This window comes from Prevotella melaninogenica ATCC 25845, from assembly GCF_000144405.1.
GTDB lineage: Bacteria > Bacteroidota > Bacteroidia > Bacteroidales > Bacteroidaceae > Prevotella > Prevotella melaninogenica.
In genome coordinates, this window is sequence record NC_014371.1 from 230,687 (window position 1) to 692,059 (window position 461,373).

The 461,373-nt window shown below is 39.8% G+C and carries 350 protein-coding genes, 3 tRNA genes and 1 pseudogene (2 of these 354 only partly in view); 157 read left to right on the forward strand and 197 right to left on the reverse strand.

The window, feature by feature from the left end; genetic code table 11:
- From HMPREF0659_RS07995 to HMPREF0659_RS08020, 6 genes are all read right to left on the reverse strand, one after another.
- Nucleotides 1-259, reverse strand: partial view of a zinc ribbon domain-containing protein gene (locus HMPREF0659_RS07995; protein ID WP_013265184.1) — the beginning only. The gene continues 908 nt to the left of window position 1, outside the view; 259 of the gene's 1,167 nt are visible here — the first part of the coding sequence; the start codon lies at nucleotides 257-259; its stop codon lies off the left edge, out of view.
- Between the two features lie 29 nt (nucleotides 260-288).
- Nucleotides 289-2,376 carry a peptidase U32 family protein gene (locus HMPREF0659_RS08000; protein WP_013265267.1) on the reverse strand — a complete coding sequence of 696 codons (2,088 nt, stop codon included), beginning with the start codon at nucleotides 2,374-2,376 and terminating at the stop codon, nucleotides 289-291.
- Between the two features lie 394 nt (nucleotides 2,377-2,770).
- Nucleotides 2,771-3,658, reverse strand: coding sequence for a homoserine O-succinyltransferase (locus HMPREF0659_RS08005; RefSeq protein ID WP_013265300.1), 888 nt, complete (start codon nucleotides 3,656-3,658; stop codon nucleotides 2,771-2,773).
- Nucleotides 3,659-4,024: 366 nt separating this feature from the next.
- On the reverse strand, nucleotides 4,025-6,058 hold the full coding sequence (locus HMPREF0659_RS08010; protein ID WP_044046039.1) for a M13 family metallopeptidase: 2,034 nt from the start codon (nucleotides 6,056-6,058) through the stop codon (nucleotides 4,025-4,027).
- Between the two features lie 191 nt (nucleotides 6,059-6,249).
- On the reverse strand, nucleotides 6,250-8,250 hold the full coding sequence (locus HMPREF0659_RS08015; RefSeq protein ID WP_013265888.1) for an ABC-F family ATP-binding cassette domain-containing protein: 2,001 nt from the start codon (nucleotides 8,248-8,250) through the stop codon (nucleotides 6,250-6,252).
- Between the two features lie 1,067 nt (nucleotides 8,251-9,317).
- Nucleotides 9,318-10,622 (reverse strand): serpin family protein, encoded by a 1,305-nt coding sequence (locus tag HMPREF0659_RS08020; protein WP_013265444.1) that lies wholly within the window; start codon nucleotides 10,620-10,622, stop codon nucleotides 9,318-9,320.
- Between the two features lie 202 nt (nucleotides 10,623-10,824).
- Here HMPREF0659_RS08020 and HMPREF0659_RS08025 point away from each other — a divergent pair, with 202 nt between their 5' ends.
- Nucleotides 10,825-12,045 (forward strand): uracil-xanthine permease family protein, encoded by a 1,221-nt coding sequence (locus tag HMPREF0659_RS08025; RefSeq protein ID WP_013265559.1) that lies wholly within the window; start codon nucleotides 10,825-10,827, stop codon nucleotides 12,043-12,045.
- Between the two features lie 592 nt (nucleotides 12,046-12,637).
- On the opposite strand, the gene HMPREF0659_RS08030 is transcribed toward HMPREF0659_RS08025, so the two are convergent.
- Nucleotides 12,638-12,964: a hypothetical protein gene (locus HMPREF0659_RS08030; protein WP_013265075.1), complete on the reverse strand. Its 327-nt coding sequence runs from the start codon at nucleotides 12,962-12,964 to the stop codon at nucleotides 12,638-12,640.
- A 100-nt stretch (nucleotides 12,965-13,064) separates the two neighbouring features.
- Nucleotides 13,065-14,312, reverse strand: a complete 1,248-nt coding sequence (gene hemW, locus HMPREF0659_RS08035) for a radical SAM family heme chaperone HemW (protein ID WP_013265213.1) — start codon at nucleotides 14,310-14,312, stop codon at nucleotides 13,065-13,067.
- A 204-nt stretch (nucleotides 14,313-14,516) separates the two neighbouring features.
- Here hemW and HMPREF0659_RS08040 point away from each other — a divergent pair, with 204 nt between their 5' ends.
- Nucleotides 14,517-16,679, forward strand: coding sequence for an elongation factor G (locus tag HMPREF0659_RS08040; RefSeq protein ID WP_013265469.1), 2,163 nt, complete (start codon nucleotides 14,517-14,519; stop codon nucleotides 16,677-16,679).
- A 453-nt stretch (nucleotides 16,680-17,132) separates the two neighbouring features.
- On the opposite strand, the gene HMPREF0659_RS08045 is transcribed toward HMPREF0659_RS08040, so the two are convergent.
- The 9 genes from HMPREF0659_RS08045 to HMPREF0659_RS08085 form a co-directional block, all read right to left on the reverse strand.
- Entirely contained in the window at nucleotides 17,133-18,365 is a 1,233-nt protein-coding gene (locus HMPREF0659_RS08045) for an IS4 family transposase (protein WP_013264582.1), read from the reverse strand.
- Nucleotides 18,366-18,911: 546 nt separating this feature from the next.
- Nucleotides 18,912-20,549, reverse strand: a complete 1,638-nt coding sequence (locus tag HMPREF0659_RS08050; protein ID WP_013265171.1) for a dipeptidase — start codon at nucleotides 20,547-20,549, stop codon at nucleotides 18,912-18,914.
- Nucleotides 20,550-20,566: 17 nt separating this feature from the next.
- Nucleotides 20,567-22,204 (reverse strand): M23 family metallopeptidase, encoded by a 1,638-nt coding sequence (locus tag HMPREF0659_RS08055; RefSeq protein WP_013265311.1) that lies wholly within the window; start codon nucleotides 22,202-22,204, stop codon nucleotides 20,567-20,569.
- A gap of 64 nt (nucleotides 22,205-22,268) precedes the next feature.
- On the reverse strand, nucleotides 22,269-22,496 hold the full coding sequence (locus tag HMPREF0659_RS08060) for a hypothetical protein (RefSeq protein ID WP_013265113.1): 228 nt from the start codon (nucleotides 22,494-22,496) through the stop codon (nucleotides 22,269-22,271).
- Nucleotides 22,493-23,446: a DUF4296 domain-containing protein gene (locus tag HMPREF0659_RS08065; protein ID WP_013265242.1), complete on the reverse strand. Its 954-nt coding sequence runs from the start codon at nucleotides 23,444-23,446 to the stop codon at nucleotides 22,493-22,495. Before HMPREF0659_RS08065 ends, HMPREF0659_RS08060 begins: the two co-directional genes overlap by 4 nt.
- A gap of 7 nt (nucleotides 23,447-23,453) precedes the next feature.
- Entirely contained in the window at nucleotides 23,454-24,131 is a 678-nt protein-coding gene (locus HMPREF0659_RS08070; RefSeq protein WP_013265655.1) for a lipoprotein signal peptidase, read from the reverse strand.
- Nucleotides 24,131-24,514, reverse strand: coding sequence for a TraR/DksA family transcriptional regulator (locus HMPREF0659_RS08075; protein ID WP_013265473.1), 384 nt, complete (start codon nucleotides 24,512-24,514; stop codon nucleotides 24,131-24,133). The genes HMPREF0659_RS08070 and HMPREF0659_RS08075 overlap by 1 nt, the downstream gene beginning before the upstream one ends.
- A gap of 144 nt (nucleotides 24,515-24,658) precedes the next feature.
- Entirely contained in the window at nucleotides 24,659-28,324 is a 3,666-nt protein-coding gene (ileS, locus tag HMPREF0659_RS08080) for an isoleucine--tRNA ligase (RefSeq protein ID WP_013265627.1), read from the reverse strand.
- Between the two features lie 884 nt (nucleotides 28,325-29,208).
- On the reverse strand, nucleotides 29,209-29,640 hold the full coding sequence (locus HMPREF0659_RS08085) for a Fur family transcriptional regulator (RefSeq protein ID WP_013265732.1): 432 nt from the start codon (nucleotides 29,638-29,640) through the stop codon (nucleotides 29,209-29,211).
- A 542-nt stretch (nucleotides 29,641-30,182) separates the two neighbouring features.
- Here HMPREF0659_RS08085 and HMPREF0659_RS08090 point away from each other — a divergent pair.
- The gene (locus HMPREF0659_RS08090; RefSeq protein WP_013265863.1) at nucleotides 30,183-30,707 is read left to right on the forward strand and encodes a flavin reductase family protein; all 525 of its coding nucleotides are present in this window, start codon (nucleotides 30,183-30,185) and stop codon (nucleotides 30,705-30,707) included.
- A gap of 48 nt (nucleotides 30,708-30,755) precedes the next feature.
- Nucleotides 30,756-31,232 (forward strand): hypothetical protein, encoded by a 477-nt coding sequence (locus HMPREF0659_RS08095; RefSeq protein WP_013265081.1) that lies wholly within the window; start codon nucleotides 30,756-30,758, stop codon nucleotides 31,230-31,232.
- Nucleotides 31,233-31,691: 459 nt separating this feature from the next.
- Here the strand turns inward: HMPREF0659_RS08095 and HMPREF0659_RS08100 are convergent, their stop codons facing one another.
- The 9 genes from HMPREF0659_RS08100 to HMPREF0659_RS08140 form a co-directional block, all read right to left on the reverse strand.
- Complete coding sequence (locus HMPREF0659_RS08100) at nucleotides 31,692-32,981, reverse strand: histidine-type phosphatase (protein WP_013265580.1); 1,290 nt, start codon at nucleotides 32,979-32,981, stop codon at nucleotides 31,692-31,694.
- A 223-nt stretch (nucleotides 32,982-33,204) separates the two neighbouring features.
- Nucleotides 33,205-34,365 (reverse strand): OprO/OprP family phosphate-selective porin, encoded by a 1,161-nt coding sequence (locus HMPREF0659_RS08105; protein ID WP_013265693.1) that lies wholly within the window; start codon nucleotides 34,363-34,365, stop codon nucleotides 33,205-33,207.
- Between the two features lie 152 nt (nucleotides 34,366-34,517).
- Nucleotides 34,518-35,309, reverse strand: a complete 792-nt coding sequence (locus HMPREF0659_RS08110) for an acid phosphatase (RefSeq protein ID WP_013265727.1) — start codon at nucleotides 35,307-35,309, stop codon at nucleotides 34,518-34,520.
- A gap of 164 nt (nucleotides 35,310-35,473) precedes the next feature.
- Entirely contained in the window at nucleotides 35,474-38,644 is a 3,171-nt protein-coding gene (locus HMPREF0659_RS08115; protein ID WP_226893197.1) for a coiled-coil domain-containing protein, read from the reverse strand.
- A gap of 447 nt (nucleotides 38,645-39,091) precedes the next feature.
- A complete protein-coding gene (locus HMPREF0659_RS08120; protein ID WP_013265472.1) occupies nucleotides 39,092-39,679 on the reverse strand; it encodes a DUF417 family protein in 588 nt (195 codons plus the stop codon).
- A gap of 407 nt (nucleotides 39,680-40,086) precedes the next feature.
- The gene (locus tag HMPREF0659_RS08125) at nucleotides 40,087-41,505 is read right to left on the reverse strand and encodes a PepSY-associated TM helix domain-containing protein (RefSeq protein WP_013265325.1); all 1,419 of its coding nucleotides are present in this window, start codon (nucleotides 41,503-41,505) and stop codon (nucleotides 40,087-40,089) included.
- A 904-nt stretch (nucleotides 41,506-42,409) separates the two neighbouring features.
- Nucleotides 42,410-43,027: a hypothetical protein gene (locus HMPREF0659_RS08130; RefSeq protein WP_044046041.1), complete on the reverse strand. Its 618-nt coding sequence runs from the start codon at nucleotides 43,025-43,027 to the stop codon at nucleotides 42,410-42,412.
- A 187-nt stretch (nucleotides 43,028-43,214) separates the two neighbouring features.
- Nucleotides 43,215-45,446: a GH92 family glycosyl hydrolase gene (locus HMPREF0659_RS08135; RefSeq protein WP_013265276.1), complete on the reverse strand. Its 2,232-nt coding sequence runs from the start codon at nucleotides 45,444-45,446 to the stop codon at nucleotides 43,215-43,217.
- A gap of 118 nt (nucleotides 45,447-45,564) precedes the next feature.
- Nucleotides 45,565-45,996 (reverse strand): hypothetical protein, encoded by a 432-nt coding sequence (locus HMPREF0659_RS08140; RefSeq protein WP_013265281.1) that lies wholly within the window; start codon nucleotides 45,994-45,996, stop codon nucleotides 45,565-45,567.
- Between the two features lie 310 nt (nucleotides 45,997-46,306).
- On the opposite strand from HMPREF0659_RS08140, the gene HMPREF0659_RS08145 reads away from it, so the two are divergent.
- Both HMPREF0659_RS08145 and HMPREF0659_RS08150 read left to right on the forward strand, forming a co-directional pair.
- A complete protein-coding gene (locus HMPREF0659_RS08145) occupies nucleotides 46,307-46,672 on the forward strand; it encodes a BlaI/MecI/CopY family transcriptional regulator (protein ID WP_013265164.1) in 366 nt (121 codons plus the stop codon).
- Between the two features lie 58 nt (nucleotides 46,673-46,730).
- Nucleotides 46,731-47,969 (forward strand): M56 family metallopeptidase, encoded by a 1,239-nt coding sequence (locus HMPREF0659_RS08150; protein WP_044046042.1) that lies wholly within the window; start codon nucleotides 46,731-46,733, stop codon nucleotides 47,967-47,969.
- Nucleotides 47,970-48,712: 743 nt separating this feature from the next.
- Here HMPREF0659_RS08150 and HMPREF0659_RS08155 read toward each other — a convergent pair.
- From HMPREF0659_RS08155 to yihA, 4 genes are all read right to left on the reverse strand, one after another.
- Nucleotides 48,713-49,252 carry a beta-class carbonic anhydrase gene (locus HMPREF0659_RS08155; protein WP_013265697.1) on the reverse strand — a complete coding sequence of 180 codons (540 nt, stop codon included), beginning with the start codon at nucleotides 49,250-49,252 and terminating at the stop codon, nucleotides 48,713-48,715.
- A gap of 10 nt (nucleotides 49,253-49,262) precedes the next feature.
- Nucleotides 49,263-49,853 carry a DKNYY domain-containing protein gene (locus HMPREF0659_RS08160; RefSeq protein WP_013265386.1) on the reverse strand — a complete coding sequence of 197 codons (591 nt, stop codon included), beginning with the start codon at nucleotides 49,851-49,853 and terminating at the stop codon, nucleotides 49,263-49,265.
- 235 nt (nucleotides 49,854-50,088) lie between these two features.
- Nucleotides 50,089-51,879 (reverse strand): ribosomal protection-like ABC-F family protein, encoded by a 1,791-nt coding sequence (abc-f, locus tag HMPREF0659_RS08165; protein WP_013265869.1) that lies wholly within the window; start codon nucleotides 51,877-51,879, stop codon nucleotides 50,089-50,091.
- A 9-nt stretch (nucleotides 51,880-51,888) separates the two neighbouring features.
- Nucleotides 51,889-52,485, reverse strand: coding sequence for a ribosome biogenesis GTP-binding protein YihA/YsxC (gene yihA, locus HMPREF0659_RS08170; protein ID WP_013265673.1), 597 nt, complete (start codon nucleotides 52,483-52,485; stop codon nucleotides 51,889-51,891).
- 177 nt (nucleotides 52,486-52,662) lie between these two features.
- Here yihA and HMPREF0659_RS08175 point away from each other — a divergent pair, with 177 nt between their 5' ends.
- The 3 genes from HMPREF0659_RS08175 to HMPREF0659_RS08185 all read left to right on the forward strand — a co-directional run bounded on the left by HMPREF0659_RS08175 (nucleotide 52,663) and on the right by HMPREF0659_RS08185 (nucleotide 55,945).
- Entirely contained in the window at nucleotides 52,663-53,646 is a 984-nt protein-coding gene (locus HMPREF0659_RS08175) for a Gfo/Idh/MocA family protein (protein ID WP_013265865.1), read from the forward strand.
- Nucleotides 53,647-53,687: 41 nt separating this feature from the next.
- Nucleotides 53,688-54,893 (forward strand): DUF4421 domain-containing protein, encoded by a 1,206-nt coding sequence (locus HMPREF0659_RS08180; RefSeq protein WP_013265391.1) that lies wholly within the window; start codon nucleotides 53,688-53,690, stop codon nucleotides 54,891-54,893.
- Nucleotides 54,894-54,958: 65 nt separating this feature from the next.
- On the forward strand, nucleotides 54,959-55,945 hold the full coding sequence (locus tag HMPREF0659_RS08185) for an N-acetylmuramoyl-L-alanine amidase-like domain-containing protein (protein ID WP_044046176.1): 987 nt from the start codon (nucleotides 54,959-54,961) through the stop codon (nucleotides 55,943-55,945).
- Nucleotides 55,946-56,253: 308 nt separating this feature from the next.
- Here the strand turns inward: HMPREF0659_RS08185 and HMPREF0659_RS08190 are convergent, their stop codons facing one another.
- From HMPREF0659_RS08190 to HMPREF0659_RS08210, 5 genes are all read right to left on the reverse strand, one after another.
- Nucleotides 56,254-57,357 carry a bifunctional methionine sulfoxide reductase B/A protein gene (locus HMPREF0659_RS08190; RefSeq protein WP_013265211.1) on the reverse strand — a complete coding sequence of 368 codons (1,104 nt, stop codon included), beginning with the start codon at nucleotides 57,355-57,357 and terminating at the stop codon, nucleotides 56,254-56,256.
- Nucleotides 57,358-57,466: 109 nt separating this feature from the next.
- A complete protein-coding gene (gene trxB, locus HMPREF0659_RS08195; protein WP_013265243.1) occupies nucleotides 57,467-58,399 on the reverse strand; it encodes a thioredoxin-disulfide reductase in 933 nt (310 codons plus the stop codon).
- A gap of 113 nt (nucleotides 58,400-58,512) precedes the next feature.
- Entirely contained in the window at nucleotides 58,513-59,133 is a 621-nt protein-coding gene (locus HMPREF0659_RS08200) for a deoxynucleoside kinase (protein WP_004359983.1), read from the reverse strand.
- A gap of 168 nt (nucleotides 59,134-59,301) precedes the next feature.
- Nucleotides 59,302-59,916: a deoxynucleoside kinase gene (locus tag HMPREF0659_RS08205; RefSeq protein ID WP_004359982.1), complete on the reverse strand. Its 615-nt coding sequence runs from the start codon at nucleotides 59,914-59,916 to the stop codon at nucleotides 59,302-59,304.
- Nucleotides 59,917-59,997: 81 nt separating this feature from the next.
- Nucleotides 59,998-61,467: an alkaline phosphatase family protein gene (locus HMPREF0659_RS08210; RefSeq protein ID WP_013265911.1), complete on the reverse strand. Its 1,470-nt coding sequence runs from the start codon at nucleotides 61,465-61,467 to the stop codon at nucleotides 59,998-60,000.
- Between the two features lie 112 nt (nucleotides 61,468-61,579).
- On the opposite strand from HMPREF0659_RS08210, the gene HMPREF0659_RS08215 reads away from it, so the two are divergent.
- A complete protein-coding gene (locus tag HMPREF0659_RS08215; protein WP_013265756.1) occupies nucleotides 61,580-62,224 on the forward strand; it encodes a helix-turn-helix transcriptional regulator in 645 nt (214 codons plus the stop codon).
- A gap of 478 nt (nucleotides 62,225-62,702) precedes the next feature.
- On the opposite strand, the gene HMPREF0659_RS08220 is transcribed toward HMPREF0659_RS08215, so the two are convergent.
- Nucleotides 62,703-64,697, reverse strand: a complete 1,995-nt coding sequence (locus HMPREF0659_RS08220; RefSeq protein ID WP_013265590.1) for an OPT family oligopeptide transporter — start codon at nucleotides 64,695-64,697, stop codon at nucleotides 62,703-62,705.
- 85 nt (nucleotides 64,698-64,782) lie between these two features.
- Here HMPREF0659_RS08220 and tsaA point away from each other — a divergent pair, with 85 nt between their 5' ends.
- Nucleotides 64,783-65,445: a tRNA (N6-threonylcarbamoyladenosine(37)-N6)-methyltransferase TrmO gene (gene tsaA / locus HMPREF0659_RS08225; protein WP_013265404.1), complete on the forward strand. Its 663-nt coding sequence runs from the start codon at nucleotides 64,783-64,785 to the stop codon at nucleotides 65,443-65,445.
- Between the two features lie 94 nt (nucleotides 65,446-65,539).
- Here tsaA and HMPREF0659_RS08230 read toward each other — a convergent pair whose 3' ends face one another.
- Nucleotides 65,540-65,863, reverse strand: coding sequence for a hypothetical protein (locus tag HMPREF0659_RS08230; protein WP_044046043.1), 324 nt, complete (start codon nucleotides 65,861-65,863; stop codon nucleotides 65,540-65,542).
- Complete coding sequence (locus HMPREF0659_RS08235; RefSeq protein ID WP_013265458.1) at nucleotides 65,863-66,363, reverse strand: zinc ribbon domain-containing protein; 501 nt, start codon at nucleotides 66,361-66,363, stop codon at nucleotides 65,863-65,865. The genes HMPREF0659_RS08230 and HMPREF0659_RS08235 overlap by 1 nt, the downstream gene beginning before the upstream one ends.
- Before the next feature lie 167 nt (nucleotides 66,364-66,530).
- Here HMPREF0659_RS08235 and HMPREF0659_RS08240 point away from each other — a divergent pair, with 167 nt between their 5' ends.
- From HMPREF0659_RS08240 to HMPREF0659_RS08280, 9 genes are all read left to right on the forward strand, one after another.
- A complete protein-coding gene (locus HMPREF0659_RS08240) occupies nucleotides 66,531-67,127 on the forward strand; it encodes a DUF3256 family protein (RefSeq protein ID WP_044046177.1) in 597 nt (198 codons plus the stop codon).
- A 74-nt stretch (nucleotides 67,128-67,201) separates the two neighbouring features.
- Complete coding sequence (locus HMPREF0659_RS08245) at nucleotides 67,202-68,464, forward strand: MFS transporter (RefSeq protein WP_013265310.1); 1,263 nt, start codon at nucleotides 67,202-67,204, stop codon at nucleotides 68,462-68,464.
- A 28-nt stretch (nucleotides 68,465-68,492) separates the two neighbouring features.
- Nucleotides 68,493-69,041, forward strand: coding sequence for a bifunctional nuclease domain-containing protein (locus HMPREF0659_RS08250; RefSeq protein WP_044046044.1), 549 nt, complete (start codon nucleotides 68,493-68,495; stop codon nucleotides 69,039-69,041).
- Nucleotides 69,042-69,119: 78 nt separating this feature from the next.
- Complete coding sequence (locus HMPREF0659_RS08255; protein WP_013265667.1) at nucleotides 69,120-69,854, forward strand: RsmE family RNA methyltransferase; 735 nt, start codon at nucleotides 69,120-69,122, stop codon at nucleotides 69,852-69,854.
- Between the two features lie 382 nt (nucleotides 69,855-70,236).
- Entirely contained in the window at nucleotides 70,237-73,497 is a 3,261-nt protein-coding gene (locus HMPREF0659_RS08260) for a TonB-dependent receptor (RefSeq protein WP_013265402.1), read from the forward strand.
- A 158-nt stretch (nucleotides 73,498-73,655) separates the two neighbouring features.
- Nucleotides 73,656-73,988 carry a cupin domain-containing protein gene (locus tag HMPREF0659_RS08265; RefSeq protein ID WP_013265265.1) on the forward strand — a complete coding sequence of 111 codons (333 nt, stop codon included), beginning with the start codon at nucleotides 73,656-73,658 and terminating at the stop codon, nucleotides 73,986-73,988.
- Between the two features lie 308 nt (nucleotides 73,989-74,296).
- A complete protein-coding gene (locus tag HMPREF0659_RS08270) occupies nucleotides 74,297-75,373 on the forward strand; it encodes a cyclically-permuted mutarotase family protein (RefSeq protein ID WP_013265290.1) in 1,077 nt (358 codons plus the stop codon).
- A gap of 120 nt (nucleotides 75,374-75,493) precedes the next feature.
- On the forward strand, nucleotides 75,494-76,720 hold the full coding sequence (locus tag HMPREF0659_RS08275; protein ID WP_013265189.1) for an MFS transporter: 1,227 nt from the start codon (nucleotides 75,494-75,496) through the stop codon (nucleotides 76,718-76,720).
- A 98-nt stretch (nucleotides 76,721-76,818) separates the two neighbouring features.
- Complete coding sequence (locus HMPREF0659_RS08280; RefSeq protein WP_044046045.1) at nucleotides 76,819-77,736, forward strand: dihydrodipicolinate synthase family protein; 918 nt, start codon at nucleotides 76,819-76,821, stop codon at nucleotides 77,734-77,736.
- 119 nt (nucleotides 77,737-77,855) lie between these two features.
- On the opposite strand, the gene HMPREF0659_RS08285 is transcribed toward HMPREF0659_RS08280, so the two are convergent.
- Nucleotides 77,856-78,896 carry a type I asparaginase gene (locus HMPREF0659_RS08285; protein ID WP_013265844.1) on the reverse strand — a complete coding sequence of 347 codons (1,041 nt, stop codon included), beginning with the start codon at nucleotides 78,894-78,896 and terminating at the stop codon, nucleotides 77,856-77,858.
- A gap of 445 nt (nucleotides 78,897-79,341) precedes the next feature.
- Here HMPREF0659_RS08285 and HMPREF0659_RS08290 point away from each other — a divergent pair, with 445 nt between their 5' ends.
- The 3 genes from HMPREF0659_RS08290 to mnmE are packed head-to-tail and all read left to right on the forward strand — an operon-like array spanning nucleotide 79,342 to nucleotide 82,386.
- Nucleotides 79,342-80,217 (forward strand): nucleoside phosphorylase, encoded by an 876-nt coding sequence (locus HMPREF0659_RS08290; protein WP_013265390.1) that lies wholly within the window; start codon nucleotides 79,342-79,344, stop codon nucleotides 80,215-80,217.
- Between the two features lie 8 nt (nucleotides 80,218-80,225).
- Complete coding sequence (locus HMPREF0659_RS08295; RefSeq protein WP_013265591.1) at nucleotides 80,226-80,987, forward strand: exodeoxyribonuclease III; 762 nt, start codon at nucleotides 80,226-80,228, stop codon at nucleotides 80,985-80,987.
- A gap of 10 nt (nucleotides 80,988-80,997) precedes the next feature.
- On the forward strand, nucleotides 80,998-82,386 hold the full coding sequence (gene mnmE / locus HMPREF0659_RS08300) for a tRNA uridine-5-carboxymethylaminomethyl(34) synthesis GTPase MnmE (RefSeq protein ID WP_013265903.1): 1,389 nt from the start codon (nucleotides 80,998-81,000) through the stop codon (nucleotides 82,384-82,386).
- Between the two features lie 41 nt (nucleotides 82,387-82,427).
- Here mnmE and HMPREF0659_RS08305 read toward each other — a convergent pair whose 3' ends face one another.
- The 6 genes from HMPREF0659_RS08305 to rfbC all read right to left on the reverse strand — a co-directional run bounded on the left by HMPREF0659_RS08305 (nucleotide 82,428) and on the right by rfbC (nucleotide 90,722).
- Complete coding sequence (locus tag HMPREF0659_RS08305; protein WP_013265796.1) at nucleotides 82,428-83,273, reverse strand: DUF7281 domain-containing protein; 846 nt, start codon at nucleotides 83,271-83,273, stop codon at nucleotides 82,428-82,430.
- Nucleotides 83,274-83,285: 12 nt separating this feature from the next.
- Nucleotides 83,286-86,933, reverse strand: a complete 3,648-nt coding sequence (locus HMPREF0659_RS08310; RefSeq protein WP_013265173.1) for an ATP-binding protein — start codon at nucleotides 86,931-86,933, stop codon at nucleotides 83,286-83,288.
- Nucleotides 86,917-87,474, reverse strand: coding sequence for a condensin complex protein MksE (locus HMPREF0659_RS08315; protein WP_013265782.1), 558 nt, complete (start codon nucleotides 87,472-87,474; stop codon nucleotides 86,917-86,919). The genes HMPREF0659_RS08310 and HMPREF0659_RS08315 overlap by 17 nt, the downstream gene beginning before the upstream one ends.
- The gene (locus HMPREF0659_RS08320; protein WP_013265778.1) at nucleotides 87,464-88,663 is read right to left on the reverse strand and encodes a hypothetical protein; all 1,200 of its coding nucleotides are present in this window, start codon (nucleotides 88,661-88,663) and stop codon (nucleotides 87,464-87,466) included. The genes HMPREF0659_RS08315 and HMPREF0659_RS08320 overlap by 11 nt, the downstream gene beginning before the upstream one ends.
- Before the next feature lie 609 nt (nucleotides 88,664-89,272).
- Entirely contained in the window at nucleotides 89,273-90,064 is a 792-nt protein-coding gene (locus tag HMPREF0659_RS08325; protein WP_013265398.1) for a DUF4738 domain-containing protein, read from the reverse strand.
- Nucleotides 90,065-90,167: 103 nt separating this feature from the next.
- Nucleotides 90,168-90,722 carry a dTDP-4-dehydrorhamnose 3,5-epimerase gene (gene rfbC / locus HMPREF0659_RS08330; RefSeq protein WP_013265632.1) on the reverse strand — a complete coding sequence of 185 codons (555 nt, stop codon included), beginning with the start codon at nucleotides 90,720-90,722 and terminating at the stop codon, nucleotides 90,168-90,170.
- Between the two features lie 138 nt (nucleotides 90,723-90,860).
- On the opposite strand from rfbC, the gene HMPREF0659_RS08335 reads away from it, so the two are divergent.
- Together HMPREF0659_RS08335 and HMPREF0659_RS08340 are read left to right on the forward strand one after the other, a co-directional pair.
- Nucleotides 90,861-91,856, forward strand: a complete 996-nt coding sequence (locus HMPREF0659_RS08335) for an HU domain-containing protein (RefSeq protein ID WP_458692617.1) — start codon at nucleotides 90,861-90,863, stop codon at nucleotides 91,854-91,856.
- A 189-nt stretch (nucleotides 91,857-92,045) separates the two neighbouring features.
- Nucleotides 92,046-92,579: an FHA domain-containing protein gene (locus tag HMPREF0659_RS08340; protein WP_013265183.1), complete on the forward strand. Its 534-nt coding sequence runs from the start codon at nucleotides 92,046-92,048 to the stop codon at nucleotides 92,577-92,579.
- 335 nt (nucleotides 92,580-92,914) lie between these two features.
- On the opposite strand, the gene HMPREF0659_RS08345 is transcribed toward HMPREF0659_RS08340, so the two are convergent.
- A complete protein-coding gene (locus HMPREF0659_RS08345) occupies nucleotides 92,915-93,301 on the reverse strand; it encodes a DUF1573 domain-containing protein (protein WP_013265279.1) in 387 nt (128 codons plus the stop codon).
- Nucleotides 93,302-93,591: 290 nt separating this feature from the next.
- Here HMPREF0659_RS08345 and aspS point away from each other — a divergent pair, with 290 nt between their 5' ends.
- The 5 genes from aspS to HMPREF0659_RS08370 all read left to right on the forward strand — a co-directional run bounded on the left by aspS (nucleotide 93,592) and on the right by HMPREF0659_RS08370 (nucleotide 98,856).
- A complete protein-coding gene (gene aspS / locus HMPREF0659_RS08350) occupies nucleotides 93,592-95,349 on the forward strand; it encodes an aspartate--tRNA ligase (RefSeq protein WP_004359940.1) in 1,758 nt (585 codons plus the stop codon).
- 241 nt (nucleotides 95,350-95,590) lie between these two features.
- On the forward strand, nucleotides 95,591-95,872 hold the full coding sequence (locus HMPREF0659_RS08355) for a winged helix-turn-helix domain-containing protein (RefSeq protein WP_013265453.1): 282 nt from the start codon (nucleotides 95,591-95,593) through the stop codon (nucleotides 95,870-95,872).
- Between the two features lie 65 nt (nucleotides 95,873-95,937).
- Nucleotides 95,938-96,267 carry a hypothetical protein gene (locus HMPREF0659_RS08360; RefSeq protein ID WP_004359936.1) on the forward strand — a complete coding sequence of 110 codons (330 nt, stop codon included), beginning with the start codon at nucleotides 95,938-95,940 and terminating at the stop codon, nucleotides 96,265-96,267.
- A 128-nt stretch (nucleotides 96,268-96,395) separates the two neighbouring features.
- Nucleotides 96,396-97,463 (forward strand): mannose-1-phosphate guanylyltransferase, encoded by a 1,068-nt coding sequence (locus HMPREF0659_RS08365; protein ID WP_013265205.1) that lies wholly within the window; start codon nucleotides 96,396-96,398, stop codon nucleotides 97,461-97,463.
- A 361-nt stretch (nucleotides 97,464-97,824) separates the two neighbouring features.
- Complete coding sequence (locus HMPREF0659_RS08370) at nucleotides 97,825-98,856, forward strand: esterase-like activity of phytase family protein (RefSeq protein ID WP_013265891.1); 1,032 nt, start codon at nucleotides 97,825-97,827, stop codon at nucleotides 98,854-98,856.
- A 24-nt stretch (nucleotides 98,857-98,880) separates the two neighbouring features.
- Here HMPREF0659_RS08370 and HMPREF0659_RS08375 read toward each other — a convergent pair whose 3' ends face one another.
- Genes HMPREF0659_RS08375 through HMPREF0659_RS08390 form a run of 4 tightly spaced genes read right to left on the reverse strand, consistent with a single transcriptional unit; the run spans nucleotide 98,881 to nucleotide 103,214 of the window.
- Entirely contained in the window at nucleotides 98,881-99,567 is a 687-nt protein-coding gene (locus HMPREF0659_RS08375; RefSeq protein WP_013265541.1) for a sigma-70 family RNA polymerase sigma factor, read from the reverse strand.
- A gap of 35 nt (nucleotides 99,568-99,602) precedes the next feature.
- A complete protein-coding gene (locus HMPREF0659_RS08380; protein ID WP_004359927.1) occupies nucleotides 99,603-100,253 on the reverse strand; it encodes a DedA family protein in 651 nt (216 codons plus the stop codon).
- 31 nt (nucleotides 100,254-100,284) lie between these two features.
- Nucleotides 100,285-101,478, reverse strand: coding sequence for a tetratricopeptide repeat protein (locus tag HMPREF0659_RS08385; protein ID WP_013265859.1), 1,194 nt, complete (start codon nucleotides 101,476-101,478; stop codon nucleotides 100,285-100,287).
- Nucleotides 101,479-101,495: 17 nt separating this feature from the next.
- Entirely contained in the window at nucleotides 101,496-103,214 is a 1,719-nt protein-coding gene (locus HMPREF0659_RS08390; protein WP_004359923.1) for a glutamine--tRNA ligase/YqeY domain fusion protein, read from the reverse strand.
- A gap of 952 nt (nucleotides 103,215-104,166) precedes the next feature.
- Between HMPREF0659_RS08390 and HMPREF0659_RS08395 the strand changes: the two genes are divergently transcribed.
- Nucleotides 104,167-105,429, forward strand: a complete 1,263-nt coding sequence (locus HMPREF0659_RS08395; protein ID WP_013265144.1) for an Nramp family divalent metal transporter — start codon at nucleotides 104,167-104,169, stop codon at nucleotides 105,427-105,429.
- Nucleotides 105,430-105,827: 398 nt separating this feature from the next.
- Here HMPREF0659_RS08395 and HMPREF0659_RS08400 read toward each other — a convergent pair whose 3' ends face one another.
- A complete protein-coding gene (locus tag HMPREF0659_RS08400) occupies nucleotides 105,828-106,049 on the reverse strand; it encodes a hypothetical protein (RefSeq protein ID WP_004359920.1) in 222 nt (73 codons plus the stop codon).
- Between the two features lie 120 nt (nucleotides 106,050-106,169).
- Here HMPREF0659_RS08400 and nth point away from each other — a divergent pair, with 120 nt between their 5' ends.
- Entirely contained in the window at nucleotides 106,170-106,817 is a 648-nt protein-coding gene (nth, locus tag HMPREF0659_RS08405; RefSeq protein ID WP_013265335.1) for an endonuclease III, read from the forward strand.
- A 135-nt stretch (nucleotides 106,818-106,952) separates the two neighbouring features.
- Nucleotides 106,953-107,663, forward strand: coding sequence for a DUF2461 domain-containing protein (locus HMPREF0659_RS08410; RefSeq protein WP_013265357.1), 711 nt, complete (start codon nucleotides 106,953-106,955; stop codon nucleotides 107,661-107,663).
- Between the two features lie 95 nt (nucleotides 107,664-107,758).
- Here HMPREF0659_RS08410 and HMPREF0659_RS08415 read toward each other — a convergent pair whose 3' ends face one another.
- Nucleotides 107,759-110,452 carry a valine--tRNA ligase gene (locus HMPREF0659_RS08415; RefSeq protein ID WP_013265715.1) on the reverse strand — a complete coding sequence of 898 codons (2,694 nt, stop codon included), beginning with the start codon at nucleotides 110,450-110,452 and terminating at the stop codon, nucleotides 107,759-107,761.
- A 145-nt stretch (nucleotides 110,453-110,597) separates the two neighbouring features.
- Here HMPREF0659_RS08415 and mazG point away from each other — a divergent pair, with 145 nt between their 5' ends.
- The 3 genes from mazG (at nucleotide 110,598) to HMPREF0659_RS08430 (ending at nucleotide 113,089) form a co-directional block, all read left to right on the forward strand.
- Entirely contained in the window at nucleotides 110,598-111,479 is an 882-nt protein-coding gene (gene mazG / locus HMPREF0659_RS08420) for a nucleoside triphosphate pyrophosphohydrolase (protein WP_013265558.1), read from the forward strand.
- Between the two features lie 29 nt (nucleotides 111,480-111,508).
- Nucleotides 111,509-112,066: a lipocalin-like domain-containing protein gene (locus HMPREF0659_RS08425; RefSeq protein WP_036921404.1), complete on the forward strand. Its 558-nt coding sequence runs from the start codon at nucleotides 111,509-111,511 to the stop codon at nucleotides 112,064-112,066.
- Between the two features lie 108 nt (nucleotides 112,067-112,174).
- Nucleotides 112,175-113,089 carry a ribonuclease Z gene (locus HMPREF0659_RS08430; protein ID WP_004359908.1) on the forward strand — a complete coding sequence of 305 codons (915 nt, stop codon included), beginning with the start codon at nucleotides 112,175-112,177 and terminating at the stop codon, nucleotides 113,087-113,089.
- 598 nt (nucleotides 113,090-113,687) lie between these two features.
- Here HMPREF0659_RS08430 and HMPREF0659_RS08435 read toward each other — a convergent pair.
- Nucleotides 113,688-113,891, reverse strand: coding sequence for a hypothetical protein (locus HMPREF0659_RS08435; RefSeq protein WP_013265420.1), 204 nt, complete (start codon nucleotides 113,889-113,891; stop codon nucleotides 113,688-113,690).
- Nucleotides 113,892-114,028: 137 nt separating this feature from the next.
- Between HMPREF0659_RS08435 and rpsF the strand changes: the two genes are divergently transcribed.
- From rpsF to HMPREF0659_RS08455, 4 genes are all read left to right on the forward strand, one after another.
- The gene (gene rpsF / locus HMPREF0659_RS08440) at nucleotides 114,029-114,373 is read left to right on the forward strand and encodes a 30S ribosomal protein S6 (protein ID WP_004359906.1); all 345 of its coding nucleotides are present in this window, start codon (nucleotides 114,029-114,031) and stop codon (nucleotides 114,371-114,373) included.
- Nucleotides 114,374-114,376: 3 nt separating this feature from the next.
- Nucleotides 114,377-114,646: a 30S ribosomal protein S18 gene (gene rpsR, locus HMPREF0659_RS08445; RefSeq protein WP_004353605.1), complete on the forward strand. Its 270-nt coding sequence runs from the start codon at nucleotides 114,377-114,379 to the stop codon at nucleotides 114,644-114,646.
- 15 nt (nucleotides 114,647-114,661) lie between these two features.
- Nucleotides 114,662-115,189, forward strand: a complete 528-nt coding sequence (gene rplI / locus HMPREF0659_RS08450) for a 50S ribosomal protein L9 (protein WP_004359905.1) — start codon at nucleotides 114,662-114,664, stop codon at nucleotides 115,187-115,189.
- A gap of 86 nt (nucleotides 115,190-115,275) precedes the next feature.
- Entirely contained in the window at nucleotides 115,276-116,349 is a 1,074-nt protein-coding gene (locus tag HMPREF0659_RS08455; protein WP_013265260.1) for an AAA family ATPase, read from the forward strand.
- 136 nt (nucleotides 116,350-116,485) lie between these two features.
- Here the strand turns inward: HMPREF0659_RS08455 and HMPREF0659_RS08460 are convergent, their stop codons facing one another.
- The 4 genes from HMPREF0659_RS08460 to nspC form a co-directional block, all read right to left on the reverse strand.
- Nucleotides 116,486-118,147 (reverse strand): IS1182 family transposase, encoded by a 1,662-nt coding sequence (locus HMPREF0659_RS08460; protein WP_013265464.1) that lies wholly within the window; start codon nucleotides 118,145-118,147, stop codon nucleotides 116,486-116,488.
- A gap of 145 nt (nucleotides 118,148-118,292) precedes the next feature.
- The gene (locus tag HMPREF0659_RS08465; protein WP_013265597.1) at nucleotides 118,293-119,840 is read right to left on the reverse strand and encodes a Gfo/Idh/MocA family protein; all 1,548 of its coding nucleotides are present in this window, start codon (nucleotides 119,838-119,840) and stop codon (nucleotides 118,293-118,295) included.
- 498 nt (nucleotides 119,841-120,338) lie between these two features.
- Nucleotides 120,339-121,034, reverse strand: a complete 696-nt coding sequence (locus HMPREF0659_RS08470; RefSeq protein WP_013265415.1) for a DnaJ domain-containing protein — start codon at nucleotides 121,032-121,034, stop codon at nucleotides 120,339-120,341.
- A gap of 59 nt (nucleotides 121,035-121,093) precedes the next feature.
- A complete protein-coding gene (nspC, locus tag HMPREF0659_RS08475; RefSeq protein ID WP_013265133.1) occupies nucleotides 121,094-122,260 on the reverse strand; it encodes a carboxynorspermidine decarboxylase in 1,167 nt (388 codons plus the stop codon).
- Nucleotides 122,261-122,333: 73 nt separating this feature from the next.
- Here nspC and HMPREF0659_RS08480 point away from each other — a divergent pair, with 73 nt between their 5' ends.
- The 9 genes from HMPREF0659_RS08480 to HMPREF0659_RS08530 all read left to right on the forward strand — a co-directional run bounded on the left by HMPREF0659_RS08480 (nucleotide 122,334) and on the right by HMPREF0659_RS08530 (nucleotide 136,719).
- On the forward strand, nucleotides 122,334-122,942 hold the full coding sequence (locus HMPREF0659_RS08480; RefSeq protein WP_044046046.1) for a thiamine-phosphate pyrophosphorylase: 609 nt from the start codon (nucleotides 122,334-122,336) through the stop codon (nucleotides 122,940-122,942).
- A gap of 54 nt (nucleotides 122,943-122,996) precedes the next feature.
- Nucleotides 122,997-123,935, forward strand: coding sequence for a ribose-phosphate pyrophosphokinase (locus tag HMPREF0659_RS08485; RefSeq protein WP_004359899.1), 939 nt, complete (start codon nucleotides 122,997-122,999; stop codon nucleotides 123,933-123,935).
- Between the two features lie 1,144 nt (nucleotides 123,936-125,079).
- The gene (locus tag HMPREF0659_RS08495) at nucleotides 125,080-126,192 is read left to right on the forward strand and encodes an MORN repeat-containing protein (RefSeq protein ID WP_013265735.1); all 1,113 of its coding nucleotides are present in this window, start codon (nucleotides 125,080-125,082) and stop codon (nucleotides 126,190-126,192) included.
- Between the two features lie 40 nt (nucleotides 126,193-126,232).
- Nucleotides 126,233-128,317 carry an alpha amylase C-terminal domain-containing protein gene (locus HMPREF0659_RS08500; RefSeq protein WP_013265605.1) on the forward strand — a complete coding sequence of 695 codons (2,085 nt, stop codon included), beginning with the start codon at nucleotides 126,233-126,235 and terminating at the stop codon, nucleotides 128,315-128,317.
- A gap of 4 nt (nucleotides 128,318-128,321) precedes the next feature.
- Nucleotides 128,322-129,278 (forward strand): DUF6057 family protein, encoded by a 957-nt coding sequence (locus HMPREF0659_RS08505; RefSeq protein ID WP_013265393.1) that lies wholly within the window; start codon nucleotides 128,322-128,324, stop codon nucleotides 129,276-129,278.
- A 667-nt stretch (nucleotides 129,279-129,945) separates the two neighbouring features.
- Nucleotides 129,946-131,250 carry a hypothetical protein gene (locus HMPREF0659_RS08515; RefSeq protein ID WP_044046049.1) on the forward strand — a complete coding sequence of 435 codons (1,305 nt, stop codon included), beginning with the start codon at nucleotides 129,946-129,948 and terminating at the stop codon, nucleotides 131,248-131,250.
- 47 nt (nucleotides 131,251-131,297) lie between these two features.
- On the forward strand, nucleotides 131,298-132,659 hold the full coding sequence (locus HMPREF0659_RS08520) for an imelysin family protein (protein WP_013265652.1): 1,362 nt from the start codon (nucleotides 131,298-131,300) through the stop codon (nucleotides 132,657-132,659).
- 116 nt (nucleotides 132,660-132,775) lie between these two features.
- Nucleotides 132,776-134,473: a di-heme oxidoredictase family protein gene (locus tag HMPREF0659_RS08525; RefSeq protein ID WP_044046050.1), complete on the forward strand. Its 1,698-nt coding sequence runs from the start codon at nucleotides 132,776-132,778 to the stop codon at nucleotides 134,471-134,473.
- Nucleotides 134,474-134,553: 80 nt separating this feature from the next.
- Entirely contained in the window at nucleotides 134,554-136,719 is a 2,166-nt protein-coding gene (locus tag HMPREF0659_RS08530; RefSeq protein WP_013265639.1) for a cytochrome c biogenesis protein CcsA, read from the forward strand.
- Between the two features lie 233 nt (nucleotides 136,720-136,952).
- On the opposite strand, the gene HMPREF0659_RS08535 is transcribed toward HMPREF0659_RS08530, so the two are convergent.
- The 4 genes from HMPREF0659_RS08535 to HMPREF0659_RS08550 form a co-directional block, all read right to left on the reverse strand.
- Complete coding sequence (locus HMPREF0659_RS08535; protein ID WP_044046051.1) at nucleotides 136,953-137,705, reverse strand: ABC transporter ATP-binding protein; 753 nt, start codon at nucleotides 137,703-137,705, stop codon at nucleotides 136,953-136,955.
- A complete protein-coding gene (secA, locus tag HMPREF0659_RS08540; protein ID WP_013265387.1) occupies nucleotides 137,686-141,045 on the reverse strand; it encodes a preprotein translocase subunit SecA in 3,360 nt (1,119 codons plus the stop codon). The genes HMPREF0659_RS08535 and secA overlap by 20 nt, the downstream gene beginning before the upstream one ends.
- 84 nt (nucleotides 141,046-141,129) lie before the next feature.
- Nucleotides 141,130-141,498 carry a hypothetical protein gene (locus HMPREF0659_RS08545; RefSeq protein WP_004359888.1) on the reverse strand — a complete coding sequence of 123 codons (369 nt, stop codon included), beginning with the start codon at nucleotides 141,496-141,498 and terminating at the stop codon, nucleotides 141,130-141,132.
- 6 nt (nucleotides 141,499-141,504) lie between these two features.
- On the reverse strand, nucleotides 141,505-142,683 hold the full coding sequence (locus tag HMPREF0659_RS08550) for an Lnb N-terminal periplasmic domain-containing protein (protein ID WP_044046180.1): 1,179 nt from the start codon (nucleotides 142,681-142,683) through the stop codon (nucleotides 141,505-141,507).
- Between the two features lie 156 nt (nucleotides 142,684-142,839).
- On the opposite strand from HMPREF0659_RS08550, the gene HMPREF0659_RS08555 reads away from it, so the two are divergent.
- The 5 genes from HMPREF0659_RS08555 to HMPREF0659_RS08575 all read left to right on the forward strand — a co-directional run bounded on the left by HMPREF0659_RS08555 (nucleotide 142,840) and on the right by HMPREF0659_RS08575 (nucleotide 150,528).
- Nucleotides 142,840-144,147 carry a membrane protein gene (locus tag HMPREF0659_RS08555; RefSeq protein ID WP_013265481.1) on the forward strand — a complete coding sequence of 436 codons (1,308 nt, stop codon included), beginning with the start codon at nucleotides 142,840-142,842 and terminating at the stop codon, nucleotides 144,145-144,147.
- 1 nt (nucleotide 144,148) lies between these two features.
- A complete protein-coding gene (locus HMPREF0659_RS08560) occupies nucleotides 144,149-144,802 on the forward strand; it encodes an LptA/OstA family protein (RefSeq protein ID WP_004359885.1) in 654 nt (217 codons plus the stop codon).
- A 322-nt stretch (nucleotides 144,803-145,124) separates the two neighbouring features.
- Nucleotides 145,125-146,390 (forward strand): hemolysin family protein, encoded by a 1,266-nt coding sequence (locus HMPREF0659_RS08565; RefSeq protein WP_013265567.1) that lies wholly within the window; start codon nucleotides 145,125-145,127, stop codon nucleotides 146,388-146,390.
- 100 nt (nucleotides 146,391-146,490) lie between these two features.
- A complete protein-coding gene (locus HMPREF0659_RS08570) occupies nucleotides 146,491-148,638 on the forward strand; it encodes a peptidylprolyl isomerase (RefSeq protein ID WP_013265078.1) in 2,148 nt (715 codons plus the stop codon).
- Between the two features lie 225 nt (nucleotides 148,639-148,863).
- Entirely contained in the window at nucleotides 148,864-150,528 is a 1,665-nt protein-coding gene (locus HMPREF0659_RS08575) for an AMP-binding protein (protein WP_013265321.1), read from the forward strand.
- Nucleotides 150,529-151,052: 524 nt separating this feature from the next.
- Here HMPREF0659_RS08575 and HMPREF0659_RS08580 read toward each other — a convergent pair.
- Nucleotides 151,053-151,685 (reverse strand): cation diffusion facilitator family transporter, encoded by a 633-nt coding sequence (locus tag HMPREF0659_RS08580; RefSeq protein ID WP_013265388.1) that lies wholly within the window; start codon nucleotides 151,683-151,685, stop codon nucleotides 151,053-151,055.
- A 73-nt stretch (nucleotides 151,686-151,758) separates the two neighbouring features.
- Complete coding sequence (locus HMPREF0659_RS08585; RefSeq protein ID WP_013265530.1) at nucleotides 151,759-152,550, reverse strand: Cof-type HAD-IIB family hydrolase; 792 nt, start codon at nucleotides 152,548-152,550, stop codon at nucleotides 151,759-151,761.
- A gap of 135 nt (nucleotides 152,551-152,685) precedes the next feature.
- Here HMPREF0659_RS08585 and trmB point away from each other — a divergent pair, with 135 nt between their 5' ends.
- The gene (gene trmB, locus HMPREF0659_RS08590) at nucleotides 152,686-153,483 is read left to right on the forward strand and encodes a tRNA (guanosine(46)-N7)-methyltransferase TrmB (protein ID WP_013265305.1); all 798 of its coding nucleotides are present in this window, start codon (nucleotides 152,686-152,688) and stop codon (nucleotides 153,481-153,483) included.
- Between the two features lie 209 nt (nucleotides 153,484-153,692).
- Here the strand turns inward: trmB and HMPREF0659_RS08595 are convergent, their stop codons facing one another.
- The 8 genes from HMPREF0659_RS08595 to gcvT all read right to left on the reverse strand — a co-directional run bounded on the left by HMPREF0659_RS08595 (nucleotide 153,693) and on the right by gcvT (nucleotide 162,939).
- Nucleotides 153,693-154,403, reverse strand: a complete 711-nt coding sequence (locus HMPREF0659_RS08595; protein WP_013265661.1) for a LytR/AlgR family response regulator transcription factor — start codon at nucleotides 154,401-154,403, stop codon at nucleotides 153,693-153,695.
- The gene (locus HMPREF0659_RS08600) at nucleotides 154,378-155,460 is read right to left on the reverse strand and encodes a sensor histidine kinase (RefSeq protein WP_036924897.1); all 1,083 of its coding nucleotides are present in this window, start codon (nucleotides 155,458-155,460) and stop codon (nucleotides 154,378-154,380) included. Before HMPREF0659_RS08600 ends, HMPREF0659_RS08595 begins: the two co-directional genes overlap by 26 nt.
- A 251-nt stretch (nucleotides 155,461-155,711) precedes the next feature.
- Nucleotides 155,712-156,317, reverse strand: a complete 606-nt coding sequence (locus tag HMPREF0659_RS08605; protein ID WP_013265046.1) for a riboflavin synthase — start codon at nucleotides 156,315-156,317, stop codon at nucleotides 155,712-155,714.
- Nucleotides 156,318-157,074: 757 nt separating this feature from the next.
- Nucleotides 157,075-158,439, reverse strand: coding sequence for a dihydrolipoyl dehydrogenase (gene lpdA / locus HMPREF0659_RS08610; protein ID WP_013265698.1), 1,365 nt, complete (start codon nucleotides 158,437-158,439; stop codon nucleotides 157,075-157,077).
- A 34-nt stretch (nucleotides 158,440-158,473) separates the two neighbouring features.
- Complete coding sequence (gene gcvPB, locus HMPREF0659_RS08615) at nucleotides 158,474-159,964, reverse strand: aminomethyl-transferring glycine dehydrogenase subunit GcvPB (RefSeq protein ID WP_013265879.1); 1,491 nt, start codon at nucleotides 159,962-159,964, stop codon at nucleotides 158,474-158,476.
- Nucleotides 159,965-159,995: 31 nt separating this feature from the next.
- A complete protein-coding gene (gene gcvPA, locus HMPREF0659_RS08620; protein WP_013265407.1) occupies nucleotides 159,996-161,306 on the reverse strand; it encodes an aminomethyl-transferring glycine dehydrogenase subunit GcvPA in 1,311 nt (436 codons plus the stop codon).
- Between the two features lie 128 nt (nucleotides 161,307-161,434).
- Entirely contained in the window at nucleotides 161,435-161,815 is a 381-nt protein-coding gene (gene gcvH, locus HMPREF0659_RS08625; RefSeq protein ID WP_013265109.1) for a glycine cleavage system protein GcvH, read from the reverse strand.
- A 38-nt stretch (nucleotides 161,816-161,853) separates the two neighbouring features.
- Entirely contained in the window at nucleotides 161,854-162,939 is a 1,086-nt protein-coding gene (gene gcvT, locus HMPREF0659_RS08630) for a glycine cleavage system aminomethyltransferase GcvT (RefSeq protein ID WP_013265212.1), read from the reverse strand.
- Between the two features lie 246 nt (nucleotides 162,940-163,185).
- Here gcvT and HMPREF0659_RS08635 point away from each other — a divergent pair, with 246 nt between their 5' ends.
- Entirely contained in the window at nucleotides 163,186-164,271 is a 1,086-nt protein-coding gene (locus tag HMPREF0659_RS08635) for an FMN-binding protein (protein ID WP_013265701.1), read from the forward strand.
- 520 nt (nucleotides 164,272-164,791) lie between these two features.
- Here the strand turns inward: HMPREF0659_RS08635 and HMPREF0659_RS08640 are convergent.
- The 4 genes from HMPREF0659_RS08640 to HMPREF0659_RS08655 form a co-directional block, all read right to left on the reverse strand.
- Nucleotides 164,792-165,544 carry a shikimate dehydrogenase family protein gene (locus HMPREF0659_RS08640; protein ID WP_013265470.1) on the reverse strand — a complete coding sequence of 251 codons (753 nt, stop codon included), beginning with the start codon at nucleotides 165,542-165,544 and terminating at the stop codon, nucleotides 164,792-164,794.
- 240 nt (nucleotides 165,545-165,784) lie between these two features.
- Entirely contained in the window at nucleotides 165,785-166,519 is a 735-nt protein-coding gene (ubiE, locus tag HMPREF0659_RS08645; RefSeq protein WP_013265560.1) for a bifunctional demethylmenaquinone methyltransferase/2-methoxy-6-polyprenyl-1,4-benzoquinol methylase UbiE, read from the reverse strand.
- Between the two features lie 146 nt (nucleotides 166,520-166,665).
- Nucleotides 166,666-167,616, reverse strand: a complete 951-nt coding sequence (locus tag HMPREF0659_RS08650; protein WP_013265187.1) for a phosphoribosylaminoimidazolesuccinocarboxamide synthase — start codon at nucleotides 167,614-167,616, stop codon at nucleotides 166,666-166,668.
- Between the two features lie 21 nt (nucleotides 167,617-167,637).
- Complete coding sequence (locus tag HMPREF0659_RS08655) at nucleotides 167,638-168,585, reverse strand: PhoH family protein (protein ID WP_013265343.1); 948 nt, start codon at nucleotides 168,583-168,585, stop codon at nucleotides 167,638-167,640.
- 108 nt (nucleotides 168,586-168,693) lie between these two features.
- On the opposite strand from HMPREF0659_RS08655, the gene HMPREF0659_RS08660 reads away from it, so the two are divergent.
- Both HMPREF0659_RS08660 and HMPREF0659_RS08665 read left to right on the forward strand, forming a co-directional pair.
- Complete coding sequence (locus HMPREF0659_RS08660; RefSeq protein WP_044046052.1) at nucleotides 168,694-169,488, forward strand: DUF5715 family protein; 795 nt, start codon at nucleotides 168,694-168,696, stop codon at nucleotides 169,486-169,488.
- A 192-nt stretch (nucleotides 169,489-169,680) separates the two neighbouring features.
- Nucleotides 169,681-170,232, forward strand: a complete 552-nt coding sequence (locus tag HMPREF0659_RS08665; RefSeq protein ID WP_013265645.1) for a 30S ribosomal protein S16 — start codon at nucleotides 169,681-169,683, stop codon at nucleotides 170,230-170,232.
- Between the two features lie 549 nt (nucleotides 170,233-170,781).
- Here the strand turns inward: HMPREF0659_RS08665 and hutI are convergent.
- The 5 genes from hutI to HMPREF0659_RS08695 all read right to left on the reverse strand — a co-directional run bounded on the left by hutI (nucleotide 170,782) and on the right by HMPREF0659_RS08695 (nucleotide 179,064).
- Nucleotides 170,782-172,035, reverse strand: a complete 1,254-nt coding sequence (gene hutI / locus HMPREF0659_RS08670) for an imidazolonepropionase (protein ID WP_013265201.1) — start codon at nucleotides 172,033-172,035, stop codon at nucleotides 170,782-170,784.
- 108 nt (nucleotides 172,036-172,143) lie between these two features.
- Nucleotides 172,144-173,625 (reverse strand): histidine ammonia-lyase, encoded by a 1,482-nt coding sequence (gene hutH / locus HMPREF0659_RS08675; protein ID WP_013265366.1) that lies wholly within the window; start codon nucleotides 173,623-173,625, stop codon nucleotides 172,144-172,146.
- A 33-nt stretch (nucleotides 173,626-173,658) separates the two neighbouring features.
- Complete coding sequence (locus HMPREF0659_RS08680) at nucleotides 173,659-175,668, reverse strand: urocanate hydratase (RefSeq protein WP_013265069.1); 2,010 nt, start codon at nucleotides 175,666-175,668, stop codon at nucleotides 173,659-173,661.
- Between the two features lie 248 nt (nucleotides 175,669-175,916).
- A complete protein-coding gene (gene ftcD, locus HMPREF0659_RS08685) occupies nucleotides 175,917-177,620 on the reverse strand; it encodes a glutamate formimidoyltransferase (protein WP_013265054.1) in 1,704 nt (567 codons plus the stop codon).
- Between the two features lie 736 nt (nucleotides 177,621-178,356).
- Entirely contained in the window at nucleotides 178,357-179,064 is a 708-nt protein-coding gene (locus HMPREF0659_RS08695) for an SDR family NAD(P)-dependent oxidoreductase (RefSeq protein ID WP_013265660.1), read from the reverse strand.
- 240 nt (nucleotides 179,065-179,304) lie between these two features.
- Between HMPREF0659_RS08695 and HMPREF0659_RS08700 the strand changes: the two genes are divergently transcribed.
- Both HMPREF0659_RS08700 and HMPREF0659_RS08705 read left to right on the forward strand, forming a co-directional pair.
- The gene (locus HMPREF0659_RS08700) at nucleotides 179,305-180,387 is read left to right on the forward strand and encodes a PCMD domain-containing protein (RefSeq protein ID WP_044046054.1); all 1,083 of its coding nucleotides are present in this window, start codon (nucleotides 179,305-179,307) and stop codon (nucleotides 180,385-180,387) included.
- Nucleotides 180,388-180,465: 78 nt separating this feature from the next.
- Nucleotides 180,466-181,245 carry a porin family protein gene (locus HMPREF0659_RS08705; RefSeq protein ID WP_013265746.1) on the forward strand — a complete coding sequence of 260 codons (780 nt, stop codon included), beginning with the start codon at nucleotides 180,466-180,468 and terminating at the stop codon, nucleotides 181,243-181,245.
- Between the two features lie 595 nt (nucleotides 181,246-181,840).
- Here HMPREF0659_RS08705 and pyrF read toward each other — a convergent pair.
- From pyrF to kdsB, 5 genes are all read right to left on the reverse strand, one after another.
- Nucleotides 181,841-182,668, reverse strand: coding sequence for an orotidine-5'-phosphate decarboxylase (pyrF, locus tag HMPREF0659_RS08710; RefSeq protein WP_013265209.1), 828 nt, complete (start codon nucleotides 182,666-182,668; stop codon nucleotides 181,841-181,843).
- Nucleotides 182,669-182,834: 166 nt separating this feature from the next.
- On the reverse strand, nucleotides 182,835-183,335 hold the full coding sequence (locus tag HMPREF0659_RS08715) for a hypothetical protein (RefSeq protein WP_013265476.1): 501 nt from the start codon (nucleotides 183,333-183,335) through the stop codon (nucleotides 182,835-182,837).
- Nucleotides 183,336-183,354: 19 nt separating this feature from the next.
- Nucleotides 183,355-184,467, reverse strand: a complete 1,113-nt coding sequence (gene prfA / locus HMPREF0659_RS08720) for a peptide chain release factor 1 (RefSeq protein ID WP_013265550.1) — start codon at nucleotides 184,465-184,467, stop codon at nucleotides 183,355-183,357.
- Nucleotides 184,468-184,604: 137 nt separating this feature from the next.
- Nucleotides 184,605-185,768 carry an AIR synthase-related protein gene (locus HMPREF0659_RS08725; protein ID WP_013265072.1) on the reverse strand — a complete coding sequence of 388 codons (1,164 nt, stop codon included), beginning with the start codon at nucleotides 185,766-185,768 and terminating at the stop codon, nucleotides 184,605-184,607.
- Between the two features lie 665 nt (nucleotides 185,769-186,433).
- On the reverse strand, nucleotides 186,434-187,174 hold the full coding sequence (gene kdsB / locus HMPREF0659_RS08730; protein WP_013265234.1) for a 3-deoxy-manno-octulosonate cytidylyltransferase: 741 nt from the start codon (nucleotides 187,172-187,174) through the stop codon (nucleotides 186,434-186,436).
- Nucleotides 187,175-187,305: 131 nt separating this feature from the next.
- Between kdsB and HMPREF0659_RS08735 the strand changes: the two genes are divergently transcribed.
- The 4 genes from HMPREF0659_RS08735 to rlmH all read left to right on the forward strand — a co-directional run bounded on the left by HMPREF0659_RS08735 (nucleotide 187,306) and on the right by rlmH (nucleotide 189,746).
- On the forward strand, nucleotides 187,306-188,100 hold the full coding sequence (locus HMPREF0659_RS08735) for a Rossmann-like and DUF2520 domain-containing protein (protein WP_013265608.1): 795 nt from the start codon (nucleotides 187,306-187,308) through the stop codon (nucleotides 188,098-188,100).
- A gap of 80 nt (nucleotides 188,101-188,180) precedes the next feature.
- Nucleotides 188,181-188,699: a KdsC family phosphatase gene (locus tag HMPREF0659_RS08740; protein ID WP_013265769.1), complete on the forward strand. Its 519-nt coding sequence runs from the start codon at nucleotides 188,181-188,183 to the stop codon at nucleotides 188,697-188,699.
- An 11-nt stretch (nucleotides 188,700-188,710) separates the two neighbouring features.
- A complete protein-coding gene (locus HMPREF0659_RS08745; RefSeq protein ID WP_013265119.1) occupies nucleotides 188,711-189,274 on the forward strand; it encodes a Maf-like protein in 564 nt (187 codons plus the stop codon).
- A gap of 1 nt (nucleotide 189,275) precedes the next feature.
- Nucleotides 189,276-189,746 (forward strand): 23S rRNA (pseudouridine(1915)-N(3))-methyltransferase RlmH, encoded by a 471-nt coding sequence (gene rlmH, locus HMPREF0659_RS08750; protein ID WP_013265152.1) that lies wholly within the window; start codon nucleotides 189,276-189,278, stop codon nucleotides 189,744-189,746.
- Nucleotides 189,747-189,992: 246 nt separating this feature from the next.
- Here rlmH and HMPREF0659_RS08755 read toward each other — a convergent pair whose 3' ends face one another.
- Nucleotides 189,993-190,637, reverse strand: a complete 645-nt coding sequence (locus tag HMPREF0659_RS08755; protein WP_013265367.1) for an HAD family hydrolase — start codon at nucleotides 190,635-190,637, stop codon at nucleotides 189,993-189,995.
- A gap of 159 nt (nucleotides 190,638-190,796) precedes the next feature.
- Here HMPREF0659_RS08755 and mltG point away from each other — a divergent pair, with 159 nt between their 5' ends.
- Nucleotides 190,797-191,831 carry an endolytic transglycosylase MltG gene (mltG, locus tag HMPREF0659_RS08760; protein ID WP_013265303.1) on the forward strand — a complete coding sequence of 345 codons (1,035 nt, stop codon included), beginning with the start codon at nucleotides 190,797-190,799 and terminating at the stop codon, nucleotides 191,829-191,831.
- A 189-nt stretch (nucleotides 191,832-192,020) separates the two neighbouring features.
- On the opposite strand, the gene HMPREF0659_RS08765 is transcribed toward mltG, so the two are convergent.
- From HMPREF0659_RS08765 to galE, 4 genes are all read right to left on the reverse strand, one after another.
- The gene (locus HMPREF0659_RS08765) at nucleotides 192,021-192,692 is read right to left on the reverse strand and encodes an RluA family pseudouridine synthase (RefSeq protein ID WP_004359822.1); all 672 of its coding nucleotides are present in this window, start codon (nucleotides 192,690-192,692) and stop codon (nucleotides 192,021-192,023) included.
- Between the two features lie 209 nt (nucleotides 192,693-192,901).
- On the reverse strand, nucleotides 192,902-193,648 hold the full coding sequence (fabG, locus tag HMPREF0659_RS08770) for a 3-oxoacyl-[acyl-carrier-protein] reductase (RefSeq protein ID WP_013265181.1): 747 nt from the start codon (nucleotides 193,646-193,648) through the stop codon (nucleotides 192,902-192,904).
- A gap of 77 nt (nucleotides 193,649-193,725) precedes the next feature.
- A complete protein-coding gene (locus HMPREF0659_RS08775) occupies nucleotides 193,726-194,319 on the reverse strand; it encodes a TetR/AcrR family transcriptional regulator (RefSeq protein ID WP_004359820.1) in 594 nt (197 codons plus the stop codon).
- Nucleotides 194,320-194,888: 569 nt separating this feature from the next.
- Nucleotides 194,889-195,926, reverse strand: coding sequence for a UDP-glucose 4-epimerase GalE (galE, locus tag HMPREF0659_RS08780; RefSeq protein WP_013265583.1), 1,038 nt, complete (start codon nucleotides 195,924-195,926; stop codon nucleotides 194,889-194,891).
- 171 nt (nucleotides 195,927-196,097) lie between these two features.
- Between galE and HMPREF0659_RS08785 the strand changes: the two genes are divergently transcribed.
- A complete protein-coding gene (locus HMPREF0659_RS08785; RefSeq protein WP_004359818.1) occupies nucleotides 196,098-196,544 on the forward strand; it encodes a hypothetical protein in 447 nt (148 codons plus the stop codon).
- Complete coding sequence (locus HMPREF0659_RS08790) at nucleotides 196,541-197,806, forward strand: type IX secretion system plug protein (RefSeq protein WP_013265385.1); 1,266 nt, start codon at nucleotides 196,541-196,543, stop codon at nucleotides 197,804-197,806. Before HMPREF0659_RS08785 ends, HMPREF0659_RS08790 begins: the two co-directional genes overlap by 4 nt.
- 475 nt (nucleotides 197,807-198,281) lie before the next feature.
- On the opposite strand, the gene rho is transcribed toward HMPREF0659_RS08790, so the two are convergent.
- On the reverse strand, nucleotides 198,282-200,237 hold the full coding sequence (rho, locus tag HMPREF0659_RS08795) for a transcription termination factor Rho (protein ID WP_013265356.1): 1,956 nt from the start codon (nucleotides 200,235-200,237) through the stop codon (nucleotides 198,282-198,284).
- Between the two features lie 815 nt (nucleotides 200,238-201,052).
- Complete coding sequence (locus HMPREF0659_RS08800) at nucleotides 201,053-202,570, reverse strand: DUF4301 family protein (protein WP_013265570.1); 1,518 nt, start codon at nucleotides 202,568-202,570, stop codon at nucleotides 201,053-201,055.
- 144 nt (nucleotides 202,571-202,714) lie between these two features.
- Here HMPREF0659_RS08800 and HMPREF0659_RS08805 point away from each other — a divergent pair, with 144 nt between their 5' ends.
- The gene (locus HMPREF0659_RS08805) at nucleotides 202,715-204,925 is read left to right on the forward strand and encodes a RelA/SpoT family protein (protein ID WP_044046182.1); all 2,211 of its coding nucleotides are present in this window, start codon (nucleotides 202,715-202,717) and stop codon (nucleotides 204,923-204,925) included.
- 364 nt (nucleotides 204,926-205,289) lie between these two features.
- On the opposite strand, the gene HMPREF0659_RS08810 is transcribed toward HMPREF0659_RS08805, so the two are convergent.
- Entirely contained in the window at nucleotides 205,290-206,453 is a 1,164-nt protein-coding gene (locus HMPREF0659_RS08810; RefSeq protein WP_051412358.1) for a penicillin-binding transpeptidase domain-containing protein, read from the reverse strand.
- Between the two features lie 242 nt (nucleotides 206,454-206,695).
- Nucleotides 206,696-207,406, reverse strand: coding sequence for a glycoside hydrolase family 25 protein (locus HMPREF0659_RS08815; protein WP_013265052.1), 711 nt, complete (start codon nucleotides 207,404-207,406; stop codon nucleotides 206,696-206,698).
- Nucleotides 207,407-207,574: 168 nt separating this feature from the next.
- Between HMPREF0659_RS08815 and HMPREF0659_RS08820 the strand changes: the two genes are divergently transcribed.
- From HMPREF0659_RS08820 to HMPREF0659_RS08855, 8 genes are all read left to right on the forward strand, one after another.
- Complete coding sequence (locus HMPREF0659_RS08820; protein ID WP_013265202.1) at nucleotides 207,575-208,519, forward strand: serine O-acetyltransferase; 945 nt, start codon at nucleotides 207,575-207,577, stop codon at nucleotides 208,517-208,519.
- 141 nt (nucleotides 208,520-208,660) lie between these two features.
- Complete coding sequence (locus HMPREF0659_RS08825) at nucleotides 208,661-210,208, forward strand: THUMP domain-containing class I SAM-dependent RNA methyltransferase (RefSeq protein WP_013265762.1); 1,548 nt, start codon at nucleotides 208,661-208,663, stop codon at nucleotides 210,206-210,208.
- Nucleotides 210,198-212,408, forward strand: a complete 2,211-nt coding sequence (locus HMPREF0659_RS08830) for a S9 family peptidase (RefSeq protein WP_013265432.1) — start codon at nucleotides 210,198-210,200, stop codon at nucleotides 212,406-212,408. Before HMPREF0659_RS08825 ends, HMPREF0659_RS08830 begins: the two co-directional genes overlap by 11 nt.
- A gap of 123 nt (nucleotides 212,409-212,531) precedes the next feature.
- Nucleotides 212,532-213,800: a phosphoribosylamine--glycine ligase gene (purD, locus tag HMPREF0659_RS08835; protein WP_013265125.1), complete on the forward strand. Its 1,269-nt coding sequence runs from the start codon at nucleotides 212,532-212,534 to the stop codon at nucleotides 213,798-213,800.
- Between the two features lie 86 nt (nucleotides 213,801-213,886).
- Nucleotides 213,887-214,831: a hypothetical protein gene (locus tag HMPREF0659_RS08840; RefSeq protein ID WP_013265307.1), complete on the forward strand. Its 945-nt coding sequence runs from the start codon at nucleotides 213,887-213,889 to the stop codon at nucleotides 214,829-214,831.
- Nucleotides 214,804-215,256 (forward strand): YqaA family protein, encoded by a 453-nt coding sequence (locus HMPREF0659_RS08845; RefSeq protein WP_013265613.1) that lies wholly within the window; start codon nucleotides 214,804-214,806, stop codon nucleotides 215,254-215,256. Before HMPREF0659_RS08840 ends, HMPREF0659_RS08845 begins: the two co-directional genes overlap by 28 nt.
- Before the next feature lie 499 nt (nucleotides 215,257-215,755).
- Nucleotides 215,756-217,423 carry a formate--tetrahydrofolate ligase gene (locus HMPREF0659_RS08850; RefSeq protein ID WP_013265217.1) on the forward strand — a complete coding sequence of 556 codons (1,668 nt, stop codon included), beginning with the start codon at nucleotides 215,756-215,758 and terminating at the stop codon, nucleotides 217,421-217,423.
- 332 nt (nucleotides 217,424-217,755) lie between these two features.
- Complete coding sequence (locus HMPREF0659_RS08855; protein WP_044046055.1) at nucleotides 217,756-218,190, forward strand: hypothetical protein; 435 nt, start codon at nucleotides 217,756-217,758, stop codon at nucleotides 218,188-218,190.
- Nucleotides 218,191-218,274: 84 nt separating this feature from the next.
- Here the strand turns inward: HMPREF0659_RS08855 and HMPREF0659_RS08860 are convergent, their stop codons facing one another.
- Nucleotides 218,275-219,066, reverse strand: a complete 792-nt coding sequence (locus HMPREF0659_RS08860) for a glycoside hydrolase family 25 protein (protein ID WP_013265633.1) — start codon at nucleotides 219,064-219,066, stop codon at nucleotides 218,275-218,277.
- Nucleotides 219,067-219,442: 376 nt separating this feature from the next.
- Between HMPREF0659_RS08860 and HMPREF0659_RS08865 the strand changes: the two genes are divergently transcribed.
- Complete coding sequence (locus HMPREF0659_RS08865) at nucleotides 219,443-219,862, forward strand: hypothetical protein (RefSeq protein ID WP_044046056.1); 420 nt, start codon at nucleotides 219,443-219,445, stop codon at nucleotides 219,860-219,862.
- 178 nt (nucleotides 219,863-220,040) lie between these two features.
- Entirely contained in the window at nucleotides 220,041-220,721 is a 681-nt protein-coding gene (locus HMPREF0659_RS08870) for a GDSL-type esterase/lipase family protein (RefSeq protein WP_044046057.1), read from the forward strand.
- A 379-nt stretch (nucleotides 220,722-221,100) separates the two neighbouring features.
- On the opposite strand, the gene dnaB is transcribed toward HMPREF0659_RS08870, so the two are convergent.
- Complete coding sequence (gene dnaB, locus HMPREF0659_RS08875; protein WP_013265241.1) at nucleotides 221,101-222,621, reverse strand: replicative DNA helicase; 1,521 nt, start codon at nucleotides 222,619-222,621, stop codon at nucleotides 221,101-221,103.
- Nucleotides 222,622-222,719: 98 nt separating this feature from the next.
- Here dnaB and ispE point away from each other — a divergent pair, with 98 nt between their 5' ends.
- Genes ispE through HMPREF0659_RS08890 form a run of 3 tightly spaced genes read left to right on the forward strand, consistent with a single transcriptional unit; the run spans nucleotide 222,720 to nucleotide 229,810 of the window.
- On the forward strand, nucleotides 222,720-223,559 hold the full coding sequence (gene ispE / locus HMPREF0659_RS08880; protein WP_013265131.1) for a 4-(cytidine 5'-diphospho)-2-C-methyl-D-erythritol kinase: 840 nt from the start codon (nucleotides 222,720-222,722) through the stop codon (nucleotides 223,557-223,559).
- Nucleotides 223,560-223,582: 23 nt separating this feature from the next.
- On the forward strand, nucleotides 223,583-226,882 hold the full coding sequence (locus tag HMPREF0659_RS08885) for a UvrD-helicase domain-containing protein (protein ID WP_044046183.1): 3,300 nt from the start codon (nucleotides 223,583-223,585) through the stop codon (nucleotides 226,880-226,882).
- 51 nt (nucleotides 226,883-226,933) lie between these two features.
- Nucleotides 226,934-229,810, forward strand: coding sequence for a PD-(D/E)XK nuclease family protein (locus HMPREF0659_RS08890; RefSeq protein WP_013265640.1), 2,877 nt, complete (start codon nucleotides 226,934-226,936; stop codon nucleotides 229,808-229,810).
- A gap of 73 nt (nucleotides 229,811-229,883) precedes the next feature.
- Here HMPREF0659_RS08890 and HMPREF0659_RS08895 read toward each other — a convergent pair whose 3' ends face one another.
- The 3 genes from HMPREF0659_RS08895 to htpG all read right to left on the reverse strand — a co-directional run bounded on the left by HMPREF0659_RS08895 (nucleotide 229,884) and on the right by htpG (nucleotide 235,915).
- Nucleotides 229,884-232,439, reverse strand: coding sequence for an ATP-dependent helicase (locus HMPREF0659_RS08895; protein ID WP_013265330.1), 2,556 nt, complete (start codon nucleotides 232,437-232,439; stop codon nucleotides 229,884-229,886).
- A 56-nt stretch (nucleotides 232,440-232,495) separates the two neighbouring features.
- The gene (mtgA, locus tag HMPREF0659_RS08900; protein ID WP_013265250.1) at nucleotides 232,496-233,185 is read right to left on the reverse strand and encodes a monofunctional biosynthetic peptidoglycan transglycosylase; all 690 of its coding nucleotides are present in this window, start codon (nucleotides 233,183-233,185) and stop codon (nucleotides 232,496-232,498) included.
- A 675-nt stretch (nucleotides 233,186-233,860) separates the two neighbouring features.
- Nucleotides 233,861-235,915, reverse strand: a complete 2,055-nt coding sequence (gene htpG / locus HMPREF0659_RS08905) for a molecular chaperone HtpG (RefSeq protein ID WP_013265097.1) — start codon at nucleotides 235,913-235,915, stop codon at nucleotides 233,861-233,863.
- Nucleotides 235,916-236,235: 320 nt separating this feature from the next.
- Here htpG and HMPREF0659_RS08910 point away from each other — a divergent pair, with 320 nt between their 5' ends.
- Nucleotides 236,236-236,805 (forward strand): hypothetical protein, encoded by a 570-nt coding sequence (locus tag HMPREF0659_RS08910; RefSeq protein ID WP_044046058.1) that lies wholly within the window; start codon nucleotides 236,236-236,238, stop codon nucleotides 236,803-236,805.
- A gap of 314 nt (nucleotides 236,806-237,119) precedes the next feature.
- On the opposite strand, the gene HMPREF0659_RS08915 is transcribed toward HMPREF0659_RS08910, so the two are convergent.
- Nucleotides 237,120-238,571: an aminoacyl-histidine dipeptidase gene (locus HMPREF0659_RS08915; RefSeq protein WP_013265676.1), complete on the reverse strand. Its 1,452-nt coding sequence runs from the start codon at nucleotides 238,569-238,571 to the stop codon at nucleotides 237,120-237,122.
- Between the two features lie 78 nt (nucleotides 238,572-238,649).
- On the opposite strand from HMPREF0659_RS08915, the gene HMPREF0659_RS12910 reads away from it, so the two are divergent.
- Together HMPREF0659_RS12910 and HMPREF0659_RS08925 are read left to right on the forward strand one after the other, a co-directional pair.
- Entirely contained in the window at nucleotides 238,650-238,844 is a 195-nt protein-coding gene (locus HMPREF0659_RS12910; RefSeq protein ID WP_036864978.1) for a hypothetical protein, read from the forward strand.
- A 28-nt stretch (nucleotides 238,845-238,872) separates the two neighbouring features.
- Nucleotides 238,873-239,475, forward strand: a complete 603-nt coding sequence (locus HMPREF0659_RS08925; protein ID WP_013265375.1) for an OmpH/Skp family outer membrane protein — start codon at nucleotides 238,873-238,875, stop codon at nucleotides 239,473-239,475.
- 599 nt (nucleotides 239,476-240,074) lie between these two features.
- On the opposite strand, the gene HMPREF0659_RS08930 is transcribed toward HMPREF0659_RS08925, so the two are convergent.
- Both HMPREF0659_RS08930 and HMPREF0659_RS08935 read right to left on the reverse strand, forming a co-directional pair.
- A complete protein-coding gene (locus HMPREF0659_RS08930) occupies nucleotides 240,075-241,025 on the reverse strand; it encodes an alpha/beta hydrolase (RefSeq protein ID WP_013265480.1) in 951 nt (316 codons plus the stop codon).
- A 29-nt stretch (nucleotides 241,026-241,054) separates the two neighbouring features.
- Nucleotides 241,055-242,464 (reverse strand): B12-binding domain-containing radical SAM protein, encoded by a 1,410-nt coding sequence (locus HMPREF0659_RS08935; RefSeq protein WP_227985701.1) that lies wholly within the window; start codon nucleotides 242,462-242,464, stop codon nucleotides 241,055-241,057.
- Nucleotides 242,465-242,843: 379 nt separating this feature from the next.
- Here HMPREF0659_RS08935 and HMPREF0659_RS08940 point away from each other — a divergent pair.
- The 4 genes from HMPREF0659_RS08940 to HMPREF0659_RS08955 all read left to right on the forward strand — a co-directional run bounded on the left by HMPREF0659_RS08940 (nucleotide 242,844) and on the right by HMPREF0659_RS08955 (nucleotide 245,040).
- A tRNA-Ser gene (locus HMPREF0659_RS08940) sits at nucleotides 242,844-242,930 on the forward strand.
- Between the two features lie 28 nt (nucleotides 242,931-242,958).
- A tRNA-Glu gene (locus tag HMPREF0659_RS08945) sits at nucleotides 242,959-243,033 on the forward strand.
- Between the two features lie 30 nt (nucleotides 243,034-243,063).
- Nucleotides 243,064-243,138, forward strand: a tRNA-Glu gene (locus HMPREF0659_RS08950).
- A 669-nt stretch (nucleotides 243,139-243,807) separates the two neighbouring features.
- Nucleotides 243,808-245,040, forward strand: coding sequence for an IS4 family transposase (locus HMPREF0659_RS08955; protein ID WP_013264582.1), 1,233 nt, complete (start codon nucleotides 243,808-243,810; stop codon nucleotides 245,038-245,040).
- Between the two features lie 293 nt (nucleotides 245,041-245,333).
- On the opposite strand, the gene HMPREF0659_RS12460 is transcribed toward HMPREF0659_RS08955, so the two are convergent.
- From HMPREF0659_RS12460 to tamL (HMPREF0659_RS09010), 12 genes are all read right to left on the reverse strand, one after another.
- Nucleotides 245,334-245,492, reverse strand: a complete 159-nt coding sequence (locus HMPREF0659_RS12460; RefSeq protein ID WP_004359785.1) for a DUF4295 domain-containing protein — start codon at nucleotides 245,490-245,492, stop codon at nucleotides 245,334-245,336.
- 46 nt (nucleotides 245,493-245,538) lie between these two features.
- Complete coding sequence (gene rpmG, locus HMPREF0659_RS08960) at nucleotides 245,539-245,727, reverse strand: 50S ribosomal protein L33 (protein WP_004359784.1); 189 nt, start codon at nucleotides 245,725-245,727, stop codon at nucleotides 245,539-245,541.
- Nucleotides 245,728-245,732: 5 nt separating this feature from the next.
- Nucleotides 245,733-245,996, reverse strand: a complete 264-nt coding sequence (gene rpmB / locus HMPREF0659_RS08965) for a 50S ribosomal protein L28 (protein ID WP_004359782.1) — start codon at nucleotides 245,994-245,996, stop codon at nucleotides 245,733-245,735.
- 125 nt (nucleotides 245,997-246,121) lie between these two features.
- Nucleotides 246,122-246,625: a CinA family protein gene (locus HMPREF0659_RS08970; RefSeq protein ID WP_013265917.1), complete on the reverse strand. Its 504-nt coding sequence runs from the start codon at nucleotides 246,623-246,625 to the stop codon at nucleotides 246,122-246,124.
- A 34-nt stretch (nucleotides 246,626-246,659) separates the two neighbouring features.
- Nucleotides 246,660-247,691: a tRNA (adenosine(37)-N6)-threonylcarbamoyltransferase complex transferase subunit TsaD gene (gene tsaD / locus HMPREF0659_RS08975; protein ID WP_013265291.1), complete on the reverse strand. Its 1,032-nt coding sequence runs from the start codon at nucleotides 247,689-247,691 to the stop codon at nucleotides 246,660-246,662.
- Nucleotides 247,692-247,727: 36 nt separating this feature from the next.
- A complete protein-coding gene (gene map, locus HMPREF0659_RS08980; RefSeq protein ID WP_044046184.1) occupies nucleotides 247,728-248,588 on the reverse strand; it encodes a type I methionyl aminopeptidase in 861 nt (286 codons plus the stop codon).
- A gap of 274 nt (nucleotides 248,589-248,862) precedes the next feature.
- Complete coding sequence (gene metH, locus HMPREF0659_RS08985) at nucleotides 248,863-251,610, reverse strand: methionine synthase (protein WP_013265413.1); 2,748 nt, start codon at nucleotides 251,608-251,610, stop codon at nucleotides 248,863-248,865.
- Nucleotides 251,611-251,616: 6 nt separating this feature from the next.
- Entirely contained in the window at nucleotides 251,617-252,096 is a 480-nt protein-coding gene (smpB, locus tag HMPREF0659_RS08990) for an SsrA-binding protein SmpB (RefSeq protein ID WP_013265180.1), read from the reverse strand.
- Nucleotides 252,089-252,598, reverse strand: coding sequence for a DMP19 family protein (locus tag HMPREF0659_RS08995; protein WP_013265644.1), 510 nt, complete (start codon nucleotides 252,596-252,598; stop codon nucleotides 252,089-252,091). Before HMPREF0659_RS08995 ends, smpB begins: the two co-directional genes overlap by 8 nt.
- 707 nt (nucleotides 252,599-253,305) lie before the next feature.
- Nucleotides 253,306-253,470, reverse strand: a complete 165-nt coding sequence (gene rd, locus HMPREF0659_RS09000; RefSeq protein ID WP_013265795.1) for a rubredoxin — start codon at nucleotides 253,468-253,470, stop codon at nucleotides 253,306-253,308.
- 198 nt (nucleotides 253,471-253,668) lie between these two features.
- A complete protein-coding gene (locus HMPREF0659_RS09005; protein ID WP_013265223.1) occupies nucleotides 253,669-254,475 on the reverse strand; it encodes an MBL fold metallo-hydrolase in 807 nt (268 codons plus the stop codon).
- Between the two features lie 122 nt (nucleotides 254,476-254,597).
- Nucleotides 254,598-256,862: a translocation and assembly module lipoprotein TamL gene (gene tamL, locus HMPREF0659_RS09010; RefSeq protein ID WP_013265768.1), complete on the reverse strand. Its 2,265-nt coding sequence runs from the start codon at nucleotides 256,860-256,862 to the stop codon at nucleotides 254,598-254,600.
- A 217-nt stretch (nucleotides 256,863-257,079) separates the two neighbouring features.
- Between tamL (HMPREF0659_RS09010) and HMPREF0659_RS09015 the strand changes: the two genes are divergently transcribed.
- On the forward strand, nucleotides 257,080-257,802 hold the full coding sequence (locus HMPREF0659_RS09015; RefSeq protein WP_013265851.1) for an RNA methyltransferase: 723 nt from the start codon (nucleotides 257,080-257,082) through the stop codon (nucleotides 257,800-257,802).
- Between the two features lie 51 nt (nucleotides 257,803-257,853).
- Nucleotides 257,854-258,903, forward strand: a complete 1,050-nt coding sequence (gene hisC / locus HMPREF0659_RS09020) for a histidinol-phosphate transaminase (RefSeq protein ID WP_013265096.1) — start codon at nucleotides 257,854-257,856, stop codon at nucleotides 258,901-258,903.
- A gap of 221 nt (nucleotides 258,904-259,124) precedes the next feature.
- Here the strand turns inward: hisC and HMPREF0659_RS09025 are convergent, their stop codons facing one another.
- On the reverse strand, nucleotides 259,125-259,796 hold the full coding sequence (locus HMPREF0659_RS09025; RefSeq protein WP_013265653.1) for a YggS family pyridoxal phosphate-dependent enzyme: 672 nt from the start codon (nucleotides 259,794-259,796) through the stop codon (nucleotides 259,125-259,127).
- A gap of 33 nt (nucleotides 259,797-259,829) precedes the next feature.
- Nucleotides 259,830-260,309 (reverse strand): DUF4494 domain-containing protein, encoded by a 480-nt coding sequence (locus tag HMPREF0659_RS09030; RefSeq protein ID WP_013265760.1) that lies wholly within the window; start codon nucleotides 260,307-260,309, stop codon nucleotides 259,830-259,832.
- Between the two features lie 224 nt (nucleotides 260,310-260,533).
- Here HMPREF0659_RS09030 and HMPREF0659_RS09035 point away from each other — a divergent pair, with 224 nt between their 5' ends.
- From HMPREF0659_RS09035 to HMPREF0659_RS09050, 4 genes are all read left to right on the forward strand, one after another.
- Complete coding sequence (locus HMPREF0659_RS09035; RefSeq protein ID WP_013265132.1) at nucleotides 260,534-261,739, forward strand: pyridoxal phosphate-dependent aminotransferase; 1,206 nt, start codon at nucleotides 260,534-260,536, stop codon at nucleotides 261,737-261,739.
- Nucleotides 261,740-262,027: 288 nt separating this feature from the next.
- Nucleotides 262,028-263,275, forward strand: coding sequence for an ABC transporter permease (locus HMPREF0659_RS09040; protein ID WP_013265912.1), 1,248 nt, complete (start codon nucleotides 262,028-262,030; stop codon nucleotides 263,273-263,275).
- A gap of 29 nt (nucleotides 263,276-263,304) precedes the next feature.
- Entirely contained in the window at nucleotides 263,305-264,015 is a 711-nt protein-coding gene (locus HMPREF0659_RS09045; protein ID WP_146160290.1) for a hypothetical protein, read from the forward strand.
- A 64-nt stretch (nucleotides 264,016-264,079) separates the two neighbouring features.
- A complete protein-coding gene (locus HMPREF0659_RS09050) occupies nucleotides 264,080-264,448 on the forward strand; it encodes a hypothetical protein (RefSeq protein ID WP_226893198.1) in 369 nt (122 codons plus the stop codon).
- A 401-nt stretch (nucleotides 264,449-264,849) separates the two neighbouring features.
- Here the strand turns inward: HMPREF0659_RS09050 and HMPREF0659_RS09055 are convergent, their stop codons facing one another.
- The 3 genes from HMPREF0659_RS09055 to HMPREF0659_RS09065 all read right to left on the reverse strand — a co-directional run bounded on the left by HMPREF0659_RS09055 (nucleotide 264,850) and on the right by HMPREF0659_RS09065 (nucleotide 267,353).
- Nucleotides 264,850-265,275 carry a YolD-like family protein gene (locus HMPREF0659_RS09055; RefSeq protein ID WP_044046061.1) on the reverse strand — a complete coding sequence of 142 codons (426 nt, stop codon included), beginning with the start codon at nucleotides 265,273-265,275 and terminating at the stop codon, nucleotides 264,850-264,852.
- Nucleotides 265,272-266,792 (reverse strand): Y-family DNA polymerase, encoded by a 1,521-nt coding sequence (locus tag HMPREF0659_RS09060; RefSeq protein WP_013265845.1) that lies wholly within the window; start codon nucleotides 266,790-266,792, stop codon nucleotides 265,272-265,274. The genes HMPREF0659_RS09055 and HMPREF0659_RS09060 overlap by 4 nt, the downstream gene beginning before the upstream one ends.
- A gap of 162 nt (nucleotides 266,793-266,954) precedes the next feature.
- On the reverse strand, nucleotides 266,955-267,353 hold the full coding sequence (locus tag HMPREF0659_RS09065; protein WP_013265094.1) for a hypothetical protein: 399 nt from the start codon (nucleotides 267,351-267,353) through the stop codon (nucleotides 266,955-266,957).
- A gap of 171 nt (nucleotides 267,354-267,524) precedes the next feature.
- Here HMPREF0659_RS09065 and lepA point away from each other — a divergent pair, with 171 nt between their 5' ends.
- Together lepA and HMPREF0659_RS09075 are read left to right on the forward strand one after the other, a co-directional pair.
- On the forward strand, nucleotides 267,525-269,306 hold the full coding sequence (gene lepA, locus HMPREF0659_RS09070) for a translation elongation factor 4 (protein ID WP_013265463.1): 1,782 nt from the start codon (nucleotides 267,525-267,527) through the stop codon (nucleotides 269,304-269,306).
- Nucleotides 269,307-269,334: 28 nt separating this feature from the next.
- On the forward strand, nucleotides 269,335-269,934 hold the full coding sequence (locus HMPREF0659_RS09075) for a Crp/Fnr family transcriptional regulator (protein ID WP_013265218.1): 600 nt from the start codon (nucleotides 269,335-269,337) through the stop codon (nucleotides 269,932-269,934).
- Between the two features lie 192 nt (nucleotides 269,935-270,126).
- Here the strand turns inward: HMPREF0659_RS09075 and HMPREF0659_RS09080 are convergent, their stop codons facing one another.
- Together HMPREF0659_RS09080 and HMPREF0659_RS09085 are read right to left on the reverse strand one after the other, a co-directional pair.
- Nucleotides 270,127-272,145 (reverse strand): TonB-dependent receptor plug domain-containing protein, encoded by a 2,019-nt coding sequence (locus tag HMPREF0659_RS09080; protein WP_226893199.1) that lies wholly within the window; start codon nucleotides 272,143-272,145, stop codon nucleotides 270,127-270,129.
- A 565-nt stretch (nucleotides 272,146-272,710) separates the two neighbouring features.
- Nucleotides 272,711-273,943 carry an IS4 family transposase gene (locus HMPREF0659_RS09085; protein WP_013264582.1) on the reverse strand — a complete coding sequence of 411 codons (1,233 nt, stop codon included), beginning with the start codon at nucleotides 273,941-273,943 and terminating at the stop codon, nucleotides 272,711-272,713.
- Nucleotides 273,944-274,289: 346 nt separating this feature from the next.
- Between HMPREF0659_RS09085 and HMPREF0659_RS09090 the strand changes: the two genes are divergently transcribed.
- From HMPREF0659_RS09090 to HMPREF0659_RS09110, 5 genes are all read left to right on the forward strand, one after another.
- Nucleotides 274,290-276,998 (forward strand): endonuclease MutS2, encoded by a 2,709-nt coding sequence (locus HMPREF0659_RS09090; protein ID WP_044046186.1) that lies wholly within the window; start codon nucleotides 274,290-274,292, stop codon nucleotides 276,996-276,998.
- A 109-nt stretch (nucleotides 276,999-277,107) separates the two neighbouring features.
- A complete protein-coding gene (gene porE, locus HMPREF0659_RS09095; protein ID WP_044046062.1) occupies nucleotides 277,108-279,201 on the forward strand; it encodes a PorE family type IX secretion system protein in 2,094 nt (697 codons plus the stop codon).
- 4 nt (nucleotides 279,202-279,205) lie between these two features.
- Complete coding sequence (locus tag HMPREF0659_RS09100; protein ID WP_013265048.1) at nucleotides 279,206-280,609, forward strand: methyltransferase RsmF C-terminal domain-like protein; 1,404 nt, start codon at nucleotides 279,206-279,208, stop codon at nucleotides 280,607-280,609.
- A 70-nt stretch (nucleotides 280,610-280,679) separates the two neighbouring features.
- The gene (locus HMPREF0659_RS09105) at nucleotides 280,680-281,474 is read left to right on the forward strand and encodes a thymidylate synthase (RefSeq protein ID WP_013265156.1); all 795 of its coding nucleotides are present in this window, start codon (nucleotides 280,680-280,682) and stop codon (nucleotides 281,472-281,474) included.
- Between the two features lie 197 nt (nucleotides 281,475-281,671).
- Nucleotides 281,672-282,157: a dihydrofolate reductase gene (locus HMPREF0659_RS09110; RefSeq protein WP_013265857.1), complete on the forward strand. Its 486-nt coding sequence runs from the start codon at nucleotides 281,672-281,674 to the stop codon at nucleotides 282,155-282,157.
- A 666-nt stretch (nucleotides 282,158-282,823) separates the two neighbouring features.
- Here HMPREF0659_RS09110 and tamL (HMPREF0659_RS09115) read toward each other — a convergent pair.
- The 31 genes from tamL (HMPREF0659_RS09115) to HMPREF0659_RS09270 all read right to left on the reverse strand — a co-directional run bounded on the left by tamL (HMPREF0659_RS09115) (nucleotide 282,824) and on the right by HMPREF0659_RS09270 (nucleotide 328,740).
- Nucleotides 282,824-285,247, reverse strand: a complete 2,424-nt coding sequence (tamL, locus tag HMPREF0659_RS09115; protein ID WP_013265741.1) for a translocation and assembly module lipoprotein TamL — start codon at nucleotides 285,245-285,247, stop codon at nucleotides 282,824-282,826.
- Nucleotides 285,231-290,357, reverse strand: coding sequence for a translocation/assembly module TamB domain-containing protein (locus tag HMPREF0659_RS09120; RefSeq protein WP_013265162.1), 5,127 nt, complete (start codon nucleotides 290,355-290,357; stop codon nucleotides 285,231-285,233). The genes tamL (HMPREF0659_RS09115) and HMPREF0659_RS09120 overlap by 17 nt, the downstream gene beginning before the upstream one ends.
- A gap of 682 nt (nucleotides 290,358-291,039) precedes the next feature.
- Nucleotides 291,040-291,633, reverse strand: a complete 594-nt coding sequence (locus tag HMPREF0659_RS09125; RefSeq protein ID WP_013265280.1) for an IMPACT family protein — start codon at nucleotides 291,631-291,633, stop codon at nucleotides 291,040-291,042.
- A 21-nt stretch (nucleotides 291,634-291,654) separates the two neighbouring features.
- Nucleotides 291,655-292,902: a DUF1015 domain-containing protein gene (locus tag HMPREF0659_RS09130; protein WP_013265482.1), complete on the reverse strand. Its 1,248-nt coding sequence runs from the start codon at nucleotides 292,900-292,902 to the stop codon at nucleotides 291,655-291,657.
- 88 nt (nucleotides 292,903-292,990) lie between these two features.
- Nucleotides 292,991-293,908: an NAD(P)-dependent oxidoreductase gene (locus HMPREF0659_RS09135; RefSeq protein ID WP_013265059.1), complete on the reverse strand. Its 918-nt coding sequence runs from the start codon at nucleotides 293,906-293,908 to the stop codon at nucleotides 292,991-292,993.
- Between the two features lie 90 nt (nucleotides 293,909-293,998).
- Entirely contained in the window at nucleotides 293,999-295,069 is a 1,071-nt protein-coding gene (gene serC, locus HMPREF0659_RS09140; protein ID WP_013265365.1) for a 3-phosphoserine/phosphohydroxythreonine transaminase, read from the reverse strand.
- Between the two features lie 209 nt (nucleotides 295,070-295,278).
- Nucleotides 295,279-296,592, reverse strand: coding sequence for a DEAD/DEAH box helicase (locus tag HMPREF0659_RS09145; RefSeq protein WP_013265704.1), 1,314 nt, complete (start codon nucleotides 296,590-296,592; stop codon nucleotides 295,279-295,281).
- A gap of 2 nt (nucleotides 296,593-296,594) precedes the next feature.
- Nucleotides 296,595-297,743: a tetratricopeptide repeat protein gene (locus tag HMPREF0659_RS09150; RefSeq protein WP_226893200.1), complete on the reverse strand. Its 1,149-nt coding sequence runs from the start codon at nucleotides 297,741-297,743 to the stop codon at nucleotides 296,595-296,597.
- Nucleotides 297,744-297,796: 53 nt separating this feature from the next.
- A complete protein-coding gene (locus HMPREF0659_RS09155) occupies nucleotides 297,797-298,909 on the reverse strand; it encodes a tetratricopeptide repeat protein (RefSeq protein WP_013265360.1) in 1,113 nt (370 codons plus the stop codon).
- 82 nt (nucleotides 298,910-298,991) lie between these two features.
- Nucleotides 298,992-300,254, reverse strand: coding sequence for a tetratricopeptide repeat protein (locus tag HMPREF0659_RS09160; RefSeq protein WP_013265160.1), 1,263 nt, complete (start codon nucleotides 300,252-300,254; stop codon nucleotides 298,992-298,994).
- A gap of 163 nt (nucleotides 300,255-300,417) precedes the next feature.
- Nucleotides 300,418-302,997 carry a DNA gyrase subunit A gene (gyrA, locus tag HMPREF0659_RS09165; protein ID WP_013265051.1) on the reverse strand — a complete coding sequence of 860 codons (2,580 nt, stop codon included), beginning with the start codon at nucleotides 302,995-302,997 and terminating at the stop codon, nucleotides 300,418-300,420.
- 196 nt (nucleotides 302,998-303,193) lie between these two features.
- Entirely contained in the window at nucleotides 303,194-305,950 is a 2,757-nt protein-coding gene (locus HMPREF0659_RS09170) for a hypothetical protein (protein WP_013265572.1), read from the reverse strand.
- Between the two features lie 932 nt (nucleotides 305,951-306,882).
- Nucleotides 306,883-307,395: a hypothetical protein gene (locus HMPREF0659_RS09180; protein ID WP_013265672.1), complete on the reverse strand. Its 513-nt coding sequence runs from the start codon at nucleotides 307,393-307,395 to the stop codon at nucleotides 306,883-306,885.
- Nucleotides 307,392-309,362, reverse strand: coding sequence for an NAD(+) synthase (locus HMPREF0659_RS09185; protein WP_013265157.1), 1,971 nt, complete (start codon nucleotides 309,360-309,362; stop codon nucleotides 307,392-307,394). Before HMPREF0659_RS09185 ends, HMPREF0659_RS09180 begins: the two co-directional genes overlap by 4 nt.
- A gap of 14 nt (nucleotides 309,363-309,376) precedes the next feature.
- Complete coding sequence (locus tag HMPREF0659_RS09190) at nucleotides 309,377-310,597, reverse strand: DUF2027 domain-containing protein (RefSeq protein WP_013265271.1); 1,221 nt, start codon at nucleotides 310,595-310,597, stop codon at nucleotides 309,377-309,379.
- Nucleotides 310,598-310,729: 132 nt separating this feature from the next.
- The gene (locus tag HMPREF0659_RS09195) at nucleotides 310,730-312,001 is read right to left on the reverse strand and encodes an S-adenosylmethionine:tRNA ribosyltransferase-isomerase (protein ID WP_013265504.1); all 1,272 of its coding nucleotides are present in this window, start codon (nucleotides 311,999-312,001) and stop codon (nucleotides 310,730-310,732) included.
- A 9-nt stretch (nucleotides 312,002-312,010) separates the two neighbouring features.
- Nucleotides 312,011-312,706: a phosphatase PAP2 family protein gene (locus tag HMPREF0659_RS09200; RefSeq protein WP_013265163.1), complete on the reverse strand. Its 696-nt coding sequence runs from the start codon at nucleotides 312,704-312,706 to the stop codon at nucleotides 312,011-312,013.
- Between the two features lie 39 nt (nucleotides 312,707-312,745).
- The gene (locus HMPREF0659_RS09205) at nucleotides 312,746-315,298 is read right to left on the reverse strand and encodes a BatD family protein (RefSeq protein ID WP_044046064.1); all 2,553 of its coding nucleotides are present in this window, start codon (nucleotides 315,296-315,298) and stop codon (nucleotides 312,746-312,748) included.
- Nucleotides 315,299-315,308: 10 nt separating this feature from the next.
- Nucleotides 315,309-316,001, reverse strand: a complete 693-nt coding sequence (locus HMPREF0659_RS09210) for a tetratricopeptide repeat protein (RefSeq protein ID WP_044046188.1) — start codon at nucleotides 315,999-316,001, stop codon at nucleotides 315,309-315,311.
- A gap of 5 nt (nucleotides 316,002-316,006) precedes the next feature.
- Nucleotides 316,007-317,002 carry a VWA domain-containing protein gene (locus tag HMPREF0659_RS09215; RefSeq protein WP_013265899.1) on the reverse strand — a complete coding sequence of 332 codons (996 nt, stop codon included), beginning with the start codon at nucleotides 317,000-317,002 and terminating at the stop codon, nucleotides 316,007-316,009.
- Between the two features lie 56 nt (nucleotides 317,003-317,058).
- A complete protein-coding gene (locus HMPREF0659_RS09220) occupies nucleotides 317,059-318,015 on the reverse strand; it encodes a vWA domain-containing protein (protein WP_013265036.1) in 957 nt (318 codons plus the stop codon).
- Between the two features lie 19 nt (nucleotides 318,016-318,034).
- Nucleotides 318,035-319,069: a hypothetical protein gene (locus HMPREF0659_RS09225; RefSeq protein ID WP_013265433.1), complete on the reverse strand. Its 1,035-nt coding sequence runs from the start codon at nucleotides 319,067-319,069 to the stop codon at nucleotides 318,035-318,037.
- A complete protein-coding gene (locus HMPREF0659_RS09230) occupies nucleotides 319,066-319,938 on the reverse strand; it encodes a DUF58 domain-containing protein (protein WP_013265108.1) in 873 nt (290 codons plus the stop codon). The genes HMPREF0659_RS09225 and HMPREF0659_RS09230 overlap by 4 nt, the downstream gene beginning before the upstream one ends.
- Before the next feature lie 50 nt (nucleotides 319,939-319,988).
- Nucleotides 319,989-320,984, reverse strand: a complete 996-nt coding sequence (locus HMPREF0659_RS09235) for an AAA family ATPase (RefSeq protein ID WP_013265043.1) — start codon at nucleotides 320,982-320,984, stop codon at nucleotides 319,989-319,991.
- A gap of 190 nt (nucleotides 320,985-321,174) precedes the next feature.
- Complete coding sequence (locus tag HMPREF0659_RS09240) at nucleotides 321,175-322,542, reverse strand: HU family DNA-binding protein (protein ID WP_013265843.1); 1,368 nt, start codon at nucleotides 322,540-322,542, stop codon at nucleotides 321,175-321,177.
- A complete protein-coding gene (locus HMPREF0659_RS09245) occupies nucleotides 322,535-322,828 on the reverse strand; it encodes an HU family DNA-binding protein (RefSeq protein ID WP_004359441.1) in 294 nt (97 codons plus the stop codon). Before HMPREF0659_RS09245 ends, HMPREF0659_RS09240 begins: the two co-directional genes overlap by 8 nt.
- Nucleotides 322,829-322,915: 87 nt before the next feature.
- Complete coding sequence (rimO, locus tag HMPREF0659_RS09250; protein ID WP_013265578.1) at nucleotides 322,916-324,217, reverse strand: 30S ribosomal protein S12 methylthiotransferase RimO; 1,302 nt, start codon at nucleotides 324,215-324,217, stop codon at nucleotides 322,916-322,918.
- Nucleotides 324,218-324,362: 145 nt separating this feature from the next.
- Nucleotides 324,363-325,313 (reverse strand): signal recognition particle-docking protein FtsY, encoded by a 951-nt coding sequence (ftsY, locus tag HMPREF0659_RS09255; protein ID WP_004359448.1) that lies wholly within the window; start codon nucleotides 325,311-325,313, stop codon nucleotides 324,363-324,365.
- Between the two features lie 525 nt (nucleotides 325,314-325,838).
- A complete protein-coding gene (locus HMPREF0659_RS09260; RefSeq protein WP_013265615.1) occupies nucleotides 325,839-327,014 on the reverse strand; it encodes an MFS transporter in 1,176 nt (391 codons plus the stop codon).
- 178 nt (nucleotides 327,015-327,192) lie between these two features.
- On the reverse strand, nucleotides 327,193-328,011 hold the full coding sequence (gene panB, locus HMPREF0659_RS09265) for a 3-methyl-2-oxobutanoate hydroxymethyltransferase (RefSeq protein ID WP_013265810.1): 819 nt from the start codon (nucleotides 328,009-328,011) through the stop codon (nucleotides 327,193-327,195).
- Nucleotides 328,012-328,116: 105 nt separating this feature from the next.
- Nucleotides 328,117-328,740, reverse strand: a complete 624-nt coding sequence (locus HMPREF0659_RS09270) for an HAD family hydrolase (RefSeq protein WP_013265129.1) — start codon at nucleotides 328,738-328,740, stop codon at nucleotides 328,117-328,119.
- A 69-nt stretch (nucleotides 328,741-328,809) separates the two neighbouring features.
- Between HMPREF0659_RS09270 and HMPREF0659_RS09275 the strand changes: the two genes are divergently transcribed.
- From HMPREF0659_RS09275 to HMPREF0659_RS09300, 6 genes are all read left to right on the forward strand, one after another.
- Nucleotides 328,810-329,580 (forward strand): RsiV family protein, encoded by a 771-nt coding sequence (locus HMPREF0659_RS09275; RefSeq protein ID WP_013265087.1) that lies wholly within the window; start codon nucleotides 328,810-328,812, stop codon nucleotides 329,578-329,580.
- Nucleotides 329,581-329,630: 50 nt separating this feature from the next.
- Nucleotides 329,631-330,254, forward strand: a complete 624-nt coding sequence (gene rsmG / locus HMPREF0659_RS09280; RefSeq protein ID WP_013265377.1) for a 16S rRNA (guanine(527)-N(7))-methyltransferase RsmG — start codon at nucleotides 329,631-329,633, stop codon at nucleotides 330,252-330,254.
- Between the two features lie 68 nt (nucleotides 330,255-330,322).
- On the forward strand, nucleotides 330,323-330,967 hold the full coding sequence (locus tag HMPREF0659_RS09285; RefSeq protein WP_013265231.1) for an MBL fold metallo-hydrolase: 645 nt from the start codon (nucleotides 330,323-330,325) through the stop codon (nucleotides 330,965-330,967).
- A gap of 25 nt (nucleotides 330,968-330,992) precedes the next feature.
- Nucleotides 330,993-331,568 (forward strand): crossover junction endodeoxyribonuclease RuvC, encoded by a 576-nt coding sequence (gene ruvC, locus HMPREF0659_RS09290; protein ID WP_004359457.1) that lies wholly within the window; start codon nucleotides 330,993-330,995, stop codon nucleotides 331,566-331,568.
- Nucleotides 331,569-331,688: 120 nt separating this feature from the next.
- Complete coding sequence (locus HMPREF0659_RS09295; RefSeq protein WP_013265832.1) at nucleotides 331,689-332,204, forward strand: hypothetical protein; 516 nt, start codon at nucleotides 331,689-331,691, stop codon at nucleotides 332,202-332,204.
- A 30-nt stretch (nucleotides 332,205-332,234) separates the two neighbouring features.
- On the forward strand, nucleotides 332,235-332,780 hold the full coding sequence (locus HMPREF0659_RS09300) for a hypothetical protein (protein WP_013265742.1): 546 nt from the start codon (nucleotides 332,235-332,237) through the stop codon (nucleotides 332,778-332,780).
- 579 nt (nucleotides 332,781-333,359) lie between these two features.
- On the opposite strand, the gene HMPREF0659_RS09305 is transcribed toward HMPREF0659_RS09300, so the two are convergent.
- Entirely contained in the window at nucleotides 333,360-335,663 is a 2,304-nt protein-coding gene (locus tag HMPREF0659_RS09305; protein ID WP_013265198.1) for a transglycosylase domain-containing protein, read from the reverse strand.
- 163 nt (nucleotides 335,664-335,826) lie between these two features.
- Between HMPREF0659_RS09305 and pyrB the strand changes: the two genes are divergently transcribed.
- From pyrB to HMPREF0659_RS09370, 13 genes are all read left to right on the forward strand, one after another.
- Nucleotides 335,827-336,774: an aspartate carbamoyltransferase gene (gene pyrB / locus HMPREF0659_RS09310; protein ID WP_013265797.1), complete on the forward strand. Its 948-nt coding sequence runs from the start codon at nucleotides 335,827-335,829 to the stop codon at nucleotides 336,772-336,774.
- 22 nt (nucleotides 336,775-336,796) lie between these two features.
- Entirely contained in the window at nucleotides 336,797-337,216 is a 420-nt protein-coding gene (locus tag HMPREF0659_RS09315; protein WP_108235559.1) for a BACON domain-containing protein, read from the forward strand.
- A 43-nt stretch (nucleotides 337,217-337,259) separates the two neighbouring features.
- Nucleotides 337,260-337,679 (forward strand): hypothetical protein, encoded by a 420-nt coding sequence (locus tag HMPREF0659_RS09320; RefSeq protein WP_226893201.1) that lies wholly within the window; start codon nucleotides 337,260-337,262, stop codon nucleotides 337,677-337,679.
- Between the two features lie 102 nt (nucleotides 337,680-337,781).
- Nucleotides 337,782-338,237 carry an aspartate carbamoyltransferase regulatory subunit gene (pyrI, locus tag HMPREF0659_RS09325; RefSeq protein ID WP_013265703.1) on the forward strand — a complete coding sequence of 152 codons (456 nt, stop codon included), beginning with the start codon at nucleotides 337,782-337,784 and terminating at the stop codon, nucleotides 338,235-338,237.
- Between the two features lie 1,066 nt (nucleotides 338,238-339,303).
- Nucleotides 339,304-340,677: an MATE family efflux transporter gene (locus HMPREF0659_RS09330; RefSeq protein ID WP_013265659.1), complete on the forward strand. Its 1,374-nt coding sequence runs from the start codon at nucleotides 339,304-339,306 to the stop codon at nucleotides 340,675-340,677.
- Between the two features lie 15 nt (nucleotides 340,678-340,692).
- Nucleotides 340,693-341,313: a cytidylate kinase-like family protein gene (locus HMPREF0659_RS09335; protein WP_013265283.1), complete on the forward strand. Its 621-nt coding sequence runs from the start codon at nucleotides 340,693-340,695 to the stop codon at nucleotides 341,311-341,313.
- Complete coding sequence (locus tag HMPREF0659_RS09340) at nucleotides 341,313-341,825, forward strand: metallophosphoesterase family protein (protein ID WP_013265604.1); 513 nt, start codon at nucleotides 341,313-341,315, stop codon at nucleotides 341,823-341,825. The genes HMPREF0659_RS09335 and HMPREF0659_RS09340 overlap by 1 nt, the downstream gene beginning before the upstream one ends.
- A 96-nt stretch (nucleotides 341,826-341,921) precedes the next feature.
- A complete protein-coding gene (gene rfbB, locus HMPREF0659_RS09345; protein WP_013265479.1) occupies nucleotides 341,922-343,076 on the forward strand; it encodes a dTDP-glucose 4,6-dehydratase in 1,155 nt (384 codons plus the stop codon).
- 102 nt (nucleotides 343,077-343,178) lie between these two features.
- Nucleotides 343,179-344,360, forward strand: a complete 1,182-nt coding sequence (purT, locus tag HMPREF0659_RS09350; RefSeq protein ID WP_013265414.1) for a formate-dependent phosphoribosylglycinamide formyltransferase — start codon at nucleotides 343,179-343,181, stop codon at nucleotides 344,358-344,360.
- A 27-nt stretch (nucleotides 344,361-344,387) separates the two neighbouring features.
- Nucleotides 344,388-344,813, forward strand: a complete 426-nt coding sequence (locus HMPREF0659_RS09355) for a sugar 3,4-ketoisomerase (RefSeq protein WP_004359470.1) — start codon at nucleotides 344,388-344,390, stop codon at nucleotides 344,811-344,813.
- Nucleotides 344,814-344,892: 79 nt separating this feature from the next.
- The gene (locus HMPREF0659_RS09360; protein WP_013265847.1) at nucleotides 344,893-345,852 is read left to right on the forward strand and encodes a GNAT family N-acetyltransferase; all 960 of its coding nucleotides are present in this window, start codon (nucleotides 344,893-344,895) and stop codon (nucleotides 345,850-345,852) included.
- A gap of 46 nt (nucleotides 345,853-345,898) precedes the next feature.
- Complete coding sequence (locus tag HMPREF0659_RS09365; RefSeq protein ID WP_013265506.1) at nucleotides 345,899-346,996, forward strand: DegT/DnrJ/EryC1/StrS family aminotransferase; 1,098 nt, start codon at nucleotides 345,899-345,901, stop codon at nucleotides 346,994-346,996.
- A gap of 16 nt (nucleotides 346,997-347,012) precedes the next feature.
- Nucleotides 347,013-348,485 (forward strand): glycoside hydrolase family 125 protein, encoded by a 1,473-nt coding sequence (locus tag HMPREF0659_RS09370; protein ID WP_013265551.1) that lies wholly within the window; start codon nucleotides 347,013-347,015, stop codon nucleotides 348,483-348,485.
- 529 nt (nucleotides 348,486-349,014) lie between these two features.
- Here the strand turns inward: HMPREF0659_RS09370 and HMPREF0659_RS09375 are convergent.
- The 4 genes from HMPREF0659_RS09375 to HMPREF0659_RS09390 all read right to left on the reverse strand — a co-directional run bounded on the left by HMPREF0659_RS09375 (nucleotide 349,015) and on the right by HMPREF0659_RS09390 (nucleotide 354,579).
- Complete coding sequence (locus HMPREF0659_RS09375; RefSeq protein ID WP_013265771.1) at nucleotides 349,015-350,361, reverse strand: YihY/virulence factor BrkB family protein; 1,347 nt, start codon at nucleotides 350,359-350,361, stop codon at nucleotides 349,015-349,017.
- 532 nt (nucleotides 350,362-350,893) lie between these two features.
- Nucleotides 350,894-352,411 (reverse strand): MBOAT family O-acyltransferase, encoded by a 1,518-nt coding sequence (locus HMPREF0659_RS09380; protein WP_004359476.1) that lies wholly within the window; start codon nucleotides 352,409-352,411, stop codon nucleotides 350,894-350,896.
- A 57-nt stretch (nucleotides 352,412-352,468) separates the two neighbouring features.
- Nucleotides 352,469-353,872, reverse strand: a complete 1,404-nt coding sequence (locus tag HMPREF0659_RS09385; RefSeq protein WP_013265684.1) for an SGNH/GDSL hydrolase family protein — start codon at nucleotides 353,870-353,872, stop codon at nucleotides 352,469-352,471.
- Nucleotides 353,873-353,943: 71 nt separating this feature from the next.
- Nucleotides 353,944-354,579 carry a TetR/AcrR family transcriptional regulator gene (locus HMPREF0659_RS09390; protein ID WP_013265824.1) on the reverse strand — a complete coding sequence of 212 codons (636 nt, stop codon included), beginning with the start codon at nucleotides 354,577-354,579 and terminating at the stop codon, nucleotides 353,944-353,946.
- A 124-nt stretch (nucleotides 354,580-354,703) separates the two neighbouring features.
- Here HMPREF0659_RS09390 and HMPREF0659_RS09395 point away from each other — a divergent pair, with 124 nt between their 5' ends.
- Nucleotides 354,704-356,995 carry an NADP-dependent malic enzyme gene (locus tag HMPREF0659_RS09395; RefSeq protein ID WP_013265538.1) on the forward strand — a complete coding sequence of 764 codons (2,292 nt, stop codon included), beginning with the start codon at nucleotides 354,704-354,706 and terminating at the stop codon, nucleotides 356,993-356,995.
- Nucleotides 356,996-357,469: 474 nt separating this feature from the next.
- Here HMPREF0659_RS09395 and HMPREF0659_RS09400 read toward each other — a convergent pair whose 3' ends face one another.
- Nucleotides 357,470-359,461 (reverse strand): dipeptidyl-peptidase 3 family protein, encoded by a 1,992-nt coding sequence (locus tag HMPREF0659_RS09400; RefSeq protein ID WP_044046065.1) that lies wholly within the window; start codon nucleotides 359,459-359,461, stop codon nucleotides 357,470-357,472.
- An 11-nt stretch (nucleotides 359,462-359,472) separates the two neighbouring features.
- Entirely contained in the window at nucleotides 359,473-359,931 is a 459-nt protein-coding gene (locus tag HMPREF0659_RS09405; protein ID WP_013265150.1) for a helix-turn-helix domain-containing protein, read from the reverse strand.
- 379 nt (nucleotides 359,932-360,310) lie between these two features.
- Between HMPREF0659_RS09405 and hcp the strand changes: the two genes are divergently transcribed.
- The 6 genes from hcp to HMPREF0659_RS09435 all read left to right on the forward strand — a co-directional run bounded on the left by hcp (nucleotide 360,311) and on the right by HMPREF0659_RS09435 (nucleotide 368,467).
- The gene (gene hcp / locus HMPREF0659_RS09410; protein WP_013265063.1) at nucleotides 360,311-361,963 is read left to right on the forward strand and encodes a hydroxylamine reductase; all 1,653 of its coding nucleotides are present in this window, start codon (nucleotides 360,311-360,313) and stop codon (nucleotides 361,961-361,963) included.
- Between the two features lie 705 nt (nucleotides 361,964-362,668).
- Nucleotides 362,669-363,760, forward strand: coding sequence for a GDP-mannose 4,6-dehydratase (gene gmd / locus HMPREF0659_RS09415; RefSeq protein WP_013265088.1), 1,092 nt, complete (start codon nucleotides 362,669-362,671; stop codon nucleotides 363,758-363,760).
- Between the two features lie 129 nt (nucleotides 363,761-363,889).
- Complete coding sequence (locus HMPREF0659_RS09420; RefSeq protein WP_013265342.1) at nucleotides 363,890-365,092, forward strand: GDP-L-fucose synthase family protein; 1,203 nt, start codon at nucleotides 363,890-363,892, stop codon at nucleotides 365,090-365,092.
- A gap of 107 nt (nucleotides 365,093-365,199) precedes the next feature.
- Nucleotides 365,200-367,314 (forward strand): prolyl oligopeptidase family serine peptidase, encoded by a 2,115-nt coding sequence (locus HMPREF0659_RS09425; protein ID WP_044046066.1) that lies wholly within the window; start codon nucleotides 365,200-365,202, stop codon nucleotides 367,312-367,314.
- A 147-nt stretch (nucleotides 367,315-367,461) separates the two neighbouring features.
- Nucleotides 367,462-368,226 carry a YaaA family protein gene (locus HMPREF0659_RS09430; protein ID WP_013265427.1) on the forward strand — a complete coding sequence of 255 codons (765 nt, stop codon included), beginning with the start codon at nucleotides 367,462-367,464 and terminating at the stop codon, nucleotides 368,224-368,226.
- A gap of 43 nt (nucleotides 368,227-368,269) precedes the next feature.
- Nucleotides 368,270-368,467: a hypothetical protein gene (locus HMPREF0659_RS09435; protein ID WP_013265077.1), complete on the forward strand. Its 198-nt coding sequence runs from the start codon at nucleotides 368,270-368,272 to the stop codon at nucleotides 368,465-368,467.
- Between the two features lie 418 nt (nucleotides 368,468-368,885).
- Here the strand turns inward: HMPREF0659_RS09435 and HMPREF0659_RS09440 are convergent, their stop codons facing one another.
- Nucleotides 368,886-370,514: an OmpP1/FadL family transporter gene (locus HMPREF0659_RS09440; protein WP_013265657.1), complete on the reverse strand. Its 1,629-nt coding sequence runs from the start codon at nucleotides 370,512-370,514 to the stop codon at nucleotides 368,886-368,888.
- 42 nt (nucleotides 370,515-370,556) lie between these two features.
- Nucleotides 370,557-371,603 (reverse strand): hypothetical protein, encoded by a 1,047-nt coding sequence (locus tag HMPREF0659_RS09445; RefSeq protein WP_013265576.1) that lies wholly within the window; start codon nucleotides 371,601-371,603, stop codon nucleotides 370,557-370,559.
- Nucleotides 371,604-371,771: 168 nt separating this feature from the next.
- Here HMPREF0659_RS09445 and prmA point away from each other — a divergent pair, with 168 nt between their 5' ends.
- Nucleotides 371,772-372,641, forward strand: coding sequence for a 50S ribosomal protein L11 methyltransferase (prmA, locus tag HMPREF0659_RS09450; protein ID WP_013265333.1), 870 nt, complete (start codon nucleotides 371,772-371,774; stop codon nucleotides 372,639-372,641).
- Here the strand turns inward: prmA and HMPREF0659_RS09455 are convergent.
- Nucleotides 372,580-373,443, reverse strand: a complete 864-nt coding sequence (locus HMPREF0659_RS09455) for a glycoside hydrolase family 25 protein (protein ID WP_044046067.1) — start codon at nucleotides 373,441-373,443, stop codon at nucleotides 372,580-372,582. The genes prmA and HMPREF0659_RS09455 overlap by 62 nt on opposite strands.
- Nucleotides 373,444-373,863: 420 nt before the next feature.
- On the reverse strand, nucleotides 373,864-375,507 hold the full coding sequence (locus tag HMPREF0659_RS09460) for a diphosphate--fructose-6-phosphate 1-phosphotransferase (protein WP_013265533.1): 1,644 nt from the start codon (nucleotides 375,505-375,507) through the stop codon (nucleotides 373,864-373,866).
- Between the two features lie 201 nt (nucleotides 375,508-375,708).
- Here HMPREF0659_RS09460 and HMPREF0659_RS09465 point away from each other — a divergent pair, with 201 nt between their 5' ends.
- From HMPREF0659_RS09465 to HMPREF0659_RS09495, 8 genes are all read left to right on the forward strand, one after another.
- Nucleotides 375,709-375,981, forward strand: coding sequence for a hypothetical protein (locus tag HMPREF0659_RS09465; RefSeq protein ID WP_004359493.1), 273 nt, complete (start codon nucleotides 375,709-375,711; stop codon nucleotides 375,979-375,981).
- Nucleotides 375,981-376,541 (forward strand): 1-acyl-sn-glycerol-3-phosphate acyltransferase, encoded by a 561-nt coding sequence (locus HMPREF0659_RS09470; RefSeq protein ID WP_013265426.1) that lies wholly within the window; start codon nucleotides 375,981-375,983, stop codon nucleotides 376,539-376,541. Before HMPREF0659_RS09465 ends, HMPREF0659_RS09470 begins: the two co-directional genes overlap by 1 nt.
- Nucleotides 376,541-379,129 carry a golvesin C-terminal-like domain-containing protein gene (locus tag HMPREF0659_RS09475; RefSeq protein WP_044046068.1) on the forward strand — a complete coding sequence of 863 codons (2,589 nt, stop codon included), beginning with the start codon at nucleotides 376,541-376,543 and terminating at the stop codon, nucleotides 379,127-379,129. The genes HMPREF0659_RS09470 and HMPREF0659_RS09475 overlap by 1 nt, the downstream gene beginning before the upstream one ends.
- Nucleotides 379,130-379,168: 39 nt before the next feature.
- On the forward strand, nucleotides 379,169-379,498 hold the full coding sequence (locus tag HMPREF0659_RS09480) for a hypothetical protein (RefSeq protein WP_013265369.1): 330 nt from the start codon (nucleotides 379,169-379,171) through the stop codon (nucleotides 379,496-379,498).
- Nucleotides 379,499-379,583: 85 nt separating this feature from the next.
- The gene (locus HMPREF0659_RS09485) at nucleotides 379,584-381,713 is read left to right on the forward strand and encodes a YgiQ family radical SAM protein (RefSeq protein ID WP_013265215.1); all 2,130 of its coding nucleotides are present in this window, start codon (nucleotides 379,584-379,586) and stop codon (nucleotides 381,711-381,713) included.
- A gap of 750 nt (nucleotides 381,714-382,463) precedes the next feature.
- Nucleotides 382,464-384,029, forward strand: coding sequence for an acyl-CoA carboxylase subunit beta (locus tag HMPREF0659_RS09490; RefSeq protein ID WP_004359500.1), 1,566 nt, complete (start codon nucleotides 382,464-382,466; stop codon nucleotides 384,027-384,029).
- A gap of 17 nt (nucleotides 384,030-384,046) precedes the next feature.
- Nucleotides 384,047-384,196 carry a hypothetical protein gene (locus HMPREF0659_RS12760; protein ID WP_004353441.1) on the forward strand — a complete coding sequence of 50 codons (150 nt, stop codon included), beginning with the start codon at nucleotides 384,047-384,049 and terminating at the stop codon, nucleotides 384,194-384,196.
- A gap of 9 nt (nucleotides 384,197-384,205) precedes the next feature.
- Entirely contained in the window at nucleotides 384,206-384,634 is a 429-nt protein-coding gene (locus HMPREF0659_RS09495; protein WP_013265101.1) for a biotin/lipoyl-containing protein, read from the forward strand.
- Nucleotides 384,635-384,946: 312 nt separating this feature from the next.
- Here HMPREF0659_RS09495 and panD read toward each other — a convergent pair whose 3' ends face one another.
- Both panD and panC read right to left on the reverse strand, forming a co-directional pair.
- Entirely contained in the window at nucleotides 384,947-385,291 is a 345-nt protein-coding gene (gene panD / locus HMPREF0659_RS09500) for an aspartate 1-decarboxylase (RefSeq protein ID WP_013265384.1), read from the reverse strand.
- Nucleotides 385,292-385,300: 9 nt separating this feature from the next.
- A complete protein-coding gene (gene panC / locus HMPREF0659_RS09505; protein WP_013265345.1) occupies nucleotides 385,301-386,152 on the reverse strand; it encodes a pantoate--beta-alanine ligase in 852 nt (283 codons plus the stop codon).
- Nucleotides 386,153-386,381: 229 nt separating this feature from the next.
- On the opposite strand from panC, the gene HMPREF0659_RS09510 reads away from it, so the two are divergent.
- The 4 genes from HMPREF0659_RS09510 (at nucleotide 386,382) to HMPREF0659_RS09525 (ending at nucleotide 391,476) form a co-directional block, all read left to right on the forward strand.
- Nucleotides 386,382-387,191 (forward strand): glycogen/starch synthase, encoded by an 810-nt coding sequence (locus HMPREF0659_RS09510; RefSeq protein ID WP_004359504.1) that lies wholly within the window; start codon nucleotides 386,382-386,384, stop codon nucleotides 387,189-387,191.
- 33 nt (nucleotides 387,192-387,224) lie between these two features.
- Nucleotides 387,225-388,670, forward strand: coding sequence for a DUF4270 domain-containing protein (locus tag HMPREF0659_RS09515; protein WP_013265287.1), 1,446 nt, complete (start codon nucleotides 387,225-387,227; stop codon nucleotides 388,668-388,670).
- Nucleotides 388,660-388,791, forward strand: a complete 132-nt coding sequence (locus HMPREF0659_RS09520) for a hypothetical protein (protein WP_004359506.1) — start codon at nucleotides 388,660-388,662, stop codon at nucleotides 388,789-388,791. Before HMPREF0659_RS09515 ends, HMPREF0659_RS09520 begins: the two co-directional genes overlap by 11 nt.
- Nucleotides 388,792-388,932: 141 nt before the next feature.
- Nucleotides 388,933-391,476: an ATP-dependent Clp protease ATP-binding subunit gene (locus HMPREF0659_RS09525; protein ID WP_013265236.1), complete on the forward strand. Its 2,544-nt coding sequence runs from the start codon at nucleotides 388,933-388,935 to the stop codon at nucleotides 391,474-391,476.
- 488 nt (nucleotides 391,477-391,964) lie between these two features.
- On the opposite strand, the gene HMPREF0659_RS09530 is transcribed toward HMPREF0659_RS09525, so the two are convergent.
- A complete protein-coding gene (locus HMPREF0659_RS09530; protein WP_013265103.1) occupies nucleotides 391,965-393,710 on the reverse strand; it encodes a phospho-sugar mutase in 1,746 nt (581 codons plus the stop codon).
- Nucleotides 393,711-393,898: 188 nt separating this feature from the next.
- Here HMPREF0659_RS09530 and HMPREF0659_RS09535 point away from each other — a divergent pair, with 188 nt between their 5' ends.
- Nucleotides 393,899-394,246, forward strand: coding sequence for a DUF4491 family protein (locus HMPREF0659_RS09535; protein WP_004359509.1), 348 nt, complete (start codon nucleotides 393,899-393,901; stop codon nucleotides 394,244-394,246).
- 251 nt (nucleotides 394,247-394,497) lie between these two features.
- Here HMPREF0659_RS09535 and HMPREF0659_RS09540 read toward each other — a convergent pair whose 3' ends face one another.
- The 5 genes from HMPREF0659_RS09540 to HMPREF0659_RS09560 all read right to left on the reverse strand — a co-directional run bounded on the left by HMPREF0659_RS09540 (nucleotide 394,498) and on the right by HMPREF0659_RS09560 (nucleotide 403,821).
- Nucleotides 394,498-396,132 carry a DUF6850 family outer membrane beta-barrel protein gene (locus HMPREF0659_RS09540; RefSeq protein WP_013265620.1) on the reverse strand — a complete coding sequence of 545 codons (1,635 nt, stop codon included), beginning with the start codon at nucleotides 396,130-396,132 and terminating at the stop codon, nucleotides 394,498-394,500.
- 51 nt (nucleotides 396,133-396,183) lie between these two features.
- A complete protein-coding gene (locus tag HMPREF0659_RS09545) occupies nucleotides 396,184-397,383 on the reverse strand; it encodes a DUF4876 domain-containing protein (protein WP_013265436.1) in 1,200 nt (399 codons plus the stop codon).
- A gap of 4 nt (nucleotides 397,384-397,387) precedes the next feature.
- Nucleotides 397,388-400,165 carry a TonB-dependent receptor gene (locus HMPREF0659_RS09550; protein ID WP_013265430.1) on the reverse strand — a complete coding sequence of 926 codons (2,778 nt, stop codon included), beginning with the start codon at nucleotides 400,163-400,165 and terminating at the stop codon, nucleotides 397,388-397,390.
- Nucleotides 400,166-400,579: 414 nt separating this feature from the next.
- Nucleotides 400,580-403,078: a zinc-dependent metalloprotease gene (locus HMPREF0659_RS09555; RefSeq protein ID WP_013265092.1), complete on the reverse strand. Its 2,499-nt coding sequence runs from the start codon at nucleotides 403,076-403,078 to the stop codon at nucleotides 400,580-400,582.
- A gap of 53 nt (nucleotides 403,079-403,131) precedes the next feature.
- Nucleotides 403,132-403,821 carry a peptidylprolyl isomerase gene (locus HMPREF0659_RS09560; RefSeq protein WP_013265200.1) on the reverse strand — a complete coding sequence of 230 codons (690 nt, stop codon included), beginning with the start codon at nucleotides 403,819-403,821 and terminating at the stop codon, nucleotides 403,132-403,134.
- Between the two features lie 348 nt (nucleotides 403,822-404,169).
- Here HMPREF0659_RS09560 and HMPREF0659_RS09565 point away from each other — a divergent pair, with 348 nt between their 5' ends.
- Nucleotides 404,170-405,081, forward strand: coding sequence for a DMT family transporter (locus tag HMPREF0659_RS09565; RefSeq protein WP_013265461.1), 912 nt, complete (start codon nucleotides 404,170-404,172; stop codon nucleotides 405,079-405,081).
- Between the two features lie 356 nt (nucleotides 405,082-405,437).
- On the opposite strand, the gene HMPREF0659_RS09570 is transcribed toward HMPREF0659_RS09565, so the two are convergent.
- The 3 genes from HMPREF0659_RS09570 to HMPREF0659_RS09580 all read right to left on the reverse strand — a co-directional run bounded on the left by HMPREF0659_RS09570 (nucleotide 405,438) and on the right by HMPREF0659_RS09580 (nucleotide 408,974).
- On the reverse strand, nucleotides 405,438-406,247 hold the full coding sequence (locus HMPREF0659_RS09570; RefSeq protein ID WP_013265849.1) for an SGNH/GDSL hydrolase family protein: 810 nt from the start codon (nucleotides 406,245-406,247) through the stop codon (nucleotides 405,438-405,440).
- A 2-nt stretch (nucleotides 406,248-406,249) separates the two neighbouring features.
- Complete coding sequence (locus tag HMPREF0659_RS09575) at nucleotides 406,250-407,224, reverse strand: bile acid:sodium symporter family protein (protein WP_013265207.1); 975 nt, start codon at nucleotides 407,222-407,224, stop codon at nucleotides 406,250-406,252.
- 910 nt (nucleotides 407,225-408,134) lie between these two features.
- Nucleotides 408,135-408,974 carry a hypothetical protein gene (locus HMPREF0659_RS09580; protein ID WP_044046190.1) on the reverse strand — a complete coding sequence of 280 codons (840 nt, stop codon included), beginning with the start codon at nucleotides 408,972-408,974 and terminating at the stop codon, nucleotides 408,135-408,137.
- A 284-nt stretch (nucleotides 408,975-409,258) separates the two neighbouring features.
- Between HMPREF0659_RS09580 and HMPREF0659_RS09585 the strand changes: the two genes are divergently transcribed.
- Nucleotides 409,259-409,807, forward strand: a complete 549-nt coding sequence (locus tag HMPREF0659_RS09585) for a glutathione peroxidase (RefSeq protein WP_004359516.1) — start codon at nucleotides 409,259-409,261, stop codon at nucleotides 409,805-409,807.
- Nucleotides 409,808-410,132: 325 nt separating this feature from the next.
- Here HMPREF0659_RS09585 and HMPREF0659_RS09590 read toward each other — a convergent pair whose 3' ends face one another.
- The gene (locus HMPREF0659_RS09590; protein ID WP_013265664.1) at nucleotides 410,133-411,575 is read right to left on the reverse strand and encodes a sodium:solute symporter; all 1,443 of its coding nucleotides are present in this window, start codon (nucleotides 411,573-411,575) and stop codon (nucleotides 410,133-410,135) included.
- A 119-nt stretch (nucleotides 411,576-411,694) separates the two neighbouring features.
- On the opposite strand from HMPREF0659_RS09590, the gene HMPREF0659_RS09595 reads away from it, so the two are divergent.
- The gene (locus HMPREF0659_RS09595) at nucleotides 411,695-413,056 is read left to right on the forward strand and encodes a TrpB-like pyridoxal phosphate-dependent enzyme (RefSeq protein WP_013265513.1); all 1,362 of its coding nucleotides are present in this window, start codon (nucleotides 411,695-411,697) and stop codon (nucleotides 413,054-413,056) included.
- Nucleotides 413,057-413,790: 734 nt separating this feature from the next.
- Here the strand turns inward: HMPREF0659_RS09595 and coaW are convergent.
- Nucleotides 413,791-414,621 (reverse strand): type II pantothenate kinase, encoded by an 831-nt coding sequence (gene coaW, locus HMPREF0659_RS09600; RefSeq protein ID WP_013265440.1) that lies wholly within the window; start codon nucleotides 414,619-414,621, stop codon nucleotides 413,791-413,793.
- Between the two features lie 335 nt (nucleotides 414,622-414,956).
- On the opposite strand from coaW, the gene HMPREF0659_RS09605 reads away from it, so the two are divergent.
- Both HMPREF0659_RS09605 and HMPREF0659_RS09610 read left to right on the forward strand, forming a co-directional pair.
- Nucleotides 414,957-415,253: an HU family DNA-binding protein gene (locus tag HMPREF0659_RS09605; RefSeq protein WP_226893226.1), complete on the forward strand. Its 297-nt coding sequence runs from the start codon at nucleotides 414,957-414,959 to the stop codon at nucleotides 415,251-415,253.
- A 319-nt stretch (nucleotides 415,254-415,572) separates the two neighbouring features.
- Nucleotides 415,573-417,144: an Rne/Rng family ribonuclease gene (locus HMPREF0659_RS09610; RefSeq protein WP_013265752.1), complete on the forward strand. Its 1,572-nt coding sequence runs from the start codon at nucleotides 415,573-415,575 to the stop codon at nucleotides 417,142-417,144.
- Between the two features lie 462 nt (nucleotides 417,145-417,606).
- Here the strand turns inward: HMPREF0659_RS09610 and HMPREF0659_RS09620 are convergent.
- The 8 genes and pseudogenes from HMPREF0659_RS09620 to HMPREF0659_RS09655 all read right to left on the reverse strand — a co-directional run bounded on the left by HMPREF0659_RS09620 (nucleotide 417,607) and on the right by HMPREF0659_RS09655 (nucleotide 429,623).
- Nucleotides 417,607-419,772: pseudogene (locus tag HMPREF0659_RS09620) on the reverse strand (alpha-amylase family glycosyl hydrolase).
- Nucleotides 419,773-419,864: 92 nt separating this feature from the next.
- On the reverse strand, nucleotides 419,865-420,749 hold the full coding sequence (fabD, locus tag HMPREF0659_RS09625; RefSeq protein ID WP_013265637.1) for an ACP S-malonyltransferase: 885 nt from the start codon (nucleotides 420,747-420,749) through the stop codon (nucleotides 419,865-419,867).
- 542 nt (nucleotides 420,750-421,291) lie between these two features.
- The gene (crcB, locus tag HMPREF0659_RS09630) at nucleotides 421,292-421,675 is read right to left on the reverse strand and encodes a fluoride efflux transporter CrcB (protein ID WP_013265394.1); all 384 of its coding nucleotides are present in this window, start codon (nucleotides 421,673-421,675) and stop codon (nucleotides 421,292-421,294) included.
- Between the two features lie 32 nt (nucleotides 421,676-421,707).
- Nucleotides 421,708-424,455: a DUF5686 family protein gene (locus tag HMPREF0659_RS09635; RefSeq protein ID WP_394330200.1), complete on the reverse strand. Its 2,748-nt coding sequence runs from the start codon at nucleotides 424,453-424,455 to the stop codon at nucleotides 421,708-421,710.
- A gap of 190 nt (nucleotides 424,456-424,645) precedes the next feature.
- Nucleotides 424,646-425,953, reverse strand: a complete 1,308-nt coding sequence (locus HMPREF0659_RS09640) for an inositol-3-phosphate synthase (protein ID WP_013265423.1) — start codon at nucleotides 425,951-425,953, stop codon at nucleotides 424,646-424,648.
- Between the two features lie 29 nt (nucleotides 425,954-425,982).
- Complete coding sequence (locus HMPREF0659_RS09645) at nucleotides 425,983-426,777, reverse strand: HAD family hydrolase (RefSeq protein ID WP_013265593.1); 795 nt, start codon at nucleotides 426,775-426,777, stop codon at nucleotides 425,983-425,985.
- A 121-nt stretch (nucleotides 426,778-426,898) separates the two neighbouring features.
- The gene (locus tag HMPREF0659_RS09650) at nucleotides 426,899-427,942 is read right to left on the reverse strand and encodes a CDP-alcohol phosphatidyltransferase family protein (protein ID WP_013265085.1); all 1,044 of its coding nucleotides are present in this window, start codon (nucleotides 427,940-427,942) and stop codon (nucleotides 426,899-426,901) included.
- Nucleotides 427,943-427,994: 52 nt separating this feature from the next.
- Nucleotides 427,995-429,623: a nucleotidyltransferase family protein gene (locus HMPREF0659_RS09655; RefSeq protein WP_013265248.1), complete on the reverse strand. Its 1,629-nt coding sequence runs from the start codon at nucleotides 429,621-429,623 to the stop codon at nucleotides 427,995-427,997.
- Nucleotides 429,624-430,741: 1,118 nt separating this feature from the next.
- Between HMPREF0659_RS09655 and HMPREF0659_RS09660 the strand changes: the two genes are divergently transcribed.
- The 5 genes from HMPREF0659_RS09660 (at nucleotide 430,742) to HMPREF0659_RS09680 (ending at nucleotide 436,383) form a co-directional block, all read left to right on the forward strand.
- Nucleotides 430,742-431,278 (forward strand): FG-GAP repeat protein, encoded by a 537-nt coding sequence (locus HMPREF0659_RS09660; protein ID WP_013265757.1) that lies wholly within the window; start codon nucleotides 430,742-430,744, stop codon nucleotides 431,276-431,278.
- A gap of 32 nt (nucleotides 431,279-431,310) precedes the next feature.
- On the forward strand, nucleotides 431,311-433,824 hold the full coding sequence (locus HMPREF0659_RS09665; protein WP_013265656.1) for a DUF3160 domain-containing protein: 2,514 nt from the start codon (nucleotides 431,311-431,313) through the stop codon (nucleotides 433,822-433,824).
- Complete coding sequence (locus tag HMPREF0659_RS09670) at nucleotides 433,790-434,770, forward strand: CapA family protein (protein ID WP_013265070.1); 981 nt, start codon at nucleotides 433,790-433,792, stop codon at nucleotides 434,768-434,770. Before HMPREF0659_RS09665 ends, HMPREF0659_RS09670 begins: the two co-directional genes overlap by 35 nt.
- Nucleotides 434,771-434,923: 153 nt before the next feature.
- Nucleotides 434,924-435,736: a hypothetical protein gene (locus HMPREF0659_RS09675; protein ID WP_013265455.1), complete on the forward strand. Its 813-nt coding sequence runs from the start codon at nucleotides 434,924-434,926 to the stop codon at nucleotides 435,734-435,736.
- A 461-nt stretch (nucleotides 435,737-436,197) separates the two neighbouring features.
- Complete coding sequence (locus HMPREF0659_RS09680) at nucleotides 436,198-436,383, forward strand: hypothetical protein (RefSeq protein ID WP_013265598.1); 186 nt, start codon at nucleotides 436,198-436,200, stop codon at nucleotides 436,381-436,383.
- A gap of 427 nt (nucleotides 436,384-436,810) precedes the next feature.
- Here HMPREF0659_RS09680 and HMPREF0659_RS09685 read toward each other — a convergent pair whose 3' ends face one another.
- From HMPREF0659_RS09685 to HMPREF0659_RS09695, 3 genes are all read right to left on the reverse strand, one after another.
- Entirely contained in the window at nucleotides 436,811-437,425 is a 615-nt protein-coding gene (locus HMPREF0659_RS09685) for a DNA alkylation repair protein (protein WP_013265687.1), read from the reverse strand.
- 99 nt (nucleotides 437,426-437,524) lie between these two features.
- Nucleotides 437,525-439,699 carry a tetratricopeptide repeat protein gene (locus HMPREF0659_RS09690; protein WP_013265379.1) on the reverse strand — a complete coding sequence of 725 codons (2,175 nt, stop codon included), beginning with the start codon at nucleotides 439,697-439,699 and terminating at the stop codon, nucleotides 437,525-437,527.
- A 34-nt stretch (nucleotides 439,700-439,733) separates the two neighbouring features.
- Complete coding sequence (locus HMPREF0659_RS09695) at nucleotides 439,734-440,654, reverse strand: ABC transporter substrate-binding protein (protein WP_013265514.1); 921 nt, start codon at nucleotides 440,652-440,654, stop codon at nucleotides 439,734-439,736.
- A 63-nt stretch (nucleotides 440,655-440,717) separates the two neighbouring features.
- Here HMPREF0659_RS09695 and radA point away from each other — a divergent pair, with 63 nt between their 5' ends.
- Nucleotides 440,718-442,118 (forward strand): DNA repair protein RadA, encoded by a 1,401-nt coding sequence (gene radA / locus HMPREF0659_RS09700; RefSeq protein WP_013265228.1) that lies wholly within the window; start codon nucleotides 440,718-440,720, stop codon nucleotides 442,116-442,118.
- 430 nt (nucleotides 442,119-442,548) lie between these two features.
- Here the strand turns inward: radA and ribH are convergent, their stop codons facing one another.
- Nucleotides 442,549-443,025, reverse strand: a complete 477-nt coding sequence (ribH, locus tag HMPREF0659_RS09705) for a 6,7-dimethyl-8-ribityllumazine synthase (protein WP_004359555.1) — start codon at nucleotides 443,023-443,025, stop codon at nucleotides 442,549-442,551.
- Between the two features lie 6 nt (nucleotides 443,026-443,031).
- Nucleotides 443,032-443,706 (reverse strand): tetratricopeptide repeat protein, encoded by a 675-nt coding sequence (locus HMPREF0659_RS09710; protein ID WP_013265497.1) that lies wholly within the window; start codon nucleotides 443,704-443,706, stop codon nucleotides 443,032-443,034.
- Nucleotides 443,707-444,006: 300 nt separating this feature from the next.
- On the opposite strand from HMPREF0659_RS09710, the gene recF reads away from it, so the two are divergent.
- Nucleotides 444,007-445,113 carry a DNA replication/repair protein RecF gene (recF, locus tag HMPREF0659_RS09715; RefSeq protein WP_013265495.1) on the forward strand — a complete coding sequence of 369 codons (1,107 nt, stop codon included), beginning with the start codon at nucleotides 444,007-444,009 and terminating at the stop codon, nucleotides 445,111-445,113.
- A gap of 4 nt (nucleotides 445,114-445,117) precedes the next feature.
- Nucleotides 445,118-445,408 (forward strand): DciA family protein, encoded by a 291-nt coding sequence (locus HMPREF0659_RS09720; RefSeq protein WP_013265258.1) that lies wholly within the window; start codon nucleotides 445,118-445,120, stop codon nucleotides 445,406-445,408.
- 527 nt (nucleotides 445,409-445,935) lie between these two features.
- On the opposite strand, the gene dapA is transcribed toward HMPREF0659_RS09720, so the two are convergent.
- From dapA to HMPREF0659_RS09740, 4 genes are all read right to left on the reverse strand, one after another.
- On the reverse strand, nucleotides 445,936-446,820 hold the full coding sequence (gene dapA, locus HMPREF0659_RS09725; protein ID WP_013265295.1) for a 4-hydroxy-tetrahydrodipicolinate synthase: 885 nt from the start codon (nucleotides 446,818-446,820) through the stop codon (nucleotides 445,936-445,938).
- Nucleotides 446,821-446,992: 172 nt separating this feature from the next.
- Entirely contained in the window at nucleotides 446,993-447,919 is a 927-nt protein-coding gene (locus tag HMPREF0659_RS09730; protein ID WP_013265511.1) for an EamA family transporter, read from the reverse strand.
- A 10-nt stretch (nucleotides 447,920-447,929) separates the two neighbouring features.
- A complete protein-coding gene (gene truA, locus HMPREF0659_RS09735; protein WP_013265603.1) occupies nucleotides 447,930-448,691 on the reverse strand; it encodes a tRNA pseudouridine(38-40) synthase TruA in 762 nt (253 codons plus the stop codon).
- 24 nt (nucleotides 448,692-448,715) lie between these two features.
- On the reverse strand, nucleotides 448,716-450,260 hold the full coding sequence (locus tag HMPREF0659_RS09740) for a ComEC/Rec2 family competence protein (RefSeq protein ID WP_013265124.1): 1,545 nt from the start codon (nucleotides 450,258-450,260) through the stop codon (nucleotides 448,716-448,718).
- A 111-nt stretch (nucleotides 450,261-450,371) separates the two neighbouring features.
- On the opposite strand from HMPREF0659_RS09740, the gene HMPREF0659_RS09745 reads away from it, so the two are divergent.
- Both HMPREF0659_RS09745 and HMPREF0659_RS09750 read left to right on the forward strand, forming a co-directional pair.
- Complete coding sequence (locus HMPREF0659_RS09745; protein ID WP_013265885.1) at nucleotides 450,372-451,211, forward strand: EFR1 family ferrodoxin; 840 nt, start codon at nucleotides 450,372-450,374, stop codon at nucleotides 451,209-451,211.
- A 12-nt stretch (nucleotides 451,212-451,223) separates the two neighbouring features.
- Nucleotides 451,224-453,029 carry a M6 family metalloprotease domain-containing protein gene (locus HMPREF0659_RS09750; protein ID WP_013265266.1) on the forward strand — a complete coding sequence of 602 codons (1,806 nt, stop codon included), beginning with the start codon at nucleotides 451,224-451,226 and terminating at the stop codon, nucleotides 453,027-453,029.
- Between the two features lie 663 nt (nucleotides 453,030-453,692).
- Here HMPREF0659_RS09750 and HMPREF0659_RS09755 read toward each other — a convergent pair.
- From HMPREF0659_RS09755 to pheT, 3 genes are all read right to left on the reverse strand, one after another.
- Nucleotides 453,693-455,357 (reverse strand): AMP-binding protein, encoded by a 1,665-nt coding sequence (locus tag HMPREF0659_RS09755; protein WP_013265159.1) that lies wholly within the window; start codon nucleotides 455,355-455,357, stop codon nucleotides 453,693-453,695.
- 687 nt (nucleotides 455,358-456,044) lie between these two features.
- The gene (locus HMPREF0659_RS09760) at nucleotides 456,045-456,776 is read right to left on the reverse strand and encodes a YebC/PmpR family DNA-binding transcriptional regulator (protein ID WP_044046072.1); all 732 of its coding nucleotides are present in this window, start codon (nucleotides 456,774-456,776) and stop codon (nucleotides 456,045-456,047) included.
- A 12-nt stretch (nucleotides 456,777-456,788) separates the two neighbouring features.
- Nucleotides 456,789-459,257, reverse strand: coding sequence for a phenylalanine--tRNA ligase subunit beta (gene pheT / locus HMPREF0659_RS09765; RefSeq protein WP_013265716.1), 2,469 nt, complete (start codon nucleotides 459,255-459,257; stop codon nucleotides 456,789-456,791).
- A 332-nt stretch (nucleotides 459,258-459,589) separates the two neighbouring features.
- Here pheT and ypfJ point away from each other — a divergent pair, with 332 nt between their 5' ends.
- Nucleotides 459,590-460,474 carry a KPN_02809 family neutral zinc metallopeptidase gene (ypfJ, locus tag HMPREF0659_RS09770; RefSeq protein WP_013265091.1) on the forward strand — a complete coding sequence of 295 codons (885 nt, stop codon included), beginning with the start codon at nucleotides 459,590-459,592 and terminating at the stop codon, nucleotides 460,472-460,474.
- Between the two features lie 622 nt (nucleotides 460,475-461,096).
- Here the strand turns inward: ypfJ and HMPREF0659_RS09775 are convergent.
- Nucleotides 461,097-461,373 carry the final stretch of an NAD(P)/FAD-dependent oxidoreductase gene (locus HMPREF0659_RS09775; RefSeq protein WP_013265758.1) on the reverse strand. It continues 1,298 nt past the right edge of the window, so only the last 277 of its 1,575 coding nucleotides appear in the window; the start codon falls outside the window, past its right edge — the gene reads right to left on this strand; its stop codon occupies nucleotides 461,097-461,099.

Below are 461,373 nucleotides of genomic sequence, written 5' to 3' on the forward strand. Positions count from 1 at the left end.
CATCACTGTCATTATCCTTCAAAATAGAGTCGCCTTCTGCTTCTATTCGCCGAGAAATCTGTGCCTCTTGAATACTATCAGGCAAGCGGAAAGACGAAGGAGTCTTCTTATGATAACAGCCTGTAAATAAGAAGCTAAGTAGTAAGAGGAGGGTTCCTTCAACGATACCGCAGCGTAGCCCAGCACAGCTGTTAGTCTTCTTTGTTATTGAAGTCTGCGCAGGTTCTTTTCCCTCGGGATTCCATTTATTCGTAATCATGATGATAAACTATGGGTTATGATTTTCAATTACGTAACGTTGCACACATTCATCTGACAGTTCTTGCAGTCGAACTCTAAGCGGAAACGACGCTTATCAGGGAGTTCAAGGAAGAGCGGTTCACGCCAAGTTGGTTTCTGTCCACCACGTTTCACACAATAGCCGAGCGAATAACGAATGCAATGACGGCACTGCATTAACAAGTGAGAAACCGCTTCTTTATCTCCCTTGATGGAGAATGCCTTGTTTGATGAGTCAGAACCATTGGTGGCACCTGAAGGATATTGAATCTCAAAAGCAGGTTCTGTTTTGGTTAATCCTTGCTGTTCATAGAACTTGCGGGCAGCATCATTAGAGATGTTATACAGATAAGGTAACTGCTGATATTGGGCTGGATTTACCATCGATATATGTGGTTTATGGTCAGATACCTTATCCACCGACTTCCGATGAATCATCACACGCTGCATATTCAGTATCTGTTTGTCAAGTTCCTCTACCACCATACGACGAAGTTCGGCAAGAATACTGCTTGGGATGAAGTATTTATCAGCCCCGTCAACTATCTCTACTTTCGAGCATTCATATACCGTATTGCCCAACTTAGTGAGCTGACGTATGATGTTATCACGCTGAGGCTTTTGGGCAAGTTGGAGACCTCCCCCAGCCCCTCCAAGGGGAGGGGAGAGCCTAACGGGATGTTCGTTGGATATTCGTTCGTTAGATGCTTGATTTGGATTAGCCCTGCCTATCACCTCTGCTTGTGCCCATATCGTCCCACGACAATCCGTTAGGCACTCCCCTCCTTTGGAGGGGTTGGGGGAGGCTCCAAACCAAATCTTAATCGCAATCTTACGCTCAGCAGTCTTACCACTCAACTCCTTATCAAATGCTTGGTCCTGATTACGATACAGTCCCATACCTGGCTTTAATCCTCTTGGCATCTTAAAAGGATAGAGCCTATTCCCAACAGCACGGTTCACACGGAATCCTTCCAAACGTGTTGACTGACTGTCAGTGTCACGTGATAGGAAACACAGACCGTCACCATTGGCAAAGTTTGCAGTACTTGATACGTTAAAACTATCTCGTCTTATCTCCTTTACCCGACCAACAAACTCACCCAATGCCTTAGGGGTATCGGGTGAGAAGATATCTGCCTGTCTTCCCTTGAGGAAGTAATTAGTATAACCACGGTTGAAAGTCTTCTTCAAATCGGGTGTAAACGAATAGCGCACACGTCCCAAAGAAGCACGACGGAACTCGCCTGGATGCTTACTGATAATCTCATCAATGCGTTTACTATAAGCCGAAACGACATTCTTCACATAGTTGATATCCTTCAGTCTTCCCTCAATCTTAAAGGCACAAGCCCCTGAACGCATCAGTGTTTCAAGGTTATCTATCTGACTCATATCCTTCAATGAGAGAAGATGGCGCTGATGTTCGATGGTCTTTCCGTCTGAATCTTTCAAATCAAACGCCAATCGACAGAACTGTGCACACGCACCACGATTGGCAGATCGACCAAAACTATACTGTGAAACATAACATACACCACTATAACTTACGCACAATGCACCGTGTACGAAGGCTTCCAACTCAAGCTCTGGCAAACGCTTATGGATGTCATTTATCTCTTCAGCAGACAGCTCGCGAGCAAGTACGACACGGTCAAAACCCTGCTGACTCAGCCATTGAGCCTTCTCCCACGTACGTGTGTCACATTGTGTACTAGCGTGGAGGGCTACCGTATCAGACACAATCTCCCTTACCTTACTCATCAACCCCATATCCTGCAGGAGGAAGGCATCTACACCAACGTCCACCAATTCGCGCACCAAAGCGAGCGTCTCTTCAAACTCATCGTTATAGATAATCGTATTGATAGTTACGTGAACCGTGGCACCATAGCGGTGAGCATACTCGCATAGCTTACCAATATCCTCCACACTATTGCCTGCAGACTGACGTGCTCCGAATCGGGAAGCACCGATATATACGGCATCAGCTCCGTGTTCAATAGCGGCTATACCACATTCAAGGTTCTTGGCTGGAGCAAGGAGTTCGATTGTGATGGGGGTTGGGTGTTGAGTGTTGGGTGTTGATGATTGCATATTGTTGGGTGATGGGTGTTAATTGTTGGGTGATGATGAAGTGTTTATAGGATGTTGAGTGATGAGTGTTAATTGTTGGGTGATGATGAAGTGTTTATAGGATGTTGAGTGATGAGTGTTAATTGTTGGGTGATGATGAAGTGTTTATAGGATGTTGAGTGATGAGTGTTAATTGTTGGGTGATGATGAAGTGTTTATAGGATGTTGAGTGATGAGTGTTAATTGTTGGGTGATGATGAAGTGTTTATAGGATGTTGAGTGATGAGTGTTAATTGTTGGGTGATGATGAAGTGTTTATAGGATGTTGAGTGATGGGTGTTAATTGTTGGGTGATGATGATTACATTTTGTTTGAGTGATAGATGCTAAGCAAAATAACCATTCATCACCACCTATCATTCACCACCTAACACCCAACTCACCCAATTCATAAACAGTAAATTAGCGTGTGAACGCCAAGTGACAAGCGGACCTTTATCTGGATTGTCCTCACGGTAATAATACTTTGGCACTTCAACATCGTCACGCTTACCAAGGTCACGACGATACTCTGTGTCAAGTGTATCGGGAGCATACTCTAAATGGCCTGTTATAAAGAACTCACGTCTACTGCGTGACCTTACGATAGCTACCCCGCTCTTCTCCGATTCAGCAATGATTTCGAGGTCGTCAACCCGCTCAATGTCTTCACGTCTTACCTCTGTATGACGGCTCTGAGGCATACGGAAGACATCATCAAAGCCACGGAAGAGAGGCTGTTCGGGTTTTAAAGGAATCGTAGGGAAGATGCCAAACATCTTCTTAGGTAAAGGATATTTTGGAATATCATAGAAATGATAGAGTCCTGCCTGTGCCGCCCAACAGATGTAAAGCGTTGAACGCACATTATCACGTGCCCAATTGAATATCTCCTGTAGTTCTGTCCAATAGTCCACCTCCTCGAAAGCCATTCCTTCAACAGGTGCACCGGTGACTATCATTCCGTCAATCTTCTCCTTGCTAAGTTCCTCAAGCGTATGATAGAAACGGTCCATGTGTTCTGCAGGAGTATGCTTAGAAGCATGACTTTTGAGCTTCATAAAGTTGATATCCAACAATAGCGGACTATTAGAAAGAATACGTATGAAATCAGTTTCTGTCGTAGCCTTGAATGGCATAAGATTGAGTATGACAATGCGGAGTGGACGCTTATCATCCTCTTTAGCAAGCATATCTTCTATGTTGATATTCTCACGCTTCAGTATATCAATAGCGGGAAGTCCGTCGGGCAATCTTAATGGCATATCCTGTTTCCTTTATCTTTATAGGGTCATACAAGCATACGATCCTTCTTTTTCTCTCCTTTAAATAGGTTACAAAGATAGTAATTAATAACAGATTCTACAAGGCTTACCTGTATAAAAGTATGAATAGAAATAGGATAAGGCACACATATATCCTAACCGACACGATAACCCTATATCAAAACAAACACAAAAGACTCACTCTAAACATTTCTATCAGCATCGAATCTGAAAGAAATGCTTAGTCGTGAGCCTTTAATTTTATAGATTTAGTGGTATGGCAATGTTGAAGATAGGTGTAATAATCAGCTAAGAGTCAAGCCCTCAACACCTAACACCCAACACTCATCACCCAACACCCATCATTTACCAAAGCTTCAGACGCTCATTCTCTGGGATAAAGAGTTTATCACCCTCCTTTACACCGAATGCCTTATACCACGCATTAATATGAGGCAGAGCGCCATTCACACGCCACTCGCCAAGAGAGTGAGGATCGCTCTTCACACGACTGCGGATTTCAGCCTCAGTGATATTGTTTGCCCATACGCCTGCATAAGCGATGAAGAAACGCTGTTCTGGAGTAAAGCCCATAATGACCTTGCCCTTCTTTGCCTCTGGTGTCTTCTCAAAAGCATTGAAAGCCACCTCAAGGCCACCATGGTCAGCAAGGTTCTCACCCAATGTGAGGTTACCATTTGCATTGAGATCAGGCAATACCTTGATAGCACTGAAGAAGTCAGCATACTTACCCGTACGTGCCTCGAAATTCTTACCATCCTCTTCTGTCCACCAGTCTGTCATATTACCATCCTTGTCATAATGGCGTCCCTGGTCATCGAATCCATGTGTCATCTCATGACCAATTACCACACCGATGGCACCATAGTTAAAGGCATCATCAGCCTTAGGGTCGAAGAATGGATACTGAAGGATACCTGCAGGGAAGCAAATTTCATTCGTCGTAGGATTATAATAAGCATTCACCGTCTGAGGAGTCATCAGCCACTTATCCTTGTCTACTGGCTTACCAGCCTTCTCCTTGATAGCATCCTCTGCCCAGAACTTCTGGCAGGTCTGTACATTTTCATAATATGACTTTGATGGGTCAATCGTAAGCTGGCTCAAGTCCTTCCATTTGTTAGGATAACCCACCTTCACATAGAAGGTAGAGAGTTTCTCAAGTGCAGCCTTCTTAGTAGCCTCACTCATCCAGTCCTGTGCCTTAATACGCTCAGCAAGACTCACCTCAAGGTTCTTGATGAGGTCTTCCATACGCTTCTTGCTTGTGGCTGGGAAGTAACGTTCACAGTAGATTCTGCCGAGCGCCTCACCCATCTGCTTCTCCACCTGCTGTGTGGCACGCTTCCAACGAGGATAGTCCTCCTTTGTACCACGCATTGTCTTACTGAAGAAATTGAAGTATTCCGCACGCACATCATCACTCAGATAGTTAGCTGAAGCAAGGATTGCATTCCATTCCATACGTGCACGGAGTTCCTCAGCAGTCTCTGTAGATGTCAGTTTGTCAACACCTGCAAGGAAGGCTGGCTGACATACAACCATTGTTTGGATATACTCGCTCTTAATACCTTCAGCGTTTGCCAACTGCTCAAGTGGGATATTAGGATACTTCTCCTTAAACTCACCGAGCGTCATCTTATTATAGTTGGCCTCAACGTCACGCAATTCCGTACGGCTCTTTGATATCAGTGCCAGCATCGTCTCATAACGCATAACGGCATCACGCTTAGCCTCTGCCTGAGCATCAGAGAATCCGTAGAGGCGGAACATATTAGCAATGAACTGGCGGAAGGCGTTACGGATGTCTGTCGTAGCCTTATCATTATCAAGATAGTACTCCTTTTGTCCGAGGCTCAGTCCGTCCTGATAGATAAGGAGGATGTTCATCTTCGCATTCTTCTCATCAGCCTCAAAGGAATAGCCCATTGGCACACCATAGCCGAAGCTTGCATATTTCAGCTGAAGGCTACGAAGGTCAGACAGACTCTTTGCATTCTCCATCTCGTTGAGCAGAGGCTTAACAGGACTCACACCTTCCTTGTTACGGCGCACTGAGTCCATAGCGAGCTTATAGAAGTCGCCTAACTTTCTCTCTGTTGAGCCTTCCTTACCCTGCTTCTTTAGCAGATCAGTGAGGATAGTGTTGATACGCTTGTTGTTGTTCTCCTGTAGCTGGTCGAAAGATCCGAAGCGTGAGAAAGCACCAGGGAGTGGATTGAGTTTCTGCCATCCACCTGTGGCAAACGTGAAGAAATCGTCAGCCGGACGTACCGACTTGTCGAGGTTCTCTGCCTTGATACCTGCCTGACCCTGTGCCATAGCGGTAAAGGGAGCAGATGCAAGGAGCATCATTGGTAAAAGTTTTTTGATACGCATAGTAAAAAATATTTGGTTTAATTCAGAATTCAGAATTCACAATTCATAATTATGATTACCGATGTAGGCAATGTCCAATGTTCAAAGCAAATGTTCAAAACAAATGTTCAATGTTCAAAGCTCAAAGTTCAAAGTTCAATGTTCAAAGTTCAATGTTCAAAGGTCAATGTTCAAAGTTCAAAGTTCAAAGTTCAAAGTTCAAAGTTCAAAGTCTCCAACTCTTCCGACAGTATGAGCCATCGTTCGTTTTCCTCATCGAGTTCACGCTGAAGGTTGGTATATTCTGTCACGAGTTCCATATTTGAGGCATTCTCGGGAGCCATCAGGAGTTCATCGAGTTCGCTCTTATGTGCTTCCAACTTCGCTATCTTAGCCTCTGACTCGTCCACAGCACGCTGAGCCTTACGAATCTTCTTCTGTTGCTCTTTGCGTTCAGCGTAGGATAGGGCCTCACCAGAAGCCTCCCCCGACCCCTCCGAAGGGAGGGGAGTTGCATTTCTGCTATCATTAGGTTTTGATGATACCGGCGAGAGGTTCTCTGCACTCTCCCCCCTTCGGGGGAGTTGGAGGGGGCTTCTAAGCCAATCATAGATACCCCCTAAATGCTCTCTGACCTTACCACCACCGAACTCATACACCTTGCTTACTAATCCGTCGAGGAACTCACGGTCGTGACTCACGATGATTGCCGTACCGTCAAAGGCTTTGATAGCCTCTTTCAGCACTTCCTTTGAGGCGATGTCGAGGTGGTTCGTAGGCTCATCGAGGATTAGGAGGTTTACTGGCTCAAGCAGGAGTTTAATCATCGCTAAGCGTGAACGCTCGCCTCCCGAAAGTACTTTGACATACTTCTCCGACGTCTCTCCGCCGAACATAAAGGCACCGAGCAAGTCGTTTATCCTCAAGCGCATATCGCCTGTGGCTACCCTATCAATGGTTTCATATATCGTGAGGTTCTCATCTAACAGCTGTGCCTGATTCTGTGCGAAATAACCGATTTGTACGTTATGACCAATCTTCAGCGTACCATCAAAAGGAATCTCGCCCATAATACACTTCACGAAGGTAGACTTTCCCTCACCGTTCTTACCGACGAAAGCCACTTTCTCACCTCGCTTAATAATAAGGTCGACCCCCTCAAAGACCGTCTGACCCGGTCCGTCACTATGCAGTCTACTTGGATAAGTTTTTCCCAATCCCTCTGCTATGACTGGATAATCTCCACTGCGCAGGCATGGAGGAAACTTCAGACGCATAGCCGAATTGTCCACTTCATCCACCTCAATAGGCACAATCTTCTCCAACTGACGGATGCGCTGCTGCACCTGTACGGCTTTCGTAGCCTGATAACGGAACCGTTCAATGAACGCCTTTGTATCGGCAATCTCCTTCTGTTGGTTCTCATACGCACGGAGCTGCTGCTCACGGCGTTCCTTTCTGAGGACAAGATACTCGTCATACTTCACACGATAGTCCTCCACGTGTCCACAGGTTATCTCCAACGTACGGTTTGTGACGTTGTTGACGAACGCACGGTCGTGGCTCACAAGTACAACCGCCTTGGCGCTCTGTGAGAGGAACTGTTCCAGCCATTGGATTGACTCAATGTCAAGGTGGTTCGTTGGCTCATCCAGCAGAAGTACGTCAGGACGACGGAGAAGAATCTTCGCCAGCTCGATACGCATACGCCATCCGCCAGAGAACTCACGTGTAGGGCGCTCGAAGTCATCACGGCTGAAGCCGAGACCCGTTAGTGTACGCTCAATCTCAGCCTCATAATTCTCTCCTCCCATCATCATATATCGTTCGTGCTCAGTCGTAAAGCGCTCCACTAACTCAGCGTATCCCTCGCTCTCATAGTCAGTTCGCTCAGCCATTTCCTGCTCCATCTTCTTGAGCCTCTCCTCAATCTTCGTCTTGTCAGCGAAAGCCTTACGCGTCTCCTCCTTCACGGTCGTATCGTCAGAGAGCTTCATCACCTGTGGTAGATAACCGATTGTTGTATCGTTTGGTACAGACACAACGCCGCTCGTAGGCTTCTGCATTCCACAGAGAATCTTCAGCATCGTTGACTTTCCTGCTCCGTTCTTTCCCACTAAGGCTATCCTGTCTCGTTCATTGATGACGAATGAAACATCCTTAAATAATGGCTTCACGCCGAATTCCACCGTCAGTCCGTCTATTGATATCATTTTCTTTTTTCTTTCCTAAATGTTCTTTGCAAAGATAACATTTTATTTTTGAATAAGAAAGTTCCCAAACAGCCTTATATCAAAGGATAAAGAACTATTTTAAACTCCTCACAAACCATATCTTTGGTTTATTTAAGCCAAATCGCTTGTCAGACCACAATATGTATAGGTTCTAATGACTAATGTCAGTTTAAGCCTATGTTTTCTCTGCATTATATGTAATGTACAAAGTTAGTAAAAATAACACAAAGAAGCAATGAAGTTGTGTAATTATCAGCAATATTATTTTGGTCTTTAGGATTTTGGAGTGATAAGGTTTGCCACTTAAGGTTAGGTTTCTGACGAAATGTCACACGGAGATACGGAGAGAACGGAGGATTGTTAAAACAAAGCAATGGAAGTTACGGAGGCACCGTCGGTGCATCGAGCGACGGAGTTTGTTTGCCAATTCTATTAGCTTATTTACAACGCGTTTATCCCCAAATAATTATCAAGAATCTGTATGCTATACCTCCGTCGCTCTTTGTGCCGTCGGCACCTCCGTGACATTGCGTTTACCTCCGTCCCCTCCGTGACTCCGTGTGCCCTCATTGCCAAGTTCTTTTCATGAAGACAAATATTTTAATACTTCAAAAGTCGGACAAGGCTTTGAAAAAATATTACATAATTTCGAATAAAACCTCTATGAATAGCGGTAAAAAATACGTATAAAAAGCAGGTTTGTAACCTGCAGAGAGTCAGCAGGTTATAAAGTAGCGTTGAAAAAGGTGCTTAATTGGACTTCAAAAGGGCGTTAGTAAGGCTTCAAAAGGGCACCTTTAGCAAGTCAATTAGGCGTCTTTAAGAAGCCAAAAGAGCATGTATTGGTATTGTAGGGTGTGAAAATAGTTTACAAATGGCGTAATGTGGGATTAGGTTGTTGGTAGAAGTCGGATAGACATCGTGGCTATTTGCGTTTCACCTTGTAGTTTATCCCCCTTGTAAGACCATCTAATTTGAGCGTAGTCATACCATACAAGCGTAAGCCTTGATTCTATTTCCAAACTACGTATTTAATGGAAGAACCCTTAACCCATATATTTCCCGATAAAACAGATGTTGTTATATTTGTCAAGAATGTAATAAAGGAAAGGATGGTCAGCCTTGAAGGTGAACGTAGACGAACTATCCATAGCTGATAATTTGGCAAATAGCATAACTTGAATGACTTTTGCACTGATTCCTTCCTCGTTAATATTCATGTTTATTTGCTGGAAAACATCGTCAACAGCAAGTGGTTGAGTACTCATCTTACCAAAATCGGCTTCACGAGAGAATAGATTACCTAAGCCCATTTCACCATAAAGCTGTTTCATAGGAATATTTGCAGAGATGGTAAAGCGTGGAAACAGTACGTTTACATAGTCATACGCTTTGGTGTTTTGAGAGATTTTATGCAATTCTTTGATTGTTAACTTGCGAATGACATCCTGCAAGTTATTCTTCTTTAGAGGTAGAACAGCATATAGACTAAAGCCGTTTTCTAAAGGCATACGCAGCACTTGATAATCCTTTGTGGTATAACCTTGATACTTTTGCATTGTATCATAGTTACTCATCATATTGACCTGCTTGCTTTTACCATCCTCAGTGAAGAAAGGCATAGGCTTTGTGATATCTTTGTCGAACGGTAAGGTCCAAGCCGTCTTAAGTGTAACGGCATTGATAAGCTGTGCGGCACGAGGTCCTGTAAGGTTGATAGGTAAGGATTGAATCTCACCTTTGGTGATTGTTTTACAAAGTTTGTTAGCACTTTCTTTGCCCTTCGGAGTGTTGGCAGAGTCGATAATATTGGTGAAATAATAGTGTTCTAATGCTTCTTGAAAGTCAGGTAATAGCTTTGTTTGCTCATGTAGCATTAGGAAGTTGGCAGTAATCATATATCCCATCGACTCATTATCTACATTCGTCTCCTCCTTTCTCTGACCAATCAGCATTGTTCTGTTAAGTGAGTTAATGGCATCAAGGTCATCAGCCGTATAGCCAAGTGCCTTCGAAATGACCTCTTGTGTCTTTCCGTTTGCACCGTTGTTAATCATGTCTAATGAATAAATGACAGCCATGGGCGATAAAACTATACTCTCCTTACTGTTCTTTTTGGCTAATAGTTGGAACAACTTCAGACTGAACATATTTGAACTTGAGACGAACTTTGTCTCCTCTTCAGACAGAACGTAATCTAATTTGGCTTTCTTAGCAGCATCTTCAAGTGTCAGCTGTGAACTTGTTGTAGTCTTCTGGGCTGTTTTTTCAAGTATATGTAGAGTCTTTTTAGATTGTGTGCAACAAACTAATAAAAGTAGGATAGGGACATATAGAAGTTTTTTTGTCATAGCGTATTATCTGTTTAGACTTAGAAAAGATGACTCAAAGATACAAAAAGACTTGCGCTATCATACATAAAGGAACTCTTTTTCTACTTAAAAATCATTTTTTCTCTTATTTCAACCACAATGACATACATTTTTTATAATTTTGCAAATTGAATGCGTAGCAATACATCTCTGACAAATACTAATAATAATCATTCTATACATGAGTAATTTACAACTATCGCCGATGCGAAAGACAATAGTGGGAGTGCAATTCCTCTTTGTTGCTTTCGGTGCTACTGTTCTCGTCCCTTTGCTCGTGGGACTTGACCCAGCAACAGCGTTATTCACAGCAGGTTTAGGAACATTTATCTTTCATTTGGTTACGAAAGGTAAGGTTCCTATTTTTTTGGGCTCTTCCTTTGCCTTCATTACTCCAATTATCTCTGCATCAAAGCAGTGGGGTATGCCTGGAACGTTGGCAGGAATAGCTGGTGTTGCACTTGTTTACTTTGTGATGTCAGCACTGATTAAGTGGCAAGGAAAGAAACTATTGGATAAGCTTTTCCCACCAGTTGTTATCGGTCCGGTAATCATTTTGATTGGTCTTTCTCTGTCAAAGGCAGCGGTAGATATGGCGAAAACAAACTGGCTTATAGCCTTTATCTCATTGGGAACGGCTGTGACAGTCCTCTCTATGGGTCGTGGCTTGATGAAGTTAGTACCTGTAATTTGCGGTATTGCTGTGGGCTATAGCATAGCTGCCCTAATGGGTATTGTCAACTTCTCAGGTGTAGAGACAGCGCCTTGGTTCGCTCTTCCACCTGCATTAGCGCATTTCCAGTTGCCACAGTTTGCATGGGAACCATTCCTTTATATGATTCCTGTGGCGATAGCTCCTGTGATTGAGCATGTTGGTGATGTGTATGTGGTAAGTGCTGTGGCGGAGAAAGACTTTACGAAGTCACCGGGTTTGCATCGTACAATGTTAGGTGATGGCTTGGCTTGTTTGGCTGCTTGCTTCTTTGGTGGTCCTCCAGTGACAACTTATAGTGAGGTAACTGGTGCGATGAGTATTACAAAGGTGACTCATCCTCAGGTAATCCGTATTGCCGCTGCAACAGCTATCGTCTTCTCAGTAATCGGAAAATTGAGTGCGCTTCTGCAGAGTATTCCTTCTGCTGTCTTAGGAGGTATCATGTTATTGCTCTTTGGTACTATTGCTTCTGTAGGTGTTCAGAACCTTGTTCAGCATAAGGTTGACCTTAATCGTACACGTAATATTATTATCATATCTATTACACTGACGATGGGTATTGGTGGTGCTGTGCTGCAGAAGGGTAGCTTCTCTATCAGTGGTATTGGTCTTTCAGCTATGGTGGGTGTTATCTTGAATCTTATTTTGCCACCTGCAAAGGAGAAAAAGAGCGAGGGTAATTCATAATTCATAATTCAAAATTCATAATTATGATTACTCTATAAGTCATATTCATGGTTCTTCCGTTAAATGTGTGGACGCTTTTCGTATCGCTTTAACGGAAGAATCAAAGTTACTCACTAAACAAAAACTTGGCTAAGATAGTCAGCATTCTATCCTATTATCATTCTTTGAAATTGAAAACCATTTCATTTAAGACTTCGAAAAGCTGTAGATTGGAGTTTGAAAAATCATTACATAATTCCGAAGAAAACATCTATAACTAACGGCAAAAATACATATACGAAGCTGGTTTGTAACCAACAGGAAATCAATTGGTTATAAAGCAGTAAAATAAAAGGTGCTTAATTGGACTTCAAAAGGGCGTTAGTAAGGGTCTTAAAGGGCATCTTTTGCAAGTCAATTGGGCGTCTTTAAGAAGCCAAAAGAGCATGTATTGGTTTTGAACTGTATGAAAATAGTTTATAAACAAATCAATTGTATGGGAATAAACTGTTTGTAAAAGACAGATAGACGTTGCACCTAATTACATTCGTCATGTAGTTTATTCCCTTTTATACAACCACCTAATTGAGGCTAATCATACCATGTATGTGGATTAATCACTAATAGAATCTTTGTATTGTTGCTTTATTTTTTCTTCGAGTTCTCCTAAGGTTTGCTTGCTGTTGAATAGACTCTTGATAAGGCGATAGCCCAACCATATCAAGATCATGCCAACAAGGGCAAGGAGATATTGGAGTACGATACTGTTGACAATAGTCTTGGTATAGTTCTCGCAGATGACAAAACCTGCTATTAAGATGACATAATCAATCCAGCCCGAACCTTTATAGCTCTGGGCAATACGCTGATACTCTTCGTTGTTGGCAAGAACCTCTTTGCGATTCTCTGCCCATTTCTTTTCAAATTCTTCGTTGGTCATGGGGTTGTGGGGGTTGGGTGTTGGGTGATGGGTGGTGATGAATTGTGAGGGTGGGTGTTGGGTGGTGAATGTTGGGTGGTGATGATTTGTGATGATAGACTTATACTTTCATTAAATCGCTCATAACGGAGTCGCTAACATAGATGCCGTTACGGGTGAGATGGAGCCAACCATTGTCCTCTTTCAACAAACCTTGTTGCTGTAAAGGCTTGGCAAGGTGCATGAGATAAGTCTGGTATTCAGCAGAGAGCGTTGAGAGATCTATTCCTTCACATGTTCGGAGGGTGGTCATAATCATGTCATTATAATGTGTGTCTGCATCAATTATCTCCTCCTCGCAAGGGAGTCTGTCTTCCTCAATTGCAGCGATATAAGCCTTGGTATCTGCTATATTCCAACTCCTCTTACCATTGCTGTAGGAATGGGCTGAGGCTCCGATGCCTATATAAGGGACATTGTGCCAATACGAACTATTGTGTTGAGAACGGTAGGGACTTTGAACTTTGAGGTTTGAACATTGAACTTTGAGGTTTGAGGTTTGAACTTTAAGCTTGGCAAAGTTACTAATCTCGTATTGCTCATAACCAGCTTCGGCTAAGCGGTCGATGAGAGTATCGTACATCTGACGATAAAGTTCATCGTCCATATCCTTGACCTTTCCCGCTTGAAGAAGTCGATAGAGGGGAGTCCCTTCTTCATACATAAGACTATATGCAGAGATATGTTCAATGTCTAAAGCAAGCAGTCGCTCAATATCTTCTTTCCATTCTTCAAGTGTCTCATTGGGAAAACCAAACATAAGGTCTACTGATATGTTCTTGATGTTTACACTTCTTAGACGTTTGACAGCAGCTTCTACCTCGTCAGCTGTATGTCTACGATGTAGGAAACGTAGGCGTTCATCAGAGAAAGTCTGCGCTCCCATAGAGATACGATTGATAGGAAGGGAACGCAAGTTCTGTGCAAATTCCTCCGTTATATCATCGGGGTTACACTCCATTGTGATTTCTATATGAGTCGCTGTGGTACAAGTGTTGTTCTCTGTATCCCATTCTAAACCAATGTGATACACGTTGTCTATCGTCTGGAATATCTTTTGTAGGCTCTCAAAAGAAAGCTGTGAAGGAGTCCCACCACCCAAATAGATAGTTGACAAACCGCCTATTCTTTCACCAGAGTTGTCGCTATTCTTCTCCGCACGCAGTTCCATCTCATGGCAGATAGCATTCACATAGCGTTCTTCTACAGAAAGCCTTTCGTCCTTCTTCTTGGCTGGTACAGTCGAATAGAAGCCACAATAAATGCAGCGACTGGCACAGAAAGGAATGTGAATGTATAATCCTAACATGATAAGTGTATGTACGTATATATTAATGTATGCCTTACAAGAATTAATGCAAATGTACTAATAAGTTTTAAAAGATTTCGTTTTTTTCGTAAGAAACTTTGGTGCTTTCGATGAAAATGTATAACTTAGACCGCAGAATTGATGAGCTACGGCTTGTCCCTTGAGACGAAATAAATTATTACTAACAGCTTAAATCTATCAGATATGAGAGTATATCAGACAAACGAGATTAAGAACATTGCCTTGGTTGGCAGTGCCGGTAGCGGCAAGACGACTCTTGCCGAAAGTATGTTGTTCGAAGCTGGTGTCATTAAGCGACGCGGTTCAGTAGAAGCTAAGAATACTGTTAGCGATTATTTCCCTGTTGAACAGGAGTATGGCTATTCAGTGTTCCCAACGGTATTCCATGTTGAGTGGAATAATAAGAAGCTGAATATCATCGACTGTCCGGGTAGTGATGACTTCGTAGGTGGCGCGATTACTGCCCTCAATGTAACCGATGAGGCTGTTATTCTTATCAATGGTCAGTATGGACCAGAGGTCGGAACACAGAACAATTTCCGTTATACCGAGAAGCTCAAGAAGCCTGTTATCTTCCTTATTAACCAATTGGACTCTGACAAGTGCGACTTTGATAACCTTATTTCCACCATGCAGGAGATTTATGGTTCAAAGTGTGTTCCTGTACAATATCCTATCGAAACAGGTCCTGGCTTTAATAGTTTGATTGATGTTTTGTTGATGAAGAAATACAGCTGGAAGCCTGAAGGTGGCGAACCTATCATTGAGGATATTCCTGCTGACCAGATGCCAAAGGCGATGGAACTACATAAAGCACTCGTTGAGGCTGCTGCCGAGAATGATGAGGGCTTGATGGAGAAGTTCTTTGAAGAGGAAACATTGACAGAAGATGAGTTGCGTACAGGTATTCGTAAGGGTCTTGTAACGCGTTCTATCTTCCCTGTTTTCTGCGTATGTGCAGGTAAGAGCATGGGTGTTCGTCGTCTGATGGAGTTCTTAGGCAATGTTGTTCCTTTCGTTGATGAGATGCCTAAGATTCATAATACACGTGGTGAGGAAGTTACGCCAGACAGTAATGGTCCAGAGTCACTCTACTTCTTCAAGACGGGTATGGAACCACATATCGGTGAAGTTAGCTATTTCAAGGTGATGAGTGGTTGTGTGAAGTCGGGTGATGACTTGACTAACTCTGACCGTGGCTCAAAGGAACGTATGGGACAGCTATACGCTTGCGCAGGTGCTAATCGTATTCCTGTTGACCAGTTAAATGCTGGTGACTTAGGTTGTACCGTGAAGTTGAAGGATGTAAAGACTGGTAACACCTTGAATGGTAAGGGTACTGACCAACGTTTTGACTTCATTAAATATCCAAACTCTAAATACTCTCGTGCCGTTGAAGCTAAGAGTTCACAGGAGACTGAGAAGCTCATGGCTGCATTATTAAAGATGCGTCAGGAAGACCCTACATGGGTTGTTGAGCAGAGTAAGGAGTTGAAGCAGACTATCGTCCATGGACAGGGCGAGTTCCACCTACGTACTTTGAAGTGGCGTTTGGAGAACAATGAGAAACTTCAGGTGACTTTCAAGGAGCCAAAGATTCCATATCGTGAGACAATTACCAAGCAGTCAAAGGCTGAGTACCGTCATAAGAAACAGAGTGGTGGTGCAGGTCAGTTTGGCGAGGTGCACTTGATTGTTGAGCCATACGCAGAGGGCATGCCTGATCCAACAACCTATAAGTTCAACGGACAGGAGTTTAAGATGAATATCAAGGGACGTGAAGAGCGCGACCTCCCTTGGGGTGGTAAACTTGTGTTCATCAACTCTGTTGTCGGCGGTGCTATTGATGCTCGCTTTATGCCAGCTATCTTAAAGGGTGTGATGGATTGTATGGAGCGTGGTCCACTGACAGGTAGCTATGCACGTGATGTACGTGTGATAGTCTTCGATGGTAAGATGCACCCAGTTGACTCTAATGAACTTTCATTCACTTTGGCTGCTCGTCATGCGTTCTCAGACGCTTTCAAGGCTGCAGGTCCAAAGATTCTCGAGCCAATCTATGACTTAGAGGTGTATGTTCCAGGTGACTATATGGGTGACGTAATGAGCGACTTACAGGGACGTCGTGCCATGATTATGGGTATGGACTCTGAGGCAGGTTATCAGAAGTTACAAGCAAAGATTCCTTTGAAAGAACTTGCTAACTATAGTATCTCACTGAGTTCTCTCACTGGTGGTCGTGCAAGTTTCACAACAAAGTTCGCAAGTTACGAGCTTGTTCCAAATGATATCCAGCAGAAGTTGATTGCTGAACATGAGGCAGAAATAAAGGATGAGGAAGAATAGTTCTCCAATTTTAGACTAATATAATTAAAGAGGTTGATTCGAAGGCTACGCAATGTAGCATTAGAGTCAACCTCTTTTCTGTTTGTTAGTATGTCAGTATTGAATAATGAATGTGTGCTTATTGGTTCTTAGTTGTTACAAAGATGACCTTCTCCTCTCACTTTTAGCCATTGTGTTAAGCCTCCGCACATTTCGTGTTGATACTCCGCACATAGCGTGCTAAGCCTTAGCACCACATGTGCGCAGACTAAATACGATGCAAAGGAGTTGCTAAGACTCACCAAGTTAAGCCCAAATCGGTTATTAGACCACACTGTACATGATTCTTATTAGCCAAATGAACTGATTTGGGATTATTGCTGTCCGATAAAACCTCTATATACTGCAATATCCTCTCTCAATCCTGCTGAAATAGGCATGATTTGTTCTTATTTCAAATTCCAAGCCCCCCCACTAGAATAATGACAACTCTTCTGGTGGGGCTTTTACCTGGGTAATCAATCTATCCCAGTCTCTATGTGGCCGTTCAAAGAAACTCTGTATTGAGACATAACTCATAAGTAGAATTCTTATCATTGTTGCCAAGCCTGAGAAACTCCAAGGTCTCTTTATTTTGTTCTTCACTAGGGTTATAAGCAGATTGGCTATAAGTGTAATCCATATTTGTATTTTTATAGCGTTCGCACTCTCTCCATAGAAGTATCTTAGCGGGAAATTCTGTTTTATTTGTTTAAATAAGGTTTCTATTTGCCATCGTCTCTTATAGATAGCTATAATATCTTCTGCTGACATCTGAAAATCATTGGTCAGCAGAGATATGAATCTGATTTTCCCTTTCTTGGTCTTATCCTGATATGTGATTTTTCTTGCTTTATGGTAAATATCTTTTTCCTTTGTATGCTTATGGAAGAGAATGGTTTCTACGCGTACAGCTCCATAATCTGTAGTCATCTGGTAATCTGTATCAGCAATCCTTTCAAAGCTAAGATTATTTTTCATCTTAGTTACATATATAACGCCTCTTTGCGTCAGTTCAGAGAACTTTTCATAGTTTATATAGGCTCGGTCAAAAGCAATCAGGTCCTCATTGGCGTATCGTTCTGGGATAAGTGCAAACTGATCATGACTAGCTGCAGATGTGAACTTAATATCGCTTGGAACATTCTCATTGGCAAATATCTCTGTATGTACTTTTATTCCACCCTTCTTCTTACCAGTTTTGGGATTACGTCCTACACCTTTAAAGACCAAGTTAGAAAACAGACTTATTGTCGTAGAATCTATTATCTTTAGATTCTTCAGCCATTTAGGCTGTCCACAATTTCGGCTGTCCGAGTAAAGCTCATGGCGGTATTTCTCATATAGGTTCATATAGATCGAACCGAATATCTCGGAATCTCGGCGTTTATTTGCATCTGACAAGGTACTTCGACAAGGGAAATGCTTTAAACCAAGATGATTAAAGCGATTAACATTAGCAAAGAGAGAGGCTTTTATCTCACGCAGAGAGTCTAAACGCAGCATTACTGCATAAAGCATGACAACAAGATGATGCCATGCATCAAACTTCTTTATATAGTGTTCACCTCCCTGAGCTTGGCTCAGAGAGAGAATTTTATCACGATTAAAATAGTTTAACAGTTGAACATATAGTGGCTGTCCGATAAAATGTGTACTTTTGTTCATCTTATTTCATTGTTTTATTATGACAACTACAAAGGAAATAAGAAGGGCTGAATGTGCAAAACAATCAGCCCGTTTTTTTATTATTCTGAATTAAAAAGATATGAACGCAAAAAAAGTTTTATCGGACACCAATAATTTGGGATGACAATATGATAACAGTCAGTTGTAGTATAAAGGATTGTTCACCTCTGATAAGTGGTATTACTTCATTAGATAATAATAAAGTGGAATCCCTATTATTGGGGTAAAGAAACCGCAAAAGCCTAAGTATAATAATTTTAAAGACCAAGGCTTATTATGCGTTATAAACGGCATCAAAATGAGGGTTATCAATAAGAAAATAGCTTCTAAAAGTGCCATATAAACCGGTTTTATTCAGAGCAAAATAAAACTTTATTAGGAATAATGCAAGTTATATATATTGAAAAACTTACTTCTACAGATAAGCAAAGAGGCTATATCTCGATGAATATAGCCTCTTTATAAATGTATGAAGTTTAGATGGTTAAACCCATTTACCAACTAAACTTGATTCTTTTAGACGTTCTACTTGTTAGGCACAGCAAACTTGTCGCCAGTCTGTTTTACCAGTTCGCGCTTAAAGTAGTCGCTGTAGCCCGTACGCTTTACACGCTTGCCAAGACCTGTTGAAGTGCGGAGGAACTTGCCATCCTTCTCAGGCTTAACAGCCATGTCATTGAACTTCACAATCAGATGGATAGCCAACTGACGCCAACGTGTAATCATTTCGTTACTCTTCTGAATAGAGTAATCGTTGAGATACTTCACTGCAGCTGCCTTGTCGGTGGCATAGAGTGCTTCTGCCTTAGCTTCCACACCCTTTTGTGCTGCGAGGAAAGCGTTGTCAAGTGAGTCGCGCACCTCTTTCAATGCAGGGAAGAGCTGAGAGTAGCGAGGGTAAACCATGTTGCTAACCCAGTTGCATACCCAGAAAGCATTCTTATCAGAGAAGGTTACTGCATCAGCTCCTGGTGTGTTGAAGCACTCTGCACGCTCTGTATTGCTGCAATAGATTGGTACATAAGCAACCATGTTGCCATCATCGTTACCAAACCAAAGGATACCACCAATCTCGCGTGGCAACCATGAACGGAGCTGTGCAATGTAAGAGAAACCTGTCTGCTGGGTTGAGATAGGGCGTTCGTTGAAGTACTGCTTGCCATCTACCTCAAACTTTAGTGGGGTAGGGCGGTAAGGAGAATCCCAGATACCCTGTGCTATATCCTTATCGAGTGACAAAGGAGTACCCTCATAGTGGTCGCGCATACAAGCTTCCATCTTAGGTAAATCGACCTTCTTGTCAGGTGCAATCCAAAGTGGCATATCCTCTGCGTTAGGGTCTTTACCCAACGCCCATGGCAACCAACGTGACATGTCTTTGAAATGATTCAGATAGCTCCATACACGAGCATCGCACCAACGACGGCCACCGAAGTCTGGTGCTGCATAGGTCATCTTCCAGTTGAAGTCCTTATCTTTGCCTGTGAACCAACCCTTTGAACGTGCAAAACTGATGCAGTTCTTAGAAGTGATGACCTCTGTGTTGTAAGTTGAGAACTGACCGATGCGGCTCTGGTTAGCATGAGCAGAAACCATGCCATCAGGGATGCGAACAGCAACCCAAACAACCTTCTGCTTCTTGTCGCCACCACAACCCTGCATCTCGAGCAACCATACCTCGTTAGGGTCAGCGATAGTGAAGGTCTCACCACCAGAGTTATAACCATAAGTCTCAACGAGTGAGGTCATTACCTTGATAGCCTCGCGTGCAGTCTTACTACGTTGCAAACCAAGATACATCAATGAACCATAATCGATAATACCGCTCTTGTCAACCATTTCTTCACGGCCGCCGTAGGTTGTTTCACCAATACTTACCTGATACTCATTGATGTTTCCAATGACATTGTATGTTACAGGAGCCTCTGGAATAAAACCATGGCTCTCGTGAGTGTCATAGTCAATAATCTCACGGCGGTCACCTTTTGCGTGTGTGCCTGCTGGGTAATGACATAGGTTAGTAAACATGCCGTAATCATCAGCGGTGTAAGTAACAAAGACAGAACCGTCTGTTGTTGCTCCCTTTGTAGCAATGAGGTTTGTACACGCATTAGCATACGTAATCATTGTAAGGAAGAATAGTGTTGCAAATGATTTCTTCATACTCTACAATTTAATTGTTAATACTTTATTTTAGTCAGATATTCTTTCTTATTGTCGCGGTTGTCGGTTGCGATAATCTTCAATATTCGTTCCTTCCCAGTAGGGCGAACAGGGGTGTCTGCGAGGTTACAGAAGAATAATTCTTTGTTCTTTCCGAACTGTAGCAGAATAAACTGTCCATCGAGGTAAGCCTTGTAACCTTGTAAACCGCTACCTGTGTCAGTTATCTTAAAGGAGAGGTTGCGTGGGTTGAGATTCTGCTGTGTGATCGTTGGTGGTGTCTCATCGTAAGCAAGGAAGTAGGCATTTGCCAACTCGCGCATTCGTCCTGTAACCCAACCATTTGCATATGTTCCACCGCAATAGGATGCTGGGGCGTCAGCGTTCAAGCTGTTACGCATCGCAACATATAACTTCTTTGGATTATGTATCATGCCAGTTGGCTTAATACTTATCTGTGCATAGTTGAAGAGTGGATATGCTGCTTTAGAGAAACTATAAGCCATAGACAGCGTGCTGCTTGTGTTGCCGTGTCGTAATTGTAGCCAACCATTCTTAGCAAGTAAGCCTTTCTGGATGTTCAGTCGTACTCCCTCAGCCTCAAAGTTATTGTCTTTGGCATAATAGAGTGGACTTACCCCATCTGGAAGATGAACTATTGGAATAGCTTCTGGCTCACCCCTCACAGTGAAATCCTTTATTGTTTGATTGCCAAAGACGTCTTTTATGACGTAACGAAGGTGGTAGTCGCGTTGCTGATTGAAGTTGATAATACCCCTGTTAGCTCCTGCATGTAAGATAGGGAGTGTGTTACCGGGTTCGATGTAAGACTTCATAAACCAAATCTTTGTAGAAAGGAAGTGGTCGTAATCACCCCACGAATTAACCATTCTGTGACAACTTGTAGGAATATTGTTCACATCAGAGGAGAAAACCAATTTACCATCACAATACAACTGTGTGTATCTTACTCCAAAATTATTATATACAGAGTCCATGTGATCACTGGCTCTTACACCAAAGCCCACCTTTCCCCATGCTTGGAAATGTCCTTTGTCAAATGTGAAGATACGGGAGTCTGAACTGTGTTGGAATACTCCTTCTCCCGGTTGAGGATAGGACTTAAATGAATAAACAGCAGGAGCAGTCTTGTCTTTAACGATACCCTTTAAGAAATTGAGTGGGTCGTAAAGGTTTCCATTTGTAGTCTTATGCATCTCTAAGTGGATGTGTGGACCTTGTGATGAACCTGTATTACCGCTAAGAGCGATGAACTGTCCTTTCTTTACAGGGAACTCTCCTGGTCGGAATTTAACGTCGCAAGCAAACTGTTGATGCTGGTATTGCCATTTACGTACGGCAGCTTCAATCTGTGGTGTGAAGCGATTGAGATGAACATAACAACTGGTATATCCATTTGGGTGAGTGACCAAGATAGCACGACCATAGCCATATTTCTCAACGATGGCGCTTGAAATATAGCCATCAGCAATAGAATAGACACCAAGATTTACTTCACGTTCGGTTTTGATATCAATACCTCCGTGGAAGTGGTTAGGTCGAGGCTCTCCAAAGTTGCCCGCCAATTGCACTGGAACGTGAACTGGTGAACCGAAAGGGAGTATGGATAATAAAATATTTAATAACAAGCTCATTGGCTATCAGATTCTTTCTTTTTATAGGTGTGTCTGCTGTCTTCCTCGTGGGAAGACTACAGAATCATTTCAGTAATTGCTTGTCTTTGTAGGCTCTGGGCTTACCATCATTGTCGAGGCGTATGGTGATAGTACCTGTTGTCCATTCCGTCATCGGTTCTTCCTCTGTGAATGGATAGGACTTGAGAACAATGCCGTCTTCAATAACGACAATTCCTTGTTCTATAACGCCCATCGCTGTTTCAATGATGTTGGCACCGATACGTCTTATCAGCTTTTTCCTGTCGGTCATAACTTATCGGGCTTGGTAGGTATTCCTCGTTCCTTCATTGCGTCAGCAGGTGTTCTTGTCGGTGGTCCTGCAGGCTGATTAGGGTCTGTTGGAGGACTGACAGGTTCACCACCAATCGTTCTGATTGGGTCGGACTCTTTCAAAGAATCAGTTGGTTGCGTTGTCTCCTGTTTTCGAACATGCATACGGACAAGATGGATATTATTGAGGATAAGCATCTTGAAAGTAGTTGTAGGCTGTTGTCCCTTCAACATTAGGAAGTAGCCACGAATGTTCTTGATGCGCAAAGAATCCCCAGCATCAATCGTCATCGTATTGTGGGAGTCTGACGTAATATGCTGGTATTGTGTGACGATACTATCATTTGAATAAGTAACAGCCATCATGATAATCGCATCACGCATACCATCTTGAATGATAAACTGTGAATCGAAACTCAGGAGGAGTCGGTCGCCCTTGTGGAAGGCTGTGTCTGCTTTGATTTCAAAGGACTCACGGTCTACTGGAGGATATGGAGAAAGTATTAATGTGCGGTTACCACGCCAGATATCGGTAGTATCTCCCTTTGAAGTAATATCACCATACTGGGACAACTCGCTCTCTGATGCACCTTGCGCACGCGCCTCGTTTTCCAGTCGTTTGCTGAGTTCAACATAGATGTCATGTAGCTTCTCGGTATGTCGCATGTAGTATTGAAGAGACTTATTGAACTTCTCTTCTGATACGTCATACTTCTTCATCACAGCGAGTTTAAAGGCTTGTTGTCTGACATCTGTATAGCCTTCACGATTGGCTATTGCCATGGAGAGGTGGTAATCGTAGAGCATATCCTCCATCTCTGAAGGTTGGATATACTCAGAAGGGATAGAAGGTTTACAGCTTACAATGAAGAATGCAAGCAGTAACCAACAAAGAGTGGCGAAGGAACGAACCAGATATTTACTTCTCATTATCTATCTACTGATTATCAGTAATGTTTTCTTTATCAGCAACCTTCTTGTCCTTAGCTGGTACCCAACCGTTGAAATCCTTTCGAAAAGCAAGGATAATCGTGATGACACCCACAGAGATGCAGGAGTCTGCAAAGTTGAATATTGGTGAGAAGAAGGTGAACGACTCACCACCCCAGAGTGGGAACCAGTCTGGGAATGTGCCGTGGAAGAGTGGGAAATAGAACATATCTACCACCTTACCCATCAGTACAGGCGCATAGCCTTCTCCCCATGAAACGAGGGTAGCTGGTGTGGCTCCTTCTATGTAATAGGGTGTAGAGGCAGTAAAGAGCTGACCATAGAAGAGGGAATCGAAGATATTACCCGCAGCACCTGCAGTTATCATAGACAAGACAACGATATAAGCCATTCTTGCTCCGTGTTTGATACGATTAGAAATGTACCAAATAAGGAAGCCAATGGCAACGATACGGAAGATACTAAGGAAGAGTTTGCTTCCTAATTCCATACCCCATGCCATACCATTGTTCTCGATAAATTGTATCTGGAACCAATCGAAGATATGGATAGATTCGCCTAAATTCATATTAAGCTTGACAACAACCTTGATAATTTGGTCTATCACAATCAATAGAATAATTAGCAAGGTGGCTATCAAGCTTTGTTTTTTCTGTTTACTCATTAGTGATTTTTATTTGCCATCTTGGATGCTACGCTCAGTGTTGCATGTGGTACTATGCGCAGTCTTTCCTTTGGAATAAGCTCTCCAGTGATACGGTCAATGCCGTAAGTCTTATTATTGATTCTGACAAGTGCAGCCTGGAGGGCTTGGATAAACTTCTGCTGACGTTGTGCCATCTGTACCAGTTCTTCCTTAGTTTGGTTTGAACTGCCTTCTTCCAACGCTTTATAGGTTGGTGATGTGTCATTAACGTCGTTTGTATTCTTGTTCATCAGAATCTTCATCGTCTCGTCGTAGTCAGACTTGGCTATCGCCAACTTGTCATTTACTATCGTGCGGAACTCCTCGAGTTCCTCATCGGTATAACGCTTCTTAGTTTCCATAAAGTAAAGAATTGAATTAGGTTATGAAAGTAATTTATAATATTTTGAGGTTGTCGAAAGCCTGATAATAGGGACGTGTACGAGACACGTCCACTATTGTTCTTAGCTTATAGATGTACGACTCGTACACCCCGACTATTTCATTTAGCTCTTTTTGATTTCTATATGGAGGTTGAATTCATCAAACTCAACATTTGCTCCATTGTTCTCTGCAAGTGTAATGTCATTAGCGAGAACCTGTGCTTTAATCAGTTCGCCGAATGACTCTACAGCTGCTGCAGCCTCTGCTTGTGGCTCAATAATGACAGAGATGCGGTCGGTAATCTCAAGACCAGTCTCCTTACGGAGGTTCTGGATACGATTGATTAACTCACGTGCCATACCCTCACGACGGAGTTCTTCTGTCAGTTCAACTTCAAGTGCAACGGTCAAGTTACCCTCGTTGCTTACCAACCAGCCTGGGATATCTTCTGAGATGATTTCAACATCTGCAGCCTCTACCTTGATTGGCTGACCTTCTAACTCGAAGTTGAATTCGCCTGCAGCTTCCAATGCAGCAATCTCTTCCTGTGAAAGAGCATCCATATGGGCTGCTACTTGCTTCATCAGCTTACCAAACTTCTTACCCATGACACGGAAGTTACACTTCACTTTCTTAACAAGGATGCCCTGACCCTCAACGAAAGTAAGGTCTTTAACGTTCACCTCGTGCTTGATAAGGTCTGCTACAGCTTCGATGTGTTTCTTCTGAGTTGCATCAATAGCTGGAACCATGATCTGTGCCAATGGTTGGCGTACCTTAATGTTCACCTTACGACGCAGTGCAAGAACCATTGAGGTAATGCGCTGTGCCATATCCATACGTGCCTCAAGGTCAGCATCAATAACAGATTCGTCTGCTACTGGCCAGCGATCCAAGTGGATGCTTTCCGAGTTACCACCCAAGTCTGAATAGAGTTGGTCAGCATAGAATGGAGCAAATGGAGCCAACAGACGTGCAACGGTCATCAAACAAGTGTACAATGTGTCGTATGCACTCTTCTTGTCAGCACTCATTTCCTTACCCCAGAAACGTTTACGGTTCAGACGAACGTACCAGTTACTGAGGTCGTTGTTCACGAATGAGTCGATCAGACGACCTGCACGTGTTGGGTCGAAGTCCTCTAACTCAGCAGTCACACCCTTTATGAGGGAGTTGAGTTTAGAGATAATCCAACGGTCAATCTCTGGTGCATCTGCCTTTACTGCCTCACATGTTGTGGCATCATAGCCGTCGACATTAGCATAAAGTGCAAAGAAACTATATGTATTATATAAGGTACCGAAGAACTTACGGCGACACTCGTCAACACCTTCTGGGTCGAACTTCAAGTTATCCCATGGTTCACTGTTCGTCATCATGTAGAAACGTACAGGGTCAGCACCATACTTATTCATCATCTCAAATGGGTTGGTAACGTTACCCACGTGCTTACTCATCTTGTTACCCTTTGCATCGAGTACAAGACCTGTTGAAATCACGTTCTTAAAGGCAACTGAGTCAAACACCATTGTCGCAATTGCATGGAGTGTGAAGAACCAACCACGCGTCTGGTCAACACCCTCGTTAATGAAGTCTGCAGGGAAGAATGCTGGTGGAACAGCTATACCCTCATAGCATGAGTGTACCAACTGGTCACGATATTCAGCCTCAGTCTTACCCGTAGCCTTCAAGCCTTCAGCATTAATCTCACCCTCAAATGGATAATGGAGCTGCGCATATGGCATAGAACCACTATCGAACCAAACGTCAATGAGGTCTGATTCACGATGCATTGGCTTTCCTTCATCATTTACGAGGACGATATCGTCAACGTATGGACGGTGAAGATCAATCTTATCATAGTTCTCTTGGCTGAAATCACCAACAACGAAGCCCGCCTCTTTCAGTGGATTCTTCTCCATGATACCTGCAGCAACAGATTTCTCAATCTCGTTGTAAAGTTCCTCAACAGAACCAATACACTTCTCGCCACGGTTTTCATCACGCCAGATAGGCAATGGGGTTCCCCAGAAACGTGAACGGCTGAGGTTCCAGTCATTCAAGTTCTCAAGCCAGTTGCCGAATCGACCAGTACCAGTTGATTCTGGTTGCCAACAGATAGTCTTGTTCAACTCTACCATGCGTTCCTTCTTAGCAGTGTCCTTGATGAACCAGCTGTCGAGAGGGTAGTAGAGGATAGGTTTGTCTGTACGCCAGCAGTGAGGATAGTTGTGTACGTGCTTCTGAATATTGAAGGCTGTACCTTCCTGCTTCATTTCCATACAGATAATGATGTTCAGGTCTTCTTCCTTCTCTGAAGCCTTCTTATCCCATACGCCATCAGGGTTGAAGCGTGGATCGTAAGAGTTCTTTACATAGTCGCCAGCATGGTGACCATATGCTTCCTCATCAACACAAGCCTTAACGAAGTTCTTGTCTAACTCATCGATAGTAAAGTATTTACCCTGCAAGTCAACCATAGGACGAGTCTGTCCCTTCTTTGAAATCAGATAGAGAGCAGGGATGTTAGCATCCTTTGCCACCTTAGCATCGTCCGCACCGAAGGTAGGAGCAATGTGTACAATACCTGTACCATCATCTGTAGTGACGTAATCGCCAAGGATGATACGGAAAGCCTCACTCTCCATCTCCACAAACTTATCACGACCATCTTCGCTTGCAAACACCTTCTCTGGGTGAGCTGCAGCATAGTCGTTCACAAACTTTGGTGCAAAGTCACCTGTCTGCTCAACAGGCTTTACCCAAGGCATCAACTGCTGATAGTGTAATCCTTCAAGTTCTGTACCCATCACACGACCTACGATACGATAAGGAACATACTTGTCTCCACGATCATAGGCTGGTAATTCGCCACCATCGGTAATCTCACCTTCTGACTTCAGATAGGCAGCTACACGACTTGCAGCCATAACGAGTGTCAACTTCTCGGCATCGTATGGGTTATAGGTCTCAACAATAACGTATTCAATCTTTGGACCAACACAAAGTGCAACGTTTGAAGGCAATGTCCAAGGTGTGGTTGTCCATGCAACAAAGCAAGGCTTACCCCATGTCTCCTTTGGTAAATTAGCCTTTTCAGCCAATGCTTTCCAATCCTCTGTAGGGATAGCAAACTGTGCTGTGACGGTAGTATCCTTTACATCACGATAGCAACCTGGCTGGTTCAGCTCATGGCTTGACAAACCCGTACCTGCACCTGGTGAATAAGGCTGAATGGTATAGCCCTTATACAGTAAGCCCTTGTTATAGAGTTGCTTGAGAAGCCACCACAATGTCTCAATATATTTGTTATCGTAAGTAATGTATGGATGCTCCATATCAACGAAGTAGCCCATCTCCTCTGTCAACTGCTTCCATTCAGCAGTAAACTTCATTACATTCTCACGACACTTATGGTTGTATTCCTCTGTTGAGATATATTTGTCAGATGCGTGGTTGTCGATATCTTTCTTTGTAATACCCAACTCTTTTTCTACGCCCAACTCTACAGGCAATCCATGGGTATCCCAACCCGCCTTGCGATGCACTTGGAAACCTTGCATAGTCTTGTAGCGGTTGAAAGTATCCTTAATTGCACGTGCCAATACGTGGTGAATACCAGGATGTCCATTAGCTGATGGAGGTCCCTCGAAGAAGATGAACTGTGGGTCGCCCTCACGCTCATCAATACTCTTATGGAAGATATCTTTCTTCTCCCACTCTTTCAATACTTCCTGATTTGTGCTAACAAGGTCAAGTCCCTTGTGCTCGGCGAATTTCTTTGCCATACTATCTAATTGTTTTGCTTATTTTCTAAATACCTGCAAAGATACAAATAACAACTGAAACTACCAAACTTTTTATTATATGAAAGACAATGCACTTTCTTTCATGCAAAGTATCAGTTCGAAATCTAATTCGTGTATCATATTGTGTCTGTTTTTATTGATAGTGCTTTGAATGCTATGCGAATTGATAAAGGATAATTAGTTTTAGTGATTTAATAACAAGTTTGGCTTAATGTAAGATGGTTAAGTTGGGTAGCTTTGTGTTTGTAGAATTCTTGAATTGTAAAGAAAAATCATATCTTTGATTTTTATTGATGCTTAATTGGAGTCTTATTAACGCCCTTTAGGCTTCTAAAAGATGCCCTTTTGAAGTCTTATTAACGCCCTTTTAAACGCTAATTAGGCACCTCTTATTACGCTGTTTTGGAACTGTTTGGTTTAGTGATAGTTACAACTGCATTCGAACGGCTCTTTTTTTGAGTAAAAAGGTGTGCTTTAGAGAGGAGTTTTGTATAGTTATTTCAGCGTCTCTCGTTGTCTGTTGAGACCTCTTGAAACAAATAACGGATGCACAATAGTGCATCCGCATTAACTTTACTGAGAACTATAATAAAGTCACAGTTTATTTTTCTTTATATATCTCCGTTGAACTTGTGGTGAAACTTTGCTGATAATGCCTTGTTTTAGGCTATCTTTTCTTTGTAGCTATAGCCACAAGTAACGTTGATAAATCTTTATGATTAATGTCTTTTTATAATGTTTTTGTATTACAAATGGGTATGGATAGCCCTGTCATTTCTTCTATAACTCAGCCCCACTTGCCAATCTTATTCATGGCTTTACCATTGGTTACACCACGCTTAGTGTATTTTGAGGAGGGGACTTTAGTTCAGTTCCTCTTTCTCGTTCATTGCCTCAAGGCAGTGAGGACAGATACCTTTATAGTAAAGCTGTGTGTCATCAATTCTAAAACCCTTGCCAATTTCGCCAGTATAGCGTGGCATTTCCATAGCCTCAAAGTCATAAACCTTCTCACAACGCTTGCAGAAGAAGTGTGCATGTGGCTCGGTAACGCCATCGTAGCATACGCGGTGGTCATCAATGGTAATCATTGATGCAGCTCCGTGCTCTGACAACATTCTCAATGTGTTATAAACAGTTGTACGGCTCACCGTTGGAAGTTGTTTCTTCAATGCAAGGAAAACCTCCTCCACTGTAGGGTGGGTGTGGTGAGTAGCGAGATACTTCATGATTGCTACACGCTGTATAGATGGGCGAATACCTAATGCTATTAATTTGTTATATACTGAATCCACTGTTGTCTACCTTTTTATCAATTTATACTAAATATATTTCCACTAATCATAATAAATCACCCGAATTAAAACGAATGATTGATAGAATATCACTGCAAAGGTACGAATTTTGTAAAAAACTGACAAATATTATGTTGGAAAAACTACAGATATTGTAGGAGTAGACGAGTGAACAAGTAGACGAGTGAACGAGTTACTTGTGAGAAAGACAGGGTAACATAGTAGTTTGATAAGAGAACAGTTTGCTCAGAGAAAGACACAGTAACAGAGGAACGAGGAGGAGTAATAACATAACAAGTAACTTATCCACTTCTTAATTTGTATGCAATAAAGAGTGTTCTTATGTTACTTTGTCTTCTTTACAAGCAATTTATTCACTTGTTAACTTGTATGCATTAAATGTGTTCTTATGTTACTTTGTCTTCTTTACATGTAACTTGTTCCTTTGTCATCTTTTCACTTGTGTGCTTTGTTGGAACGGATAAAAGTATTACTTTTGTAATTGATAAATGTTTAATGTGTATACATAAAGATCATTTAGGATGAAAGAAGTTAGTTACAAAGATTTAAAGTTCAATCCGTTCAACCTTTTAGGAAAGGAATGGATGTTGTTATCTGCTGGTAATGAGCAGGATGGGTGTAACACGATGACAATCAGTTGGGGACATATTGGCTGTATGTGGGGCCATAACGACCCAACAGTTGTTGCCTATATACGTGCCAGTCGCTATACAAAGACCTTTGTAGACAAGGAAGATTACTTTACGCTTTGCGTGATGGATGCCTCTTTTAAGAAGCAAATGGCTTATCTTGGTTCTGTTTCAGGACGTGATGAGAATAAGATTGAGAAGGCAGGATTGACAAAGGTTTTTGCTGATAATAGTGTTTATTTTAAGGAGGCTAAGTTAGTTCTTGTTTGTAAGAAAGAGTATGCTGCAGACCTAAAGGAAAGTAGTTTTATGGATAAGGAGATTTTTGAACAGGCTTATCCTAATGGCGATCTTCATACGATGTATGTTGGTAAGATTGAAAAAATACTCGTTCGTGACGATGAATATCTTGGTTAGTAAACAAGTGAACAAGTAGACAAGTTTACCAGTTGCTTGTAATAAAAGATGAACTGTAAGACGCAAAAGGTTTATAAGGGAATGAAAATAGGGTATATCTTTATCATTCTATTGCTTCTTGTAGCCTGCAAACCTTATGATGATTATAAGGAAAGGGGGCATTGGAAGCAACTGAAAGAAAACGAACGTATAGGTTTTTATTGGCGGCATAATGATAAAATCTATGCCGCCTTAGGCGATTCTGCCATCCTTATCAAGTATGTTAAGCCTATGGAAGATGTCGATATAGCGACCTTCTATGTGAATAAAGAAACTACCAACGGGATGGAGAATTATGCAAAGGATAAGAAGAAGGTTTATTATCCTTTGCATGCAATATGCGTTGATGCTGACAGCTATGGTTATGAGTATGCTACAGAGCTTATTGTCAAGGGTGCCTTTCCCTCTTCTTTTAGATATGTCGGGGATGGGAAAGGAACAGATGGGTATACGATGTATAGATATGGTTGGCGAGTAGACAAGTGAAAGAGTAGACAAGTTAACCAGTTGCTTGTAATAAAAGATGGTGTATCATGGTAATAGACATAGTAACAAAGGTGACGTGATAATTTAATAAGTAACTTGTTCACGTCCTTTGTTATTATGTCTTTTTTTATCTTTTACACAAGCAACTGGTTCACCTATCTACTTGTTTACTTTGTTATTTTGTCTTTTTTATACAGTAAACTTGTTCACTTCTTCATTATTCTGTCCTTAATAGGATAGGTGTTGAGGCTCCGCACATGTGGTGCTAATGCTTCGCACGAGTGGTGCTAACCAACAGCACAAGGCGTGCGGAGCAACAATAGCGAAGTAGAAGATGGGATATAAGCTGCTTGATAGACGAGTTTAAGAGTAGGAAAGTTGCTTGTTAAATTCTCATTTCCTTTTTTCTATCTTTCTCACAAGCAACTCGTCTACTTGTCCACTTGTCAACTCGTCCACTTACTTAATATCATCGTATGCGCGAATAGCCTGAAGGAAACGTGCATTGACATCCTCGAAAGTATAAAGACCGTCAGTATTCTGATTGAGACCCTTCAACTTTAAGGAGAATACTTGTGGAGCATGCTGCAGGTCGAGTAGGGACATCTGCTTAAGTTGGTCTGTACTCTGATAAACAAGGTTTACGGCTATATAAGCTTTACCAGCAGCGTCGACCCACTTCTCTAAGACAAGTTTTGAACCGATAGGAGTCTTCTTCTCGATAGAGTTAGGAAGTGAATAGTCCTCAACACCAAGGGCAGCATCAACACTTGCAATGTTTGAGTCATGACCACAGAGGAATGTAAACTTACGATCTTTGTCGTTCAGTTCGTCATACATATACTGCAAAAGTGGGTGAGCCACGTTAACAGCAACGATCGGAGCAGTGAAAAGTACGTCGCCATACACGTCTTTTACCTTAGCAATCTTAGTCCAATCCTCAGTTGTGAGTTTATGACCAAAGGCAGCTTTCATGCCATCTGGCTCCTCATAATACTGGAGGATAAAGGCGTCAGAAGCAGAGTTAGCATTCTTCAACGAACCCTTCATTCCTGGCTCTTGGTTGAGTTCAAGCGTAATTTGTGTATCGTTATTAACGAAGTCTTTTATTTCTCCTTTCTTATAATACTCACTTTGCTTTATGTCTAAGACCTTAGCAATGAGGTCGTAGCTCTCCTTTAGACTTTTGTTGATACCAACAAGCCCTTCCTTACCACCCATAGCATTGATTTGCTTCATAGCCTCAGTGCGGAAAGCCTCAGTACTCTTTGTAAGACGAGGGAAGAAGATTGGGTCCATCTTAGATGGTACATAGCGGTGGTTCACACGTAGGTTAGCCACTGGCATGAAGCCACCAGAGAAGTATTGTGCAGTAGCGATACAACGCTGCATAGAGTTGGCATAGACATTTACTTCGTCAATTGTTGGAACATAGTTATCCTTAAACAATCCCGTTTCGATAGTCCATTTGCGGAAGAACTGTCCCATCTCGGTTTCAAGTACACCACCTCTGAGTGTCAGTTCGCTGGCTGCAGATGACCAATTTGTCCACTCGTGTGGAGTCATCTTGCTCAGTGCAGAACCATTGGTTGATAGTGGTGAGCGGATGTTATGACGAGAGAGAATAACAACTTCCTTTAGTTTGTATTTTCCTTTGAACGCCTCAGAACGCTGAAGCTGTGCCTGTGCTAATGCTGGACAAATGATTGTCAGTATTAAAAGGAGTAAGAGTGAATTAAGTTTTCTCATTGTAGTAGGGCTTTTAAAATTCATAATTTATAATTCAGAATTCATAATTATGATTACCATTGTTTGTTGTAAAGGCAGGGTGAACATATCTATATATAGTAAATGTTAATACTCTTCCTTCATAAACATCTGAAGTAATCATAATTATGAATTATGGATTATGAATTCTGAATTATAATGGTAATCATAATTATGAATTATGGATTATGAATTCTGAATTAGTTTAGAATTTAATTTGCAAACGTGTCTCAAGGATAGAGAATGTGTTGTTGTTGAATGCAGCGTTATCTGTTGCGCGAGTGATAGAACCACGAACACGCCAAATCATATACTTATTAAGGTAGTAGTTGAAGGTCAATGACCAATCGTTTACCTTACCACCAAAGATATTGGCATCCTTATCAGTCAAGGTAGAGTAGTTGTAAGCTGCAACAAGCTCCAAAGAACCTGGGTCTGGAGTAGCAATACCCGCATCAGCCTTGGTATAAGTATAGCCCTGACCCTTGAGGAGGTAGCGTACATTGCTATATGCACCCCATGCGTTATAGTTTGGCATAGCATTGTCGCGCTTGATGCCTACGTAGAAGTATTGTGCCTCGAAACCGAAGTTGCCAATAGCAAAGTTCATTTCTGGAGAGAACTTCCACAGTGCTTTAGCGTCTGAGATTGTAGCCTCCTGTGCTGCAACACTTGCTATACGTGTTGGGAAAGGAGCTCTCAAGGTGTAAGACTTATGGCTGAGAGCAGCTGTCTTGTTGTAACGTGGAGACTCATATGCACCACTGATACCGATGTGGAAAATCTTACCACGCTCAGTCAATGGGCGCCATACCAATCGTGTCATTGCACCCCATGCCTCGTTGCCGAGCTTGTCGGTTGTCATCTTCATCGCGTCATTCTCAGCAAATACTGATGCAGTAGCATGGAACTTCTCGCCAGCATGAACATACATCGCACCAATCAGACGGCTGTTGAAGAATGCCTGGTTAGCCAATGGCTCTTCCATTGAAACCTTGAAACTTGATGATGTACCACTCTGTAAACCAAACTGGTGTACGAAGTAACCCATACGAATCAAGTTCTCTTTGTTGAAATTATAATCGAGACTAATGTCTTTTAATGAAAGACTTTGACGTGCATAACCAACGTCAACCTTTGCTTTCCACTTACCATATGTGGCACTTACGCCCATACGTACGTCTGGAATAGCAACACCATCATTGAGCTGGTTATCAAGTGTCTCATCTGTTGAGTGCATAACACCTGCATCCATAAGGATACGACCTGTTGGTTTTACGACCAACTTTGGTTCTGCTTCTTCCTGAGCAAAGGCACTTGCACAAGTCATCAATGCACAGGTAGTAATAAGGATAATTCTTTTCATAAAGGTATTTTTATTATCAATCTTCTATAAATTAGGTTTCTAACTAAGAGTTAGAGCTATAAGAAAGAGTCAAAGAGGAGTTAAGCCATCAACTAAAAAGTTAATGTAAACCTACTGGCTTAACTCCTATGACACCTTATATTTCGTAAGACTTAGTTTGCTGTCTTAAATGTACTCTTAGCAATCTTGCCTTCCTTCTTTAGCTTAGCAAACTCTTTCTTTGCCTTTGCCAACTGCTCCTGGAACGCTGGTTCTGCATGAAGACGTGCTACAACGGCTGCACTAATGATACGGGCAGCATCTACATCGCTCTGCCAGTGGTAACCACAGATTACACGGCTCTGTCCCATTTGATAGCCACGCTCAAGGATTTCATTCTGACGATCAACGTTAATCTCTGACAGAACAAGAGCGGTAGCCCAGCCGATTGCAGTGTGACCTGATGGATAAGAACCATTAGTTGACAGCTCTTGCTGCTGCTCTGGGTTACAAGTCATCTCGTTATAGAAAGCAAATGGGCGAACACGCATGTAGTGATCCTTAGCGCTACGTGTAGCCAAATCACCTGCATCTTCACGCATATTCAAAACAAGTTTATAAATCTCTGGAGTTGTCTCCTTGCTAATCTTAATACCGAAAGCCTCAGAGAAAGCGTTTGGAACACCGTCACCACCTACACGTGCATCAGCTGCTGCCTGATCACCACGAGGAGTATTGCGCTGCATCTTACCCCATTGGTACTGCGCTTCGTCATAAAGAAACTGAATACTACCTGGCTGTGGAGGTGCTGGAAGAAGTTCGAGTGAGCTTGCTTGCTGTCCATCCTGAAGATAATAGAGGTCTGGTTGTGTACGGACGTCTTTAATCTTCTTTGCCGCTGTCTGTGCGAAAGTGGTTACTGAGAACATTGCCAGCAAACCAACAACTAAGGTCTTCTTTGTCATTTTGGTAGAGTTTTAAATTTATAAAATGGTTTAATTAAAATACAATAGTAATATGTTGCTACAAAGGTAGAAGAAATGTTATAAACAAAATAGTTGCATCTCGTTTTTTAGATAAAATAAACGAATGCAACTATTGTTAATATATTGATTATCAGTTGTTACTCTTATTCTGATAATTTTAAAATATAATAGACGATACTGGATGGATTCTCTTTGCAATAGGCAGTAAGAATTGCATTGTTATCACCGATCTTACTATGATAAAGACGACTGACAACAGGATTTAAGTTGCCATAGATACCTAACATTCCTGGTAGGAGTGTGCGCTTTACTCGTGGCATTGCAAGGAGTAAAATCAAGACTCGTACCTGCTGACTGTTGGCTGCAGTGAAGTGGAATATCTCTTTGCAGACTTCTTTATCTGTCATGGTAAAACTCTTGAAGAACTCGTCTGACACCTCTGCTATTTGGTCAGTGATGTCACGTGTAGCAGAGTCGATGTCAGCAAAGAGTTTTGAGTTAAACTTTTTCATGCGTCTTTCCTCATTCTCTTGCACAACATTCTCGTGTACAGCGGTATAATCTTGCATCAGTTTTTGTAGTGTCTTCAAATGTTTAATTTGGTTGATGCGATTATCAATCGTCTGTAACAAGCGAAGGAGTACTATGCGGTCGCGATTATCAATGTCGTTTTCTATCGATTGTAATTCGTCAGATAACGCCTTAGTCATTATCTCATAACCTTCTAACTCTTTCAGTTGTTTGATACTATCAGATATATAGTTACGAATAATCTTCAAGCCATCCTGTGTGAAGATGTTCTCGTATTGATGCTTAACGGCAATGAAATCAGAATAAACTTCTGCCACAGGATGTTGTTTTGATTCATTAAGAATATGGTGAAGACGCTCTTTCATACCATCATTCAGTCCTTTTAGCACGAGTGTGTCTTGAGTAGAACGATGGAATTTATTGAGTCGTTCTTTAAGTTCTTGGATATGATTGAGCCATACTTCATTCCTTCGGCATTGCTCAATGATAACTTCTATATTGTCTGTATTGCGTGCTTCTTCTGATTCATGCACCATAGAGTCACGTTCATAGACCTCAAATTGCTGGATTCGAGCTATTTGCTCATTCAGATATTTCACCATCTGAAGGGCTGTGTCACGGTTTAGTCGGGCTATTCGTGCTGATAGCCTCGCAAACTGTTCGTTGTTATTACGCAGACTTTGTGAACTGATATTAATGCTATCAATCTCATTATTAATACTATCGAGCGTATTGCGTTCTGCCTCTGTCAGCTTGTCTTTTAAGGATTCTAAAGCTTCCAGACGTTGGTGCAGGTCGTCTTTACTCATCTGAAGTTGGCGATAAGTTAATATCTGATGCCTACGATAACTAATGAAGATAATACCAAGGACGCAGATCAGGGTAAAGAGAATGATACCAATAAGTTGTAAACTCGGCACTTTGTTATCAAAGGTTACCCATTTAGCCACCTCTTCCTTCCCTGGAATTAACTGCAAAACACCGAGGTCGGAGCCTATATATAGGGTATTGTCAAGGATAACACCTGCCTGAGCATTGAAGTGGATGTCTGCAAAGTAACTACCACAATCAATCAGTTGTCCCTTTTTTATGATATATTTATGGATGCCTGTTTCTGGTATCGTATAGACAACACTATCATTGATACAGAACATTCTACAGCTTCCATCTGTCTGAATAGAGTCAGAACCTTGAATCAGTAGATGATGATTGGTGAGCAATAGGAGATGAGGTTTCTGCTCATCGTATGTCAGTAGACTACTGATAAATACTTTATCATGTGTTCCTGCAACTTGTTTTATCTGTCCATGCTTTCCAAAGAACACACCATGATTGAGTGTGGCAATATATATCCCTTCACCGTTTTCTACTTGATGAAAAGCTGTTATATATCTGTTATTCATTGCCTTTATCGTATCTGTCTTACCATTTTGGGTATCAATGGATAATAGATAGTCTTGCACGCCAAGGAGTATCTTGCTTTGTTTTGGCAGAAATGCCATAGAGGTGATACGTGTCTTGGTTTGCGCCAACAGTTGTGGACGCTTAAAGAGCTGATTAATCAGGTAATGATTACCAAGATTCAGTCTGAATAGCTGATTATTAGCATTATAGTAATAAATGTCCTCACCATTGGCATACATCTCCTTTGGCAACTCATCATTGTCAAAGTCGTATATCTTCTTTGCTATCTGTTCACCTGCTTTCTGGCAGAATAGTTCATGTTGGTTATTAACATAGATAAGGGATTTGTCGGAAAGACATGCCGTAACGACTGGAGGATTAGCGTTAAAGAAGCCGAGATGGTGTGGAATACGCCATACTGCATTCTTTGTCAGTAGTACGGAAAAGCCATTGCCATCGTCTGCAATGGATATCTGATGCGGATTGTCTGGAATATTGTTACGTAATGGAATAGTAACAAAACGCTTTAAATTGTCTGATAAAAGAATGCTGGACGAAGTAATAAAATAGTAAGTTGAACTTGCTTTATAAAAGGACAAAACCGATTGAGGAAGCGAAAAGGTCTTACTATCAGCTCCATTGAAGCCTTCAATAGTCAGCTGATTATCAGATAGGATATAAAGTTTGCCATCATAAATAGCAACACTACGTATATTCTCCCCTTTATGACGCAGTTCTGTCTTCTTCCTTTGGAGGTTTATGCTTATAACACCAGCTTGTGTTGCTGCAAAAAGCCAGTTATTTCCAACATGACAGAGATTATTTACTAAGAAAGGTTCATAATACTGACCTGTCTTTTCTTTATGAATAGGGTAAAGGGGCTTTAATCCTTGCTGCTGTTGATTAAGCGGCATAGAGAAAAGTCCTTGAGAGGTGGCAACAAAGAGCGTGCCGTCTGCTATATCAATATTATATGGAGAGTATCGGCTGCCTTTGCTTGGAATCTCAAAGGTCGCCTTGTGGACAAGTGTGTCGGCAGCTATGTTCCATAACTGTAAACCGGCATTACGTGATGCTATCCATATCTGATCAGACTGGTTGGGGTCGCGTTCAATGTCATAGATGCGGTCAAGTCCAGTGTAAAAACGCTTTCTGTCTTGTCCGTCAACATGCCATATAACACCCGTCTCACCGCCTATCCAGTATCCTTTTTTATCTATAGACAGTGTTGACAAGCGGTCATCATAGTGAAATTCCCGCTCAGATAACGATCGTGAAGTAGTTGTTTCCTTGCAGCTTGTGATGATAAATAATAGTATCAAGCAAAGGCAGCTACTAAGAAAATGCTTCTTTATCCCTATGTTATATCTTGTAGTCATTAGATTCTACTTTGTCTGCAAAGATAACGAAATACTCTGAGATAGTAACAGGATATCTTATTTACTTTGTGGAAAAGTTATGCTTCCGATGTGTTTCTCAGTGTGTTTTATCATAGAGTATGCTTGCTTAATAATCTTTCGTGCTTTCGGAAGAGTTTTTTATTAACGCCTTTTCGTGTCTTATAATGAGTATAATGCCTCCTTCTCTTATCATCTCCAACCAACGTATTGATGCTTCGCACATGTCGTGTTGATGGTCCGCACATAATGTGCTAAGGGTAAACACCAATGGTGTTGAGGCTGAATAGCCTTGTAATATCAACGATTGATTTGGATTAAAGCACTATAATGAATGTGTATCTTCCAGATGATTAAAGGCTGTGTTACTCTTTATATACATAAAAAAGAAAAGGGAATGTACTGAGCATCCCCTTTTCTTATAATCGTTTACCTCTTATTATTCTTCAAGATTCGCTGTGCACAGTCTGCTAATACAACTACGGCACCTGCTAAAATACATACGTCCTTGATGACAAGTCGACCTGCACCAGTTAGTAGCGGGAATCCATGTTCACCACTACCTAAGTCTGGAACCCAAACTTCAGGTGTCGTGACAAGGAAGGATAGTGTTCCGAATGTCATGATAATGACCAATCCAGAGCCTACAAAACCAACCTTTGGGAACCATATACCCAATAATGTCAAGATACCAAATGACATGATTGCAATACCCAAGCCGTGTGAGAATGTATAAGTGTTGTTTGCCTCATGCCAGTCATGCTTAACCTTATCAAACTCACCCTCTTTGAGTTTATAATCCTTATATTCAGGTGCTTGCTTTGTATAGAAGAAGCTCATAAACGGACTGTTAGCAACGAAAGGTACAATACCCTCTGCCTCATAGTTCCAGAACTTCAAACCACCAATCCATACGAAGATGATAAAGATGGCTATACGTATCAAATGAATACCTGTACCCTTCAGCGATGCCGCGGTATTAAGAACGAAATCTAATAATAATTTTACTTTATTCATAATCTGTTTTTTATTGACTTTATGTTTTGATTTTATACTTTGTGCTTGTGGAATTATCCCGCAATTTATAGATTAAGTTTAGTTTTATCCTATTTCTTTAATCTATTTTATCCCTATTATTTGGATTTGTCGGCAAAGATATATATTAATCTTCAAACCACAAAGAATTATATTGTATTTATTTCAAATAATGCTTCAAAAGACCTATTTATCTGAAAAAATACCATGTTTGTGGTAGAGTCTAAAAGCGTTGTATAGGGAAATTATATGTACGTTACAGCATTATTTAAAATGATGTAATTTGTAAATTAATTCATAAGAGTGCTGAAGACTATTTGCAATACATGAATATGGCAAATACTAAAACTCTCCAGTACACTCCAAGTTACTACGGATAAATTCCAACCCTACGCCTTTTTACCAGACACAAGGGTGAAGATGATGAGGATGCCGATGACGAAAATGAAGAGGAAGGAGCCTAATGCACCGGCATAGATTCTACCTGTGTGTACCTCTAAGGAAAGACTCCAAAGCGACATGGGCTTATCTTTCAATTCTTCTGGCTGTTTTGCGAAGGATGAACCTTGGAAATAGGTGGCTATACATTCCTTGTTTGTGAAATCAGAACTATAGCCAGAGATTGTCTGTTCGTCTGGTGCAGTGCCCGGTATGCGGGGAGTAGAGACCATAGCATCATTGTAGTAAAGTACGACGTTATTCTTACGATCCCAGTAGAATAGACCATCGAAGGAGCCTACTATCCATGATTTGTTGTCTGCATGTTGCCAAACATTTTGACCCATAACACTCACTGGGGGTGCTGTGGTGATAGGTGTTGGCTTGGAAGAGAGATTCTTAAGAGAGTAGAAACCTTCCGAAGTCGAGATGAGCCAGTCGTGAGCTTGCTCATCATATCGAATCATTCTTAGTTTATCATTCCAAGGATTATCATTGTCTAAAGTCGTGCCAGGCAATGGTTTCGTATTGTTTGTGGCGAGGAGAATCATCAGTGGAGGACGTAATGCCCATCCCGTTATTGCGATAAATAGCGTCAAGACGAATGTGTAATGCCCAATCTTTGTATGCCAAACGACCATTGATACTGTTTTACGACGAATCCAATACCATATACCTGTCACACAAAGGATAATTAAGACGACTCCAATTCCGTCTACAATGAGCTTTCCTACGATTCCAAACAGTGCACCGCTATGCAATAACCATATTTGACGGAACAGTGATACCTTCCCCTCATTCCCCTCACCAGCTTGTAGTGTGAGACAAGTAAATTTCTTATAAGGGGCTGTAGCATAGTAGAGATGAGAACGAGAAAGAACGATGAGCGTGTCACCATGGGTGGTGATGTCTGTCAATAGTTCGTCATCCTCTTCCTTTGGTAAATCAATTTTTTGCCAAGATGCGTTCTTCCCCAGTTTATATAAGTCCATGACGCTAACCGCAAACAGGTCATTTTGTGGGGTTTTAGCCATTCCTCGCATCTGTCGATAGTCAGCACCAGCAGGTAGACCTTGGTTATATTCGGTGAAGTGAGAAGCAGTTGTATCAGTTTGAATGACACCCGCTGCGCCATATATGAACACTTTATCTTTGTTTTTATTATCTTTGTAGCGTAATGTTCCACGTAGTAATCCGTTGTTCCATTGGTTGAATTTATACTGACCAGGCAATATTCCACGGCTTACATTAATATCAGAAAAGAGTTGACGATGATTGAGGACAATACCTGAAAGGCAGAACATTACTAAGAAGAATGTTATGATGATGCCAATCCACTTATGGTTTTTAACCCATGTCTTACGTTTCATATTTTGTTGTTTGTGTTATGTTATTTTTAACTCAGTTTTAAAATGCTGTACAAACTTACACAAAAAAACTGTATTTCGGGGCTTTTTGAGCTATATTTTTGGTTCTTCCAGAAGTTGGAGTAGTAAAGTGAAGCTATTACGTAATAAGTCACACGGAGAAATAGAGCGGAAGGATCTAAACTCAAAATCATGGAGTTGGTGATGGCTTAAAGAGAGACAGAGGTGATGCGTACAGATTCTTGATACCTTATAGAAATTCATGCTTTGTACATAAAAACTCGCAAACAACCTCCGTTGTTTCAAGTATCGACGTTGCTTCGGTAACTTCTATCGCTTTGTTTTGACAATTCTCAGTTATCTCCTTTTCTCTGTGTGATATTTGTTAAGATTCTAAATGCAAAAGAAAACCTAACCATTTCAAGTTTCCGAGTACCGCTCTTTGTCCTAATTTTTCATAAACTGATTTTATAAAGACCATAAAATGGCTTGCAATTAACGCCCTTTAGGCTTCTAAAAGATGCTCTTTAAGCCTCTTACTAACGCCCTTTTGAAGCCTTATTAAGCACCTTTTGAAATCTTAATTTGCAACTACTTGATAGCAAATAACTTGCAAAGGTGATGAAATAAGTCACTTTTAATCCATTTTCCTACCTTTTCTTTAATCTTTTTGTCAATATATTTCTTTGCCTTTTAGACTAAAATATGTTGCCTACAGGGGTGTTTTCGGGTGTTACTTTTAACTTCGTCTGCTTTATTTCTTCGTGTGATTTATTATGTAATAGGGGGTTACTTTATCACTCCTTATCTTGAAGAACAAAAAAAGAAACCCCAATTAACAGAGCTTTATATAAGTTCAAGCTACTTTTAATTGGGGTGTATATTATAAGTTTCAGTTTGTTATGTCTTACTTTCTTGTAACACGAACATATCTCATAACCTTCTTAACGACTACTCTTCTCAAGTCGCTGTCATTGAATTTGGTCTGAGTTAGCTCAAACTCATTGTTGTTCAAGAATCTAATTTGGAGGTTCTTGCGCATCTTACCGTCTATCTTCATAAAGAAACCATCACGGCGGAAACCATAAACACCGATATCGTCATCACGCTTCCATCTGCCATTGTCTTCTCTTTCTATAACGCTCATGGTTCCATCATGGTAGAAATCGAAACGGTGCAACTCATCATCGAGGTCGTTATCATCGTGACCAACAAGCGTTCGAAGATTAACAGGCTCACCTGTAGCGAAGTCAACAGGGAGGAACTTATAGTCGTCATATCTGTCAATCGTGAAACCTACCTTATATTCCTTATGTGTTCTTGGATTGCGCACAATGGCATAGCTACCCTTATTTGTAAGCTCCCAGGTACCAACAATCTTAGAGTTGGTTGTAGGTGCAGCAGCTACTACGTTGTTATTATCCTTTACTTCATTGTTTGCAGCGTATGAACTGGAAAATGTAAACAGTCCAACTAATACTAAACCAGCACATAAAGCGTGGTTAGAAAAAAAGTTTTTCTTCATTGTTATATATTCATTTTTGGATTAATATGTTGCAAATATACGTAAAGAAATTATAATAGCAGGGAAGTATTTATACCGTTTTAAATGATTTTATAGAACTCATTAACATACTGCCTCTTAATTAACAGATTTGTTCAAATAGAAACAAAATCTGTTAATTGAGTGCAAAGGGGGATGTGATAGCTTCCTATTTCGCAGGTTTATTGCCCATTGTGAAGTCGATTATAGGACCTGATAACAGCTGTTCATGCTCAAGATAATAATGTGGATAAGGCTGCTCATTCATTGTAATATGCTGAATGAAGCGATAGTCTTTGTTATTCTTTTCAGCCCGAATTGTGACAGTCTTACCATTCTCCAACTGTATCTTGACTTTACGAAAGTAGGGGGTACCAATCATATATTGTGTACTGCCAGGACAAACAGGGTAGAAGCCGAGAGCAGAGAAGACATACCAAGCTGATGTCTGACCATTATCTTCGTCGCCACAATAGCCATCAGGCTGCGCGGTATAGAGTCGGTCCATCACCTCACGCACCCAATACTGTGCCTTCCAAGGCTGTCTGCTGTAGTCATAGAGGTAAATCATGTGCTGGATAGGTTGGTTACCATGTGCGTAATTACCCATGTTCATGATTTGCATTTCACGTATTTCGTGAATTGTAAAGCCGTAATAGCTATCGTCAAAGATAGGAGGAAGTTGGAATACACTGTCTAACATTGCATTAAACTTATCGTATCCTCCCATCAGCTTTGCCAGCCCAGCAGGGTCATGGAATACACTCCACGTGTAATGCCAGCTGTTTCCTTCCGTGAAGGCATCACCCCATTTGAAAGGATTAAATGGCGATTGGAAGCTACCATCCTCATTACGTCCACGCATCAGACCCGTTTCCTTGTCGAAAACCTTCTGATAGTTCATTGCTCGGAGTTTGAAAGGTTTGAGCTCTTTAGCACTCTTTCCGAGTTTTAATCCTAACTGATAGATACACCAGTCATCGTAGGCATACTCTAAGGTACGGGCAACACTCTCGTTGATTCCCACGTTATAGGGTACGTAACCTAAGCGATTATAATAGTCAAAGCCTTTACGTCCAGTAGAGCTAACGGTTGGGTGAACAGCATTAGCACCATGCACAACAGCTTCCCAAAGTGTTTCTATATCGTAGCCACGCAATCCCTTGATGTAAGCATCAGCAACGACCGAAGCCGAGTTGTTGCCCACCATACAATCACGATGCCCCGGACTTGCCCACTCTGGAAGGAATCCACTCTCCTTATAGGCATTGACTAAGCCTGCTTGCATCTTCTCATTCATTGATGGATAGACAAGGTTGAGCAATGGAAAGAGCGAACGGAAGGTGTCCCAGAAACCTGTGTCAGTAAAGAGATAGCCTGGTAGTACTTTGCCATTATAAGGACTATAATGGATAGGATTACCCTGTTCATCAAACTCATAGAACGAACGTGGGAAAAGTACGGAGCGATAGAGGCAACTATAGAAAGTGCGAAGATGGTCGATATTATCGTCCTCCACTTCTATACGTCCTAAGATATTGTTCCATTCTTTTCTACCTTCTGACTTCACCTCGTCGAATGTCTTGCCCTCCACTTCCTTGAGATTGCGCAATGCCTGTTCGTCACTAATAAACGATGAGGCTACCTGTATATTAACTTGTTCGCCTCGTTTGGTGTGGAATCCGACAACAGCCATGGCATGATTGCTGGTTGCAGAAGTCTTGCCCTCTGATAGTTTCCCATCTTCGATACTGCCAACGAAAGAGAAATTATGGTCGAAGCGCAGCACAAAATAGTTCTTGAAGTTTGCTGGTACACCACCGCTATTCTTGGTTGTATAGCCCACGATAGTACGTTTGTCAGGCATAATGGTTACGGAAGAACCCTTGTCAAAGGCGTCTACAACAAAATAAGCTTCTTTTGTTTGTGGATAGGTGATACGCATTACAGCAGCACGACTGGTAGGACTCACCTCTACTGTGACGTCGTGGTCAGCTAAATAAACCTTATAGTAATAAGGAGTAGCAGTCTCAGCTTTGTGTGAAAACCAGCTGGCACGTCCTTCCTCGTCAAAGAGTTTCTTACCTACGACGGGCATGACAGAGAACTGTCCGTAGTCGTTAATCCATGGACTTGGTTGATGTGTTTGCTTGATTCCGCGAATCTTATCGGCTCCGTAGGTGTAAGTCCAGCCATCTCCCATCTTTCCTGTCTGTGGAGTCCAAAAGTTCATGCCCCATGGTAGGGCTATAGCGGGGTAGGTGTTACCCGTTGAAAGTTCTGGTTTTGAGGCTGAACCCACTAAAGTACTTACGTAATCAACAGGGTTGTTTACTGTGATAGCATATAGATGAGCTATAAATGTCAGCAATAAGAAAACAAGAAAAAGGCTTCTTTTCATCTTTTGATAAGGTGATTTATTTGTATATTTTAGGTTAAGAGTTAGCCTGATAGTTAGGCTTAGCTAATGATAGGAAGTAGTAACGGATTTCTATTGAGACCCGATAGAATGGACGTACTTATTTCGTAGCTGATTTCCAAACCCATAATTCGCCCATTTGGAAGCGAACTAATAGCTTTGAGCCTGCGTCCGTTAGCATGATACCTTTAGTTCCTGGCTGTAATAGGAATACCTCTCCATTATTCAGTTGTTTAATGATGGTAGAATCCTTCTTGCTTATCTCGTTAGGAGGGGGCAGTAGGTCAAGGTTGTCCATGTTGACAACTCCCAAACAAGGAATCGTGAGTGTAACCTCGTTTACTCTGTTACTGATGAAGCCAGCATCCCTTTTGTTTGCATTCTTAACAGCCTGATCGCCATTGTCAGTTATCTCTGTCGGGATAGTTTTAATGTCATGACTGTCTGCTTTCGGTTTATCTTGTGAACCTTTATTACAGCCACTCAACGTAAAGACAGCCACAGCAAGGAAGGTATAGAGTTTTCTAATCATTTTGTTTTACGCTTAATATGTAAGTACAAATGTACACTTTTACAAGCATAAAGACAAGAGATGTTGAATAAAAACGATAACTTTCTTATTAATAGAGGGTGATAATTCCAAAGGAACAACTTTGTTATTTACAGGGTAAACCTAATGTAAAAGCTGACATTTTACTTATCATGTGTTATTACTAATATTTCGTATTACATTGAAATATAATGTGAAATATTATCTAATTAACTTTATTTTACTATCTAACACTTGACTTTCTTACGAATTATTCGTAGCTTTGTGGCGTGAACTTTTAGATATATAATTTATGGAGAAACTAACTAAACAAGAAGAAGAAATAATGTTGCAGGTATGGAGTTTAAAAACTTGCACTATCAAAGATGTACTGCAAAAGTTGGAAGATCCTAAACCTCCTTATACTACAGTGGCTTCAATCATGAACAATCTGAAGCGCAAGGGCTATGTAAACGCTCAGCAGCATGGATTGACTTATCACTTTGTTCCGAGGATAGAACAGACGAAGTATAAGTCAGACTTCATGAAAGGCTTTGTTGATAAGTACTTTAAGAGTTCCTTCCGTGAAATGGTTTCTTTTTTTGCAAAGGAGGATAACATCTCGCCAGAAGAACTGAAAGATATTATAAATGAGATTGAAAAGGGGAAAGAGGAGTAGCCGATAAATACGTATTTTTTCTTTTCTCCAACAACAATAACTTAACGTTTTGACGATTATGATAATGTATTTATTGAAATTGAATATAGCCCTTATGCTACTTTTCAGCTTTTATAAGTTGATGTTCACAGGAGATACCTTCTTTTCATGGCGTAGGGCTACGCTTATCGGAATGTATCTTGTTGCCATATTGGTACCAGTAATGGATTTTTCAGCATGGCTAACCAACAGCGAAGGGATGACATCTATTGCCAATGAATATGCAACAGTCGTTTTACCAGCTGTGTCTATTTCCTCGGAGGGTGGTGGAGTTCTACTATGGGAGTTGATAGTGTTGATTGTCTATAGTGTTGTTGCCTGTGTCTTACTACTACGTTTTTTGTGGCAGTTGGCTTCTATTATATTGCTAAAGAACAATAGTCAAAGTTCTTATATATTTGATACAGAAGTTTATCTGTTAACCGATGACGAAGGTCCTTTCTCCTTCTTTGATTGGATATTCATCAATCCAGAGCGGCATAAGAGCGATGAGATAGAGGAGATAATGATGCATGAATTGACACATTGTCAGCAATTCCACTCAATAGACATAATCTTTTCAGAACTATTTTGTATTATCTTTTGGTTTAATCCTTTCGTTTGGTTGCTCAAACGTGAAGTGCGATTAAATCTTGAATATCTTGCTGATAACAGCGTACTTGCTAATGGTAAGGATAATAAAGAGTATCAGTACCATCTGCTTGGGCTAACATATAGGAAGAATGTAGCTACAATAACAAATAATTTTAATGTTTTACCTATTAAAAAACGAATCAAGATGATGAACAAAAAAGAAACAAAGGGATTTTTAAAAGCTAAGTATGCGCTTTATATTCCATTGGTTGCAATGCTATTGGCGGTAAGTAATATCGAGACTATTGCACGTAATGTAACAAAGCTTACGGCAAGTGTTGAACTTCAAAAGAAGCCAACGAAAGAGTCTGAACGAGTATTTACAGTTACAGAAGTCATGCCTAAATTTAAAGGTAATTTATATCAATGGCTATCAAAGAATCTTTGTTATCCGAAAGATGCAGTAAGTAGAAAAGAGCAAGGACGTGTTATGGTACGGTTTATCATAACGGCTAAGGGTGAGGTTATTAAGCCAGAGATTGTACGTTCTGTTAGTCCTTCTCTTGATAAGGAAGCCCTTCGTGTAGTGTCAAAGATGCCAGCGTGGAATCCTGGTATAAATGGTAATAAGAAGGTTGCTACAAGGTATACGTTACCTGTTAAATTCTCCTTAGGTTCGAAGTAGAATATATATAGGTGTAAATTATAGTATTCTAAAATGGTTTCTAATGCTGGGATGCACATTATTTTGTGTGTCCCAGTTTTTTCTGGTTCTTTACTTAAATGTGTGGATGGTTACCCATGCTTGCTTCTAACAATAAGTTTGTTCCACATCGACAATAGATTGCATGGTATTTAGTACTTCGCACCAGTGGTGTTTACCATCAGCACCATATGTGCGGAGCATCAGCACGACATGTGCGGACTATTATCACGTAGCTTAAAAGTAAACAAAGAGAGGCGTTGTGGTTATTATTAAGAAGGTTCGTAAGTGTCTAATGGGTAGCTAATATGTGTAATTTTTCTTAGACTATATTTCATTCTTAAATAATAGCGAATGATGAATATTACACATTTCAGTGTAAGATGTAGTTAAATAGGATACTCAAATGACGAAAAGAGTTTATTTATACATAGAATGAATAATTATTGTATTTTATATAGAAAGTTAAGAGTTAGAGAGGCTTTGATGTGATATTTTTACTAAAATATAACAAAAATAGGATAATTTTTGGTTGTTCTAACAGAAATGTATATCTTTGTATCTGAATGTCGGAGATGACATTAAAACTAACTATGTAAACGTTATCTTAATCTACAAGCAGCTGGGAGAATTCTCAGTGACATCTAAATGTCAAGTATGTAATTGATGAGACCCTTGTGTGATATGCGATTATCAACAAGGGTCTCAGCTACTTTAATACTTTGTTAGTCGACGGGTGTTAGTTCGCCAGTACGTGAGTCAATGATAAAACCACGTACAACAATGTCTTTCGGTACGAGTGGGTGTTGCTGAACAGTGCTCACCGTACGGCGTACGCTGGCTTCTGTATCATGGAAGCCGTCCAAATATTCGTTAAGATTAACCTGCTGTTCTGCTTCTTTGATAGCCTCATCCGTGATTCCACGCTCACGCATCAAATGTAGGAAATGGTCTGCATTCATGTTGCAAGCACCACAACCAGAGTGATGGATAATCATAACCTCTTGACAACCCAACTCATAGATAGCCACAAGAAGGGAGCGCATTACAGAGTCGTAAGAAGTAAGAATGGTTCCGCCAGCGACTTTGATAATCTTTGCATCTCCGTTTTTTAAGCCGAGTGCATTGGGTAGCAACTTCGTCAAACGGGTGTCCATGCAACTGACAATAGCTAACTTCATATCTGGTTGCCCAGACGTAATAAAAGGTTCGTAGCCTTTTTCTGCCACAAACCTTTTATTATAAGAAAGTATCTGATCTATCATAATTGAATAATTATCTTACTACTTTTCCACGATAATAGGTGTCAAATGCATCTTCTGCATATCCATCTTTGAGTACTTTGAAGCTGGAACTGCTGGCGCCACTTACCTTGTTACCCATATAATAGACTTCGAATGCGTCTTTACCATATCCCCAACCTAAGTCCTTGAAGCTGCTTGCGCTACTACTAATCTTTCGTCCATTATAGAGAACTGCGTTAGAAGTAACGACGTAACCTTCATTATAATAAGGGTCGTACTCATCACGAGGATTAACTGGATAGTCATCAGAATAATCGCCGGGATAGCCACCTTGATAAACACTTCCTGGTACCTTAAGACGGAAGGTCATTGGATCAACGAATGGAAGGATCTGTCCTTCAAAATAAACATTATATCTATCTTTTGCATAACCATACCCAAGGTCAACGAAGGTGCGTATGTCTATTCCCATAACTGGTTGACGACCATAGAATACACCTTTCTTATTGAAAGAGTAAGGACGTACTTGACGTGAAGACTGTGCTGAAGCACTGAGTGCAAAAACTGCCATAAGGGCTACGCAACTAAGGCGAAGCTGGCGATAAAAGTTCTTCTTTTCCATAATCATCTTTTTTTAGTTATTATCTTAATTGTTATACCGCAAAGGTAATAGGAATAGTTCATTCATTTCATGGAATTACCCTAAATGAAATTAGGGGAATGCCTTTTTATGAGTCGGGATATCCGATATGACGAAATGTCTTTTGAAAAGTGGAGACTCTTCCATGTATATCGTGGAGTGAATTATTCACCTCTTCATAATGAGAAGCCTATTGGGTAGAGTAGGGGTGAGGGGGTTAAGCAAGCTCAGCCAACTCTAACCAGTGAAGTTCTAACTCGTCCAGCTCATCCTTTAAGATAGGTAGACGCTTGCTCTTTTCTGTAAGTTCGTCTACAGAGAGATTGCCAGAACAGAGTTCTTCTTCAAGTTGTTGTTTCTCTTCTTCTAATTGTGCAATCTTATCTGAAAGCAGTTCGTATTCCCGCTTCTCCTTGAAAGACATCTTACGCTTTGTGTTGTTACGATAATCCTTCTTAGGTTCGTTTGCTGTTGGGCTACTATTCTTTGTTGGTTTCTGCTGTTCTTCTTCCTTAGACTTCATCTTTTGGAAGTCACGGAACTGCGTATAGTTACCAGGGAAGTCTTGAATCTCTCCTTCACCCTTGAATACTAAGAGATGATCAACGACTTTATCCATAAAGTATCGGTCGTGTGATACGACGATGACACAGCCTGGGAAGTCTTGAAGATACTCCTCAAGAATCTGTAAGGTCTGAATATCCAAGTCGTTGGTAGGCTCATCGAGTACTAAGAAGTTCGGATTCTTCATTAGGACTGTGCAGAGATAGAGTTTGCGTTTCTCGCCACCAGAGAGCTTATACACATAGTTGTGTTGTTGTTCTGGTGAGAAAAGGAAGTAGTTGAGGAACTGTGAAGCCGTCATGTGCTTGCCTCCTCCAAGGTCGATATAGTCTGCTATGTCCGTGATAATGTCAATAACCTTCTGGTCATCACGGAACTTTAAGCCTTCTTGTGAGAAGTAACCAAAGCGAACTGTCTCACCAATATCAAACTTACCGCTGTCAGGTGCAACCTCACCAAGTAGCATCTTTACAAAGGTTGACTTGCCAGTACCATTGTTACCAACGATACCCATCTTCTCAAATCGTGAGAAGTTATAGTAGAAGTCGTTCAGTATTATCTTGTCATCAAACCTCTTTGAGACATATTGACACTCAAAGATTTTACTTCCGATATACACACTTGATGACTTCAAGCGCACCTGTCGTTCTTCAATTCGCTGCTTAGCTTTTGCTTCTAATTCATAGAAAGCTTCCTCACGATAGCGTGCTTTGTGTCCACGAGCCTGTGGCATTCGGCGCATCCACTCTAATTCCGTACGATAGAGGTTGTTTGCACGTGCAATCTCAGCGCGGGTGTTGTCGATTCTCTCTTGACGTTTCTCTAAGTAGTAAGAGTAATTGCCACGATAGGTGTATATCGTGTTGTTGTCTAATTCTAAGATAGTATTACACACGTTATCAAGGAAATAACGGTCGTGTGTCACCATAAAGATGGTCTTGTTACCACGAGAAAGATAGCCTTCTAACCATTCAATCATCTCTAAGTCAAGGTGGTTGGTAGGCTCATCAAGTATAAGGAAGTCTGGTTCCAATATAAGAACATTTGCCAAAGCAACACGCTTCTGCTGTCCACCGCTTAGTTGCCCCATTGGTTGTTCTAAGTCATAGAGCTTCAACATGGTGAGGATTTGCTTTGCCTTTAGGAGCCTTTCAGGATTTCCTTCATGGTTGAAACAAGCATCCAAGACACTTTCTTCTGGGTCAAAATGCGGACTTTGCTCTAACATTCCCACTCGCAAGTCATTGCGATAGATGATAGAACCGCTGTCATAACCCTCTTTTCCAGTTAGAATAGAGAGTAGAGTAGACTTTCCTGTACCATTTTGTGCTACGAGTCCAACATGCTGTCCTTCTGCAATAGAGAAAGAGATATCCTTAAAGAGGACCTGTGCACCGAAGCTCTTTGTTAGATTTTGGACATCAAGATAGGGTATCTGCGCCATAAAGTACTATTATAAAGTCTTATTGATTTCGTCAATATAGTTTAATACTTCTTCTCTTCCAGTCTTGTTTTCAGCTGACGTAATGAAGTAAGGAGGAAGTTCTTCCCATCTATCCTGTAGCTTTTTCATCCAAAGAAGGGCGTTTGACTTAGCCTTGGCAGGTGATAGCTTGTCTGCTTTTGTAAAGATAATAGAGAAAGGAACATTGCTTTCACCTAACCAGTCAACAAACTCACGGTCTATCTTCTGTTGTTCATGACGGATATCAATCAGTACAAATACGTTCACAAGTTGTTTGCGTTGGAGGATATATTGGGCAATCATCTGTTCCAACTTATTTCTTACAGTCTTTGAACTTTTGGCATATCCATAGCCTGGAAGGTCGACTAAGTACCACTCGTTATTGATAATAAAGTGATTGATAAGTAGCGTCTTACCCGGCTTTGATGAGGTTTTTGCCAAGCCCTTATGGTTACAAAGCATATTGATAAGGCTTGACTTTCCTACGTTTGAACGTCCAATAAAAGCATATTCTGCTTTTGTATCTTCTGGACACTTTGACAATGAAGGTGAAGATATAGTGAATTCTGAATTCTTGATAATCATATTTTGAAGAGTATGTGATATAATCAGCTTTTCCTGCAAAGTTACTAAAAAGTTAATAGCTATGAATGGTCAGTTGATAGTTTTTTCGTATTTTTGCAGAAAATATGCTGCACTCGGCAAAGTGGAAGCAAGCTTTTTTTACTCTTGTCGATGCGTTTGTAGATAACTGATGTGTAAATGAAACAAATCAACTGGGGATTTATTGGCTGCGGTGAGGTAACAGAAAAGAAGTCTGGACCAGCGTTTAATGAAGTGATGGGTTCACATGTTGTCGCTGTGTTTAGCCGTAGCGAGTTAAAGGCGCGTTCGTATGCTGAGCGTCAGGGTATACGGAAATGGTATACCGATGCACAGGCTTTGGTAGACGATCCTGACGTAAATGCAATATATATTGCTACACCTCCTTCTGCCCATGCAACCTTTGCTATCATGGCAATGCGTGCTGGAAAGCCTTGTTATATAGAGAAGCCTTTGGCGGCTTCTTACGAGGATTGCGTGCGTATCAATCGTGTGTCAGAGCAGACTGGAGTACCATGTTTCGTCGCTTATTATCGTCGTTATCTTCCTTACTTCAAGAAAGTAAAAGAGATTGTTGATAGTGGTGAATTAGGTAAGATACTTACTGTGCAAGTGCGTTTTGCTGTTCCTCCACGCGATTTGGACTACGAGAAGAACGTGCAACTGCCGTGGCGTCTACAATCACATATCTCTGGTGGCGGTTATTTCTATGACCTTGCTCCTCATCAGCTCGACCTGCTACAGAACTTATTTGGTGTTATTATCAAGGCGCATGGCTATACAGCTAATCGTGCGGGGCTCTACAACCTCGAAGATACGGTAAATGCTGTGTTCCGTTTTGAGAATGGTTTGACTGGTAGTGGTGCTTGGTGCTTTGCTGCCCATGAGAGTGCGCGTGAGGATCGTATAGAGATTTATGGTTCAAAAGGTAGACTATCCTTCTCTGTTTATACTTATGCACCAATCCACCTCTGTACCAGCGAGGGTGAAAGAGATATTGAGGTCGCTAATCCTCCATATGTTCAACTCCCTATTATTAAGTCTGTTATTGAGGATATGCAGGGTTATGGAGCATGTGATTGTACGAGTATTAGTGCCACTCCAACCAACTGGGTGATGGATCGCATCCTCGGAAAGATATAGGAAAAGCCCTTGAGGGTATTTGTTTTTGTTTAATTATTCAGATGAAGCTAACTTTCAACGACTACTTGGTTCTGTGTTTCCTCCTATTGTTTTTAGGAGGAACAAAGGCTTATGCGTTTTCATCAACGACTCTATCTGATAGCTTAGTTGTTAGGAAAGATAGTGGTGATATCCTTTCAAGCAAGCAGGCAACAGACTCTGTGCGATGGATGCGCAGAGGTGAAACTTCGCGCATGTTCAAACAGAAGTCGGGCAAAGGCGGTGGCTTTTTCCAGCATTTCAACGAGATAGATACTTCTTATATTGAGCCTCAGAAGTATAACTTTGCTTTTATGTTGCAAAATACAAATACCTATGAGGTGTATCGTTTGAGTAGTTCGAAAGAGCAAAGTATTACCTTTGCACCAGAAGCTACGGTACGTATAGGACCTTATTTCGGTTGGCGTTGGATATTCTTGGGTTACACACTCGATATAAAGCATTTAGATTTCTGGAACAAGAACAATAATCCTCGACAAGAATATGATTTAAGTTTATATAGTTCGATGCTCGGACTCGATATTTATTATCGTAAGACAGGCAATGATTATAAAATCAGACAGTTGTATCTTGGGAAGGATATTAACACAGATGCGATACGTGGAACTGACTTTGGTGGATTGACCTCAACCATTAAGGGTTTCAATATTTATTATATCTTCAATCATCGTAGATTCTCTTATCCAGCAGCTTTCAGCCAAAGTACGATACAACGTCGTTCAGCAGGTAGTCCGCTATTGGGCATTGGCTATACGCAGCATAGCCTTGATGTCAATTGGGGAGAACTTAATAAAGTCATCTCAAATCATCTTGGTAGTCAGGTTCCTTCCAATCCGATAGACAGTACATTGATGTTTAGTGAAGTTAAGTACACTGATATTTCTATCAGTGGTGGCTATGCCTATAACTGGGTTTTTGCTCGTAACTGGGTCTTGGCAGGTTCACTTTCGTTGGCTTTAGCTTATAAAAGTAGTAAGGGAGACGTTACTCATCGTACCTTTTCTATCAACGATTTTAAGTTCAATAATATTAATATTGATGGTATTGGACGCTTTGGTGTGGTGTGGAACAATAGCAAATGGTATGTTGGTATGAGTACTATCCTTCATGCCTATAATTATCGTCGCAGTAATTTCTCTACCAATAACTTCTTTGGAAGTATTAATCTCTATGCGGGTTTTAACTTTGGAAGAAAGAAGGAGAAATAGAATAGACTTTGTTAGAGCGTTAGTAGCCTAACGATATGTTGTTTTTTGAATTAGAACTTATTAATATGACACTAAAATATTCACTTATATTCTCTGCTCTCTTTGCTTTCTCTGCTTGTGGTGCAAAGCCTGAACAGAAGGCAAAGACACAGCAGGTTGCTGATACAGTTGTGACATCAGAGCAGATGACAAGTGCTGTTCCTGAGGCATCTGTAGTCGAACAAAATGACACACTACCCACCTATATAGACACGTATACAAAGGCTGATAGTGCTTTAGTTTGTCAGTTGTTGCAAGAGTTTGTACCACAAAGACAGCAACTTACCAATAATCAGCTTATTATTAAGATTGCACGAAAGTTTATCGGGGTACCTTATGTTGCCCATACCTTAGATATCAACGAGGATGAAAAACTCGTTGTTAATCTTCATGGATTAGACTGTACGACTTATGTTGAGGCTGTTACTGCTCTTACACTTTGTGTTAAGAAGGGCGAAACACGTTTCTCAGACTATGTGCGTCAGTTAGAACAAGTCCGCTATCGTGGCGGTAAGATGAGTTACGTAAATCGTCTGCACTATTTCCATTGGTGGTTGGAAGATAATGAGCGAATGGGTTTTGTCAGAGAGATAGACACACCTAATCCTCCTTTCACAGCTGTCCAGACCTTGAAAATCAACTATATGAGTCAGAACGCAAGACTCTATGATATGTTGAAGAACAATCCTGAACGCGTGGCTGAACTTAAGAAGTTGGAGGATGCTACCAACGGAACAAAGATACGCTATATCCCTAAAAGCTTGCTTAATAATAGCAAACTACTTCGAGAGGTAGTGCGAGATGGTGACATCCTTGCGATTGTTACTAATAAGCGAGAGTTGGATACGACACATCTTGGCTTTGCTGTATGGCATAAGGATGGACTTCATCTTATGAATGCTTCTAATCTTAGGAAGAACGGTAATAAGGTTGTTGACCCTGCAGAGACGCTCTATAATTATATGATGGCTCGTCCAGCTAATCTCGGAATACGTGTTGTGCGTATTCAATAATAATGCGTACAACTTAAGAAACAATCCTTTCTATCTGATTGTCATTTGTTTCCAAGATGATGAATGATGGTGGTAAAGCGTTTATTTTAGTCCCTTTTATACTCGTGTGGACGTCCCGCACGGGTGGTGCGGAGGCTTAGCACGAGTGGTGCGGAGGCTTAACACCATTGCAAAATGTCGTTAAAAGGCAGCCAACTTGTTGTTGGATGATAGATAGTGCATGAGAGAATCGTCCCTTTAAGTTTATCGAACAGCTATAAATAAAAGAGCTCTGGCAGAGAACTTAATAGTCCTGCCAGAGCTTTTTCTTACTTTTTCATCTTAGCCTTGCGAGCATACTCAAAGAGCGCTGCAGGCAGATGGCAATAGCCTGTTGGATGTTTGTCAAGATAATCTTGATGATATTCTTCTGCTGTGTAGAAGTTCTTGAGCGGTTTCACCTCAACGGCAATCTTTCCGTGAATCTGCTTTTGTTCCTCTTCAAACACTTTTTTGATCGTTGGGAGGTCGGCTGGATCGGTGTAATAAACACCTGTACGATACTGACTACCACGGTCGTTCCCCTGCTTGTTTATGCTTGTTGGGTCGATAGACTTAAAGTATAAGCCTAATAAGAAGTCCAAACTGATAACCTTAGGGTCGTAGGTGATGTGTACAGCCTCGGCAAACTGCGTCTTATCTGTGCAAACATCTTCATACGTTGGGTTCTTGATAATACCGTTGGCATAGCCCACTTCGGTAGCCGTAACGCCTTCTATCTGTTTGAGGTAATGTTCTGTTCCCCAGAAACAACCACCTGCCACGTAAATTTCTTTCATTGGTCTAACTAATTTAATATAGGCTCCGTAGCCTTTTGCTTTCATCTCTTCAAGTGGGATGAAACGTAACGAAGCACTGTTGATACAATATCTTTTGCCCCCAGTTGCTGCTGGTCCGTCATCAAAGACGTGCCCAAGGTGCGCCTTACCTGTCTTGCTTCTCACTTCCGTACGCACCATACCATGTGATGTGTCGGTATGGTTTGTGACAAGTTTCTTGTCGATTGGCTTTGAGAAAGCAGGCCAACCGCAACCAGAATCGAACTTATCAGTAGAAGAGAACAGCGGTTCGCCCGTTGTGATATCTACATAGATACCCTCTCTGAACTCATGATCATACTCGTTGGTGAAAGGTCGTTCGGTGGCAGCCTGCTGTGTTACAGCATACTGTTCGGGAGTAAGCTTCTTTCGTAAGGTGGCATCGTCAGGACGTGTGAACTTCGTCTTAGGAGCGATGATAGAATCAGTTTGTGTCATAGTTGTCTTGGTCTTGTTTGTGCAAGATGTTGTTCCTGTCATCAGTAAGCCGCAAGAAGCGGCTTCAACAATGGTCGGGAGAATCAGTGTGCACAATATGGATAAAATGTTACGCATAGTTTGTTGTGTTTATAAATGTGATTAATAAAAAAGCAAGAGATAATAAAGGGTGCGTCAAAATCCAATTTGCTGGATTCTGAAACACCCTTCTTTATATTTGTTTTGTTTACTGCTTCTGCAAGAAACGGTCAACCTCAATAGCTGCCATTGCACCTGTACCAGCTGCTACGACACCCTGACGATAGGTTGGGTCTGCCACGTCACCTGCTGCATAAACACCCTCAATATTGGTTGCTGTAGACTTTGGTTTGGTGATGATGAAGCCGTGGTCGTCCATCTCTAACTGACCTTTGAAGAGGTCGGTGTTAGGAGTGTGACCAATAGCCAAGAAGAAACCATCGATGTTAATATCGAATTTTTCCTCGTTCTCCTCACCCTTAAAGCGTACCAAATGTGCACCCTCTACACCGTCTTCACCAAAGAGACCGAGTGTATTGGTATTGTAAAGAATCTCAATATTCTCCTTCTCTGTCACACGCTTACGCATAATCTCTGCTGCACGCAACTGAGGTTTACGTACAATCATATAGACCTTATTTGCCAAACCAGAGAGATACATAGCCTCTTCGCAAGCAGTGTCACCACCACCAACAACAGCTACGGTGCGCTTACGATAGAAGAAACCGTCGCAAGTAGCACATGCACTCACACCCTGACCACGGTATTTCTCCTCATCAGGTAAGCCCAAGTACTTTGCACTTGCACCTGTTGCGATGATTACTGTCTCAGCTTCAATCTGATTGCCACGCTCATCTTCGAGGTGGAATGGACGACTGCTGAGGTCTACCTTTACGATAGAACCATCGCGAAGGTCAGCACCATAGAGCTTAGCCTGCTCACGCATCTCTGACATGAGTTGGTTAGCATCGATTCCTTCGTGGAAACCTGGGAAGTTTTCTACAATGGTTGTGGTGGTCAACTGACCACCTGGCTGCAGTCCAGAATAGAGTACTGGCTGAAGATTAGCACGTCCAGCATAAATCGCTGCAGTGTAACCTGCAGGACCGCTACCAATTATAAGGGTTTTTACTTTTTCCATATCAATATATTGTATGTTGCCCCTTAAATAAGACTTAACTTCTAAGCGGGGCTTGATTAATATTTTTGTACTTATTACAGAACAAACATTGTGCCAAAGAAAGACTATTCCTCTTATTCCATTGGGAATAAGCCAAAGAGTCGGTCATCAATCATATCTGTGACACGTTTGAAGTCTTGTGGGTTGTCTTGGAAGTCTGTTGTGTCACCATCGACAATCATCAGATGTCCTTTGTAGGTCTTAATCCATTCCTCATAACGCTCGTTGAGACCACGGAGGTAGTCAATACGCATTGTTTGTTCGTAGTCACGACCACGCTGTTGTATGTGATCGATAAGGCGTGGGATAGAACAACGGATGTAAATCATTAAGTCTGGCAGTTTTACCAGTGAGAGCATCAAGTCGAAGAGGTCGGTGTAGTTGTTGAAATCACGCTCTGACATCAATCCCATATCATAGAGATTCGGTGCAAAGATACGTGCATCCTCGAAGATAGTACGGTCTTGTATAATCGTATCCTTTGATTGTGAAATCTCTACAACATCACGAAAACGCTTGTTGAGGAAGTAAATCTGCAGATTAAACGACCAACGAGTCATGTCATTATAATAGTCTTCCAAGTATGGATTGTTGTCGACTGGCTCGAAATGAGCTGTCCATCCGTAACGTTTCGCGAGCATTTTGGTGAGTGTTGTCTTACCTGCTCCAATATTTCCTGCGATTGCTATATGCATAATATATGTGTATCTAATTGCCCACCTCATGGCTATCTCCTAAAGTAGGAGTGGTTGATATTGGTGTTGTGAGCTTATAATTCCTTGTTAGTTTGTTATATATTGATTCCCTTTCAGTACTTTGAGAGTCTTCCTTTTGGGGAAGGTAGGGAGTCCTTTGTTAGTATCTTAGAACAAGCCAAAGAGCTCTCTGTCAATCTTGTCAGTAATGAAACCAAAGTCTTTTGGGCGATGTTGATAGTCGAGGTTGTCGACATCTATCGTCAGAACACGACCTTTATATTTCTCTTTGATAAACTCTTCATAGCGTTTATTGAGGTTCTCGAGATAGTCCAAAGGCATCTTCTGTTCATACTCTCGCCCACGTTTCTCAATGTTAGAAACAAGGTGACTGACTGAAGCACGAAGATAAATCATCAGGTCAGGGAACTGAACAGCATCTGTCATGTCCTCAAATAGCTCCATATAAGTCTCATAGTCGCGATCATCAAGATTACCCATGGCATAGTTGTTCTCCGTAAACACGTAGACACCTTCATAGATAGAGCGGTCTTGTACTACTGACTCATCACTCCGACTTATCTCAAGCAAGTCCTTAAAACGCTCCTTTAGGAAAAATACTTCCATAGGGAACGACCAACGCTTAATGTCCTTATAATAATCTTCTAAGTAGGGATTATAGTCAACAGACTCAAATCTTGGCTTCCAACCATAGCGTTTGGCAAGCATTGTTGTGAGTGTTGTCTTACCGCTACCTATATTTCCTGCAATTGCAATGTGCATAACATAATGTCCACGTGTACGTCTCTGGCGTTCCCTATAATAGACAATGCCAGAGATGTCAGTGGAGAATATCGTTTATATTTAGAATTGATTTCTTGCCTTACCTACACAACCATTTGGCATCTGGATATGTAACATGGCACATACGGTTGGTGCAATGTCAACGATATGTGTCTCAATATTGCTTGCACCATGCTTCACGTTCCAACCAAAGAGTAGGAAAGGAATGTGTGTGTCGTATGGGAATGGCTGTCCATGTTGTGTTCCACGGAAGTCTGGTCTGTCCTTGCCACCAAAGAACTGTGGGCGTGTTACAACACCAATCTCACCTGAACGGCCACGGAAATAACCATTCTGCATACGCTCCTTTATCCAATTTGGCATTGTTGTCTCGCTTATCTTCTCCTCGTCAAAAACGTAGAGGAACTGTGGATCTTTCTTCAACCACTCCACAGACTCGTCTATAATCTCCTGCTTCTTCTTGCCAGCTGCTTCGATAGTTGAGTCGTTGAGGTAGAACTGATAGTTGTCTTCGCCCATTACAGGACTGATACCAAACTTTCCTTGTAGATATGCGTTGAGGTCTTTTACAGTCTGTTTATAATCCCATCCGCCTGCTGGAATGCGGTGCTCACGCATGTAGTTGTAGTTGTGAGCAGCACCATGGTCAGCTGTAAGGAAGAGCAGATAGTTGCCTTCACCCACTTCTTTGTCAAGCACCTTAAGGAACCAAGCCAAGTCTTTATCTAACTGCATGTAAACCTCGTGATTCTCTTTTCCACGTGTAGAGAATCTATGTCCAATGATATCTGTTGATGAGATACTCACAGTGAGCATGTCAGTTTCTTTTCCTTTGCCGAGTTTCTCATTCTTTAGAGCCGCCTCAGCCATCTTGAAAGTCATGGTAACGCCCTGTGGAGAACCCTTGATGTCAAAGTTAGGATCTGTGTGATTCTTTGCATTAAAGTCCTCAACCCACTGTGGAAGTTTATCCATATAGAAGGTAGAAGATACAAATCGACCTGCTGAAGTGTCCCACCAATAAGCGGCATCGGCTGCATGACCAGCAGGAAGGATTGATGCGCGGTCTTTCAATGCTACACCAATTACCTTTGAACGGAAGTCTGTTGCAACTTGAAGTTCGTCACCGATGGTAGATGTAAGCATACGGCGGGGGCTCATCTGACCTTCTTTGCTATCGGAGCCAACACTCTTTACCGTATTATCCTCGCAGCAATAAACACTCTTATCATCTTGATAGAAAGAGTTGCCAGCAATACCTGTGAAGGCAGGAATAGAACCAGTATAGACAGAACTATGTCCAATTGCAGTCACTGTTGGTGCATAGTTGATATGTGTATTTTCAAAAGAGAAGCCTTGGTTGAGCAATCTTTTCAAACCATCATTACCATATTCATTATTGTAATAGTAAAGATAATCCCAACGCATTTGGTCGACAACAAGACCAACCACCAACTTTGGTCGTTGTATCTGCGCATTCGCTGCTGCTGCAATCAGCAATCCAGCTACAAGAAAAAGTAGTTTTTTCATTTTAGGTCATGTGTTTAAATTATCTTGCAAACTTACAATATTTTTTTTAATTTCTCGACTTTTTTGTCTACTTTTGCACTTGTCGGAATGATATTAAATACAAACAAGAAACATGAAGAATATTATCATCGCAGATAATCAAGATATCACACAGGCTGGAATGGCTTATGTGCTTTCTAAAAGGGATAATATATCTTGCCGAGTGGCAAGGGATAAGTCTGAGTTGATTCTCCTTTTAAACGATTGTCCCGAAGCGGTTGTGATATTAGATTATACCTTGTTTGATATTTCCAGTGAGTCTGACCTTCTGAATATTGGGCAGCGTTTTCCGCTTGCTCATCTTATATTGTGGAGTGAGGAGTTGAGTGTCGACTTCATTCGTCACCTTGTTAATGCAAGCAATCGGATTAGTGTGCTTATGAAGGATGCTAAGATGGCTGAAATAGAACAATGCCTTGACTATGTGTTGCAGGGTCAACGTTTTCTTTGTCAGCACGCTACTAACATGATTTTAGCCCCTACAGCGTTAGCCGATAAGGAGATTGTCGCGTTGACAAAAACAGAGACTGAGATTCTTAAGGAGATTGCTTTAGGTGCTACGACACGTGAGATTGCTGAGAAACGTTTTTCTTCTTTCCACACGGTCAACACACATAGAAAGAATATCTTTCGTAAGTTGGGTGTGAATAATGTTCATGAAGCTATCCGCTATGCGATGCGTTCGGGATTAGTAGATGCTGCAGAATATTATATTTAATGTCTGTCTTGTTAAACCCTAATCATCTTTACCCTCCTTTTCTTGATTTAAAAGGATAAAAATTTACGTGCATGGGTTGTGAAATATATTTACATTTACGCTTCTCTATTTGCCCTAATTTTACCTAAAAAACGCCCTCTTTTGTAGCGTTTGTAACTGACTTGAAATCAAATGGTTATAAAATAGAATTGTAAAAGGTGCTTAATTGGACTTCAAAAGGGCGTTAGTAACGTTGCTAAAGGGCATCTTTAGCAAGCCAATTGGGCGTCTTTTCGAACCCAATTAAGCATCTATTGATTTTTAAGTAGTGACTTTTTTATTACAATGTGGTTTGAATTGATGTATTTCTTGAAGCCACCTTATAATGTTGTAGACTCCTTACAACGTAGGTTGATGGCAACAGAAAGAGCCATATCAAACACTGTTAGCGTGAATTGATATGGCTCTTTTCGTATGTGTTATGACCGAAAAAATAATTTTAGTTTTGGTCTGCTAACTCCTTTTTACTAAGTTTGGTTGCAAGAATGAAGTAGAGAATCAAAGCAGCGTAAGCCACGAGAGAGAGGAGTTCTGAAAGATGATTCTCCCACCAAGATGAGTAATCGAACTCGATACCACCAAACTTCAGTAGGGCAGAAACGACACCCATCAGCGCACCACCAGCAATGAAGCCTGATGCTAAGAGTGTTCCCTTATCGCCACGTGCCTTGTTGACTGCTTCATCTTTAGAACGAGTGGTTACATACCAGTTTACGGCGCCACCCACCAAGAGAGGAATATTCAACTCTAAAGGAATGAACATACCCAAAGCGAAAGCTAAAGCAGGGACCTTGCAACGATCGAGGATGAGTGCGATAACTGCACCAATGCCATAGAGAACCCAAGGCGCACCTTGTCCACTCATCAATGGTTTGATAACAGCTGCCATTGCGTTTGCCTGTGGTGCAGCCAACTTGCCAGAGTTGAAGCCATAAGTCTTATCCAAAACAATCATCACACCCGCTACAGTTGCAGCAGAGATAATCGTGCCAAGGAACTTCCATGTTTCCTGCTTCTTAGGAGTTGTGCCGAGCCAATAGCCAATCTTTAAGTCGGTGATGAATGAACCAGCCATAGAAAGGGCTGTACAAACAACGCCACCCATCAATAGAGCTGCCAACATACCAGCGTTACCCTTCAGTCCTACTGCCACCATAACGACAGACGCAAGGATGAGGGTCATCAATGTCATACCTGATACAGGGTTGCTTCCTACAATCGCAATGGCATTTGCTGCAACTGTTGTGAATAGGAAGGCTATGATTGCAACGAGAAGAATACCCACAACTGCATGCAGCAGGTTGAAGTCCATCACACCAAAATAGAAGAACAGGAAAGTAATGATGAGGGTGGCAATACTTCCGAAAGCAATAATCTTAAAGGAAATATCACGCTGTGTACGGAGGATTTCTTCCTGTCCACTGCCTTTACCTTTCATCTCGCGTGCAGCCAAACCAACCGCACTCTTGATAATACCCCATGACTTGATGATACCGATGATACCTGACATCGCAATGCCACCGATACCGATTGAACGAGCGTATGACTTAAAGATAACTTCTGGTGCCATCTGTCCTACGGCTGTAGTGATTGATGGGTCCCACTGGTTCAGTACGGTGTCTGGGAAGATGAGTGCCATACCTGGTACGATAAGCCACCATACTGTCAGCGAACCAACACAGATGATGAAGGCGTATTTCAGACCGATGATATAACCAAGACCGAGGACGGCTGCACCTGTATTAACCTTGAAAACGAGTTTAGCTTTGTCTGCTATCGTCTCACCAAAGCCAATCATACGACTCGTTACATTCTCATTCCACCATCCAAAAGTGGCAACTGTGAAGTCATAGAGTCCACCTATAAGACCAGCGAGAAGAAGAGGTTTTGCCTGACTTCCACCTTTCTCGCCACTCACGAGTACCTGTGTGGTAGCCGTTGCTTCAGGGAAAGGATATTTACCATGCTGATCCTTAACAAAGTATTTACGGAAAGGAATCAAAAAGAGAATACCCAAGACACCGCCTAAAGCAGCTGCAATGAAGATATTGAAGAAGTCGGCTTCTAACTCAAGCATGTAGATAGCTGGCATAACGAAGATACCTCCCGCAACAACAGCACCTGAACAAGCTCCGATACTCTGGATAATGACATTCTCGCCTAATGCGTTCTTACGCTTTGTGGCAGATGATACTCCAATAGCAATAATGGCAATTGGGATAGCAGCCTCAAATACCTGTCCAACTTTCAAACCAAGATAAGCTGCGGCAGCAGAGAAGAGAACTGCCATGAGAATACCCCAAGTGATAGACCATGGGCTTACTTCACGATACGTCTCTTGTGGAGACATGACTGGCTTATACTCTTCGCCATCTTTCAACTCCCTAAAGGCATTCTCAGGAAGGTCAATGTTTTGATTCTGGTTATTTTCCATTGTTTAATAGTATTATTTGCTTGCAAAGATAAATAAAAATCATTTATCTTGTACCAATTCAGCATAAAATATTATCTTTGTCAGTATGAAAGAGATTAGACCTATTGCTTTTTTCCGTTCTCCCTTGACGTCAAAGTTTGGTATTCCTCGGCAAAGTGGACTGGCTGACAATCTGGTGGGTAAGATTGTGTTTGAGCCTCAATACCAACGTGAGGAGGCATTGCGTGGACTGGAAGACTTTGATTATCTGTGGTTAATTTGGGGCTTTTCTGCGAATAAATCTACTGATGAGGGCAAACTGACTGTTCGTCCTCCACGGTTGGGTGGGAATGAACGTTTAGGCGTGTTTGCCACACGATCGCCCTTTCGTCCAAATGGTCTTGGGCTGTCTTCTGTCCGTATTAAACGAATAGTGGATCGAGTGATTGAAGTTGTTGGGGCTGATTTGATGGACGGTACACCTATTTATGATGTAAAACCTTATATCTCTTACGTCGATAGTCACCCAGAAGCAAGAGGTGGTTTTACCGATAAAAAAGAGTGGAAATTATTGTCTGTTGTTATTGCAGAAGAGTATTCTAAGTTGTTTGATGCAGAGGAACTTGCTGCCCTAAAGGAGGTTCTTTCGCAAGATCCACGCCCACAATATCAACATGATGTAGCGCGTGTTTATGGTATGGCTTTCGCTGGGAAGGATGTGAAGTTTAGGGTTGAAGGGGATGTGTTAGAGGTTGTTGGGATTGGTTAGGAAGCTATTTGGCTTATTGGGCTAATTAGCCTTATAAGCCCAATTAGCCCAATTAGACTAATAAGCCCAATAAAGTTATTATCTCAATAATCAGTTATTTCCCCTTTAAATACCGCATCCAAGCAAAGGGACGTCGATGTGATAGATAATTAAGGTTGTTCATATTATCATAAGCTTCCCGTTCAAAGGATAGGTTCATGTAGGCACGACCAGTCATTGGTAGGCGTATAATCCATTCTATGACATACCATAAATAAAAGGGAATGATGAGCATTTCTAGCATTTGTCGTGTATGAATACGCTCATGATTGATTATCTCCTTCGTTAGTTTAACGCCAGGATGAACAAAAAGAAACCCAAGAATGTTGATAGCATCATAATTCTTGGGCGGTAGATATTTCGTCCGAATAATCTTCATTAATCAGTTTCAATAGATTCAACACGTGGTTTGGAAACCGATGGAGCAATAGGTTGTGGCTCATTAGAAGAAGGCTCGGAGGTGCTGTTCTGATTATCAGAACTGCTTGAAGAAGTCTCGTTGCTACTGCGCTTGCGACTTGATCGATTACTTCTACGAATACTGTTGAATACCTTCTCAGCCTGTTCTTCTTCCTGTTTCTGGGTAGAATCGTTGGCTGTTGTGTCCTTAACAACTGTGTCGAACTTAGCCTTATTGTTGTCTGCTAAGTTTGAATCTGGTTCAATAGCAGTCTGTGTATACTCTGGATCGTTCTTATGTTGACCGTAATAATAGAATCCGAAGGCAACAAGGAAAATTGTTCCAAGAATAATAAAAGCAACCATACCGCGCCCTAAGGTTGGTCCGTTGTCGGTATCATTATTATTCAATGGAGTATTGCAGTAAGGACAATTCTTATCCTTCTCACTCACCTCATTATTACAATTACGACATTTCATATTTCTTTCTTTAGCTTTGATTTCTATCGGCAAAGGTAAAAGAAAAGGTAGAGATGACAAAACGATTTGCCTTTTTATTCGTTTCTTCTTTCTTTTTTGTATCTTTGCAGGGATTTTCAAGAGATGATATAATCATTTTAAAAACAGAAAAGAAGGAGTTTCTCGATATGAAAAAGATATTGATAATTATATGTTTCCTTACTTGTTGGTTGGGTGTTTCTGCCCAAAGTCTGCGTGAGGTATGGATAGAAATGCCTGATAGTATACTACCTTATTTGAGCAAGAGCCAGCGTACAGAGCTGGCTGACTATGTTGAAATGAAGGCAGAACCAGCCGTCTTGAGTACTTTCGGCGATTCTGTTCGGATTGAACGCATGACCAATAACTATCTTTTATTGAAGGCAAACGAGGCAACACGATTGGAAATCAAGCTGTTGGATAATAACACGTTGGCTTTAGTTCAGACATGGATGGCACCTGCTGCAGAGAGTAAGTTGAGTCTTTTCAACCTACAATGGCAACCTAAAGAGGTAGTTGTAGACTATAAAGCAAATATTGTAAAACCCGAATCAATGAGCGATGAAGACTTTGCTGATTTGAAAACATTGATGTTTCCTCGCCTAAAAGAATATCGATTGTCAGCAGATAACAACTCATTGTCAGTAAGTTGGAACTATCCATTGCTTTCTAAGAAGGATGTCAAGCGTGTCACAGAGTTATTAAAGCCGCAGGTACTTAACTGGACAGGAAAAGATTTTCGATAGTAAAAAACGATTGCACATTTGGCAGTTTCTGATAAAATCAGTACTTTTGTGCTCATAAAATAATAGCTTATAGCATGAATTTGAAGGTACGTTTGGCATTGATGAACTTCTTGGAGTTCGCAGTGTGGGGAGCTTATTTGACCTCTATGGGTCGCTATCTTGGTAATATTGGTATTGGTCCTGAGATTGGCTATTTCTACTCAATGCAAGGTGTAGTGTCAATCTTTATGCCTGCTTTGATGGGTATTGTTGCTGACCGTTGGGTACCTGCTCAGCGTCTGTTAGGCTTCTGTCATCTACTTGCAGGCTTGTTTATGTTTGCCACAGCAGGCTATGGCTTGAGCGTTGGTGACCATGCCGACTTCTCTACTATCTTCACTCTTTATTCGCTTTCTGTTGCCTTCTATATGCCAACATTGGCTCTCTCAAACTCTGTTGCTTATAGTGCTTTGAGTGATGCGGGTATGGATACGGTGAAAGCCTTCCCACCTATCCGCGTGTTCGGTACGATTGGTTTTATCCTTACCATGTGGTTGGTAGACCTCTTAGGCTTCCAAAGCAATCAGAATCAGTTTATTACTTCTGGTGTGGTAAGTATCATCCTCTTCTTTTATACCTTTACATTACCTAAGTGTGCAGTTAATAAAGGCACAGAACAGAAGAGTTTTGTGGACGCCTTTGGCTTACGTGCTTTTGCCTTATTCAAGGAGAAGAAGATGGCAATCTTCTTTATCTTCTCAATGTTATTGGGTGTAAGTCTTCAGATTACCAATAGCTTTGCCAATCCATTCCTCTTTAGTTTTGGTGCTCAACCAGAGTTTGTAAACTCTTTCGGAGTACAGCATGCTAATATTTTGATTAGTCTTTCACAGGTTAGCGAGACTTGTTGTATCCTTCTGATTCCATTCTTTATGCGTCATTATGGTATTAAGAATGTGATGTTGATAGCTATGTTTGCATGGGTATTGCGCTTTGGCTTGTTTGGAGTTGGTAATCCAGGCTTCCCAGGTATCTTGATGTTTGTACTTTCAATGATTGTCTATGGAGTAGCCTTCGACTTCTTCAATATCTCTGGTTCACTCTTTGTTGATAATAGTACGGAGCCCGCTCTTCGTTCTTCTGCACAAGGTTTGTTCATGTTGATGACCAATGGTGTTGGTGCAACAGTAGGAACATTGGCAGCTCAAGCTATTGTAAATGCCTATACACATCCACAGACAGTGGGTTCAGACACGTTGACAGTAGGTGATTGGCAATCTTGTTGGTTCATCTTCGCAGGCTATGCCTTTGTTGTAGGTGTCTTGTTTGCTATTATCTTCCGACCAAAGAAAGCATAATTGCATACTGATAAATCGTATAGAATTAATGAGTAAAGTTCAACTTATATATGAAGGTGTCTCACAGATAGTAGGAGGTCCAGAGTTAGGACTCCTCGTCCTGTCTGATCTTGCACACACAAGGCAGATTGCTATTGTGTGTGATAAACATATGGAGTATGAACTTGGTTTGCGAACAGGCGAGAAGTCTGTTACAGAAAGATTGTTGCCGGAAGTGCTTTGTAGTGTGAATCCAATGATGACAAGTGAGCACTATGAGATACTCTTTAATTCTATTGTTGATGGACAATATAAGGCTCTTTTGGTAAATAAAGATGACTTAACGCTTACCCCTATACGTGCTTCTGATGCAATCTTATTGGCACATGTGGCAAAGTTGAACATCTTTATGGAAGAGCATCTATTCAAGCGTCAGAGTGTTGATAGCAGTGTAAGCCAGAACAAAATGGCATTACCTTTAAATGCTTTAAGCTTTGAGATGTTGCATCATGCCTTGGAGAAAGCTATAGAAGATGAGAATTATGAACTTGCTTCTATGCTTAGAGATGAAATGAAGAATAGGGCAAAGGAACCTTGATTACGAAAGCTAATCAAGAATACCGAATTGCTATATAGAACATTCTTTTTAAAGAAGACGATGTTATAAAACTAAAGAATGAAAGAAGCAAGATACTTTTATGTCCCTAATGCAGCCGTAGAAACGGAGTTGCCAGCTGAGGAAGCAGTTCATGCAATACGTGTACTTCGGTTAAAGGAAGGCGACGAAATGTTCCTTATGGATGGTGAAGGCTGCTTTTATAAAGCGGAAGTAGCACTGGTATCATCGAAGAAGTGCCTTTATACTATTAAAGAAACGCTGAAACAAGAACCTGTTTGGCGTGGAAAGATTCATCTTGCTATTGCTCCAACAAAAGATATGGGGCGTATAGAATGGATGACAGAAAAGGCTACTGAAGTAGGCTTTGACGAAATCAGCTTCTTAGATTGTAAGTTCTCTGAGCGTAAGACTTTGCGTGTTGATCGTATAGAAAAGATTGTCATTTCTGCAGTAAAGCAAAGTCGTAAGGGCTGGAAACCTGTTGTAAATCCGATGACACCTTTTCGTCGTTTCATAGAAAATTGTTCCAACAATGGGCGGAAGTTTATCTGTCATTGTTATCCAGAGATTTCACGCGCAGACTTCTTTACCGCTATTTCACAGGAAGAACAGCCTTCTTCTGCAGAGGATATTACCGTATTGGTAGGTCCAGAAGGCGACTTCTCTATTGATGAAGTAAGTTTTGCTTTGGAGCATGGTTTTGAGAGTGTTACATTGGGTAACAGCCGTTTACGTACAGAGACCGCAGGACTTAGTGCCGTTATGATGTCGCAGCTTGCACGTAGAGTGTAAGCTGTTTTTGTGTGTATAAAGTTTGAATAGATGGTGAAGACTTCTAAAAATAGATATGTGTAATGGCAATTATCATATTCCGCACCAATGGTGTTAAGCCTTCGCACAATGTGTGCTAAGCCTCCGCACATGATGTGCGGAGCATCAATACGACAGCAAATAATGGATAGAATCGTCCTTTATGGACATTAGTTGAAATGCAACAAGACAAATAATAGGTAATAGAACACTAATAATCAAGTTATATGATAAAAAGTTTATCGAGTGCAATAGAATTATTTTTTTTTCATTGTTCTCCCGTGTTTGTATCAAAAAAAATGCTTAATTTTGCAGCATACATTTAAATAACGTTATTATTTATATTAAATTTTTTAGCTAAACTATGCAGAAAAGATTACTTTTCTTGATTACGTTGTTGCTTGCAATGACAACTACTGTCATGGCACAGGTTACAACTTCTGGAATCAGCGGTAAGGTTGTATCTCAGGGTGAAGATGTTATTGGTGCTACCATTACAGCGACCCACCAACCTTCAGGAACTGTTTACCGTGCTGTGACGAACATCGATGGCCGTTACACTATTCAAGGTATGCGCGTCGGTGGTCCTTACAAGGTGACCATAGCTTACATTGGTCAGAAGACAAAGACTTTTGATAATGTAACACTTCGTCTGGGTGAGACGGAAGATCTCTCTTGTTCTCTTCAAGACGACACCAAGGAACTTCAAGAAGTTGTTGTAAAGGGTAGTGCAGGTGTCAATGCAACCAAGACAGGTGCTGCACAGAGTATCAACTCTAAGCAGATTGCTGATATGCCAAGTATCACACATGGTATTGCTGATGTAGCTCGACTTAATCCACAGTTGACAACAACAAATAGTGGTGCAATGTCTTTTGCAGGTACCAGTAACCGTTATAACTCTTTCATGATTGACGGTGCTGCCAACAATGACGTGTTCGGTCTTTCTGGTGATGGAACGAATGGTGGTAGAGCCGGTGCGCAGCCAGTATCAATGGAGACTATTGAGCAGATTCAGGTGAACGTTGCTCCTTTCGACGTTCGTCAAGGTGGTTTTACTGGTGGTGCTATCAATGCTATTACAAAGAGTGGTACCAATAATTTCCACGGTAGTGTTTATGGCTTTGGTAACAATCAGAACTTGGTTGGATCAAAATATCCTCTCGCAGATGGTGGTTATGCTCCAAAGTTCAACAAACAGCAAGAGTATAATATCGGTGTAACCTTGGGTGGTCCGATTATCAAAGATAAGTTATTCTTCTTTGCAAACTATGAAAAAACCAACAAAACCTATCCAAACCTTTATACTTTAGGCTCTGAGCAGTCAGCTGTTGATGCTGCAAAGGCAAATGATATCTTGGTTAAGATTGCTGATATCGCTAATCGTCAAGGTGTAAACTTCCCAACAGCACTTTCTAACAGTGATATTTATACAAAGAGTAATAAGGTAGGTTTGAAGCTCGACTGGAATATCAATGAGACCAATAAAGCCTCTCTTCGTTGGAGTCTTGTTGATGCAGTTCAGTTGAATAATGCTGGTTCACGAACAGCTGTTAATGGTAGTAGCTATGCTTTCCCATTTGAAAGTACTACCAATTCATTCATTGCAGAGTTGCAGAGTCGTATCTCTCCTTCTGTTGCTAATGAGGCTCGTGCAAGCTATGTACGTGTAAGAGACAATCGTGCTATCTCTGGTGAATATCCTAATGTTACTATCAATAACGTCGGTGGTGGTGCAGTAAACTTAGGTATTGACCGTTCTTCTATGGCTAACCGCTTGGATCAGGACATCTATACATTGGAAGATAACTTGACTTGGTATAAGGGTAATCATACCTTTACATTCGGTACTCACAACGAATTGTATAAGTTTACAAATCTCTTCCTTCAGGATCTCTTTGGTAGTTATACCTTCAAGAACTATGATTCTTTCGTAAGCTACTACAATGATTATGTTAATGGAACTATCGATCCAAAGAAGTCATACATTAACTTGTATCGTTATGGTCATGCAAATGTTGACGTAACAGGTAACCCACGTTGGGAATCTTCATTCGGTGCGGCTCAGTTGAGTTTCTATGCACAGGATAAGTGGGATGCAACCACAAACTTCCAGTTGACTTATGGTTTGCGTATGGATATTCCAATTATCATGGATACCCCTACGGCAAATGAGCCATTTGCTCAGTATGCAGAGACAAAGGGTTGGAATGTTAAGACTAATCAGCGTTTGGCAAGTAGTCCTCTTTTTAGCCCACGTGTAGGTTTCCGTTGGGATATCAAGAAAGATCGCAGATTTATTCTCCGTGGTGGTGCTGGCGTGTTCACTGGTCGTATACCATTTGTTTGGATTAGTAACAACTATGCAAATACTGGTATTCAGATTTCATCATTCAATGTTAACTCTCCAACAGGCTTGGATTTGTTGCTTGACCCTAATGGGCAGGAGGCAAATGCTAATAAGTTAAAGGCATTAGGAAGTCAGACTATCAATGTTTACGATCGTAACTTCAAGTATGCACAGAACCTTCGTTTCAACCTTGGTTTTGACTTTAATGTGTTAGGTATCAACTGGACAGCCGAGGCTATCTACTCAAAGACATTGAATGATATCCTTTATGAGAATCTTGCTTACGAGCAGACTGGTAAGACCTTTGGTGAAGTCTATGGTAGTGCAGGTGCTCCAGTAGAAGACAATCGTCCACTTTTCTCTAAGGTAACTGCAGGAAGTCCTTATACAAATGTTTATAAACTCAGCAATACTTCAAAGGGTTATACAATGAACTTGAGCTTGAAGGCTGAGAAGCATTTCGACTTCGGACTTGACTTGATGGCAAGTTATACTTGGACAAAGGCTATGAGTGTAAATAATGGTAGCTCATCTGTTGCAGAGAGTAACTGGAGATATAATTATACTTATCGTAACCCTAACGACCCAGAGTTGGGCTATTCTGCTTACAATATTCCTCACCGTATTCAGGCTTCTGCTTACTATCACATAAACTATGGTGCACAGAAGCAGTGGCAGACTACTGTAGGTCTTATCTATCAGGCTAAGAGTGGCTCTCCATATAGTATCTATTATTATGGTGATGTTAACGAAGATGGCGCAAATGGTAACGACCTCTTCTTTATCCCAACAGATGCTCAGATTGATAAGATGCAGTTTGAAGAGACTAACTTCTCTGCTAATGCACTTACGAAAACAGTCTTTGGTGATAACTTTACTGCACCTAAGTTGACTGCTGATATGCAGCGTGCAATGATGAAGCATTGGATTGGCAATGACTCTTACATGAAGAATCATCGTGGTGAATTCTACAAGCGTTATGCTGATAACCTCGCTTTCGAACATCACTTCGATGTTCACTTCGCACAGAAGTATAGCTTCAAGGTGGGTGGTCAGATTAATTCTCTTGAGTTGAGCTTCGATATCATCAATGCTGGTAACATGCTGAATAAGAACTGGGGTCATACCTATGGTGATGGTTTCGGTGTTTACTATAGCCCAGTTAACTATCAGAGAAATGGTCGTTACCAGTTCACTGGTGGTTATGCAACACGTAACTATAGCGATTACTATAGCCGTTGGCGTGGTCAGCTCGGCTTGCGTTACACATTCTAAGATGTAAGATAAAACAATATAAAAAGCAGAGACTCTTGTTGGGGTCTCTGCTTTTTTTGTTACCTTTGTGCTTGATAGACTGCATTCGGTAATCTGTGAGTAATCGTTCATAGCATCCATTTGCACTATCTTTATATAAGAATTAAAAACCATACATTATGATTATTGATTTTGACAAGATTACCGAAGAGCATATTGAAGGCTTTAAAGGGGGTGAAGGAAAATTAGATGTGCGTGCTTTTGTAGATGATCAGGCACGTATCATGTACTCAACCTTGCGTCCTGGTGCAAATAGTGGAAAGCATCAGCATATTGGCTCTTTTGAGGTGATGTATGTTATTAGTGGTGAACTGACTGTTCATTATGACGATACAACGGAAGTTGCAAGGGTAGGACAGTTACATTATTGTCCAGAAGGGCACTTCCATTGGTTTGAAAACTGTACAGACCATGATGTAGTGTACCTTGCTATCGTACCAACTTTGAGATAAGAGCGAATTCTTTTCATGAAAAAAAATATTTATTGTCGTGATGAAAAATATTTCTTTTCATGATAATAATTCTTTCTTTTCATGAAAAGAATTTGTTTTTATGCTATCATATTGCCTCATCTATCTCGGTCGTTTTCAATTAAATAGTAAAGGGAATGTAGGTCGTTTATGGTTAGTAAGCAAATTGATTATGGCATGGAATTTTACATTATACGTACGTAAATACTGTTGTAAAGTTGTATTATTGTAAGAAGGGGGTAACCCAAGCGATATTTTAACCTAAAACGATGAGAATTAAAAACCTAATAATGACAACGATAACTTTATTGACGGGATTGGGTGCAAACGCCTCTGATGCCGATAGCTTAATGGTGATGCGTGGCTTTCCTACGGATGAAGTAGGAATCGAACATGGCGTTTCTGCTTGTTATGCAGGTAGAATTGATGACCAACTTGTTATGGCTGGTGGTTGTAACTTTCCAGTAAATACGTTGGCTCCTGATAGTAAGAAGGTTTATTACAGTGGGATTTATGCTACCAAAACTGACGATGGAAATCAATTGAATTGGAAGTTGGTTGGTCACTTGCCTGAGCCTTTGGCTTATGGTGTTACTGTGACTTGCGACAATAGTATGATTGTTGTAGGCGGAATGAATAACGACGGAAGCTATGGAAAAGTTTATCGTGTAACTCTTGTTGATGGTAAAGCTGAAGTTTCTCCTCTCCCTTCTATGCCTTGCTCAGTGGATAATATGACTGGTGCTTTAGTCGGTAAACATCTCTATATAGTAGGAGGAATAATGGATGGTAAGGCTTCTAATCGTGTTTTACGCCTTGACTTAGATAATATCTCAGCAGGTTGGAAGGACATAAAGTCTTTCCCTGGTATGGTACGTGTGCAGCCAGTGGCAGGGAGTATGGGTGATAATCGTTTCTGTCTTTTCGGTGGTTTCGCTCCTGCAGCAAATGGTGAGGAAGCAAAGTTGTCGTTGGATGGTTGTGTATATGACGAGACGACTGATGAGTGGGAGTTGGTTGAAGGTCCGAAAGACGACCAAGGTGAGCCTCTATTCGTTGGAGGTGGTACAGGTATAAACCTAACTAAAGACCAGCTTTTAGTAATGGGAGGCGTAAACAAAGATGTTTTCCTCTCTGCTGTCAATCATCCTCAACCAGATTATTTGAGTCATCCTATTGAGTGGTATCGCTTTAATCCATACACTTTATACTATAACAGAGATGGCTGGAAAGTTCTTTATAAGAGTTCAGAAACGGCACGTGCTGGTGCAGCCTTGGCACAGACAGATCATGGTTTGTACGTGATTGGTGGCGAGTTGAAGCCAAGAGTGCGTAGTAATAAGATAGTAAAGTACCCGAAACGCTAATATCTATTGGTGAAATTTTGCTCCTAATTTAAGTAATTTATTAATCGCCCATTATTCTCTATGACACTCATTGCTTACTTATGTAAGATGATTGATATACGGGGAGGGCTGTAATCTTTTATGAAAAAATACTATCCTTGGGTACTTGTTGCCCTCCTTTGGTTTGTAGCCTTACTGAATTATATGGATCGACAGATGTTGTCGACGATGCAGGAAGCTATGAAAGTCGATATTGCAGAACTAAATCACGCAGAGGCTTTTGGTGCATTGATGGCTGTTTTCTTGTGGATTTACGGTATTGTAAGTCCATTCGCAGGTATTATTGCCGACCGAGTTAATCGTAAGTGGCTTGTTGTTGGTAGTATCTTTGTATGGTCTGCTGTGACTTATCTTATGGGTTATGCTGAGAGTTTCGACCAACTTTATTGGCTCCGTGCCTTTATGGGCATTAGCGAAGCACTTTATATTCCTGCAGCTTTGTCGCTCATTGCTGATTGGCATGAGGGAAAATCACGCTCATTAGCGATAGGTATTCACATGACAGGACTTTATGTTGGTCAGGCTGTTGGAGGTTTTGGTGCAACGTTGGCAGCGATGTTCTCATGGCATGCAGCCTTTCATTGGTTTGGTATTATCGGTATTGTTTATTCACTTGTATTACTTTTATTCTTGAAAGAGAATCCTAAGCATGGACAGAAAGCGGTTTTACAAGGTGAGACTAAGTTAAGTAAGAACCCTTTCCGTGGCTTGTCTATTGTCTTCTCGACGTGGGCTTTCTGGGTAATACTCTTCTATTTTGCCGTGCCAAGTCTCCCAGGTTGGGCAACAAAGAACTGGTTGCCAACGCTATTTGCTAATAGTTTGGATATTCCAATGTCAAGTGCAGGACCAATGTCAACGATAACTATCGCTGTATCATCGTTTATCGGTGTTATCATGGGAGGTGTTGTTTCTGACCGTTGGGTACAGCGTAACTTGCGCGGACGTGTCTATACCAGCGCCATTGGACTTGGTCTTACTGTTCCAGCCCTTATGTTATTGGGTTTTGGTCATAGTCTTGTAGCTGTCGTCGGAGCAGGTTTATGCTTTGGTATTGGCTATGGTATGTTTGATGCTAACAATATGCCAATCCTCTGTCAGTTCATTTCTTCAAAGTATCGCAGTACTGCTTATGGTATTATGAACATGACTGGAGTCTTCGCTGGTGCTGCTGTTACACAGGTATTAGGCAAGTGGACTGATGGTGGAAACCTTGGTAATGGCTTTGCTATCTTGGGAGGTATTGTTGTCTTAGCTTTGGTTTTACAGCTCTCTTGCTTGAAACCGACAACCGACAATATGGAGTAACGAATCGCTTATAATTGCTTATTATTATCATATATAATCGCCTTTCCCACGCATACAACCCCCTTTTAGAGGATTAAAGGTGGAGGGCAACAATGTTTATGGAAAAGATTATTGGATTAATTGACGCACCGTTCACGCCATTCTATGCTAATGGCGATGTCAATCTTGAACCTATTGAGGCTTATGCAGCCATGTTGCAGAAGAACGGTTTGAAGGGAGTGTTTATCAATGGTTCATCTGGTGAGGGCTATATGCTCACAACTGAGGAGCGTATGCAGTTGGCAGAACGCTGGATGCAGGCTGCACCAGAGGGCTTCAAGGTTATCGTACACGTGGGTAGTTGTTGCTTGCGTGAGAGCGTACGTTTGGCAGAACATGCAGAGAAGATTGGTGCATGGGGTATCGGTGCGATGGCTCCTCCATTCCCAAAGATTGGTCGTATCGAGGAGTTAGTGAAGTATTGTGAGACGATTGCAGCCGCAGCTCCCTCTCTTCCTTTCTACTACTACCACATCCCAGCATTCAATGGTGCATTCTTATCTATGCTCGAACTCTTGAAAGCAGTCGATGGTCGTATCCCTAACTTCGCAGGTATCAAGTACACCTTCGAGAGTCTTTATGAGTACAACCAGTGCCGTCTTTACAAGGATGGTAAGTTTGATATGCTGCATGGACAGGACGAAACGATTCTCCCAAGTTTGGCTCAAGGCGGTGCGAAGGGTGGTATTGGCGGCACAACCAACTATAATGGTCGTGAGCTGACAGGTATCATCGAGGCATGGAACAAGGGTGATATTGAAACAGCACGTGAGAAACAAAACTTCTCACAAGAGGTTATCAACGTCATTTGTCACTTCCGTGGCAATATCGTTGGTGGTAAGCGCATCATGAAACTGATGGGTTTTGACCTTGGTCCTAACCGTGTTCCATTCCAGAATATGACAGATGAAGAAGAGGCACGCATGAAGAAAGAACTTGAAGAAATCGGTTTCTTCGAGCGTTGCAATAAGTTCTAACAAACATAATTCAGCCCAATATTTCCTTTTATTCTTCCTTTCAATGTATGTTGATTTGTAGGAAGAGTGGGAAATATTGGGCTGTTTTGTTTTTCTATCAAGTCGTTTGCAGTAGTCTATCAATTATAGATAGTGATTTCACCTGCAATCGACTGGTTCATATATTTGCGAATTGTTTCGGTGTCGTTGTACTTAGCTTGCAGATACATCAACTTTGTTACAGCAGCCTCAACCGTACTATCATAACCGCTAATAACACCAGTGTCCTTGAGTTGATAGCCCGTGTCGTAACGATTCATTTCAACCTGTCCGCTAATACACTGACTGATATTAACCACAATAACGTCACGCTCTGAAACCTTACGAAGTATATTCATAAGCCAAGGTTGCTGTGGAGCGTTTCCACTTCCGTATGAACGCATGACAATACTTCTCAACTCTGGCGCATCAAACATGTGGTGAATCAAATGCTCCTCAATACCGGGGAAGAGAGAGAAGATAATCACATTGTTATCCAACTCGAAGTGTGGTACCATTGGCTTCGTAAAGTCTGGCTTTAATATACTGTGTTCTTTAAAGTTGAAGTTGACACCAGCCTCGCAGAGATGAGGATAATTAAAAGTGTCAAACGCATTAAACTCGTCTGCATTCTGCTTCGTTGAGCGGTTGCCTCGTAGGAGATGACCGCTAAAGTAGATACAAACCTCTGGTACCATTGGCGTTCCATCTAAGTGATGAGCAGATGCTAATTCAAGACTTGTCATGAGGTTTTCCTTACCGTCCGTACGTAACTGACCTATTGGAAGTTGTGAACCAGTAAGGATGATTGGCTTTGTGAGGTTTTCAAACATAAATGATAAGGCAGAGGCTGTGTAAGACATCGTGTCTGTACCATGCAAAACAACAAAACCATCATACTCATCATATCGGTCTGAAATAACTTTCACCAACTGCTTCCATCGCACTGGCGACATATCAGAAGAGTCGATAGGAGGGTCGAACTGATAGGTGTCAACCTCCGTAGGGATTAGTTTGAACTCGGGAACGTTATCAACAAGATGGTTGAAGTCTAATGGCTCCAATGCACCTGTCCGTTGGTTGTGTCCCATACCAATGGTACCGCCTGTATAAATGAGTAATACTTTGTTGGTTCTGTTCATCGTGCATTAGTTTGTTATTTTTGCAAAGATAAGAAAAACATTTAATTCCCATCGTAATTTTAAAAGATAATTTTCTATATAATGTTGTATGGTAAGCAAATATCTTATATGTTAGTTGTTAGTGGCTTGTTTCATAAGGTAATGCCCTTTATCTTATCGTTTTCTTTTGCTATATTGGGGCTCGTTAAGCCTTGTTTTGTAGGTAAGCACCAATGGTGTTAATGCTCAGCACTAATGGTGCTGACGCTTCGCACCATTGGTGCTGATGCTTAATTGCGATGTTATATATCTCCTTTTTGGGGCGGAAACTATGTTATTAGCCTTTTTGTAAGGCTTCCTACCAATGTGTTTTTTTCCTTTACAACGTTTGGTTATCTCTTCTTTTATGCTTACCTTTGTTTTTTTAACATGATCAATCACAATATTACCAAATCAACTTTCGACTATGGAGAAGAAATATTTTGCCCCTTCAGAACTGATTATAAATGAGGATGGAAGTATCTTCCACTTGCACTTGAAGCCAGAGAATCTTGCAGATAAAGTTATTCTTGTTGGTGACCCTGGTCGCGTGGCACTCGTTGCTTCACACTTTGAGAATAAAGAATGTGAGGTTGCTAATCGTGAGTTCTGTGCTATCACAGGTACTTTCAAGGGAAAGAGAATTACGGTTTTGAGTACAGGTATTGGCTGTGACAATATTGATATCGTTTTAAACGAATTAGATGCGCTTGCTAATATTGATTTTAAGACACGTACAGAGAATGAGCAGTTGCGTCAGTTGACACTCGTACGAATCGGTACTTGTGGAGGATTGCAGCCTTACACTCCTGTTGGTACTTACATTGCATCTGCCAAGAGTATTGGTTTCGATGGCTTGTTAAACTTCTATGCAGGTCGTAATCAGGCTTCTGACCTTGAGTTTGAAGCGGAATTCAAGAAGCAGGTTGAATGGGATTCGCAGTTGGGTAATCCTTATGTAGCTTGTGCTGACAAGGAATTACTTGACACTATCGCTGCAGATGATATGGTACGTGGTGTTACGATTGCTTGTGGAGGATTCTTCGGACCACAGGGACGTGAGCTTCGTTTGCCATTGCAGGACCCTAAATTGAATGAGAAGATAGAAAACTTCTCTTATAATGGTATGCAGATAACCAACTTCGAGATGGAGTCTTCGGCGCTTGCTGGTCTTGCAACGCTTATGGGGCATAAGGCTGTAACGGTTTGTATGGTTATTGCCAACCGCCTTGCAAAAGAAGCAAATGCAAGCTATAAGAATACTATCGACGGCTTGATTGAGAAGGTGTTGGAGAGAATATAGGACCCTTCATGAGGATAATTTCTTGGAATACTTTTGGTATTAGGACAGCTTTGCCAAATCTCCAGCAGATGTTGGAAAGCTGTACTCCTGATATAGTATGTCTACAAGAAACCAAAGTAAGAACGCTATATGCCAATTTTGACTTTAAAGGCTATCGACAGTATTGGAATGAGTCAACAGACTTTGCACATTTAGGTACTGCTCTTCTGTCAAAATCAAGTTCTCTCATAGCTGTTACATATGATAACTTTAATGTATATTACGACAAAGGGAATGTCATTGTTACAGAGTTAAAAGAGATTTATGTTGTATGTGTTTATGTTCCTTATGCAGGGGCAACAGCAACAACAAGAGATAATAGACACCATTGGTATAAATGTTTTCAAAGTCTTATTCACCAATTACAGCAAAATAAGCCATGTGTTATATGTGGTGATTTCAATGTTGTGCAGCAAGATATAGATGCTTGGGATAAGGCTGTTATAAACACTTCTTTAGCTTGTTTTAGTAAAGAAGAACGTGCAGAGATTGGAAGGTTTGTTCAAGAAGAACAGTTGATTGATGTCTATCGTTACCTATATCCAAGCACTAAAAGTGAGGGATTTACTTATTTCCCGTTCGGGTCTGACTATAGAAAGAATAAGAAAGGGTATAGAATAGACTTGTTTCTCATTAGCAAACAATTAATCAGTAAGGTTGTTGACTGCTATCCATTACAGGATGTGGAAGGCTCATGTAATGTCCCTCTCTTACTCGATATAGATATATAACAATAGTAAAATGAATTCAAAGGGTATATTTTTATCAGCATCTGATACAGTGTGTAGTCTTGCTACTCAGCCTGGTGGAGCTATAGGTGTCATCCGTGTGAGTGGTGAGAAGGCGATAGAAGTGACGGACAAAGTCTTTCATGGTGTTCGTGGAAAGCATTTAACAGATGCGAAAGGGAATACCTTGCATTATGGTGAAATCCTTGACAAGGAGGGAAAAACCATTGATGATGTTCTGGTTAGTGTCTTCCGTGCTCCTCATAGCTATACGGGTGAGAATAGTACTGAGATATCTTGTCATGGTTCTGCTTATATTCTTAATCAGGTTGTAAAGGCACTTATCGATGCTGGTTGTCGTCAGGCTCAGCCGGGAGAGTACACACAGCGAGCTTATGTGAACGGCAAGATGGATCTTAGTCAGGCGGAAGCTGTTGCCGACCTTATTGCTGCTTCTAATCGTGCAACGCATCAAGTGGCATTGAGCCAGTTGAAGGGCCATTTTAGTTCAGAGCTTTCACTCTTGCGTGAACAGCTTTTGAAAATGACTTCTTTGTTGGAGTTAGAACTTGATTTCTCTGACCATGAGGAACTTGAATTTGCTGATCGTACAGAACTAAAAGCTTTGGCAGAGACGATTCATCAAAAGATAAAACTCCTCACAGATTCCTTTGAGACGGGTAAGGCTTTGAAGAAAGGTGTGCCTGTTGCCATTGTTGGTAAGACGAATGTGGGTAAGTCGACTCTGTTGAATTGCCTTCTTCATGAGGAGAAAGCTATTGTTTCAGATATTCATGGTACAACACGCGATGTCATTGAAGATACAACAGAAATCAAAGGTGTCACCTTTCGTTTTATAGATACGGCTGGTATTCGTCACACTGATGACCAAATTGAGAAGTTAGGCATTGAGCGCGCTTATCAAAAGATGGATGAGGCTGCCATTGTCTTATGGGTTATTGATGAGCAGCCAACGGCAGAAGAATGTGCTGAAATGCAGCGTTTGGCGAAAGGTAAGCATTTGATAGCTATCTTTAATAAAATAGATAGTAAAGAAACAGAGCGAAAACTGCTAAATGATGAATTGCCAACTATCTTTATATCAGCAAAGTTAAAGCAAAATATTAAGGCTTTGGAGGAGGCTATTTATGAAGCTGCTGATATCCCTGAGATAAGTGAGAATAGTGTTATCATTACTTCTGCGCGTCATTACGAGGCATTAACGCATGCTGACGAATCTATTTTACGTGTCATAGAAGCTCTCGACTTTGGACTTAGTGGTGACCTTGTTAGTGAAGACTTACGCATCTGTCTTCATCAACTCGCTGATATAACAGGTGGGCAGATCACCCCACATGAAGTGCTTGGAAATATATTTAAGCACTTTTGTATTGGTAAGTAAGGTCTTTGGATAGGTTGCTCTCTTTGTGTCGTAAGTCCTTATTATTGAGAAATGTAACCCTCTTGATCATAGCCTTTACGCTCATGATGAATGAGGTCTATCAATTGCTGAATCTCTATTCTATCTGATTTAATATCCTTATAACGAGCATATTGTTCGTTATAACGCCTTGTTGAGCCGCATCTTAACCGTGAGGAGATATCTTCTGGGATTAAGAAAGATGTGCGTTCTGTGCCTAAATGCTTCTGAAATTCAGACAGGAATATATGAATACCAGCCAAATCAAAGTCGCCAAAGTGGATATATGGATTGGGAATAGATGCCAGCCATTCTCTAAGATCGGTTGATTGTGGATAGCGTGAGACGAACAGTACCTTTTGTGAATGTCCATGTTTATGTAGGTACTCATCGAAGAAAAGTCTTTGTTGACGAACTTTTCTGAAATTCTCCATATTCTCAATTCCAATGATAATGACATCATCTGGAATTGCAAAAGTTCTCCAATCAGAAACAAAAAAGAAACATCCTTCTTGTGGATTGATGGTAAATGGTTCTTTATTCAATTGACATTCAATCAACTCATACGTATTTACTGGGAATCCAGGACACGAACGTATAGTCACGAGTTTAGAGTTTCCTGTCTCGCTTGCCATTGAACTTCTTGAGTCGAAATTATCGACATCTAAAATACGATAATTCTCATCCTTATCAATAAGAAACCTTTTTAATGCTTCGATATTGTTGGCACGATACGATTTTCTCGACCCATGTATAATGATTTGCAATAGACCTTCCTGGATAAGTTCTGTCAGTAGTCTATTACTTATCCTTGAGCCTGCAACGGTCTCACCAGCTATTAACGCTTGTATAGATGCACTTACTGCCATAGTCTTTCGATGTTATATTCTCTTTAAAAGTTTCTCAACTTTCGTCTTTACACCATGCTTGCTTAGTAGGTAGGTGTACCGGTAATCGTACGGATTATAGGATGTTGGTGAACTGTTTATTAGCTGGATATTACGTGAGTTAGCAAACTGTAAGATGCCTTTAATATTGTTTGGATGTAGACGACCAATCTCATCCATCATACAATGGACGATGAAATCACCACTCTTACGGGCTGCCTTCTTCTTGAATACGTTGATAAGCATGATGTTAACCATTGCCTTCACTAAGATGTCTGTTCCGTCTGAACCAACGTTATTAATGCGTTCTACCCAGCTTGTATCATTGTCGTTCTCCTTTACACGGAATTGTAAACGGAAGGAATCGCCCAATGATACGATGTTACGAGTTGGCTCGTTCTGTAACTGATGAGATAAGCTTTTAAGATAATCTACAACCTTTCGGTTTACTTCATCACGATTATCACTTGAGAAGAGATTAAGTTCTCCTATAGAAAGAGCATTCTCAATGCAGTAATTATGAATAGATATAAGCAACTGCATAAGCTTGTCTGACGACTCATTTGCTCTTAATTCTATACTTTTAATGACTCCTGCAAAGTTCTTCTCAACAAAGTCTCGATTGATGTCAAGGATTACTCCATCCACATCAGATCGACGTTTCATCAATGCTCCGACCTCAGTTGAAATACGTCCTAAGATGTCTTTATAATGTTCACTGGTACGTCTTCGATACTCTTCTATCTTATTATTGTCGATAAACTCTTGTAAGTCAACTGCAATCTGCATATAATCTGCGTCTGTGATAGGCATTGTGTTGAAGTGAAAAGCATTCTGTGGCTTAAAGTTACGATTGAAGTTTACGACAGTTCCTTTTAGTATCTCAATGGCTTCTCGTTTCTGATTAATGGTGCCTCTCAGCTGACTTATTAGCTGTAGACAGTCTAAATGCGTAGACTTTACCTTATTATCAGCGAGATAATCGTTGGATACTAAGTGTTCATTTTCTATAACTTGATGATATTGATTTAGTCCATCTCGTCTATGAGCGAGGTCTTTTTGAATCGCTCTTTGTTGGTCTTCAAATCCCTGTCTCTTCTTCTCTATGCGTATTCGTTTGTCTTCGTAGCGTTGTTGCAACATAATAAGTCGCTGCCCAATCTCCTTTATATTGTTTCTAATATCAGCCTCTTTGGAGAAGAGAGTGGCCACCGCATCTTCGTATTTGATTACGTCATTGCGGTCTGTTTCTATCTGTTGAAGTAGCTTGTTAAGCTCATCAAGTGCTTTGCGATATTCGTTCAATAGTCTGATATCTACTCCTTTGCCTTCAAGCTCGGCTTTTTGTTGCTTGTCAAGTTGAGTTTTTTGATTTTCAAATTCCTGATTATGCAATTCAACTTCAGTCTTTTGTTGCTCTTGAAAGGCATTAAGTTCATTATTAAGTGCCTTTACAGACCTATTGAAAGCAGCATCAAGTTCCTTCAAGTCCTTTTCGTTCTTAGCATCATTCTTAGCTTGTCTTTCTTTCTCAGCATCAACTTTTAGAGTGGCATCATTGAATGCACGCATACGTAACTCTTGTTCGCTTGAGATTATTTCCTGCTCTTCCATCTCTAATTTATGTCGCTGGTTTTGCAGGTCCTGTCTCTTTGTAGGTATTTGATCAGCCTCCACTCTTAGCTGAGTAGCTTCCTGACGCAATGGTTTAAGTAGGTTACCATACTTCTTACCAAGTTTAGATATTTCCTCTTGGAGGGTTATTGGCAGTTGTGATAACTGTCTATTCAGAAGTTGAAGTCGTTCTTCTAATTTCTTTTTCTCTGCTCGATACTCATCAGGAGTACGATGGGTAGGCTCAATATTTTCCAAGTTGAGCTTTACTCCAAATAGGTTGTCCGTTTTATAGTCTAACGTTGGTTCAAGTCCTTGGGCGTAGAGTATTCGTTCTTCATCTACAACTTTTCCAATCGTATCTTCCCACCCTTCAGCATTCTTACACAACCAATGATACAGCGAGTCATCCAGATGTGACAGCAAGTCGTTGATTCTTGCAATCTCATTACGGCATATCGCGCGATTGTCTTCCAATCGTTTTTGTTCCTGCAAAGAGGCTTGTTTTAATTCAGCCTCTTTCATTTCGAATTCGTTAGTCAGCTTTTCTATTTGAATTCTAACAGTTTTCTGTTGTTCCTCATTAGCCTTTTCATTGATATCTAATTGTTGCAGTTGCTCCTTTACCAGCTTGATGTCATCCTCTTTTGGGTGCCATTGACGCAGTTCTTTAAGTCTACTATCAGCTCTATACTGTTCAACAGTAAGACTGTGAAGACGTTCTTTGGATTCGAGTGACCAAGCACGATACGCATTCATAACCAGGTTTCTGTTCTTAGAACGCTCTTCTTCATAGCGATTTCGTTCTTGTTGTAGCTCTGTTTGCTTTGTATACAAAGCCTCTCTCAGCCTATTGGTAAATGCTTGATGAGCATTTTCAAGTTTCGCTTTGGCGATATTATACTTCTCTGCTATTGACGCATTCGTTTTGAGTAAATCGTCCAATAGCATTTTTTTCTCATCCGCCTCATACTTTAATGACTTCTCACGAGCATTAAGTGCAACCTTTTCTTTTATATTGATAGCATCAAAATACTTTCGTTTCTCAGCTATCTCTTTTAGTTTACTATTCTTTCCTCCAAGGTCTTGATTGAGTGAGTCTTTTTCTTTGTCATAGTCTGCTTTAAGTTCCTTCTGACGTTTACTCTCTTTCTCAATATTGTTTCTTACATCTACAAGTTTACTTTCTAATAGTGGTATTTGTTGTTCATCGTCCGCTACAACATAGTTCAGCATGTGCCATACATCAAGTAGTTGCTGATCAAACGCAACAATCTTACGGCCCTGTTCAGCTATTTTCAGTGCCTGTTGGCGTACGGGATAAATTCCGTCACGTGTCTGTCGGAACCAACAGTCTATTTCATCGTATTCTCTTTCAAAGTCTGTTACCAGTCTTCTGTACGTTTGTAAATCAATAGGGTGGTCTTCGTCAGCCATTGACTGGATGATAGTATTCTTTACAAAGTCAGCATCCAACTTCGTGTTAAGGAATACATTTTGAATACTTCGGGGTATATTTTGATAGTGAGAGCTCTGTACTAAGGCATAGCGAGTAAACTTGTGGTCGTGTGTGTTACCAAAGATAATGTCCTTAAACATTACCCCAGAGTCGATTCTTGCTGACACACTCACATTCTTATCAATACGTTCACGTATCTTGACCCAGTCACTCAACACCTGTTTATCATTATCAATGAGCCACTCCCTTTGGTATGGTGCATCAATAAACCGCCAAGAAGCGCGTCCTTGGTATCGGTTGACTAATATGGTATATGCTCCATTATCACGCATTACCTCATAGAGGATATGCGAGTTAGATTGGCGGAAATAGAACTCGTCAAACGACTTCTGGCCTTGTTGAATACCCAACTTATGCTTGTCGGCATTGTAGAAGAATAGTAGTGCTCTTAGTACTGTACTCTTTCCTACACCCTGCGTTCCAGTGAAATGCACGTTGCCATCTACTGATATTTCAGCATAAGGAATATTAGCACTATTGATAAATATGATTCTATTCAGGTATTTCATCTTCGTTAGCTATTTGAATCATGTTAACCAATTCCTCAGCATAACGGAATGCAGAGGTTATCTTAAAAGTCTCATCTTGAATATTGACACATTCAGCAAATCCCATGTTTTGCATCTCTTGGAGTAGCTTGTTCACTATTTCTTGATTTGAGCCTGCGCCATACTTCTTAAATAGGTGGTTGGCTTTCTCCTTCAATTCAATATCTAAACTGATTTGTTCTATTAGATGTCCTTTGCGAAATTGGTAACCTGCAGAGAATGCTTGGTTATAGCATTTAAGAAAGTCAAGATAATCAAGCCACTTAGAAAAACTTTCTAACTTTTGTTCTATAGCTTGTTTTCCTTCCCCTATACGAGAGAAGTAGAAGTAACCATTGCCTTGTTCTAATTGTAGACCAACTTCTTTAAAGTAGTCTGCATAATCTTCAAAGTTCTCTTCTAAGTCATCGTATAGATGGCGGATAGAGTTGTCAGAACTATCAACAGAGAGGAATTCTCCGCGGATTAATCGTTCATATATTCGTTGAGTGTTATTTCGCATAGATGATTGGATATTCAATGTTTTGGTAAGTTGCGTATTCTCCAGTCATTTTACATTCATCGGGGTGTAGGATGACAAGTTGACAAAAGAGGGTTGCATGATCTTCTATTTCACGTTTTGTCGTGTAGTTGTATCTGAGGATAAATTCAAAGAGATTGTAGCTTGAGGCAGCAAAGGCATTCCACACTTCAGTAGGATCAATCTCTTTCAGAAGTTGTACTTGCTCTTGTAAGTCTTCCTTTGTAAGTGGTTCTGCCTCTGTTCGTGACGTCTTTTGTATACCATTACGTTCTGCTATTCTCCTTAAAACCTTTGCTATCTCATCATTCTCTCTTAATGCCTCTAATGAAAGACGAATCTTGCTATATTGCCGAGACTCCATCCATAGTGGATTGTTATCTTCTAATACTTGTGTAATATTAGTTTCTGTCTTGATGAGAACTTGGTCTTTCAGATACTTTAATTTGCGTATCTTCTTGTAAAGCTGGTTCTGTTGGTCTATTTGATTGATATAGACAATAATCTGTCTATCTATCTCCATCAGTGCATGATAGGCTTCAACGAAATCGTGTCTTACATTGCTACAAGTCTTAGCCATGTGTGGGTCATTGGCCATAATGAAGAAGGCTTGCTCATTGTCCATTAGCTTTTCACATTCACGTATCATCGAGCGTATGCTATGACTTTTCTCATCAAGATTCTGGAGTTTCGTTTTCTTGTTGAGATAGTTTGGTTCTTGCTTATAGGTGTTGTCCATGTTTCGTTTCAAGTCCACTACATTTTTCAACGTCCTAAAGCCTGTCTTCTTCAAGATTTGGCGTACACTATCTTGGTAGCCAGCCTTCCGATTTACGTTTGTCTCTTGTAGGAAATAAGTGATATGCTCCTTTAGTGTGTTGATACATTCCTGCACACTTAACACACTTATTTCCTCATTCACGTTCAGTACCTCCTCGAAGAAATTAAGATAGTCGCTCTCTATTTCAAGAGAATTGCCAGTTTCTACTACTACACCATAGTCAATGAGCCTACTTAGTCGGCTCTCATTCTCTCCAACTAACTCCAGTGCTATTCCTTTGGGGAATTTTATCAGCTTTCGCTTTTCAAACATCTCACTTAGTAGTCTTTGTTCGCGTGAGAGTGTTTTAGTAAGTTCTTCTATTGTTCTAAAGTGTGACAGTATGTCCATGGGCTTGTTTTATATATCAAGAGTATGATAGTCTTTGACTTTATTATTGAATAAGGTGGAAGTTAGCAAGATTTCTTAATACATCAGTTTTGTATGGATAAGAATTTGTTTGCTTTCAGACCAGCATCTTATACTTAAGGTATTAAAACAGATACAAATATAATAATTACTTTTGAACAATGTTGCTAATTCTTGATAAAATCTGAGTAACTTGTGATAAACACACCGTGTACATGTCCTTTTATCGGTATGTTCGTGTGAAATGGATAGTAATAGACGAACTTATATACATCTTTCTCTTATTGTGCGGGTGCTCCGCACATGTGGTGCGGAGGCTTGACACTATGCGTGCGGAGGCTTAACACCACACAAGTTTATTGTAAGGATAAAGGTAACTTATCGTCGAGAAGTATGCAAAAGTTATCTAATTGGCATAAGTCTCTTTGTGATTAGGAAGACGTAAGCGTTTGGTAAATAGTGTTTTATATAGTGTAGTTTCTTCTTTCTGTTTAATTAGGTCGTATTTAAAAAACGCACTTAATCACAAACGTAACTAAGTGCGGATATGGATTTGTTTTTCTTTTGATTATCTGTCAGTGATAATCAATATTACTTTAACTTCTTACTCATTCTTCCGTCAGGAGTTACTCTCAGTTCGATAACGTATGTTGTGTCGGCATCAGGGATTCCGATAATAACATAATAGTAGAGTGCTTTGGCATCAGCATACGTGAAATACATCTTACGTAGAATGCTGCGAGAGAGGAAACTCTTAGGGATAAGCGACTGGAACTCCTGTTTACGGAAGTCATGTGCAAAGACAGGAGTACCATGATTGTACAATCGCAGTGACGCAACATTATCAAGATAGATGTTGTCAACTTCTACTCCATTATCATTATAAGTCGATTTAACCACTTTGTCGGAGGTCGTTTGTACATGAACTTTACTTTGGAAATAACCTAAGTCTGTACGGATAACGGTATCTTGTGATTGCTCCAAGAAGGTGTTCATAGCGTAAACATGATAGTTAAAGGCTGAATAGAGCGTTTTATCATTACTCTTTATCAACTTTACTTCATCACCATTTTGGTTGGCAAATTTCAGTAGGTGAGCAGCCTGTTTCTCAATTTTATAGCCATGAATGTTTTGACCTTGCAGGTAGATTGTATCTTGATAAATCCAGAAGCGTACAGGCATACTTGCAGAGTCAGGGTAGAAGATGCTATCTCCCTTTACCAACATAGCAGGGTCACTGTTCTCTCCATTGGTCCATAAGCCCTGCAACATCTCTTTTGCTTGCTTGTCCTCATGTTGCTGTTGATAATCAGCTCCACGATTGTGGCAAGCTGTTAAAAGAACCAGTAACGTTAATATGCAGACAAATAACTTCTGTTTCATCTTTACTGATACATAGTAGAACGCTCCGATTGTACGTTCGTAAATAAATTTGTTATGTCGGACGCATTATCACTGCGCCCGATATTGTAAATGATTTTGGTGTTTATTCAAATACTTTTGCGTCCTTCAAAGACAGTCCCTTGTTAAGGTCTTTGTCTGAAAGTATGACATCCTTTGTATCGATAGGCCACTTAATACCTACAGTTTCATCATTCCAGCGGAGGCTCGCCTCTGTCTGTGGAGAGTAGACATTATCTACCTTATAAGTAAAGATAGCCTCATCAGAAAGAACGAGGAAGCCATGTGCAAAGCCACGTGGTACGAAGAACTGACGCTTGTTGTCCTCAGACAGTTCAACCATAACATACTTTCCGAATGTAGGTGAGCTCTTGCGAAGGTCAACAGCTACATCAACTACCTTACCTTTGATGACACGTACTAACTTAGCCTGTGCGGTATCGCTCTCTTGGTAATGTAGTCCACGCAGAACACCATAGCTTGATTTAGACTCATTGTCCTGTATGAAATCAACATGATAACCAACGTTTTTGTCGAATTCAGCCTGTTTGAATGATTCAAAGAAATAACCTCTATCGTCATTGAACACCTTAGGTTCAATAATCCAAACGCCATCAATTTCTGTCTTAATAAACTCCATAGCTTTATTTTTAGTTCTTATTGCAAAGATAAGAAGTTTTATCGATTATCGGAAGGATTATTCCCTTTTTCATTATTCAAATAAGAATTTAACGTTGGGGACTTGCCACTTCCAAATAAAATACTTAATTTTGCAAGCGTGATAAAACTCGACCGACATATAGAGATACTTCTGTTGGAGAATGACTGTGTCATTGTCCCAGGCTTAGGTGGCTTTGTTGCCCATCATGTTTCAGCAAGATATGATGAGCAGGATGGCTTGTTCCTGCCACCTTATCGTACACTCGGCTTTAATGCACAGCTGCGAATGAACGACTCTTTGTTGGTACAATCTTATGTTGATGCCTATGAATTAAGCTATCCTGAGGCTTTAGCACAGATAGAAAAAGAGGTTGATGAGATTTATCAAGCATTAGATGAGGAAGGATTATTTGAACTGAATGACCTTGGAAGTCTATCAAGAAATAGTGAAGGTAATTTAGAGTTTGAACCTTTTGAAAGTGGTATTCTTACGCCATTGTATTATGGTTTGAGTAGCTTTAACTTCACTAAGTTTGTTGCTGAGAAGCAGTCTGCAGCTACAACGATTGAAGTTAAGACACAAAAGCAGGGTGTTGTCTTTGTTGATGACTCAGATACTGCGGATAAACGTCTTAGTATCAGTATGCGTGCAGTGCGCAATGTAGCTGCTGCAGCAGTCTTCCTTACTGCGGTTTTCCTTGTAGCTTTTCCTGGTTCTAACCGTCAAGGTGCAAATGATAAACAGCAAATAAAGAGCGGAGTTCTTTATAATATCTTCGACTCTGACGATACGTCAAATGCTTCTCAGCAACTAAATACATTAACGCCTACCAATCAAGTGTCAGGTGTTAAGCTGCAGCAGACAACTCCTACTATTACTTCTCATTATTGGGCAATTGTTATGGCAAGCCATGTAACAGAAAGTAATGCACGTGCTTTTGTACATAAATTGCAAAAGAGTGGACTTTCTGATGCACGTGTCTATGAAGGAGCTGAAAGCATAAAGGTTCTTTATGGCTATTTCTCAAGTCAAAAGGAAGCTTATGAAAAGATGAAGTTTATCAATAAAACTACAGATTTTAAGGAAGCTTGGGTGATAGAAATTGGAAAGTAAGATTGGCTCACATACAATGAAAGGGTAGGGCAGATATATTTTTCTTTCACACAGAATCCAATACAATAAAGTTTAGAGAGAAGGCTTTTCATTGCTTATTTATGTTTAGCCTTGTATGTTTCTCCATGAGAGCCTCTTTATCCTCTTCTGAGGTGAGGGGCATTTTTATTAAAATTACTTTTATTATATATGAAGCGTGTAAGATGTCCGAAGTGTGATAACTTCATAACTTTTGATGAGACAAAATATAAGTCGGGACAACGTCTTGTTTTCCAGTGTCCTCAGTGTAGTAAGGAGTTTGGAATCCGTATAGGAGTTTCTAAACTTCGTAAAACGCAAAAAGAGGAAAACGATGCCCCTGCAGATGAAGAATCAGAGAACAAGTATGGCTCTCTTCATGTGATTGAGAATGTCTTTCATTTCCGCCAAGTAATTCCTCTACAGATGGGTGAAAATGTCATCGGACGTTATATGAAGGGAAATCCAATTAACTGTCCGATTGAGACAGTTGACCCAAGTGTTGACATGACGCACTGCTTTATTACTGTTAGTAAGAATAAGCATGGTAAATTGCAATATGTGTTGCGTGATGGTCCTTCTTATACGGGTACGTTTGTTGACAATGTGATTCTTGGCGACCGTGAGCGTCGTGTTATTGACGGTGGTACGCTCTTTACGATTGGTGCCACAAGTATTATTCTTCATACTCCAGATGAAGATTAAGTTGTGAAAATACTTTACAACGATTAGGGTAATTTACTCTTAAAAGCCTAAGAAAGTTCGTCTTTTTATTGACTTTGTAACTATCAGTATATCAGTTTATTGTAAAGTTGTGTTGTTAAAGGTGCTTAATAAGGGTTCAAAAGGGCGTTAGTTAGACCCCAAAAGGGCATCTTTTAGAAGCCAATTGGTGCTTAATTCGAATGCAATTAAGCATCAATATAAATAGGGTTTGTGAATTTTTATTACAAAACACTTAGTCGTTCAGTATTTACAAAACAATAGAGCCAACTTTTACAGATGCGTAAAAGTTGGCTCTATTATTTTAATTTGTTGTTTTATTTACCAGTCATGACACCTTCTATATATAGTCGGGTCATTTCTACTTTTCCATTTGTTCGTACGGTAATACTCTTCTTGAAGTGTCCAGGGAACTTACCAGTTCCGTTGTATGTCACGTCAATCGTACCTTTCTGACCTGGTGCAATCGGTCTCTTATCGTAGTTAGGAATAGTGCATCCACAACTTGCAACAATCTGATTAATTACCAATGGTGCCTTTCCAACATTTGTGAATGTGAATGTTGTTTTATGCACTGGGTTGTCGTCAGAGAAAGTTCCGAAGTCGTAAGTTACCTTATCAAATTTAATTTCTGCCTGATTCTGTGCTACTGCAAATGTCAGTCCGAAAACTAACATCACTGTCATTAATAAGAACTTTTTCATGTCGTCTTTGTTTAATTGATATTTATTAAGTTCGATGCAAAAGTAATGAGAAAGTTTATAGTTTCATTAAAATTTCACAATAATTAAGGAGATATTGTTATTTTAACGCCTTTCATATAGCAGACTTAACAATAATTCCACAGAACTTTCTTTATATTTTTATAAGGTGTTTCCCATTTTTAATTTAAAGTTCGTATCTTTGCAGGAGATTATCAAAACCAAACAATTACGTTTGATTTCCCTTTTGGGGATGATTGCAGAAGCGAAATATAATAAACATATAATAAGATATGTATAGAACAAATACTTGTGGAGAGCTGCGCCTTTCGGATGCAGGCAAGGAAGTGACCCTCGCTGGATGGGTACAGCGCGCACGTAAAATGGGAGGTATGACTTTTGTCGACCTTCGTGACCGCTATGGTATTACCCAGTTAGTTTTCAATGAGGCCGATAATGCAGACCTTTGTGGCGAAGCTAACAAGTTAGGACGTGAATATTGCATTCAAGTTAAGGGTGTTGTTAATGAGCGTCAGAGTAAGAATAGCAAGATTCCTACAGGTGATATAGAGATTATTGCTAAGGAGTTGAAGGTGCTTAGTAGCTCAGAAACTCCTCCTTTCACAATTGAAGATAACACAGACGGTGGTGATGACCTCCGTATGAAATATCGTTATTTAGACCTTCGTCGTGAGGCAGTGCGCAAGAACATGGAATTACGTCACCGTATGACGATTCTTATTCGTAACTTCCTCGATGCTGCACAATTTATGGAAGTTGAGACACCTATCCTCATTGGTTCAACACCAGAGGGTGCACGCGACTTCGTTGTACCATCACGTATGAATCCAGGTCAGTTCTATGCACTCCCACAGAGTCCACAGACATTGAAGCAGTTGTTGATGGTTGCGGGTTTTGATCGCTACTTCCAGATTGCTAAGTGTTTCCGTGATGAGGACTTACGCGCCGACCGTCAGCCAGAGTTTACACAGATAGACTGTGAGATGTCATTCGTTGATCAGGATGATGTTATCAATCTGTTTGAGGAGATGGCACGTCATCTTTTCCGTGAGATTCGCGGTGTAGAGCTTCCTAAGTTGGAGCAGATGAAGTGGCATGATGCTATGAAGCGTTATGGTTCTGATAAGCCAGACTTGCGTTTCGGCATGGAGTTCGTAGAGTTGATGGACGACTTGAAGGGTACAGGTTCATTCTCCGTATTTGATGAGGCTGCTTACATTGGAGGTATTGTTGTTCCTGGTTGTGCTGACTATAGCCGCAAGCAACTTAACGAATTGACCGACTTTGTGAAGCGTCCACAGGTAGGTGCTCAGGGGCTTGTATTCATTAAGTACAATGCAGATGGTACTATTAAGAGTTCTATTGATAAGTTCTATACAGAGGAGCAGTTGCTAAAAGTTAAGGAAACAACAGGTGCTAAGGATGGCGACCTTGTGTTGATTCTTTCTGGTAACAATGTTAGAAAGACACAAGTTCAGCTTTGTTCTCTGCGTCTTGAGATGGGCGATCGCTTAGGACTTCGCGATAAGAACGTATTTAAGTGTCTTTGGATTGTTGACTTCCCTTTGTTCGAATGGAGTGATGAAGAGCAGCGTTTGATGGCTACTCACCATCCATTTACAATGCCTAATCCTGATGATATCAAGTTGTTGGATGAGCATCCAGAGCAGGTACGAGCAAAGGCATACGACTTTGTATGCAATGGTATCGAAGTTGGTGGTGGTTCACTTCGTATTCACGATACTCAGTTGCAGGAGAAGATGTTTGAGGTTCTCGGCTTCACACCAGAGAGTGCTAAGGCACAGTTTGGCTTCTTGATGAATGCTTTCAAGTATGGTGCACCACCTCATGCAGGTCTTGCTTTCGGTCTTGATCGATTTGTAAGTATCATGGCAGGTCTCGATTCAATTCGTGATTGTATCGCATTCCCTAAGAATAATAGTGGACGTGATGTCATGTTGGATGCTCCTTCGTTTATTGATCAGAAGCAGTTGGACGAATTGGAAATCAAGTTAGATTTGAAGGCATAACACTCTTTTCGGTTGACTTAAGTCAATAAAATCTCGTTGAAGGTGTTAAAGCGTTCCTTATCTGTTACTTTTTGTCGTAAGTATTTGACACATTGGAATATTTGATGTACTTTTGCAACAAATAAATAGCATTCACCAGAAGAAAGCTAACAACTCTTTTGTATGTTTGCATTATTTAAGTAGATTAATACATATAAATAATTATTCGATTGTTTGAACTATACTTTAATTGTGTAAAACTATGACAGAAAAGAAAGAAGTTAAGTCTGCTCCTAAAGCAGTAAAGAAGGCTCCTGCTAAGAAAGCTCCTGCTAAGAAGTCAGTTGTAGCTATTAATGCAGAGAATGTCGGTTTTAAGGCTGGCGATGTTTACAATGCTCTTGCTGCTGAAGCCAAGGCTTTGACAGTTGCTGAGATTGCTAAGGCTGCTAATATTAGCACCGAGGAGGTTTATCTTGGCATTGGTTGGCTCTTTAAGGAGGGCAAAGTTAAAGGTGAAAACGATAAAGTTGCTCTTGCATAATTAGAGTAATTATTATAACACAGGAGGGGGAGTCTGTATGATAAAGGTATAGGCTCCCTTTTTGTATGCAATACGATAAGGAAATATTACGAGTTCTTGCTGAAGCAGGAAACGAGGGACTTTCAGTTCAGAAAGTCTCCCGTCATGTTTTTAATGCTTGTAATTCTCTTTTCAATTCACTAAATCAAGAAGACGTACACAAGTATGTACAGATGTATCTCTTGAAGAATAGCAAGTCTTGCAACTCTCTTATAGAAAAGAGTAGGAAAGGAGTTTATAGGCTAAATGAGAATAATCAGTTATCTCAACAACTGATTCTTCAGTTTCATGACGAGGTAGAAACTCCTAAAGAAAAGCCTACTGAAGATAGAAGTCTGAATCTGTTTGATTTCTGATTTTATAGCTTTATTACCGCAGTAATCCATGCTTAACATCACTAAAAAAGAAAAAGCGACATTAATAATTGTCGTTATTCATTTTTATTTGTATATTTGCAATCATATTAATTTTTTGATAATAAGTTATGGCGCAAACTGATAATCATCTCGTCATTATGGCAGGTGGCGTAGGAGGTAGATTCTGGCCGATGAGTACTGCAGACCGTCCTAAGCAGTTTATTGATGTCTTAGGAGTAGGTAGATCACTCATCCAGCTGACCTATGATCGCTTTGCAGGTGTTGTTCCCTCTGACAATGTGTGGGTTGTCACGAACCAAAAGTATGTCTCTTTAGTTCATGAACAGCTCCCAGAGATACCTTTGAATCATATTTTGAGCGAGCCTTGCCGTCGTAATACAGCACCTTGTATTGCATACGTGAGTTGGCGTATCAAGAAAGAGAACCCAAAGGCTAATATCGTGGTGTCACCAAGTGATCATATTGTGACCAATGAAACTGAGTTCAAACGTGTTATTTCTAACTGTTTGAAGTTTACTGCAGAAACGGATGCTGTGGTTACTTTGGGTATGAAACCAACACGCCCAGAGACGGGTTATGGCTATATACAAGCTGACCTTTCAACAGCTTCAGCGCGTAATCGCGAGATTTATCGTGTTGATCAGTTCCGTGAGAAACCAGATTTACCAACAGCAGAACAATATATCAAGCAGAATAACTTCTTCTGGAATGCAGGAATCTTCATCTGGAGTGCCTCTACTATTGTCAATGCTTTCCGTATTTATCAGCCAAGTATAGCAAGAATTTTTGAGCGTATCATGGATGTCTTAGATACAGCCGATGAACAACGCGTGATTGATGAGGTTTATCCAGAGTGTGAGAATATCTCTGTCGATTATGCTATTATGGAAAAGGCTGAAGAGATATTTGTATGCCCTGCAGACTTTGGTTGGAGTGATTTAGGAACTTGGGGATCGTTGCTTGCCCAGACACAGCATGATATTTACGGTAATGCTGTTATTGGTAAAGATGTTCATCTGTTTGATAGTAAGAACTGTATTGTTCATACAACGGAGGAGCGTAAGGTTGTTATCCAAGGTCTTGACGGCTATATTGTAGCTGAACAGGATGGTAAATTGCTTATTTGTCGCCTTTCTGAAGAGCAGCGTCTGAAGCAGTTTACAGGAGAAGGATAGGCTTATTCAATTTGAATTCGTAAATTAAAAGCTTGCGTAGGTACTTGTTTTATAAATGAGACCTACGCATATCTCTTTTATAACAAAAGGTCAATGTGAGATGTACTAATAGCTTGTTTAACGATTAAGAAGGCTGTTGTCTGATTGAGTTAACCAACTTTTCGTTCTCTTTCTGAGGTTCGTTTGTACTGTGTTAGGTCCCCGCACCATTGGTGTTCACCCTCCGCACGCCTCGTGCGAAGCCTTCGCACAGTATGTGCAAAGGATAGTAAGGATGTTAATTGACCTTATCTTGTATAATAAGACTTTATTGATTAAGATACAAGGAAGTTATTGTTAGACGGCTTAAAACCAAAAAATCATGGTTATGAAACTAAAACTCAAGCATATTTTATTCTTTGTTTTCTGTTTCCCATTTACGCTTTTTGCACAAGCTCAACAGCTTGTCAGACTCAATCCACAGCATTACTTTCAGCGTACAGTTCCTAAAGGAAACTATAGCGGATTGACATGGTTGGGTGGTGATCGCTATGCTGTTGTTTCTGATAAGACGTCTGAAAGTGGCTTCTTTCGCTTTCGTATACAGATAGATTCTGTTAGTGGAGATATTAAAGACGTTGTGAATGAGGGTTTCCAATCATCGGGCGAGTTGAATAAAGATGAAGAGGGCATAGCTTTCTTTCCTAAGGACAGCACGTTGTTCATTTCCCGTGAAGCAGATAATAGTATCTTAGAATATGGAATGAATGGTAAACTGACGGGTCGGAAGCTTGCTATTCCATCCGCTTTCAGTATGGCTATACCTGCTTATAGTTTTGAAGCACTAACTTATAATGCCTATACGCATCGTTTTTGGACGACTTCTGAAAGTACGTTGAAGATAGATGGAGAACAAGCTAATGCAAAGAATCAAGTGAAGAATAGACTTCGTTTTCAAAGTTTCGATGACTCTTTCGTTCCTCAAGAACAGTATGCTTATTTGATGGATGCTGCGGAGAGTCACCCTTCTGTGTCTAATTATGCAATGGGTGTAGCAGCAATGGCAGCCTTAGATGATGGAAAATTACTTGTTTTAGAGCGTGAATTCGTGGTAACCTCAAGTAAAATTGGTTCGTTTGTGGAGAATAAGATTTATTGTGTTGACCCAGTGAAGTCTATGACTATCAGTCAAGAAAAAGCACTTGATACGGATAGTCCGTATATGCAGAAGACTTTGATTGCAACGTGGAAAACCTCCTTAGGACTGCTTCGTCAGAATCTTGCTAACTATGAGGGTATGTGTCTTGGCCCCCGCCTTGCAGACGGAAGCCAAGTTATAGTACTTTGTGCTGACAGCCAAGACCAATATGGTGGTGTTCTTCGTGACTGGTTTCGTACGATTATTATTCGATGAATCCTATTCAGCTTTGTGCTGCTTTTATTTCATCTTCTTATGAAGTTTGCGCAAAGCCTTGTCACGAATCTGGCGTACACGTTCGCGTTTTAATCCCATATCCTCCGCAATCTCTGCCATCGTATAGTGTGCTCCTGTCAATCCATAGATATAAGTGATGACCCTTTTTTCACGTTCATCAAGTACATCTAATCCTTTTTGGATTTCATTACTGAGGATTTCTTGGTTAAGATGTTCGTCAGCATGCTTGGCATTTTCATTCTCAAGGATATGCTGAAGTGTGAAGTTATTATTGCTACCTACTGGTACTGGCTGGTCAATAGAGATAGCATGTGAACGCTTCTGTTCAAATCTACTTGTCTCGTTCTTAGGAAGTTTATAGAGTGTTGCTTGCTCTTTGATAGTCTCTTCCATAGCTTTACGGATGTAAGGAGCCGCAAAGATAACAAAGCGTACACCTTTTGAACCATCAAACTTCTGTGCGGCATACATCATACCAATATTTCCCTCACTGATAAGGTCGTCTTCACCCAATCCGCGGTTACGGTATTGATGCGCCAATGAAACAACAAACTTCAAGTTAGCCTTGGTCAACTTCTCCAAAGCTCTTGCGTCACCAACCTTTATCTTCTCTGCTAACTCCTGCTCTTCTTTATCTGAAAGAAGCTGCTCGTTAGCTATATCTTCTATGTATTTCTCGTTTGAAGTCATAAAAAAGTGTTGTGGTAGAATATTATTATATAGGGTTATACCTGCTGTGAATGGTTCTTGTTGTTCTTCTTTTTCTTTACATACCACTTAACAAGGAAGTAAAAACAAACAACAATTACCAAGAAGATAAGACCAAACTTAATATACTCTCCATACTCTAAAATCTTCTCTTGGAGCTGATCTTCTGGTACAAAAGAGTGCATGTAATGTCCTAAAAGTGCAAGAATAGTGTGCCATGAGGCTGCACCTATAGTAGTATAAAGCAAGAACTTCCAGTAGCTCATCTTCGCCAATCCTGCTGGAATGGAGATAAGATGGCGAATACCTGGCAAGAGACGGCCAGTGATTGTAGCCACCATACCATGCTCATCGAAGTATCGTTCGCTCTTTTCAACTTTCTCTTGATTCAATAAACACAAGTGTCCCCACTTACTATTGGCAAACTTATAGATGATAGGGCGACCAAGATACCATCCTGCAAGATAGTTAATAGTTGCACCAACGTCTGCTCCTAAAGTGGAGAAAAGAATTACCAACCATATATCAAGGTTGCCTGCGGCAGCATGATAGGCAGCTGGGGCAACAACTAATTCTGATGGTACAGGGATAACCGTACTTTCAAGAAGCATCAAAATAAAGATGGTGCCATAGTTGAGATGTCCGAGCATGGATGTGATAAAACTCATAATGATATGTTATTAATTATAATTCTGTTTGTTATAAAATACGAATATTGGGGTAGTCTTGTGGGCTTGTTCCTTCTGGATAGAGGTCTGATAGTACCTCTATACTCTCCTCTGGATTCCTTTCAACGGCTTGTCGCAAGTATATATTGAACTCCTTTTTTAGCTTTAATTCATAACAACAGCGTGCGAGGTATGCGAAACCGATGTCCCAGTCGTCATCCATTTCAGGCAATAACGTACTAAAGATATTGTAAGCATATTCAACATATCCATTGTCAAAGGTTGAAATACCAATATGGATGAGTGTCAGACTCTTGCTCTGTGTTTCTGCTAATGCCAGATGATAATATCGTTGCGCTTCTGAAGCATTGCCCTGCATGAGATGTATATGTCCGATAGTAACATCAACGACAGTTGTATCTTGATTATGGCAGAGCTTCTTATAACGCTCGTAGTACTTCAGAGATTCCTCATAATTCCCAAGTGTAAAGAGTCCGTTGGCCTTGTTGAGGATAGCTTCTTCATCATCAGGGTTGATAGCTATGGAGTATTCACTTGATGTGATAGAATCCTTTATGTCATTCCTTAAAAGCTGATTCTGGGCTAACTGGTTCCAGTAAGGACCAGAATAAGGGTTGGTATCAAGTAACTCATTGAGAATGGATTCACTCTCTTTATACTTCCCACGGCTTTTGAGAAGACGCGCACGAAGTTCCTTATAATCATTATCTTCTGTCTTTGTTGAGCGGCTCAACCATTTCTCTACATATTCATTTTCTTCATAATCGGAAAAGAGAGCAGCAACATCAAGGACATAATCCTCGCGGTCTTCTTGTGAGATAACCTCGTCATACTGGCTTTGAAGGAAGTCATCTGCTTCGGCTACCTTATTATCAACGATCATAATTTCAGCTTTAAGATAGAGATAATCTAAGTCACTCTTATCAACAATCATCTCTGCAATCTCGTTAGCAAGCTCTGGGTCTTCGTCGATGAATAATGCTAAACGTGCTTTGAAAGCAAGTGGAGTAGTGGCTGTTGGATACAAGCGGGTGGCATAATCGATAGCGTCTAAAGCATTGTTATCTTCACCGATATAGTGGTAATATTCAGCAACATCAGTCAGTTCCTCAGGGTCGAGGAACTCGCTGATGTTGTCTTTTTGCAGTTCTTCATATCTATGAAGGACTTGCTTGAATTTATCACTCTGATAGTATATATCCAAATCTTACTTTACTTTAGTTATGCTTTGGCCTTCTTTGCCCAAGTATCTTTCAAGCCAACAGTCTTATTAAACACGAGGTGGTCGGCTGTTGTATCTGGGTCAAGCATGAAGTAACCAGTACGCTGGAATTGTAGGTAATCACCCGGTTTCTTCTCAGCGAGATACTGTTCAACGTAGCACTCTGTGTGTACAGTAAGGCTCTCTGGATTGAGAAGCTCACGGAAATCACGCTCATCAGCAGCAGGATTCTCTACGTTGAACAAGCGGTCGTACTCACGAACCTCTGCCTTTAAGCAGTGGTCAGCGCTAACCCAGTGGAGAGTACCTTTCACCTTACGGTCAGCCCCCTGCATACCACTCTTGCTGTCAGCATCATATTCTGCTTGAATCTCAATGATATTGCCCTCAGCATCCTTAGTACAACCAGTACACTTAACGATGTAAGCGTTCTTCAATCTCACTTCCTTACCTGGAGACATACGGAAGAATTTCTTTGGAGCATCCTCCATAAAGTCAGCACGTTCAATCCAAAGATTCTTTGAGAAGGTGATAGTGTGTGAACCATCTGCCTCATTCTCTGGATTGTTAATAGCCTCCATCTCCTCAGTCTTTCCTTCTGGATAGTTGGTAATAACAAGTTTTACAGGGTCGAGAACAGCGCTAACACGTGTAGCCTTCTTGTTCAAGTCGTCACGTACAGCAGCCTCCAACAACGCTACATCATTGAGTGCATCGAACTTAGTATAGCCAATAGAGTCGATAAAGTTACGGATAGACTCCGGAGAGTAACCACGACGACGCATACCACAGAGTGTCGGCATTCGTGGATCATCCCATCCCTTGACGTGATGTTCATCAACCAATGTATGAAGTTTACGCTTTGACATTACTGTATAAGTAAGGTTCAAGCGGTTGAACTCTATCTGTCGTGGGCGGTTATCTGATAGGTTGTCATCGGTGCCATCACTTTCTTTTAGGAAGTCAATAAACTTATCATAGAGAGGACGGTGAGGCACAAACTCGAGTGTACAGATAGAGTGGGTAACACCCTCAAAGTAGTCACTCTGTCCGTGTGCAAAGTCATACATTGGGTAACAATGCCACTTTGTACCTGTGCGATGATGTGGAATCTGAATGATTCGATATATGATTGGATCACGGAAATGCATGTTAGGATTAGCCATATCGAGCTTCGCACGAAGTACCATACTTCCCTCAACAGCCTCTGGTGTATTCATCTGCTCAAACAAGGCAAGGCTTTCCTCGATAGGACGATCACGGTATGGTGATGCTGTACCAGGCGTTGTTGGCGTACCTTTCTGTGTTGCAATCTGCTCAGAAGTCTGCTCGTCAACATATGCCAAGCCCTTCTTAATCATCCAAACAGCAAAGTCCCATAACTTCTCAAAGTAATCACTTGCATAATAAATGTTACCCCATTTAAAGCCAAGCCAGCTAATATCATGAAGGATATTCTCTACATATTCGTTGTTCTCCTTGCTTGGATTTGTATCATCAAAACGAAGATTACAAATACCCTTATAGTTTTCAGCTACACCAAAGTCCATGCAAATCGCTTTTGCATGACCAATATGAAGATAGCCATTTGGCTCTGGCGGGAAACGTGTCTGAATACGTCCTCCGTTCTTACCCTTTGCGAGGTCTTCCTCTACCAGTTGTTCTACGAAGCTCAAGCTACGCTTCTCCTCATTGGTGTTGTTCTCTATCGTAGTCATATTTTCCTATTTATTATTATGCTGCAAAGTTACTCATTTTTTCTTGTTTATGATGCACTTTGTTCTAAATAATAATGTATATTCTTTTATGCAGTTTGAAATTATTCATGCAAAATGCTTTTCGAGTAATGTTTTATAATGTTTTGTATATTTTCAGTAACGAAATAAAACCAATTTTCTTTATCTTTTTAAAGTGTTTAATAAAAGTGAATGTGAACGGCTTTCAGCGATAGGTGTATGTATGGTAACAAATGTTTCATTATTAATAAAAAAGTTGCATAAAAGTTTGCACATATAAAAATAATGCCCTATCTTTGCAAACGTTATCCTGAATACAATCTTTTTACCTTAAAGAAACTAATACCTATTGAGATTGAATGCCCATCGCTGTGAAGCGTAGGGCATTTTTGTTTTTAGTAACTTTTTGGTTCTGTAATTTTGTTTACAGTATTTTGTAGATTCGTTTTAGGTTTCTTAAACAAAGTCTTATATTTTTCTTTATAGTTCTTTTAAGCAACTTTCTGATTTAAACTTAGGTGTTATTGTGACCATTCAAAGTACATTTTAACGCTTCGTACCAACCTTTTATTATTCATTTTGTTGGAGAATTGTATCTGGTAAGATTTTACATTTTGTTTGAAAAGAACTTCCCTTTAACCCAAATTGGTTATTAGAAGCTAAACATATTTTGTTTTTTTTGTCGAGTAGATTGCCTCTCTTTGTAACGCAGGCGTAGCAGGCTACGTCAATTTGCAAAGACAGGAAAGATGCTGATAAGAAAATAAAAGATGTTAGGAAACAATACAAAAACAAGAATTCATGAAACATTGTGGTTTAATGACCGATTTGGTTTTAATCCACCTACCTAATTGTTAGTATTTTTTTCAATATTCCCTTATCATCTTGTAGTTTGTCATATAGATATTGTAACTTTGCATAAAACTTAATTAGAATGAAGAATATATTAAAAGAACTACAACGTAAGGACCACCCACGCGTGTTGGGTGCCTTAGATATATTTAAATTTATTGGTCCCGGTTTGCTGGTGACCGTAGGCTTTATCGACCCGGGAAACTGGGGAAGTAACTTTGCTGCTGGTTCAGAGTATGGCTATGCATTGTTATGGGTAGTAACCCTTTCAACAATTATGCTTATAGCTTTACAGCATAATGTTGCTCATCTTGGAATTGTGACAGGACTCTGTCTCAGTGAGGCAGCAGTGAAGTATGCACCTAAATGGATAGGTCGTCCTATTATCTTGAGTGCAATTCTTGCCAGTATCTCTACCTCTTTAGCAGAGATTCTTGGTGGTGCTATTGCACTACAAATGCTCTTTGGCATTAGTATTCCTACAGGCTCTGTCTTAACAACAGTGGCTGTGTTGATAATGCTTTTTACGAATAGCTATAAGAAGATGGAACGTGCCATCATTGGCTTTGTGTCAATGATAGGTCTTTCGTTTGTTTATGAACTCTTTCTCGTTGATATTCATTGGCCTGCAGCCATTGAGGGAGCATTTGTTCCAACCGTTCCACAAGGTTCTCTCTTGATTATCATGAGTGTGGTGGGAGCGGTTGTGATGCCTCACAATCTTTTCCTTCACTCTGAGATTGTACAGAGTCGCGAGATCTATTTGGAGGGTGACGAACGTATCCGTCACATGTTAAAGTATGAGTTTGTCGACACCCTTTTCTCAATGATTGTGGGTTGGGTTATCAACTCTGCGATGATTCTCTTGGCAGCAAGTACGTTCTTCTCTCATGGTCAGCACGTTGATGAACTGTCTCAGGCGCAAGCAATGCTACAGCCACTTTTGGGTAATAATGCTGCGAATATATTTGCTATTGCCTTACTATTAGCGGGTATTTCAAGTACGATAACCAGTGGAATGGCTGCGGGTAGTATCTTCTCTGGACTTTTTGGTGAGTCATATAATGCAAAAGATACGCACTCTATTGCTGGAATTGTCCTCTCATTAGGTATTGCCCTTCTGATGATATTCTTTATTGGCGACCCATTTAAGGGATTGATTATCTCACAGATGTTCCTTTCTGTTCAACTTCCTTTCACCGTTTTCTTACAAGTGGGTCTGACATCTTCCAAGCGTGTGATGGGTAAGTATGCCAATAGTAAGTTGAATATGGTCTTCCTTTACTCGTTGGCGGGCATCGTCACCTTACTTAATATATGGCTCTTGATAGAGAGTATATCATAGTGTTGATGTCCTACAAGGTGGAATATTGTAAAATAAATTCGCAGCTTTGAAATTAAAAGATGCTTAATTGCGTTCCAATTGGGCGTTAATTGAGGTCCAAAAGGGCGTTAGTTGGCATGCAACTAACGCCCTTTTGCAATGCAACTAAGCACCTTTTATAATGTTCTTTTGCAACTCTTTGATTCTGTGAAGGTTACAAATGCAGTTTTTCTTGGTACTTTTAAGGTAAAAGAAACTTCCTTTCTCACCTTTTGTGTAATGATTTTTCAAATCAACTATAAGCGTTTTACTCCTATAAAAACCAACTTCTAAGGATTAATCCCACATTATATAATATAAAGAAGACGGGAATGATACAAGCATACCATTCCCGTCTTTTATGTTATTTGCTATTAATCTTAGATAGACTTGTAGCCGTTCGTACTGTTATGTGCAAGTAAGTCTTTCAGATTAAGCTCTCTGCCACCATGTGCTTCGTAAGCTTCTCTCATTTCTTCCTCGCCCTCAGCCTCTTCTTCAGAGTGAACGAATGTAACACACTTGTCTTTAAGTTCTGCGACTACCCAGCCAATCAGTGCGATGATTAGCAGTGCAATCAGTCCTGTCATTGGAGTTATCATAATTGATTTGTTTTTTATTTCTGATGCAAAATTACATTAAGTTTCGGAAAGCACCAAATAATCTCCAAGTTTTCAGTAACTTTGCAGTAAATATAGCTGTATAAAGTTAATAAGAACAAGATGACAAGAAAAGAAAGATATGATTATGCACTGAGTTATTTTCGCAAGAATGTTGGGCATGTTTCGACTGAGCTAAATTTTGGTTCAGCCTTCCAACTTCTTTGTGCGACACTCCTTTCTGCTCAGTGTACGGATAAGCGAATCAATGCGATTACGCCAGAATTGTTCCGTCATTATCCAGATGCAAAGGCGATGGCAGAGGCTACAGCCGATGAGATATTTGAGTATGTGAAGAGTGTTTCTTACCCCAATTCAAAGGCAAAACATTTAGTTGAGATGTCGAAGATGTTGGTTGAGAAATTTGATGGCGAGGTGCCTTCTGATCCTAATGCACTCGTTACGCTGCCTGGAGTAGGGCGTAAGACGGCAAATGTTATTCAAGCAGTGTGGTTTGGTAAGCCAACACTTGCGGTTGATACGCATGTCTATCGTGTAAGTCATCGTTTGGGGCTGGTTCCTTCAACAGCTAACACGCCTCGTAAGGTTGAGGATTATCTGATGAAGAATATCCCTACAGAGGAGGTCTCGGATGCCCACCATTGGATATTGCTTCATGGACGTTATGTTTGCAAGAGTGCTAAGCCTGATTGCGAGCATTGTCCCTTTGATGATATCTGTCCAAAGTTGTTGGAGAATAGTAAGTTGTAGTATAGGATAGTTGACGAGTTAACGAGTTTACAAGTTAACGAGTTAATTGATGGTAGGTTTATAGTTGACGGTTGACGAGTTAACAAGTGAATGAATTGATAGTGTAAAATTAAACAAGATAAAACGTAAAAGTTTATGAATACAAAGAAGATAATGCACTTCTTGAAAGGTATTGCTGCGAACAATAATAAGCAATGGTTTCAGGAGCATAAGGCTGAATACGATGAGGTGAAGGCTGATTTTGAGAACGGAGTTGACCAAATAATATCTTGTTTGGCAACCTTTGATGATGAGGTTTCACATTTGACAGCAAAGGATTGTACCTATCGTTTCTATCGTGATGTACGTTTCTCACCTGATAAGAGTCCGTATAAACGCCACTTGGGTGCATACATCTGTGGACGTGGTAGAAAGGCTTTGCGTGGCGGTTATTATATACATCTTCAACCAGGCAACTGCTTGGTTGCTGTGGGATGCTATTGGTTGCCTACGAATATATTGACTTCATGTCGCAATGAAATCATGGCGAACATTGATGAATGGCGTAAAGATGTAGAGAATGAGGACTTTCTTAATTTGTTCGGACGACCTAATGAAGGTGAATGGACCGACGATAAAGTCAGTAAGAGAGGCTTTGGACTTGCAGCTTTAAAGACTGTTCCAAAGGGATTTCCAAAGGATTATGAACATCTTCAGTATCTCCGAATGAAGGATTATTGCTGTTGGGTGTCTGTACCCGATGACTTCTTCGAGGGCGATGGCTGGGTTGAGCAGTTAGAACATATCTGTAAGACAGGTAAGCCTATGATGGACTTTATTAATAATGTGGTAGATGATTATGAATAAAAACAAATAAAGAGGAACGCAAAGGCATTCCTCTTTATTTTTATATGTACTAAAACGCTTTGGCTAATGAACCCATTAGTCAAAGAGATAATAGATTACTTCTTTCTCAACTCTTCAAGACTTGCCTTCAAAGCGGCAATCTTCTCTTCAGAGTCACTCTGCTTCTTGCGCTCACGTTCGATAACAGCTTCAGGTGCATTTGCTACGAACTTCTCGTTTGAGAGTTTTTTCTTGATGCCTGTGAGGAAGCCTTCAAGATGCTTGAGTTCCTTCTCCTGCTTCTCAATCTCAGCTGCAACGTCAATCAAGTCGCCCACTGGAACTGCGAAACTATCGGTACCAACCATGAAACCTGATGCGTCACCACTCTTCTCAGTTACCACTTCAATAGCCTTCAAGTTAGCCATCTTAATGATTACACTGTTGTAAGCCTCATAGTTGTTCTGACCGATTACGTTCAAGTCGAGCTCAACCTTTGGAGCAATGTTCTTCTGGTTGCGTACGGTTCTCACACCGCTGACAATCGCCTTAACCTGCTCAATAGCCTCGATGAGCTTTAATTCCTCCTTGCTTGGTGCATCAAGTTTGAGTTCGTCACGCATGATGCTCTCGTTATCCTTGCGCTCATAGATGTGTTGCCACAACTCCTCAGTAATGAAAGGCATGAATGGATGCAACATCTTCAAGAGTGAATTGAAGAATTTAAGGGTTGCTTCGTAGGTGAGCTTGTCGATTGGTTTGCCATATTCTGGCTTAATCATCTCCAAGTACCAGCTTGAGAACTCGTCCCAGAAGAGGCGGTAAACAGTCATCAAAGCCTCTGAAATACGATAGCTCTTGAACTGCTCGTTCATCTCAGCATTTACTTCCTTCAACTTCGCTTCGAACCATTCAACAGCAATCTTGTTTGCCAATGGCTGCTCAGCATCAGTTGTCTCCCAACCTTGAACGAGGCGGAAGGCATTCCAAATCTTATTGTTGAAGTTACGTCCTTGCTCACAAAGTGTCTCGTCGAAGAGGATGTCGTTGCCTGCAGGAGCAGAGAGCATCATACCCATACGAACACCATCAGCACCATACTTCTCAATCAACATGATAGGATCTGGTGAGTTACCAAGACTCTTACTCATCTTGCGTCCGAGCTTATCACGTACAATACCTGTGAAGTAAACATGCTTGAATGGGAACTTACCACGATACTCATAGCCTGCCATAATCATACGTGCTACCCAGAAGAAGATAATATCTGGACCTGTAACAAGGTCGCTGGTAGGGTAGTAGTAGTTGATTTCTTCGTTGTCAGGGTTGTTGATTCCATCGAAGACGGAGATTGGCCACAACCAACTTGAGAACCAAGTATCCATGCAATCGCTCTCTTGTTCAAGGTCGGCAGCTGTTACTGAAGGATTAATCTCCTGTGCCAACTTCAATGCTTCTTCAGTAGTTTCTGCCACAACGGTGGCATTCTTGCCTTCTGCATCTTTGAAGTAGTAAGCAGGAATACGATGACCCCACCACAACTGACGGCTGATACACCAGTCCTTGATGTTCTCTAACCAGTGGCGATAAGTGTTCTTATACTTCTTTGGGTAGAACTCTATGTCGTCGTCCATGACAGGAGAAAGGGCGATATCAGCAAAGTGCTGCATCTTTAAGAACCATTGTGTAGAGAGTTTTGGCTCGATAGGTACGTGTGTACGCTCTGAGTATCCGACTTTATTATCATAGTCCTCAACCTTCTCCATGAGGCCTGCAGCCTCCAAATCCTTTGATATCTGCTTACGTACATCCATACGGTCCTGACCAACATACAAGCCAGCAGCCTCAGAGATAGTACCATTATCGTTGAAGATATCAATAGTTTCCAAACCGTGTTTCAAGCCAAGTGCATGGTCGTTAACGTCGTGAGCAGGTGTAACCTTCAAACAACCAGTACCGAACTGGATATCAACATAGGTGTCTTCAATAACTGGAATCACACGATTTACCAATGGAACGATAACATGAAGACCCTTCAACCATGTGTTCTTAACGTCCTCTGGGTTGATACACATCGCTGAGTCACCCATGATTGTCTCTGGACGAGTGGTCGCAACAACAGCATAGTAACCCTTCGCATCCTTGTGCATTACGTTGCCTTCATCCTTGCGTTCAACCTTTGCTTGGTCTTCTTCAGCAACATAGTATTTAAGGTGATAAAGCTTAGAATGCTCATCCTTGTAGATTACTTCTTCGTCAGAAAGAGCCGTCTGAGCCTGTGGATCCCAGTTAACCATGCGTACACCACGATAGATGTAGCCCTTCTTGTAGAGGTCGCAGAATACCTTGATAACACTCTTGCTACGAGTATCGTCCATGGTGAAAGCAGTACGATCCCAATCGCATGAGCAACCAAGTCGACGCAACTGCTTGAGGATAATGCCACCATGTTCGTGTGTCCAATCCCATGCATGCTCAAGGAACTGTTCACGAGTGAGGTCAGTCTTCTTTACACCTTGCTCTGCGAGGCGGTTCACAACCTTTGCTTCTGTAGCAATACTTGCGTGGTCAGTACCCGGTACCCAGCATGCATTCTTACCTTCCATGCGGGCACGTCTTACCAAGATGTCCTGTATCGTGTTGTTCAACATGTGGCCCATGTGAAGCACACCCGTTACGTTTGGTGGAGGAATAACCACAGTGTAAGGCTCGCGGCCATCAGGCTTAGAACTGAAAAGCTTGTTGTCCAGCCAATACTGGTACCATTTTGATTCCACTACTTGTGGATCATACTTGCTTGCTAATTCCATTGTCTCGTATATTATTATTTCTTTATTATCTTTAAAATTACGATGCAAAAGTACAAAAAATCCGCCTAAAAAGCGTATCTTTGCATCAATAATAGTACACTGATGAGTACTTTAACGTTTATGTTTAACTTTAAACATCAAGACTTTGCATACTAAAGAAGAGAAACTGGAAGCTTTTGCCCGACTTTTAGACATTCAAGAACGACTCCGAAAGGAGTGTCCATGGGATAGTAAACAGACTAATGAAAGCCTCCGTCCCAATACGATTGAAGAGACCTTTGAATTGGCTGATGCGCTCTTAAAAAATGACTCAAAGAATATCTGTAAAGAGCTTGGAGACGTCATGGAACATGTTATCTTCTATTCTATGTTGGGTGAAGAAAAGGGGGAGTTTGATGTTGCTGATGTCTGCAATGCGCAATCCGACAAACTTATGTTTCGACATGATTTTATCGATTGGACGGGTTGGAGTGTGACACGTTCTGATATGGTAGTTAATGCTGCAGGACAAGTAGTTTACAAAGATGAAGAAGAACAGGCTGCTAAGAACGCACAGTCGACAACTCCTAATACTGCTTCTCAGGTAGAATCAACATGGGAACAGCGCAAGCAACGTGAACGTGACGGAAACACTTCGGTACTCTCTGGTGTGCCCAATTCACTGCCAAGTCTTATTAAGGCTTACCGCATCCAAGACAAGGCACGCAATGTTGGTTTTGATTGGGAAGAGAAAGAGCAGGTCTGGGATAAGGTATATGAAGAATTAGAGGAGCTGAAGAATGAGTTGATGAAGGAGGATAAGCAACGTTCAACAGAAGAACTTGGCGACTTTTTATTCTCTCTTATTAATGCAGCACGCCTCTATCATTTGAATCCTGATAATGCTCTTGAGCACACGAATCAGAAGTTTATCAAGCGATTTAACTATATTGAGGAAGCTGCTAAGGCAAAGGGTGTTACGATAAAAGACTTAACTCTTGCTGAAATGGATGAGTTATGGAATCAAGCTAAGGCTGCTAACAATTAAAATTACGATAAAAATTAAGGAGTGTAAATATGAAAAGAACCTTTTATTTTATCATGTCTTTGTTTATTCTTGCAGTAGCAATCTCTTGTAAGGATAGCAAACCTAAGTCTATGATGTCTGAAACTGAAGAGGCTGAAGACTCTGTTGCCACAAACGATAGTACTATCTATGGTACGATGGTGGATGGTGGTATGAACTCTATTGTTCTGCTTACCGATCATGGTGATACACTTGAATATCTTGTAAACCCAAATGATACATTTGAAGTTGTTAAAGGTGGAAAGATTAATGGTGACCGATTTGCCATTATCGGTTATAAAGAGTATGGTGACAACTTTATGCGTTCAGCGATTAATCTTACCTCTTTGTTAGGTAACTGGAGTAGTCTTGATCGCAACTTTGAGATAAAAGAAGGAGGAAGCGTTACTTCAAGCTTGCAGTCTGAGAAGAATCCATGGACAGCATGGAAAATATGGAATGGTAAGCTGATTCTGTCAAAAGACACCTTTGACGTAGAAAGCCTTGGCGCAGACACATTGTCATTAGAGAATAAATCGGGACTTTTTGTCTTTACAAGGGGGAAGTAAGTTCTTCGCTATACTCTCTTTAAAGAGAATGTGACGACTATTATTAGAAAACGAATCTTTTCATTCCTCCCTTAAAAGGGTGGAATGAGAAGACATGAGGTAGTCTATATGGAACCATTCAAAGTACATATTCTTGGTTGCGGTAGTGCGTTACCAACTTTGCAACATAATGCTTCTTCCCAAGTTGTTGAGCTTAGGGAGAAGCTTTTTATGATTGATTGCGGAGAAGGAACACAGATACAACTTCGTCGGTCGCGCATACATTTCTCAAAGATTATAGCTGTTTTTATTAGCCACTTGCATGGTGATCATTGCTTTGGCTTGCCTGGTATGATTTCAACCTTTGGTATGACAGGGCGTACGGCTCCGTTACATATCTACGCTCCCGCTGCTTTTGAACCTATTCTTGACCAGACACTGAACTTTTTTTGTCAGGGTTTAGAGTTTGAAGTAGTGTTTCATGCTGTTGATACAAAGCAGAATAAGGTGGTTTACGAGGATAGGAGTCTGACGGTTGAAACAATCCCTTTGCAGCATCGTATTGATTGTTGTGGTTATTTGTTCCGTGAGAAACCAACACTACCACATATCCGTCGTGATATGATAGACTTTTATCATATTCCTATCAGTCAGATTAATAATATAAAGGCTGGGGCTGATTGGGTAACGCCAGAGGGTGATGTGATTCCTAATAGTAAGCTAACAACCCCTGCTGCACCTGCTCGTAGCTATGCTTATTGCTCTGATACGCGATACATTAAAACACTCCATAATCTTGTAAAAGACGTAAGTACGCTTTATCATGAAAGTACTTACGCCGCGCAGGATGCTGATCGTGCTCGTCTTTATTGGCATAGTACGTCGCAGCAAGCAGCACAGGTGGCTCGGGATGCAGCTGCAGGGAAACTTCTTTTAGGGCATTACTCAGCCCGTTATGGTAATGAACAGCAGCTATTAGATGAGGCGAAAGAAATATTTCCTAATACTTTCCTGACACAAGAAGGTGCAAGTTTTGATATATAAGTCGGTTTGTTAGAGTTGTTTTGATGCCATTCTATCTTCTATAATATTATATAAAGAGGTTGCATACACCTTTTTATATAATATAAAACCTTTTAGGTTCTAATGACCGACTTGGGTTAAATATCTACCAATTATCATGTCTATCCATCTTTTATAAACAAGTTGTTCTTATATCGATAGATATTTGTAAGCTATTTTCATGCAATTCGAAATCAATACATGCTCTTTTGGCTTTTTAAAGACGCCTAATTGACTTGCAATAGGTGCCCTTTAAGACGCTTATTAACGCCCTTTTGAAGTCCAATTAAGCACCTTTTCTTGCGCTTTTTTATAACTAATTGATTTTCTGTTGGTTGCAGACTTGTTTTTTATACGTGTTTTTGTCCTTATTTATAGATGTTTTATTTGAAATTATGTAATGATTTTTCAAGGTTTTGTCTACGAATTATCAACATACAAGAAGAAAGGGGGCTCTATGTTGGAAGGTGTTAATAAGATAGGTAGTTTGACAATCTTGCCTATGTTTTTCTTTGATGTTTAACTTTGACTTCCAGTAAAACGATACGAAAAACATCCACATATTTAACGAAAAATCCTGTTAATCCTCCTTCTCTTCCTCCTTTGAAGATTGGAATGAGACTAAACGCTCTCCCCTTACAAATATGATAACACCACTCAAGACCAGTGCTAATCCACCGAAAAGAAGCTCGTTCCCATTGAAGTGGAGAATGACATGGAGTGCGAACAGAAGCAGACCTAAAATAATGTCTGCAATGCCTAAGTATTTGATATATCTTTTCATACAAAAGTGTAAATATACTATTTATTGGCGCAAAAGTACAAAAAATATTTGGTCAGTTGCATAAAAATTACTACTTTTGCACCGCATTATGCGAAAGCAGGTGTAATTTAATTCACAATTTTATATTTTTAAGTAGTATGAATCAATACGAAACCGTTTTCATTTTGACTCCCGTTTTGTCTGATGAACAGATGAAGGAAACGGTCGCTAAATTCAAGAAACTGCTCACCGACAATGGCGCTGAGATCTTGAACGAGGAGGCTTGGGGTTTGAAGAAGTTGGCTTACAACATTCAGAAGAAGTCATCTGGCTTCTACGCATTGTTAGAGTTCAACGCAGAACCAACAGTTATCGACACTCTCGAGACCGGCTTCCGTCGTGACGAGAAGGTTATTCGTTACATCACCGTTAAGCAGGACAAGTATTCTGCAGCTTATGCTGAGAAGCGTCGTGCTAAATGGGCAGCTAAAAAGGAGGCTTAAATCATGGCAGAGCAGAAATCAGAAATCCGTTATTTGACCGCTCCTTCTATCGATACAAAGAAGAAGAAGTATTGCCGTTTCAAGAAGAGCGGTATTAAGTACATCGATTATAAGGATGGCGAGTTCTTGAAGAAGTTCCTCAATGAGCAGGGTAAGATTCTTCCTCGTCGTATTACAGGTACTTCTTTGAAGTATCAGCGTCGTGTGGCTCAAGCTGTTAAGCGTGCACGCCAGATTGCGCTCCTTCCATACGTAACCGATTTGATGAAGTAAAAAGGAGGTCAATAGATGGAAATTATTTTGAAAGAAGATATTATCGGTCTTGGATACAAGAACGATATCGTTAATGTGAAGAACGGCTATGGCCGTAACTATCTCATCCCAACTGGTAAGGGTATCATCGCTTCTCCATCTGCAAAGAAGCAGTTGGCAGAGAACTTGAAGCAGCAGGCTTCTAAGCTCGCAGCTCTTAAGGCTGAGGCAGAGAAGAAGGCAGCTCAGTTGGATGGTGTAGAGCTTGTTATTGCAACTAAGGTATCTGCTACTGGCGTAACTTACGGTTCAGTAAACGCAGCTACTGTTGTTGAGGAACTTGCTAAGCGTGGTATTGAAATCGATCGTAAGATTGTTACAATGCGCGATATGAAGAAGGTTGGCACATCTGAGGCTACTGTACACTTCCACAAGGAGGTTGAGGTTAAGATTCCTGTAACTGTTGTTGCAGAGAACCAGCCAGCACCTGCTGTTGAGGAGGCTCCAGTAGAGCAGCCAGCAGAGGCACCTGTAGCTGAGGAGGAGACTCCTGCAGCTGAGTAATTTTATATTGACATTTTGCACTGTAAAGCAGTAATGTTAGATAATAATCCCTTTCACTTTCGGGTGGAGGGGATTTTTTAGTCATTATGAAACGAATTGTACTTACCGGCGGACCTTGTGCCGGAAAAACGACAGCACTTGTCAAGATCATTGAGCATTTCTCAAGTCTTGGCTATAAGGTGTTTATCATTCCAGAAGTTCCAACGCTCTTCTCTCAGGCGGGTATGGATTATCTTACAGATAATGCTGCGTTCTTCTATGAAGGAGAGAAGGCAACATTGGAGGTTCAGCTTGCTTTGGAAGATAAGTTTACGCGTATGGCTGAGACCATTGATAAACCTACGATTATAGTATGTGATCGTGGTACAATGGATATCTCTGCTTATATGAAGCCAGAGATGTGGAAAGAGATTACAGCTGGTGTAGGAACAACTTCCGAGGAACTTCGTGCTCGTTATGATGCAGTTCTTCACCTTGTGAGTGCTGCGGATGGAGCAGAACAGTTCTATACCACTGCTACTAATGCTGAACGTACAGAAGGGCTTGAGCTTGCACGCGAACTTGATAAGAAGGTTATTCAGGCTTGGTCAGAGCATCCTCATTTGCGTGTTATCAATAATCACGAGAACTTCGACACAAAGATTAATCGTGTTATACAGGATATTTCTAATGTCTTGGAGATTCCACAGCAGATTGTCGAGGAGCGTAAATACATTGTTCGATTGACAGGTGAGATTCCTGATGCTATCGAAAGTGAGATTACACAGACCTATCTAACCTCAGAACCTCGCAGTGAGGTGCGTCTACGTCGTCGTACTCTGAATGGTGTTTCGGTTAATGTTCGTACAACAAAGAAGACTTTACCGAATAATGAACAGGTTGTTACTGAGCGACAGATAGATAATAATCTATATGAATCATTGATGCGTCAGGCAGATCCTTATCGTCAGTCTATCCACAAGATTCGCAAGACCTTTATCTGGCGTGGTCAGTTCTTTGAACTTGACACTTACCTTGCTCCAACCTCTAATCTTCAAATTTTGGAGACAAAGGGAATCGTTGACCATGAAGATGTGAACTTCCCTCCATTTATTGAAGTACTTGAGGACATCACTGGTAATACGGAATATTATAACTACAATTTAGCTTTGAAGAAATAAAGAGTTAATGTTTTCTGTGTCAAAGAATAGCTTTACCACTTTAAAGTAAAACAAATGAGGGTGTGTCAAAATTGATACATCCTCTTTTTTATTCTTCCTTTACTTTGTGTACCACATAATTCGTTATTTACTGCAGCTATGCTGCTAATTTCATATAAAATGATTTATTGGGCTTTAAATAACCTATATAAACTTGTATACAGCATCTGAAGGTGACTAAAAGTAGCTCCATAACGGCTTTTAGTTCCTTGAGATTGGTTTTTCTACACATTTTCCCTATGTTAAAGGCAATAGCGAAGAAGGCAAAGTCCATATTGACCTTGTCTTTCCCAAAATGCCTAAACCTCTTGTAGGCTTTATTATATTTTGTTTGTCCAAAAACAGCTTCAGGTTCTATGCACCTTCGTCCTCGATGCTTGATGCCTTCTTCCGAGGTCAGTAGTTCCCGTGCCTTTTGTTTATAGTGCTGTAGTTGGTGGTTTACTTCTATAATTCTGTTCCCTCTTGCCTTAAAACATGAGCCTCTCAAGGGACAACCATCACAGCGTTCTGCCTGATAACGTACGCTGTAAGTAACGAATCCATTAGAGGTTAGGGAACGCTTCATACCTATACGCTTCATATGCTGTCCCATAGGGCAGACGTAGAAATCCTGTTCCTTATTATAATAAAGGCTTGCGGGACTGAATGGGTTAGGTGTGTAGCGTGGACGCTGCTCTTTATGGAAGTAGTTATACTTCACATAGGCTTCCATATTATGTACGTCCATGAACAGATAGTTCTCCTCGGAGCCATACCCCGAATCGGCTACGACTGTCTTGGTATAACGATGATAGCGTGATTTGAAAGACTCCAAGAAAGAAGGTAGTGTGAGTGTATCGGTACGATTGGCATAGAGTGCAAAGTCGGTGATGAACTGGTTCTCCGTTGCTATCTGCAGATTATATCCAGGCTTAGTCTGTCCGTTCCGCATAGCGTCCTCCTTCATGTGCATAAACGTGGCATCAGGGTCGGTCTTGCTGTAGGAGTTTCTCTCTCCCATAATCTCAAGGTGTTGGTCATACTCCTGGAGTTTATTACGTTTCTTCTCAAGTTCTTTAAGCTGTTTTTTCTTGGTTCTAACAGCCTGCTTATCTTCTTTAGTCTTAGGCTCAGGGGCTGATTCCAAAGACTTGTTCAATTCCTCGGATATCTCATCGAGCAGAGCTGCAGTAAACTCGACACCTTCTGTTTTAGCGGCATTGTCCTGCGCTATGACATCATCAACCTGAAGCAAAAGTGTGCGTATTTGTTCCTGCAACTTGGCGCGGTTCTTTTCCACGGTTCTCTTCCAAACGAAGGTATACTTGTTAGCTTTCGATTCTATTTTTGTGCCGTCAATATATTCAACGTCAAGACTTATCAAACCTTTGGCTGCAAGTACTAATACGACTTGTGTGAATATATTGTTGATTTCCTTTTTCACACGATTACGAAAACGATTGATGGTAATAAAATCAGGCTGCTCATATCCTGCAAGATAGATGAAATGAATGTCACGCTTGAGAAGAGACTCTATACGACGGCAGGAATAGATATTATTCATATAGGCGTAAAGAATCACCTTGAGCATCATTTGTGGATGATAAGGCTTGCGACCACTGGGCTTATAAAGTTTGTAGACATTATCCAACATAAGATTATCCACCAAGGCGTCTAAAAGACGAACAGGGTCATCTTCTGCGATATCCTTATCGATTCTTTGAGGAAAAAGAATCATTTTCTTGTGTATGTAAGAACGAAAGTGTACCTTTGTCATAATGAGATTTTTTGTATGCCTAAAGGTACAAAAACTTTAGGAAATAGCAAAGCCCTGGCTTGAGAAAGTCGGGGCTTTGTGCATAAAAAAGAGGATGTGTACATTTTGACACACCCTCATTTGTATATTTAGTTTTCGTAGGAGTTTATTTCTTCTTTGTAGCCTTGTCGACCTTCTCCCAGTATTTCTTACCTTTTTCCTTCAACTTAGTTGTGAAGTCCATTGCGTCTGCCGCAGCCTGTGCTTCATCAGTAGGAGATGCGTAAGCGTGGTGGAATCCCTTAACCTTATTCCACTCTCCGCGTGTGAAATCAGGCACCTCTACAGGAATGTTGCCATTGTCCATAGAGATAGAACCTAACTCAGCTAAGCAGCACCATTCAGCCAAGTCATAAACGTCAATGTCCAAAGGAAGACCATTCTGCAAGCAGTAAACCAAACGTGAATCCATGATGAAGTCCATACCACCATGTCCACCAACTTCTTTTGCCTGCTTCTCATATTTAGCAACGATAGGACTCTCATACTTCTCTATCAATGCTTTGGTGTCAACCTGTGAAAGATAAGAGTGACCTGAAAGGTTGTCAGATGACGGAGTAACACCTGATTTCTTCATTTCCTCAGCAGAAAGAGCAAAGCCTTCAAAAGGATACTTATTGGCAAAACCCTTTGTTCCAGTAAGCTGATACATACGATTGTATGGCTGTGGGGTCATTACATTATGATGAATCTCAATAACTTTTCCGTTTTCAGTGCTGATAAGGGTGGTTGTTTGGTCACCATTACGGAAATCTTTACAAGGCTCACCAGTCATCTTTTCAACCTGTTTCTTACCGTTAACAGACTTTGTATCCATTGCAACAAGCGTATTCATCTTGTCACCTCTGTGGATATTCAGAACCTGTGCGATAGGACCTAAGCCATGAGTAGCGTAGACATCACCACGGAACTTCTGGTTGTAATCTAATCTCCAACCTAACTTGTCTTGTGCATCCTTCTTCCAATATGCGTCCCAGAATTTAGATAGTTCATGACGATAGGCACCCTGAACATAAAGAATCTCACCGAAGACATCTTTCTGTGCCATGTTTAGTGAGTTCAACTCAAAGAAGTCATAGCAGCAGTTCTCAAGCATCATACAGTGCAGACGCTTCTTCTCAGATATATCGATGAGTTTCCAAATTTCTGTAAGGTTCATGGCAGCAGGTACTTCTACAGCAACGTGCTTACCATTATTCATAGCCTCGTAGGCAACAAGGAAGTGGTGCTTCCAGTCTGGAGCAATATACACAAGGTCAATATCCTTACGCTTGCAAAGCTCCTTGTAGCCATCTTCGCCAGAGTAAATGTCGGCTGCAGGCATACTTGCTTTACGCAGATATTCTTGACATCTCTCAGCTCTGTCACGCTCATAATCGCAGAGAGCCATTACTTGGATGCCAGGGATGTGTGTCCAACGCTCTACAGCATCATGACCGCGCATTCCTAAACCAACAAAAGCTACGCGAACAACCTTTAACTTAGGTGTCGTCATGTTCAATGCACTTTCCTGTCCAGCTGCACGTACTGGAACTTCTGTTACAGCTTTTCCATTGGTCACCTTGTATGGCCAATTGAATTGAGCCGATACGCTTGATGGTAAGAGTAAGCTACCAAGAATAAACGCAGCAGCTATTGATTTTCTGATACTCATTGTTTTTAGTTATTTGTTTATTGGTAAATTTTGTATTCTAATGTTCAAAGTATTTGTAGGCAAAGATACTAAAAAATATTTAAACAAAAGAAGTATGACTTCTCCTTTTTCCTAATGATTGAGTCGTTGTTTAGTAAGAGTCAACTATTCAGTGTTATTTCTCATGTCTAAATATGGGGGGTAATGCTGTCAAGTCGAGAAACTATGATTTGTTAATCATTAGTTTCTTACTTATATTATAATGACAAAAAAGGTTCTTTCTCTCGTTTTCTTATCGATATGTTGATGCTTAGCACGTGTGGTGCGGATGGTGAACACCAATGGTGCGGATGGTAAGCACCACATGTGTTGTTGGTCAACACTTATCAAATAACTATACCTACTTAATATGAATAAGTGATATTTTGGTCTAATGATGGGCTTGTATGATAATGCTTGTGATACAAAAAAGGAACTCCTACATTGAGTAAAAGTTCCTTTATTGTGTCTATATGCTTATTATCCTTCGCGTCTCATCTGCTCAATCAGCTCTTTCTGACGGTCAGTGAGGTGGTCAGGAAGTTTCACATTGTAGGTGATAATAAGGTCGCCGAAGGTGCCATCGCCTCGGTCATAACCCTTACCACGTAGGCGAACCTTTGTTCCACCTTGTGTCAATGGTTTAACCTTCAGTTTTACTTTCTGTCCACCAGAGAGTTGAATAACGACTTCACCACCTAAAAGAGCCGTGTAAAGATCTATGCCGACATTAGCCTCCATCTGTCCTGTTGGCTGTTGTCCATGTGCTCTACCCGTGTTAAATCCAGATGAACGGCGACGTCCACCGCCTCCGAATAGGTCTTGGAAGAAGCTGCTAAAACCACCTCCGCCATTACCGAAACTGCTAAAGTCGAATCCACCAAATGGGTTTCCACCACCTTGTCCACCTTGGAATCCACCAAAGCCACCAGCATTTTCGTAGGCTTCAGCATTACGCCACTGCTCTCCGTATTTATCGTATTTAGCGCGCTTGTCAGGATCACCGATAACTTCAAACGCCTCGCTCAATGCTTGGAATTTAGCTTTTGCCTTTGGGTCGTTTGGATGTAAGTCTGGATGAAACTGCTTAGCTCTCTTTCTATAGGCTGCTCGCACATCTTTTTGAGGGATGTTGCGGTCAACACCAAGAATCTTATAATAATCTATAAATGCCATAATATTTCTTCCTTAATTAATGTTTTAATACCGTCTTTAAGGTAGCAAATAATGTGCCATTAGTCCATTCTGTCACGATAATCCTCGTAAGTATATTCGCGAAGCATTTCGAGTTCGTTATCTGTATGGAGTAGGGCGATAGCTGGGTGACTGATACCATTGAACATATTTGTCTTGACAGTCGTGTAGTGGAGCATATCTTCAAAGATAATATTTTCGCCTACTTCCAGTGTATGACCAAAGTCCCACGAGCCCATCCAGTCACCACTCAGACAGCTGTTGGCACCCAATCGGTAGGTATATTCGCCTTTTGCAGAACCATCTTCATCGACAAGTTTTGCATTACGAATGGTTGGGTGGTAAGGCATTTCAAGACAATCGGGCATGTGACAGGTAAAACTTGCATTGAGGATAGCTGTCTTTATGCCATGATCCTCTACTATATCAACAACTTGTACTACCAGTGGACCCGTCTGCCAAGCAAAGGCACTGCCTGGTTCGAGGATAACCTTAAGCCACGGATAGCGTTTGCGGAATCCTCGCAAGACATGTATCAGACGTTTAACGTCATAGTCTTTGCGTGTCATGAGATGGCCACCACCAAAGTTAATCCACTTTAGTTGAGGGAACCACTTGGCAAACTTCTCTTCTATATGTACTAAGGTACGCTCGAAGACATCGCTACCACTTTCACAATGACAGTGGATATGAAAGCCATCAATGTCCTCTGGCAGCGTTTCTGGTAGCTTATCGGATGATATTCCAAAGCGAGTACCAGGCGCACAAGGGTTATAAATGAGCGTTTCCACCTCTGAGTACTCAGGATTCACACGCAAACCGAAACTCAACTTCTCATTTTCAATCTTGGCACGTACGTGAAAACGCTCGTATTGTGTCAATGAATTAAAAACAAGATGTGATGAACAGCGAGCGATATCGTCAATTTCGTAATCCGTATAGCCCGGTGAGAAGGTGTGTGTGGGTGCTCCAAATTCCTCAAAGCCAAGTCGAGCTTCAAAGAGAGAGGAGGCTGTTGTAGCCTTGATATACTCACGAAAAATAGGAAACGTACGCCATAAAGCGTATGCTTTGAATGCGAGAATAATCTCAACATCAGCCTCTTTTGCCACGTGAGCAATGAGGTTTAGATTTTCTCTGAGCCTTGCCTCTTCCAGCACATACATTGGGCGAGAGAGTTCGGCGTATGTTAATGGATTTATTTTCATGGTGCAAATATAAGGAAAAATTTGCAGTTATGGGAAATAATCTCTACCTTTGCAATACAAATAAACTAAAGGCATGAAACTGGTCATCATGACTAAGTCCACGTATTTTGTGGAAGAAGATAAGATTTTAAGTATGCTTTTCGAGGAAGGACTTGATAGTCTCCATATCTCGAAGGCAGATACTTCCCCACTTTATTTGGAGCGTCTTCTTTCACTTTTGCCTTCTGAATATCATCGTAAAATCACAATACATCAGCATTTTAATATGAAGAATGAGTTTTCTTTGGGTGGTATCCACTTGGATAACTCAAGTATTGCTGTGCCTCGTGGCTATCGTGGCTCTCTAAGTAGAACTTGTGATGATGTGATGCAGCTAAAGGCTATGAAGAAACAATCGGACTATGTCTTTCTAAAGAATATCCACCAACCTCGTGAACAATCGGAAAAAGAAGAGCGTGTTATCTCTGATCTTGAATTAAACGAGGCTTATAGGCAGGGCATTCTTGGGCGACATGTTTATGCAATGGGTGGTGTGACGATAGACGATATACCTATTCTTCGTGAGCTTGACTTTGGTGGAGTAGTGGTTCGGAACGACTTATGGGATAAGTTTCGTATTTATAATGAACAGAATTTTAGCTCTATCATTAATCACTTCCGTAAGCTGCGTGCCCTCTGTTAATGACACAGAGACTTATAAAGATTTATACGTTATCAATATAAACAACTAAAAGAAATGAGTGAAAATAACTCTTTTTTGGTATTCTCTGGTACAAAGACGAGATACCTTGCTGAGAAAATCTGCGCCAGCCTTGGCTGTCCGCTTGGTAACTTGGTGATGACCCGCTTCTCTGACGGCGAATTTGTCGTTTCTTACGAGCAGAGTATTCGTGGTAAGGATGTCTTCCTTGTACAGAGCACTTTCCCAAACTCTGACAACCTTATGGAGCTGCTCTTGATGATTGATGCGGCTAAGCGTGCTTCAGCTCGTCACATTATCGCTGTTATGCCTTATTTTGGTTGGGCGCGTCAAGATCGTAAGGATAAGCCACGTGTCAGCATTGGTGCGAAATTAGTAGCCGACTTGTTGAGTGTTGCTGGTATCGACCGTCTGATTACAATGGACTTACATGCAGATCAGATTCAGGGCTTCTTCAATGTTCCTGTTGACCATCTCTATGCAAGCGGTGTTCTTCTTCCTTATGTTCAGGGCTTACATTTGAAGGATCTTGTTATAGCAAGTCCTGATGTAGGTGGCTCTAAGCGTGCTAATACTTACGCTAAGTATCTCGGTTGTCCACTGGTTCTTTGTAACAAGACTCGTGCACGTGCCAATGTCGTTGATACAATTCAGATTATTGGTGATGTGAAAGATAAGAACGTTATCATCGTTGATGATATGGTTGATACAGCTGGTACTATCACCAAGGCAGCTGACGTTATGAAGGAGGCAGGTGCTAAGAGTGTACGTGCTATTGCTTCTCATTGTGTGATGAGTGGTCCTGCTACTGAGCGTGTAGAGGCTTCTGCGTTGGAGGAGATGGTTTTCACAGACTCTATTCCATATACAGATCGTTGCTCAAAGGTAAAGCAGATTTCTGTAGCTGATATGTTTGCAGAAACAATCCAGCGTGTATTGAACAATGAGAGTATCTCAAGCCAGTACCTTATATAATTAAGGAATGACGTAAGATAAGTCTTTTTTATAAAAGGATATATTATAATGTTGGGACGCATAGTTTATGTGTTCCAACATTTTTTATTTGTGCTTATTCTGCCCAAAAGATGGCTTTTGTCTTATGGCATTTGCTTATTATAAGTCAACTTCTTTCCTCCTTCTTTCCCATATCCCTTCTTTGTTATTTCACTTGATGTATGTCAATAAACGTCGTTTTGCTGAAAATAATCGTGAAAAAGTTTTGTTGTGTGCGCAAACAGTTGTACCTTTGCATTGTCAAAAGACAAATATAGATTGTTTAGGTTAGTAGTAATAGATTTAGGTTTTTAGTTATTATTTTAAGGTAGAACAAAAGAGATTGTTCAGGTTAGATTTAAAATAGGTTTAGTTAAGGTAATAAGAGATTGATTAAAGGATAACAATGATGCAAGATGATTGGGGAACGCCGAGAGGCGCGAACCAAAAGTCAAGCTCAAAGAGCTCACAGAAATGTGGGTATTAAAGGGCACAGCAAATTACTTGCTGTGCCCTTTAATTCTTTTGTAATGAGTGTTCTTTCTCGATGAAGTTCTCCAAGAAACATATAGAAGAGATGTTTTATGCAATGTTGTAATGGTAATAAAGCATCTATATCCTTGTCTTTACCCAACATTCTGATGATGCGCACATGTTGTGCGGAGGCTTAGCACATAATGTGCGGAGGCTTAACACCATTTGTGCGGATGGTAAATAGCATTGGTGTTGAATGTTCTTTGTTTTGTAAAATATAGTCAATGTGATTACAGATTGAGGTTGCAAAGGTGTTATATCACCCGCTGCAGATATTAGTTTGATATTGAACTTACTTTTACAAAGAAATAAGATATAATTCAATGTCTGCTTTTTTATAGTGACACATCTTGAAAATTTAATTATAAAAAGAGAACTTTATCCTATTAGTTTAAATATCATATTCCCTCACTTTGTTCAAATTTCTTTATCATTTACAATGGATTTCGCCCCTTCTCTGTAAAAGTAAATGCTTACAAACGTAATTTTGAGAACATGGCTTAAAAATGTTTTATAAATTTGTTGTTCTCAGTTGAAATCGGTATCTTTGCATATAGGTTATTTTAATTATAATAAACTAAAAACGAGAAACGTGAAACATAAATATATCATCATATTGTTACTTCTCCTTCCTTCGTATCTCTTTGCACAAAACATAGAGATAGGTACTTGTACAACAACGGATGGAGGAACTTATCATGGACAGATGTTCCGTGGTAAACCAAATGGTAAAGGAAAAACAACTTATAAGAAAGGTAATGTCTATGAAGGCGATTATATGAAAGGTTTACGCCATGGACAAGGAACCTATAAGTTTGCAGATGGTGAGAAGTATGTAGGTCAGTGGTTCCAAGATCAGCAACATGGGCAAGGTGTTTACTACTTTGCCAATGGTAATCGTTATGATGGTTTATGGTACAAGGACTATCAGCAGGGACAGGGAACAATGTATTATTACAATGGTGATAAGTATATTGGCAACTGGGACCATGACAAAAGAAGTGGTGAAGGAAAGTATATTTTTGCCAATGGAGCGTTTTATGAAGGCTCATGGAAGAACGACATGAAGAACGGACATGGTAGTTTCAAATGGCCTGACCGCTCATCGTTTACAGGAAATTGGGTGAATAACCTAAAAGAAGGTAAAGGAATTTATATTTATGCTGATGGTGATGAATATAATGGAGAGTGGAAGAATGACCTACAGAATGGTAAGGGAATCTATAAATTCAAGGATGGTGAAAGCTATGATGGTGAATATTTAGATGGCGAACGCACAGGACAAGGCATCTTCCGTTATAAGAATGGCGACCAATATTCTGGCCATTTCCTTAAAGGACTTAAGTCTGGCTATGGTACAATGTCATGGAATAATGGCGATATCTATGTAGGTTATTGGGAGAAAGACATGCAGAACGGACAGGGTAAACTGACCAAGAAGAATAAGGATGTGTATGAAGGGCAGTTCCGAAATGGTTTATTAGAAGGACTAATCATCATACACTATGCTGATGGCAGTAAGTTCCGTGGCAGCTACCACAATGGCAAAAGAAATGGAACAGCTGTTGAGGAGTCTGCAGATGGCGTACGTTTTGAAGGTAACTATCGTGATGACCACCGTGATGGAAAGTTCATTGAGCGTGATAAGAATGGTAAAGTAACTGCCAGCGGTTATTATGAAAGAGGAAAACGCTATACGAATTAGTCTTTACAAAATATAACAAATAACATAAAGCTTATCTACCATGGTTACAAAGAAGACCACAACAAAGAAGGCTCCAGTCAAAAAGACTTCTGCTAAAACGACAAAAGTGAAGGAGCCGTCTCACATAGGACTCGTTAAGAATGATGCCTATTTGGCTCCTTATGAGGATGCAATTCGTGGACGTCACGAGCATGCTCTTTGGAAGATGAATCAGCTTACTCAGAATGGTAAGTTGACACTCTCGGATTTTGCAAATGGCCATAACTACTATGGTTTGCATCGGACAGCTGACGGATGGGTATTTCGTGAATGGGCTCCTAACGCTACTGAGATTTATCTTGTTGGTGATTTCAATGGTTGGAATGAGCAAGAAGCCTATCAATGTCACAGGATTGAAGGTACTGGTAACTGGGAACTTACGCTCCCACATGATGCTATGCAGCATGGTCAGTACTACAAGATGCGTGTACATTGGGAAGGTGGAGAAGGTGAGCGCATCCCTGCTTGGACACAACGTGTTGTTCAAGATGAAGCAAGCAAAATCTTCTCTGCACAGGTATGGGCACCTGCTGAGCCATATGTTTGGAAGAAAAAGACCTTTAAGCCACAGACCTCTCCACTCCTGATTTATGAGTGCCACATTGGTATGGCACAGGATGAGGAGAAGGTTGGAACATATAATGAGTTCCGTGAGAAGGTATTACCACGTATAATTAAGGACGGATATAACGCCATTCAGATTATGGCTATTCAGGAACATCCTTATTATGGTAGCTTTGGTTATCACGTTAGCTCTTTCTTTGCAGCCAGTTCACGCTTCGGAACGCCTGAAGAGTTGAAGGCACTCATTGATGAAGCGCATAAGAATGGCATTGCTGTTATCATGGATATCGTCCACTCTCATGCTGTTAAGAACGAGGTGGAAGGCTTGGGCAACTTAGCTGGTGATCCTAATCAATACTTCTATCCGGGTGAGCGTCATGAGCATCCAGCATGGGATTCGCTATGTTTCGACTATGGTAAAGACGAGGTTCTCCACTTCCTTTTGTCTAACTGTAAATACTGGTTAGAGGAATATCACTTTGATGGTTTCCGCTTTGATGGTGTGACTTCAATGCTTTATTACAGTCATGGATTAGGTGAAGCATTCTGCAACTATGCTGATTATTTCAATGGTCATCAGGATGATAACGCTATCTGTTATTTGACACTTGCCAACTGTCTTATCCATGAGGTAAACAAGAATGCAGTAACGATTGCAGAGGAAGTGTCGGGTATGCCAGGTTTAGCAGCTAAGTTTAAAGATGGTGGATACGGCTTTGATTATCGTATGGCAATGAATATTCCAGACTACTGGATAAAGACTATCAAGGAATTACCAGACGAGGCTTGGAAGCCATCTTCTATCTTCTGGGAGATAAAGAATCGACGTTCTGATGAGAAAACTATTTCTTATTGCGAATCACACGACCAAGCGTTGGTGGGCGATAAGACTATTATCTTCCGGTTAGTAGATGCAGATATGTATTGGCATTTCCGTAAGGGAGACGAAACAGAGATGACTCATCGTGGCATTGCACTGCATAAGATGATTCGTCTTGCCACTATTGCTGCTATTAATGGTGGCTATCTGAACTTCATGGGTAATGAGTTTGGTCATCCAGAGTGGATTGATTTTCCACGTGAAGGAAATGGATGGAGCCATAAGTATGCCCGTCGACAGTGGAACTTGGTTGATAATGAGGAATTATGCTATCACTTGCTTGGCGACTTCGACCGTAAGATGTTGGAGGTAATTACAAGTGAGAAGAAGTTTAATGAGACTCCTATCCAAGAGATTTGGCACAATGATGGCGACCAGATATTGGCATTTAGTAGGGGAGAGTTAGTCTTTGTATTTAACTTCTCACCATCACATTCTTATTCTGATTATGGTTTCTTGGTGCCAGAGGGATCTTATAATGTAGTATTAAACACAGATGCCAGAGAGTTTGGTGGCTTTGGCTTTGCTGATGATACAGTAGAGCATTTCACAAATAGCGACCCTCTTTATGAGAAAGATCATAAAGGCTGGCTCAAACTTTATATACCAGCTCGTAGTGCTGTAGTATTGAGAAAGAAATAAATTCATGATGGAAAGTAAGTTTATGCGTGCTATTTGCGCAGTACTATTTTGCTCATTCACATTCTGTTATCTGTTTTTCTATCAAGCAGATGTGATGACCGTAGTACAGCACTTGGCTTCAGGAAGGCAAACCTTCTATGATCCAATGTTGGGTGCAGTGCTGATAACATTTACTTTAAAGTTACTCCAAATGGGTGTAAGCTCATTGTTTAAGTTGAAGAAGCGTGGCTTTGGCTTGACTTACTTTCCATCTTTTCTTATTCTTACAATCATCTCTGACCTTCGTCCTACAGCCGATAGCGTAACGTTTGGCAATTGGTTATGGATAGCTCCTTTACTATTGTTAGTTTACACTTTTGTAATGTTTGCTGTCAAACGCTTTGAACCTTATGAGCCAGAATCGCGCAGCTATGGTCCGTTTTCACAGATGATTTGGATAAACCTATTGCTTTTTCTTGGCTTTTTCTTGTTTATAGGACTCTTTAGTAATAGTGATAGGTATTTTCATCAACGTGCTAAAGTTGAAGCTTTGATTGATAAAAAGGATTATGCAGGTGCATTGGATGTAGTACGAACAATGCCGCATACGGATTCTGTAACATCTATGCTAACCGTCTATGCAGTTGCGCGTAGAGGTCATTTAGCAGACAGTCTTTTCCATTATCCTTTGGAGGGTGGGGCAAGTACATTACGCCCAGGAAAGGTACATTCGTGGCTACAACCTGATAGTGTACTCTATAAAGTTACCCGTAATTCAGCTAACTATCAGTTGACAGGTTTCTTGTTAGATCGCAATCTTAATGACTTTGCTCGCTATCTTCCACAGTATTATCCTGCAGATAGCCTTCGTCCACGTTATTATAAAGAAGCTCTCAAGATTCTCTCGCTTAAGAACCGAGGATTAAGACTTATTGCACCTTATAAAAAAGGTAGCTATGCTTCCTATTATTATGCGAAGTAGCATTCTTCTTTATACAATAAATTTAGGTTAGAAATATCTTTACAAATATCGTAAAATATTCTTTTAAAAATCGAATAAAACACTATTTCTCGGGATTGTTGTAACTTGCAGCGTATCAGTATGTTGTAAAGATGCTTGCGAAGCGGTGCTTAATTGGACTTCAAAAGGGCGTTAATATGACCTCAAAAGGGCATCTTTTGCAAGCCAAGAGGGCGTCTTTTCGAGTCCAATTAAGCATCAATAAAAATCTACGAAAGAAAAAATCCTTACATAATCGCCAATTTGTTGACTTGCTTTTAGCTCCAATAGCCTTTAAAATCTTAAATAGGGTGTTGTTTGTTTTTGTAACGACGGTTCAATAGAATGTGTACGTTATAAATATATATAGGTGGTTTTAGGATTATAATAGATGTTAGTATGTAATTCGTCTAATACGGAAACGTGATTATTGTGACCTTAATAATTAGTTGTGATAAAATAGTCTATTTATGTAATGGGCTGTTTGTATTATTTTCAATAATACCTAAATATGGTGAAAAACCTGAATAAAAGGGTGAGTGTTGTGGTGTGACTTAGGTACATAATTTCAATATATTTAGGTATTGTCATTTAATTCAGAAAACTCTACCTTTGTATCCAAGTTATAAATATATTAAATAATAACTCAATGATGAAGTTTATATCTGGGGTAACTTTTGCCGTACTCCTTTTTGGTACGACCGCAGTACATGCACAAGTAAATGCAGCCGATTCTGTTATGACACATGCTAAAGGCAATAAGTTAAGTCTTGGCGGTTATGGTGAAGCTGCTTATTCTCGCAATTTTTACAGTGATAATGGTAATCGTTATACGACGCCAGGTCTTTATAAGAAGGACCCAAGCCATGGAAGATTTGATATTCCGCATGCCGTTATCTATCTTGGTTATGATTTTGGAAAAGGTTGGTCTGTAGGATCAGAGATTGAATTTGAGCATGGTGGCTCTGGTTCTGCTATTGAATATGAGGCAGACGAAGCAATTGAGTTCGAACATGAAACAGAGAAAGGTGGAGAAGTTGAACTTGAGCAGTTCTGGCTTCAGAAATCATTCAGTAAAGCATTTAATATTAGAGCAGGTCATATTGTAGTCCCATTTGGTTTAGTGAATGCACATCATGAGCCATTAAACTTCTTTACAGTATATCGTCCTGAAGGGGAAAACACAATTCTTCCAAGTACATGGCATCAAACAGGTATTTCTTTCTGGGGTAAGGCAGGTGATTTTAGTTATGTTGCACAGATGATTGCAGGATTGGATGCTTATCATTTTAGTCGTGCTAACTGGATTCAGAAAGGCACATCAAGTCCTTTCGAGTTCGAGGTTGCTAATAAGTATGGTTTCCTTGCACGTGTAGACAATCATACTATTCCTGGTCTTCGTATTGGTGTTAGTGGCTATGTTGGCCAGGCTATGCACAACAACGTTCCACATGATAGTGAGAAGGGAGAGAAGAAGAAGATTAAGGGTAATGTCTATCTTGGTAGTTTAGACTTCACCTATAATAAGTATAATTGGATTGCACGCGGAAACATTGACTATGGTTATGTAAGCAATGCGCAAGAGATTTCACAGCTTTCATACCCTAATGTACAGTATGTTAAGCCTTATGAGTCAGGTAATGGTAAATACTTCGGAAGTCATGCAATGGCAATGATGTTTGAGGTTGGTTATGATATCTTCTCTCAGATTCACAAGTTGCGTGAAGACAATCAGAAGCTTTATGTCTTTGGACACATCGAGCACTATGACTCTTACATCCATGCTGTAACTAAGCAGTGGACTAATAGAACCGTTCTTGCAACAGGTATTAACTATTATCCTATCCCACAGATTGCTATTAAGGCAGAATACAACTACCGTAATCTGAAGAAGGGATACAATGATGAGCCAGCAATTAATATTGGTATAGCTTATCAAGGATTCTTCCTTTAAAAGACAAAGAATAAAGATCGAATAACCATTATTTAAAAAAGATTGTAATGAAAAAAGTAACAAAACTTGCTATGTTCCTTCTTGCAGGAACATTAGCTACGGGGTTTGTGTCATGTAGTAGTGATGATGATGAAGTCATTAATACAACAATCCTCACACCAGAACAGCAATCAGAGTTAAGTAAGATTGCAAGCGAGAGTAGCGCAAATGCAAATAAGACAGAGATGGGTAAGGTTGTTGCCAACTACATTAATGAAGTTGTTAAACCTACATATTTAGACTTGGCAGAGAAGTCTGATATTCTTTATAAGGCTTGCCAGAATCTTTATCAGAAGCGCAAAGCAGGTACACTGACTCAGAATGACATTGATGCTGCTTGTGAAGCTTTCAAGGCTGCACGTAAGGACTGGGAGCAGAGTGAGTCATTCCTCTATGGTGCTGCATCTGATAATGAGATTGACCCACATATCGACTCATGGCCGCTCGACCATGATCAGTTGACAAGAGCATTGAATAATGCAGATGTTATCGCAGGTATTAATGGAGAGAATCCAGCCAAGTATGTTTATGACAACAATGGAAATTTCGACTCTGTGTTAGGTTTCCATGGCTTGGAGTTTGTACTCTTCCGTAATGGTAAGAACCGTACAGTAGCAGCCTTCAATGCTGAGAAAGAGACAGAAGCAGGTCTTACAAGTGTAAGTACAGTGAACGAAGCAGCCTTTGCAGCAGCTGTTGCAGGTGACCTCCGTAACATGACTTATCTCTTGGAATATGGTTGGTTAGGTACAACTATCCCAACATCACATTTGAATCAGCTTGCAAATGCTATGTGGGTAGTCAATGGAACACGTCACAGAGGACTTTCTGCAAAGTTAATTCCATATCGTGATTATTCACAGTTCGCCACAAAGGAGAATGGTATGTTTGCTTCATGGCATGAGACACTGAACAATATCTTTATTGGCGGATGTAGTGGTATTTGTGAGGAGGTCGCTTCACAGAAACTTGGTCAAGCTTATCGTAAGGCTACAGGTACTGGTACTGCAGACGATGCAGCTAACTATATTGAGTCACCTTACAGTAAGCGTTCATTCCAAGATTACCAGGATAACATCTATTCTATCAAGAATTCACTCTATGGAGTTCGTGGTACAGAGAACATCTCTACTCCAACTCAGTACTCTATTATGAACTTTTTGAAGAACAACAACTATCCTAAGTACAATGAGTTGAACAGCGCTCTTAACGAAGCAATTGCAGCCTTGGAGACAGCTAAGAAGAGTGGTATTGCATTCATTGACCAACCAGGTAATCCACAGGTTAAGACTTGCATTGATAAGGTTGATGCTTTGAACGAAGCTCTTAATGCTGCTGGTACATGGATTAATCAACAGACAGATAAGTAATCCAACTCTTGCAAATCTGAAAAGCAAAGATAATATAAAGATAATTTAAAGAACGTAGCTTTGTCTTCTTTAGGACAAGGCTACATTTCAAACGTACATTTAAACTATAAAACATTATGAGACACAACAGCTATAGCAATTTTTTACTTGCTGGAGCACTATTATGTTTGTTTGCTGCATGCTCAGACGACAATGTTTCACCAGAAACACCACTGAAGCCATCAGAGCCTGAAACGAAGTACATTGGTCAAGCGGTAGGTAACTTCTCTGCTGACGAATGGTATCCAGGTGGTAAGCTTGGCACAACTGAGAATACTGCTGCAGGTGGTTATGAGGACAACACACCAGCCATCGACGAACAAGGACTAACTGATCTCTTCAATCAAGGTGATATGATGGCAAGTGCTAAGTATACCCTTAGTACCGAACCATACAAAGGTTGGGGCCCTGTAGCTTCACGTCGTTCATGTGAGTATTGCCACTCTGGCGGATATAGCCATGGCCATAGTCGTAATGACATGGAACCAGTAAAGGGCAATGGTTACATCGTTTCTGTTTATACACCTGATGCTCCAGGAAGCAATAATGGTACACCAATTGACCAGTTGACTACCTTTACGATGCTTCAAGCTGTAGAGCCATTCTTGCCACCAGTAGATCCAAAGCAGATAAAGATTACTTGGCATGATGTTACTTCAATGCCAAGCGGACTCCCAATGCAGTTCCCTGATGGTGAGAAGTTTAGTCTTCGTTATCCTTCTGTTGCTATTCCACAGTCTGCTTTCAACACAGACCCAGTGCCAAGCAACTATGAAGTACGTTTGATAGCTTCATGTAACTTCCAAGGACTTGGTTTGATAGATGCAATCTCTAACGAAGACCTGGAGAAGCAATACAAGGCAGAAGGACAGCACGTAGAGTTGAACCCAGAGTTCTTCGATAACACGACAAAGCAGTTGAAGCCTGAAGCATGGGCAAGTGATTATTTTGGAAACAAGTTCATCAAGCGTTTCAACTACGACTTACTTGATGGCTGTCTTGAGAATGATGTAGCTTTGTGGGATGAGTTGAACATCTTACGTTCAGATATTAAGCATATCTGTTCTACAGAGCCATGGGCAAAGGCGATGTCTGAGAATGAGAATGTGATTAGTTACATTCAACAGCATGGTAGCAATCCTAACTCTTACGTACATCCATATTACAATGATGGAACCCGCGAAGGTATAAAGAAGGCAGTAGGCTATTTGCTTTCTCCAAACGATAATGTTGACTTGTATAATAATCCTTACTTCAACTTCAAGCCAGAGGTGAGCGACGACGCTTATCATGCATTTATGGTTTGGCACAGAGGTATTGCTGTTCCAAGAGCAAGAAACTTGAACGACAAGGACGTACAGCGTGGTAAGGAACTCTTCACAACAGAGTTAGGTTGTGCACACTGTCACAAGGCTTCTTGGACAACAGGTGCAGACAATCATGGCTCTTCTAAGATTCTTGGTAATAAGCAGTTGCCTAAGTATGCTAATCAGAAGATTTATCCTTACTCAGACTTTATCCAGCATAAGTTGGATATGAAGAATGATATTCATGGTTCATGGTGCCGTACAACACCTTTATGGGGTAGAGGTCTGTCACTTATCAACTCTGGTGCAGAAGATCGTCTCCATGATGCTCGAGCACGCAATGAGATTGAAGCAATCATGTGGCATGCTTATAGTAAGAACAGTCAGGCTTATAATGCTGCTGTGAAGTTCTATAAGTTGCCTAAGGCTGATAGAGATGCAGTGGTTAAGTTCATACGCTCTATCTAATTTTTAGTAAGTAACAAGAACATTTATAGGAAGAAGATGTAGTCTCAGAAGGACTCATCTTCTTCTTTATTATCTTACAGATGCGAACAAAGAAGACGCTTGAAATTATTTATATTCTCCTTGTAATAGTGATGGCAACGGGGACAATCATTGGGAAATATACCAGTCTTGATTATGTTTCAGACAACATCTTCGGGTCGTGGTGGTTTTGTTTGTTGTGGGCTATTGGTACTGCAGCAGGCATTGTTTATTTTCTAAAGCGAAAGATTCGTCGGCCAATTGTTATAACATTACATTTGTCTTTTGTTGTAATTCTCCTTGGTGCATTGCTAACTCATCTCACCTCTAATAAAGGTGTGGTACATCTTCGACAAGGGAAAGCGATAGATACGTATATTACCAAGGATGGAAACGAGGCTAAACTACCATTCAGTATTCAACTGAACAAGTTTACTGTATCTTACCATGCTGGCAATATGGCTGCAATGGATTATGCGTCAATTGTTACACTTATCCAAGGAGATAAGCATGAACAGTATCAGATTTCAATGAATAATATCTACTCTGGATATGGCACACGCCTTTATCAAAGTAGCTATGATGAAGACATGAAGGGTAGTTATCTCTCTGTTAATTCCGACCCGTATGGAATTCCTGTTACTTATTTAGGTTATGCTCTTCTGTTTTTCGGACTTATTGCGATGCTTATTGACCCTAAGGGAAACTTCCGACGTTTGCTCCGTAAGGAAGCAATAGCTGGCATCATGTTGGTGATGGGCTGTTTGAATACAAGTGCACAGCCTGCATTACCACGTCAGACTGCTGACGAGTTTGGAAAGATATTGATTGTATATAATGGACGAATTTGTCCTATAGAGACATATGCTATCGACTTTACCAAAAAACTTTATGGTAAGAAAAGTTACAAAGACTTTACTCCTACTCAGGTTTTAACGGGCTTTATGTTCTGGGGACAAGAATGGATGAAGGAGCCTATCTTAAGACTAAAGGGAGCTGAACTGCGTAATAAACTGAACTTAAATGAATATATTTCTCCTATGAGTTTGTTTGGACAACAAGGTTATATCTTAGGACCTTACCTACAAGATGCACATAAGCAGGAGAATGACAATGTATCAAAGCAGTTGCTTGATACAGACGATAAGATGATGCTGTTGATGGAATTAACACAAGGTAAACCCCTCAGAATCTTCCCTTATATGTCTAAAAGTAATACTGTTGACTGGTTTACACCTACTGATAGATATCCGAAAGATATGCCAAAGGAACAGCAACAGTATATTCGATCTATTCTTCCTTTAGCGGGGCAGCTTGCCAGACAGGGGAAAATAGATATGCTGAACGAGCTTATCTTAAAATTAAGAAAGTACCAATATAGATATGGTGGCAATACTATTCCATCTGATACAGTGATTAAAGCAGAGGGAATCTACAATCATTTCCCATTTGCAACTATACTTTTCATTTTTAATTTGACAGCAGGTTTACTCTCAGTCTTATTTCTTGCACATAAGAAAAGATATAGATTTTTTACCTGGTTAATGTCTCTCTCATGGTGCGTTCTTACCTTTACGTTAGCTCTGAGATGGGTTATTAATGGTACGATCCCACTTGCTAACGGCTATGAGACGATGTTACTGTTATCTTGGCTCATCATGCTTGTATCTGTTTTGACGACAAGGAAGCTACAACTTATGACAACTTTCGGATTACTCATGAGTGGTTTTATGCTTCTTGTAAGTCATCTTGGCGAGATGGATCCAAGTATTACGCCGCGTATGCCTGTGCTGAATAGTCCACTATTAAGCATTCATGTAAGTATCATCATGATTTCTTACGCACTTCTCTCTCTTACGTTTATTAGTGCGATAGCCTATTTTCTTACTTGTAATAGTAAACGAGAAAGCATTATGGCTGCTAATCGCCAGTTGACCGTTCTTTCACAGATTTTCCTCTATCCAGCCATAACAACATTGGGATTAGGAATATTTATTGGAGCTATATGGGCTAATATTAGTTGGGGAAGCTATTGGGGATGGGACCCAAAAGAAACGTGGGCTTTGATTACCTTCATGATTTATGCTATCCCCTTGCATACCAATTCTTTTTCAGCATTAGGTAAACCAAAGAATTATCATCTCTTTATGTTACTGTCATTCTTTAGTATACTTATGACCTACTTTGGTGTCAACTATATCCTTGGTGGTATGCATTCTTATGCTTAAGGTGTACATGTGTGTTGTACTCATATGTTTATTTAGAGTTAAGGAGGTCTTCGCACAAATGGTGTTGACCATTAGCACCATATGTGCGGGGCTGCAACACCACATGTGCGGAGCAGTCGTACACTAATAGATAAGGACAAGAAAAGTTCGTTTTTGTTGTTGCTTACAAACGAATAAGGTCTGAATGTTTCGCACATTCAGACCTTATTCGTTTCTAATATTGTTTTATGTCTCTACAAGAAGTAGTTCTCTAACTCCTTTATCGACTCCTCTGTTATGTCATCAATATTCTTTATAATCTCACCTTTCTCCATCAATACAATTCTATTACTGATATCTGTTGTATGGTGTAGATTGTGACTTGATATGAGAATAGAAGCCTTATGTTTCGTTTTATACTCTATCAAAAGTTTTTTAAGATGATTCTGACTACTTGGGTCGAGGAAGTTGAAAGGCTCATCAAGGATAACGAACTTTGGACAAGAGAGTAGGGCAGCAACTATGCCAACCTTCTGTTTGTTTCCTGCAGATAGTTCACGGATATATACTTTTCTGCCAAGAACCTCATCGCCAAGGAAGGATTGTAAGTTGTTAAGTCTTTCTTCCATCTCCAGTTCTTCAATGTTATTGACTTTCGCAATAAAGGTAAAGAACTCCTTTGGCGTAAGGAACTCTATTAAAAAACTCTCATCAAGATAAGCAGCTATATAACTTTTCCATGCGTCTTCAAGATGAGAAACTAAAGTCATATTGCTGTTAAGATTTGCTTTATCCTGTTGACTGTTTTCATCAGTAAGACAGAAGTTTACGATACCACTGTCGGCTTTGATTAGATTAAGAATCAGACGGAAGAGAGTTGTCTTACCAGCGCCATTATTCCCAACAAGACCAATAATCTCGTTGGAGGGAAAACAAAATTCGGGGATAGACACAGCTGTCTTATCCCCGAATTTCTTTATAAGGTTATTAACGGATATCGCGACCATGACAATTCTTAAATTTCTTACCACTACCACATGGACATGGGTCGTTTGGACGTGGCATCTTGTCTGCACGATATGGAGTGTGGTTTACTTCCTGTGCGCCTTCGCGGGTGTCATGCTGTGCTGCAGCAACCTGGTTAGGGTCATTTAGTTCCACCTTCTCCTCTCTGTACTGCTGGCTATGCTCCTCTGGCGCAGCCTCCTGAATGTCCTCAGCTGGCTGCATCTCTGGAATCTGACCACGCATGAGTACACTTGCAGTACGATTGTTCATATCGTCAATCATGTTGTCCCACAACTTCACACTCTCCAACTTGAAGATGAGCAATGGGTCTTTCTGCTCGTAAGAAGCATTCTGTACAGAGTGACGAAGGTCGTCTAACTGACGGAGATTCTCTTTCCAATCATCATCAATGATATGGAGAAGAATAACCTTCTCAAACTGCTTAACAACAGACTTAGCCTCGCTCTCATAAGCTTCCTTCAAGTCGCATGGTATGTTGTAAACGCGCTTACCATCTGTAATTGGAACCATGATACGCTCATACATTGCGCCTTGATTCTCATATACCTGCTTGATGATAGGCCATGCAACAGTCTGGATACGCTCTGTTTTGCGTGAGAAAGTTTCCATTGCAGCCTGGAAACTGCGCTCAGAAAGTTCAGAAGTGTTACCACCATTGAACTCTTCCTCCGTGAATGGACATTCCATTGCAAGAATCTTCAAGAATTGTTCCTTGCAACCCTCATAGTCATTGTTCTCAATGATATTTACACAACGGTCCCAAATAATGTTAGAGATATCCATGCCGATACGCTCACCCATCAAAGCGTGACGACGCTTCTCATAGATAACTGTACGCTGCTTATTCATGACATCATCATATTCCAACAAACGTTTACGGATGCCGAAGTTGTTTTCCTCAACCTTCTTCTGGGCGCGTTCAATACTATTTGAAATCATTGAACTCTCAATACGCTCACCCTCTTCAAAGCCGAGTCTATCCATTACCTTAGCAATACGCTCTGAACCGAAGAGACGCATCAACTTGTCTTCAAGTGATACATAGAATACTGATGAACCTGGGTCACCTTGACGACCAGCACGACCACGAAGCTGACGGTCTACGCGACGGCTCTCGTGACGCTCTGTACCGATGATTGCCAAACCACCAGCATCCTTCACTTCCTGAGAAAGCTTGATGTCGGTACCACGACCTGCCATGTTGGTAGCGATTGTTACTGCACCAAGACCATCTACAGAACGACCTGCCTCGGCAACAATCTGAGCCTCCTTCAAGTGCTGCTTAGCATTCAAAACCTGGTGTGGAATCTTACGCATGTTAAGCATCTTACTCAAAAGCTCACTGATTTCGACAGATGTTGTACCAACAAGACAAGGACGACCTTGATTTCTCATTGCCTCAACCTCGTCGATAACAGCTGCATACTTCTCACGTGCTGTCTTATAAACGCGGTCTTCCATATCCTTACGTTGGATTGGACGGTTGGTTGGAATCTCAACAACATCGAGTTTATAGATGTCCCAGAACTCACCAGCCTCAGTAGAAGCTGTACCCGTCATACCTGCAAGTTTGTGGTACATACGGAAGTAGTTCTGTAAAGTAATCGTTGCGAAAGTCTGTGTCGCTGCCTCTACCTTTACATGTTCCTTTGCCTCAACAGCCTGATGCAAGCCATCGCTCCAACGACGACCTTCCATGATACGACCTGTCTGCTCGTCGACAATCTTAACCTCACCATTCAAGACAACATACTCATCGTCCTTGTTAAACATGGTGTATGCCTTCAAGAGCTGTTGCAATGTGTGTACACGTTCACTCTGAACACCATAGTGAGCCATCAACGCATCTTTCTGGTCGATATATGTCTGCTCATCAATAATCTTATCATCCTTCTGCTTCTCAAGCGCAGAAAGCTCTGTGGTAATATCAGGTAATACGAACAACTGGTCATCTTTTACTTGTGCAGCTAACCATGCTGTACCCTTATCTGTGAGGTCGCATGAATTCAACTTCTCGTCTGTCACAAAGTAGAGAGGTTCGATAGCCTTTGGCATCTCACGGTTGTTATTGGCCATGTAATACTCCTCTGTCTTCAGCATACCAGCCTTGATACCTTCCTCAGAGAGGTATTTAATGAGGGCTTTGTTCTTAGGCAGTGCCTTAAATGAACGATAGAGGGCAAGGAATCCTTCCTCTTGGAGCTTCTGGAAAACCTCTTTATTGTTTGCATTCTTCTGTGCCTCAGCTAACTTGTGGCGAGCTTCTGAAAGAAGTTCTGTAGCCTGCTTGCGCTGAACCTCATAAAGGCTCTGTACCAATGGCTGGAATTCTTCAAACATCTGTACGTCACCCTTTGGTACTGGACCACTAATAATAAGAGGTGTACGAGCATCGTCAATTAACACAGAGTCAACCTCATCGACAATAGCATAGTTGTGCTGACGTTGTACGAGGTCGGCTGGTGATACTGCCATATTGTCTCGCAGATAGTCGAAACCAAACTCGTTATTGGTACCGAAGGTGATATCTGCTTGATAAGCCTTACGACGTGAAGGAGAGTTTGGTTGGTGTTTGTCAATACAATCAACTGAAAGACCGTTGAACATATAGAGAGGCCCCATCCATTCAGAGTCACGCTTTGCAAGATAGTCGTTGACAGTTACGACGTGAACACCATTACCAGTGAGGGCATTAAGGAATACTGGAAGGGTAGCAACAAGGGTTTTACCTTCACCAGTAGCCATCTCGGCAATCTTACCTTGATGAAGAACTGTACCACCGAATACCTGTACGTCATAGTGAACCATTTCCCACTTGAGGTCATTACCACCTGCTGTCCAGTGATTATGGTAGATAGCCTTGTCGCCATCAATAGTGATAAAGTCCTTTGAGGGGTCTGCAGCCAACTCACGATCGAAGTCGGTTGCTGTTACGATAGTTTCCTCATTCTCAGAGAAACGACGTGCTGTATCTTTAACAATAGAGAATGCTACTGGCATAACCTCATCGAGAGCCTTCTCATAGTTGTCAAGAGCTTCTTTCTCAAGTTTATCTATTTGATTGAAAATAGCTTCACGATCTTCAATCGGTGTAGCTTCAATTGTTGTACGAAGTTCGGTTATCTTCTCACGTTGTTCCTTACCTGCATCCTGGACATACTTCTGGATTTCCTTTGTCTTTGCACGCAATTCGTCATTGCTGAGTGCTTTAATCTCTGGATATGTAGCCTTTACCTTATCTACGTATGGCTGTATAAGCTTCATATCACGTGTTGACTTATCTCCGAAAAGTGCCTTTAATATCTTATTGAAATTCATTTATTCTAATTGAGTTTGTTATTTATATTAGAGGTTTTCCCTCTTTGTTTACTTCTATATATCTATGTTTTGTAATATTGTTTATTACGCTAAAGGAAGTAAACTGGGGGCACGAATCTTGATTCCAGTCCTTAAGGAAGGATTAGGAAGGAATAGTTGTGATTCCTGATTATTATTTGATTGAGATGTTAAAGCAATGGAATAATTGTCGTATAAGTCTGTCACAAAGACTGCTTTGCTTTGTGCAGGCTCTGTTTCTTCGTCTTCTTTAATCTGCTTAAAGGCCTCAAGAACTGACAGAATCTCCTGTTCAACACCCTTAAACGCTTGCTTATGGCAAAGATCTTCGATGTTGACATCACCCAACGCAATCTTTAGCGCAGACTGATAGCTCTGCGCTTCGACTCCTGTTGCCGCAAGTACGACAAGTAAAGCGGTGATGTATTTATTCATTATCTTTTATTTCTTTGAACTACTCACGGTTGGTGCAACCGCTTTATTAATCCGCAAATGTACTATACAATGTAATAGCAAGAATGATGCCACAATTAATATTGGCAGTGGTATTTCTTGGAATAAACTTCCGAAAAGTCCTAAAATGATAAAGACTCCCCATATTTTCCACCATATTACCTTCTTCTTTTTAATTGTACTATAAAGGAAGAACAATGGTAAAGGATTAAAGAATAATAGGATGAAATTCAGGCTAACACATGGATGTTGTGAGAAAATCATAACGAAGAAGATAATTCCCATGAGCCCCGATGTAAGCATTAAAGCTAAGTCCCACGCCCAATAAACCTGCTGTCTACGATAGCTAAAGAGCATCATTACAAGACTGATAACTGCAAATATGAGTGCTATAGATAGCGGAGAAAGTGGAAAAGCTGGTTCTGCCACTTCTGTTTCAGCATCTAATAGTATGTTAGTCTCCTTTACTAAAGGCTTTCCGTTGTATCTTGCTTTGTCAAAGTCACTCCTTAAGTTCTCAGGAAGAAACTGCTGTTCAGACTTTGTTGTCTTACGATCAGCATTCACACCGAGTAGGAGGTCTTCTCCGAATTGTGACCATTCATATTTATTGTTCCATTTATGTATCATAGAACGGAACGTTGCATCTTCTTCTGCTGGTGGATAAACAACCTTTCCATGGAGGTGATTGACGAGCATATCACGTGCCCTTGTGGTACAGTTGTCAAAGAAGTAGTTGTAGCGATAAACTACATTTTCAGGCTTCATATTCTCCTGCAAAGCTTTATAGATAACCTCTTTATCTTCAGCTGATAAATTAAGAACCTGTTCGACAACTCCTCGCCCTTCATAACTATATTGAGCAAGGAACATATCCATAGGTTGAACTCCCATGCGATAGTCTGTCATACCAAGAACAAAACGAGGGATAAAGTATGTTTGGTTGAGGGAGAAAATACCATAGTTGATGGCAAGGTCTTCTCCGCTTTCTTTGTCGTAATATCGAATAGCGGTATGACCATATTGTGCCCAAACTTCTTTACCGGGTGAACAAGTCAAAAGGGATATTTGAATACGATCAGGATTAGTCATAGACTGAGCCCCCGCTGTAGCGTTAACAACAGACAGGATGAAAGTCAGTACAATATATAATAATCCCTTTTTCATTTTCTCCGCAAAGGTAGTAAAAAAAGCATGAGAGCACAAAGAAAGCTTATTAAAAATCAAAATCCTCTATTGTTTTTCTGCAATATAGATTTTTTTTAATAACTTTGCGCCAATATATTGTTTAGACATATCGTCAGAATAAGAAAAAGAAAGCGAATGAAAAAGATAATTGCAGCAGCGTTCCTTGCAGGTCTTGCAGTACAGGTGTCAGCTCAAAGCGGAACTAACTCTCCATATAGTCAGTATGGATTAGGTGCTTTGGCATCTCAGGCAACAAGTTTTAATCGTGGTATGAACGGATTGGCATACGGATTTCATGAGCGTAATCAGGTGAACTATGCGAACCCTGCTTCATACGCTTCTGTTGACTCTCTTTCATTCATATTTGATGCAGGTGTTAGCCTTCAGTTGACTAATTTTGAGGAAAATGGTAACAAGGTAAATGCTAAGAATGCTGATATTGAATACGTTGTTGCGTCATTCAGAGCTTTTAAGCATGTGGGTGTTAGCTTTGGTCTTTTACCTTATACAAATGTAGGTTACAACTTTAGTAACACTCAAAATGTCAATGCTTTCCCAAGTACATCTTCTGTAAATGCTACGTATTCCAATGCTTATAATGGTAGTGGTGGTTTACATCTTGTTTATTTAGGTGCTGGTTGGGAGCCTTTTAAGGGTTTCTCATTTGGTGCGAATATTGGTTACTTGTGGGGAACATTGAATCGTAATTCGACAAATACCTATAGTGACAGTTATGTTAATACATTGTCAAAGAATTACTCTGCACAGGTAAAAAGCTACAAGGTTGACTTCGGTGCACAATATACTTATGCTGTAGATAAGAAGAATGAGCTGACCTTGGGTCTTACTTACTCTCTTGGACATAATTTAGGGACAGAGGCTGAGTGTAATTTGATTTCAACAAATTCACAAACAAGCATTTCTGATACAACTCGTTATGTTGTATCAAACTCTCTTGAACTGCCTCATACTTTCGGAGTTGGTTTGATGTGGAATCATAATAACCGTCTGAAGTTCGGTGTTGACTATCAGTTGCAGAAGTGGGCTAAGCTAAAGTACCCACAATTAACCACAGTCAATGGTACAACAAGCTATAATCTCGTTGATGGACAATTCAATGATCGTCATAAGTTCACATTAGGTGGTGACTACTGCAAGGGCGAACGCTATCGTGGTTTCTTTAGTCGTATGCACTATCGAGCAGGTTTTAGCTATGCCAGTCCTTATCTAAAGATTAATGGTGTAGACGGTCCACGCGAGCTTTCTGCAAGCCTTGGAGTTGGTATTCCAATCCTCAATGCTTACAATAATCGCAGTATGTTGAATATCAGTGCAGAGTGGGTGAACCAGAGTGTTACGGGAATGATTAAGGAAAATATGTTCCGTATCAACGTTGGTTTCACATTTAATGAGCGCTGGTTTGCTAAGTTCAAGGTTGAATAATATGCGTTCAAGCCTTTATTCATTTTTTATTGGATTAGTATTATTTACAGCGAGCTATGCTATGGTTTCCTGTTCGGAGGAACGTGAGCATACCGCTCCTGCTATTCATGACCGTGACTCTGTGCCGGTTATGACAACATATGGTGTCAATACACTTATCTCAGATTCAGGCGTTATCAAATATCGTATTGTTACTGAGCGTTGGGAAATTAATGAGAATAGAAGACCTTCACGTTGGACTTTCAATAAAGGAATTCTACTTACTCAGTTTGATTTGAAGAAACATGTAGTGGGTTATATTCAATGTGACTCTGCTGTTTACTTTGATAAGGACCGTCGTTGGGAACTAAGAGGGCGTGTAAGAATCCTTACAGCGCAAGGTCTTAATTTCTATAGCAATGAACTCTATTGGGATGAGCGTAACCATGAGATGTGGTCATATTCTTATTCACACCTCAAGACACCTGATAAGGAATTGCAAGGAAACTGGTTCCATAGCGATGAGCAGATGACAAATTACGAGATACGACAGACAAAGGGGTGGGGCATCTTCTCTAATAATGAGTTTATGTCGCCTGCTGGCTCTCCTCCCTTTACGCCTATTGATACCACACGTGTTGACAGCATGAAAGGTCCTGTAGTTAAACAAAAGTAATAATTGTAGTTTGATAAAACTTAAATATTCTTCCCTACCATGTATAATCTCTCTTAAATAGATAGTTTCGTGTTGTTTTAAGCGTTAGTAAGTTTATCCTTACAATCCTTACTTGCAACAAGTTGTTTTCCTTTCATTAATCTATTGCATTGCAATTAGTGCTCCGCACCATTGGTGCTAAGCCTTCGCACGACATGTGTGGAGCATCAACACAATCATAGAAGATGAGAAAATAGGTTCATAACTGTCGTATATAAGAAGAGACTTATGGCTAACATGTACGGGAAATGTTTACCAAGTCGCACTAAATAGTAATAAGAAATTGGATATAAATTTAATTATAGGAATTATAATAACAATGGTACTCTCTGCATTCTTTTCAGGAATGGAGATTGCCTTTGTTGCAAGTAATCGTCTTCTTGCGGAGATGGATAAGGAGAAGAATGGTATTGCACAAAAGTGTCTAACCATTTATTATAATAATCCGAATGGTTTTGTATCTACGATGCTTGTAGGTAACAACATTGTTCTTGTTATGTATGGTATCTTCTTTGCTCAGATATTTGATACGACACTGTTTGCATCGTTTGATTCAGCAACGCGTGTGATATTAGATACTTTAGCATCAACACTCGTCATTCTTTTTACAGGAGAGTTCTTACCTAAGACCTTGTTTAAGAGCAATCCTAACCGCTTACTTACCTTTTTTGCCCCATTGGCATATGTCTTTTTTATTATTCTTTGGCCTATTAGTCGCTTTGCAACCTTTCTTGCGCGAGTCCTTTTGCGTCTTGTTGGTGTAAAGATGGATGAGAAAGAGTCTGATGGTACGTTTACGAGAGTAGATCTTGACCACCTCGTACAGAGTACTATTGAGAATGCTAAGAACGAAGATGAGATAGAAGACGAGGTAAAGATATTCCAAAATGCCTTGGAATTTCAAGATACGAAAGTGCGTGATTGCATGGTGCCACGTACTGAGATTAAGGCTGTTGAAGAGAATTGCTCGCTCGAAGAACTACAGCAAATGTTCATAGAAAGTGGTAACTCTAAGATAGTTGTTTATGAAGGGGATATCGATCATATAAAGGGTTATATTCACTCTTCAGAGATGTTCCGTTCTCCAAAGAACTGGAAAGACCATATCCGACAAATGCCGTTTGTGCCAGAAACGATGGCTGCACATAAACTTATGCAGGTTTTCCTTCTCCAAAAGAAAAGCTTGGGAGTGGTTGTGGACGAGTTTGGCGGTACCAGCGGTATTGTTTCATTGGAAGATATCGTAGAGGAAATCTTCGGCGACATTGAGGACGAGCATGACAATACAAAGTATATTGCAAAGCAGATAAATGATAACGAGTATGTCCTTTCGGCACGTTTGGAAATTGATAAAGTGAACGAAATGTTCAATCTTGATTTGCCAGAGAATGATGATTATATGACAGTCGGAGGCTTATTGTTACACGTCTATCAGAGTTTTCCAAAACTAAACGAAATCATTACAGTTGGGCAATACGAGTTTAAGATAATCAAGAATACCATGACAAAAATAGAACTCGTACGGCTAAAAGTCAATGGTACAGAGTAATTTCTGAATGAAAAATTATGGTACTTGCCCTTTTTTTTGTATTTTTGTGGGCAATTTGTCATATTGAATAGAATAATTAAAATCAAATAATAAATCTAAAATGGCAGCATTAGGAAAAATTAGAAGCAAAGGCGGCATACTGGTAGGCGCTATCGGTCTTGCCTTGTTTGCATTCTTAGCTGGAGATGCAGCTCGCTCGTGTGATGGAATCAAGGGCGAAGCGCGTCAGCAGATTGGAGAAATCTTGGGCAAAAAGATTAGTGTCCAGGATTATCAGAAGTTGATTGATGAGTATCAGTCTGCAATTAAGTTTACTATGCAGCGTGATAATCTCACCGATCAGGAACTTAAACAAGTAGAGGACCAAGTTTGGCAGCAGCTTGTAAGCAATCGTGTTATCGAGGCTGACGCAGAGAAGGTTGGTCTTACTGTAACAGAGAAAGAGATTCAGAACGTATTGAATGAGGGTACTAATCCAATGTTGGTTCAGACTCCATTCGTGAACCAGCAGACTGGTCGTTTTGATGTAAATGCTCTAAAGCAGTTCTTTGATAGCTATAACAAGGCTAAGGCTGCAAAGTCTCCACAGGTAGAGCAGATGCAGCCTATCTATGACTATTGGCTCTTTGTAGAGAAGAATCTTCGTGCTCAGTTGCTCGGTCAGAAGTATCAGGCACTGCTCGCAAGTTGTGTTCTCTCAAACAAGGCTGAGGCTAAGATGGCTTTCAAGGATAATAACGAGGAAAGTCAGATTCAACTTGCTTCTTTGGCTTACAGCACTGTAAAGGATGCTGATGTTAAGGTGACAGACGATGACCTCAAGGCTAAGTATGCAGAGTTGAAGCCAGCTTTCCGCCAGAATGTTGAGACACGTGATATCAAGTTTGTTGACTTCCAGATTAAGGCAAGTGCTGCAGACCGCAGTCAGGTTGTTAAGGAGATGAACGACTTCCAGAAGCAACTCGCTTCTGCAGCAGATCCTGCTGCTGTTGTTAGCAAGAGTGGTTCTGAGATTCCTTATCTTGGTCTTCCTGTAAGTAACAAGGCTTATCAGCAGTATCCTGACATTGCATCAAAGATTGATTCACTTTCTGTAGGTACAACTGGTGTTGTTGAAAACGCTCAGGACAATACTTTGAATATTATCCGTGTACTTTCTAAGGCACAGTTGGCAGACTCAATCCAGTTCCGTCAGATTAATATTGCAGCTGCAACTCCTGATGAGGCACGTGCTAAGGCAGACTCAATCCAGAAGGCATTGGCTGGTGGTGCTGATTTTGATGCACTTGCAAAGCGTTATGGTCAGACTGGTGAGAAGGTATGGTTTACTGGTCAGCAGTACGAGATGGCTCCAAGTATGAATCAAGACAACCGTACATTTATAAATGCTCTGCTCAATGGTGAGGTGAATGCAACACAGAATCTTGCTCTTACGCAGGGTAACATTATCCTTCAGGTACTTGATAAGAAGGCCTTTACAACAAAGACAACTGCTGCTGTTATTAAGAAGGTCGTAGACTTCTCTAAGGCTACACGCAGCAATGCTTACAATAAGTTCTCTGAGTTTGTTGCTAAGAGTTCTACTGTAGCTGACCTTGAGAAGAATGCTCCTAAGTCTGGTTATCAGGTTCAGTCACTCAATGACATCTCTACGGCTGAGCACTATGTTGGTGGTATTCCTGGTACACATGACGCGCTGAAGTGGCTCTTCGAGGCTAAGCAGGGTGAGGTGTCACCTCTCTATGAGTGTGGTAATAATGATCACCTCTTGGTTATCGCTTTGACTGCTGTTCATCCACAGGGCTATCGTTCATGGGATGATGCACAGGTAAAGGAAATCCTCAAACGTGAGGTTATTAAAGATAAGAAGGCTGAGAAACTCATGGCTAAGCTCAAGGGTGTAAACTCTATTGCAGCAGCTCAGGCTAAGGGGGCTAAGGTTTCTTCTGTTAATCAGATTACATTTGCAGCTCCAGCATTCGTACAAGCAACTGGTTCTGTAGAGCCAGCTCTCTCAGGTGCAGTTGCAGGTACAGCAGCAGGCAAGTTCTCTAAGGCTCCTGTAAAGGGTAATGCTGGTGTTTATGTGTTCCAGGTAGTAAAGAAGTCTATGCGTGCAGGTTCTAAGTACGATGAGACTTTGGTAATGCAGCAGGCTGCTCAGGCAAATATGCAGTTGGTTGGTAACTTTATGCAGGATCTAATCCTTAAGGCAAAGGTTGTTGATAACCGCTACCTCTTCTTCTAAGAGATAACTACACCTTATATATATATAAGACGGATGTACTATCAAAGTATATTCGTCTTTTTTCTTTATATAGCTTTTTTGTGGCTTTAACAAGTTGAATATCGTGTCATAATAATTATTTCTTTGATGCTCTCATTTAAGCTAATCTTTATACATTTCCGCACATAATATTTTGAAATGTGCTTATAAATATGTATCTTTGCACACAGATTGAAATATTGTGCAATGGAAAAGATTCCGAGTTTTAATGAATTAATAGAGAAGAGTATCATCGAACATTGGGACCGTGATGCTCTAACAGATTATAAAGGCAAGACCCTTCAATATCATGATGTTGCAAGAAAGATTGAAAAGTTGCACATTATGTTTGAGGCAAGTGGTGTAAAACGTGGTGATAAGATAGCACTCTGTGGAAGAAACTCTTCTGCTTGGGCTGCTTCTTTCCTTGCAGTACTCACTTATGGTGCGGTAGCTGTGCCTATCTTGCATGAGTTTATGCCAGAGCAGATTCATAACATTGTCAATCACTCAGATGCAAAACTTCTTTTTGTAGGTGATGTCGTTGTGACTCAGATTGACGCCATGAAGATGCCAAACTTGGAGGGAATTATTTATATTCCAGATTACTCATTGGTAGTAAGTCGTACGGATAAGTTGACTTATGCACGTGAACATCTCAATGAGGAGTTTGGACGTCGTTACCCTAAGTACTTCCGTCCAGAGCATATACATTACTATCGTGAGCAGAGTCCAGACGAACTTGCTTTGATAAATTATACCAGTGGAACCACAGGTCGCTCTAAAGGTGTAATGCTTCCATACCGTTCTTTATGGAGCAATGCTGATTTTGCTAAGCATGTTTTAGGCCATGTAATTAAGCCCGGAGATAATGTTATCAGTATTCTTCCAATGGCTCACATGTATGGAATGTCTTTCGAGTTTATCTATGAGTTCCTCTCAGGTGTTCACATTTACTATTTGACACGTATCCCTTCTCCTGCTATTATCTCTCAAGCACTTCAAGAGGTAAAGCCTGTTATTATGATTGCTGTACCTTTGGTAATTGAGAAGATTATTCGTAAGAAGGTATTCCCAAAGATTCAGAACAATCGTATGCGTCTTCTGCTGAATATGCCAGTAATTAATAAGAAGGTACGTGCAAAGATTCGTGAGCAGGTATATCAGGCCTTTGGTGGTAATCTTTACGAGATTATTATTGGTGGAGCAGCTCTCAATGGTGAAATCGAGAGTTTCTTACGTCGCATAGAGTTCCCATATACTGTAGGTTATGGTGCAACAGAATGTGGTCCAATTATCTGTTATCGTGATTGGAAGACCTTTAAGCAAGGCTCTTGTGGTCAGGCAGCTTTACACCAGGAAGTACGTATCAATAGTTCTGATCCAGTAAACGTACCAGGTGAAATCTTGACCAAGGGACCTAATGTTCTTCTTGGTTACTATAAGAATGAAGAAGATACAGGTCAGACGATTGACAAGGATGGTTGGTTCCATACTGGTGACCTTGGTTTGATGGATGAGGATGGTAACGTCTTTATTAAGGGACGTTCTAAGAATATGCTTCTTGGAAGTAATGGGCAAAATATCTACCCAGAGGAGATTGAGGATAAACTTAATTCTCTGCCTCTCGTAAGTGAATGTTTAGTTATTCAGAGTGGTGAAAAGCTTATTGCCTTAGTTCATCCTGATTATGACGAAGCTCAGAACTTAGGACTCAATGCGGATGACCTCAAGAATATTATGGAGGAAAACCGCACACAGTTGAATACAATTGTACCAGCTTACTGCAAGGTTGCTGAGATACGTATTCAAGAAGAGGAGTTTGAAAAGACACCAAAGAAGTCAATCAAGCGATTCTTATACACAGAATAATCTTTTATTCTATTAGAATATCGGGGATATAAATCCTCTTTTATCCAGCATTTTATGCAACTATGGGTAGAAGGGAATTTATGTCCCTCTTTTGTTTTTACCCTTTTGATAGATTGATTTATAGTTGAGGAATTCTAACTTTGCCCTTTATTATAGTACAACAATAGTTAGTAATGTAAAATAAATTCACATAGCCAATTTATAAAGACCACCAAATAGCTTGCAATTAACGCCCTTTTGGCTTGCAAAAGGTGCCCTTTTGGAGGCTTATTAACGCCCTTTGGAAGGCTAACTAAGCACCTTTTAAAAGGCTATCTTGTAATGTTTTGAGTGTCAAATGATTATAAAGGTGTGATGTGAAGCTGTTTTTACGTGTAAAATAGGATGTTGATTTGTGGGTTTTGTAATGTTTTTTCTTTCCTTCTAATATGCACTCATCAGACTTATTTTAAGCTGATGAGATAGAATTAATCGGCTATGATTAACCCTGAACTTTAGAATGAAATATGCGATGGCAGACAAAACTATAACATTGTTAGCGATCTGCCAGTATCCCATAATAATCGTTTTGCCCAACGGAGAACAACCAATGCGCTGACAACAGCTACAGCTGAGTCAATCCAAGTAATGTTCCAAAACATGGCACAGAGTATTCCGATGATTGCTCCAATCTCTGTTAGAGCATCTGAAAGGACATGGAGGTAGGCTGCATGGCTATTGTAGTCTGCTGTACCATGATGTCCATGAAGGATTGAAGCACTAATAGTGTTTGCTACCAAACCTATTCCTGCTGTTGTTAATGCCAATTCATAGTTGTGGATTTCTCCATGTGAAGATAATCGTTCTACTGCTTCTACGATAATAAAGATAGCTGTGAGAATCAGAAATATACCACTTGTGAAAGCAGCTAAGTTTAGTATCTTTTCTGTATTGTAATGGGTTGCACCCTTGTTTTGTAGGTAGCGTACTAACACGTAGGCTGCCCAATTGAGTCCGATAACCAATACGTGTGAACCCATGTGAACGCCATCTGCAAAGAGTGCCATTGAGTAGGAAGATAGTCCCACAACAATTTCAGCAAGCATAACACAGAAAGCGAAGACTACCACAAAGGCAGTACGTTTTTCTTGTGAAGAACGTTCTATCTTGTTTGACATTGTTTTCTTTAATTCCTAATGTATAGTTATATATGCTTATGAATCAAGATTCAGAAGCCATAACCCTTAATCTTTAGTTGTTTATAATTCCGAAATGAATGAAGGCATTACGTATACCGTCTTCATCTACACTTGTTGTGACATAGTCAGCTACAGCTTTTATTCCTTCATAGGCATTTCCCATTGCGACACCGATACCGGCTGTTTGGAGAATCGTCATGTCATTGCCACCATCACCGAAGGCAATACATTCTTCCAAACCGATACCAAGGTGCTTTGACATCTGCTTCAATGCGTTCCCTTTGTCAGCTCCTTGTACAGTAATATCGGTGAAACTTGGATGCCAACGTGCTGATACACAGTGTGGCATTGATGGAGAAATGGCCTTCTCATCTTCTTCACTAAAGAAAGGAGTTAGCTGCAGAACGGATTGGCTAAGCAGTGGCTCTACAGGTTTATTGATATCGATATTGTTAACACCCAAGGCTTGGACGAAGATTTCGTCAAAGATAGGTTTATGATTATGAAGTGCAACAACATCTCGACCACATACCAAAACAGCATAGTCGCGACGATTAGCATCCTCAATCATTGCTCGTACCTCGGTTTCGGGAATAGGCATCAAAGTGATATCTTCTTCGCCAACAAAGGAACGTGCACCATTAAAGGTGATATATCCATCAATAAGATGTCGGATGGCATCAATGTTATTAATAATGGCTACAGGGCGTCCGGTGGAGATGAAAATCTTCACGCCTTGTTCTTTTGCCTGCTCAATAGCCTTTATCGTAGATGCTGGAATCTGATGCGTCTTAAAGGATACTAACGTACCATCTATGTCGAAGAATGCAGCTTTTATTGCCATGATAAATCACTTTTAGAGTACAAAGATACAAAAATATCTTGTAATCAAGTGAATTTATGGCTATGCAGTCAGTCTAAATAAATTAAATACTGCTCCTTACGGCTCGTTCCTTAATTTTATTGTACCTTTGCACTCATGAGTAAAGGTAAGTTAAAGAAATTTGCAGAGATGGAAACGTTTAAGAACGTTTTCCAATATCCTTATGGCGTTATCAGTGAAGTTCCATTTGAAATGAGAGGGCATTGGCGTGAACAGTATTTCCATAACGATAACCCGATTGTACTTGAGTTGGGATGTGGTAAGGGTGAATATACTGTTGGTTTGGCACGTGTTTACCCTAATATCAACTTTATTGGCGTTGATATCAAGGGTGCTCGTATCTATACAGGTGCTAAACAAGCTTTGGAAGAAGGGTTGGATAATGTAGCTTTCTTGCGTACCAGCATTGAGATTATCGACCGTTTCTTTAGCGAAGATGAGGTGCAAGAGATATGGCTTACCTTCTCGGACCCTCAGATGAAGAACGTGCATAAGCGTCTGACTTCTACCTTCTTCATGAATCGTTATCGTCGTTTCTTGATAGATGGTGGTATTGTTCATCTTAAGACGGATTCAAACTTCCTCTTTACATATACTACCTACATGGTTAATGTGAACCAATTGCCAGTTCTGTTCCGTACAGAAGACCTCTATGGTAATGAGTTAAGCGAGGGTAGGGTAGCTGAGAATCAGATGGATGAGAAGACACGTGAGATTCTTGGTATTCATACTTATTATGAGAATCAATGGATTGAACGTGGATTGAACATCAAGTATATGAAGTTCCAGTTACCAAGAGAAGGTGAACTGGTAGAGCCAGATGTTGAGATTGAACTTGATGATTACCGCTCATTTAAGCGCACGAAACGCAGTGGATTGACTACGAGTAAGTAGCGTTGTTCTGATGTTTGCGAGGTAGAAACATATATATATGAATTTTGAATTGGATAAGTTTTACTATCCATTTCGTCTTTTTGACTTTTCTTACCCATATAGTTATCTATGGGTTTAAAGCATAAAAAAGACACTAACTTCTATTTTCTTCTTTTGAAAGAGACAGAAGTTAGTGTCTTTATTATTTTGTTTGTTTTATCTTTTCAAGCTTATAATGTATGTCCATCAAGATAATCTTGAAGAACTGTCTTATAACTATCTGAGATTGGAAGGATGGAATCTCCGATTACAACGCGGAAACGATCAATGCCATCAATCTTCTTCATGTGCACGATGTAGGAACGATGAATGCGCATGAATTCAGGTTTAGGAAGTGACTCCTCAATCTTCTTCATGTTCATTAGACTCATGATTGGCTTATGGTCGTTAGCAAGATAAATCTTAACATAATCCTTCAATCCTTCAATATAGAGGATGTCATCAAACATGATTTTAACCAGTTTGTACTCGCTCTTCACAAAGATAAAGCGGTCGTTCGACGCATTCTCTGTCTGACGGGTACTTTGGAACCAGTCTAAAGCCCTGTTTGCACCAGCTAAGAAGTCATCATAGCTAATTGGCTTCATAAGATAATCAATTGCATTTGCCTTGTAACCATCGATAGCATATTGGCTGAATGCAGTTGTGAAAATAATCTTAGTTTCCTTTGGTAGAATCTTTGCAAACTCCAGTCCACTAAGTTCAGGCATCTGTATATCTAAGAATATGAGGTCAACCCTATTCTCACGGATGGCTTTTACGCCTTCTACAGCACTATTAAAAACACCAATTAAGTTCAAAAAGAGTGTTTTCTTAGCATAACTCGCAAGCAAGTCTGCTGCTAAAGGTTCGTCGTCAATGATTATACAGTTTAGTGTCATAAATGATAATTTTAGATGAATATGTATTTCTATTACTATCAAATCCCTTCTCCCATTTGTACTTACCAGGGTAAGCAAGCTCAAGACGGCGCTCTACTTGTTTGAGACCTATGCCATGGCCGTTCCTTTCTGCCTCTCCCTTTGGGTTATTACTGTTTTGTATGGAGAATATTATTTGCTCATTATTTGCATCTAACTTTATGTGAATAAAGTTCTTTTGCTCTGGATTAATACCATGTTTAAAGGCATTCTCTAACAATGAGATAAATATCATTGGCGCAACATGGATGTTACAATTAGATGGGATGTTACACTCGCGTTTGATTTCAACATTCTCTGGTATGCGTATCATCATCAAGTCGACATAATTGTGTAAGAACTCTACTTCTTCCTTCAGGCAGACGTAAGGCTGTTGGTTGTCATAGAGAATATGTCGTAACATCTTTGAAAGGTCGATAATTGCCTTCTGCGCCTTTTCTGTATCGAAAGCTGTCAGCGCGTAGATATTATTCATTGTGTTGAGCAAAAAGTGTGGGTTAACTTGCTGACGTAAGTTTACCAACTCGGCTTTTGTCATTGCTGTTTCTGCCTCACGCTTTTCCTTTTCAGCCTTTGACCAACGCTGTGCCATTAGTATCGATGTTGCAACACCAGCACAGATACTTAGGTTAAAGACATTACGTATAATAAAAAAGATGTGTGGGTATACGTACTTGTTCTCTTTGTTTTCTACAAAGATTTGGTATGGATAAGTCATCAGGTTTTGCTCACCTGAGATGTAGTATAACCATTCGTGCTGTACAATAGATAAGAAAAGGATGAGCAGTGTATTGATTACCCAAAACTCTTTCTTCCGTCCCTTTAATAACATGGGGGCAAGTACAAAATAATTGGTATATGCAACTGCCATCATTGAAAGGGGAATGATATATATCGACAAGTCGTTTTGCCATGATGTATGTCCTTGCGGAGCGTACAAAATGGGTATGAGGAAAAGCGGAAGCCAAATGATAATTTGGTTCCAAAAGCTCTTAAATATGTCTGTTTGTTTCCTCATTTATTACTTTTATTTGTCTTTACAACTATATCTGCAAACAAAGGTAATAAAACTTTTTGTAAAATAAAATGTATTGATTGAATATGTGAGTTTTTTTTACATTAACCTATTGTTATATATATACAAAAGGTTTTTAATTAACTTATTTTTATAATAAAACAACCCTAAACAACACTGAAATAGCTTTCTTTACTCTATTTCCTACGTTGTTTAGGGTTGTTAGATACTATGATAATAAATATTTACAATATCTATTTTGTAAAGCTATTTAAGCGTGCTATATATTTGCCAAGAATGTCAAACTCGAGGTTTACAATAGTGCCAATATGAATGTCAGCAAAATTGGTATTCTCTCGTGTGTAAGGAATGATGGCTACCTTAAAGCTGTTATCTGTTGGTTCGCAAACAGTCAGTGAGACACCATTGACCGTAACTGACCCTTTATCAACAGTGAAATAGCCACGTTGTGCCATCTCTCGGTTGCACGGATATTCGAAGGTGAAATAGGTACTACCATCTGCATCTTCCATATTAACACACTTAGCTGTTTGATCAACGTGACCTTGTACGATGTGTCCATCTAATCTACCGTTCATAATCATTGAACGTTCTATATTCACACGATCTCCCACTTTGAGTAAGCCTAAGTTCGAGCGTTCAAGGGTTTCCTTCATGGCTGTCACCGTATAGGTATCGTCTTGGAAGCGAACGACTGTAAGGCACACTCCATTGTGTGCAATACTTTGGTCAATCTTCAATTCCTTTGTAAATGAACATTGAAAAGTGAAATGGATATTCTCCTGTTCATGTTCAATCCCTCTAAGGATTGCCATCTCTTCTACAATTCCTGAGAACATTGCTAAATTTCTTTTATTATCCCCTTTAATAAAGCCTAAATGATGGTATAAGTATTGATAGATAATCTTTTATAACTTCACAGGCTACTTATAGGAGGTTAAGTTTTACATAATTACTATACGTTTGAATAATTGAAAAAGGTGGGGAATCACTTGGAAACCCCACCTCAATCCCTCTTCTTTAAAGAAATGGGAATTAGAAAAGTCGTATCGACGATGTGATGAAAAGTCCGAGTATCAATGATAAGAGAGCTCCTCGTCTTTGTAATCCACTGACCTTGCGGCTTAGTCGCTGAAATGCGATTTATGTGGCCCGCCATTAACAAAAGAAGTCATCTCGGGTTTTCTAATTTATTTGATGACTATCCCGATCGAATCGATACGACTAAATCTGTATCCTTTCTGCGTGCAAAGTTAGCATAAAGATTTTTATCCTCCAAACATTTTATACTTAAAAGTATTTACTTCTGGAGGTGAATCCCTTTGTTCTTTGTGTTGAAAGGAGCAGAAATGATAATGTTCTTTTGTGTATAACTTTAATAGTTTATTGGTTTTATAACCTTCTTTTGATAACAATTTGCCCTCGTCATGAATACATATTTGCAGGTGTTTATCGCTCCGCACCATTGGTGCTAAGCATCAACACGACATGTGCTAAGCCTCCGCACCATACGTGCTAAATATTGACACGTTGATAAAATGAGGGAAGAAAGGCTCATTATTGTCATTTTAGAGAATGATACTAATATCCCTATTTTTAGAGAAGAGCATCTTGTAGAATTTCACTTAACGTTGGATGGATATGAATGATGTCTCGTATCTTATCCAGTTTAGCATCATAATTCATTAAAGCTGCAACTTCTTGAATAAGGTCGGCAGAGTGAGCACCATAGCAGTGTGCACCTAATATAGAGCCATCTTCAGCTATAAGCACCTTTATCATACCTTCAGTTTCTTCCATGCTTAAAGCCTTACCATTGGCACGATAGAAACCTTTTCGAGTAGAGTACTTGATTTCCTCAGCTTTACACTGGTCTTCAGTCTTACCTACGCAGGCTGCTTCTGGATATGTAAAAATCGCAGATGGCATGATATCAAGGCGGATGTTATCGTCCTTTCCAAGAATATGATTGACAGCACGGAAGCCTTGGAAGGTTGCTGCATGCGCTAACATTTGGCGTGCATTGACGTCACCGATAGCATATACACCCTTCACATTTGTTTCCATATTGTCATTGACGACAATACCCTTTGCGTTTACTTCTATACCAGTCGATTCAATACCGATATTGTCGAAGTTGGCTTGACGACCAGTAGCAATCAATACAAGGTCGGTATCAATTCTATCTTCTTTACCCTTTTTATCGAATATAACGGTTGTATACTCTTGTCCACTCTCAGCAGGTGATAGGATTTGTTTTACGGCACTCTGCATGTAGAAGGTCACACCTCTTTTCTCTAATGTCTTCCTTAAGCGTTTAGCTATATCGCTGTCAATAGGAGGGAGGCATTCCTTCATAAACTCGATAACTGTTACTTCACTACCGAAAGCTGAGAAAGCTGAGGCAAATTCCATTCCGATAACTCCTGCCCCAATGATTGTGAGGCGTTGAGGAACCTTCGCAATAGAAAGTAATTCCGTGGATGTGACAATGTTTTGTGCTGTTTCAGACTGGCTCAAGAAGTCTTCTTCACTCATGAAAGGTGGCATCTTTGAACGTGAACCAGTCGCAATGATGATATGCTCAGCCTCTATTTGTTCGCCATTTACTTCAACAACATGGTCAGAAACAAAACGAGCCTCACCTATAATAAAGTCTATACCAGGCTGACTAAGTAAAGTGCTTACGCCCTCTCTAAGTTGATTGATAACTCCTTCTTTCCTCTCCATTACCTTCGCAAAATCGAGTGGGGGAGTCGTTTCGTAAAGAGAAGAAGTCGTAAGGCGTAGCTCAGCATCATGTGCAAGGCATTTCGTAGGAATACAACCAGCATTCAGACAGGTTCCACCAGGCTGTGCTTTCTCAATGATTGTCACTTCCAAACCATTCTGAGCAGCATAGGAAGCGGTTCGGTAACCACCAGGTCCCGAACCGATTATTAATAGATTTGTCTTTTTCATATTCAATCTCTTATAGAGTTACTGTGGAGATACGCTATGCATTCTCCTCTACGTCGTTGACAAGCTGACGATAAGTAAGGATTGGATGCTTAGCTGCAAGAACATCATCTACACGTCCAATAGGTGTGTTGTATGGTGCTCCCTTAACAAGCTCTGGGTTCTCAAGAGCCTCTTTAGCAATGGTATGCATCACCTCTATAAATCCATCAATAGTGTCCTTACTTTCTGTTTCTGTTGGTTCAATCATCATAGCCTCATGGAACAGAAGTGGGAAATATATTGTTGGAGCATGATAGCCATAATCGAGTAGGCGTTTGGCAACATCCATTGTTGTTACACCGGTACTCTTATCTTTCAAGCCATCGAATACAAACTCGTGTTTACAAAGTGTGTCAATAGGAAGCTCGTAATCATCCTTTAGACATTCCTTGATATAGTTCGCATTTAGAGTTGCAAATGGTCCAACCTCCTTGAGATGCTTCTTGCCAAGTGTGAGAATATAAGTGTAGGCACGTAGAATAACGAGGAAATTGCCGAGGTAGCCACTAATACGAATATTATCAGATGAGAATTCTCCTGTCGTATCTGGATTGTCAATAACAAAACCATCCTTCGTCTTCTTTACATGTGGCTTTGGTAGGAATGGAATTAGTTTCTCACCGACACCGACAGGACCAGCACCAGGACCGCCTCCACCATGTGGTGTAGAGAATGTCTTGTGTAGATTGAGGTGAATAACATCGAATCCCATGTCTCCAGGACGTGCTGCACCTAATAGTGGATTGAGGTTGGCACCATCATAGTACAGCAGACCGCCACAGTCATGTATGAGCTTAGCAATCTCTGGAATATCTTTCTCAAAGAGACCTAAGGTGTTAGGATTGGTCATCATCATACCTGCAATGTCATCACCCAAGAGCGGTTTTAAGTCGTTGACATCAACAAGTCCCTCAGCTGTACTCTTTACTTCTACAATCTCTAAACCGCAAACAGCAGCAGAGGCAGGGTTAGTACCATGAGCAGAGTCAGGTACGATAACCTTTGTTCGCTTTGTGTCACCACGCTGTTGATGGTAAGATGCTATGAGCATCAAACCTGTTAACTCGCCATGTGCACCAGCGTATGGGTTAAGCGTGACTTCTGCCATACCCGTAATAGAAGCAAGAGCACGTTGAATATTGTATTCAACCTCCAATGCACCTTGGACTGTTTCAATAGGTTGGTGAGGGTGAAGGGCTGTAAAGCATGGCATTGAAGCTATCTCTTCGTTGATGACCGGATTGTACTTCATCGTACAAGAACCCAGAGGATAGAAACCGTTATCAACGCCAAAGTTATTTTCACTATGATTAGTATAATGACGTACAACCGTCAACTCATCACATTCTGGTAGCTCTGCATCTTTCTCTCGTTTGCAGAAGTCGGGTAAAGGATGATGGCCAAAACGATTCTCAGGGAGGCTGTAAGCACGTCTTCCTGGATGTGACAACTCAAATATCAAATTGCCATATAGTTTATTATTCATTGTTGCGTAGATTTAGAAAAACTTTGTGTGACTATAATAATCCGACGAGTGTATCAATCTCCTCTTTTGTACGTTTCTCTGTAACGGCAATAAGGAGTTTGTCATCATCAACCTTGATACCTGGGAGAATACCCTGTTTGATAGCCTTGTCGAAGAAGGTATCGCGTTCCTTTATTTGAATAAGGAACTCATTAAAGAAAGGCTTGTTGTGAACAAGCTTAACTTTACCTGTACTAAGGAGTTGCTCGCAAAGGTAATGTGCACCATCATAGCCCATCTGAGCAGCCTCTTTTATACCCTCTTTTCCCATCATACTCATGTAGATTGTAGCATAAAGCGCCATCAAACTCTGGTTAGAACAGATGTTTGAAGTTGCTTTCTGACGACGGATATGCTGTTCACGTGCTTGTAGTGTCAGTGCGAATACACGCTGTCCACGGCTATCGCATGTCTTACCAACGATACGACCTGGGAGTTTTCGCATTAGCTTTTCAGTTGAACACATGTAGCCAGCGTATGGTCCACCAAATGCCATTGGAAGTCCAAGACTCTGAATATCGCCTATAGCAATGTCTGCACCCCATTCTCCTGGTGTCTTTAATAAAGCAAGGTCAGCTGCAACACTGTTAATAATGAACAGTGCCTTTTCTTCATGGCAAGTATCAGCAAAGCCTGTAAAGTCTTCAATAATACCATGTCGATTAGGCTGTTGTACAATAACTCCAGCCACACCACCTGCCTGTAATTGGTTTTTTAAGTCTTCGTGTGAAGTCTCTCCATCAACCGCCTTGATTGCCTTGAGCTTAATGCCATGAAAATGTGCGTAAGTCTTTAATACGCCAATGATATTCTTGCATAAAGTCTCAGAATATAATACAGTGTCAGCCTTCTTTGCATTATCAAAAGCCACCATCATAGCTTCAGCAGTTGCTGTAGTGCCTTCATACATAGAAGCGTTGGCGATATCCATGCCAGTAAGTTCAGCCATCATACTTTGGAACTCAAAGATATAATGGAGTGTTCCTTGTGATATTTCAGCTTGATAGGGGGTATATGATGTAAGAAACTCCGAACGACTGAGAAGATTCTGAATAACACTTGGCGCATAGTGGTCATATACACCTCCACCTGCGAAGCAAGTAAGCTTGTCATTCTTTTGTCCAAGTTTCTCAAAGAAAGCGCGTATTTCTAACTCGCTCATCGTCTCAGGAATATCATAATCTCCCTTGAAACGGATGCTCTCAGGTACTTCAGCATATAGGTCTTCAAGCTTCTTTATGCCAATACGGTCAAGCATCTGTCGTATATCCTCACCTGTGTGAGGTAAAAACTTATGAATCATTTGTTTAGGATTGAATAGGTTAGTAGTAGACTGATATAAATATAAATAAGCGTTTATAAGCGATGATAGGCTTTTCTATCATCACCTATTTGCACTTATAAACGCCCATATATTTATTTCGTAGAACTTTATTCTGCACAGAATTCTTCGTAAGCTTTAGCATCCATAAGATTCTTCAGCTCTGCAGTATCTGTAAGTTCAACTTTTATAATCCAGTTTTCGTATGCATCTTTATTGAGCAAGTCTGGTTCATCTTCCAAAGCCTCATTAACTTCGATCACCTTACCAGATACTGGAGATTTGAGGTCTGAAGCAGCCTTAACACTCTCTATTGCACCGAAATCTTCATCTACTTCAATGTCATCGTCTACATCTGGCATATCAACATATACGATGTTACCTAAAGCGTGCTGTGCATAATCGGTAATACCAATATAGCCAATACTGCCAACTACTTTCACGAATTCATGTGACTCTGAATAATAGAGTCCTTCAATTACTTTTGCCATAATATTATTTTTTTGATTGTTTATTAGCTTTATAGATTTTATTTCTTATAGTGATTCTCATAAAATTTCTTTTTAACAACAGTGCCTGGGAAAGTCTTCTTGCGGATTTGGATCTCAAGTCTATCACCCATCTGAACGGAAGCATCTACCAATGCGACAGCACAACTCTTATCAACAGAGATGAGGTGGTAGCCCGTGGTGACTTCACCGACTTCAACACCATCTTTCAGAACCTTGTATCCATGACGAGGAATAGCATTATCGTCTAACTCAATACCACGGAGACGCTGGCTGACACCTTCTGTCTTTTGTTTCAAAAGGGCTTCCTTTCCGATAAACTCTTCTTTATCAAACTTCACGAACATTGATAAACCAGCCATGACAGGGGTTATCTTATCAGAAAGTTCATTACCATAGAGTGGCATGCCTACCTCAAAACGCAAGGTGTCTCGGCAGCCTAATCCACAAGGTTTTACGCCAGCTTCAATCAGTTTATCCCATATCTTTACGATATATTCAGGTGTGCCATAAACTTCAAAACCGTCTTCTCCAGTGTATCCTGTACGAGAAACGATAACCTCAGTACCATCTTGCTGAAGGCGCTTTACCTCATAAAACTTCAATTCTTTGCAAGCAAGACCGAGCACATCTTCTAACATGCTTTCAGCCTTTGGGCCTTGAATTGCTAACTGACCATAAGCTTCGCTCTTGTTCTCAATAATAACATCGAAACCTTCTGCGTTCTGTTCAATCCATGCTACGTCCTTATCAATGTTGGAAGCATTGATTGTCATGAGGTACAAGTGGTCGTCAAGTTTACAAATACATGTGTCATCTACAACTCCACCATCAGGGTAGCAAATCATACCGTAAAGCACCTTACCCGCAGCAAGTCCGTTTACGTCATTTGTAAAGATATGGTTAATAAACTTGTCTGCTTCGGGACCTGATACTATAACCTCTCCCATGTGAGACACATCAAAAACTCCGCACTGTTCTCTTACTGCGTTATGCTCATCAATAATTCCTGTATATTGGATGGGCATGTCAAAGCCTGCAAAAGGAGTAATAAGTGCGCCTAATGCTACGTGTTTGTCATATAGACATGTTCTTTTGTTTGTCATATTGTTTAGGTTTATAAGTTTGGTTCTTCGTTTGGTAGCTTGTAAGTATATACTTAGGTAGACCTATTTGCAAAGTCTGATTGCAAATATAGGAAAAAGCCGTGAAGAGACAAAATAAAATCTAATATTTTGATGTTAATAAAGTTAAAGTATAAAAAAGTTCAATTATCTGTATCCCACATTAGGTTGATTTCGATATTTATTTGTATTTTTGCATTTCTCAGAATAAAAAGATGTATCAGTTTAATGAAGAAACTTCAACAATTATTTTTGTTATTAGCCTGCATATTGGTTTTGGCAGTTGCGGCTATACAACGTGATGGAAAACTATTGGGTAATCGTGTATTTAGTAATGATAACAAGGAAACAAAAACCAAGATAGATACCCTTCGTACATTAGATGATGGTAGGGTTGTTATCAATACCACTTATTTAGCAAAGGATATAAAGGGCTTTGGAGGCGCAGTCCCTTTAGAGATTTATCTTAAGAAAGGAAAAGTCCAACAGGTAAAGGCATTACATAATTCTGAGACCCCCGAATTCTTCCAAGAAGCCAGTGAATTGTTAAATCGTTGGAATGGTAAAACGACTGAACAGGCGTTGGCTATGAAGGTTGATGGTGTAACTGGAGCCACTTACTCTTCAAATGCTATTATTGGAAATATGAAGGCTGGTTTACAGTATGCGGCTAAGAATGTGAAAGAGACTTCATTCTTTGATAGACTGGACTTACGAGCAAAGACGATAATTGGTTTTATTGTTGTTCTTATGGCAGCTATTATTCCTTTGTATGTTAAGAACAAGCGTTATCGTGTCTTCCAGCTCTTATTGAACTTTGTGGTTTTAGGCTTATGGGGAGGAACATTCATTTCATGGTCTGTTCTTGTTGGTTTTATGTCTGGTGGTATGAATGTATGGATACCATTGATTCCTATCATTATGTTGATAACAGCCTTCATTTATCCCCTTTTTGGTAAGAAGAATTACTATTGTACACATGTTTGTCCGTTAGGCTCTGTACAAGAGTTGGCGGGAATGACAAATCATAATAAGTTGAAGATGAGCAAACAGACTGTACAATATCTTGAACATTTCCGTAAACTATTGTTTTGGGTGTTGATGATCTTGATGCTTGCAGGTGTTTGGTCACAGTGGATGGATTATGAATTGTTTGTAGCTTTTATATTCAAATCAGCAGCTTGGGTAATTATTCTGATAGCTGTTGTGTTTATCTTGCTGTCATTCTTTGTACCACGTCCTTATTGTCGCTTTGTCTGTCCAATGGGAAGTCTATTAAAGTTGCCTACAACTAAGGTTACGAAGTGGGTGTAGTGTAGGAATAAAACGGCCCACATCCATCTTTAAGTAAATAGGTTGGGAGTATGTATCTGTTGAGAAAAATATTGACATTAGATTACTAATTTCCCCCTTTGAATGATAAAAAAACACCTCTATTTGATACGCTCGTAACCGACAGAGAGTCAGATATTTGTAAAACGTGAAAGTAAAAGGTGCTTAATTGGCCTTCAAAAGGGCGTTAGTAAGACCTCAAAAGGGCATCTTTTGCAAGCTTATTGGGCGTCTTTTAGAAGCTAAAAGAGCATGTTCTTAAAAATAGGAAGTGAAAAATTAGGACAAATGCTCTTATACCAATCTCTTTTCAAATGAGTAGGGGAGATGACGATGTGTTTTTCCTATATAAAATAAGGAGGAAAGATTAAGTTAATCTTTCCTCCTTATTCCTCATCTCCTTTCAGAAAGTTTTATGGGTCTTCAGTAATTTGGAGTGATAAGGCTTACCTTATTATATAAGGGCTTTAGTTTCTCACTATATATTTTGGATGAATCAGTTTTATTTCTGTTCTTCTCCTTCCCAAAACTCCCAGCTTGCGAAAGCCTGTAGAAGAAGCATTTCAAGACCATTCTTTACAATAGCTCCATGCTCACGCCCTTTTGTCATAAATAAGGTTTCATCAGGATTATATAGTAGGTCGTAGAGTAGTGTGTGGCTGTCCATAGCCTCGTATGGAAGCGATGGGCATACTTCCGTATTGGGATACATGCCGAGTGGAGTACAATTAACAATCACATTATACTCACGAATAATCTCAGGAGTTATTTCTTCGTAGGTTAAAACTTCAGCTCGTTTTGTACGTGATACGAACTTCGTTTCCAGTCCGAGCGACTTTAGCCCATAGTTGATAGCCTTTGATGCACCCCCAGTTCCGAGGATAAGTGCCTTCTTATGGTGGCGTTCAAGTAAAGGTTCAATACTACGTGTGAAGCCAATCACATCGCTATTAAAGCCTTTAAGTATAGTTTTATTGCCTTTGTGGGTGACACGAATAACATTTACAGCACCAATAGCTTTAGCTTCTGGACTAAGACTATCAAGATAAGGAATTACCTGCTCCTTATAAGGAATGGTCACATTCAGTCCACGTAATTGAGGATTAGCATCAATTACCTCTTTGAAATCCTCTATAGATGGAATTTCAAAGTTGATATATTGGGCATTGATGTGTTCGTTCTCGAATTTCTCATTGAAATAGCCAATAGAGAAAGAATGCCCTAATGGGTAGCCAATTAGTCCGTACTTGTCCATATCTTTACCTTGTTCTATAAATTATTTTATCCATTCGTTACATCGAACGATATTCTACTTACAAACGAACTTTCCTGTCACTTCTGTCATTCAAATCGGTTGCTTAATGCTCTGTATCACACTTGTTTAACTTGAAGTGTTAAATGTGACAGGAAAATGAAATCAAAACTATTATGATAATGTGTCTAATAATTTCTCTCTGTCATATTAGGTTTTGTAAGTCAATATCTCAGAAGAATCCTATTTCTCTGCAAAATACATTGTACAGATACCGAATGTCAATCGGCGGAAAGAACTTTTCGCAAAGCCTGCTTTTTGGAATATCTCCATCATCTTTTCGCCTTGTGGGAAAGCCTCAACAGTCTTGTTAAGGTATTCGTATGCACTTTTATCTTTTGAGATAAACTTAGCATAGTTCAGCAAGAATGTGTTAGAATAGATGCGGAAAAGTTGTTTCATTGGGAACTTAACAGGTGTTGTCAGCTCTACAATGCTCAGGTGTCCACCCTTCTTCAGTACACGGCAAATCTCAGCAAGTCCCTTATCAAGGTTCTGGAAGTTACGAATACCGAATGCAGCTGTCACAGCATCAAACGTATTGTCGGGAAAAGAAAGGTTAAGACAGTCTTCCTTCTGAAAAGAAATGACATCACTCAGTCCTGCAGCTTTTACCTTCTCACGACCGATAGCCATCATACCTTCAGAAATATCTGCACCGATAAGATGTTCAGGCTTCAGCTCTTTAGCTGCAAGAATGGCAAAGTCGCCAGTACCTGTAGCAATGTCAAGCATCTGCTTTGGACGGAAAGGCTGCAACTGACGAATAGCTTTCTTACGCCACCCCTTATCAATATTTCCAGAAAGACGATGATTTAGGGTGTCATAAGTTGGTGCGATGTTATCAAACATCTCTTCTATTAGTTTTCCTTTCTCGCCCTCTCCATCATAGGGCTTAATCTTTTCCTGCTCGTACATAATTCTTTTAATTCATAATTCATAATTCTAAATTCATAATTATGATTACTATTCTTTGATATGCTATAGGGGCATATTAGAGATTAATCACTGAATAGTTCTAATCAAATTTAAGAACTTAGAATTATGAATTAGTATTTATCATTTTACTTTCTTGAAGCCAGATACTGCTTTACATTCTTCTCGATGCGTGCAGCAATATCGCCATCTTCAACAGCCTTGTCAAACTTCTCGCCTGTGATATGCTCGTAAAGCTCGATATAACGGTCGCTAACTGTCTCAGCATATTCATCTGTAATCTCAGGCATGGTCTGTCCTGGCTCATTCATAAAGTTGTGCTCGATAAGCCACTGACGAAGGAATTCCTTAGAAAGCTGCTTCTGAGGTTCACCCTTCTCAAGTTTCTCCTCGTAACCTTCTGCGTAGAAGTAGCGGCTTGAGTCTGGTGTGTGAATCTCATCAATGAGGTAGCACTGACCATCACGCTTTCCGAACTCATACTTTGTATCAACGAGTATCAAGCCCTGCTTTGCAGCAATCTCCTGACCACGTGCAAAGAGTTTGCGTGTCCAGTCTTCGATGATTGCATAGTCTTCTGCAGAAACAATCCCCTGCTCAATAATCTCTTCCTTAGAGATGTTCATGTCGTGACCTTCGTCAGCCTTAGTAGTTGGAGTTACGATTGGCTCTGGGAAACGCTCGTTCTCACGCATACCATCAGGGAGTTTTACGCCACAAATCTCGCGACATCCGTCCTTGTAGGCACGCCATGCAGAACCTGTAAGGATTGAACGGATAATCATTTCAACACGAAAGCCCTCACACTTCAGACCAACGGTTACCATTGGATCAGGAGTAGCCAACTTCCAGTTAGGACAGATGTCTGTTGTCAGGTCAAGGAACTTGGCAGCAATCTGGTTCAAAACCTGTCCTTTGAACGGTATTCCTTTAGGCAGTACGACATCGAATGCTGAGATTCGGTCGGTAGCTACCATGACGATAAGATCGTCGTTGATGTCATACACATCACGTACTTTGCCGTGATACACACTCTTCTGTCCATCGAAATGGAATTCAGTTTTTGTTAATGCTTTCATTGTTTTTATGTTTATAGAGTCCTATCTCTTGTTAGCCTTATCGTGTGCTTCGTATGCGTTCACGATACGCGTAACTAATTTGTGTCTTACAATGTCTTTTTTATCAAGATTGACGACCGAGATACCATCCACACCATTTAGAATCGAAAGTGCTTCCTTTAATCCACTCTTCTCTGCATGTGGGAGGTCAATCTGAGTCAAGTCACCCGTGATAACCATCTTTGTATTCCAGCCCATACGTGTTAAGAACATACGTATTTGTGCTGGTGTTGTATTCTGTGCTTCGTCAAGGATTACTACAGCATCACTCAGTGTTCGTCCTCGCATGAATGCCAATGGAGCAATCTGAATGATATGTTTATCCATCATATCCTGTAGCTTTACAGCTGGAATCATGTCCTCTAAAGCATCATAAAGTGGTTGCAGATAGGGGTCAATCTTATCCTTCATGTCACCTGGAAGGAAGCCAAGTTTCTCACCAGCTTCAACGGCTGGGCGTGATAAGATAATCTTCTTTGCAGCTTTCTCTTTGAGTGCCTTAACAGCCAAGGCAATACTGAGATAGGTCTTACCCGTTCCCGCTGGTCCAACTGCAAATATCATATCGTTTTTCTCGAAGGCATCAATCAGTTGCTGCTGATGTTCCGAACGACCTTTAATAGGTCTGCCCGATACAGAATAAACAAGGACGTCCTTTACCGCATCAGCTTTGGTCTTACGACCTTTCACGATATCAAGGATGTCCTCTTCTGTAATAGTGTTATACCGCTCCACATGCTTACGCATGGTTTCAATGTCTTCTTCAATCTTTACCATCTCTTCCTCATCACCTAAGATGCGAATAACATTGTCTCTTGCAACAATTCTCAACTTAGGGAAGAGTGATTTTATCATTTGGAGGTGACCATTGCCAACCCCATAGAAGACTACTGGGTCTATATCTTCAAGAACTATATGCTTCTCTATCAATTTTTTCTACTTTATATTTGTTCGCAAAGTTACTATAAAATAATGATACTTACAAATTATTCTTAATTCATAATTCGCAATCAGCAAAAACTTATTACCTTTGTATCAATGAAACAAAAAAAGAAGATAACAAAGAATCGTTTTTTATTGGGCTTCATTGCTATAACTTTTCTTTTAGCCCTCATAAGGTTATTATTTCCGTCTATCGCTCATGATAGGATGAAAGCATTATCCAAAGGTGATAGTGATAGCACGCATGTCATGGCAAAAGTTGATTCAGCTAAGATTAAAGCTCAATCAACTCCAAGTAATGTTAAGATGTCTCATTTCTTTACATCAGATGGGTCACAGAAGAAAAACCGAATCGTTGGTGTAAGAGATTATGAAGAGAGCTTTCCTGACTCGCAACCACAACAGCTTGATGCTGCGTTGCGTTATGGTGTGAAGCCTGTTGCTGATCGTGCTGATGCTGAGAAGCGTAAGAGCGAATTGGTATATGTTGGTAGTAATCCATATTATAATATGAAGAAGTTGAATAGTAGCATACCATACCTTGTGCCACGTGCTGCTATCTTACTTCAAGATATTGCCCGTAACTTTATGGATAGCTTGCAGACAAAGGGAGTGCCTATCAATAAACTTTTAGTTTCAAGCGTTTTGAGAACAAAGGAAGATGTTGAGAAACTTCGTCGGTATAATCATAATGCAACAGAGAATAGCTGCCACCTGTATGGTACAACCTTTGATATTGCTTACAATAAATATGCTTCAGTTACTCGTCCTGTGACAAATGATACTCTTAAATGGGTTTTAAGTGAAGTGCTTAACGACTTACGCTCACAAGGGCGATGCTTTATTAAGCATGAGAAACATCAGGGTTGTTTCCATATAACAGTAAGATAATTTAGTATTGAAAGCTATCATATCTTGAAATGCTTTTATGGGAAAAGCAGTAGCGGGACGAAAAATAATCGTTGTAGTATTAATATAATCATCAGATTATTTGGCTGTTAGAAAAAAAAGAAGTAATTTTGCAGTCGCTGTTACGAGATGACAGTATTAAATTCAAACCTTTAAAATATTTATTAAAGAATTATGGCAACAAAAATCAGATTGCAGCGCGGTGGTCGTAAGAACTATGCTTTCTACAGCATCGTAATCGCTGACGCTCGTGCACCACGTGATGGTAAGTTTACTGAGAAGATTGGTACTTATAACCCTAACACCAATCCAGCCACAGTAGATTTGAATTTTGATCGTGCTCTTTACTGGGTTGAGACAGGTGCTCAGCCAACAGACACTGCTCGTAACATCCTTAAGGGTGAGGGCGTTTACATGATGAAGCACCTCCGTGGTGGTGTTAAGAAGGGCGCATTCGACGAGGCTGCATGCCAGCAGAAGTTTGATGCTTGGAAGCAGGCTAAGGTTGCAGCTACAGAGGCTGTTGAGAAGAAGGTAACCGACGCGAAGAAGGCTGCTGCTGCTCAGAACCTCGAGGCTGAGAAGAAGGTTAACGAGGCTATTGCTAAGAAGGTTGCAGACAAGAAGGCTGCTACCGTTGTAGCACAGGCTGAGGCTGAGGCAGCACAGGCTGCTGAGGATACTACTTCTGAGGCTCCTGCAGAGGAGGCACCAGCAGAGGCATAACCCTCGCTCGCTATTAAAGCATAAGTCCATAGACTCTTCAAGAGTTTATGGACTTTTTTATTTGTGATAGATTCAAAAGTGTTACAATATGGTAAGCATTCCCACATAAATAAGTCATTCTTGTCTTACTAAATAAAGGTAATGATGTCCGATTTTTTCACATATCGATTTTGTAAAGACCACTAAACGACTTGCTATTAACGCCTAATTGGCTTGCAAAAGATGCTCTTTTGAGGTCTTATTAACGCCCTTTTGAAGTCCAATTAAGTACCTTTTCTTGTACACCTTTATAACTAATTGATTTACTGTAGGTTGTGAGCTTGCCTTTTACACGTGTCTTCCCATTTTATTTTTTAGCTTTTATAAGAAATTGTGTAATGATTTTTCAGTATCTTATCTGCCAACTTTCAATGCGTTAAAATGAAAAGGTTCTCTGTGTCGGAGGATGAATAAATAGACAGTCTTAGCTATTTTTTTGTTTAATGAATACCTTTGGTTCTTCCATTAAAGCAATACAAACAATGCTATGCATTTAATGGAAGAGCCCTTTCAATCTACTTTTACATACTCTTCTCCTTGTAGGAAGACTCGTTTTATAATAGGTGTTGTATAAGCGTATGGGATAAATTCTATAGAAGGGATTGTGTCTGTAATAAAGAAGTTAGCCACCTTCCCACGTGTAATAGAACCATATTCTTTACTCAATCCCATTGCACATGCTCCATTCAAGGTTGCGGCGTTGATTGCTTCTGCTGGCATTAGGCGCATCTTGATACAGCCAAGAGAAACGATAAACTTCATGTCTCCTGATGGGGTAGAGCCAGGGTTATAATCGCTTGCAAGGGCAAGTGGCAATCCTTGATCTATCATCTTTCGTCCTAAGGCAAAAGGTAGGTTAAGGAAGAAGGAGGTTCCTGGAAGTGCAGTCGGCATTGTTTCGCTATTCTTTAGAATCTCAATCTCTTCTTCAGTCATACTCTCTAAGTGATCAACTGATAGAGCGTTATATTCTACACCAACCTCTACGCCACCTGATGATTCTAACTCGTCAGCATGTATCTTGGGTCGCATACCATATGCTGCACCAGCTTTTAGAATCCGTGCAGTTTCTTCTGGCGTAAAGAATCCTGTGTCGCAGAACACATCGATGAACTCAGCTAATTTCTCATCACCCACAACGGGTATCATTTCATTGATGATTAAGTCAACGTAGGCATCTTGTCTACCTTTATATTCACGTGAAACGGCATGTGCACCAAGGAATGTTGCAACGACTTTCAGCCGTGTTGTCTCTTTGATACGACGGATAACACGGAGCATCTTTAGTTCATCTTCCGTGTTAAGTCCATAACCACTTTTTATCTCTACACAACCTGTTCCTTTCCTAATAATCTCATCAACACGCTTCATAGCTTGTTGATAAAGTTCATCTTCACTTAATTCATGAAGGCGGTCAGCCGAGTTAAGGATACCACCACCACGTTTAGCAATTTCTGCATAGCTGAGTCCACGAATCTTGTCAACAAACTCTTGCTCTCGACTACTTGCATAGACAATGTGAGTATGGGAGTCGCACCATGAAGGAAGAATTGTTCCCTCTTCGGCATCAACAACTTCTTCATTATCAGAAACAGATGGGCAATTGCTCATCTTACCGTAATCAGCAAAATGTCCGTCCTCTATAATAAGGTAAGCATCGGACAGCGTGTTTAGTTCTGTCATCTCTTTACCTTTAAGACATAGCTTTCCCTCTTGCCCTATACCAGCAAGTAAGCCAATGTTTTTAACTATTAATCTTTTCATTTCAAGTGTTCCTATAATCTATGAAAGTGTGAGAATATGGGATGTTCAATAAGAAAGGGGTTATGTCAAAATTGTAGACAATCTTGATACAACCCCTTTATGACTTACTTATTTGCGTAAGAATTCAATAGACTTGGCGATGTGAGGTGCCATAAACTCGTCTGTGTCAATGAAAGGAACGTTCTCACGATAAGCCTTGTGGATAGCTTCAATCGTTGGAGAAGACTTCAGCGGACGACGGAACTCAAGTGCTTGTGCAGCATTAAAGAGTTCGATAGCAAGTACACGTTCCGTATTCAATACAACCTGATAGAGCTTTGTTGCCGCATTAGCACCCATACTAACATGGTCTTCCTGACCTTGTGAAGATGGAATACTGTCGACAGATGCAGGTGTACAATAAGTCTTACTCTGGCTGACAATAGATGCTGCTGTGTATTGTGGAATCATAAAACCACTGTTTACACCGGGCTTAGCCACAAGGAAACTTGGTAGGTTACGTGTTCCAGAAACGAGCTTATAGATACGGCGCTCAGAGATATTGCTTAGTTCGCAGAGTGCGATAGCAAGGAAGTCCATTGGTTGTGCAATTGGTTCTCCGTGGAAGTTTCCTGCTGAGATAACAAGATCTTCATCAGGACAAACGGTTGGGTTATCAGTTGCAGCATTCACTTCAATATCTACGACAGACTTAACATAGGCAATGGTGTCCTTTGATGCGCCATGTACTTGTGGCATACAGCGGAAAGAATAAGGATCTTGTACGTTGACCTTAGGCTGTTTGATAAGCTCACTGCCTTCTAATAGTTCTCTTATACGTGCTGCAGTGTCAATCTGTCCCTTGTGATGACGAACAGCGTGAACAGCGTGCGTGAATGGTTCAATACGTCCATCGTAAGCCTCAAGAGACATAGTACCGATAACATCAGCCCACTCGCTCAAACGTTCACTTTGTAAGAGTGCCCATACAGCGAAGGCATTCATATTCTGAGTTCCATTGAGTAAGGCAAGTCCTTCTTTAGAAACAAGTTCGATAATCTCCCATTTCATCTTCTTAAGGATGTCAGCACCTGAGTAGATTACGCCTTTGTATTCCACCTCACCCATACCAATAAGTGGGAGAGAAAGGTGAGCCAAAGGAACAAGATCGCCTGATGCGCCCAGCGAACCTTGCATATATACAATAGGATAGATATCGTTGTTGAAGAAGTCTATCAGTCGCTCGACGGTCTTCAGCTGGCAGGCTGAATAGCCGTAACTGAGCGACTGAATCTTGAGCAGCAACATTATCTTTACAATCTCATTAGGAACGCGGTCTCCCACACCACAAGCATGAGACATCACGAGGTTTTTCTGCAGCTGTGAAAGACTATCCTTGTCGATAGATATCTTACAGAGAGAGCCGAAGCCTGTTGTCACACCATAGATAGGAGTTTCTGATTCTTTAATCTTATTATCGAGATACTCTCTACAACGAATAATACGTTGACGTGCATCTTCAGAAAGTTCAAGCTTTGTGCCGTTCTTGATTATCTCGCCAATCTGCTCAATAGACAGATGCTCGGCACTGATCTGATGAATTTTGTTCATAGTTTTATGGATTAGTATAATAGATTTAAATGATTAAAAAGCAGTGTTTATAACATCATCATCAACAATGTTAGGGAGTGTAACACAGAGTCCTGGTGTACGTTCCATCTCTCTTCGAATGGCATCAATAGAACCTGTGTTGCGTGCCCAACTACGACGTGCAATACCATTGTTGACATCCCAAAGGAGCATCTGACGGATGTGACGGTCAGAGTCTTCGCTACCATCAATCACCATTCCGAAGCCACCATTGATAACTTCTCCCCAGCCAACACCGCCTCCATTGTGGATAGATACCCATGTTGCACCACGGAAAGAGTCGCCGATAACATTCTGTACAGCCATGTCAGCGCAGAACTGTGAGCCATCATATATATTAGATGTCTCACGGAAAGGAGAGTCTGTTCCCGACACATCATGGTGATCACGTCCCAGAACGATAGGCCGAGAGATTTCTCCCCTACGTATTGCTTCATTGAAAGCTAAGGCTATCTTGGTACGTCCTTCCGAGTCAGCATAAAGGATACGAGCCTGAGAACCAACAACCAAGTGATTCTTTCCTGCTTCTTTTATCCAATGAATATTATCGTCAAGTTGACCGATAATATCTGGAGTTGCCGTCTTGCGTATTTCTTCTAATACTTCTGTTGCAATGCGGTCGGACGTTTCTAAGTCCTTTGGGTCACCTGACGAACAAACCCAGCGGAATGGTCCAAAGCCATAATCGAAGAACATTGGTCCCATAATATCTTGCACATAAGAAGGATAGCGGAACTTGCCATCAGTCTTCATGATGTCCGCTCCCGCACGACTTGACTCTAAAAGGAAAGCATTACCATAGTCGAAGAAGTACATACCTTTCGCTGTCAGTTTGTTAATAGCTGCCACCTGACGGCGTAAAGACTCCTGAACTTTCTCCTTAAACAACGCTGGTTCCTCTGCCATCATACGTTTAGATTCTTCCAAAGAAAGTCCGACTGGATAGTATCCACCTGCCCATGGATTGTGGAGGGAGGTCTGATCACTTCCTAAGTCAACGTGTACATCTTCTGCTGCTAAGCGTTCCCAAAGGTCAACAACATTACCCACATAAGCCATAGAGACTGTACGCTTTTCCTCAACAGCCTTCAATGCTGCAGGGATAAGTTCATCGAGTGAGGTGTGAAGTTCGTCAACCCAACCTTGGTCATAACGTTTCTGTGCCGCAAGTGGGTTGATTTCAGCCGTAATACTTACTACACCAGCTATGTTACCAGCCTTTGGTTGAGCACCAGACATACCGCCTAAGCCAGAAGTAACGAAGAGCATACCTTTTATACTTGTCTCTCCAGCCTTCAATCGTTTACGTGCAGCATTTAGAACGGTAATGGTTGTGCCATGAACGATACCCTGTGGACCGATATACATATAGGAACCTGCGGTCATCTGTCCATACTGACTTACGCCCAAGGCATTATCTCGTTCCCAATCATCTGGCTTAGAATAGTTTGGTATTACCATACCATTCGTTACCACTACACGTGGAGCATTCTTATGAGAAGGGAAGAGTCCGAGCGGATGACCAGAATACATCACCAATGTCTGTTCATCGGTCATCTCACTCAAATACTTCATCACCAATCGATATTGTGCCCAATTCTGGAATACGGCACCATTACCACCATATGTAATCAATTCATGAGGATGCTGTGCAACAGCCTTATCAAGGTTGTTCTGAATCATCATCATGATAGCTGCTGCCTGTTTAGAGTTATGAGGATATTCGTCGATAGGACGCGCATACATCTCATAAGTAGGGCGGAAACGGTACATATAGATACGACCATATTGGCGTAACTCCTCCGCAAACTCTGGTGCTAATGTTGCATGGAACTTCTTTGGGAAATAACGCAGAGCATTGCGTAGTGCAAGTTTCTTCTCTTCTTGTGTGAGAATATCCTTACGCTTTGGTGCGTGATTAATAGAAGGATCGTATGCTTGTGGCTCAGGTAGCGTGTCGGCTATGCCTGTGCGAATATCTTTTATAAATTCTTCTTTTGTCATAGTTACTTAGTAGATCTATTTGGGTTGTAGTTATTTAAAAAGGTTTCCAGCGTAAAGTGTATTAGTTAAAGCATATAACAGCTTTAGCTACGATTATATATCTATTATCTTATGGAGATTTTAATCGGGCAAGCAAGGTATACTTGCCCAATTTATTGACATATAATTAACTTCGTTGTGGGATAGCTAAAGCGTTATTTATTTCCTTGTTTATAAGGAATATAACCCTTATAATATAAAGAAAAACATTATAGTTTAGCCTCAACTATCTTCATTATCTCTGCCTCAGCTTCATTAGCTTGAGCAATCAACTTGTTTGCCTCGGCAACTAAATGTTCTGCTTTTTCTTTGTCTTTCAAGCCAGAAGCATTAATCTTCACATTCAGACCTGCGCCGAGTACAGCAGCACGAGCTGCCAATACACCAACACCAGCATCTGAAACACTGTTAGGATTACCTTCCTCTGCCATTGCACGGCAAAGTTCAAACACCTTGTATGAAGCCTTCATCGTGTGCAAAGGAACTTCTGTTGCGAAGAGTGTTGCTTCTTGTATCGCCTGAGAACGTGCAGCCTTTTCCTCATCGGTACCCTTAGGAAGTCCAAAGGCAGACATGATTCGGTTAAAAGCTTCTGTGTCTTCATCAACGAGTATCATTAGTTCAGATTGTATTGCTTGTCCCTTCTCAGCCCAGTTACTGAACTCTTCCCAGCGTGCATCCCAACCTGCTTTATGACTGGAGAGGTTGGCTACCATTGTACCTAAAGCAGCACCTAAAGCTCCCATATAAGCGGAGATAGTACCACCTCCAGGTGCTGGAGATTCACGTGAAGTCTCATTAGTAAACTCTTTGACAGTCAAATCAATGAGCTTTGGTGTCTTATTGGCATCTTCCAACAAATATTCAATGACTTTCTCACGTGGGTTGAAAGGTTTCAAATCGTCTAAGCCCATTGACATAATGGCAATCTTGATGATGTCTTCTTCTGGAATACCTGTTGAACGTTGCTGCTTCTTTAGGAAATAAGTTCCAGCTTCAAGGAGTGTTCGTTTAGGAATAAGACCTACTATTTCAGTACCAGTCACGCGTATTCCTCGGTTCTGTGCACAGCGACAAACCTCATCAAAGGCAATGTGGAGAGGTGTGATATTGATGTCAGTTATATTCATTGACACCTGTGCTATTCCATATTCATCAATGAACCAGCCAATAGCCTTTGTTGCTTTCAACGTACCGGGTTGCATGATGATTTCGCCCTTTTCGTCCTTCATTGGCTTACCCACAGGCGAACCACCTTCACGCATTGGACGCCCCTTTTCTCTTACATCAAATGCTATTGCATTGGCACGACGTGTAGAGGTTGTGTTGAGGTTGAAGTTTGTTGCTATCAAGAAGTCGCGTGCACCGACTGCTGTACAGCCTGTTCGTGCTAACTGCTCATCCCATTCACGTGCACCATAATCAGGTGCCTCTGCTGCTTCTGACATACGCTGTGGAAGTCCTTCATACTCTCCCTTACGGCAAATAGCAAGATTCTTACGTTCTGGAGTCTTGGCTGCAGCTTCATAACAGTAGCAAGGAACCTGTAGTTCATTAGCAATACGCTCTGCCAACTTACGTGCCAATGCTGCACATTCTTCTAAGGTGATACCAGCAACAGGGATAAGCGGACAAACATCTGTAGCACCCATACGAGGGTGAGCACCATGATGCTGTCGCATGTCAATAAGTTGTGCAGCCTTCTTAACACAACGGAAAGCAGCCTCTACAACTACTGATGGTTCGCCAACAAAGGTTACAACCGTACGATTGGTTGCTTCTCCGGGGTCAACATCCAGTAATTTAACGCCTTTAACGCGTTCCACTTCATCAGTAATCTGTTTGATTACATCTTTGTTTCGTCCTTCACTAAAATTAGGGACACACTCGATGATTTGTTTTTCTCGTGCCATATATAACAAATATAGATTTAAACAATGATAGTTTAGGTTTCGAGTGTAAAAATACAAATTAGTTTTTGTAATTCAAAACTTTTAATGCAAAACTATTTAAACAAACTTTAGTTACCTTCATTTGGCAAAGTAATGGAAGGTAATCGTATTAGAAATAGGTTTATAAATACAGTTATTAGGCATAGAAATAGGAGTGATTAGAAGGTGAAAAATGGTTTTTCTAAAATATAGAGTGATAAAAAGCCATTATATAATAAGGTATACAGAGCAATTCTAAGTTTCTTGCAGAAAGCTTAGAATCGCTCTATGCGATATTTCTTAAAACTCTAAACATAAGTAGTAAACCTTATCACTTCAAACTACCGAAGTCGCCTTTTGTTAGAATTTTTCACATATCGTTTTTTAAAAGACCACTAAACGGCTTGCAACTAACGCCCTTTTGACTGGCAAAAGATGCTCTTTTGAAGTCTTACTAACGCCCTTTTGGACCCTTACAAAGTACCTTTTCAAATCTATCTTTTCAACTGCTTGATAGCAAATAACTTACAAAGGTGATAAAATAACTTGCTTTTAAGCTGTTTCCCTCTCTTTTCTTTGGTTGTTTTGTCAATATATTTCTTTCCTTTTTTGATATAAATCTCACACGGAGCAACAGAGGTTCCGACGATGTAGGAAATAAAGGAGTATAACTGCAATGTTTCTTGGGAAGAATAAAGAGATATTCTTTTAGTCTAAACTATCGTCCTTCGTCAACGATAGGATATAGCTCAACAAACTCTCCTTGATGCTTTTCCCCATCATTAATAACCTCTGCAATCTTCTCACTAACAACATCTATCGAGTGAGAACCTGGTCCTGTATAATGGTTATTTAAATCGGTTGTCGTAGCACCAGGGTGGATATTGAAGATTTCAACAGGTATGTTGTTCTTCTCAAATTCCATAGCCATAATGCTGGTCATTGCATTCTGTGCTGCTTTACTGGCTACGTAAGCCATTGGATGCCAGTAAGGACTTACTTCAGATGGTACGGTTATGTTCACAATTCTTCCTTTGTTTGCAGAGAGTAATGGGGTAAGTGCCTTTGTCAGGCAGAATGTTCCGACATAGTTTACTTGTACGGTATCTATTACATCCTTTAGCTCTGACTCATAACTTGCTACTTCCATATCTCCAGGAATACCAGCATTGTTTACCAATAGTTCCAAGTCATGATATTTCTCTTTTACTTCTTTTGCTGTTTGCTCCAAAGAAGCATTGTCTGATAGATTGACGTATTGCCATCCAATCACGTCCACTCCCTCAGCTTTCAATGACTTCATCGCCTCCTCGGCACGCTCACTATTACGCGCACCAACGATTACCTGCCAGCCACTCTTGCCTAAAAACTTACAGATACCATAGCCAATGCCTTTGTTAGCACCTGTTACCAATACTTTTGCCATATTTGTTTTTCTATGTTTATCAGTGTGATATATTTGCTTGCAAAGATACATTATTTTATTGAGAGAATAATCTTTAATGCTGAGATATAATTACATAAAAGACTTTATTCTTTATATAATTTTAATGTGTGTGTTCCTTACTTTGATCATCATATAGCTTTATCTCTTTCTTATACAGTTTTTTTTACGTACCTTTGCAGTGATAATTCGTCTATTTTTAATAATTAATCGCATAATCTAATGAAGTTATTTAGACCAATGGTTCTTGCTTTGATGGCAGGACTCTTACTTTCTTCTTGTATTAAGGAGGAAGCATTAAATGCGGAAGCAGATATTACAGATGTTATGGTTGACGGTACAACACTGGTCCGTAAGCCTGTTATCACAAATAATGAAGTACTATTCTATGTCAATGGTTGGGAAGACTTAACTAACTTGGCTCCAATGTTTAAGCTCACTGAAGGTGCTAAGATTGAGCCTGAGAGTGGTACTAAGTTAAACTTTACACAGCCTCAGAGCTATACAGTAACCTCACAAGACGGTCAGTGGAAGAAGACTTATAAAGTGTCATTTGTAAGTAATGATGTTGCAACTGATTACCATTTTGAGACGCTTAAGGTTGATTCTACCAGTAAATATCATACTTTTGTTGACAAGACTGCTGATGGTAATCTTGCAGAGTGGGGTAGTGGTAACTCTGGTGTGTCATTCCTTATGGGTGATAGTAAGGCAACTGAATACCCAACAAGTCAAGCAGAAAATGGTTATGTGGGTAAGTGTCTGAAGCTGACAACTGTTAGTACGGGTTTCCTTGGTGCTATGTTCGGTGCCCCAATAGCAGCAGGTAATCTCTTTACAGGTGATTTCCAAATTGATATGGGTAACCCAGCAAAGTCAACTCACTTTGGTCGTCCATTCTACAAGATGCCTAAGGAGTTGATTGGCTACTATAAATATAAGGCTGGAGAGAAGTTCCAAGATAAGGATAAGAAGGATATTAAAGGGCGTAAGGATAGTTTAGCAATTTACGCAGTACTCTTTGAAACAGGCGACGGAGTGGAGTATCTTGATGGTACCAATTCATTAACCAGTGACCGTATTGTCCTCCTTGCACAGCTTAAGAATGCAAAGGAAACAGACGAATGGACACGTTTCTCTATCTCATTTGAGCCTGTAGCAGGTCGCACTGTAGACAGTGAGAAGTTGAAGATGGGTAAGTATAGTCTTGCTATCATCATGTCTTCAAGTAAGGATGGCGCCTTCTTCAATGGTGCTGTTGGCAGTACGCTCTATGTGGATGAACTGAAGTTATACTCTGAGTAGTAGTTGTTTGGAGTTGACAAGTAATGAGTTTAATGGTTTGAGAGTTAACACAAAGATATTAAAGATAAAATAAGACAAATGAGACAACATATTATTGCAGTTGCAATCATGGCAATGAACTGCGCAACGACAGCCTTTGCACAAACAGACCGTACTTCTTCACTAAGCAGTGCAGAACAAAATGGCTGGGAATATGAGGTAAAAGCTGGCGTAAACATTGGTGGTGCATCTCCTCTTCCTATGCCTGTAGAAATCAGAGAGATAAGTAGTTATAGTCCAAAGTTCAATGGAACGTTAGAGGGAACAGTCACTAAATGGCTCGGTAAGGAGCAGAAGTGGGGTGTTTCTACTGGTTTGAAGTTTGAAGAAAAGGGTATGATAACTGGTGCAAACGTGAAAAACTATAGCATGGAAATTCTCAATGATGGTAGTCGTGTGGCTGGTTATTGGACGGGTTATGTAAAGACAAACTATAATACAACCCTTTTTACTATTCCTGTTATGGCAAACTATCGTTTCAATGATCGCTGGAAGGTGCGTGCAGGGCTTTACTCTTCTATCAAGTTAGATGGTCAGTTTACGGGTAACGTAAGTGATGGTTATCTGCGTGAAGGTACTCCTGTGGGAGAGAAACTTACTTTTGCTGATGGCAATACAGCGTCATATGATTTCTCATCTAACCTCCGTCACTTTCAGTGGGGTGGTCAGTTAGGTGCAACATGGCGTGCTTTCAATCACTTCACAGTCAATGCTGACCTTACATGGGCATTCAATAACATCTTTGAAAGTGATTTCAAGACGATTAGCTTCGGACTTTATCCAATCTATCTTAACCTCGGATTCGGATATCGTTTTTAAGGTTCTTCCGTTAAATGTGTATATTTTTCGTATAGCTTTAACGGAAAAAACGAAGTTGCTCATTAAATAAAAACATAGCTAAGACAGCCATCTGCCTATTTTATTATCAGCTCTCGACACGGAAAGCTTTTTAATTTCAACACTTGAAAAAATATAGATAAGGCTTTGAAAGATTATTACATTTCTTTGCTTAAACCTTCTTCTAAATCGAGCACAAAGCCACTCAAAAAGCAACTTTGCAACCAACAGAGAATCAGATAGTTATAAAGTAGCAAAATAAAAGGTGCTTAATTGGGTTTCAAAAGGGCGTTAGTAACACTTCAAAAGGGCACCTATTGGAAGTCAATTAGGCGTCTTTAAGAAGCTAAAAGAGCATGTCTTGATTTTGAGTTGTACGAAAATAGTTTACAAAAACTATAAGAATGGGAATAAATGGTATTGTCTTAAGGAGAGTATAAGTCTTTATTCTAATCCAATCTATGCATTTAACAGAAGAACTATTCTTATTACTCTAAATGCAAAATAAGTAAAAAGGCTCAGTCGACAACATCTTTGTTTGTCTACTGAGCCTTTTCTTTTAGATGTATGTATATCGTTATCTTACGATACGTTCCAGTTCAACAGCCATTTCTTCTTGCAGTTCTTTTGCCTTTACAGCAGCAATTTCAGCAAAGTCGGTATCAGTGCTTGCGTAGATAATACCACGTGATGAGTTTACAAGTAGACCACAATCCTTTGTCATTCCATACTTACAAACCTCCTGCAAGCTACCACCTTGTGCACCAACACCTGGTACCAAGAGGAAATGTTCTGGTGCTATACGGCGGATATCCTCAAACATCTTTCCCTGTGTTGCACCTACAACGTACATGAGATTTTCGGTTGTTCCCCATTCCTGTGACTTCTTTAAGACCTTCTCAAAGAGACGTTCGCCCTGCTTATCCTCTGTCAGCTGGAAGTCATGGCTACCTTTGTTACTTGTCAATGCAAGTAGGATAACCCACTTTCCGTCATACTCAAGGAAAGGCTTTACGCTGTCTTCGCCCATGTATGGAGCAACAGTAACAGAATCAAGATTATACTCTTCGAAGAAAGTCTGGGCATACATCTTAGATGTGTTGCCGATATCACCACGCTTAGCATCAGCAATGATAAAGTGGTTTGGATGGTTCTCCTTTATATATTGAATAGTCTTTTCAAATGCTAACATACCCTTTAAGCCATAGCACTCATAAAAAGCGAGGTTGGGTTTATAGGCTACGCAATAAGGTGCTGTTGCATCAATGATTGCCTTGTTGAAAGCAAAGATAGGGTCATCCTCATTCTTCAAGTGCGCTGGTATCTTGTTGATATCAGTGTCAAGTCCCACACATAAGAATGTCTTCTTTGTGAAAATCTCGTTGATTAACTGTTGTCTGTTCATAAAGGTTATCTTTTTTAGAATTAATCAAAAGGGTATTTTTAATGACTAACTGTTGTATTTTCAAAGGCGTACGGTTCCTATGTCTGTAAGTAATGTTATATAACAGATACACGAACCATACGCCCCTAAATTTTGATATAGCTTTTCTTGTAGTTACTTTTTATAGCTACGAAGCTTTGTCTTCCTCTGCTACAGGCTTAGAGATAGAACTACGAACCTTCCATATACCTAATAGCAAGCCAACCATTGAAGCTACAAATGTTGCGATTAACATGGTGTTATCGGTTGAAACAGCAACTGAAATGGCAATGGCTGTACCTCCCACACATAGCAATGCACCGATAAGTGCTGATACGATAGCTACAATGAACTTCTTGTTGAGTGCAACTGGAGCAGTTGATGTTGCTGCTATTACGAACACAGTGTACTTAGCAAGCATAACAGTACTATTGCCGATTATGCTCACAATACCATCTTGAGCAAAGTTCGATAATATGAGTTTAACGATGAAACCATATCCAATTTGAATTACAAACATTGCAAGGAACGCTATTGGTAATACAAGTATCCATCTAAGTGCTGGGCTCAACGTTTTTACAAGTTGCAAGTCAAAGTTGTTGTCAATATCTAACTTGCTTTCTTTCTTAGCTTTAGTTTCGTTGCTCATATCTACTTAATATTAGTTGTTACAACTCTGTTTCCTTCAACTTCTCAGCATTCTCTGCAACGGTCAAAGCGTCAATCATGTCCTGAATTTCACCATTCATGAAGCCCTGTAAGTCGTGAGTTGTGAAGCCAATACGGTGGTCGGTAACACGTCCCTGTGGGTAGTTATATGTACGAATCTTGGCACTTCGGTCACCTGTTGAGACCAAAGTCTTACGGCGACTTGCGATGTCATCAACATACTTCTGATGCTCGTGGTCATAGATGTAAGTATAAAGACGGCTCAATGCGCGCTCCTTATTCTTTGGCTGATCACGTGTCTCGGTACACTCGATGAGGATTTCTTCAACCTCACCAGTGTTAGGATTCTTCCATGGATAGCGCAGACGTACACCAGATTCAACCTTATTTACGTTCTGACCACCAGCACCACTGGAACGGAAAGTATCCCACTTGATATCGCCTTCGTTGATATTTACTTCGAACTTATCAGCCTCTGGCAATACGGCTACTGTCGCAGCGGATGTGTGCATACGACCTTGTGTCTCAGTAGCAGGTACACGCTGTACGCGGTGAACACCTGACTCATACTTTAAGGTACCATAGACATTATCACCCTCAACGGCAAAGTCAATCTCTTTAAATCCACCTGCAGTACCCTCAGAAACGGAAGTGATAGAGAGCTTCCAGCCCTTCTTGTCGCAATAACGCTTGTACATATTAAAGAGATCACCAGCAAAGAGCGCAGCTTCATCACCACCAGCACCACCGCGAATCTCCATCTGAACGTTCTTTGCGTCCTCTGGATCCTTTGGTACAAGTAGCAACTTGATTTCCTCTTCGAGTGCTGGTTGAAGTGCTTCGTTCTCAGATAACTCCTCACGTGCCATCTCTTTCATCTCCGCATCACTCTCATTGGCAATGATATCCTTTGCCTCTTTGATAGTGGTCAGACAGTTGATATAACGGCGACGAGCATCCATAATGTCGCCAAGGTCCTTATATTCCTTTGTCAGTTTCACATAACGTGACTGATCTGCAATGACACTTGGGTCTGTTATAAGCGTTGATACTTCTTCATAACGAGCCTCAAGTCCGTCGAGTTTCTGTAATATACTGTTGTTATCTATCATAATCTTTTAGTTTAATTCATAACCTATCGTTCAACATCCACAATCAGAAACAATCTGATACATGAAAGTGCGTATTCTCACACTTGGAGAATAACAATATTCCTAATTGTAAATTGTGAATTTATAATTGTGAATTATTAGTATTCAAATGTGCCAAACTCACTCTTAATCGTTAAGCTACGCTTGCCTTCTTCGATGTGTCCGACAATCTGTGCATCGATGTTGAACTCCTTACTGATGGCAATAACCTGCTCAGCAACCTCTGGGCGAACATAGATTTCCATACGATGACCCATGTTGAATACCTGATACATCTCCTTCCAATCAGTACCACTACACTCCTTGATAGCACGGAAGAGTGGGGGAACTGGGAACATATTGTCTTTGATGACACGGCAATTCTCATTTACGAAGTGTAGTACCTTAGTCTGTGCACCACCTGTACAATGTACCATACCATGAACCTCTGGGCGCAGTTCGTCTAACAAACGCTTGATGACTGGAGCATATGTACGAGTAGGAGAGAGGACAAGTTCGCCTGCATTGATAGGACTTCCTTCAACGGCATCGCTTAACTTATACTTACCACTGTATACCAAATCCTCTGGTACTGCATGGTCATAACTCTCTGGATAGTTCTCAGCAAGATATTTAGCAAATACATCATGACGTGCAGATGTCAGACCATTGCTACCCATACCACCGTTATAGCGTGTCTCGTATGTAGCTTGACCAGTAGATGAAAGGCCTACTATCACATCGCCTGGACGGATGTTTGCATTGTCAATAACATCTTCACGGCGCATACGGCAGGTAACAGTAGAATCTACGATAATTGTACGAACAAGGTCGCCAACATCTGCTGTCTCACCGCCAGTAGGGTAAATGCCAATACCCATCTTGCGCATATCAGCCAAGAGTTCATCCGTACCATTGATGATAGCTGAGATAACCTCGCCCGGTACAAGCATCTTGTTGCGACCAATGGTTGAACTAACTAAGATATTGTCTACCGCACCCACACAGAGCAAGTCGTCTGTATTCATTACGATAGCATCCTGTGCAATGCCACGCCATACGCTTAAATCGCCTGTCTCCTTCCAATACATGTAAGCCAGTGCAGACTTTGTTCCAGCACCATCGGCATGCATAATGTTGCAATATTCTGGGTCTCCGCCAAGAATATCAGGGATAATCTTACAGAAAGCCTGTGGGTAAAGACCTTTGTCAATGTTCTTGATGGCATTATGCACATCTTCCTTTGCAGCACTTACGCCGCGCATCATGTATCTGTTGTTCATATCTTAAAAGGAGTTTTCTTGTGCAAAGGTAGCTAATATTTGTTGATTATCAGCTGAAGTAAAGCATAAATTTCTACTAAAAGAGGGCTTTTGTTGCTTGAAAAATGGGTTGCCGACTTTTATAGTTGTTTTGAAGTTCTATCATAGATAGATATTAACTTGTTGTCTGCTTTGATGTGTTAGTGATTTTTAGTTGGGAATGGGCAATATCTATTTTATAGTATTTTGCATGTTAAAGATAGTCTTCTTTTTGTCGAATCAAAGTCTTTTTTGTAAAAATAAATTCGTGTATGAAAAACCAATAGATGCTCTTTTGGCTTTGAAAAGACGCCCTTTTGGCTTGCTAAAGATGTCCTTTTGAGGTCTTACTAACGCCCTTTAAGAAGCCAATTAAGCATCTTTTGAAATGGTGGTTTGTAATGATTTGATTATTAGTCAGTTATAAAAGTAATGCTTAGGACAGTTTTAAACTGTCTTTTAAGATAAAATCAGTGAACGATTTGTAATAAAATTTCCTTTGCGTGTGTCTTTTTTAGCTTTCTTTGTTTGTGTTATTTTTGTCCGAACGTGGCTAACAAAGTAGGCAACGTTCGGACAAAAGTATTTGATATAGTTCTTAGACGAGTTGTACTGAAGTCTGTTTCTTATGCTTTCAGCCCTTGTTTTTATAGGCTACGCAATTTTTCTTCAGCGTGTTGTAGATCTTCTGGTGTATCAATACCGATAGTTTCAACATCCGTAAGACCTACCTTTATTTTATATCCGTTCTGTAACCAGCGTAGCTGTTCAAGACTTTCTGCTAATTCAAGTGGTGATTGTGGGAGACGACTTACTTCACGTAGCACTTTAGTACGGTAAGCATAAAGTCCGATGTGTTTGAGGAATGGAAAATGAGTGAGCCACTCTGCACTTTCTTTACCACGTACAAAAGGAATGACTGAGCGAGAGAAATAAAGTGCATAACCATCATTGTCGAGTACAATCTTAGGTGAATTAGGATTCTCTACTGCCTCCATAGACTCAAAAGGTTTGCCAAGTGTTGCTATCTGTGTGCGTGGATTGTCAAAACACTGCATGACAGTTTCAAGCTGACTTCTCTGTATGAAAGGTTCGTCACCCTGTATGTTGATAACGACATCAAAGTCTCCACCCACCTTGTCGAGGGCTTCGCAGATTCTGTCTGTGCCACTCTGATGGTCGGAACGAGTCATTATAGCCTTACCGCCAAACGCCTCTACGGCATCGTAGATACGTTGGTCGTCTGTGGCAACAAATACATCTTCCATCACACTACTTACCTGTCTGTAAACATGTTCTATTACGGCTTTTCCTCCAAGTATTGCTAAAGGTTTACCAGGAAAGCGTGAAGAACTATAGCGAGCGGGGATAATTCCAATAAATTTCATACGTGTTTCTATCCGTTTAAAGTTTAATATACTGCTGGTTTATGTACCAGTATGCGCAAAAGTAGTAAATCTTTATTAAAAAGGCGATGACTTCCCGACATATTTCCTTTAAAATTATTAAATTTGTTGGCATGATGAAGGTTACATTGATTGGTGCTGGTAATCTTGCCACACAGTTGGGTAAGTCGTTGAAAAAGGCTGGTGTCATTATCAGTCAAGTATATAGTCGTACTGAAGATTCTGCCCGAACATTAGGTGAATTGCTTGAGGCAGAGTGGCTAACAGATATAAAAGCACTTCGCGATGAGGCTGATGTTTACATTTTTTCGGTGAAAGATAGTGTTCTCTGTGAGTTGATTTCAGAGGTCTGTAAGGGTAGGGGAAACAAGCTTTTTCTCCATACAGCAGGCTCTATGCCAATGAGTTGTTTTGAGGGAAAAGCACTGCGTTATGGCGTATTTTATCCTATGCAGACGTTCTCTAAGACTAAGGATGTGGATTTTGAGCGTATCCCAGTGTTTATTGAGGGCAATTCTATTGAGACGGAGGATGTTATTAGGAGTCTTGCTAATAAACTTACTCAGCGTGTGATAAGGTTGTCTTCCGCAGATAGGAAGTATCTACATTTAGCTGCTGTTTGGGCTTGTAACTTTACAAATTATTGCTACACGGTGTCTTCAGACATTCTCGGTGAGCATGGTATTCCGTTCGATGTGATGTTACCATTGATAAATGAAACAACAGAAAAGATACAGAAAATCAGTCCAAAGGAGGCACAGACGGGACCTGCAGTGCGTGGAGATAGGAATGTAATGAGTAAGCAGTTGGAGTTGATGAATGGCAAAGAGGATTTGCAGGAGCTTTATAAGATGCTTTCAAAGGGGATTAATCCGCTGGTGGATAATCTCACTTTAGACAAAAGATAGATTAATAATAAACTCTAATATATAGATGTAACTTATTATAATATAGTTATTTACAATCTAAATTGATTATACTTACTTATATGATAAACTACGATTTACAAAAAATAAAGGCTGTTGTCTTTGATGTTGATGGCGTATTGTCTGCTTCTACCATTCAGATGGATGAAAAGGGTGACCCACTACGTACGGTTAATATTAAGGATGGTTATGCTATTCAGTTGGCTGTAAAGCATGGGCTACAGCTTGCGATTATGACTGGTGGACATAACGAGAATGTTCGTTCACGCTATGAATATCTTGGCGTTAAGGATGTTTATATTAACTGTTCGATGAAGATACGCACTTGGGAAGAGTTCCTTAAGAAGTATGATTTGAAAGAAGAAGAAATCATATATGTAGGTGATGACATTCCTGATTACGAAGTGATGAAGCGTACTGGTTGTCCTTGCTGTCCAAAGGATGCTTGTGCAGAAATCAAAGAGATATCAACCTATATTAGTGATTGTAAGGGTGGATATGGTGTTGCACGTGATATTCTTGAGCAGGTGATGAAGGCTCAAGGGAAATGGGTATTGAATGAAAAGGCTTTTGGCTGGTAAACTGTAATATAATGAAACGTATAATACTTGCGAGTAATTCGCCGCGTCGTCGTGAACTTTTAGGTGGTTTGGACTTGGATTTTGAGGTAAAAGTACTGCCTGATATTGATGAGTCTTATCCTGATAATCTACCAGCCGCTGAAGTAGCTGGCTATATTTCTCGTGAGAAGGCAGCCCCCTATCGTACATTGATAGGGGAGGGCGACCTTGTTATTACGGCTGATACGGTGGTAATTGTTGGAGATGAAGTTCTTGGAAAGCCTAAGGATGCAGAGGATGCACGTCGTATGCTTCAGCTTATCAGTGGTAGAACGCATCAGGTTATTACGGGTGTTTGTTTGTTGACAACTGATAAGGAACATGCTTTCTCAGTGACTACTGATGTGACATTTAAGCAGCTTTCGGAGGATGAAATCACCTATTACATAGAGCATTATAAGCCTTTCGATAAAGCAGGAGCTTATGGTATTCAAGAATGGATTGGCTATGTTGGAGTTACATCTATTAACGGTAGCTATTTTAATGTTATGGGATTGCCAGTGCAAAGACTGTGGGAAGAAATAAAGAAGTTTTAATATGAAGACGATACTCATCCTTGTTGGGAAAACGCAGAGTAAGATATTTAAGGTTGGTATAGATGATTATGTCAGTCGTATTGAGCATTATATGCCATTTAGTATTACTACAATCCCAGAATTAAAAAATACGAAAAGCCTTTCTGAAGATCAACAAAAACAAAAGGAAGGTGAATTGATTTTGAAAGAAATTCAGCCTTCTGATACGGTCGTATTGTTAGACGAACATGGTGCTGAATTTCGTTCTATTGAATATGCGAATTGGTTGAAACAAAAACAAAATACGGCTCGTCGACTTGTTTTTATTATTGGTGGACCGTATGGTTTCTCCCCAGATATTTATGCACGTGCCAATGAAAAGATCTCGTTGTCACGTATGACTTTCTCACATCAGATGGTCAGACTTATCTTTACAGAACAACTTTATCGTGCTTGCACAATTATAAAAGGTGAACCATATCACCATGAATAAATTCAATTTAGCTATCTTTACGCAACGTTTTTATGCCCAACACATATGGTGTTAATGGCAAGCACCATATGTGCTGAGCATGAACACAAAACGTGTTTATTGTTTTTAAGATAATGGTAGTTATGATAAATAGATGTTATAAAGCCCTATTTATCATTCTTTTTATGATCGATTGGAATAAAAAAGGATTGCTATATATAAAGCCTCTATGACTTCATATATAGCAAGTAAGAATAAGCAAAAAGATTATTCGCCTAAAATCTCAGATGGTTTATTAACGAATATAGTGCCACCATGCTGTATTAAAAAATCTTTATCACGAAATCCCCAAAGCACACTGATGCATGGTAATCCGCAGTTTTTGGCTGTCATTATATCTACATCACTGTCACCAATATATACAGCACCTTCCTTTGACGCTCCTAATTGCCGAAGAGCCTCCAATACTGTGTCTGGTGCAGGCTTCTTTCTGATTGTCTCGCGCTCTCCTATTGCCACCTTTATTGTGTCTGGAAAGAAATGCTTTGCGAGGTCTTGTGTTGCTGCATAGAACTTATTGCTTACAATCGCAAGTTTCTTACCACGACGTTTTAATTCGCGTAATAACTCTGGAATACCATCGTAAGGACTGGTTGTATCAAGATTATGCTCCATATAATGTTCACGAAACTTGGCGTAAGTCTCCTCAAACTTAGGGTTATTAATACCATTAGGAATGGCACGTTCCATGAGTAGTTTTACTCCATTTCCCACAAACATACGTATTTCTTCTATTGTACGTTCAGGCATTCCAGCCCAACGAAGTGCATAGTTTGTACTTGCAGCCAAGTCGTTTAATGTATTTAGCAACGTACCATCTAAATCAAAGATATATGTATCAAATTCTTTCATTATCCTTTTGTTTACCTCAGACAAAAGTACACAATTATGCAGACAATAACTTATCTTTTCTCTTAAATTTCAAAAAAGATATCATCAAAGTTGCATGTCATTGCTCGTTTTGTACTTTAAAATTGTACCTTTGCACTTCATAATTATAAAGTAAAGACGATGGCAAATTCTAAAGGAAAGAACAAAAGGACAACGTCCCGTTGGATTATTGTTGCAATTTTTGCGATATTAGCAGGTGTAGCATACTTTCTTTTCTTCTCGGGAATGTCCCGTACAGGGAAAGAAAAATATGTTCTTATTGATGAGAACGACAATATAGACTCAGTATATGCTAAGCTTCAGCCAATCTCAACTCCTCAAGGTTTTTGGGTATTCAAGCAGCTTGCTGGAATTATGGGATATTCAAATCATATCCGTCCTGGTAGATTTACTGTTGGTTCTTCTGGTTCTCTTCAGACTTCACGTCATATTATTAATGGTCTTCAAGCCCCTGTGAAGATTACGATTAGGTCAGTAAGAACGATTGAAGATCTTGCCACTGATGTGAGCGAAAAGCTGATGTTCTCACGTTCAGAACTCCTTTCTCGTCTTAAGTCAAAAGAAACTTGTAAGAAGTATGGTTTTACTCCAGAAACCATCCCTGCAATGTTTATTCCTAATACATACGATTTCTATTGGAATACTTCAGTCGATAAGTTTCTCGATAAGATGAGTGAAGAGAACAAGAAGTTCTGGAACTTTGAACGTAAAGAGAAGGCGAAACAGGCTGGCTTTACTGAAAGTGAGATTGTTACGCTCGCAAGTATTGTTGACGAAGAAACCGATAATGAGGCAGAAATGCCAAAGATTGCCGGTATGTATATCAATCGTTTACACATGAATATGCCTTTGCAGGCTGATCCAACAATAAAGTTTGCTACAAAGAACTTTACTGCTCATCGTATCTATCAGAAGTGGCTTACGATTGATAATCCTTATAATACCTATAAATATCGCGGTCTTCCTCCTGGTCCAATACGTATTCCATCTGTGGCAGCTATTGATGCTGTATTGAATTATGTTCATCATGATTATATCTACATGTGTGCTAAGGAGGATTTTAGTGGTACACATAACTTTGCCAAGACATACGAAGAACATCAAGTGAATGCTGCTAAGTATGCTAAAGCATTGAATGAACATGGAATAAATTAAGGAGGAAATATAGTTTATTTGACTATCTTCTCTTGAAGTTTTAATACTTATCTTATTATGTGCGATGCTTCCACACATATTGTGTTGAGGTCTCGCACATATCGTGTTGATGCCCCGCACATGTTGTGCGGATGGTAATAACCAACGAAAGCTGGGGCTATCAGTCTTACTAAAATTAGGCTTTCTCTATTATAATTTACCTATTGCTTGCCATAAGTTGTCTTTTGGGAGTGGTGATTCTATACAGATCTTCTCCTTTGAAACAGGGTGAATGAATTCAACGCGATGGCTCAACAAACAAATACTGCCATCTGGATTAGAACGTGGAGCACCATATTTCAAATCGCCTTTTATAGGGCAGTCCATGTTAGACAACTGACAACGAATTTGATGATGACGACCTGTCATCAGATTAATCTCTAATAGTGTGTAACGTTCTGACTGATTGATTACCTTATAATGTAAGATAGATTTCTTAGAAGTTGGTACTTGGTGATTATAAGCATAACTCTTATTCTGGCGTTCGTTACGTACAAGCCAGTCTGTTAGTGTAGCCTCTGTCTCAAATGGTGGACGCGTAACAATAGCCCAATAAGTCTTATGCACCTCACCATTGCGGAACATATCGTTTAGTCTTGTAAGTGCTTTTGATGTCTTTGCAAAGACAACCAATCCTGCTACAGGACGGTCCAGTCTATGTACAACACCCAAAAAGACATTCCCTGGTTTCTGGTATTTCTCCTTTATCCATTGTTTGACAATCTCTGACAAAGGTTCATCACCAGTTTTATCGCCTTGTACAATCTCGCCTGCCTCTTTGTAGACGATGATGATATGATTATCTTCGTAAAGTACTTCCATAGTAAGAAACGCCTTATAGAGAGATATAATAAAAGATTATCAGTAGTAACAATTATAGAGAAATAGCTTATATAAAATCTTCCTTCTTCGCTGTATGTATTAGAAGAAAGGGCTAACCACTTGTCAAATAAGTAAAGAATTTATAGAAGCAAACTAAATTCTCCCTCCCTACCCTTTCAGCATCGCTGACAGGAGGGAGGGAAGAAACTTTACATATTCATACCGCCATCAACCTGGATAACCTGACCTGTAACATAGCTTGACAGTTCAGAACCAAGGTAAACAGCTGTGTTTGCTACATCCTCTACAGTACCACCACGGCGGAGAGGAATCTTTGAAGTCCATTCCTTACGGATATCGTCATCCAAAGCCTGTGTCATAGCTGTATCAATGAAGCCTGGAGCAATAGCATTGGCACGGATTCCCTTAGGACCCATCTCCTGTGCTACACTCTTAGCCAAAGCAATCATACCTGCCTTTGAAGCTGAATAGTTAGCCTGACCAGCATTACCATGAACACCAACAACACTTGCCATGTTGATAATGCTACCACCACGCTGACGCATCATTACTGGAACACAAGCGTGAATGAAGTTGAAGGCACTCTTAAGGTTTACTGCAATAACTGCATCCCACTGCTGCTCAGTCATACGAAGCATAAGACCATCTTTCGTAATGCCAGCATTATTGATGAGGATATCAATAGAACCGAATTCCTCCTTAACCTGCTTTACAACCTCTTCTGACTGTGCGAAGTCTGCTGCATTACTTGCATAACCCTTAGCTTTTACGCCAAAAGCAGCAATCTCTGCCTCTGTAGCCTTGCCATTCTCGTCGATAACGAGGTCGGTGAATGCAACGTTTGCACCCTCCTCTGCAAACTTCAATGCGATAGCCTTACCAATACCACGTGCAGCACCTGTAATCAGGGCTGTCTTACCTTCCAATAATTTCATGTTGTTTTGATTTATATTGTTAGTTTATAAGTTTATAATTAAGTAAACTGACTGAAATCACATGATAGAATGATGGTTTATTTCAGTCCACTTTTTCCTAATGCACCATACACAACCTTAGCCACAAGTGGACGTGAAGATTCCTCTGTTAGTCCATGACCTAATCGACCATAGATGAATGGTACTTCAAGTCCTTTGATACAATAGTGTGTGATGTCTGCTACAAGTTCAACGTTTTCAATATCAAAATCTCCGTCTTCCTTGGCATCAGAATAAACCTTACGGAAGAGTTCGATTTCGTCCTCATCAAAATTCTTTCGCGCCTTCTCTACCATCCATATATTCCTAAAGAACTCTGCACGTAAATTACCATTACGCATAACAGTCTCTTTAATCATACTAAGATGAGTATAAATCAGTTCGATGATTTTATCCTGAGGGCTGATGTTTTTAGCAGCTACTTCGTCCAACTTGTCTGATAAACGCTCCAGCTCAGACTCAATAACAGCATAATACACATCGTCCTTGCTTTTAAAGTAAGTGTAGAGTGTGCGTCTACCTTTACCTGAAGCCTTGGCGATGTCGTTCATTGTTGTGTTGGCAATACCATTTTTTGCAAAAAGTTGGCGTGCTACATCAACAAGCTTTTGTCTGGTCTTTGATATTGACATACCCTTGTAATTATCTATTTAGTTACTTGCACATCGCAAATCTTATGTGCAAAATTATAGATTATATCCCATATTCGCAAATTTATACGGATAAAAGTTGTTCTTTTTTAATCTTTTTGTCCTTAATGTTGTTCTGTTTTACCTTAAGATAGTTCTTGGCAAGTATAATTAGCCTCAATCGAATAGTAGATAACAGCTCTGTTCTTCTTATTGATTATTATATAAGTTATTGCTCTCCTATCCATATTTTGTAATGTGATTAACCCTCAACACCAATCGTGTTGGGCATGAGCACCACTTGTGCTGGGTAACAACACGTTGCTTGAAAATGAAAAGAGAGATACTTTATAGTAGTTATATATAAGATAGAAAACTATAAACACTAATGATAGAGTAAATGTTTAGCGTACAGCACTGAGTAATAGTAGAACTGATTTAAGGGCATAAAAATTATCCCTCGATTCACATCGAGGGATAACAACAACACAAACACAAAATAAAGCAGGATACACCTGCAATATTGTTTTTGCTTACTAATCTTGACTATTATTAATCGTAAAAAATGATTTCTACATAACTCCGTCTTCTCTAAGTTTCTCCTGCCATTTCCAAGCAGTTGCGAGAACGTCAGCCAATGGCGTATCAGCTTTCCAACCCAATACTGTGTTGGCTTTGGTGCAATCGCCCCAGATCTTTTCGATATCGCCTTCACGACGTGGACCATACTTCCAGTTTACTTTAACACCAGTAGCTTTTTCAAAGGTTTCAACAATCTCCTTTGTAGAGTTACCACTACCTGTGCCAATGTTGAAGTACTCAATCTTCTCTGTATCCTGGTCAAGTACGCGTGCCATTGCTGCTACGTGTGCCTTTGCTAAGTCAACAACATAGATGTAGTCACGGATACATGTACCATCAGGTGTGTTATAATCATTACCAAAGATGGTCAACTCCTTTCTGATACCCATAGCGGTTTGTGTAACAAAAGGAATCAAGTTATTTGGTACACCATTAGGTAACTCACCAATCAATGCTGATGGGTGTGCACCAATAGGATTAAAATATCTCAATACGATGCTCTTAATATCGGCACCGCTATTAATATAATCTAAGATGATTTGCTCGTTGATTTCCTTGGTATTACCGTATGGAGAGGTAGCTTTCTGATGTGGAGCATCCTCTGTAACAGGTAGGTTTTCAGGCTTTGGCTGGCCATATACGGTACAAGAACTTGAGAAGATGATTCCCTTTACATTGTACTTTGGCATAAGCTCCAATAGATTCAACAATGAAACAATATTGTTTCTGTAATACATCAAAGGAAGCTGTACACTCTCGCCTACTGCCTTAGAAGCTGCGAAATGAATAATACCTTCAATCTTAGGATATTTACGGAAGACATTTTCTGTAGCTTCACGATCACGAAGGTCAATCTGCTCAAAAGCTGGTCTAACGCCCGTTATTTTCTCAATACCATCTAAAACCTCAATTTTAGAGTTAGATAAATCGTCAACAATAACGACTTCATAACCAGCTTCTATCAGCTCTACACTTGTGTGTGAACCAATAAATCCAGTTCCTCCAGTAACAAGAATTGTTTGTTTCATTTTATATTGTTTTCCTTATTTAGGCTGTTTTATTTCAAATAGTTACGTTGCAAAGATAATGTTTTTTTTATAATCATCAAAAAAAGAGCGTAAAAAAATGTGTTCGTATATACAAAATCGAAAACTTTTTGTATATTTGCCGTTGTTATAAAATAAACATATACCAAGGACATGATAGGAACCGAACAGACCCAGCAACAAATTGAGCGCTTTTTGAAGAAAGTAGCACAGAAATTTACTGCTAATGATTGTGATATGCCAATGACAGATATTCATTTGCGTGTATCGCAAGATAGTGGTGATCTTATGGCTTTTGACGATAGCGATGATGAGATTACTCGCTGTGTCATCGACCAATGGATTGATAATAAGAGTGATAATTTTTATCAAGAAGCAGCATGTATCTTGCGTTCAGAAATTAATCGTATAAAGGATGTAATTGAGAATATGTCAATCATGAAACCTTATAGTTTCATCCTTGAAGATGATGATAGGAATAATATTTCTGAGCTTTATCTTGTTGATGACGACATTGTTATTATAGGTGGCGACCTCATGCATGATTTGGATAAGGACTTAGATTGCTTTCTCAATGATTTATTGAATAAAGAAGAATGAGGAGATTAGGCTTTATATTCATCTATTGCTTAGCTTATCTTTTTCCCCTTTCTACCTCTGCTCAGCGACATGAAATCAATGACGAGAATATCCGTTCATTGCAGGTTGTTGCTAATCAGAAGTGGATGGATTTGCCTATTATGGTACTCAATGACGGAAAGATAAGTATAGATTTTGACGATCTTACACACACTTACCGCCGTCTGACTTATCGGTTAGAGCATTGTGAAGCTGACTGGAAGCCTTCCGTCGGACTCTTTGAAAGTGATGTCGTAGATGGTTTTATTGCTGGAAATACAATAGATGACATAAAGGAATCTACCCTTACGAATACACTTTATACACATTATCATTTAGATATTCCGAATGATAAGTGTCAACCAAAGTTGTCAGGCAATTATCGTCTATATGTCTATGATGATGATAGTAGTTCTGATTATCCTTTGCTAACTGCTTGCTTTATGCTTACAGAGCCTGCGGAGAGTTCTATGGGCGTCAGATTGAATATAACTACACAAACAGATCAGTCAATTAATCGTGAGCAGCAACAGGCTGAGATGCTGATAGATTATGGTCCTTACACGGTAAGTAATCCACAGCAGCAGATTAAGACAGTAGTATTACAAAACCGTAATTGGCTTGATGCTCGTTGGAATAGTAAACCGCAGTATGTCATGCCAAATGGTTTACGATGGTCGCATAATCAAGATTATATCTTTTGGGCGGGTAATGAATATAGGAAGTTTGAGATTCTCTCAACCGATGTTGCTTCTATGGGCGTAGATAAAATTGGTTGGGATGGTAAGAATTTTCATGCCTATCTCTTCCCTACTACTCCTTTCGTGAATTATCTGTATGATGAAGATGCTGATGGTGCATTCTTAATACGTAACTCGGATAATGTTGAGATAAATACAACGAGCGACTATATGCTGACTCATTTTCAGTTAAATGTACCTTCCCCCTACCCTTACAGAATATTTCTGAATGGTGATTGGACTTATGACCGTCTGCTTCCTGCTTATGAGATGACATATAATTCTGCTGGTGGATATTATGAGGCAGTAGTCCCTTTGAAGTTAGGTTATTATAATTATCAGTTCCTTGCTGCAGATGAGCAAGATAGACTCTCGTCTTTTAGAGTTGACAATAGCCATTATCAAACCGAAAATAGCTATCAAGCCCTTATTTATTTCCGTCCACAAGGAGGACGTACCGATAAGCTTGTTGGCTATGCAAATGTTAGGTTTATCAAGAAATAAGGGATTATTCAGTTATCAAAGCGTCGTGTTTTTATATTCTGAAAGCACCTGATATTTTATATTTTCTTGTTTGAAATTATATTACATAATTTATTGTCTTTACTCCCTAAAAGCATAAGATATGATGTCTTAAAATCATCTTTATAACTATCAGTAATCCAGCATATTATAAAACCATATTTTAAAAGGTGCTTAGTAAGGGTTCAAAAGGGCGTTAGTTAGCATCGAAAAGGGCATCTTTTGCAAGCCAATTGGGCGTCTTTTCGAATCCAATTAAGCATCTTTTAAAAAGCAGGTTGTGAAATAATAGGACAAAAGGAAGCTTTTTGACAGTTGGGTGTAATTGTATATAAACAAAAAAAGTGTATCAAAATGAAACAATACTGTTTCATACTTTTGATACACTTTTTCTATTTTACTAATACTGTAAACTTACTGTTAGAAAAGAAAAGTAAGTTTTAATAGTTTGATTTCATTAATCATTCATTGACAACAGGAACTCCTCATTGTTCTCTGTACGTCTCATACGGTCGTGGATAGAGTTCATTGCCTCGATAGAATTCATGTCAGCAATGTACTTGCGGAGAATCCACATACGATCAAGTGTTGTACGATCCTGAAGGAGGTCATCACGACGTGTACTTGAAGCAACCAAGTTAACAGCTGGGAAGATACGCTTGTTACTCAAGCTACGGTCAAGCTGCAACTCCATGTTACCTGTTCCCTTGAACTCCTCGAAGATAACTTCATCCATCTTGGAACCAGTATCAATCAAGGCTGTTGCAATGATAGTCAAAGAGCCACCACCTTCAATATTACGTGCAGCACCGAAGAAACGCTTTGGCTTCTGCAATGCATTGGCATCCACACCACCAGTCAATACCTTACCAGATGCTGGTGCTACAGTGTTGTAAGCACGTGCCAAACGAGTGATTGAGTCAAGGAAGATAACTACATCATGACCACATTCAACCATGCGTTTTGCCTTCTCCAAAACGATACCGGCAATCTTAACGTGGCGTTCTGCAGGCTCATCAAATGTTGAAGCAATGACCTCTGCATTTACTGTGCGTGCCATATCGGTAACCTCCTCAGGACGCTCATCAATCAAGAGCATCATCAAGTAAGCCTCTGGATGGTTGGCTGCAATGGCATTTGCAATATCCTTCATCAAGATAGTCTTACCCGTCTTTGGCTGCGCAACAATCAATGCACGCTGTCCCTTACCGATTGGTGAAAAGAGATCTACAATACGTGTTGAAAGATTAGTTGTACGAGGATCGCCACAGAGTGTGAACTTCTCCTCTGGGAAGAGTGGTGTAAGATGTTCGAAAGGTATACGGTCACGTACCTCAGAAGGCTTACGACCATTAATCTTGTCAATGCTTGTCAGTGGGAAATACTTCTCGCCCTCATGTGGTGGACGTACGTGGCATTCTACAACGTCACCTGTCTTCAGACCATATTGCTTAATCTGATTGTTTGCAATATACACATCATCAGGTGATGATAAGTAATTATAATCGCTTGAACGGAGGAAGCCATAACCATCAGGCATTACCTCAAGAACGCCGTTTGCCTTGATAAGATCAGAGAAATCATAGTTCGCATTGTTTGCAACTGGAGCATTATCATAGACCGGAGTTGACGGCAACTGAGCAGGAGTTGTAGGCTGATCAAACATATCATAGTTTGGAACAATACCCTGATCTTCAATTGGTAGGTCAACAACTGGAATGAAATCTGTACCATCGCCTGGGTCACCTGCCCATACACCATCAGGTAATACAGGATAACCAGCTGGTTCCATATTCATATTATGTGCGTTAACCTTCTCCTGAAGGCGTGCCAATAATTCTTCTTTACCTTCACCCTCTTCCTGCTGTGGTACGTTAGAGAACTGATCTTCTGGGATGAAATCCTCTGGAGCAGATGGCTCTACATTCTCTACGGGAGCCTCCTCTACAGGCTCTTCAGTCTGCTGTGCCTCTTCTGCTTTTGCCTTTATAGCTGCTTCTGCAGCTGCAATAGCCTCTAATTCAGCCTTAGATTTACGACCACGATGCTTTGGAATAGATGCTAATATTTCTTCTGGAGATTTCTCTTCAGTCTTATCGTCCTTTGTTTCAGGTAACTCTTTGAATAATGAAGGCTGACTTGTTGCCGTGTTTTTATTCTTCTGTACGTCGAAGTTTTCCCCTTCTTCACCATGTACCGAATAAACCCTGTCGGTATCTTTTCGTGCTATTCTGGTACGCTTACGCTTTGATTCTAAGGGATGTGCTGTACCTGCCTCTTCTGCCTGGCGGTCAAGGATGGCATAAACGAGCTTATCCTTATCATCTCCAGGTGAGTAAACAGCACCAGTACTCTGAGCAATAGCTTCAAGTTCAGAAACTTCTTTCTCTAATAATTCTTCTTTGCTTAACATATAAATATGTATGGGAAATTACATTTGATAGTGTCGACGTTTCATAAGGTGAAACATCATTAAATGTGTCTTTTGTGGCGCAAAGGTATAATTTTTATTTGAACCTTACAAGATTTCTCTTATCTTTTTTGATATTATTCTGTGGATGAATAGAATATAATAGGGTTCTTCCGTTAAATGTGTGGACACTTTTCGTATTGCTTTAATGGATGAATCATAGCCATTCATTAAACAAAAACTTGGCTAAGACAATCAACATTCTATCCTATTATCATCCTCTGATATTGAAAATCATTTCTTTTTAGACTTCGAAAATATGCAGATAAAGGTTTGAAAAATAATTACATAATTTCAAAGAAAACATTTATAACTAACGGCAAAAACATATATAAGAGGCAGGTTTGCAATCAACAGAGAATCAGGTAGTTATCAAGTAGTAAAATAAAAGGTGCTTAATTGGCTTCTTAAAGGGCGTTAGTAAGGGTCTTAAAGGGCACCTTTTGCAAGCCAAAAGAGCGTCTTTAAGAAGCCAAAAGAGCATATATTGATTTTGAAGAGTATGAAAATAGTTTACAAACCTCAATTAATAAGGGAATTCGTTGTTAGTAGAAGACAGATAGATATCGCATCTAATTATGTTTATCATGGGTCGAGACGTAGTGTCTGTATGTCAAATGATTAATATCGTAACATTCATGGATAATAAGATTCCCAACCTTTAGAAATGAGTTTTCTAAGGGTTGGGAATAATTGAGTTTATCGTGAACGAAACTAAGTTTTGTTCTTATGATGCATATTAATGGCACTCATAATGTTTATTGATGCTGCTCACGCAGAAGATCGTTGACAGTCTTTACAGGGTTGAAAGTGCCGAGTGGTACTTCTACAAAGACCGTATTCCAATCGCTCATAGCACCATTCCACAAGCCCGGAAGTTCCAAAGCCTTAAGCTCACGACCATTCTTTGACTTTGAACTGATGAAGCCTGTTGACTTGTCTACATACTTTGTCAAGTCAAAAGCATTGCCTTTGTAATCTTTGATAGCGCAAACAAGATCAACAGGATTGAAGTGTGTACCTTCTGTAAACATCTTCATAGATGCTTCGTTGTTCTTGTCAATCTGCGAACTCTCAAGAATCTGAAGGCTGACAGTACCATCTTGATTATAAGCAAGGAACGGACCGCCACCTGGTTCACCAACGTTCTTTACCATACCGCATACACGCATTGGACGATTTAACTTCCTATATAAGTAATCTGCCAGTGCAGTATCCTTCAAAGAAGCCACATCATGCTTCTCACAAGAGAGGTCATTCTGTAAGAAATCAAGTATCTCTTCGAGTTCTGAATGTGTGCAATTACCTTCCTCCAATTTATGAAGATAAGCAAAAGCACGCTCTTGTAAGGTTACAAGTTTACCTGCAATAATCATTTTCCAACTGATGGTTTCTTCCTTCAAGCGGTCTGGTACCACATTATCTATATTCTTAATGAATACGATTTCAGCATCCAAATCATTTAAATTCTCTATCAATGCGCCATGACCACCAGGACGGAACAATAATGAGTCGTCCTCATTACGGAACGGAGTATTGTCAAGATTTACAGCGATTGTATCTGTACTTGGTTTCTGTTCAGAGAAAGAAATATCAAAATTTACACCGAATTTACCTTCAAATTTAGCCTGCTTGTCAGCTACTCTTTGTTTGAAGAAGGCTAAGTGTTCGTGTGATACGGTAAAATGTACGTGTGCTTGCTTGTTACTTTCCGCATACCGAGCAGCTTCAACCAAATGTTCTTCCATTGGAGTACGTGCTCCATCGTCATAAGAATGGAACAATAGCAACCCTTTAGGTAGCTGTCCGTAATTCAATCCTTCCTTATTTAATAATGTAGCAACGACAGTTTTGTATCGCCCTTCAGCTATCAACGCATCGATAGTTTTACCTTCCAACTGCTGACATTTGGCTGATAACGCCTCGTAGAACGCAAAGTGATGAATATTTGAGAAGAACTCCTTTTCAAAATCACTAATAGGTGCTTCGTTATTTCCATTGAGAAATGCAAAAAGGTCTTTGAACATGCGACTGGCTGCACCAGAAGCAGGAACAAACTTGACAACTTTATGCCCGTGATTTTGATAATCCTGCCATGCTTTGCAAGCAGTCTCACAAGCATTCTTATCGAGTACCGTAACACCTTTCTTTGGTGTTGCAGCACCTTCAAGCTTCAAGTAAGGAAAGCCTCTTATGAAGTCTTCCAACTGTCTATTTATCTGTTCTTCGTTTATTCCTTTGTCATGTATCTGTTTTAGGTCTTCTTTCTTCAACATAATGGTAAGCTATTAAAAAGATTGTATTTTAACTGCAAAAATAACGAATTAAACCGAAAGAAAAGAACTATTTGACACATTTGTTTCTAATTATATCGAAATTCTTTGTATCTTTGCCTTTGGAAAATAGAATATATTATGCCTATGGAAGAGAAATTCATTTATACGGATAGAGAAAGAGAATTATCTGAACAGATACTCGAAAGTCTGAAGAAGACACTTGGGGAAACGTTTTATGAGAATGATCTTCCTAAACTGCGTGAACATCTGAGTAAGGTTGTTTCAGACAATAGTATCCAACGCAATGTATTTGGGCTCAACCCTATTCTTTGCTCTTTGCAGACAGCAGCCATTGCTGTAAAGGATATCGGTTTAAATCGTGACTCTGTTATTTCAATTTTGCTCTATCAAAGTGTTCAAGCAGGAATCCTTTCACTTGATGAAATAAGCAAGTTGTATGGTAATGGTGCTTCGAAGATTATCCATGGGCTTATACGTGTTCAGACACTTTATAAGAAAACGCCAGTTATCGAGAGTGAAAACTTCCGAAATCTTCTGTTATCTTTTGCAGAAGACATGCGTGTTATCTTGATTATGATAGCTGATCGTGTTAACCTTATGCGTCAGATTCGTGACGTTGAGAATAAGGAAGCGCAACGAAAAGTGTCTGAAGAAGCAAGCTATCTTTATGCTCCTTTGGCGCATAAGTTAGGTTTATACCAGCTAAAGAGCGAGTTGGAAGATCTTTCTTTAAAGTATCTTGAGCATGATGCTTACTATCATATAAAAGATAAGTTGAATGCAACAAAAAAGGTGCGTGATGCTTATATCAGTAGCTTTATTACTCCAGTTAGTGAGCAACTTAAAGCTGCGGGGCTTAAGTTTCATATTAAAGGTCGCACGAAGTCAATCCATTCTATCTGGCAGAAGATGAAGAAGCAGAAGTGTGGCTTTGAAGGTATTTATGACCTCTTTGCCATTCGTATCATTCTTGATTCACCAGAAGACAAGGAGAAGATGCAGTGTTGGCAGGCATATTCGATAGTGACAGATATGTATCAGCCTAACCCAAAGCGACTCCGTGATTGGCTTTCTGTACCCAAGTCTAATGGTTATGAATGTTTACATATCACTGTGCTTGGACCTGATAAGAAGTGGGTAGAAGTGCAGATTCGTACAGAACGTATGGATGAGATAGCCGAACATGGACTTGCTGCACACTGGAGATATAAGGGAGTGAAGGCAGAAGGCGGAATGGATAATTGGTTAGCTTCTATTCGTTCTGCCCTTGAGGCTGGCAACAACCTTGAGGTGATGGACGAGTTTAAGTCAGATCTTTACGAAAAGGAAATATATGTTTTTACCCCAAAGGGAGACCTTCTAAAGTTCCCAAAGGGTGTGACAGTACTTGATTTTGCTTATCACATTCACTCTAAGATAGGAAATCAATGTGTCGGTGGAAAGATAAATGGAAAGAATGTATCTTTCCGAACCGAGTTACATAGTGGTGATTCTGTAGAGATTCTAACCTCCACGACGCAGAAGCCTAATCGTGATTGGCTGAACATTTGTAAGTCATCTCGAGCAAAGGCAAAGATACGTCTTGCGCTAAAAGAAACGCAGGTGAAAGATGGTCTATATGCGAAGGAATTGCTCGAACGTAGGTTTAAGAATAAGAAGATTGAGATAGAAGACTCTACGATGGGTCAACTCATTCGTAAGTTAGGCTTCAAGGAGGTTTCTGAGTTCTATAAGCAGATTGCCGATGAGAAGCTTGATCCGAACTATGTCATTGAGGAATATCAGAAAGTATACAATCATGCACATAACCTCAATCAGACAAAAGAGACTGAGAGTGCAGAGAACTTTGAGTTTGAGAACCCTACGACAGAATATCTGAAGAAGAATGATGATGTCCTTGTCATTGACAAAAATCTCAAAGGTTTAGACTTCTCGCTTGCTAAATGTTGTCACCCTATCTATGGAGATCCCGTCTTTGGTTTTGTGACCGTCAGTGGAGGAATAAAGATTCACCGCGATGATTGCCCCAATGCACCTGAGATGCGCAAGCGTTTTGGCTATCGAGTTGTTAAGGCACGTTGGAGTGGCAAGGGTACATCCCAGTATGCTATTACACTGCGTGTCATAGGTAATGACGACATCGGTATTGTGAGCAACATTTCAAATATCATTTCAAAAGATGAGAAAATAGTGATGCGCTCTATCAATATTGATTCGAATGATGGTCTTTTCTCTGGTAACCTCGTCGTTCTCCTTGATGATAATTCTAAGTTGAATATGCTCATCAAGAAACTTAGAACAGTAAAGGGCGTTAAGGAAGTAATGAGAATATAAAATAATCTAATAAACTTTGCCCCCATTCTCTACCCTATTTTAAAGGTGAGAATGGGGGCTTTTTTATTAATGTTATTATCAAATCTTGCTAAAGAAAAATAGGTGTTGGTGTGAAATATATTTACAAGTTTAAGGCTATAAAAAGCTATTTGTAAGCCTGAAAATAGAGTTCTGGGCAGGTGTTGTAACTCTTTAGTTTTCAACTTGTTGCAAAATAGCAAATCAAAAGGTGCTTAATTGGACTTCAAAAGGGCGTTAGTTAGACCTCAAAAGGGCACCTTTTAGAAGCCAATAGATGCTTAATTGAAGTGCTATTAAGCATCTATTGATTTTTAAGGGTATGATTTTTTATTACAAAATGGTTTTACTTATCCATCGTATTTATGCGCTCAATGCGCTTTGCCATAGCTTGTGATTTTGGACTCAGTCTACCTTTAAGATACTTCTCCATTATCAATCCTGCTATAGGGGCAGCTACATCGGCACCAAATCCACCATGTTCAATATAAACAGAGATTGCAATCTTGGGTTCATTCATCGGTGCGAAACCAATGAAAATAGAATGGTCTTTACCAGCGTTTTCGGCTGTTCCGGTCTTGCCACAAACAGGATAGGTCGTTCCGTTGAGTACGGTCGCTGTACCCTTTGTTACTGCTAAGCGCATACCTTTAATGACATCTGCATAAATGTAAGAAGGAACCTTTGTCTGACGTGGCGTGAGGAAGCGTGAAGGGAGGGGTGCCCATTCAACGCTTTTATGAATATGTGGTGTAAAGAAGTAGCCACGATTTGCAATCGTTACCGCTAAATTACAGAGCTGTAAAGGAGTGGCTGTGATGTCACCCTGTCCCATTCCTGCCCACATAATTGTTTTTGGCTCCCAATTATTCTTATAACGGCGTGATAGATAGTTAACATTGGCAACCAATCCGCCCTTTTCACCAGCCATGTCAATACCTAATGGACCACCAAGTCCCATACTAACAATGTATTCCCACCAAGTTGTAACAGCCTTCTCCTTAGAACCATACTTCTGTGTATTGTTCAACATTGATAGGTAGGATTTCAAGAACCAAGTGTTACACGATACAGCCAAAGCACCTGCAAGTGCTTCTGGAGAATAATGCGGATGGCATTTAACCTTTATGTTTCCATCACGAAACCCATCATGACAGGCAATCTTGGTGTCTGGCTTGACGATTCCTTCTGAGAGGAAGACTAATGCTTGTGCAGGCTTAATGGCTGAGCCAGGAGGATAAGCAGTTGCAATGGCAAGGGCATCATTAGGACCCGTAGGTGAATTTGTTACCATACAGAGCACCTCACCCGTGGCTGGATCAATGGCCACGATACTACCCTTCTTACCTTGTATAAGTTCTGTGCCAAGCTCTTGTAGCAGTGGACGAAATGTTAACGGTGGGGTTTCACGGTACTCTTGCGCCTGAACACTATTCGTTGTTACGAATAAGAGCGTAAGTAGTGCAGAACGAAATGATATAATTGTTTTGTTTATAGTTATTTTACGCATACTTATTAAATTCTTTCTTAATATGTTTCTAATCATTAATTACGAGGACTCATAGCTCATAAATCGATTGATATTTTCTTCTATTAGAAGCTATAATGTACTCTCATTCTTTCTTCTTTAAAAGAAAGTTTTAAGTCATCTAAGTTTTTATGAGCTACAAAATTACGAATAAATTATTCGCTTGAAACATACTTTTCTCTGTTTATATTTAATTTGCAACAATCCCAAATAATTGTAAATTACTATAGGCGGATAGCTGCAAGTGATGTTCCTGACATAAAGCGGTCGAGGTCTACGTAGCCACGAATACCACGTACTTTACCCTGATCAGAGAACTGCCAGATGTTATGTCGGCCTACTCCCTTGATGGATGGGCGCACAGAACTATATCTACCTAAGAAAAGGAAGTACTTATTGAATCGAGGGCAAAGATGAGAATTATAGAAACTTACATGAGAATAAATAAGTGGTTTCTTACCATACTTCCTCTCTATTAATTTTGCAAATAAGGCAACGCTGTCTTGTACTTGTTTCTTGCTCCAACGTCTTACACCATCATGTTCTATGTCAATCATTGGAATTAAATCCTGTTTATGTCCTCGCATAGCTTTCTGGAAATTACGAAACTGAGACCTAACGGAGGTTAAGCATGAAAGATAGTGGTAAGAACCGCAACGTAAACCTTGACGGCGTGCCTCCTTGATGTTCTGTTCGTAGTTTTTGTCCTTTATGCTTGTTCCTTGTGTTGCTTTGATGTATACAAATTTAATTTGTTTGTCTTTTGCCACTTCTTTCCAGTCGATTTTCCCCTGATGATGCGATACGTCAATGCCATCATACTGGCGTTTAGTGTTTTTTGAAGACTTATGAGAAGCGGTTGCTGCAGAGGCAATTACACAAATGGTAGATAGAAATAAGATGTTAATGAGACGTGGAAATATAGTTGATTTCATCTTCTAAATATTTGATACATTCTGAATAAGATTCTTTTTGAATCTAAATTATCCTGTAATGATGCTTAAAAAGCACTGCAAAATTAGTATATTTTTCTTGAACAAACTCATAAAAATCCGATAATAATCATTATCTTTGCAACGTAATTACATCTCGATACAGTATCAATGAGTAAACAAGACATCACTCAGCAACTTATACAGACCGTTGAAGAACTTTCTGAACCGGAAGCGTTGCAGGGTATTAGCCATGAGCACCGTGATGGAGACCCCTTGCCATCAGCTAAAGAATTGGAGGAGATTATCGAACTTTCTCGTTCTATTCTCTTTCCAGGTTTTTATGGTCGCTCGTCAGTTAATTTTGAAACGATTAAATATCAAATCGGTGTAAATGTAGAAAAATTGCATAAACTGCTATGTCGGCAGGTTATGGCTGGTTTATGTTTTAATGAAGACTGTCATTGTCCAAATGCTGCTGATACGCGTCGTTGTATGCAGGAAGAGGCTGATAAGATAGCAGGACGTATCATAGAAAAGTTCCCTACCCTGCGTAAAATACTTTCAACAGACATACAAGCTGCCTTTGATGGTGATCCTGCTGCTGCCAATTTGGGAGAAGTAATTTCATGTTATCCAGCTATTAAGGCTGTTATTAACTATCGTTTGGCACATGAATTAGTTTTAGAAAATGTGCCTCTTATTCCACGCATGATTACTGAAATGGCGCACTCAGAGACAGGTATTGATATTCATCCTGCTGCGACCATTGGTTCACATTTTACCATTGATCATGGTACTGGTGTGGTGATTGGTGCAACCTGTATTATAGGTAATCATGTAAAACTCTATCAAGGTGTGACTTTAGGGGCTAAAAGCTTCCCACTTGACAAAGATGGTAAGCCTATTAAGGGAATTGCTCGTCACCCGATTCTAAAGGATGATGTTGTTGTCTATGCCAATGCAACTATCCTTGGCCGTATCACTATTGGGAAAGGCTGTATCATTGGAGCCAATGTGTGGGTTACGCGAGATATGCGTCCACGAACAAAGAAGTATAAACAGAACAAAACAGATATCTTAGATATCGACTTTGAATATGGCGGAGGAATATAAAGGGTCTACCCTATTCTTACCTCGAAAGGGAAAAGTGGGAGCACTTGATAAGCAACCAATAGGTTGTTCTTATTGAAGTTATCAGACAATGTTTTCCGCTAATTTGTTTTAATATCGTATATAAAAATATTTATCACATAAATGCAAGAATTTGAACTCATCGCCAAAACCTTCATGGGTTTGGAGCAAGTATTAGCAAAAGAGCTAACACAGTTAGGTGCCAATAACGTACAAATAGGACGCCGAATGGTGTCATTTACAGGTGACAAGGAAATGATGTATCGTGCAAATTTCCAGTTACACACAGCTATTCGTATCCTTAAACCTATCGCACATTTCAAGGCGAAGAGTGCTGAAGATATGTATGAGGAAGTAATGAAGATTGATTGGAGTAAGTATATCCTCCCTGGAAATACTTTCTCTGTAGATTCTGTCGTTTATTCTGAAGAGTTTACTAACTCGCGCTTCGTTACATACAAAGTTAAAGATGCTATTGTAGACCAGTTCCGTGAGCGTACTGGTACTCGTCCAAATATCTCTGTTAGCAATCCTGATATTCGTTTGAACATCCACGTGGCAGAGGATAATGCTACATTGTCATTGGACTCAAGTGGTGAGTCTCTGCATCGCCGTGGTTATCGTCAAGAGAGTGTTGAGGCACCATTGAATGAAGTTTTGGCTGCTGGTATGATTCTTATGACAGGTTGGAAAGGTGAAACAGACTTTATCGATCCAATGTGTGGTTCTGGTACCTTGCCTATTGAGGCTGCTCTTATTGCTCTTAATATTTCTCCGGGTGTGTTCCGTAAGGAATTTGCTTTTGAGAAGTGGCCTGACTTTGACCAAGAATTGTTTGACACGATATATAATGATGACTCACAAGAACGTGAGTTTACACATCATATCTATGGTTATGACACAGAGATGAAGGCTGTCAATACGGCTCGTATGAATGTTGCTGCAGCTGGTTTGTCAAGATATGTAACCATCGAACAGCAGGACTTCAAAGACTTCACTCAGCCAAAGGAGAAAAGCATGATTGTGATGAATCCTCCATATGGTGAGCGTATCTCTACACCTAACTTACTCGGTACCTATAAGATGATTGGTGAACGTTTGAAGCATCAGTTCATGGGTAATGAGGCTTGGATTCTGTCTTATCGTGAGGAATGTTTCCGTCAGATTGGATTGAAACCAAGTATTAAGATTCCTGTTTACAATGGCTCATTGGAGTGTGAATTCCGTCGTTACCAGATGTTTGATGGTAAGATGAGTGACTTCCGACACGAAGGTGGTGTCGTAAAGACCGAAGATGAGAAGCGTGAGATGGCACAGAAGCATCGCTTCAAGAAGGAACGTGAGTTTAAGAAACGTCTTGATGAAAATGAGGAAAATGCTGAGGCTGATATTCGTTCATTCACCTTCCATAGCTTAGAACGTAATAAGTTCGGTGGTGGTAAGTTCCGTGAAGACCGTGAGCGTCGCCCTCGTTTCGATCGTGATGTGGAAGACCACAAACGTTCTTTCAGAAGAGGAGACGACGACCGTAAGCGTTCATTCAGACGTGATGACGATCGGAAACGTTCGTTCAGTCGTGATGATGACCGTAAGTTTGGCGGCAAACGATTTGATAAATCTAACAAGCGCGGAGGATTCCGTGGTAAAAACACGTATAATCATGAAGATTAAATCATTTATTAGTCTTGTGGGGCTTTGTGCTTTCACAGGACTTTTAAGTCCTACTGAAAGTATGGCACAAAAGCAGTTTACCCTTGAGGATTTGAACTTTGGTGGTAAAAACTTCTACAACATGCGCCCTGAGGCACGTTATCTTACGTGGTGGGGAGGAAAGTTGGTACGCCAAGACCTTAACAATTGTTCGTTGGTTGACTTAGTGACTGGTAAGGAGACACCGCTCTTCTCATTAGATGACATCAATAAATGGGCAGGTTTATCAGCTTCGGATGAGGTTGTGCGTCATCTCTATGGTGCTGAATTTCCTTATGCTGATCGTTCTATTGTGAAGGTTCAGAATGGTAATGAGGACTTATATGTAGACTTCAAAACACACAAACTTGAGCAGCGTTTGAATCGACCAGCTGGTCTTCAAGCACGTGATTGGAATAAGGTATCTGGTGCAACTGCACTGGTAAAGGACCATCAGTTATATGTTACAGATGCGAAAGGTACAGAGCATCAGTTGACAACAGATGGTTCAAGAGATATCGTATATGGTCAAAGTGTACATCGTGATGAGTTCGGAATTAATGGTGGTCTCTACTGGAGTCCAAAGGGAAATCGTTTAGCTTTCTATCGTATGGACCAGAGTATGGTTGCTGACTATCCTCTCGTTGATGTCCCAGAGTTGGACTGGAAACCTGCTAAGGGTGAGTCACGTGCAGCTAAGGTTGATCTTATTAAGTATCCTATGGTGGGTGAAACTTCTCATAAGGTAACTGTAGGTGTGTATGACCTTACAACAGGTAAGACTGTATATCTTCAGGCTGGCGACCCAACCGACCGTTATTTTACAAACATCACATGGAGCCCAGACGAGAAGATGGTTTATATGTTTGAACTTAACCGTGATCAGAATGATTGCCGTTTGGTATCTTATGATGCTACTACAGGTGCAAAGCTGAAAGAACTTTATCGTGAGACTGACGCAAAATATGTTGAGCCATGTCATCCAATTCAGTTCTTACCATGGAACGACAATGAGTTTATCTTGCAGAGTCAGAAGGATGGTTATAACCATCTTTACCTCTTTAATAAGGATGGTCGACAGCTTAAGCAGATTACAAGTGGTAAGTGGGTTGTACTGGAAGTACTCGGCTTCAATAGCAAACAGAAGAGTATTGTCTATGTTTCTAACGAATGTAATCCTATTCAACGCAATGCTTGGCTTGTGAATATAGCATCTGGAAAGCGCACACTACTTGATAATGGTCGTGGTTATCATTATCCAAAACTGAGTGAAGACGGTAATGCTGTCATGGATAATTACAGTGAACCATCTGTGCCTCGTAAGTATGAAATTATCAGTTTGAATGGTAAGCCACAGCGTCATGATTACTTTGCAGCTGCTAATCCTTGGGAAGGATATACTGTTCCAGAATATACAAACGGTTCAATAAAGGCTGCAGATGGTAAGACAGACTTATACTGGCGTATGGTAAAGCCTGTTAACTTCAATCCAAATAAGAAGTATCCTACTGTCATCTATGTTTACGGTGGTCCTCATGCACATAATGTTGAGGCTTCATGGAACTGGGGTTCACGTGGTTGGGAAACCTACATGGCGCAGAAAGGTTATTTACTTTTCATCCTTGATAACCGTGGTAGCGATAATCGTGGTAAGGAGTTTGAGCAAGCAACATTCCGTCATCTTGGTCAAGAAGAGATGAAAGACCAGATGGAAGGTGTTAAGTATTTAAAGTCTCTCCCATATGTTGATCAGAATCGTATAGGTGTTCATGGATGGTCGTTTGGTGGTTTCATGACTACTTCATTGATTACCAACTATCCTGACGTGTTCAAAGTAGGTGTTGCTGGCGGTCCTGTTATCGACTGGAAATGGTATGAGGCGATGTATGGTGAGCGTTATATGGATACTCCACAAACTAATCCAGAAGGATATGCACAGACATCACTTCTTACAAAGGCAAAGGATCTTAAAGGCAAACTCCAGATTATTACAGGCTTGAATGACCCTGTTGTAGTTCCTCAGCATTCTTATTCCTTCTTAAAGGCTTGTATTGCTGCTGGTACGCAACCTGACTTCTTCGTTTATCCTGGCGAACCTCATAACATGCGTGGACATCAGAGTGTACACTTACATGAGCGTATTACACAGTACTTTGAGGATTATCTGAAGCCAATAAAATAGCGTATCTGATAAGTTAATAATACGCTTGAGCATTGCTTATAATCATATCTAACAATTAAAAAATACCCATGTGCAGCAAGGCTGCACTCCCCCTCCTTCATCGGAGGGGGCGGGCAAAGCTTTATGAGAATATTACTTTTAGGTAGCGGCGGTCGTGAACACGCCTTGGCATGGAAGATTGCACAGAGTGCAAAGTGTAGTAAACTCTTCATCGCACCAGGTAATGCTGGTACGGGAGCAGTTGGTGAGAACGTTGCAATCGGAGTAAATGACTTCGACAAACTGAAAGATTTCGTTGTCGAAGAGAAGGTTGATATGGTTGTTGTTGGCCCTGAAGACCCATTGGTAAATGGTGTTTATGACTGTTTGAAGGAAGACAGCCGCACAGCTAATATTCCTGTTATTGGTCCTTCAAAAGCTGGTGCTGTACTCGAAGGGTCTAAGGACTTTGCCAAAGCTTTCATGAAGCGTCATAATATTCCGACAGCTGCTTACGAAACATTCGATAGTACAACGATAGAGGAAGGCATGCGTTTCTTGGAGACGCTTAAAGCTCCTTATGTGTTGAAAGCTGATGGCTTGGCTGCTGGTAAGGGTGTTCTCATTCTTCCAACGCTTGAAGAAGCTAAGAAGGAACTACGCGAAATGCTTGGTGGTATGTTCGGTAATGCTTCTGCAAAGGTGGTCATTGAGGAGTTCCTTTCTGGTATTGAGTGCTCTGTATTTGTACTTACAGATGGTACTCACTATCAGATATTACCTGAAGCAAAGGACTATAAGCGCATTGGTGAGCATGATACAGGCTTGAACACAGGCGGTATGGGTAGTGTTACTCCTGTTCCATTTGCTACCAAGGAGTGGATGGGAAAGGTAGAAGAGCGCATTATCCGTCCTACTGTTGATGGTTTAAAGGCAGAGGGTATTGATTATAAAGGCTTTATCTTCTTTGGTTTGATTAATGTAGAAGGTGAACCTATGGTTATCGAGTACAACTGTCGTATGGGTGACCCAGAGACAGAGAGTGTCATGTTACGCCTAAAGAGTGACATTGTTGACCTCTTTGAAGGAGTTGCAGAGGGGAACCTCGACCAGCGAAAGGTTGAATTCGATTCACGTTCTGCTGTCTGCGTAATGCTTGTCAGCGGTGGTTATCCTGAAGAGTATGTGAAAGGTTATCCAATCACAGGACTTGATAAGGTTGAAGATTCTGTAGTTTTCCATAGCGGTACAGCTGTGAAGGATGGTCAGATCGTTACTTCTGGTGGTCGTGTAATCGCAGTGTCTTCTTATGGTGAGAATAAAGAAGAAGCACTAAAGAAGAGTTTTGTGGAAGCTCAGAAGATTGAATTTACGGATAAATATTTTAGAAGAGATATAGGACAAGACCTATAGTCTTAGCCCTTTGAAAGTAAGGAGATAGCTCTTAAGTTGTTTATTACTTAGCAACTTCTCATGGCTATCTCTACATATCATCTATTATGCAACAAAAACGCATTCAAAATCGAATAGCAGAAAGCCGCTGGACACAAGCATACGTTGTTTCAGCGGCTGCTCTTGTATGGGTTATTGCGGGGATATATAACCCTTCAGTAATAGTGCCAGGTATATGCCTTTTGCTGTCTACTTATCTTATGATGGAACTGAATAATGCCAATGCGCTTATTCGTATCTATAGTAGAATGGTGTCATGTTCGTTCATCGTCTTTGCAACTATGGCTGTCTTCATGTTCCCATCTATCCAATCAGCCATCATCATGTTAGGCTTTGTAGGGTTCTATACATTTGCTTTTCGTTGCTATCAAAACACACATGCACCCGGTTGGACGTTCTATGCATTCTTCTGTATAGGTATGGCAAGTATTGTTTGGGTACAAACACTTTTCTTCCTACCAGTACTCTGGGTTATTATGCGTACCAATATTCTCTCGATGAGTCCACGCAATTTTGTTGCATCCCTTCTCGGTATAATCCTGCCTTATTGGTTCTATGCAGGATACTTGGTGGTCAAAGGAGACATTACAATACTCATCAATCATTTCGCTAAGATTGCTGTGTTTGGTGAACCATTCAACTTAAAGTTTCTGAACTTTAGTCAAGCATTGACTTTATCATTTGTGTTAGTATGTGCTGTGATTGGTATTGTTCATTTTATGAATCAAAAGCGTAATGACAATATTAGAACCCGTTTGTTCTATCAGATTTTCGTAACAATAGATCTTTTAGCAATAGTCTTTTTCTTTTTGCAACCTCAGCATTATGAAGCATTGCTGAGTGTAATGATTGTTACTACAGCTCCACTCATTGCACATTTCTTTGCACTAACGCGCACAAGGATAACCAACTGGATGTTTATCATTCTTTCTTATTCAGCTATCATCATCACCCTATTCAACTTATGGAATCTTTTACACAATTACTTGTAGATTATGGTTATTGGGGAATGTTTTTATCGGCATTCCTTGCAGGAAGTGTTTTACCTTTTAGTAGTGAGGCGGTAATGCTTGGGTTACTTGCAGCTGGCGTAGACCCTGTTCTTTTACTTGTTTATGGTAGTATAGGTAACGTTTTGGGAGGAATGTTGAATTATGGTCTTGGCAGGTTAGGTAAACTGGAGTGGCTTGAACGGTATTTCCGAGTGAAAAAAGAATCATTGGATAGAGCTTATCGCTTTATGGGTGGACATGGTGCATGGATGGGATTCTTTGCCTTTCTACCTATTTTAGGTAGTGCTATCACCATCGTTTTAGGTCTGACACGTGCTAATATTGTTTTGTCTGTATTAAGTATTACAATAGGTAAAGTGCTTCGTTATGCAGTTTTGATTTGGGGTGCAAGTTCTTTCTTTTAGTCTGTTTTATCCAAAGGACATATCCATATACGTTGTTACCCCTCGTTGAATATTTGAAATACTTTAGTGTGTACAATATTCTTCTATCAATAACTTGATAGCATCTTTGTAATATATAATAAGGAGTAAAGCTCTCAAAATAATTACTGTTTAGCATCCGCACTATTGGTGTTTAGCATTCGCACCATATGTGTTCAGCACTCGCACCACATGTGCGGAACATCCTTAAGTTGATAAAAAGGTGCATAGATGAGTCTATTCAGGCATTATACGATAGATAGGATTTGGCATATAGACTAATGTTTATGCGCTTGTATTCTGTGGATAAACTATAATCAAGTGGTACAACAGAAAGATCGAAGAACAAGATAAGCATCTTGAAACGACAAAAGGTTGGGTCATAATACTTAAAAGCAAAAAACTTTTTTTCGCAAGAAATGGTAATATTCAAATTTTATTTCTATCTTTGCGATTATAACTTTATAAAAAGAATATAACTATGAAATCTGACATTGAAATTGCACGCTCATGTAATATGAAGCCAATAGAGGAAGTAGCAGCTACGGTCGGTATTCCAGCTGATGCTTTGGAGCATTATGGTAAGTATATGGCAAAAGTGCCTCTCTCATTGATTGATGAAGATCGAGTAGCTTGCAACCGTCTTGTTCTTGTTAGTTCAATCTCCCCTACCCGCGCTGGTATTGGTAAAACTACAGTTAGTATTGGTTTATCAATGGCACTTAATCGCATTGGTAAGCGTTCGGTTCTCGCTTTACGCGAGCCAAGTCTTGGCCCTTGTTTTGGCATGAAGGGCGGTGCTGCTGGTGGTGGATATGCCCAAGTAGTACCTATGGAGAAGATTAATCTCCATTTTACAGGCGATTTCCATGCTATCACGAGTGCACACAATATGATTGCAGCCTTGCTTGATAATTATATTTATCAGCATCGTAGTGAGGGCTTTACTTTGAAACAAATTCTCTGGAAGCGCGTCTTGGACGTAAATGATCGTAGCCTTCGCAACATTGTTACTGGTCTGGGTGCTTCTACTGATGGCTTACCAACACAGTCAGGTTTTGATATTACGCCTGCGAGTGAGATTATGGCAGCATTATGTCTTGCTGATAGTGAGCAAGATCTCCGTCGTCGTATTGAGAATATGGTTTTGGGTATCACCTTTGACGATAAACCATTTAGAGTACGCGATCTTGGCGTGGCTGGTGCAATAACAGTTCTGTTGATGGATGCTATCAAGCCTAACCTTGTTCAGACACTGGAGGGGACAGCAGCCTTTGTTCATGGTGGACCATTTGCGAATATCGCCCATGGCTGTAACAGTTTAGTCGCAACCAAGATGGCTATGTCATTGAGTGATTATGCTATTACTGAAGCTGGATTCGGTGCAGACCTTGGTGCAGAGAAATTCTTAGACATTAAGTGTCGTAAGGCTGAAATTCATCCTCGTGTAACTGTTCTTGTTTCAACTTTACGTGGTTTGAAGATGCACGGTGGACTTGTTGATGGTGCATCGCATGAACAGGAACGTCAAGCACTTGTGGATGGTTTTGCTAATCTCGATCGTCATGTTGAGAATATGCAACGCTTTGGACAGCCAGTGGTTGTCACACTAAACCGATATGGCGATGATACTGAGGAGGAAATTGCTCTTCTCGCAGAACACTGTAAGATGTTGGGTGTAGGCTTTGCAGAAAACAATGTGTTCTTGAAAGGTGGTGAAGGTGCTGAGGATTTGGCTCGTCTTGTCGTTGAAACCATTGATAAGCAGGGAGCTAAGGACATCAATATGACGTATGCGGATGAGGATAGTATTGAAGAGAAAGTTAATAAGGTAGCCAAGAATATCTATGGTGCACGTTCAGTTATACTCAGTAAAACAGCTGTAAATAAACTGAAACGTATTCATGCTTGGGAGATGGATAAGTTCCCTGTCTGCATTGCTAAAACACAATTCTCATTCAGTGAAGACCCTAAGCAGGTGGGTGTAGCTAAGAATTTCGACATTACCATTCGTGACTTTGTTATCAATGGAGGTGCTGAGATGATTGTTGCTATTGCTGGTGAGATAATGCGTATGCCTGGCTTACCTAAGATTCCTCAAGCAGAAAAGATTGATATTGTTCGTGGTCAGATTGAAGGCTTGGCTTAACGAGTATCAATATTCTTTGTTTAAACCCAAATCAGTCATTAGAGCCTAAATATTTTTTGTTTTATTATCGAGCAGATTGGCTGTCTTTGCAACGCAGGCGTAGCGGGCTACGTCAAGTTCCAAAGACAGACAAGATGCCGATAAGAAAATAAGAGATGTTAGGAAACAAAGTCATAGAAATGAAAACTATACATATTGTGGTCTAATGACCGATTTGGGTTAAACCTATACTTGTATAGTTTTATAGGATTCCTATACAAACTATACAAGTTTCTTCTTGACACAAGATATTACTATTACCAGATGTAACTTAGGATGTTAACGAAAATAATATGAAGAAAAAGACAATACTACTAATTATCTTTTCTATAATCCTTATAGGTGCAATTATTTGGTGTGTCAATGCACCCTATCGTGAAGTAAATCTAAATGACAACTTAGAAACGATTCAAAAGTCTGAATCTTGTATCTCTGTTCATGAGTTGTATAAAGATAAAGACTGGGACACAATGATCGTTATTAAGCCTTACGATAAGCGTACTGCCTCTGATGAAAGAATTGATATGGGCTATGCTGGGGACAGAGCTGCTATCCTTGATAACACTTTATTTGATAGTATCTGTACACTTCTCTTTATAAAGGGGAATAAGCTTGTCGCCTTTTCGAGTATTTATCGTAATGTAATCGATTTTAGTTCACTGAGCAAAACAACCTATAAGGCTACAGATAAAATACGAATTATAAATAAGTTTGCAACAGATTGCTGATTTTACCCTAATCAATCATTAGAGTCTTGACCTATATACTTATTGTGGTTTAATGATAGCTGTGGGTTTAATCGGTGCAAACTCTTATTTAGGCATTTTGAAATCATCTACAGAAACACCTTCACGTAGCTGGTTTATGTCTACATATGTCCATATTCCACGCACCCTCCCACGCTTACTTGACTGCCATATGTCGTGCTTAGTATCTGGTAGTTGAGGAGGAAGATTATAGTTTGCAATGAACAATCGATACCTGTTAAACTCTGGATAAAGGTTCAGATGATAATAAGCTTCATTGGTGTAAATCATCGGAGAATGTCCTGTTCGTTCCTTTATTAATCGGATAAACTCAGCAAGATTCTTCTGAATAATCTCACGTCCCCAACTGCGTGTTCCATCCTTTTCTATGTCTACAAGTAGTAATAAGTCTTGCTGACTAAGGTCAATGTTGGCAAGAAAGTTATCTACTTGGCGTTCCATAGAAGTTCGATAAGTCAAGAAGTGATAAGAACCTACTAATAAGCCTCTTTCCTTTGCAGCTTTAAAGTTTCTCTTATAGAATGGGTCAACGATAGAACTACCTTCTGTAGCCTTGATATAGACAAATCGAAGTTGTGGATTCTCCTCCACTAATTCATCCCAATGTATCTTCCCTTGATGGCGTGAGATGTCCAGACCATCAAAATCTTTGGAATATGGTCCCTTAGTCATATCGTGGTAAGGCCATTGGTCGCTGACTACAGAGCGCGGCTTTCGCCATGGTTTAAGATCAATGATAAGAATAGTAATCAGCACCGCTAAAGCAGCACAAACCCACCACCAAAAACTATGTTTGTTGCGCATTTGCTTTCTGCGCCTACGTTTACGCTTTATCATCTGTTGTCTTAACTTGTAGAGCTTATATCTGGAATGTTAAGCATATTAGGGTCGATAAGCCTAATAATATGCGTTCTTACGACTTTAAAACATCGCAAAGGTAAACATTCTTTTTCAATACTACAAATTGCATATATCGTAAAAAATGATATGATTTCATCGACTATATGCAAGTTAAAGTGATTGTTTAACCAGTTTAACATTCATCTCTAACTTTATTAATTAAATGTTAAAGTGTTGTATATCAGGAATATTTTTTTTATCTTTGCAGCGTTAATATGAAACTGAGGCGTGGTGGTAACTCATTCTCACATAGGAACACGCCGTAGAGAGTAGCTCTATTGACTTACTCTTCCAAGGTTTCGGAAAGTTTTTAATGATGAGAATTTTAAAAGTAGTAAGTATTTGTTTCTTAATGATTTTTGCTTCACATGTTGAAGTGTCAGCCAAAAAAGATGGCTTTGATTGGGAACCAGTAATGAATGCAATCATCCAGATTGAAAGCAAGGGTAATCCTGCAGCTGTAAATGGTCCTTATGTTGGTGTACTGCAGATTTCCCCAGTTTTGGTAAAGGAGTGCAACAACATCCTTAAAAGTACTGGTAGCAACAAGCGTTATTCGCTTTCGGATCGTTTTAATGCTACAAAGTCAAAGGAAATGTTTATTATCATTCAGAGTTTCCACAACCCATTAAATAGTGTTGAAAGAGCTATTCGCTTATGGAGCGGTGGTATTCGATATAATGTGGCTAAGACACAAGCTTATTTACGCAAAGTAATGCGTTACATGAACTAATAAGCGCAATAATTATTTAAGAATCCTCTTATTTAAAAGTCCGGCTATCCTTTCCTTTGGAACAGATAACCGGACTTTTCCTTTCTTTTCTCTTTCTTTTTTCTTACTTTTGCAGTAAGAATACATCAGATTATTATTTCGTATTCTGATGGGTTTGACGTGTTATACAAGTATTTATATGAAGACAAAGCTATTATTTTATCTTTTCCTTTCAGTTACTACCCTATCAATGCATGCTCAAAATGTTACGTATCACGGCTCAAAACACTATAACATAAGAGTGAATCAATTTAAGCAAGAAGGCTCTTTGCCAGATAATGCAATTGTTATGTTGGGTGATAGTCATTCCGAATACGGGAAAGACTGGAATCGTTTTTTTCCAAACGCGAGAAAGATTATCAATAGAGGGATTATAGGAGATGATAGTCGTGGAATCTCTAAACGCTTAAATCAGATTCTGCCTTATAATCCCAGTAAGATATTCTTTGAATGCGGAACAAACGATTTAAGTCATGGTTGGACGGTTGATCGTATCTTTCAAGGGGTAGTTAATGTCATAGAGACAATTCGTACAACATGTCCACAAACCAAGCTGTACGTACAAAGTCTTTTACCTTTAAATGAAAAAGTTGGTGTATGGAAACTACTTAAGGGTAAGGATGATATGATTATTCAGTTAAATGAGAAGTTGAAGGGTTACTGTAATGACAATAAACTTGTTTTTATCGACTTGTATCATCCCCTCTTAGGGGTCAATGCTAAAGAAATGCACGCAGACTATTGTCGTGATGGACTGCATCTTTCGAATAAAGGTTATGAGGTTTGGGCAAATATTATCCGCTCTTATATTAATGAATGACGTTAGTGTTCATTTTAGAGGTTTGCTGTTGTTCTTGATGATAAAGCCGAATTTAGTTGTTAAGTAACTGTTGATTTGTCTTTGCCAGTATCTCTATTTGTAAAATAAAATCACATCTTAAAAAATAGAAGATGCTCTTTTGGCTTGCAATTAACGCCCAATTGGCTTCCAAAAGGTGTCCTTTTGCGATGTTACTAACGCCCTTTTGAAGTCCAATTAATCCCCTTTTTGTATAGTGTTTTGCAACTACTTGATAATCGGTTAGTTACAAAGATAAAAAATAACGACTATTTTAATCCTACATAAGGTTTGATAGTCGTTATTTTTGTAATGAAATTTCGTAAACTTTGTGTATCTTGAAATGATTACCTAATGTCGTTTAGAAGGGCACTCTCATATCTCCACTTGGGTATGGTGGTATAGGGTCATCATTCATCTTGCTACCAACAATCTCACCACCTAATGGGTCATTAGGCATTGGAGCTGCCATATCCAAATCCTCTGGATTAGCAAAACGAGTGTATTCACCACGGAAGTTGAGCAGAACATCACCAGTTGCACCCTTACGATGCTTGGCAATAATAATCTGAGCCATACCATGAAGGTCGTTTCCGTGGTCATCTTGCAGAATATGATAATACTCTGGTCGATGCACAAAGAGTACCATATCGGCATCCTGCTCGATAGCTCCAGACTCACGCAAGTCACTTAACTGTGGGCGTTTACCCTCACGTGGGTCACGCTGTTCAACTGCACGACTCAACTGTGACAGTGCTAATATTGGAATGTTCAGCTCTTTTGCAAGTCCCTTCAAGGAACGGCTAATCGTAGAAACCTCCTCCTGACGGCTATTGAAGCGCATACCATTGGCATTCATCAGCTGTAAGTAGTCAATCATGAGCACTTCAATATTATGTTCACGCACCAAACGACGCGCTTTTGTACGAAGTTCGAAGATTGAAAGCCCAGGTGTGTCGTCAATATAAATCGGTGCACCCTGCATCTTTCGTATGTTAGAGTCGAAACGCTCCCACTCGTCAGGTGTTAGCTGACCATTAAGAATCTTGTTACCAGGTACAGAACAAACGTTTGAAATTAAACGATTGACAAGCTGTACGTTGTTCATCTCAAGAGAGAAGAACGCAATTGGTTTACGATAGTCAATGGCAATATTTTTAGCAATACTAAGTGCAAAAGAAGTCTTACCCATGGCAGGACGACCAGCAATAATAACCAAGTCGGATGCCTGCCAACCAGCTGTTATCTTATCTAAGTCGTGGAACCCACTTGGTACGCCAGTTAAGCTACCCTTATTGTTTGCTGCCTTGAGAAGTAATTGATGGGCTTGTTCAACGACAGAGTCAATCTGTACATAATCTTGTAGCATATTCTTCTGGGAAATCTCAAACAGAGCACCCTCGGCTTTCTGCATCAACTCGTCAACATCCACGGTTTCATCGAAAGCATCAGTCTCAATCATTGATGCGAACTGGATAAGTTGTCGCGCCAAGAACTTTTGTGCAAGAATATGTGCATGATACTCAATGTGTGCAGATGAAGCAACATTGGAACTAAGCTCAACAATATATGCAGGACCACCAACTTCTTCAAGTGTTCCTTTATGACGAAGTTCTTCTACTACGGTCATAATATCTACAGGCTTCTCCTGTAGATTCAGAGATTGCACAGCCTCATAAATCTTCTCATGACGAGACTCATAGAATGTCTCTGGTTTGATAATCTCTGAGACAACAGTAAAGGCATCCTTATCAATCATAAGCGCACCTAAAACAACCTTTTCAATGTCAGTTGCTTGTGGTTGTAGGTGACCAAACGTTGTGTCGATAGGAGCCTGCTTGGTTCTACGACTACTTTTATTGTTATTACTTCTTTCTGCCATATGGTGGCAAATTTACAAAAAATATTCCATTTCTAACACCATTCTTCTAAGCTTTTATTATCTTTGCAAAAAAGAATTCTTTAATTATATTTTAGACTATGATTACCTTTCCTTGCTGTAAAATCAACCTTGGATTAAATATTGTTGCAAAACGTCCTGATGGCTATCATGACCTTGAAACAGTTTTTTATCCTGTTCCTTTATGTGATGTGTTGGAAATTAAAAAGATGGATGAGGAGTTTCCCTCTCCTACTCCCATAGACTTAAAAGTGACTGGTCATGCTGTAGAATGTGATGAGCGTAATAATTTGGTAGTTAAGGCTTATCATCTCCTTGCAAAGGATTATGAGTTACCTCGCATACATGTTCACCTTGTTAAGCGTATTCCTATGCAGGCAGGACTTGGAGGTGGTTCAGCTGATGCTGCTTATATGATTCGATTGCTCGATGAGCGTTTTCGTTTGAATATGGGTAATGCAGAGATGGAGCGTTATGCAGCCCAATTGGGTGCCGATTGTGCGTTCTTTATTCGTTCTGAAATAGCCTATGCAACGGGAATAGGTGATGTTCTTGCACCTGCAGATAACGAACATCATAGTTTAGAAGGATATTATCTTGCATTGGTAAAGCCTGATGTAGCTGTCTCTACTGCCGAAGCCTATGCTGGAGTGACACCCAAGAAACCTGCGAAAAGCTGTCGTGATATAGTTCGCCAACCAATTGATACATGGCGTGATGAGCTTACAAATGATTTTGAAAAATCTCTTTTTGCAAAATATCCTGTGTTGGCTGATGTTAAAGAAAAACTATATGCGAATGGTGCTTTGTATGCACAGATGTCAGGTAGTGGTAGTACTATCTTTGGTATCTTTGGTCAAAAGCCAGCGAATATAAAGGAATTTTTCCCAGGAATGTTCACATATTGTGTCAGACTCTAATTCCAATTCTTTAGATATTCATGATGGAAAAAGCATTAACGGTTTATAAAGCGTCAGCAGGTTCAGGTAAGACTTTTACGTTAGCATCGGAATATATTACTTTAGTGGTAAAGTATCCACAAGATTATAAGAAGATTCTTGCTGTTACCTTCACCAATAAGGCAACGCAGGAGATGAAAACGCGTATTCTTTCCCAGCTATATGGTATTGCCCATAAGTTGCCAGATTCTCAGGCATATTATGAACAGGTATTACGGAAGACTGGTTTCCCTGAACTCACGATTAGAGAGAATGCCGCTGAAGCTTTGTCGCTGCTTACCCATCATTATAATGAGTTTCGTGTACAGACGATTGACGCCTTCTTTCAATCTGTATTGCGTAATCTTGCTCGTGAACTGAATCTTACGGCTAATCTCCGTATTGATCTCAATGATGAACAAGTGGAAGCTCAGGCTGTCGATGAGTTGATTAATAGTCTTGAGGAAGGCGAAGAGGTCTTGACTTGGATTCGCGATTACATCGATAAAAATATTGAAGATGACAAGGGGTGGAACGTCATTGGACAGATAAAAGACTTTGGAAAGAATATTTTTAAGGACTTCTATAAAGACCATAAGGCAGAACTTGATAGTCGGTTTCGTGAAGAATCGTTTTTTGACGATTTCATAACGGTTTTGCGTAAGATACGAAAGGAAAGTCCTAAGAAGGTTAAAGAACAGGCAGGAAAGTTACTTCAAAAAATAAGTGATGCTGGTGTTGATACTGGATATTTCATTAAAGGATTGTGTGGATATATTACTAAGCAGTTTGAGAATGAACCTACAGATGAGGGACCATCTGCAAATGTGTTGAAATGTCTTGATAGTCCAGATAATTGGTTGCTGAAGAAATGCCCTGCAGGGGAGAAAGAGCGCATTAGTACTCTTATCTCCGAATCATGGTATGATGACTTACTGCTATTAGAACAATATCGAAAAGAATGTTGGAAAGAGTATCAATCCAGTAATCTTACACTTAAACATCTTTCTCAACTTCGTCTTTTACATGCCATTTCTGAGGCTGTTGATGAGATAAATAAAGACACGAACCGATTTATGCTAAGTAACACTCAGTCACTACTTAGCACTTTGATGAAAGATACTGATACTCCATTCGTTTTTGAAAAGATGGGTGCTTACTTGAAGCATATCATGATTGATGAGTTTCAAGATACGAGTACTATTCAATGGACTAATTTCCGTAAGTTACTCGATAACTGTATGGCTCAAATAGAATCTCACAATTTGATTGTGGGTGATGTTAAGCAGAGTATTTATCGATGGCGCCAAGGTGATTGGAAGTTACTAAACAATATTGAGCATGACTTCTCTGAAGAGCAAATAAAGATAGAACCTCTTGAAACTAATTATCGTTCTGAAGAGAATATAATCCGATTTAACAACGCTTTCTTTACGCAGGCCGTTATTCAAACAGTTAAAGAATTAGAGAGTGATGATATAAAAGGTGCTTCTCAGTTGATAGAAGCTTATAAAGAGATTGAACAGAAACCAAGAAAAGATGATGGTAAGGGATCTGTTCATATAAAACTCTTTCCTTATGATAAAAAGGCAGTATCAGAATATAACGAGAATGTTCTCAATGAATTAATTAATAATATCCGTGAACTATTAAAACGTGGGTATAAACAAAAGGATATTGCAATTCTTGTCCGATCAAAAGGAGTAATACAAGATATTGCCGACAAGTTCCAAGGTGAGTTTGGTACAGATGTAAGTATTGTTTCTGATGAAGCATTCCAATTGGATGCTTCGTTAGCTGTTAATGTGATTATTGCTGCTCTGCGATTGCTTACACATCCTGATGATAAACTTACAGAAAGTAAGTTGGTTAAGCTTTATCAACAACAAGTAAAACAGACGGATAGAGATAATAATGCTTTATTTGTAGATGAAGGTGAAAAAGAATTAAAGTCTTTTTTACCAAGTGGTTATGTAGATAAGTTTGATTTTTTGTTAAGATCGTCACTTGTAGATCTTGTTGATGAGATTTACTCACTTTTTAATCTCGGTAGTCTTGAAGGACAAAGTGCATACGTATGTACATTCTACGATACATTGAATGAGTATTTGAGAGACCATCCTGCAGATATTGATGATTTCATCGAAGAATGGGAAGATAGTCTTTCAAGCAATACAATTCAAAGTGATGAAGTTGATGGAATACGTTTGATTACCATTCATAAGAGTAAGGGATTGGAATATGATAACGTTCTGATTCCTTTCTGTGATTGGGGATTAGAAAAAACAGTAGGTAATACAATATGGTGTCCAGGTGATAATAAGGAGAAGCCTTATGGAGATTTACCGTTGATTCCGATAGATTTTTCTAAAAAGATGATAGGTACTGTCTTTGAAGATGATTACAAAGAAGAGCATCTTCAGAATACTGTAGATAACATGAATTTGCTTTATGTTGCCTTTACACGTGCAGGAAAGAATCTATTTATTACTGGTAAAAAGGCTTCTAAAACCACTTTTACTAAGCTACAAAATGGTAATACTGCCACAGATCGTTCACAGATTATTCAATTAGTTATTGATGATCTTGCTAATGAATTGCCAGAAGCAAAGGTTGATGATGCTGGTGATAAGGAGGCTATCAGTTTCGATTTTGGTACTTTGTTGGATTGTGAACAGCGTGTTGATAAGGAGAAGTCTACGGAGAATCCTTTTGAACTTACTCCTAAGACGCATAAATTAAAGATAGAAACTTTCCCCCATCCTGTTAGCTTCCGACAGAGTAATAAGAGTCATGACTTTATCAATGGTGAGGATATTGACCCTTCAGATGCAAATCGTTATATAAAGGTTGGAAATATACTTCACCAACTTTTTTCTACTATCCTTACTGAAGATGATATTGAACCACGCTTGAAGGAATTAGAACAAGAAGGAGTTATCTATAATGATGAGGTTACATCGAGAGAATTGCAGAATAAGATTGCCAATGCTCTGATGAATGAGAAAGTAAAAGATTGGTTTAGTTCACGATGGAAGTTGTTTAATGAGTGCACCATTCTTGACTATGATAAGGAGAGTGGAGATATTCATGAACATCGTCCTGACCGTGTAATGACCGATGGAAAGGAGATTATTGTAGTAGATTTCAAGTTTGGTAAACCACGTGAAGAATACCATGAGCAAGTACAACGCTACATGAGTTTGCTTATGCGAATGGGCTATGAGAAGGTGTCTGGTTATATTTGGTATGTCGTTAGAAATGAGATCGTACCAACCCCTTTTCTTCCATTAAAGGGCGAATAGCCTATATTACTTAACTTCATTCATTCTTAACAAGCGTTCTGATATATAATTATGAATACATTTCTCGAACACGTTGCAGCTGATTTACTGAAGAAGTATGGTAATGACATGGCGCATATAGCTGTTGTCTTTCCTAATAAGCGTGCTGCACTCTTTCTGAATCAAGCATTAGCTCGATTGGCTGATGGTCCTGTATGGAGTCCAGCATATATTACCATCTCTGACTTCTTTCGTCAACATTCAGAGCTAACAATAGCTGATCCTATTAAAAGTATTTGCGATCTTTATAAGAGTTACATCGAGGTAACAGGCAATACAAATGAAACCTTAGACCACTTCTATGGTTGGGGGCAACTGCTCTTAGCCGATTTCGATGACATCGATAAGAATATGGCAAACGCTGAGATGGTCTTCTCTAATATTAGTAACCTTAAAGAGTTAGATGATATTAGTTATCTTACCGATGAACAGAAAGTAGAATTACGCCGTTTCTTCGCTAATTTCGACGATGATCCAGAGGGTATTAGAGAGCGTTTTATAACTCTTTGGAATAAGTTGAATGATATATATAATGATTTCAAGCAAAGGCTTAAATCTCAAAAACTTGCATACGAAGGTATGCTTTATCGTGATGTGGTAGAGAAAACAAAGATAGAAGCACAATATGAATGCTATGTTTTTGTCGGATTCAACGTACTTCAGAAGGTAGAACAGCTTCTTTTCAAACGCTTCTTAAAGGAAGAAAGGGCAAGTTTCTATTGGGATTATGACCGATATTATATGAAGCCAACAAATGAAGCAGGTAACTATATTCGTTGTTGGCTTGATAAATTCCCCAATGCTTTACCAAACGATAGCGATGAATTGTATGATAATTTAGGTAAAGAGAAGGATATAAACATTATCTCTGCTCCTACAGAGAACTTACAAGCACGTTATATCACCGAGTGGTTGCGCGAGAATGAAAGATATAAAGATGGTAAGCGAACAGCAATTGTTCTTTGTGATGAACATCTGTTGCAGACTGTAATCCATTGTATACCTGATGAAGTCGAAACTCTGAATGTCACAACGGGTTATCCGTTACAACAAACCCCGATAGCATCGATGGTTACGCAGCTTTGGGCGTTACAGACAGAAGGTTATTCTGTACAAGAACAGAGTTATAGACTTCACTATGTAAACAGAGTATTACGACATCCTTATGGGAAGTATCTCACACCAAAAGTTGCCGAAATCATCGAACGATTGAATAGTGAACGACAGTTTTATGTAAAGCCAAAAGAAGGCTCAATCTTTGAATACCATCCAAGTGATAAGCAGAACCTACAAGTATTAGTTAATTGGTTGGCAGAAACTATCCGTTTCATCGGTGTAAATGGTGCAGCTGACAAAGACCCACTTTTTGAAGAGTCTGTTTTTCGTATGTACACCTTACTCACACGATTGTCTGATTTGATGATAAATGGGGATTTAGATGCAGATAAGATTATCTTCCGTCGTTTATTAACACAACTTATTGCTGCTACAAGTATTCCTTTCCATGGTGAACCAGCACGTGGAGTACAAGTGATGGGCGTTCTTGAAACGCGTAATCTCGATTTCGATCATGTACTTGTGCTCTCTTGTAATGAAGGTAATATGCCAAAGGGAATAGACGATGCATCGTTCATACCTCATCTTATTCGTAAGGCATACGAGTTAACAACAATTGATAATAAGGTGTCTATCTACAGTTACTATTTCCATAGTCTGATTCAGCGGGCAAAAGATGTTACTTTCCTTTATAATAACTCCACTCAAGGTAGCCATACAGGAGAGATGAGTCGTTTCATTTTACAGTTGATGGTAGAGTGGAATCACCCAATTCATCGATTAACTTTGCAAGCAGGGCAAGAGCCTATGCACTGTGAAGCAGAAGTGGTTGAAAAGAATGAAGCTGTACTGAATAGACTCGATGAAATCAGTTATTTCTCCCCAACTGCTATTAATACATATATAACTTGCCAGCTAAAGTATTACTTTAAGTATATTGCAGGTATTAATGAACTCGATGAAGTCGATGTAGATGATGTTGATAATCGAATGTTTGGTAATATCTTTCATACAGCAGCACAGCTTATGTATGAAAAGTTACTACCAAGAGAAGTCATCACAGCTAAGAACATAGATTATTTGTTGAAGACAGGTAAGAGCACACAGTCACTCACATCAGGCAATGCAGAACTTACATTGGATGATATTGTCGACGAGGCATTTGCTACTGAACTATTTCATCAACAACGAGGAGTAAAGAAACATCCAAAGCTCAATGGACTCCAACTCATCAATCGTGAAGTTATCATAAAGTACCTTCATCAATTATTGCGAATTGATCGACGTTCTGCCCCATTGCGTGTGATTGGTCATGAGTTTCCTGTTAAACGCTCATTGACAATTAATGTGAATGGATTGGAGAAGCAAATAGAAACAGGTGGACGTATTGACCGTTTAGACGAGATTCTTGTTGATAGTGATAGCGCACGCTTGCGAGTTGTAGACTATAAGACTGGTGGAAAAGCAGCGGAGTCATTGAAAAGTGTTGATGAAATGTTTGACTCAAAGAATTTAAGTAAAAAGAGTGACTACACAATGCAGGCAATGCTATACAGTCTTATTGAAGCAAAGAACGATTCTGAACATAATCCAAATCATCGTGCTGTTAGTCCTGCTTTGCTCTTTATCCAACATGCAGGTAGTGAAGATTATACTCCTGTACTATCAATAGATAAGGAAGAAGTTACTGATGTCACCGTATATGAAGAGGATTTTCTTAGAAATCTCACGGAGAAACTCGAAGAAATACATAATCCTAATATAGCTTTTGCTCCAACAGACAATACTGATAGTTGTCAATACTGTCCTTATAAACAGATGTGTGGACGATAATTACAGCTATAAACGATAATAGGCGGTCATAAATGCGAATACATTTATAACCGCCTATCGTTTTCTATTGTTCTTAACCAATAATCTTAAATTTGGCAAACTTCAGCAGTAGTTGTTTGGTTCCTGCATTACGGAACTCAACTGTTGCCTTAGCATTTTCTCCAGAGCCTTCAAGGTTTAATACCTTTCCAATGCCGAAGCGTTGATGTTCAATGGTCACGCCAACACTGAGTCCAGCTATTGAGGCTGTCGATGAAATCGAGGATATTGAAGTACTCTCTGTTGATAATGTTCTACCGCCATTTGTCATTGCAGATGATAGGCGTTTGAAATTACCACCCTCCGCTATTAATCTGCGTTTAGCACGCTCAGAGAATGGGTCAACAGCAGCTTCAGGACGTTTACGTTCAGTTATCTTTGGCTTTGGATCAGCACGAAATTGGCTTGCAACAGGATTTGAATTCTGCCATCTCGAGCCCATTTGACGATATTCTTGTCCCCAAGGTCTGCTACCTGTGTATGCCTTGTTTGGTTCGTACTCACGGAAATTATCTTCTGAGCGATTACGTCCCCAAGCGTTTCTTGAACTATTATCCTCGTCCCAAGGCATCTTACGTCGTTCACCTCCAAAAGCACTGTTTGCTTCATCTTCTACATGAATCAGTGCAGGGTCGAAATCATTTAAGAAACGACTTGGGTTGTCCACTTGCATTGATCCATAGCGAAAACGATTCTTTGCATTCGTCAATATACAATGTCGTTCGGCACGTGTTATAGCCACATAGAGTAATCTTCTCTCTTCTTCTATCTCACGTTTTGAACTTGCTGACATAGGACTTGGGAATATATTTTCCTCCAATCCAACGACAAATACCGTAGGAAATTCTAATCCTTTTGCTGCGTGAATTGTCATTAATGTAACTTTCGGAGTGTCATCGTCTTCCTTGTCAGCATCTGTGTATAATGCTACTTCCTGAAGGTAGTCAGTAAGGTAAACATTCTCTTCTCGTCCTTCTTCGCGTCCAGAGTCCACAAAGCCCTGCATAGCCGACATAAACTCTTCTAAGTTCTCTCGACGAGCCAAGTCCTCTGGCTCACTCCCCGAACGTATATCAGCACTTAGTCCACTCTCTTCAATAATCTCCTTTCCAAGCTCGTATGCATCCTTCAATGCTACATTCTTAATAAAGCCACTGATAAGTGTTCTGAAAGCAAAAAGCTTTGTCATTGTACCCTTGTTGACATCTAATCCATATTGAATAGGATTGAGGATAGTTTCCCATAGCGATACAGAATTGCGTTGGGCACAATCAATAATCTTTTGAATGGTCGTGTTACCAATTCCACGTGTTGGGTAATTGATGATACGCCGGAAGGCCTCTTCGTCATTAGGGTTAGAAACCAAGCGGAAATATGCGATGATATCTTTGATTTCCTTACGTTGATAAAACGAAAGTCCACCAATAATCTTGTAAGGAATACCTTGTTTGCGGAATTCATCCTCGAAAGAACGACTCTGTGCATTCGTACGGTAGAGAATGGCAAAGTTGCCATAATCACAGTCATCATTGCGTTTGATACGCTTCAGTTCATTCGCAACAACCATAGCCTCTTCCCTATCACTATAGCAAGGTTTATAGAGAATCTTGTCTCCTTCGGCTTCTTTAGAAAATACATCCTTAGGAATCTGTCGTTCGTTGTGTTTCATCAACGAGTTAGCTGCCTGTACGATGAGCTGTGTTGAACGGTAATTGCGCTCTAACTTAAAGAGTTTAGCATCGTCAAACTTATGCTTGAAGTCAAGGATATTGTCAATGTTTGCACCACGGAAAGAATAGATACTCTGATAGTCATCACCCACAACACAGATACGACGATGTGTCTCAGCCAACTGGCTGATGATACTAACCTGTGCATAGTTTGTGTCTTGATACTCGTCTACCAAGATATATTCAAACTGCTGGCCATACTTCTCTCTAATCTCTTTGTTATCACGGAAGAGCAAGAAGGTATAAAGCAGAATATCGTCAAAGTCCATTGCATTTGCCTGACGACATCTTGCTTCGTATGCTTTGTAAATCATGTGGATAGCCGGCATACGTGCACTTCGGTCACGCTCAATGGCAGCACGGTCTTCTGCATATTCTGAAGCAGTAATAAGATGGTTCTTTGCCATTGAAATAAAGTTATGCACCGAGGCAGGTTTATATGTTTTCTCGTCAAGGTCTAAGGCTTTTACAATACTCTTAATAAGCGAACGAGAGTCGTTTTCGTCATAAATAGTGAAATTACTTCCAAAGCCGATAGCCTCCCCTTCACGACGTAGGATACGTGCAAAGATGGAGTGGAACGTTCCCATATAAAGATGTTGCGCATCTTTAGCAGTTGTTATCTGTGCGATACGTTCCTTCATCTCTCTTGCAGCTTTGTTTGTAAACGTAAGTGCAAGAATGTTCCATGGCTTCAAGCCTTTATTAAGTAGGTAGGCAATCTTATAGGTAAGGACACGGGTCTTACCAGATCCAGCACCAGCAATCACCAGTGATGGTCCTGTACAATACTCAACTGCCTCACGCTGGCTTTCGTTCAGTGCGGAGAGGATAGCCTCTTCCTTATCTTGATTTATCATCTTATCTTTTTATTTTTGTCGAACAGAATTGTTTAATAGGCTAATATACAGATGTTTTAATGTTCTTCTGGGAAGGCTGGTATAAAAGTCATTTGGTGTTCAATCTGTCCAATTCTCTTGCGCATATAAGGTCCAGGATTCTTTGAGGAGAAGCGACGTGGATTAGGTAATGTCGCTGCTATAAGTGCACAATCTCTTCGACTAAGTTGGCTGGCCTCCATACCGAAATTCTGTTCAGCACAAGCTTCAACGCCATAGATTCCATCGCCCATCTCAATTGAATTAAGATAAACCTCCATGATACGTTGTTTGCTCCATAGTGTTTCTATGAGGAAAGTGAAATAAACCTCCAATCCTTTTCTTACCCATGAGCGTCCCTGCCACAAAAAGACATTCTTTGCTGTTTGCTGAGATATGGTAGATCCACCACGCAGTTTCTTCCCTTTCTTCAGGTGGTCTTCTGCAGCTTTCTCGATAGCTTGATAGTCGAAACCATGATGTGTAAGGAAGCGTTGGTCCTCACTTGCCATCACTGCTACAGGCATTGATTTTGACATCTTTTCTAACGGAACCCAGTCATGATAAAGTTTCACAGACTCTCCTTTACCAATCTGTTCAAAACAACGACTAATCATCAGAGGGGTGAAGTATACAGGGATAAAGCGATAGACAACTACCGCCAATATTGTGGAGATAAAGGTTAGGGATAATACCCATCTTATCACTTTAAAAATCTTCTTGAACATAGTTAATGAGTTAATTATTTGCAAAGGTACTAAATCTTATTCGATAGCAAGCGTGAAGAAGAAGTTTTTTCGGTTCTTCCGAAATATGGAGTGATAAACTAAATCTCTTACATAGTAAGGCACACAGAGAAAAAGAGCAGACGGAGTTAAACGCTACACAGAGGTGTCAGTGGCACAAAGAGCGACTATTGCTATCCAGTAGATATTCCCATAGAAGTTAAAACTGAAGTTAGTCTATTAGTATATCTTTTTATTTTTACAAGTAATCCCTCTCTTTGTTTATAGAGGAATGTAAACTTTTTTTCAACCTTTCAAAGTCCACACATGCTCTTTTAGCTTCTAAAAGACGCCTAATTGACTTCCAATAGGTGCCCTTTTGAAGTGTTACTAACGCCCTTTTAAAGCCCAATTAGGCATCTTTACTTTTGTTGTTTTGTAACTTATTGATTCATTGAAGGTTATAAACCTACTCGTGATAGGTTGTTTTTGCCATTATTTGAGGATTTTTATTTGGATTTATGTAATGAGTTTTTCATAGTTGAAGATATGTTTTTCGAGGTGTAAAAAGGAAAGGTCCCTCCGTTAAAGATATACGCCTATAAAATAAGCGTCTACGCATTTAACGGAAGAACCTTTTAATTACTTTGTGTATATAAGTGGATAGCTACTTTATATTTACTTAATCAAACTGATAGAACGTTTGAGGAACTTATCGAGTGCAGCACCCTGAAGCATACCATTCTGTAGTAATGCCAAGTCGATGAGTTGATGAACAATATCATTACCCTTAGCATATGCAGCAACAATAGCTTTCTTCTTGTCTTGAAGTTCAGAAACAGTCTTCTGAGTATTCTGCATATCGTCCTTCTCCTCCTGTGTCACTTCCTCAGTCTTCTTGCTATCTTGTGACTGATGCAAAGCTGCCAAACGTGCCTCTTGTCCCTTCAGTTCGCTTGCTATTGGTTTCAATTCCGTTGCAGTGTTAGCCGTGATGTCGTCAAGAACCTTCTTTACTAATGGGTGGTCGGCATTAAGAACGAGATTATAAGAATCAGGCAACTGAGCATAGAAACCCATTCCCTGCTGGAACTGACTCATCTCCTTCATACGGCGCATATACTCGTTTTGTGTTACGAGAACTGGCTGGAAAGACTCTCCGAGTGACTGTACATCAACTGTGAAGTCTGCTTTCTCGATTGTAGGAATCTGTGAACGGAAAGCCTCTGACAAATTGTCAGATTCTTCTACTGACAGATTATTCTTTGGTGCATCTTCCTTCTGAATAATGCGATCAACGATATCTGAGTCAACACGTACGTAACGTGTCTTCTCCAGCTTCTGCTCAAGCATTGAAAGCAACGGTACATCCAACTGTCCGCTTGCATCAATAACGCTATACCCCTTCTGCTTTGCAGCTTCAATATAGCTGTACTGCTCCTCCTTGTTACTTGTATAAAGGTTTACAAGGTAGCCCTCTTTGTCGGTCTGATTATCCTTAATGAGTGTGTTATACTCCTCAAAGGTGAAGTACTTGCCTTCGGTATCCTTGATAAGAGAGAAGTCCTTTGCACGCTCGTAGAAGTCAGATTCTGAAAGCATTCCGTAGTTGATGAAGAGCTTAAGATCATCCCATTTCTCCTCAAATTCCTTTCGACTCTCTTTGAAAATACTCTGCAGTCTGTCAGCAACCTTCTTAGTTATATAGGTTGCAATCTTCTTCACATTCGCATCACTTTGCAAGTAGCTACGGCTTACGTTCAGAGGAATATCTGGAGAGTCGATAACACCATGGAGCAATGTAAGGAACTCTGGTACAATTCCCTCGACCTGATCGGTTACGAAAACTTGGTTGCAATAGAGCTGAATCTTATTACGTTGCAGTTCGATATTGTTCTTTACACGTGGGAAATAAAGTATACCCGTGAGGTTGAATGGGTAGTCAACGTTCAAGTGAATCCAAAACAATGGCTCGTCATTCATTGGGAAGAGCGTACGATAGAAGTTCTTGTAGTCTTCATCCTTCAAACCTGATGGTGCCTTTACCCACAAAGGTTCAACGCTGTTGATGATATTATCTTCTTCAGTATCAACCATCTTGCCGTCTTTCCATTCAGTCTTCTTACCAAAGACAACAGGAACAGCCATAAACTTACAGTACTTGTTTAGCAGTTCTTCAATCTTTGATTTCTGCAGGAATTCCTTGCAATCATCATCGATATAAAGGACGATATCGCTACCACGATCCTCCTTTTCTGCATCTTCAAGTGTATATTCTGGGCTACCATCACAGCTCCATTTTACAGCCTTGCTACCTTCTTTATAGCTCTTAGTGATAATCTCCACCTTCTTTGAAACCATGAAAGAAGAATAGAATCCAAGACCGAAATGACCGATGATTGCCTCTGCCTTGTCCTGATATTTCTCAAGGAAGTCATTGACACCAGAGAAAGCAATCTGATTGATATACTTCTCAATCTCCTCAGCGGTCATACCGATACCGCGGTCGCTGATAGTCAATGTTCCAGCCTTCTCATCTAAACTGACACGAACACTCAAATCACCCAACTCGCCTTTGAAGTCACCTGTTGCAGAAAGAGTCTTCAGTTTTTGAGTAGCATCAACAGCATTTGACACCATCTCACGCAAGAAGATGTCATGATCTGAATATAAGAACTTTTTGATAACGGGGAAGATGTTCTCAGTTGTAACCCCGATATTTCCTTTTTGCATAGCAATATAAATTTTAATTGTTTTTATTTTGCATAGGTAATAACAAACTCCGTGCCATCTATATATAATACTTAATTTAGAAATAAATTCTCATTCCTTTGGATTTCTTAAGAATGTTATATACTTTTGCCAATGAGAATATAATAAACAACAGGCTAATGTCCGTAACTCATTGCTTGAAAAGTAATAGCTTTCCGTCTATGGAATATATTTTTTTATTCGAAGCATTTACGTATTGAGTTGAGAGTAAAGCAAGATGATTTCAGCCATGCAACATTATAGTACATTTTCAGTGTAATGAACATTTAAACTTTTAGATAATGAAAAAAATATCTATCATGTGCTTGATATTTCTAATAGCTTTATCTATATATGCGGTATCAAGACATCAAAACGGAATAAGAATATCTCCTGAACAAAAATTCAAACTGTGGCTTAATGATACTGTTAAGCATATTAAAGGGAAATATACGATTAGTTTTGATTCTACGTTATTAACGATAACTGATAGCTTTTCATACATAGTTAAGGATGGGAAAACGACATATAGTTCCAATATGAATAACTCAGAAGCTATACAAAAGATGCTGAAGAATGCCCATGAACCTTCTTGTTTAAATTACAGAGTCATTGCAGTTAGGTATGATGAGTTTACGCCAACAGAAATAGACTTCCTTAAATATGAGACTTATACAGAGTTTCCTCTTATAAAGATCATAGCAAGAGATATGATTATAAATTATAATGAAAATAGATCTAATATCAATAGTGCTTATATAATAAATAGTCAACTCAAAGATACAACATTAGTTGAGTTTAGCTATGAAGGGAATAAGGTTATAAAAAGACATTATAAGAATAATCGTACTAAGAACAGAATAACCTATTAATCAAGAGCCCTTGAAATATTTTTGCCCATTTGCGGTAAGAGGTTATCCCTCTCTGTACTTTCAATTCCAATTCTTTTGTATGATAGATTGTTTAGTTCCTCAGATTATAAGAAGTGATGAATATATATCTGTCCTTATATCCAACCGTGCTTTATCCCAATATGTGTGGACTTCAAAGTTATCATAATTTTGTAGATACTCAACACGCTACAATGAATAATGTTCTCTTTCGAAAGCTAACATATATACATTAAGAAAACGCCATCTTGTTCTAAGGAGCAAGATGGCGTGTAAATAATTATGGTTGTGTCCAATTACTTGATATTCTTAAGAACAGCAAGGAGGTGATCCCATACCATTTGAACTGTAGGAATAAGCAGACACTCGTCTGGTGTATGAACATAACGAAGTGTTGGACCAAAGCTAATCATATCTAAATGTGGATACTTCTCAGAGAAGAGGCCGCACTCAAGACCTGCGTGAATACCAAGAACGAGAGGTTCCTTACCGAAGATATTCTTGTATTGCTCAACTGCAACGTGTACTAATTCTGAGTTAGGATTCATCTTCCATGCAGGATAACTGTCATCTACAACAATCTCAGCACCAGCCAACTCGAAACATGCACGAACAGTATTGGTCATGTTTACCAAGTTACTCATTACGTTTGAACGCTGTGAAGAGACAACTGTTAACTTATTCTCCTCTGTCTGTATGCTTGCAACATTACTTGAAGTTTCAACCATATAAGCCAAGGCTTCATCCTGGCAGTTGGTCAATGGACCGTTGTCAAGTGCCTGCAAAGCAAGGATAACGTTATGAGAAATCTGCTTTGGCATAACTGGAGCAGCATCTGCACTCTCAAGATTCCATACCATCGCGGTGTCAGTAACATGGAACTCGTCTGCAACCTCTGTGCTAAAGATATTCCAATCTGCCTTAACGGTCTCTTTATTAGCTGAAGGAACGGCGAAGAGTACCTTACCATCACGTGGGATAGCATTGTGCATCTTACCTGAATTCCAGTAGCTTAAACGAAGGTCCATCTTAGCCTGTTCAGCATAGAGGAAGCGTGCAAGGAGTTTGATAGCATTGGCGCGCTTCTTATTGATGTCATCACCAGAGTGACCACCAACCAGACCCTTCAAGCTTGCTTCCATAAAGAAGTAGCCTTCTGGTGCATTCTCACGCTCAAAGTTGAATACTGCTGTTGTACTATTACCACCCGCACAACTTACAAAGATTTGACCTTCATCCTCAGAATCAAGGTTGATGAGATAGTTTCCTGTCATGAAACCAGCCTCCAACCCAAAGGCACCAGTCAAGCCAGTTTCCTCATCACGTGTAAAGAGACATTCGATAGGTCCGTGCTCAATATCATTAGAGTCGAGGATAGCCAACTCATAAGCCATGCCGATACCATCATCAGCACCGAGTGTTGTACCCTTTGCATGAAGCCACTCGCCATCCACATAGGTTTGAATAGCATCCTTGTGGAAGTCAAATTCTATGTCAACGAGTTTGTCACATACCATATCCATGTGACTCTGGAGTACTACTGTTGGAACATTTTCCATACCTTTTGTAGCAGGTTTAGAAATCAGAACATTGCCAACTTTGTCAACCTTTACGTCGAGGTTGCGCTCCTTAGCAAACTCCTGTAAATAACTAATCATCTGCTCTTCATGCTTAGATGGACGTGGTATTTGATTGATTTTAGCGAACTGCTCAAAGACACAAGCAGGTTTTAATTCTACATTTGCCATTTTTAATAATATTTTTTTTTGTAATCTTGCTGTTTTATATTACCTTTGCGGTCAATATTAAATGCAAAGATAAAGAAAATGTTTGTAACATTATTGTTAACATTGTTAATAATTGCTATAGCTATGTTGCTCCTCGGAGTACGTGTGTTATTCAAGAAAGGTGGGGAGTTTCAGTCGCAGCATATATCGGATAATGCATATCTAAAGGAGAAAGGTATCCATTGTGTTATTGACCAAGACAAGGAAGCCCGAGTTAGAAATAAGGCATATTAGGAGAAATAATCAATTAAATACAATAGAAATGAAGAAATCATTTAGCAAAATGTCAGTGCTTGCTATGGCAGCATTCGCTTTTGTTGCATGTAACAATCAGCCAGTGAAGAATGATACAGCAGCTGGCAAGGCTGAAACATCTACAGCTGCTCCAGCTGCAAATAGTCAGAAAGTAGCTTATGTAGAGATAGACTCTATCATGAGCCAGTATACTTATTGGAAAGATGTTACTAAGCTTGTAAAGGCAAAAGAAGCTAATATCCAGCGTACATTGGCTGGTAAGCAGAAGGCTATTCAGGCTGCAGCTGCTAACTTCCAGCAGAATATTCAGGCAAATAAGTACACACAGGCACAGGCACAGCAGATTCAGGCAAGTATCCAGAAGCAGGCTCAGGATGCTGATGCTTTGCAGCAGCGTCTTGGTGCTGAGTATCAGAACGAGGTTGCTAAGTATAACAAAGCTCTCTCTGACAGCGTGCATAACTATTTGAAGGAGTATAATAAGGATAAGAAGTATAGTATCATTCTTGCTAAGAGTGGTGATAATATCCTTTATGCTGATCCTGCTTACAACATTACAGACGATGTTGTTAAGGGTATGAACCAGGCTTACAAAGGTATGAAGAAGTAATTTGTGGGTTCACAGTTACTTATTAAATAGATATAATAAAACCAGTCGTAATTTACGGCTGGTTTTGTTTTTATAACATAGTATCATAGAAAGGCAAAAAGTTTACTTTCTTGTTTTGTATAGCACTTCCTGATAGTCATCTCTCTATAAGTTTTATATGCCACTCTTCTCTACAGATTTTAACGACCACTATAACTCTAATATTTCATATTTTACAGTTGTGTTGGTGCTTCGCACATATCGTGTTGATGGTAAGCACCAATAGTGCTGAGCGTTTAATACCATGCAAAATATGGCTTTGTTGTTCTCAACTTGTTGTTAGATAAGTAGAAGACTGTTACAAATCAAACATAATCTCTTTGATTTAGTAGTTTACTTGTCTAAATAGATTCAACATTTGCGAGTGTGTTGTTTAATCCTTATGGGTATTGCTATAAATAATGATTTAATCCAATTCTAACTCATGGTTGAGGAAATCTATTATTCTTTCTTTTTGATGTATCAACATGTAGTGTTTCTCTTTCTCATCAAAAAGTAGCACAGCTTTCGTTCCACATCTTTGTAGTCGTTTAGTAGAAGTTGGGAGGTTATTAGAGCTATTATCTTGTCCTCCACCTATATAAAAGTACTTCTGAATGAGTCTTTTTAACGACATCACAGGATGTAGAAATATATGTGATGGTCTTAAATTTATTATCAAAGCTTCGTAGTGCAATGTTAGATGCACTTCCACCATTTGATAGACCAATTAAATGTAATCGACTTTCATCAATGCTATATCCTTCTTTTTTAAGCATGGGAAGGTAAAACTTGAATATTCTGTTAATGTCTTCATGACTAAAAATACCTGAAAGATTGTGTGTTGCAATGCTAACAACGAAGCAATTTTTCAAGCTTGAGAAAAGTCCTTGATAAAGTTCCCAACTACCCAAATAGCCATGGGCGAATAATACAACAGGGTACTTTTTTGAAGAAGTGTAATGTTGTGGCTTTGTTATATAAATACCATTGTAGTTTGTCCCAAACTGTTCATTATACGCTTGGGCTATAGCAAATGAGCCAGGATTGCTGAATTGCCATGACAATTGATTGTATTGAGCGTAAAAACTTAACGCCTTACCATTCCAGAAGTCATTTTGAGCCTCACGGATAAAACGTCCTCCAAGTTTTTTTATCAAAGTTGGCTCTCCAGCTGGAGGTATAATTGCAGAAACTTTCATGCCTACATTCATTATTTCTTCCTCTGGGAATATTATGTTTAGCAGGTAGATCTTTATCGGTGTAGCAATATGTTTACCTGTCTTGTCAATGTATGCTAATTGTGTTCGACCGCGCTGATAATAGTTTGGGATAGTAATAAAGATGGCTATTATTAGTGTTGAAACCAGTAATTTATAAGATTGCTTGAACCGTAACAGCAGTGGATGAGACTTAATCCAATTCTTGTTTATCAATACAAATAGTAAGATACTTAACAAACGATACTGCCATGTTGCAAAACCTAAGATGGCCATGAATAGTAGTAAAAAAGATAAAATCTTCTTCCTCATAATCCTTTTATATTTATACTTGCAGGTTGTTATAATGCGGTCTTTTTGAGAAGGTCTATGCCATGTTTTGACATTTTGCTCTTTGTTTTATGCCCATTTGTGTTGGCCAATATATTCTCCAGCACGGGTAACATGCGATTGAGGTTACCATATTGAATCATAAAGTTCCAGAAAGGTTCAAACTTCTTCCAGCCTCCCATATAAAGGAGATGGGCCAATTGTTGCTTTATATTATCGTGCCCAAAGCTTGCCTTAAAAATATTACTCCATGAATAGAAGTTATGGTAAGCCCACTCGTAGCCTTGTTTTAACTCCTCTGCAGTCAATCCCAATGTTTTGTACACAACCGTTCGAGTATCATATTGACTCCAGTCATAGGATGTAATCCGTCCATCTCGTTCCATCTGTTGAAACAGACGAGTTCCTGGATAAGGAGTTAAAATATGAAAGGTGGCCGTTGTGATGCTATGTTCAATTCCCCAATCAACAGTTCTTTGAAATACATCTTTATCATCATGGTCAAGTCCAAAAACAAAACTTCCGTTAATCATGATACCAAGACTATGCAGTCGTTTAACAGCTGCTACATAATCTTTCGATAAGTTTTGTAGTTTGTTACTTGAACGAAGATTGTCTGGAGAAAATGTCTCGAAGCCTAAAAATAAACTTCGTAATCCTGCCTCGGCGGCTTTTTCTATCAAATTACCATTTAGTACTGCTGCAACAGTAGAGGCACTCTGAAAAACTCTACCCATGCCGCGCATACCTTCAAATAATTCTGATGCGAAGTGAGGATTACCTAAAAGATGATCATCAAGGAAATAAAGATGTCTGCCAGGTAGACTATCAATTTCAGCTAAGGCATCGTCTACCTTTCGGGTGTAAAACGATTTACCTTCGCTATAGAAGGCATCCTTGTAGCAAAAGTCACAATGATGAGGACAACCACGGGAAACAACAAGTGAGTTTGGTACAAAATACTTCTCTCTTTTAATAAGGTCACGACGTACAGGGGGAATGTTTTCAATGCTTCTCCAACTTGCTACATATCGTTTTTGAGGATGTCCTTCGCGTAAGTCTTTGATAAATCGTGGGAATGCTTCTTCTCCTGGCCCTAATATAAGTGTGTCGGCGTGTTGTGCCGCTTCATCAGGAATACTTGTAACGTGAAGACCTCCCATAACTACATACACACCTCTTCTTCTATATTCATCAGCAATCTTGTAAGCTCTATAAGCGTTAGTAACGTAAACTTGAATACAAACCAAATCTGGAGTATCATCCAACTTTAGTTTCTCAATGTGTTGATCTTGTATCTCTACATCATCATTATCAGAGAAATAGGCTGCAAGTGTCGCCAGTCCCAAAGGTGGGAAAAGCGAGTATTTGATTGGTCGCCAATAAGGGCTTTCTGCCTCTTGCAACGCTGGTAATATCATTTTTACTCTCATGCTGTCAATTCTTTATTCTTCAAGACACTATGTTATTTTAATGAGACGATTAATTAGGTGAAGCTAATCAGCGCATAGAAAATGAAGTTTAAACTATCGTCCTTAATAAATGTGTTATACAAAAGTCGTTATTACATTTCATATATGCAAACTTTTTTCAAGAAAACTCAATTCGATTAGGCTGTACTTACATTTTCTATTCTAAAACAGATATATTCTATTTCTATCAATAATATTCTTGTTATTGCTGTGTTTTTTCATCGAATAAAAGAAAAAGACAACAAAAAATTTTGAGGTATGAAAATAAAGTACTATCTTTGCACTCGCATTTGAGATAATGCTTGGTAATTCGGTTATAGGCCATCTTGGAAGGATGGGTGAGTGGCTGAAACCAGCAGTTTGCTAAACTGCCGTGCGCATTCGCGTACCGGGGGTTCGAATCCCCCTCCTTCCGCTTTATCTCATAATCTCAAATGTATTTTGGTCGATTCATCTAATGGTTAGGATACAAGATTCTCAATCTTGGCATAGGGGTTCGATTCCCCTATCGACTACCAAACATCCTCTTAGTAAGAAATAATTATTTTGGTCGATTCATCTAACGGTTAGGATACAAGATTCTCAATCTTGGCATAGGGGTTCGATTCCCCTATCGACTACCAACCGAAAGTTCAGCTATTAAGCTGGACTTTTTTATTATATAAGGTTATGTGATTTTGTGGGGAGGTAGAAGGGGGCAGTTCTAAAACCGGGTGTGGTTACATTTTATTTGTGAAGCTGCTTGGGTATTACTGAATTTCAATTTGCTGTCACTGCTATCATCTGTTGTGTGTGCTTAACTTGTTAGTCTACAGGAAAATAAATGAAGTGTTAAAAATGACAGGAAATTGAGATAAAAATATTCTTGTAAGATATGTGTATGTGCGATGAAGTTAAGAATAGTTTTATGATAAAATCTTTTCTATCTATTTAAACTCAAATAGGTTGTTAGCTTCTAAACATATTTCCTTTCTCATCGAGCAGATTAGCTGTCTTTTTGGTGCGAAGGTAACGAGCTACGTCAGGTTACAAAGACAAACAAGATGTCGATAATAAATAAAAGATGTTAGGAAACAATAGCATAGTAATAAGAACTATACACATTGTGGTCTAATGACCGGTTGCGGTTAAATACATACTTGTAGATTAATCTATTTTTATTGGTGTCCGATAAAACTTTTTTTGCGTTCATATCTTTTTAATTCAGAATAATAAAAAAACGGGCTGATTGTTTTGCACATTCAGCCCTTCTTATTTCCTTTGTAGTTGTCATAATAAAACAATGAAATAAGATGAACAAAAGTACACATTTTATCGGACAGCCACTATATGTTCAACTGTTAAACTATTTTAATCGTGATAAAATTCTCTCTCTGAGCCAAGCTCAGGGAGGTGAACACTATATAAAGAAGTTTGATGCATGGCATCATCTTGTTGTCATGCTTTATGCAGTAATGCTGCGTTTAGACTCTCTGCGTGAGATAAAAGCCTCTCTCTTTGCTAATGTTAATCGCTTTAATCATCTTGGTTTAAAGCATTTCCCTTGTCGAAGTACCTTGTCAGATGCAAATAAACGCCGAGATTCCGAGATATTCGGTTCGATCTATATGAACCTATATGAGAAATACCGCCATGAGCTTTACTCGGACAGCCGAAATTGTGGACAGCCTAAATGGCTGAAGAATCTAAAGATAATAGATTCTACGACAATAAGTCTGTTTTCTAACTTGGTCTTTAAAGGTGTAGGACGTAATCCCAAAACTGGTAAGAAGAAGGGTGGAATAAAAGTACATACAGAGATATTTGCCAATGAGAATGTTCCAAGCGATATTAAGTTCACATCTGCAGCTAGTCATGATCAGTTTGCACTTATCCCAGAACGATACGCCAATGAGGACCTGATTGCTTTTGACCGAGCCTATATAAACTATGAAAAGTTCTCTGAACTGACGCAAAGAGGCGTTATATATGTAACTAAGATGAAAAATAATCTTAGCTTTGAAAGGATTGCTGATACAGATTACCAGATGACTACAGATTATGGAGCTGTACGCGTAGAAACCATTCTCTTCCATAAGCATACAAAGGAAAAAGATATTTACCATAAAGCAAGAAAAATCACATATCAGGATAAGACCAAGAAAGGGAAAATCAGATTCATATCTCTGCTGACCAATGATTTTCAGATGTCAGCAGAAGATATTATAGCTATCTATAAGAGACGATGGCAAATAGAAACCTTATTTAAACAAATAAAACAGAATTTCCCGCTAAGATACTTCTATGGAGAGAGTGCGAACGCTATAAAAATACAAATATGGATTACACTTATAGCCAATCTGCTTATAACCCTAGTGAAGAACAAAATAAAGAGACCTTGGAGTTTCTCAGGCTTGGCAACAATGATAAGAATTCTACTTATGAGTTATGTCTCAATACAGAGTTTCTTTGAACGGCCACATAGAGACTGGGATAGATTGATTACCCAGGTAAAAGCCCCACCAGAAGAGTTGTCATTATTCTAGTGGGGGGGCTTGGAATTTGAAATAAGAACAAATCATGCCTATTTCAGCAGGATTGAGAGAGGATATTGCAGTATATAGAGGTTTTATCGGACAGCAATAATCTATTTTCTTTTAGAATGCGCATTTATGGTTGTAAGCAACTCTCTCCTACTCTATTGTTTCGTGTAAGCTGCTTGCATAGATAATCTTTACGTGTGTGGTGTGTGAATAAAGGTAAGGTTGGTATAATGGGCTAAACCAAATAAAGGCTATAGGAAATCCTATAGCCTTTTATTGATTGTATCTTTATAGAATTAATTCTTAAAGAACTCCTTGACATCCTCGTTTGGGACCATCTGCTCATCGAAGATGTAAGCACCAGTCTTAGGGCTCTTTACCATCTTGATAACCTTTGAATATGCGCGACCATCCGTAGAACCTTCGTGGAGGGTAGCGACCGCTTTCTTTGCCATAGTCTATTAATTTTAACTATTAACTATACTACTCTTTTTAGCGAGCTTACTTAATCTCCTTGTGAAGGGTAACCTTCTTCAGAACAGGATTATACTTCATGAGCTCAAGACGCTCTGGAGTATTCTTACGGTTCTTTGTAGTTACGTAACGACTTGTACCAGCTACACCGCTGTTCTTCATCTCGGTACATTCCAAGATAACTTGGACTCTGTTTCCTTTAGCTTTCTTTGCCATGATATTTAGTCTCCTATTACCTTAATGTCCTTCCAGTCAACATAACCCTTAGAAACAGCCTGCTTGAGTGCTGCATCAAGACCTACCTTGTTAATAAGACGAAGACCAGCAGCACTAATCTTCAGCTGAATCCAGCAAGCCTCCTCTACGTAGTAGAACTTCTTGCTGAAGAGGTTAACGTCAAAGCTTCTCTTTGTACGGTGCTTTGAGTGAGACACGTTACAACCTATCTGTGCCTTCTTTCCTGTGATTTGACAAATCTTAGACATTTCTATCTTTGTTTTGTGATTCGTTAATTGATACCTATTCCAAACAGGGTGCAAAATTACAAAAAAGTTTCAAATAAGCAAAACTTTTACTACAATAATTGTTGCTTTTAAGCTTTTTTGCGAGTTTATTCGGACTTAATATCTAATTCTTTTAAGAAATCAAGGAATAGACGGATTGCTTTGTTTGTTGCAATGGCAAGATTTATGTCACGTCCGAAGTCTTCGGTTAACTTAAATGTTCTTACGTCATCTTTGTTGCCATATGCCAACCAAATAGTACCCACTGGATGTTCTGCTGTACCGCCTCCAGGGCCAGCTACTCCTGTAGATGCAATGGCAAAGTCTACTCCAATAGTTTTTATAGTGCCTAATACCATCTCACGTGCAACCTCCTCTGATACTGCACTTTTCTCCTCAAGTACTTCGTGAGATACGCCAAGTAGTTTCTCCTTTACTTCATCCGTATAAGCAACTACTCCTCCTTTATAATAATTAGATGATCCTGGGATAGCCATAATTGCTTCGCTGATACGACCACCTGTGCAGCTTTCTGCTGTTCCAATTGTGTAACCTGAAGCATAAAGGATGTCACCAATCTGACGTGATATTATCTTACTTTCAAATTCCATAAACTTATTCTTATTATAGGACTTAATTTTGTTATTATTCAAAAGTTACTTTACTAAATACTGGGATATCCATCTGTGTAAAGTCTTTGTCTTGATACTTGAAGTTACCTACACTGGCAATCATTGCTGCATTGTCTGTCGTATAGCTAAACTTTGGTATGTAAATTGTCCAACCATAACGCTCTGCATGGTCATGGAACGCATTACGAAGACCATTATTAGCTGATACGCCACCCGCAACGGCTACATGCTTAATGCCTGTCTCTTTAACCGCTAAGCGTAGCTTTTTCATAAGTATGTCGACTATCGCATGCTCAAGACTGGCTGCAATGTCTTCTTTATGATGCTCGATGAAGTCTGGGTCTTCCTGTACCCACTTCCTCATATTATATAAGAATGATGTCTTAAGACCAGAGAAAGAGTAATCAAAACCTGCTACATTTGGTTCTGCAAACTTATAAGCCAAAGGATTACCTTGGCGAGCAAGTCTATCAATGATTGGACCACCAGGATAACCGAGTCCCATTACCTTAGAACACTTGTCTATTGCCTCACCAGCAGCATCGTCAATAGTCTGACCGAGTACTTCCATATCGTTATAAGCATTCACCTTAACAATCTGAGAATTACCACCAGATACTAAGAGACAAAGGAATGGGAATGGAGGCATGTGATTGTCGTCATCGCTTTCCTTGATGAAGTGAGCCATGACATGACCCTGCAAATGGTTTACCTCAATCATTGGGATATTCAATGAACGAGCAAAACCTTTGGCAAAGTTTACACCAACCAAAAGACTACCCATCAATCCAGGACCACGTGTAAATGCAATGGCTGAAAGTTGTTCTTTAGTAATACCTGCACGCTTCAACGCTTGGTCAACAACAGGAACCACGTTCTGTTGGTGAGCTCTTGAAGCAAGTTCAGGAACAACTCCTCCGTATGCTTTATGTACCTCCTGTGAGGCTGTTACATTACTGAGGATAACACCATTCCTCAATACGGCAGCACTTGTGTCATCACAACTGCTTTCTATACCTAATATATAAATATCTTCTTTTACCATTTTCTGTTAGATTCTCTCCTAAGAGAATAAAAGACATTAATGTGTCAGAATCTCTAATCCATGTTCTGTCATAACGAAAGTATGCTCCCACTGAGCTGAAGGCTTCTCATCACCTGTGATAACCTCCCAACCATACGGGTCGTCAGCATCAATAAAGACTTTCCATGTGCCCATATTAATCATTGGTTCAATGGTAAATACCATACCAGGAACCAGTAACATACCAGTACCTTTATGTCCATAGTGAACAACATCTGGCTGCTCATGAAACTCGATACCTACACCATGCCCACAGAGGTCACGTACAACACCATAGCCATTCTTCTCGGCATGCTTCTGTATAGCATGACCGATGTCACCTACAAAGGAATAAGGCTTAGCAGCTTCAGCACCAATTTCAAGGCATTCCTTCGCTACACGAACTAATCGTTCCTTCTCTGGTGTTGTCTTTCCAATGATGAACATACGACTTGCATCTGCATAATAGCCATCTACTATCGTAGTCATATCAACATTGATAATATCACCTTCTTGAAGAACATCTTCTTTCTTTGGAACACCATGACACACAACTTCATTAATACTTGTGCATACACTCTTAGGATATCCCTCATAGTTCAAGCAGGCAGGGATTGCATCGTGGTCCTTGCAATACTGCATACAGATATCATCAATCTCCTGAGTATTCATTCCTGCGTGGATAGCCTCAGCGACAGCATCCAAGCAGCCAGTATTGACTATACCACTCTTTCGGATACCTTCAATCTGCTCAGGTGTCTTAATCATATCACGTGTAGGAACGAGTTTGCCCTTCTTCTCAAGAGCCATTATCTTTAAGTCCATTTCGGTAGGCTCCTGTCCTGGAAGACAATGCCACCTTTTCTTTTTCAACTGCATATCGTCAATTTTATCTTTTTGCAAGAATAAAGCAAGCAAACACAAGAAATCATGTTTCTATTTTGTGGAGTGCTGCTTAGTTTCTGCAAAAGTACTATAATTCAAAGACAAAACAAAATAAATCAAGTCCTTTCTTACAGAAGAGTCTTATTTGATATATCGTACAACAGTCTACTGGAATGTAATCAAGTAAGGGGTACTAAATCTACATGAATCTCACCTGAGGTACTTCTACCAATGTTTGGTAATAATTCTGTTTGTTAAGTCTTTATTCTTAATCAAAAAGGTTTAGTTTGTTCTCTCTTGCCTTACTTAGAGACAAAACCTTTTGTTGTTCTTCTTTATAACCAGCTCTTAGCTTTTCGTATGTTGCGTCTAACTCTTTGCAGAAGCGTTCACGCTCTTTTTCATTAAGCAGTGCGGCTGCTATGGAAGGATTGACAGAAGCGTCTTTAACCCATACAACTGGGGCGTCGTATAATGGAGCAATCTTCAGTGCAACATGAAGTTGAGAGGTTGTTGCGCCACCAATCATAACAGGAATATTCAGTCCCGCTTCCTTAAAAGCTACAACACTATTTACCATCTCCTGAAGGCTTGGTGTAATGAGACCAGACAATCCGATCAAGTCAACATTCTCTTCCTTGGCTTTCTTAATAATCTGATCAGCTGGCACCATAACACCCAAATCAATGACTTCATAGTTGTTACAAGCCATCACAACGCCCACAATATTCTTTCCGATATCGTGCACATCGCCCTTTACAGTAGCCAATAGCACCTTTCCTGCAATAGCCTTACCATCTACCTTCTCCTTTTCAATATAAGGTTGAAGGATAGCTACAGCATCTTTCATTGTGCGGGCAGTCTTGACAACCTGTGGTAAGAACATCTTACCAGCACCGAACAAGTCGCCTACTTCGTTCATACCCTGCATCAAAGGACCTTCAATAATGTTCACAGCGTGTGGATACTTCTCCAATGCTTCATGAATATCTTCATTCAAATAGGTTGAAATACCCTTGCGCAGTGCATATTTTAATCTATCTTCCAAAATGTCATTACGCCATGCTTCCTGCGCAACTTTCTGCGTAGCACCACCATTCTTTTGTGCTTCTTTTTCCTCAAGAATCTTGTTAGCTAATTCTATCAGTAGTTCGTCGGCTCCCTCTACCCTATCCAGAACAACGTCTTCAATTATCTTCAGATGGTCTTCTGGTATATCGGCGTATGTCACTTTGGTAGCTGGATTGACAATACCAAAGTCCATACCCACCTGAATGGCATGATAAAGGAATACGGCATGCATAGCTTCACGGATATAGTTATTACCTCGGAAACTAAATGAAAGGTTACTTACACCACCACTAACGTGCGCACCCGGTAGGTTCTTCTTTATCCATTTCGTTGCACGGATGAAATCGACAGCATAGCTATTATGCTCTTTCATACCCGTACAAATAGCAAGAATATTTGGGTCGAAGATAATGTTCTGAGGTGGGAAACCCACTTTCTCGGTAAGAATCTTATAAGCTCTTTCAGCTATCTCAATACGACGCTCGTAGCTTGTTGCTTGTCCTTCTTCATCAAAGCACATCACAACAACAGCTGCACCGAAGCGCAGTACATCCTTTGCGTGGCGAATAAAGACCTCTTCACCTTCTTTCAAAGAAATAGAGTTGACAATCGCTTTACCCTGTACACATTTCAAAGCGGATACAACTACCTCCCAGTCAGATGAGTCAATCATCAATGGAACACGGGCAATCTCTGGTTCTGATGAAATCATATTGACGAAATGAGCCATCTCATCTTTTGCCTCCAACAGACCATCGTCCATATTGATATCCAGTACTAACGCTCCATCATCCACCTGTTTACGAGCAATTGTCAGCGCTTCCTCGTAGTTCTTTTCTTTGACTAAGCGAAGGAACTTACGGCTTCCGGCAACGTTACAACGCTCACCAACATTCACAAATGATATTTCTGGAGTTAATCGGAACTGCTCAAGCCCAGAGAGAATCATCTCCTTTGGCGCATCAACAGGTATATGAGGTTTCTTTCCTTCAACAACCTTTACGTAGCCGGCAATGAACTCTTCTGTTGTTCCACAACAGCCACCAATGATATTCACAAGCCCTTCATCCACGAATGAAGCCATCTGTGGCACCATGATTTCTGCTGTTTCATCATACTCCCCCATCGAGTTTGGCAGACCTGCATTTGGATGGATGCTTATATAATAAGGTGCTTTAGCAGCTAACTCCTTCAAATAAGGGCGCATCTGTTCTGCTCCGAACGAACAGTTAAGACCAACAGAAAAGATAGGATAAGACGATACTGATGCAAGGAAAGCATCGAGTGTCTGACCACTAAGCGTTCTTCCAGACAGGTCGGTAATGGTAACTGACAGCATAATAGGTAAATCGATACCCGCCTTCTTCATCTCTGACAATGATGCATCAATTGCTACTTTAGCATTAAGCGTATCAAAGATAGTCTCAATCAAAACAGCATCAATCCCCCCTTCTATCATCGCTGCAACCTGCTCGCTATAAGCATCAAAGAGTGCATCATACGTAAGGTCACGCTTAGCAGGGTCGCTTACATCAGGCGACATCGAACAAGTCTTGTTCGTAGGACCAATACTCCCTGCGACAAAACGAGGCTTGTCTGCGGTCGAATATTCATCAGCACACTTACGTGCAAGCTTCGCTCCTGCAAAGGCAATATCACGGGAGAAACTCTCCATGTGGTAATCTGCTTGTGAAATGCGCTGTGCAGAGAAGGTGTTAGTACTGATAATATCAGCTCCCACCTCTAAATAGCGACGATGAATATCCTCAATGATATCAGGGCGTGACAGATTCAACATATCATTATTACCCTGATAATTGAGCATCTGTAAAAGTTCAAGGTTACCTCGAAAGTCTTTTTCCGTCAAGTTATACCCTTGAATCATGGTGCCCATCGCACCGTCTAAAATTAGTATTCTATCTTTAATGTTATCCCTTAACTTCATTATGCTTTAATAATGTTTCTTTGCCCGATCCATTTCTCGTCGGTCTTCTTTTTCTTTTAGTGTTTGGCGTTTGTCGTATTCTTTCTTACCTCTTGCCAAGGCAATGTCGACCTTTGCTCGTCCGTTCTCATCGATAAAGATAAGTGTTGGAATAATGGTGAAGCCAGGAGTCTTTGAGTCAGCCTCAAGGTTGCGTATTTCTTTTCGGTTCAATAGGAGCTTTCGTGGACGTTTTGCCTCATGATTGGCATACGAACCATAGAAATAAGGAGATATGTTCATCCCCTGAACCCACATTTCACCTTTTGTTATATAGCAGTAAGAATCAACCAACGAAGCCTTACCAGCACGTATAGACTTTATCTCCGTGCCAGTAAGAACAATACCTGCTGTGTAAGTATCAACGAAGAAATATTCAAAAGAAGCTTTCTTGTTTCTTATCTGTATAGGTGATTTCTTTCTTTTCTCTTGTTGTTCCTTATTCATTTTCAATTGTTGCAAAATTCTCAATATGGTCATCGATATAGGCTGCAATCATTGCACACCAACGTTCTTCATTGACCACAAACTCATCATCAAACTCGTCAAATTCAGGCATCTGTTCGTATAAAGCCATGAAATCTTCGTCAGACTCAACAGCTTCGATCGCCTCGTGATACTTTTCGTAATACTTTTTTCCGTGACGAATGTGTGTGTATAACTCACGAATTCCCCAGTTGCGCATTGCTACGGCAAAAGGATTTTTGAAGATAAAAGCACCATAACCATTGTATATCAACTGGACATAACCGCCATCCATCACTTCCTGATGGAGATAACTCCATGCTAACAGTGTTATCTGATCAGCATTTAGTTGCTGCATAGCTTCCAATGTCAGCTTATTATCTATTGCATTGCCAATAGCATCAACAAAGACCTGAACAAAACTGTCCATTCCTTCTTCAACGGCTTTGCGTATATCGCTATCTTTTATTTTGACGTCAATCATTGTTATATCTTTTGTAATACAATTCTAAGGGTTATGCATGTATCAGCAGAGAGAAACAGCCTTCAAACTATTGAGTGTAACTCGCTTCCACTTTGCCGAGTGCAGCTTATCTTTTGCAAAGATAACTTTTTTTTCTCGATTATGTCTTTATGAATAGGTATTTCTTTCGTATAAGCTTATATACAAGCGAATAAAGAGGGTTCTAAAAGACTTAAATCTGTCCTATGCTATTTTTTTTAAATGACTTTTTATCCGTAATTTTAATCACGCTTGCTATGAAATATGTTTACATATATCTTTGTCTTTTTACTCGAAAAAGAGTCTTAAAGCAATATTTTGATAACCTTTGTAATGTTCTGTAAATCAGAATATTGTGTGGGTAGTTAAATACAAGGTGCTTAATACGACTCTTAAAGGGCGTTAGTTAGCCTTCAATTGGGCGTCTTTTGCAAGGCAATTAAGCCTTAATAAGAACGCAATTAAGCCACTTTTAAATTATTGGTAATGAAAATATGTGACAAAAGAGTGTGCTTCTTCTTTCTTTTAACGCAAACATTTCTACTTTCCTTATTCTATCCAACATGTCTTATCCCTATAAAGAAATCATTGTATTCTATCTCTCCTACCTTCAGCTAATATCTTTCACCCATACAGAAAAAGCCCACTCATTAAAATGAGCAGGCTTTAATTCTATAGTTATAAATTGATTACTCTTCAACTGGAGTGAAATCATCCTTACCTACACCGCAAAGAGGGCAAACCCAATCATCTGGAATATCCTCAAATGCTGTACCTGGCTCAATGCCACTATCTGGATCACCAAGTTCTGGGTCATAAATATAACCACATGTCTCGCATTCGTACTTCTTCATAATGCTTCTGTTTATAATGTTAAAAATAAATTTAATTTGAATTATATCGCTTGCAAAGTTACAAGTATTTTGTAATAATTACACAATTAAATAGTTAAAAAATGCTATTGAATTAAAGGGTTGATATTACTTATTTATTCAAAACTTATTGATTTATAGGTAAATACAATACTTGTATGTTTGGTAAAAAAAGAATCTTTAAGGATTTAATTCGTACATTTCACTTGGTATTTTTCGTTTCAATACTTCAAGTTTAAATTCCTTTCCAATGATTATTCCACTATCACGTAAAACAGCCTCAATCGTTTTCTTAGCCAGTTCTGGATGATTATTCTCGTCACTCAGATGGCATAACCATACATGTCGTAAAGCAGGTGAAGCATTCTCTACAAGTGCTTTTGCACAGGCTTCATTACTAAGATGTCCGTTTGGTCCACTGATACGTTCCTTTAAATGCCGTGGATATGGACCAGCAGCCAACTTCTCTGGTTCATGGTTTGCCTCAATTACCAAGTAATTAGAAATAGAAATAAACTGAGCAATCTCATCTGTGATATGTCCACAATCGGTGATTAATGTAAATCGAATACCCTCATATTCTACAGAATAACCAACACAGTCTGTGCTATCATGGGGTACTCCGAAAGGGGTTACTTTAAATTCACCAATAGTAATCTCTTCGCCTTTTTGTACGAATTTAACGTATTGTTGATCGACTTTACGTCTTACACACCAGTTCTGACTAATTCCTCTATGAACATCTTTTGTTGTATATACAGGTAGTTGCAAATCACCACTTATAGAGCCAACAGACTTCACATGATCGGCATGATCATGGGTGATGAGCACATTATGAACCATATTTAATTGCAGACCATAGTTGTGGAAATGCTTCTTTAATGAGCGAATACCAACACCACAATCAATCATTAGACAGTCTGTGTCAGTATATAAAAGATAGCAATTACCACTACTACCACTGCCGAAAGATAAAAACTTCAGCATTATATTTTTATTTTAGGCAAATGTAACAAAAGTATTTTGATAGACAAAATTATTGTTTATATCTGCCTTATTATACACTTTACTTTTAGGAATAATTAAACATAAAAGTATCTATGAAATGACTAAAATGGAAGTCCTACGGCGAAATGGAACGTAAAGTCTCGTTTTAGATTTGGATGCCATAAAGCATAATGCTCTTCCGTACTTGTATAAGCAGGGTTAATGGCTTTCATACCACCATCAAATCGAAGTATGAAGTAATCGAAATTGAGTCGTAAACCAAGTCCGTATGCAACCGCTATTTGATTATAGAAACTCTTAAAGCTAAACTGTCCGCCTGGTTGGTCAGCATAGTCACGTAGTGTCCATATGTTTCCTGCATCTATGAAGGCTGCTGCATCAAGTTTCCAAAACAGATGTGTACGATACTCTGCGTTCAAATCAAGCTTCATATCACCAGTCTGGTTGATAAAGTCTATTCGACCATCAACACCCTTAAACTTACCTGGTCCCAACTCTCTTACGCTCCAACCGCGAACAGAGTTGGCACCACCAGAGAAATAACGTTTCTCAAATGGAAGTACAGTACTGTTGCCGTAAGGTATCGCAATGCCCAAGCCACCATGTAAGGCTAAGGAGTTACGCTCGTCAAATCGTAGTATCTTAGTATAATCGAAGTCGAACTTTGCATATTGTGCATAGGCAATATTGAAAAGTGTTCGTTTTCCTTCGCTATTCTTTTTAAAGTTGAAGACACCACTCAAGCCATTCAGTAAGTTGCCTGCCAATTCCATTCTTGCTCTGAATGCTTGGTTTGCACCACTATAATTCACACCAAAACCTGTTCGTAAAATAAACAAATCTTGATAGTTATATCGAAGAATGGCATTGCGTGTTGTCGCATTGTCGAGGTAATCATGCTTAAAGGTCTCGCTAATCCACGGCATATATACGTAGCTGAGGTTAAGGAGATCAAAGTCGTATGTAAGGTGACGAACAGGATCTAACCAATGATATTTCCAAGCAGAAGAAAAGACTCGACGATGGAACTCTGGTCTGTTTTGTAGATTCCAGCCCACAGATACCTCTGATGTTGCACTACTCTTTCTCTTAAAGTTCTTTGATATGAATGGAGCTAAGAAGCGAGGGAACTGTAGATGTGCTTGTACACTATACTCCTCATAGTCGCTATTCTTATAGCCCTCAAGACCTTTGATGGCCTCAAAAGCAGCACGGAACTCCAAACTTAAATGTTCACTACCCCTAAAAAGGTTCCTATTCTGATAAGAAAGTACGGCTGCTGCACCTAAATCTCCTGCTGTATTTGTTCCTTCTGGTTGGAAAGAGATGGTGTTTGGCTTATTGTTTGAAACCTGAATATCAGCATCTAAATAATGTGTAGAAGATGTTGTATAGGTAAATGTCTTACCTATCACCAAACTATCATAGCGAGGAACTTCCCTAAAATTGATGTTCGTATAGCGTACTGCACCAAGACGAGAGAAGTTGTTATAAGTCTTTTGTAAGTCTGTAGCCGAGAAGTATTTGCCTTTTTCTATTAGCGTATTGTCTTCCAATACTCCCTTTCTAAGATGAAAACCTGTAGAATCACCTGGAATAAAATTGACGTTATTGATGATATAGCGTGGGTGTAATGTTGGTTTAGCATCACTATTCTCAACGTATTTCATTAAGTGTAAGGTCACGTTTACATGCTGTCTACCTTGCGTAGAGTCTGCAGTATAATACATGAAGTCCTTATGAAATCTGTAAAAACCAGAGTCATTCAGGATATGTGTCAGTCTTTTACGCTCGTCATCCAAGGATGTAACGGTAAACTGATGTGGTCGATCAGTATCTTTTTTGAGGTAAGGAGCAAGTACTCTTTCAATGACAGAATCCTCTATCTCATAGTTAAATCGATTAATAATATAAGGGTTGCCTGGGTGAAGTAGGTAGTTAAGGGTCAGTTTCTTTCCTTTAACCTTTTTCTCTACGTCTACAGTCGCATTCATGTAGCCCATATTCTGCATTGCAACCGTCAAATCTTCTGAAGAAAGGCGAGCCTGAACAGAATCATACAATACAGGTTCCTCTCCCATTCTACGTAGTGTACGGTTAATCCATTTTGTTGTATCTTCTCCCGCCATAGCGTAAGTTCCTAATGGAATCTTAAAGAGAGAGAACCAACGTGAGTTACCTTTTTGACGTACGTACTGCATCAGAAGTGATGAGTTAACGTCCTTTCTATCAGAACGTAGCTCTACCTTATCCAAAAGATATTGCCCATCAGGTACAAACTTATCTGATGAACACGCTATGACAACAAGTGTAGTCATAACGATAAGGAGGGGTGTGAGAAATCTATGTGACTTTGGAAATAGCATTGATATTCTAATTTGTTAATCCCAAAATAATACACGTAATTGCAAAGAAAGTAGACTTTCAATTTGCCGAACGCAGCTTATTTTATGCAAAAATAATGCAAGTGAGTGCAAAGAAAGTAGACTTTCAATTTGCCGAACGCAGCTTATTTTATGCAAAGGTAGTAAAAAGTTAAGAAGTAATAGTCGGCGAGTGGATAGTTTTTTGTAAATTTGCGAAGTGATATCAAAAAATAAGATAAAGCTTATCCGTTCTCTTGAGACGAAAAAAGGCAGAGAGAAAGTAGGATTATTTGTAGCAGAAGGACCCAAAGTTGTCAATGATTTGCTACACGAAGGGTTTGTGGCTGATGAGATTTTAGAAGATATTGAAGATATCAAAAAGGTTTCTTTTCTCCAACATCCACAGCCTGTTTTGGGTGTTTTCAAAATGCCAGAAGAAGATAGTAAAGTAACAAATGATTACTTAAGTCTATTTAATAAATACATTGATAATCAACTTGTATTAGCCCTTGATGGCGTGCAAGACCCTGGTAATCTTGGTACAATCATTCGAATTGCAGATTGGTTTGGAATTGAAAACATTTTCAGTTCGTATGAGACAGCTGACTGCTGGAACCCAAAGGTTGTGCAGGCAACGATGGGAAGTATTGCAAGAGTAAAGCTTCATTACTTAAACTTGAATGAGTTGATAGACTATCTCCCTGTTGACTACCCTATCTATGCCACGCTTTTGGATGGTAATAACATCTATAGTCAAGAACTCTCTCGTCACGGAATGATTGTAATGGGAAATGAGGGAAATGGTATATCTTCCCAGCTTAGAACAAAGATTAACCGAAAACTTCTGATTCCAAACTATCCTCCAGAGCGTGAAACGGCAGAGTCTTTGAATGTTGCTATCGCAACATCTATCGTTTGTGCTGAGTTCAGAAGACGATAAAAGGCTCTTATTCTTGAAATAATTAACTACCAACCTACAAAGAAACATAATATGATAAACTTACAAAATCTAATTAGAACAAATATTAGAGAACTCATCTCTTGCGCTGAAACAAAAGCTGAAGAGAATGTAAGGGATTCTCAACATATTATGCTTGATGCTAATGAAAATCCATATAACAAACCTTTTAACCGCTATCCTTTTGACGATCAGATAGAGTTGAAGGAAGAACTTGCCAAACTAAAAGGTGTTAGAACTAAGGAGATTTTCTTAAGCAATGGCTCTACAGAAGCGATAGACATGTGCTATCGTATCTTCTGTCAGCCAAAGGTTGATAACGTTGTTGCGATAGAGCCGACCTGTGAACTATACAGACGTTACGCATACTTGAATGATATAGAATATCGTTCTACACTTTTAGATGATGATTTTCAGTTAAATGCAGCAGAACTTCTCAAGGCTTGTGACAAGCATACAAAGTTAGTATGGCTTTGCTCTCCTAATACGCCAAGCGGCAATTTGCTGAATGTTGAAGAAGTTGAGAAGGTATTGAAAGGATTTGATGGTATTGTTGTTATTGATGAGGCTTATGCTGATTTCACACGTCTGCAAACCTTTCGAGAGCGTTTGTCAGAATTCCCTAATATGATAGTGCTCAACACTTTCTCTAAGGCATGGGCAAGTGCTGCTATCCGTTTAGGTGTAGTTTATGCACAAGAAGCTATTATAAGTATCTTCAACAAGGTGAGTAGTCCTTACCATATCAGTCAACTGACACAAGAACAAGGACTTGATGCTCTTAAGCATCGCTATGATATTGAAGATTGGATAAAGATACTCTTGTTAGAGCGGAAACGTATGATTCTTGCCTTCGAGAGTTTAGCTTGTTGTGAGAAAGTCTATCCATCGAATGCCAATTTCTTCTTAGCAAAGATGAAAGATGCACAAAGTGTGTATGACTATCTGTGTGAAAAAGGTATCCATGTTAGGGAATGCTCTAACATTTCGTTATGCGGTAATTGCTTACGTATAACAATTGGTTCCAAGGCTGAAAACGCAGAAATCCTTGGATTACTTAGATGTTATAAGCCAACAAAATAGTCTTAAAGTCTATAAGTTGATGTTGCTTTATTACAGCATCAACTTATAGATAATCAAATACTTTTGTTTAGTATTATACGATAAGACGTCTTCGTATAAGTAATTTAGCAATGTCTTGTTTATTTCATGGTGACTATAAGATATGGCTCTAATGCCTTTTTAGGATAGTGTGGAGGCTCAGCACCAATGGTGCGGATGGTTAACACCAATGGTGCGGATGGTTAATAAATACGTGGACCAAAGATAGTCGTACCCACACGAACCATTGTTGAGCGACATTCCACGGCTATATCATAGTCATGACTCATACCCCATGAACGCTCTTTGAATTCAGGGTCATCAGCAAAATACTTTGCCTTCAATTCGTCAAAGAGGTCGGCTGCCAACATCATCTCCTTTTTAATCTGATTGCGGTCATCTACATTTGATGCCATCATCATTAAACCTGAGATGTGTACATTCTTAAGTTCCTTCCATTCACCGCCTTCCAATAGCTCACGACAAGCATCAGGAGTGAAGCCATACTTTGTTTCCTCTTCTGCAATATGGAGTTCAAGAAGAACGTTGATGATACGGTTGAACTTCGCAGCTTGCTTATTGATTTCCTTTAAAAGCTTCAAAGAGTCAACAGCTTCAACTATAGAGATATAGGGAGCAATATATTTCACTTTATTGGTTTGTAGATGACCAATAAAGTGCCATTCTATATCCTTTGGGAGTGTTTCAACCTTACGAGATAGTTCCTGCACCTGACTCTCGCCAAAGATGCGCTGCCCTTCACGATAAGCCACTTCCAAATATTCGTTAGGGTGAAACTTACTGATGGCAACCAACTTCACACCATCAGGAAGATTCCCAAGCACTTCGTGTAAATTATTTGCTACATCATACATAACTGTAAGTTTCTTTCTTGTCTATTAATTAATTTACTTCTCGAATTCTGGCTTATCGTTTTTCTTCCCAGCACGATGTTCAAAGACATCCATAACCTTTGTTTCAGTGATAGCTGCAATCTCGTAATCGATCATAGTAGAACCCATCACCTCGTCTACATGCTTAACAGCACCGCTTACAGAATGTGCCTGAACAAGATATGTTACTGAAGTACGCTTTTCCTTATCTGTCTTTTCATCCAATGTTATGAAAGAAAGCTTTGCCTTAAACCACTTGTCGTCAGTATCAATATCGCTAAAGAAAATCTCACCGAATGGTGCTGGGGAAATGGCTTTTACGTCAAACTCACCGCTAACATAGTGTGACATTTCCTCTGTGATAAACTCCTCAGCCTCAGAGAAACTGAATGCATCAACCACATACTGTTCAATGACTTTCTTGTTCTGACCATCTTCCATGGTCTTGTCATATCTAACTCGTGTCTCAAACCAAGTGCTTGTTCTACTTCTCATAATTATTCTTTAAGTTTTAAGCCCTGCTTTTCAGCTATCAAATAAAGACAAAATGAAGAGCAATAGGCGGTTTTATAGGTGTGCAAAAGTAGTAAAAAATCTGCGTTAATCAGCTAAAAGTGCGGTTAAAATAAAAAAAATGTCTATCTTTGCATCATAGTAAAGAATATAAGAGCAGATATCTTCTACTCTCATTCATTATCGGGAGAATAAATAAAGTCATTATGCCGGAAATATCAGTTCGTGGACTTGAAATGCCGGAGTCACCTATTAGAAAACTGGCTCCACTTGCCGTTGCAGCAAAGAAACGTGGTATTAAAGTTTACCATTTGAATATCGGTCAACCTGATCTTCCAACACCGCAATGCGGACTGGACGCTCTGAAGAAGATTGATCGTAAACTTTTAGAGTACTCACCATCTCAAGGCTATCTTTCTTATAGAGAAAAACTCTGTGACTTTTACGAGAAGTTCAACATAAACGTCACACCAGACGATATCATCATTACTGCTGGTGGTTCTGAAGCCGTGCTGTATTCTTTTATGGCATGTCTAAATCCTGGAGATGAAATCATCGTTCCAGAGCCTGCATATGCTAATTATATGGCATTTGCTATATCAGCTGGTGCAAAGATAAAGACGATTGCAACCTCTATAGAAGAAGGATTTGCACTGCCTAAGGTTGAGAAGTTTGAGGAACTTATCAACGAGAAGACACGTGCTATCATGATATGTAATCCAAACAACCCTACTGGTTATCTGTATACAAGAAGGGAGATGAATCAGATTCGTGACCTCGTTAAGAAGTACGATCTTTATCTCTTCTCGGATGAGGTTTATCGTGAGTATATCTATACAGGCTCGCCTTATATCTCTGCAATGCACTTACAGGGAATTGAGAATAATACGGTTCTTATTGATTCTGTGTCAAAGCGTTACAGTGAGTGTGGTATTCGTATTGGTGCATTGATAACAAAGAATGAAGAGATACGTAAGGCTGTAATGAAGTTCTGTCAGGCACGTCTCTCTCCCCCACTGATTGGTCAGATTGTTGCTGAAGCAAGTCTTGATGCACCTGCTTCTTACTATCGTGATGTCTATGATGAGTATGTGGAGCGTCGTAAATGTCTTATTGACGGACTGAATCGCATTCCAGGCGTTTACTCTCCTATCCCTATGGGAGCCTTTTATACTGTAGCTAAACTCCCTGTTGACGACTCAGATAAGTTCTGTCGTTGGTGTTTGGAGGAGTTTAATTATGAAGGTGAAACGATAATGATGGCTCCAGCCAGTGGCTTCTATACAACGCCAGGTGCTGGACATAACCAAGTTCGTATTGCTTACGTACTTAAACGTGAAGATTTACAGCGTGCTTTGATTGTTCTTCAAAAAGCTTTGGAGGCATATCCAGGACGTGTAGATGAAGAGTAAAGTCTGTTTATAATTCACAATTCATAGTTCATAATTCATAATTATGATTACTGATATTTGTTTTCGTTAATCCCTTTCTCAATTTTATTTAGGAGAGTATTATAGGTTGACGATAGGCAAATAACTGTAAGCAAGGAATAAAAATAAGCTTGTATAATTAATATATTGAAATAGAATATACTCATACAGAATGAAGGTAATCATAATTATGAATTATGAATTTTGAATTCTGAATTAAAGAAGTAATCATAATTATGAATTATGGATTATGAATTATAAATTAAAATAATGAACTATCCGCTTTTTATTGCTCGTAAAATATATAACGGAGGAGACAAGACACGAAAGGTGTCGAAGCCTGCTATTACTATTGCTACTATTGGTGTAGCAATCGGTTTGGCTGTAATGATTGTGTCTGTATGTGTTGTATTGGGTTTTAAGCATACTATCCGTGATAAGATGGTGGGCTTTGGAAGTCATATAACTGTAGCCAACTTCCTTACATTGCAGGGCTCTGAGCAATATCCAATAGCAGTAAACGATTCACTTATAAAGGAACTCAAGGCGGTACCAGGTGTAAAGCATGTGCAGCGTTATGCGTATACACAGGGCATATTAAAGACCGATAATGATTTCTTAGGTGTTATGTTGAAAGGTGTTGGACCAGACTTTGATACTACCTTTATACATAATAATATGGTAGAGGGAAGTCTCCCCCATTTCTCTGCTACAGAGAATCAACAGAAGTTAGTTATCTCCAAAACGATTGCTGACAAACTTAACCTGAAGGTAGGACAACGTCTTTTTGCCTACTTTATTAACGATCAAGGTGTTCGAACACGTAAGTTTACTATCGCAGGTATCTATGAAACAAATATGAAGCAGTTTGATTCGCAGATTTGTTTCACTGATTTATATACAGCTAATAAGCTAAATGGATGGGAAGCAGACCAATGTAGCGGAGTGGAATTACTTGTTAATGACTTCTCACAACTAAATAATATAACTCTTCGCGTACTTAATAAAGTGAAGAATACGACTGACCATTACGGAGAAACTTACTCTGCAGAGAATATTATAGATCAAAATCCGCAGATATTCTCTTGGCTTGATTTAATGGACTTAAACGTATGGATTATTCTTGCACTTATGGTAGCGGTTGCTGGTGTTACGATGATATCAGGTCTATTGATTATCATTCTCGAACGTACTCAGATGATTGGTATTTTAAAGGCACTTGGTTCACGTAATCGTCAGATACGTCATATCTTCCTTTGGTTTGCTACCTTTATTATTGGTAGAGGTCTGCTTATTGGTAACCTTATTGGATTTGGTATTATCTTCTTGCAGAAGTGGACTGGACTTATAAAGCTCGATCCACAAACTTATTATGTAAGTACGGTACCAGTAGAAGTCAACCTTCCACTTATCATTGCTCTTAACCTCGCGACATTGTTGGTATGTGTTGCAGTTCTGATTGCACCAAGCTATCTTATAAGTCGCATTCATCCAGCTAAGTCAATGCACTACGAGTAATAACATTTATCCCCTTCAGAATGAAAGCTATGAAAAGGAATCGAGTGGTTATCTATATTTCTGTTGTTACGGAGATTATTTTGGTTGTACTCTGTGTTATTAAATATATCCCTGTATATAACATCTATATAGGAAAGCTGAGGGCTAAGGATCTAATTGAAAGATTAGAAACTTATAAAAAACAGCACGGAGAATATCCAGAAACTTTGAAGCCTATAGGCTTTCCAAAGGCTGAAATAGGTGAGTATGTGGAGTATAAAGGTACTTGTTATTATTATATAAGACAAAGTGAGTGTGACTTTGATTTGGAAATTGGAGGTGGCAAGGACTCCCCTACTTACTATTCACTTGCCGAAAAATGGGTTAGTGTCAACAGGGCTGAATTTATCAAACAGCTTACAGAACCACTTTATAAAAAATATCTATTAGCAGAGTCTTCAAATAAACTCACAACCTCAGTACGTAGCAACGTTACAAAAAGTGAGAAGGAAAACATTCCTTTCTTTAACTACACAACAGCAGACAGCATAATTTTTATTAAAAAGTTTTTTGACAAGAAACATATTGCTTCAAAGGGCTTTGCTTTAGTTGACGTTAAAACTAAAAGAATAAAGCCTATTGGATATTGGACTATATTTACTTACAACGGAAAGAGTTATCAAGTTTCTTATGACAAAGATTCATCTAAAGGACAAATTTTATCACGTCTTTACTTGCGGGCTATATGCGGTTACGAGTAAATTAGGTCTATTAACTATCTTATCTTTGATGGTATTTTCTTGTACGCTTAGAAAGCCAACTGAAGTGAAGAAGCATAGAACTGATATTAGCTTTATTAATAACCGAGATATTCATTTTGATATCTTGAAGGTGGCTTGCGATTCCTGTTTTCCTATTCACGATATTGGTTATCGTGTATGTGTCAAGTTATCCGCCGACGAGGATAGCCTTATAAGAACTATTAAGAAAGAACAATGGATGCAACTTTTGCAGAATTCGGCAACTGATTATGCAGCCAATGCCTTGTTATATTCCCTTTACAATCGTGATGCAATAGTTTTATTAGCCCATAGAGACATCGAAGATTGGAGGATGTCTATGAAGGAAGATGATATAAATTACTGGAAAGGTAATCTGCGGTTTTGTAAAGAAAATTATAAGATTGAAAAATAATTAAGGCTTACTTCGATTTGAATTAAGGTTTAATTGAGGTTCAAAAGGGCGTTAATTGAAGCCTTACTAACGCCCTTTAAGAGTCCTATTAAGCACCTTTTCTTATACAAGTTTGTAATCGTTTGATATGCTTTTAGTTACAAAGGTAATTGAAAATGCTATTTTCTTATCGTTTTAAGGTATAATATAAGAAAAGTATGTAAACTTTTTTCCAATCCTTGTTGTGGTAATTTTAGAGTAAAAATATTACTTATAAGTTTTATGTTGTAGCTTAGCACACGTCGTGCTATTGGTAAGCACCAATGGTGCGAACGGTAAACACGAATGGTGCGAGTGCTAAATACTTTATATAAAGTTAGCGCAGTGGAATCTTTTTAGGTATTAATTCCTATGATAGACACCTAAAGTTTATTGGGAGAAAACAGCTCTCCTTCTAAACCAACAATAGCGTCAATGCTTATCTTCTTTCTATCTTTCAATATAATGATACGCTCATTGGTACGAATAGCCTTAACAATGCCTGTAGTCGTAAGATAATGTCCACCTGCCTTACGTCCATCGGGCTGGAAAAAGGTAATAGAGATAGTTGGCTCTTCTTCTAAATGAGAGGAAAGAATTGAGAGCTTTCGGTCCATCAATTGACGGTCGTCTTCCATCATCTCAATCTTAGGACTTGTCTGTCGGGCAGTCTCTGCAATCGCTGCACCATAACCAGTGAGGGCAGCAAAAGGAGCAAATTGAGCAGCACGGTTATACAGACTCATCTGCGGATGCCGCTTTGAGACGTGACGAGGAAGGTGAATAATATCGTCGTAATTATCTGTCATGCTTTATGTCCTCCTATCTGTTTATTACGCTCCTTTGCCGTCGAACCTTCATCAAAGTTTAAACCACGAAGCAAAGAGTTCTTACCAAACTTGTTCTTGATATTAATAATGGTTTCTTGTATCTTTCGTTCACGTGCTAACGCTGCTTCTTCAATCTGCTTCTCTTTCTTTACAGCCTCATAATCGGTGAACATATCAAGCTCGACTGGCTTGGAGGCTCGCTGTCTCATCTGCTCCTCACTGATAACGTGATTGGTTGATATATTTAATCTTCTAACCAATAAGCGTTTATCAACAATCTCATCATAAAGTGCAAGGATAGCCTTTCCTATCAGTCGAGAGGAAGATGTAAAGCGGTGGAGATTGGCTGTTCCGTGAGCACTCTTAGGTACTTTTCGTCCGTACCAGTCTACAGAAACAGGACCAGTATAATCCTTTCCTGCAGGGGAAGTAAGGCTTTCACGGTCGTAACCAACATACAGAACAAGTTGGTCAGACACACAACGTTTCTCAACTAAGTCTAATGCAATAGCATCAGCCATCTCTTGTACGACAACCCTTGCCTTACGAAAACTATAAGCCTCTTGGAGAACTTGACCACTACTCATCGAACTATGCTCTGGTCGATAAGCCTTAACCATCTCCATCGTACAAGACTCCCACCCCCAAGCATGGTCGATAAGTAATTCGGCATTCACGCCAAAGAGCTTATAAAGTAGTTCCTCTTGATGGATAGAACAACGTGCAATCTTACCCATTGTGTCAATTCCATAGGAATAAAGACGCTGTGCAATGCCTCTTCCTACACGCCAAAAGTCGGTGAGTGGACGGTGGTCCCATAGTTTATCACGATAACTTTTCTCATCCAGTTCGGCAATACGTACACCATCTTTGTCGGCAGGTATGTGCTTTGCAACAATGTCCATCGCTACTTTACAAAGGTACATATTCGTTCCTATGCCTGCTGTTGCAGTGATACCAGTCTCACGTAAGACATCACGTATCATCTTCATTGCTAACTCGTGGGCAGTCATACGATAGCTGGAGAGGTAAGCTGTAGCATCGATAAAGACCTCATCAATGGAGTAAACATGTATGTCTTCTGGGGCAATATAGCGCAGGTAAATATTGTAAATCTTTGCGCTATGCTTGATATAATGCGACATACGGGGGATTGCCGTAAGATAATCAACAGCCCAATCAGGATGTTGTTCGAGTTCTTTCGCGTTGTATGATTTTCCTGTAAGTGCTTTTCCTGCTAAGAAACAACGTTCCTCATTAACCTCTCTCAAGCGTTGTATCACTTCAAAAAGACGTGCACGGCCAGGAATTCCGTGTGCCTTCAGAGATGGTGAGACGGCAAGACAAATAGTCTTTTCTGTTCTTCCTTTATCCGCTACAACCAAGTTGGTTGTCATTGGGTCAAGTCCACGCTCTACACATTCAACACTGGCATAGAACGATTTAAGGTCTATGGCAATGTAAGTCTTAGTAGATGGTTTTCTTGATGAAGACATTTTGAAGAAGGAATAAGTGTTTGAAAGTTTTATAGAATAGTATTACAGGAATCAAAAGACAACGAAAGAGAATTAGTGAAGTTAAGCATCAATTCTCCGTTACAGATAAATTAGAAGCGTATCTTACTTCACTAACTCTCTCTAAAATCCTTTTTTCAGCTTTTAATAGTCCTTTTCAGTGTATTGCTCATCCAGCAACACCTTTGAAGGAGATTTGCCTGAACGATAAGTATATCGGAAGTTGAAGCCAGCATCCTTATAACCTTTTGTGCCTGTATCAGCCTTCAAAGCATCACGCAAAGCTTTTCTTAACTCAGACTTCTTTGCGTTAACAGCCTGTTCGTTATCTGCATTTCCTACAAGTGAGTAATAGTAATGGATGGTTCGAGACGAAGGTTCAAAGACCATACTGTCCATTCTTGTGTCATTTACTACGGGTGTAGGACACTTCTTTTCTGTATATTCTTTACATTCTTGTGCTGCTCTGTCCTCCAGACTTTTATGACAAGCAGAAAGAGAAAGCAGCAGTACGCCTGCATAAAGTAAGTGTTTCATTCTCATTCAAGTTAATATTAATTTCGTAAGGGCTTTATGTAAAGATAACACTTTTTATCTTCACCCTAACCATATATCCGTTGCAAAGATAAGAAAAAATAGGCAATTTCTTATTTTAAGGTTCTTAATTCTCAATAATTATGACTATATTTGCACTTTGAAAATATAGACAAACTGATGAATCATATAAGAAATTTCTGCATTATTGCCCATATTGACCATGGTAAATCAACCTTGGCGGATCGTCTCCTTGAATATACTCAGACGATAAAGATTACTGGTGGACAGATGCTTGACGATATGGACTTGGAGCGTGAACGTGGTATTACTATCAAGAGTCATGCTATCCAGATGGAGTACACATTGGATAAGGAGAAATATATTCTTAATCTTATCGATACTCCGGGCCATGTAGACTTCTCGTATGAGGTGTCACGAAGCATTGCAGCGTGTGAAGGTGCATTGCTTATCGTTGATGCTACACAGGGAGTACAGGCTCAGACGATTTCTAACCTCTATATGGCTATTGATCATAACTTGGAAATTATCCCTGTTATCAACAAGATTGATATGCCAAATGCTATGCCTGAAGAGGTTGAAGACGAGATTGTTGACCTCATTGGTTGTGACCCAAAGGAGATCATTCGTGCCAGTGGAAAGACTGGTGAGGGTGTGCCAGACATACTTGAAGCAATCATTAAGCGTATCCCTTCACCAACAGGTGATACCAAAGCTCCGTTGCAGGCGCTTATTTTTGACTCTATCTTCAACTCTTTCCGTGGTATTATCACACTGTGTAAGGTTGAGAATGGTGTCATCAAGAAGGGTGATAAAGTTAAGTTTGTACAGACAGGAATGGAATACGCTGCTGATGAAGTGGGCGTATTGAAGATGGATATGATGCCTACCCAACAGCTCTCAACAGGAGAGGTGGGATACATCATCTCTGGTGTTAAGACTGCCACAGAGGTGAAGGTGGGTGATACTGTTACCCATATAGTCAATCCTTGTGAGAAAGCTATTGAAGGATTCCAAGAAGTAAAGCCTATGGTCTTTGCTGGTGTCTATCCTGTTGACCCAAATGATTACGAAGGATTGCGTTCTTCATTGGAGAAACTGCAGTTGAATGATGCCTCACTAACCTTCCAGCCAGAGAGTTCTCAGGCTTTGGGCTTTGGTTTCCGTTGTGGCTTCTTAGGTCTGCTTCACATGGAGATTATACAGGAACGTTTGGATCGTGAGTTCAACATGGATGTCATTACCACTGTGCCTAACGTAAGTTACATGGTGTATGACAAGCAAGGAAATGAAAAGGAGGTTCATAATCCATCTGGTCTACCGGATCAGACAATGATTGATCATATTGAAGAGCCTTATATTAAAGCCTCTATTATTACCTCCAGTGATTACATTGGTCCTATCATGACGCTTTGTCTTGATAAGCGAGGTGAACTCATTAGCCAGAACTATGTGAGTGGAAATCGTTTGGAACTCCTCTTCATGATTCCATTGGGTGAGATCGTGATAGACTTCTATGACAAACTGAAGAGTATTTCTAAAGGCTACGCTTCATTTGATTATCATATCGATTCTTACCGTCCTTCAAAGTTAGCTAAGCTTGATATTCTTTTGAATGGAGAGCCTGTTGATGCCCTATCAGCACTGACACATGAGAGTAATGCTATTGTTTTTGGTCGAAGAATATGTGAGAAGCTAAAAGACTTAATCCCACGTCAGCAGTTTGATATCGCTATTCAGGCTGCTATCGGAGCAAAGATTGTTGCCCGAGAGACCGTTAAGCAGGTACGTAAGGACGTTACAGCCAAGTGTTATGGTGGTGATATCAGCCGTAAGCGTAAACTTCTTGAGAAACAGAAGAAGGGTAAGAAGCGTATGAAACAGATTGGAAACGTACAGGTTCCACAGAAAGCATTCCTTGCAGTATTGAAGTTAGATTAATATCAAAGAGTTAAGAAAGGAAAGGAAAATGAAAGATTTGGTGAACGATTCAAGAGATATAGCACGTGAATTGGCACGTAAATATAGTACGATGACTCATGATGAGTTGGATGTACTTGAAAGTATCCTCGTACCAATGAAATTCGCAAAAGGACAGATGATTCTCAGTGAAGGTGAAATCTGCAAGCACGTTTATTATATAGAAAGAGGCCTAATTCGTCAATTCTATTTCAAAAACGGCAAGCAGATTACTGAACACTTAGGAGAGGACAGAAGTATCTTTATGTGTATTGAAAGTCTTTTCCGTGAGGAGCCAACCAAACTACAGGTTGAGGCTATAGAGCCAACATGGGTTTATGCGCTACCAAAACAGAAGTTGGAGCAGGTAGCTCTTCATAATGTTAATATTCAGATTCTCTATCGTAAGATCTTGGAAGAGAGTCTTATCACCTCACAGGTACATGCTGACCTTGTACGTTTTGAGACTGCACAAGCTCGTTATAAGAGAATGTGTAAGCTAAGTCCACAGGTTATCTTGCGTGCACCGCTGGTTTATATTGCCAGCTATCTGCAGATGACACCAGAAACATTAAGCCGTGTTCGTTCGTCAACATTGCTTGATGATTAATGCGTTTTAATACTTATCAAGCGTTATAAGCAGTTAGAGGAGTTAAATAATTACCTATTATTCGTATTGAAAAGCGAATGATAAAAGTAAAAGTAATTATTTAACTCCTCTAATTATTTTCCTTGAATAGCTCTTAATAGTATGTAGAGGGCATTAATTGCAACTCTATGATACCAATGTAACCACCCTATCCTACTTCCCTAACTCTCCCACATAGTGGATAATTCTCCCTTCACTTGTCACACCTTCAATTATAATACGATAGTTTGAACGATATTCTGCAGGTAAAAGTAGACGGAAAGAACTACCACGTAATGAAGGTAACCACACTGGAGTATGTGCGTTAGGAGTGTAACTTTGTGGAATTTGATAGCCTAATGTTGTAAAAGTCTTCGTATTTGTTAGTGGTACAGAAGCCGCTTTGAAATCCCCTTTCTTCGTTGTTATAGAGATAACACCCATACCACCAATCGCTCCCCAAATAACAGTTGAGCCGCCCTTAAAGACATCTACTCTCTCAACATCGGACATCTGGATGTTGTCTAAATCGTAATCATCATTGACAAATATCCCATCTATGGCAATAGCGGCTGGTCTTTTTCCATCTACAGCCGTACCTCCACGTACATAGCATTTCCCCAATTCAACCGTAACACTCGGTACTCTACGCAATAATTCATGCAAACAAGTTGCACCAATACTCTCTATATCACGTAGACCAAAGGAGAAGTCAGCAGTTCGTGCATAAGCATCAGAACGAGAAGAATAGGTAGGTTGATGACTGAAGATATTCACTTCTTCCATCTGTATACCCCCTTTCGGCAATTCTAATGTTGTATCTACGCGTGTAGTATCATTACTCGTCCATTCAAACGGCGGAAGTTGACCTTTATAAGCAGGGAACTCCTCTTCATCTAATAGCAGTTTTACCCACGATTTTCCAGCTTTTGTAAAGGCATTAAGAACATACTGTGTACCTTCAGGAAAATCTATTCCTTCAAATGAAAAACGACCTTGTGCATCGGTTTTAGTAACAGCATAAAAGCCTTTATCGGGTGAAATAAGATTTACAATACCTTCTTTTATAGCTTTATGCCCTACCAATGTCTCAATTCGTCCACTTATCACAGCAGACTTTTCGATACCAATCTTTCCCTTCTTACATTCCCCTCTGATTACATCTGCCATTCGATACCGATTCCAACTGCAGCTGTCAAGCAATTGTTCTGATTGATTATCAGAAAGAACAGATGTTGGCTCTTCTGGACAATCTGCCACATCCATATCGTATAATAAATGAGAAAGGATGTTTGAGTGTCCTGTTAAATCGTTAGTTCCAGCATATTCCACACGTAGAGAAACATCCATTGTCTCTCCCTCTCGTAAGCTATCAGCCTTAATAATACAAGGTGTTTGCTTATCATTTGATTTCTCTGCTGCTGTCCATTTTACAGAAATCGGACACTGTTCTTTCTCTGGATATAAGAATTTCAGTTTCTCTACAACCGTTTTTAAGTTAGAATCCAAGAGCTGGAAAGAATAAATACCTCCTTGAGAAAGACTATCATAACTCAGAATAATATCTCTTCCTTGGCTTATTTTTCCAAAGAAAAGAGGGATTGAACGACAGTGAACAAATAGTCTATAGCTACTATTTAAGCTATCTGATGGATTGTTAATACTTACTTTAATATTCTTGTTTAATTCATTGATAGATAGTTTTATTTTCGAATTATTATTGATAATATTTGTAGCGCCCCCATACTTAAAAGGTAATAGCTTTCCATGACCACCAATAAAGATACTTTTAAGACTCTCATAGCGACTGAGGTTCAACATATTCTTCGTATAACTACGTAATAAATAACGTCCTTTCACCACTCCTTCAGGAATGTCAATATGACCAACAAAACCTTGATCGCTTCGTATTAGACGTACTCGTTTCACTACGAGACGTTCTGGATTAAGAAGTTCTACGTATACATAACGGCTCACACTATCCGCCTGATGAACTACTGCATTCACTAAGAAGACACGCAAGTTAATACGTTGTCCTGCTTGATAACTATCTGCATCGGTAAATACGTAGGTCTTCTCTTGCGGGAATAGCTGTACCTGCCGTAGGATACGACTCAGTAACACATTGTTAGTCTGAGCATACAATGATGTTTGAAAGCATGTTAGAAATATTATGAATAGTAGTTTTCTCATATAGATAGACCTCAGTGAATGAGTTTATGTAATAGACTTTCAGCAATAAAGATAATCTTCCGTAGAATCATATGCAAACTTACACAAAAATATTAAATAATAGGTTCAAAAATAGAAAAACCATACATTAACATTGAAAAACTTGTATTCTTTGTCTGTTTAGGGTGTTATAATGTTTTTCAAACTACAAATTACTTATGTTTTAAACGTAAAGTGTAGTGGTGTTAACCATTAGCACCAATGGTGCGGGGCATCAGCACTATTGGTGCGGAGTATCAACACCACATGTGCGGAGCATTCATACTCTATGTGATAAGCTGTAATCTGTTAGTAGGAAATGGAAAGTTAGAACTCTTATAGAAGTTGTGATAAGGTGAATAAGCTACAAACAACTCATCTGCTTGAGCAATGTATTGTCGGGAAACAATAAAAACATTGATTCAGAAGACAATAGTATGAATAGAAATATTGCTGTCCGATAAAACCTCTATATACTGCAATATCCTCTCTCAATCCTGCTGAAATAGGCATGATTTGTTCTTATTTCAAATTCCAAGCCCCCCCACTAGAATAATGACAACTCTTCTGGTGGGGCTTTTACCTGGGTAATCAATCTATCCCAGTCTCTATGTGGCCGTTCAAAGAAACTCTGTATTGAGACATAACTCATAAGTAGAATTCTTATCATTGTTGCCAAGCCTGAGAAACTCCAAGGTCTCTTTATTTTGTTCTTCACTAGGGTTATAAGCAGATTGGCTATAAGTGTAATCCATATTTGTATTTTTATAGCGTTCGCACTCTCTCCATAGAAGTATCTTAGCGGGAAATTCTGTTTTATTTGTTTAAATAAGGTTTCTATTTGCCATCGTCTCTTATAGATAGCTATAATATCTTCTGCTGACATCTGAAAATCATTGGTCAGCAGAGATATGAATCTGATTTTCCCTTTCTTGGTCTTATCCTGATATGTGATTTTTCTTGCTTTATGGTAAATATCTTTTTCCTTTGTATGCTTATGGAAGAGAATGGTTTCTACGCGTACAGCTCCATAATCTGTAGTCATCTGGTAATCTGTATCAGCAATCCTTTCAAAGCTAAGATTATTTTTCATCTTAGTTACATATATAACGCCTCTTTGCGTCAGTTCAGAGAACTTTTCATAGTTTATATAGGCTCGGTCAAAAGCAATCAGGTCCTCATTGGCGTATCGTTCTGGGATAAGTGCAAACTGATCATGACTAGCTGCAGATGTGAACTTAATATCGCTTGGAACATTCTCATTGGCAAATATCTCTGTATGTACTTTTATTCCACCCTTCTTCTTACCAGTTTTGGGATTACGTCCTACACCTTTAAAGACCAAGTTAGAAAACAGACTTATTGTCGTAGAATCTATTATCTTTAGATTCTTCAGCCATTTAGGCTGTCCACAATTTCGGCTGTCCGAGTAAAGCTCATGGCGGTATTTCTCATATAGGTTCATATAGATCGAACCGAATATCTCGGAATCTCGGCGTTTATTTGCATCTGACAAGGTACTTCGACAAGGGAAATGCTTTAAACCAAGATGATTAAAGCGATTAACATTAGCAAAGAGAGAGGCTTTTATCTCACGCAGAGAGTCTAAACGCAGCATTACTGCATAAAGCATGACAACAAGATGATGCCATGCATCAAACTTCTTTATATAGTGTTCACCTCCCTGAGCTTGGCTCAGAGAGAGAATTTTATCACGATTAAAATAGTTTAACAGTTGAACATATAGTGGCTGTCCGATAAAATGTGTACTTTTGTTCATCTTATTTCATTGTTTTATTATGACAACTACAAAGGAAATAAGAAGGGCTGAATGTGCAAAACAATCAGCCCGTTTTTTTATTATTCTGAATTAAAAAGATATGAACGCAAAAAAAGTTTTATCGGACACCAATAGAATAGAAATAACAGTTAGATGTGGATTAATAATCAACTTAGCGTCAAAGGTTCTGCACTTATACTATCCATATTACAGAAACATTTTGTAAATTTGCAGTTCAATAGGCTGTTTCATATATTAGCAAAAAGGATTGTTGATTTAGTAATTTATCAGTGGAATCGATACTGATATTAAAGCCTACAAATAACACATTGAGAAGATGAAAGTAATGATATATCCCAAGAACTTTGAGCAAAAGATTGGTTTCACAGAGGTGCGCTCACTTCTGCGTGCACGCTGTTTGTCACCTTTAGGTAAGGAACGAGTTGATGCAATGAGTTTCTCAACCGATGCCGTACAGGTGAATACCTGGATGGAAGAGGTTAGAGAGTTTCGTAGAATACAAGAGGGACAAGACGACTTTCCTTTAGATAATTTCTTTGATGTACGTGAAAGTGTGGCACGAATCCGCTTGGAAGGAACTCACATGGAAGTGGAAGAACTCTTTGATTTGAAGCGTTCGTTAGAGACAATTATTGCTATTGTGAACTTTCTGAGCCGTGGAGAGGAGACGGAACAGGGCGAAATACGTCATTTCTATCCTGCTCTTTACAATCTTGCTGATGGTGTTGCAACCTTCCCTTTGCTTGTTCAGCGTATCTCACAGATTATCGATAAATTCGGTAAAATGCGTGACAATGCTTCTCCAGAACTACTTCAGATACGTCGTGAGTTGGCGCGCATCGAGGGAAGTATCTCACGTACGTTATATGGTATCTTGCGTGCTGCACAGGGTGAAGGACTTGTTGAGAAGGATGTCACACCTACATTGCGTGATGGTCGACTGGTTATCCCTGTTGCACCGGGTTTGAAACGTAAGATTTCGGGTATTGTACACGATGAAAGTGCTACGGGTAGGACGGTATATATTGAGCCTACTGAGGTTGTAGAGGCTAATAATAAGGTTCGCGAACTTGAGAATGAGGAGCGTAGAGAGATGATTCGAATTCTCACGGACTTTGCTAAGAAGGTACGTCCGAATGTGCGTGAGATTCTCGATTCATACAATCTTATGGCGGCAGTAGACTTTATTCGTGCAAAGGCTGAGCTGGCTCGACTCTTTAAGAGTTTTGAGCCACAGGTGGCAGAGGAGCCTCATATTGATTGGATTAGAGCTATTCATCCCCTACTTCAATTATCATTAGAAAGAAAGCATAATAATAAGTTAAATGCTTCATTATCTGTAGATAACAAAGAAATAGATAAAGTTTCTAATGAAGTTGATAACACACAATATTACGACACGGTATTAGAAGAAGAGAACGATACACGTAATGTTCCTTCAAGTGTTGTTCCTCTCGATATTCAACTCACAAAAGATAAGCATCTACTGATTATCTCTGGTCCGAATGCTGGTGGTAAATCTGTTTGTTTGAAAACTGTGGGTTTACTTCAGTATATGCTTCAGTGCGGTCTTTCGATTCCTGTTGGCGACCGCTCAACCACTGGCATTTTTACGGATATTATGATAGATATCGGTGATGAACAGAGTATTGAGAACGATCTTAGTACCTATTCTTCTCACTTGATGAATATGAAGGTGATGATGCGTCGTGCTTCAGAGTCTACGCTTATCCTCATTGATGAGTTTGGAACTGGTACGGAACCACAGATTGGTGGAGCAATTGCCGAGTCTGTTTTACGTCAGTTCTGGAAGAAGCATGCTTGGGCTGTGATAACAACCCACTATCAAAACCTTAAGCATTTTGCGGAAGAACATCCTGGTACAGTCAATGGTGCGATGCTCTATGACCGTCATGAAATGCGCCCACTCTTCCAGTTGGCTATCGGTAGACCCGGTAGTTCGTTTGCTATTGAGATTGCTCGAAAGACGGGAATACCAGAAGAAGTAATCCGTGATGCGTCAGAGATTGTTGGTTCTGATTATATTCAGAGTGATAAGTACTTACAGGATATTGTTCGAGATAAACGTTATTGGGAGAATAAGCGTCAAATCATTCACAGCCATGAGAAGGAATTGGAGAAAAGTATCGGTCAATATGAAAAGGATATTGCAGCGTTAGAACAAAGTCGTAAGGAGATTCTCAACCGTGCCAAGGCACAAGCTGAAGAGATTATCAAGGAGAGTAATCGACGTATAGAAAACGCTATTCGAGAAATCAGAGAGAAGCAGGCTGAGAAGGAAGAAACCAAGCGTATTCGTCAGGAATTGGCTGCTTATGAAGCAGGATTGACGGATGCAGGAAAGACAGATAAGAGTGATACGTCTAATAAGAAGAAACTTAAGAGTAGCGGACTACTCTCTGATGACGATTTCCAAAAGAAGGTTGACAAGATTAAGAGTCGTAAGGAACGCCACGAACAGCATCTGAAAGAAAAGGCAAGTAAACAGCAAGCAGCTGCTGAAGCATTGAAGAATGCCGTACGTAAACAGCAAGGAGGTGGACTCGTTATGGCTGGTGATTCTGTACGTATAAAGGGTCTAACGTCTGTTGGTAAGGTGGAATCTATTGAAGGAAAGCAGGCAACTGTAATCTTTGGTGGTATGAGAACAAAGATGGCTATTAGTCGTTTGGAGCATGTTGATGCGGAAACTATTCAGTCAGAACAGAAGCAATTTCAAGCTTATAACTATAGTCGTGAGACTCGTGAGACCATTGACAAGCATCGTAATCAGTTCCGACAAGAGTTGGATGTACGTGGTATGAGGGCTGATGAAGCCTTAAATCAGGTGCAATACTTTATAGATGATGCTATTCTTGTTGGGGCAAGTCAGGTGCGTATTCTTCATGGTAAAGGCAATGGTATACTTCGTCAGCTAATCCGACAGTATCTTGGCAGTGTTCCTAATGTTACAAACTATCGCGATGAACATGTACAGTTTGGCGGTGCAGGTATCACGGTTGTGGAACTATAAGTTAGTTGACAAGTTTACAAGTAAACAAGTTTACGAGTTATTTCTTTTATTAGGAGACAGATAAAGAATATAGGCAATAAATTGAAAGAGCAAGCGTTAGAATATTAATATGAACTACCTAAGGCTTTTACATATACTTAGCAAACAGCGACAGAATCTTCTGTTAGCTGTTGGTGTCACGTTGATGCTGACGTCATGCGGTATAGATAGAAATATTAAGAAAGGCGAAAAACACCTTTCCTTGGGCGAATATTATGACGCTGCGAACCAATTTAAAACAGCTTATCAACGTACTTCGCCTAAGGATAGACGCCAACGTGGAGAACTTTCTTTGAAGATGGCTGAGTGTTATGAGCGTATTTCGTCCTCTCAACGGGCAATATCAGCTTATAGAAATGTTATCCGCTATAAACTGGATAATGGTGAGACGCATAAGCGTTTGGCTGATAATCTAATGAAGGAAGGTAGCTATTCGGAGGCTGTTAAGGAGTATCGTATTGCGCTTGATTCAATCCCTAACAATCAATTGATAGCTCAAGAGCTTCAGGCTGCATCAATAGCTGCAAGCGTAAAAGAGCGTGGTTCAAAGTATATTGTGAAGCGTATGGACGTGTTTAACTCACGTCGACAGGATTATTCGCCAATGCTTTTTGGTGATAAATACGAACAGCTTTACTTTACTTCTACACGAAATGAAGCCAAAGGTGACGAATTGAGCGGTATTACTGGTGCAAAGGCTGGTGACATCTTTCTTAGTGAAAAGGATGATAAAGGCAAATGGAGTACACCGAAGGCTATAGAGTCTGCATTGAATACAGAGGCTGATGAGGGTACGCCTGCTTTCTCTGTCGATGGGAGGGAAATGTATATTACACAGTGTTTGACCGATCCAAGCAATCCTCGCTATGCTCAAATTTCAGTAAGTAATCGCTCTGATGCAGCTTGGGGAAAAGCTAATAAGTTGGAAATTAGTCGTGATACGCTATCAAGTTTTGCACATCCTGCTGTCTCACCAGATGGTAATTGGCTTTATTTTACCAGTGATATGCCTGGTGGAAAAGGTGGTCTTGATATCTGGCGTGTACGTCTGACAGGCGGTACAACGGGAGGTGTTGAGAACCTCGGAGAACCAATCAACACCCAAGGAGATGAAGAATTCCCTACATTCCGACCAAACGGTGACCTTTATTTCTCAAGTAATGGACATGGTGGTTTGGGTGGTCTTGATATCTTTATAGCTAAGGTTGGCAACGATCGTCGCTACCACTTGGAACATCCTGGATACCCTCTTAACTCACAAGGTGACGACTTTGGTATGACTTTCGAGGGCATTCATAATCGCGGTTTCTTCTCCTCAAACCGTGGTGATGGTCGAGGTTGGGATCATATCTATAGCTTTGAACTCCCTGAAATCATCCAGACTGTAAAGGGATGGGTCTATGAAATGGATGGTTATGAGTTGCCAGCAGCACAGATATTTATGGTTGGTGATGATGGAACTAACAAGAAGTTAGCTGTTAAAGGAGATGGTTCTTTCGAACAAGAGATAAAGCCTGGCGTTAATTATATCTTCCTTGCGACCTGCAATGGCTACTTAAATCATAAGGAAGAAATTAAGGTTGGGAATGTAGATGACTCTAAAGTATATACCCTTCAGTTTGCTTTACCAGGTATAAACGTACCTGTGTTGATAGATAATATCTTCTATGATTTTGATAAAGCGACGCTTCGACCAGAATCAGAGAAGGCTTTGGATGCTCTTGTCAATCTTCTCAAGGAGAATCCGAATGTAACAATAGAACTCTCGGCTCACACCGATTACCTTGGTTCTGCTGATTATAATAAACGCCTTTCACAACGACGTGCAGATGCCGTAGTGGCTTATCTCACTGCACATGGCATTGTTCGCGACCGTCTTACACCTGTTGGATATGGCAAAGAACGTCCAAAGAAGATTCGTAAGAAGGTTACAGAGAAGTACCCTTGGCTAAAGGAAAACGATGTACTCACTGAAGATTTCATCAAGAAACTCGATAAGGAGAAGCAAGAAATAGCCAATCAATTGAACCGCCGTACTGAGTTTACAGTGCTTCGAACCACATATGGTATGTTTGATGAGAAGGGAAACCTTAAGCAACAGCCAAAACCAAAGAAAAAAGAAAGTCTTGATGACGATGGAATGATTATCATTAACATTCCCTAAACATATGATAAAAGATAAGAGCCGACAATGTCAGGCAGCACAATCTCCTTGTTCTTTAGACCCAAATGGGCAAGAAGTAAGGACTATAGAAGAAGTTGAAGAAAGACTTCCTCTTGCCTTTACTGATTATACTCGTAGTCTTTTTGGTGATAACCTTTATCATACATTCCTAAAAGGATTGGGAGAAACAGCACCGGTGAGTATACGTCTTAATTCCTTTAAGTTGGCAGAAACGACTCATAAAGTTAATCCAGAATTGAATCCTCATCCTATTCCTTGGTGTAAGGAAGGCTATTGGTTGGATACAAGACCTAACTTTACGTTTGACCCACTACTTCATGCTGGGGCTTATTATGTGCAAGAAGCATCATCTATGTTTCTATCTCATGTGTTACAACACTTGGTAAAACAGCCTGTTATGGCACTCGATCTCTGTGCTGCACCAGGTGGTAAAACAACTTGCGCACGTACGTCCTTACCTGCAGGTTCCTTTCTTTTCTCTAACGAACCGATTGGAAAACGTGCACAAATATTAGCAGAGAACGTTCAAAAGTTTGGTCATGAGGGTGTCGCTGTTACGAACAATTACCCTCGTGATTACAAAAAAACAAAGCTTGGTTTTGATGTTATTATAGCCGATGTACCCTGCTCTGGTGAAGGAATGTTTCGTAAAGATCCACAATCAATAGAGGAATGGAGTCTACAGAATGTAGAGAACTGTTGGCAACTTCAGCGTAGTATTATTGCTGATATATGGGACAACTTAAAGCCTGGAGGTATTCTTATTTATTCAACTTGTACCTTTAATGCACATGAAGATGAAGAGAATATTGCGTGGATTCTCAACGAATATGATGCTGAGCTCCTCTCTGTGCCTACAGAAGAGGCATGGAATATAACAGGTTCACTCATTGATAACCCACTTAAAGACGGTCGGGAATTTCCAGTTTATCGCTTTATTCCTGGTAAGACCCGTGGAGAAGGTATCTTTATGGCTATCATTCGTAAGCATGGAGAGAACAAGACGTTTATCAATAAGACAACTATTGATGTTGATAAAGCAATCACAGAAGCTCGTAAACGTCTTCGTATTCTCTCGCATGGAGTAAAAGATGGAATGCAAAAAGGGAAGAATGTTATCCCTGACCATACGTTAGCACTCTCCTTTTCAACTGATAAATCGGCCTATCCTAATGTAGAGGTTGATTATCAAACAGCTATCGCTTATCTTCGTCATGAGGCTATTGTACTATCTTCTGATGCTCCACGTGGTATCGTTCTGCTTACTTATAAAGGCTATCCGATAGGCTTTGCAAAGAACCTCGGAAACCGTGCGAACAATCTTTATCCACAAGAATGGCGCATAAAGAGTACACATATACCAGACGAGCCTTTGGTTCTTTTATAATATAAATGCAGACAAGAAAAATCCAGAAAACAATATATCCCTATAATATCTTAGAAATAAACGAACAATTATGCAACAATATTTAAACCTCCTCAATCGCATCCTCACAGAAGGAACACAGAAAGGTGATAGAACCGGAACAGGAACTTTATCCATTTTTGGTCATCAAATGCGCTTTGACTTGCGCGATGGCTTTCCACTGTTGACAACTAAAAAGCTTCATCTGAAGAGTATTATTTATGAATTACTTTGGTTCTTACGTGGTGATACGAATGTGCGCTACCTACAAGAACATGGTGTAAGGATTTGGAATGAGTGGGCTGATGAGAACGGTGAGCTTGGTCCAGTCTATGGTCATCAGTGGCGTTCATGGCCTGATTACAAGGGAGGTACAATCGATCAAATTAAGAATGTGGTGGAGATGATTAAGCATAATCCTAACTCACGTCGTATGTTGGTCACAGCATGGAACCCTGCTGAGGTGGAAGATATGGCTCTCCCACCCTGCCACTGTCTCTTCCAATTCTATGTTGCAGATGGTAGATTATCGCTCCAACTCTATCAGCGTTCGGCAGATAGTTTCCTCGGTGTCCCTTTTAACATTGCATCATATGCTCTCCTTTTGCAAATGATTGCACAGGTTACGGGACTTGAAGCAGGTGAATTTATCCATACTACAGGTGACACACATCTCTATCTAAACCATCTTGAACAGGCTAAACTCCAGCTTACTCGTGAGCCACGTCCACTGCCAAAGATGAAGATTAATCCTGATGTAAAGGATATCTTTGATTTTAAGTATGAAGATTTTGAACTGATTGGTTACGATCCGTTGCCACACATTCCGGGAGTAGTTGCAGTGTAAAAGAAAGCCTCCCCCAACCCCTCCGAAAGGAGGGGAGTGCAAATAGAAAGTAGTTGGAGTATGAAAAATAATCAATTCTCTCAACTTCTAAAATAGTATATTAAATTAGTCAAGAACTTTAAATCCTTCACCAAATTGATTGCTAAATCAGTACTCCCCTCCTTTGGAGGGGTTGGGGGAGGTCCAAAAACACCATTATGGAAATAAATATCATTGCTGCAGTAGCAGCCAATCGTGCCATTGGTTATCAGAATGATATGGTCTATTTCATTAGAGAAGACCTTAAGCGTTTTAAGCAACTAACAACAGGACATACTGTTATCATGGGGCGTAAGACCTTCCATTCATTACCAAAAGGTGCTCTGCCTAATCGTAGAAACATTGTACTCAGTAGAACGGAAACAGACTTTCCTGGTTGCGATGTTTATTCTTCACTTGTAGAAGCGCTTAAACATATTGGGGCAGAAGAAAAGGCATTTATCATTGGTGGAGCCAGTCTTTATAAAGAGGCGCTTGCTATAGCAGACCATCTCTACCTTACAGAGATAGCTGCTACTCCTCCACAAGCAGATGTTTTCTTCCCAGAATATAATGATGGAACATGGGTTGTAGAATCACGTGAGGAACGTCCTGCTGCTGACGATAATCCTGCATACGCATTTGTAAACTATGTGAGGAAATAATCTTCACCCCAAACTTCTGTCCTCCAGAGAGGAGAATGACAAATATAGAGTTGTATAGTAACATAAATAAATATACAAGATAACTCATTTTTAAAAGCTCCTAACATAGGAGCTTTTTGTATAAAAGCTTATTTCTACTTTGCAATTTGTCAGATATTTTCCATGGTTGTAATTCTAATACATGCTCTTTTAGCTTCTAAAAGATGCCTAATTGGCTTTCAATAGATGCCCTTTTGACCTCTAACTAACGCCCTTTTGAAGCCTTACTAAGCACCTATTAAAATGCAAGTTTATAACTATCTGTATTTCTGTAAGTTACAAACGCATAAGAAAGAAGTGTTTTTTGATTAAAAAACATTCCCTACTTTGATGTTTTTGTAAAGTCTTTTTGTTTGCTTACAATCGTTTAAAAGTACTTTTCTAACGCTTAACTGCTTTCTGCCAAAAGATAATATTCAATGTGTTTGATATTAAAGAATATATGTACTTACCATTAACACTACATGTGTTAGGCATCAACACCATATGTGTCTGGCATAAACACGTAAGTAAGAATTGATGTTAGAGCATATTATAGTACCATCTTAAGGAATAATAAGACCTAATTAAAACTATTCAGCCCTGCTAATCTGATTAGCAGGGCTGAATAGTTGAAAATCAAAAAGATTAGAATGGCAAACCAATCGCTAAGTGGAAGGCTTGTGCATCCTTAAATTTTGATATGTTATAGAAACCAGTCTTGCCAGTTTCATAAGGTACGTGTAAACCAAGTCCCCAATCAAGACGAATCATGAAATAGCCAATATCATAGCGCAAACCAACTCCCGTACCGAGTGCCATTTCATTTAATATATTCTTAAACTTGAAATGTCCTTCTGGTCGACCATCATCATAGTGCATTGTCCATACATTACCAGCATCGAGGAAAACGGCACCATAGAGGGAGCCCATAAGGTGAGGACGATACTCAAGGTTGAACTGTATTTTGATATCACCTGTCTGTTCTACGTATGAGCGTCGACGTTGTGTTGAGCGATAGCGTCCTGGACCAATCTGGCGGGCATTAAACGCACGGATGCTATTGGCTCCACCTACATAAAACTGTTCTGTATAAGGTGCAAATCTACTGTTACCATACGCCCACAACGTTCCTAAATTGACGTGGGCTGCAATACCACTCTTCTCTCCAAGACTCCATACTTTTGTAAGATTAGCATCAATCTTCACAAATTGTGCAAATGGATTCTTAAATAGTTTCTTGTCTTTTTCGCTCCAACGTCTACCAAAGGCAGCGTAACCTGCAGACAAGATGTTTGAAGCTTCACTAACTGTTGTCCATATTTTAATCGGACTCTTATAACGAGCTGGGCTCATAAACGTATGTTGGAACATCATCTTTGGAATGAACTGGTCTGCCAATGATACCTCAAGATAAGGAACACTGTCTATCAATTCAAGATAACGGTCAGTCACGTTATGCATATACTCATAAGTCAGTGTCAAAGGAGAGAACGAATAGCTATTACGCTCGTTTGGCTGCCACTGGTATGTTAATTCGCCTGACACAACATGACGTTTGAAATACTTAGAACGGTTCAACACATCAACAGAAGCTTTAAGGGTCGTTGATGGTGTTGTATAATAGATGCGTGGTCCCTTAGGGATATATACAAGTCCCTTTTCTGCAGCTTCTGCAGTCTTCCTTTCTTCACGTTCCCAACGTTTTCGTGGTGGTGTAACGAATGGATTGACAAGGCGAGGAAACTGTAAACTGGCTTCAGCACCATACTCATAATTATTCAGTCCAAGGCGATCACGGCCGTCATCATCACTACTTGCCGACCATTCATAAGAACCATGTATGCGTAAATTAAGTTTCTCACCACCACGGAATGCATTACGTTTTGTCAGACCAATAATAGCCTCTGGACCATATCTGCCACTTGTTTTCCCCTTTCCATAAGCCTCAATATAGAAGTCATAAGGCTTATCAAAGATGCAATTAATGGTCATGTCTAAGATATTACATGAATCAGTGCTATCACGTGGAGTGAAAGTAAAGTTCGTAGCAGAGAATAGTCCGCTACCATTCAGATATTGCTGGCTTTTTTCAAATAGTTCGTTATTATACACAGTACCCGGCCATATCTTTAAATCATTAGCTATGGCGCGTAGACGGAGTGGCATGTGCGAACCGTTGTAATTCACAATGACATCACGGAAACGCTTGTGCTGAGTAAGAGAATCTATGAACTGACGCTGTAGGTTGATGTTAATGGTTCCTATTGTCCATTTTCTCAATGCTTTATCACTTACTGAATCCGCCATCTGCAGACGAATAGAAGCTAAGCCATAAGCCTTCGTTGTGTCAGCAAGATAACTCGCATCGTTATTCTGATAATAATAATAACCATTATTACGGAACAAATCTGTTATTCGCTTGCGTTCTTGTTCAAGTGTTGCTACATCAAAAGCATCTCCCTTGCGGATAATTGCTTTATCAAGATTGGTTCTTATCAAACTATCTGCTGAAGGTGGAAAATTGGTGTATTGTACGCTATCGAGCAACCACAGACGTCCCATATCAACAGCATACTGTAGTCGCATCTTCTTTGGATTACTCTGTGCAAGCTTTTCATAGCTTATCTTTCCTTTGAAATAACCACGCTTACGTAAGAGATTTTCACCAACCGTTACACGCAAATCAGGTGTTGTTGAACTCATTAATACAGGTGAAGAGCCAAATGCACGTACTAACCAACGACTGAGTCCAGTTGTATCTTGTGAGAAAGCATTCCATATCCATAACCCGATAGGGAAAGGAGAACGCACACTGGGGCTACCCAACCAAGCGGCATTAGGCTTAGTTGCTAACACAAGATCCAACTCTTCTTTCACATCATTGAAGTGTTGATTTTCTTTGTAATTACTGTATTTTGTCGGCTCCATACCTGTATATAGATGTTCGCCATCAGGGATTGCTGAAGTCGTACTACAGGCAGCAAGTATGAATAAGAATGCCATAAAAGCAAATAGTTCTATGACTCCTTTTCCACCTGTTGTTCTTATATATTTATTTCTTTTTCTCATTTACAAAGTTTATTAATGTATCTCGTTTAGGCTTCTCAGTCTGTGGTGCTACCATAGGATTATCTTCTTTAGAGCGGAAGATATCCTTGAAATGACGTAACTTACGACGCCACATGAAGCCAGCACCAAACTCACTCAAGTTACCTTCTAACCAATCGTATGCTTCACGCTCATAGTAGAGTTTCAAATACTTTGTTTCTTTTTGGTTTAGACGATATTCAAGCGAGAAGTTATCGAAGTAAGCGCCATTATCTTCAGAGAACTGTGAACCTGTTGAAACTCGTCCACCCATAATGATACGTAGGCGATTATTCCACAGACGTTTTGAGAACTTGAAGGTATAGTCGGTGTGTAAGTTACCATTCACATCGGCAGCACTTTCCATGTTGGCAGTCAAGTCGAGTCCCATAGAGTTAAGGGCTTTACCCGTAATAGAGTTGACTTGTGTCTGTAGGAAGCCCGCTAATGCACCACTCATGGCAGTATTAGCACTTGCTGAGTTATCACCATCGAAGTACATACCTGATGCTAACATTGTAACGGCAAGCTTTGAGCGTTCCTCAACACTCTTCGTATTAAGGATATTCTGCATCTCTTGGTCGTCTGGAGCAGTTATAATAAATTCCACACCAGGTTTAGGGAACTGCTTGGTAAGGCTTACACCACACTCAAAATCTACAATCCTACCTTCACCCGAACCATTCGAAACACTTGTTCTGACTTCTTCCGTTGCGGTAATTTTCAGTGTTGGTTTCATCGGATCACCCGTAAATTCAAGATAACTTCCGTCTTTAATGTTAAAAGTACGAAGTGGAATAACTGGCAGAGAGTATTTCATCTTACCATCACTCAACGTATATCTACCTCGAACCTGCACACCATTGGTTGGGTCATAATTAAGAAGTAGATTGCCACCACCTACAAAATCGACATAATTAGACTGATCTGCATTCAACGCACATAATACATGTGCCTGCTCATCAATATCTACATTAAGCCCCATTGTAAAGCCTGTAATATCTGGACGTTTGACAACATTAACCGTAGAATCATTGAAGTTGATGAACTGAACGAGGTCTTTCAAATCGTCATCAGTAGATAATGTACCATCGCGTACTACGTATGTGACATCTGTACTACCTAAGACATCAAGATTTCCAACTAACTGTAAGTTGTTTAAAAGGCCGTTTATTCGTCCTGTAAAGTCAACGAAAGCCTTTCCATAAACTTCTGAACGAGGATTCTTCTTTGCATTAATGATTTGGAAGTTCTTAGCCCTCAGTTGTGCATCAAGCTGCATCTTATTAAGATTAGAGAAGTCTAAGTAGCCCGATATGTCGAGTGGTAAACCATTACTTGCAAAGAGTTCGAAGTTCTCAAACTGAATATGGCTATTGTGTATTTGAACAGGATCATCCGCAAAGCGCATCCTTATGCCGTAAGGTGCACTCACCAAATAAGTTGAATCAAGATAAATCTCACCATTGAAGTCCAAGTTCTTAAGTGGACCCTTTACCGTTAGGGTTCCTTCTCCTACTCCATCGAGTCCTACAATTTGGTCAGGAACGAAGCCATTGACGTAATTCAGTGGGAAACGGTTCATCTCTAAGGTTGCATCAAGTTCTCCAGCCCCTTCATTATTATAGGTACCCGAAAGTGAACCGACTTCCTTTCCGTTTTGTGTTATTATACCATCAACATAGTGAGTACCATCTCCCTTAGGCATATAAACAAACTGTGTGCCCACATCTCCCATAGGACTATTCTCATAAACAAGCTTCTTAATAGTCATATCGCTTGATATCGTGAGTTCCTTTTCAGTCTGAACAAGGTGATAGTCACCATCCAACATACCCGACAACTTCGGTGCAAATGGTAAGATTTCAAACAAACTGCCTAACTCAAAGTGGTTCATTGAGAGTGTAACATTTTGTAATGAAGTAGGATCATTATCTTCTGTTGATACGAGCATACCAGTTCCGTCAGCTGCTTCCAGACGAAGATTGGCAGATAGACGACGGTCACGTCCAATGTAGATATAGTTGGAATCATTGACCGCAAATGACTTATAACCTAAGATAGATTGAGGAGAAGTAATTGAAAGTTCTATTCCCCTACCCTTCATAGCAGCCTTCATCGCTAAGTCGAAACCAGTCTTACCCTTATTATCAAGGATGGTTGCATGTGTCTTCAAACCATGTTCGTAGAGCGCACCCTGCAATGATCCATGATAAGGATATGTATTATTAGGGTTATTTATTACAGATAGCGTATAGTTCAACTGTCCATCAATACTGTTAAGGTCAGCCCTAATACTGTCGAGAAGAATATCATTATATACCAAAGAATCAATGCTAATTCTTCCATCGAGTCCCTTTGTTGGTGATGATGTCAGGTTAATATCTGCCTGACTAAAGGCATATCCATCTCGTGCTAACAAGTTAGAGAATAAGTTATCACGTCCACTGCGGAGCGTAAAGTGTCCTGTTGGTAACTGACGGAGTATAGCAGACTGATCTATACGACGATTAGTCAATTGCTCACGTACAGTCTTATAGATTCGCTTTCCACTTTCTGCCAATTGGTTGACACTACTATTAAAAGCTGTACTGAGATGGAAGTCTCCACCATTCAGAACTGCATGCACTGTATCACGACGACTCATAAGGTCGACATTCACATCACCTGGAGTATAGGTACGGTCTTTTTCGGTAACACGAAGATTGCCAATCAAACCACGAACATTCAAATTATCTTTGCCAGACATTGCAAATGAGGTGTTAGCAGAGAAACTACTTGTCATCGCTTTGTCTACAATTCCTAATTGGTAAAGGTCTACACGTGGGAAAACACCATTTATTGAACCTTCAATTTGATCACCACGCATGGTTGCATCAAGATTGAAATTACCTTCAGCTAATGGTAAACGCTCTCCCTTACGTTGTTCGCTTAGTAATAAATTACCCACATTTCCACTTACAGCATAGTACTTCTTCATATCTGAATGAAGCGTAATGTCTGTATTAGCAGATGTTATATAATGCTTATCTATAAATCCAAAAGCCTGCAAATCAGCTTCTGATAGATTTCCTTTTATGTGAGTGTCAAGGCTACCAGGGCGTACATCAGCTCGCACATCAAAGTTTCCAGCTGCTAAAAGTCTGCTTTTCTTTCGTCCTTCTTGCAGAAGGCGGAACGAACGAAGTGGACCACTGACATGATGAATGTTCTTCATATCAGAGTGTACATCAACATCAGCCCATGTAGAAACTACATATCTTTGATTCATTACGCCCATGGCGTGCAAGTCAACACGACGTAACCAACCACGTAGATGACCATCCACAAGTTTTGTATTAACTCTGCCTTTATAAGTGAAGTCGCCACTTATCATTCGGTTCGTACTCTTTACATGAGCCGAAAGTTGCTCTCCATGTTTTGAAATGTCTCCATTCAAGCCATCCAATACGTAGTTACCATATTTGAAACTACGAATACGAAGGCTGAGATTGGTTGATGATTTTGGATTTAAGAAGTCTGTGCCTCGTCCTTGCGTCTTTATTGTTCCAGAGAAAGCTGATAAACCCATATGGGGTAAGAAACGATGAACAGGGAATGAAGTCGCATCTGCTGTAATACGATATAGTTCTGTTGCTGTATTATAAGCACCATTCAATCGAATACGTCCGCCACCTTGTGTCAACTGTATGTTACCTGTGTACAGTGTTTTACGCACATGAATATCACCATTTATACCTACTCCATGTGGGAATGCTATTGTCTTCCTGACATCACGTGGCAATAGTTTAGAAACAAAACCAAGATTACTTGCTGTTCCTTTGAGTTTTAAGTCACTGCGAAGATGACCAACTCCAGACATCATATCAGCTATCCATCCTGTTCCTGTAAGGTCAAAATAGCCTGGCATAGTTAAGCGAAGCTGTTTAAAAGCTGCTGAACGAAGATTTCCATCCAGTTGACCTTTTATGATGATATTTTGATTAGGAATTGCCTGATAAATATTCTTTGGTATGGAGGTTAGGAATGGATGCAAATCTTCCAGACGTAGAAAACCATCTAACTGAGTGGATATCTGCCCAGGATTCTTATCAGCAAAGGCATTCATGTCCATCATAAACCGTCCAGAAAGCTCAGTGTTAGGTAGTCGGAAATACAAATCACGTAGATTGATACTTGTAGAATCCATAGAAAATGGTCCACGGAAATCCTTTACTATCAGTCCACTTTTTTCCTTCATATTGGCTGTACGAACACGTAATCGAATCTTTGGAGCAGCATATAGGAAGGAATCTATACCTAAATTAACATCTTGCATGGCTATATGTGCTGCATCAAAACCTGTCTTTGCATGGCGTACATAGTTTTGATTATAACTAAAATCACCGCCTTGCCAATCTACGTTTGCAACCTTGTATATGTTGTCATGTAATAGAAGTTCAGCTCCGTTAGCTACTGCTTTCTTAAAGTTAGCACGAACGCTCATTGTATCTCCAGGCATGTGAAGACGAAAATCCGTTTTTGTAAGATTAATTTTATCTATATTGATACGCCAAAGTGGTTTCTGTTTGTTTGGATCTTCGGGTACAGTATCTCCCAAAGCAATATCTACCCATCCCCCTTCTATATCTGCTTTGTTAACACGAACAGAATCACCAACAAGGTTAACTGCATGGCTAACAATATGCAAGCGTTGCAAATCACCACGAATACGTAGGTCACCAATAAAGTTGACGGTATTTGCTTTGAGTTTTGTAAATGTTAATTCGTTTACTTCTACCCTACTTTTAAGCAATGGTAATAGGTCTACATTAGCCACCAAGCGATGTACATCTGCCACCGTATCTTTCTTATTAGGGATAGAATCATTCGGGCGAAGCATCTTTAGACCATCTAACTGAAAATCTAAAGGAAAAGATAGATTGACCCTATCGATGCTTACCTCCATTCCAGTCTTGTCTGAAACATAGGCCGCCACATGCTTTACAGCCCAATTTTGAACGGGTGGACAATATAGTAAAGCTACGAGGATAAGAAACAGAATGACAGGTGTTGCTACAATTGCAACCAGCCATTTCAAGCTCCTATTCATATTTAAAATGTTAGTCATTAACAACTTTCTCGAGAAAATATCCTTAATAAGTAGGATTAATACGTTAGTAAACTCATATAATTACCTGCAAAGTAACACAAAAAAAATGGAATAGAAGAGTTTAAAAAGGTAAAAAAGCAAAAAGAGTAAAGAGATAAAATAGGATTTATTTATAAAGTACCTAAATGATTGTTGCATTGCTTTATTCGAAGAGTTGATAATAACTAATACACTAAAACATAGTTATGGCATACTTTTAATCTACTAATTTTTCTTTTTGCTCCATAAAAACAATTCTTCTAAACCCTTCAAAAAATTGCCGATGTGACTATGAAAAAACATTACATAATTTTGTATAAGCAACTTAAAGTAAAGACAAAAAAGATATTTAAAAGGTGGTCTTGTAACTAACAAGTTTTCAAGTAGTTATAAGGATGAATTTTAAAAGGTGCTTAATTAGCCTTCAAAAGGGCGTTAGTAAGACCCCAATAGGGCATCTATTACAAGCCAATTAGGCATCTTTTAGAAGCTAAAAGGACATGTTTTGATTTTAATGAGTGCAAAATAGTTTACAATAACAAGTTAATAAAATACTTTTTATTCGATTATTTTTATTAGCTCAATTACTCTAATATGTCCAATTAGCCTAATATGCCTAATTAGCCAAATAATCTCCAAAAACTTATTCAAATGATAGTTTCTTCAGTCGGGTACGTAGTTCTTCTGCTTGCCCTTTTCTAATAGAGAGAACAACTTCGCAAGTATTGTCAAATACTTGATTAATAATGCGAGGATTCATTTCCTTAATGATTCGCATAACATCATTCATCATCGGATAAGTAAATGTATATTTCACTTCCTCTTCAATGAATTTTTCTTCTATCTCGCTATTTGATAATGCATCTGCTGCAGCCTCACGGTAGGCAACAATCAAACCACCAGTACCGAGGTTTATACCTCCATAATACCGAATAACACAAATGAGTGTATTTGTTAATCCATAACTGTCAATCTGTCCAAGAATAGGTTTACCTGCTGTTGAAGACGGTTCACCATCATCATTTGCTCGGAATTCTGTACCATCAAAACCTACTCTATAAGCATAGCAGCAATGGCGAGCATCATAATACTTCTTTCGATATTCTTTTACTATCTCTAACGCCTCTTCGACAGAATCAACATGATGCGCAAAAGCGAGGAACTTACTCCGCTTTTCAGAGTAATATCCCTCGCTAATCGCTTTCTCTTTTATTGTCTTATATTTATCACTATCCATTCATTAAATGTTAATCTTGTATCAATCCAGCTTATGGATGACAAGACCAGAACGAAGTTTTGGTTCAAACCATGTAGCCTTAGGTGGCATAATCTTTCCACTATCAGCAATATCCATAATCTGCTGCATTGATACAGGATAGAGTGCCAATGCCCAACGCATTTCACCACTATCAACACGACGCTTCAGTTCTCCAAGACCACGCAGACCACCAACGAAATCAATACGTTTGTCTGAACGGAGGTCTTTAATGCCCATTAGTTCGTCCAAAATTAATCGACTTGAGATGTCAACATCAAGAACACCAATAGGATCGTTATCATCGTATGTACCAGGTTTAGCAACCAAGCTATACCAGTTTCCGTCAAGGTACATAGAGAATTCATGCAACTTTGTTGGGCGATATTCATCTTGTCCTTTCAGCTCAACTGTAAAGTTCTTCTCCAAAGCTTTTAAGAACTCAGCAACTTCCATGCCATTTAAATCCTTGATAACACGATTATAGTCAAGAATCGTTAATTGACTTGCCTGGAAGCATACTGCCATAAAGTAGTTATACTCCTCGTCACCCTTATGATTTTCGTTGTTCTTAGCCTTCTCTGCACCTACTAAAGCAGCTGCAGCAGAACGATGGTGTCCATCTGCAATATAAAGACTTGGCATCTTCTTAAACTCTTCAGTTATAGTCTTGATGTCAGCTTCATCTGTAATAACCCAGAACTGATGTCTGAAACCATCATCAGGTGCAACAAAATCATATTCAGGTTTTGTTGCAGCATATCGAGCCAACAAAGTATCAAGTACCTGATTATCAGGATAAGCAAAGAACACTGGTTCAACATTAGCATTACAAATGCGAACATGTTTCATACGGTCTTCTTCCTTATCTCTACGCGTTAACTCATGCTTCTTAATATTACCTGTCAGATAATCATCAACATATGCTCCAACAACAAGACCATATTGAGTCTTGCCATTCATAGTTTGTGCATAGATATAGTAATGCTCCTTATTGTCTTGGACTAACCAACCTTCATCTTGGAACTTCTGGAATTGTTCAACAGCACTATTATAAGCTCTTGGATCATATTCACTTGTGCCAACTTCAAAGTTGATTTCTGGTTTGATGATATGATATAAACTCTTCTCGTTGTCACCAGCTTCTGCACGAGCTTCTTCAGAATCCAAAACATCGTATGGACGACTTGCAACAGACTCAACCAAGTCCTTTGGAGGGCGGATACCTTTAAAAGGTTTTATTACTGCCATAGTGTTAGTTTTTTAATAAAAATAAAAGGATTGAAAGTCACAACCTCACTTAGTAGATTAAGACAATCAACCCTTATGTATTAGAAAGTTATTTATTTACTTGGAATTTAGTATCACCTGTAGCAAAGAAAGCATTAATCTGCTTTGCTGCAGCAATACCTGCATTATTATTAGCTTCAGCTGTCTGTGCACCCATCTTCTTAGGAGTAGAGAAATAACGTCCTTCAAATTTCTTGAATTCAGCATCAGCATCAGGCATAATATCAGTCACAAACTTCAAGTCTTCACGCTCAGCCATCAACTTCAGAAGTTCCTCCTCATTGATAACTTCCTTGCGGGCAGTATTAACGAGAATACCCTTCTTTGGGAGAAGATTGACTAAACGATAATCAATACTCTTAACAGTTTGTGGAGTTGCAGGGATATGAAGTGACAGAACGTCGCAAGTCTGGAACAATTCATCTTGTGTCTTACAAGCATGAACACCAGCAGCTTCAATAGCCTCTGCTGGGCAGAATGCATCGTATGCGTACACTTCCATACCAAAGCCTTTGGCGATACGAGCTACATTACGACCAACATTACCGAAAGCAAGAATACCAATTTTCTTGCCCATCAATTCGGTGCCAGCCTTGCCATTATAGAAACTACGTACAGCATATACCAACAAACCAAATACAAGTTCAGCAACAGCATTAGAGTTCTGTCCAGGAGTATTTTCTACAACAACATTCTTCTCCTTTGCATAGGCTGTATCAATAGAGTCATAACCAGCACCTGCACGAACAACTATCTTCAACTGTTTAGCTGCGTCAAGTACTTCTGGTGTAACTTTATCAGAGCGTACAATCATTGCATCAGCTTCTTTTACTGCTTCAAGCAATTCAGCTTTCTCTGTATATTTTTCAAGCAGAACAACCTCATGTCCTGCATTCTTAAGTTCTGTTGTAATACCTTGCACTGCAGATGGTGCAAATGGTTTTTCAGTTGCAATTAAAACTTTCATAGCCTTAATGTTTGGGTTAGATATAGTAAAGTTATCGTTTAGACTCAGCAGGTGGCATGTACACCACTGCTAAGTCTAATCTTTATATATTTAGTGTTTAGCTTCAAATTCCTTCATTGTTTCAACAAGAGCCTTGCAGCCTTCAACTGTCATTGCGTTGTAGCAGCTTGCACGGAAACCACCAACATCGCGGTGTCCCTTGATACCAACCATTCCTCTTTCAGTAGCGAACTTAAAGAATTCATCTTGCAATTCTGCATACTCATCGTTGAGAACGAAGCAGATGTTCATGTAAGAGCGATCTTCCTCACACTTAACTGTACCACGGAACAACTTATTGCGATCGATTTCACCATAAACAATATCAGCACGCTCCTTAGCAAGTTTCTCCATTGCTTCTACACCACCATTTGCTTTAATCCAACGAAGGTTCTCTAAAGCTGTATAGATAGGCACTACAGGAGGAGTATTGAACATAGACCCCTTCTTGATATGTGTACGATAATCCAACATTGTTGGGATTTCGCGCTGTACACGGCCAAGAACTTCATCCTTAATAATGATGAATGTCACACCTGCCATAGAAAGATTCTTCTGTGCACCACCATAGATACAGTCGTACTTAGATACATCAACTGGACGGCTAAAGATATCTGAAGACATATCACCAATCAAACGAACTGGTACATCTAAATCTTTGTGATATTCAGTACCATAAATTGTGTTATTGGTAGTGATGTGCAAATAATCCAAGTCTGTAGGAACATCGAAGTTCTTTGGAAGATATGTATAGTTTTCATCTGCAGATGAAGCAACTTCAACAACATCTCCAAACAACTTAGCTTCCTTCATGGCCTTCTTTGCCCAAACACCAGTATTCAAATAACCAGCCTTCTTTACCAAGAAGTTGAAAGGAATCATGCAGAACTCAAGTGATGCACCACCACCCAAGAAAAGCACTGAATAGCCCTCTGGAACATTTAACACTTCCTTTACTAAAGCCATAGCTTCGTCCATTACTGGCTGGAAATCCTTTGAACGATGGCTGATTTCTGCAATTGAGAGACCAATTCCATTAAAATCTAAAATGGCATTTGCTGTCTTTTCGATTACTTCACGTGGAAGGATACATGGACCTGCACCAAAATTGTACTTTTTCATCTCGATTGTTTAGTTTAAGTTTGACTTATGTTTTGTAGTTATTATCAGTATTAAATATTGTAATAGGTTTTTATGGTCTACGATGCGAAGATACACTTTTATTTTTATACTTCCAAATAAAACATCATTTTTTTTATTTGCAAGATAGTATGTGTTTTATACACGTGGAGAGGGATGTTAAAGAAAAAGGTGACACATTGTATAATGTGTTACCTTACCTCTTCCACAACGGTACGAATACCCTTTATTTTTTCACCTTTAGTCAATGAAATTATTTCTTTAATCTTTGTGCGTGAAACTGCTACATAAGTAAAACGATCTTTCACATCAATCTTTCCAATCTCAGAAGACTTTAATCCACCTTTCTTACAAAGAAAGCCAACAATATCTATTTTTGAGATTTTATCTTTCTTTCCTTTACCTATATATATTGTTGCCATACGAGGCTGAGCTGGTTTTGGTAAAGTCTCTGGTATCTTATATTCTTCATGCTCATTGGAAACATACTCTGGCAAATGTTCTTCTGGACCAAGAATGAAGAAGGTTCTTCCTTCTTTGTCCCAACGTGCTGTACGCCCTACTCTATGCACATAGCTATCTTCAGTTTCTGGGAAATGATAATGAATAATATTGTCAACATCTGGTATATCCAATCCACGTGAAGCTAAGTCGGTACTAACAAGTATTGGTGCAGACCCATTTGAGAAACGATACAGAGATGCTTCACGTTCACGCTGGTCTAAGCCACCATGGAACCAACTGATTGTAAAACCATTCTCTTTTAAGAATAAGGCTGTACGTTCAACAGAGTCACGATAATTCAAGAATACAATACTACTTTTGTCACCTAAAGAAAGGAGAAGTTTCTTCAATACCTCAAGTTTATCCTTTTCGGGACTTGTAACTGTGTAAAGACGAATACGATCAGGAATATTCTCATCTTCTGTACGATAATCCAAATGAACGGTCCTACCCATTGATACAAAGTTAGGAATTGTTTCAGACTCTGTTGCTGAAAGTAGGATTCGTCTTTCTATATTTGGTAACTTACAGAGAATACTCATCATTTCGTCTTGAAAACCAAATTCAAGACACTTGTCAAACTCATCAATGACAAGCCACTTTATCGTTTCTGCATTAATATTAGCCTTATCAAGATGATCGTTTAAACGTCCTGGAGTTGCAAAGACTATCTGAGGTTTTACATCTCTCAATACACGATGCTCTTCCATTGTTGGACGTCCACCATATAAAGGCATAGAACGTAAGCCACTACCCATATCCTTAAGAACATTAGCTGACTGCAATGCCAATTCACGTCCAGGTACCAACACTACAGCCTGCAGTGCATCTGACGAAGCATCTAAGCGCTGAATTAATGGTAGGAGGTAAGCATAAGTCTTACCTGAACCTGTCGGTGACATCACTACAACATCTTTACCCGTATGCAATACTGCATCAGCCGTAGCCTCCTGCATTGCATTGAGCGTGATACCAAGTTTATTAAGAATATTATTATTCATCTTTATCTTTCCTTTCTCAACTTATCAATTTCATCGAATTCCTTACCCATATTCAAATTAAGGTAAATAGTATACAAAGGTGCTAACCATTTACTCTTAGCGGTAGGAGCAAGCTCTCTGTATTTCTCCATGTAGGGTTTAGAACGCTGATATAATGTTATAATCTTTTCCTTGTTGGCACGATACTTCTGCCTATCTTTATTTAATTCTATCGCTTGATTAAAATAGGCAAGTCCTATATTATAATAAGCATCAGCATAAGTGTCTTTATCTTTTATCAGCTGCTTACAAATCTCAATACATTCATTGTATCTACCAAGGTTCAGCAATGCTGTACTTTTAGCAAAACGAAACAAAAGACTTGTGGAATCAGCTTTCAAAGCACGCTCCGTGATTTCTAATGCTTTTTGATGTTCTCCAATCTTAGCATAATATTCAACTAATCGTGGGAAGAAGAAGGCAAAATTAGGATATTGTTCGAAACCTGCTTGTAGAGACTTTACATACATGGCAGTATCCTTTTTTATCAAATATGCTTCAGCCTCATACTGCCTAACAAAGTTTAGCATAGAGGTATCACGCTCTGCCTGCTCTTTAAACTGCATAATCTTATCAGCATCACTAAGCTTATAACCACAGAACATAGCCCAATAAGCAGCATGTGGAATAAGAGCATCTTTCTGCATATAGTCATAACCTTCAAACAGAGGATAATTTGCTGACAGCAAGTAATCGCTATAATAATCAAAGGCCGTATTATAATCTTTCTTATGGATAAAATATGAACCTCCATTGAAGAGATTCGGACGAATAGAGTTTAGGAATTCTGCATGCTTAGCTCTATATTTAGCACGTACCCTTCCTTTAGCATCTGGTTGAGCATCAAGAGAATCAAAGCGTGACATTACATCATACAACTTCCTTGTTACAGTAAACAGGGCTGCCGTGTCATACTTTTGTTTCAAATATAATTTTTCATTTCCCTGCTCATATTGTTTTGTTAATGCATCACAGAGAAGGAGCCATATTTTACTATTCTTCTTAGAAGCCGAATCAACCAATAATCCACGAAGTGTGTTTTCTGCTTTTGTGAGTTCTTTTCCCGACTTTATTTGGTCACGTACTGCCTGTAATTGTTTCTTCTGTGCCATACCTGTAAGGGAAAAGAGCAAGCAGATATATATCAAAAATAACTTTATAAATTTCACTTTTTAAAATTTGTTACAAGAGGTTCAAGTTCTTCAGCCTTTATTTTATCATTCAATATTGTATAATCTAAATAGAGAGGACCTACCCAATCTACTCTATTCCTACGAGGGTCTTTTGCTCTCACACGTTCAAGATAAGTACGTGCTTCTGCAAAATATTTCATATACTCATTATCTGATACGTCTTCCTTTTTCTTTCTTCGTTCAGCAACAGCCTCACGTTCAGCCAATCCAACAGTATTCAGACATACACCAATATTATAGGCTACAGGAATGCTACTTGGGTCTATTTCATCAGCTTGCTTGTAAGCATCTATAGCTTCTTCCCAACGTTCAGCATGCATGGCAATTTCACCTTTAAGAATCCATGGCACTGCTGAATTTGTATTCTCTTCAAGGATTCTATCAATAAAGTCTTCAATATTAAACTTACGTGTAGGATTCTGATAGAACTTCATAATCCATGAGAAATAAGTCTCATTAGTAGGGTCAGTACGATAAAGTCGTTGTATTACAGAAAGATAACGCAAAGAGTCTTCCTCTGTCACCATCTTACTGTGCATACACTGAGCTTTAATTTCTGCTGCTGCCTGTGCCGTTTCATCGTATTGCATAGCAATATCAGCATATTCATCAGCTTTCTCTAAGTTGTGAGCTTTTAAATAATAATAAGCAATGTAATAAGCAGCAACACCTGACTCATCGATATTATCCTTTACCAATGGAGATTTACGAGCTTTTAGATATAATTGTAAGGCATCAAGTCCTTCATTTCTCGTATAACTTCCTTTGGTAAAATACTTACCAGCATCTATCAACATTGGATGCAGAACTGCAAGACGATTCTTGTTCTCCTCCTCAAATCTTGGGTTAACTTTCCCCTTTCGATTAGGCATTCTGTCAAATTCATCACTTTTCAATGAATATTCCACACCATCAACAACAGCATTGAAAATGGCTACAGAATCCCTATTCGAAAGTTTCTCTACACGGGTGAAAGCTTCTTTTGCAAGGCGATTAAAAGACTCTGCCTGCTGATATGCTTCTTGTGCCTCTGCGATATTCCAACTTGTAAAAATAGAAATAATCAGTATTAGTACTCTTTTCATCGGCTATATTTTAGTAACACAAAATCCCCTCTTATATGATTTAACCTAATAATTCATATAAGAGGGGAATATTAAAAACTATTTACTGCTGAACGCCAGCAATAGCTGCAGCTTCCAATGTCTCAGGAGCTTGTGCACCCTTTACGAAATAGTAGCAACCGTAAAGTGGATACGCCCATGAGCTCTTATGCTCTTTCATAACATCGAGATTCTTAGCTGTCTCGAGGTATGAAATTGCCTTATTGTAAACATCGTTGAACTGAGCACGTGCAGCTGGTGACAATACACCCTTCACAGCTGCTACACGGTCCTGTGCCTTGTAGAACCAGCACTGACCAATAGATGCATTGATAGCAATCTTTGCATTATCATCCTTTGCCAATGCCAATGCCTTAGAAAGGTAGTCAGCAGCCTTCTCGTATTCCTTCTTCTGGCTTGCGAACTGACCAAGCATTACCAACGCACCGTAGCTGTTAGGGTTCTTTGCAAGGGCAGCGTTTACGATTTCCTCTGCCTTGTTCTGCATACCAAGTGAGCTATAGATAGATGTCAAAGTTGTCAATACGGCATCATTATCAGGATCTTGAGCATAGATACCAGCGAGCTTATCTGCATAAGCTACAGAGTCTTGGCGACTATTAAGCTGTGCACCCATAATAGCCAACTGCAACTGCTTTGCATCCTTACCACGGTCCTTACTCTTTACAGCGTATTCAGCATATTTCTCAGCCTTTTTGTAGTCCTTATTCTGATAAGCATAATAAGTTGCGAAGTAAGCAATCTCATTCAAGTTTTCATCCTTAGACTTATCAAACTTTGAGAACATTGGCTCATCAGCAGAGTCTACGTAACGAGCAAGATACTTATAAGCATTTGCATCATCCTTAGCACCCTGATAGAAGATACCACCATTAATAAGCTGACCACGGAGTGGATAGAGCTCATCAGCAATACCTGTATACTTAGGCTTAACCTTACCCTTTGCGTTAGGCATATTGTCATACTTAACAATCTCCTCAGCAGCATCGAAAGCCTGACCTACAGCCTCGTAGAGACCTTTCTCATCAACAGCTTTGTTACCTTCCTTACCCATTTGCTGGTTAGTCTGGTTCTCAAGCTGAACACCCTGCTCTGCACTTACCTTTTTCATAGCAAGTTGATAGAGCTTGTCATAAGCCTTTGCCTTCTCAGCATTGTCTGTAAGCTGGCCGAGGTTAGCCTTAATGAGCTCAGCAGCCTCTGCGTAGCTCTGTGCCTTAAGGATTGCCTTCAGTGGCTCGCTGTCACCAGCGAATGCAGCAGATGTACTGAGTAACATCAATGCTGCGAACATTAACTTCTTCATATTAGTGATCTTTATTAAAAGGTTTATAATTCTATGTTAATTCAGAATTCTATGTTAATTCTTAATTCAGAATTCAAAATTCATAATTATGATTACCGTTGTTTCTATGAGATTTGAAACAAGCAACTCGTCAACTTGTTCACTCGTCCACTCGTTAACTCGTTTACTCGAAATCAACAGGTGTCACCTCTGTATTATCTACTGATGATGCCTCTCCCTTAATATCCTCATCAGTGTTTGGGAGGTCTTCACGACTATCATCCTCAACCTGTGATTCCATCTCAGAGCTCATCACCTTACATACAGATGCGATGACATCATTCTTCTTAGCGAGGTTTATTAGGCGCACACCTTGTGTTGCTCGACCCATTACACGGCATTCGGCAACTGACATACGGATAACAATACCGCTCTTGTTGATAATCATCAAGTCGTTATCATCCGTAACGTTCTTGATAGCAACAAGTTTACCAGTCTTATCCGTGATATTCAGCGTCTTAACACCCTTACCGCCACGATTAGTTAATCGATAGTCCTCTACCTGTGAGCGCTTTCCATAACCCTCCTCAGATACTACCATAACCGTCTCGTTAACAGGGTCATTAACAACAATCATACCAACAACTTCGTCCTGACCATCTTCGTCCAAACGCATACCACGTACACCTGTAGACACACGCCCCATAGTACGGATATTTGACTCATCGAAGCGACAAGCACGACCATTGCGGTCAGCGATGATAAGTTCGTTATGGCCGTTTGTCAGACGAACGTCTACAACCTCATCTCCCTCATTGATGTTAATAGCAATCACACCATTGGTACGAGGACGTGAGTAAGCACGGAGTGAAGTCTTCTTAACGATACCCTGCTTTGTTGCAAATACTACATAGTGAGAATCGAGGAAGTCGTCATCATCCAAGCCCTGAATACGCAAGAATGCGTTAACAGAATCACCCGGCTCAAGTGAAAGCATATTCTGAATAGCACGGCCCTTTGAGTTCTTATCGCCCTCAGGGATATCATAACACTTCATCCAGTAGCAGCGTCCCTTACGAGTAAAGAACAGCATTGTCTGGTGCATTGTTGCTGGATAGATATATTCGGTGAAGTCCTTCTCACGTGTACGAGCACCCTTAGAACCTACTCCACCACGAGCCTGCTCCTTAAAGTCTGCAAGCGGAGTGCGCTTAATATAACCAAGGTGACTAATAGTAATAACAACAGGGTCATTAGGATAGAAGTCCTCAGCATTAAACTCATGCTCATCAGGGATAATCTCTGTACGACGAACATCGCCATACTTCTCCTTAACCTCCTGCAACTCTTCTTTCATCACTTCCTTACAACGCTCAGGGTTATTAAGAATTTCCTGCAAGTCCTTGATGGTTTGCATCAATTCCTCAAACTCCTGATGCAACTGGTCAAGACGCAGACCCGTAAGCTGTGACAAACGCATATCAACGATAGCTCTTGATTGAAGCTCATCGAATTCAAAACGCTTCTCAAGGTTTCTTTGGGCATCTGAAGGTGTCTTGCTGGCACGAATAATACGTACAACCTCATCAATATTGTCGCAAGCCTTAATCAGTGCCTCTAAGATATGTGCACGTTCCTGTGCTTTCTTCAAGTCAAATTGTGCACGGCGGATAGTGACATCGTGACGATGCTCAACGAAGTATTTAATGCACTCACGAAGGCTCAACAGACGTGGACGACCCGCTACCAATGCGATACAGTTTACAGAGAAAGAACTCTGCAATGCTGTCATCTTGAAAAGCTTATTCAGAATGACGTTTGCATTGGCATCACGCTTCACATCAACAACGATACGCATACCCTGACGGCCTGTTTCGTCATTGACATTAGAGATACCCTCCAACTTTCCTTCCTTCACGAGGTCAGCAATATATTCAATAAGTTGCTGCTTATTAACTCCGTAAGGAATCTCTGTCACAACAATCTTATCGTGGTTCTCATCGCTCTCAATCTCAGCCTTAGCACGCATTACGACACGGCCACGACCAGTCTCATAGGCATCTTTAACACCTTGAAGACCATAAATATATGCACCTGTTGGGAAGTCTGGAGCTGGGATAAATTCCATTAATCCATCAGTAGAAATCTCTGGATTGTCAATATAAGCACAACATCCATCAATAACTTCGCCAAGATTATGTGTAGGGATATTCGTTGCCATACCCACAGCGATACCATTACCACCATTTACAAGCAGGTTAGGAATCTTTGTAGGCATTACAGCTGGTTCGCGCAACGTATCGTCGAAGTTGTTGACCATGTCAACCGTATCCTTCTCGATATCGTCCATAACGTGCTCACCCATCTTTGAGAGGCGGCACTCCGTATAACGCATCGCAGCAGCAGAGTCACCATCGACAGAACCAAAGTTACCCTGTCCATCAACCAACTTGTAGCGCATATTCCAGTCCTGTCCCATACGCACAAGCGCACCGTAAACAGAAGAGTCACCATGTGGGTGATACTTACCAAGTACCTCACCGACAACGCGGGCACACTTCTTGTAAGGCTGGTTGCTAAAGTTACCGATACCACGCATACCGAAGAGGATACGGCGGTGAACAGGCTTAAAACCGTCACGAACATCAGGGAGGGCACGTGCCACAATCACCGACATTGAGTAGTCGATGTAGGAGCTTTTCATCTCCTCCTCGATGTTGATCTTCATAATTCTGTCCTGATCAATTGTCTGATTTTCGTCCATTATATATTTTTTCTGTTATAAATTTCTATCACTTTAACGAGCTCATCCCCATAAGGCTAAAATTGCCCACAATAGCCTTTATTTCCTTTCTGAGCCGTTTTCGTACTTTTTCAAGGTGTAAAGATACGAATATTTTTTGATACCACAAAGGGCTTATAACGAAAAAATGTTATCAAGACCTATTATTTTGAAGCGTTTATTTCTTTTTAGGATTTACATTAAATCGCCATGACAAGGATAACATCATATATCGTGGAATACTATTATTCCATGTTTCCGTTCTTCCTTGTGCGTTCATTAAGTATTGAGTATTAGAGAGCTGACGGAGTATGTCAAAGCCTTGCAACTTAACTAAAAGTTTCTTATTTATGAAACTGCGACTAAGTTGTGTATTCCATATCCAGTCAGTAGTATTCATCTCTGAGAGCTGATAACCACGGCGAGCAAACATTGTTAGGTCGGTTGTTAATTGTAGTTTCCAAGGCAAAGCTACCTGCACATTCACACCTATATTATAATCTCCTGCATGAATATTATTAAATCCCTCACGCTGGCTCTTGATAAGATAATATGTACCTCCGCCATGAAGTGTGAACTCATAGTTATCATCGGGACGATAATTAAGTTTCAAGACATCACTTATTTTCCAGTTATTTACAATACTTCGTTGACTTTGTGTAGCCCCTTGTACCATTGCCATGTCAACGTTATGATTATAGTTAAAAGATGCTTGATTATCAATACTTAATTTCTCTTTTTTATCCAGCGGACGAGTATATCCTATTCCTAAATCCATGCGATAATTACCATTTACGCTAATGGGCTGAACGGTTGAAACACCTGTTTGTTTATCAAATACAAGACTATAAGCCACAGCATTATCCGTCTGATGATAACCCGTATTAATGTTAAGCCGACTATGTTTCTTTCCCTCAAATGTCTTACCACCTTCTATGTCATAATAATGAATATTACGAAGCTGCGTATTGCCTAATATAATATTCATAGGATTGCTATCGTCACGATAATTAACCATCGTTGTAAGGTCAGGTAATTCAGAATTCATCTTAGCTTTTATCTCCCATGCGTTACCCCTCAACCATATATTAGGTTCAAAGAATATACTCTGCCGAGACACATCGTGTCGTCCCATACGTTGATAATAAAGGTTGGCATGAGCTATACGAACAGGCAGATTGACACTTATCTCACACTTCAAGAGTTTACTATGCAAGTCTCTATAGCAGAAGTTAAATTGATGACTATTTTGATACTCAGTAAAGTGATATGTATTCCCATTATCAAGGACTGTAGCCAAGATGCTTGTGGCAGAGGGCAATCTATCGAACAAACTACTATCACGTCCAGAAATCTTATCAAGACGATAGAGTGGATTATCCGTTTTTATATAAGAATATGCGTAATTATACTCAGGTTGCAAGCTGATATTTCTAAAAGCCCAATTATAACTGATACCAGCTGATAACTTAAGGTTTTGATTAAGGCGGTTTATATATTGATTACGATAATCACGTGGAAGGCTATGCTGTAGATAGGTCAAATCCTGTAGAGAAAAGGTCTTTTGCGTGTTACGGTTATAATTGATTCCAAAATTCCACCTAATCATATCAGCAATAATGCTGATACCATTTCTATTTTGAAGATTAAAATCAACATTCCTCGATTCAAGGCTATTTGCCGACAACATACGGTTAAGCAACGATTGATTGTCAGACGTCTCGATATTGCTGTTGTTCAGGCCATGGCTATGGGCATAGGAAAAGGAAAGATTATTAATCGTATAATATTCGTCTTTTTGGATGCATAAATTGCTACCCGCTGTCCAATTATCAGAGCTTCCTAACGACTTATACCTGCTATGCTGATAAGAGTCTCCACCATATAAAAACGTTTGTTTTGAAGAGAGAGATTCGTCATCAGTATTTGTATGATTCCAAAGGCTACTAAGGTCGAACCAAGAAAATTCATTTCCTAAAAAGCGCATATATTGAGCACCAACCGTTTTAGTCGTCTGCAATCCACTCCCTACATCTTGTGGACTCCACTCGCCATTGAGTGCCGCTCGCTGATTGTCGTTAAGGTTGTTGCTATTGGCAAATATTCCGATGCGTTCTTTGTCAGAGAACTTTATGGCTAAGCCACGTAGCTTGTATCTGTTTTTCGAGCCCACACCCGCCTCAATGTTACCCATATAGCCTACGGCATACTCCTTCTTCAGCTTTACATCCATCACATAGTTCTTGTCGCCCATATCACGTCCTGCCAACTTTGAAGCTGCTCCCGACTTGTTAAAAACTTTGATTTTATTAACCGTATAGGCAGGTAGATTCTCCAGTGCCAACTTAGGATTCCCACTGAAAAACTCTCGTCCGTTGACTAAAAGGCTTTGGATATACTTGCCATTGACGAATATTTGCCCATCTTTGGTCAGTCGTGCGCCTGGCAACTTGCTGATTAGTGCATCGAGCATGCTCCCCTCTGCAAGGTTGAAAGCATCAGCATTATAAACAATCGTATCGCCCGCAACAACCATCTTAACCTTTGTAGCCTTTACGGTCACTTCTGCCAATTCGTGCGCCTTTGCCAATCGTATAGGCTTTACAGATACAAAAAACTCACGCTTACTCCTCAACACACAGTGCATATAGCCGTCCTCATACCCCTCAGCACTTGCACGTACGATGTAATTCCCGACTTTTGTCAAGTGTTCAAAGCGGTAGAATCCCACATCTTCTCCAGCCTCTGCAGGATAGGTAATCATACTATCAATGACCACACTGTCTGATGTCATCAAGTAAACTTTTGCCCCTGGTATTCCTTCCCCTGTCATGTTGTCAAGTACTCTACCTTGAACAGGGATTGCGTCATCTTTTGCATGTACATTACTGCAGCAAAATAATAACATTAACAACAAAAGTAGTCCGTTTCTCATAAGATGCTTTTTAGAAATAGATTTATTTTTGATAAAGATTGTCCAATGTCAAATGGTGCATGCAAAGATAAAGAATATCTGATAAAAAAGCAAGGAAGATGTAAGTAGATTTCTATGTAGAAGTTTCTTTTATATACGTGTAAAGTTACGAACAAATCTTTGTGATTCCAAGAATCTATTACTTTAAAAAATGTTATTTTAAGTCTAACTTTTTGATATATCATGAGTTATCTTTTATTGAGCAAGTATCCTCCCTTATGTATACGGACAATTTATGGTTGTATTATCAGTTCTCAAAATTACAAATTACAAATTACAAATTACATTAAGGTCGTGGGGGTATGTCTGCCAGCAGCTAAGGAACAAAAATTTATTATTATATATAATATATTTATTATATATAATAATAAAAATATTTATATTATAAATTATTATTTTATTCATTATAAAACTATCATTTTTTACCTATTCGGCACCATACGAAAAGTCTGATGGTCCTTAATGTAATTTGTAATTTGTAATTTTGTAATCGGAGGAAAGTAACAAAGAAGTTATGTTACTGATTATCAATCAAAACAGAAATATTATTCTCACTCTCACTATTGTAAAAAGTTAGATCTTAACGTCTTATACAAGAAATAAAATGAAGTTTTTAGCCTATCTATTCACCATAAAAGGCGCATCTGCATCGTATAGATATGGCATCAAAGAAGCTTAGAGAGAACCTCTATGCGAAAAAAAATAAATAATGAGCGTATTGTTATCAGCCTATGCGATAACTGCTAATCATTTTGTAAAATACTGACTAATAGCATATTATAACCGAAATAACATTTTATAACACTTACTTTTCTTGCAATCTTAGAAATTAAAACTTATCTTTGTATCATCAAAATGAAAAACAAGAGAAGAAAGTAGAAAACAAGTCGTTATCAGCTATGAAGCTCTAAGACATACATATCTGCCCACACTGTTATGTCAGCAATCACAGAGCTGCCCTCACGCTGAAAACGAAGAACATTAGTCGCAGGCTTCACATGCTGCAGCTGGTAGCCATGCGCCCGAAGACCAGACGCCAATGTATGATAATATCCCTTGTCCCAAAAGACGATTTGCAACGCTCCTCCCCTATCGTCAATGACAGCAAGGCTTGAATTATCCTTCTTTGCAAAGAGCCTGTAGAAAGGTTGTTTTGATTGGTCGAAGTCAGCATTAGGACCGACGTGCCACCCCCACAACTGACGTGTGTCATCAGCTACTAACTCTGTCGGAATTCGTCTGAGTCCATACTTACTGAAAAGATAAGGTGCAACCGCCCGCTTCCCTTTCTGCACCTGATATTGCAATAATTCAAGCACAGGCAATGGAAGTAAAGGAAGATTCCCCTGCGCAGGTGTGCACAGAGGAATCAGTAGGAAAATAAGTTGAAAGATTATTCGCTTCATGACAGTCCTTCCAACTCGTTTAGCCAGTTGGTTGACATTGCATCAGAAGGCATTCTCCAGTCGCCACGTGGCGAAAGGCTCACGCTGCCCACCTTTGGTCCGTCTGGCAAGCATGAACGTTTGAATTGCTGAGAGAAGAACCTACGGAAGAAGATGCGCATCCAATGAAGAATGACGCTGTCGGGGTAAACACCACGAAAGGCATTCTGCGCCATCCAATAGATTTTTGAAGGGCGGAAACCGCAGCGAAGAACATAATAGAGGAAGAAATCGTGAAGCTCGTAAGGACCAACAAGGTCTTCTGTCTTCTGTGCAATTTCTCCCTTATCATCAGCAGGTTTTAGCTCTGGTGAGATTGGAGTTTCCACGATGTCTATCAATGTCTTACGTACATTTTCATCCTTAGTTGTGTCAGCAGCATAACGCACAAGATATTGCGTCAGCGTCTTTGGCACACCTGCATTCACGGCATACATACTCATGTGGTCGCCATTATAGGTACACCATCCCAAGGCAAGTTCGCTAAGGTCGCCCGTACCAATGACAAGTCCGTTCATCTGATTACTCAAATCCATCAAAATCTGCGTACGCTCACGAGCTTGTGCGTTCTCATAAGTAGAATCGTGTACCTCTGGGGCATGACCAATATCCTTAAAATGCTGCAAAACAGAGGCTTTAATATCAATCTCACGAATCGTGATACCAAGACGCTCCATGAGTGCCATAGCATTCTTATAGGTTCGTCCTGTTGTTCCGAACCCTGGCATGGTAACGCCTACAATTCCCTTACGATCAAGTCCAAGCTTATCAAAGGTCTTGACAACGACAAGGAGGGCAAGGGTGGAATCAAGTCCACCGCTAATACCAATAATTGCTGATTTGCAATTAGTATGTACCAACCTCTTTGCCAATCCACTCACCTGAATATTATAGATTTCATCGCAAGCCTCCTGCATATTCTCTGTCTTAGGAATAAAAGGATGCTGGTCGAACTCGCGTGTCAGCGTAAACTCACGCATAGGCTTGAGCGGTGGCAAGCAATCTACGTGCAAGGCGAGTTCATCAATCTGACCAGTAACACCAGCTAATCCTGACGCAACAGGACGTTGCGCGTTGACAAAGGTACTATTGGTACGACGTTCGCTACGTAAATTTTCAATATCAATTTCAGATATAACTAACTGTGGGTCAAGCTGAAAACGCTCTGACTGCTTAACAAGTGAGCCATTCTCAAAAATCAATGCATTTCCGCCAAAGACAACATCCTGCGTACTCTCACCAAAGCCACTACTACTATAAACGTACCCGCTGATAGTGCGTGCGCTTTGCTGGGCAAGCAGTGACTTCAAGTAAGTGTGCTTTCCGATGAGTTCGTCGCTGGTAGAAAGATTGAAGATAATCTCCGCACCTGCCAAGGCAAGATGATTGCTCGGTGGTGTTGGTGCCCATACATCCTCACAGATTTCTATGGCAAAGGTAGCCCCCTCAGATGTGCGGAAAATCTGCAACTCTGGTGTCACTCGAATATTATTCCCTGCAAAGCGAATGTGCTGTGGACGCAAGTCTTGTGAAGATGCAAACCATCGTTTCTCATAGAACTCGCTGTAGTTAGGTAGGAAGGTCTTTGCTACGATGCCTAAGAGTTTTCCTTGTTGAATGACCAATGCGCAATTAAGGAGCAATGCTCCCACAGCTACAGGTGCACCGACAATGACGGTGATATCTAATTGGCGAGTAAATTCGAGCAGCTCGATGACAGCCTGCTCAGTATCGTCAAGAAGAAGTTGCTGCTGGAAAAGGTCCTGACAGGTGTAACCCGTTATTGAAAGCTCTGGGAAAACGATAATCTCTACACCCTGACCTTCTGCAATAGCAATCTGCTTTTCTGTTTCTATAAGGTTGAACTTTGTATCTGCAACCTTCACTGCAGGAATAGCTGCAGCCACCTTTATAAGTCCGTGTTTCATATTGAATGAAAAAATTATTTAATTGTTACCTGAGTAGCTCCGTAGCCGTATTCACGGAAAGAAGCATCTTGGTAAGAATAATGTTTGTATTTATAATTAAGTTCATGAATGATTGCATGGCGCAATACGCCTTCGCCCTTCCCATGAATGAAGATGAGTTTCTTGCCACGATGCGCCTTATATTGTTCGAGCGTACGACGGAAGACATCTAATTGATATTCAAGAATATCTGCCGCTGTCATACCCGCTGTTGTCTCAAGCAATTCGTCAGCATGAAGGTCTATGATAATTTTGTCATCGCTAAGAATCTGTTTAGCTGGCTTCTTACGCTCAAACTTATAACGCTTGGCAAGTTCCTCCGTCTTCTTGTCAATCTCTTCTTCTGACAGACGGCTTGGGGAAGAATATCCCACCTTTAGCTTCTCAGTAGCTTCGTCCTCTGCCTTTCTTGTCAAAGGTTCCAACATCGGGTGCTGGGCAGGCTTATCCTTCTCAATCAACGTGTATATCAATGCTGGCTGCTCGAAGAAGACACTTTCGTGGAAAGTATTGAGCTTATAGAACTTCACGGCATCAATCTTTACCTGAAGATCACAAGTAGGCTTGAGTGCGAAAGGCTTATCCTTCTTATAACTGTGAAGTTGAACACATCCCTGCAACATATCGTTGAGGTCGGCAAGCGTGAAGTCCTCTATCAGCAACTTCATATTTGGTTCCAATTCGCCAACAGCCTTCAATACCCACTTATCTTCCTGCTTTAAAGAGTAGGAGAAATGAACATAATTATTTGAATCGTTGACAAGATAAGACTTGAAGTGCGTAGTCGTGAGGTTCTTTATATCGGTAGGTGTGAAAGCAAGGTAAATAGACAATTCATCACCACCAACACGTTCTCTCACTGGAGCTTCAAAATTAACGGAAGGGTCATCATGCGGTTCTATGTCTGCATCAACATCACGCCAATCCTCCCCTACTTCCTCTTCTTCAGCGCCTGTAGCGGTCAGACGTTGCTTGATACTGCGAGTATCCTCGCCTTTCTCCATCTTACGTTGCTGCTGGTCGATACGCAGTTTTGCACGGTCAGTAGCGGCATCTTCAACAACAACAACCTCACTGGCTACTGTTGGAATCTGAAAACCATCTTCGTCTTCAACCAAAACAATTTTACCTTTGAAACCTGCAATGACTCCACCACCAGTAGAGCTTAAAAATCTAACTTTATCACCTATTTTCATTTTTTTTCTTCTTAATGTTTATAAAGAATACAACCAATATCTTATCAATTAGCTGCATTTCCTCCCTCTTTTAAATACCAAGTCTACTTATAATAAATAAGTTTTATAAATCCTCACGCTGAGGGAATAATACTATGGTATCAATAATGAAGAATCTCCATAGCTAAGGAAACGGAAGTCATGGCTGAGGGCATAATCATAAACCTTACGCCAATCGCCCTTTAAAAAAGCACTTACTAAGAGCAACAACGTTGATTGTGGTTGATGAAAATTAGTTACGAGTGCCTTGACTATCTTATAAGTATAACCTGGAGCAATGATAATCTGGGTACTTGAATGTAACACATTTAATCCGTCTTTATCCAAATAGGCAAGCAAATGACGAATAGAATCCTCCGCAGTTATCACCTTACCATTCACTACTACCAATCCTTCTTCATTATGTGGTAAGTCATATGGTTCCCATTGATTGACATGAAGGTCTTTCTCTGCCGTTTCTGGAGACAACACCAACTTAACACCCATATAATAAAGGCTTTCCAGTGTTCTAACACTTGTTGTTCCTACAGCAACAGCATGGCAATTATGCTTTAGAAGTTTCTCTAAGGTCTGACGACGAACAACAACAAACTCCGTGTGCATATTATGACCCTCAATCTCCTGACTCTTCACTGGTTTGAAAGTTCCGGCTCCCACATGAAGTGTAAGTTCCTCACGATCAACACCATGTTCATCCAAGGCTTTCAGTACTTTATCGGTAAAGTGAAGTCCAGCTGTAGGCGCTGCCACTGAACCTTTAATCTTTGAATATACGGTTTGATAAGTTTCTTTATCACTTTCCTCTGTAGCACGGTTAAGATATGGAGGAATAGGCAATTCACCTACGGCTTCAAGAATCTCAGCAAATGATATGTTTGTATTATCCCACTCAAATTGAATCCAGTGATTAGTTCCACCAGCTTGCTCTTGAACCTTACTGCGGTCCATTGTCGCGGTGAGTGTCAGCTTCTGCCCTTTGATTTCAAATGCACGCTTTAGTGCACCTTCCTTCCACTTCTTAAGGTTGCCAACCATACAAAGCCATGCACACTCATGATTTGTTTGAAACATCAATTCATAATCTGTTGGCTGTGCTGGTTCCATAAGAAACACCTCTATGAGTGCTCCCGTCTCCTTGCGGAAGTGCATACGTGCTTGAATGACTTTCGTATTATTGAAAACCATCAACGCACCCTTAGGCAAATATTCAGGAAGATTATAAAAAATGTCCTCCGATACATCACCATGCTTATAAAGCAACAGCTTACTATGGTCGCGCTCTGTCAACGGAAATTTGGCGATGCGCTCATCAGGGAGTGGATAGTTGTAATCAGAAATGCTAATATGTTTTGTATCTTCAGACATAACTTTATTTTATATTGATAAGACGGCCCGAAAAGCCGCATAAATAAATGACAATATAAGTACACTAATAACAACGTCTATATCTGCAAAGCTGTAACCTGTTCGCGTATATTTTGTCGAAATATAGTGTAATTTGTCACTAAAACGAATATAAATGCGAAGGTATAAAAAATAAATGAAAACAGCGACGCTTGAGCCAAATATCATTCCAACAAATACGTCAGAAGGATAATGAACACCAAGATATGGACGTGTTAGGGATACCATAATGCTCCATGCAATCATTAAGATAGAAAAGATACGGTCACGTACCAATAAACAGAAGAATACTGCTATCACAAAGGCATTAGCAGTATGTGACGAGAAAAAGCTATAACCATCAGCCATATAATGGTTTACAGCCACAACAATTCCCTGTAAGTCTGGATTATTGAGAGGACGTGGTCGGGCTACAAGTGGCTTAACAATACCAAGATTTAAACCATTTACGATAAGAAGCCCCAATGCCACAGTTCCAATAACAAGTATTATCTTTTGCCAGTTCTCATTATTCTTTATAACCAAATAAAGCAAAGACGCATAAAGAGGAATCCATGTAAAAGCATTGGTCACTGTAAGAACAAAATAATCAATAAAAAGGTTATCGCCTCCATTGAAAGCGAGTAAAATTGATTTATCAAGTTCTCTAAATACGTCTAAATTCATTGTTTGGATTCTATAAGAAACTTTCTGTCAGGTTGTCATTTATATAGCTTCTACATTCTCAGCCTTAATCCAACCTTGACGACCATCACTCAACTTGATTTCCGTCCACTGGCTCATACTATTATCGGTAATTCTGACTTTTGAACCTTCATGAAGGATAAATGCTTCAGCAGACTTCTGATCAGGCGTCTTTCTTACAACGGCTGATGGTGTCATGATAATACCATGTGATTCTGAGTCTAACAAATAAACCTGTTGTATGGCAAAGAATGTGTTAATAATGAAAAGGAAGAAAAAGACAGGCAATACTACCTTTGACAACTTCCTAAGGAACTCAATGTCAACAAACAAGTAAACAACAAGCGCTAAAATCGAAATAAATAGACAAACAAGACTGAGAATTGCCCACATGTCAACACTAAGATAATTAACTAATGCCTTATACCATGTTATAAAAAACATTTCTGGCTCTGGCGTCAAATTGTCAATTGTCTTTGATTGTGCCAACTGAAGGTTGAAACGAATATCCTCATCGCTTGGAGCAAGACGCTGTGCACGCTCATATGATAACACGGCATGTGGGATGTTATCAAGGCGATAGTAGCTATTGCCAAGATTATAATATAAAGCAGCAGATTCGCCCTGCTTTAATAGTTTCTCATAACCTTTAACGGCTTGCATGTAATTCCCTTTTTGATATAGCTTGTCAACATCAGCCTTTGTTTGTGCTGACAACTGCAAAGAGAAAATAGACATGCATATGATAAGGAAGAAGAAGCTGAAAGTCTTCTTGCTTGAAGGCTTCAATTTCTTTACAGTCTCTTCCATATCTGCTATAGCTTTCATTGCTGCATCAAGTGTTCGTTTCATATTACCTTTCTCGTCACCAGGAGCATAGCGCTCATATTCACATTCGTCAATAGCAGAAATGTAGTTATCAATCACTTCGAATGGAACATTGATTTTACTAAACTGCTCTCTAATATTATCACGTGATAATGACTCTACAGGCAGGTTGAGCTTATCACTTGCATAACCCCATAATGTCTTCAAAACCTCATCATAGAAATCGAGATTTTTATTCTTCAGCATTAAAAGTTCTGCAGCATGTAAACGACTGGAAGCAACACGATTGGCATTTTTTCCACGTTTTAATACCATATCCACACGATGCGCAAAGCGATCACGATAGTAGAATGATAATGCACCCCCTACTCCCAATAGTAAAAGAAGAATTATATAGTATGTCACAGAACCAAAGAAGAAGTTGCCAACTTTATCAAGTGAACTGTCGCCTATCTTCAATGGTAAAATGTCTTCATTTGGTAAATCAACAGAAAGAATATCTTTTGAAGAGCCGTCACCTCTTGATACTTTTAACTCCATCGGTTCTGTCTGCAGTGTTACATATTTCTTCTGCGCTAAGTCATAGTAGCAGAACTTTACTGGAGGTATGGCTACAAGTCCTTCCTGATGAGGAATAACGACCTGATCATAAACCATGTTACCCTCTGCACCCTTTGTTGTCAACTGGGTCTTATCAGTTGTTTTAATATCAAATGACTCAAAGCCCTTAGGAATCTGAATGATAGGTTTCTTTATCAACTTCAGATTTCCTACTCCACTAACAACAACACGAATCGTAATAGGATTACCAGCCTTTACTTCTTTTTTATTTAATTGTGCAGAAAGATTAAAATGACCAACACCACCAGAAAAATCCGTAGGACGATTAGGTAAAGGTAAAACCTTAACAGCTAATCCTGGTGCTACAATGTCTTTCTTAAAATTTGTACTACCACCATCAATGCCAAAAGCTTCAAATGGATTAAAGCCATTAGATTCTTGTATGATACCATGAAAAGTCAATGGTGGAACCTGTAAAGTACCTGTCATTTGTGGATACATTACATACTGGCTCCATGTAACACAATTATATAAACGCTTACCAATACGCTCTTTATGGAAAGTTTTTTGTTGTGGCAAGTCAACTTCTTGCACATGAAAACCAACCAAGTCGGGCATCTTACCAATAAGTTGGCGTAAGTTCTTTGTTGTGTAGACCTTGTATGTCAGTAAAACAGGCTCCTGTTCATAAACAGTAGTCTTATTAGCACTTACCTTGATAAACAAATCGTTAGCTGTAATCTTTGCTGCAGCAGCACGAGAGTCTGTACGTGAATCATAATATCCACCATTTGTAGCACTATGAGAACCTGTAGTAGCTAAAATTTTTACTGGCGTTGATGCAAGTTCCTGATCATTCACAAAAATATGAGCAGGACCAATATTTACATTTCCTTTTTTAGTTGCTATAAAGACGTATGTAAATGAAACAGAAGATGAACTACTTGCATGCCCATCAATGAATTGATAATTTGATTGCGAAGAAGTTGCAGGACCAAACACTTTCTCAAGTCCACTTGATAATCTTCCCAATTGAAATCTACGAACATCTTGGGTGTATACGACGTATTCAACCTGAAACTCCTCGCCCACTGTCACTTGTTTTGGTGCAGCCACCCGAACACGTTGTGCTTGTAAAACACAAACACTCATTAGTGACAGAAATAAAATTATATATCGTTTCATATTTTCAATATTACCAGTTTTTATCAAGTTTTTTATCAGAAGGTTGGCGCATAACCTTTGATAGACGCTCTTGAGTTTCTTTCTCTTGCTGTTTAACAGCATTGAGAAGTTGCTCAGCATTATCTTTGCTCATGCCTTGGTTGTCTTTCGGTTGTTTATTCTTCTGATTATTTTTTTGATTGTTTTTATTTTGATTCTGATTTTGAGGTTGCTTCTTTTTCTTTTCTTTATCCTTATCAGATTTATTTTTATCAGATGATTGCTGATTTTGTTGCTGTTTCAATTTACGTTTACATAACTCAAGGTTATAGCGAGCATTCTTATGATTTGGATTACTACGTAAAGCACTCTTATAAGCCTCTATAGCCTTTTCATAATTTTGCTCATCTTGAAAGATTGTACCAAGATTATTATAACTGCTTGAGAGACGAACTGGGTCTTTTTCTAACTTTGCAGCATTATCATACAATTTCTTTGCTTCCTCATTCTTTTTTTGTGCTTGTAGGCATCTACCCAAATTATAATTAGCAATCGCATTGCTACCATCTTTATCAATAGCTTTATGATAAAGAATTTCCGCCTGTGCATAGTTTTTTGAAGAGAAAAGCTTATTTCCCTCTCTTATGAGTTGATTAGCTGTTTGTGCATTACTCCCGACAAACACTAACAACATACATATTATGATATAAAGTCGTTTTACCATACCTTTTACCAACGTCTTTTTCTTTCAAGTAATAAGACATCTATAATTAGCAGAATGACAACAAGCAATGCTAATGCCTGAAATTGTTCATCAAAGTCGCTGTAAACAACATTGTTAATTTTACCTTTCTGCAATTTATTAAGTTCTCTGCCTAAGACAGCGTCAGCCATACTGCTATTTGTAACATGTAGATAAACACCATGTCCTGCAGTTGCAATCTGTTTACACATTTCTTCGTTAAGACGAGTCTTCACAACTTCACCGTTAGATGTTTTCAATTCACTGCCATCAGGCATTGGAATTGTTGCACCCTCTGTAGAGCCAACACCTAAAATAAAAACTCTTATCCCCTTGCTTTGTGCCTGTTTTGCCATTTCTTCAGCACCACCTTCATTATCTTCACCATCCGTAATTAAGATAATAGCCTTCCCGACCTTAGAGTTAGGTGTAAAACTATTCATAGAAAGTTGAAGTGCCTTGCCAATATCTGTTCCTTGTGTACCAATTAAAGAAGGATTGATATTATCTAAAAACATTTTAGCTGAAACATAATCACTTGTTATAGGTAATTGAACAAAAGCATCTCCCGCAAAGACAATCAATCCTATTTTGTCTTCACTAAACTTATTCATCAAATTTTCAACAAGCAATTTGCTCTTCTCTAAACGTGAAGGAGCAACGTCTTCTGCCAGCATTGAATTACTAATATCAAGTGCAATTATGGTTTCTATGCCTTCACGCTCCTTGTTTGTAGCAATTCTACTTCCAACCTGAGGACGAGCGATAATAAGTATAAGGAGTAATAATACCAGTTCTACCAACACAAATTTAATCCAACCTCTTCTCTTACTTGTCATAGGAGAAAGCTGGTGTATAAGTAATGGATTCCCAAACTTCGCCAATCGTTGCTTATGCTTACGAATGGAGTACAAGTAGATGATTACTGATAAGGGTATCAGTAATAATAACCACAGATATATGGGATTATCAAATCTAAACATTCTTCAACTAATCTTGTTAAACAAGCAAATCTTATTTGTATCGCTAAGAGATAATATTATGGCAATCGTTTGAAGACTGTCCAACGAAGAATTAACTCAAAGCAAAAGAGCAATAAAGCCAACCAAGCAAAAGGCATGTAAGCATCATGTAGATGGTCATACGACTTAATATTCATCTTTGTCTTTTCAAGTTTATCAATATCTTGGTAGATTTTTGATAACTCAGCCTGGCTTTGTGCTCTATAGAATTCACCATTCGTTAATACTGCAATATCTTGCAATGTCTTATAATCGATGGCACCAATATCTTCCCCTGTCTCTCTACCTAAGCCGATTGTATAAACTCTGATACCAAATTTCTTTGCTATGGTAGCAGCTGTCATTGGAGAAATAGAACCAACATTATTACTACCATCGGTTAACAGAATAACAACCTTACTCTTAGCTTTAGAATCTTTTAAGCGACTAACAGAGTTTGCTAATCCCAGACCGATAGCGGTACCATCTTGCATTAATCCATTTGTGACTAAATCCGTACGAACATTATGAAGAAGATTCAACAGGGCTGCATGATCAAGCGTCATTGGGCACTGTGTAAAAGCTTCACCTGCAAAGATAGTAAGTCCTATATTGTCACTTGGACGACTACTGATAAATTCAGAAGCAACTTCCTTTGCAACTTCCATACGATTGGGAAAAACATCTTCTGTTAACATACTTGCAGAAATGTCCATTGTCAACATGATGTCAATACCCTCAGTATCTTTATTATCCCAGGCATTATAAGTTTGTGGACGTGCCAAAACAATGACTACTAATGCGTAAACTATACAACGCAAAGCCATAGGGAGATGAATCAATTTCACCTTCCAACTTTTGGGAGCATGCTGATAAGCAAATGTATCGCTCATCCTCATGGTTGGTTCTTTACCTTTACCACGAAAGAAATACCATAATAGATACGGTATCAACAAGAGCAGTAAAAGGAGATATCCACTATTGGCAAATTCCATTTCTATAATTCTATTTATATTACATCAAAAGCGCATAGGCTTCAAATGCTGCGTAAATAAGCAAAGCTACGGATGTCACTAATAGCAATCCTATAGCGAGCTTTATTATCTTACGTGAACGAGTATCACTTATGTTTTCTTTTGGTTCTTCAACAACTTCTTTTGTTTCTTCAACCTTTGTACTATCTATAAAATGAACAATACTTTCAAGATAATAAGTCATGTCATTCGCATCTGTTGAATATTTAGCGAATTTTACAAGGTCTGCTGTGTTGAATACTACTTTTAATTCAGAAACATCACAAACATCCTTCATACTTTCTAATATCTCATGAGAAGTCATTTCCAATGCGTTGATATTATAACGCTGTGAGATATATTTTCTGAGAACGTTTGTAACATCTGTATAATAAGCTTTCTGTTCTGCATACAACATCTTATTTGCAGCTATCTCAGAAAGGTCATGTTTTGCTTGCTCATAGTAAGATAGTGCACGTGTTTTCTTTAATGCCCTACCATTTTGCTTATGGCAAAGAATTCTATAAAGATAGAAAACAAAACAGATGAGTATAAGTGCAAGTACAATTACTAAAATTACAGGAACCCATTCACCCCATGAAAAAGGAACCTTTTGAATATCATCTGGTGGCATAGGAGTACTTTTCACTGTATCGACAGGAACAGCCTGGACATCCAGAGTAACATTACCTGTCATCTTAGTCGCACCACCTACAATAACTTTCTGTGCAGGAATAGTATAACGCTTAGCATCCCATGCAGTAATGGTATATATTCGTCTTATTCTTACCTTACTATTTGCATCTGCTGTGTCAGACTTAGCACTAAGTACTTCAACATCTGACACTATCTCTTTTTTATTATTAAATTCTGGAAAAGAAATCTTTGTCCCTTTAGGTGCATATACAGTAATGAAATAGTGTGAACGTCCACCTATCAATATTTTGGTAGAATCCACACTTGCCGTTACCTGTACTTGTGCATGGCTTACAACTGCCAGGATAAGCAATATAAATATAACAATATATTTTCTCATCGGTTTCTCTTTGAAAACAACGTCATCAACATCTTTACATAGTCGTCATCCGTTGCAATAGCCACACTATCTACATGACTCTGAGTTAACATCTCATGTAATCGTATCTCACGCTCCTCCCAATATTTATTATGTACTTTTCGTAAACGAGCATCATGAGTATCAATATACATCTCATGCCCTGTCTCCGCATCAACAACCTTCATTAGACCCACATCAGGCATTTCTTTTGCTCGAGGGTCATAAATTTGAATGGCAACAACATCATGTTTTTTATTAGCTATTCGTAATTCTTGACTGAAATCCTTACGAGTATAGAAATCACTGATTACAAAGGCTGTACAATGACGCTTCATTACCTTGTTAAGGTATTCAAGACTTACACCAACATCTGTTCTCTTGCTATTCGGAGTAAAAGTAAGCATCTCTCTAATAAGATAAAGAATATGCTTACGTCCTTTCTTTGGAGCAATATACTTCTCTATATAATCTGAGAAAAATATAACACCAATCTTATCATTATTTTGAATAGCAGAGAATGCTAAAGTAGCGGCTATCTCCGTAGCACACTCGCGTTTTAACTGGCCAGAAGTACCAAAATCAAGCGAGCCACTGACATCTATTAGCAGCATCACTGTCAACTCACGTTCTTCTTCAAAAACCTTAACGTATGGACGATGAAAACGTCCTGTCACATTCCAATCAATATCTCTGACATCATCACCATACTGATACTCGCGTACTTCAGAAAAAGCCATACCACGCCCTTTAAAGGCAGAATGATACTGCCCTGCAAAGATATTCTGGCTCAGTCCTAAAGTCTTGATTTCAATCTTTCGGACTTTCTTTAGTAATTCAGTAGTATCCATAGAAAATGATAATAATGCTTCTTAAATTCTTCTAAGAATATAATTGAAGATTAAGGCACCTGTACTTTGTTGATAATCTCACTAATAATCTTCTCTGTTGTAAGATCAGTTGCTTCTGCCTCGTAAGACAAACCAATTCTATGACGCAAAACATCATGTGCAACTGCGCGTACATCTTCAGGGACAACATAACCACGATGCTTGATGAAAGCATAGGCACGACTTGCTTTTGCAAGATTGATACTTGCACGTGGACTTCCACCAAATGTTATCATTTGCTTCAATTCTGGCAATTGATAGCGCTCTGGGTAACGTGTCGCAAAAACGATATCAGCAATATATTGCATGATTTTATCATCAATATATACATCCTTAACTACACGACGTGCCTCAAGAATCTCATTCGCTGTAATAACAGGATGCACAACAGGCATACTCTCTTGAAGATTCTCGCGAATAACAAGTTTCTCCTCCTCTAATGTAGGATAATAAATAACAACCTTCAGCATGAATCGGTCTACCTGTGCTTCAGGAAGCATATAAGTACCCTCCTGCTCTATCGGATTCTGAGTAGCCAATACGAGGAATGGATCAGGAAGTGTAAAAGTAGAGTCTCCTATTGTTACTTGATGCTCCTGCATAGCTTCTAACAATGCACTCTGAACCTTTGCTGGAGCACGATTGATTTCATCAGCGAGTACAAAATTAGCAAATACAGGACCTTTCTTTACGTGAAAGGCTTCATCCTTCTGAGAATAAATCTGTGTACCAATAACGTCAGCTGGCAAAAGGTCTGGAGTAAACTGAATACGACTATAACGTGCATCAACAAGCTGTGATAGAGTCTTGATAGCAAGTGTTTTTGCCAAGCCAGGAACACCCTCAAGAAGAATATGACCATCACTGAGTAACGAAATAAGTAGTGAGTCTATCAGATGTCTTTGACCAACGATAACCTGATTCATACCTGTTGTAAGGTTGGTTACAAATGAACTCTGACTTTCTATCCGCTCGTTCAACTCTCTAATATCAATAGATTCTGCCATTATCTTACAAATTATTATTGTACTATTATATTCTTATTCTATTAGTCGCAAAAGTACAACATAAATGCGGATGAAGCGAAGAATAGTGTCTAAATTATATTAAAAAAGTCCTTAAAACTTCTTTTAAGGACTTTTTTCTACAAGATTACAGCTGTATAAAACAAATACTGCTTTATTATATTTAAAATACTTACTTTCTATACTCTGGTCTTAATTCAACCTTTGGAACTTTCATAGTGTCACCAGCTTGCATTGTCTTACGACCATTAAGAACTTGAAAATACCCAACCATATCAGCACCAAGTGTCTTTCGGCTATACTTCTCCATAGTCTCACCTTTCTTCAACACAACAATGCGATCAATGCCTATAATATTATAAGCACCATAACGGATACGAGGGTCACTATTTAAAGGCATAAAAGAATCAACTTTAGCTGTCTCTTTCTTTTCAGGTGTTTTATGAACTTTAGTTACAGATGTTGTATCTGCAGAGACAGTCTGTGTGCCAAGGGAAGAATGATCTTCTGAAGTATTTACTTGCTCTGCTACTTCTTTCGTCTTCTTCTTTGAGTTTGTGCTACTCATTCGTGCCCAAAGAAAAATACCAAGACATATGATTACAATAAATGCAACCAATGCAACCTTCTTTAGTATACCATTCTCTGAACTTTCTACATCAGTGTCTTCGTCGTCAAGAATATGAGTTGGTTCAGAACTATTTGGTAATTCTTTTTTATCAATATTATTCTCATTTGAAGACTCTTCTCGATCTTCTGATGTATTAGAAACAGATTGTACAGACTTAACTTCAACCTCTATAGTTTCCTCCTCAACCTTTGGTTCAACTATAGCGTCATCCTTTGACTCAACAATTGAATCGACCTTAGAATCTACCTCTTTAGTAACCTCCTGTTTTTCCTCTTTCTTTTCTTCAAGATTAGAAGGTTTTTCTTCTGAATCAAAGATAGCCTCATTTTCTTCTGTAGTAGGCTCTTCTATAACATCAATCGGTAAGTTCTTTTCATTGAGATTATCTTCTGTCTCTATTTCCGCACCCCCTTTTACAGAACTAATATTATTAGTTTCATCCTTTGTATCTTCTACTTCTGTTCTTTCCTCCTCGACAAGTAGTTTTTCTTCAGAAGTATTTTTTGTTGTGGCATCATCAACAAGTTCTGATTTTACCTCATCAGAACTATCTTCAGCAGGAATACGTTCTAACTCCTCTGTGTCAACACCATCATTGATAACGACAGTTTCAAATTGTGAGAAAGGTTTGTTCACAAGTTCCTTCATCACTGTATCTGGAGTGAAACTGATCTTGTCATGACCTTCAATAAGTACACGTTCACCAGTATTAACGTTAACACTCTCACGTGGTTTAACAGCTTGAACCTTAAAGGTTCCAAGTCCTTTAATCTTTACTTGATTACCGTTTTTTAATTCAGAACTTATAATGTCAAAAAAGGCATCAACAAAAGCTGCCGCATCATCAGCCGACAGATTATGCTGTTTAGCCAATGCACTTGTAATTAATTGTATTGCACTCTTAGCCATTGTCTTGTCCTCCCTTTCTTACATGTCCTTTGATTGTTGCTGCAGGTTTGAAGTTAAGAACCAACTTTGGAGGAACCAGCATACGCAAACCTGTTGAAGGATTAACCATAACACGTTCCAAACGCTTTTTAACTTCAAACGTTCCGAAACCAATAACTGGCACAGGATCGCCTGTTTCGAAGGACTTACCCATCATATCTACAACAGTTTTCACCATCTTTTGGCTTTCATCCTGTGTATATCCAGTTCTTGCTGCTAATGCTGCAATGAATTCTTTATTATTCATTCTGTTTTCTCCTTTTATTCAAAAATTCAGAATCTATAATCAAATTAACTCTTAGTTTATAAATTCAATATTATGAACTACAAACTATCACTTAACTACCTCTCCAAAAAGGTCAAACTCATCGGAGTCTGTGATGCAAACATCATAGAATTTACCGATACGTAAAGACTTCTCTGTTGACGATATCAAGACCTCAGGATCTACCTCTGGTGAACAGAATTCTGTACGACCAACATAGTATTCTCCTTCCTTACGATCAATAATAACCTTAAAGGTTTTACCTACCTTCTCAGCTTCCAACTCTTCTGATATCCCTTGTTGAATAGCCATTAGTTCATCGAGACGAGCCTGCTTAACATCCTCTGGTACATCATCTTTATAATGATTTGCACTATAGGTACCTTCTTCTTCAGAATAAGAGAAGGCTCCCATACGCTCAAAGCGAGCATTAGTTACAAACTCCTTTAATTCCTCAAAATCTTCATCAGTCTCACCAGGGAAACCAACAAGAAGTGTTGTACGAAGATGAATACCTGGTACACGACGACGTATCTCTGCAATTAAATCAAGTGTTTCCTGCTTACTCACATGACGGCGCATACGGTCGAGCATATGGTCCGAAATATGTTGGAAGGCTATATCCAAATATTTACACACATTTGGTTTTTCTGCGATTACATCGAGAAAATCAAGTGGGAACTGATTTGGGTAAGCATAATGGAGGCGAATCCACTCTACCCCCTCTATATCAGCCATTCGTGATATAAGTTCAGTAATATGATGTTTACCATCAAGGTCTACACCATAGTAGGTCAGTTCCTGCTCAATAATCTGAAACTCCTTCACTCCTTGAGCAACAAGCCCTCTCACCTCATCCAAAATTTCTTCAACAGAACGTGAATGATGACGACCCGTAATCAATGGAATGGCGCAATAAGCACAATGACGATCACAACCTTCAGCAATCTTTACATAAGCATAATGGCGTGGAGTGGTAAGATGTCTAACACCATTACATGCAGGAACATCAGCCTTACCAAGATCTGTCAGCAACTGTTTATAATTGAACTTACCATAGAACTTATCTACCTCTGGAAGTTCTGCTTCAAGCTCGTCTTTGTATCGTTGTGACAGACAGCCCATTACATAGAGCTTATTAAGCTGTCCATTCTTCTTTCTATTGATAAATTCAAGAATCGTATTGATACTTTCTTCTTTTGCAGCTTCGATGAATCCGCATGTATTGATAACGGCTATCTCACCTTGTGGACGCTTTGAGTCATGTGTACAATGAAAGCCGTTTTCTTCAAATTGCTTCATGATTAGCTCTGAATCTACAAGATTCTTTGAGCAGCCCATGGTAACAATATCTATCTGATTTTTCTTCATTCGTTCTTTGTTTAGTGATAGGCGTTGAATGTTGGGTGTTGGGTGTTGAATGTTGGGTGTTAATGAATTGCATAAATGGATGTAATATTACTTCATCAACACCCAACACCTAACACCCAACACCTAACATTCAACACCCAACACCCTATTTAAATAGGCTATCAACAAACTGCACCTTATCAAAAAGCTGCAAGTCTTCCATGCCTTCACCTAATCCAATATACTTAACAGGAACCTTCAATTGGTCACTAATACCTATCACGACTCCTCCCTTAGCGGTTCCATCAAGTTTCGTAATCGCCAGAGATGTAATCTGTGTTACAGCAGCAAACTGACGTGCCTGTTCAAAGGCATTCTGTCCAGTACTTCCATCAAGTACAAGCAGTACTTCGTGTGGAGCCTCAGGAACAACCTTCTTCATGACATCCTTAATCTTCTTCAACTCGTTCATCAAGCCTACTTTATTGTGCAAACGACCTGCCGTGTCAATAATCACTACATCCGCGCCATTTGCTTTAGCACTTTGCAGTGTATCAAAAGCAACACTTGCAGGGTCTGCTCCCATCTGCTGTTTCACTACTGGAACACCAACACGGTCGCCCCAAATTTGAATCTGCTCAACAGCAGCAGCGCGGAAGGTGTCAGCTGCTCCGAGATAAACTTTCTTTCCAGCTTGCTTAAACTGCCAAGCAAGTTTACCTATGGTTGTAGTCTTACCTACACCATTTACTCCGACAACAAGTATAACGTATGGGTGTGTACCTTCTGGTAACGTCCATTCTCCATTATCTCCAGTATTATTTTCAGTGAGTAATGCTGTTATCTCACTTTTAAGAATACTATTAAGCTCGCTTGTTGAAACATACTTATCGCGGGCAACGCGTTCTTCAATGCGTCGGATAATCTTAATAGTTGTATCTACACCTACATCAGACGTTACAAGAATCTCTTCAAGGTCGTCTAAGACCTCATCATCTACTTTTGACTTTCCTGCCACTGCACGTGTCAGTTTTGAGAAAACATTTTCTTTTGTTTTCTCAAGTCCTTTGTCAAGTGTTTCTTTCTTCTTCTTACCGAATAAACCGAATAATCCCATATAATTAGCTAATTTGTTGCAAAGATAATAAAAAGTTGACGAAAAAGCAAATTTGCTTTACAACACAATGAAAATTAGTATTATCCAAGAAATATTTACGTTACAATTTACGTGTTTAAGCCTAAGTGTATTCTTTTTTATGATATGATTGAATAGTAGAATTTGTTTTTAATAGAAATAATACAACTCATCACATATCGTGTTAAGCCTCCGCACCAGCCGTGTTAAGGCTTCGCACCAATGGTGCGGAGGCTTAACAACATGCTTTATAATACAAAGAAAAACTATATTTGTTTGTGATTAGGAGTGTCATTTACTATTAAAACTGGGTTATATAGTATAACATCAATCGAAATATTAGTTTTATCAGATTACAGTAAACGCAAGTAAGCATTCCTTATGCTTAAAGAAATGCTTACTTACAACGTTACTAACGAGTTTATGAGAACTTATTAAGTATATTTAATCAAATCGATATATAAAATACTAATATTCAAATATGTATCAATAAATAATTAAAGTAAATTATCGATGCTTATGCTTTACATACCAACTATGGATAAACGTATCATACAGAATCAGTGAGACTGCTAAAATTCCAAGTCCAATCCATAAGATGAGAGGTAGTTCAAGATTAAATACTCCATAAGAAAGAACCAAACCGACACCGATACCTGTTTCCCAAGCAAGTAAAAACGTACTCTGACTCGTTCCACGTTGACAATGATCCGACATCTTTATAAAAAAGAGTAAGAATCTACTTCCTATCAATCCTACACCCAGACCAATAAGGATTGGTACGATATAGCTAACACTTTCCTGATTTCGAGTAATCATCAGTAGAATTGCAATACCAATAACAATCATTCCTGTTGTGGCTTCGCTGCGAAGATCAGCATCTGCAAAGACAAATCTTTCAGCAAGAATTGCTATAATAAAGCCCACCATCAGCATTCCATAAAAACGAGGACTGTGTTCTATACTTAAAAGAAGTCCAACAACAGATGTGATAAGAGTCACGTTGACAAAAAGCCAATGACTACCTTTCAATAGAAAACGATCGCAAGAAAAGCGAGAGAAATCCTCACTTGGCATACGAAATGGAAATCTTATTAAGTTGACAAAGATAAAAGAAACAGCCAAGCAGATACAAGACAAGAGGAGTACTGAAGCAAAATTCATTGTTTGATATACCATGATTCCCGCTAAAGGACCAAATGAAAGCGCAAAACGTCCAAACCATGTTGCAGCATGATTTGCTTCTGTTCTGTGTACAGCTTCAACAGTATCAATAATGAGTGTACTAAGAAGGACGAGTTGCGAAAGACCATAAAAAGCGCCTTGTATGAAACGAAGTCCTACAAGTAGCGTATAATCAAAAGAGTTATAAGGTAAAATACTTAGATAATAAAGTACCCCTGTAACTGCCAATAGTAATAATGTTGAGACATTAAATACATTTTTGCGACGATAGCGTTGAACAAGATAGCCAGAAAGACTACCAAAGAGATATATCCCAATAAAGAAGACACCCATTACCAAAGCTATCTGTAACATAGAATATCCTTTAACTTCCATACGCAAAGGTATGGTAGCAATGAGCATATAAGACGACATGACTAACAAGAGATTAGCCATTGCCAATAACCAAAAATGCTTATTCCACAAACGAACGTGAACAGGTATGTTTTGAGTATCCATAAATCATTATTATCCAGAAATTAATCATTATGTGAGTTAGACTCTGAAATATGTAATGTATTTTGTTAGAGATAGATGAATACAACAATCTCTATTTAGCTTTTAAATACATATATCCATTAATAAATCCAACATCATTTAGAATCGTAATTTATAAATTCTTACCTATAAACGAATATTAATATGACTCAGATTCTGAAGGAAAGCTCGTATCCTTCACACATTTAATATATTCTTGTACACCCTCTGTCATACATTTGTTGACATTAGCGAAATGACGGAGGAACTTAGGCTTGAAGCCCTGTGTCATACCAAGAGCATCTGCATAAACAAGCACCTGACCGTCTGTACCATTACCAGCACCGATACCTATCGTTGCAGCTTTTACCATAGAAGTAACCTTTGTGGCTAAAGATGCAGGAACTTTCTCAAGGGTGATAGCACTGACACCTGCAGCATCAAGCGCAAGTGCATCTTCTATAAGTTTCTCAGCTTCTGCGTCGTCTTTGGCACGTAGTCCATATCCACCAAACTTATGAATACTTTGTGGAGTAAGACCAAGATGTCCAATAACAGGAATGCCAGCATCAACTATTCCTTTAACAGTATCAGCAATCTCCTTACCACCTTCCATTTTGAGTGCACCTGCACCAGTTTCTTTTATAATACGAATAGCATTGCGAATACCATCTTCACGACTTATCTGATAAGAACCGAATGGCATATCACAAACAACAAGACAACGCTGACATGCACGTACAACAGAACGTGCATGATAAATCATCTGTTCAACAGTAATAGGAGTTGTGTCTTGATTACCTGCCATCACATTCGATGCAGAATCACCCACAAGAATACTGTCGATTCCTGCGGCATCAATAATTCCTGCTGTCGTAAAGTCATAGGCAGTCATTTGAGTAATCTTCTCCCCCGCTGTCTTCATTTCCAATAATGTTTTTGCAGTAACTTTCTTCTTATCTGTTGTTAAATATCCCATAATCACTTTTATAATTCAATAGTCCAATCCTTTCCATTTTATTCTTTATAAGCAAATATGATTTTGAACCTTGACTTTTGTTTCGGGCTGCAAAGTTACTCCTTTTTAATGGTCTGACAAAGTAAAACCATCATAATTACTAATAACCTCCTTTGTGTAAGGTTCTATTTCAGCCACAGAATTAGTCGTAGCAAGACCTATTACACGTGCTCCTGACGCAATTCCCGAACGCAATCCATTAAAGCTATCTTCAAAGACAATGCATTCTTTAGGTGATACACCAAAACGAGCAGCAGCCTTAAGGTAACAATCAGGTGATGGTTTACTCTCTTCAAAGTCTTCAGAGGTTAAGATCTCGTCAAAGTATCCTTTAAATTCTGGATCCTTATTATAAACATTCAGCATCTTCTCAAGGTTAGAACTCGTAACAACAGCAGTCTTTATACCTTTACTTCTAATATCTTTTACAAAGTCCTCGAAGCAAGCAATATAATTAAAAGACATATTCTGTTCGTATTCATAGAGAAGTGTAGTAACTTCTTTCTGTTTATCTTCGTCTCCAGTAAAATACTTATCGTATATCTGAACAAGTGTCTGTCCTTTAATAATATGCTCAAAATTATCAATGTTAGGACGAAGTCTTTTATCCAAATTTCGCCAAAACAAGGTGTATAAAGGCTCTGTATCGAACACAACTCCATCCAAATCAAACAAACAAGCTTTTACCATTTTCCTCATTTATTATTATATATTATAATGCAAAGTTACAAAAACTTTTCGTAACTTTGTAGCCTATATATGACAAAGAAGTTATTTACAATATTTGCTTTTTCCACAATGCTAATATTCATTATGAGCAGTTGTGAACGCAAGTCATCAGCACCAAAGAAGTTGGATATCCCAACAGCTGTCGTTTCTGTAGACACTGTAGCTCGTCTTTCAGATGCAATACAATGTCATGTACATGTAGATTTCACTTACTTAAAAGAGAGTAAACATGCTGCTGTCAATGATTCTTTACTCAGAATGGGGCTTTTACAACCAGACTATTTCGCTATCAATAACGATAAACTCACTCCTCAAACTGCTATTCCATCCTTTGGAAGGCAGTATATAAAGCAGTATATGGAAATAGCTCAGCTTATTCGCCAGAAAGAGAGAGATAAAAGTCAACTCATTGGGGAGCTAACTATCAAGACAGAATTAAGAGCTGCTGCGGACAAATATATTACTGCCTTATCACATATTGCCATTAACAATGGCAATGGTCAGCTTACAAAGTATACGATTGTACGTAATTTTAATCCCCAAAACGGCAAACTTATCACACTTCAAGACCAATTTGGTAAGGATTATAAAGAAACGCTAACAAAGGAAATCATTGCGCATTTAGCAGAGAAAGAGGACCTTGAGAAAGATGATATAGCAGGATTACAAGCAAAGGGTTATTTCATTGGTATAGCCCCCTACCCTGCAGATAACTTCATTCTTACAGATGATTCAACTGTATTCATCTATAGCCCAGGTGAGATTAGTCAGAAAGAAGTTAGAGTTGCTATCGACAACTAACATTCTCTATGACTTTATTTTTGTACCACTAAACCTCATACAAAAAGATTATGATTGAAATTATAAAGAAATACTTTCCTCAACTTACTCCAAAACAGGAAGAACAATTTGCAGCGCTCGATGCACTATACCACGACTGGAATGCAAAAATTAATGTCATTTCGCGTAAAGATATTGATAATCTTTATGAGCATCATATTCTTCATTCATTAGCTATCGCAAAATGTATAAACTTCCGTGAAGGTACAAACGTCCTTGACTTTGGTACTGGTGGAGGCTTTCCTGGTGTTCCTCTTGCTATCTTCTTTCCTGAAGCCAACTTTAAACTCATTGATGGTACAGGTAAGAAAGTAAGAGTTGCACAGGAAGTTGCTGATGCAATTGGCCTTGAAAATGTCCTCCCTTCTCACTTACGTGGAGAAGAAGAGAAAGGTAAGTTTGACTTCATTGTATCACGTGCAGTGATGCCACTACCTGATTTAATGAAGATTGTCAAGAAGAATATTGCATCAGACCAACATAATGTTTTACCAAATGGTGTAATTGTTTTAAAAGGTGGAAACCTTGATGAAGAACTGAAACCATACAAAAACATTGCTGAAAAAACTGAACTTTCACAATGGTTTGATGAAGAATGGTTTAAGGAGAAATATCTTATTTACGTACCTGGATAATCCTATCCCTTACGCTTCTATAATATAATTCGTCTTCATTATCAACCATTTATATTCAAATATCACTTATGCTTAAAATCCAAACTTTTGAGGTTAATCCTCTTCAGGAGAACTGCTATGTTGTCAGTGACGAAACGAAGGAATGTGTTATTATTGATTGTGGCGCACTTACCGAAAGCGAACAGAACTCTATCATTGATTATATAAAAGGAGATGGGCTAACACCTGTCCACAATCTTGGTACCCATGGCCATCTTGATCATCACTTTGGTGATGCTGCTCTTCTTACTGCTTTCAACCTCCAGCCAGAGGTTTCTGAAGGCGATAGTGTATTTATAAATAATCCAAAGCAGGCAGCTGCACAGATGCTGGGAATGCAACTGAACTATGACTTGCCTGCTGGTGATTTAAAACTAACAGACAAGCAAATTATATCATTCGGTTCACACACCTTTAAGGTTATGCATACTCCTGGACATTCTGGCGGTTCAGTATGTTTTTATTGTGCAGAAGAGAATGTCATCTTTACTGGTGATACCTTGTTTAAAGGAAGTATTGGTAGAACAGATTTCCCTGGAGGTAGTATGTTTCAGATTATTAGTAGTCTTCGAGAACTTGCACAACTTCCCGACACTACTATTGTTTATCCTGGGCATGGACCACAGACATCTATCGGTTTCGAGCTATCTCATAACCCTTATATGGACCGATAAAACACAAGTAAAATAATTCCTCAAGATGAAAACAAGAAGTTCACAACCCGAAAAGATACTACTTGGTATCGATCCTGGCACTAATGTGATGGGATATGGTGTGCTACGTGTCTGTGGAAATAAAGCTGAACTTGTTGTCATGGGTGTCATTGACATGCGTAGGGAGAAAGATGTATATCTCCGATTAGGCAGAATATTTGAACGTGTAACAGGTATTATCGACGAATATTTACCCGATGAAGTAGCCGTCGAAGCTCCTTTCTTTGGAAAGAATGTACAATCAATGCTGAAACTTGGACGTGCGCAAGGTGTTGTTATTGCTGCTGCTATTAACCACGATGTCCCTATTCAAGAATACGCACCATTGAAAATTAAAATGGCAATCACGGGAAACGGCTCAGCCTCTAAGGAACAGGTTGCTGGTATGTTACAAAAGCTATTACATCTACGTGACGATCAAATGCCTCATTTTATGGATGCTACGGATGCTGTTGCAGCAGCTTATTGTCATTTCTTACAGATGAGTCGGCCAGAAACAGATGCAAAACACTATGGGTCTTGGAAAGATTTTGCGCGCAAAAATGCGGACAGAATAAGATAAACAAAACTCCTCACACAGTTGTATTTATTCATGAACACAGTGATGTACATTAAACCTATAAAACTTCAATAACGTCAAAGATAACAACTAAAACAACACAAGGATTTAAGTATCAAGCGTATGAAAAATAGAATAATAGCTCTTTCATTCCTACTCGCATCTGTACTTACGGTGAATGCCCAGCAGGAGCGTGTATCGAAACAACTATATGCAAGTGCTTACAAGATAGCAACTGACAGTAAAGAAGATGTAAACGTGCGCAAAGCAGCTTCCTTTAAAGTTGACGCAATTACCTATCTTAATACTCGAACATTATCTGCTCTTGTTGATACAACGAAGCAACTTTCTACTAAGGATATTGCTCATCTCAACGCACAACTTGACTCTATGGCTTATTATATGCATGAGTATGTTAATCTCTTTACGAAAGAGTATGCACGTGCTGACAAGCAAAAGAGAAAAGAGCAAATTCTCAAGATATTCCGTGATGCAAGTATTAATCACCCACTCTACAATGACCCTGATAAGAATCTTGTTTTGGTATACTTCAATAGTGAGGACTATCTTACTCAGTTCTCCCTCGATACCGACTGGATTAAAGCATTGGCAGAAGTGAAAAAGAAGTTGGCTGAGTAGTACAAATTCAATCTTTTAAGATACATAACAATGCAAGACGAACAATTAAGATATTCATTTGAAGACAAATTCAAAGAGGATTTGACAACTTATCTACAAGGGAAACAACTTGTAGATAATATGTTGCCAGATATTACAGACATGGAAGATAAGTGGTTGGGGATTGCTGAAGCTTACTTACCTGATGGTATGCGAGAGTTTGCCAACTACCCTACCGTCTCCCTTGGTTGGATGATGTACATCGGTATGGCAATAGCTAAATATTGGGATGAAGACTGGGGGTTGTATAGTAAGGTAGAGAATCTCTACACTTATCTACGCGATCGTATTGATTATGACCACATGGATGACTATATTTGTGAGAAAGTTCTACTTCTTTCTACTGAAGAACATAAGGATATTGCTGCTATTGTAGGAAAGTGTGCAGCACGAACCAATAGCTTACTCCGTCATCTTCCTATTGCACCAGGTAGTAGTGATGCCTTTCAAGCATATGTGGCAGCACTTCACCAAATGTATTATATGGGTGCAGCCATACAGTTAAAACGTATGGGCTATCACATGACAAAAATATAGTTTTAACCCAAATCGGTCATTAGAGCCTAAACATATTTTGTTTTAATATCGAGCAGGTTGTTTGGCTTTGGAACGCAGGCGTAGTGGGCTACGTCAAGTTACAAAGAAGGACAAGATACCGATAAGAAAATTAAGGATGTTAGGAAACAATACCACAGTAATAAGAATCATACATATTGTGCCCTAATGACCGATTTGGGTTAAAGCAAAACACACCTTCTTTATTATAATAGACAGTCCTATTTAATAACCCTATTCGGTCTAAGATTATAAAGATGAGCTTAAGATACATCATATTTATAACGATGTCTTAGCCTTTTCAACTTACCTGCAGACGCTTAGCACACATCGTGCGAATGCCCCGCACATGTTGTGCGGAGGCTTTATATCAATCGTTATAAGCATTTACCTTCTTACTAATTATAAACAAAAAAGCAAGAACTTATTGTTTTAATATAATAGAAAAGCATCTTTACAGCTTTTAAATGATTCCCAATGAACATAAGAAAACAGGGACACCCGATGAGGTGTCCCTGTTTTCTTATATATCTATCAACGTCTAAAGATAGATATTATCACTTAGAAGTACTCTTCTTGTATACCATTAACATTGATAGTGTCAGCCGTCTCACAAGGATTAAACTTAGCAGGAATAGCAAACTTAGTACCTTGATTATATCCTAATCGTTTGTCAGCATAAACACGCTGCATAAAGTAAGCCCATACTGGCAAGGCAGTTGTAGCACCTTGACCCATTGATGTGTGGTCGAAGTGGATATCACGATCTTCACCACCAACCCAGCAACCGCTGACAAGTTCTGGTGTAATACCCATAAACCAACCATCCGAGTTATTGTTTGTTGTACCCGTCTTTCCACCAATATCAGCTGTAAGATGGTAAGCGTAACGCAAACGACTACCTGTACCACCCTGAATAACGGCACGCAACATATCTATCATTTGATAAGAACTTACCTCTGAAATAACCTCTGTCATCAATGGTTGGAACTTAGCAATGACGTTACCATGGCTATCTTCAATCTTAGTTACAAAGAGCGGAGCACAACGAATACCACCATTAGCAAACGTTGTATAGGCACTTGCCATCTCACCAACAGAAGCCTCACAAGGTCCAAGACATAACACCGGACTTGTATTCTTATCAATATCAGGATTGTTCAATCCAAAGTCATGTAGAATGCTTACGAACTGAGACGGACCGAGGAGGTTAATCAGATACGCTGAAATCCAGTTGTTAGACTGTTGTAAAGCCCAGCGCAAAGGGACCTCTTGACCATAACGAGCACGTGAACCATTGCGAGGAGTCCATCCACCATAAGTGCGCTGTACGTTTGGGGCAAGTGTACAAGGAGTCATACCATTCTGCATTGCAAGTGCATAAAGGAATGGTTTTATAGTTGAACCAACTTGACGACGACCACCCATCACAACATCATACTTGAAATGTTGATAATCAATACCACCTACATAAGCCTTAACAGCGCCCGTATGTGGGTCCATACTAACAAAGGCTGAACGGAGGAATGACTTATAGTAACGTATTGAGTCGATTGGCGTCATTACCGTATCAATATCACCATGGTATGTAAAGAGCGTCATCTCATGTGGTGTACGGAAACTACGTCTAATCTCATCAGGTGTAGCTCCCTGCTCTTTCAAACGCTGATAGCGTAGTGTCTGGCGACAGGAGCGATTCAATATCTCTTTAATCGTACGACGTGATATATTAGATGAGAATGGAGCATTCTTCTTATAATGCATAGCCTGATTGAACTGTGACTGTAAGTATCCACCTACATGCTTACGCACAGACTCTTCAGCATACTGCTGCATACGTGTATCAATGGTCGTGTAGATACGTAAACCATCAGTATTCACATTATAAGGCTCACCATTACGCTTCGTATTCTTATTACACCAGCCATAAAGTGGATCCTGCTCCCATGCAATTGAATCAAGAACAAACTGACGATTCTGCCATGACTGATAATTCTCACGCTCCGGTTTCTTTGCCATCATGTATTGACGAAGGAATGCTTGGAAATAATCACCTGCACCACTCACTGGCTTTGACCTCGTAAAATGAAGTCCTAAAGGACGCTGTGACAATTCTTTATATTCATCTTTCGTTACATAGCCAGACTTAACCATCTGCATTAAAACAACGTTGCGACGTTGCAAACAACGCTCTGGATGACGAAGAGGATTGAACATTGATGGGTTCTTGCAAAGTCCTACTAACATAGCAGACTCTGTCACCGTCAACTTACGTGGTTCCTTATTGAAATAGACGTTAGCAGCTCGCTTGATACCAACAGCATTATGAAGGAAATCAAAATAATTGAAATACATAGCAAGTATCTCTTCCTTCGTGAAGTAACGTTCCAACTTCACTGCAATAATCCACTCAATAGGCTTCTGCAAAAGACGTTCTACTGTGCTGTGTGCCTTCTCAGAGAAAAGCTGTTTAGCAAGCTGCTGTGTGATTGTAGAACCACCTCCAGCACTTGCCTGTCCCATCACACCACGCTTCACAACAGCACGTCCAAGGGCTATAAAGTCAACACCTGAATGTTCATAGAAGCGTTCATCTTCTGTCGCAACAAGGGCATGAACAAGGTGTGGCGACAGTCCATTATAGTCGATTGCCACACGATTATTGTTATCCGCGTTCCAAGTACCGATAAGTTGTTGGTCTGAAGAATAGACTTGCGAAGCAAACTTATCTATAGGGTTAGACAATTCATCCATATCAGGCATGTACCCTACCCATCCGTTCCATACAGAGATGAAGAATACGAAGACCAAGCCCAAGATGGCAAGAAGTGACCCCCAGAGGAAATGTACAAAGTGTCTTCTCATAATTGTGAAAATATTATGCAAAGATAATGTAAATCAATGGATAAGCAAAATAAATAGATGTTTTTTTGATATAGGTGGATATTTCCCTTTCTATAGTTCGTTGATTAGAAAATAATAATGTACCTTTACCAACAGAAAAGAACTAAAACATCACAAAACAAAAATGGAAAAGCATAACTTTGTGAATATCCAAGGGTTAGATCGTGAGCAACTACTCTACCTTATTGAAATGGCTCAAGAGTTTGAGAAACATCCAAACCGAGAGCTACTTAAAGGTAAGGTTATCGCAACGCTCTTCTATGAGCCTTCTACACGTACCCGACTTAGTTTTGAAACAGCGGCTAACCGACTCGGTGCACGTGTTATTGGCTTTACCGATGCAAAGGTTTCAAGTGTCAGCAAGGGTGAAACACTAAAAGACACCATCCTCATGGTCTCTAATTATGCCGATGCAATTGTTATGCGACATTACATAGAGGGTGCAGCACAATATGCTTCTGAAGTGGCTCCAATGCCTATCATTAATGCTGGCGACGGAGCACATCAACATCCTTCACAATGCTTGCTTGACCTTTATACAATTAATCAGACACAAGGAACACTGGAGAACTTAAACATCTATCTTGTTGGTGATCTTAAATACGGCAGAACGGTTCATTCTCTCCTTATGGCTATGCGCCATTTCAACCCGACCTTTCACTTTATCGCGCCAAAGGAACTTGCTATGCCAGAGGAGTATAAAGTGTACTGCCGTGAACATAACATCCACTTCGAAGAGCATGAGGATTTCACTCCAGAAGTGATTGCTAACGCAGATATTATCTATATGACACGCGTACAGAAAGAGCGCTTCTCTGACTTAATGGAATATGAACGTGTAAAGAATGTTTATATCCTTCGTCGTGATATGCTCTCATTGGCTCGTCCTAACATGAAGATTCTTCATCCGCTGCCACGTGTGAACGAGATAGCATACGATGTTGATGATAGTCCACATGCTTATTATATCGAGCAGGCCCGTAATGGTCTTTTTGCGCGTGAGGCAATCTTCTGTCATTGCCTTGGTATATCTATGGAAGAGGTGAAGAATGATAAAACAATTTTAGAATAATAACCTTATCAATTTTACGAACATGAGTAGACTTAAGTATGTAACGTTTGCTGCATTGTTGCTGGGTCTTTTGACCACCCTATTCAGCTGCGAACTAAACTCAGAAGATGGTCGTTGGGATCCTATGAAGTGGACTTCGAACCGACAAGGAGACCCAAGAAAGATTACTGCTACAGCAGAAGGTGGAACTTATCAATTAAAATGTACCAATTATGGGGGACCATGGATTAATAACGTTACATCTCAAGACACAACCATCTTTGGTTCAAGTAAAGAGCAAGATTTTCATCATATTCAATATGATTGGTACGATGTATTAGCGAAAGGAAATACTTTTTATATCACTCTCCTCCCCAATACAACTGGCAAAGAACGCAAACTATTCATCGATGTGACAGCAGGTGACATCTTCGATCATATAGAAGTGACACAAAACAAATAAAATATACTCATAATATCTATATAACTATATCCATTTAATGAACATGAATAAACTTAAGAATGTAACGTTTATAGCGTTGTTGCTGGTTCTTTTAACCACCCTATTCAGCTGTAGCAAGAATACAGTTGATGATATCCACAGAACAACTTTTAAGTGGACATCAGACTACACTGGTGACCCAAGGAATATAACAGTTCCTGCTGAAGGAGGTACCTATAAGTTAGTATGCGCTGACTACGAAACTCTGCGATTTGCAAGTATGGCTGTTGAAGAATCTGCAGCACAATATGGCAATAAGGTTATCAGCACTGGTATTGTGGGAAGATGGTACACAGCAGAATTAACAGGCAACACACTCACGATAACCATCGAGCCTAACACCACAGGTAAAAGACGTAAAATAAACTTTTGGTTAAGAGCAGATGATGCCGTAGATAGAGTAGAAATCATCCAAGAAAAATAGAAATAGACTCATAATGCCTATGAGTGAACAAAGAAAACTGCCCACAAATACCCTGTCAGGCATTCCTTCATATCAAGGAGACGGAGTAAGGCTCATATCATTATGTCAAAGAAAGAACGTCTGGTAGCTGCTATTGAAAGCGGCACCGTTATAGATCATATTCCAGCAGAGAAGACTTTTCAGGTTGTGAACCTATTACAGCTCCAGAAGCTCTCCACACCTGTCACTATTGGTTTCAACTTCTCATCGAAGATGGTAGGCACAAAGGGAATCATCAAGGTGAGCGATAAGTTCTTTACCGATGATGAAATTTCTCGTTTGTCGGTCGTGGCACCGAACGTGGTGTTGAACATCATTAATGACTATGAAGTGGTAGAGAAGAAGAAGGTTGTGACACCGGATGAGCTTCGGAGCATTGTAAGATGCAATAACCCAAAGTGTATCACAAATAATGAACCTATGGATACTATCTTCCATGTTGTCGACAAGGAACATGGTATTCTTAAATGTCATTACTGCGACAAAGAGCAGGAAATGGAGAAGGTTGAACTGGTATAGAATCCAAGTTGCTGGGTAAACAAGTTTATAAGTAGACAAGTTGGCGAATTTACAAGTAGATTAGTTACTTGTTTTGAAGGATAAGTTTATTTGTTAAACTACTATCTATTAGTAATTTAATCGATATAATTAAAGCTAATTTGATTGAAGTATTTTATAAATTATAGACTTGTTTATTCAGCCTTAAAACCTTTTTTTCCTATTTATTTACGTGATGAGAAATCAATTTTTTAGTTCTTCCGTTAAATGTGTGGGCGCTTTTCGTATTGCTTTAACGTAAGAACCGAGGTTACTCATCAAACAGAAGCATAGCTAAAACTGTCATTTATCTATCCTACTATCACCCTTCATCATTGAAGACTTCTCATTTTAAGACTTCGAAAATCTACTGACAAGAGCTTGAAAAATCATTACATAATTTCAAAGAAAACATCTATAACTAACAGTAAAAACACATATAAGAAGAAAGTCTGCAACCAACAGGGAATCAATTAGTTATAAAGTAGCACGAGAAAAGATGCTTAATAAGACGTCAAAAGGGCGTTAGTAAGGGGCTTAAAGGGCACCTTTTGCAAGCCAATTGGGCGTCTTTTAGAAGCTAAAAGAGCATGTATTGGTTTTGAACTGCACGAAAATAATTTACAAAAATAAATGACATAGGAATAAATTGTGGTTCTTCCGAAATATGGAGTGACAAACTAAAAGTCTTATATAATAGGCACACGGAGTCACGGAGGGGACGGAGGTAAACGCAATGTCACGCAGGTGCTGACGGCACAAAGAGCGACGAAGGTATAGCGTACAGATTCTTGATAACTACATTGCTTTGTTTTAATAATCCTCCGTCCTCTCCTTTTCTCCGTGTGACATTTCGTCAGAAACCTAACCTTAAGTGGCAAACTTTATCACTCCAAAATACTGAAGACCCTAAAAAATAGCAATAATAGGTTTTATAAACCTACAATTCATTACGCTACAAATAGGTTTTCTCATTTTTTTTTCGTACATTTGCAAGCATAGTATAAGGAGGAATTCCATTCATTCGTAGACAAGTAATAGAATCTTGATGGATAATAAGAATGCAACTTTAGAGTTAGGTACCAAACCTGTTGGTAAATTGTTGGTACAATATGCGTTCCCAGCAATTATTGCTATGATAGCAGCCTCACTCTATAACATAGTAGACCGAATATTCATTGGTCAGATCGTAGGACCAATGGCTATATCTGGTTTAGCTATTACATTCCCTTTTATCAACCTTGGTGCAGCCTTTGGTGCAGCAGTAGGAATAGGAGCATCTACGTCTATCAGTGTGAAATTAGGTCAGCGTGACTATGATACTGCGGAGAACATACTTGGTAATACTGTAACGCTTAATTTGATTATAGGAAGTACATTTGGTATTATCTGCCTTATCTTTCTTGACCCAATCTTACGATTCTTTGGTGCAAGTGATGCTACAATCCCCTATGCCCGCAGTTTTATGGAGGTTATTTTGGCGGGAAATGTCATCTCTCACATGTACTTTGGAATGAATGCAGTACTTCGTGCAGCATCAAAACCTCGTCAGGCAATGATGGCTACGATTTTCACCGTCTTGATGAATATAGTCTTAGACTTTATCTTTATTAGGCTCTGGGGCTGGGGAATTCGTGGTGCAGCTTTCGCCACAGTTTTATCTCAAGCATTGGCATTATGCTGGCAGATGAAGCAGTTGACTAACAAAGATGAGATTTTACATTTAAAGCGTGGAATCTATCGACTTAAAAGACATTTGGTAGAAAACATCATCTCTATTGGTATTTCACCATTCTTGATGAATGTTTGTGCATGCATTGTGGTTATCTTTATGAATAATCAACTTGTCAGATACGGTGGTGATATGGCTGTTGGAGCATTCGGCATAGCTTATAGTGTGGCTATGATTTTTGTAATGTTTGTCATCGGATTAGACCAAGGTATGCAGCCTATAGCAGGATATAACTATGGTTCACAGCAGACTGACAGACTTATGCGTGTATTGAAACTTACAATCTTTGCTGCAACAGGGATAATGGTTACAGGTTGGCTAATTGCCCATTTAGCCCCATATTACTGTGCACGTATGTTCACAAAGGACCCAGAATTAATTCGCCAAGCAATTAAGGCTATTCAAATAAACATGATGATGTATCCTGTTGTTGGATTTCAGATGGTTGTAACAAACTTCTTTCAGTGTATTGGTAAAGTAAAGATAAGCATTTTCTTATCTCTTTCTCGCCAATTACTATTCTTAATTCCACTACTTGTTATCCTACCACATTTCTTCAACTTAAATGGTGTTTGGGCATCATTGCCTTCAAGTGACTTCTTGGCATCATTAGTTGCAGCTATCATTATGATGGCTTATATGCGTCGGTTGAAACAACAAAGTGTGAACAATCAAAACTTAAATTCATAAATAAAGAATCTAAATATGGAAAAGGAACTAATCATAAACGTTGGTCGTCAGATAGGCAGTGGTGGTCATATTATCGCCAAGATGCTTGCTGAAGAATTCGATTGCCAATACTATGACCGTGAGATTCTTAACATTGCAGCTAAGGAAAGTGGGTTTTCAGAGAAGTTCTTTGAGCAAAACGACGAGCAAAAAGGATTTATGAAAGGGCACTTTCATATACACCTTCCTCTCTTAGGTGACAATGACTTTTATAAGAGCAACTTCTCACAGGAAAGTCTTTATCAGTTCCAAAGCGATGCCATTCGTGAAGTAGCAAAGCAGAACCCACGCTGTGTGTTTGTTGGTAGAACAGCAGATTACGTATTACGTGATAATCCAAACACCATCAATATCTTTATAACAGCATCAATGGACACTCGTGTTGCTAATGTATGTGAGCGACGTGGATGCTCTAAAGAAGAAGCTCGTAAGTTTATTGAAAATGGAGAAAGCGAGCGTGCCAAATACTATAACTATTACACAACAAAGGTTTGGGGGCATGCTGAAAGTTATGACCTTTGCATTGATGCCAGTATACTTGGCTTAGAAAAAACAAAGGATCTGATAGCTGATTTTATCAAAAGGAAAAGTCTTTAATGAAACGAATTGGTATAATCTCTGATACTCATGGCTACTGGGATGATAAATACGAATACTATCTTGGGGAATGTGATGAGATTTGGCACGCTGGTGATATAGGTTCATTAGAAGTTGCGGATAAGTTTGAGGCAATGAAACCCATCTTCCGCGCTGTATGTGGGAATATAGATGATTACACTATGCGCAACCGCTATCGGGATGTTCTACGCTTTAAATGCGAAGATGTTGACGTGCTACTTAAACATATTGGAGGTTATCCTGGACGTTATGACCGTTCAGTACAGAGTATGCTCTATGCTTCTCCACCCAACCTTTTTGTTGATGGACATTCACATATTCTCAAAATACAATTCGACAAGACACTAAACCTACTTCATATCAATCCTGGTGCAGCTGGTCTTCGTGGATGGCATAAAGAAAGAACTTTAGTGAGATTAACCATCGAAGGTGATAAATTTACTGATTGCGAGGTTATAACATTAGGAAATAAACAACAAGAAAATAAATAAATTTGAATTGTAAAAGAACAATATTAAGATTCGATTACAATCAAAGACTATTAAAACTTACCCAAAGGAATAACAAACATTTTAAATAACATAGATATGAAAACTTATTTGGTAACTGGTGCTGCCGGTTTTATCGGAGCAAACTACATTAAGTATTTACTTCATAAGAAGTATGTGAATGAAGATATTAAGGTTATTGTCCTCGATGCACTTACATACGCAGGTAACCTCGGTACTATCAAAGATGATATTGATAACGAGCGTTGCATCTTTGTAAAGGGTGATATTCGTGATCGTGAACTTGCCGACAAACTCTTTGCTGAATATGACATTGACTATCTCGTTAACTTTGCAGCAGAAAGTCATGTTGACCGTTCTATTGAAGATCCACAGTTGTTCCTTTCTGTAAACATTCTTGGTACACAGAACCTTATGGATGCTGCACGTCGTGCATGGGTGACAGGTAAGGACGAGCAGGGTTATCCTACATGGAAGGAAGGCAAGCGTTATCATCAGGTATCAACAGACGAGGTGTATGGTTCATTGGGAGCAGAAGGCTACTTTACAGAGGAGACTCCACTCTGCCCACATAGCCCATATTCTGCCAGCAAGACAAGTGCTGACCATTTTGTAATGGCTTATCACGACACTTATCATATGCCTATCAGTATTACACGTTGTTCAAATAACTATGGTCCTTACCACTTTCCAGAGAAATTGATTCCATTAATTATCAATAACATCCTCGAGGGAAAGAAACTCCCAGTATATGGTGAGGGTTTGAATGTACGCGACTGGTTGTATGTAGAGGATCATTGCAAAGCTATTGATATGGTTGTACGTGAAGGTCGTGTAGGTGAAGTTTACAATGTTGGTGGACATAATGAAATGAAAAATATCGACATCGTTAAACTCACAATAAAGACTATCCATGATATGATGGCAGAGGATAAGAACCTCCGTACTATCCTCAAGAAGCAGGTCAAAGACGCAAATGGTGACATTGATATTAGTTGGATAAATGAAGAGTTAATCACACATGTTCCAGACCGTCTTGGTCATGATGCACGTTATGCCATTGACCCAACAAAGATAAAGAATGAGTTAGGTTGGTATCCTGAAACAATGTTTGCTGACGGTATTGTAAAAACTATCCGTTGGAACTTAGAGCATCAAGACTGGATTCAAGAGGTTACTTCTGGAGATTACCAAAAGTACTATGACATGATGTACACAAAAAAAGGAAGATAATAAATCTACTAAAATATAATCTCACACCCTCGTCTAACTCTTCATTATACGGCGAGGGGGTAAAACCTTCTCACAAACAAAAGATAGACAACACATCTTCAAATGAAAAAAATCTTGTTATTAGGCTCAGGCGAACTGGGCAAAGAGTTCGTTATAGCAGCTAAACGTGCTGGACAATATATCATTGCTTGCGATAGTTATGAGAATGCACCAGCCATGCAGGTAGCTGATGAGTCTGAAGTAATAGATATGCTTGATGGTACAGCCCTTGATGCTATTGTAGATAAGCACAAACCGGACTTGATTATTCCTGAGATTGAAGCAATCAGAACTGAACGTTTGTTTGATTATGAAGAACGTGGAATACAAGTTGCTCCATCAGCACGTGCTGTAAACTTCACAATGAATCGTCGTGCCATACGCGACCTTGCAGCACGCGACTTAGGTTTAAGAACTGCCAAATACTTCTATGCAAAGACATATGATGAGTTCAAAGCTGCAGCTGACGAGATTGGTTTCCCATGTGTCGTTAAACCTTTAATGAGTTCAAGTGGACATGGTCAGAGTTATGTTCACAATGATGAAGAACTCGAAGAAGCGTTTAAGAATGCGATGGATGGTGCACGTGGCGATGTGAAGGAGGTGATTATTGAAGAGTTTATTGAATTTGAGAGTGAGTTTACACTGCTTACAGTGACACAGAAGAATGGCCCTACCCTCTTCTGTCCACCTATTGGACACATACAGAAAGGTGGTGATTATCGTGAAAGCTGGCAACCATATGCCATCTCAGAAGAATCATTACATCAGGCAGAACATATTGCTAATGAAGTGACACGCGCACTAACCGGATATGGTATATGGGGAGTCGAGTTCTTCTTAACAAAGAAGGGAGAAGTAATCTTCTCAGAATTATCACCTCGTCCACATGATACAGGTATGGTCACATTGGCACATACAACCAACTTCAGCGAATTTGAACTTCATTTCCGTGCTGTAATGGGACTCCCAATCCCTGCTATTCACCTTGAACATGCAGGTTGTTCTGCTGTAATTCTTTCTCCTATTGAGACTGACAAACCTTTATCATACAACCTATTAGATGCTTGCAACGAAGATAGAACACGCCTACGTATATTCGGTAAACCATTTGCTCACGTGGGTCGTCGTATGGGTGTAGCACTCTGTTATGGAGAAGTAGGAACAGATATGGATGCACTTCGTGATAAGACTAAGCGTGTTGCAGCAACCGTATTGGGTACAGATCCCTATATGAAGAAATAAAGACTGAATAGTCTAAAGGCTGTAAGAATGAAAGAAACAGAAGCTTCAATAGGAAAGATTATCTCCTTACAAAAGATGGTTGACCCACGTGGTAACCTCTCTATTGCTGAGGGAATGAAGGATATTCCTTTCAACATTTCTCGTGTTTATTGGACATACGATGTACCTTCAGGTGCTTGCCGTGGTGGTCATGCCCATAAACATTGCCGAGAATTCATCATTGCTGTTAGCGGTTCCTTTACTGTTACCCTCGATAATGGACGTGATAAGCAATCTTTTCTCTTGAATCATCCTTATCAAGGACTCTTAGTTGAGACTGATACCTGGCGTACGCTCGATGATTTTTCATCAGGAGCCGTATGCCTTGTTTTGGCAGAAGATTCTTTTGAAGAGAATGATTATATCCGTGAATACACAGAGTTTCTTAACTATAAGTGTTCTAAGAAAGGATAAAGGTAAAACCATAGATTAGATATAAAAGGATAAAAGAAGACCGTTCAGACTATCTTCTTTTATGCAATCCTAAAATATAATGTTTGAAGTAAAGCAATACACGCAAGAACAAGCACAAGCGTGGAACGAGTTTATTGAGGATTCACGACAAGGAACATTCCTCTTCAATCGTTCTTATATGGATTATCATGCAGATAGGTTTCAAGACGCTTCGCTGATGATTTATCGAAAAGGACAGCTCTATGCACTCTTACCTGCTAATCGTTTAGGCGACACACTTTACTCTCATCAAGGATTAACTTACGGTGGACTTATAACAAAGAAACAGGCTACTACAGCAGAGATTTGCGAGATATTCATAAAGATTAATGAATATCTTTACCATTCTGGAGTACAAAGAGTTATCTATAAACCTACGCCATGGATATACCATTGTCATCCTGCTGAGGAAGATCTCTATGCGCTAACATATATTTGTCATGCAAAACTAACGGCTCGTGACATCTCAAGTACTATTCCATTCGATTCACATATAAAGTTCAATGAGAGTCGTCGAAGTGGAGTTAGGAAGGCCAAACGTGCTGGCGTGACAGTTCGGGAGAGTCAAGACCTTGCAACTTTTTGGGATATTCTCGATAAGAACCTCACCAATAAGTATGCTACTCACCCTGTACACTCCCTTGAAGAGTTAACTTTACTCCACAGTCGGTTCCCTAACTCGATTAGACTATTCATGGCATATAATGACAAAGGGATAGCTATTGGGGGTACTATCATTTATGAAATGCCACGAGTCGTTCATTCTCAGTATATCTCAGCATCTCCAGAAGGGAAAAGGCTTGGGGCTATCGATCTTCTCTTTGACTATATTCTTAATAATGTATATGCCAATCATAAGGGCTTCTTTGACTTTGGTAAAAGCACAGAAGAGGAAGGAAAGATTCTAAACACAACGCTTATTTTTCAAAAAGAAGGCTTTGGAGGACGAGGTGTATGCTATGACTATTATGAGTGGGAAACAGATACTATCATAGAGTAATATAAAGATCCCGACCATACTCAACCTACTTCATTAAAGAATAAACATGATAAACTATCTCTCACTTCAAAAAATAACAGCATTACATGAATCAGAGATTACTACAGCTGTTAATCAGGTACTACGTTCTGGCTGGTATCTGCAGGGGGAGCATATAGCTTTATTTGAAAAGAATTATGCACAATACATTGGTACAAAGTACTGTGTAACATGTGGTAATGGGCTTGATGCACTCTGTCTTATCTTCCGTGCCTATATAGAGTTAGGACTTCTCAAAGAAGGTGATGAGGTTATAGTTCCTGCCAATACATATATAGCAACTATCCTTTCCATCACCGAAAACCACCTTACCCCTATCCTTGTAGAACCGGATATCAACACTTTAGAGATTGATGAGAAACAGATTGAACAAGCTATCACCTCTCGTACACGTGCCATTATGCTTGTACACCTTTATGGAAGATGTGCCTATATACCTTTCATTGGCGACATTTGTAAACACCATAACCTCTTACTGCTTGAAGATAATGCGCAAGCGCACGGCTGTCACTTTGGTAACAAACGTACAGGAAGCCTTGGAAATGCAGCCGCACATAGCTTTTATCCAGGCAAGAATCTTGGTGCCTTAGGTGATGCAGGAACTGTGACAACCGATAATGAACAGTTGGCACAGACTATTCGTAGCCTTGCCAACTATGGATCTACACGCAAATATGAGTTTTCCTTCAAGGGAAAGAATAGCCGTATGGATGAAATTCAAGCTGCCGTTCTCAATGTAAAACTCCCCTATCTCGATAAAGAAAACCAACGTAGAAAGCAGATTGCTAAAGCATACTTAGAGGGCATTAACAACCCACAAATAAGATTGATAAAGGATAATGACAGAGATAATGTTTATCACATATTCCCTATTCTCTGTCCATCTCGTAATCGTTTGCAACAATATCTCAAAGATAATGGTATTGAAACGATGATACACTACCCCATTCCACCACATCAGCAAGAGGCTTATAAGGAATGGAACGAGCAACATTATCCTATTACAGAGTTCATCCATCACCAAGAACTCTCCCTCCCTTGCAATCCGACAATGACTGATGAAGAAGTTTATCAGATTATTGACAGCATCAATATGTATCAATAAAACTAAATCATAACGTATGAGAAAGATAACCTATATCACATCAACATTCGTTGCGCTAATGGCATTACAGGCGCAACCAATCAATGCTGACAATATTAATAAGGTATCAGCAAACCAACTCACCTGCCCTGCAGATGCAGTGACTTTCATCTCGAAACGCCCTAAAGAAACAGAAAGACTTTTCCGCTCAGAAGCTGTTGAGAAGGAAATACAGAATATTATAAAGAAGTTAACCAATAAACGTTTGGCATGGATGTTTGAGAATTGCTTCCCAAACACACTCGATACTACTGTTCACTATGGTGAGGAAGCTGATGGAACACCTGACACTTACGTTTATACTGGTGACATTCCTGCTATGTGGCTTCGCGATTCAGGCGCACAAGTATGGCCATACGTACAATTAGCAGGAAAGGATAAGAAACTGAAGAAGATGTTAGCTGGTGTTATTAATCGCCAATTTAAATGTATCAACATCGATCCATATGCTAATGCATTCAATCATAAGCCAGACCCAAATGGCCGTTGGATGACCGATGAAACGGATATGAAACCAGAGTTACACGAACGTAAGTTTGAGATTGACTCACTCTGTTACCCTATCCGCCTTGCATATGAATATTGGAAAGTAACAGGCGACACAAGTGTTTTTGGTCCAGAATGGGTTAAGGCAGTAGAGAACATTCTAAAGACTTTCCATGAGCAGCAGAAGAAAGACGGCAGAGGAACCTATAAGTTCTTACGTGTTACTGACCGTGCACTTGACACAATGAACAATGCAGGTTGGGGTGCACCTGTTAAGCCTGTAGGACTGATTGCTTCTGCTTTTCGTCCTTCAGACGATGCGACGACTCTACAATTTCTTGTTCCATCAAACTTTATGGCAGTATCTTCTCTTCGCAAAGCAGCAGAGATTTTAACCAAGATAAATAAGAATACAGTTCTTGCTACTCAATGTACCGACCTTGCTAATGAGGTAAATGATGCTTTACAGAAGTATGCTATATACGAACATCCTAAATATGGTAAGATATATGCTTATGAAGTAGATGGCTTTGGAAGCTACTTCTTAATGGATGATGCAAACGTACCAAGTCTGTTAGCTATGCCATATCTTGGTGATGTAAGCGTAGACGACCCAATCTATCAGAACACTCGCCGTTATGTATGGAGTGAGGATAATCCTTATTTCCATCGTGGCAAGGCTGGCGAGGGTATTGGTGGTCCACATATTGGTAACGATATGATATGGCCAATGTCTATCATGATGCGGGCTTTCACATCAAAAGATGATAAGGAAATTCGACAGTGCATTGAAATGTTAATGAATACTGATGCCGGAACAGGCTTTATCCACGAGAGTTTTTATAAGGATGATGCTAACAAATTTACACGTGAGTGGTTTGCATGGCAAAATACTTTATTTGGTGAACTCATCGTTAAGTTAGTAAACGATGGCAAACTTGGTTTGCTCAATAGTATAAAATAGACCCGTAAAGGCACAATTGTAGAGATATTTCAAAAGTTAGGAGATAAAATCTTAATATTTACCTTATTTAACATTGTATATTTGGAAATATAACAAGATTTAGATATCTTTACAACGTGTTTTTCATGGTATTAGATTATTAAGGTTAGAAGATTAGTTGTCGTGAGACAAGTAATCTTTCAGTCCCAGACCAACAGTCTGGGACTTTTTATTTTTAATAAACTTTGACTTTATTGTCTTAACAAATCGAAATAACAAAATCTTGAAAAACCTCATTAAGTATAGAAGATGATGCTTTTGTTAGCTTCTAAAAGCGAAACATCATTTAGGAGTTGTAACAAAAATCATACTTCATAGATAAAACAAGATTTTATAGGTACGATAAAAGAGCCAGTTTTCTATTGCAGAACTGGCTCTTTTATTATGTTATCATATTCGTTTGGAAGAGAATATCAGATGGTTTAGTGTTACAATATTATCCTTCTCAAAAACAATCAACGAAGTATACCACTAAATCCAAGATAATCCTTTACTTCTCTGAATAACTTATTAGTTCTTTAATATTGATTGATTTCAACTCATTAAGATAAATCTCGCGTATACTTCCCACCCTATTATATATGTCATGGTTCCATGCTTTTTTAGGAGAGAAACCTAAAAGCGCAAAATCAGATGCTGGAGTAGACTCTAAACGAGCAATCATTTCACCAACAGTTATGTTATTTGTATCATGCGTAGGCGTATAAGTTACTTCATCAGAAGTAGGTGAAAAGTTCTCCGAGATGAGATTGACCTCTTTTAATCTATAGAGAATATCCGTCATCACACGAATAGGAATATGCGTTTCAGACTTTATTTGTAATGCAGTCTGAGGCTTTTGGCCATTTGCAAAACGTTGACAGATATGGCTCAATACAGTCGCACACAGTATTAAAAGGTCATTATGACATATATCTTCTGTATCTATCAGACACTCATAGTACTCTAAATTTTGATTAAAATAACAGAGTTCTGCACAGAATAGACAGATATACCACGATGCAAGTATCCACAACATAAACAGTGGAAGTGCTGCAAACGAACCATAAATGGCATTATAACTTGTAAGGAAAATCTGTCCATGTATATAAACCGCTTGTAAGCAAAGCATAGCGATACTCGCTATCATCGCAGGACCAATAGTCTTCGTAATCTTAACCTTTGCATTGGGCATGAAAACATAAAGCACAATGAACATAAGGGTAAGGATAGCCCATGGCACAAGATAACGAAGTGAAAAGCTCGCAATCGTTCCGAGAAAGCGCAAACCATTTAGATTCTCTACAAAGCTATAGAAATAGATGCTAAGTCCTGAAAGAATGATAATACTAATAGGTACGAGAAACATTAAAGCCGTATAATCTATGACTATCCTGCTAAGAGGGCGACTATCTTTAACCTGCCATATATTATCAAAAGTAGTCTCTACCGTTCTAATCAGAGAGAAAACACTATAAAGCATTATCATCAGTCCTATTCCAATAAAGAGTCCAGTCTTAGCATGAACAAGGTAAGACTGTGTAAGCTTTAACAGCCAAGTAGCCGCTTCGGGTTGTGCAGACAACATTTCTCGAAACTGTTTTTCAAGAAACTGCCCAAAACCAAAGCCATTTGCAATAGCAAAAATCATAGATGCTATGGGCACGATTGCCATTATCGTAGAAAACGAAAGTTGTGCCGTGGAAGCAGCATGATCGCGCACAAAAAAGAATTTGACAGTCAGATAAAACTTCTGAAACTGTCTGATTAGCATATTTCTACGCTTTGAACTATGCTCAGTTTTCATGAACATACCAACAGTTAAGAAGTACTTAATGCTTTCTATATCTATCTTCATTATGGTTTCTTATTTCAGAAAAAAGTAGGAGTTATTATGCAAACTTAATAAAAAAAAGCGAAATTAGCAACAATTACACCTATTTATAATAATAACACTAACGAGATTCATCCAAAACAATAAGTCTACTTTTAGTTACTTCATCTCATCATCTTTTAAAGTTAATAATCCTCGTCTTGTAATAAAAATTCATATCCTTAATTTTAAACAAGGCTTAATAGCGTTCGAATTAAGGCTTAATTGGCATCCAAAAGACGCCCTTTTGCGATGCTGTTAACGCCCTTTTGGAGGCTAATTAAGCACCTATTACTAAGCACTTTTATAATTAACTGATAGTCTGTTAGTTGCAAAAGTCCATATTAAGACTTTTATTTTGCTTATTTAAAGCATATCTACTCAGCTTTTTGTAAGTATTTTTTCGCAAAGCAAAGACAGCTATCAACGTAGATTATAAGAAGCAAATAAAACAGCGCATACAGTTAATCTAACATTTAGTTTAACCCTATGCGCTGTCTTTTATATCAAGAGCCAATTAGAACTGGAAGTAAATAAATGGCTGTATATCAGAACTCTTTACCTGCATAATAATAAAGATAACAATCGTAATTGCAATTGCAGAGAGTAAGACACCACCCTTCTCTAAGATACGAACACAACGGTTTTGCCATGAGTCTGGAATCCAATGCGTAAGAAGCGCAAATATCATCAGTAAGAATACATACTTATACCCCATAAAGACGTCAGGAAGTACGGAAGGATTGAACTTCGTAAACATTTGCTTTACCATAACCCACACTGCATCAAAGTCCTTGCAACGGAAGAACAACCATGTGAAACAGAGAACATGGAAAGTAATAAATACTGAAATAAACCGACGAAGACCAGATGGATGATAACGACGATCGTGCTTCAAAACAGTCTGAGACCAGAACTTATGTACACAAACCAATGCACCATGCAAGACACCCCAAACAATGAAATTCAACGAAGCTCCGTGCCAAAGACCGCAAGCTGTCATAGCCACCATCTGATTGAAATACATACGAAGTGTTCCCTTCTTGTTTCCACCAAGTGAGATATAGACATAATCACGAATCCAAGTTGAAAGCGAAATATGCCAACGACGCCAGAAATCAGTCATGGAATCGGCTGTAAGCGGTGCATTGAAGTTCATTGGAATCTTAAATCCAAGCAGCAATGCAATACCAATTGCCATATCAGAATAGCCAGAGAAGTCGCAGTAAATCTGAATACAGTAGCCATAAAGACCAAGAAGAACCTCGCCACCAGAGAAGAGCGTTGGGTTGTCAAAGATACGATCTACAAAGTTTTGTGAGATATAATCAGAGATAACCGCTTTCTTAAAAAGACCAATGATAATAAAGAATACTCCCTGAGCAAACATCTCACGGCTGATATGTAACGGCTTGCGAATCTGTGGTCCGAAGTCTGTTGCACGCGTAATCGGACCAGCAAGAAGTGTTGGAAAGAAGCTGACATAGAACGCATAGTCAAGCAATGACTCCATTGGTTCAGCCTTCTTTCTGTATATGTCTACAACGTATGAAATTGTCTTAAAGGTGTAGAAGCTAATTCCTACTGGTAAGAAAATATCCCAAGGTTGGAAGTTTCCACCAATCATCTGTGTAACCATTCCAGCAAAGAAGTTGGTATACTTAAAGTAAGCCAACAATCCAAGGTCTATCAACAGTGTTAAAGCCAACCACAACTTAGGGTGCTTTCCCTTAGCAACACGTCTTGCAATATAGAAGTCGCTGACAGTTACGATAAGTAACAATAGGAAATAGAAGCTACTACTCTTATAAAAGAAATAATAAGAGAAGAGCGTCACAAAGAGAAGTCTTGCATCAACCTTGTTTCGCAGACAGTAATAACCTATCATAAAGACAAGGAAGATAAAAAGGAATGCACCTGATGAGAAAAGGAGCGGTTCGCGTGGATTATAGAGCAAGATATCAGCTACCTTTGTAAAATCAAGGCCTGAGACATATGACTCTATATTCTGTAGGAAGATTTTTAATATAGCCATGAATTGGCTGAACAAATTACTTAAATCCATCTGTTTCTATGTTGTACTAATAAATACTTACTCTTCAACTAATTTCTCACGTCTTGTATAATTCTTTTGTCCTGCTACAATAGACTTGAAAATACGCTGACTGACATATTTACCACCTTTATAATTAATGTGTACATAATCCTTTGTACCCATACTCTGTTCGTCTACGATGCGCATCATCGTACCTGGACCACCCATAGCACGGAAAAGATTATAGAAGCCGACATGGCAATCGGCAGCAAGTTGTTCTTGATAGCCCACCAACATCTCAACTCCCTTCATTGTACCATCAGGTGAAGTCTTTGAGCCACGGTCAGGACTACTAACAATAAGAATGCTCGTTTCAGGGAAACACTTGTGGAAGAGGTCTACAACAAGCTTCATGTCAGCCATATACTTCTTCAATCGCTCAGGTGTTGTCTCTGCATCTACAGCATTGACACCAAACTGAAATACAATAAGATCATACGGACGAACAAGAGCAAATTCCTTCAACATCTGTTCTGGAAGTTTTGCCAATGATGTTCCAGAAGAGCCACGCATACTAAAGTTGTCAACAACAATACCTTCGCGTCCCTCTTGTGATGTACCAAAGAGAACAGTATTAGAACCATTCACCTTTATTGTTGCATGAGAAGTAACACCATCCATCTTTACAGCTTGTACTGCTGGCGACGGATTGACGCGCTGCGTACTTGTCTTACCACCATCAATTTCAAAGGTTACGTTTGCACCTCCCTTTGAACGAAGATAAAGCCATGTGCTTGCCCATTTTTCAGTGCGACTGTAGTCATGAGACAATGAAAAAGGAGCATAAGACATAGTAGCTTGTCCATTCATTGTATAATAACGCTCCGCAATACCTGCTTGATTAACATCATAGCTTGCTGGTTTCTTAACCATATGTTCGGTAAGTCCCGTGAATTTATTATCCACTGTATGCTTGTATTGGTCAAGATCATTACCAGCATCTATCCAACCTACGCCATAACCACCATACTGCTTCTGAAGGTCTTCACGTAAATCAGCTAATAAGATGTCTCCTTCTATATATGAATCACCAAAATAGGCAATACGAACAGGACGACCAACTGCTTGCTTCTGAGCCAACATATTAAGTTGACTATAGAAATGATCAAGTCCACCAGGTTTACCTGCAGAATAATCAACGATACGCTCTGTACCCTTAGGCCATTCTTCCTTAAAATCTATAACCTTTCCTTCTTTATCATAAGCAACAATAGCAGAAGGTTTCTTTGGGGAAGGTATGACGTCTTCAAGTACTTTCTTCTTTTGTGCAAGATCACTCAGAATGTCTATCTCTCGGAGCTTCGCATCTCCTATCTTGAAGGTAGGAAGAAAATGAAGCAGAAAAAGAAACAATGCTACTAATAATGTTAACAGCAATGTCTTATATGTATTATCTTTCATTTACTAATTATCTTTTACCTAAATGCATCACTTTTAAAATGCAAAAAAACATAGTATATTGATTATTCACTCTAAGACAAGGGAAGAGAATTTAGTTCTTCATCCAACAACTTAACGCCTTTCATTGTGCAATAAGCGCGTATAAAGAATAATATACTAACATGTGCCAGTTCCTTTATATCGTACTTCTTATAAAGATATTGATTCATAATAGCATTCTGTAAAGCAACTGTCATTGTACGTACGATATTATAATTTAAATTAGGAAGAAACAAACCTTCATCTATACCACGCTGTATAAAAGCATGGGCATCGGTTTCTCTTTCATCATGCACCCTACGGACATAAGCCAATAACTCTGGATATTTATGTATTTCTTCAAAGAAGAGAGGGTTAATCTGACTAAACTCTTCTAAGCGGAAACGGCAGATTTCTATAATTATATTAATTACGTTCGATCCAGTTCTGCCTATCTCGTCCAGCCGTCGTTTCTCTCTTTGCTTATCACGTCGCACGACTTCTAACAGCAGTTCTTCCTTATTGCTGTATATTTCATAGAGTGTACGCTTTGATATCTTAAGTTCATTGGCAATATCATCCATCTTAACACTCCTTATTCCATGTTTATGGAAAAGGTTTATGGCAGTAATGAGAATCTTCTCTTTAAGTTCTTGCCGATAAGTGGTTTCTGTAGCTGTATTATACATTAAACTTTATTTTTGCGACAAAATTACAAAAAACTTTCATAATGACATCTGTTTTAGAGTGGATTTTATTAACTTTGTAAGTCAAATATACATTTTTGTAATATTAAAAGTAAAAAGATTAACTATGGTCAAGGTAACAAAAGAAGCCGCTTTGGAATATCATAACAGCGGACGTCCTGGCAAAATTGAAGTAACGCCTACAAAACCTTATAGTACACAGACAGACCTTAGTCTGGCATATTCGCCTGGCGTGGCATACCCATGCTTAGAAATTCAGCAAAATCCAGACGACGTATATAAATACACCGACAAAGGAAATTTGGTTGCAGTTATCAGTAATGGAACTGCCGTTTTAGGATTGGGTAACATCGGTGCTATGAGTGGTAAGCCTGTAATGGAAGGTAAGGGCTTACTGTTTAAGATATATGGTGGTATTGATGTTTTCGACATAGAAGTAGACGAACAGGACCCTGATAAGTTTTGTGAAGCTGTAGAAAAGATTGCTCCAACCTTTGGTGGTATCAATCTTGAGGATATCAAGGCACCTGAATGCTTTGCTATTGAGGAGCGTCTAAAGAAGACACTTGATATTCCTGTTATGCATGATGACCAGCACGGAACTGCTATCATCTCTGCTGCTGGTTTGAAGAATGCACTGGAGGTAGCTGGCAAGAACATTGCTGATGTGAAGTTAGTTGTTAATGGTGCAGGTGCTGCAGCTATTTCATGTACTAAGCTTTATATGGCTTTAGGTCTAAAGAAAGAGAATATTGTAATGCTCGATTCAAAGGGTGTTATCACTTCTGATTTAAAGAATCTTACACCACAGAAGGCTCTCTTCGCTACTGACCGTCGAGATGTTCACACTTTGGAGGAAGCTATTAAGGGGGCTGACGTATTTGTTGGATTATCAAAGGGTAATATTCTGACACAGGATATGATTCGTTCAATGAATGAGAATCCGATCGTCTTTGCATTGGCTAATCCTGTTCCTGAGATATCATACGATGATGCTATTGCAGCACGTCCAGACGTAATCATGTCAACTGGCCGTTCAGACTATCCTAACCAGATTAATAATGTGATTGGTTTCCCATACATTTTCCGTGGTGCATTGGATGTTCATGCCAAGGCAATCAATGAGGAGATGAAGATGGCTGCAGTCCATGCTATTGCTGAATTGGCAAAACAGACAGTACCAGACGTTGTTAATCAGGTTTATCATGTAAATGACCTTACATTCGGTCCTAAATACTTTATCCCAAAACCAGTTGACCCACGACTGATTACGGAAGTTAGTGCAGCTGTTGCTAAGGCTGCTATGGACAGTGGTGTAGCACGCACTCCTATCAAGGATTTCAAGACTTACAAGCAGCACCTGCTTCAGATGTTAGGTCAGGAAACAAAGTTGACACATACGCTCCATGCCACTGCTGCACAGCATCCACAACGTATTGTATTTGCTGAAGGCGGTCACCAGACTATGATGAAAGCTGCTGTACAAGCTAAACAAGAGGGAATCTGTGTTCCTATCTTATTAGGAAACCCTGACCGTCTAAATCGTGTTGCCAACCGTTTGAAACTTGATATTTCAGATATTGAGATTGTTGATATGCGTGCGGATAAGGAGCAGGGACGTCGTGCTACTTATGCAAAGCACTTAGCAGAAAAGCGTGCACGTGAGGGTTATACCTTTGAGGAAGCATATGATAAGATGTATGAGCGTAACTATTTCGGTATGTCAATGGTTGAAAATGGCGATGCTGATGCGTTTATCACTGGTTTATATACCAAATATAGCAATACGATTAAGGTAGCAAAGGATATTATTGGTATTCGTCCAGAGTACAAACACTTTGGTACTATGCATATTTTGAATACGAAGAAGGGTGTATTCTACATAGCAGACACACTTATTAATCGTCATCCTGACGCTGAAGTGTTGGCTGACATTGCAAAGTTAGCTGCTAACTCTGTTAGCTTCTTCAATGATAAGGCTGCTATCGCAATGCTCTCCTACTCTAACTTTGGTTCTGATAAGGAAGGTTCTCCATTAAAGGTACATACTGCTGTTGAAAAGTTGCAAAAGGAGTATCCTGACATGACAATTGACGGTGAGATGCAGGTTAACTTTGCCTTAAATAAAGAACTACGTGATGAGAAGTTCCCATTCACTCGTTTGAAAGGATTAGATGTTAATACGCTCATCTTCCCTGACTTGTCTTCTGCCAACAGTGGTTATAAACTTTTGCAGGCATTGAGTCCAGAAGCAGAGGTTATTGGCCCTATTCAGATGGGTCTTAATAAGCCTATTCACTTCACTGATTTTGAGTGCTCTGTACGTGATATCGTGAACATCACAGCCGTTGCGGCTATTGATGCTTATGTGGAGAAAGTGAAAAAGAACGCATTATAAGTAATAGTACTGTTCTGAAAAAGTTTATTAGCATACGCCTTCATTAGGAGCTTCTTTTAAATGGATAATATAGCATTATCATTGAAAGATTAACTCAATTCATCAAGTAAACTTTGTTTGCTTATGGTAGTGTAGCTTTTTCCTAACGTAAAGTTGATTCAACTTTGTTAGTAAGTTGAATTGTATTTAGTACTTCGCACCATTGGTGTTTACCAACAACACAATACGTGTTGAGCATCAACACTACTTGTGCCGAACATAAATACATCAACTAAAAGTAAAATAAGAGGTTCATTATGATATATAGTAGAGCACTATTTTCATGTGGACAATATTTACAGAACAGTATATTTAAATAATAAAAGCAGGATACCACTTGGCATCCTGCTTTTATTTTCTAACTTGTTTACCATTATCGGGAATAGCTTTATATTATTGTATTCATATAGTAGAATATAAACACACTCTATTCCATTAAAGAGTTTGATAATCTCGAGAGTAACGTAGCATTTGTTCTGTGTAAGACTCAGAATAATCAACAACAACATCTATCGTCTCACCAAGTTCATTATAAACTGGTTTCAGAATAGGATTGATAAATCCTTTATAAGGTGCAATATTCAAACCCTCATACCTTCGAAGAACTTCTGCATGAAGTACAGGGTCAAGATTGATAGCATACTTCTCTACTAACGTTCGTGCAGCTTCGAAGTCACCTTCACTCTTTATACGCTGTATCTCTGCAAGTTGATAAGCAAAAATATTGCGTAAAGCATCATAATCGTTAATGCGAACATATGTTTTAGATTCACTTGTGGTCTTATCTTCACAAGTAATAAGTTCTACAACATTATTCGCCTTGCCCAACTCCATTGCCCATTGTGCAATAAGTGCACGATTCTGCATATGCGACTCTTCTATCTGCTTTCCTGGTTTTATGCGAACTTGCTGTGTGAGCAGACCGTTCATCATATAGCTATAATACTGTGCCTTGTATGCCTCTTTACTGTCTAAAAGTCCAAGTTCTAAAAGTTTTTGATCAGCTATATAATATAATCCAAAGAGGTCAGCACGTGCTTCTTCAATTGTGTTACCATAATTTTTTAGTGCGTCAGGGTCAGTCCCTGGCAATAATCGTCCACTACCATGACCTAAACACTCATGAAGATCTGTATGAAGATTATCTGTTTTATCCGCATATAAATCCAACAACTTACAAGTATCAGCATCAATAACAAACTCCTCACGGAATCCGTTATCCTTAGCAGCCATATCATATGCATGTGTAAGATTAGAAATCGTGACACTCTTTGAGCCATGTTCTGTACGAATCCAGTCTGCATTTGGTAAATTAATTCCAATAGCAGAAGCAGGATATTCGTCTCCTCCTAACATTGCTGCACATATAACATTGGCTGTGACACCTTTCACAATAGCCTTGCGGAACTGAGGATCAACTGGCGAATGGTCTTCAAACCACTGTGCGTTGGCTGATATAGCCTGCGTACGATGAGTTGCTTCAAGGTCTTTATATTCGACTATGCCTTCCCAAGAACCTTTCAATCCCATTGGGTCACCATAAACTTCTATAAAACCATTAATAAAGTCTATTCTACCCTCTTGCTCACGTAACCACTCAATAGAGTAGATATCAAAATCATGAAGGTCACCTGTCTCATAATAGCGAATCAACAGATTTATAACATGAAGCTGTTGGTCGTTTTCAACAAAGTCCTTTGCACTATTCAACCAATATACAATCTTTTCGATTGCTGCACTATATTTGCCACCAATCTTCCATACATCCTCACGGATAGAATCACCTTCTTTTACAAGAGTAGAATTTAATCCATAGGATGGAGCTTCATTTGTTGGACCATCTTTCTTTAACTTAGCATAGAATTCTTCAACTTCATGCTGAGAAACTCCGTCATAATAATTGCAAGCAGAAGAGCGTACAATATCTTTACCATCTGACTTATCAACTCGCTTTGGAAGAATCGTTGGATCAAAGATTACTGGACACAATTCGTTAAGTAAAGAAGTAACACTCTCTCCATCATTAAGTGGAAGCAACTTAGAATCAATTGCTAAGACTTCATTACGAAAAAAAACTTCCGTAAATAAAGGTGAGAATTTGTCGCAAGCATAATGATGATAAATACCACTGGCAAACCAAACGTGCTTCAGATATTCTTCTAAAGCACGAAAATTATGTTCTAACCTATCACCATTGAAGTTCAAATAAACAGCCTCTAAAGTTTTTCTAATACGGAGGTTGTATTTGCCAAATTGATCAAACGTTATATCACGTCCAAATAGTGTTGCTTCTGACAAGCAATAAATTAGCTGTTTTTGCCGAATTGTCAGTGATTCGAAATCCGGGAGCCGATATCGTAACATTTGTATATCGGCAAACCGTTCATCCTGAAAGTTAAAAGCTTCTTCTCCTATCGATTCTATCATTTTGTTTTAATTCATTTCTTAAGTGGTTTTTTCAAACGCACTTCTTCTGAAGAGGGTTGTGCCAAATGGCGCATTCTGTAGTCACGAGGTGTGACACCATTTAATTTGTAGAAAGAAGCATAGAAAGACTGCCTATTAGAGAAGCCCACCATATCACTGATATCTTCCATATTCAGTTCTTGATAACGCTTATCAACCAAAAGAGCCATTGCTTCCTCTATTCGGAATTTGTTAACAAATGACGTGTAGTTCATGTGGAATCGCACATTAACTACAGCCGAGATGTAGCGCGTATTAGTTCCTAAGTCCTCAGCAAGTTGCTTGGCAGAATAATTCTTGTCTTTGTAACGCTGCTGAATAAGAATGATATTAAGGATCTTCTCCTTTAACTCATCCATTAATTGCGGACTGACCAAACTACGGTAGGCGGCTACCTTCTCTTTTTTTTCTGTTAAATTGTACTTAGCCATAATCCGTGTATTTTTAGTTACCTATTCTGTTATTACACTGCAAATATAACATATTTAATTAAGAATGTCAAGTTTATGGCAAGTTTTTTAATATCTATTAGTTATTAAATTTCGCAAATATTTTATTACATTCCAATATATACATGTAGAAAATATTTACAAACATCACCTTAACATCTTTTTATACAAAGCGTTTCCGATTTTTATCTTTTACGCTCTTCTTTACATCAAAGTGATATTATAGATAAAAAACATCGTATAGTGAGATTTATTATTTTTTAACCCTTAACCGTCACATATGTTACCTTATTTGCTTTTTTTTATCTATAATTTTGCAGCCACAATAACATTATAGAAATAATATATAAATCAAAAAAACATGGCAGAGAACAAAATGTTCTGTTTCCAATGTCAGGAAACAGCAAAGGGTACAGGATGTACCATTCAAGGTGTTTGCGGTAAAAAAGCTGAGACAAGCCGTTGGCAAGATTTGTTACTTGGTGTTGTAAGAGGTGTAGCTACGATTTCAGACTCACTTCGCAATGCAAGTATTAAAACAAACCAGGAGGTTGGTGATTATATTGTAGATGCACTTTTTGCAACTATCACCAATGCAAACTTTGATGATCAGGCTATATTAAATAAGGTAGACAACGGTGTACGTATCAAACGTGAGTTGCTCGCACTTGCAAAAGAGAACAATGTAACATTGCCTAACTACCAGGAAGTAAACTGGGGTGGTGAGAAAGCAGACTATGAAGCTGAGGGGGATCGTGAGGGCGTTCTCCGTACAGAGAATGAAGACCTCCGTTCATTGAAGGAGTTGACAGTACTCGGTTTGAAGGGTATGGCAGCTTACTATGAGCACGCATCACGTCTCAATGAGCGTAATGAAGAGATTATTGCATTCATGGAAAAGGCACTTGCCACCATTTCTAACCCAGCAGCAGACATGGACACATTGCTGGCTACTGTTATGGAAACAGGTAAGTTCGGTGTTGATGCAATGGCATTACTTGACAAGGCTAACACTCAGACATACGGTAATCCAGAACTCACAAAGGTAAATATTGGTACAGGTAGCCGTCCAGGTATTCTTATCTCTGGTCACGACTTGAAGGATATCGAGCAGCTTTTGGAGCAAACAGAGGGAACAGGCGTAGATGTTTACACCCACGGAGAGATGCTCCCAGCTCATTATTATCCACAGTTGAAGAAGTACAAGCACCTCGTTGGAAACTATGGTAATGCATGGTGGAAGCAGAAGGAAGAGTTTGAAACATTCAATGGTCCTATCGTCTTCACAACCAACTGTATTGTTCCTCCTTCACCAAAGGCAAGCTATAAGGACCGCGTATTCACAACAAACGCAACAGGTTTCCCAGGTTGGAAGCATATCCTTGCTGATGAGAACGGTCACAAGGACTTCTCTGAGGTAATCGAAATTGCTAAGACTTGTAAGGCTCCAACAGCTATCGAACAGGGTGAGATCATCGGTGGATTTGCTCATGCACAGGTATTTGCTTTGGCTGATCAGGTTGTTGAGGCTGTTAAGAGTGGCGCAATCCGCAAGTTTGTCGTAATGAGTGGATGTGATGGTCGTATGAAGAGCCGTGACTACTATACAGAGTTTGCTGCTCAGTTACCAAAGGATACTGTCATCTTAACCAGTGGTTGTGCTAAGTTCAAATATAACAAGTTGAACCTTGGCGATATCAATGGAATCCCACGTGTATTGGATGCAGGACAGTGTAATGACTCTTATTCATGGGCAGTTGTTGCCTTGAAGCTGAAAGAGATTTTTGGTGCAAACGACATCAATGATCTTCCAATCGAGTTCAATATTGCATGGTATGAGCAGAAAGCAGTTATTGTTCTGCTTGCCCTACTCTACCTCGGCATTAAGAATATTCATATTGGTCCTACATTGCCAGCCTTCGTTTCTCCAAACGTTCTGAAAGTATTGGTTGATAACTTCGGTCTTGGTGGTATCACATCTGTTGAAGAAGACCTCAAGAACATGGTAGGATAAACCAAATAACCACTTATTAAAACCAAAAGTCCATTCTTTTTAGAGTGGACTTTTTCATTTAACCCAAATCAATCATTATAGCCTAAACTGATTATATTATGGAATAATACTACAGTAAGAGTTTGAGTACTGTGTCCTAATTACTCCATTTGAGTTGAAGTTTGAATGCATATTATTATAAGGTGTATCAAGGTTAGTAAGCATAAAAATGTAGTGATTGAACTAACATATTAGAATGAAATAGCAGATTTGATTCTAACCAAAAGTTTTTGTGTAAACATTTTTTAAACCACAACTTATTTATAGATGCTCTTTTGGCATTGAAAAGATGCCCTTTTGGCTTTCAAAAGGTGCTCTTTTGGAGTCTTATTAACGCCCTTTTAGAAGCCAACTAAGCAGCTTTTCATATGCAATCATGTAAGACTCTCAAAATAAAAGAGTTACAAAACTAAGTAAAATGCTCCTTTTATGACTTGTATCAACGTAAAACACCAATGAAAATGTAAATAAAAATCAGCACAAAAAACATCATAATTTGCAAATAATCACATCAATAATGAACTAACAAAGATTAGCATTGAATATCTACTTGAAAATAAATTAAATATAAATATGAAGTTTCTTATCCTTAAATGGATAAATTATTAATATTAATTTGTATCTTTGTGCTATCATTAAGAAAATTATAAACTCAAAAGAAATACAATGCAGAAAAAAGCACTTATTACGGGTATTACAGGCCAAGATGGTTCCTATTTGGCAGAGTTATTACTCGAAAAAGGTTATGATGTACATGGAACTATTCGTCGTTCATCAGTAGATTTCCGTGAGCGTATTGCTCATTTAGAAGGTCGTCCACACTTCCACTTGCATTATGCAGACCTTGGCGACTCTATGAGTATCCTTGGTGTAATCAGTAAAGTGCGTCCTGATGAGATTTATAACCTTGCAGCACAGAGTCACGTACAGGTAAGTTTCGATTCTCCTGAATTTACTGCTGACGTTGATGCTGTTGGTGTATTACGTATCTTAGAATCAGTTCGCCAGTTGGGTATGACAGAAACTTGTCGTATCTATCAGGCTTCTACTTCTGAGTTGTATGGTAAGGTTGAGGAAGTTCCACAAAACGAAAACACCCCATTCCATCCTTACAGCCCATATGCTGTAGCTAAGCAGTATGGCTTCTGGATTACAAAGGAGTATCGTGAGGCTTACAACATGTATTGTTGCTCTGGTATCCTCTTCAACCACGAGAGTGAGCGTCGTGGCGAGACTTTCGTTACACGTAAGATTACACTTGCTGCTGCACGTATCAAGCAGGGCAAGCAGGAAAAACTCTATTTGGGTAATCTTGGTTCTCTTCGTGACTGGGGCTATGCTAAGGATTACGTTGAGTGCATGTGGTTGATACTCCAGCAGGAGAAGCCTGAGGACTTCGTTATTGCTACTGGTGTACAGCATAGCGTACGTGATTTCTGCTATTATGCATTTAAGCGTGTTGGTATTGAACTCGAATTCCAAGGTGAGGACATGGAAGAAAAGGGTATTGATAAGGCTACAGGAAAGGTACTTATTGAGGTTAGTCCAGACTTCTATCGTCCTACTGACGTTGTCAATCTCTGGGGAGACCCAACAAAGGCAAAGGCGAAACTCGGTTGGAATCCTAACAGTACAAGTTTTGAAGAGCTTGTCAACATTATGGTAGACAGCGACATGGCTAAGGTTGCTTCTGAGGGTGCAGCTGAGAAGGTTAGAACAAACCTTGAAGAGTATTTGGAGAAGGGTATCGTTAAGTAAGAACACTTCATCCTTCCCTCCCCCTCTTATGAGAGGGATAATTACCGCTTATGCTGATAGTTGGCGATTCCAAATAATCGCTTACTATCAGCTATTATTACTTTTTATCGTCTATTCAACAAACACGCAATGAACAAAAATAGTAAAATATACATTGCTGGACACAATGGATTAGTTGGCTCAGCAATATGGAATAACCTTCTTCAACGAGGATATACAAATCTCGTTGGACGAAGCCATAAAGAATTAGATCTGACAGATCAGCAGGCTGTGAAGCGTTTCTTTGATGAAGAGAAACCTGATGCCGTTGTCCTTGCTGCTGCTTTCGTTGGAGGTATTATGGCAAACTATCTCTATCGTGCAGACTTCATCATGCAGAATATGAAGATGCAATGCAATGTTATTGAGCAGAGCTACCTTCATAAGGTAGAGAAACTTCTCTTCCTTGGAAGTACGTGTATCTATCCAAAGAACGCACCACAGCCAATGCGCGAGGATTGTTTGCTGACTTCTCCATTGGAATATAGCAACGAGGAGTATGCTATTGCAAAGATAGCAGGTCTTAAGATGTGTGAAAGCTATAACCTCCAGTATGGTACTAATTACATAGCTGTCATGCCAACAAACCTCTATGGCCCTAATGATAACTTCCATTTGGAGAACTCTCATGTGATGCCAGCTATGATGCGCAAGATTTATCTTGCGAAACTTATTCACGAAAACAACTGGGGTGCTATCCGTAATGATATGGATAAGCGTCCTATCAATCCAACTGACAAACTGCGTGCGGAGATTGGTGAAGGTAATGTTGATGGCAAGAATACAGAAGAGCGCATCTTGAAAGCACTCGCTTTCTATGGTATTGAGAATAATAAGGTGACCCTATGGGGTGACGGAAGTCCATTACGCGAATTCCTTTGGAGTGAGGATATGGCTGATGCCAGCGTTCACGTCTTATTAAATGTAGACTTCAAAGATATCATTGGCATTGAGAAATATTCAAGTGTTTTCTACGGTGCAAAGATTGATGGAGCTGTTGACCGCAACAACTCTGAGGGTCGTGGTGGTGCTATCCCATCTTTAGGAGAGATTCGTAACTGTCATATCAATGTTGGTACTGGTAAGGAACTTACTATCAAAGAACTTGCAGAACTTGTTAAGAAGACCGTTCACTTTGAAGGAGACATCATCTGGGATGCCGAGAAACCAAATGGTACACCACGTAAACTCATTGATGTTGAGAAGTTGCATAGCCTTGGTTGGACGCACAAAGTAGAAATTGAGGATGGTGTTGAGAAGCTCTACGAGTGGTATCAAGAAAGCTTAAAGTAATTTTTATCATTGATTAGGCATATTGGGCATGTTAGCCCAATAAGCCTAATTTGATTAATAAGTACACCCAATCGCAAACAGCGAACATTCATTCAAATCTTTACTATATGAAGAAACAAGTATTACTAACCGCAGCATTATTGTCTGCTACAAGCATGATGGCACAGAAGCTAACGTATCCACAAGCTCCAAAGGACGGAACTATAGACACCTATTTTGGTGTTCAAGTTGCCGATCCTTATCGTCCATTAGAGAATGACAGTTCCAAAGCTACCGCTGAATGGGTAGCTGCTGAGAACAAGGTTACACAAGAGTATCTTTCTCGTATTCCATTCCGAGCAAAACTCTTCAACCGTATGAAGGAGTTGGCGAACTATGAGAAGGTATCGGCTCCTTCTTATATTAAATTGATAGGTAAGTGGCTTTTCTACAAAAATGATGGTCTTCAGAACCAAAGTGTACTCTACATCATGGACCGTCTTGGGGATGAGAAGAACGCACGTGTTTTCCTTAACCCTAACCAATTGTCATCAGACGGAACCGTTGCACTGAAGGGTATCTACTTCTCACACAACGGTAAGTATGCAACCTACTCTATCTCTCGCAGCGGAAGCGACTGGCAAGAGTTCTATGTTATGGATGTCAAGACTGGAAAACTGCTTGATGACCATATTACTTGGGCAAAGTTTTCTGGCGCATCATGGCAAGGTGACGGATTCTATTACAGTGCTTACGATGCTCCACAAAAGGGACATGAGTTTAGTAATGTGAATTCTATCCAGAAAATCTACTATCATAAGATTGGTACTCCACAGTCTGAGGATGTTCTCTTCTATCAGAATCCAGCGAATCCTATGCGCTTCTACGCTGTAAGTGTCAATGAAGAAGAAACCATGATGTTCCTATATGAAAGCGGTGCAGGCTCAGGCAACATTGTCTATGTACGTGATCTCCGTCAGCCTAACAGCCAATTCATTCAGATGACATCAAATCTTGATTTGCAATATAGTTTAGTTGAAACTATTGGCGACAAGATGTACTTCCTTACAAACGATGGCGCACCAAAGAACCGACTTATGGTTACCGACCTTAAGCACCCTGGTTTCAGCGAGTGGAAAACACTTGTACCAGAGTCTAAGGACATGCTTGAAGGTGTTACCTTTGCTGATGGTAAGATGATTCTCAACTATATGAAAGATGCTTCCAGCCACGCTTACGTTTATTCTATGGATGGAAAGCAACTCTCTGAAATAAAACTTCCTACATTGGGCAGTGCAAGTTTCTATGGAGAAAAGGACCGGAAGGAAGTATTCTACTCCTTCTCATCTTTCACCGTACCAACCACCATCTATCAGTATGACCTTGCCACAACTAACAGCAAGGTGTATGCTGCACCAAAGGTTAAGTTCAAGGAGTCTGATTATGTCTGCGAACAGGTGTTCTATCCAAGTAAGGACGGAACGAAGATTCCTCTCTTTATCACTTATAAAAAAGGTTTAAAGCGTAATGGTAAGAACCCAGTATTCCTCTATGGCTATGGTGGTTTCAACGTACCTTTAACCCCTTACTTCTCTTCGGTACGTATTCCTTTCATCGAAAATGGTGGAATCTATGCTCAAGCATCCCTACGAGGTGGCAGTGAGTATGGTGAGGACTGGCACATAGCTGGTACGAAGATGCAGAAACAGAATGTCTTTGATGACTTCATCTCAGCTGGTGAGTGGCTTATCGAAAACAAGTATACAAGTAAAGACTACCTCGCTATTGTTGGCGGTTCAAATGGTGGTTTGCTTATAGGAGCTTGCATGACACAGCGTCCTGACCTCTTTAAAGTATGTATTCCACAAGTAGGAGTAATGGATATGTTGCGCTATCATAAGTTTACGATTGGTTGGAACTGGGCTCCAGACTATGGAACAAGCGAAGATTCAAAAGAGATGTTTGAGTATCTTCACGCTTATTCTCCACTCCACAATCTCCGTCCTGGCACAAAGTATCCAGCAACTTTGGTAACAACAGCCGACCATGACGACCGTGTTGTACCTGCACACTCATTTAAGTTTGCAGCTACCCTGCAGGCTGACAATGCTGCCAACACACCGACCCTCATTCGCATTGATACCAAGGCAGGCCACGGAAGCGGTAAGCCTTTGTCTAAGCAGTTGGAAGAGCAGGCTGACATCTACGGTTTCATCCTTTATAATATGGGATTGAAATATTAAGAGTTCAGAGGAGTTATGTTCATATATCTTTGTTTGAAAAGTAACTTCTTGCAATAGCATAACTCCTCAAACTCCCAAACATATTTCATGAATAACAGTATTGTATTAATTCAATTTAAATACTCAATCTATTAAGTTTCCAATCAAATGCAGATTCTATTAGCATCCGCTAAGATAATGAACAGTACCACTACGGTACAAACCCCAAAAACACACCTGCCTCGCTTCAAAAAAGAAGCGGGGCAGATGGCGTTAGAATTAGGTGACCTTTCTGTTGAAGAACTTGCAAAAGCGATTCTATGCAATGAAAAGATTGCACTTGAAAATAAGTTACGTTATCAAGATTTCTTCAACGAGGAAGCCTACTTACCTGCCCTCCTCGCTTACTACGGACAAGCATATAAATGCCTTAAAGCACAGGAGTACAGTCAGGAAGACTTCTCATATGCTGACAAACATCTTTGGATAACAAGTTTTCTTTATGGTCTCTTACGTCCATTAGACCTTATCCATCCCTATCGTCTTGAAGGAAAAGCCAAACTACCTTCAGCCGAAGGCAAGAATATGTTTGCCTATTGGAAACCTCATCTTACAGATATTCTCATCGAAGCAGTTAAAGCTGACGATGGAATCCTTGTACACTTGGCAACAGAAGAATTCCAACATCTATTCGATTGGAAACGATTACAAAAAGAGATACGTATTATTCAACCACTCTTTATGGTTGATCAAGGGAGTCGACTGAAGGCAGTTAGTGTCTATGCAAAGAGCTGTCGTGGTGCTATGACAAGTTATATACTCCGTAACCAACTAACTTCACCTGACGAACTTCTTGCCTTCGAGTATGATGGATTCACCTATCATAAAGATTATGGAGACGAAAATCATCCACACTTTATCCTAAAGCCTTAATCTGTATTCACACCTTATTATAAATATAAAAGTCAAATTAATTATGTCAATAGAAGAATATCGCCAAGAAATACTTACCTCCTTACTTGCTAAAACAAATAGCAAGGGTGCCCCCCGTTTTGAAGAAGCAGCAGCTAAGGAGCTACTTGACCAACTATCAGACGAAGAACTGGAAGAGGGTATCTTATTCAACACACCTGAGGACGTAGCTGAAATCCTATCAGAAGTTGGAACACTCTAAGCACACATTATAAGCAACAAAAGAAAATATAGACGACAAACGACAGTTTATTAGAGTTTTCTCTCGGCTTATTAAAGCTTATTCCATCTTAAAATCTCACATTCATAGCAACGAAATATCTTTACATAGTTTTTAGATATTTCTACTTAAAAACAAGAAATAAAAGCATTTTTCAACCTCTTTGTAACTTTCTACTTATCAAGAAGTTATAACGTTGTGCAAGAAAAGGTGCTTACTTAGCCTTCAAAAGGGCGTTAGTTAGGCTCTTAAATAGCATCTTTAACAAGTCAATTAAGGCTTAATTAGAATGCTATTCATGGTTATTAAAAATGCTAATGAGGATTTATTTTGACAAAACAACAAAAAAGGTAAAAGAGAATGAACCCTTTTACCTTTTTATTATTTACTAAGTTTCTTCTTAGAAACGATAACCCAATGTAAGGAGTAACTGACTTCTGTTATTCTTAACATCAGTAATTGAAGCAATGTTAGACTCCGTTATTTTTGTAGTACCAGATGTATAAGTAATGTCTTTTACATTAGAGAATGGAGCAAAAGAACCTTTCTGTGCACTATACTGATAAGCCAAGTCTATATTGAACTTCTTAACCTGATAACCAACACCTAATGTGAAGCGATTAATTTCTCCCCAGTTTGTGTAGTCTGTTGTTGAAGAATATGATGTACCTAAAGAAGCAAGACCTGGGTCTTTCTGACCATTATTTGCATACTTTGCACCAACATAGTTATAACCTATACGCAATGCAACATTGCTTACAGGCTTATACTCAATACCTAACTTTAAAGTACTTACCCCCTTCAGAACCTCCTTAGTGTGTGCATTCATATTCTTGTCAGGGATTGATGACTCGTAGTACTGACCATAGTAATAATCATAGTATCCACCATCATTGACTCTACTATTAATATTACTATAATTCTCATACTCGTAAGTTGCACCCAAGGCAAGGTAGTTGCCAACAGTGTGACCAAGAGAGAAGCCAAACTTCCAAGGGGTCCACATCTTGAAATCGTATGAGTTAGCAACACCTTTTTCCTGACTTGATGTGCCTGACGCATAAACAAGACGAGTAACATTTGAAGTCGTCAAGTCATACCATGTTGGAGACTTCACGTATGCACCAATTCTAAATGGAGACTCAGCTACTGGACGAACAATTACACCAGCTGTGATATCAAAACCTGAACCCGTTACCTTTCTCTCATCACGAACAAGTACACCACCAGCATTGTTTAAGTTCTCACGATACTCACTATATCCCTTATAATTAACATCCTTCATACCGAATGTCAAACCGAGATAAACCCTGTCATTGAGGTTTCCACTCACAGCAAAGTCGTAGTTACCAATATAGCCAGTATGCGCACGGTCTAAAGTATAACCAGTAGCTTTCTCATAATTATAAGTTCCTGTGCTACCTGGAATCAATGAATTCCAATAAAGGTAATCAATCTGACTCCAAGTAGATGCTACATTTGGTGATGGATTGTTTGGTGTTGGAGCCTCTACATAACCAACATTCTGACCTTTCTTATCTTTACCAACAAAGAATCCACCATTATTTTCATTACCAAGTATACCTTTAATATATGACTGCTTATTCTGTGAACTTCCATTCAAAGAGCCTGCAGCATTAAGGATATAATCAAAGTTCTTGCTCTTATGATAATTGAAACCAAAGTTAAGGAAAGACTTCTGACCAGTACGAGTAGTATAGACACCACCAATCTGGTCGAAACTCAGATTAGTCTTCTTACCATTAGAGAACTCCTTACCATCTGATTGCATAAGAAGACCAGCACTGAGACTAACATTGCTGTGACGGAACAAACCGATACCAGCTGGGTTAGAACCGATAGTAGAAATATCAGCACCCAAGGCTTCCATGGCTCCGCCCATACCAACATAGCGTGCAGTACCATTCAAGTCCTCTCCTGCTAACTTAGCATTCTCGTATGTCTCCTGTGCATTTGCAGACAAAGCAGCAAACAACGAAACAGCAAAGAAAATATATTTACTCTTCATTTCTGATATTCTTTATTAATTAAAAATTCATTATCCAAAATACTATCTATGACTACCGAAGGCACTGCGTGAGCCACCAGAGTTGCTGCCTCCACCGCCAGAATATGAGCCACCGAAGCTACCACCACCTCTTGCACCACCAAATGAGCTTGGTGAAGGCTGTGAGAATGTAGAGCGCTCTGGTTGAGAATAAGAGCGTGTCTGATTCTCAAAACCATTCTGACGTGCGCCAGCGAAGCGATCATAGTAGCTTCTCATATCATTACTCTGAGATGCATTGTTACCATACTGGTTTACATTGCCACGACGACTTGAGAAAGAAGATCGTCCGTTGTCATAGGAACCACTTCTTGCTTGAGAACCAAAGTCTCTTGGAGAGTTACCCCAGTGATTAGCTGTACCCGTATGACCATTGTAAGCATAGTAGCCACCTCTTCTATAACCATAGTAAGGATAGCCACCATAATAGCCATAATATCTGCTCCATGGGTTGTACCAACCATAGTCAGCATAACCATAATAGTATGGATAACCGCCGTAGTAGCCATAATATGGATAACCACCATAATAGCTATAATAAGGATAGCCACCATAATAACCATATGACCATGGATCATCCCATCTGTCATACCAGCCACCATAATAAGGTGAACGCCATCCCCATCCTACATAGAACGAAGAGCGACCAGCAAACCATGGGTCATAATAGCCACCCCAAAATCCATCAAAACGACTCATTCTTCGGCTATAAGCAAAGTCATCGTTATCACTTTCGTACTGACGAGTGAAACCTCCATAGATAGTATCTAACACTACAGAGTCGCCATGCAACGTAGAGATACGAGACATAAAGATATCGTTTCCAAGAGAATCAACTCCTATTTTCTTATAATTATACTTGCCACGACGATTGTATTCGTCATTAGACTTACCAATACCGCTATAATATACAGGGCGATCCTCCTCCACTTTACTCTGTTGATAAACAGACTGATCCGCCTTTGACGGGGTAAAATAAAGGTCATCTTGCGCCATTGATAGCAATGGCATAGCTCCAAATAAAACCGAAAGTAATACTGAACGTTTCATATACCTTTTTTTTAATTTACACTTGTTTTAACACCAAGATAATGTTTGTACACAATCTTTATAGTGCAAAAATAAGATAACTTTCTTTGCAAATATACGGATTTTCCCTAATCCATGGTAGGTTTTTCCCTATTTTTTATAATTTTGCAGTAGAAATTTAACACCAAGATGAAATATATACAAGTAAAGTTTACGGCAGAACCTGATTCTCAGGATGTAAGAGACATTATTGCAGCTCTTGCAGCTGAAGTTGGATTTGATTCTTTCACAGACGAACCAGACGGACTCGTTGGCTACTGCCAAGAAGACCTTTTCAATGAAGAAACACTCACTGAGATCATGCAGAACTTGCCAATTCCAGACGTAAAAGTTTCTTTCGAAGCTGCTCAAGCTGAAGATAAGAACTGGAATGAGGAATGGGAAAAAGCAGGTTTCGACCCTATCATCATTGACGACCGCTGTGCTATCATCTGTAAGAATATGGAAGAAGATGCCACAGCTACCTATCCTCAACTTGAGACAATCCCAATGAAGATTGCCATTGATGCACAACAAGCATTTGGAACAGGTACACATGAGACAACACAGATGATTGTTTCATTACTACTAAACCAAGACCTCAAAGAAAAGAGAGTTCTTGATTGTGGTTGTGGAACAGGTATTTTAGGCATTGTTGCTGCAAAGTGCGGTGCAAAAGAAGTTGTAAGCTATGACATTGATGAGTGGAGTGTACGCAATGCTGAGCATAATGCCGAACTAAATGGTGTAGAATTAGATGTGCTTGAAGGCGACAGACGAGTCTTATCACATGTGAGTGGTGTCTTTGATGTTATCTTAGCAAATATCAACCGTAACATTATCCTTGAAGATATAGACGACTTTGTCAGCGTTATGACAACAGAATCAAAGATTATTCTGAGTGGATTTTATGAGCAAGACGCAGAGGCTATCCTTCAAAAAGCTAATGAACTCGGTCTTAAAGAGAATCAACGTTTGTTGAATCACGATTGGTGTTGCCTACTACTTGAACGTCAGTAACATCATCTTGGATAAGTAGTTGCTGTAAGTCATAGAAGCTACCATTGTAGATGTCTAAGTCTACATATCCCTTAATACCTGGCAGCCTTCCGGCATCGGTATGCTGCCAGAATTTCCAAGCACCTTGGTACTCCATCTGATTAACATAATAGTGGGCTATCCAATAAGGATAATCATCAAAGCGAGAATCAGAAAGGTATTGGTCTTTAAACTTATAATAGGTATAGATGATAGGTTTCACATGATACCTATCTTCTACTATATGTAGCCACGTCAGAATATTCTGCTGGAACTCTTCTGTACTGATATTCTTTGGTTTATGTTCCACATCAAGCACAGGTGGTAAATCTCCCGGCTGCAGATGAACCATGGCAAGGAAGAAATAAGCCTGCCGACGTGCTGACGACTTATTACTCCAGAAATGATATACACCACGTATAAAACCATGTTCTTTCGCATTGGAGAAGTTATCACGGAACTTAGTATCAATATGACTATCGCCCTCCGTTGACTTGATAATCACAAAACGAATAGGCAAACGATCTATCAGTGCATTTCTAAGTCGATTCCAGTTAATCGTACCTTGATAACGACTTACATCAATACCATAAATCGTATAACCTTCAGGATAATCTGGATCACCATAAATAGCACGCCATCTAAAACCTGTAGGTGATACAAAAAAGAAGTAAAACAGAAAACTATACCCTACTGCAAGACACAATCCTCCAGCCCAACGCATCCAACTTGGCATCTGAATCCAAGTCTTTAGTATTGATTGAAGCACTTTAGAGATAAACATTTTCTTACTTTTGGATAATTTTATATTCTACTTTACATCTATGTATATTGAACTTTCAAGTTTTTTTTTCATGAAGAAAAGAATTTCTTTTCATGAAGAAAAAGATTTATTTACGTGAAAATAAATAATTATTTTCATGAAAATAAATTAGCACACTACTTAAATATGAGTTCAAACATGTTGTTTCTTTAGATCTATAGACAACAAAAATGAAAGCAATTAAGCACTACTTACAGCTGTATTCATGTGCTTTTATTCTCGTATGAATACCATAATAATAGATTGAATATCAAAGGGATAATTTAAAATATTTACCAACTACTCAAAGCATAAAGGTCAGAAGAAAATAAGAAATTATATAAAACAAAAGAAGAAACAGAGGATAGATTTATCCTCCATCTCTTCTTTATGAATATACTATTACTTAGCCTGCTCTAATTCGAGAGTCTTAGTAGTCTGATCACATACTGAAGAAGGACCCCAGTACTGGATAGGACCTGGATAAACATAGCATGTTTCCTTAGCCCACTTCTCACGCTGAGCAGCAAAAGTCTTGAATGGAGCACCATCAAGTTCAACAAGTGCCTTACGAATAACAGGCTTCATCTCACCATTACGTCTCTCCATGTTCATCATCATAGTGATTGGTACACCTCCTGCCTTCCACTGATCAGCAGGAGCTGTAGTGTTCTTAACGATAGCCATATAACCTGTCTTACCGTTAGCAATCAACTGAGCTGCAGATGAACCAAGTGCATAGCAGTAGTCTGCATCAAAGTTAGAAGGAGCTGCACAACGACCCTCGTAACCAAAGAAGTGGTGCAAAGGAGAGAACTTACCAGCATACTTACCTTCCTTCTTCCACTGATCAAGCTTAGCTGCAACCATCTCAGAGATGAGTTTCTCTGTCTCAATGAGAGATACCTGTACGTTTCCGTGTGGGTCACGGTCGAGAGAAAGCTGACGAGCAACGCCCTCTGGAAGTGTTTCAAATGTAGCCTTGTTCTCTGCAGAGAGGTGTTCAAGGATATACTTACGCTGTGCATCCTTGTCAAGGTTCAAATAATCAGCACCATGAGCAGCGAGCAAATCATTCAACTCCTGAATCAAACGACCGATAGCAGGAATAAACTCGATAAGACCTTCTGGAATCAAAACAACACCGAAGTTGTTACCCTGCTCTGCACGGTAAGCAACAACACCTGCGATATACTCAACGATATCATTCAAAGTCTGATCCTTAGATTCAATTTCCTCAGATACTAAGCAGATGTTTGGCTGAGTCTGCAAAGCACACTCAAGAGCGATGTGAGATGCAGAACGACCCATCAACTTGATGAAGTGCCAATACTTACGAGCAGAGTTACAGTCACGCTCGATGTTACCGATAAGCTCAGAGTAAGTCTTTGTTGCTGTATCGAAACCGAAAGAAGTCTCAATCTGATCGTTCTTCAAGTCGCCATCGATAGTCTTAGGGCAACCAATAACCTGTACACCATACTGCTTAGCAGCATAGTATTCAGCCAATACACAAGCATTAGTATTAGAGTCGTCACCACCAATGATTACAACAGCCTTGATATCCAACTTACGAAGAATCTCAAGTCCCTTCTCAAACTGCTCTTCCTTCTCAAGCTTTGTTCTACCTGAACCAATCATATCGAAGCCACCAGTGTTGCGGTAAGCCTGAAGATTCTCAGCAGTAATCTCAATATAGTTGTGATCAACAAGACCACCAGGACCCATAAGGAAACCATAAAGACGGTTCTCTGGGTTCAACTTCTTAACCTCATCGAAGAGACCAGAGATAACGTTGTGACCACCAGGAGCCTGACCACCTGAAAGAATGATACCAACGTTAATCTTAGCATTGTTAGCCGAATCAGCTGGAACAAACTCTACGAGAGGCATTCCGTACGTGTTAGGGAATAACTTCTTGATATCCTCTTGATTGTCAACACTCTGTGTAGGAGCACCTTCCTGCACCTTTACTGCACCCTGAAGAGCCTTAGGCAACTTTGGCTGATAGCCTGCTCTTTCCTTCTGCAATGCGCTAATTTCCATGTGTTTAATTTAAATGATTTGAATATAATGATTTATTTAATGTCTTTACTACTCTGCAAATTTACTTTTTTTATCCGATAATAGAAAGGAAAAGACGCTAAATTAAAATTTTAACTCTATTTTTATGTAAGAAAGTCTTGCTTTTCTTTTTTTTTATTTATCTTTGAACGAAAATATAAAATATAGCTATTTAGGATTAATATGAGCAACAAAAGAGATTTGAAACGCACCATCAATTACATTTGTGGTGATTTGTTTACAGAGGGCATCGCAGCATCTCTCTATGGTGAGAATCGTGATAATGACAATACTGAGGCTATCCTCACTTCTATTTTAGTAATGCACAGCAATTACATCAGACGCGTATCTCACGTTCAGCCGGGTATGCCTGCCAAAGTATATTTCAAAGACTTGAAGGACAAGTTTAGTAAAGAAGTCAATGAGATTGTTGATCAACTCAATAACCTTGCATAATGTTACAGGGTATATCAAAGTGGCTTCTTTATAGTTTTATGGGGTGGAAGAAGGATGTTAGGTTTACATTACCTGACAAAGCTATTATTTGTCTTGCACCTCACACAAGTAATTATGATTTCCTTATTGGTCAGCTTTACGCAAGAGCTGAGCGACTAGAGAGCAGCTTCCTTATGAAGAAGGAATGGTTCTTCTGGCCGCTTGGTCCTATCTTTCGCAAACTCGGAGGAATCCCTGTATGGCGTGATAAGAAGGCAAGTATGACCGACCGGTTAGCCGACTATGCTATAAAGCGTGATAAGTTCCAACTTTGTATTACTCCCGAAGGAACCAGAAGTCTAAACCCTGAATGGAAGAAAGGCTTTTATTATATTGCTCTAAAAGCACAACTGCCTATCTACCTCTACGGATTAGATTATGAAAGGAAGCTAATAGAGTGTTCAAAGGTTATAACACCATCGGGCGATTTGGAACAGGACATGAAGGAAATCAAATTGTATTTCAAAGACTTTAAGGGTAAACATCCAGAATTGTTTACGATAGGAGAATTAAACGGATAATGAAGATAAAATTGCTGTGTACAGTCCTTCTTGCAATGTCGTTTGCAAATACTTTTGCACAATCGAGTAAGTCAACATGGGGGAAAACAGATTATGAAGATGCACCATGGGTAAAGAATGTTTCTCGCCCTAATGAAATCACAGAGGGATTACAGAATAGACATCTTTCTGTATGGTCATCGCATGGAAGATATTACGATGCTAAGAAGGGTGGATGGAGATGGCAAAGACCAATTCTATTCGGTACTACTGAGGACCTATACACACAAACAATAGTTCTTCCTTATCTCATTCCTATGCTTGAGAACGCAGGAGCAATTGTCTTTACACCTCGTGAAAGAGACTGGCAGAAGAATGAAATTATAGTAGATAACGATAGTCGCACCAACTACAAGGAAGAGAGTATGAAGAAGAAGTGGGCAACCACTTCGGATAAAGGCTTCGCACAACATTATGGAAGTTATAATGATGGTGAGAATCCATTTACAGCTGGTACGGCTCGACAAGTAAAGGCAAGAAAGCGCAACAGTAAGATTAGCTCTGTTGTCTACCAACCTACTTTCCCTGAAACAGGACGCTATGCCGTATATGTAAGCTATCAGACACAGAAGAAGAGTGTGGAAGCGGCAGAGTATATTGTTTTTCATAAAGGACAAGAAACACATTTCCGAGTAAACCAACGTATGGGTGGTGGTACTTGGGTTTATCTTGGCACTTTTGAGTTTGACAAGGGAAACAGTATCAATAACTCTGTTGTACTGACTAATCATAGCTCGCATAGAGGTATTGTAACTACTGACGCAGTACGCTTTGGTGGTGGTATGGGTAACATTTTTCGTGGTGGAACAGTGAGTGGTTTACCTCGTTTCCTTGAAGGTGCAAGATACTCAGCACAATGGGCTGGTGCACCTTGGAATGTAGTCAGCAAGAGTAATGGCTCTAATGACTATAACGATGACATAAACTGCCGTTCCTTGATGACGAATTGGCTCGCTGGAGGTTCTTGTTATCTGCCTGAAAAGAAAGATGGTAAGAAAGTACCTATCGAACTTACGTTGGCTATACATAGCGATGCCGGAGTTAAAACTGATGATAGTTACGTAGGAACCTTAGGAATCTGTACTACGCAAGATGGTAATAAAACATTGGGAGATGGACTTTCACGTAAGGTTTCAAAGACCTTTGCAGAACAGTTGGTAGCCAATGTAAAGAAGGATTTGGACAATGCTTTCCACATCAATTGGACAACTCGTTCAGTGTGGGATCGCAACTATAGCGAAACGCGATTACCTGAAGTTCCTTCTGCTATCCTTGAGACGCTCTCTCATCAAAACTTCCCCGACATTAAATTAGGTCAAGATCCTAACTTCAAATTCACCTTTGCACGTTCTGTTTATAAGACTATCTTAAGGTATGAAGCTAACATGCACGGTAAGACTTATACTGTTCAACCACTTGCACCAAATAACTTCAAGATAGAATATGTATCAGCAAACAAGGTGAGATTACAATGGAGACCAACTACGGATGCCAGTGAACCTACCGCAACCCCTACTTCCTATAACGTGTATGTTGCGATGGGAACAAGAGGTTTTGACAATGGAATGAACGTTCGCAATCCTTATTTTGACATAGAGCTATTACCAGGTGTAGTCTATAATTTTAAGGTAACTGCTTGTAACCGTGGTGGTGAGAGTTTCCCAACAGAAGTTCTTTCAGCCTTACGCAATGAAGGTGCAACTCAGACAATTCTCATTGTCAATGCTTTCAGTCGCCTTTCTTCTCCTGCTGTTGTTAATACAAGCACCGAGCAGGGCTTCGACCTTGAAGCAGATCCAGGTCTTAGCTATGGTCCTGTGGCTGGATGGGCAGGAAGACAAGCCAACTTCAATAAGGCAATGATGGGCAAAGAAGGTCCAAGTGCCTTAGGTTATGGTGGCGAAGAACTCGTAGGTAAGGTTATTGCAGGAAATGATTTCAACTATGTCAAAGACCACGCAGAGGCATTACGCCATGCAGGAAAATACAATATCGTCAGCTGTAACGGTAAGGCTGTAGAGTATGGTGAGGTGAATCTTTCCAAGTATGCAATGGTTGACTTACTCCTTGGCAATGAGAAGGATGACGGGCATAGCTTGTATTATTACAAGACTTTTAAGCCTGCACTTCGTCAACAGTTGACGAAGTATCTGAATAATCGTGGCAAACTCTTTGTCAGTGGTTCTTATCTTGCATCCGATATGCAGGGTGTTGATGAGCAAGATTGGTTGAAAACCAACCTCAAGATTACTTTTGATGGGGCAAACTATGACAATTATAACTCTGTAGTAAGTGGTATGGGAATGTCATTCGATGTTTATCGAACTATCAACGAGCAGCATTATGGTGCTTATACACCAGACTATATTCTTCCTGTTGACAATGCTTTCAGTACCTTAACTTATGCAGATGGCAAAACTGCAGCTGTGGCATATAAAGGAACTGACAACAGTGTTTTCACACTATCCTTCCCATTCGAGTGCATCAAGGATGCACCTACGCGTAACAGTATCATGAAGGGTATTGTCAACTTCTTAATGAAGAAATAAAAAACAAAGAAATTGGAATAATCTAAAAGAGTAAAGACTATGTATAAAATTCAAGCAAACGCTTCGGGAACACGAAGCATTGAGATTACAGACAGCCATCTTGAGACAATAAAGAAATATTCACTTCTCTCTGGACTGGTTGATTCCAATGGTATTATTGACGAGGATATCCTCGACAAACTGAGATTCAATGTTCGTGGACTTCTCGAGTCTGAACCTGGTAAAGATAAAGACTTGTTAGACTTATGTCTTGATGTTATTTATAATCAAAACATGAAAGCTATCGGACTTAAAAATCTTGTTACACTCTTCAAGGAGTGGGTCTTAACACACCAAGACGCTGAAGAAGAGAACAGTGAAGTCCTTTAATCATAAAGAAGGAATAATAGTAAAGTTCAATTTCTTGAAAACAAGTAACATACTTAAAAAGAAATTCATTTAAAAACAAAAACATTTGAGTTCACAAAAAGAAAATAGAAGACCTGCAAAGCAGCATAAAAAGACAACACCTACACAGCGACAAGATAGAGAGGCTGCTGTTAAGAATGAAGCAAAAACCACAAGACCTTCAAGATTTCAGTTGACAGACTTCCTCCCTACCACAAAGAAGGAGGTAGAACTCCGTGGGTGGGATCAGTTAGACATTATCCTTTTTTCGGGTGATGCCTATATAGACCATCCTGCTTTTGGTGCTGCTGTCATTGGTAGAACACTTGAGTCAGCTGGCTATAAGGTGGCTATCGTTCCACAACCTGACTGGCATGGCGACTTCCGAGACTTCAAAAAATTAGGCCGTCCACGTCTCTACTTTGGTATCTCACCCGGCGCAATGGACTCGATGGTGAACAAATACACCGCCAATCGTCGTCTACGCTCAGACGATGCTTATTCACCTGATGGTAGACCCAACCTGCGTCCAGAATATCCAAGCATTGTTTACTCTAATATCCTCAGACAGCTCTATCCCGATGTTCCTATCGTCTTAGGCGGCATCGAGGCTTCATTGCGCCGTCTTACTCATTACGACTATTGGAAAGATTGTGTTCGTAAGTCCATTCTCTGCGATGCACGTGCCGACATGATTATCTATGGTATGGGTGAAAAACAGGTGGTAAGCATAGCACAAGAGTTGGAAAATGGTGCTAACATTAAAGACTTGAAGCATATTCCACAGACCGTATATCTTTGTAAAGAATCAGAGATTCCTGACGGAATAAAAGAGAGTGATATTGTACTTCATTCCCACGAGTCTTGCTTACACAACAAAAAATATCAAGCAGAAAACTTCAAACATATAGAAGAAGAGTCAAACAAGAAGCACGCACAACGCATACTGCAGGCTGTTGACAACGTTTATGCCGTTGTTAATCCACCCTATCCTACCATGACAACAGAGGAGGTAGATGCAGCCTACGACCTACCATATACACGCGAGCCACATCCGAAGTATCGCGGTAAGACTATCCCTGCCTATGAGATGATTAAGCACAGTGTGAACATTCATCGCGGATGCTTTGGTGGCTGTTCATTCTGTACCATTTCTGCACATCAGGGTAAGTTTATTAGCTGTCGCTCGAAAGAGAGTATCTTAAAGGAAGTAAAGCAGGTTATACAGATGCCCGACTTCAAAGGTTATCTCTCCGACCTCGGTGGTCCATCAGCTAACATGTATGGTATGGCAGGTAAGAACCAGAAGGCTTGCGAGCATTGCAAACGACCAAGTTGTGTGAATCCAGAGATATGTCCTAACCTTGAAACCGACCACACCAAACTGCTTGAAATCTATCATGCAGTCGATGAACTACCAGGAATCAAGAAGAGTTTTATCGGTTCTGGTGTACGTTATGACCTACTTCTGCACAAGAGTAAGGACGAGAAGAGTAATGAGGCTGCCAGACAATATACTCGTGAGTTGATAACACGACATGTCAGCGGCCGTCTGAAGGTTGCACCAGAGCATACTTCAGACCGCGTTCTAAATCTGATGCGTAAACCTTCGTTCCAACAATTCTATGCATTCAAGAAGATTTTTGACCGCATCAACCGTGAGGAGAATATGCGACAGCAGATTATTCCTTACTTCATATCTTCTCATCCTGGCTGCCAGGAAGAGGATATGGCAGAGTTGGCAGTACTAACGAAAGACCTTGACTTCCACTTGGAACAAGTGCAGGACTTCACCCCTACTCCAATGACCGTTTCTACAGAGGCATGGTACACGGGGTATGATCCTTACACACTTGAACCAATCTTCTCAGCAAAGACACCAAAGGAGAAACTTGCACAGCGTCAATTCTTCTTCTGGTATAAGCCTGAAGCACGACGAGATATTGAGCGAGAGCTTCACCGCATTGGACGTAGTGACTTGATTGCTAAGCTCTATGACAATGTTCCGAAGCGACACCCTCGTGCGGTTTATGATCCTAAGGCAATTGGAAGTACTCCCGACATTCCAAACAAAAAACGGAAGGGAAGAGAGGAAAAGCCAACAGAGAATCGTAGGAAATCTGCTAAGCAAAATGGTAAACAGCCAAAGAGTTTCAACCCAAACTTTTCTGGCAACCATCGTCGCAGACAAAAATAAAGTTATAAAAAAGGAGTTATGAAGTAAAAATCATAACTCCTTTTTTTAATCATTAAGGAGATGATAGGGTTAAAAACAAAGAATAATCTTATTTCAGAGGATACTCAACAAAATAAAGATAACATCCAAATAAATTAATAAAACGAGCTTTATAACATTGAAATATTATGACAAAAATAAGAAGAAAGAGTCCATAATTTTACCAAAACATATACTTTCAACGTGCTTTAATAACTTACTAATGCACAACGAGTTACAAAAATGGTTTTTAAAAGATGCTTAATTGGACTTCATAAGGGCGTTAGTAAGACTCCAAAAGGGCACCTTTTGCAATTCAATTGGGCGTCTTTTAGAAGCCAAAAGAGCATCTTTCATTTTTCAATGTTTGATATTTTTTTACAAAGTAGCAAAAAAGTAATGTATTACTTGCGTTTGAACATCCTACTAAATAATTTATTCTTTATCACGATTTATCATTATCATAAGAGTATGTAACACATAATTCTTGCCTATTAAACCTAATCTTTTACCAACAAACCAAAGTTATCAGTTAGAAATAGAAGTCATTAAACCTAAAACCTTAACAATATTTAAAGAGGTGAAGATAACTATCTCCACCTTTTTTAGTAATTTTGCATTTGATTCTGTAATAAGAGCCTTTTTGCTCCTACAAAGTAGATGGGCAGGAAGAAACAGATGATTAAAAGATAATTTATTAAGAAGCTATAAATAAGAAAATAAATTCAAATTATGAGTAAGCAAACAGAAAAGATCAAGGCACTCGTGGAGAAGCGCGAGTTAGCACGCTTAGGTGGTGGCCAGAAGGCCATCGACAAGCAGCATGAGCGCGGAAAGTATACTGCACGTGAGCGTATTGAAATGCTGGTTGACAAAGGCAGCTTCGAGGAATACGATATGTTCAAACTCCATCGTTGTCATAACTTCGGTATGGAGAAGAAGCAGTACCTCGGTGATGGTGTTGTTGCTGGTTCAGCAACTATCGACGGTCGTCTCGTCTACCTCTATGCACAGGACTTCACCGTAAATGGTGGTTCGCTTTCTGAAACAATGGCTCAGAAGATCTGCAAGGTAATGGATATGGCTATGACCAACGGTGCACCAGTCATCTGTATGAACGACTCTGGCGGCGCACGTATCCAGGAGGGTATCTCTGCTTTGGCAGGTTACGGCGAAATCTTCGAGCGTAATATCCTCGCTTCTGGTGTTATCCCACAGATCTCAAGCATCCTTGGTCCATGTGCCGGTGGTGCAGTTTACTCTCCAGCATTGACAGACTTCATCATCATGAAGGAGCAGACAAGTTACATGTTCCTGACTGGTCCTAAGGTTGTAAAGACCGTAACTGGTGAAGATATCGACGCAGAGCACCTTGGTGGTGCAAGCGTTCACGCTTCAAAGAGTGGTGTAACAAGCTTCACAGCTAAGACTGAGGAAGAGGCAATGGACCTTATCAAGAAGCTCCTTTCTTACATTCCTTCAAACAACCGCGAGGAAGCACCACGTGTAGAGTGCACTGACCCTATCGACCGTAAGGAAGACCTCTTGAACGAGATTATCCCAGACGATCCAAACCAGGCATACGATATGTACAAGGTAATTCAGGCTGTAACTGACAACGGAGAGTTCTTCGAGGTTCAGCCAAAGTTTGCTAAGAACATCATCACTGGTTTCGCTCGTTTCAATGGTCAGAGTGTTGGTATCGTAGCTAACCAGCCATCAGCCTACGCAGGAGTATTAGACACTAACGCAAGCCGTAAGGGTGCGCGCTTCGTTCGTTTCTGCGATGCTTTCAATATTCCAATCGTTTCACTTGTTGACGTACCAGGTTTCCTCCCAGGTACTGGTCAGGAGTATAACGCTGTAATTCTTCACGGTGCACAGTTGCTCTATGCTTACGGTGAGGCTACAGTTCCAAAGATTACTATCACATTGCGTAAGAGCTATGGTGGTTCACACATCGTTATGGGTTGTAAGCAGCTCCGTTCTGATCTCAACTTTGCATGGCCAAGCGCAGAGATTGCTGTTATGGGTGCATCTGGTGCTGTTGCCGTTCTCTGTGGTAGAGAAGCTAAGGAAGTTAAAGAGCAGGGTGGCGATGTTAAGCAGTTCCTCGCTGAAAAGGAAGAGGAGTACTCAGAGAAATTTGCTAATCCATATCAGGCAGCTCAGTTCGGCTACATTGATGATGTTATCGAACCACGCAACACTCGTTTCCGCATCTGCCGTGGCTTGGCTCAGTTGGCTCATAAGAAGCAAGACTTACCAGCTAAGAAGCATGGCTGTATGCCAATGTAATAAGGAGGCACGCGACTATGGATAAGAACGTATATGCAGCTATTGCAATGGCACTCTATGAGTTTGCCGGAAACAATGTTCACGATAACGAACCAGGTATTATCACTATTCTGCCAAAGCAGACAATGTGGGATGCTAAGTTCGAGATAATGACAAAGAAACCATAATAGACAACAATGAAAGAATTCAAATATACTATCGACGGCAAGGAATATAAAGTCGAGATTGGTGAGATTAATGCCGAGAATGTTGCAGAAGTATCTGTCAACGGAGAGCAGTATGCAGTACAGATGGAACAGCCTGCTGAGCCAGAGAAGAAGAAGGTTGAGCTTGGTAAGCCTGCTGCTGCTGAGGCAAGTGAGGAGGCTACTCCTGCTGTTGCTATCAACAGTTCTGCAGCTGTTAAGGCTCCACTTCCTGGAACCATCACATCTGTTGAGGTGACTGTTGGTCAGGAGGTAAAGGCTGGCGATACTGTTGTTGTCCTCGAGGCTATGAAGATGCAGAACAACATCGAAGCTGAGAAGGATGGCAAGGTAACTGCTATTGCTGTAAAGGTCGGTCAGGCTGTGCTTGAGGACGACCCATTGGTTGTTATTGAATAATTCTGCTATCAGTTGACATTCGTCACTGATGCTATTATCATTTTCTTAAGAGGGTGTGTCATTACGGCATACCCTCGCTTTTTTGATAATAGTACATCAATATATAGGAAATAAAAAACACACAATCACATTTCTTTCTCCAAGCAGGAAAGAGGAATATCTATTATTAAGTTACACCTTATTAATAAATAACTTCCTTACCTTACTTTGAAAGAAGAAATGTGATTGTGTGCTTATAACAGTAAGGACGCTACGTCCTACACTTACAAAGTCAAAGGATTTATCCTCTAACTGATACCCTTTTCTATCTGTTTATAACTTGTTGCCTTCCTTAGGAAAAACAATTGAAGGTTTGAAGGTTTTTGCTTCTTCAAAATCCATCAATGCATAAGAGATAATAATTACCTCATCCCCTACTACAACCTTGCGAGCTGCTGCACCATTAAGGCAGATACAGCCAGAGCCTCTTTCTCCCTTAATAATATAGGTTTCAAAGCGTTCACCATTGTTGTTATTCACAATTTGAACCTTCTCACCTGCTATCATATTAGCAGCATCCAACAAGTCTTCATCAATAGTAATACTACCCATATAATGAAGATTTGCCTCTGTGACAGTAGCACAGTGCAACTTACTTTTTAATACTTCTATCTGCATCTTTTCTTATTATCCTCTGTATTTTATGTGGTCAATAAGTCGGATAGGCGTATGGCCACAATAAACAGTAATACAACCTACAACATACACTTCCCATGTATTTACTTCAAGAAGCGTGTTGCCATCTACAATCTCAAAATATTCTACCTCAAGTCCATCTACTGCATTGATATCGGCAATGACTTTCTCACGTGTTTCTGCAACTGTATGGGTCTTAGAGAACGCTACACTTTGACTTAACACCTCATATATTTTCGGTGCTACAGCACGCTCATCGGCTGTCAATAACATGTTGCGTGAACTCATAGCCAGACCGTCTGCATCACGTATAATTGGACACTCTACTATCGTTATTTCATCCTTCATGCCAATGAAGTCAACAAGACGTTTGATAACAGCTATCTGCTGCCAATCTTTCTCACCGAAATAGGCTCTATTCGGATGAACAATATAAAATAATCTGCTGACAACTTGGCAAACACCATTGAAATGACCAGGGCGCTTTGCACCCTCCATCACTGTTGATTGTGGTGAAAACTCGTATTGACGATTATCTGGTTTAGGGTAGACTTCTTCAACAGATGGGGCAAAAACATAATCTGCTCCACAAGCTTCAATAAGCTTACAATCAGCCTCTAATGTACGAGGATAACGTTCTAAATCTCCCTTATCATTAAACTGGGTAGGATTAAGAAAAACAGAAACAACTGTTATATCATTCTCCTTGACGCTTTGTTTCACAAGTGACGCATGACCATCATGCAACGCACCCATCGTAGGAACTAATCCAATAGTTTTGTTTTCCTTGCGACAAGAGAAAAGTTCGTTCTGAAGTTCAACAATCTTTTGGATAACTTTCATCAGTCTCTAAAATTAAAATCGTTGCAAAGTAACAACAAAATAATTAAATAGACGAGATTTTAATTAAATAATCTCAACATGCCCTACTTTTTATTTGTTTTCAGCCGAAAGCGGGAGTTGTATCATTTTTTTTTCGTACCTTTGCAAAAGATAAGCTGCGCCCAGAAAAGACTAACATTCTATGCGTTTGCTTGCAGTAATTGCAGAAACAAAAATTCTAACATAAAGAATGGGAAAAAAAGTATTATTTGTTAATCAAGAAATCATGCCATATGTGCCTGAGACAGAGATGTCTTTCTATGGCTCAGAAATGCCACACATCATGCAAGAAGCTGGATTTGAGATCCGTACATTCATGCCAAGATGGGGAAATATAAACGAACGTAGAGGGCAGTTACACGAGGTTATTCGCCTTTCAGGTATGAACTTGATTATAGACGATACAGACCATCCATTGATTATCAAGGTGGCAAGTATTCCGCAGACACGCATACAGGTTTATTTCATTGATAATGAAGATTATTTCCAAAAGCGTCCTGCAATGACAAAGGACGAATTGGGTAACGACTATCCTGACAACGGCGAGCGTGCTATCTTCTTTGCAAGAGGCGTATTGGAGACAGTAAAGAAACTAAGATGGGCTCCTGATGTGATTCATTGCCAGGGTTGGATGTCTTCTGTTATCCCATTCTATGTAAAGACTGCTTACAAAGATGAGCCACAGTTTGCCAATTCAAAAGTTGTGACTTCACTCTTTGCAGAACAGCCACAAGACAGCTTGGGTACTAACTTTAAGCATTGTCTTGAGTTCCGTGAGGCAAAGGCTAAGTATTTGAAGAACTATGGTGATGACTTCGATTTCATGGAGTTAGGTAAACTGGCTATCGACTATTCTGATGGTGTCATTGGTACCAGTGACAAAGCTCACGCTGATCTTATCAACTATGCTAAGACTCACGATAAGCAGCTTTTGGAACATGCAATCGATGATGCTGAACTAAAGGAGAAGTATTCAGAATTTTATAATAAATTATTCTGATACACTTAGATTCATACAATTAAGACATTCTAAATGAGAAAGAAATTCATTGCAGCCTGTATGCTTGCAGCTTGTATCGGAATGGTATCATGTGATGATACTACAGATACCCTTGGAGGCTCACTTATCGACAATGGCGACAAACTTTCTATAAAGGCAGACACCTTCAGCGTAGCTTCTGAAACAATGGTTGCTGGCAGTGTTATAGCACGTTCATCAACTGGATATTTGGGCAGAATGGTTGACCCTGAAACAAATACAACTGTTACAGGTAACCTGATGTCTCAGTTCCATGTGCTTAGTAATTTTGAGTTGCCAGCAAAGGACTCTATCATGAGTCGCGATGCAAACAATGAGATTATAGCTGATTCATGTGATATAAGACTGTATTACAGCACCTACTACGGTGATTCTCTGAGCCAAATGAAGCTGACTGCATACGAACTTTCAAAGCCTGTTGAGGAAGGAGTAACCTACTACTCTAACTTCGATCCAGAAGCAAAAGGCTATATTCGTCCAGCTGCACAGGGTGGCATTGCGGAGAAACGTTCATTCACACTGGCAGACTATACAGAATCTGATAGCATCCGAAATGGAAGAAATTATAACCGTAACATCATCGTTCGCCTAAACAAACAGTATAAGGATAAGAGCGGTGTTACATATAACAACTACGGGACTTACCTGCTTCGCAAGTATCAGCAGAACCCTGCTGCATTCCGTAATCCTTATCGTTTCTTGCATGAAATATGTCCAGGATTCTACTTCAAGGTTGATGGTGGCTCTGGTTCTATGGCACATATACAGATTGCACAGTTGAATATTTACTTCAAGAATAAACAAAAGGGTAAAGTATCAGAGATATCAACCAACTTTGTAAGTACTGAAGAGGTCCTTCAGTTGACAAACTTCTCTAACGACAACACAAAGTTACAGCAGTTAGCAAGTGAGTCTGGTCATACTTATCTTAAGACTCCAGCAGGCTTGTTTACAAAGTTGACGCTCCCTGTATCTGACATTATGGCAGGACATACAAACGATTCTATCAACTCGGCTAAGGTTGTACTCTACCGAGAAAACAATAGTACAACATCTGATTATCAGTTTGGAATACCACAGAATGTCGTTATGGTAGCTGCCGATAGTCTACAGTCGTTCTTTGCGAACAACCGTCTACCTGATAACAAGACTTCGTTCTTGGCAAGTTACAACAAGACAACGAACAGCTATGTGTTCAACAATATCTCGGGAATTATCAACCTCTTCTCACGCAACACATCAATGCCTGCATGGGGTAAGGTTGTTATCGTACCAGTTGAATTACAGACTGTAACACAAGGTTCTGGTAGTACTCAGAAAACGATCATTACTAAGGTTTCTCACGACATGGGCCTCTCAAGCACAAAGTTATTGGGAAACACATCGACTGGAAAGAACATTCAGATTTCGATAATATACGGTAAGTTCAATGGCAGATAACTTCTTGGAACGTCATCGTGAAGAATATGAGCAGCGCAAAGCGGCTTGGCTTCGCAAGAAAAAACACTTGGGACGACAGCCCAAAGCGAAACTTCAGAAGCCTGACGACGAAGCACTGTAATAGAATATAAAATGTAGAATCGGACTTACAACACCCATGTATGTCCGATTCTTTGTTTTTGGCACACCTTTTGTTTATAAAACCCTACTAATACAGGACATATTGTCCACAGATACAAGTAAAGAAAAGAAAGGTTAGGATATGATGAATCAATTCTCCCCAAAGGTCTCTGAAATACTTTCATTCAGCCGAGAGGAAGCAGAACGACTGACAAGTGCATCGGTTGCTCCTGAGCATATCATGCTCGCCATTCTGAGAGAGAAGTCAGGACCAGTATGGGAACTATTCAACCAATGGAAGGTTGATATAGATAATATAAAGAAAGAAATAGAAAGAAGACTTCAGGAGGAAACAATTGACCCAACTTCTTATGTGCCTGATATGCTTTTGAACGAGCAGGCAAATAACATATTGAAATTAGCTGTACTTGAGGCACGTATACAACATGCACAGACAGTAGATATTCTTCATCTCTTCCTTGCAATATTACATGATTCTTCTAATAATGGTGCAAAGAAGGTAATGGAAGAAAATGGGTTTAATTATAACAACGCAATATCGATGTTACAACAACGCGCAAACCAACCAAAGAATGGTATAGGAATGGCTGACGAGGAAGAAATGGATGATGATATGATGTCATCTTCATCGTCTGAAGGCAGCAATAATGCCAAGACAACACAGGCTCCACGTACAAAATCAAAGACACCTGTACTCGATAGTTTCGGTACCGATCTTACTCAAGCAGCTGCCGAGGGTAAACTCGACCCTGTTGTAGGTAGAGAGAAAGAGATTATGCGTGTCAGTGAGATTCTTGGCAGAAGAAAGAAGAATAATCCTATTCTCATTGGTGAACCAGGTGTAGGTAAGAGTGCTATTGTCGAGGGTTTAGCACAACTTATTGTGAAGCATCTCACCTCTCCAATTCTCTTTAACAAACGCGTCATCACGCTTGACCTGACAGCTGTCGTGGCTGGAACAAAGTATCGTGGTCAATTTGAGGAGCGTATCCGTGCATTGATTAAGGAAATCGAACAGAATCCAGACATTATCGTCTTTATTGATGAGATTCACACACTCATCGGAGCAGGTTCTTCACCAGGTTCAATGGATGCTGCTAATATCCTCAAACCAGCCTTGGCAAGAGGCACTATACAGTGTATCGGTGCAACAACACTTGACGAGTATCGTAAGTCTATCGAGAAAGATGGTGCCTTAGAACGTCGTTTCCAAAAGGTACAGGTTGAGCCAACAACAGTTGAAGAGACATTACAGATTCTTGAGAATATCAAAGAGCGTTATGAAGCACATCATCATGTAAGTTATACAGAAGATGCGCTGAAGGCTTGTGTGAAGTATGCTGACAGATATATCACTGATCGTTTCTTCCCAGATAAGGCAATAGACATTATTGACGAAGCAGGTTCACGTATCCACCTGCAACATGTAAAGGTGCCACAGGCTATTCTCGATATTCAGAAAGACATTGAAATAACGCGAGAGAAGAAGCAAGCTGCTGTAAAGAATCAGAACTTTGAGTTGGCTGCAAGTTTCCGTGATAAGCAGACTGAATTAGAAAAGACACTCAAAGAGGAGCAGGAGAAATGGCAGAAAGGTGATACCGAAGATAAGGTTGAAATCAATGAAGAAGCCATTGCTGATGTTGTCTCTATGATGACAGGCGTACCGGTACAGCGCATGCAGGAGGCAGAAGGCATCCGATTGAAGAATATGGATGCTGAACTCAAGCAGGTTGTTATCGCACAAGATGCAGCCATCGACAAGATGGTAAAGGCTATTCAGCGTAACCGTGTAGGTTTGAAGGATCCTAATCACCCTATTGGTGCATTTATGTTCTTAGGTCCTACGGGTGTGGGTAAGACTTATCTTGCCAAGAGACTTGCTGAGATGATGTTTGGTTCTGCCAATGCTTTGATACGCATTGATATGAGCGAATATACAGAAAGCTTCAACACCTCACGCCTTGTTGGTGCGCCTCCAGGATACGTTGGCTATGATGAAGGCGGACAGTTGACAGAGAAAGTACGCCGTCATCCCTACTCTATTGTCTTACTTGATGAGATAGAGAAGGCACATGGCAACGTATTCAATATGCTTTTGCAGGTACTTGACGAAGGTCGATTGACAGATGGTAACGGCCGATTGATAGACTTCCGCAATACGGTGATTATTATGACATCAAATGCGGGTACACGTCAGCTGAAGGAATTCGGGCAAGGTGTCGGCTTTAAGGCAGCAAACTTGAATGGTCTTTCACAGAGTGAGGGTGACAAGGAGCGTGCTCGTGCTATCATTCAGAAGAGTCTTAGCAAGCAGTTCGCACCAGAGTTTCTCAACCGTTTGGACGAGATTATCACCTTCGACCAACTCGACCTCGAGGCTATCAAGAAGATTATCAACATTGAACTCAAGGGTTTGTTCAAACGTGTGCATGAATTAGGCTACGAAATGGAGATAACAGATGAAGCTAAGGAGTTTGTTGCAAGCAAGGGATATGACGTACAATTTGGTGCGCGTCCATTGAAGCGTGCTATCCAAAATCATATCGAGGATGGACTGAGTGAACTGATTCTCTCTGGCGAAATCAAGGCTGGTGACACTATCAAAGTATCTAAAGAGAAAGATAGTGAGAAACTAAAGTTTGATATTGTATCAGCTGAATAAAATACAAGGGAAGGAATTATCACCTCCTACCCTTACCAAATTTGTAATATAAAAGTCATCTTCAAAGAATGAATTGATGCTTAGTTGCATTCCAATTAAGCCTTAATTGACGTTCAAAAGATGCTTAATTGAAGCCTTAAAGGTGCTTAGTTAGCGTCTAACTAAGCACCTTTTCTTATGCTATTTTACAACACATTGATTGACTGAAAGTTACAGACACGGTAAAAAAGGCTCTTCATTAAGAAAAAAACATGTAGAATGCTTATTTTTTTGTAATGATATTTTTAACCCTTAACGATAACATAACAACGTAAAATATCAAATAGAGTTGCCCGCTAAAAGAGACAGAAAGCTATCCAAAGATTTATATATAAGAAGGTATAGAACAATAAAAACAGGAGTTTCCACAAATAAAACTTTATAGAGACTCCTGCTTTAATTATAATACAAAGCCCTCGCAAATATTATCAAAGGCTAAAAATAGACCATTACAAACCCAAACTCTTCTTGATAGCTTCAATCTTTACAGCTGCACGCTGCTCGCAAACAGGGAAGTCAGAAGCAGAATTCATTGTATCCTTTATCTCAAGATAGAACTTAATCTTTGGCTCAGTACCTGATGGTCGTACACTAACCTTAGTACCATCTGTGCAGAACCACTGGAGAACATTGCTTGTATCAGGCATATCCATCTTCTCCTTAGAACCGTCGGCCTTTGTAATCTCAAGACTCTGGAAGTCCTTATAAACATCGATTACGCTACCGCCAAGCTCCTTAGGAGGATTAGAACGGAAGTTCTTCATCATCTGCTGAATCTCGTCAGCACCGCTCTTACCAGGACGCTCAACATTGATTGTGTACTCATGGCTGTAACCATACTCCATATAGATATCCATAAGAATGTCATACAAAGTTTTACCATGATCCTTTGCATATGCACAAATCTCAGCCAACAAAGCACAAGCACTTACAGCATCCTTATCGCGTACGAAGTCTTCTGCAAGGAAACCATAGCTTTCCTCACCACCGCCGATATACTGCTGCTTACCCTCAGAGAGTGCAATCTCGCGTGCAATCCACTTGAAACCAGTGTAGCAATCACGCATCTCTACGTGCTGTTTTTCTGCAATCTTGCGGATAACCTCTGTTGTAACAATAGTCTTTACGATAAAGTCTGTTGGCTTCATCTTGCCCACAGCCTGACGATTTGTAATAATATACCACAAGAAAATAAGACAGGTTTGGTTACCATTAATCAGTACCCACTCGCCATCGCTATTCTTACAAGCCATACCTACACGGTCAGCATCTGGGTCAGAAGCCATCAAGATATCAGCATCGAGAGCCTTTGCATCACGCAAGCCAAGTGTCAAAGCCTCTGCAATCTCTGGGTTTGGACGGTCAACAGTTGGGAAGTTACCATCTTTAACCATCTGCTCCTTCACACAATGAACATTGTCAAAGCCCCAAGAAGCCAATGCACGTGGAATCATTACGCGACCAGCACCATGCAGAGGAGTATAGACAATCTTAAGATCATGCTGATTCTTAATTACCTGTGGGTCAATGCTGATAGTCTTTACCTGCTCCAAATAAACCTTATCAACATCCTCGCCGATAATCTGAATCAAAGCCTTATTGCCCTCGAACTTGACATCCTCAACCTTAACCTTGTTTACTTCGTCGATAATACCCTTGTCATGTGGCGCAAGTACCTGTGCACCATCATCCCAATAAGCCTTATAACCATTGTACTCACGTGGGTTATGACTTGCAGTAATATTCACACCTGCCTGTGCCTTCAAATGACGAATAGCAAAAGAACACTCTGGAGTAGGACGAAGATCATCAAAAAGATAAACCTTTATGCCATTAGCTGAGAAGATATTAGCAACGGTCTCAGCAAAGAGACGAGAATTGTTACGGCAGTCGTGGCAAACAACTACACTAATCTGCTCCTTATCCTTGAAGTTAATCTTCAGATAATTAGCAAAGCCTTGGGTTGCCATACCGACGGTATAAATATTCATACGATTAGAGCCTGCGCCCATAATACCACGAAGTCCACCTGTACCAAACTCTAAATCCTTATAAAAAGACTCAATAAGGTCAGCCTTATCGTCATTGTTAATCATAGCCTCAACGGCAGAACGAGTTTCTTCATCAAAAGCAGGAGACAGCCACTGTCTTGCTTTCTCTTCGCATTGTGCGATGAGTGTTTGGTTATTGCTCATAATTTAAGTATTTTCTTATTTACAACTTGTATTTGCAAATGTAATCAATAATTCTGAGAAAGACACTTGCAAATAGAGTTTTTTTTGTATTTTTGCAGCTATATAAACCGAGGTTTTGCGAAGAATAATATGTTCGATAGCATATTTCTCAATGAAAGAATTATATTTAATATTGAAACTTTACATAAATGGATTTAAATTTTGAAGGTATACTCCTCGCAGTATGTACGTTTTTAATCATTGGACTTTGCCATCCACTCGTTATAAAAACAGAGTATTATTTCGGTACAAAACCTTGGTGGCTATGGCTCATTGCGGGCATTGCTTGCTGTGTAGCAGCCTTGTTTGTACAAAGTATCTTCTGGTCTGCTCTACTCGGTGTCCTTGGAGCTTCATTCCTTTGGGGAATTGGTGAGCTCATCTCACAGGAGAAGCGTGTCTTAAAAGGATGGTTCCCTATGAATCCTAAACGTAAGGAACACTACGAAAAACTTAGCAAAGACGAGTCTATATGCCCTTGTAAGCATAAGAAATAAAGACTATCAACTTTTCTTTTATCATCGTGCTAACGCCCCGCACATATGGTGCGGAGGCTTAACACCAATGGTGCCAACGGCTTATTACCTTACAATAGCTTGTCAAGATGATAGCATCTTATGATTCAAATATTGTTTAGGCATTATAAGTCAGTCTCAAAAATACAATCCCGTGATTTCCAAAAGAGAAATCACGGGATTGTTATAATGTATCATTTGAATCAGGAAGTGTGCTTCCCCAGATTATAATATCAGTTAAACAAACCTACACTAAAACCAATGTTATACAGGTTTGGATGTCCTGCAGTATTGGCAGAAGTAAAGTCTCCAAAGGCTTTCACAAACCACATAGAACGCGATTTCTTTATAGTCAGTGGGAACTGATACATCACCTGTAGACTTCCATGAAGGAGATTAGCATCATAATAAGGTAAGTCTTTCAGTAAGACACGCTCTGCGAGGATGGAAGTATTATCTGCCAATTCAAGGTCAGCACGTGTAGAAAGACTATAACCGAGAGTTACATCTGCCATAAGACGTTGCTTAAACAGCGAGATACCATTCTCTAATTGAAAGTTCACACGGCTGTAATCAGACGATGATAGCGGCAAAAGATGACGATTGCTTGCCTTATGTGTATCAATTAAAAAGCCTGTATAACCTTTAATAGAAGATGTCAAGTATCGACTCCTTGCTATTGAAGTAGTGTTAATGAAGTTAGCACGATAGCGGAAAGCGAAGTCGAACGTACGAACCTGATAGCGTTTGCGGAATTCTAACTGCTTCTCATAGGTGTAAGAAGTCGTTCCTATCTGTGGATCATTCTTGATGATCAACTGCTGACGATACTCATCAGCATAGCCTTGCAGCCAATCCAGACGGAAATCGGCTTGATGTAAGATTGTACCCGTGTACAAACGATTTTGTGATTGAGCGTTGTATCGATAAGTAAAGTATCTGCCCGGCTCATATTTATAAGTACCATAAGCATACTCTTCACCACGACTTATACCAAAACTATTCAATGTCTGAAAGCGTGCTGAACGATATCCATAATCAAATTCTGTCCCTAATTGGTGATTCACCCATTCACGATTAAAACTTGAATATCCACCGATTGTACCAGTTGCATTCTCCATACCAGAGAGAAGGTAATAGGTCAACGTAGCATCACTCTGCACTGTTACCAACGGACCCATCTTCTCTTTACGACGATCATAGTAACCCGACAAGCCGAGTGTATGGTTTCCCATCGTGTAAGAAACAGCTGGTGTCAGTCGATAATCAAGCAGTTGCGAACGAGAACGAGGGTCACGAAGTCGGGAAAGGTCACCTAACTGATAGTTTAGTTGTAGACCAAAACGCCAACCAGAGAAGTCTGTCGTACCCACTGCTGCCGTCATATCGAGGTTCTGATGATCATAACTTCCAGCGATAGCACTACCTGATTGATAGGGATTAGCATTGTAAGGGCGATACTGGTCAGCAAAAGCGCGATCCTTTGTACGACCAAGATTAAAATCTACCTTACCATAGCTGTACAGGTATTTACCTATTTTCTGATAACGTTCCGTAAAGAACTGAAGATTATTCATTGCTCCTCCTTCCTGCACACGATGATAGTCACCACCACGATGACTGAATCCTACGGATGCAAATCCTCTGTTTGAGGAATCATCAAGAGATAGTCCTGAAGCGTTGTTTGTGTTATGCCAGAGTTGTGTAAGACTTGCAAAGCGATATTCAGCCTCAACCATAAGAGAGTCAGAAGGCGTCTGTGCCATTGTAGGGAGTGTGAATAGCAATAAGTAAAGCCTTCCCCAGCCTCTTTGCAGTGAGGATTGTGCAAACTTGGATAAGCCTAAAACTATATGTGAAGTATTCATAAACTAATCGTTAATATAAATAATGATTGACGATGACATACGGAATTTATATTATGGAGTTACCGATGTTGACACCTGAAAATCATTAGTACTATTGTTTGTATCCATGAGAATGTTATGTCCGCCTGCTGCTGTAGAAGCTGTCTTACGATAGACAACCTCACCCGACAGACCTGCTGTGGCATTAATACTTATATAACCAGCATCAATGTCATTGTAAAGACGCTTCTCACCAACATCTGTACCCGTTGCCTTATGACGAAGGAAATCAACACCATCAATAATATAACGCTTTGGTAGAAGTCCATACTGTGTACCGCTTGTCTTGCCAAACTTATAAGTAAGTTTCAGTTGACTGATGTCTGCAGAAGAGCGGAATATAACCACACCTTGCCCTGTTGTGAGGATATTCATGTATGAAATACCCGAATAGATATTAAAGACATTCTGCAAAGCAGGTACCTCTGGATTGTTTAAAATCTTACCTTTCACATCCTTTGCTTCAAAGTTTGCGTTCAAGAGACTATGCTCTAACGGACTGTTAAGACTATGATCAATAGCACTATTCACCAAGAGAACAGTTCCACCTGGAGCTACCTTATAACTCTTATCAGTTGGTATACGGAACACTTGCTTAACCAATACGACTGAATCAGCATAGTTTGTCTTGAGGTTTTCGAGGGTATAAGCCTGTGGGACATCCGTCTCAAGCAGTCCAATATAAAGTCCAGCAACATCTACAGAATCGTTAGATTGATTGTAAAGTTCAATATACTGACCTGCTACATAGCGCTTATTATTATTGTCTTTAGAGCCAGCAGCATATATCTTACTGATGACTATATCTCGTTTTACAGAGAGAGTGGTCGTGAGGAGTAAAGGTTCTGAACCATTGATAAGTTGTGAATTCAAACTACCTGATACTGTTGCACCATTAATTACCTGACTACTTCCTGTAATTCTATTATACTCTGACGACGTTATATCCCATGAAGCAGAGATATTATAGACATCAGGAACAATATTAGAGAAGGTTGCTACGCCCGCAGCATCAGTCTGTGTAGAATAGGTAACACCATTCAATTGGAGGGAAACGGTATGCCCTTCTAATGTCATATGACCATTCAACTCATCGGGAAGTTGAAGTTGTACCTTAGCTGTTACAGCCTCTGAAGCATCTGAATAATCTACACAAGAACTAAAAACAAGCGCTACTGTGAGGATTGAAAATAAATACTTTATTGCTTTCATATCGTTACAAATTAACATAAAGCTCTACACCAAAACTAAACTTACCCGTGTTGCGCTGGCTTAACGTTAGTGAGTTGTTGCCTGTTAGGTATGGCTCATAATAAATCATATTGTTCACATAAAGAGAAAGACCACCAAAGTTACTAAGCTGTTTAGTAAGTCTTCCTTGCAAATTCCATTCTATTGGCGACTTTGAAGGCTTATTATCGCTAACACGAAGAGTAAGGTCATTAATAGCAACAACATCAACTCCTGTTGGACGTGACGCATAATACTGGCCATCCATACCCAAGAAACCTGACATCATGTCCGCTGTTATAGGATGCTCAATAAGGTCTGCACCAAAGTAACCTATAGGATTCTTATTTGCTTTAAAGGATGTATGCCAGTCATACCAAATTGCCTGAGCTGTGAACGAAGCCACCATCTTGAGTGCTGGAATATTCGTTACGACACGCAATGTATTGAGGAAACGACGATACTTTTCGTAATCTTGTCCTGAAGGATAGACTACTCTAAATGGTGTAACACTATAACTTGAATAAGACGATGACAATAATGCTGCCTTTACTGCTTCTGTATTGCGACCTGTTGAATAGGTCTTTGTCTCAGAATAAGCACCACTAAAGAAGAAAGATGTGTGCAAAGGACGAATCTCTCCAAGTTCAAAATCAAACTCTAAACCTTTATTAATAGAGGTGTTTGTATTACCAACTGCACCCGTTGTCATATAGCCATTAAAGGTACGATAAGGGTTTGTATAATCAATTGTTGTAGCCTGTCCCGGTGTTATATTCAGTCCTTGCGCCTGCGTAAAGATACTATAAGGATAGACAAAGAACTCACCTAAGGATTCAAAACCATTCGGTGTACGGTCACGATAGGCAAGAATACTCAGACGACGACCACCTTTCAGTTTAAAGTCTACGCCCAACTCAACCTTAGTAGTTGTTGCATTCTTCAAGTTCTTAGAGTAATCTACCTTGTAAGCCTGCGTATGATAGACAAGCAACTGTGCTGATGGATCAGACTGTGGGAAATAGTTAGCAGCCACACGGTCATCATACTTCGTATCAGGATAGAGATAAGCCAAGCCTGGAGTCTTAGAATTCATACCAATTCCACCACGAATATCAAGCCAAGGGGTAACGCTTAATGAAAGATTAAGACGTGGAGAAAGCGATGTTGTAGCAACATTACTGAAAGGTTGCATGGCTGTAAAGCGAAGTCCAAGGTTCGCACGCAGTCTGTTAATCTTATTAATATTCCACAAGAAGTTATCCTCTGCGTATGCAGCTATCTGATGTAAGCCTGGCACATCATTGAAAGCACGTGGACGACCATTGCTATTTGGTTGTAGTGGTAACAAATCATTATCGTTATAATAGCCCTTTCCACTATTCCAATCATAGCGGTATTCCACACCAACTTTAAAGTTCTGACGCGTCTTACCGGCTTTGAAATAGAAGGTATCATTAATCTTTGCAAACAGATTACCAGGTCTGCTCTCTGTTCTTCCAGTAGCCTTATAAGACTGTGTCTTCCAAGGTACGCTGAAATAGCCAGTCTCTTTAGATGTCAAGATAGGAAGCAAACCAGTGCTAACAGGTACAAATGCAGTTTGTACATTGTCTGTCTCTCCGTAGCTAAGACCTAACGTATAATTGAGCGAACGCATAAAAAGCTTATCAACAGAGATACGACCATTATGCGTCAGACCAACCGTTACGGTCTTATTCTTGGTTTCCGTACCATCTTGAATAGCATCAGGATCATTACCCGACCAGTCTTGTGCAGATAACAAGCGTAGCTTTGTCTCTGTGTGCCAACGCTTACTGAGGTCATAACTATAACCAAGATTAAAAGTATAACGATTATAACTGCGTGTCTTTTGACGTGGGTCGCCCCAAGCCTTAGCGTAATCTAAGTTTACATTCATTATACCTGCTTTGTTCAAAGAGAATCCCTTTGTCAACGAAGCATTTGTCATAGCAGGATTTACCTTCGCCTTTATTTGCCATGGAGTTACACCCACCTTGGAATGAACAACCACAAGACCACTTGTCAAATCGCCATACTCAGCAGAAGGAATACCACGTATTACTTCTACATTATCAATGTTATCGGCAGCTATCTGACGCAAATCTGTACCAGTAAAAGCCGTAGATGAGAATTGTCCTTGTGTCAACAATCCATTATTAGAGATAGGAACACCATCAACAACAATGCTTGAACCAAAAGCACTTGTATTATTATTACGGAGCGTACGGAGCTGTAGATTAGACTTCTGAGTCATGTCTACATTGCCCATCTCTTTACCTGGAATGAGCTGCATGATATCAGCTAATGACGAAGCCTGTAAGTGATCGATTGCCTGACGTCCAATAATAGAAGACGTGGAAGCGCCCGATGCATTCTGCTTTGCCGTCACAACAACCTCCTTTAATGCCAAAGAGGTTGGAACAAGCTGAACATTAACGGTTAAATCTTTCTCTACTTTGAACGTTGTTGTATAGGTTTCATAACCCACATAACTAACTTTCAGCGTAAACGTGCCTGTTGGAACCTTTTGGAATACTGCTTTTCCGTCTATATCCGTTACATTAAAAGAACCTAATGGATCAAGCGAACAGTTAGCCATAATCACACTTTCTTTCGTATTCTTATCGGTAACAACAATGTTAACAATATGACTTTCTGCTGCTTTTGATGTTCCTTGAGCTCTTAAAATTTGCCCTATCGACAACAAAAACAATAGAGCTATGAGCTTTATTACTTTCATTTAAAAATCCTGAAATTAATACCTTTAATTGTAAAACATATTGCAAAGGTATAGAAAATACAAGTATTAAGCAATACTCTAAATTAGGTGTTCTTTACCTAATAATTATGAATAATCATGTAATTTAGCCTTACAAAATGTGCATCTGTACCTTTTTATATCTTATTTCATAATTAATAGTATCCCAAACTTTCATTATTTACACTGGTGCTAACGCCCCGCACATATGGTGCGGAGGCTTAACACCATTCGTGTTGACTGCTAAATACATCGCAAAATACCGTAGTGGCAAGTCCAAAACGACAGTTAAAGAAAACGTCCATAGCAGGAACTTCAAACTCTACTATGGACGAATATTACAACCATAAAACACAAATAGTCTTCTTGTATATGGTTAGGAATTTACTTAAACAATTACTTTACTGTCACACGACGCTCACGAATCAGCTTAATCTGACGTAACAAATCGTTGTAATGAAGGAGGTTAATGCCTTCACTTTGTGCTGCTTGTGCCTTACAGAACTGCTCAACAGTATCTAAATGCTGCATGAGATAGAGCATAATATCTGAATTACTTGCACGGTCAGCAACGGTTGGTTTGTCTTTCTGAACAGGATTTAAAAGGCTATTCAGTTGGTCTACATAGTTACGCTCGAGTAAGCGACGTGTGCGTACCTGCATATCATTAAGACCAGTGAGCGGCTTCCAAACACTGTGGAACAAATCATTAAGATAGTCTTTGAACTGATAAGCACCTGCCTCACGCTGGTCCTTATAAATCTTATCCATAATAGTTCCGTTCATCATCACCTTCAGAATACGATCCTGATAAGTACTGATTTCGTCGACAAGATCGGTACCTGCTATATCAGTCATAGATGAAGGATAAAGCCAAAGTGGTGCTTCAAACACCTGACGACCGATATAGTCGACAGCATCTCTACCCTTCTTAGCTGGTGCAACTTCATAAGGTTTCTGCCCAGGCATATTGTTAATGTAACGACCACCAATGTTCTTCAGTACATGATTCGTATAACGTCCATACTGACCAACAACACTTCGCCACATTTCCATGCGGTCCTCGTACTGGTCGTTAGGCTGACGTGTCCACTCTGGAAGTTTTGCAACGATACGTTTCAAGTTCTTAATACCATAATCACTCGCCTTCACATTGTCATCTCCAAGGTCTTCTGTCTGTGCACGTGGGTCTTCATTCTTACCCTCACCACCAAACCAAAGACGCGGATTCTTAGCAAGAATGGCTGTTGTCTCAGTCATCAACTTCTCCTTCTCATCCATCTCATCTTTGAACTCTGGACGATACTGATAGCCCCAACGGATTGCCCACTTGTCGTAATCGTTCACACGTGGGAAGAGTCCGCGCTCAGAAATGCCATCTTCAGGCTGTGCAACGTAATTGAAACGAGCGTAGTCCATAATGCTGGCAGTGTGACCATGTTCCTCTACCCACTTCTTATCGCGTAGTTTCTCTACTGGAGTAGCATGGCTTGCACCCATATTATGACGCAATCCGAGTGTATGTCCCACCTCATGACTTGATACAAAGCGAATCAATTCACCCATAAGTTTGTCGTCCATGTGTGCTGTCTGTGCACGCTTATCTAATGGAGCACACTGAGTGAAGTACCACTTTGTCAAGAGGTTCATCACATTATGATACCAACAAATATGACTTTCGATAATCTCTCCACTACGTGGATCAACGATACGAGGACCATATGCGTTTTCAATCTCAGCTGGTAGATAACGAAGAACATTGAAACGAGCATCATCAACACTCATCGTTGGGTCATTAGGCCACTCTTTTGCCTGTATAGCATTCTTAAAGCCAGCAGCCTCAAAAGCAACATTCCAATCCTCGATACCCTTTATCAAGTATGGAACCCACTTCTTTGGTGTGGCAGGATCAATATAGAATACAATAGGTTTGATAGGCTCTGAAAGCCTACCCTTTGCATATGCCTTCTTATCTTTAGGCTCTAAACGGAATCGAGAGATAAACTGCTCACGGTCTGTCTTTGTCTGATCGTCGCTGAAGATAGTATATCTATTCGTAAAATAACCTATACGATTGTCCCATACTCGCTTACGCATAGGTACCTTTGGAAGAAGAACAACACTGGTGTTCAGTCCGATTGTCATCGCACCTGTATAAGAAGCTGGTACCGCAGAAGGTGCACTTGAATAAGTACGTGTCGTAGCAATCTCCACATTAATTGGATAAACCTTCATCGTATCTATGAAAGTACGGTCAGACATCAGTCCACCTAACTTCAATTGCTTAGAGTTATCTGACGATACACTCAGCACTGCATTGTCTTTAACAAACAATGGTGTGACATCAATCAGCTGTGCCTTAGTATCCTTGTTACGTCCAATCACCTTGAACGAAGCTACGATAGGATCAGCTGTTGAAGCTTTCAACGTACGCGAAATACTACTCTTTGGATCAGCTTCCTGCGAAAGAACGTAGGCACGAAGCAACATTGTCTTGTCATCACGTTGCTCAAAATAAACAGTTTGTTGGTTTACTGCCTCTCCAGCAAACTTACCAAAGTTCTGTGGAACGGCTGTAAAACGAGTCACAGCAAGCAAATAACGACCGATAACTGAGTCTGGGACTTCAAAGTACCATTGGTCGTCAATATGTCTTACAGTGAAGAGTCCCTGCTGTACACTTCCTTTTTTCTTTACAAGTTGTTCATAAGCAGAAGGCTTTTCTTTCTCTTTCTCAGGTGCTTTACCTTTCTGAACATTCTGTTTTGTAGTGTCTATGCGCTGTGTAATCGTATCTTTTACAGCACGATAGACAAACCTGTTACCTGCTACACCTACTCCACTTCCGAGCATAAGCGCAAGCAGACAGGCTGTTGCTTTTCTGTTGATTGACATAAATTTATAGTAACTTTACTTTGTATTTACTGTTTGAGATAATAAAGATAACCCTATTTCAATATGGTTGCTTTACGGATACGGACATCAACTAATGGACGGTCATTGGCGTCAACAGGCTGGCGTTGAATACGTTCAACAACATCTAATCCATCTAACACCTGCCCAAAGACAGTATACTGTCCGTCCAAATGAGGCGAACCACCCACTTCTTTGTACATTTGACGTACCTCAGGTGTCATCTGCACCGTGCTGTCTGTATGTTCGTTAAGGCGTTTCTGTGCCCAATCAAGCTGTCCATCAGAGAACTTTATACCCCATACAATATAGAATTGTGAGGCAGATGACTCTCGTTTAGGGTTGACATCATCGCCCTCACGAGCAGCAGCAACAGCTCCACGACGGTGCAAAAGCTTCGGATAATCTATCTCTGCAGGGAGCGAGTAGGTCTCTGGTGTGTCACCTAAAGCCTGTCCTGGCTTTGCTTTCTTTGAGCCCATATCACCTGTTTGAATCATAAAATCTTTAACAACACGGTGGAACAACACCCCATTATAGGCACCACTTCGCACCAACTTTAAGAAGTTATCACGATGACGTGGTGTCTCATTGTAAAGTTGAATACGAATGTTTCCACTGTCTGTTTCTAATAACACTTCATGGCGTAATGTGTCAGTTAAAGACTGTGCATGAACATTAGCTACGAATAAAGCCAGTAAAAAGGAATATATTAACTTCTTCATCTGTTTTAATAAAGCATAAATTATTCGCAAAGATAAACAATTAAGAACAAATAACCTAATTAAGCGGAGATAAAAAAGCGGCTAAAAGACGACATATGTCGAGGAAAGAACGTACCTTTGCACAATGAATGCAGGTCGTTGGTAATATCTTCTCGTGAATTATTTACGTGAAAAGAGGGGGTTATTTTCATGAATATAAATGTTTTTTATCACGTAAATAAAAACTTATTTCTATGAAAATAATTTGTGAAAGCAAGTCTATATAAATTAAAGTAGAGAAAGAGAGTATTCATAATAACGACTGAATTTCAATGATTTAATATTAATTTAAATTACAACAAACAACTAATGACACAAACAAAAAGTATATTTCAACGACCACTGTGGGTGACTATCTTTGCCCTCACAGCTGCCATTGCATGGGGCTGGGCCTATCCTTTGATTAAATTAGGCTTCTCAGAGTTTGCCATCACGGCAGATATGACCGGCTCGAAAATGCTTTTTGCTGGTATTCGTTTCTGTCTTTCGGGACTAATAGTATTGGCGATTGCAGGTTCCAAGAAGCGTGATTTCAAAGTGAGAAAACCTATAGATTGGTGGTATATCCTTCTATTCTGTATGATGAATACCACCTTACATTATGCCTTCTTCTACTTTGGATTATCACATAGTGAAGGTTCACGAGCAGCCATTCTCAACTCGCTTAGCGTCTTTTCTGTCGTCATCTTTGCTTGTATCTTCTTCAAGAGCGACCGCATGACAGTCAAGAAGATTATAGGTTGTATTGTTGGTTTTGCTGGTATTCTATCACTAAACTTGGGTGGAGCTGAGAGTGGAAAGTTCACTTGGTTAGGTGACGGAATGATTATTCTCAATGCTCTTTGTGGTGCATCAGCATCACTGCTTACGCGTGGATTAGGCAAACGTGTAGATGTATTTGTTGGTACAGGCTACAGCTTAGCAATAGGTGGTGCATTATTGATTATCCCTGGACTAATGATGGGTGGTGAACTTCCACAGATTACCCTTTTAGGTATTACCTACCTACTCTTACTCATCGCTATTAGTACATTAGGTTTCACGCTCTATAACAAACTACTCACTTGCAATCCTGTTGGTAAGGTAGCTATCTACAATTCATTGATTCCTGTTGTCGGTGCAGTTACCTCTTGCCTATGCCTTGACGAAACATTCTATATCAAATATATGATAGCTGGTGCATTAGCAGCAGGGGGTATATACATTATTAATAAGAGTTAGACACCTAAACAGCTACTTTGTGCAAAGAAACCATAGCTATAGAATGTCCCCAAAAGATAAATTCTATAGTACGATTGTCACATAATAGCAGCTTAACATCAATCCGATTGTAAAATAAAATCATAGTATTAGAAAACAACTAAGGCTTAATTGCATTCGAATTAAGGCTTAATTGACGTGCAAAAGGGCGTTAGTTACATCCCAACTAACGCCCTTTTGCAATGCTATTAAGCACCTATTACCTTACAGCTTTTTAACTACCTGTTTATCTGGAGCTTACAAATGCATCCAAAACAGTAGTATTTTGAAGAAAAACATGATATAAAAGCCATTAAGATTGTAATAATATTTCAAATCTATCGACGGCCGTGATAACCCATACTATGCTTCTCGTCATGTTTGAAACGAGTAGCAAAATCGGGCTTTTCCATCTCTATAGGATTTGCATTCAGCTCTGGTTCGCCCATCCACTCTACAATCTTATCCACCCAAAGGGCAGCACCTTGACGTGTTGGATGAATACCATCCGCTCGAGAAGCAATGACAGAACTACTGTCAAAGAATCGACCTTCACCCGTACATTCACGTATCACATCAACTATTGTTCTATCTTTTATCTTCTTCCAAGGGAGAGGACCAACCCATACATATGGAATATTACCAACACGACTCAGAATCGTTTGAATTGCTGTTTCACGTCTACTATAATCCTTATAACCTAAGTCATTGGTACCTAAGCTAATAATTATATAAGTAGGGCGCACTCTTTCAATCTGATATTGAAGGTCGGCAGCAATCGCCCAGTCGCGTGTTGTGCTACCATACCATACGATTGAATGAAACTTAAAACCGTTCTTTACAGCATAATCATTAAATCGAGAGCCAAGACCATCAGCCATAGAATCACCAATGAGAAGTACTACTTGGTCACGACTTTCTGCTACCTGCGACACTCGGGTTGTCGATGTGGGCAATGGTTCCATTGCCATCTCGTCTACCGAGGCTGAAGCTGTTTGAGATTTAGCAGCTACTGGCATTACATCTGGCTCTACTGATTTAGCCGGTTCGACATCATGTTCGTTTATTCCGTTAGCATCCTGCGCTGAAACAGCAGGTGACAAGAGGAAAAGAAATAGTAATACTATAAAACACTTTATTGTTCTCACAATTATTTATTTTTGCGTTTAATGGCGTGGTCATACCGCCATATCTCTACGCTGTTAATAATGTTCTGCCACAAGATGTAGCAGCCTGGACCCACAGTTGACAATGGATTCAGATAAGTGTAGGCTATCCAGATAGCAAAAGCAGTGTTCTTCTGCCCTAAAGCCTGTCCCGCATTAATCGTACTGCGGAAGAAATGACCAATATATCTGCCCATGGCAAATTGTATCAAGCAAAGTATTAATGCCAACACTGCAATCAACAAAAGGAAGCTGACAGCTACCTCAGCATGGACAATATTCTTTACTGTTGTGCCTGAAACGATGAGTAATGAACATCCCCAAAGATAATAACTAAGGTTGTTCACACTGATTACCCATTGATAGAACCTACATAAAGTGTGCCAATGTTTCGTTATATAAGCCAAAATCATCGGTACAACTAATACCAGACACACCTTATAAAGAATTGCCACAAAAGCACTCCAGAAAGTTATATCTGCTTCAGCATCAAGCAAAGGAAAGCAGACTGGTATCAACAAGGCACAGAGAAAGTTAGAGAGGAAGGTATAAGTTGTCATTTCCTCAAGGTTTCCACCTAACTTCTGTGTAACCACTGCGGCTGCTGAGGCACAAGGACAAATGATACAAGTGAGTAGAGCTTCAAGTAATATGAGCGACTTACCTGTGACATGGAAGAACAAGATTGCCCCAATAACGACCGCAACCATCAACACTTGAGAGAGTGCTATCCAAAGATGCCACCCTACTGGAATTAGCTTACGGAAGTCTACCTTGCAAAAGGTAACGTATAAGACGAGGAACATAAACAATGGAAGAGCTGCGTCAAGGATAGGAGCAAAAAAGTTTGCTGCGCCATCCAAGGCTGGTATAAAGGCAAAAACAAGGTATAATAAGCTACCTGTAGCTATTGACACTGGTAGTGTCCACTCCTTTATAAATTGTATGATTCTCCTCATCTTTTATCATCAAATCATGCAGTTTCTCCCCCTTTTAAGAAAGAGAACGGACTGCAAAGGTACGAAAAAAGACTGAAAATCAGCAATATAATTCAAAAATCGTAAATATGATTAAGACAAATTCAGAGTTTACAAGTATAGAATACATTAATTAAACGACAAAGAATAAAGACAAAAAATCCGCTTCTTCCGTTAAATGTGTGGACGCTTTTCATATTGCTTTAATGTAAGAAACGAAGTAACTCATTAAACAAAAATATGGCTGAGATAGTCAATTATCTATCTTTTTATCATCCACTTTCATTGAAAACAATTTCATTTAAGACTTCAAAAATTTATAGACAAGAATTTGAAAAATCATTACATGATTTCAAGTAAAACATCTATAATTAATGGCAAAAGCACATATAAAAAGCTGCTCTATAATCAACAGGAAATCAATTAGTTATAAAGTAATAAAGTGAAAGGTGCTTAATTAGACTTCAAAAGGGCGTTAGTAAGGATCTTAAAGGGCACCTTTTGCAAGCCAATTAGGCATCTTTTAGAAGCCAAAAGAGCATGTATTGGTTTTGAACTACACGAAAATAGTTTACAATTTTCAACTAATGAGGGAATAAGTTGTTTGTATAAGACAGATAGACATCGCACCTAATTACGTTTATCGTGTAGTTTATCCCCCGTTCTAAAACCCTCTAATTGGGAGTAAACATACTGGTGTTGGGTGATAGTTATTGGGTGTTGAGCCTTTATAAAACTATCTTATTGGAGGAAATCATACCATGTAAGTGAATTAATCTCATTCTATTAACAATCTACGCATTTAACGGAGGAGCCAAAAATCCCACCAACTTCGCAGTTGGTGGGACCCATTCAAGTATATATGAAGCTATAGAAAAGCGATTAGCTTTTGTTATCTTTCGCGCAGACCATTTACTGCTCCAGCACTATTCTTTGCATAGTCGTTCGCCTTAGCAGAACCAAAGGAAGCCTTGCTTGAAGCTCTTGTCAACGCATTTTGAGCCTTTGCACTTGCTGGTCTCTGACGAGCAAGGTCGAAACGCATAACATCTGTTGTGTTTGTACTGCGTGCTACACCATAGAAGGTGTCATAACCCTTTGTCTTATCATATCCTAAGTGGAACCCATCATTAGTAGCATTGATGTCAAGATTGAAGATAGTACCAGTCTTTGTGTACTTTATTTCAATGTTTCCATTATCCAAAACTTTCCAAGAGAATGCCAATGTCTGTGTGTTACCTTGTGCATCAGTATCTACCTCAACACCATTACCTTGAAGTGAATTAGCAGAAGAATTATACTGGAAGAACTTCATATTAGCTCTAAAACTATTGCGCTTACGCTGATGTGTTGTATCATCCGTGTACTCAAGAGTCATATTACCATCCCACTCGCCAGTAAGTGTCTGTGCCTCAACCAGTGTATTTACTTGTCCATTCTCCTCCTGACGATAGTTATTATTCCAATTATAACTACTGTTATAACCTACCGCATCCATAAAGGCGTAGAACTCTTGAGTCGTTGCTTCTGGATAATTGTAATAGAACCAGTTGTAAGCTGTATAATAACTTGAGCCACTTGGGTATTCACGCAGGTAGTTTCGTACCGCATCACTTACCAAATCATTATAGTAATAGTTATTATCTCCCCAAGGATCATCGTCACAGCTTGTCAATGCCAATGGACTCGCAACTATTGCAAGTGCCATGAAAAATTTTGAAATTCGTCTCATACTCATATCCTATTTAATTCTTATTCTTTGTTTATTTACTGATGCAAAAATAGTGAAATTATAAGATGTTTATCGAGTAAATACACTATTTGAAGATAGGGAAATCCCTATTAAAGAAGATTCCACTCCATATCATCAACCCGAATAAAGAATCTTCAATAATCTATTACGAATTAAATCGGTTACTAAAAAACTCCTAAACAATGAAGGAGGAAACAAATAAAATTCGTACATTTGCAACACACAAATAAGTAAACTATATAAAGAGAAGATAAGAAACAGAAATGAGAACAGTTTATGAATTCTCTGTCAAAGACAGAAAAGGTAAGGCATTTTCACTGAAAGAGTTTTCTAATGAGGTGCTACTGATTGTAAACACAGCTACAAAATGTGGTTTCACACCAACTTACGAGGAGTTGGAGGCACTCTATGAGAAGTACCATGCACAAGGATTTGAAGTACTTGATTTCCCTTGCAACCAGTTTGGACAGCAGGCACCAGGTACAGACGAAAGCATCCATGAGTTCTGCAAACTTACATACGGCACAAAATTCCCACGCTTCAAGAAGGTAAAGGTGAACGGTGAAGACGCTGACCCACTCTTCAAGTTCCTCAAGGAGCAGAAGGGCTTTGCTGGTTGGGATGAGTCACATAAGCTCTACCCTATCCTCGACAAGATGCTTTCTGAGGCTGATCCTAACTATAAGGAGAATCCAGATATTAAGTGGAACTTCACCAAGTTCCTTATTAATAAGAAGGGACAGGTCGTTGCTCGCTTTGAACCAACAGAGAGCATTGAGAATATCGCAAAGCAGATTGAAGAATTACTGTAGGAAAAATGACTTGCAAATAACTCTCTCTTAAGGAGATAAAAGCTATTGGCAAGATAACATACAAACAAAAGATAAAAGGCAAAGGGTTTAGTGCTCTTTGCCTTTTATTATTTATCATACTTATTGCTATCCAGTAAACATAAGCCTACTTACTTCATATTTTGGATTTACTTGTAGCAGATATGGGGTTTCCTAATGTTTGTTTGCCTTTACTATCGTAAGATATTGCAAAGTAATTAGCACTCAGCACCAATGGTGCTAAGCAACAACACAATGCGTGCTGAGCAACAACACATAAGTTAAATATGCAATATAAGTTTTAAGCTTACTTCATTTCGCAATCCAACCCCTGCTTTCTTGCAGGAAGAAAGAAGCATGCTAAGAATGTTATCAATCCATTCAGCATTAACAATTCATAGCCAAACTTGTAACCAGTAGTTCTCGAAACGATTGTGTCTAAAGCAAAACAAAGAAGCGGACTGGCTACTGCTATATATGGAGTCAACCGATCATTCACCACACGTTTAGTGCATAAACCAAACGCAAAAAGACCTAAGAGTGGACCATATGTATAAGAAGCTATCGTGTAAATTGCATCTATCAAACTTGTTGAGTTGACATAACGGAAGATAAGGATAAACAAAATAAACACAATAGACACGCCTATATGTGCCTGTTTGCGTAACTTTTCATCCTTTGGACGACCACAGATGTCTACACAATAAGTTGTTGTTAAGGCGGTTAAGGCAGAGTCTGCACTGGAGAAGCACGCTGCTACAATACCGATTGTAAAGAGAATAACAACCAATGTACCTAATTGTCCACCTGCAACAGCCTGCAACATAAGATTATCTGGCTCGTCAGGCAAGGCTTGCCCGATACTATTGAAATACATCATTAACAGTACACCCAAGGACAAAAAGAGTAAATTGGCAGGTACAAAGGCAAAACCATAGGTACACATTTCCTTCTGTGCTTCACGCAGAGTCTTACAAGTAAGATTCTTTTGCATCATATCTTGGTCCAGTCCTGTCATAACAATAACAATAAAGATACCGCTAAGAAACTGTTTCCAAAAGTTCTGTTTTGATACCCAGTCATCGAATACAAATATACGAGAATGACTGTCCTTGGCTATCGCTTGAGCTGCTTCCGGAAGCGACATGCCTAATGTTTCGACCACCTTATATATAATAAGAATGAGGGCAAGCAGCATACAAAGAGTCTGAAAGGTGTCTGTCAAGACCAGTGTACGTATTCCTCCCCTACGCGTGTAGAGCCAAATGAGTGCCACAAGAGCCACAACGGTAATAGGGAAAGGTATGCCGTAGGCATCTAAGACGAAACGTTGAAGTATCATACAAACAACATAGAAGCGCACTGCCGCACCTGTCATCTTAGACAATAGGAAAAATGAAGCACCAGTCTTATAGCTATAATTGCCTAAACGTGTTTGTAGATAAGAGTAGATAGTTGTCAACTTTAGGCGGTAATAAACAGGAAGTAACAGATATGCAACAGCAAAATAACCCAGCACAAAACCTAAACATGTCTGCATATAGGTCATATCGCTCAATAGTACCATTCCCGGAACACTAACGAAGGTAACGCCAGAAATACTGGCACCAATCATTCCGAAGGCAACAAGATACCAAGGTGACTGACGGTTTGCACAAAAGAAAGCATCGTTGTCAGCTTTATGTCCCGTTATTCTACTTATTAACAATAAGATGCAAAAATATGCAAGAATAGTAGCGATTATTATCATAATGGCAGCAAAATTACTAAAAATATTATCATTTCATGCAATTAAGAAATCTTATTTTGTAACTTTGTGAGACATCATCTTTCAATAAACATTCATCCATTGTATAATTGAGTAAGAGTATGGCACAACAGAAAAGATTTATACTTGACGAGAAAGATATCCCTACACAGTGGTATAATATTCAGGCAGACATGCCCACTAAGCCCCTTCCTCCACTTCATCCAGCTACACGTAAGCCAATGACAGCAGAGGATCTTTCGGAGATTTTCAGTCAAGAATGTGCAAAACAAGAGCTTGATTGTGAGCATGCTTGGATTGATATTCCCGAAGAAGTGTTGGAGATGTATAAGTATTATCGCTCCACACCTCTTGTCCGTGCGTATGCTTTGGAGAAAGCATTAGACACACCAGCACATATCTATTTCAAGAATGAAAGTGTAAATCCACTTGGCTCACATAAGGTTAATTCTGCCATCCCTCAGTGTTACTATTGCAAGAAGGAAGGTGTAACGAATGTCACGACAGAGACTGGTGCGGGTCAATGGGGCGCTGCACTATCCTACGCTGCAAAGGTATATGGTCTTGAAGCAGCGGTTTATCAGGTAAAGATTTCTATGCAACAGAAACCTTATCGCTCGCTGATTATGAAGACTTTCGGAGCTATGGTTGAAGGTTCACCTTCAATGTCTACACGTGCAGGAAAGGACATCGTTACACGAGACCCAACACATCCTGGTTCGTTGGGAGCAGCAATCTCAGAGGCTATAGAACTGGCAAAAACTACACCTAACTGTAAGTACACTTTAGGTTCAGTACTCAATCACGTTGCATTGCACCAAACCATTATTGGTTTGGAGGCTGAGAAGCAAATGGAAATGGCTGGGGAATATCCTGATAAGGTCATTGCTTGCTTTGGTGGTGGTAGTAATTTTGGTGGTATTGCATTCCCATTTATGCGCCACAATATCCTTGAAGGAAAGAATACAGAGTTTATCGCAGCAGAGCCAAATAGCTGTCCAAAACTGACACGTGGCAGGTTTGAATACGACTTCGGTGACGAAGCGGGTTACACTCCTTTGCTACCAATGTTCACACTTGGCCATGATTTCAAACCAGCCAATATCCATGCAGGTGGTTTACGCTATCATGGTGCTGGTGTCATCGTCAGTCAATTGCTCAAAGACGGATACATGTGTGGAATGGACATACCACAGTTAGAAAGCTTTGAGGCAGGTATCCTCTTCTCTCGCACAGAAGGAATTATCCCCGCACCAGAGAGCTGTCATGCCATTGCAGCTGCCATTCGAGAAGCAAAGAAGGCAAAGGAAACAGGAAAAGAAGATGTTATTCTCTTCTGTCTTTCTGGTCATGGACTCATTGATATGACGGCTTATGACACCTATATCAATGGTGATTTAAGAAACTATACACTCTCTGATGACGAGATAGAGAAGAACCTTGGGATTGTTCCGAAGGTATAGTAAAGGTCCTTCTGTTAAATACATAGATTGTTAATAGAATAAGGTTAATCCACATACATGGTATGATTTCCTCCAATAAGATGGTTTTATAAAGGCTCAACACCCAACAATCATCACCCAACACCGGTATAATTACCTCCAATAAGATGCTTTTATAAAGGGGAATAAACTACATGTTAAATGTAATTAGGTACGATATCTATCTGTTTTATACAAACAACTTATTCCCTCATTAGTTGAAACTTGTAAACTATTTTCACACAATTCAAAACCAATACATGCTCTTTTGGCTTCTAAAAGATACCTAATTGGCTTGCAAAAGGTGCCCTTTTGAGGTCTAACTAACGCCCTTTTGAAGTCCAATTAAGCACCTTTTATTTTACCACTTGATAACTATTTGATTCTCTGCTGATTGCAAACCTACTTCTTATATGTATTTTCGCCGTTAGTTATAGATGTTTTCCTTGAAATTATGTAATGACTTTTCAAACCCTTATCTGCATATTATAGAGGTTTAAAAAGAAATGATTTTTAATATCAGAGGATGATAATAGGATAGATAGTTGACAGTCTTAGCCAAGTTAGGAGAAATCCTCTCTTTAAGTAAAATATCATCTTAAAGAAAGGATAAAGCTATTTATCTTTGACTATCTATACAACAGATAGGTTACTATAACATTACGGGCACTATGTAGATAAGCCTACAGAGTGCCCGTACCTTTTATATATAGCGATTAAACAGTCTCGATGTTATCTGCTTGTAAGGCAGCTCCGATTGCCGTACAATACTCAGAATTCTTCGGAATAATAAAGCGAACATCATATATCTTCTCCATAACAGGAAAAAGAAGTTCGCATTGTGGCAACAAACTAAGATTACCTATGAGTACAAAGTCACGGATATCGCTATTCAAAGAGCTTAAGATTGTTGCTGAACCAATAGACTGTAACACCAAACCTATCAACCCTAAGGCTATATCTTCACGACTGGCATTAGCCTGCGCATTAGCAAAGAGAGATGCAGTAGCATCCATTGGCAAGCCTGGAAGTGGACTGGTTGAGATGTCTTTAATCTGAAGATTGATACGAGAAATATCTCCCTTATTGGCTAAAGCTATGATTTCGTTAATATTATCAGTCTGTAACAACAAACGTGAAAGACCACTCAATGTACCTCCACCAATACCGATACCACCAATATGACGTACCTCATTGCCATCACAAAGTACAAGTGAGGTACCCGTACCCATAGAAACAACAATCATACGTTGCAACTTCGACTCAAACTGAGCACCTAAGCCATCAGCCAAAAACTCATCTGCCTTAGCCGTTGGAAGTCCATAAACAGGCTTATCAATATAGTGAGCGCCTACGCCCGTAAGCATAACACGCTCAACCTCAGATAGCTCTATCCTATTGTCATATAGATATTTTCCAAAAGCTCCATACAAGGACGTCACTGGATCAGTAGCCTTGATACGCAAAGGTTTAATAACCTTCCCCTCTCTGATTCCAACAATCTTGGTTGTTGAAATACCCACATCTATACCGATGGAAATCTTCATACACCTTATATAATTATACAGAAGTCTTGCAAAAACTGCTTTCTGAGAGAAAATGAATAAACCAAAATATATAAGAATTTACACCAAGTAACCACTCATAAAGAATCATCTCTATGCAAGTGTTGGTAACAGTTCAAGTCCTTATAACATCATTAAATCCAATACTCCACATAAGCATGAAATACAACTTATAATGTCGCAAAGGTACGAAAAACCTTAAAGTTTAGAGCATTTACCGAGATATTTTACAAAAAAGACACAAAAATATTTCTCTATTAAGCTGAAAATGAGTATCTTTGCATTCCGTTATAATGAGAGATTAGAAATAAACATCAATAAAGAACAAAAACAAAATGACGAAAGCAGATATCATCAATGAGATTGCAACGTCTACTGGCATCGCCAAGAAGGACGTTTCAGCTGTGGTTGAGTCTTTTATGGAAACCATCAAAGACAGTTTGTTGGAGAAGAAAGAAAATGTATACCTTCGTGGTTTCGGTAGCTTCATCGTTAAGCACCGTGCGGAAAAGACAGCTCGTAACATCTCAAAGAACACGACTATCACTATCCCAGCACACGATTTCCCAAGCTTCAAGCCAGCAAAGACCTTCATCGAGGATATGAAGAAATAAATTAAACATAAATACAATAACAATTTAAAACAATTTAAAGCTATGCCAAACGGAAAGAAGAAAAAGGGACACAAGATGGCTACGCACAAGCGTAAAAAGAGATTAAGAAAGAACAGACATAAGAGCAAGTAAGCCCCAAGGCTGAAAGGCTTTACAACTGACTTTCAATAATATGGCGGGGCGTGTCATCGCAATATACTTCTCTTCCCTGGAAGTGCGACGACAGGTTCCGCATTTTTATTTTATCTATAAGTATCCTTTAGCATCATTGTAGAGACTATAAAAGACGCTAAATGATAGCTTATAACAAACGAAGAAGATGACAAGCGAAGTAATTATTGATGCCCAACCGAAAGAGATTTCGATAGCGCTACTCGAAGACAAGCGTCTGGTTGAATACCAGCGTGAGCCAAGAGAGGCGAGCTTCTCGGTTGGAAACATCTACGTGGCAAAGGTCAAGAAACTGATGCCAGGGCTGAATGCCTGCTTTGTAGATGTAGGTTATGAGCGTGACGCCTTTCTTCATTATCTTGACTTAGGGAGTCAATTCAACTCCTATGCAAAGTATCTGAAACAGGTTCAGAGCGACCGCAAGAAACTTTATCCCATTCAAAAAGCCACTCGCCTACCCGACTTGCAAAAGGACGGAACAGTTCAAAACACACTGCAGGTAGGACAAGAGGTGATGGTACAGATTGTTAAAGAACCCATTTCCACCAAAGGACCTCGCCTTACAGGCGAAATATCATTCGCTGGCAGATTCCTGGTGCTTATACCATTCGGGCATAAAGTTAGCGTATCTTCTAAAATCAAAAGCGGTGAAGAACGTGCACGCCTCAAGCAGCTCATACAGAGTATTACCCCAAAGAACTTCGGTGTAATTGTCCGTACAGTAGCTGAAGGAAAGCGCGTAGCCGAGCTTGACGCTGAGATGAAAGTCTTACTGAGCCGTTGGAATGAAGCAATCACAAGACTGCAGAAAACGCAGGAACGCCCTCAACTTGTTTTTGAGGAGACTGGACGTGCTGTTGCAATGCTGCGTGATCTCTTCAATCCAACCTACGAAAACATCTACGTCAACGATGACGAGATTTGCACTGCCGTTCGACACTACGTCTCTCTAATAGCCCCTGAAAAGGCGGGCATAGTGAAGAAGTACACTGGTAAGGTGCCAATCTTTGACAACTTTGACGTTACGAAGCAAATTAAATCAAGCTTCGGTAAGACCATTAATTATGGTCATGGCTGCTACCTCATCATCGAACACACAGAGGCAATGCACGTTGTGGATGTGAATAGTGGAAACAGAACGAAAGAAAAAGCACAGGAACAGAATGCGCTTGACACCAACCTTGGTGCTGCCGATGAGTTAGCTCGCCAGCTTCGACTGCGTGATATGGGTGGAATCATTGTCGTTGACTTCATCGACATGAATCTTGCAGAAGACCGCCAGATGCTGTATGAGCGTATGTGTAAGAACATGCAGAAGGACCGTGCACGTCACAATATCCTTCCTTTGAGCAAGTTCGGACTGATGCAGATTACTCGTCAGCGTGTACGCCCAGTAATGGATGTAGATGTAGATGAGAACTGCCCTACTTGTTTCGGTAGTGGTAAGATTCGTTCAAGCATTCTCTTTACCGATCAGTTGGAGCGTAAGATAGACCGATTGGTTAATAAGGTTGGAGTAAAGAAATTCTATTTGCACGTTCATCCTTACGTTGCAGCTTACATTAACAAGGGTCTTATTTCCTTGAAACGTAAGTGGCAAATGAAGTATGGTTGGGGTGTAAATATCATTCCTTCACAGAAACTTGCCTATTTGCAGTATGAGTTTTATGATGCAAATCAGCAGTTCATTGATATGAAGGAACAGAATGATAAATCCTAAACTAATAACTAAGTCGTTAGATAAAACGAAAGGTTTACAACATTAGAAATCCGCAACCTATAATATATAAGGTGGCGGATTTCTTTTTTCCTCTACTTTTTATATTTCATAAACACTTAGACTTCAAACCTAAGAAAAAGTCAATTTGTCAATAATTTTCCTCTCTTCGATTTTTATTAAGGCTTAATTGCATTCGAATTAACGCCCAATTGACTTCTAAAAGATGCCCTTTTGAGGTCTTACTAACGCCCTTTTGAAGTCCAATTCAGCACCTCTTGCAAACTATTTTTGTAACTTATTAATTACAAGACAGTTACAAGGGTGTAGGAAAGAGTGGTTTTATGCTTATTTTAAGTGGGAAACATCAGCAACAATGTAAAATAAATTCACATCAACAAAAACGCCCTCACCTGTCTAAAAAAAGACAAGTGAGGGCGTTTGCTATATGGCCTAATAAACGTTTCAAGCCGGAATGACTTTAAAGCGTACTCTGAATGCACGTTTCTGTTCATCCCAGTTTGTACCCAACATTTCAAAGCGACCAATCTGAGCAGTTGAACGGACGTGCTTACCTATGCAAAGGCAGATATCAAAATCGCCGATACGAACGAGTCGCAACATCTCTGAAGCGTCTTCAGGTAGTCTATCAACAGTGACACCTTCGGGGATATTATTGCGGTCGACCATTTCAAAAGTTACGGGCAAGTCTTCAGCAATCAAACGATTCATCTCATCCTCTATCGCCTTTTCCTCCTTACGATCAGGCTTATGATCAAGGATAAAAGTCATCTTACTCTTCTTCCGTTCGATATGAGCATTATTGCTACGCTCTGTACCAAACATACGAATCATCACCTGATTCAGCAAATGTTCAGCCGTATGGGCAGGAGGGAACTCCTCTTTGTTATGCGAATTCAATACGTAATCCACAGCCTACTTTTTTATATTAAACTTATAAATTCTACCATAGTTTGCCTCTACATCCAATGCTACCTGACCGTCACGCTTCAAGTCTACTACCTTTGTAAAGCCTGAAAGTAAGTCGGTCATCTCAACCTCCTGCTCTGGAATCCCAAGGAAATCGAAGGCATGAGCAGGAATAGTCACATTGATTTGTACTCGTTCTTGGTCGAAATTAGCAACAACTAACAACACTTCATCGTCTGCCTTACGCAAGAAAACAAACTGTTTATGAGGATTAAACTGGTGGCTCTGATGATTGACATACATTAAATCGAAGGTCAATCCCTCACGTACAGCTTTCTCCCGATTACAGAAACGGAGAAGTCCTTGATAGATTAGTGAGAGTTTCTTCTCATCTGTTGTCAAAGTATCACGATTAAAGAAGCCTTTATAGATAGCATCACTCGTCCAATAGTCAAAGATGGTTGAACGACCATCCTGCCCTGAGAAACCTTCTTTATCCATACCTCTTTCGCCAAATTCCTGACCAGCATATACCATAACAGGGTTCTGTTGAAGCAGAGCAGACACGATCATACCGGGAACTCCCTTCCAAGGATTACCCGCGAAGAAATCAGAAGCAATACGTTGCTCATCATGGTTCTCAAGGAAGTAAAGCATATGGTCGCGGATATCGTCAACCTTCTGCCACTCATGTGTTATAGACGAAGCGGAACGTTCACCACATATCACACCACGAATACAGTCGTACATACCCACCTTATCGTAGAGATAGTCGAATCCTGACTCTACATACATACGATATTGATTAGGATCATAGACCTCACCAATGAAGATCATCTCAGGATAACGCTCCTTCACCTGCTGTGTTGCGTATGTCCAAAACTCATGTGGAACCATCTCAGCCATGTCACAGCGGAAACCATCAACACCCTTTGCTGCCCAGAAAAGAAGGATATCAGTCATCTTCTTCCATGTAGAAGGGACAGGATGATAGTGATAACTTCTTCCACCGGCATCACAATAGTCTACACCATAGTTTAGCTTAATGGTCTCATACCAGTCGTTCTGCTGCGGGTGAGAATCGAAACGATCGTTACCAGTACACTTGGCTGGGAACTCATGATAAGCCTCAGCACGATGAGCATAAGTATTCTCAACAACTCCAGAGAGGTCAAGCTGTTCGCCCGGACAGTAATAGAAATTGTTCTGAGGGTCAAAGTGCTTACCTGTATCATCACCTTCTCCGAGGTCTTCAACACCCTTTGGCTTAGCAATACTCTTGTATTGACGAGCTACATGATTAGGTACAAAGTCAATGATTATCTTCATACCTTCAGCATGTGTACGAGCAACTAAGGACTCAAACTCTGCCATACGTGCATCCACATCCACCGCAATATCTGGGTCGATATCATAATAATCGGTAATAGCATAAGGCGAACCAGCACGTCCCTTTACAACACGAGGGTTCTGTGTAGGTATGCCGAAGGCTGAATAGTCAGTGCATGTAGCGTGACGGATAACTCCTGTATACCAAAGATGAGTGACACCGAGGTCATGGATGTGACGTAACACACCCTCATCGAAGTCATTCATCTTTCCTGCTCCGTTCTCTGCTAAGCTACCATACTCCTTCTTAGTTAGATTCTTATTACCAAAAGTACGGGTGAAGACTTGGTAGATAACTAATTTAGTTTTCATAAACAAAATAAAAAGAAAGTCCCTCCTTCGTCCCCTCACTTTTGAGAAAGAGGACGGAAGAGGGAATCAGTCACTTAATAATAAGGTAAGCCTTATACACCGTGTGCATTAACAGTCTTGTCGATACGACCGAGCATACCCTGCAAAGCAGCACCAGGTCCGCACTCAACGAACTCTGTAGCACCATCGGCAATCATATTCTGTGCGCTCTTTGTCCAACGTACGCTTGATGTAAGCTGAGCAATGAGATTCTTCTGAATCTCAGCTGGATCAGTGTGTGGCAATGCGTCCACATTCTGATAAACAGGGCACTTTGGTGCATTGAAGGTAGTTGCCTCAATAGCAGCCTGCAACTCGTCCTTAGCTGGCTGCATCAATGGAGAGTGGAAAGCACCACCCACCTTCAAAGGCAATGCACGCTTAGCACCAGCCGCCTTCATCAACTCGCAAGCCTCATTGATACCCTCTATTGAACCAGAGATTACCAACTGACCAGGGCAGTTGAAGTTAGCTGCAACACATACCTTACCTTCTTTTGAAACAGATGCACAGATTTCCTCAACCTTCTCATCAGCCAAACCGATGATTGCTGCCATAGTACCCGGATTCTGCTCACAAGCCTTCTGCATAGCATTAGCACGAGCTGCAACGAGTTTCAAACCATCTTCAAAGCTCAATGCACCAGCAGCAACGAGTGCTGAGAACTCACCCAAAGAGTGACCTGCTACCATATCTGGCTTGAACTCATCGCCTAAGCAAAGAGCTGAAATAACGCTATGGAGGAATACTGCAGGCTGAGTAACCTTAGTTTCCTTCAACTGCTCGTCTGTACCAGCAAACATAATCTCGGTTATCTTGAAGCCAAGAATCTCGTCAGCCTTATCGAAAAGTTCCTTTGCTAATGGGTTGTTGTCATAGAGGTCCTTACCCATACCAACAAACTGAGATCCCTGTCCAGGGAATACAAATGCTTTCATATACTATTGAATTGTTTAATTATTAATATTCTACAGAGTGCAAAGATACAGAAAAGAAAGGAGATAGAAAAGAAACTAAGTAAAAAACACGATGTGCTTTGCATCACTCTAACCTTGTAGAAATAATTTCTTGTTATTTCAACTATGTATTTTGCACCTATAAGATTGTATACATTAGGTTTGTATAAGAATACTTTGGGGTTATAAATTGCCAAAGAACATTCACTTTGTCAGCATTTCCAATGCCATCGACATCCCCTAAGACAAACATTACTTACCCCTTTAAAACCATATAAGTCTTGTCTTTACCTGTTCTTATAAGGGATGTTACAAGTTCAGAAAGTCATCCGCACCATCCGTGCGAAGGCTTAGCACGTGTGGTGCGAACGTCAAACACCATTCGTGTTGTTGGTAGATAGCTTACCATACATACCCAAAACGAAAGAAAAGAGTTGTATTATCGAAAGGGTATAACACCTACTTATTCATATAGTAACCATTACCTTTACACCCAAATGGGCTAAATGAGCAATATAATTACATTATTGAAAAGACATAACAAGTTGGCGACCAGCTAATAAAGCAATAAAGCCTAATGCAAGGGAGGCAATGATATAAAGGGAAGAAATAATAAAACCATCCCCTCCCTTTAATAACGTTGCATGCTCATTCATGAAAGTAGAGAAGGTTGTAAAACCTCCACAGAAACCAGTAGTGAGCATAAGGCGAACAGCAGGACTGACTCCGCCATGATCATTAGATAATGAAGAGAAGATACCTATAAGGAAACAGCCAAGCACGTTGACGACCATTGTTCCCAAAGGGAATGAACCTGCTACTGCAAGTTGTATATACTTCGAGATAACCATTCGAAGACTGCCGCCAACAAAACTTCCAATACCTACTAAAAGAACATCCTTTATCATACTGAACGAACAGTTATTTTTGTCTATAAGGCTTAGAAAACCAGATTAAAACCAAATCGAATACCATTCTTTGAGATACCCGGAGCATGTGTATAAGTTAGTCGACGAACATAATCTACCTCCAAAAACTTGAAGATATTATGTACTCCAACAACAAACTCCATGTAAGGGTCGCGTGTCATAACACGTGTATCGACAGGGAACTTATACAATTCCGTATCATTAGCATTCTGTGGTAAATATGGGTTGTTCTTATCTGTCAAATGTCCCCACATTCCTTTAAAGGCAATATACTCACGCCACTTCAACTTCTTAATGAGTGGAATACGGTTGAAAATCTTACCTTCTAAGTCCCATGCAAGATTAAACTGTGCATATCGGTCGTTAAGAAATTCAAGTCCTTTCATAAGGTTGAATGTTCCTTGATGCTCAAAATAAGAAGTATTCACAGGAGGGGTGATAAGGAATTGGAATGGTACCTTATTCCATTGTGCACCACCTTGTACACGCGTATCAATGTGGCCCCAGCTTCCTAACCAGAAACGTTTATAGATAGAAACCTCCGTAAGATTAGTATTAAAGTCACTACCCAAGAAATGCTTAATACCCATTGTATGCGTAACGTTGAACTCTGGCGCATCGAGATTTACAGTCATACGCTTTTGCTTAGAGTTGACATAAGTCTGTCCAGGACGGTAATTAAGTCCAAGAAGAACCTCACTCACACGTATTTTGTCAACCAGCGTACCATCCATCTTCTCATATACAAGCTTTCCTGTAGGTCTGTTACTCTCTGTACGAATCTCAAAGTTTGTAGCCAAACCATAGTCCGTCTCCCATTTAAAGTTAATCTTCTGACGATTTACAAAATACATCTGCTCAACCTTTACTGGTCGGAATGTCATGAAGATATTATCCTTATTATGCTTCAAGTACTTGTCTGATGGAGACTCAACATCACTTGTTGATTCGAAAGATATGGTACGGATAGGGAACTCAATAGGCTGATACTCGGGCTTATTAAACGAGTATGTTACCTTTGCATCATAATAATTACGATGCGACCGTGTACCATAAGCATAGTAACCCTCAAAGAACCAATGAGGATTAAACTTAGCTGTAGTACGGGCAGAGGCACGTAAACGAATGCCATCAACAAAGTTCTTTGAGATAAAAGTATTGACAGGACCAATATCAAACTTACTTGGCTTGTCTTCTGAACCTGTTTCAATGAAGTTCTCTATCAAAGCCTTAGACGCAAACATCACCCATTTGAAATGCTTTGTGCTTGCCATACGCTTGATAAATGAGTCCATTCCAGCCTCACTCTTCGTCAGTTGCGTTGTTCTATGTGCTGCCCAGAAATCATTATCGCGCATCTTAGCATAGGTATCGTATATTGTCTTTGCCTTACCCTTAAATTGTTTATCATCAATAGGGGCAAAAGCATAGTTTGTCATACCAGTCGTGCGAATGACAATAGCACGTTGCAAGAGGTCTGTCAGCTTCAACTCGGCAATCATATTATCAGTCGTTAAAGCCCACTCTCCATTACTTAACTTCGTGAATTCCTGCTGAAACTTCATTGCATCAACAAAGTTAACACCTGTATTAGCAGGCAACTGCATATCACACTTCTTCACATGAAGCGAACTATCATTCAACACATACAACTCTCCACGGAATCCAAAGTCCTGCTGGTTGGCTGGCATAAACTGCAAACGAATACACTGTTCCTGATTGACATAGACCGTATCGTCGATATAAAAATGATAGAACGAAATCGCTGTAGAGCCTATTGGAGAAGGGAAACGCTTCTGAAGAAGGTCTATTTGGTCATCATAAAGATTGATATCCTTAAAGAGATCCTTCACAATCGTATTCAAAGCCTCACCTGTTTGTATAAGTTTTGAAATACCTTTAGTAGACTGTCCTAACACGATATCCTTTTCATCGCGTGGGTTCTTACGGTAAAGATGCTGCGTAAGCGTTTCATCTACAGAGATTGGAAGAATGAGTTTGTTATTATAAGGACAAGTTTCTACTTGGTCAAGAAGCCAAGGAGCTTTCTTAAACATAGAGCCTTCAAGTTCATCAGGTGTAAGGTTATTAATAGCAATAGTCACCTTCTGATACTTATCATACTGATAATAATCATGGTTTTCCAAGTGAGTTTGCTTCTTCGCAGCAATAACTCGCCTCATCAACTCTACTGCTGGGTTATCCTTACGCGAATATTTATGACGACGTTTAGCCTTCACAACAATACCCTGCAACTGCTTAGAGTCTGCGATAAGCGTCACTTTCAATTCTCTTGAAGTATGTGCAGTAATCTTAATATTACGTGATTTATAGCCAACAGCAGTGATTGTAAGTTGTTCTCCTACTTTTCTTGCAATAGAGAAATGACCATTCGCATCACTCGAAGCACCTAACTTTAAATTCCGATAGACTGCATTCGCATAAGGAATACTATCTCCTGTTTGCCAATCAACCACATAACATTGAAGTAGCGTACTATCTATCACAGCTGGTTTAGCGGCTATCTTAGCTAATGAATCCATCATTTGCAGCAACGAATCAGTTGCTATTCCCATCGAATCAGCTGCTGTCAACAAGGAATCTTTACCTACAAACGAAGAGTCTTTACCCACCAACAATGAATCAATGTGCATAACATAAGGCTTTGAATTAAAGTACAAAGACTTAAATGTATATGCATGTGCTGAAAATGATACAAACACAAAGAGGAGAGCAACTATCACTCTCAACCTTATCATTCGCCGTCCTCCTCTTGTCTTATCAAAGACAGAGGATGTATGATTACGCATATTTAGACTCATTAATCTATTCATATATTACTTTAGTTTTAGAATCATGCAAGACAACTTACTATCGTCATTTTGCATTCAAGCGTCCTCCTATCCCATAAAAGGGCTTGGAGGACTTCTCTGTTAATTGAGGAGATGACTAATCAATCTCCTCATCAGCTTCATATCCACCCATTTCTCGAATGGCATTCTTCAGCATTGTATACTGTTCAAAGAGATTATTGACAGCTTCCTCACCACGAGTGAAATCGTGCATTGGACTCTTGAGGAAGATACTCAAGAAACGCTGAATACCATAACGACCAGCCCTTGCAGCAAGATCAGAGAGCAACGTAAGGTCAAGAAGCAATGGTGCAGCAAGGATGGAATCACGACAAAGGAAATTAATCTTTATCTGCATTGGGTAACCCATCCAACCAAAGATATCTATATTATCCCATCCTTCCTTATCATCATTACGAGGTGGATAATAGTTGATACGCACTTTGTGATAGATATTACCATAAAGATCGGGCTGCTCATCTGCTCTACAAATGGTCTCAAGTGTCGACAACTTACTTACTTCCTTTGTATGGAAGTTAGCTGGTTCATCAAGAACTAAGCCATCACGATTACCCAAGATGTTCGTTGAGAACCAACCAGCAAGACCAAGGTTACGTGTCTTAATGATAGGAGCAAAGCCCGACTTAACCAATGTCTGACCAGTCTTAAAGTCCTTACCAGCAATAGGCATACGTGTCTTCTCAGCCAATTCCCACATAGCAGGTATGTCAACCGTTGTATTAGGGGCACCCATGATAAACGGACAACCTTCCGTCAAAGCCGCATAAGCATAACACATAGACGGAGCAATATGCTCTCTGTCATCCGACTTCATAGCTGATTCCAATTGCTCAAGCGTCTTATGATATGCCTCGTCGTATGGTACATAAATCTCGGTAGAAGCTGCCCAGATGACAACTACACGCTCGCAGCCATGCTCTTTCTTAAAGTTCTGAATATCTTTCTGCAATTCCAGCACCATATCCCAGCGTGTCTTGCAGTCTTTAACATTGTATCCATCAAGTCGCTTAGCATAGTTTCGGTCGAAAGCTGCCTTCAAAGGCTTGATAGCCATCAGTTCTTCGCGTACTGGTTCGATATCCTTTGCCTTCAACACTTCAGCATATACTGCAGCCTGATAAGCATTCTGAGGGTACACATCCCATGTACCAAAGACGATATCATTTAAGTTTGCCAATGGTACAATATCTTTGTAATGAAGATATTTCTTATCTGCTCCGCGCCCAACACGAATCTTATCATATTGAGTCATTGAGCCAATGGGCTTCGTAAGACCCTTGCGTGTCATTAACACTCCAGTCATAAAGGTCGTAGCAACAGCGCCGCAACCAACGACCATTATTCCTAATCTGCCTTCTGCAGGCTTTACATTTGTTTGCTTCATGATTATTACTGCAATATTTTATTAACGCATTATAGTGGCGTATATTGTCTTAATATAGGTTGTAGTTCAACTAAATTATTAATATTATAATCTGCTACACACGTTGTTGGCTCTTCAGACGTCCACCCTTCGCCTTTTAACCATACGGTATGACAACCAAGTTCATGTGCAGGAAGTATGTCTTTGGTATAGCTATCGCCAATCACAACAACGTTTTCAGGTCTCACTTCCATAGATTTCACAGCTATATTAAATATCTGTGAATCAGGTTTTCGAACACCAACAACAGCACTTTCCGTTATGGTTTCAAAATAAGAAGATAAGCCAAACTCCTCAAGCACAACCGACATGTTGCCATAGAAGTTTGTTACCAAGCCTATTCTATAATGCTTCTTTAAGTCCGACAGCACTTTTCTACTCTCTGCTATATTGGCTTTTACCTTGTCATAAATATCATTCAACAGAATTCTTTGCATCCGTTCAGCCTCAACTTTATCTGCCACTAACCAGCCACAGTCTACCAAGTACTCAAACTCTAATTTCAATTTAGACGTTAACATCGAAAGAAATGTGTCGTGTGACTGTATAATAGGCTGCTTTCCTAAGGTACGTTCTGCATGTACATAGGCTTCACGAAACTGCTCTTCTGTCACTGGAATTCCGTTTCTTTTGTATGCATACCAAAGGAACTTTCCCCAGTGACAACCTGCTGTATCAAGCGTACCACCAAAGTCAAAGAGGAGAGTTAACCCTCCCTCCTCATCACATTGAGTAGCGTGTGTTCTCTTTGTTCTTAATGATATATCGTTTAACTCTTTGTTCATTCTAAAATGGTTTAAGCTATAATAGATTATAATAGACTGTTATTCAACACTAAAAGATAAGCATTAAAAGTATTTCTTCAACATATATTCAACCCTAATTATAGTCTAAGAAACATATTATTTACTCCTTTGGCATGAGACTTTTACATAAATCTTCGTGCCGTTTGTGCATATAGATGTACAGAAAATTATATAAACTAACCTCAAACACAAAGTATATCCACGGACAATTCATCAAGCAAGTGACGTAGATAAGGATAGCACGACTATTAAACGATAGGAAGTTTGTAAACGGCATCAGCGGTCTACTACCTACCAAAAAGCGGTCTTTGAGTTCCTGTGGTACCTTATCTATACTTCCGTACTTCTCTATCAATGCCGCATGAAACTTCTGAAAAGCAGGAGTTCTACGCTCCTGACTCTTACAATAACGTTGATAATTACTATGAAAAGCACGGTCCCAAAAGACTCCCTTCTTTCCTTTCAAGCTTTCAACAATAGCATGTTCACGTTCGTACGAGTCAAGTTCTGACCCTTCTTTACCTTTCAAGAAATAAAGATGAATCTGTCGATAATAGTCGCTCAATGAACTTTGTGGGGAGTGACATAACAAACTTGCAATGGCTGCCAAGGCTAATCCCCATAAGCCCCACACCTCTGATGTGCCGGGTATTGGCTGATACCAGATTCGTAAGACAATAGCAAGATAGATTGAGAAAAACCACACATCACCTGCAAATCCATCTAAACAGCGACCCTTCATAGACTGTTGACGAGTAAGCCTTGCCAGCTGTCCGTCTGTTGAATCACAAAAGTTTGCCAACATCAAGAGGACAATTCCGATGATATTATGCAAGGTATCGGTAAAGAAAAACATTACACCCGCACCAATTCCAAGGAAGATAGAAAGGATGGTGATAGTATTAGGTGTAACACCCAAGCGATGCCAGAACAGGGCAAATGCCAAACCTATGGGACGAGTAAAATAAATATCAAGCCATTCTTCCGTGTCCATAGACTTGAAAGAGGCACGAAGTAGACTGAGAAATCCCATCTTACTTTCTTGCCCTTCGCCCAAATAGGGAGAAGAACTCTGTATGGTTGAATGAGAATTGTCTCCTTTTTGCTGAGCAGATACTCTGTTATTTTGTTGTTCTTTTATCATTATTTTCTGATTATTTACAGGTGATTTAAGTTGAATAATAATTGATTATCAATTAACTACAACTATCTACATCATCCATACACCTCTCATTAAAGGAAGATTTAAGAGAAGACTCAACCGCCGATTTCATTCGTTCAAAGATTGCCTTAGCAGCGTCTTTCCTACATCTTGAGAAACTGGGGAAGTCATTAAAATCAATGATAACATAACTGCCGTCTTCCCTTACTATCGCATCACCACCATAAATAGGCGTCTGTAATAAACAAGCTAACTTCTCCGCATCAGCTTGCAAGTTAGAAGATGAAAATAAATAATACTGTGGTTTACCATTCCTTTCTTCATCACCAAACTTTGTTTCAATATCATCACCTGAATAATAATAACGGAAAAAGCCAGTACCTTCAACACCATAAAACTTCACAACGTCACCTTTTACGTGTGCTTGCGTCACAACATCTGTGATACCACGCTGCATAAAGGTTGATTTTATCTTTTCGACTTCTGACCAATCATGACAGAAACAGACGTCTTCTTTGCTTTGAGCGGTAGTATCAGCGCGCTTTACCCAATACCCATCATCACCCTTATCAGGTGGCAATGGGAGATAGTTTTCACGCATCACCTTATCTACATTACTCCTTTGACAGGCCCGAACTCCAACCGATGGGTTAAGAACTCGTATGCCACTCTGCTCCAACTGCTCAAGACAATCTAATGCTTTTGGACTGCGAGCCATAGAAATAATTTGGTAATACACATTTACAGCGCCTACCGATTCAGCTGAAATTAACTGATTATCAGTACTAAAGTTTTCAACGAATTCACCTTCACTAATTATCTTAGCATCGTCAAAGAAGCAACCAACCTCTTGCAAGATTGCTAAGTCTTTCTCCTCAGAATTAGGTGAATAGCAGGCTGCACGTTGTATCAACAAGGTTTTTCCCTTACAACAAGAAGATAAGTTATTTACTCCTTCATCAGCCTTTCTTATATCATCTATATGATCAATATCAAACACCTTTGTCAGCGGATAAGCTTCTATTCGCAAGCCAGCTGCAACCAATGCACGCTGAAAATTACGCATCCGACTCTCACCTTTCTCTATACAAGCTTCAAGAATATTAAGCGAGGGAACTGTCAAACCATATATACCTGCAGAAATAAAGTGAGAATCGGCTTGAGGTGTATCATAATAACCACTTATACGCATGACATTGTCAACACCTACATAAAGTGGTTTTTCATCATCAATATAGTCTGTAACACCCATCAAAGCGTCTGTCCCCTGTGCTATCTTATCTTGAAAGGATAAAACATAATCATGAAACTCACTCTCGTCAAAGATTGTATCGACTGTTGTTAGGATAAAAGGGTCATCACGAAGGAAATTGCGCAACTCATAAAAACTATGCATTGAGCTCGGAGTTGATTTTACAACAAATCGCAGAGGGACTGGCAATCCATTCAATCCTTTGTCTTGTATCATCTTCAGATGGCTTGCCACATCAGACATCTGCTCATTACAGATAACAACAATCTCCGTGGCATTATTCCCCATGAAAATCCTTATTAATCTGTCTATGAGCCGTTCTCCCCTTACCTTCACCAATGGTTTGGGTTCGGTGACACCTTCTTGAGCCAGTCGTGAACCGTCGCCAGCTGCAATAATTGCGAATTTCATCCCTGCAAAGATACATAATTCTAAGGAGATAAGCCCCTTTCTCTGTAACGTTTTTCTACTAAAAGATAAACCAAAAGAAGTTTTCAGGCTCTTTACCTACCCTACCTCAATAGTTATAATACAAAACTGATAAGTAAAGCTGATAAAGAAACCCATATTAAACAACAATTAGTTACAAGAAATTTTATTACAAAAACAAAGGGCTGAAAGGCTTTAAAACCTGTCAAAATATACTGTTTGTAAGACTGTTGTAAACCAAAGACTATCAGACTGTTACAAAACCGCAAACTAAAAGGCGCTTAATTGGACTTCAAAAGGGCGTTACTTAGACTCCAAAAGGGCACCTTTTGCAAGCCTATTAGGCGTCTTCTTGAAGCCAAAAGAGCATATCTTACTTATAAAGGGAATGAAAAATCATGACAAAATAATAACAAATTGGATTCTAAACAACAATATCTAAGTTAACACTCGACTAAAAAATAGAATAGCAATAAATTCTTAAAGTAAAAATAACATGCTGGAATAAAAATAGAGGAAATAGCGTTTTAGACATAAAGAATATAAAAAATGGTAGAAACCTAAACAAAAACAATGCGTTTAGAGGTCATTTTTGTTAATTTAATGTTAAAGCGCGAACAATCTAAACAAAAAATTTGCTTGATTGAATATTATATTCTATCTTTGCATATATAGAATTAGAGGATGATAACAACAACATAACACAGATTGTTTAAGACTAAAAGAAACAAATCCTCTATAGATATTCACAAGCCAAGTTGAGATTTAATTTGACTTGTATGTGATGAAAAGAGGTTATAAAAACTATTTTACTAAGGACATCAAAAGAAACATATAGCTACTTAGTTGCGTTAACCACGCAAGGATAATTCACGCAAATAAGAGCACGAAATACATAGGTTAGTTTTTTAAGGTGAAGGATAACAAAATTGTCATAGGTCCCACTCTATCTCATGTTGGGATTTCGAAGACATTCAGCCAGTCCTGATTTCACGTCGGTGAAATCAGGATTTTTTATTTGCAATATTTTGTTTTATCCGTTAAAGTGCCTATATTTGCAACCACTTATGGTTAAAGATAAATACAAGCGAATAAGTTGTATGTTGCTCTTTTTCCTCATTGTAGGAAGAACTATGGCACAACAGCCCTTGACCTTTGAGTTGGAGCGTGTCAGCGATTCGCTTTCATGGCTTTGCTTATGCTCTAAAACAGAAAGCAAAATAGCAAAGACAAGACCAGAGAAGAATAAAACAAGCAGAACAGCTATTGCGAAATGGCGGCTTCCCTACCCTGTTTATCAACTCGTAACAGGCGATATTAATGGAGACGGAAAGGACGAAGCAATCGTTGGGGTTATCAAACCGACTCGCTTCTACCCACAACCTGCACGCCGCCTCTTCATCTTTAAGCAAATAAATGGTAAAATACGCCCCATGTGGATGGGGTCGCGAATGGGTGGAATACTATGCGATTTTCGTTTTATTGAACCATACGTACGTACATTGCAAGCAACCACCGATGATAAATATGTTGTCGCAGACTATGTTTGGGACGACTTTGGGCTCGCCTTCGTACGCTTTTTAACTGAAGCGGTTAGCCACGAAGAAGCCCTAAAACGATTTACTTCGAACGAATAAAACTAAAATATAACAATTTAAACCCAAACAAGATGAAACACAATCCCTATTACAAGCGAATGCAAAAGAACGCATTTAGAACTGTAGCTATTGCATTACTAATCTTGTTAGTCTCACCTACTGCGTGGGCACAAAGTAAAAAGACTGATGGCAACACAGGTGATGCATATATTGAACGTACCCAAGAGAAGAAGACTCCTCTTATTCTTCCTGGTGCTGGAAAAGTCAATATTGAAAAATTGAAGGGTAAGATTGATACGCAGATGGACATCTCTAAACTCAATCTTGTAGAGCTACGTGCAATCAGAAACGCCTTTGCTGCAAGGCAGGGATACCCTTTCAAAGATGCAACCTTACGTGCATTATATAATACAACAACATGGTATAACGATGCACTTTGGGATGTCTCTGAAAAAGAAGAGACCACTGGTAAGAAGTTCTCACCACGTTATACGAAAGAACAACTTGCCTTTACAGAGCGCATCCGTGCACGAGAAGCTGAATTACGAAAGCTGAACTTTAAACCAGCGAACAGTAAGGACGTGGTGAATATGAAGAATCTTATCAACCCGTTCCAGCTGAAAGAGTTTGACCCAAAGCTATATAGCATGTTGGGACAGAATGGTTTTGCTATCGTTCCTGCCGAACATAATCAGCTTTTCCACGTATATGAGAAGAACGACTATGCTGATTTTCCAAGCTTCGTAACCACTGACCTCTACCTACAACTGTTCCATCTCTATTTTGATTGTGTATTGCGCGATGTGGAGGAAAAGCACTTAGACTCACTGATGATTGTCTTTTCTTCCAAAATGGGAGCAGAGATGAAGACACTTACAAGCAGTCAAAATGCAGAAATAAAGGCTGCAGCGGAATATGGTCAGGCATGGTTTGCAGTTGCATCTTGGCTCTTTAGTCATGATAAAGCACCAAAATCAATAGCTACACTGAATGCCCCAGAAGCATACAAGAAGATGGTAATGGAAGAAATCACTAAGTCTTTCGAGGCTGAAAATGAATATTCTGAGATGCTTGAATATGACTCTCAGACAGGAATGTTTGCTTATTCGCTCTTCCGTCCACGTGGTCACTATACCCGTTCTAAGGTTTGTAGTCGTTACTTCCGTGGTATGATGTGGTTGCAAACAGCCCATTTTGGTACGGACAAACCTGCTAAGATGAAGCAGATTGCACTTATTGCCAATATCTTCAACCAACAACCAAAACTTAAAACCATATACGACAAGGTAAGTGAACCAATCACTTATCTTATGGGAACACCTGATAATGTTACCCTCATACAGGTTGCAGAACTTGTTAAGAAGATGAACTTACCTATAGAAAAGCTATTATCTTCAAATAAAGACATGGGTAAACTGACAGCAAACATTGAAGCAATAGCAAAGAAACAGACACGTATCGAGTTGAAGAAAACACATGGAACCAAATATGTTGTAGATATTATGCCACAGCGTTATCAACCTGATGCAGAGGCATTGATAGCTACTACGGATCAAGATAGCCCTATCTCTCTCCGCCCATGTCCAAAGGGACTCGACTGGATGGCTGTCATGGGATTGCCAGGTGCCGAACGTATTCTCATGGACGAGCTGAAAGAAGCACAGAAATGGAAGGATTTTCCAAAGGCATTAACCACTGCTCGTAAGAAAGTTGCTAATACTCCTTGGGAGGCTTGTGTAGCAAATCAATGGATGTACACGCTCCAGTCATTAGGTGACACCGCACAGTCGCTTCCTTATTTCATGCAGACACCACAGTGGCAGAAGAAGAATTTGAACACAGCACTTGCTTCTTGGGCTGAATTAAAGCATGATGCTATCCTCTATGCAAAGCAGCCTATGGTGGCAGAGTGTGGCTCTGGAGGTCCAGAACCACCTGTCGTAAAGGGTTATGTTGAGCCTAACGTGAAGTTCTGGGAGAAAGCTATTGCACTTGTAACAAAAATGGATAAAGTCCTCACAACTTACAATTTACAGACTGAAAAGGCAAAGGCTGTATATGAACGAATAAAGGAAATGGCTGAATTCTGCCGTGACATCAGTATAAAAGAACTGAATAGTGGAAAGATAACTGACGAGGAATACAACCAGATTGAGATTATTGGTTCGACCGTAGAGAACATCTCTTTGGAGCTTGTCAGCGAGGACAATCAGATGTTGCAGGGATGGTCTGATGTGGTGAGTACCGACAAGAAGGTCGCAGTTGTTGCTGATGTTTTCACTGCTGGAGGCGAGAATGTTGCCATAGATGATAAGTGTGTGCTATATGAAGGAGTTGGTCCTGCTTACGAAATATACGTAGTAGTTGAGATAGACGGCTCCCTTTACCTTACACGTGGCTCCGTCTTCTCTTACCGTGAGTTTACAAGATTGATGTCAGACCCACGCATGACGGACGAAGAATGGCAAGAGGAATTAAAGAAGTCACCAACAGGTGGAACGCCATCATGGATGAAAGAAATCATAGCTCCAGTAAAAGGAATGAGTGCTGATGATGAAGAGACATTCTATAGCTCGGGTTGTTAAAGTTACAATATGCTTGCTAACTCCTATCCTACTATCTTTCAGCGGGATAGGAGTTAATGATATAGACAAAAAGAAGTCTACTTCTAAAGAGGTAGACGACACCTTACGTATCATTATTACAGGTGACCTCCTACTTGACAGGGGGGTAAGACAGAAGATTGACGTGGCAGGAGTTGATGCTCTTTTTTCATCTGGTATCGACTCGTTGTTCCAATCTTCCAACTATGTAATTGCCAACTTAGAGTGTCCAGTGACCAAAATAAGAGAACGAGTGTTCAAACGTTTCATCTTTAGAGGCGAACCCGAATGGTTGCCTACACTACGTCGTCATGGCATAACGCACCTCAACTTAGCCAATAATCATAGTATTGACCAAGGAAGAAGAGGACTTTTAGACACACAAGAACAGATTAAAAAAGCAGGAATGATACCTATCGGGGCTGGTAAGAATATGGAGGAAGCAGCAGAACCAGTACTCATTTCTACAAATCCACGCCATGTTTGGGTAGTTTCATCCCTACGTTTACCCTTAGAAAACTTCCTCTATCTTCCTCAAAAACCTTGTGTTAGTCAGGAGAGTATAGATAGTCTTATCATGCGAGTTAAACGCTTACGAGCCACAGATAAGAATTGTTATATTCTCCTTATACTACATTGGGGATGGGAACACCACTTCAGAGCCACTCCACAGCAGCGTGAAGATGCACACAATCTAATAGATGCAGGGGCTGATGCTATTGTTGGTCACCATAGTCATACACTCCAAACAATAGAGACATATCGAGGAAAACCAATCTATTATGGCATTGGAAACTTTATCTTTGACCAAAGAAAACCAATGAATTCACGGGCTTGTCTTGTGGAGTTAAGCATCACTGCAGAGAAGTGTAAAGCAAAGGCTTTACCTATAGAAATCAAGAACTGCACACCCTACCTTAGTAAATAGCGTTTTCAAATTGTGCTTATTTCTCACTTTTGGATAACTTTTCAGCGAAAAAGTTTGGAAGTTTACGTTTAAGTATATACTTTTGCAGCAGGTCTGAGGGTATGGCTTTGAACAAAGCTATACCATAAAGCAAAATGAAAAAGTAAACACAATATGAAGCGACAAGGACAAGCACTATCGTTAAAGAATCTAACAAAAAGCAATGTGTGGGACATTCAGGAAAACGATGTCTTCCGCCTTTGGGCACAAGCAGAACGTGACGCCGATTTAAGGGATAATGAGCGTCATTATATTGATGTAATCAAAAGTGCCTTTACCATAGAAGAAGTTAAGGTTGATAAGCCTGAAGTTATCAAGAAATACGAAGAACGTGGCTGCCAAGTTGGTCAAGTTAGACTTGATGAGGGTACCACTGTAAAATGGGCTTTAAAGAAAAAATCAATCCAACGTATTACTGATTTAACTTGGGAAAATATCCATCATATATCAGCTCAGAAGCTAATTGAGGTTCTTGAGCGTAACTTTGGCGGTGGTTGGGAGAGCCTTCCACAGAGCGTACAGGATATTATCTTAAGTGGATTTGATATAAGTACAACTACGCTTCCGACCGCTCGTCTGAAGAAACCAGGTGGTCTTTATGAGAAGAAAGTCGCTGATGGCTTCGAAGTTCTTGAGATTTCAAAGGGCTCATGGACAGAAGCTATCTTTGCTAAGGAAAAGCCAATTTCAAACGTACCTACTACTAAACTTTCATCATTTGATGAGATTGGAGAAGAAGAAAACTTGAAGGATTTGGATGATGAAGACGAAATGATGCCTGAAGAAGATAGAGGTACAGACGATGAGGACGATGAGGATTTCGATGAGGACAAACTCACTGAAGAAAGCTATCGTACCACATTCGACACCAACCCAGAGGATTTGGAAATGCAAGCCGATGAGGTTGGAGAGGATGTCGACTTCTAAACAAGCATAATAAAAATAGTAAGTGATTAACTAAATCACTATAAGAAAAGACCCAATCATTTGATGATGATTGGGTCTTTTCTTGTTTTCTAAGATTAATCTTGTACACATTTTCTTACCTAATTCGCATTACCGAGCAACGAATAGCTACTAACGCGATGTGTTTGTTTTAGTGCTTTTTAGCCTTCTGAGCCAAAGCCTGACGACGAGCATTCTGAATCTCGAGGAAACGAGCATCCATACTGCTGTCAAACTCTTGGTTCTTAATAATGAGCCTATCCATAAATGTATGTTATCTTAAATACTTAATCGTATGCAAAGATACGTTTTCTAAGTAATCATAACAAATTTATACGAACTTTTTTGAAATCTTTTTAGTTACTTTTTGACCATAGTCAATACTATTGACTTACATCAAGCATCCACGTGTTATATTGCAAACAAGACAAAAAAAGTTGGCTATGTCAAATATCTTTCCTACCTTTGCACCGAATTCGCAAAGAAAAATAAGTAATAACCGCAGAACCAAAGGGGTTCCGCACAAAAGAAGAAAGGATAACATTATGTTGACATTTGGTATTGTTACTATCGTTGCAGCAGTAATTGCAGAGGCATTGATTGTTTCAAAGAAGATTAATCTTGATTAGTAATTATCAAGTAACCAAAAGACCAGAAATTAAATCGTAAGCTGTTGAAATCGATTAACAGCAGACAAATAAAAAAGAAAAGCCGATGCACCAAATGGTGTATCGGCTTTTTCTATGGGTAATATTACTCTTATCTAATGATTATCTTCTCTCAATTCTACACCCTATTCTATCGTATTTTGCCCTCAATATCATTGGTGTCATCCATCCGCACATGTCGTGCTAAGCATGCGCACATATGGTGTTAAGCATCCGCACCACATGTGCTAAGCAGCAATATGCCATTTGAAAAGTAGCTATACGTTGGTAGAGTATAGGAAAAAAGACTGTAATAGTTCTTCTAACAAAACATTATGAAGCCTTAAAAAGAAGACATCCTTACTTTAGCTTGTTGATAAAAGAGTAGTTTTTCTACTATCACTTTATACTAAAGGATATTAAGATCAGCAAGCGCTTTCTGTGCTATAGTATCGAAGTCTTCTCCTAATTCGCAGAAACTTAGAACACAATTATATGCAGCATGTCTCAATGGTAGGCTCTCACCTGCTAACGTTGTGTGTGCCTGATCAAGGAACTCATTAATCCCTCGCTCATTAGGTTCCATACCACGAGCAAACAAACGAGCAAGCAACTGGTAGCCACAAAGCTGATACATATCACGATCAGAAGCTATCCACTTGTATGCCAAAGCTGGTGCGAAGTCAAGATACTGAAGAAGATTAAAAGCCAATAACTCAGCCATTTCCTGTGTGCGAAGGCGTTCCATCCATACTTCCACAAGGTCTTCATCCATTTTCTCAGCTGGCATAATAAGCGTAGCCAGTACCTGACACTCACGAATATCCTCTTTCCATAGTTCTATAGCGAGCTCATAATCCTTACCATATTCAGCTGCCATCTTCTGCAAATCAGGGATTGGTACTCCCCAGTTTATCTTATACGTAACACCCTTTTGACGCATAGAGTGCGATGCAACTCCATTCATCAAGAGGCGGAAAGACTGTTTAATCTCTTTCAGTTTCTCGTGTATCTGTTCATTCATTATCCTATTAATCTATATAAATTGATAAATTCTATTATGGTTTTTCTATACCACAACAGTTTAATTATTAAGTATTTGAACACCTATTGATAGTTGATATTAACCAACTAAACTCAACATTAAGAAGCAGTCAGTTTCAGAAATACCGTACATCTCCAATGTGTCAGCATCACTACGGAACTCTTCTAATAATTGCTCCCTACTCTTTCCACTCTTTACTATCCATTCTCGGAATAGCTCAACAGCACGTTGAACATTGCCCATAGCCCACCGACAATAGCCTGCATTCAGATAATCCTCATGCGCTGGAGTTGATGTTAACAGCGTGTCATACAACAGTGAAGCCTTATCAAGACTATTATCCGACAGCATTGCCCATGCAAGAACACGCTTCACATTCATGTCTTCCGGATATTGATAGTCAAGACGGAATAACTCTTCACGCACCTCGCTTGTCCTACCTAACTTCAAAAGAGCAACACAACGATTCATTGTGTAATTCTTATGACCTGGTTCTAATTTCAGCAACTCAGTATACACCTCTTCTGCAGTTTTATAATCCTCTGCGTCAAGTGCTGCTCTTGCCTTTCCTTTCAGCGCCCACTGATTATCAGGCTCAGTCTTCAACGCATAATCAAAGAACTGATAAGCAAACTCAGCCTTACCCATATTGATATTTGTATAACCCATTAAGATGGCATATCGTGGGTCTGCACTTTGGAAAGTAGTCAGAAGTTCTGCAAGTTCCGTCATCTGCTGATGCTTATACAAGTGTGAAGCCAAGCGCAACTTGACATCATCGAGTCCTGTGCCCATGAAGGATTTATACGTAAAGAAGAAGGTATCAGCAACAAAGTCACCCTTACCATTATCCTCAAATGGATTAATAAAGTCATTAGCTGTATGATAAAGACGGAAGAAACGGTAAAGGTCTTGTAAGTAGGTACGACGAATACTAATAGCATCTTCCACATCATCACTTTCTGCCAACGGTCCTAACATTGCATCAGAACCTATTACCTCCTTAATATCAGATGGTAACTGATTGATGATTTGTTCTAAAGCAAAAGCAAAAGAGTATCTATCCGACTCACAGAAATTACTTCTTTCCATGAGAGTATTTAAGAACTTTGTGTCGCCTAATTTACTTATCACAGGGCGTAAAGCAGGGTGATTCAAGTAGAAAGGAGTAAACCAATTCACCATATCATTGAAGAAAGGGAATCGCTTCATCTGACTGAAACCGCCAAAATAGATATCAGAACCTTGCTTCTGCATATCCATCATCTTGCGTACCTTCTCTTCCATCTGCTCCATGCGCTTCTCATCAGCATCTTGGTGGAGGATACTCTCTATCGCATCTTCTTCCTTTTCCATAATGCCAAGACGCCCGATTGTCAGATTAGAGTTGCGCATGATATCAGGCATAATATCACGTTGAATCTTGTCATTATCCTTCTCAGCATCCTTACTATAGAAGAACTGAATCTGTAAAGTCAGTAATTCACGAGTGATAGTAGGGTTCTCACAGAGCTCACGTATCAACGCATCCTGCTCTGGGAAGATGTCCATTCCTTCGAAGACTGCTAACACCCAGCCCACCAATGCACGCTGTCTTACATGCTCGTCTGTAGCCTGCTGATATACATTGACAAGTGTTTTGAACTTATTAATATCAAACTGATTCATTGCGCCAAGGCTAATTGCACTTACAATAACCTGCTGATCAGTTGACATAACAGTAGGAGAAAGGAGCAACTCTGTATAGAATTTACAATCATCATCAGTCCATTGACACGATGTCCATAAGGCACTAAAAAGACGATTCATAAACGATTGGTGACGATCATATAACTCAGTACTCTTCTGTTCTCTTGTTTCTTCTGGTTGAAGTGAGAGCATAGCGATGTCTGAAACAAATGATTCTAACACTGTACGAACGAAGTCATGGCTGGTATTCAGGTGGTCAATTACCCTAAAAGAGTTAACGTATGCACTAACATTCTTGCATCGCCAGCTAATCTCAAGGTCGGCAGCAACACGGTAAAGTCGCTGCAACAATGTGCTATAGAGTGATTCACGATGACTATCTGAGAAACCCCTTCCCATATAGTCTACCATCAACTGATAATCAGATTTGATAGCTTCAAACTCACTGTGTCCCATAAGTGATGGACGCTGAACATAAAGTTGCTCTAATACCTCAATGGCATTACTCAACCTTCTGTCCATTAAACAGTTTATAGCCTTGCTAAGAATCTCCTCTACATTCACTTCCCTACTCCTTTATATGATTACTATTCAGTTCTTACTTACTAACCTTACCACTGCTAAGAAAGTTGCGTGCCATGAGCAAGTCTGCCTTACGTGGTGGTCCAATCTTCGTATATTTTATATCAGGTAATGCACGTACAACAGATTCATCAACCTTCATATACTTCTGAATCAAAGCAGAATAATACTTCACACCATTCTTATTGATTTGCTCTACAGCCTTATCATAAGCCGCTGCAAAGGCTGCTTCTTCATCTTGACGACGCACTTTATCCATTATAGCCACCACACCAAGGCGTACACCAGCATCTTCCGAATTAAAAAGGGAATTATTATCTGCTGATAAAGCCTTTGTTATCTGTGGTTCAGCAAACCAGTAAGCATCAATCTCATGGTTCTGCAACATGGCAAGTCTCACCAGTACATCATTAACCTGTACACGAAAGACTTGATACTTAGGCTTAGCCTTCTTCACCGCCATATCCGTCAGAAGGTCAGTTCCAGAGAAACGAGTCATAGCAACAATCTTATCACTTAGGTCAGAGAGTTGCTTCAACTTCGAATCCTTGTCAGCAATCAGTTGCCAATTAAGATTCGTATCTGTCAGATAGTGCATCAGCACCTTGTTTCTATGTTTCAGTCTTTCTGTACGGACAAGATCACTAAAAGCAGCTTGTACACTTCCCCCAATCATAGCCGTATCACAATCCATCTGTGCATTAAACCTACAAAGTCTAATATCAACCTTCGCTGTATCGTATAACAAGCTATCCTTCAATAGATACGCCGGAAGGCAATCCATCGTAGGCATCACAGCTATTTTATAAGCTTTCTGATAAGCTTCACGCTCAGCCAACTTCTGTGCCTGACGTTCAGCTTGCAGCTCCTTGTCGCTCTTACCGCAGCTGACAAAGGTAAGCACAGCCAGTATGAGCAGGTAATTAATACGTTTCATATAGTTGCAAAATTAAGAATAAATTTTGTAACTAAGAAAAATCTTATTACTTTTGTCTTACTTATGGCAAAGGACAAGATAGCTTTCGTCTGCAGTAATTGTGGACAAGAAAGTCCAAAATGGATTGGTAAATGCCCCAACTGTGGGCAGTGGAACACATTCAAAGAGTTCCGTATCGCTGCTGATACGGGTTCACAAGCTGCACGCAATGCCGCAACAACATTGCGCAATGCAGCTTCTGGCGGCTCTGTTTCGGCTTTAGCAAATAAGCCACAGCGTCTCCGTGACATTTCATCTCACGATGACCCACGCATAGATATGCACGATGGTGAACTTAACCGTGTGTTAGGTGGCGGCTTGGTACCGGGTAGTATCGTACTACTTGGTGGCGAACCCGGTATTGGTAAGAGTACGCTGACACTGCAGACAATACTCCACATGACGCAACGTGTACTCTATGTCAGCGGTGAGGAAAGTCCTCATCAGATAAAGATGCGTGCCGAACGTATTTCCAAAAATATTGCAGAAAACATCATTATCTTGTCGGAAACATCCTTAGAACATATTTTTGAGCATATTCGTGACGTACAGCCAGAGCTTGTTGTGATAGACTCTATCCAGACTATCTCAACAGAAGACGTTGACAGTAGTCCCGGAAGCATTACTCAAGTGCGCGAATGTGCATCAGCCCTTCTACGCTTTGCAAAGACAAGTGGCGTTCCTGTGATTCTCATTGGACATATCAATAAAGAGGGAAGCATTGCTGGACCAAAGATATTAGAGCATATTGTTGACACCGTAATTCAGTTTGAAGGCGACCAACATTATATGTATCGAATCCTCCGAAGCATTAAAAACCGATTTGGTTCTACTTCAGAACTCGGTATTTACGAGATGGAACAGCAGGGACTTCGTGAGGTTAGCAACCCTTCCGAACTTCTACTTACCGAAGATCATGAGGGATTATCGGGCGTTGCTATCTCAAGTACTATTGAAGGCGCACGTCCTTTCCTCGTTGAGACACAGGCACTTGTATCATCAGCTGCCTATGGAACTCCACAGCGTTCAGCCACAGGTTTCGACCAAAGACGCCTTAACATGCTCCTCGCTGTCTTAGAGAAGCGTGTCGGTTTTAAGCTGATGCAGAAGGATGTCTTCCTGAACATTGCAGGCGGTTTGCGTGTGACAGACATGGCGATGGACCTCAGTGTCATTGCTGCCGTACTCTCATCGAATGTTGACACACCAATAGAACAAGGCTGGTGTATGTGTGGTGAGGTCGGATTGAGTGGTGAGGTACGCCCTATCAGCCGTATTGAGCAGCGCATTGCAGAAGCTGAGAAATTAGGTTTTAGCCATATCATTATTCCAAAGTATAACCTTTCAGGACTTACAGGTAAGTACAATATACAACTTCACCCCGTAAGAAAGGTTGAAGAAGCACTTAGAGCATTGTTTGGCTAAAACGAAAATGAATACTTTGAGACGAACTCTCACAACACACAACATCTCGTTTTTGTAATAAAAATTCAGTGCCCAATATTCTTAGTGGTGCTTAATTGGACTTGAATTAAGGCTTAATTGGCTTTCAAAAGACGCCCTTTTGAGGTCTAACTAACGCCCTATTGAAGTCCAATTAAGCACCTTTTCGAATAGACACTTATAACTCCTTTATAACTAAAGAGTTACAAAGATGCTCAAAGTGGCGTTATCTCACTGTTTCTTTGAGTAAAAAACAAGGGAATGATGTAAAGATAATTCAGCATGCAATAAACGCAAATTAAGGGCTATTTAAAGAATAAAACCATCCGAACAGATACAAACAAAAAAGGCAGTAGCTAATGGGATAAAACCATTGCTACTGCCTTTAATATGTTCTTTTTAAACTATTGCTTTAGAACTTAGCCATCTTGATAGCATCAATCGCACACTCATCACCCTTGTTTCCAAGTCTGCCACCACTGCGATCCTTAGCCTGCTGGAGGTCATTGGTTGTCAGAAGACCATAGATAACAGGAATATTTTGTGATGCGTTGAGATGAGCTATTCCGTATGTCACACCCTCACAGATATAGTCAAAATGAGGTGTTTCACCGCGGATAACACTTCCAAGAATAATAACAGCATCGAAACCGTCATTCTTAGTCATCATCTGTGCACCATAAATGAGCTCAAAGCTACCAGGAACTGTCTTAATATGAATATTCTCTGGAATAGCACCATGCTTCTCGAGTGTCTTTACAGCACCATCAAGCAAGGCACCAGTAATCTCCGGATTCCACTCAGCTACAACGATACCAAAGCACATGTTACTTGCATCTGGTACACTCTGCGCATCGTAGTCGGATAAATGATGAAGTTCTGTTGCCATGTTTGCTTAGTTAGAAGCACGCTCAATATACTTGTCAATATCCTGATAGATAGGAGAGTTGACGTAAGTCTTCTTGATATCCTTGTAAATCTCAAGTGCTTCAGCCTTCTTACCTTCGCTCTCGAGGAGGACACCTGCCTTGCGCAATGCTAATGGAGCAATAGTGAGATTGGTGTTATCAGCAGCCTCAGAGTTAGCCATCTTTGCAGCTTTCTTGAAGCACTCAACAGCCTTATCATTCTGGTTGTTGTTAGCATAGATATCACCAAGTGCCATCTGAGAAGCTGGACTAATCATCTCGTCGTCGCTTGTGCTAAACTTCTCCGCATTCTCCAATGCCTTTGCCCAGTTTGGCTTAGCTTGATGTGCATAGCAAAGTGCAACATAAAGGTTTGCAAGGTTGCCAGCATCAGTGCTGCTATAGTCACTCTGAACCTTCTGGAAACCAGCGAGAGCCTGGTCATACTGCTGACTGTTGAAGAGTGTCTGACTCTTAGCCAACTCAGTACTTGCCTCTGCCTCACGTGGAGCAGAAATGTAGTTTTTGTAAAGGATAAAGCCAGCTACAACCACTACGATAGCAACGATAGCGATAATGAAAGGCTTCTTGTACTTCAAGAACGTAGCCTCTGATTTGTTAAGGGTATCTTCGTATGTACCCTGTTCTTTGTTGTTTACCATTTTTACGTTATGATGTTTTTATTTTATTCTAAACTGTAAGGTGCGCATTATAGCGGGACAAAATTAATCAAAAAGTCGCATATATTGAAATTTATCAACGACTTTTTTCTTTTATTGAACGGAAATGAGTTAACTTTGCAGAGAATGGAAAGGAATAATATAGCGTTTAAAGGTTAATCGGATTAACTCTACTTTTTTATTCTCTTAACAGAGGAGGAGCTGTTTCTTTACAGTTCTTTTAGTCATAAGGAGTATTCATTCACATTCATCTCCTTAACATTCAAGCAATAAAATAAGACAATGCAATTAGAGAAACTATCCATTATAAACTATAAGAATATTCAGGCGGCAACATTAAACTTGTCGGCTAAGCTTAACTGTTTTATTGGACATAATGGTGAGGGAAAGACTAATCTGCTTGATGCAGTCTATTATCTTTCGTTCTGCAAGAGTGCTTTTAATCCAAAGGACTCAGAAGTGATGCGCCATGATGCAGACTACTTTGTACTGGAAGGTGATTACTGTACGGATACTGGTGAGCATGAACAGGTGTACTGCGGTATGAAACGTGGCTCAAAGAAGCATTTTAAACGCAATAAGAAAGAATATAAACGACTGTCACAGCATATCGGACTGGTGCCATTGATTTTTGTTTCTCCAGCTGATGCGACCCTTATTGAAGGAGGAAGCGAAGAGCGAAGAAAGCTGATGGATGTGGTTATCTCACAATACGACACACCTTATATAGAATCACTCAGCCGATATAATAAGGCTTTACAACAGCGCAATAGCTTGCTGAAACAAGAGGAAGAACCAGATGCTACTCTTCTGGAACTACTTGAGATGCAGATGGCAGAGCATGGTGAAGCAGTATATAAGAAGCGAGCTGCCTTCGTAGAGGAACTTACCCCTGTTTTCCAACGTATCTATCAGACTATCTGTAGTGAGCGAGAACAGGTGTCACTCGAATATGTTTCGCATTGTCAACGTGGCGATTTGTTAGACGTTATTCAGCGTGATCGAGCAAAAGACCGTATTATGGGCTATTCACTTCATGGCACGCATAAGGATGACTTAGTGATGAAACTTGGTGGCTATCCTATGAAACGGGAAGGAAGTCAGGGACAAAATAAGACATACGTATTAGCGCTGAAGCTTGCACAGTTTGATTTCCTTAGACGCACAGCAGGCAATAACACACCATTATTATTGCTTGATGACATCTTTGATAAACTCGATAGTAGTCGTGTGGAACAGATAGTACGCTTGGTTTCTGGTGATGATTTCGGACAGATTTTCATTACAGATACGAACCGTGATCACTTAGATAAAATTCTACAAGGCAGTGGCTTCAATTACAAGCTATTCTCTGTAGAAGGTGGAGAAATAAACGAAAGAGAAGGATAAGAGTATGTTTAGACGGAAAGTACAACCCTTAGATGACTTGCTCAATCAGTTCTTACGCCAAGAAGGACTTGAGTCTCCCCTACTACAGAAACGTATTATTGCTGCATGGGACACTGTGGCTGGTGAGACTGTTGCTCGATACACACAAGAGAAGTTTATCAAAAATCAAACTCTATTCGTAAAGATTATAAACCCAGCTTTACGTGCCAACCTCTGCATGATGCAATCAGACTTAGTCAAGAAACTTAATGCTGCAGTTGGTTCTATGGTTATTTCCGAAGTGAAAATCTACTAAATTATCCTTTCTATCATAGGATACAATAACCTTATATAGTCAAAGAAGTAATGGGATAATTACTTGTTATCATTCCTTTCTCTTTACAACTATTTTCATTATTTGTAATTGATACAAATCAAGAAACAACAAATTAAAGGAAATTTATGCGTAAATTATTTGGTGTGTGCGCAAACAATGCTTACCTTTGCATCGTCAAAAGACAAATAATAGATTGTTTAGGTTAGTAGTAATAGATTTAGGTTTTTAGTTATTTAGTTTAAGGTAGAACAAAAGAGATTGTTCAAATAACACAAATAGGTTTTTAGTTAAGGTAATAAAAAGGATTGATTAAGGGTAACAATGATGCAAGATGATTGGGGATTGCCGTGAGGCATGAACCAAAAATCAAGCATAAAACAGACATTTCACACAAGAAATAAGAGAGAGCATGGTAGAGTTTCTATCGTGCTCTTTACTTTTATAGCCAATATAAAAGGGCAGTCACCTGCCCTTTTGTTATACTATGATTCTGATACTTATTATTTTTAGATTCTCATTCCTTTGAGAATCTCATTCATCTTCTGCTTTGTCTCAATACGTGTTGGAACCAAAGGAAGACGCAATACATTCTCTATCATACCCATATCATTCAAGAGAGCCTTACAACCTGCAGGATTACCATCCACAAAGAGAAGTTTGTAAAGCTCAGTAAACTGATGATGTATTTTGCGTGCAGGCTCATACTCGCCCTTAAATTCCAAACGAATCATACGTGAAAATTCCTTAGGCAGGGCATTACCAATAACTGAGATAACACCTACAGCACCACTTGCTATCATTGGGAAGGTCAAGGCATCATCACCACTGATAACCTCAAAGTGCTTTGGTTTGTTCTTTATAATCTCATCTACTTGCTCCAAGTTACCTGACGCCTCTTTGATAGCAACGACATTGGTAAACTCTGAAGCGATGCGAACTGTTGTCTCTGCAGTCATGTTGACACCAACGCGACCAGGCACATTGTACAAAACTATCGGCAGTGGGCTTGCCTTTGCAATAGCCTTAAAATGCTGATAAAGTCCCTCCTGACTTGGTTTATTATAATAAGGACAGATACTAAGAATACCATCAATACCACTCCAATCAGTCGTTTTGATTTCTTCTACAACAGCAGCAGTATTGTTTCCACCACAATACTTTAGGATTGGCACACGACCATTAACGATTCGTTTAATGACAGCAGTCAGTTGATCCTTTTCTTCACGTGAAAGACAAGGAGACTCACCAGTAGTAGCAAGAATGCAGAAGAAGTCAGCACCGTTATCTAAATGGTAGTTAACCAAGTTTTCAAGTGCTTCATAATCAATACTGAAATCTTCCTTAAATGGAGTTATCAATGCTATACCTAATCCATGAAAAACATTCTGCATAGTTATTATCGTCTTTTAAGAGACTCACGGTATAAACTCCTTGGGGAGTTAATGTGCCAGTCCTATTCATATTAAACGCTGAAGGGCGTCTACCAATATCGTTGCAAATATAGCAAATATTTATCAATAACCAAAGACTTTTATCCTTTATCTTAAAGAGTAAGTCATCATCTTAACGTGAGCCAATCCATAGGAATATCATTCCAAGGAGAACAAAACATAAGTCGATTGCCTTTGCTTTTAAGTTCTTTTCTCTAAACAGTAATGCACCACATAAGAACGATACGAGGACGGAACCACGGCGTACCATTGACACAATGGAAATCATCGCACCTGGTAATGAGAGTGCATAAAAGTAGGCAAAGTCTGCCATTGATAGGAATATAGATATGAGCAGGATAGACCACTTCCATGAGAAATGGGCTGTACGCTCTGCTTTCTTTCTCTGATTGAAGATATAGACAAGGAGAACTACACCCATCATGATACATTGATAGATATTATACCAGCTTTGTGCCATCATGCGGTCGAGCCCCACCCCACCATTCTCAGGACTTGCCATCAGGTATTTATCAAGCAGTCCACTGCATGTTCCCATCATAGCTGCCAATACCAAGAAGAAGATCCACTTATTATGCTTGAAGTCTATACCCTCTCTTTTACCGCTCCTTGCCAATAGAAACAGGGAAATAATAGCCAGACTGACACCAACCCATTGCCAAGCATTTAATCGTTCGCCAAAGACAAGCATAGCACCGACAAGCGTCATCACTGGACGTGTAGCATTAATTGGACCGACTATCGTTAAGGGGAGTTGAGCAATCGCAAAATAACCGAATACCCAAGAAAGGAGTACAATAACGCTCTTTAGTATGATCCATCGGTGCATCTCCCATCCACCAGCTCCGACATGAAAGATACTGGAATCGAGTACATGGGTATATTGTGACAATAATATCAATGGCAGAAAAATTACCGAACAAAAGAGTGTATTGAGGAAGAGTACAGGTATGACGTCATTTCCACGAAGAGAAAACTTCTTCGATGTATCATAAAGTCCCAACAATGTTGCTGAAACAAAAGCTAAAAGAATCCACATGAGCTTTATTCTAATACTTTACTTCCCAAAGGAAGAGGGCGTTGCCAGGCATACTCTCACCAGCATCGCTTCTTGTTCCACCGTCTACAATCTTCTTAAATTCATCTAATGAAAGACGTCCTCGTCCCACTTCGACTAAAGTTCCAACAACTGCACGCACCATATTGCGTAAGAATCGGTTAGCAGTTATTACAAAACACCAATTCGTAACAGTATCATCTGTAGCCAAAGCAAACTCATCATTGGTTGGTATCCATCGTGCCTCTGTCAGATTACAGATAGTAGTCTTTACATCCGCACCCGCTTTACAGAAACATTTAAAGTCCTTCTCGCCTATTAAATAGGCTGCAGCCTCATTCATCTTATCAAAGTCTAATGAGTAATGAAGCGCACACGAATACTGTCTTGAGAAAGGTTGTTTCCCCGTATGAACATAATAATGATAAGTACGTGAGGTCGCTGAGAAACGTGCGTGGAGGTCTTCACCGACAGGTTCAATCCTACTTACAGAGACATCACGTGGTAATAAACGATTTACTTTATAAACTAATTGTGCACAGTCAAACGACAATTCCGTGTCAAAGTGTGCAACCATCATTCTGCCATGTACACCAGCATCGGTACGTCCTGCACCTGTAATAGCAATCGATTCTCTTAGTATTGTAGACAAAGCGTGTTCCAATACTTCTTGTACAGAAATCCCATTGGGTTGAATCTGCCAGCCATGATAGGCTGTTCCATCGTATGAAAGGGTGATAAAATATCGTTGCATAACTATCTGCAAAGGTACAAATAATTACTTAAACTCTATCTTCCCTGCTAAAAAACTCCATAAAATCCAAATAGACATTAGCATGAAATAATATATAAAAAGCTGGAAAATGGTTACATGGACATCCTCTATGCTTACGCAAGGTAGGCTTGCAAGCCAATGAAGTGAACTATTCAATCCTTCTGTAATAACACAAATACACTTCCCAATAAACGATGACAAAGAAGGGAATGGACTAAGAAGTAACAAACAGAATGACGCGGATACGATTAGCATTGTGCATGGTACAGCTATAAGACTACTAACAGCAAAGATTGTGGAAACCCTTCCGAAATAGAAAGCTATCAAAGGTGCTGTTCCCAATTGTGCAGCCAATGACACTGCAATCATCCCCCATAACCACCTGATAACTAATAAACTCTTCTTCTGCTGTAAAGGGATTAACTCATAGATGAGTGGATAGAACAATAAAATTGACCATACAGAGATAAAGGATAGCTGAAAACCTATATCGAAAAGACTATTAGGATTGCTAACAAGCATTACAATAGCGGTTAGTGCCAAAGTATTAACTGACAACCGTTCTCTATTCAAGAGCGTTACAAAAGAATAGATAGTTAGCATCACTGCAGAGCGAACAACAGAAGAAGACATCCCAACCAAAATAACATAACTCCAAAGGATAAAAAGGATAAGAAGTTCACTGATTCCCCTTTTAAACATTCTTGGTAGGATACGTTCACACCAACTCAGAATGAATAATAGCAAACTATACAAGATAGTTAGATGTAAACCTGACAAAGCTAAGACATGACTTGCACCAGTTATAGAGTAATCTTCTTTTATATCTCTACTAATCAAATGTTTATCTCCAAGTGTCATTGCAGACACAACAGCTAAATGAGTGCTATCAAGATTACTTTCTAACACTCTCATTAACTTCTCTCTATGGAGCGCTGCAGACAAAGATGTACGTTGAAGAAAACTCATCTGACGAAGACTCACTTTGGTTTTATGCCATTGATTATAAAATATAAAGGTTTCTGCAGAATAGCCATGTAACTTCAACCAGCGGGCATAATCAAAGGTAGCATCCGCAAAGTTCATTGGTTCTTCAAGGTAAGCTGTAGCTTCTATTCCGTCTCCAAGGTGTAGTGTTCGATAACGATTTGTTATCGTATCACGAAGTATTGAAGCCTTAACCTTCATCGGTTCGCCTGCAGTCATAATCATTAAGTCTGTTTGTATGACTTTACCATGAACAACTGGATTACTAAGAAGAACTGCCTTAAAGGTTATTTGCTTATTGGGAAGCTGTTTCTTTGCAGCTTGCCGGCTCATTGAAACAAAAGTTCCACCAACAAGGAAGACCGTAAAGAGCAATAATAGACTCTGAAGATACTTCTTCCTCCACACCACAAAGGTAATGCCAATCATACTGATCGTCATCAACCACCAAAACATAGAGGATATATCTTCTTCTAAAGCATCACCAACAGCAATACCCAACACCAAAGGTAAGAGTAACTTTACTGAGGGATACATCAGTAAGTCCATTTTCTTCTTCACAGCATTAATGTTTTCATGTACTTCTTGCAAATGTAAGAAAAAGAACTGAAAAACAACAATATTGCACTTACTTATCTTGCAAGATTTACAAAATATCAGTAACTTTGCCACATGATATTCTACTTTTCTGGTACAGGTAATAGCAAATGGGCTGCAAAGACATTGGCTTTAGAAACTGGTGATACACTTGTTTCAATCCCAGAAGTAATCAATAGCAACTGTTCTTTTACAATAGAAAAGGATGAACACGTAGGTTTCATCTTTCCTATACATGGCTGGAGAGTTCCGAATATTGTAAAAGAGTTTCTAACTAAATTAACAATAAAGACTCTGGGAGAAGACACTTCCCACGTTAAACATTATTGTTTCTGCTTGGTTACAGCTGGAGATTCTATCGGTAAAGCTATGGAACGCTTTCAGCAGCAATTAAAGAGCGTAACAGTGAATGACGCACTGTCACTTAAGGCGGTATGTTCTTTAATTATGCCAGAGTCATATGTTGGCTTGCCAGGTATGGATGTAGATACTAAAGAGAAAGAATTAGAAAAGAAGGAACTTGCTTCAAAGCAGTTAAAAGAATTCTCTAACATTCTTAAACAGCATCCTCATAAGGATAGCAATCAGATTTGGGGTTGGAACCAATTAATAAGAGGCCCTATTCCTTCTTTCTTCTCTGGTCCTGTAGGAGGCTTCTTTGAACGCTTCCTCATCACGGATAAGCCCTTTCATGTAGACAGTCGTCGATGCGTGAAGTGTGGTATTTGTGCTAATGTTTGTCCTGTTAGTGACATCAAAGGTGGCTTAGGCTTTGAACCAGAATGGCTACACAATGGCAAATGCCTCACCTGCTTCTCGTGTTATCATCACTGTCCACACCATGCAATTGAGTTTGGTAAACGTACACAGAAGAAGGGACAATATTTCTATAACAAATTAAGTAAAAGAAACTAAACAGCGAATATAATGAAAACATTAAAACAACTATCGCTCATAGTATGCCTGATGCTTTGCTCCCTTACCACTTGGGCAGCAAAGGCAGAATCAATCCCTGTACAAGTAAGACAGGCTGATGGTTCTGTTATTACTGTCATCTTGCGTGGTGACGAACATATCAACTGGTACACAACCCTTGATGGTGTACTGCTTGTACAAGGTGCAGATAACAACTACTATATCGGCAAAGTAGAGAAAAGTGGCAACCTTATTGCTACCCAACAGCTTGCACACGAAGCATTAACTCGCTCACAAGTAGAGCGTAACTTGATTGCTAAGCAAGACAAGGATAAGTTCTTTGCGTACGTTAATAAGGTTGCTGAAGAATCTGAAAACGCTTACGATAACTCTCCTCTTACACGAGGACCAATCATAGATTCTGGTTACAAAGGTGTACCTTATTTCCCTCACACAGGTAGTCCTAAGGCTCTTGTTATTCTTGCAGAGTTCCAAGACACAACTTTTACTATCCAAGATACAAAGAAGGTGTTCACAAACTATCTGATGAATGAAGGTCATTTCTCAGATACTCGTTATGGTCAGAATCAGAACTACAAAGGTGTTCGTGGTTATTTCAAGGATTGTAGTTATGGACAGTTTACACCTATCTTTGACGTTGTAGGTCCTATCAAATTACCCCAAAAACATGCTATCTATGGTGCAGGTAATAATAGAATAGACTTATTACTTGCTGATGCTTGTGCCGCTGTGGATGATTTGGTAGACTTTACAAAATACGATGCGAACAACGATGGTATCGTTGATTTGGTTTATATTATTTATGCAGGATACTCCGCCCATATTAATGGTAATAATAAAGAAACAAATATTTGGCCAAAATCTGGTACTGTTAATATCTCCAATAAGTATGATGGAAAAAGTATTCGTCGCTATGGTGTGAGCAATGAACTTAATGGAAGTGAGAAGACATCTAAGAATAACAAGAAAATAAATGGTATAGGTTTATTCTGTCATGAGTTCTCTCATACACTCGGACTTCCTGACATATACGCTTATCATACTGATGCAGAAAACCAAGATGACCAAGGTATGGAATTCTGGGACCTCATGGATGGTGGAACAGAAGTACGTGGTGGGCGTGTACCAGCATCTTATCTTGCATGGGAGCGCGAAGTTATGGGTTGGATGAATATTGATAAACTCAAAAATGACACCGCTATAAGCAACCTAAAAAGCATCGACAATGGTGGAAAGGCATACAAGATTGTCAATCCTAATGACTCAAATGAGTATATCGTATTGCAGAGTATACAGAAAGGACCATGGTATCAAGGTTGGAGAGATGGTACTTATGCCAAGGGCTTACTTGCCTATCGAGTTTCATACAAGTCAGACAAAGTAAATGTCTTCGATTTCCCTAACAATGTAAAGGGCAAGCCACGTGTCATCCCTATCCCTGCTGATGGTAAAATATTAGCAGCAGCCAATGCTGGAGGCTCTTTAAATACATACATACAACAGCTCAATGGCGACCCTTATCCTTATAACGGAAATAATAAGATAGACAAATTTACGATGTATAATGGCACCATACTGAAAAGATCAATATCTGACATTGTAGAGAATGATGCAGAGCGTCATGTTAGTTTTAAGTTTAAGAACAATGAACCTACCGCCATTCAGCCACCTTCAATCATTGAAAGAATTATTTCTGACAACCGTATCTATACCCTTGACGGCAGATATGTAGGTACTGATGCTTCTATCTTACCGCATGGCATCTACATTCAGAACAACAAGAAGTTTGTAAAGTAATACTAACTTCAGAACATATATAAAGCCGCCTCTTTATGGGAACGAACCATTCAGAGGTGGCTTTCTTTATCTTTCAAAATAGCATAGACACTTATCAGTTGATAGATAGGGAGCAAACAAAATATCAGGACATACCGTTTCAAAGTTACTCTCCTCTATTACTTCCCGAATTTATCACGGTTTCTTTCGAGCGATGTAGACATAAAGTCTACTAAAGTTAGAGATGGATTATCATACTAAAATACAAGAATAAGTTTTATTTTAGTTTGCTGTCACTTTTAACATTTCGTGTATCTATACTGTTAATCAATAAGTTAAGTACTGGAAACAGATGACAGAAATGACAGGAAAATTGGTTTTCAAAAAATCACCTTACCGTATGTACACCAAAAGAGACACAAAGATTACTCATGTGAGGTAGCTTTAATTCTTCCATCCATTGGAAGAACAAGGTACTACCCAAAACGTAATTATAGCTCTATTCAGCCTCTACAAATTAGGTTCAATGAACGACCCTTACCTTATTATACTATCTAACAATAACCTTTACAACCAGTTCTCTCAAACGTGTTAATACTCAGCACATCATGTGCAAATACGCATCATTAATAGTGCTGAGCGCAAACACATTACAAAGAGAGCGTTAGGGAGGACTGTATTATCTTACTTCTCTTGATAGAGATAACGCTTAATACTCTTCTTCGGAGTCTTCGCAAACTCTTCATCACGCAACTCTATTGCCGAGAGGTGGCAGAAAGATGGCAACATATTGTTCAGTTCCAGACGGTTCTGCTCCATTATCTCTTGCAAATCTGATTGTGAGAAGCCCATCTCTTTTGCCTCATCAAAATCAGGATAGACCAAGCCAACAATCTTATCACCACGCTGAATGATAATACACTCACTGACCATAGACATAGAGTTTAGCTTGTCTTCAATTTCCTCTGGATAGACATTCTGACCATTAGAACCTAAAAGCATATTCTTTATACGTCCGCGAAGAAAGAGATGACCATCAGCACTCATCGTTCCAAGATCACCCGTATGATACCAACCGTCCTTATCAAGAACTTCTTTAGTAGCCTCCTCATTCTTGTAATAACCAAGCATCACGTTCTCTCCTCTGGTAATAACCTCACCAGGAACATTTGCAGGATCAGGACTGACAATCTTTACCTCCATATTCAAGACAGGTGTACCACAAGAGCCTGGAACAAAGTCTTTGTAATCACTATAAGTTACCATCGGACCACATTCCGTTGCTCCATAACCACTGGTCACAGGGAAATTAATACTTACCAAGAAGTCTTCTATCTCCTTGTTAAGAGCAGCTCCGCCGGTAACAAGTTCATACGCATTGCCACCAAAGGCTTCCATAACAATCGCATTAATTCTTTCCTTCACCTTCTTGCTAACAACAGGCATCTTCAGCAGCATACGAGTTGCTGTACTTTGTACCTTTGGAAAGACATTCTTACGAATAATCTTCTCAACAACCATTGGTACTGCAATAATAATAGCAGGACGAATATCAGTACAAGCCTGAGCAATCAAAGAAGGACTCGGCAGTCGTGTAAGGAAATATAGATGACTACCAAAGCTAAACTGGCAGATAAACTCACAAATCATTCCATACATGTGAGCCATTGGCAACATACAAAGAACTTTACTATCAGGCTTAATATGTGGTTTCAAATCGGCTGTTGCCCAAGCGAGATTACTACGCACAGAACGATAACTGAGCATCACACCCTTTGAAAAACCAGTTGTTCCACTTGTATAATTAATCAGTGCAAGGTCGTCAGCCTCGTCTTTGAAATAATTTACATCTTCCGCACGGAAGAACTTTGGATACTTCTTTCCAAAGAGTGCATTCAAGTTTTCACGAGCATTTGTCAGTGACTCTGAACGAGAAAGAATCAATGAGAAGTCTGGTAGATATATTATACCTTCCAACTGAGGCATCTGTTCTCCATCGATAGTTGTTGCCACAACATCACCAACAAAGAGAAGTTTTGCTTCCGAGTGATTAACAATATTGTAAATCTGTTCTGGCTTAAACTCATGCTGAACAGGTACTGCTACAGCTCCATAAGAGAGAGTTGCGAAGAAAGCAACTGCCCATGACGAGGAATTTCTACCACAAAGAGCAACCTTATCACCCTTCTTCAAACCGCTATTCTCAAAAAGAATATGTAATTTCTCTATTTTGCGGGCTACATCATGGTATTGAAGTGTAGCACCAAGATAATCCGTCAGAGCATCTTTATCCCAGTTATCCTTGATACTCTTTTCTATACACGCGTTGAAACTTTTAATAGAATCCATTGCACAAAAATATGATTTGCGTGCAAAGTTAAGTAATTTTCTGCACATTTACAAAAACATTGTGCAATAAAAATATACTAAATAGACAAAAAGAGGAGAAATATTCCTTTTTAATCTTCGTATAAAAGAATTCAAAGTTGAATTTAGTTTTTCATCTTTCTGTACTTATTTTCTTATTTAAAAAGCGTACTAAACAATTGAAATATATTTACATAATAGACTGCAAATCACCTATAAAAGTCATATATTAGCGCTATTTCTCGTGCCTTTGCAACTTACACGATATCAATAGGTTACAAAGTCACTTTGTAAAAGATGCTTAGTTAGACTTCAAAAGGGCGTTAGTTAGACTTCAAAAGAGCACCTTTTGCAAGTCAATTAGGCGTCTTTTAGAAGCCAAAAGAGCATGTTTAAAAAACAAGATTATGAAAAATTACAACAAAACCTACTTTTATCATCTTTCTATAGGATGACAATAGGAGTAGGAACGCCAACAAACAAGAAACAAAAAGAGACTATATCAAAAATGTAGAAACACATGATTTGTGTATCTGCCAGTAGCACTTTATTGGGAAATATAACTTTTATTTCCCTATAAAAACTCTGACTACATTTTTGAAATAGTCTCTTTCTATACTCTTAGAACCAATTACACCTTATCATATATAGGTGTATTAGAGGCGATGATTAGTCTTCAGCTGGCTTCATGTTAGTATAAACATTCTGCACGTCGTCGAAGTCTTCCAAACGCTCAACCATCTTATCGATAGTCTCACGCTCTTCAGGAGACACGTCCTTCAAGTCGTTAGGAATACGAGTGAACTCAGCAGAAGTAATCTCAAAACCATTGTCCTCCAAGTGTTTCTGAATCTCACCGAAGCTTGTTGGCTCACCATAGATGGTAATTTCGTTCTCTTCTTCATCCTCATCGAATTCGTCCTCAACGCCATAGTCAATCAAGTCGAGAATCAACTCTTCCATATCCAAGCCGTCCTTCTTTTTAAAAGTGAAGACTGCCTTATGGTCAAAAAGGAAGCTGAGAGAACCCTGTGTACCAAGATTACCATTGAACTTGTTGAAGATTGAACGAACATCACCTACAGTACGTGTGGTATTGTCGGTCAATGTCTCAACGAACACAGCAATTCCGTGAGGACCATAACCCTCGTATGTTACCTCCTTGTAGTCGCTGGTATCTTTACCCATTGCGTTCTTAATAGCGCGCTGGATATTGTCCTTCGGCATGTTCTCACGCTTACATGTTGCTATAATCGCACGAAGGCGTGGGTTGTTCTCAGGCTCAGGACCACCTGCCTTAACAGCAATAGCGATTTCTTTACCTAACTTTGTGAACGTACGGGCCATGTGACCCCATCTCTTGAGCTTACTTGCTTTGCGATATTCAAATGCTCTACCCATTGGATTTGTTTGTTAACGGAGTTCTGCTCCGAGTTTATTTGTTAAATTCTTAATTAATTTCTGCATGATGGCATCAATTGCCTTGTCGTTGAGTGTCTTGCTTTCGTCCTGAAGAATGAAGTTTACTGCATAGCTCTTCTTACCCTCAGGAAGGTTCTTACCCTGATAAACATCGAAGAGTTCGACACGCTTCAAAAGTTTCTTGTCTGCCTGACGAGAGATCTCTTCAATCTGTGCAAACTCAACATTGTTGTCGACCAACAAGGCAAGATCACGGCTTACAGCAGGATACTTAGATATCTCCTGGAACTGAAGTTTATTCTTGCGGATGGCCTTCATCAATCCAGCCCAATCCAACTCTGCATAATAAACCTTCTGATCAATATTGAAACTCTTCAAAAGCTTGTGGCTGAGAATACCCATCTCTACGAGTACCTTACCGGTACGTGTCTTCAGTACTATCGCCTTATCAAAGACGTTGTTATCTGACTTTTCGCTAACGAGCAAGCCCTGTGCAATACCGATACGACGAAGAATATTCTCTACGTATGCCTTTAGTTCATAGAATGTACTTTCCTCATCAGGATGTGCCCATGAACCTTGTACACGCTTACCTGTCACCCACAATGCCATGTGATAATCCTGACTATAAGCCTTAACAGGACTTTCCTCTGACCACTTTTCCTTATTAAACTTGTAGACATTACCTACTTCAAAGAAGCGGAGATTCTGTGCCTTACGGTTTACATTACGTACAATACTCTCCAAACCACCAAAGAGAAGGGTCTGACGCATCACACCCAAGTCTGCTGAAAGTGGATTCATCACCTTTACAGTCTCCTCCCAAGGATAAGCATTAAGGCCTGTCTCCTCATAGTAAGAACTCTTTGTGAGCGAATTGTTCATTATCTCTGAGAAGCCAGCACCTACTAACTGCTCACCGATGATGTTCTCACGGTGATAGTTCTTGTCAGCCTCTTCAGCAATTGTCAATGAAGACTTCAACTCTGTAGGAATCTCTACATTATTATATCCATAGATACGAAGGATGTCTTCAACAACATCACAAGGACGCTGTACATCAACACGATAAGGAGGAACGAGGAGATTAAGTCCCTCTGCATCTTCCTTCTCTACCTTCATTTCAAGGCTTTCAGCAATACGCTTAATCGTCTCATTACCGAGTTTCTTGCCAATAAGACGGTCGCAATACTCATAGTTCAGACGAACTGGGAAGCCCTCCATCTTAGTTGGATACTCGTCACGAATCTCCATACTTACCTTTCCACCTGCAAGTTCCTTACAAAGGATTGCAGCCTGTTTTAGCGCATAGATGACACCATTTGGATCAATACCACGCTCAAAACGGAAGCTGGCATCAGTTGAAAGACCATGACGACGAGCACTCTTACGAATCCATGTTGGATGGAAGTAAGCACTCTCCAATACTACATTCTTCGTCGTTTCGTAAGTTCCACTACCCTTTCCACCGAAGACACCAGCAATACACATAGGGTCTTCCTCATTGCAAATTGCGAGGTCGTGCTCACCAAGTATATGCTCTTCACCATCCAAAGTAACGAACTTCTTTCCCTCATTCTTATCTTTGACGATGATGTGGTGCCCTTTAACCATGTCTGCATCAAAACAGTGCATAGGCTGACCGTAAGCCATCATGATATAGTTAGTGATATCAACGATATTATTGATTGGACGCAAACCGATAATATTCAGTTTGTCTTTCAACCATTGTGGACTTTCCTTTACCTCACAATCAGTAATGCTCAAACAAGCATAACGACGGCAAGCATCAGTGTTCTCAATTGTCACATCAATAGGAAGGTCATGATTGTCAACCTTAAATGCATCACAAGATGGGCGATGCAGCGAAGTCTCATAACCATTCTGTGTCAACCATGCATAGAGGTCGCGAGCTACACCATAATGACTTAACGCATCTGCACGGTTAGCAGTGATGTCTATATCAATCAGCCAATCACTGTCTAATTGGTAATACTCTGATGCTGGCTGACCGACTGGTGCATCCTCTGGCAACACAATGATACCATCATGAGCAGTACCAACACCAATCTCATCCTCGGCACAAATCATACCAAGACTTTCTACACCACGCAGCTTACTCCTCTTGATAGTAAACTCATTGTCGCCATCATAGAGTACACAACCTAAGTCAGCAACGATTACCTTCTGTCCTGCTGCAACATTCGGTGCGCCACATACAATCTGCTGTGGTTCTCCCTTGCCAAGGTCAACGGTTGTTACGTGAAGGTGATCAGAGTTTGGATGTGCCTCGCAAGTAAGCACCTTACCAACATATAAACCCTTTAATCCACCACGTATCGTTTCAACCTCGTCCAGTGAACCTACCTCCAAACCTATGGAAGTGAGCGCAACTGCAATCTCTTCTGGACTAAGATTGAAATCAACGTATTCCTTTAGCCATTTGTATGAAATCTTCATTATATAGTTATATTGTTTGTTCTGAAAATACATGCAAATTTACGAAAAAACTCAGATATAGCAAAAGGATAAAAGAAAAAAGCCGTTGCATATAGAGAAAGTCTCTCTTTCAATAATCGTAACAAAGAAAAAGTAGACTATTTTTTACGCACATAAAGCTATCTTTCAAAGTCATTATCACATAGCTTTAATCTATGAAAACACCAGTTTTATAGTATATAAGACATACATTTAAGTTATAGGAACAGGCTTGTAATACTTGCAGATTTCAAGATAATGCCTTACCTTTGCCAACATAGAAACAATTAAGCTTAAAAAACAGAGGAAATAAAATGAGACTTACAGGACGCAGAGAAAGTAATAATGTAGAAGACCGTCGTGGCATGGGTACCGGCGCTAAAGCTGGTATTGGTGGCATCGGAGGTATCATTGTCATTGCGCTTATCACCTTTTTAAGCGGTGGAAACATGGGAGATGTAGTCAACAACATCGTTCAACAGCAGATGCAAGGACAAACTGAGGTACAAACTGGTGGAGAACAACATCAATTTACAGAGGAAGAAGAAAAACTTGCTGACTTCTCAAAACAGATTCTTGCAGGTACAGAAGATGTATGGACGGAACAGTTTCAGTTGCACGGCATGAGATATCAATACCCTACGCTTGTTCTTTTCACAGGTGCTGTACAAACTGCTTGTGGCAATGGCTCTGCTGCTATGGGTCCATTCTACTGCTCTGCTGACCAACGTCTTTATCTCGACTTAAGTTTCTTTAGCAGTATGCGTAAGGACTTAGGAATACAAGCAAAGGGCGACCTTGACTTTGCGTATGCCTACGTGATTGCGCATGAAGTGGGTCATCATGTGGAATATCTCCGTGGAATCCTTGGCAAATGTCATGCAAAGATGGCACGTGTTAGTAAGGAAGAAGCAAACAAACTGAGTGTGAAATTAGAACTTCTTGCCGATTATTATGCTGGTTGTTGGGCACATTATGACAATGAAAAATATCAAAGTCTTACTGATGGTGATATCGAAGAGGCAATTGATTGTGCTGAGAAAATCGGCGATAACTATCTCCAGAAGAAAGCTCGTGGCTATGCACTTCCTGAGACTTTCACCCATGGAACTTCCGAACAGCGTATGTACTGGTTAAAGAAAGGTATCGAAACTGGTGATTGGAATACAACAACCTTTGCACCAGGGGATTTAGACTAAGGATATTAAACATCCTTATCTTCATCTAAAAGTATGGTTCTTTCGTTAAATGTGTGAACGCTTTTCCTATTACTTTAACGGAAGAACCACAGTTACTTATTAAACAAAAACTTGGCTAAGACTGTCAACAATCTATCCTGTTATCATTCTCTGATATTGAAAATCATTTCTTTTTAGACTTCGAGAATCTGTAGACGGAGATTTGAAAAATCATTACATAATTTCAAAGAAAACATCTATAACTAACGACAAAAACACATATACGAAGCAGGTTTGCAATCAACAGAAAATCAATTAGTTATAAAGTGGCAAATTAAAAGGTGCTTAATAGGAATTCAAAAGGGCGTTAGTAAGGGGCTTAAAGGGCACCTTTTGCAAGTCAATTAGGCATCTTTTAGAAGCCAAAAGAGCATATATTGGTTTTGAACTGCACGAAAATAGTTTACAAATCTCAACTAAAAAGAGATTAAGTTGCTTGTAGAAGATAGATAGTCATCGCACCTAATTACATTTATCATGTAGATTATCCCCTTTGTAAAATCATCTAATTTGGGGTAATCACACCATGTATGTGGATTTATCTCATTCTATTAACAATCTACGCATTTAACAGAAGCCCCCCTTATAATTGCTGGAGATAAGCCGAAACCATTTCAGCACAGCGCTCTCCATCAATGCCCGCACTAACGATTCCACCAGCATAACCAGCACCTTCTGCACAAGGGAAAAGACCCTCAAGGCGGATATGCATGAGGCGTTCTCTGTCACGGAGGATACGAACAGGAGAACTTGTACGAGTCTCGGAAGCAATCATGACAGCTTCATTCGTAAGGAAACCATGCGCTTGTTTACCAAAGGTTCTGAATGCTTCTTGGAGTCGTTTTGTGATAAATGATGGC

What these genes read in the sequence shown, in the direction of transcription:
- HMPREF0659_RS08000 (WP_013265267.1), bottom strand. Translation starts at nt 2,376, where the DNA reads ATGCAATCATCAACACCCAACACTCAACACCCAACCCCCATCACAATC.
- HMPREF0659_RS08005 (WP_013265300.1), bottom strand. Translation starts at nt 3,658, where the DNA reads ATGCCATTAAGATTGCCCGACGGACTTCCCGCTATTGATATACTGAAG.
- HMPREF0659_RS08010 (WP_044046039.1), bottom strand. Translation starts at nt 6,058, where the DNA reads ATGCGTATCAAAAAACTTTTACCAATGATGCTCCTTGCATCTGCTCCC.
- HMPREF0659_RS08015 (WP_013265888.1), bottom strand. Translation starts at nt 8,250, where the DNA reads ATGATATCAATAGACGGACTGACGGTGGAATTCGGCGTGAAGCCATTA.
- HMPREF0659_RS08020 (WP_013265444.1), bottom strand. Translation starts at nt 10,622, where the DNA reads ATGACAAAAAAACTTCTATATGTCCCTATCCTACTTTTATTAGTTTGT.
- HMPREF0659_RS08025 (WP_013265559.1), top strand. Translation starts at nt 10,825, where the DNA reads ATGAGTAATTTACAACTATCGCCGATGCGAAAGACAATAGTGGGAGTG.
- HMPREF0659_RS08030 (WP_013265075.1), bottom strand. Translation starts at nt 12,964, where the DNA reads ATGACCAACGAAGAATTTGAAAAGAAATGGGCAGAGAATCGCAAAGAG.
- hemW (WP_013265213.1), bottom strand. Translation starts at nt 14,312, where the DNA reads ATGTTAGGATTATACATTCACATTCCTTTCTGTGCCAGTCGCTGCATT.
- HMPREF0659_RS08040 (WP_013265469.1), top strand. Translation starts at nt 14,517, where the DNA reads ATGAGAGTATATCAGACAAACGAGATTAAGAACATTGCCTTGGTTGGC.
- HMPREF0659_RS08045 (WP_013264582.1), bottom strand. Translation starts at nt 18,365, where the DNA reads ATGAACAAAAGTACACATTTTATCGGACAGCCACTATATGTTCAACTG.
- HMPREF0659_RS08050 (WP_013265171.1), bottom strand. Translation starts at nt 20,549, where the DNA reads ATGAAGAAATCATTTGCAACACTATTCTTCCTTACAATGATTACGTAT.
- HMPREF0659_RS08055 (WP_013265311.1), bottom strand. Translation starts at nt 22,204, where the DNA reads ATGAGCTTGTTATTAAATATTTTATTATCCATACTCCCTTTCGGTTCA.
- HMPREF0659_RS08060 (WP_013265113.1), bottom strand. Translation starts at nt 22,496, where the DNA reads ATGACCGACAGGAAAAAGCTGATAAGACGTATCGGTGCCAACATCATT.
- HMPREF0659_RS08065 (WP_013265242.1), bottom strand. Translation starts at nt 23,446, where the DNA reads ATGAGAAGTAAATATCTGGTTCGTTCCTTCGCCACTCTTTGTTGGTTA.
- HMPREF0659_RS08070 (WP_013265655.1), bottom strand. Translation starts at nt 24,131, where the DNA reads ATGAGTAAACAGAAAAAACAAAGCTTGATAGCCACCTTGCTAATTATT.
- HMPREF0659_RS08075 (WP_013265473.1), bottom strand. Translation starts at nt 24,514, where the DNA reads ATGGAAACTAAGAAGCGTTATACCGATGAGGAACTCGAGGAGTTCCGC.
- ileS (WP_013265627.1), bottom strand. Translation starts at nt 28,324, where the DNA reads ATGGCAAAGAAATTCGCCGAGCACAAGGGACTTGACCTTGTTAGCACA.
- HMPREF0659_RS08090 (WP_013265863.1), top strand. Translation starts at nt 30,183, where the DNA reads ATGAAAGAAGTTAGTTACAAAGATTTAAAGTTCAATCCGTTCAACCTT.
- HMPREF0659_RS08095 (WP_013265081.1), top strand. Translation starts at nt 30,756, where the DNA reads ATGAACTGTAAGACGCAAAAGGTTTATAAGGGAATGAAAATAGGGTAT.
- HMPREF0659_RS08100 (WP_013265580.1), bottom strand. Translation starts at nt 32,981, where the DNA reads ATGAGAAAACTTAATTCACTCTTACTCCTTTTAATACTGACAATCATT.
- HMPREF0659_RS08105 (WP_013265693.1), bottom strand. Translation starts at nt 34,365, where the DNA reads ATGAAAAGAATTATCCTTATTACTACCTGTGCATTGATGACTTGTGCA.
- HMPREF0659_RS08110 (WP_013265727.1), bottom strand. Translation starts at nt 35,309, where the DNA reads ATGACAAAGAAGACCTTAGTTGTTGGTTTGCTGGCAATGTTCTCAGTA.
- HMPREF0659_RS08115 (WP_226893197.1), bottom strand. Translation starts at nt 38,644, where the DNA reads ATGACTACAAGATATAACATAGGGATAAAGAAGCATTTTCTTAGTAGC.
- HMPREF0659_RS08120 (WP_013265472.1), bottom strand. Translation starts at nt 39,679, where the DNA reads ATGAATAAAGTAAAATTATTATTAGATTTCGTTCTTAATACCGCGGCA.
- HMPREF0659_RS08125 (WP_013265325.1), bottom strand. Translation starts at nt 41,505, where the DNA reads ATGAAACGTAAGACATGGGTTAAAAACCATAAGTGGATTGGCATCATC.
- HMPREF0659_RS08130 (WP_044046041.1), bottom strand. Translation starts at nt 43,027, where the DNA reads ATGAAGAAAAACTTTTTTTCTAACCACGCTTTATGTGCTGGTTTAGTA.
- HMPREF0659_RS08135 (WP_013265276.1), bottom strand. Translation starts at nt 45,446, where the DNA reads ATGAAAAGAAGCCTTTTTCTTGTTTTCTTATTGCTGACATTTATAGCT.
- HMPREF0659_RS08140 (WP_013265281.1), bottom strand. Translation starts at nt 45,996, where the DNA reads ATGATTAGAAAACTCTATACCTTCCTTGCTGTGGCTGTCTTTACGTTG.
- HMPREF0659_RS08145 (WP_013265164.1), top strand. Translation starts at nt 46,307, where the DNA reads ATGGAGAAACTAACTAAACAAGAAGAAGAAATAATGTTGCAGGTATGG.
- HMPREF0659_RS08150 (WP_044046042.1), top strand. Translation starts at nt 46,731, where the DNA reads ATGATAATGTATTTATTGAAATTGAATATAGCCCTTATGCTACTTTTC.
- HMPREF0659_RS08155 (WP_013265697.1), bottom strand. Translation starts at nt 49,252, where the DNA reads ATGATAGATCAGATACTTTCTTATAATAAAAGGTTTGTGGCAGAAAAA.
- HMPREF0659_RS08160 (WP_013265386.1), bottom strand. Translation starts at nt 49,853, where the DNA reads ATGGAAAAGAAGAACTTTTATCGCCAGCTTCGCCTTAGTTGCGTAGCC.
- abc-f (WP_013265869.1), bottom strand. Translation starts at nt 51,879, where the DNA reads ATGGCGCAGATACCCTATCTTGATGTCCAAAATCTAACAAAGAGCTTC.
- yihA (WP_013265673.1), bottom strand. Translation starts at nt 52,485, where the DNA reads ATGATTATCAAGAATTCAGAATTCACTATATCTTCACCTTCATTGTCA.
- HMPREF0659_RS08175 (WP_013265865.1), top strand. Translation starts at nt 52,663, where the DNA reads ATGAAACAAATCAACTGGGGATTTATTGGCTGCGGTGAGGTAACAGAA.
- HMPREF0659_RS08180 (WP_013265391.1), top strand. Translation starts at nt 53,688, where the DNA reads ATGAAGCTAACTTTCAACGACTACTTGGTTCTGTGTTTCCTCCTATTG.
- HMPREF0659_RS08185 (WP_044046176.1), top strand. Translation starts at nt 54,959, where the DNA reads ATGACACTAAAATATTCACTTATATTCTCTGCTCTCTTTGCTTTCTCT.
- HMPREF0659_RS08190 (WP_013265211.1), bottom strand. Translation starts at nt 57,357, where the DNA reads ATGCGTAACATTTTATCCATATTGTGCACACTGATTCTCCCGACCATT.
- trxB (WP_013265243.1), bottom strand. Translation starts at nt 58,399, where the DNA reads ATGGAAAAAGTAAAAACCCTTATAATTGGTAGCGGTCCTGCAGGTTAC.
- HMPREF0659_RS08200 (WP_004359983.1), bottom strand. Translation starts at nt 59,133, where the DNA reads ATGCATATAGCAATCGCAGGAAATATTGGAGCAGGTAAGACAACACTC.
- HMPREF0659_RS08205 (WP_004359982.1), bottom strand. Translation starts at nt 59,916, where the DNA reads ATGCACATTGCAATTGCAGGAAATATAGGTAGCGGTAAGACAACACTC.
- HMPREF0659_RS08210 (WP_013265911.1), bottom strand. Translation starts at nt 61,467, where the DNA reads ATGAAAAAACTACTTTTTCTTGTAGCTGGATTGCTGATTGCAGCAGCA.
- HMPREF0659_RS08215 (WP_013265756.1), top strand. Translation starts at nt 61,580, where the DNA reads ATGAAGAATATTATCATCGCAGATAATCAAGATATCACACAGGCTGGA.
- HMPREF0659_RS08220 (WP_013265590.1), bottom strand. Translation starts at nt 64,697, where the DNA reads ATGGAAAATAACCAGAATCAAAACATTGACCTTCCTGAGAATGCCTTT.
- tsaA (WP_013265404.1), top strand. Translation starts at nt 64,783, where the DNA reads ATGAAAGAGATTAGACCTATTGCTTTTTTCCGTTCTCCCTTGACGTCA.
- HMPREF0659_RS08230 (WP_044046043.1), bottom strand. Translation starts at nt 65,863, where the DNA reads ATGAAGATTATTCGGACGAAATATCTACCGCCCAAGAATTATGATGCT.
- HMPREF0659_RS08235 (WP_013265458.1), bottom strand. Translation starts at nt 66,363, where the DNA reads ATGAAATGTCGTAATTGTAATAATGAGGTGAGTGAGAAGGATAAGAAT.
- HMPREF0659_RS08240 (WP_044046177.1), top strand. Translation starts at nt 66,531, where the DNA reads ATGAAAAAGATATTGATAATTATATGTTTCCTTACTTGTTGGTTGGGT.
- HMPREF0659_RS08245 (WP_013265310.1), top strand. Translation starts at nt 67,202, where the DNA reads ATGAATTTGAAGGTACGTTTGGCATTGATGAACTTCTTGGAGTTCGCA.
- HMPREF0659_RS08250 (WP_044046044.1), top strand. Translation starts at nt 68,493, where the DNA reads ATGAGTAAAGTTCAACTTATATATGAAGGTGTCTCACAGATAGTAGGA.
- HMPREF0659_RS08255 (WP_013265667.1), top strand. Translation starts at nt 69,120, where the DNA reads ATGAAAGAAGCAAGATACTTTTATGTCCCTAATGCAGCCGTAGAAACG.
- HMPREF0659_RS08260 (WP_013265402.1), top strand. Translation starts at nt 70,237, where the DNA reads ATGCAGAAAAGATTACTTTTCTTGATTACGTTGTTGCTTGCAATGACA.
- HMPREF0659_RS08265 (WP_013265265.1), top strand. Translation starts at nt 73,656, where the DNA reads ATGATTATTGATTTTGACAAGATTACCGAAGAGCATATTGAAGGCTTT.
- HMPREF0659_RS08270 (WP_013265290.1), top strand. Translation starts at nt 74,297, where the DNA reads ATGACAACGATAACTTTATTGACGGGATTGGGTGCAAACGCCTCTGAT.
- HMPREF0659_RS08275 (WP_013265189.1), top strand. Translation starts at nt 75,494, where the DNA reads ATGAAAAAATACTATCCTTGGGTACTTGTTGCCCTCCTTTGGTTTGTA.
- HMPREF0659_RS08280 (WP_044046045.1), top strand. Translation starts at nt 76,819, where the DNA reads ATGGAAAAGATTATTGGATTAATTGACGCACCGTTCACGCCATTCTAT.
- HMPREF0659_RS08285 (WP_013265844.1), bottom strand. Translation starts at nt 78,896, where the DNA reads ATGAACAGAACCAACAAAGTATTACTCATTTATACAGGCGGTACCATT.
- HMPREF0659_RS08290 (WP_013265390.1), top strand. Translation starts at nt 79,342, where the DNA reads ATGGAGAAGAAATATTTTGCCCCTTCAGAACTGATTATAAATGAGGAT.
- HMPREF0659_RS08295 (WP_013265591.1), top strand. Translation starts at nt 80,226, where the DNA reads ATGAGGATAATTTCTTGGAATACTTTTGGTATTAGGACAGCTTTGCCA.
- mnmE (WP_013265903.1), top strand. Translation starts at nt 80,998, where the DNA reads ATGAATTCAAAGGGTATATTTTTATCAGCATCTGATACAGTGTGTAGT.
- HMPREF0659_RS08305 (WP_013265796.1), bottom strand. Translation starts at nt 83,273, where the DNA reads ATGGCAGTAAGTGCATCTATACAAGCGTTAATAGCTGGTGAGACCGTT.
- HMPREF0659_RS08310 (WP_013265173.1), bottom strand. Translation starts at nt 86,933, where the DNA reads ATGAAATACCTGAATAGAATCATATTTATCAATAGTGCTAATATTCCT.
- HMPREF0659_RS08315 (WP_013265782.1), bottom strand. Translation starts at nt 87,474, where the DNA reads ATGCGAAATAACACTCAACGAATATATGAACGATTAATCCGCGGAGAA.
- HMPREF0659_RS08320 (WP_013265778.1), bottom strand. Translation starts at nt 88,663, where the DNA reads ATGGACATACTGTCACACTTTAGAACAATAGAAGAACTTACTAAAACA.
- HMPREF0659_RS08325 (WP_013265398.1), bottom strand. Translation starts at nt 90,064, where the DNA reads ATGAAACAGAAGTTATTTGTCTGCATATTAACGTTACTGGTTCTTTTA.
- rfbC (WP_013265632.1), bottom strand. Translation starts at nt 90,722, where the DNA reads ATGGAGTTTATTAAGACAGAAATTGATGGCGTTTGGATTATTGAACCT.
- HMPREF0659_RS08340 (WP_013265183.1), top strand. Translation starts at nt 92,046, where the DNA reads ATGAAGCGTGTAAGATGTCCGAAGTGTGATAACTTCATAACTTTTGAT.
- HMPREF0659_RS08345 (WP_013265279.1), bottom strand. Translation starts at nt 93,301, where the DNA reads ATGAAAAAGTTCTTATTAATGACAGTGATGTTAGTTTTCGGACTGACA.
- aspS (WP_004359940.1), top strand. Translation starts at nt 93,592, where the DNA reads ATGTATAGAACAAATACTTGTGGAGAGCTGCGCCTTTCGGATGCAGGC.
- HMPREF0659_RS08355 (WP_013265453.1), top strand. Translation starts at nt 95,591, where the DNA reads ATGACAGAAAAGAAAGAAGTTAAGTCTGCTCCTAAAGCAGTAAAGAAG.
- HMPREF0659_RS08360 (WP_004359936.1), top strand. Translation starts at nt 95,938, where the DNA reads ATGCAATACGATAAGGAAATATTACGAGTTCTTGCTGAAGCAGGAAAC.
- HMPREF0659_RS08365 (WP_013265205.1), top strand. Translation starts at nt 96,396, where the DNA reads ATGGCGCAAACTGATAATCATCTCGTCATTATGGCAGGTGGCGTAGGA.
- HMPREF0659_RS08370 (WP_013265891.1), top strand. Translation starts at nt 97,825, where the DNA reads ATGGTTATGAAACTAAAACTCAAGCATATTTTATTCTTTGTTTTCTGT.
- HMPREF0659_RS08375 (WP_013265541.1), bottom strand. Translation starts at nt 99,567, where the DNA reads ATGACTTCAAACGAGAAATACATAGAAGATATAGCTAACGAGCAGCTT.
- HMPREF0659_RS08380 (WP_004359927.1), bottom strand. Translation starts at nt 100,253, where the DNA reads ATGAGTTTTATCACATCCATGCTCGGACATCTCAACTATGGCACCATC.
- HMPREF0659_RS08390 (WP_004359923.1), bottom strand. Translation starts at nt 103,214, where the DNA reads ATGACTACGATAGAGAACAACACCAATGAGGAGAAGCGTAGCTTGAGC.
- HMPREF0659_RS08395 (WP_013265144.1), top strand. Translation starts at nt 104,167, where the DNA reads ATGAAGAATATATTAAAAGAACTACAACGTAAGGACCACCCACGCGTG.
- HMPREF0659_RS08400 (WP_004359920.1), bottom strand. Translation starts at nt 106,049, where the DNA reads ATGATAACTCCAATGACAGGACTGATTGCACTGCTAATCATCGCACTG.
- nth (WP_013265335.1), top strand. Translation starts at nt 106,170, where the DNA reads ATGACAAGAAAAGAAAGATATGATTATGCACTGAGTTATTTTCGCAAG.
- HMPREF0659_RS08410 (WP_013265357.1), top strand. Translation starts at nt 106,953, where the DNA reads ATGAATACAAAGAAGATAATGCACTTCTTGAAAGGTATTGCTGCGAAC.
- HMPREF0659_RS08415 (WP_013265715.1), bottom strand. Translation starts at nt 110,452, where the DNA reads ATGGAATTAGCAAGCAAGTATGATCCACAAGTAGTGGAATCAAAATGG.
- HMPREF0659_RS08425 (WP_036921404.1), top strand. Translation starts at nt 111,509, where the DNA reads ATGAAAAGAACCTTTTATTTTATCATGTCTTTGTTTATTCTTGCAGTA.
- HMPREF0659_RS08430 (WP_004359908.1), top strand. Translation starts at nt 112,175, where the DNA reads ATGGAACCATTCAAAGTACATATTCTTGGTTGCGGTAGTGCGTTACCA.
- HMPREF0659_RS08435 (WP_013265420.1), bottom strand. Translation starts at nt 113,891, where the DNA reads ATGAAAAGATATATCAAATACTTAGGCATTGCAGACATTATTTTAGGT.
- rpsF (WP_004359906.1), top strand. Translation starts at nt 114,029, where the DNA reads ATGAATCAATACGAAACCGTTTTCATTTTGACTCCCGTTTTGTCTGAT.
- rpsR (WP_004353605.1), top strand. Translation starts at nt 114,377, where the DNA reads ATGGCAGAGCAGAAATCAGAAATCCGTTATTTGACCGCTCCTTCTATC.
- rplI (WP_004359905.1), top strand. Translation starts at nt 114,662, where the DNA reads ATGGAAATTATTTTGAAAGAAGATATTATCGGTCTTGGATACAAGAAC.
- HMPREF0659_RS08455 (WP_013265260.1), top strand. Translation starts at nt 115,276, where the DNA reads ATGAAACGAATTGTACTTACCGGCGGACCTTGTGCCGGAAAAACGACA.
- HMPREF0659_RS08460 (WP_013265464.1), bottom strand. Translation starts at nt 118,147, where the DNA reads ATGACAAAGGTACACTTTCGTTCTTACATACACAAGAAAATGATTCTT.
- HMPREF0659_RS08465 (WP_013265597.1), bottom strand. Translation starts at nt 119,840, where the DNA reads ATGAGTATCAGAAAATCAATAGCTGCTGCGTTTATTCTTGGTAGCTTA.
- HMPREF0659_RS08470 (WP_013265415.1), bottom strand. Translation starts at nt 121,034, where the DNA reads ATGGCATTTATAGATTATTATAAGATTCTTGGTGTTGACCGCAACATC.
- nspC (WP_013265133.1), bottom strand. Translation starts at nt 122,260, where the DNA reads ATGAAAATAAATCCATTAACATACGCCGAACTCTCTCGCCCAATGTAT.
- HMPREF0659_RS08480 (WP_044046046.1), top strand. Translation starts at nt 122,334, where the DNA reads ATGAAACTGGTCATCATGACTAAGTCCACGTATTTTGTGGAAGAAGAT.
- HMPREF0659_RS08485 (WP_004359899.1), top strand. Translation starts at nt 122,997, where the DNA reads ATGAGTGAAAATAACTCTTTTTTGGTATTCTCTGGTACAAAGACGAGA.
- HMPREF0659_RS08500 (WP_013265605.1), top strand. Translation starts at nt 126,233, where the DNA reads ATGGTTACAAAGAAGACCACAACAAAGAAGGCTCCAGTCAAAAAGACT.
- HMPREF0659_RS08505 (WP_013265393.1), top strand. Translation starts at nt 128,322, where the DNA reads ATGATGGAAAGTAAGTTTATGCGTGCTATTTGCGCAGTACTATTTTGC.
- HMPREF0659_RS08515 (WP_044046049.1), top strand. Translation starts at nt 129,946, where the DNA reads ATGATGAAGTTTATATCTGGGGTAACTTTTGCCGTACTCCTTTTTGGT.
- HMPREF0659_RS08520 (WP_013265652.1), top strand. Translation starts at nt 131,298, where the DNA reads ATGAAAAAAGTAACAAAACTTGCTATGTTCCTTCTTGCAGGAACATTA.
- HMPREF0659_RS08525 (WP_044046050.1), top strand. Translation starts at nt 132,776, where the DNA reads ATGAGACACAACAGCTATAGCAATTTTTTACTTGCTGGAGCACTATTA.
- HMPREF0659_RS08530 (WP_013265639.1), top strand. Translation starts at nt 134,554, where the DNA reads ATGCGAACAAAGAAGACGCTTGAAATTATTTATATTCTCCTTGTAATA.
- HMPREF0659_RS08535 (WP_044046051.1), bottom strand. Translation starts at nt 137,705, where the DNA reads ATGGTCGCGATATCCGTTAATAACCTTATAAAGAAATTCGGGGATAAG.
- secA (WP_013265387.1), bottom strand. Translation starts at nt 141,045, where the DNA reads ATGAATTTCAATAAGATATTAAAGGCACTTTTCGGAGATAAGTCAACA.
- HMPREF0659_RS08545 (WP_004359888.1), bottom strand. Translation starts at nt 141,498, where the DNA reads ATGAATAAATACATCACCGCTTTACTTGTCGTACTTGCGGCAACAGGA.
- HMPREF0659_RS08550 (WP_044046180.1), bottom strand. Translation starts at nt 142,683, where the DNA reads ATGAAAAAGGGATTATTATATATTGTACTGACTTTCATCCTGTCTGTT.
- HMPREF0659_RS08555 (WP_013265481.1), top strand. Translation starts at nt 142,840, where the DNA reads ATGAAAAAGATAATTGCAGCAGCGTTCCTTGCAGGTCTTGCAGTACAG.
- HMPREF0659_RS08560 (WP_004359885.1), top strand. Translation starts at nt 144,149, where the DNA reads ATGCGTTCAAGCCTTTATTCATTTTTTATTGGATTAGTATTATTTACA.
- HMPREF0659_RS08570 (WP_013265078.1), top strand. Translation starts at nt 146,491, where the DNA reads ATGGCAGCATTAGGAAAAATTAGAAGCAAAGGCGGCATACTGGTAGGC.
- HMPREF0659_RS08575 (WP_013265321.1), top strand. Translation starts at nt 148,864, where the DNA reads ATGGAAAAGATTCCGAGTTTTAATGAATTAATAGAGAAGAGTATCATC.
- HMPREF0659_RS08580 (WP_013265388.1), bottom strand. Translation starts at nt 151,685, where the DNA reads ATGTCAAACAAGATAGAACGTTCTTCACAAGAAAAACGTACTGCCTTT.
- HMPREF0659_RS08585 (WP_013265530.1), bottom strand. Translation starts at nt 152,550, where the DNA reads ATGGCAATAAAAGCTGCATTCTTCGACATAGATGGTACGTTAGTATCC.
- trmB (WP_013265305.1), top strand. Translation starts at nt 152,686, where the DNA reads ATGAGTAAAGGTAAGTTAAAGAAATTTGCAGAGATGGAAACGTTTAAG.
- HMPREF0659_RS08595 (WP_013265661.1), bottom strand. Translation starts at nt 154,403, where the DNA reads ATGACACTAAACTGTATAATCATTGACGACGAACCTTTAGCAGCAGAC.
- HMPREF0659_RS08600 (WP_036924897.1), bottom strand. Translation starts at nt 155,460, where the DNA reads ATGAGGAAACAAACAGACATATTTAAGAGCTTTTGGAACCAAATTATC.
- HMPREF0659_RS08605 (WP_013265046.1), bottom strand. Translation starts at nt 156,317, where the DNA reads ATGTTCTCAGGAATTGTAGAAGAGATGGCAATCCTTAGAGGGATTGAA.
- lpdA (WP_013265698.1), bottom strand. Translation starts at nt 158,439, where the DNA reads ATGAAAAAGACAAATCTATTAATAATCGGTTCGGGACCTGGTGGTTAC.
- gcvPB (WP_013265879.1), bottom strand. Translation starts at nt 159,964, where the DNA reads ATGAATAATAAACTATATGGCAATTTGATATTTGAGTTGTCACATCCA.
- gcvPA (WP_013265407.1), bottom strand. Translation starts at nt 161,306, where the DNA reads ATGATTCATAAGTTTTTACCTCACACAGGTGAGGATATACGACAGATG.
- gcvH (WP_013265109.1), bottom strand. Translation starts at nt 161,815, where the DNA reads ATGGCAAAAGTAATTGAAGGACTCTATTATTCAGAGTCACATGAATTC.
- gcvT (WP_013265212.1), bottom strand. Translation starts at nt 162,939, where the DNA reads ATGACAAACAAAAGAACATGTCTATATGACAAACACGTAGCATTAGGC.
- HMPREF0659_RS08635 (WP_013265701.1), top strand. Translation starts at nt 163,186, where the DNA reads ATGAAGAAACTTCAACAATTATTTTTGTTATTAGCCTGCATATTGGTT.
- HMPREF0659_RS08640 (WP_013265470.1), bottom strand. Translation starts at nt 165,544, where the DNA reads ATGGACAAGTACGGACTAATTGGCTACCCATTAGGGCATTCTTTCTCT.
- ubiE (WP_013265560.1), bottom strand. Translation starts at nt 166,519, where the DNA reads ATGTACGAGCAGGAAAAGATTAAGCCCTATGATGGAGAGGGCGAGAAA.
- HMPREF0659_RS08650 (WP_013265187.1), bottom strand. Translation starts at nt 167,616, where the DNA reads ATGAAAGCATTAACAAAAACTGAATTCCATTTCGATGGACAGAAGAGT.
- HMPREF0659_RS08660 (WP_044046052.1), top strand. Translation starts at nt 168,694, where the DNA reads ATGAAACAAAAAAAGAAGATAACAAAGAATCGTTTTTTATTGGGCTTC.
- HMPREF0659_RS08665 (WP_013265645.1), top strand. Translation starts at nt 169,681, where the DNA reads ATGGCAACAAAAATCAGATTGCAGCGCGGTGGTCGTAAGAACTATGCT.
- hutI (WP_013265201.1), bottom strand. Translation starts at nt 172,035, where the DNA reads ATGAAAAGATTAATAGTTAAAAACATTGGCTTACTTGCTGGTATAGGG.
- hutH (WP_013265366.1), bottom strand. Translation starts at nt 173,625, where the DNA reads ATGAACAAAATTCATCAGATCAGTGCCGAGCATCTGTCTATTGAGCAG.
- HMPREF0659_RS08680 (WP_013265069.1), bottom strand. Translation starts at nt 175,668, where the DNA reads ATGACAAAAGAAGAATTTATAAAAGATATTCGCACAGGCATAGCCGAC.
- ftcD (WP_013265054.1), bottom strand. Translation starts at nt 177,620, where the DNA reads ATGGCACGAGAAAAACAAATCATCGAGTGTGTCCCTAATTTTAGTGAA.
- HMPREF0659_RS08695 (WP_013265660.1), bottom strand. Translation starts at nt 179,064, where the DNA reads ATGGCAAAAGTATTGGTAACAGGTGCTAACAAAGGCATTGGCTATGGT.
- HMPREF0659_RS08700 (WP_044046054.1), top strand. Translation starts at nt 179,305, where the DNA reads ATGAAGTTATTTAGACCAATGGTTCTTGCTTTGATGGCAGGACTCTTA.
- HMPREF0659_RS08705 (WP_013265746.1), top strand. Translation starts at nt 180,466, where the DNA reads ATGAGACAACATATTATTGCAGTTGCAATCATGGCAATGAACTGCGCA.
- pyrF (WP_013265209.1), bottom strand. Translation starts at nt 182,668, where the DNA reads ATGAACAGACAACAGTTAATCAACGAGATTTTCACAAAGAAGACATTC.
- HMPREF0659_RS08715 (WP_013265476.1), bottom strand. Translation starts at nt 183,335, where the DNA reads ATGAGCAACGAAACTAAAGCTAAGAAAGAAAGCAAGTTAGATATTGAC.
- prfA (WP_013265550.1), bottom strand. Translation starts at nt 184,467, where the DNA reads ATGATAGATAACAACAGTATATTACAGAAACTCGACGGACTTGAGGCT.
- HMPREF0659_RS08725 (WP_013265072.1), bottom strand. Translation starts at nt 185,768, where the DNA reads ATGAACAACAGATACATGATGCGCGGCGTAAGTGCTGCAAAGGAAGAT.
- kdsB (WP_013265234.1), bottom strand. Translation starts at nt 187,174, where the DNA reads ATGAAATTTATTGGAATTATCCCCGCTCGCTATAGTTCTTCACGCTTT.
- HMPREF0659_RS08735 (WP_013265608.1), top strand. Translation starts at nt 187,306, where the DNA reads ATGATGAAGGTTACATTGATTGGTGCTGGTAATCTTGCCACACAGTTG.
- HMPREF0659_RS08740 (WP_013265769.1), top strand. Translation starts at nt 188,181, where the DNA reads ATGATAAACTACGATTTACAAAAAATAAAGGCTGTTGTCTTTGATGTT.
- HMPREF0659_RS08745 (WP_013265119.1), top strand. Translation starts at nt 188,711, where the DNA reads ATGAAACGTATAATACTTGCGAGTAATTCGCCGCGTCGTCGTGAACTT.
- rlmH (WP_013265152.1), top strand. Translation starts at nt 189,276, where the DNA reads ATGAAGACGATACTCATCCTTGTTGGGAAAACGCAGAGTAAGATATTT.
- HMPREF0659_RS08755 (WP_013265367.1), bottom strand. Translation starts at nt 190,637, where the DNA reads ATGAAAGAATTTGATACATATATCTTTGATTTAGATGGTACGTTGCTA.
- mltG (WP_013265303.1), top strand. Translation starts at nt 190,797, where the DNA reads ATGGCAAATTCTAAAGGAAAGAACAAAAGGACAACGTCCCGTTGGATT.
- HMPREF0659_RS08765 (WP_004359822.1), bottom strand. Translation starts at nt 192,692, where the DNA reads ATGGAAGTACTTTACGAAGATAATCATATCATCATCGTCTACAAAGAG.
- fabG (WP_013265181.1), bottom strand. Translation starts at nt 193,648, where the DNA reads ATGAAATTATTGGAAGGTAAGACAGCCCTGATTACAGGTGCTGCACGT.
- HMPREF0659_RS08775 (WP_004359820.1), bottom strand. Translation starts at nt 194,319, where the DNA reads ATGTCAATATCAAAGACCAGACAAAAGCTTGTTGATGTAGCACGCCAA.
- galE (WP_013265583.1), bottom strand. Translation starts at nt 195,926, where the DNA reads ATGAAACAAACAATTCTTGTTACTGGAGGAACTGGATTTATTGGTTCA.
- HMPREF0659_RS08785 (WP_004359818.1), top strand. Translation starts at nt 196,098, where the DNA reads ATGATAGGAACCGAACAGACCCAGCAACAAATTGAGCGCTTTTTGAAG.
- HMPREF0659_RS08790 (WP_013265385.1), top strand. Translation starts at nt 196,541, where the DNA reads ATGAGGAGATTAGGCTTTATATTCATCTATTGCTTAGCTTATCTTTTT.
- rho (WP_013265356.1), bottom strand. Translation starts at nt 200,237, where the DNA reads ATGTTAAGCAAAGAAGAATTATTAGAGAAAGAAGTTTCTGAACTTGAA.
- HMPREF0659_RS08800 (WP_013265570.1), bottom strand. Translation starts at nt 202,570, where the DNA reads ATGTTGAAGAAAGAAGACCTAAAACAGATACATGACAAAGGAATAAAC.
- HMPREF0659_RS08805 (WP_044046182.1), top strand. Translation starts at nt 202,715, where the DNA reads ATGGAAGAGAAATTCATTTATACGGATAGAGAAAGAGAATTATCTGAA.
- HMPREF0659_RS08810 (WP_051412358.1), bottom strand. Translation starts at nt 206,453, where the DNA reads ATGCGTAAAATAACTATAAACAAAACAATTATATCATTTCGTTCTGCA.
- HMPREF0659_RS08815 (WP_013265052.1), bottom strand. Translation starts at nt 207,406, where the DNA reads ATGAAATCAACTATATTTCCACGTCTCATTAACATCTTATTTCTATCT.
- HMPREF0659_RS08820 (WP_013265202.1), top strand. Translation starts at nt 207,575, where the DNA reads ATGAGTAAACAAGACATCACTCAGCAACTTATACAGACCGTTGAAGAA.
- HMPREF0659_RS08825 (WP_013265762.1), top strand. Translation starts at nt 208,661, where the DNA reads ATGCAAGAATTTGAACTCATCGCCAAAACCTTCATGGGTTTGGAGCAA.
- HMPREF0659_RS08830 (WP_013265432.1), top strand. Translation starts at nt 210,198, where the DNA reads ATGAAGATTAAATCATTTATTAGTCTTGTGGGGCTTTGTGCTTTCACA.
- purD (WP_013265125.1), top strand. Translation starts at nt 212,532, where the DNA reads ATGAGAATATTACTTTTAGGTAGCGGCGGTCGTGAACACGCCTTGGCA.
- HMPREF0659_RS08840 (WP_013265307.1), top strand. Translation starts at nt 213,887, where the DNA reads ATGCAACAAAAACGCATTCAAAATCGAATAGCAGAAAGCCGCTGGACA.
- HMPREF0659_RS08845 (WP_013265613.1), top strand. Translation starts at nt 214,804, where the DNA reads ATGGAATCTTTTACACAATTACTTGTAGATTATGGTTATTGGGGAATG.
- HMPREF0659_RS08850 (WP_013265217.1), top strand. Translation starts at nt 215,756, where the DNA reads ATGAAATCTGACATTGAAATTGCACGCTCATGTAATATGAAGCCAATA.
- HMPREF0659_RS08855 (WP_044046055.1), top strand. Translation starts at nt 217,756, where the DNA reads ATGAAGAAAAAGACAATACTACTAATTATCTTTTCTATAATCCTTATA.
- HMPREF0659_RS08860 (WP_013265633.1), bottom strand. Translation starts at nt 219,066, where the DNA reads ATGATAAAGCGTAAACGTAGGCGCAGAAAGCAAATGCGCAACAAACAT.
- HMPREF0659_RS08865 (WP_044046056.1), top strand. Translation starts at nt 219,443, where the DNA reads ATGATGAGAATTTTAAAAGTAGTAAGTATTTGTTTCTTAATGATTTTT.
- HMPREF0659_RS08870 (WP_044046057.1), top strand. Translation starts at nt 220,041, where the DNA reads ATGAAGACAAAGCTATTATTTTATCTTTTCCTTTCAGTTACTACCCTA.
- dnaB (WP_013265241.1), bottom strand. Translation starts at nt 222,621, where the DNA reads ATGGCAGAAAGAAGTAATAACAATAAAAGTAGTCGTAGAACCAAGCAG.
- ispE (WP_013265131.1), top strand. Translation starts at nt 222,720, where the DNA reads ATGATTACCTTTCCTTGCTGTAAAATCAACCTTGGATTAAATATTGTT.
- HMPREF0659_RS08885 (WP_044046183.1), top strand. Translation starts at nt 223,583, where the DNA reads ATGGAAAAAGCATTAACGGTTTATAAAGCGTCAGCAGGTTCAGGTAAG.
- HMPREF0659_RS08890 (WP_013265640.1), top strand. Translation starts at nt 226,934, where the DNA reads ATGAATACATTTCTCGAACACGTTGCAGCTGATTTACTGAAGAAGTAT.
- HMPREF0659_RS08895 (WP_013265330.1), bottom strand. Translation starts at nt 232,439, where the DNA reads ATGATAAATCAAGATAAGGAAGAGGCTATCCTCTCCGCACTGAACGAA.
- mtgA (WP_013265250.1), bottom strand. Translation starts at nt 233,185, where the DNA reads ATGTTCAAGAAGATTTTTAAAGTGATAAGATGGGTATTATCCCTAACC.
- htpG (WP_013265097.1), bottom strand. Translation starts at nt 235,915, where the DNA reads ATGCAAAAAGGAAATATCGGGGTTACAACTGAGAACATCTTCCCCGTT.
- HMPREF0659_RS08910 (WP_044046058.1), top strand. Translation starts at nt 236,236, where the DNA reads ATGAAAAAAATATCTATCATGTGCTTGATATTTCTAATAGCTTTATCT.
- HMPREF0659_RS08915 (WP_013265676.1), bottom strand. Translation starts at nt 238,571, where the DNA reads ATGGCAAATGTAGAATTAAAACCTGCTTGTGTCTTTGAGCAGTTCGCT.
- HMPREF0659_RS12910 (WP_036864978.1), top strand. Translation starts at nt 238,650, where the DNA reads ATGTTTGTAACATTATTGTTAACATTGTTAATAATTGCTATAGCTATG.
- HMPREF0659_RS08925 (WP_013265375.1), top strand. Translation starts at nt 238,873, where the DNA reads ATGAAGAAATCATTTAGCAAAATGTCAGTGCTTGCTATGGCAGCATTC.
- HMPREF0659_RS08930 (WP_013265480.1), bottom strand. Translation starts at nt 241,025, where the DNA reads ATGAGGAAGAAGATTTTATCTTTTTTACTACTATTCATGGCCATCTTA.
- HMPREF0659_RS08935 (WP_227985701.1), bottom strand. Translation starts at nt 242,464, where the DNA reads ATGATATTACCAGCGTTGCAAGAGGCAGAAAGCCCTTATTGGCGACCA.
- HMPREF0659_RS08955 (WP_013264582.1), top strand. Translation starts at nt 243,808, where the DNA reads ATGAACAAAAGTACACATTTTATCGGACAGCCACTATATGTTCAACTG.
- HMPREF0659_RS12460 (WP_004359785.1), bottom strand. Translation starts at nt 245,492, where the DNA reads ATGGCAAAGAAAGCGGTCGCTACCCTCCACGAAGGTTCTACGGATGGT.
- rpmG (WP_004359784.1), bottom strand. Translation starts at nt 245,727, where the DNA reads ATGGCAAAGAAAGCTAAAGGAAACAGAGTCCAAGTTATCTTGGAATGT.
- rpmB (WP_004359782.1), bottom strand. Translation starts at nt 245,996, where the DNA reads ATGTCTAAGATTTGTCAAATCACAGGAAAGAAGGCACAGATAGGTTGT.
- HMPREF0659_RS08970 (WP_013265917.1), bottom strand. Translation starts at nt 246,625, where the DNA reads ATGGAATTTGAAAGTAAGATAATATCACGTCAGATTGGTGACATCCTT.
- tsaD (WP_013265291.1), bottom strand. Translation starts at nt 247,691, where the DNA reads ATGGTAAAAGAAGATATTTATATATTAGGTATAGAAAGCAGTTGTGAT.
- map (WP_044046184.1), bottom strand. Translation starts at nt 248,588, where the DNA reads ATGCAGTTGAAAAAGAAAAGGTGGCATTGTCTTCCAGGACAGGAGCCT.
- metH (WP_013265413.1), bottom strand. Translation starts at nt 251,610, where the DNA reads ATGAAGTTAAGGGATAACATTAAAGATAGAATACTAATTTTAGACGGT.
- smpB (WP_013265180.1), bottom strand. Translation starts at nt 252,096, where the DNA reads ATGAATAAGGAACAACAAGAGAAAAGAAAGAAATCACCTATACAGATA.
- HMPREF0659_RS08995 (WP_013265644.1), bottom strand. Translation starts at nt 252,598, where the DNA reads ATGATTGACGTCAAAATAAAAGATAGCGATATACGCAAAGCCGTTGAA.
- rd (WP_013265795.1), bottom strand. Translation starts at nt 253,470, where the DNA reads ATGAAGAAGTACGAATGCGAGACATGTGGTTATATTTATGACCCAGAA.
- HMPREF0659_RS09005 (WP_013265223.1), bottom strand. Translation starts at nt 254,475, where the DNA reads ATGCTGAAGTTTTTATCTTTCGGCAGTGGTAGTAGTGGTAATTGCTAT.
- tamL (WP_013265768.1), bottom strand. Translation starts at nt 256,862, where the DNA reads ATGCTATTTCCAAAGTCACATAGATTTCTCACACCCCTCCTTATCGTT.
- hisC (WP_013265096.1), top strand. Translation starts at nt 257,854, where the DNA reads ATGATAAACTTACAAAATCTAATTAGAACAAATATTAGAGAACTCATC.
- HMPREF0659_RS09025 (WP_013265653.1), bottom strand. Translation starts at nt 259,796, where the DNA reads ATGTATGATGTAGCAAATAATTTACACGAAGTGCTTGGGAATCTTCCT.
- HMPREF0659_RS09030 (WP_013265760.1), bottom strand. Translation starts at nt 260,309, where the DNA reads ATGAGAAGTAGAACAAGCACTTGGTTTGAGACACGAGTTAGATATGAC.
- HMPREF0659_RS09035 (WP_013265132.1), top strand. Translation starts at nt 260,534, where the DNA reads ATGCCGGAAATATCAGTTCGTGGACTTGAAATGCCGGAGTCACCTATT.
- HMPREF0659_RS09040 (WP_013265912.1), top strand. Translation starts at nt 262,028, where the DNA reads ATGAACTATCCGCTTTTTATTGCTCGTAAAATATATAACGGAGGAGAC.
- HMPREF0659_RS09045 (WP_146160290.1), top strand. Translation starts at nt 263,305, where the DNA reads ATGAAAAGGAATCGAGTGGTTATCTATATTTCTGTTGTTACGGAGATT.
- HMPREF0659_RS09055 (WP_044046061.1), bottom strand. Translation starts at nt 265,275, where the DNA reads ATGACAGATAATTACGACGATATTATTCACCTTCCTCGTCACGTCTCA.
- HMPREF0659_RS09060 (WP_013265845.1), bottom strand. Translation starts at nt 266,792, where the DNA reads ATGTCTTCATCAAGAAAACCATCTACTAAGACTTACATTGCCATAGAC.
- HMPREF0659_RS09065 (WP_013265094.1), bottom strand. Translation starts at nt 267,353, where the DNA reads ATGAGAATGAAACACTTACTTTATGCAGGCGTACTGCTGCTTTCTCTT.
- lepA (WP_013265463.1), top strand. Translation starts at nt 267,525, where the DNA reads ATGAATCATATAAGAAATTTCTGCATTATTGCCCATATTGACCATGGT.
- HMPREF0659_RS09075 (WP_013265218.1), top strand. Translation starts at nt 269,335, where the DNA reads ATGAAAGATTTGGTGAACGATTCAAGAGATATAGCACGTGAATTGGCA.
- HMPREF0659_RS09080 (WP_226893199.1), bottom strand. Translation starts at nt 272,145, where the DNA reads ATGAGAAAACTACTATTCATAATATTTCTAACATGCTTTCAAACATCA.
- HMPREF0659_RS09085 (WP_013264582.1), bottom strand. Translation starts at nt 273,943, where the DNA reads ATGAACAAAAGTACACATTTTATCGGACAGCCACTATATGTTCAACTG.
- HMPREF0659_RS09090 (WP_044046186.1), top strand. Translation starts at nt 274,290, where the DNA reads ATGATATATCCCAAGAACTTTGAGCAAAAGATTGGTTTCACAGAGGTG.
- porE (WP_044046062.1), top strand. Translation starts at nt 277,108, where the DNA reads ATGAACTACCTAAGGCTTTTACATATACTTAGCAAACAGCGACAGAAT.
- HMPREF0659_RS09100 (WP_013265048.1), top strand. Translation starts at nt 279,206, where the DNA reads ATGATAAAAGATAAGAGCCGACAATGTCAGGCAGCACAATCTCCTTGT.
- HMPREF0659_RS09105 (WP_013265156.1), top strand. Translation starts at nt 280,680, where the DNA reads ATGCAACAATATTTAAACCTCCTCAATCGCATCCTCACAGAAGGAACA.
- HMPREF0659_RS09110 (WP_013265857.1), top strand. Translation starts at nt 281,672, where the DNA reads ATGGAAATAAATATCATTGCTGCAGTAGCAGCCAATCGTGCCATTGGT.
- tamL (WP_013265741.1), bottom strand. Translation starts at nt 285,247, where the DNA reads ATGAGAAAAAGAAATAAATATATAAGAACAACAGGTGGAAAAGGAGTC.
- HMPREF0659_RS09120 (WP_013265162.1), bottom strand. Translation starts at nt 290,357, where the DNA reads ATGAATAGGAGCTTGAAATGGCTGGTTGCAATTGTAGCAACACCTGTC.
- HMPREF0659_RS09125 (WP_013265280.1), bottom strand. Translation starts at nt 291,633, where the DNA reads ATGGATAGTGATAAATATAAGACAATAAAAGAGAAAGCGATTAGCGAG.
- HMPREF0659_RS09130 (WP_013265482.1), bottom strand. Translation starts at nt 292,902, where the DNA reads ATGGCAGTAATAAAACCTTTTAAAGGTATCCGCCCTCCAAAGGACTTG.
- HMPREF0659_RS09135 (WP_013265059.1), bottom strand. Translation starts at nt 293,908, where the DNA reads ATGAAAGTTTTAATTGCAACTGAAAAACCATTTGCACCATCTGCAGTG.
- serC (WP_013265365.1), bottom strand. Translation starts at nt 295,069, where the DNA reads ATGAAAAAGTACAATTTTGGTGCAGGTCCATGTATCCTTCCACGTGAA.
- HMPREF0659_RS09145 (WP_013265704.1), bottom strand. Translation starts at nt 296,592, where the DNA reads ATGAATAATAATATTCTTAATAAACTTGGTATCACGCTCAATGCAATG.
- HMPREF0659_RS09150 (WP_226893200.1), bottom strand. Translation starts at nt 297,743, where the DNA reads ATGGCACAGAAGAAACAATTACAGGCAGTACGTGACCAAATAAAGTCG.
- HMPREF0659_RS09155 (WP_013265360.1), bottom strand. Translation starts at nt 298,909, where the DNA reads ATGAAAAGAGTACTAATACTGATTATTTCTATTTTTACAAGTTGGAAT.
- HMPREF0659_RS09160 (WP_013265160.1), bottom strand. Translation starts at nt 300,254, where the DNA reads ATGAAGAAGTTAATGTTCGCAGCATTGATGTTACTCAGTACATCTGCT.
- gyrA (WP_013265051.1), bottom strand. Translation starts at nt 302,997, where the DNA reads ATGGACGAAAATCAGACAATTGATCAGGACAGAATTATGAAGATCAAC.
- HMPREF0659_RS09170 (WP_013265572.1), bottom strand. Translation starts at nt 305,950, where the DNA reads ATGAGAAACGGACTACTTTTGTTGTTAATGTTATTATTTTGCTGCAGT.
- HMPREF0659_RS09180 (WP_013265672.1), bottom strand. Translation starts at nt 307,395, where the DNA reads ATGAAGCGAATAATCTTTCAACTTATTTTCCTACTGATTCCTCTGTGC.
- HMPREF0659_RS09185 (WP_013265157.1), bottom strand. Translation starts at nt 309,362, where the DNA reads ATGAAACACGGACTTATAAAGGTGGCTGCAGCTATTCCTGCAGTGAAG.
- HMPREF0659_RS09190 (WP_013265271.1), bottom strand. Translation starts at nt 310,597, where the DNA reads ATGAAAATAGGTGATAAAGTTAGATTTTTAAGCTCTACTGGTGGTGGA.
- HMPREF0659_RS09195 (WP_013265504.1), bottom strand. Translation starts at nt 312,001, where the DNA reads ATGTCTGAAGATACAAAACATATTAGCATTTCTGATTACAACTATCCA.
- HMPREF0659_RS09200 (WP_013265163.1), bottom strand. Translation starts at nt 312,706, where the DNA reads ATGAATTTAGACGTATTTAGAGAACTTGATAAATCAATTTTACTCGCT.
- HMPREF0659_RS09205 (WP_044046064.1), bottom strand. Translation starts at nt 315,298, where the DNA reads ATGAAACGATATATAATTTTATTTCTGTCACTAATGAGTGTTTGTGTT.
- HMPREF0659_RS09210 (WP_044046188.1), bottom strand. Translation starts at nt 316,001, where the DNA reads ATGGTAAAACGACTTTATATCATAATATGTATGTTGTTAGTGTTTGTC.
- HMPREF0659_RS09215 (WP_013265899.1), bottom strand. Translation starts at nt 317,002, where the DNA reads ATGTTTAGATTTGATAATCCCATATATCTGTGGTTATTATTACTGATA.
- HMPREF0659_RS09220 (WP_013265036.1), bottom strand. Translation starts at nt 318,015, where the DNA reads ATGGAATTTGCCAATAGTGGATATCTCCTTTTACTGCTCTTGTTGATA.
- HMPREF0659_RS09225 (WP_013265433.1), bottom strand. Translation starts at nt 319,069, where the DNA reads ATGAGAAAATATATTGTTATATTTATATTGCTTATCCTGGCAGTTGTA.
- HMPREF0659_RS09230 (WP_013265108.1), bottom strand. Translation starts at nt 319,938, where the DNA reads ATGGATACTACTGAATTACTAAAGAAAGTCCGAAAGATTGAAATCAAG.
- HMPREF0659_RS09235 (WP_013265043.1), bottom strand. Translation starts at nt 320,984, where the DNA reads ATGGCAGAATCTATTGATATTAGAGAGTTGAACGAGCGGATAGAAAGT.
- HMPREF0659_RS09240 (WP_013265843.1), bottom strand. Translation starts at nt 322,542, where the DNA reads ATGGCTAAGAGTGCAATACAATTAATTACAAGTGCATTGGCTAAACAG.
- HMPREF0659_RS09245 (WP_004359441.1), bottom strand. Translation starts at nt 322,828, where the DNA reads ATGAATAATAAAGAATTCATTGCAGCATTAGCAGCAAGAACTGGATAT.
- rimO (WP_013265578.1), bottom strand. Translation starts at nt 324,217, where the DNA reads ATGAAGAAAAATCAGATAGATATTGTTACCATGGGCTGCTCAAAGAAT.
- ftsY (WP_004359448.1), bottom strand. Translation starts at nt 325,313, where the DNA reads ATGGGATTATTCGGTTTATTCGGTAAGAAGAAGAAAGAAACACTTGAC.
- HMPREF0659_RS09260 (WP_013265615.1), bottom strand. Translation starts at nt 327,014, where the DNA reads ATGGATACTCAAAACATACCTGTTCACGTTCGTTTGTGGAATAAGCAT.
- panB (WP_013265810.1), bottom strand. Translation starts at nt 328,011, where the DNA reads ATGGGATATTTAACAACAGATAAGAAGAAAGTTACTGCAAAAACATTA.
- HMPREF0659_RS09270 (WP_013265129.1), bottom strand. Translation starts at nt 328,740, where the DNA reads ATGGTAAAAGCTTGTTTGTTTGATTTGGATGGAGTTGTGTTCGATACA.
- HMPREF0659_RS09275 (WP_013265087.1), top strand. Translation starts at nt 328,810, where the DNA reads ATGACAAAGAAGTTATTTACAATATTTGCTTTTTCCACAATGCTAATA.
- rsmG (WP_013265377.1), top strand. Translation starts at nt 329,631, where the DNA reads ATGATTGAAATTATAAAGAAATACTTTCCTCAACTTACTCCAAAACAG.
- HMPREF0659_RS09285 (WP_013265231.1), top strand. Translation starts at nt 330,323, where the DNA reads ATGCTTAAAATCCAAACTTTTGAGGTTAATCCTCTTCAGGAGAACTGC.
- ruvC (WP_004359457.1), top strand. Translation starts at nt 330,993, where the DNA reads ATGAAAACAAGAAGTTCACAACCCGAAAAGATACTACTTGGTATCGAT.
- HMPREF0659_RS09295 (WP_013265832.1), top strand. Translation starts at nt 331,689, where the DNA reads ATGAAAAATAGAATAATAGCTCTTTCATTCCTACTCGCATCTGTACTT.
- HMPREF0659_RS09300 (WP_013265742.1), top strand. Translation starts at nt 332,235, where the DNA reads ATGCAAGACGAACAATTAAGATATTCATTTGAAGACAAATTCAAAGAG.
- HMPREF0659_RS09305 (WP_013265198.1), bottom strand. Translation starts at nt 335,663, where the DNA reads ATGAGAAGACACTTTGTACATTTCCTCTGGGGGTCACTTCTTGCCATC.
- pyrB (WP_013265797.1), top strand. Translation starts at nt 335,827, where the DNA reads ATGGAAAAGCATAACTTTGTGAATATCCAAGGGTTAGATCGTGAGCAA.
- HMPREF0659_RS09315 (WP_108235559.1), top strand. Translation starts at nt 336,797, where the DNA reads ATGAGTAGACTTAAGTATGTAACGTTTGCTGCATTGTTGCTGGGTCTT.
- HMPREF0659_RS09320 (WP_226893201.1), top strand. Translation starts at nt 337,260, where the DNA reads ATGAATAAACTTAAGAATGTAACGTTTATAGCGTTGTTGCTGGTTCTT.
- pyrI (WP_013265703.1), top strand. Translation starts at nt 337,782, where the DNA reads ATGTCAAAGAAAGAACGTCTGGTAGCTGCTATTGAAAGCGGCACCGTT.
- HMPREF0659_RS09330 (WP_013265659.1), top strand. Translation starts at nt 339,304, where the DNA reads ATGGATAATAAGAATGCAACTTTAGAGTTAGGTACCAAACCTGTTGGT.
- HMPREF0659_RS09335 (WP_013265283.1), top strand. Translation starts at nt 340,693, where the DNA reads ATGGAAAAGGAACTAATCATAAACGTTGGTCGTCAGATAGGCAGTGGT.
- HMPREF0659_RS09340 (WP_013265604.1), top strand. Translation starts at nt 341,313, where the DNA reads ATGAAACGAATTGGTATAATCTCTGATACTCATGGCTACTGGGATGAT.
- rfbB (WP_013265479.1), top strand. Translation starts at nt 341,922, where the DNA reads ATGAAAACTTATTTGGTAACTGGTGCTGCCGGTTTTATCGGAGCAAAC.
- purT (WP_013265414.1), top strand. Translation starts at nt 343,179, where the DNA reads ATGAAAAAAATCTTGTTATTAGGCTCAGGCGAACTGGGCAAAGAGTTC.
- HMPREF0659_RS09355 (WP_004359470.1), top strand. Translation starts at nt 344,388, where the DNA reads ATGAAAGAAACAGAAGCTTCAATAGGAAAGATTATCTCCTTACAAAAG.
- HMPREF0659_RS09360 (WP_013265847.1), top strand. Translation starts at nt 344,893, where the DNA reads ATGTTTGAAGTAAAGCAATACACGCAAGAACAAGCACAAGCGTGGAAC.
- HMPREF0659_RS09365 (WP_013265506.1), top strand. Translation starts at nt 345,899, where the DNA reads ATGATAAACTATCTCTCACTTCAAAAAATAACAGCATTACATGAATCA.
- HMPREF0659_RS09370 (WP_013265551.1), top strand. Translation starts at nt 347,013, where the DNA reads ATGAGAAAGATAACCTATATCACATCAACATTCGTTGCGCTAATGGCA.
- HMPREF0659_RS09375 (WP_013265771.1), bottom strand. Translation starts at nt 350,361, where the DNA reads ATGAAGATAGATATAGAAAGCATTAAGTACTTCTTAACTGTTGGTATG.
- HMPREF0659_RS09380 (WP_004359476.1), bottom strand. Translation starts at nt 352,411, where the DNA reads ATGGCTATATTAAAAATCTTCCTACAGAATATAGAGTCATATGTCTCA.
- HMPREF0659_RS09385 (WP_013265684.1), bottom strand. Translation starts at nt 353,872, where the DNA reads ATGAAAGATAATACATATAAGACATTGCTGTTAACATTATTAGTAGCA.
- HMPREF0659_RS09390 (WP_013265824.1), bottom strand. Translation starts at nt 354,579, where the DNA reads ATGTATAATACAGCTACAGAAACCACTTATCGGCAAGAACTTAAAGAG.
- HMPREF0659_RS09395 (WP_013265538.1), top strand. Translation starts at nt 354,704, where the DNA reads ATGGTCAAGGTAACAAAAGAAGCCGCTTTGGAATATCATAACAGCGGA.
- HMPREF0659_RS09400 (WP_044046065.1), bottom strand. Translation starts at nt 359,461, where the DNA reads ATGATAGAATCGATAGGAGAAGAAGCTTTTAACTTTCAGGATGAACGG.
- HMPREF0659_RS09405 (WP_013265150.1), bottom strand. Translation starts at nt 359,931, where the DNA reads ATGGCTAAGTACAATTTAACAGAAAAAAAAGAGAAGGTAGCCGCCTAC.
- hcp (WP_013265063.1), top strand. Translation starts at nt 360,311, where the DNA reads ATGGCAGAGAACAAAATGTTCTGTTTCCAATGTCAGGAAACAGCAAAG.
- gmd (WP_013265088.1), top strand. Translation starts at nt 362,669, where the DNA reads ATGCAGAAAAAAGCACTTATTACGGGTATTACAGGCCAAGATGGTTCC.
- HMPREF0659_RS09420 (WP_013265342.1), top strand. Translation starts at nt 363,890, where the DNA reads ATGAACAAAAATAGTAAAATATACATTGCTGGACACAATGGATTAGTT.
- HMPREF0659_RS09425 (WP_044046066.1), top strand. Translation starts at nt 365,200, where the DNA reads ATGAAGAAACAAGTATTACTAACCGCAGCATTATTGTCTGCTACAAGC.
- HMPREF0659_RS09430 (WP_013265427.1), top strand. Translation starts at nt 367,462, where the DNA reads ATGCAGATTCTATTAGCATCCGCTAAGATAATGAACAGTACCACTACG.
- HMPREF0659_RS09435 (WP_013265077.1), top strand. Translation starts at nt 368,270, where the DNA reads ATGTCAATAGAAGAATATCGCCAAGAAATACTTACCTCCTTACTTGCT.
- HMPREF0659_RS09440 (WP_013265657.1), bottom strand. Translation starts at nt 370,514, where the DNA reads ATGAAGAGTAAATATATTTTCTTTGCTGTTTCGTTGTTTGCTGCTTTG.
- HMPREF0659_RS09445 (WP_013265576.1), bottom strand. Translation starts at nt 371,603, where the DNA reads ATGAAACGTTCAGTATTACTTTCGGTTTTATTTGGAGCTATGCCATTG.
- prmA (WP_013265333.1), top strand. Translation starts at nt 371,772, where the DNA reads ATGAAATATATACAAGTAAAGTTTACGGCAGAACCTGATTCTCAGGAT.
- HMPREF0659_RS09455 (WP_044046067.1), bottom strand. Translation starts at nt 373,443, where the DNA reads ATGTTTATCTCTAAAGTGCTTCAATCAATACTAAAGACTTGGATTCAG.
- HMPREF0659_RS09460 (WP_013265533.1), bottom strand. Translation starts at nt 375,507, where the DNA reads ATGGAAATTAGCGCATTGCAGAAGGAAAGAGCAGGCTATCAGCCAAAG.
- HMPREF0659_RS09465 (WP_004359493.1), top strand. Translation starts at nt 375,709, where the DNA reads ATGAGCAACAAAAGAGATTTGAAACGCACCATCAATTACATTTGTGGT.
- HMPREF0659_RS09470 (WP_013265426.1), top strand. Translation starts at nt 375,981, where the DNA reads ATGTTACAGGGTATATCAAAGTGGCTTCTTTATAGTTTTATGGGGTGG.
- HMPREF0659_RS09475 (WP_044046068.1), top strand. Translation starts at nt 376,541, where the DNA reads ATGAAGATAAAATTGCTGTGTACAGTCCTTCTTGCAATGTCGTTTGCA.
- HMPREF0659_RS09480 (WP_013265369.1), top strand. Translation starts at nt 379,169, where the DNA reads ATGTATAAAATTCAAGCAAACGCTTCGGGAACACGAAGCATTGAGATT.
- HMPREF0659_RS09490 (WP_004359500.1), top strand. Translation starts at nt 382,464, where the DNA reads ATGAGTAAGCAAACAGAAAAGATCAAGGCACTCGTGGAGAAGCGCGAG.
- HMPREF0659_RS12760 (WP_004353441.1), top strand. Translation starts at nt 384,047, where the DNA reads ATGGATAAGAACGTATATGCAGCTATTGCAATGGCACTCTATGAGTTT.
- HMPREF0659_RS09495 (WP_013265101.1), top strand. Translation starts at nt 384,206, where the DNA reads ATGAAAGAATTCAAATATACTATCGACGGCAAGGAATATAAAGTCGAG.
- panD (WP_013265384.1), bottom strand. Translation starts at nt 385,291, where the DNA reads ATGCAGATAGAAGTATTAAAAAGTAAGTTGCACTGTGCTACTGTCACA.
- panC (WP_013265345.1), bottom strand. Translation starts at nt 386,152, where the DNA reads ATGAAAGTTATCCAAAAGATTGTTGAACTTCAGAACGAACTTTTCTCT.
- HMPREF0659_RS09510 (WP_004359504.1), top strand. Translation starts at nt 386,382, where the DNA reads ATGGGAAAAAAAGTATTATTTGTTAATCAAGAAATCATGCCATATGTG.
- HMPREF0659_RS09515 (WP_013265287.1), top strand. Translation starts at nt 387,225, where the DNA reads ATGAGAAAGAAATTCATTGCAGCCTGTATGCTTGCAGCTTGTATCGGA.
- HMPREF0659_RS09520 (WP_004359506.1), top strand. Translation starts at nt 388,660, where the DNA reads ATGGCAGATAACTTCTTGGAACGTCATCGTGAAGAATATGAGCAGCGC.
- HMPREF0659_RS09525 (WP_013265236.1), top strand. Translation starts at nt 388,933, where the DNA reads ATGATGAATCAATTCTCCCCAAAGGTCTCTGAAATACTTTCATTCAGC.
- HMPREF0659_RS09530 (WP_013265103.1), bottom strand. Translation starts at nt 393,710, where the DNA reads ATGAGCAATAACCAAACACTCATCGCACAATGCGAAGAGAAAGCAAGA.
- HMPREF0659_RS09535 (WP_004359509.1), top strand. Translation starts at nt 393,899, where the DNA reads ATGGATTTAAATTTTGAAGGTATACTCCTCGCAGTATGTACGTTTTTA.
- HMPREF0659_RS09540 (WP_013265620.1), bottom strand. Translation starts at nt 396,132, where the DNA reads ATGAATACTTCACATATAGTTTTAGGCTTATCCAAGTTTGCACAATCC.
- HMPREF0659_RS09545 (WP_013265436.1), bottom strand. Translation starts at nt 397,383, where the DNA reads ATGAAAGCAATAAAGTATTTATTTTCAATCCTCACAGTAGCGCTTGTT.
- HMPREF0659_RS09550 (WP_013265430.1), bottom strand. Translation starts at nt 400,165, where the DNA reads ATGAAAGTAATAAAGCTCATAGCTCTATTGTTTTTGTTGTCGATAGGG.
- HMPREF0659_RS09555 (WP_013265092.1), bottom strand. Translation starts at nt 403,078, where the DNA reads ATGTCAATCAACAGAAAAGCAACAGCCTGTCTGCTTGCGCTTATGCTC.
- HMPREF0659_RS09560 (WP_013265200.1), bottom strand. Translation starts at nt 403,821, where the DNA reads ATGAAGAAGTTAATATATTCCTTTTTACTGGCTTTATTCGTAGCTAAT.
- HMPREF0659_RS09565 (WP_013265461.1), top strand. Translation starts at nt 404,170, where the DNA reads ATGACACAAACAAAAAGTATATTTCAACGACCACTGTGGGTGACTATC.
- HMPREF0659_RS09575 (WP_013265207.1), bottom strand. Translation starts at nt 407,224, where the DNA reads ATGAGGAGAATCATACAATTTATAAAGGAGTGGACACTACCAGTGTCA.
- HMPREF0659_RS09580 (WP_044046190.1), bottom strand. Translation starts at nt 408,974, where the DNA reads ATGAGACGAATTTCAAAATTTTTCATGGCACTTGCAATAGTTGCGAGT.
- HMPREF0659_RS09585 (WP_004359516.1), top strand. Translation starts at nt 409,259, where the DNA reads ATGAGAACAGTTTATGAATTCTCTGTCAAAGACAGAAAAGGTAAGGCA.
- HMPREF0659_RS09590 (WP_013265664.1), bottom strand. Translation starts at nt 411,575, where the DNA reads ATGATAATAATCGCTACTATTCTTGCATATTTTTGCATCTTATTGTTA.
- HMPREF0659_RS09595 (WP_013265513.1), top strand. Translation starts at nt 411,695, where the DNA reads ATGGCACAACAGAAAAGATTTATACTTGACGAGAAAGATATCCCTACA.
- coaW (WP_013265440.1), bottom strand. Translation starts at nt 414,621, where the DNA reads ATGAAGATTTCCATCGGTATAGATGTGGGTATTTCAACAACCAAGATT.
- HMPREF0659_RS09610 (WP_013265752.1), top strand. Translation starts at nt 415,573, where the DNA reads ATGACAAGCGAAGTAATTATTGATGCCCAACCGAAAGAGATTTCGATA.
- fabD (WP_013265637.1), bottom strand. Translation starts at nt 420,749, where the DNA reads ATGAAAGCATTTGTATTCCCTGGACAGGGATCTCAGTTTGTTGGTATG.
- crcB (WP_013265394.1), bottom strand. Translation starts at nt 421,675, where the DNA reads ATGATAAAGGATGTTCTTTTAGTAGGTATTGGAAGTTTTGTTGGCGGC.
- HMPREF0659_RS09635 (WP_394330200.1), bottom strand. Translation starts at nt 424,455, where the DNA reads ATGATAAGGTTGAGAGTGATAGTTGCTCTCCTCTTTGTGTTTGTATCA.
- HMPREF0659_RS09640 (WP_013265423.1), bottom strand. Translation starts at nt 425,953, where the DNA reads ATGAAGCAAACAAATGTAAAGCCTGCAGAAGGCAGATTAGGAATAATG.
- HMPREF0659_RS09645 (WP_013265593.1), bottom strand. Translation starts at nt 426,777, where the DNA reads ATGAACAAAGAGTTAAACGATATATCATTAAGAACAAAGAGAACACAC.
- HMPREF0659_RS09650 (WP_013265085.1), bottom strand. Translation starts at nt 427,942, where the DNA reads ATGATAAAAGAACAACAAAATAACAGAGTATCTGCTCAGCAAAAAGGA.
- HMPREF0659_RS09655 (WP_013265248.1), bottom strand. Translation starts at nt 429,623, where the DNA reads ATGAAATTCGCAATTATTGCAGCTGGCGACGGTTCACGACTGGCTCAA.
- HMPREF0659_RS09660 (WP_013265757.1), top strand. Translation starts at nt 430,742, where the DNA reads ATGTTGCTCTTTTTCCTCATTGTAGGAAGAACTATGGCACAACAGCCC.
- HMPREF0659_RS09665 (WP_013265656.1), top strand. Translation starts at nt 431,311, where the DNA reads ATGAAACACAATCCCTATTACAAGCGAATGCAAAAGAACGCATTTAGA.
- HMPREF0659_RS09670 (WP_013265070.1), top strand. Translation starts at nt 433,790, where the DNA reads ATGATGAAGAGACATTCTATAGCTCGGGTTGTTAAAGTTACAATATGC.
- HMPREF0659_RS09675 (WP_013265455.1), top strand. Translation starts at nt 434,924, where the DNA reads ATGAAGCGACAAGGACAAGCACTATCGTTAAAGAATCTAACAAAAAGC.
- HMPREF0659_RS09680 (WP_013265598.1), top strand. Translation starts at nt 436,198, where the DNA reads ATGTCAAATATCTTTCCTACCTTTGCACCGAATTCGCAAAGAAAAATA.
- HMPREF0659_RS09685 (WP_013265687.1), bottom strand. Translation starts at nt 437,425, where the DNA reads ATGAATGAACAGATACACGAGAAACTGAAAGAGATTAAACAGTCTTTC.
- HMPREF0659_RS09695 (WP_013265514.1), bottom strand. Translation starts at nt 440,654, where the DNA reads ATGAAACGTATTAATTACCTGCTCATACTGGCTGTGCTTACCTTTGTC.
- radA (WP_013265228.1), top strand. Translation starts at nt 440,718, where the DNA reads ATGGCAAAGGACAAGATAGCTTTCGTCTGCAGTAATTGTGGACAAGAA.
- ribH (WP_004359555.1), bottom strand. Translation starts at nt 443,025, where the DNA reads ATGGCAACAGAACTTCATCATTTATCCGACTACGATGCGCAGAGTGTA.
- HMPREF0659_RS09710 (WP_013265497.1), bottom strand. Translation starts at nt 443,706, where the DNA reads ATGGTAAACAACAAAGAACAGGGTACATACGAAGATACCCTTAACAAA.
- recF (WP_013265495.1), top strand. Translation starts at nt 444,007, where the DNA reads ATGCAATTAGAGAAACTATCCATTATAAACTATAAGAATATTCAGGCG.
- HMPREF0659_RS09720 (WP_013265258.1), top strand. Translation starts at nt 445,118, where the DNA reads ATGTTTAGACGGAAAGTACAACCCTTAGATGACTTGCTCAATCAGTTC.
- dapA (WP_013265295.1), bottom strand. Translation starts at nt 446,820, where the DNA reads ATGCAGAATGTTTTTCATGGATTAGGTATAGCATTGATAACTCCATTT.
- HMPREF0659_RS09730 (WP_013265511.1), bottom strand. Translation starts at nt 447,919, where the DNA reads ATGTGGATTCTTTTAGCTTTTGTTTCAGCAACATTGTTGGGACTTTAT.
- truA (WP_013265603.1), bottom strand. Translation starts at nt 448,691, where the DNA reads ATGCAACGATATTTTATCACCCTTTCATACGATGGAACAGCCTATCAT.
- HMPREF0659_RS09745 (WP_013265885.1), top strand. Translation starts at nt 450,372, where the DNA reads ATGATATTCTACTTTTCTGGTACAGGTAATAGCAAATGGGCTGCAAAG.
- HMPREF0659_RS09750 (WP_013265266.1), top strand. Translation starts at nt 451,224, where the DNA reads ATGAAAACATTAAAACAACTATCGCTCATAGTATGCCTGATGCTTTGC.
- HMPREF0659_RS09755 (WP_013265159.1), bottom strand. Translation starts at nt 455,357, where the DNA reads ATGGATTCTATTAAAAGTTTCAACGCGTGTATAGAAAAGAGTATCAAG.
- HMPREF0659_RS09760 (WP_044046072.1), bottom strand. Translation starts at nt 456,776, where the DNA reads ATGGGTAGAGCATTTGAATATCGCAAAGCAAGTAAGCTCAAGAGATGG.
- pheT (WP_013265716.1), bottom strand. Translation starts at nt 459,257, where the DNA reads ATGAAGATTTCATACAAATGGCTAAAGGAATACGTTGATTTCAATCTT.
- ypfJ (WP_013265091.1), top strand. Translation starts at nt 459,590, where the DNA reads ATGAGACTTACAGGACGCAGAGAAAGTAATAATGTAGAAGACCGTCGT.